The organism is Cupriavidus sp. CER-90 (assembly GCF_057652055.1).
The window spans coordinates 907,543-1,363,169 of the sequence record NZ_JBYGYM010000001.1; the positions used below are offsets into that span (position 1 = coordinate 907,543).

The 455,627-nt window shown below is 65.8% G+C and carries 418 protein-coding genes, 2 tRNA genes, 3 rRNA genes and 6 pseudogenes (2 of these 429 only partly in view); 235 read left to right on the top strand and 194 right to left on the bottom strand.

Annotation, left to right across the window (positions count from 1 at the left end; genetic code table 11):
- Positions 1-695: the 5' portion of an MFS transporter gene (locus AC24R4_RS04040; protein ID WP_487522292.1), read on the bottom strand. Its footprint begins 574 nt before the window's first position; 695 of the gene's 1,269 nt are visible here — the first part of the coding sequence; the start codon lies at positions 693-695; its stop codon lies off the left edge, out of view.
- 91 nt (positions 696-786) lie between these two features.
- Between AC24R4_RS04040 and AC24R4_RS04045 the strand changes: the two genes are divergently transcribed.
- Together AC24R4_RS04045 and AC24R4_RS04050 are read left to right on the top strand one after the other, a co-directional pair.
- Positions 787-1,311, top strand: coding sequence for a winged helix-turn-helix transcriptional regulator (locus AC24R4_RS04045; protein WP_400397587.1), 525 nt, complete (start codon positions 787-789; stop codon positions 1,309-1,311).
- Positions 1,312-1,345: 34 nt separating this feature from the next.
- Entirely contained in the window at positions 1,346-2,137 is a 792-nt protein-coding gene (locus tag AC24R4_RS04050; RefSeq protein ID WP_487522293.1) for a helix-turn-helix transcriptional regulator, read from the top strand.
- A 12-nt stretch (positions 2,138-2,149) separates the two neighbouring features.
- Here the strand turns inward: AC24R4_RS04050 and AC24R4_RS04055 are convergent, their stop codons facing one another.
- The 5 genes from AC24R4_RS04055 to AC24R4_RS04075 all read right to left on the bottom strand — a co-directional run bounded on the left by AC24R4_RS04055 (position 2,150) and on the right by AC24R4_RS04075 (position 5,687).
- A complete protein-coding gene (locus AC24R4_RS04055; RefSeq protein ID WP_487522294.1) occupies positions 2,150-2,680 on the bottom strand; it encodes a RidA family protein in 531 nt (176 codons plus the stop codon).
- Positions 2,677-3,549 (bottom strand): PhzF family phenazine biosynthesis protein, encoded by an 873-nt coding sequence (locus AC24R4_RS04060; RefSeq protein WP_487522295.1) that lies wholly within the window; start codon positions 3,547-3,549, stop codon positions 2,677-2,679. The genes AC24R4_RS04055 and AC24R4_RS04060 overlap by 4 nt, the downstream gene beginning before the upstream one ends.
- Positions 3,542-4,525: a Bug family tripartite tricarboxylate transporter substrate binding protein gene (locus AC24R4_RS04065; RefSeq protein WP_487522296.1), complete on the bottom strand. Its 984-nt coding sequence runs from the start codon at positions 4,523-4,525 to the stop codon at positions 3,542-3,544. The genes AC24R4_RS04060 and AC24R4_RS04065 overlap by 8 nt, the downstream gene beginning before the upstream one ends.
- 173 nt (positions 4,526-4,698) lie before the next feature.
- Entirely contained in the window at positions 4,699-5,328 is a 630-nt protein-coding gene (locus tag AC24R4_RS04070; protein WP_487522297.1) for an HD domain-containing protein, read from the bottom strand.
- The gene (locus AC24R4_RS04075; protein WP_487522298.1) at positions 5,325-5,687 is read right to left on the bottom strand and encodes a hypothetical protein; all 363 of its coding nucleotides are present in this window, start codon (positions 5,685-5,687) and stop codon (positions 5,325-5,327) included. Before AC24R4_RS04075 ends, AC24R4_RS04070 begins: the two co-directional genes overlap by 4 nt.
- Positions 5,688-5,867: 180 nt before the next feature.
- Here AC24R4_RS04075 and AC24R4_RS04080 point away from each other — a divergent pair, with 180 nt between their 5' ends.
- From AC24R4_RS04080 to AC24R4_RS04115, 8 genes are all read left to right on the top strand, one after another.
- The gene (locus AC24R4_RS04080) at positions 5,868-7,853 is read left to right on the top strand and encodes a TonB-dependent receptor plug domain-containing protein (RefSeq protein WP_487522299.1); all 1,986 of its coding nucleotides are present in this window, start codon (positions 5,868-5,870) and stop codon (positions 7,851-7,853) included.
- A 28-nt stretch (positions 7,854-7,881) separates the two neighbouring features.
- Positions 7,882-9,219 carry an HmuY family protein gene (locus AC24R4_RS04085; RefSeq protein ID WP_487522300.1) on the top strand — a complete coding sequence of 446 codons (1,338 nt, stop codon included), beginning with the start codon at positions 7,882-7,884 and terminating at the stop codon, positions 9,217-9,219.
- Positions 9,220-9,273: 54 nt separating this feature from the next.
- Positions 9,274-10,308 carry a hemin-degrading factor gene (locus AC24R4_RS04090; RefSeq protein ID WP_487522301.1) on the top strand — a complete coding sequence of 345 codons (1,035 nt, stop codon included), beginning with the start codon at positions 9,274-9,276 and terminating at the stop codon, positions 10,306-10,308.
- Positions 10,309-10,327: 19 nt separating this feature from the next.
- The gene (locus AC24R4_RS04095; RefSeq protein ID WP_487522302.1) at positions 10,328-11,167 is read left to right on the top strand and encodes a heme/hemin ABC transporter substrate-binding protein; all 840 of its coding nucleotides are present in this window, start codon (positions 10,328-10,330) and stop codon (positions 11,165-11,167) included.
- A 41-nt stretch (positions 11,168-11,208) separates the two neighbouring features.
- Positions 11,209-12,156 carry a FecCD family ABC transporter permease gene (locus tag AC24R4_RS04100; RefSeq protein WP_487522977.1) on the top strand — a complete coding sequence of 316 codons (948 nt, stop codon included), beginning with the start codon at positions 11,209-11,211 and terminating at the stop codon, positions 12,154-12,156.
- A 1-nt stretch (position 12,157) separates the two neighbouring features.
- Positions 12,158-12,943 carry a heme ABC transporter ATP-binding protein gene (locus AC24R4_RS04105; RefSeq protein ID WP_487522303.1) on the top strand — a complete coding sequence of 262 codons (786 nt, stop codon included), beginning with the start codon at positions 12,158-12,160 and terminating at the stop codon, positions 12,941-12,943.
- A gap of 64 nt (positions 12,944-13,007) precedes the next feature.
- On the top strand, positions 13,008-13,586 hold the full coding sequence (locus tag AC24R4_RS04110; protein WP_487522304.1) for an A24 family peptidase: 579 nt from the start codon (positions 13,008-13,010) through the stop codon (positions 13,584-13,586).
- A gap of 4 nt (positions 13,587-13,590) precedes the next feature.
- On the top strand, positions 13,591-14,106 hold the full coding sequence (locus AC24R4_RS04115) for a hypothetical protein (RefSeq protein WP_487522305.1): 516 nt from the start codon (positions 13,591-13,593) through the stop codon (positions 14,104-14,106).
- A gap of 4 nt (positions 14,107-14,110) precedes the next feature.
- Here the strand turns inward: AC24R4_RS04115 and AC24R4_RS04120 are convergent, their stop codons facing one another.
- The 3 genes from AC24R4_RS04120 to argC form a co-directional block, all read right to left on the bottom strand.
- Positions 14,111-15,556, bottom strand: coding sequence for a sensor histidine kinase (locus tag AC24R4_RS04120; protein ID WP_487522306.1), 1,446 nt, complete (start codon positions 15,554-15,556; stop codon positions 14,111-14,113).
- Positions 15,543-16,211 carry a response regulator transcription factor gene (locus AC24R4_RS04125; RefSeq protein WP_487522307.1) on the bottom strand — a complete coding sequence of 223 codons (669 nt, stop codon included), beginning with the start codon at positions 16,209-16,211 and terminating at the stop codon, positions 15,543-15,545. The genes AC24R4_RS04120 and AC24R4_RS04125 overlap by 14 nt, the downstream gene beginning before the upstream one ends.
- Positions 16,212-16,932: 721 nt before the next feature.
- Entirely contained in the window at positions 16,933-17,856 is a 924-nt protein-coding gene (argC, locus tag AC24R4_RS04130; protein ID WP_487522308.1) for an N-acetyl-gamma-glutamyl-phosphate reductase, read from the bottom strand.
- A 138-nt stretch (positions 17,857-17,994) separates the two neighbouring features.
- Between argC and AC24R4_RS04135 the strand changes: the two genes are divergently transcribed.
- Positions 17,995-18,879: a LysR family transcriptional regulator gene (locus tag AC24R4_RS04135; RefSeq protein ID WP_487522309.1), complete on the top strand. Its 885-nt coding sequence runs from the start codon at positions 17,995-17,997 to the stop codon at positions 18,877-18,879.
- A 41-nt stretch (positions 18,880-18,920) separates the two neighbouring features.
- On the opposite strand, the gene AC24R4_RS04140 is transcribed toward AC24R4_RS04135, so the two are convergent.
- Positions 18,921-22,718 (bottom strand): autotransporter outer membrane beta-barrel domain-containing protein, encoded by a 3,798-nt coding sequence (locus AC24R4_RS04140; protein WP_487522310.1) that lies wholly within the window; start codon positions 22,716-22,718, stop codon positions 18,921-18,923.
- Between the two features lie 429 nt (positions 22,719-23,147).
- On the opposite strand from AC24R4_RS04140, the gene AC24R4_RS04145 reads away from it, so the two are divergent.
- A complete protein-coding gene (locus tag AC24R4_RS04145) occupies positions 23,148-24,206 on the top strand; it encodes an NAD(P)H-dependent flavin oxidoreductase (protein ID WP_487522311.1) in 1,059 nt (352 codons plus the stop codon).
- A 17-nt stretch (positions 24,207-24,223) separates the two neighbouring features.
- On the opposite strand, the gene AC24R4_RS04150 is transcribed toward AC24R4_RS04145, so the two are convergent.
- Positions 24,224-25,069, bottom strand: coding sequence for a DUF3626 domain-containing protein (locus AC24R4_RS04150; RefSeq protein ID WP_487522312.1), 846 nt, complete (start codon positions 25,067-25,069; stop codon positions 24,224-24,226).
- An 87-nt stretch (positions 25,070-25,156) separates the two neighbouring features.
- A complete protein-coding gene (locus AC24R4_RS04155; protein ID WP_487522313.1) occupies positions 25,157-25,912 on the bottom strand; it encodes an SDR family NAD(P)-dependent oxidoreductase in 756 nt (251 codons plus the stop codon).
- Positions 25,913-26,080: 168 nt separating this feature from the next.
- Here AC24R4_RS04155 and AC24R4_RS04160 point away from each other — a divergent pair, with 168 nt between their 5' ends.
- From AC24R4_RS04160 to AC24R4_RS04170, 3 genes and pseudogenes are all read left to right on the top strand, one after another.
- Positions 26,081-27,031, top strand: coding sequence for an AraC family transcriptional regulator (locus tag AC24R4_RS04160; protein WP_487522314.1), 951 nt, complete (start codon positions 26,081-26,083; stop codon positions 27,029-27,031).
- Positions 27,032-27,160: 129 nt separating this feature from the next.
- A pseudogene (locus tag AC24R4_RS04165) lies at positions 27,161-27,580 on the top strand (type 2 periplasmic-binding domain-containing protein); the annotation flags it as partial.
- A 155-nt stretch (positions 27,581-27,735) separates the two neighbouring features.
- Positions 27,736-28,125: a hypothetical protein gene (locus tag AC24R4_RS04170; protein WP_487522978.1), complete on the top strand. Its 390-nt coding sequence runs from the start codon at positions 27,736-27,738 to the stop codon at positions 28,123-28,125.
- A 77-nt stretch (positions 28,126-28,202) separates the two neighbouring features.
- Here AC24R4_RS04170 and AC24R4_RS04175 read toward each other — a convergent pair whose 3' ends face one another.
- Positions 28,203-28,958 carry an IclR family transcriptional regulator gene (locus AC24R4_RS04175; protein ID WP_487522315.1) on the bottom strand — a complete coding sequence of 252 codons (756 nt, stop codon included), beginning with the start codon at positions 28,956-28,958 and terminating at the stop codon, positions 28,203-28,205.
- A 101-nt stretch (positions 28,959-29,059) separates the two neighbouring features.
- On the opposite strand from AC24R4_RS04175, the gene AC24R4_RS04180 reads away from it, so the two are divergent.
- The 5 genes from AC24R4_RS04180 (at position 29,060) to AC24R4_RS04200 (ending at position 33,841) form a co-directional block, all read left to right on the top strand.
- Positions 29,060-30,025 (top strand): Bug family tripartite tricarboxylate transporter substrate binding protein, encoded by a 966-nt coding sequence (locus AC24R4_RS04180; protein WP_487522979.1) that lies wholly within the window; start codon positions 29,060-29,062, stop codon positions 30,023-30,025.
- Positions 30,026-30,133: 108 nt separating this feature from the next.
- On the top strand, positions 30,134-30,832 hold the full coding sequence (locus AC24R4_RS04185) for an RraA family protein (protein ID WP_487522316.1): 699 nt from the start codon (positions 30,134-30,136) through the stop codon (positions 30,830-30,832).
- The gene (locus AC24R4_RS04190; protein ID WP_487522317.1) at positions 30,829-31,761 is read left to right on the top strand and encodes a hydroxyacid dehydrogenase; all 933 of its coding nucleotides are present in this window, start codon (positions 30,829-30,831) and stop codon (positions 31,759-31,761) included. Before AC24R4_RS04185 ends, AC24R4_RS04190 begins: the two co-directional genes overlap by 4 nt.
- 9 nt (positions 31,762-31,770) lie before the next feature.
- Positions 31,771-32,841, top strand: coding sequence for a cyclase family protein (locus tag AC24R4_RS04195; RefSeq protein ID WP_487522318.1), 1,071 nt, complete (start codon positions 31,771-31,773; stop codon positions 32,839-32,841).
- A gap of 34 nt (positions 32,842-32,875) precedes the next feature.
- Entirely contained in the window at positions 32,876-33,841 is a 966-nt protein-coding gene (locus tag AC24R4_RS04200) for a tripartite tricarboxylate transporter substrate binding protein (RefSeq protein WP_487522319.1), read from the top strand.
- A gap of 125 nt (positions 33,842-33,966) precedes the next feature.
- Here the strand turns inward: AC24R4_RS04200 and AC24R4_RS04205 are convergent, their stop codons facing one another.
- From AC24R4_RS04205 to AC24R4_RS04220, 4 genes are all read right to left on the bottom strand, one after another.
- Positions 33,967-35,883, bottom strand: coding sequence for a PAS domain S-box protein (locus tag AC24R4_RS04205; RefSeq protein ID WP_487522320.1), 1,917 nt, complete (start codon positions 35,881-35,883; stop codon positions 33,967-33,969).
- Positions 35,884-36,354: 471 nt separating this feature from the next.
- Positions 36,355-38,652, bottom strand: coding sequence for a xanthine dehydrogenase family protein molybdopterin-binding subunit (locus tag AC24R4_RS04210; protein WP_487522321.1), 2,298 nt, complete (start codon positions 38,650-38,652; stop codon positions 36,355-36,357).
- Positions 38,649-39,116, bottom strand: coding sequence for a (2Fe-2S)-binding protein (locus AC24R4_RS04215; RefSeq protein WP_487522322.1), 468 nt, complete (start codon positions 39,114-39,116; stop codon positions 38,649-38,651). The genes AC24R4_RS04210 and AC24R4_RS04215 overlap by 4 nt, the downstream gene beginning before the upstream one ends.
- Before the next feature lie 72 nt (positions 39,117-39,188).
- Positions 39,189-39,671: a MerR family transcriptional regulator gene (locus tag AC24R4_RS04220; RefSeq protein WP_487522323.1), complete on the bottom strand. Its 483-nt coding sequence runs from the start codon at positions 39,669-39,671 to the stop codon at positions 39,189-39,191.
- A 342-nt stretch (positions 39,672-40,013) separates the two neighbouring features.
- On the opposite strand from AC24R4_RS04220, the gene AC24R4_RS04225 reads away from it, so the two are divergent.
- Positions 40,014-41,000 (top strand): acetoacetate decarboxylase (ADC), encoded by a 987-nt coding sequence (locus tag AC24R4_RS04225; protein ID WP_487522324.1) that lies wholly within the window; start codon positions 40,014-40,016, stop codon positions 40,998-41,000.
- Positions 41,001-41,654: 654 nt separating this feature from the next.
- Here the strand turns inward: AC24R4_RS04225 and AC24R4_RS04230 are convergent.
- From AC24R4_RS04230 to tnpA, 5 genes are all read right to left on the bottom strand, one after another.
- Entirely contained in the window at positions 41,655-42,215 is a 561-nt protein-coding gene (locus AC24R4_RS04230; RefSeq protein ID WP_487522325.1) for an NMCC_0638 family (lipo)protein, read from the bottom strand.
- 355 nt (positions 42,216-42,570) lie between these two features.
- Entirely contained in the window at positions 42,571-42,807 is a 237-nt protein-coding gene (locus AC24R4_RS04235; protein ID WP_487522326.1) for a hypothetical protein, read from the bottom strand.
- A gap of 188 nt (positions 42,808-42,995) precedes the next feature.
- A complete protein-coding gene (tnpC, locus tag AC24R4_RS04240; RefSeq protein WP_487522327.1) occupies positions 42,996-44,567 on the bottom strand; it encodes an IS66 family transposase in 1,572 nt (523 codons plus the stop codon).
- 29 nt (positions 44,568-44,596) lie between these two features.
- Complete coding sequence (gene tnpB / locus AC24R4_RS04245; protein WP_487522328.1) at positions 44,597-44,947, bottom strand: IS66 family insertion sequence element accessory protein TnpB; 351 nt, start codon at positions 44,945-44,947, stop codon at positions 44,597-44,599.
- Positions 44,944-45,300 carry an IS66-like element accessory protein TnpA gene (gene tnpA / locus AC24R4_RS04250; protein WP_487522329.1) on the bottom strand — a complete coding sequence of 119 codons (357 nt, stop codon included), beginning with the start codon at positions 45,298-45,300 and terminating at the stop codon, positions 44,944-44,946. The genes tnpB and tnpA overlap by 4 nt, the downstream gene beginning before the upstream one ends.
- A 185-nt stretch (positions 45,301-45,485) precedes the next feature.
- Here tnpA and AC24R4_RS04255 point away from each other — a divergent pair, with 185 nt between their 5' ends.
- The 5 genes from AC24R4_RS04255 (at position 45,486) to AC24R4_RS04275 (ending at position 49,798) form a co-directional block, all read left to right on the top strand.
- Positions 45,486-46,073 (top strand): helix-turn-helix domain-containing protein, encoded by a 588-nt coding sequence (locus AC24R4_RS04255; RefSeq protein WP_487522330.1) that lies wholly within the window; start codon positions 45,486-45,488, stop codon positions 46,071-46,073.
- Positions 46,070-46,597, top strand: a complete 528-nt coding sequence (locus AC24R4_RS04260) for an N-acetyltransferase family protein (RefSeq protein ID WP_487522331.1) — start codon at positions 46,070-46,072, stop codon at positions 46,595-46,597. Before AC24R4_RS04255 ends, AC24R4_RS04260 begins: the two co-directional genes overlap by 4 nt.
- A gap of 476 nt (positions 46,598-47,073) precedes the next feature.
- Positions 47,074-48,084, top strand: a complete 1,011-nt coding sequence (locus tag AC24R4_RS04265; RefSeq protein ID WP_487522332.1) for an AraC family transcriptional regulator — start codon at positions 47,074-47,076, stop codon at positions 48,082-48,084.
- A gap of 13 nt (positions 48,085-48,097) precedes the next feature.
- On the top strand, positions 48,098-48,769 hold the full coding sequence (locus tag AC24R4_RS04270) for an NAD(P)H-binding protein (protein WP_487522333.1): 672 nt from the start codon (positions 48,098-48,100) through the stop codon (positions 48,767-48,769).
- Between the two features lie 177 nt (positions 48,770-48,946).
- Positions 48,947-49,798, top strand: a complete 852-nt coding sequence (locus AC24R4_RS04275) for an oxidoreductase (RefSeq protein WP_487522334.1) — start codon at positions 48,947-48,949, stop codon at positions 49,796-49,798.
- 561 nt (positions 49,799-50,359) lie between these two features.
- Here the strand turns inward: AC24R4_RS04275 and AC24R4_RS04280 are convergent.
- From AC24R4_RS04280 to AC24R4_RS04290, 3 genes are read right to left on the bottom strand one after another with little or no spacing between them, the layout of a single operon-like run.
- Complete coding sequence (locus AC24R4_RS04280; RefSeq protein WP_487522335.1) at positions 50,360-51,451, bottom strand: porin; 1,092 nt, start codon at positions 51,449-51,451, stop codon at positions 50,360-50,362.
- 55 nt (positions 51,452-51,506) lie between these two features.
- Positions 51,507-52,532, bottom strand: coding sequence for an amidohydrolase family protein (locus tag AC24R4_RS04285; RefSeq protein WP_487522336.1), 1,026 nt, complete (start codon positions 52,530-52,532; stop codon positions 51,507-51,509).
- Between the two features lie 11 nt (positions 52,533-52,543).
- Positions 52,544-53,677, bottom strand: coding sequence for a 4-oxalomesaconate tautomerase (locus tag AC24R4_RS04290; RefSeq protein WP_487522337.1), 1,134 nt, complete (start codon positions 53,675-53,677; stop codon positions 52,544-52,546).
- A gap of 151 nt (positions 53,678-53,828) precedes the next feature.
- Between AC24R4_RS04290 and AC24R4_RS04295 the strand changes: the two genes are divergently transcribed.
- The 3 genes from AC24R4_RS04295 (at position 53,829) to AC24R4_RS04305 (ending at position 57,857) form a co-directional block, all read left to right on the top strand.
- The gene (locus AC24R4_RS04295) at positions 53,829-55,046 is read left to right on the top strand and encodes a LysR family transcriptional regulator (RefSeq protein ID WP_487522338.1); all 1,218 of its coding nucleotides are present in this window, start codon (positions 53,829-53,831) and stop codon (positions 55,044-55,046) included.
- A gap of 172 nt (positions 55,047-55,218) precedes the next feature.
- Entirely contained in the window at positions 55,219-56,547 is a 1,329-nt protein-coding gene (locus AC24R4_RS04300; protein ID WP_487522339.1) for an MFS transporter, read from the top strand.
- Between the two features lie 11 nt (positions 56,548-56,558).
- Complete coding sequence (locus AC24R4_RS04305; protein WP_487522340.1) at positions 56,559-57,857, top strand: gallate dioxygenase; 1,299 nt, start codon at positions 56,559-56,561, stop codon at positions 57,855-57,857.
- Positions 57,858-57,941: 84 nt separating this feature from the next.
- Here AC24R4_RS04305 and AC24R4_RS04310 read toward each other — a convergent pair whose 3' ends face one another.
- Complete coding sequence (locus tag AC24R4_RS04310) at positions 57,942-58,823, bottom strand: LysR family transcriptional regulator (protein WP_487522341.1); 882 nt, start codon at positions 58,821-58,823, stop codon at positions 57,942-57,944.
- Positions 58,824-58,924: 101 nt separating this feature from the next.
- Here AC24R4_RS04310 and AC24R4_RS04315 point away from each other — a divergent pair, with 101 nt between their 5' ends.
- From AC24R4_RS04315 to AC24R4_RS04345, 7 genes are all read left to right on the top strand, one after another.
- Positions 58,925-59,941: a Bug family tripartite tricarboxylate transporter substrate binding protein gene (locus tag AC24R4_RS04315; protein ID WP_400391883.1), complete on the top strand. Its 1,017-nt coding sequence runs from the start codon at positions 58,925-58,927 to the stop codon at positions 59,939-59,941.
- 33 nt (positions 59,942-59,974) lie between these two features.
- Positions 59,975-60,706: a PIG-L deacetylase family protein gene (locus tag AC24R4_RS04320; RefSeq protein ID WP_400391880.1), complete on the top strand. Its 732-nt coding sequence runs from the start codon at positions 59,975-59,977 to the stop codon at positions 60,704-60,706.
- Positions 60,703-61,416 (top strand): 4-carboxy-4-hydroxy-2-oxoadipate aldolase/oxaloacetate decarboxylase, encoded by a 714-nt coding sequence (locus AC24R4_RS04325; RefSeq protein WP_400391878.1) that lies wholly within the window; start codon positions 60,703-60,705, stop codon positions 61,414-61,416. The genes AC24R4_RS04320 and AC24R4_RS04325 overlap by 4 nt, the downstream gene beginning before the upstream one ends.
- 369 nt (positions 61,417-61,785) lie before the next feature.
- A complete protein-coding gene (locus AC24R4_RS04330) occupies positions 61,786-62,436 on the top strand; it encodes a GbsR/MarR family transcriptional regulator (protein ID WP_400393213.1) in 651 nt (216 codons plus the stop codon).
- Positions 62,437-62,439: 3 nt separating this feature from the next.
- Entirely contained in the window at positions 62,440-63,813 is a 1,374-nt protein-coding gene (locus tag AC24R4_RS04335) for a cytochrome ubiquinol oxidase subunit I (protein ID WP_400393200.1), read from the top strand.
- Positions 63,810-64,847, top strand: a complete 1,038-nt coding sequence (locus AC24R4_RS04340) for a cytochrome d ubiquinol oxidase subunit II (protein WP_400393202.1) — start codon at positions 63,810-63,812, stop codon at positions 64,845-64,847. Before AC24R4_RS04335 ends, AC24R4_RS04340 begins: the two co-directional genes overlap by 4 nt.
- A 147-nt stretch (positions 64,848-64,994) precedes the next feature.
- Positions 64,995-65,873: an oxygenase MpaB family protein gene (locus AC24R4_RS04345; RefSeq protein ID WP_400393204.1), complete on the top strand. Its 879-nt coding sequence runs from the start codon at positions 64,995-64,997 to the stop codon at positions 65,871-65,873.
- On the opposite strand, the gene AC24R4_RS04350 is transcribed toward AC24R4_RS04345, so the two are convergent.
- On the bottom strand, positions 65,874-67,424 hold the full coding sequence (locus AC24R4_RS04350; protein ID WP_400393206.1) for an MDR family MFS transporter: 1,551 nt from the start codon (positions 67,422-67,424) through the stop codon (positions 65,874-65,876).
- A 161-nt stretch (positions 67,425-67,585) separates the two neighbouring features.
- The gene (locus AC24R4_RS04355; protein WP_400393208.1) at positions 67,586-68,500 is read right to left on the bottom strand and encodes a LysR family transcriptional regulator; all 915 of its coding nucleotides are present in this window, start codon (positions 68,498-68,500) and stop codon (positions 67,586-67,588) included.
- Positions 68,501-68,591: 91 nt separating this feature from the next.
- Here AC24R4_RS04355 and AC24R4_RS04360 point away from each other — a divergent pair, with 91 nt between their 5' ends.
- Positions 68,592-69,134, top strand: coding sequence for a DMT family transporter (locus tag AC24R4_RS04360; RefSeq protein WP_400393210.1), 543 nt, complete (start codon positions 68,592-68,594; stop codon positions 69,132-69,134).
- On the opposite strand, the gene AC24R4_RS04365 is transcribed toward AC24R4_RS04360, so the two are convergent.
- A complete protein-coding gene (locus AC24R4_RS04365) occupies positions 69,131-71,110 on the bottom strand; it encodes a methyl-accepting chemotaxis protein (RefSeq protein WP_487522342.1) in 1,980 nt (659 codons plus the stop codon). The two genes, AC24R4_RS04360 and AC24R4_RS04365, sit on opposite strands and share 4 nt — an antisense overlap.
- 949 nt (positions 71,111-72,059) lie before the next feature.
- On the opposite strand from AC24R4_RS04365, the gene AC24R4_RS04370 reads away from it, so the two are divergent.
- From AC24R4_RS04370 to AC24R4_RS04445, 16 genes are all read left to right on the top strand, one after another.
- Complete coding sequence (locus tag AC24R4_RS04370) at positions 72,060-72,380, top strand: RNA chaperone Hfq (protein ID WP_092599433.1); 321 nt, start codon at positions 72,060-72,062, stop codon at positions 72,378-72,380.
- Between the two features lie 279 nt (positions 72,381-72,659).
- Positions 72,660-73,850 carry a FliC/FljB family flagellin gene (locus tag AC24R4_RS04375; RefSeq protein ID WP_487522343.1) on the top strand — a complete coding sequence of 397 codons (1,191 nt, stop codon included), beginning with the start codon at positions 72,660-72,662 and terminating at the stop codon, positions 73,848-73,850.
- 126 nt (positions 73,851-73,976) lie between these two features.
- Entirely contained in the window at positions 73,977-74,354 is a 378-nt protein-coding gene (locus AC24R4_RS04380; protein ID WP_487522344.1) for a flagellar protein FlaG, read from the top strand.
- A gap of 48 nt (positions 74,355-74,402) precedes the next feature.
- Positions 74,403-75,821, top strand: coding sequence for a flagellar filament capping protein FliD (gene fliD / locus AC24R4_RS04385; RefSeq protein ID WP_487522345.1), 1,419 nt, complete (start codon positions 74,403-74,405; stop codon positions 75,819-75,821).
- Positions 75,822-75,838: 17 nt separating this feature from the next.
- Positions 75,839-76,288 (top strand): flagellar export chaperone FliS, encoded by a 450-nt coding sequence (fliS, locus tag AC24R4_RS04390; protein WP_487522346.1) that lies wholly within the window; start codon positions 75,839-75,841, stop codon positions 76,286-76,288.
- 2 nt (positions 76,289-76,290) lie between these two features.
- Positions 76,291-76,620: a flagellar protein FliT gene (locus AC24R4_RS04395; protein ID WP_487522980.1), complete on the top strand. Its 330-nt coding sequence runs from the start codon at positions 76,291-76,293 to the stop codon at positions 76,618-76,620.
- Between the two features lie 74 nt (positions 76,621-76,694).
- On the top strand, positions 76,695-78,044 hold the full coding sequence (fliK, locus tag AC24R4_RS04400; protein WP_487522347.1) for a flagellar hook-length control protein FliK: 1,350 nt from the start codon (positions 76,695-76,697) through the stop codon (positions 78,042-78,044).
- On the top strand, positions 78,041-78,343 hold the full coding sequence (locus AC24R4_RS04405; protein ID WP_487522348.1) for an EscU/YscU/HrcU family type III secretion system export apparatus switch protein: 303 nt from the start codon (positions 78,041-78,043) through the stop codon (positions 78,341-78,343). The genes fliK and AC24R4_RS04405 overlap by 4 nt, the downstream gene beginning before the upstream one ends.
- 192 nt (positions 78,344-78,535) lie before the next feature.
- Positions 78,536-80,788 (top strand): O-linked N-acetylglucosamine transferase, SPINDLY family protein, encoded by a 2,253-nt coding sequence (locus AC24R4_RS04410; protein ID WP_487522349.1) that lies wholly within the window; start codon positions 78,536-78,538, stop codon positions 80,786-80,788.
- Complete coding sequence (rfbF, locus tag AC24R4_RS04415) at positions 80,785-81,558, top strand: glucose-1-phosphate cytidylyltransferase (protein WP_092599413.1); 774 nt, start codon at positions 80,785-80,787, stop codon at positions 81,556-81,558. Before AC24R4_RS04410 ends, rfbF begins: the two co-directional genes overlap by 4 nt.
- A gap of 20 nt (positions 81,559-81,578) precedes the next feature.
- Positions 81,579-82,634: a CDP-glucose 4,6-dehydratase gene (gene rfbG, locus AC24R4_RS04420; protein ID WP_487522981.1), complete on the top strand. Its 1,056-nt coding sequence runs from the start codon at positions 81,579-81,581 to the stop codon at positions 82,632-82,634.
- Positions 82,631-83,884 (top strand): methyltransferase domain-containing protein, encoded by a 1,254-nt coding sequence (locus AC24R4_RS04425; RefSeq protein WP_487522350.1) that lies wholly within the window; start codon positions 82,631-82,633, stop codon positions 83,882-83,884. Before rfbG ends, AC24R4_RS04425 begins: the two co-directional genes overlap by 4 nt.
- Positions 83,881-84,441, top strand: a complete 561-nt coding sequence (gene rfbC / locus AC24R4_RS04430) for a dTDP-4-dehydrorhamnose 3,5-epimerase (protein WP_487522351.1) — start codon at positions 83,881-83,883, stop codon at positions 84,439-84,441. The genes AC24R4_RS04425 and rfbC overlap by 4 nt, the downstream gene beginning before the upstream one ends.
- 28 nt (positions 84,442-84,469) lie before the next feature.
- The gene (locus AC24R4_RS04435; protein ID WP_487522352.1) at positions 84,470-85,540 is read left to right on the top strand and encodes an FkbM family methyltransferase; all 1,071 of its coding nucleotides are present in this window, start codon (positions 84,470-84,472) and stop codon (positions 85,538-85,540) included.
- A gap of 8 nt (positions 85,541-85,548) precedes the next feature.
- Complete coding sequence (locus AC24R4_RS04440; RefSeq protein ID WP_487522353.1) at positions 85,549-86,358, top strand: NAD-dependent epimerase/dehydratase family protein; 810 nt, start codon at positions 85,549-85,551, stop codon at positions 86,356-86,358.
- A complete protein-coding gene (locus tag AC24R4_RS04445) occupies positions 86,349-87,002 on the top strand; it encodes an LbetaH domain-containing protein (protein WP_487522354.1) in 654 nt (217 codons plus the stop codon). The genes AC24R4_RS04440 and AC24R4_RS04445 overlap by 10 nt, the downstream gene beginning before the upstream one ends.
- A 108-nt stretch (positions 87,003-87,110) precedes the next feature.
- On the opposite strand, the gene fliE is transcribed toward AC24R4_RS04445, so the two are convergent.
- Positions 87,111-87,434, bottom strand: coding sequence for a flagellar hook-basal body complex protein FliE (fliE, locus tag AC24R4_RS04450; protein ID WP_400394289.1), 324 nt, complete (start codon positions 87,432-87,434; stop codon positions 87,111-87,113).
- Between the two features lie 359 nt (positions 87,435-87,793).
- On the opposite strand from fliE, the gene fliF reads away from it, so the two are divergent.
- The 9 genes from fliF (at position 87,794) to AC24R4_RS04495 (ending at position 98,279) form a co-directional block, all read left to right on the top strand.
- Positions 87,794-89,479, top strand: a complete 1,686-nt coding sequence (gene fliF / locus AC24R4_RS04455) for a flagellar basal-body MS-ring/collar protein FliF (protein WP_400394287.1) — start codon at positions 87,794-87,796, stop codon at positions 89,477-89,479.
- Positions 89,466-90,485 carry a flagellar motor switch protein FliG gene (fliG, locus tag AC24R4_RS04460; RefSeq protein WP_092599392.1) on the top strand — a complete coding sequence of 340 codons (1,020 nt, stop codon included), beginning with the start codon at positions 89,466-89,468 and terminating at the stop codon, positions 90,483-90,485. Before fliF ends, fliG begins: the two co-directional genes overlap by 14 nt.
- On the top strand, positions 90,472-91,347 hold the full coding sequence (gene fliH / locus AC24R4_RS04465) for a flagellar assembly protein FliH (RefSeq protein WP_400394285.1): 876 nt from the start codon (positions 90,472-90,474) through the stop codon (positions 91,345-91,347). Before fliG ends, fliH begins: the two co-directional genes overlap by 14 nt.
- Positions 91,340-92,791: a flagellar protein export ATPase FliI gene (gene fliI, locus AC24R4_RS04470; protein WP_400394283.1), complete on the top strand. Its 1,452-nt coding sequence runs from the start codon at positions 91,340-91,342 to the stop codon at positions 92,789-92,791. Before fliH ends, fliI begins: the two co-directional genes overlap by 8 nt.
- A complete protein-coding gene (fliJ, locus tag AC24R4_RS04475; RefSeq protein ID WP_400394281.1) occupies positions 92,784-93,236 on the top strand; it encodes a flagellar export protein FliJ in 453 nt (150 codons plus the stop codon). Before fliI ends, fliJ begins: the two co-directional genes overlap by 8 nt.
- Before the next feature lie 16 nt (positions 93,237-93,252).
- Positions 93,253-94,755: a flagellar hook-length control protein FliK gene (locus AC24R4_RS04480; protein WP_400394279.1), complete on the top strand. Its 1,503-nt coding sequence runs from the start codon at positions 93,253-93,255 to the stop codon at positions 94,753-94,755.
- A gap of 166 nt (positions 94,756-94,921) precedes the next feature.
- Positions 94,922-95,992 carry an alpha/beta fold hydrolase gene (locus AC24R4_RS04485; RefSeq protein WP_400393839.1) on the top strand — a complete coding sequence of 357 codons (1,071 nt, stop codon included), beginning with the start codon at positions 94,922-94,924 and terminating at the stop codon, positions 95,990-95,992.
- 35 nt (positions 95,993-96,027) lie between these two features.
- Complete coding sequence (gene alkB / locus AC24R4_RS04490; protein WP_400393841.1) at positions 96,028-96,690, top strand: DNA oxidative demethylase AlkB; 663 nt, start codon at positions 96,028-96,030, stop codon at positions 96,688-96,690.
- A gap of 119 nt (positions 96,691-96,809) precedes the next feature.
- Positions 96,810-98,279, top strand: a complete 1,470-nt coding sequence (locus AC24R4_RS04495; protein ID WP_400393843.1) for an SLC13 family permease — start codon at positions 96,810-96,812, stop codon at positions 98,277-98,279.
- Between the two features lie 34 nt (positions 98,280-98,313).
- On the opposite strand, the gene AC24R4_RS04500 is transcribed toward AC24R4_RS04495, so the two are convergent.
- Both AC24R4_RS04500 and AC24R4_RS04505 read right to left on the bottom strand, forming a co-directional pair.
- The gene (locus AC24R4_RS04500) at positions 98,314-98,571 is read right to left on the bottom strand and encodes a helix-turn-helix domain-containing protein (RefSeq protein ID WP_092599362.1); all 258 of its coding nucleotides are present in this window, start codon (positions 98,569-98,571) and stop codon (positions 98,314-98,316) included.
- Between the two features lie 178 nt (positions 98,572-98,749).
- Positions 98,750-99,451, bottom strand: coding sequence for a GntR family transcriptional regulator (locus AC24R4_RS04505; protein WP_400393845.1), 702 nt, complete (start codon positions 99,449-99,451; stop codon positions 98,750-98,752).
- A 150-nt stretch (positions 99,452-99,601) separates the two neighbouring features.
- On the opposite strand from AC24R4_RS04505, the gene araD reads away from it, so the two are divergent.
- The 5 genes from araD (at position 99,602) to AC24R4_RS04530 (ending at position 106,208) form a co-directional block, all read left to right on the top strand.
- Positions 99,602-101,341 carry an L-arabinonate dehydratase gene (araD, locus tag AC24R4_RS04510; RefSeq protein ID WP_400393847.1) on the top strand — a complete coding sequence of 580 codons (1,740 nt, stop codon included), beginning with the start codon at positions 99,602-99,604 and terminating at the stop codon, positions 101,339-101,341.
- A gap of 9 nt (positions 101,342-101,350) precedes the next feature.
- Positions 101,351-102,070, top strand: coding sequence for a ribonuclease activity regulator RraA (locus AC24R4_RS04515; protein WP_400393849.1), 720 nt, complete (start codon positions 101,351-101,353; stop codon positions 102,068-102,070).
- A 48-nt stretch (positions 102,071-102,118) separates the two neighbouring features.
- On the top strand, positions 102,119-103,087 hold the full coding sequence (locus AC24R4_RS04520) for a Bug family tripartite tricarboxylate transporter substrate binding protein (protein ID WP_400393850.1): 969 nt from the start codon (positions 102,119-102,121) through the stop codon (positions 103,085-103,087).
- Between the two features lie 44 nt (positions 103,088-103,131).
- Positions 103,132-104,070, top strand: a complete 939-nt coding sequence (locus AC24R4_RS04525) for a 2-hydroxyacid dehydrogenase (protein WP_400393852.1) — start codon at positions 103,132-103,134, stop codon at positions 104,068-104,070.
- 548 nt (positions 104,071-104,618) lie between these two features.
- Entirely contained in the window at positions 104,619-106,208 is a 1,590-nt protein-coding gene (locus AC24R4_RS04530) for an EAL domain-containing protein (protein WP_400395696.1), read from the top strand.
- A 6-nt stretch (positions 106,209-106,214) separates the two neighbouring features.
- Here AC24R4_RS04530 and AC24R4_RS04535 read toward each other — a convergent pair whose 3' ends face one another.
- A complete protein-coding gene (locus tag AC24R4_RS04535; protein WP_400395694.1) occupies positions 106,215-107,216 on the bottom strand; it encodes a Bug family tripartite tricarboxylate transporter substrate binding protein in 1,002 nt (333 codons plus the stop codon).
- A 94-nt stretch (positions 107,217-107,310) separates the two neighbouring features.
- Positions 107,311-108,237 (bottom strand): LysR family transcriptional regulator, encoded by a 927-nt coding sequence (locus AC24R4_RS04540; protein WP_400395692.1) that lies wholly within the window; start codon positions 108,235-108,237, stop codon positions 107,311-107,313.
- A gap of 336 nt (positions 108,238-108,573) precedes the next feature.
- On the opposite strand from AC24R4_RS04540, the gene AC24R4_RS04545 reads away from it, so the two are divergent.
- Together AC24R4_RS04545 and AC24R4_RS04550 are read left to right on the top strand one after the other, a co-directional pair.
- The gene (locus AC24R4_RS04545) at positions 108,574-109,047 is read left to right on the top strand and encodes a phasin family protein (protein WP_487522355.1); all 474 of its coding nucleotides are present in this window, start codon (positions 108,574-108,576) and stop codon (positions 109,045-109,047) included.
- Between the two features lie 169 nt (positions 109,048-109,216).
- The gene (locus AC24R4_RS04550; RefSeq protein ID WP_400397608.1) at positions 109,217-109,609 is read left to right on the top strand and encodes a hypothetical protein; all 393 of its coding nucleotides are present in this window, start codon (positions 109,217-109,219) and stop codon (positions 109,607-109,609) included.
- Between the two features lie 191 nt (positions 109,610-109,800).
- Here AC24R4_RS04550 and acnB read toward each other — a convergent pair whose 3' ends face one another.
- On the bottom strand, positions 109,801-112,392 hold the full coding sequence (gene acnB / locus AC24R4_RS04555) for a bifunctional aconitate hydratase 2/2-methylisocitrate dehydratase (RefSeq protein WP_400393717.1): 2,592 nt from the start codon (positions 112,390-112,392) through the stop codon (positions 109,801-109,803).
- A 486-nt stretch (positions 112,393-112,878) separates the two neighbouring features.
- Between acnB and fliL the strand changes: the two genes are divergently transcribed.
- From fliL to fliR, 7 genes are all read left to right on the top strand, one after another.
- On the top strand, positions 112,879-113,367 hold the full coding sequence (gene fliL, locus AC24R4_RS04560) for a flagellar basal body-associated protein FliL (protein WP_400393715.1): 489 nt from the start codon (positions 112,879-112,881) through the stop codon (positions 113,365-113,367).
- 149 nt (positions 113,368-113,516) lie between these two features.
- Complete coding sequence (fliM, locus tag AC24R4_RS04565) at positions 113,517-114,527, top strand: flagellar motor switch protein FliM (RefSeq protein WP_153945858.1); 1,011 nt, start codon at positions 113,517-113,519, stop codon at positions 114,525-114,527.
- A complete protein-coding gene (gene fliN / locus AC24R4_RS04570) occupies positions 114,520-114,987 on the top strand; it encodes a flagellar motor switch protein FliN (protein WP_153945857.1) in 468 nt (155 codons plus the stop codon). Before fliM ends, fliN begins: the two co-directional genes overlap by 8 nt.
- Entirely contained in the window at positions 114,984-115,517 is a 534-nt protein-coding gene (fliO, locus tag AC24R4_RS04575) for a flagellar biosynthetic protein FliO (protein WP_400393713.1), read from the top strand. The genes fliN and fliO overlap by 4 nt, the downstream gene beginning before the upstream one ends.
- Complete coding sequence (fliP, locus tag AC24R4_RS04580) at positions 115,514-116,323, top strand: flagellar type III secretion system pore protein FliP (protein ID WP_400393711.1); 810 nt, start codon at positions 115,514-115,516, stop codon at positions 116,321-116,323. The genes fliO and fliP overlap by 4 nt, the downstream gene beginning before the upstream one ends.
- 12 nt (positions 116,324-116,335) lie before the next feature.
- Positions 116,336-116,605: a flagellar biosynthesis protein FliQ gene (gene fliQ / locus AC24R4_RS04585; RefSeq protein WP_061958832.1), complete on the top strand. Its 270-nt coding sequence runs from the start codon at positions 116,336-116,338 to the stop codon at positions 116,603-116,605.
- A gap of 33 nt (positions 116,606-116,638) precedes the next feature.
- Entirely contained in the window at positions 116,639-117,424 is a 786-nt protein-coding gene (gene fliR / locus AC24R4_RS04590) for a flagellar biosynthetic protein FliR (protein WP_400393708.1), read from the top strand.
- Positions 117,425-117,445: 21 nt separating this feature from the next.
- Here the strand turns inward: fliR and blaOXA are convergent, their stop codons facing one another.
- Positions 117,446-118,270, bottom strand: a complete 825-nt coding sequence (gene blaOXA, locus AC24R4_RS04595; RefSeq protein ID WP_400393706.1) for an OXA-1206 family carbapenem-hydrolyzing class D beta-lactamase — start codon at positions 118,268-118,270, stop codon at positions 117,446-117,448.
- A gap of 144 nt (positions 118,271-118,414) precedes the next feature.
- Between blaOXA and AC24R4_RS04600 the strand changes: the two genes are divergently transcribed.
- From AC24R4_RS04600 to AC24R4_RS04610, 3 genes are all read left to right on the top strand, one after another.
- Complete coding sequence (locus tag AC24R4_RS04600) at positions 118,415-120,100, top strand: hypothetical protein (RefSeq protein ID WP_487522356.1); 1,686 nt, start codon at positions 118,415-118,417, stop codon at positions 120,098-120,100.
- A gap of 82 nt (positions 120,101-120,182) precedes the next feature.
- Positions 120,183-121,691 carry a metallophosphoesterase family protein gene (locus AC24R4_RS04605; protein WP_400395371.1) on the top strand — a complete coding sequence of 503 codons (1,509 nt, stop codon included), beginning with the start codon at positions 120,183-120,185 and terminating at the stop codon, positions 121,689-121,691.
- A gap of 44 nt (positions 121,692-121,735) precedes the next feature.
- The gene (locus AC24R4_RS04610; RefSeq protein WP_400395375.1) at positions 121,736-123,010 is read left to right on the top strand and encodes a cytochrome-c peroxidase; all 1,275 of its coding nucleotides are present in this window, start codon (positions 121,736-121,738) and stop codon (positions 123,008-123,010) included.
- On the opposite strand, the gene AC24R4_RS04615 is transcribed toward AC24R4_RS04610, so the two are convergent.
- On the bottom strand, positions 122,971-124,605 hold the full coding sequence (locus AC24R4_RS04615) for a methyl-accepting chemotaxis protein (RefSeq protein ID WP_400395372.1): 1,635 nt from the start codon (positions 124,603-124,605) through the stop codon (positions 122,971-122,973). The two genes, AC24R4_RS04610 and AC24R4_RS04615, sit on opposite strands and share 40 nt — an antisense overlap.
- Before the next feature lie 356 nt (positions 124,606-124,961).
- Here AC24R4_RS04615 and AC24R4_RS04620 point away from each other — a divergent pair, with 356 nt between their 5' ends.
- The 4 genes from AC24R4_RS04620 to AC24R4_RS04635 all read left to right on the top strand — a co-directional run bounded on the left by AC24R4_RS04620 (position 124,962) and on the right by AC24R4_RS04635 (position 129,298).
- Positions 124,962-126,164 (top strand): NnrS family protein, encoded by a 1,203-nt coding sequence (locus AC24R4_RS04620; RefSeq protein WP_487522357.1) that lies wholly within the window; start codon positions 124,962-124,964, stop codon positions 126,162-126,164.
- Positions 126,165-126,305: 141 nt separating this feature from the next.
- Positions 126,306-126,746 (top strand): nuclear transport factor 2 family protein, encoded by a 441-nt coding sequence (locus tag AC24R4_RS04625; protein ID WP_487522358.1) that lies wholly within the window; start codon positions 126,306-126,308, stop codon positions 126,744-126,746.
- Between the two features lie 323 nt (positions 126,747-127,069).
- Positions 127,070-127,642, top strand: coding sequence for a biliverdin-producing heme oxygenase (locus tag AC24R4_RS04630; RefSeq protein WP_487522982.1), 573 nt, complete (start codon positions 127,070-127,072; stop codon positions 127,640-127,642).
- A 15-nt stretch (positions 127,643-127,657) separates the two neighbouring features.
- Positions 127,658-129,298 (top strand): sensor histidine kinase, encoded by a 1,641-nt coding sequence (locus AC24R4_RS04635; RefSeq protein ID WP_400395619.1) that lies wholly within the window; start codon positions 127,658-127,660, stop codon positions 129,296-129,298.
- A 19-nt stretch (positions 129,299-129,317) separates the two neighbouring features.
- Here the strand turns inward: AC24R4_RS04635 and AC24R4_RS04640 are convergent, their stop codons facing one another.
- Both AC24R4_RS04640 and AC24R4_RS04645 read right to left on the bottom strand, forming a co-directional pair.
- Positions 129,318-129,755: a response regulator gene (locus AC24R4_RS04640; RefSeq protein WP_400395617.1), complete on the bottom strand. Its 438-nt coding sequence runs from the start codon at positions 129,753-129,755 to the stop codon at positions 129,318-129,320.
- The gene (locus tag AC24R4_RS04645; protein WP_487522359.1) at positions 129,718-132,177 is read right to left on the bottom strand and encodes an ATP-binding protein; all 2,460 of its coding nucleotides are present in this window, start codon (positions 132,175-132,177) and stop codon (positions 129,718-129,720) included. Before AC24R4_RS04645 ends, AC24R4_RS04640 begins: the two co-directional genes overlap by 38 nt.
- 303 nt (positions 132,178-132,480) lie before the next feature.
- On the opposite strand from AC24R4_RS04645, the gene AC24R4_RS04650 reads away from it, so the two are divergent.
- From AC24R4_RS04650 to AC24R4_RS04695, 10 genes and pseudogenes are all read left to right on the top strand, one after another.
- The gene (locus tag AC24R4_RS04650; RefSeq protein WP_487522360.1) at positions 132,481-133,989 is read left to right on the top strand and encodes an NCS1 family nucleobase:cation symporter-1; all 1,509 of its coding nucleotides are present in this window, start codon (positions 132,481-132,483) and stop codon (positions 133,987-133,989) included.
- A gap of 19 nt (positions 133,990-134,008) precedes the next feature.
- Complete coding sequence (locus AC24R4_RS04655) at positions 134,009-134,746, top strand: aspartate/glutamate racemase family protein (protein ID WP_487522983.1); 738 nt, start codon at positions 134,009-134,011, stop codon at positions 134,744-134,746.
- A 112-nt stretch (positions 134,747-134,858) separates the two neighbouring features.
- Positions 134,859-135,614: a GntR family transcriptional regulator gene (locus AC24R4_RS04660; protein ID WP_487522361.1), complete on the top strand. Its 756-nt coding sequence runs from the start codon at positions 134,859-134,861 to the stop codon at positions 135,612-135,614.
- Positions 135,615-135,708: 94 nt separating this feature from the next.
- Positions 135,709-136,176, top strand: a pseudogene (locus AC24R4_RS04665) (LysR family transcriptional regulator); the annotation flags it as partial.
- 106 nt (positions 136,177-136,282) lie between these two features.
- On the top strand, positions 136,283-136,561 hold the full coding sequence (locus AC24R4_RS04670; RefSeq protein WP_400397007.1) for a LysR substrate-binding domain-containing protein: 279 nt from the start codon (positions 136,283-136,285) through the stop codon (positions 136,559-136,561).
- A gap of 130 nt (positions 136,562-136,691) precedes the next feature.
- Complete coding sequence (locus tag AC24R4_RS04675; protein ID WP_487522362.1) at positions 136,692-137,888, top strand: MFS transporter; 1,197 nt, start codon at positions 136,692-136,694, stop codon at positions 137,886-137,888.
- A 195-nt stretch (positions 137,889-138,083) separates the two neighbouring features.
- Complete coding sequence (locus AC24R4_RS04680; RefSeq protein ID WP_487522363.1) at positions 138,084-138,779, top strand: hypothetical protein; 696 nt, start codon at positions 138,084-138,086, stop codon at positions 138,777-138,779.
- A 315-nt stretch (positions 138,780-139,094) separates the two neighbouring features.
- Complete coding sequence (locus tag AC24R4_RS04685; RefSeq protein WP_487522364.1) at positions 139,095-140,417, top strand: MFS transporter; 1,323 nt, start codon at positions 139,095-139,097, stop codon at positions 140,415-140,417.
- Between the two features lie 33 nt (positions 140,418-140,450).
- The gene (locus tag AC24R4_RS04690) at positions 140,451-141,041 is read left to right on the top strand and encodes an RBBP9/YdeN family alpha/beta hydrolase (protein WP_487522984.1); all 591 of its coding nucleotides are present in this window, start codon (positions 140,451-140,453) and stop codon (positions 141,039-141,041) included.
- 143 nt (positions 141,042-141,184) lie between these two features.
- Positions 141,185-142,375 (top strand): porin, encoded by a 1,191-nt coding sequence (locus tag AC24R4_RS04695; RefSeq protein WP_487522365.1) that lies wholly within the window; start codon positions 141,185-141,187, stop codon positions 142,373-142,375.
- Positions 142,376-142,481: 106 nt separating this feature from the next.
- Here AC24R4_RS04695 and AC24R4_RS04700 read toward each other — a convergent pair whose 3' ends face one another.
- On the bottom strand, positions 142,482-143,504 hold the full coding sequence (locus AC24R4_RS04700) for an AraC family transcriptional regulator (protein WP_400396341.1): 1,023 nt from the start codon (positions 143,502-143,504) through the stop codon (positions 142,482-142,484).
- Positions 143,505-143,620: 116 nt separating this feature from the next.
- Between AC24R4_RS04700 and AC24R4_RS04705 the strand changes: the two genes are divergently transcribed.
- The 5 genes from AC24R4_RS04705 (at position 143,621) to AC24R4_RS04725 (ending at position 146,932) form a co-directional block, all read left to right on the top strand.
- Positions 143,621-144,679, top strand: coding sequence for a beta-keto acid cleavage family enzyme (locus AC24R4_RS04705; RefSeq protein WP_092599243.1), 1,059 nt, complete (start codon positions 143,621-143,623; stop codon positions 144,677-144,679).
- 24 nt (positions 144,680-144,703) lie between these two features.
- Positions 144,704-144,904 carry a DUF1289 domain-containing protein gene (locus tag AC24R4_RS04710; RefSeq protein ID WP_487522366.1) on the top strand — a complete coding sequence of 67 codons (201 nt, stop codon included), beginning with the start codon at positions 144,704-144,706 and terminating at the stop codon, positions 144,902-144,904.
- A gap of 160 nt (positions 144,905-145,064) precedes the next feature.
- On the top strand, positions 145,065-146,042 hold the full coding sequence (locus AC24R4_RS04715) for a Bug family tripartite tricarboxylate transporter substrate binding protein (protein WP_487522367.1): 978 nt from the start codon (positions 145,065-145,067) through the stop codon (positions 146,040-146,042).
- A gap of 73 nt (positions 146,043-146,115) precedes the next feature.
- Entirely contained in the window at positions 146,116-146,475 is a 360-nt protein-coding gene (locus AC24R4_RS04720; protein ID WP_400396909.1) for an ArsR/SmtB family transcription factor, read from the top strand.
- Positions 146,456-146,932, top strand: a complete 477-nt coding sequence (locus tag AC24R4_RS04725) for an SRPBCC family protein (RefSeq protein WP_400396912.1) — start codon at positions 146,456-146,458, stop codon at positions 146,930-146,932. Before AC24R4_RS04720 ends, AC24R4_RS04725 begins: the two co-directional genes overlap by 20 nt.
- A gap of 33 nt (positions 146,933-146,965) precedes the next feature.
- Here AC24R4_RS04725 and AC24R4_RS04730 read toward each other — a convergent pair whose 3' ends face one another.
- Positions 146,966-147,862 carry a LysR family transcriptional regulator ArgP gene (locus tag AC24R4_RS04730; protein WP_487522368.1) on the bottom strand — a complete coding sequence of 299 codons (897 nt, stop codon included), beginning with the start codon at positions 147,860-147,862 and terminating at the stop codon, positions 146,966-146,968.
- Positions 147,863-147,934: 72 nt separating this feature from the next.
- Here AC24R4_RS04730 and AC24R4_RS04735 point away from each other — a divergent pair, with 72 nt between their 5' ends.
- Positions 147,935-148,633 (top strand): LysE/ArgO family amino acid transporter, encoded by a 699-nt coding sequence (locus tag AC24R4_RS04735; RefSeq protein WP_487522369.1) that lies wholly within the window; start codon positions 147,935-147,937, stop codon positions 148,631-148,633.
- 58 nt (positions 148,634-148,691) lie between these two features.
- On the opposite strand, the gene AC24R4_RS04740 is transcribed toward AC24R4_RS04735, so the two are convergent.
- Genes AC24R4_RS04740 through AC24R4_RS04750 form a run of 3 tightly spaced genes read right to left on the bottom strand, consistent with a single transcriptional unit; the run spans position 148,692 to position 152,249 of the window.
- Positions 148,692-150,341, bottom strand: coding sequence for a long-chain fatty acid--CoA ligase (locus tag AC24R4_RS04740; protein ID WP_487522985.1), 1,650 nt, complete (start codon positions 150,339-150,341; stop codon positions 148,692-148,694).
- Between the two features lie 59 nt (positions 150,342-150,400).
- A complete protein-coding gene (locus tag AC24R4_RS04745) occupies positions 150,401-151,249 on the bottom strand; it encodes a TauD/TfdA dioxygenase family protein (RefSeq protein WP_153945833.1) in 849 nt (282 codons plus the stop codon).
- 19 nt (positions 151,250-151,268) lie between these two features.
- Positions 151,269-152,249, bottom strand: coding sequence for a quinone oxidoreductase family protein (locus AC24R4_RS04750; protein WP_153945832.1), 981 nt, complete (start codon positions 152,247-152,249; stop codon positions 151,269-151,271).
- Between the two features lie 192 nt (positions 152,250-152,441).
- Here AC24R4_RS04750 and AC24R4_RS04755 point away from each other — a divergent pair, with 192 nt between their 5' ends.
- Both AC24R4_RS04755 and AC24R4_RS04760 read left to right on the top strand, forming a co-directional pair.
- Positions 152,442-153,443 carry an AraC family transcriptional regulator gene (locus AC24R4_RS04755; RefSeq protein WP_400396093.1) on the top strand — a complete coding sequence of 334 codons (1,002 nt, stop codon included), beginning with the start codon at positions 152,442-152,444 and terminating at the stop codon, positions 153,441-153,443.
- Positions 153,444-153,596: 153 nt separating this feature from the next.
- A complete protein-coding gene (locus tag AC24R4_RS04760; protein ID WP_487522370.1) occupies positions 153,597-153,962 on the top strand; it encodes a hypothetical protein in 366 nt (121 codons plus the stop codon).
- Positions 153,963-153,990: 28 nt separating this feature from the next.
- Here AC24R4_RS04760 and AC24R4_RS04765 read toward each other — a convergent pair whose 3' ends face one another.
- Genes AC24R4_RS04765 through AC24R4_RS04790 form a run of 6 tightly spaced genes read right to left on the bottom strand, consistent with a single transcriptional unit; the run spans position 153,991 to position 159,646 of the window.
- Positions 153,991-154,440: an ion channel gene (locus AC24R4_RS04765; protein ID WP_487522371.1), complete on the bottom strand. Its 450-nt coding sequence runs from the start codon at positions 154,438-154,440 to the stop codon at positions 153,991-153,993.
- A gap of 16 nt (positions 154,441-154,456) precedes the next feature.
- On the bottom strand, positions 154,457-155,488 hold the full coding sequence (locus AC24R4_RS04770) for a DUF2955 domain-containing protein (protein ID WP_487522372.1): 1,032 nt from the start codon (positions 155,486-155,488) through the stop codon (positions 154,457-154,459).
- Positions 155,478-156,638 carry an HlyD family secretion protein gene (locus AC24R4_RS04775; protein ID WP_487522373.1) on the bottom strand — a complete coding sequence of 387 codons (1,161 nt, stop codon included), beginning with the start codon at positions 156,636-156,638 and terminating at the stop codon, positions 155,478-155,480. Before AC24R4_RS04775 ends, AC24R4_RS04770 begins: the two co-directional genes overlap by 11 nt.
- Positions 156,635-158,176 (bottom strand): efflux transporter outer membrane subunit, encoded by a 1,542-nt coding sequence (locus AC24R4_RS04780; RefSeq protein WP_487522374.1) that lies wholly within the window; start codon positions 158,174-158,176, stop codon positions 156,635-156,637. The genes AC24R4_RS04775 and AC24R4_RS04780 overlap by 4 nt, the downstream gene beginning before the upstream one ends.
- A gap of 3 nt (positions 158,177-158,179) precedes the next feature.
- Entirely contained in the window at positions 158,180-159,322 is a 1,143-nt protein-coding gene (locus AC24R4_RS04785) for an AI-2E family transporter (protein WP_487522375.1), read from the bottom strand.
- A gap of 51 nt (positions 159,323-159,373) precedes the next feature.
- The gene (locus tag AC24R4_RS04790; RefSeq protein ID WP_487522376.1) at positions 159,374-159,646 is read right to left on the bottom strand and encodes a hypothetical protein; all 273 of its coding nucleotides are present in this window, start codon (positions 159,644-159,646) and stop codon (positions 159,374-159,376) included.
- A 163-nt stretch (positions 159,647-159,809) separates the two neighbouring features.
- On the opposite strand from AC24R4_RS04790, the gene ppk2 reads away from it, so the two are divergent.
- The gene (gene ppk2, locus AC24R4_RS04795; RefSeq protein WP_400397092.1) at positions 159,810-160,628 is read left to right on the top strand and encodes a polyphosphate kinase 2; all 819 of its coding nucleotides are present in this window, start codon (positions 159,810-159,812) and stop codon (positions 160,626-160,628) included.
- A 48-nt stretch (positions 160,629-160,676) separates the two neighbouring features.
- Here ppk2 and AC24R4_RS04800 read toward each other — a convergent pair whose 3' ends face one another.
- The 13 genes from AC24R4_RS04800 to AC24R4_RS04860 form a co-directional block, all read right to left on the bottom strand.
- Entirely contained in the window at positions 160,677-161,072 is a 396-nt protein-coding gene (locus AC24R4_RS04800; RefSeq protein WP_487522377.1) for a hypothetical protein, read from the bottom strand.
- 46 nt (positions 161,073-161,118) lie between these two features.
- Positions 161,119-161,706 (bottom strand): hypothetical protein, encoded by a 588-nt coding sequence (locus tag AC24R4_RS04805; RefSeq protein ID WP_487522378.1) that lies wholly within the window; start codon positions 161,704-161,706, stop codon positions 161,119-161,121.
- Between the two features lie 16 nt (positions 161,707-161,722).
- Positions 161,723-162,160, bottom strand: a complete 438-nt coding sequence (locus tag AC24R4_RS04810; protein WP_400396926.1) for a glycine zipper domain-containing protein — start codon at positions 162,158-162,160, stop codon at positions 161,723-161,725.
- 48 nt (positions 162,161-162,208) lie between these two features.
- Entirely contained in the window at positions 162,209-163,675 is a 1,467-nt protein-coding gene (locus AC24R4_RS04815; protein WP_487522379.1) for an efflux transporter outer membrane subunit, read from the bottom strand.
- On the bottom strand, positions 163,672-166,845 hold the full coding sequence (locus AC24R4_RS04820) for an efflux RND transporter permease subunit (protein ID WP_400395628.1): 3,174 nt from the start codon (positions 166,843-166,845) through the stop codon (positions 163,672-163,674). The genes AC24R4_RS04815 and AC24R4_RS04820 overlap by 4 nt, the downstream gene beginning before the upstream one ends.
- Positions 166,842-168,092 (bottom strand): efflux RND transporter periplasmic adaptor subunit, encoded by a 1,251-nt coding sequence (locus AC24R4_RS04825; protein ID WP_487522380.1) that lies wholly within the window; start codon positions 168,090-168,092, stop codon positions 166,842-166,844. The genes AC24R4_RS04820 and AC24R4_RS04825 overlap by 4 nt, the downstream gene beginning before the upstream one ends.
- A 50-nt stretch (positions 168,093-168,142) precedes the next feature.
- A complete protein-coding gene (locus AC24R4_RS04830; RefSeq protein WP_487522381.1) occupies positions 168,143-168,397 on the bottom strand; it encodes an RNA recognition motif domain-containing protein in 255 nt (84 codons plus the stop codon).
- A gap of 122 nt (positions 168,398-168,519) precedes the next feature.
- On the bottom strand, positions 168,520-168,891 hold the full coding sequence (locus tag AC24R4_RS04835) for a response regulator transcription factor (protein ID WP_487522382.1): 372 nt from the start codon (positions 168,889-168,891) through the stop codon (positions 168,520-168,522).
- Positions 168,892-169,020: 129 nt separating this feature from the next.
- Positions 169,021-169,644, bottom strand: a complete 624-nt coding sequence (locus AC24R4_RS04840; RefSeq protein WP_487522383.1) for a response regulator transcription factor — start codon at positions 169,642-169,644, stop codon at positions 169,021-169,023.
- A 6-nt stretch (positions 169,645-169,650) separates the two neighbouring features.
- The gene (locus AC24R4_RS04845; RefSeq protein ID WP_487522384.1) at positions 169,651-170,547 is read right to left on the bottom strand and encodes a sensor histidine kinase; all 897 of its coding nucleotides are present in this window, start codon (positions 170,545-170,547) and stop codon (positions 169,651-169,653) included.
- A 16-nt stretch (positions 170,548-170,563) separates the two neighbouring features.
- Complete coding sequence (locus AC24R4_RS04850; protein ID WP_487522385.1) at positions 170,564-171,130, bottom strand: BPSL1445 family SYLF domain-containing lipoprotein; 567 nt, start codon at positions 171,128-171,130, stop codon at positions 170,564-170,566.
- Between the two features lie 533 nt (positions 171,131-171,663).
- Positions 171,664-172,611, bottom strand: coding sequence for a DUF2950 domain-containing protein (locus AC24R4_RS04855; RefSeq protein ID WP_487522386.1), 948 nt, complete (start codon positions 172,609-172,611; stop codon positions 171,664-171,666).
- 35 nt (positions 172,612-172,646) lie between these two features.
- A complete protein-coding gene (locus AC24R4_RS04860) occupies positions 172,647-174,161 on the bottom strand; it encodes a DUF3300 domain-containing protein (RefSeq protein WP_487522387.1) in 1,515 nt (504 codons plus the stop codon).
- A gap of 258 nt (positions 174,162-174,419) precedes the next feature.
- Here AC24R4_RS04860 and AC24R4_RS04865 point away from each other — a divergent pair, with 258 nt between their 5' ends.
- The 6 genes from AC24R4_RS04865 (at position 174,420) to AC24R4_RS04890 (ending at position 181,081) form a co-directional block, all read left to right on the top strand.
- Complete coding sequence (locus AC24R4_RS04865) at positions 174,420-175,418, top strand: hypothetical protein (protein WP_228770744.1); 999 nt, start codon at positions 174,420-174,422, stop codon at positions 175,416-175,418.
- 367 nt (positions 175,419-175,785) lie between these two features.
- Positions 175,786-178,023: a TonB-dependent receptor gene (locus AC24R4_RS04870; RefSeq protein ID WP_487522388.1), complete on the top strand. Its 2,238-nt coding sequence runs from the start codon at positions 175,786-175,788 to the stop codon at positions 178,021-178,023.
- Positions 178,024-178,093: 70 nt separating this feature from the next.
- A complete protein-coding gene (locus AC24R4_RS04875) occupies positions 178,094-178,780 on the top strand; it encodes a Fe2+-dependent dioxygenase (RefSeq protein WP_400397312.1) in 687 nt (228 codons plus the stop codon).
- A gap of 2 nt (positions 178,781-178,782) precedes the next feature.
- On the top strand, positions 178,783-179,859 hold the full coding sequence (locus AC24R4_RS04880; RefSeq protein WP_487522389.1) for an alpha-hydroxy acid oxidase: 1,077 nt from the start codon (positions 178,783-178,785) through the stop codon (positions 179,857-179,859).
- A gap of 21 nt (positions 179,860-179,880) precedes the next feature.
- On the top strand, positions 179,881-180,498 hold the full coding sequence (locus AC24R4_RS04885) for a TetR/AcrR family transcriptional regulator (RefSeq protein ID WP_487522390.1): 618 nt from the start codon (positions 179,881-179,883) through the stop codon (positions 180,496-180,498).
- Positions 180,499-180,673: 175 nt separating this feature from the next.
- The gene (locus AC24R4_RS04890; protein ID WP_487522391.1) at positions 180,674-181,081 is read left to right on the top strand and encodes a VOC family protein; all 408 of its coding nucleotides are present in this window, start codon (positions 180,674-180,676) and stop codon (positions 181,079-181,081) included.
- A 73-nt stretch (positions 181,082-181,154) separates the two neighbouring features.
- Here AC24R4_RS04890 and AC24R4_RS04895 read toward each other — a convergent pair whose 3' ends face one another.
- Together AC24R4_RS04895 and AC24R4_RS04900 are read right to left on the bottom strand one after the other, a co-directional pair.
- Entirely contained in the window at positions 181,155-182,048 is an 894-nt protein-coding gene (locus tag AC24R4_RS04895) for a sensor histidine kinase (protein ID WP_487522392.1), read from the bottom strand.
- Between the two features lie 254 nt (positions 182,049-182,302).
- Positions 182,303-183,217 carry an AraC family transcriptional regulator gene (locus AC24R4_RS04900; RefSeq protein ID WP_487522393.1) on the bottom strand — a complete coding sequence of 305 codons (915 nt, stop codon included), beginning with the start codon at positions 183,215-183,217 and terminating at the stop codon, positions 182,303-182,305.
- 240 nt (positions 183,218-183,457) lie between these two features.
- Between AC24R4_RS04900 and mnmH the strand changes: the two genes are divergently transcribed.
- From mnmH to AC24R4_RS04925, 5 genes and pseudogenes are all read left to right on the top strand, one after another.
- Positions 183,458-184,519 (top strand): tRNA 2-selenouridine(34) synthase MnmH, encoded by a 1,062-nt coding sequence (gene mnmH, locus AC24R4_RS04905; protein WP_487522986.1) that lies wholly within the window; start codon positions 183,458-183,460, stop codon positions 184,517-184,519.
- Positions 184,520-184,606: 87 nt separating this feature from the next.
- The gene (locus tag AC24R4_RS04910; protein ID WP_487522394.1) at positions 184,607-184,873 is read left to right on the top strand and encodes a hypothetical protein; all 267 of its coding nucleotides are present in this window, start codon (positions 184,607-184,609) and stop codon (positions 184,871-184,873) included.
- Positions 184,874-185,054: 181 nt separating this feature from the next.
- Positions 185,055-186,128, top strand: coding sequence for an acyl-CoA dehydrogenase (locus AC24R4_RS04915; RefSeq protein ID WP_487522395.1), 1,074 nt, complete (start codon positions 185,055-185,057; stop codon positions 186,126-186,128).
- Positions 186,125-186,727, top strand: a complete 603-nt coding sequence (locus AC24R4_RS04920; RefSeq protein WP_487522396.1) for an SAM-dependent methyltransferase — start codon at positions 186,125-186,127, stop codon at positions 186,725-186,727. The genes AC24R4_RS04915 and AC24R4_RS04920 overlap by 4 nt, the downstream gene beginning before the upstream one ends.
- Positions 186,724-187,411: pseudogene (locus AC24R4_RS04925) on the top strand (glycosyltransferase family 2 protein). The gene AC24R4_RS04920 and the pseudogene AC24R4_RS04925 overlap by 4 nt, the downstream one beginning before the upstream one ends.
- Here AC24R4_RS04925 and AC24R4_RS04930 read toward each other — a convergent pair.
- The 8 genes from AC24R4_RS04930 to AC24R4_RS04965 form a co-directional block, all read right to left on the bottom strand.
- Positions 187,401-188,348, bottom strand: coding sequence for a glycosyltransferase (locus AC24R4_RS04930; RefSeq protein WP_487522397.1), 948 nt, complete (start codon positions 188,346-188,348; stop codon positions 187,401-187,403). The pseudogene AC24R4_RS04925 and the gene AC24R4_RS04930 overlap by 11 nt on opposite strands.
- On the bottom strand, positions 188,341-189,396 hold the full coding sequence (locus AC24R4_RS04935) for a glycosyltransferase family 9 protein (protein WP_487522398.1): 1,056 nt from the start codon (positions 189,394-189,396) through the stop codon (positions 188,341-188,343). Before AC24R4_RS04935 ends, AC24R4_RS04930 begins: the two co-directional genes overlap by 8 nt.
- Entirely contained in the window at positions 189,396-190,382 is a 987-nt protein-coding gene (locus tag AC24R4_RS04940; protein ID WP_487522399.1) for a glycosyltransferase family 2 protein, read from the bottom strand. The genes AC24R4_RS04935 and AC24R4_RS04940 overlap by 1 nt, the downstream gene beginning before the upstream one ends.
- The gene (locus AC24R4_RS04945; protein WP_487522400.1) at positions 190,369-192,156 is read right to left on the bottom strand and encodes a carbamoyltransferase family protein; all 1,788 of its coding nucleotides are present in this window, start codon (positions 192,154-192,156) and stop codon (positions 190,369-190,371) included. The genes AC24R4_RS04940 and AC24R4_RS04945 overlap by 14 nt, the downstream gene beginning before the upstream one ends.
- Positions 192,137-193,357, bottom strand: coding sequence for a glycosyltransferase family 9 protein (locus tag AC24R4_RS04950; protein ID WP_487522401.1), 1,221 nt, complete (start codon positions 193,355-193,357; stop codon positions 192,137-192,139). The genes AC24R4_RS04945 and AC24R4_RS04950 overlap by 20 nt, the downstream gene beginning before the upstream one ends.
- Positions 193,351-193,965: a D-glycero-alpha-D-manno-heptose-1,7-bisphosphate 7-phosphatase gene (locus tag AC24R4_RS04955; RefSeq protein WP_487522402.1), complete on the bottom strand. Its 615-nt coding sequence runs from the start codon at positions 193,963-193,965 to the stop codon at positions 193,351-193,353. The genes AC24R4_RS04950 and AC24R4_RS04955 overlap by 7 nt, the downstream gene beginning before the upstream one ends.
- Complete coding sequence (locus AC24R4_RS04960; RefSeq protein ID WP_487522403.1) at positions 193,956-194,705, bottom strand: SDR family oxidoreductase; 750 nt, start codon at positions 194,703-194,705, stop codon at positions 193,956-193,958. The genes AC24R4_RS04955 and AC24R4_RS04960 overlap by 10 nt, the downstream gene beginning before the upstream one ends.
- A gap of 77 nt (positions 194,706-194,782) precedes the next feature.
- Positions 194,783-195,271, bottom strand: coding sequence for a hypothetical protein (locus AC24R4_RS04965; protein ID WP_487522404.1), 489 nt, complete (start codon positions 195,269-195,271; stop codon positions 194,783-194,785).
- Between the two features lie 317 nt (positions 195,272-195,588).
- Between AC24R4_RS04965 and AC24R4_RS04970 the strand changes: the two genes are divergently transcribed.
- From AC24R4_RS04970 to AC24R4_RS04985, 4 genes are read left to right on the top strand one after another with little or no spacing between them, the layout of a single operon-like run.
- Positions 195,589-196,848: a glycosyltransferase family 4 protein gene (locus tag AC24R4_RS04970; protein WP_487522405.1), complete on the top strand. Its 1,260-nt coding sequence runs from the start codon at positions 195,589-195,591 to the stop codon at positions 196,846-196,848.
- 10 nt (positions 196,849-196,858) lie between these two features.
- Positions 196,859-197,908 (top strand): UDP-glucuronic acid decarboxylase family protein, encoded by a 1,050-nt coding sequence (locus AC24R4_RS04975; protein ID WP_487522406.1) that lies wholly within the window; start codon positions 196,859-196,861, stop codon positions 197,906-197,908.
- A 15-nt stretch (positions 197,909-197,923) separates the two neighbouring features.
- On the top strand, positions 197,924-198,664 hold the full coding sequence (locus AC24R4_RS04980; RefSeq protein WP_487522407.1) for a PIG-L deacetylase family protein: 741 nt from the start codon (positions 197,924-197,926) through the stop codon (positions 198,662-198,664).
- 42 nt (positions 198,665-198,706) lie between these two features.
- The gene (locus AC24R4_RS04985) at positions 198,707-199,591 is read left to right on the top strand and encodes a glycosyltransferase family 2 protein (protein WP_487522408.1); all 885 of its coding nucleotides are present in this window, start codon (positions 198,707-198,709) and stop codon (positions 199,589-199,591) included.
- Positions 199,592-199,602: 11 nt separating this feature from the next.
- On the opposite strand, the gene AC24R4_RS04990 is transcribed toward AC24R4_RS04985, so the two are convergent.
- On the bottom strand, positions 199,603-202,395 hold the full coding sequence (locus tag AC24R4_RS04990) for an ABC transporter transmembrane domain-containing protein (RefSeq protein ID WP_487522409.1): 2,793 nt from the start codon (positions 202,393-202,395) through the stop codon (positions 199,603-199,605).
- A gap of 157 nt (positions 202,396-202,552) precedes the next feature.
- Positions 202,553-203,131 carry a recombinase family protein gene (locus tag AC24R4_RS04995; RefSeq protein WP_487522410.1) on the bottom strand — a complete coding sequence of 193 codons (579 nt, stop codon included), beginning with the start codon at positions 203,129-203,131 and terminating at the stop codon, positions 202,553-202,555.
- A gap of 158 nt (positions 203,132-203,289) precedes the next feature.
- Here AC24R4_RS04995 and AC24R4_RS05000 point away from each other — a divergent pair, with 158 nt between their 5' ends.
- Both AC24R4_RS05000 and AC24R4_RS05005 read left to right on the top strand, forming a co-directional pair.
- Entirely contained in the window at positions 203,290-203,553 is a 264-nt protein-coding gene (locus tag AC24R4_RS05000; RefSeq protein ID WP_487522411.1) for a DUF6566 family protein, read from the top strand.
- Complete coding sequence (locus AC24R4_RS05005) at positions 203,546-203,851, top strand: hypothetical protein (RefSeq protein WP_487522412.1); 306 nt, start codon at positions 203,546-203,548, stop codon at positions 203,849-203,851. Before AC24R4_RS05000 ends, AC24R4_RS05005 begins: the two co-directional genes overlap by 8 nt.
- Here the strand turns inward: AC24R4_RS05005 and AC24R4_RS05010 are convergent.
- The gene (locus AC24R4_RS05010; protein ID WP_487522413.1) at positions 203,829-207,890 is read right to left on the bottom strand and encodes a CheR family methyltransferase; all 4,062 of its coding nucleotides are present in this window, start codon (positions 207,888-207,890) and stop codon (positions 203,829-203,831) included. The two genes, AC24R4_RS05005 and AC24R4_RS05010, sit on opposite strands and share 23 nt — an antisense overlap.
- Positions 207,891-208,219: 329 nt before the next feature.
- Between AC24R4_RS05010 and AC24R4_RS05015 the strand changes: the two genes are divergently transcribed.
- Positions 208,220-208,429, top strand: a complete 210-nt coding sequence (locus AC24R4_RS05015) for a hypothetical protein (RefSeq protein ID WP_487522414.1) — start codon at positions 208,220-208,222, stop codon at positions 208,427-208,429.
- A 98-nt stretch (positions 208,430-208,527) separates the two neighbouring features.
- Here AC24R4_RS05015 and AC24R4_RS05020 read toward each other — a convergent pair whose 3' ends face one another.
- Positions 208,528-208,911: an EF-hand domain-containing protein gene (locus AC24R4_RS05020; protein ID WP_487522415.1), complete on the bottom strand. Its 384-nt coding sequence runs from the start codon at positions 208,909-208,911 to the stop codon at positions 208,528-208,530.
- A 407-nt stretch (positions 208,912-209,318) separates the two neighbouring features.
- Between AC24R4_RS05020 and AC24R4_RS05025 the strand changes: the two genes are divergently transcribed.
- The 5 genes and pseudogenes from AC24R4_RS05025 to AC24R4_RS05045 all read left to right on the top strand — a co-directional run bounded on the left by AC24R4_RS05025 (position 209,319) and on the right by AC24R4_RS05045 (position 213,018).
- Positions 209,319-209,789: a hypothetical protein gene (locus AC24R4_RS05025; protein WP_487522416.1), complete on the top strand. Its 471-nt coding sequence runs from the start codon at positions 209,319-209,321 to the stop codon at positions 209,787-209,789.
- A 215-nt stretch (positions 209,790-210,004) separates the two neighbouring features.
- Positions 210,005-211,188: pseudogene (locus AC24R4_RS05030) on the top strand (porin).
- Positions 211,189-211,291: 103 nt separating this feature from the next.
- Positions 211,292-211,672: a hypothetical protein gene (locus AC24R4_RS05035; protein ID WP_487522417.1), complete on the top strand. Its 381-nt coding sequence runs from the start codon at positions 211,292-211,294 to the stop codon at positions 211,670-211,672.
- Positions 211,673-211,681: 9 nt separating this feature from the next.
- Complete coding sequence (locus AC24R4_RS05040) at positions 211,682-211,912, top strand: YMGG-like glycine zipper-containing protein (RefSeq protein WP_153945784.1); 231 nt, start codon at positions 211,682-211,684, stop codon at positions 211,910-211,912.
- A 224-nt stretch (positions 211,913-212,136) separates the two neighbouring features.
- Positions 212,137-213,018 carry a hypothetical protein gene (locus AC24R4_RS05045; protein ID WP_487522418.1) on the top strand — a complete coding sequence of 294 codons (882 nt, stop codon included), beginning with the start codon at positions 212,137-212,139 and terminating at the stop codon, positions 213,016-213,018.
- 29 nt (positions 213,019-213,047) lie between these two features.
- Here the strand turns inward: AC24R4_RS05045 and AC24R4_RS05050 are convergent, their stop codons facing one another.
- Positions 213,048-214,553, bottom strand: coding sequence for an aminotransferase class V-fold PLP-dependent enzyme (locus AC24R4_RS05050; protein ID WP_487522419.1), 1,506 nt, complete (start codon positions 214,551-214,553; stop codon positions 213,048-213,050).
- Between the two features lie 106 nt (positions 214,554-214,659).
- Between AC24R4_RS05050 and AC24R4_RS05055 the strand changes: the two genes are divergently transcribed.
- The 4 genes from AC24R4_RS05055 (at position 214,660) to AC24R4_RS05070 (ending at position 217,498) form a co-directional block, all read left to right on the top strand.
- Entirely contained in the window at positions 214,660-214,860 is a 201-nt protein-coding gene (locus AC24R4_RS05055) for a hypothetical protein (RefSeq protein WP_487522420.1), read from the top strand.
- A gap of 14 nt (positions 214,861-214,874) precedes the next feature.
- On the top strand, positions 214,875-215,540 hold the full coding sequence (locus AC24R4_RS05060) for a response regulator transcription factor (protein ID WP_487522421.1): 666 nt from the start codon (positions 214,875-214,877) through the stop codon (positions 215,538-215,540).
- A gap of 137 nt (positions 215,541-215,677) precedes the next feature.
- Positions 215,678-216,061, top strand: coding sequence for a hypothetical protein (locus AC24R4_RS05065; protein ID WP_487522422.1), 384 nt, complete (start codon positions 215,678-215,680; stop codon positions 216,059-216,061).
- A gap of 180 nt (positions 216,062-216,241) precedes the next feature.
- Entirely contained in the window at positions 216,242-217,498 is a 1,257-nt protein-coding gene (locus AC24R4_RS05070) for an acyl-CoA dehydrogenase family protein (protein WP_400394971.1), read from the top strand.
- 38 nt (positions 217,499-217,536) lie between these two features.
- On the opposite strand, the gene AC24R4_RS05075 is transcribed toward AC24R4_RS05070, so the two are convergent.
- From AC24R4_RS05075 to AC24R4_RS05090, 4 genes and pseudogenes are all read right to left on the bottom strand, one after another.
- Entirely contained in the window at positions 217,537-218,181 is a 645-nt protein-coding gene (locus AC24R4_RS05075; RefSeq protein WP_153946078.1) for a methionine ABC transporter permease, read from the bottom strand.
- 31 nt (positions 218,182-218,212) lie between these two features.
- A pseudogene (locus AC24R4_RS05080) lies at positions 218,213-218,998 on the bottom strand (methionine ABC transporter ATP-binding protein); the annotation flags it as partial.
- Positions 218,999-219,024: 26 nt separating this feature from the next.
- Positions 219,025-219,849, bottom strand: a complete 825-nt coding sequence (locus tag AC24R4_RS05085) for a MetQ/NlpA family ABC transporter substrate-binding protein (RefSeq protein WP_400394969.1) — start codon at positions 219,847-219,849, stop codon at positions 219,025-219,027.
- A gap of 87 nt (positions 219,850-219,936) precedes the next feature.
- A complete protein-coding gene (locus tag AC24R4_RS05090; protein ID WP_400394966.1) occupies positions 219,937-221,277 on the bottom strand; it encodes an LLM class flavin-dependent oxidoreductase in 1,341 nt (446 codons plus the stop codon).
- 216 nt (positions 221,278-221,493) lie between these two features.
- Here AC24R4_RS05090 and tauA point away from each other — a divergent pair, with 216 nt between their 5' ends.
- From tauA to AC24R4_RS05165, 15 genes are all read left to right on the top strand, one after another.
- Positions 221,494-222,489: a taurine ABC transporter substrate-binding protein gene (gene tauA / locus AC24R4_RS05095; RefSeq protein WP_487522423.1), complete on the top strand. Its 996-nt coding sequence runs from the start codon at positions 221,494-221,496 to the stop codon at positions 222,487-222,489.
- The gene (locus tag AC24R4_RS05100; RefSeq protein WP_487522424.1) at positions 222,465-223,292 is read left to right on the top strand and encodes a taurine ABC transporter ATP-binding protein; all 828 of its coding nucleotides are present in this window, start codon (positions 222,465-222,467) and stop codon (positions 223,290-223,292) included. The genes tauA and AC24R4_RS05100 overlap by 25 nt, the downstream gene beginning before the upstream one ends.
- Positions 223,289-224,176: an ABC transporter permease subunit gene (locus AC24R4_RS05105; protein ID WP_487522425.1), complete on the top strand. Its 888-nt coding sequence runs from the start codon at positions 223,289-223,291 to the stop codon at positions 224,174-224,176. The genes AC24R4_RS05100 and AC24R4_RS05105 overlap by 4 nt, the downstream gene beginning before the upstream one ends.
- Before the next feature lie 99 nt (positions 224,177-224,275).
- Complete coding sequence (locus AC24R4_RS05110) at positions 224,276-225,109, top strand: class II aldolase/adducin family protein (RefSeq protein ID WP_400393128.1); 834 nt, start codon at positions 224,276-224,278, stop codon at positions 225,107-225,109.
- 319 nt (positions 225,110-225,428) lie between these two features.
- On the top strand, positions 225,429-226,154 hold the full coding sequence (locus AC24R4_RS05115; protein WP_153945771.1) for a GntR family transcriptional regulator: 726 nt from the start codon (positions 225,429-225,431) through the stop codon (positions 226,152-226,154).
- Positions 226,151-226,891: an ABC transporter ATP-binding protein gene (locus tag AC24R4_RS05120; protein ID WP_487522427.1), complete on the top strand. Its 741-nt coding sequence runs from the start codon at positions 226,151-226,153 to the stop codon at positions 226,889-226,891. The genes AC24R4_RS05115 and AC24R4_RS05120 overlap by 4 nt, the downstream gene beginning before the upstream one ends.
- 11 nt (positions 226,892-226,902) lie before the next feature.
- A complete protein-coding gene (locus tag AC24R4_RS05125) occupies positions 226,903-227,712 on the top strand; it encodes an ABC transporter permease (RefSeq protein WP_400393124.1) in 810 nt (269 codons plus the stop codon).
- A 10-nt stretch (positions 227,713-227,722) separates the two neighbouring features.
- Positions 227,723-228,742: an ABC transporter substrate-binding protein gene (locus tag AC24R4_RS05130; protein WP_400393122.1), complete on the top strand. Its 1,020-nt coding sequence runs from the start codon at positions 227,723-227,725 to the stop codon at positions 228,740-228,742.
- 72 nt (positions 228,743-228,814) lie between these two features.
- On the top strand, positions 228,815-229,822 hold the full coding sequence (locus AC24R4_RS05135) for a zinc-binding dehydrogenase (protein WP_400393129.1): 1,008 nt from the start codon (positions 228,815-228,817) through the stop codon (positions 229,820-229,822).
- Between the two features lie 65 nt (positions 229,823-229,887).
- Positions 229,888-230,310 carry a PaaI family thioesterase gene (locus AC24R4_RS05140; RefSeq protein ID WP_400393121.1) on the top strand — a complete coding sequence of 141 codons (423 nt, stop codon included), beginning with the start codon at positions 229,888-229,890 and terminating at the stop codon, positions 230,308-230,310.
- Between the two features lie 6 nt (positions 230,311-230,316).
- Entirely contained in the window at positions 230,317-231,855 is a 1,539-nt protein-coding gene (locus AC24R4_RS05145; RefSeq protein WP_400393119.1) for a class I adenylate-forming enzyme family protein, read from the top strand.
- A gap of 44 nt (positions 231,856-231,899) precedes the next feature.
- Positions 231,900-232,988: an ABC transporter substrate-binding protein gene (locus AC24R4_RS05150; RefSeq protein ID WP_400393117.1), complete on the top strand. Its 1,089-nt coding sequence runs from the start codon at positions 231,900-231,902 to the stop codon at positions 232,986-232,988.
- Positions 232,985-234,328: an acyl-CoA thioester hydrolase/BAAT C-terminal domain-containing protein gene (locus AC24R4_RS05155; RefSeq protein WP_400393115.1), complete on the top strand. Its 1,344-nt coding sequence runs from the start codon at positions 232,985-232,987 to the stop codon at positions 234,326-234,328. The genes AC24R4_RS05150 and AC24R4_RS05155 overlap by 4 nt, the downstream gene beginning before the upstream one ends.
- Entirely contained in the window at positions 234,325-235,083 is a 759-nt protein-coding gene (locus AC24R4_RS05160; protein WP_400393114.1) for an ABC transporter ATP-binding protein, read from the top strand. Before AC24R4_RS05155 ends, AC24R4_RS05160 begins: the two co-directional genes overlap by 4 nt.
- Complete coding sequence (locus AC24R4_RS05165; RefSeq protein ID WP_400393112.1) at positions 235,073-235,858, top strand: ABC transporter permease; 786 nt, start codon at positions 235,073-235,075, stop codon at positions 235,856-235,858. Before AC24R4_RS05160 ends, AC24R4_RS05165 begins: the two co-directional genes overlap by 11 nt.
- A gap of 37 nt (positions 235,859-235,895) precedes the next feature.
- On the opposite strand, the gene AC24R4_RS05170 is transcribed toward AC24R4_RS05165, so the two are convergent.
- Positions 235,896-236,687, bottom strand: coding sequence for a phosphate/phosphite/phosphonate ABC transporter substrate-binding protein (locus tag AC24R4_RS05170; protein ID WP_487522428.1), 792 nt, complete (start codon positions 236,685-236,687; stop codon positions 235,896-235,898).
- A gap of 22 nt (positions 236,688-236,709) precedes the next feature.
- The gene (locus AC24R4_RS05175) at positions 236,710-237,699 is read right to left on the bottom strand and encodes a fatty acid desaturase (protein ID WP_487522429.1); all 990 of its coding nucleotides are present in this window, start codon (positions 237,697-237,699) and stop codon (positions 236,710-236,712) included.
- 226 nt (positions 237,700-237,925) lie between these two features.
- Between AC24R4_RS05175 and AC24R4_RS05180 the strand changes: the two genes are divergently transcribed.
- The 10 genes from AC24R4_RS05180 to AC24R4_RS05225 all read left to right on the top strand — a co-directional run bounded on the left by AC24R4_RS05180 (position 237,926) and on the right by AC24R4_RS05225 (position 247,290).
- Entirely contained in the window at positions 237,926-238,051 is a 126-nt protein-coding gene (locus tag AC24R4_RS05180; protein ID WP_283205361.1) for a hypothetical protein, read from the top strand.
- 147 nt (positions 238,052-238,198) lie between these two features.
- Positions 238,199-239,194 (top strand): tripartite tricarboxylate transporter substrate binding protein, encoded by a 996-nt coding sequence (locus tag AC24R4_RS05185; RefSeq protein ID WP_400394157.1) that lies wholly within the window; start codon positions 238,199-238,201, stop codon positions 239,192-239,194.
- Between the two features lie 102 nt (positions 239,195-239,296).
- Complete coding sequence (locus AC24R4_RS05190; RefSeq protein ID WP_400394155.1) at positions 239,297-240,121, top strand: transporter substrate-binding domain-containing protein; 825 nt, start codon at positions 239,297-239,299, stop codon at positions 240,119-240,121.
- A gap of 13 nt (positions 240,122-240,134) precedes the next feature.
- Positions 240,135-241,013, top strand: a complete 879-nt coding sequence (locus AC24R4_RS05195) for a transporter substrate-binding domain-containing protein (RefSeq protein WP_400394153.1) — start codon at positions 240,135-240,137, stop codon at positions 241,011-241,013.
- Entirely contained in the window at positions 241,010-242,248 is a 1,239-nt protein-coding gene (locus AC24R4_RS05200) for an aminotransferase class I/II-fold pyridoxal phosphate-dependent enzyme (protein WP_400394151.1), read from the top strand. The genes AC24R4_RS05195 and AC24R4_RS05200 overlap by 4 nt, the downstream gene beginning before the upstream one ends.
- Complete coding sequence (locus tag AC24R4_RS05205) at positions 242,245-242,991, top strand: amino acid ABC transporter permease (RefSeq protein WP_400394149.1); 747 nt, start codon at positions 242,245-242,247, stop codon at positions 242,989-242,991. The genes AC24R4_RS05200 and AC24R4_RS05205 overlap by 4 nt, the downstream gene beginning before the upstream one ends.
- On the top strand, positions 242,981-243,793 hold the full coding sequence (locus tag AC24R4_RS05210; RefSeq protein WP_400394147.1) for an amino acid ABC transporter permease: 813 nt from the start codon (positions 242,981-242,983) through the stop codon (positions 243,791-243,793). Before AC24R4_RS05205 ends, AC24R4_RS05210 begins: the two co-directional genes overlap by 11 nt.
- Positions 243,780-244,646 carry an amino acid ABC transporter ATP-binding protein gene (locus AC24R4_RS05215; protein ID WP_400394145.1) on the top strand — a complete coding sequence of 289 codons (867 nt, stop codon included), beginning with the start codon at positions 243,780-243,782 and terminating at the stop codon, positions 244,644-244,646. Before AC24R4_RS05210 ends, AC24R4_RS05215 begins: the two co-directional genes overlap by 14 nt.
- 12 nt (positions 244,647-244,658) lie before the next feature.
- Positions 244,659-245,858 (top strand): cystathionine beta-lyase, encoded by a 1,200-nt coding sequence (gene metC / locus AC24R4_RS05220; RefSeq protein ID WP_400394143.1) that lies wholly within the window; start codon positions 244,659-244,661, stop codon positions 245,856-245,858.
- A 7-nt stretch (positions 245,859-245,865) separates the two neighbouring features.
- Positions 245,866-247,290 carry an FAD-dependent oxidoreductase gene (locus tag AC24R4_RS05225; protein ID WP_487522430.1) on the top strand — a complete coding sequence of 475 codons (1,425 nt, stop codon included), beginning with the start codon at positions 245,866-245,868 and terminating at the stop codon, positions 247,288-247,290.
- Between the two features lie 55 nt (positions 247,291-247,345).
- Here AC24R4_RS05225 and AC24R4_RS05230 read toward each other — a convergent pair whose 3' ends face one another.
- Together AC24R4_RS05230 and AC24R4_RS05235 are read right to left on the bottom strand one after the other, a co-directional pair.
- Complete coding sequence (locus AC24R4_RS05230) at positions 247,346-249,589, bottom strand: rhodanese-like domain-containing protein (RefSeq protein ID WP_400396317.1); 2,244 nt, start codon at positions 249,587-249,589, stop codon at positions 247,346-247,348.
- 268 nt (positions 249,590-249,857) lie between these two features.
- Positions 249,858-251,636, bottom strand: coding sequence for a tannase/feruloyl esterase family alpha/beta hydrolase (locus AC24R4_RS05235; RefSeq protein ID WP_487522431.1), 1,779 nt, complete (start codon positions 251,634-251,636; stop codon positions 249,858-249,860).
- A 340-nt stretch (positions 251,637-251,976) separates the two neighbouring features.
- On the opposite strand from AC24R4_RS05235, the gene AC24R4_RS05240 reads away from it, so the two are divergent.
- Positions 251,977-252,495, top strand: a complete 519-nt coding sequence (locus tag AC24R4_RS05240; RefSeq protein WP_487522432.1) for a MarR family winged helix-turn-helix transcriptional regulator — start codon at positions 251,977-251,979, stop codon at positions 252,493-252,495.
- Positions 252,496-252,571: 76 nt separating this feature from the next.
- Here AC24R4_RS05240 and AC24R4_RS05245 read toward each other — a convergent pair whose 3' ends face one another.
- A complete protein-coding gene (locus AC24R4_RS05245) occupies positions 252,572-252,796 on the bottom strand; it encodes a DUF2188 domain-containing protein (protein ID WP_487522433.1) in 225 nt (74 codons plus the stop codon).
- 1,002 nt (positions 252,797-253,798) lie between these two features.
- Here AC24R4_RS05245 and wecB point away from each other — a divergent pair.
- The 8 genes from wecB to AC24R4_RS05285 all read left to right on the top strand — a co-directional run bounded on the left by wecB (position 253,799) and on the right by AC24R4_RS05285 (position 262,870).
- Positions 253,799-255,106 carry a non-hydrolyzing UDP-N-acetylglucosamine 2-epimerase gene (gene wecB / locus AC24R4_RS05250; RefSeq protein ID WP_487522434.1) on the top strand — a complete coding sequence of 436 codons (1,308 nt, stop codon included), beginning with the start codon at positions 253,799-253,801 and terminating at the stop codon, positions 255,104-255,106.
- Positions 255,103-255,447 carry a hypothetical protein gene (locus AC24R4_RS05255; RefSeq protein WP_487522435.1) on the top strand — a complete coding sequence of 115 codons (345 nt, stop codon included), beginning with the start codon at positions 255,103-255,105 and terminating at the stop codon, positions 255,445-255,447. Before wecB ends, AC24R4_RS05255 begins: the two co-directional genes overlap by 4 nt.
- Before the next feature lie 165 nt (positions 255,448-255,612).
- The gene (locus AC24R4_RS05260) at positions 255,613-257,388 is read left to right on the top strand and encodes a polysaccharide deacetylase family protein (protein WP_487522987.1); all 1,776 of its coding nucleotides are present in this window, start codon (positions 255,613-255,615) and stop codon (positions 257,386-257,388) included.
- Positions 257,389-257,511: 123 nt separating this feature from the next.
- On the top strand, positions 257,512-259,071 hold the full coding sequence (locus AC24R4_RS05265; protein WP_487522436.1) for a glycosyltransferase family 2 protein: 1,560 nt from the start codon (positions 257,512-257,514) through the stop codon (positions 259,069-259,071).
- 2 nt (positions 259,072-259,073) lie between these two features.
- On the top strand, positions 259,074-260,171 hold the full coding sequence (locus AC24R4_RS05270; protein ID WP_487522437.1) for a bactofilin family protein: 1,098 nt from the start codon (positions 259,074-259,076) through the stop codon (positions 260,169-260,171).
- Between the two features lie 14 nt (positions 260,172-260,185).
- On the top strand, positions 260,186-261,190 hold the full coding sequence (locus AC24R4_RS05275) for a hypothetical protein (protein ID WP_487522438.1): 1,005 nt from the start codon (positions 260,186-260,188) through the stop codon (positions 261,188-261,190).
- Positions 261,191-261,211: 21 nt separating this feature from the next.
- Entirely contained in the window at positions 261,212-262,060 is an 849-nt protein-coding gene (locus AC24R4_RS05280; protein WP_487522439.1) for a YaiO family outer membrane beta-barrel protein, read from the top strand.
- A 3-nt stretch (positions 262,061-262,063) separates the two neighbouring features.
- Positions 262,064-262,870 carry a hypothetical protein gene (locus AC24R4_RS05285; protein WP_487522440.1) on the top strand — a complete coding sequence of 269 codons (807 nt, stop codon included), beginning with the start codon at positions 262,064-262,066 and terminating at the stop codon, positions 262,868-262,870.
- A 20-nt stretch (positions 262,871-262,890) separates the two neighbouring features.
- Here the strand turns inward: AC24R4_RS05285 and AC24R4_RS05290 are convergent, their stop codons facing one another.
- The 3 genes from AC24R4_RS05290 to AC24R4_RS05300 are packed head-to-tail and all read right to left on the bottom strand — an operon-like array spanning position 262,891 to position 268,423.
- Positions 262,891-264,246, bottom strand: coding sequence for a TolC family outer membrane protein (locus AC24R4_RS05290; protein ID WP_400393261.1), 1,356 nt, complete (start codon positions 264,244-264,246; stop codon positions 262,891-262,893).
- 29 nt (positions 264,247-264,275) lie between these two features.
- Positions 264,276-267,329 (bottom strand): efflux RND transporter permease subunit, encoded by a 3,054-nt coding sequence (locus AC24R4_RS05295; RefSeq protein ID WP_400393263.1) that lies wholly within the window; start codon positions 267,327-267,329, stop codon positions 264,276-264,278.
- A complete protein-coding gene (locus AC24R4_RS05300; RefSeq protein WP_400393265.1) occupies positions 267,326-268,423 on the bottom strand; it encodes an efflux RND transporter periplasmic adaptor subunit in 1,098 nt (365 codons plus the stop codon). The genes AC24R4_RS05295 and AC24R4_RS05300 overlap by 4 nt, the downstream gene beginning before the upstream one ends.
- A 402-nt stretch (positions 268,424-268,825) precedes the next feature.
- On the opposite strand from AC24R4_RS05300, the gene AC24R4_RS05305 reads away from it, so the two are divergent.
- The gene (locus AC24R4_RS05305; RefSeq protein WP_487522441.1) at positions 268,826-269,461 is read left to right on the top strand and encodes a TetR/AcrR family transcriptional regulator; all 636 of its coding nucleotides are present in this window, start codon (positions 268,826-268,828) and stop codon (positions 269,459-269,461) included.
- On the opposite strand, the gene AC24R4_RS05310 is transcribed toward AC24R4_RS05305, so the two are convergent.
- The gene (locus tag AC24R4_RS05310) at positions 269,458-270,165 is read right to left on the bottom strand and encodes a TetR/AcrR family transcriptional regulator (RefSeq protein ID WP_400393277.1); all 708 of its coding nucleotides are present in this window, start codon (positions 270,163-270,165) and stop codon (positions 269,458-269,460) included. The two genes, AC24R4_RS05305 and AC24R4_RS05310, sit on opposite strands and share 4 nt — an antisense overlap.
- A 169-nt stretch (positions 270,166-270,334) precedes the next feature.
- Here AC24R4_RS05310 and AC24R4_RS05315 point away from each other — a divergent pair, with 169 nt between their 5' ends.
- Genes AC24R4_RS05315 through AC24R4_RS05330 form a run of 4 tightly spaced genes read left to right on the top strand, consistent with a single transcriptional unit; the run spans position 270,335 to position 273,907 of the window.
- Complete coding sequence (locus AC24R4_RS05315) at positions 270,335-271,015, top strand: paraquat-inducible protein A (protein ID WP_487522442.1); 681 nt, start codon at positions 270,335-270,337, stop codon at positions 271,013-271,015.
- Positions 271,012-271,674 carry a paraquat-inducible protein A gene (locus AC24R4_RS05320; protein ID WP_400393271.1) on the top strand — a complete coding sequence of 221 codons (663 nt, stop codon included), beginning with the start codon at positions 271,012-271,014 and terminating at the stop codon, positions 271,672-271,674. Before AC24R4_RS05315 ends, AC24R4_RS05320 begins: the two co-directional genes overlap by 4 nt.
- On the top strand, positions 271,671-273,305 hold the full coding sequence (locus tag AC24R4_RS05325) for a PqiB family protein (protein ID WP_400393273.1): 1,635 nt from the start codon (positions 271,671-271,673) through the stop codon (positions 273,303-273,305). The genes AC24R4_RS05320 and AC24R4_RS05325 overlap by 4 nt, the downstream gene beginning before the upstream one ends.
- Complete coding sequence (locus AC24R4_RS05330) at positions 273,302-273,907, top strand: PqiC family protein (RefSeq protein WP_400393275.1); 606 nt, start codon at positions 273,302-273,304, stop codon at positions 273,905-273,907. The genes AC24R4_RS05325 and AC24R4_RS05330 overlap by 4 nt, the downstream gene beginning before the upstream one ends.
- Positions 273,908-273,931: 24 nt before the next feature.
- Here AC24R4_RS05330 and AC24R4_RS05335 read toward each other — a convergent pair whose 3' ends face one another.
- Together AC24R4_RS05335 and AC24R4_RS05340 are read right to left on the bottom strand one after the other, a co-directional pair.
- Positions 273,932-274,237, bottom strand: a complete 306-nt coding sequence (locus AC24R4_RS05335; protein WP_487522443.1) for a 3-phosphoglycerate dehydrogenase — start codon at positions 274,235-274,237, stop codon at positions 273,932-273,934.
- A 27-nt stretch (positions 274,238-274,264) separates the two neighbouring features.
- Positions 274,265-275,269 carry an SDR family oxidoreductase gene (locus AC24R4_RS05340; RefSeq protein ID WP_487522444.1) on the bottom strand — a complete coding sequence of 335 codons (1,005 nt, stop codon included), beginning with the start codon at positions 275,267-275,269 and terminating at the stop codon, positions 274,265-274,267.
- A gap of 90 nt (positions 275,270-275,359) precedes the next feature.
- Between AC24R4_RS05340 and AC24R4_RS05345 the strand changes: the two genes are divergently transcribed.
- Complete coding sequence (locus AC24R4_RS05345) at positions 275,360-276,244, top strand: LysR family transcriptional regulator (protein WP_487522445.1); 885 nt, start codon at positions 275,360-275,362, stop codon at positions 276,242-276,244.
- Between the two features lie 71 nt (positions 276,245-276,315).
- Here AC24R4_RS05345 and AC24R4_RS05350 read toward each other — a convergent pair whose 3' ends face one another.
- Positions 276,316-277,242: a LysR family transcriptional regulator gene (locus tag AC24R4_RS05350; protein ID WP_487522446.1), complete on the bottom strand. Its 927-nt coding sequence runs from the start codon at positions 277,240-277,242 to the stop codon at positions 276,316-276,318.
- A 118-nt stretch (positions 277,243-277,360) separates the two neighbouring features.
- On the opposite strand from AC24R4_RS05350, the gene AC24R4_RS05355 reads away from it, so the two are divergent.
- Together AC24R4_RS05355 and AC24R4_RS05360 are read left to right on the top strand one after the other, a co-directional pair.
- Positions 277,361-278,029 (top strand): HAD family hydrolase, encoded by a 669-nt coding sequence (locus AC24R4_RS05355; protein ID WP_487522988.1) that lies wholly within the window; start codon positions 277,361-277,363, stop codon positions 278,027-278,029.
- A 122-nt stretch (positions 278,030-278,151) separates the two neighbouring features.
- Positions 278,152-279,297 carry a DSD1 family PLP-dependent enzyme gene (locus tag AC24R4_RS05360; RefSeq protein WP_487522447.1) on the top strand — a complete coding sequence of 382 codons (1,146 nt, stop codon included), beginning with the start codon at positions 278,152-278,154 and terminating at the stop codon, positions 279,295-279,297.
- 50 nt (positions 279,298-279,347) lie between these two features.
- Here AC24R4_RS05360 and AC24R4_RS05365 read toward each other — a convergent pair whose 3' ends face one another.
- The 3 genes from AC24R4_RS05365 to AC24R4_RS05375 are packed head-to-tail and all read right to left on the bottom strand — an operon-like array spanning position 279,348 to position 282,516.
- Positions 279,348-280,319 carry a tripartite tricarboxylate transporter substrate binding protein gene (locus AC24R4_RS05365; protein WP_487522448.1) on the bottom strand — a complete coding sequence of 324 codons (972 nt, stop codon included), beginning with the start codon at positions 280,317-280,319 and terminating at the stop codon, positions 279,348-279,350.
- Positions 280,320-280,372: 53 nt separating this feature from the next.
- On the bottom strand, positions 280,373-281,524 hold the full coding sequence (locus AC24R4_RS05370) for a CaiB/BaiF CoA transferase family protein (RefSeq protein WP_487522449.1): 1,152 nt from the start codon (positions 281,522-281,524) through the stop codon (positions 280,373-280,375).
- 20 nt (positions 281,525-281,544) lie between these two features.
- Positions 281,545-282,516 (bottom strand): hydroxymethylglutaryl-CoA lyase, encoded by a 972-nt coding sequence (locus AC24R4_RS05375; RefSeq protein ID WP_487522450.1) that lies wholly within the window; start codon positions 282,514-282,516, stop codon positions 281,545-281,547.
- 129 nt (positions 282,517-282,645) lie between these two features.
- Here AC24R4_RS05375 and AC24R4_RS05380 point away from each other — a divergent pair, with 129 nt between their 5' ends.
- Positions 282,646-283,578, top strand: coding sequence for a LysR family transcriptional regulator (locus AC24R4_RS05380; protein WP_487522451.1), 933 nt, complete (start codon positions 282,646-282,648; stop codon positions 283,576-283,578).
- 203 nt (positions 283,579-283,781) lie between these two features.
- Here the strand turns inward: AC24R4_RS05380 and mqo are convergent, their stop codons facing one another.
- The 12 genes from mqo to flgB all read right to left on the bottom strand — a co-directional run bounded on the left by mqo (position 283,782) and on the right by flgB (position 296,768).
- Positions 283,782-285,497, bottom strand: coding sequence for a malate dehydrogenase (quinone) (gene mqo, locus AC24R4_RS05385; RefSeq protein WP_487522452.1), 1,716 nt, complete (start codon positions 285,495-285,497; stop codon positions 283,782-283,784).
- Between the two features lie 433 nt (positions 285,498-285,930).
- A complete protein-coding gene (flgL, locus tag AC24R4_RS05390) occupies positions 285,931-287,163 on the bottom strand; it encodes a flagellar hook-associated protein FlgL (RefSeq protein WP_400393962.1) in 1,233 nt (410 codons plus the stop codon).
- A 43-nt stretch (positions 287,164-287,206) separates the two neighbouring features.
- Complete coding sequence (gene flgK, locus AC24R4_RS05395; RefSeq protein ID WP_400393964.1) at positions 287,207-289,117, bottom strand: flagellar hook-associated protein FlgK; 1,911 nt, start codon at positions 289,115-289,117, stop codon at positions 287,207-287,209.
- A 243-nt stretch (positions 289,118-289,360) separates the two neighbouring features.
- Positions 289,361-290,383 carry a flagellar assembly peptidoglycan hydrolase FlgJ gene (gene flgJ / locus AC24R4_RS05400; RefSeq protein ID WP_153950105.1) on the bottom strand — a complete coding sequence of 341 codons (1,023 nt, stop codon included), beginning with the start codon at positions 290,381-290,383 and terminating at the stop codon, positions 289,361-289,363.
- A complete protein-coding gene (locus AC24R4_RS05405; RefSeq protein WP_400393966.1) occupies positions 290,383-291,567 on the bottom strand; it encodes a flagellar basal body P-ring protein FlgI in 1,185 nt (394 codons plus the stop codon). Before AC24R4_RS05405 ends, flgJ begins: the two co-directional genes overlap by 1 nt.
- Positions 291,568-291,574: 7 nt before the next feature.
- Positions 291,575-292,279, bottom strand: a complete 705-nt coding sequence (gene flgH, locus AC24R4_RS05410; protein WP_153950103.1) for a flagellar basal body L-ring protein FlgH — start codon at positions 292,277-292,279, stop codon at positions 291,575-291,577.
- Positions 292,280-292,287: 8 nt separating this feature from the next.
- Positions 292,288-293,073 carry a flagellar basal-body rod protein FlgG gene (flgG, locus tag AC24R4_RS05415; protein ID WP_092598974.1) on the bottom strand — a complete coding sequence of 262 codons (786 nt, stop codon included), beginning with the start codon at positions 293,071-293,073 and terminating at the stop codon, positions 292,288-292,290.
- A gap of 55 nt (positions 293,074-293,128) precedes the next feature.
- Positions 293,129-293,872: a flagellar basal-body rod protein FlgF gene (gene flgF / locus AC24R4_RS05420; RefSeq protein WP_153950102.1), complete on the bottom strand. Its 744-nt coding sequence runs from the start codon at positions 293,870-293,872 to the stop codon at positions 293,129-293,131.
- Positions 293,873-293,898: 26 nt separating this feature from the next.
- Positions 293,899-295,146, bottom strand: coding sequence for a flagellar hook protein FlgE (gene flgE, locus AC24R4_RS05425; protein ID WP_487522453.1), 1,248 nt, complete (start codon positions 295,144-295,146; stop codon positions 293,899-293,901).
- A gap of 69 nt (positions 295,147-295,215) precedes the next feature.
- Complete coding sequence (locus AC24R4_RS05430) at positions 295,216-295,884, bottom strand: flagellar hook assembly protein FlgD (protein WP_153950100.1); 669 nt, start codon at positions 295,882-295,884, stop codon at positions 295,216-295,218.
- 46 nt (positions 295,885-295,930) lie between these two features.
- On the bottom strand, positions 295,931-296,338 hold the full coding sequence (gene flgC, locus AC24R4_RS05435; RefSeq protein WP_092598962.1) for a flagellar basal body rod protein FlgC: 408 nt from the start codon (positions 296,336-296,338) through the stop codon (positions 295,931-295,933).
- 13 nt (positions 296,339-296,351) lie between these two features.
- Positions 296,352-296,768, bottom strand: a complete 417-nt coding sequence (flgB, locus tag AC24R4_RS05440; protein WP_066742590.1) for a flagellar basal body rod protein FlgB — start codon at positions 296,766-296,768, stop codon at positions 296,352-296,354.
- A 408-nt stretch (positions 296,769-297,176) separates the two neighbouring features.
- Between flgB and flgA the strand changes: the two genes are divergently transcribed.
- From flgA to AC24R4_RS05475, 7 genes are all read left to right on the top strand, one after another.
- The gene (flgA, locus tag AC24R4_RS05445; protein ID WP_153950098.1) at positions 297,177-297,932 is read left to right on the top strand and encodes a flagellar basal body P-ring formation chaperone FlgA; all 756 of its coding nucleotides are present in this window, start codon (positions 297,177-297,179) and stop codon (positions 297,930-297,932) included.
- A 249-nt stretch (positions 297,933-298,181) separates the two neighbouring features.
- A complete protein-coding gene (gene flgM / locus AC24R4_RS05450) occupies positions 298,182-298,499 on the top strand; it encodes a flagellar biosynthesis anti-sigma factor FlgM (protein WP_175459923.1) in 318 nt (105 codons plus the stop codon).
- Between the two features lie 7 nt (positions 298,500-298,506).
- Positions 298,507-298,971 carry a flagellar protein FlgN gene (locus tag AC24R4_RS05455; RefSeq protein WP_400394697.1) on the top strand — a complete coding sequence of 155 codons (465 nt, stop codon included), beginning with the start codon at positions 298,507-298,509 and terminating at the stop codon, positions 298,969-298,971.
- Positions 298,972-299,142: 171 nt separating this feature from the next.
- Positions 299,143-299,313 (top strand): hypothetical protein, encoded by a 171-nt coding sequence (locus AC24R4_RS05460; RefSeq protein WP_175459908.1) that lies wholly within the window; start codon positions 299,143-299,145, stop codon positions 299,311-299,313.
- Between the two features lie 150 nt (positions 299,314-299,463).
- On the top strand, positions 299,464-300,492 hold the full coding sequence (locus AC24R4_RS05465; RefSeq protein ID WP_400394694.1) for an FUSC family protein: 1,029 nt from the start codon (positions 299,464-299,466) through the stop codon (positions 300,490-300,492).
- A 101-nt stretch (positions 300,493-300,593) separates the two neighbouring features.
- Positions 300,594-301,493, top strand: coding sequence for a YihY/virulence factor BrkB family protein (locus AC24R4_RS05470; RefSeq protein ID WP_487522454.1), 900 nt, complete (start codon positions 300,594-300,596; stop codon positions 301,491-301,493).
- A 319-nt stretch (positions 301,494-301,812) separates the two neighbouring features.
- Entirely contained in the window at positions 301,813-304,056 is a 2,244-nt protein-coding gene (locus AC24R4_RS05475) for an NADP-dependent isocitrate dehydrogenase (RefSeq protein ID WP_400396250.1), read from the top strand.
- Between the two features lie 187 nt (positions 304,057-304,243).
- On the opposite strand, the gene AC24R4_RS05480 is transcribed toward AC24R4_RS05475, so the two are convergent.
- Positions 304,244-304,816, bottom strand: a complete 573-nt coding sequence (locus AC24R4_RS05480) for a GNAT family N-acetyltransferase (protein WP_487522455.1) — start codon at positions 304,814-304,816, stop codon at positions 304,244-304,246.
- A 136-nt stretch (positions 304,817-304,952) separates the two neighbouring features.
- On the opposite strand from AC24R4_RS05480, the gene AC24R4_RS05485 reads away from it, so the two are divergent.
- The 3 genes from AC24R4_RS05485 to AC24R4_RS05495 all read left to right on the top strand — a co-directional run bounded on the left by AC24R4_RS05485 (position 304,953) and on the right by AC24R4_RS05495 (position 307,365).
- A complete protein-coding gene (locus AC24R4_RS05485) occupies positions 304,953-305,261 on the top strand; it encodes a DUF1272 domain-containing protein (RefSeq protein WP_487522456.1) in 309 nt (102 codons plus the stop codon).
- 189 nt (positions 305,262-305,450) lie between these two features.
- Complete coding sequence (locus AC24R4_RS05490; RefSeq protein ID WP_487522457.1) at positions 305,451-306,428, top strand: Bug family tripartite tricarboxylate transporter substrate binding protein; 978 nt, start codon at positions 305,451-305,453, stop codon at positions 306,426-306,428.
- Between the two features lie 7 nt (positions 306,429-306,435).
- Positions 306,436-307,365: an SMP-30/gluconolactonase/LRE family protein gene (locus AC24R4_RS05495; protein WP_487522458.1), complete on the top strand. Its 930-nt coding sequence runs from the start codon at positions 306,436-306,438 to the stop codon at positions 307,363-307,365.
- Between the two features lie 51 nt (positions 307,366-307,416).
- Here the strand turns inward: AC24R4_RS05495 and AC24R4_RS05500 are convergent, their stop codons facing one another.
- The 5 genes from AC24R4_RS05500 to AC24R4_RS05520 form a co-directional block, all read right to left on the bottom strand.
- On the bottom strand, positions 307,417-307,839 hold the full coding sequence (locus AC24R4_RS05500; protein ID WP_487522459.1) for a rubredoxin: 423 nt from the start codon (positions 307,837-307,839) through the stop codon (positions 307,417-307,419).
- Positions 307,840-307,945: 106 nt separating this feature from the next.
- Positions 307,946-308,368, bottom strand: coding sequence for a VOC family protein (locus AC24R4_RS05505; protein ID WP_487522460.1), 423 nt, complete (start codon positions 308,366-308,368; stop codon positions 307,946-307,948).
- Complete coding sequence (locus AC24R4_RS05510) at positions 308,365-309,327, bottom strand: isopenicillin N synthase family dioxygenase (protein ID WP_400396524.1); 963 nt, start codon at positions 309,325-309,327, stop codon at positions 308,365-308,367. The genes AC24R4_RS05505 and AC24R4_RS05510 overlap by 4 nt, the downstream gene beginning before the upstream one ends.
- Before the next feature lie 12 nt (positions 309,328-309,339).
- A complete protein-coding gene (locus AC24R4_RS05515; protein ID WP_400396526.1) occupies positions 309,340-310,377 on the bottom strand; it encodes an ABC transporter substrate-binding protein in 1,038 nt (345 codons plus the stop codon).
- 73 nt (positions 310,378-310,450) lie between these two features.
- Complete coding sequence (locus AC24R4_RS05520; protein ID WP_487522461.1) at positions 310,451-311,131, bottom strand: hypothetical protein; 681 nt, start codon at positions 311,129-311,131, stop codon at positions 310,451-310,453.
- Between the two features lie 350 nt (positions 311,132-311,481).
- Between AC24R4_RS05520 and AC24R4_RS05525 the strand changes: the two genes are divergently transcribed.
- From AC24R4_RS05525 to AC24R4_RS05545, 5 genes are all read left to right on the top strand, one after another.
- Positions 311,482-312,699 carry an NAD(P)/FAD-dependent oxidoreductase gene (locus AC24R4_RS05525; protein WP_487522462.1) on the top strand — a complete coding sequence of 406 codons (1,218 nt, stop codon included), beginning with the start codon at positions 311,482-311,484 and terminating at the stop codon, positions 312,697-312,699.
- Between the two features lie 83 nt (positions 312,700-312,782).
- Positions 312,783-314,042 carry a flavin-dependent oxidoreductase gene (locus tag AC24R4_RS05530; protein WP_487522463.1) on the top strand — a complete coding sequence of 420 codons (1,260 nt, stop codon included), beginning with the start codon at positions 312,783-312,785 and terminating at the stop codon, positions 314,040-314,042.
- 49 nt (positions 314,043-314,091) lie between these two features.
- Entirely contained in the window at positions 314,092-315,243 is a 1,152-nt protein-coding gene (locus AC24R4_RS05535) for an ABC transporter substrate-binding protein (protein WP_400396103.1), read from the top strand.
- Positions 315,240-315,734, top strand: coding sequence for a DUF3237 domain-containing protein (locus AC24R4_RS05540; protein ID WP_400396102.1), 495 nt, complete (start codon positions 315,240-315,242; stop codon positions 315,732-315,734). The genes AC24R4_RS05535 and AC24R4_RS05540 overlap by 4 nt, the downstream gene beginning before the upstream one ends.
- A 2-nt stretch (positions 315,735-315,736) precedes the next feature.
- Positions 315,737-316,234: a MarR family winged helix-turn-helix transcriptional regulator gene (locus AC24R4_RS05545; RefSeq protein WP_487522464.1), complete on the top strand. Its 498-nt coding sequence runs from the start codon at positions 315,737-315,739 to the stop codon at positions 316,232-316,234.
- 13 nt (positions 316,235-316,247) lie between these two features.
- Here AC24R4_RS05545 and paoC read toward each other — a convergent pair whose 3' ends face one another.
- From paoC to AC24R4_RS05600, 11 genes are all read right to left on the bottom strand, one after another.
- On the bottom strand, positions 316,248-318,440 hold the full coding sequence (paoC, locus tag AC24R4_RS05550; protein ID WP_487522465.1) for an aldehyde oxidoreductase molybdenum-binding subunit PaoC: 2,193 nt from the start codon (positions 318,438-318,440) through the stop codon (positions 316,248-316,250).
- Positions 318,437-319,396 (bottom strand): FAD binding domain-containing protein, encoded by a 960-nt coding sequence (locus AC24R4_RS05555; RefSeq protein WP_400394023.1) that lies wholly within the window; start codon positions 319,394-319,396, stop codon positions 318,437-318,439. Before AC24R4_RS05555 ends, paoC begins: the two co-directional genes overlap by 4 nt.
- Positions 319,393-320,049: an aldehyde dehydrogenase iron-sulfur subunit PaoA gene (gene paoA / locus AC24R4_RS05560; RefSeq protein ID WP_400394024.1), complete on the bottom strand. Its 657-nt coding sequence runs from the start codon at positions 320,047-320,049 to the stop codon at positions 319,393-319,395. The genes AC24R4_RS05555 and paoA overlap by 4 nt, the downstream gene beginning before the upstream one ends.
- 288 nt (positions 320,050-320,337) lie before the next feature.
- Positions 320,338-320,796, bottom strand: a complete 459-nt coding sequence (locus AC24R4_RS05565) for a flagellar protein FlhE (protein ID WP_400394026.1) — start codon at positions 320,794-320,796, stop codon at positions 320,338-320,340.
- Positions 320,796-321,512 carry an RNA polymerase sigma factor FliA gene (locus AC24R4_RS05570; protein WP_092598868.1) on the bottom strand — a complete coding sequence of 239 codons (717 nt, stop codon included), beginning with the start codon at positions 321,510-321,512 and terminating at the stop codon, positions 320,796-320,798. Before AC24R4_RS05570 ends, AC24R4_RS05565 begins: the two co-directional genes overlap by 1 nt.
- A 110-nt stretch (positions 321,513-321,622) precedes the next feature.
- Complete coding sequence (locus tag AC24R4_RS05575) at positions 321,623-322,432, bottom strand: MinD/ParA family ATP-binding protein (protein ID WP_400394027.1); 810 nt, start codon at positions 322,430-322,432, stop codon at positions 321,623-321,625.
- Positions 322,433-322,444: 12 nt separating this feature from the next.
- Positions 322,445-325,018, bottom strand: a complete 2,574-nt coding sequence (flhF, locus tag AC24R4_RS05580; RefSeq protein WP_487522466.1) for a flagellar biosynthesis GTPase FlhF — start codon at positions 325,016-325,018, stop codon at positions 322,445-322,447.
- A 10-nt stretch (positions 325,019-325,028) separates the two neighbouring features.
- Positions 325,029-327,116 carry a flagellar biosynthesis protein FlhA gene (gene flhA, locus AC24R4_RS05585; protein ID WP_153950071.1) on the bottom strand — a complete coding sequence of 696 codons (2,088 nt, stop codon included), beginning with the start codon at positions 327,114-327,116 and terminating at the stop codon, positions 325,029-325,031.
- Positions 327,113-328,258, bottom strand: a complete 1,146-nt coding sequence (gene flhB / locus AC24R4_RS05590) for a flagellar biosynthesis protein FlhB (protein ID WP_400395853.1) — start codon at positions 328,256-328,258, stop codon at positions 327,113-327,115. The genes flhA and flhB overlap by 4 nt, the downstream gene beginning before the upstream one ends.
- Before the next feature lie 413 nt (positions 328,259-328,671).
- Positions 328,672-329,868, bottom strand: a complete 1,197-nt coding sequence (locus AC24R4_RS05595; RefSeq protein ID WP_487522467.1) for a hypothetical protein — start codon at positions 329,866-329,868, stop codon at positions 328,672-328,674.
- A 97-nt stretch (positions 329,869-329,965) separates the two neighbouring features.
- Entirely contained in the window at positions 329,966-330,676 is a 711-nt protein-coding gene (locus AC24R4_RS05600; RefSeq protein WP_487522468.1) for a YceH family protein, read from the bottom strand.
- A gap of 305 nt (positions 330,677-330,981) precedes the next feature.
- Between AC24R4_RS05600 and AC24R4_RS05605 the strand changes: the two genes are divergently transcribed.
- Entirely contained in the window at positions 330,982-331,932 is a 951-nt protein-coding gene (locus tag AC24R4_RS05605; RefSeq protein WP_487522470.1) for an ABC transporter substrate-binding protein, read from the top strand.
- Here the strand turns inward: AC24R4_RS05605 and AC24R4_RS05610 are convergent.
- The 19 genes from AC24R4_RS05610 to AC24R4_RS05700 all read right to left on the bottom strand — a co-directional run bounded on the left by AC24R4_RS05610 (position 331,922) and on the right by AC24R4_RS05700 (position 352,966).
- Positions 331,922-333,280, bottom strand: coding sequence for a M20/M25/M40 family metallo-hydrolase (locus AC24R4_RS05610; protein WP_487522471.1), 1,359 nt, complete (start codon positions 333,278-333,280; stop codon positions 331,922-331,924). The genes AC24R4_RS05605 and AC24R4_RS05610 overlap by 11 nt on opposite strands.
- Before the next feature lie 151 nt (positions 333,281-333,431).
- Entirely contained in the window at positions 333,432-334,067 is a 636-nt protein-coding gene (cheZ, locus tag AC24R4_RS05615) for a protein phosphatase CheZ (protein ID WP_029051668.1), read from the bottom strand.
- Positions 334,068-334,082: 15 nt separating this feature from the next.
- Positions 334,083-334,469: a chemotaxis response regulator CheY gene (cheY, locus tag AC24R4_RS05620; protein WP_029051667.1), complete on the bottom strand. Its 387-nt coding sequence runs from the start codon at positions 334,467-334,469 to the stop codon at positions 334,083-334,085.
- Positions 334,470-334,551: 82 nt separating this feature from the next.
- Positions 334,552-335,625 (bottom strand): protein-glutamate methylesterase/protein-glutamine glutaminase, encoded by a 1,074-nt coding sequence (locus tag AC24R4_RS05625; protein WP_153949792.1) that lies wholly within the window; start codon positions 335,623-335,625, stop codon positions 334,552-334,554.
- A gap of 23 nt (positions 335,626-335,648) precedes the next feature.
- On the bottom strand, positions 335,649-336,311 hold the full coding sequence (gene cheD / locus AC24R4_RS05630) for a chemoreceptor glutamine deamidase CheD (RefSeq protein ID WP_400393362.1): 663 nt from the start codon (positions 336,309-336,311) through the stop codon (positions 335,649-335,651).
- Complete coding sequence (locus tag AC24R4_RS05635) at positions 336,308-337,219, bottom strand: CheR family methyltransferase (RefSeq protein WP_400393364.1); 912 nt, start codon at positions 337,217-337,219, stop codon at positions 336,308-336,310. Before AC24R4_RS05635 ends, cheD begins: the two co-directional genes overlap by 4 nt.
- 66 nt (positions 337,220-337,285) lie before the next feature.
- Positions 337,286-337,780 carry a chemotaxis protein CheW gene (locus AC24R4_RS05640; protein ID WP_029051730.1) on the bottom strand — a complete coding sequence of 165 codons (495 nt, stop codon included), beginning with the start codon at positions 337,778-337,780 and terminating at the stop codon, positions 337,286-337,288.
- 21 nt (positions 337,781-337,801) lie between these two features.
- Positions 337,802-339,832 (bottom strand): chemotaxis protein CheA, encoded by a 2,031-nt coding sequence (gene cheA, locus AC24R4_RS05645; RefSeq protein WP_400393366.1) that lies wholly within the window; start codon positions 339,830-339,832, stop codon positions 337,802-337,804.
- Between the two features lie 66 nt (positions 339,833-339,898).
- Positions 339,899-340,882, bottom strand: a complete 984-nt coding sequence (gene motB / locus AC24R4_RS05650; protein ID WP_400393368.1) for a flagellar motor protein MotB — start codon at positions 340,880-340,882, stop codon at positions 339,899-339,901.
- A 13-nt stretch (positions 340,883-340,895) separates the two neighbouring features.
- A complete protein-coding gene (gene motA / locus AC24R4_RS05655) occupies positions 340,896-341,759 on the bottom strand; it encodes a flagellar motor stator protein MotA (protein WP_049815961.1) in 864 nt (287 codons plus the stop codon).
- A gap of 121 nt (positions 341,760-341,880) precedes the next feature.
- Positions 341,881-342,486: a flagellar transcriptional regulator FlhC gene (gene flhC / locus AC24R4_RS05660; RefSeq protein WP_153949796.1), complete on the bottom strand. Its 606-nt coding sequence runs from the start codon at positions 342,484-342,486 to the stop codon at positions 341,881-341,883.
- A complete protein-coding gene (flhD, locus tag AC24R4_RS05665; protein ID WP_008647543.1) occupies positions 342,483-342,800 on the bottom strand; it encodes a flagellar transcriptional regulator FlhD in 318 nt (105 codons plus the stop codon). Before flhD ends, flhC begins: the two co-directional genes overlap by 4 nt.
- Positions 342,801-343,197: 397 nt before the next feature.
- A complete protein-coding gene (locus AC24R4_RS05670; protein WP_400393371.1) occupies positions 343,198-343,950 on the bottom strand; it encodes a DUF4088 family protein in 753 nt (250 codons plus the stop codon).
- Positions 343,951-344,063: 113 nt separating this feature from the next.
- Complete coding sequence (locus tag AC24R4_RS05675; protein ID WP_487522472.1) at positions 344,064-345,914, bottom strand: methyl-accepting chemotaxis protein; 1,851 nt, start codon at positions 345,912-345,914, stop codon at positions 344,064-344,066.
- Between the two features lie 172 nt (positions 345,915-346,086).
- Positions 346,087-347,724, bottom strand: coding sequence for a methyl-accepting chemotaxis protein (locus AC24R4_RS05680; RefSeq protein WP_400394936.1), 1,638 nt, complete (start codon positions 347,722-347,724; stop codon positions 346,087-346,089).
- Positions 347,725-347,807: 83 nt separating this feature from the next.
- Positions 347,808-348,296, bottom strand: a complete 489-nt coding sequence (locus AC24R4_RS05685; protein WP_153949800.1) for a chemotaxis protein CheW — start codon at positions 348,294-348,296, stop codon at positions 347,808-347,810.
- Between the two features lie 173 nt (positions 348,297-348,469).
- Positions 348,470-348,853, bottom strand: a complete 384-nt coding sequence (locus AC24R4_RS05690) for a response regulator (protein WP_400394938.1) — start codon at positions 348,851-348,853, stop codon at positions 348,470-348,472.
- A 177-nt stretch (positions 348,854-349,030) separates the two neighbouring features.
- On the bottom strand, positions 349,031-351,010 hold the full coding sequence (locus AC24R4_RS05695) for a putative bifunctional diguanylate cyclase/phosphodiesterase (RefSeq protein ID WP_487522473.1): 1,980 nt from the start codon (positions 351,008-351,010) through the stop codon (positions 349,031-349,033).
- Between the two features lie 138 nt (positions 351,011-351,148).
- Positions 351,149-352,966 carry a methyl-accepting chemotaxis protein gene (locus tag AC24R4_RS05700; RefSeq protein ID WP_487522474.1) on the bottom strand — a complete coding sequence of 606 codons (1,818 nt, stop codon included), beginning with the start codon at positions 352,964-352,966 and terminating at the stop codon, positions 351,149-351,151.
- A gap of 555 nt (positions 352,967-353,521) precedes the next feature.
- On the opposite strand from AC24R4_RS05700, the gene AC24R4_RS05705 reads away from it, so the two are divergent.
- On the top strand, positions 353,522-353,833 hold the full coding sequence (locus AC24R4_RS05705) for an H-NS histone family protein (RefSeq protein WP_400393012.1): 312 nt from the start codon (positions 353,522-353,524) through the stop codon (positions 353,831-353,833).
- 79 nt (positions 353,834-353,912) lie between these two features.
- On the opposite strand, the gene galE is transcribed toward AC24R4_RS05705, so the two are convergent.
- Both galE and AC24R4_RS05715 read right to left on the bottom strand, forming a co-directional pair.
- Complete coding sequence (gene galE / locus AC24R4_RS05710) at positions 353,913-354,932, bottom strand: UDP-glucose 4-epimerase GalE (RefSeq protein ID WP_400392994.1); 1,020 nt, start codon at positions 354,930-354,932, stop codon at positions 353,913-353,915.
- Between the two features lie 119 nt (positions 354,933-355,051).
- Positions 355,052-356,110: a tyrosine-type recombinase/integrase gene (locus tag AC24R4_RS05715; RefSeq protein ID WP_400392996.1), complete on the bottom strand. Its 1,059-nt coding sequence runs from the start codon at positions 356,108-356,110 to the stop codon at positions 355,052-355,054.
- 242 nt (positions 356,111-356,352) lie between these two features.
- Here AC24R4_RS05715 and AC24R4_RS05720 point away from each other — a divergent pair, with 242 nt between their 5' ends.
- Positions 356,353-357,342: an NAD(P)H-dependent flavin oxidoreductase gene (locus AC24R4_RS05720; RefSeq protein ID WP_400392998.1), complete on the top strand. Its 990-nt coding sequence runs from the start codon at positions 356,353-356,355 to the stop codon at positions 357,340-357,342.
- Between the two features lie 93 nt (positions 357,343-357,435).
- On the opposite strand, the gene AC24R4_RS05725 is transcribed toward AC24R4_RS05720, so the two are convergent.
- Positions 357,436-358,026, bottom strand: a complete 591-nt coding sequence (locus tag AC24R4_RS05725) for a PadR family transcriptional regulator (protein WP_400393000.1) — start codon at positions 358,024-358,026, stop codon at positions 357,436-357,438.
- A gap of 341 nt (positions 358,027-358,367) precedes the next feature.
- Between AC24R4_RS05725 and AC24R4_RS05730 the strand changes: the two genes are divergently transcribed.
- Entirely contained in the window at positions 358,368-358,583 is a 216-nt protein-coding gene (locus AC24R4_RS05730; protein ID WP_153949808.1) for a hypothetical protein, read from the top strand.
- Between the two features lie 228 nt (positions 358,584-358,811).
- Here the strand turns inward: AC24R4_RS05730 and AC24R4_RS05735 are convergent, their stop codons facing one another.
- The 20 genes from AC24R4_RS05735 to AC24R4_RS05830 all read right to left on the bottom strand — a co-directional run bounded on the left by AC24R4_RS05735 (position 358,812) and on the right by AC24R4_RS05830 (position 382,138).
- Positions 358,812-359,816, bottom strand: a complete 1,005-nt coding sequence (locus AC24R4_RS05735) for a Bug family tripartite tricarboxylate transporter substrate binding protein (RefSeq protein WP_029051535.1) — start codon at positions 359,814-359,816, stop codon at positions 358,812-358,814.
- A 109-nt stretch (positions 359,817-359,925) separates the two neighbouring features.
- Entirely contained in the window at positions 359,926-360,657 is a 732-nt protein-coding gene (locus AC24R4_RS05740) for an SDR family NAD(P)-dependent oxidoreductase (protein WP_400393003.1), read from the bottom strand.
- Between the two features lie 255 nt (positions 360,658-360,912).
- A complete protein-coding gene (pcaF, locus tag AC24R4_RS05745; protein WP_400393005.1) occupies positions 360,913-362,115 on the bottom strand; it encodes a 3-oxoadipyl-CoA thiolase in 1,203 nt (400 codons plus the stop codon).
- A 38-nt stretch (positions 362,116-362,153) separates the two neighbouring features.
- Positions 362,154-362,801: a CoA transferase subunit B gene (locus tag AC24R4_RS05750; protein ID WP_400393007.1), complete on the bottom strand. Its 648-nt coding sequence runs from the start codon at positions 362,799-362,801 to the stop codon at positions 362,154-362,156.
- A gap of 19 nt (positions 362,802-362,820) precedes the next feature.
- Complete coding sequence (locus tag AC24R4_RS05755) at positions 362,821-363,504, bottom strand: 3-oxoacid CoA-transferase subunit A (protein ID WP_249640962.1); 684 nt, start codon at positions 363,502-363,504, stop codon at positions 362,821-362,823.
- 345 nt (positions 363,505-363,849) lie between these two features.
- The gene (locus tag AC24R4_RS05760; protein ID WP_487522475.1) at positions 363,850-366,903 is read right to left on the bottom strand and encodes an AAA family ATPase; all 3,054 of its coding nucleotides are present in this window, start codon (positions 366,901-366,903) and stop codon (positions 363,850-363,852) included.
- Entirely contained in the window at positions 366,900-368,045 is a 1,146-nt protein-coding gene (locus AC24R4_RS05765; RefSeq protein WP_400395723.1) for an exonuclease SbcCD subunit D, read from the bottom strand. The genes AC24R4_RS05760 and AC24R4_RS05765 overlap by 4 nt, the downstream gene beginning before the upstream one ends.
- An 86-nt stretch (positions 368,046-368,131) precedes the next feature.
- Entirely contained in the window at positions 368,132-369,496 is a 1,365-nt protein-coding gene (locus AC24R4_RS05770; protein WP_400395722.1) for a sigma 54-interacting transcriptional regulator, read from the bottom strand.
- Between the two features lie 13 nt (positions 369,497-369,509).
- Positions 369,510-371,258 carry a TadG family pilus assembly protein gene (locus tag AC24R4_RS05775; protein ID WP_487522476.1) on the bottom strand — a complete coding sequence of 583 codons (1,749 nt, stop codon included), beginning with the start codon at positions 371,256-371,258 and terminating at the stop codon, positions 369,510-369,512.
- Positions 371,259-371,267: 9 nt separating this feature from the next.
- Positions 371,268-371,603 carry a DUF3613 domain-containing protein gene (locus AC24R4_RS05780; RefSeq protein ID WP_487522477.1) on the bottom strand — a complete coding sequence of 112 codons (336 nt, stop codon included), beginning with the start codon at positions 371,601-371,603 and terminating at the stop codon, positions 371,268-371,270.
- Positions 371,600-372,448: a tetratricopeptide repeat protein gene (locus AC24R4_RS05785; RefSeq protein ID WP_487522478.1), complete on the bottom strand. Its 849-nt coding sequence runs from the start codon at positions 372,446-372,448 to the stop codon at positions 371,600-371,602. The genes AC24R4_RS05780 and AC24R4_RS05785 overlap by 4 nt, the downstream gene beginning before the upstream one ends.
- Positions 372,445-373,575, bottom strand: coding sequence for a type II secretion system F family protein (locus AC24R4_RS05790; RefSeq protein WP_400394558.1), 1,131 nt, complete (start codon positions 373,573-373,575; stop codon positions 372,445-372,447). Before AC24R4_RS05790 ends, AC24R4_RS05785 begins: the two co-directional genes overlap by 4 nt.
- 18 nt (positions 373,576-373,593) lie before the next feature.
- Positions 373,594-374,520, bottom strand: a complete 927-nt coding sequence (locus tag AC24R4_RS05795; RefSeq protein ID WP_400394556.1) for a type II secretion system F family protein — start codon at positions 374,518-374,520, stop codon at positions 373,594-373,596.
- Positions 374,513-375,829, bottom strand: coding sequence for a TadA family conjugal transfer-associated ATPase (locus AC24R4_RS05800; protein ID WP_400394552.1), 1,317 nt, complete (start codon positions 375,827-375,829; stop codon positions 374,513-374,515). The genes AC24R4_RS05795 and AC24R4_RS05800 overlap by 8 nt, the downstream gene beginning before the upstream one ends.
- 1 nt (position 375,830) lies before the next feature.
- On the bottom strand, positions 375,831-377,063 hold the full coding sequence (locus tag AC24R4_RS05805; RefSeq protein ID WP_400394551.1) for a pilus assembly protein: 1,233 nt from the start codon (positions 377,061-377,063) through the stop codon (positions 375,831-375,833).
- A gap of 27 nt (positions 377,064-377,090) precedes the next feature.
- Positions 377,091-378,431 carry a type II and III secretion system protein family protein gene (locus AC24R4_RS05810; protein ID WP_487522989.1) on the bottom strand — a complete coding sequence of 447 codons (1,341 nt, stop codon included), beginning with the start codon at positions 378,429-378,431 and terminating at the stop codon, positions 377,091-377,093.
- Positions 378,432-378,525: 94 nt separating this feature from the next.
- Positions 378,526-379,497, bottom strand: a complete 972-nt coding sequence (cpaB, locus tag AC24R4_RS05815) for a Flp pilus assembly protein CpaB (RefSeq protein WP_400397265.1) — start codon at positions 379,495-379,497, stop codon at positions 378,526-378,528.
- A gap of 6 nt (positions 379,498-379,503) precedes the next feature.
- On the bottom strand, positions 379,504-379,965 hold the full coding sequence (locus tag AC24R4_RS05820; protein WP_487522479.1) for a TadE/TadG family type IV pilus assembly protein: 462 nt from the start codon (positions 379,963-379,965) through the stop codon (positions 379,504-379,506).
- A 372-nt stretch (positions 379,966-380,337) separates the two neighbouring features.
- On the bottom strand, positions 380,338-380,529 hold the full coding sequence (locus AC24R4_RS05825) for a Flp family type IVb pilin (RefSeq protein WP_487522480.1): 192 nt from the start codon (positions 380,527-380,529) through the stop codon (positions 380,338-380,340).
- Between the two features lie 430 nt (positions 380,530-380,959).
- Positions 380,960-382,138, bottom strand: coding sequence for a collagen-like triple helix repeat-containing protein (locus AC24R4_RS05830; RefSeq protein ID WP_400395811.1), 1,179 nt, complete (start codon positions 382,136-382,138; stop codon positions 380,960-380,962).
- A gap of 650 nt (positions 382,139-382,788) precedes the next feature.
- On the opposite strand from AC24R4_RS05830, the gene AC24R4_RS05835 reads away from it, so the two are divergent.
- Both AC24R4_RS05835 and AC24R4_RS05840 read left to right on the top strand, forming a co-directional pair.
- A complete protein-coding gene (locus AC24R4_RS05835; protein WP_487522481.1) occupies positions 382,789-384,225 on the top strand; it encodes a collagen-like triple helix repeat-containing protein in 1,437 nt (478 codons plus the stop codon).
- A gap of 135 nt (positions 384,226-384,360) precedes the next feature.
- Positions 384,361-386,037 (top strand): ShlB/FhaC/HecB family hemolysin secretion/activation protein, encoded by a 1,677-nt coding sequence (locus tag AC24R4_RS05840; RefSeq protein ID WP_400396646.1) that lies wholly within the window; start codon positions 384,361-384,363, stop codon positions 386,035-386,037.
- 31 nt (positions 386,038-386,068) lie between these two features.
- On the opposite strand, the gene AC24R4_RS05845 is transcribed toward AC24R4_RS05840, so the two are convergent.
- Complete coding sequence (locus AC24R4_RS05845) at positions 386,069-386,275, bottom strand: dodecin (RefSeq protein WP_029050801.1); 207 nt, start codon at positions 386,273-386,275, stop codon at positions 386,069-386,071.
- 206 nt (positions 386,276-386,481) lie between these two features.
- On the opposite strand from AC24R4_RS05845, the gene AC24R4_RS05850 reads away from it, so the two are divergent.
- From AC24R4_RS05850 to AC24R4_RS05860, 3 genes are all read left to right on the top strand, one after another.
- Positions 386,482-387,090, top strand: coding sequence for a phospholipase D family nuclease (locus AC24R4_RS05850; protein WP_487522482.1), 609 nt, complete (start codon positions 386,482-386,484; stop codon positions 387,088-387,090).
- Positions 387,091-387,395: 305 nt separating this feature from the next.
- Positions 387,396-387,815, top strand: coding sequence for a hypothetical protein (locus AC24R4_RS05855; RefSeq protein WP_153949825.1), 420 nt, complete (start codon positions 387,396-387,398; stop codon positions 387,813-387,815).
- 238 nt (positions 387,816-388,053) lie between these two features.
- Complete coding sequence (locus tag AC24R4_RS05860) at positions 388,054-388,770, top strand: dienelactone hydrolase family protein (RefSeq protein WP_487522483.1); 717 nt, start codon at positions 388,054-388,056, stop codon at positions 388,768-388,770.
- Between the two features lie 80 nt (positions 388,771-388,850).
- On the opposite strand, the gene AC24R4_RS05865 is transcribed toward AC24R4_RS05860, so the two are convergent.
- Together AC24R4_RS05865 and AC24R4_RS05870 are read right to left on the bottom strand one after the other, a co-directional pair.
- Positions 388,851-389,597: a glycine zipper 2TM domain-containing protein gene (locus AC24R4_RS05865; protein ID WP_487522484.1), complete on the bottom strand. Its 747-nt coding sequence runs from the start codon at positions 389,595-389,597 to the stop codon at positions 388,851-388,853.
- 136 nt (positions 389,598-389,733) lie between these two features.
- Positions 389,734-390,201, bottom strand: coding sequence for a MarR family winged helix-turn-helix transcriptional regulator (locus AC24R4_RS05870; RefSeq protein ID WP_400395678.1), 468 nt, complete (start codon positions 390,199-390,201; stop codon positions 389,734-389,736).
- Positions 390,202-390,390: 189 nt separating this feature from the next.
- Between AC24R4_RS05870 and AC24R4_RS05875 the strand changes: the two genes are divergently transcribed.
- Both AC24R4_RS05875 and AC24R4_RS05880 read left to right on the top strand, forming a co-directional pair.
- Positions 390,391-390,942, top strand: a complete 552-nt coding sequence (locus AC24R4_RS05875) for a YggT family protein (protein ID WP_400395677.1) — start codon at positions 390,391-390,393, stop codon at positions 390,940-390,942.
- Positions 390,943-391,141: 199 nt separating this feature from the next.
- A complete protein-coding gene (locus AC24R4_RS05880) occupies positions 391,142-391,414 on the top strand; it encodes a hypothetical protein (RefSeq protein WP_153949830.1) in 273 nt (90 codons plus the stop codon).
- A gap of 138 nt (positions 391,415-391,552) precedes the next feature.
- Here the strand turns inward: AC24R4_RS05880 and AC24R4_RS05885 are convergent, their stop codons facing one another.
- Positions 391,553-392,464, bottom strand: coding sequence for a LysR family transcriptional regulator (locus AC24R4_RS05885; protein ID WP_400395675.1), 912 nt, complete (start codon positions 392,462-392,464; stop codon positions 391,553-391,555).
- A gap of 238 nt (positions 392,465-392,702) precedes the next feature.
- On the opposite strand from AC24R4_RS05885, the gene AC24R4_RS05890 reads away from it, so the two are divergent.
- From AC24R4_RS05890 to sorB, 3 genes are all read left to right on the top strand, one after another.
- Positions 392,703-393,524 (top strand): IclR family transcriptional regulator, encoded by an 822-nt coding sequence (locus tag AC24R4_RS05890; RefSeq protein WP_400395673.1) that lies wholly within the window; start codon positions 392,703-392,705, stop codon positions 393,522-393,524.
- 242 nt (positions 393,525-393,766) lie between these two features.
- Complete coding sequence (sorA, locus tag AC24R4_RS05895) at positions 393,767-395,014, top strand: SorA family sulfite dehydrogenase catalytic subunit (protein ID WP_487522485.1); 1,248 nt, start codon at positions 393,767-393,769, stop codon at positions 395,012-395,014.
- A gap of 32 nt (positions 395,015-395,046) precedes the next feature.
- A complete protein-coding gene (sorB, locus tag AC24R4_RS05900; RefSeq protein WP_487522486.1) occupies positions 395,047-395,388 on the top strand; it encodes a SorB family sulfite dehydrogenase c-type cytochrome subunit in 342 nt (113 codons plus the stop codon).
- Positions 395,389-395,794: 406 nt separating this feature from the next.
- Here sorB and AC24R4_RS05905 read toward each other — a convergent pair whose 3' ends face one another.
- Genes AC24R4_RS05905 through AC24R4_RS05920 form a run of 4 tightly spaced genes read right to left on the bottom strand, consistent with a single transcriptional unit; the run spans position 395,795 to position 398,360 of the window.
- On the bottom strand, positions 395,795-396,172 hold the full coding sequence (locus AC24R4_RS05905) for a 2Fe-2S iron-sulfur cluster-binding protein (protein WP_400393306.1): 378 nt from the start codon (positions 396,170-396,172) through the stop codon (positions 395,795-395,797).
- A complete protein-coding gene (locus AC24R4_RS05910; protein ID WP_400393308.1) occupies positions 396,172-396,486 on the bottom strand; it encodes a ferredoxin in 315 nt (104 codons plus the stop codon). Before AC24R4_RS05910 ends, AC24R4_RS05905 begins: the two co-directional genes overlap by 1 nt.
- A complete protein-coding gene (locus tag AC24R4_RS05915) occupies positions 396,477-396,791 on the bottom strand; it encodes a 2Fe-2S iron-sulfur cluster-binding protein (protein ID WP_153949834.1) in 315 nt (104 codons plus the stop codon). The genes AC24R4_RS05910 and AC24R4_RS05915 overlap by 10 nt, the downstream gene beginning before the upstream one ends.
- Before the next feature lie 30 nt (positions 396,792-396,821).
- Positions 396,822-398,360, bottom strand: coding sequence for a hypothetical protein (locus tag AC24R4_RS05920; protein ID WP_153949835.1), 1,539 nt, complete (start codon positions 398,358-398,360; stop codon positions 396,822-396,824).
- A gap of 275 nt (positions 398,361-398,635) precedes the next feature.
- On the opposite strand from AC24R4_RS05920, the gene AC24R4_RS05925 reads away from it, so the two are divergent.
- The 7 genes from AC24R4_RS05925 (at position 398,636) to AC24R4_RS05955 (ending at position 404,717) form a co-directional block, all read left to right on the top strand.
- The gene (locus tag AC24R4_RS05925) at positions 398,636-399,574 is read left to right on the top strand and encodes an ornithine cyclodeaminase family protein (protein ID WP_400393310.1); all 939 of its coding nucleotides are present in this window, start codon (positions 398,636-398,638) and stop codon (positions 399,572-399,574) included.
- A 113-nt stretch (positions 399,575-399,687) separates the two neighbouring features.
- Positions 399,688-400,407, top strand: a complete 720-nt coding sequence (locus AC24R4_RS05930; RefSeq protein ID WP_029050817.1) for an iron-containing redox enzyme family protein — start codon at positions 399,688-399,690, stop codon at positions 400,405-400,407.
- Positions 400,408-400,491: 84 nt separating this feature from the next.
- Positions 400,492-401,940, top strand: a complete 1,449-nt coding sequence (locus AC24R4_RS05935; protein ID WP_400393312.1) for an aldehyde dehydrogenase family protein — start codon at positions 400,492-400,494, stop codon at positions 401,938-401,940.
- A gap of 35 nt (positions 401,941-401,975) precedes the next feature.
- Entirely contained in the window at positions 401,976-402,455 is a 480-nt protein-coding gene (locus AC24R4_RS05940) for a GlcG/HbpS family heme-binding protein (RefSeq protein ID WP_029050819.1), read from the top strand.
- 16 nt (positions 402,456-402,471) lie between these two features.
- Complete coding sequence (locus AC24R4_RS05945) at positions 402,472-403,476, top strand: 2Fe-2S iron-sulfur cluster-binding protein (RefSeq protein ID WP_400393314.1); 1,005 nt, start codon at positions 402,472-402,474, stop codon at positions 403,474-403,476.
- A gap of 178 nt (positions 403,477-403,654) precedes the next feature.
- The gene (locus AC24R4_RS05950) at positions 403,655-404,380 is read left to right on the top strand and encodes a GntR family transcriptional regulator (protein WP_400393316.1); all 726 of its coding nucleotides are present in this window, start codon (positions 403,655-403,657) and stop codon (positions 404,378-404,380) included.
- A 169-nt stretch (positions 404,381-404,549) separates the two neighbouring features.
- On the top strand, positions 404,550-404,717 hold the full coding sequence (locus tag AC24R4_RS05955; RefSeq protein WP_400393318.1) for a hypothetical protein: 168 nt from the start codon (positions 404,550-404,552) through the stop codon (positions 404,715-404,717).
- 81 nt (positions 404,718-404,798) lie between these two features.
- Here the strand turns inward: AC24R4_RS05955 and AC24R4_RS05960 are convergent, their stop codons facing one another.
- Positions 404,799-405,644, bottom strand: coding sequence for a phytanoyl-CoA dioxygenase family protein (locus tag AC24R4_RS05960; protein WP_400393320.1), 846 nt, complete (start codon positions 405,642-405,644; stop codon positions 404,799-404,801).
- A gap of 258 nt (positions 405,645-405,902) precedes the next feature.
- On the opposite strand from AC24R4_RS05960, the gene AC24R4_RS05965 reads away from it, so the two are divergent.
- The 9 genes and pseudogenes from AC24R4_RS05965 (at position 405,903) to AC24R4_RS06005 (ending at position 417,020) form a co-directional block, all read left to right on the top strand.
- Entirely contained in the window at positions 405,903-406,814 is a 912-nt protein-coding gene (locus tag AC24R4_RS05965) for an AAA family ATPase (protein WP_400393322.1), read from the top strand.
- A gap of 32 nt (positions 406,815-406,846) precedes the next feature.
- Positions 406,847-407,881 (top strand): DUF58 domain-containing protein, encoded by a 1,035-nt coding sequence (locus tag AC24R4_RS05970; protein ID WP_487522487.1) that lies wholly within the window; start codon positions 406,847-406,849, stop codon positions 407,879-407,881.
- A complete protein-coding gene (locus AC24R4_RS05975; RefSeq protein WP_487522488.1) occupies positions 407,878-409,896 on the top strand; it encodes a transglutaminase TgpA family protein in 2,019 nt (672 codons plus the stop codon). The genes AC24R4_RS05970 and AC24R4_RS05975 overlap by 4 nt, the downstream gene beginning before the upstream one ends.
- A 134-nt stretch (positions 409,897-410,030) precedes the next feature.
- Positions 410,031-410,528 (top strand): MarR family winged helix-turn-helix transcriptional regulator, encoded by a 498-nt coding sequence (locus AC24R4_RS05980; protein WP_487522489.1) that lies wholly within the window; start codon positions 410,031-410,033, stop codon positions 410,526-410,528.
- Positions 410,529-410,530: 2 nt separating this feature from the next.
- Positions 410,531-412,102, top strand: a complete 1,572-nt coding sequence (locus AC24R4_RS05985; RefSeq protein ID WP_400397145.1) for an MFS transporter — start codon at positions 410,531-410,533, stop codon at positions 412,100-412,102.
- Between the two features lie 882 nt (positions 412,103-412,984).
- On the top strand, positions 412,985-413,392 hold the full coding sequence (locus tag AC24R4_RS05990) for a hypothetical protein (protein ID WP_487522490.1): 408 nt from the start codon (positions 412,985-412,987) through the stop codon (positions 413,390-413,392).
- 384 nt (positions 413,393-413,776) lie between these two features.
- Positions 413,777-414,925: a JmjC domain-containing protein gene (locus tag AC24R4_RS05995; RefSeq protein ID WP_487522491.1), complete on the top strand. Its 1,149-nt coding sequence runs from the start codon at positions 413,777-413,779 to the stop codon at positions 414,923-414,925.
- Between the two features lie 12 nt (positions 414,926-414,937).
- Positions 414,938-415,345 (top strand): annotated as a pseudogene (locus AC24R4_RS06000) (cysteine peptidase family C39 domain-containing protein).
- On the top strand, positions 415,275-417,020 hold the full coding sequence (locus AC24R4_RS06005) for a peptidase domain-containing ABC transporter (protein WP_487522492.1): 1,746 nt from the start codon (positions 415,275-415,277) through the stop codon (positions 417,018-417,020). Before AC24R4_RS06000 ends, AC24R4_RS06005 begins: the two are co-directional and overlap by 71 nt.
- A 165-nt stretch (positions 417,021-417,185) precedes the next feature.
- Here AC24R4_RS06005 and AC24R4_RS06010 read toward each other — a convergent pair whose 3' ends face one another.
- Positions 417,186-417,509, bottom strand: coding sequence for a hypothetical protein (locus AC24R4_RS06010; RefSeq protein WP_153949846.1), 324 nt, complete (start codon positions 417,507-417,509; stop codon positions 417,186-417,188).
- Positions 417,510-417,753: 244 nt separating this feature from the next.
- Positions 417,754-419,211 (bottom strand): DegQ family serine endoprotease, encoded by a 1,458-nt coding sequence (locus AC24R4_RS06015; RefSeq protein ID WP_400396338.1) that lies wholly within the window; start codon positions 419,209-419,211, stop codon positions 417,754-417,756.
- 227 nt (positions 419,212-419,438) lie between these two features.
- Between AC24R4_RS06015 and AC24R4_RS06020 the strand changes: the two genes are divergently transcribed.
- Positions 419,439-419,912: a MarR family winged helix-turn-helix transcriptional regulator gene (locus AC24R4_RS06020; RefSeq protein WP_487522493.1), complete on the top strand. Its 474-nt coding sequence runs from the start codon at positions 419,439-419,441 to the stop codon at positions 419,910-419,912.
- 63 nt (positions 419,913-419,975) lie between these two features.
- Positions 419,976-420,398, top strand: coding sequence for an organic hydroperoxide resistance protein (locus AC24R4_RS06025; RefSeq protein WP_029051733.1), 423 nt, complete (start codon positions 419,976-419,978; stop codon positions 420,396-420,398).
- A 45-nt stretch (positions 420,399-420,443) separates the two neighbouring features.
- Here AC24R4_RS06025 and AC24R4_RS06030 read toward each other — a convergent pair whose 3' ends face one another.
- From AC24R4_RS06030 to AC24R4_RS06055, 6 genes are all read right to left on the bottom strand, one after another.
- Positions 420,444-420,767, bottom strand: coding sequence for a GIY-YIG nuclease family protein (locus AC24R4_RS06030; protein ID WP_487522990.1), 324 nt, complete (start codon positions 420,765-420,767; stop codon positions 420,444-420,446).
- 215 nt (positions 420,768-420,982) lie between these two features.
- Positions 420,983-421,096, bottom strand: a 5S ribosomal RNA gene (gene rrf, locus AC24R4_RS06035).
- Between the two features lie 122 nt (positions 421,097-421,218).
- A 23S ribosomal RNA gene (locus AC24R4_RS06040) occupies positions 421,219-424,099 on the bottom strand.
- 311 nt (positions 424,100-424,410) lie between these two features.
- Positions 424,411-424,486, bottom strand: a tRNA-Ala gene (locus AC24R4_RS06045).
- A gap of 12 nt (positions 424,487-424,498) precedes the next feature.
- Positions 424,499-424,575, bottom strand: a tRNA-Ile gene (locus AC24R4_RS06050).
- 63 nt (positions 424,576-424,638) lie between these two features.
- Positions 424,639-426,170: ribosomal RNA gene (locus AC24R4_RS06055) — 16S ribosomal RNA — on the bottom strand.
- Together the 16S, 23S and 5S rRNA genes with 2 tRNA genes alongside form the textbook arrangement of a ribosomal RNA operon.
- A gap of 589 nt (positions 426,171-426,759) precedes the next feature.
- Between AC24R4_RS06055 and AC24R4_RS06060 the strand changes: the two genes are divergently transcribed.
- The 7 genes from AC24R4_RS06060 to AC24R4_RS06090 all read left to right on the top strand — a co-directional run bounded on the left by AC24R4_RS06060 (position 426,760) and on the right by AC24R4_RS06090 (position 434,754).
- Positions 426,760-427,149 (top strand): OsmC family protein, encoded by a 390-nt coding sequence (locus tag AC24R4_RS06060; protein ID WP_487522494.1) that lies wholly within the window; start codon positions 426,760-426,762, stop codon positions 427,147-427,149.
- Between the two features lie 436 nt (positions 427,150-427,585).
- On the top strand, positions 427,586-428,407 hold the full coding sequence (locus tag AC24R4_RS06065; protein WP_487522495.1) for a hypothetical protein: 822 nt from the start codon (positions 427,586-427,588) through the stop codon (positions 428,405-428,407).
- A gap of 344 nt (positions 428,408-428,751) precedes the next feature.
- Entirely contained in the window at positions 428,752-429,396 is a 645-nt protein-coding gene (locus tag AC24R4_RS06070; protein WP_400397455.1) for a response regulator, read from the top strand.
- Entirely contained in the window at positions 429,393-429,824 is a 432-nt protein-coding gene (locus AC24R4_RS06075; protein WP_487522496.1) for an Hpt domain-containing protein, read from the top strand. Before AC24R4_RS06070 ends, AC24R4_RS06075 begins: the two co-directional genes overlap by 4 nt.
- A gap of 114 nt (positions 429,825-429,938) precedes the next feature.
- Positions 429,939-430,916 (top strand): DedA family protein/thiosulfate sulfurtransferase GlpE, encoded by a 978-nt coding sequence (locus AC24R4_RS06080; protein WP_487522497.1) that lies wholly within the window; start codon positions 429,939-429,941, stop codon positions 430,914-430,916.
- Positions 430,917-431,006: 90 nt separating this feature from the next.
- Positions 431,007-433,628, top strand: coding sequence for a hypothetical protein (locus AC24R4_RS06085; RefSeq protein ID WP_487522498.1), 2,622 nt, complete (start codon positions 431,007-431,009; stop codon positions 433,626-433,628).
- A gap of 115 nt (positions 433,629-433,743) precedes the next feature.
- Entirely contained in the window at positions 433,744-434,754 is a 1,011-nt protein-coding gene (locus tag AC24R4_RS06090; RefSeq protein ID WP_400397436.1) for an LLM class flavin-dependent oxidoreductase, read from the top strand.
- A 19-nt stretch (positions 434,755-434,773) separates the two neighbouring features.
- Here AC24R4_RS06090 and AC24R4_RS06095 read toward each other — a convergent pair whose 3' ends face one another.
- The 3 genes from AC24R4_RS06095 to AC24R4_RS06105 all read right to left on the bottom strand — a co-directional run bounded on the left by AC24R4_RS06095 (position 434,774) and on the right by AC24R4_RS06105 (position 439,664).
- On the bottom strand, positions 434,774-435,271 hold the full coding sequence (locus tag AC24R4_RS06095; protein ID WP_487522499.1) for a hypothetical protein: 498 nt from the start codon (positions 435,269-435,271) through the stop codon (positions 434,774-434,776).
- Complete coding sequence (locus tag AC24R4_RS06100) at positions 435,268-437,772, bottom strand: glycoside hydrolase family 19 protein (protein WP_487522500.1); 2,505 nt, start codon at positions 437,770-437,772, stop codon at positions 435,268-435,270. The genes AC24R4_RS06095 and AC24R4_RS06100 overlap by 4 nt, the downstream gene beginning before the upstream one ends.
- A 329-nt stretch (positions 437,773-438,101) precedes the next feature.
- A complete protein-coding gene (locus AC24R4_RS06105) occupies positions 438,102-439,664 on the bottom strand; it encodes a methyl-accepting chemotaxis protein (protein WP_400397053.1) in 1,563 nt (520 codons plus the stop codon).
- 185 nt (positions 439,665-439,849) lie between these two features.
- Between AC24R4_RS06105 and AC24R4_RS06110 the strand changes: the two genes are divergently transcribed.
- On the top strand, positions 439,850-440,599 hold the full coding sequence (locus AC24R4_RS06110; protein ID WP_487522991.1) for a lipoate--protein ligase family protein: 750 nt from the start codon (positions 439,850-439,852) through the stop codon (positions 440,597-440,599).
- A 17-nt stretch (positions 440,600-440,616) separates the two neighbouring features.
- Here the strand turns inward: AC24R4_RS06110 and AC24R4_RS06115 are convergent, their stop codons facing one another.
- A complete protein-coding gene (locus AC24R4_RS06115) occupies positions 440,617-441,336 on the bottom strand; it encodes a DUF3047 domain-containing protein (protein WP_487522501.1) in 720 nt (239 codons plus the stop codon).
- Between the two features lie 158 nt (positions 441,337-441,494).
- On the opposite strand from AC24R4_RS06115, the gene AC24R4_RS06120 reads away from it, so the two are divergent.
- The 4 genes from AC24R4_RS06120 to AC24R4_RS06135 all read left to right on the top strand — a co-directional run bounded on the left by AC24R4_RS06120 (position 441,495) and on the right by AC24R4_RS06135 (position 445,191).
- Positions 441,495-441,713 (top strand): hypothetical protein, encoded by a 219-nt coding sequence (locus tag AC24R4_RS06120; RefSeq protein WP_487522502.1) that lies wholly within the window; start codon positions 441,495-441,497, stop codon positions 441,711-441,713.
- A 35-nt stretch (positions 441,714-441,748) separates the two neighbouring features.
- Positions 441,749-442,603, top strand: a complete 855-nt coding sequence (locus AC24R4_RS06125; RefSeq protein WP_487522503.1) for a polysaccharide deacetylase family protein — start codon at positions 441,749-441,751, stop codon at positions 442,601-442,603.
- A gap of 96 nt (positions 442,604-442,699) precedes the next feature.
- Positions 442,700-444,805, top strand: coding sequence for an elongation factor G (gene fusA, locus AC24R4_RS06130; protein WP_400394625.1), 2,106 nt, complete (start codon positions 442,700-442,702; stop codon positions 444,803-444,805).
- 134 nt (positions 444,806-444,939) lie between these two features.
- Entirely contained in the window at positions 444,940-445,191 is a 252-nt protein-coding gene (locus AC24R4_RS06135; protein ID WP_400394623.1) for a GlsB/YeaQ/YmgE family stress response membrane protein, read from the top strand.
- Here AC24R4_RS06135 and AC24R4_RS06140 read toward each other — a convergent pair.
- The 3 genes from AC24R4_RS06140 to AC24R4_RS06150 form a co-directional block, all read right to left on the bottom strand.
- Positions 445,156-448,281, bottom strand: coding sequence for a transglycosylase domain-containing protein (locus AC24R4_RS06140; RefSeq protein WP_400394621.1), 3,126 nt, complete (start codon positions 448,279-448,281; stop codon positions 445,156-445,158). The two genes, AC24R4_RS06135 and AC24R4_RS06140, sit on opposite strands and share 36 nt — an antisense overlap.
- Before the next feature lie 296 nt (positions 448,282-448,577).
- Positions 448,578-449,603 carry an aldo/keto reductase gene (locus AC24R4_RS06145; protein WP_400397439.1) on the bottom strand — a complete coding sequence of 342 codons (1,026 nt, stop codon included), beginning with the start codon at positions 449,601-449,603 and terminating at the stop codon, positions 448,578-448,580.
- A gap of 123 nt (positions 449,604-449,726) precedes the next feature.
- Positions 449,727-450,641, bottom strand: a complete 915-nt coding sequence (locus tag AC24R4_RS06150; RefSeq protein ID WP_487522504.1) for a LysR family transcriptional regulator — start codon at positions 450,639-450,641, stop codon at positions 449,727-449,729.
- 104 nt (positions 450,642-450,745) lie between these two features.
- Between AC24R4_RS06150 and AC24R4_RS06155 the strand changes: the two genes are divergently transcribed.
- Positions 450,746-452,017 (top strand): SGNH/GDSL hydrolase family protein, encoded by a 1,272-nt coding sequence (locus AC24R4_RS06155; RefSeq protein WP_487522505.1) that lies wholly within the window; start codon positions 450,746-450,748, stop codon positions 452,015-452,017.
- Between the two features lie 73 nt (positions 452,018-452,090).
- Here the strand turns inward: AC24R4_RS06155 and argG are convergent, their stop codons facing one another.
- Positions 452,091-453,416 carry an argininosuccinate synthase gene (gene argG, locus AC24R4_RS06160; protein ID WP_153948628.1) on the bottom strand — a complete coding sequence of 442 codons (1,326 nt, stop codon included), beginning with the start codon at positions 453,414-453,416 and terminating at the stop codon, positions 452,091-452,093.
- A 254-nt stretch (positions 453,417-453,670) separates the two neighbouring features.
- Here argG and AC24R4_RS06165 point away from each other — a divergent pair, with 254 nt between their 5' ends.
- The 3 genes from AC24R4_RS06165 (at position 453,671) to AC24R4_RS06175 (ending at position 455,060) form a co-directional block, all read left to right on the top strand.
- Complete coding sequence (locus AC24R4_RS06165) at positions 453,671-454,099, top strand: VOC family protein (RefSeq protein ID WP_400396000.1); 429 nt, start codon at positions 453,671-453,673, stop codon at positions 454,097-454,099.
- Positions 454,100-454,186: 87 nt separating this feature from the next.
- Positions 454,187-454,390, top strand: coding sequence for a SlyX family protein (locus AC24R4_RS06170; RefSeq protein ID WP_153948630.1), 204 nt, complete (start codon positions 454,187-454,189; stop codon positions 454,388-454,390).
- A gap of 85 nt (positions 454,391-454,475) precedes the next feature.
- Entirely contained in the window at positions 454,476-455,060 is a 585-nt protein-coding gene (locus AC24R4_RS06175; RefSeq protein WP_487522506.1) for a DUF1439 domain-containing protein, read from the top strand.
- Positions 455,061-455,078: 18 nt separating this feature from the next.
- On the opposite strand, the gene AC24R4_RS06180 is transcribed toward AC24R4_RS06175, so the two are convergent.
- On the bottom strand, positions 455,079-455,627 hold the 3' portion of the coding sequence (locus tag AC24R4_RS06180; protein ID WP_487522507.1) for a DMT family transporter. 348 nt of this gene lie beyond the right edge of the window; 549 of the gene's 897 nt are visible here — the last part of the coding sequence; the start codon falls outside the window, past its right edge — the gene reads right to left on this strand; the stop codon is at positions 455,079-455,081.

Below are 455,627 nucleotides of genomic sequence, written 5' to 3' on the forward strand. Positions count from 1 at the left end.
CTGACCTGCAGCGTGCGCTCGTGGCGCAGCAGCGCGAACATCGACAGGATGAGACGCGGGTAGCTCACGCGCACGCGTGGCGGCGCAAGCACCGGCAAGCGGTTCCACAGCAGCACGCCCGCCACGAACATCAGCATCGCCGCCGCAAGGTAGACCCAGCGCCATCCCGCAAGATCGCTGACCGCCCCGGCAAACACCCGTGCCGACAGCAGGCCCACGAACACGCCGCCCTGGGCTGCCCCGACCACCCGGCCCTGCTCGTGGACCGACGCCGCGCTGGCCGCATACGCCAGCAGGCCTTGCGTCATCGCCGTGCCAAGCAGGCCCACCGCCAGCATGCCCGCGAACAGCGCGGGCAACGTCCGCGCCAGGGCCACCACGACCAGCGCGACGACCAGGGCAACCAGTTGCACACGCATCAGCCGGCGCCTGTCGAGCAGATCGCCCAACGGCACGACGAACAGCAAGGCCAGCGCGCTGCCGGCCTGCGTCATCGCCACCACGCTGCCAACGACCGCCACGTCGATCCGGAAATCCCGCGCCAGGGCATCGAGCAGCGGCTGGACGTAATAGACGTTGGCCACGCTGAAACCGGCCGATGCGGCAAACAGGGCAACCAGGCCCCTGGCCATGCCAGGGCCGTTCGGCCGCGCGGCCTCGATGCGTGATCTTTCCAGCGTGTCTTCCGGTGCCATGGCGCCTCTTATCCAGTTTCAAAACAAAACTGGTTGAATGCTAGGGCATCTGGTTTTAAAATGCAACCAGATCATTGCGTGCCGAGACCCCATGCCAACCCCTTCGACCCCCGCGACACCCGCGGCGCCCCTGACGCGTACCGCCCCGAAGCCCCCGGAATCCTGCCCGGTCGCCAGGTCTCTCGATGTGGTGGGCGACCGCTGGTCGCTCCTGATCGTGCGCGACGCCTTCGACGGCGTGCGGCGCTTCAGCGATTTCCAGCGCGGCCTGGGCATGGCACGGAATATCCTGGCGGACCGGCTGCACAAGCTGGTGGAGGCCGGCGTGCTGGCATTGCAGGCCGCGTCAGATGGCTCGGCCTACCAGGAGTACGTGCTGACCGCAGCGGGCGAGCGGCTGTTTCCGGTGGTGGTGGCGCTGCGCCAATGGGGCGAGCGGCATCGGTTCGCGGCCGGTGAGCGCCATTCCACGCTGATCGACCGGCGCACCGGCAAACCCGTGCCGCCCATGCAGCCCTTGGCGAAGGACGGCTCCGTCATACGCGCCGCCGATACCGAGGTCCGCAAGCTGAAGCAGGACAAGCAGGACATCGGCGCCGCCCGGACCGGCGTATGATCGCTGGCATCCCCAGGCCGCCGGAATGTCCGCGATGACCGACCGCCCTCATCTGTCTCCCAAACTGCATCTGACCGCCACGCACGGCTTTGCGCTGCATAACAGCCGGCAGCCCGCGTTCCGGCGCGAGTGGCACGAGCATGACTGCGGCATGCTGCTTTGGCCGCGCATGGGCCGGCTCAAGACGGTGTGGGATACCCCCGGCGATGCGCCGGCGGCGGCGCCCGCTACCCCGGCACGGTCACGGCGTGCCGCGACACTGGTGCGCGGTGCCGCGGTGCTGCTACCGGCATCGACGTCCCACCTCACGGCGTCCGAGCATCGGCTGCAGCAGCACGGCGAACTCTATCTGCCCCCCGACCGCATGCCCGCGCTGCGGTATGGCGCGATCCGCCTGGACGGGCCAACGGTCGCCATGCTGGAGGCGCTGCTGGCCCCCAACCTGTCCACCCCGAGCGCTTCATGGCTGGTGCGTGCCATCGTCGAGCAACTGGTGACGAGCCAGCCGCTGGCGCATCCCGAAGCGCCGGCATCGATCGCCCATCGCATGGTGTGGCGCTTCACACAGGCGCTGGAATGCGACCAGCCCCTGCCGTCGATCGATGCGGTGGCCAGCGAACTCGGTGTGGCGATTCGCCAGTTGCAGCGGGCATGCCAGATCGAATTCGGCACCACGCCCGTGGCGATCCGGCGGCGCGTGCTGGCCGCGCATGCCAGGGCGCTGATCGCGACCGGGCACGCGCCCGCCAGTGTCAGCGTGCAGCTGGGCTTTGCCTCCAGCGGCCATCTGCACCGGCTGCTGCGCGAGGTGCCGGCGCCGGCCTAGGCGCGGCGTTCCTCACACGCTGGCCACGATCGCTTCCACTTCGATCTCTGTCCATGCACAGTCGGGCAGACTGGACACGCCCAGCGCGCTGCGGGCCGGCAAGGGCTGATCGGGAAACGCCACGCGCAACACGGCCGAAGCCGCGTCGAGTACCGCCGGATGCCGCGTGAACGTGTCCGCCGCACGGATGAACCCGCGCAGCCGTACCACCTGCACCACGCGCGACAACTCGCCGCCGCCGGCCTGCCGCAGCGCCGCCAGCGCATTCAGCATCGAGACCTGCGCCGCTTCGCGGGCCGGTATCAGGTCGTCGTCGGTGCGGCACAGACCGGCCATGGCCACGCCGTGCCGCCGGCAGACCTGGCCGGAAATCGACACCCATTGCGCATCGCCAACCGGCACCGCGCAATACGGCGCGTAGTGTCCGCGGGGCGCCGATACCTCCGGCAGCACCAACCCCACGGCCGCGAGCCGCGCTTCCGGCGTGCCTGGCGGCGTGTCTGGTGGCGTGTCGGGCGGCGTGCCCGGTGCCTGCGCCGTCATGGCGCGCCCCATGCCGTCTGGCCACTGAGCCAGCAGCCGTCCGCCGCGCCCTGGTCGTCGACGCGCGGCGCCACCAGAATTTCCGATGGACTGCCCATGGCATCGCCTTGCCAGACGGCAATGGATGGCGCGGCGGCCGCGTCCGCCCCGTTGCCCAAGCCGCCTTCGCCGGCCAGGTAGCCCCACAGCGCGGCGGCGGCGATGCCGGTGGCGGCGTCCTCCGGGTAGCCCGACGATTTCGGAAACTGCCGCGCATGCACGATGCGCCGGCCATCCGCCTTCGTCGCGCCCAGCGCGTATGGATAGAGGCCCGTGGAGCCGATCGATTCGCAGAGCGCCTGCATCGTGGCGAAGTCTGGCTGCAGAGCATCGAGCATCGCCACCGACGGCAGCGCCACCAGCGTCTTCACGCGGCTGGTGGCGGCGTTGGTCATCGTCCACGCGCCCACCGGCAAGCGCAACTGCGCGGCCACCCGGGCGCTGTCCTGCGCGCCCAGCGGCTGCGTGCGTACCGCCGGCTGCGAAATCCACGCGCATTGCAGCGTGTCGTCCCATCGGGCGTGCACCACGCCGCTCAAGGTTTCGATCCGCGCGGTGGGCGTGGTCCACTGCCCCCACTGCCGCAGCGCCCATAACGTGCCGACCGTGGCGTGGCCGCACATTTCCATCTCGTGCTGCGGGACGAAGAAGCGGATGCGCCAGTCGCAGCCGATGGCGCTGGGCAATACAAAGGCGGACTCGTGCCCGTGCGAGGCGGCCACCGCCTGCATGGCCGCCGCGTCCATGCCCTGTGCATCGGCAACCAGCGGCACGGGGTTGCCGCCCCGGCCATCGCGCACGAATACGTGGATCAGACTGACTTCACTCACCTGTGGCTCCTACCGATCGTGCAATCGCTCCCCAATAGGGGATGTCCTTCTGTACGGCAGCCTGCAACGCCGCCGGCGTGCCCGGCCGGGCCGTGACGCCCTTGGCGGCAAGGTCTTCCGCCACGGCCTTGTCCCGCAATACCTTGTTCAGTGCGGCATTGAACCGGTCCACCACCGCTGCGGGGGTCCCCTTGGGGAACGCAATGCCGTACCACAGCTGCTGCTCGAAATCGGGCACGCCCTGGCTGGCAAACGTCGGCACATCGGCCAGCAGCGGCGTGGGCGCGGTGGTGGCGATGGCGGTGATCTTGTGCGCCTTGATGTACGGCGCCAGGCCCACCGGGTTGTCGAACATGATCTGCACTTGCCCGCCAATCAGGTCGGTGTAGGCCGGGGACGCGCCGCGATACGGCACGTGCACCAGCGGCACGCCGGCCAGCTTCTGGAACTGCTCCCCCATCAGGTGCGATACGGTGCCCACGCCCACCGAGCCGAAGCTGTGCTGCGTCTTGTCGGCCTTGAGCCTCGCCAGCAACGCCTTGACATCGGTCGACTGCAACGCGTTGTTGACGGCCAGCACGTACGGCGAGGTGCCGATGAACCCGGCATAGCTGAAATCCCTGGCCGGATGGTAGGTCAGCTTGGGATAGATCGCCACGCTGACCGCGTGCGTGCTGGTGGTCACCACGCCGGCGGTGTAGCCATCGGCCGTGGCGCGTGCCACGTAGGCCGAGCCCAGCGTGCCGCCGGCCCCGCTGCGGTTGTCGATCACCACCGGCTGGCCCAGTTCGCGCTGCAGCAGCGGCTGGATCGACCGCACCACCAGGTCGGTGCCGCCGCCCGCCGGGAACGGGACGACGATGACAACGGGCCTGGCGGGCCAGGTTTCGGCCTGCGCGGCCCCGAAACAGAGTCCGGCTACGATGGCCAGCAGTGCGCGGCGCGCCGCGCGGGGCGGATGGGACAGGATTGACACGGGCTTCCTCCTTGTGGATGTGCAGGGAGTCTAGGCACGCGGCGCGCAGGATTCGAACCGGAATGCGACCCGTGCCAATCCGAAATGCGCCGGGCGGTCTGGCCGCCCCGCCCTGACCACAACAAAAAAGGGCACCCTCGCGGATGCCCTTCGATTCAAAGCCGCCCGGGGCCTCAGGGGCTATCGTCCGCGGCCTGCGGGTCGCGGAAATGCGCCCGCACCAGGCTGGCTGCCATTTCCCAGAGCGCCGGGGCGCCGCGCTCGATGGTCGGCCCGTAGCGGGCGACGACCTGCGCCTCGTCGAGCCCGGGCGCAATCCACGTGCCGCCGCCGGTGGCGACGTTATGAAGCAGCGGCTGAAAGCGGTCCAGCGACTTGGCAAACTTCGCGTCGTCCGTTTCGGCTGCCTCGAATTCCGCCCACAGCCGGCGAAACTCGGCGGCCTGCGCTGCCGGCAGCAACGAAAAGATCCGCTCCGCCGCCCGCTGCTCCCGTTCGGCCTGATCGGCCTGATCGGCCTGGTCGGCCTGGGCGGCCTGCATCGACGGACCATGAAGCGGCGTGTCGCCGGCATCGATCTCCACGATATCGTGGAGCAGCAGCATCTTGACGACGCGCACCACATCGACCGGCGCCGCGGCATGCTCCGACAGCACCAGCGCGTACATGGCAAGGTGCCACGAATGTTCGGCACTGTTCTCGCGGCGCGACTGGTCGATCAGCGGCGACATGCGCACCACGCTCTTCAGCCGGTCGATCTCCCGCAGAAATGCCAGCTGACGTTCAAGATCGGAGAGGTTCACGGCGCTGTTTCGTCCGGCTCGTCTTCCAGCAGATGCCCGTAGGCATCGATCTCCTTCTGGGTCCGCGCCTCGCTGGCGGCAATCTTGTCGGCGGTGATCTCGCCGTCCACGAACTCGACCGACACCCGGCGCACGCGCGAATCCTTGTCGACGATGCCCTGCAGCACCTTGTCGAACAGCTTTTCTCCGGCCTTGAGGCCTAGCGCCTGCGGCACCAGCACCTTGACCAGCAGGATCTCGTTGTCGTCCGAGCCCCTGGCCACATCGGCGATGGCTGTCCTGAGGTAGCCCTTCAGTTTCAGCACACTGAGGTTGCCGGGAACCGCCACGTGCGATACCCGAATCCGTTTCTTGTCCATACGCTACTGCCCGGCTGTGATGTCAACGCGCCGAATATAACGCACGGACGCCCCACCCCCGGCGCCCGCCGCGACCGGGCGCTTCATTAAGCATTCTTAACGGAAGATGCATACGAGAATCATTATCATTTGAGGCTCGTTTGTCATGACCGGATCGGTAGACCGCCGGTTCCGCCCCGAATGCGTCTGAAAACCCTTGCCCTCGTTGCCGGCACCCTCCTTTGCGCAGCGCCGCACGTGCGCGCCCAGCAGACCGGTTCCGGCGATCCCCTGCCAACGGTGGTTGTCACGGGCACCCGGAGCGAAAAGACGCTGGACGAGACCCCGATCCGTACCGAGGTGGTGGACCGCCAGGAAATCGAGCGCACCCATGCGCGCACGCTCAGGGACGCGCTGGAAAACGTGCCCGGCCTGCAACTGCGCGAGATCCACGGCAAGTCGGGCTATGAAGTCACGCTGCAGGGCATGACCAGCGACCAGGTGCTGATCCTGATCGACGGGCTGCCCATCTCGGCCAGTACCGGGTCCACCGTCGATGTCTCGCAATACCTGCTGACCGAGGTGGACCGTGTCGAGGTGGTCAAGGGTGCCAGTTCGGCCCAGTACGGCAGTTCGGCGATGGGCGGTGTCATCAACGTGATCACGCGCCCGATCGCCAAGGGGTTCTCGGGTGCCGTCACGGCCGACGCCGGCAGCTATGGCGCGCAGAATGCCGATGGCTCGCCCGGCGCCCTGCACGGCAACATCCGGCTCGAGGGCGGCACCGGGCAGGTCCGGGCGCGCATCAGCGCCGATGCGCTGGACAACAAGGGTTTTGCTGTCGATCCGGACGGCTGGACGCGTCACGGCGACAAGATCCGGCGTGAACAGTACGCAGGGCGCCTGGAATGGCTGCCCGCCCAGGCCGGCAACTTCTGGTTCGACGCCAGCGCCTACCGCGAGACCGACGAGCAACGGTATCAGTACTACGCGCCGCCCCGCTACGTGCCGCAGCGCAAGACCGAGGACATCGACCGCAACCGATACACCTACGGCGGCCAATGGCGCTTCGACAACGGCGTGCGGGCGCGGCTGGCCGGCGTGCATGAAACCTACGACAGCACGTCGCGCGAATACTCGAACGGCGCCCAGACCTCCATCCGTAACGCCGCCCAGCAGACCGACCATGTTTCGGCCCAGTTCGACCTGCCGGCCTGGTATCGCCAGCTGTGGCAGTTCGGCGGCGACTTCCATCGCGAAACCCTCGACCAGTCGGTCAATGGCACTTCGGAACTGGCGGGCACCGGCAGCGCCGAGCGCCAGGCGGGCGAGCTCTACCTGCAGAACGACATCGTATTCAACGACACGTGGGAGATGGTGGTCGGCCTGCGCGGCCAGCACGATTCCGACTTCGGGAGCCACTTCGCGCCCAAGGTGGGCGTGCGCGCCAACCTGCTGTCGAACGACACGTGGAAAGGCGTGCTGCGCGCCAACTACGGCCAGGGCTACCGGGTGCCGAACCTCAAGGAACGCCATTACCTGTTCGACCACAGCTCGCTGGGCTACATCGTGCTGGGCAATCCGAACCTGAAGCCGGAATCGTCGAACAGCTTCCAGCTGGGCGGCCAGCTGAGCTGGCGCGACCGCGTGACCGTCGACGCCAACCTGTTCTACAACCGCGTGACGGACCTGATCCAGACCGACATGACCAACTTCACCATGGTCAACGGCATCGCGGTCTACACGTACCGCAACGTGGCGCGCGCCAGGACGCAGGGCGTCGAGACATCGCTGCGCTGGCGTGCCACCAACCAGCTGAACCTGACCACGGCCTACACGTTCACCGATACCGAGGACCTCGATACCGGCCTCGAACTGACCCGCCGGCCGCGCCACATGGGCCGTGTGGGCGCCGACTGGCGTGTCCTGCCGGCGACGGAACTGTCGGCCCGTGCGCGCTTCCAGAGCAGCGAACTGACCGACTCGGCCACCGGCGCCCGCTCGCCGGGCTGGGGCACGCTCGACCTGGTGCTGAACCAGAAGATCGGCCGCAACGTGACCGCTTTCGCCGGCGTGAACAACCTGTTCGATCGCCAGCGCGATTTTGCAAATGCCAGTGACTTCGGGCCCGTGGCGGGGCGCTTTATCTATCTGGGCGCGCGGTTCAACGTCGACGTCGCCCGCTAACGAGACATCAAACGGGGAAGCACAGATCATGATCCACGACACGCTTGCACTGCATCGCCGCCCGCTGGGCGTCATCGGCGCGGCCGCGCTGGCACTGATGCTGGCCGCCTGCGGCGGCGGCGACGGCGATAGCGGCGGCGGCGCCACAACCGGCGGCACCAGCGGCGGCAGCACGGGGGGCGGCACCACGACCCCGCCCGCGTCCACCTCGGCATTCACGCAGACGGCCGACTGGACGTTCGCATTGCCGGCCGCCGGCAATTCCCTGTGCTACGACTTCAACACCAAGGCCGAAACGGCCTGTACCGGCACCGCGTGGGACCTGAAGGTCAAGACCGAAGCCGGCGGCCTCACGGCAAAGCTGTGGACCAACAGCGGCACCAGCGGCACCGGCAACGGCGGCGCGTTCGGCAGCCCGTTCGACCACACCTGGACCACGCTGGCGACCTGGAAGAACGCAACCATCGATCCGGTCAATGGCGCCCTGCCCGCCACGGTATTCTTGAAGGACTCGGCCAGCGGCGTGTTCGCCAGCACCGCCAACGACATCGGCTCGGCCGCATTCGAATACGGTGTGACCGGCGCGGCGACCGATCACCTGCTGTACCCGACCTTCCGTACCTTCGTGATCACGACCAACAGCGCGCTGGCCGACACCACGGGCACCGCCGCGGCGCCGGTATTCGCCCTGCAGGTGACTGGCTACTACGGTGGCGCGGGCGGCACGACGTCCGGCTATCCGAGCTTCCGCTTCGTGGATCGCAGCGCGCCGGGCACGGTCTACACCGCCTCGGTCAACGCATCGGCCGACTGGGTCTACTACGACCTGGTCAACCGGGCCGTCACCACCGCCTCGGGCCCCTGGCATATCGCGTTCAACCGCTACAACGTCAAGCTGAACGGCGGCGAATCGGGCACGGGCACGGTGGCGGGCTTCGTGGGCAAGACGCCGGCCGGCTTCTATGACGCATCGAACAAGCCGGTGGCATCGGCATTCACCAGCACCACCAACGTGAGCACGACGCTGGCCGATCTCACCGCGGCCGACATGCGCCTGCCCACGGCCGCCGCGCAGTGGGTCAAGGATTCGACGGCGTCGGTGCTGAACCCGGCCTACACGGGCGCGTACCCGAATCCGATGAATTTCGGCTGGTATTCGTACTTCCCGACCGCCGCGGCGGCCGCCGCCAACGGCCTGCCGGCGGTGGCGCACCTGATCAGCGCCAACCCCGACGCTGGCGGCCTGATCCGCGGCGGCGAAGGCGGCACGTATGCGCGTTTCCACCTGACGAAGATCGCCTACGCCGATCCGAACGCGAACAGCAGCCAGCAAACGTGGACGATCCACTTCGACGTCCAGCCCTGAGCCCCGACTGACTGAACGAGCGACTAACCGCGACCCCTCACGACACACATGGACATGGAACAACAAGGCATCGAGACGCTGCGCCAGCGCCATCAGGCATTGGCGGACGCCCACCCGAAACTGCGCATGCGCGACCGCGCCCAGCGCCTTGGCGCCAGCGAGGCCGAACTGGTGGCGGCCGGATGCGGCGTGGACGTGCGACAGCTTGGCGGCACGGCGCAGCAGCTGTTCCGTGATCTCGGCACGCTCGGCCCGGTAATGGCCCTGTCGCGCAACGACCATGCCGTTCACGAACGGCATGGCCAGTACCAGGGCATCGAGGCGGACGGCCCCGTCGGCATCGTGCTCGGGCCGGATATCGACCTGCGCATGTTCTTCGGCAACTGGCGGTACTTCTACGCCGTGACGGAGCATGGCCGCGACAGCCTGCAGTTTTTCGACCGGGCCGGCGAAGCGGTACACAAGGTCTACCGCACCGACGCCACCGATGCCGCGGCATGGCAAGCATATGTGGATCGCCATGCCGTGGCGACGGTGACGCCGGTCCTGCCCGAGCCCGTTGCGCCAGTGACCGAGTCCGAGGCGCCTGCCGACGCCGATGCCATGCGTGCCCACTGGCGGGGGCTCCAGGACACGCATGACTTCTTTGCCATGCTGCGGCAGTTCAAGGTGTCGCGCCTCGGCGCCCTGCGCACGGCCGGCAACGACCTGGCGCAGCAGGTGGGCAACACGGCCGTCGAAACCGTGCTCGGCCGCGCCGCCGAATCGGCGCTGTCCGTGATGTGCTTTGTCGGCAACCGGGGCATCGTGCAGATCCATACCGGCCCGGTGCACAAGCTGGTGCGCACCGGCCCCTGGTTCAACGTACTTGACGAAGCCTTCAACCTGCACCTGAACACCGAGGCCGTGGCGTCGAGCTGGGTCGTCAACAAGCCCACGGTCGATGGCTGGGTGACGTCGCTGGAACTGTACGGCGCCGGTGGCGAGCTGATCGTCCAGTTCTTTGGCGAGCGCAAGCCGGGCAAGCCGGAACTGGGCGCGTGGCGCGCGCTGCTGCAATCGCTCTGCCCGACGGCACTGGCCGCCTGACCGCTTTGCCGGAGTTGACATGAAACTGCTGCGCTCTGCGCTGTTGCCCCTGCTGTGCGCGGCAGGCCTGGCCCATGCCGCACCGCCGGCCCGCGTGGTCGGCCTGGGCGGCGCGATCACCGAGATCATCTACGCGCTGGACGCGGAAAAGACGCTCGTCGGCGCCGATTCGTCCAGCATCTACCCCGCTGCCGCGCTGAAGCTGCCCAAGGTGGGCTACTACCGCGCGGTGTCGGTCGAAGGGCTCGCCAGCCTGAGGCCCGACCTTGTGCTGGCCGCCGACCAGGCGGGTCCGCCCCAGGCGCTGGAACAGATCCGCAAGCTCGGCAGCAAGGTGGTGACGCTGCCGTCGGTGCCCACCCTGGCGGCGCTGGACCAGCGCATTCTCGGCACCGCCACGGCGCTGGAAATGCCGGAGCGCGGCCGCGCGCTGGTTGACCGCCTGCACGCCGATCTGCGGGCCATCCGCGCGGTCAGCCAGCCGGTGCGCGTGCTGATCGTCAGCAGCCATACCGGCAAGATGCAGGGGATGGGCACCGCGACTGCCGGTGACGCCATGCTCGCGCTGGCGGGCGGCACCAACGTGCTGGCTGGCCAGACCGGGTTCAAGCCGTTTTCGGCCGAGGCGGCCGCGGCCTTGAAGCCGGACGTGATCGTCACCACGACGATGTCGGTCGGTGCCAGCGGCAGCGCCGACGCGTTCCTGGCGCAGCCGGGCCTCAATGCGACACCAGCCGCCCGCAACCGGCGCATCGTCGTCATGGACGATCTCCTGCTGCTGGGCTTCGGGCCCCGCCTGCCAGAGGCGCTTCGGCTGTTGCAGGCGGGGCTTGCTGCCCCGCAAACGGCGGCCCGCTGATGCGCGCCCACCGACTGGCCATCTTCACCACGCTGTGCGTCATGCTGGTGCTGGCCGCCCTCTGGACAGCTTCCAGCGGCGCGCTGTCGATCCCGCACCAACGTCTGCTGCCATTGCTGTGGTCGGCCGCTGGTGACGGCGACGACGCCATGTGGCGCAACGTGCTGATCGAAGTGCGGCTGCCACGTATCGTGCTGGCCATCACGGTAGGCGCCGCGCTAGCGCTCTCGGGTGCGGTCATGCAGGCGTTGTTTCGCAATCCGCTGGCCGAGCCGGGCCTGATCGGCATTTCGCTGGGCGGTGCGGCCGGCGCGGTGGCGGCCATCGTGCTGGGCGCCGAAGGACTGGCCGGCATCGCGCCCGCCGCGTTCCTCGGCAGCCTTGCGGCAACGTCGTTTGCCTACCGGCTCGGCGCGCGGCGCGGGGGCATGGCCAGCCTGCTGCTGGCGGGCATCGCGATCAACGCCATCTGCGCGGCCATCGTCGGCTTCTTCACGTATCAGGCCAGTGACGTGCAGCTTCGCAACCTCACGTTCTGGAACATGGGTAGTCTTGCCGGCGCCACGTGGCCCTTGCTGGCGTGGCTGGTCCCGCTGGTGGCTGTGCTGTGCGCGCTGCTGCTGCGTGACTGGCGCGCCATGAATGCGCTGCTGCTGGGCGAGCGCGAGGCCCTGCACCTGGGCTTCGATCTCAAGCGGCTGCGCCGCCGGCTGATCGTGCTGACCGCTCTGCTGGTGGGTCCCATCGTCGCCGTCACCGGCACGATCTCGTTCGTTGGGCTTGTCGTGCCGCACCTGGTGCGCATGCCGCTTGGTGCGGACCACCGCTGGCTGCTGCCGAACACGCTGGCCGGCGGCGCCATTGCCATGACACTGGCGGACTGGCTGTCCCGCATGGTGGTGATCCCGGCCGAGTTGCCGATCGGCATCGTTACAAGCCTTGCGGGCGGGCCCTTCCTGCTCTGGATGCTGACGCGAAAGGGGGCATGACATGCTGGTCGCCCGGAATCTGCAGTGCAACCGCGGGCGCCGACAGGTGCTCTCCGGTATCGATCTGAGTCTGCGCCCTGGCGAAGTGCTCGGCATTCTCGGCGCAAACGGCGCGGGCAAAAGCACGCTGCTGGGTGCGCTTGCCGGCGAGATCGCCGTCCCGGCGTCGGCTGTCGCGCTCAACGGGCGTGACATGGCGCACTGGCCTGCGCACGCCCTGGCGCGCATGCGCGCGGTACTGCCGCAGTCGCCGGGGCTGAACTTCGATCTGGACGTGACCGAAGTGGTCGCCATGGGCGGCTATCCGTTCCCCGAGTTGGACCGGCGGGCGCTGGACGCACTGATACGCCGCGCGCTCGGGCTGGCCGATGTGGCACACCTGGCCGGCCGCGATTACCAGCGCCTGTCTGGCGGCGAACAACAGCGCGTGCAGTTTGCCCGTACCCTGGTGCAGACGCTGGCCTGCCGGGCAGCCGACAGCTATCGGGCCCTGCTGCTCGACGAGCCGATTTCGAGCCTGGACCCGCGCCACCAGCTACTGCTGCTCGACAGCGTCAGAACACTGAGCCGCACCGATGGCCTGGCCGTGCTCGTGGTATTGCACGACGTCAACCTCGCGGCTCGCTGGTGCGACCGCTTGCTGCTGCTGGCCGATGGCCGGACCGTCGCCTGCGGCGATCCCGCCGAAGTGCTGACGGAAACCAATCTGGCGCGCGTCTATGGCATCCCCGCCAGGGTGATGCCGTCGCCGGTGCACGCGGGCGTGCCATGCGTTGTCTTCGGATGACGGGGTCCCAAAACGCACCGGGTGCGTCATTCCCCATGCCGACTTCGCGCCCGCGTGCCTGCGTATGACCCACTGCCTGCAGCAGATTCTGCAAGGCGCGCTGGCGCACACGCCGGGCCCGCTGACGTTCGCGGCGCTGGTACTTCCGCCCGTGCTGCTCTGGATTGCCGTGTCCGACCTGCTGTACCGCCGTATTGCGAACGCGCTGGTGCTGGCGCTGCTGGCCGTGTGGCTGGTTCACCTTGCGTGGATGGGCTTGCCCGGGGGGCAGTCGCCCGCCTGGCCGGAGATCGCCCGCGGCGGCGCGGCGGCAGCGGTCGTGCTGGTGGTGGGCTACGGCCTGTTTTCCATGCGATGGGCGGGTGCGGGCGACGTGAAGCTGATGGCGGTACTGTGCCTTTGGCTGGGCCGTGAAGTCGCCATGTTCCTGCTGGTCACCTCGCTGGCGGGCGGCCTGCTGGCGCTGTTCATGCCGATCCTGCACCGGCTGGAACTGCTGGCCGCACGGTGCGTCGCGCACCTTGGCGCGTGCCTGCCCCGGGCGCTACCGACGCCGATGGCGCTGCAAGGCCATTCGTCGCCCGGCATTCCATATGGATGCGCGATGGCCGCCGGCGCGGCGTTCGTATTGCTCAGGCACTGACGTCATGCACCGGACCCGCCCGCCCTCGCCCCTGGCCGCGCGCGGGGCGCTTGCCATCGAAGCCGCGTTCGCGCTGCCCGTCATCATTGCCGGCACGATGATGTTCATGGAGCTGGGCAACATCGGGCTGACCATCGCCCTGGGCAACACGGCGCTGGACCATGCGATCCGGCGGATGCATGCCGAGGCGGTGGACGCACCCGACCCTGCGAGCATGGCGCAGCGCGTGCGTCTTGGCATGGCTGCGGCGTCGCATCGCTTCCTCGACGACAGCCATATCGCCACGGTGGCCGTCGAACGGTTTACCTCGCTCGATGCGATGGGCGCGGGTAGCGCCGCCAGCGCCGGGCGCACCACCAGCCGTACCGTGCCGGCGTGGCGCGTCACCGTCGAAATCCGCAAGGACTTCATTACCCCGCTGCCGCGCCTGCTGGGCACGGGAGGGACCGCGTTCCGCTACCAGTACCAGCAGTGGCTCGACAGCCTGCCCGCGCAGGCCAGCCACATGAAGCAGGATTGACGCGTCATCGGCAGCGCAGCGCGCCCTTGAGCCCCGTCCTGTCGCTCCACTGGCGGCGGTCCAGCAGCAACACGGCCAGAAGCCCCTCGGGAAGGTTCTCTTCGAGCGAAAGGCGGGCGCCATGCAGCCTGGCGATGGCATTGACCAGGGCCAGGCCGAGCCCGCTGCCCGATGGCGCGGCGCCGCCCGATGTCCGGCCTGAGGTTGCGGCCAGGCGCCGGAACCGCTCCACCGCCTGGCCGCGCAGGTCTGCCGGAATGCCGGGGCCGTGGTCGGCCACGCCCAGCGCCATGCCGTCGCCACGGCGGCGCGCCAGCAGCACCAGCGTCTTGCCCTCCGGCGCATACTTGATGGCGTTTTCGATCAGGTTCGACAACGCCTGGAACAGCAGCGCGCGGTCGCCGTACAGCTCGCGTCCCGGCTCGGCTTCGATGCGCAGCGCCATGCCGGACATCGACACCAGCGGCGCATAGTATTCGGCCAGATCGTCCAGCAGCCCGCGCACCTCGAACCATTCGAACGCGTGCTCGCAACGTCCGGCTTCCACTTCGCCGATACGAAGCACCGCGCGGACCATGCGCTGGATGCGCTCGCCTTCTTCCAGCGCGCCCAGCACGTCGTTGCGCATGGGGTCATCGACTTTCTCCGCCAGGTTGGCCAGCCGGTTGTGCATGCGCGTCAGCGGCGTGCGCAGTTCATGGGCCAGATGGCTGCTCACGCTCTTGACCTCTTCCATAAGACGGTTCACGCGATCGAGCACATGGTTGATGTCCTGGCCCAGCAGGTCGAATTCATCGCCATCGCGCCGGCAGGGCACCGTCGCGTCGCGTTCGCCGGTCACGTAGCGGCGCAATGCGCTGCGGATACGATCCACCCGGCGCATGCTTTGCACGCTGGAATAGAGCCCGATGGCCAGGCTCGACAGCAGCACCGCGAAGAGCCCCGCGCCGGCTACCAGCGGAATCACGCGCAGCCGTTCACGCATTGGCAGGATGTCGTAGCCGCTGAAGAACACGCCGCCGTCGGCCAGCGGCACCTGCACGCCGAACAGCTGGGCAAGTTGCGCACTGGTATCGCCCACCGTGATATTGCGCCACTGCAAGTCGCAAGGTGGCTCGCATTGCAGCGCCGCCCTGACCTTGGCATCGCCGAACAGCAACCTGCCCGATGGCGCCAGGACCAGCGACTTGCTGCCTTCGCGTTCGCGGCTGTCTTCCTGGTTCAGCGCCACGGCCAGCTGGCTGGCGTCGGCAAAGTGATGCCTGTGTTCCTGGGCACGCACATCGGCCAGCACCATGTCGCGCACGTGGCTGTGCAGCAGCACGTCGATCTGATGCGCGCTCAGCAGCACCGATCCGATGGCGACCAGCAGGAAGAGGAACGCCACCAGCGAGGCATGGCGGAAGGTCCTGGTCTCCAGCAGATGGGCAACGCGCTCAGCCCAGGACATAGCCGACCGCGCGCACCGTACGCAGCAGCGATCGCGGGAAATTGCGGTCGATCTTGCTGCGCAGCTTCGAAACGTGAACGTCGATCAGGTTTGTCTGTGGATCGAACTGGTAACCCCAGACCTTTTCCAGCAGCATCGCACGCGTGACCGTGCGGCCGACGTGGGTGGCCAGCACCTGGAGCAGTGCGAACTCCTTCTCGGTGAGATCAATCGGCTGGCCGCCCCGCGACACGCGGCGCTCGCGCCAGTCGATGCAGAGGTCTTCAAGGCGCGTGATCCAGTCTGCGCCGTTCGGCAGCGCACGCCACTTGGCCAGCCCTTCCAGCCGCAGCAACAGTTCAGTGAAGTCGAAGGGCTTGCCGAGGTAATCGCCGGCGCCGGCACGCAGGCCTTCCACGCGGTCGCTGGGCTGGTCCACGGCGGACAGCACCATGACGGGGGGTTGCGGATGATCGGCCAACGCACGCAGTACGCCGATGCCATCGATGCCGGGCAGCATCCGGTCCAGCAGGACGGCGTCGAAGGCTTCGTCCCGGATCAGTTCGAGCGCGTGTTCCCCGGTGTCTGTCAGGCGGCAGGCATGCCCCTGCTGTTGCAGCCTGGTGCCGAGCCAATGCCTCACCCGCGGATCGTCCTCCACGATCAGAACACGCATGACAGTCCTCCCCCTTGCCCAAGTTCACCCGCCCGTCGACCCTGCTTTCCTCCGGACCTGTTGTCATGGCCCGGTTTCGGCATGATTCTACATGAGACGCATTCTCATTTGGAGGGGAAATTTGCCGGAGGGCCGTCCCCCGGACATCGACAGGTTCAAGCCCGAAACATCGGCTGGCACCTCAAGTTTCCGGCCCGCCTGCCGTAAGCGTCCGTACTACCATTGCTCCGTGGAAGCGCCCGTCGCGACCTGGAAATGGGCTACCGGCCGGGCGACCGGCGCGATCGCGCCAGCGTCAGGCGGTGCGACAACAGGAAGATGTGGAGTCGATATGCTGAGATTTTTGACGATTATCTTGCTCTCGACATTGGGTTCGTCTGCGGCGAATGCCGCGCCGGATATGGGCAGTCGGCCCCAGATTCTGAGTACCGAACGCGGCATCAGCGATGGCCGGCGTGATGCGACGGTGTTGCATACACCACCGCTCCCGCGGACCGGCGTCATGGCGACCCAGCCGAACGCCTCCACGTACGACCAGCAGGTCAATGGATCCGCCCCGTACCCGTATATCGTCGCGCCATATATTCAGATACCCGGCAATACGCCGTACCCGCCGCCCCCGCGTCCTGTACCGCACGGTCGATAAATCGCGACAAACCCGGGGGAGTCCAATGTCCCTTCCCGGGGCGGGAAGGGACATTCGGCGGCCTGGCACCCAGGGCTACGCGAGCATCAGGTCGAGGTTCTGAATCGCGGCGCCGGAAGCGCCTTTTCCAAGATTGTCGAACACCGCAGACAGTAGGACCTGCCCGTGCGCCTTGCTGGGAAATACGCTCAGACGCAGGTCATTCGTCCCGTTGAGCGCCTGCGGGTCCAGATGCTTCACATCGCTCGACACTTGCAGCGGCAAGACATGGACATGCTCCGCCCCGGCATAGTGGCGCGCGAGGCAGTCCTGTAACGTCGCACCATCCACCCCCGGCGCCAGCCACCGCAGCGCCAGCGGCACCGTCAGCACGATGCCCTGCCGGAACGCGCCATAGGCAGGCATGAAAATGGGTGGCTGGCTGAGCCCGGCATGTTGCTGGATCTCTGGCGTGTGCTTGTGCGCGAGTTCCAGGCCATATACCTGGTAGGCCGGCGCGCTGGCGGCGGCCTGCCCCTCATATTCCTCCACGCCGGTGCGTCCGCGTCCGGAGTAGCCCGATACCGCATGAATGCTGATGGGGTAGTCGTCCGGTATCAGCCCGGCCTGCACCAATGGATGCAGCAGGCCAATCGCACCGGTCGGGTAGCAACCGGGGTTGGTGACCCGGCGTGCCTTTGCAATGCGCTCGGCCTGGCCCGGTGTCATCTCTGGAAATCCGTAGGTCCAGTCCGGCTGCGTACGGTGGGCGGAGCTTGCGTCGATGACGCGAACGGCGGGATTGACAATGGTGGCCACTGCCTCCCGCGCGGCGGCGTCCGGCAAGCAGAGGATGGCGATGTCGCAGGCGTTGATGGCTTCTGCGCGACGCCGCAAGTCCTTGCGCTCCGCGGCCGCCAGCGTCATCAGCCGGATATCGGTCCGGTGACGCAGGCGTTCGTGGATCAGCAGTCCGGTGGTGCCTTGGTCGCCATCGATGAAAACAACGGGAGAGCTCATACGTGAAATGCTCCGCAAACTTTGGAGGGGAAGAAGCAGGACGAAGAGAAAGCGCCCCTATGTTCGGCGGACCGCTACAATATGAAAAGTTGAATTTCATAACGTGAACATTCAGTTTTCCTGAATCTGGACGCCGACATGCGAGAGATCAGCCTGGACCGCCTGCGCACTCTGGTCGCCATTGCCGACCGCGGCTCGTTTGCCGATGCGGCGCGCGCATTGCATCTGGCGCCGCCAACGGTCAGCCTCCATATCGCCGAACTGGAAAACCGCATTGGGGCACCCCTGCTGTCCCGCAAGCGCGGACATGTCAGGCCGTCGGCGATCGGAGAGGCGCTGATAGAGCGCGCGCGCCGGCTCCTGGCCGATGCGGAGCGGGCCTTGGACGATATTCAACGCCAGGTGCAGGGCCTTGAAGGGCGCGTGCGGATCGGGGCCTCGACCGGCGCCATCGCGCATCTGTTGCCGCAGGCGCTCGAGGTCTTGCGCCAGCAGCATCCCGCCATCGACATTCAGGTTGCAGTGCTGACTTCGCATGAAACGCTGTCCCGGCTGGCGGATGGGACGTTGGACATCGGGCTCGTTGCCCTGCCCCAGCCACCCGTGGCCGGGCTCGTCATCAAGCCCTGGCGGCGCGATCCCGTGATGGCCTTCGTGCCGGCGCACTGGGAGTGCCCGGTCCACGTCACGCCAGAATGGCTCGCTGCCCAACCGCTCATTCTCAATGACGCGACCACGCGTCTTTCACGCCTGACGGCCGAGTGGTTCGCGACGTCCGGGCATCAGCCTGCGCCTCGCATCGAGCTTAACTTCAACGATGCGATCAAGAGTCTGGTCGCGGCCGGCTATGGCGCCGCGCTGCTGCCCCATGAGGCGACAGCGCCGGCGCCCGACCCACGCATTGTCATGCGTCCGCTGCGGCCGGCATTGTGGCGGCGGCTCGGCATCGCGCATCGTGCCGGGCACGTCGAGCGATCCACGCAACATGTCCTGGATCTGTTGCGCGATCTGCGACTGGCGTAGGCGCTTCGGGCCTGGCAACGTCGCCCGACCCGCGCCATCCGCTAGAACAGATAGCGCAGGCCAGCGTTGAAGAGCCATCCCTGGACACCGGCGGAGCCAAGGGCGTGCTGATACGACACGCGACCGTAGAGCGACATCTTCGCGGTAGGCATGCCGTTCACGCCGAGCGACAGTTGATACGCATCGCCCAGCTTCCCCGATTCGAACCGCATGTCGCTCACCTGCACGTTGGCGCCGCCGGTGAACGCGTGCAGCAGGTCGAAGCCAAAGTACGGTGTCAGGCGACCGGCAGAGACCGTCATCGGTTTGGTAAGGCGCACACCGGCCCGGCCGACGACCTGGTTCTGCGAGCCGATATTGACCTCCAGGTTGTCGGCGTCGATCGTGTTGCTGAACCCCACGTGCTGCCCGATCAACTGCAGTTGCGGCTCCAGGTTCATGCCGTAGGGCATGGCAAACGGGAAGCCGCCTTCGATAGAGGCCGCAAACACGCTACCGTTCATCGAACTGGTCCGGCCTCGCGCGTCGGTGCTCACATCGCCATCGAACCATCCGCCTGACACGATGCCGTCAACGTACCACCCGTTGTGGCTCTGGTAGGTGCCATAGCCGTTGATGCGGTAGATCGTGGCCCGCGTCCGGCTGGCGCCATCGATGGCGATCGGCGAGAACTTGAGCCACCCGACAGACCCGGCAACACCGAAGCGCCAGATGCCGTTGTCGCGCTCTTCCTTGAACAGGTTTCCACCGAGCTGGATGGCCGCATAGTCGCCCGTGGCGTTGTAGCCGAACTGCTGGAACGGAACGTTCGTCGCATACCTGAAGTTCCCGCCGTAGGCCCGGAAGAACATCTCGCCTGGCCCCTTGTCGCGTGCAAGGTCGCGGTCGTCGCGCACCTCGCCAAGGCGCCGGTGCAGATTGTCCAGGTCGACAATGCCGGCATGCAGAAAGGACGCGGCGGCACTGAGATAGGACGCCACCTGCGGCGCCACTTCCGGGCGGGCATCGGCGGGCAGCACTTCGTTCGGGCTTGGCGTGACAGGCCCGTCGGGCTCGACGTAGGCGCTTTGCAGCCGGTAATCCCAGTAGCCAGAGGCATTGCCCACCAGCGCCCCGCCCGGGTCCGCCGCGCCGCCTTCCGCGCCGGGCCCGTAGGCAAACAGCCGGTAGGCGACCGGAGAGTTCGCGGCGGTGACGTAGCCGCCGGGCAGCGAGAAGGTGGTCGGCGACGCCGTGCCCGCTACCTGCACCACGGAAATCCCCTCTCTCGCATCGACGATGCCATTGGGCGAAGTCACGGACCCCGGGCTCGTTGCGACGGGCTTGATATGGAGGGATGTGGTCCCGCCGGCATTCCCCGCGATCAACAACCGGTCTGTGAACTGCTGGGACAGCGTGCCGCCGGCATCGAGGAAGGTATTGAGGGCAACAACGCCATCGTTGCCCACGTAGTCCCCCGTCACCGACACCGTGCGGTACGCGCTGCCGGGGATAGGGCTCGCGGCAAGCGTGCGCAGGCGGCCAAGGGGCAGGCCGGCTGCCGCCTGCACATCGATCAGGCTGTTGTCGTTCGCGAGGGCGGTGACCACGGAATTGCCGGTGACGTTCCACCGGCTGCCGTTTGCAAGGTTCAGCGTGGACTGGCTGCCGGTTTCGGTCAGCGCAGAGCCGGTCAGCGTCGAAGCGTTGGCATTGAGGGTGGCGATGCCAGGCGTGGACGCAGCACCGTTCGCCAGGCTTTGCACCTGGAACGCCACCGGCCCACTCATGACAGAGTGGTTGGCTGCGATCGTCGCTCTCCCGCCCAGCACCCGAATGGCTGCGCCCGCGTCCGACAAGACCGAACTGCTGTTGAGCGTGACCGCCTCGGTCCCGCCCAATGGTTCCGTGAGCGGAGTAGCCGGCGCCATGACTGCCAGGACCCCGGGCGTGCCATCGTCGTTCACCGGGGCGATGGGCGCCGTTCCCACCGTGCCGCTTGCGACCGCGCTGGCCGCAGCGGCGTCCGTCACGCCGAACATGTAAAGCCCTGCGGCATTCGCGCCTTGCGCATGCAGGGTGGCGTTCGTCGCAGTGAGGCGGCCGCCGGCGCCGATGACTGCCGCATTCGCGCCTGCACCGCCGGTCGTCACGACGACGCCGGTACCCTGGGCATTCGCACGCAGGTCCAATGCGGCGTTGGTGATATAGAGCCCATGCGCGCTGGCGGCGGTTCCTGTATCGATCCGCCCGCCCGCAAGGCTCACTGTGCTCTGCTGCCAGGCATAGAGGCCGATCCCGCCGCCCGTGGTCGCGATATCGAAGTCGCTTCCGGTGTACGGGTTGGTGCCGCCCTCGAAGACCGCGCCATGCGCATTGGCGCCCGACGTTCGCACGGTCAGGCCCGCGATGTCGGCCGACGGGACGCCAATCACGCGAATCCCATAGCCGCCCTGCCCCGTCGTATTGATCGCCAGGTTGCGCGCCTTCAGCGTGCCGCCGGTGTAGGCATAGACGCCGTAGTTGTTCGTGGCCGACGTGTTCACCGTGACATCGGTCAGGTCGAGGTTCGACCCGGCGGACTGCACGCCGCGTGTCGCGCCACCGCCGGCAGTGAAGGTCGTGCCGCTGGCGGTCAACGTCGCACCGTCCTGGAGAAAGGCCGCATAGAGGCCACCCGACACAGCCCCGCGCGTAAGGCTTGCCGACGTTCCCAATGCCCAAAGGCCTACGCCCAGCGCACTGGAGATCGTCGTGTCCGTGGCCGCGAACGTCGCACCGGCGGCCACATAGGCACCGTGGGCGCTTGTCCCGGCAGTCACAATCGATCCACCGGTCATCGCCAGGGACGAGCCCGCGCCGGTGAGATACGCTGCCGTCGCACCGACGCCCTGGGTACCGAAATCGCTCTGGTTGGCCACGGCCCGGGCAGCCCCGCTGACGTATATGCCGCGCGCGTTATCGCCCGTTGTGCCGACCGTCGCGCTGTTCAGCGTGGCCGTCGTACCGTTGTAGATCCACAAGCCGTGCGCCGTGCCGCCGATCGTTGATATCCTGCCGCCGGCGACGGAAAGATTCGACGCACCCGCCTGGATACCGTACGCGCCGGCGCCCTCTGTGTTCACGCTTGTGCCATTTAACGTCGCCACGGAGGTATCGACGTAAATGCCGCGCGCGCTGTCGAGCTGCGTGTTGATCGAGCCCCCGGTGGTGTCGATCGTCGAATTGTCCGTGGCGAAGACGCCGAACGCGCCAGCCCCGGTTGCCGTCACGCTAGTGTCGATGAGCGTGGCGACCGCCCGATTCCACAAACGGATACCATGGCCGTTCGCGCCAGTGGCGACGAGCGTCGAATCCCTTACGGTGGCGTTGGCAAACACGCCATAGCCGCGTATCGCATTGGCGTCCGTCCCATCGGCGGACATGTACATCCGTGCGCCCACAAATGTGGAAGGCCCCGTCTCCCCCGGGATGTAAATGCCATGCACGGTCTGCCCGTGCCCCATCGCATAGGTAAGACGCGAGGGGTCAGAGGTGCTGCCAAGGACGGTGAGCGTGCCATTTGCCACGTACAAGGCATCGTTTGGCGCCCCCGACCGATAGTCCGACTGGATGATGACATTCCCCGGCTGGGTTCCGAGGTCAGGATTGATCGTCGCCGAGCCCCCACCGGCAACCGAGACGCCGGCCCCGCCGGCACCGAATGGATACGTGCCCGTCGGATAGATGCTCGTGCTGCCCTGGATGATCCCGTGGGTCCCGAAAAACTGGAAGGCAACGTTGTAGTCGCCCGGCCCATAGGTGCCGGACGGGGTGACGTAGGTCTGCGCCTGGGCACAGCCGGCATAGACGAGGCCCATGACGACCTGCGCCAAACAGGTCAGACGATGCCTTCTCGCGCGCGGATGACCACACGTGGACTTGGGCTTGCTTCGCGCCACCGTCATATCGTCATCTTTTCGGGCCGATCCCTAGCCATGCGGGGAATCGCCACCAGGCCCAGGCCGTGGCTGCCCGAATCCCTGACGGACCCGGATACCCGCATAGACCGACGCCGGCCCTGGGCCGGTGACTGGCCCGTCTATGATCTGACAAATTAGCAAAAATGCAATTTAGTAATTTTTTCGAGTTACTTGTCGTATTTCTTTGCTTGCGGGTTTCGCCTGATGCCGAGACGGCCGATCGCCATCGGGTCCATTGCCTTTGCGCACTACAATGAGCAGCCCCGCGTCTGGGAACACGAGGGCAAATCCACCCGGAAAGATCCAAACCATGTTGCAGACGAGACAATGACGCTCCCTTCCCGCATTCCTCTTATCCAGGCGCCGATGGTCGGTTCTCTGAGCCCTCTCACGATTGCGGTCAGCGAAGCGGGCGGCTTGGGCTCCCTTGCTTGTGCCGCGCTCAATCCTGCGCAACTACGCGAGCAGATCGCGCTCATTCGCGCGGAAACGTCGGCGCCGTTTAACGTCAATTTCTTCTGCCACGCTTCGCCGGACCTGGATGAAGAGCGGGAAGCGAAATGGCTCGAATTGCTCGCGCCCTATTACAGGGAAGTGGGTCTCGATCTGTCGGCCGCCCAAAGAGGGCCGGGCAGAGCGCCCTTCGATGCGTCGATGTGCGAGGTCATCGAAGAATGCCGTCCCCCTGTCATCAGCTTCCATTTCGGACTCCCCGACGAGCGCATGCTTGCCCGCACAAGGGCTACCGGTGCGATGATCCTGTCATCTGCGACGACGGTCGAAGAGGCGCGCTGGCTTGAAAGTCGCGGTGTTGACGCCATCATCGCGCAGGGCGCAGAGGCCGGCGGCCATCGAGGCATGTTCCTGACCAGCGATATCCATGCGCAGCCCGGGCTATTTGCGCTGCTACCGCAGATCGTGGATGCGGTAAGCGTGCCGGTTATTGCAGCGGGTGCGATTGCCGACGGAAGAGGTATTGCGGCAGCCTTTGCGCTGGGGGCGAGTGCTGTGCAATTGGGCACGGCCTACTTGATGACGCCTCAGGCCGGCAGGTCCGGCATTCACCGCGCCGCCTTGCGCACTGCACGTGACGACATGACGCGCCTGACCAATCTTTACACGGGCCGGCCGGCACGTGGATTGATGACGCGCTTCATGCGCGAGCAAGGGCCGATGAATGCAGCGGCCCCAACGTTCCCCCTGGCAACCGGTGCGGTCGATCCGCTTCGCTTCGCGTACGAAAAAGGCGGACACAACGATTTTTCGATTCTCTGGGCGGGCGAAGCCGCAGCCATGGCGCGCGAGGAGGACGCGGGACTTCTCACGCAACGCCTCTGGGAGGACGCGCAACAATGCGCCGCCGGTCTTCGTTTGCACGGCGGGTGAGATAGCGGAACAGTGGCTTACCGGTGATTGCAGTTCCCGAAACGGGCCAGGCAATGCCACACCTGCTTGAGCATCTGCGAATCGTGCTGGCCGACGCGCGCGGCCTCGCCGATCCGCATCGGTGTCAGCCCGTCATCGCCTGCAAGCCACGCAGCAAGTTCAGCGACAGCTCGGCCGCGGTATTCGTGCTGTTGGCGCAGCAAATCGGCTTCTGCGCGAAAGCCGGCGTGCCATTCGACACGACAGGGCAATGCATGCGCAAGCGCCTCGACTTCCGTATTCCGGAATGATGGGTCGAGTACGATGGCGTCCACGTCGCTCGCGATGTGCACCCCGCCATGAACATGCGCCTCGATGTAATGGTCAAGCGGATCGCCCTGCCCCGCCACGGCAGCCAGACGTTCTACAAGGGCGAAGCGGTCCACCACGCCGAAGTGACTCGGCCCATAGACACTGTCCGGGTGGCAAAACGTCGTGCGAGCCAGCACGCCGGAAGCCAGTCGCAGATGCGCCGAGCCGAAGCGTGGCGCTGCACCGGCTGGCGCATGAGCCAGATTCAGCGCGCCATAGCGCGGCCGGTCGGAAGGTGATGCCGAGTCATAGGCCTGTCCGAAGATCCGGCTTTCCCATTGCCACCGATCGCCACCCGGGTAGGCGGTCAGCCCGCCATTGCTGGTACCGGTTTCGAATTGAGACCGGTACACGCCATCTTCGGCCATCACCGCCAGCAGCGGCCTCCCCCGAAACATCCGATCCGGGTGGAAGTTCAGCGTTACGCGCCAGCCCGGATCGACCGGCTGGCCTGCAGATCTCGCGGCAATGTAGGCCCAAGCACGGGCGGCTGGAGTTCGGGCGGATGACATGGTGGCGCGCAAGTTTCACGGAGACACTTGGCCAATTTTACCGGCAGCGAGCAATCGGCTGCTGGACGCCGAAGTCTAGCCCGCCGCTCAGATTCCCTGTCCGCCAGACACTTCAATCCGCTGTGCATTGACCCAGCAGTTGTCCTCCGACAGCAGGCTGGCGATCATCGGACCCACGTCTTCGGCCACGCCGACGCGCCCCAACGCCGTCATCCCGGCGAAGAACTGGTTGAATGCCGGCGTGTCGCGCACCGCGCCGCCGAAGAAGTCCGTTTCAATCGCACCCGGCGCTACGGCGTTGACCGTGATCCTGCGCGGGCCAAGCTCTTTGGCCATGTAGACGGTGAGCACTTCCACGGCGCCCTTGACCGCTGCGTAGGCGGACCACCCTTCGGCAGATACACGCGTCAGCCCCGTCGAGAGATTGACAATGCGACCGCCATCTGCAAGCAGCGGCAGCATCGTCTGCGTGAGAAAGAACACCCCCTTGAAATGCACATTGACGAGCATGTCGAACGCGGCCTCGCGCATCTCGGCGATCGGCGCTACGTCGCCATGTCCCGCGTTGTTGACAAGGTGGTCGAAGCTGTCCCGCTGCCAGGTATGACGCAGCACGGATCTCAGCCGTTCAGCGAAGCCGGGGAAAGTGGCGATCTCGCCGGCGTCGAGTTGCAGCGCCACCGCCTTGCGGCCCAGCTCCCGGATCTCCGTGACGACCGCGCTTGCCTCCGCTTCGCGGCTTTGGTAGGTGAGGATGACGTCGCCGCCCTTGCGGGCGATCGACAGGGCGGTGTTGCGACCGAGGCCGCGGCTGGCGCCGGTGACGAGAGAGATCGTGGTCATGCGTACACTCCTTGGCGTGTGAGGGAAACCGGTGTCCATTCTGTTGTCTGGCACGCCTGAATCCCTTGCCTGAATCTCTTTCTTCCTTGCCTTTTTCTCCAAACGTGGTGTCCCAGTTCGTGGGAACCCGCTACGATGGCAGGTGATGAATCGCCACCCTGCCCCACGATGAGTGACCTGTTGCTTGATGCCGTGCGCCGCTATGCGGAGGCGCATGCCGGTCCCGCCGGCATTGCCCGGACTCCCATTCCGGGCCTGACAGCCGTCCGGGCGACGGCCCCGAGCGGCATTGACTATGCCATCTCCAGACCGCTCGCCTGCCTTGTCCTGCAAGGCAGCAAGCGGGTGGCGATGGGCAAGCAGACGTTCGACTTCAGCGCCGGCGATTCGCTGCTGATTACGTCGGACGTGCCGACGATCAGCCAGATCACCCGCGCCAGCACTGACGCGCCGTACTATTCCCTCGTGTTGGATCTCGATGTGGCAGCTATCGCGGAACTGGCGGCCGAGATAAAGCCCGGGCCGGTCGCCCCCGATTCGCCTGTGCAGGTCGAACCGTCGGACGCCGACGTCGCGGATGCGGCGCTGCGGCTGATGCGACTGATTGCGCGTCCGGCGGCAATACCAGTGCTGCAGACACAGCTCGTGCGCGAAATCCACTACTGGCTGCTGGTGGGCAAGCATGGCCCCGTGATTCGGCAGATCGGCCGTCCGCAGAGTCACGCTCAACGTCTGGCCCGCGCCGTGGCTTTGCTGCGCGCCGAGTTCGCTCAACCGCTTCCGATTGAACGCCTCGCTTCAGCCGCTGGCATGAGCGCGTCGTCCTTTTACCAGCACTTCCGGGCAGCGACATCGCTGTCGCCGCTACAGTTTCAGAAGCAGTTGCGCCTCATCGAGGCACGCCGACTGATGACGTCCGAAGGCATTTCGGCCAGCGATGCTGCGTTTTCCGTGGGTTATGAAAGCGTCCAGCAGTTTACGCGTGAGTACCGCCGAATGTTCGGCCTACCGCCGGGAAAGGACCGGGATGCGGCCATGCAAGGAGCCCAGCCCGACCGATCCGCCGCGCGGGGTGAGGAAATTTCGTCCGTGGGCGATACGTCGAACGTACGCGCGTAGTGTCGAGGGCAGCTCGGAAGCGCGTGGCCGGGGTATGGAAGGTCATGCGCCTGGGGATGTCGCTACGCCTCTGTCGACAAGCATGTCAAAGAGAAGCTGCGCGGCCGGCGCCAATCGCGCATACCTGGTCAGGAACGATCCCCGGTCAGGACGGGCGACGAAGTCGACCTTCCCGGACGCGGCGTCGTGGTGGGCAAAGGGAGCGCCTACGACCTGTATCTCACACGGACGTTGCGACATGCACACATTGTGCGCGCCCCAACATCTCCGTCCGTTGTGCAAACATTCCTGGAACAGGGCGCCGACGTGGCTGCTGGCGTTCGACAGCAATTGGAAGCCGATGCCGCGCGCACGCCAGGCCTGAGGCTGCTGCCGGGCCGCTTCATGGTCATACAGCAGGCGATGGGCCTTCCCAAGGCCCGAAGCCCTGAAGCGGTGGCATTGCTACGGCGGTTCGTCGAGGAAATGAAGGCCTCCGGCTTTGTCTCGGACGCCCTCACCCGTCACGGAATCGAAGGTGCGTCTGTCGCGCCCATGACATCACAGTGACTGTGAAAGGGCCCGCCCCAACGCGCCATCTGTGAGCGGCGATCCCGGGCCCCCAAAAAAAACTGGCGAAGGTTCTATCCTTGGGAAAGGGGATGGCGGGCATGACGCCATCCTCGCTGGATCTTGGTCAGGCAACGACATCGATGGCTGGCATCATGAAGCTCATTTACGCGCTGACCGCGCTGACCGCGGTGTGCTGCATGTTAGCCGGCTGTGTTTCAACTGGCGTGGACATACGGCCGGAGCAGTTGTCGAACTTCCTGCTTGGCTTCTCCACCATCGACGATGTCACCACCCAGCTCGGCGCACCCTCATCCCAGGTCACGCTCAAGACAGGGTCAACCATCCTGGTGTATTCCTTCGCCACATCCCATCCCCACGCCGAGAGTTTTATCCCGTTCATTGGCCCGCTCTTTTCCGGAGGCGAAATCCGATCGTCAACCGTCTTGCTCGAATTTGACGAGAACGGCATTCTCAGAAGTGAACGACGAACCACGTCAAGCGGGACGTCCGGCCTGACGGTATTGCCCGCCAATGCAATGTAGTTCGGCTTCCTCCGGCGACTGACCACTCGGCTGTCGTCAGGTAATCAGCGTATTGGCTCGGAATCGCCCTTTCCAGATCACGGGTGCCATGTCGTCGGGCGAACGCTCGGGTCCCGGGAGCCGGAAATCGCATAGGACACTTCCTTTCCCGCTGCCAGCAACAGATCCACATACTCCGCCAGCTTGTCGCGCGTCAGCCGGCTAATGGGCCCGGAGATGCAAAGCGCCCCGGCCAACGTCCAATGGATGCCGAACACCGGGACAGCCAGGCTGGAAACTTCAGGCTCTCGTTCGCCCATCGAAATGAAATAACCATCCCTGCGGATGGTCTCGTATGGCTCGCCGCTTTCGCCTGCGAATGCCCGCAACACTCTGCCCGGCGCCCCGGTGAGGGGAAGCCGTTCCCCGACGCGCACGTGGTGCCGCACCGCGCCCGGACCTTCCACGCGCACCAGGCAGGCCCGCGTGTCTCCTTCCCGGACATAAAAGGCCGCGCTTTCGCGTGTTTCGTAGCTGACTCGCCTGAGGACGGGCTCCACCGTTTCATTCACGCGAAACGCAGCCTGATAGCGCGCACCGAGCCACCCTGCGGCGGCGCCAAGGCGCCATTGACCATCTTCGCGTTGGACCAGGTACTCGCTTTGCGCAAGCGTCCGCGCCGTGCGCAGAACGGTCGATTTGCCCATCCCGACGCGTCGGCTCAATTCCGACAGGGTCAACGAAGCGTCATCGGCAGAGAACGCCTCCAGAATGTGCAAGGCGCGCGTAACCGCGATGATTGTGTCTTTATCGGCACCCTCGGGGGCCTGCGCAGGCTGAGCATTCCGTTTCATGGCACATGTTCCGGTATGGACAACGCGATTGTATAGCACGGAACAGAAATCTATAGTCGAGGCACAAATACAAGGTTCGACTGGAGACACCCTTGAACATCATCCTTCGCGTTCTGGCGGCATGCACCATTGCTGCAGTGCCTGGCCTTCCTGCGTACGCCGCAGATTCCTATCCGACCAAGCCCATTCGCCTCATCGTGCCCTTCCCACCGGGCGGCGCGCCGGATACCTTCTCGCGCGAAATCGCCCAACAATTTAGCCGGGACCTGAAGTGGACCATCATCGTCGACAACAAGCCAGGCGCTGGCGGCAACCTCGGCGTGGAAGCTGCGGCCAAGGCATCGCCTGACGGCTACACGCTGGTATTCGGCCAGACCAGCAATCTTGCTATCAACCCGTCGCTGTACAAGAAGCTGCCGTATGACCCGACGAAAGATCTGACGCCTATCGGCTTGATTGCCTCCGCACCGCTCGCGATTGTTGCCAACAACAATTCACCGTACAAGAATCTGACCGACGTGCTTGCCGCCGCAAAAGCCAAGCCAGGCACGGTCACCTTCGGCACGCCGGGCAACGGTACGGTCGCCCACCTCGCCATGGAACTCCTGCAAAAGCAGGCCGGTGTGAAGATGCAGCACATTCCATACAAGGGTGCATCGCAGGCGCTCACCGACGTGCTGAGTGGCCAGGTGGAAATCTATATTGGCTCCGTCCCGACGGTGATGGGTCAAATCAAGATGGGCAAGTTGCGCGGAATCGCCGTGACCTCCGCGAAGCGATCGCCGCAACTGCCTAACACGCCCACCGTAGCGGAAGCCGGCGTGAAGCAATTTGACGCGGACACATGGTTCGGCCTGCTTGCACCCGCCGGCACCCTGGCACCCATCGTCGCGAAACTCAACACCGAATTGAATCGCGTCCTCCAGGTTCCGGCCGTGCGTTCCAAGATCGAGGCGGAAGGCGGACAGGTCCTGGGCGGTAGTACCTCGGCGTTTGCCGGCCTATTGCAAAAGGATCTTGCTCGCTGGCGCGTCGTGGTCAGCGAATCGGGCGCGACCATCGATTAACGCATCGGCGCACGCCCGCGCGCCGGATTCCACTTTCGCAGTTTCACGATCCGTCAGTTGCCTTGCCAACTGCGCGGCTGGCTTCACTCGCACATTCTAGGAGCAACTATGTCGCCCACCCAGCAACTTCCTGATGTCATCCGTGATGTCGAACGCGTTTCGTCCGACATCGTCAAGCAGGCGTCCGAGTACGCGTCTTCGATCTTCGCCGATGTCGCCGGTCGCCGGGGCGGCCTGCACGGGCGGATTGCACCTCTGAGCCCAAAGAGCAAGTTCTGCGGTCCGGCTGTCACTGTGGAAGTTCGCCCCGGCGATAACCTCATGATTCACGCCGCGATGGCACTGGCCAAACCTGGCGACGTCATCATCGTTGACGGCAAGGGCGACCAAAACAGCGCGCTGATGGGCGCCATCATGGTCAATCAGTGCATTGCGCTCGGGGTGGCGGCCGTCGTTCTGGACGCCGCTGCGCGGGATGCCGAAGAGATCATCGAGACAGGCTTCCCGATGTACTCGGTCGGGCTGAATCCCAACGGGCCCACCAAGTTCGTGCCCGGCCGCGTCAATCATCCGATTCAATGCGGCGGTGTTACGGTGCGCCCGGGCGACCTGGTCATCGGCGATGCAGACGGCGTGGTCGTCATCGAACGCGAAAAGGCGCCGGCTCTGATTGAAGAGGCGGCAAAGAAGGTGGCGGCGGAGCGTAAACGCATCGAAGGGATCAAGTCTGGCGAAGCACTGCGACCGGCCTGGCTGGACGATGCCCTGCGTGCCGCCGGCGTCCTGAAGGCTGGAGAAACGTTGTGAGTACGCCAGCCAAGCCCGTCATCGTTGTGACCGCGGCAAACATTGCGCCACAGGCGGTCGCGCTGCTGTCCGACTTCGAACTGGTCTATGCGGGAAAAGCGGCAACCGAAGAAGAGACCGCAGAACTTTGCCGCCGATACGCACCTGTGGCGGTCATCGTGCGCACGAGCAAGGTCGGCGCCATGGCGCTCGATGCGGCGCCGTCGATCCGCGTCCTGTCGAAGCACGGAAGCGGCATCGACAACATCGACCAGGAAGCTGCGAAGGCGCGCGGCGTCAAAGTGGTGGCTGCGGCAGGCGCAAATGCGGCGGCAGTGGCCGAGCAGGCGCTGGCGCTAATGCTGGCTTGCGCAAAATCGGTGGTGACGCTGGACCAGCGCACACGCAATGGTCATTGGGACAAATCGACGCACCAAAGTCTCGAACTGCAAGGGCGCACGCTTGGTCTTGTTGGCCTGGGTGCAATCGGCCGGCGGTTCGCGCGGATCGCCAGCGCCATGCATATGAAGGTGATCGGATATGACCCCTATGCCGCCGATCTGCCGACGAGCATCGAACCCGTCAGCCTGGACGCGATCTGGGAAACCTCGGATGTCATATCGTTCCACTGCCCACTGACCGCCGAGAATCGCGGCCTGCTCAACGAGGCCAGCCTGTCCCGATGCAAGGACGGCGTGATCGTCGTCAATACCGCACGCGGTGGACTCATCGACGAAGACGCACTTCTGGCAGCAGTTGAAAGCGGCAAAGTGGCCGCAGCGGGCCTGGATTCGTTGCAGCAAGAGCCACCACCTGCCGATCATCCCTTCTTCAGACACAGCAGGTTCATCCTCAGTCCGCACATCGGCGGCGTCACCAGCGATGCCTTCGTCAACATGGGCGTAGCCGCTGCGAAGAACGTGCTGGCCGAACTTGCGAAGCTGCAGTAAGGAGCCGACATGAGCGAAGCACCAAGGCGGTGGCAGCGTAAGCCGGACGGCAGCAATTGGGGCGAGTTTGGACCAAACGATCAGCGTGGGCGCATGAACCTCGTGGATCGCGCCAAGGTACTGCAAGGCATCGCGGAAGTACGCGAAGGCATTACGTTCTGCCTTTCGCTTCCCCTCGATTACCCCGGCGGCCAAACCATGAACGTACGTCGGCAGCCACCGCGGCGATTCGCCGTCGTCCGGGATGGAAAGAGCGCCGGGCAGCAGGGTTTCTGCTGGTCGTACCGTTCCGAGGATCCCGATCTGACGGACGTGGTCAATGACGATGTCGTGCTCATGAGCCTGCAGTATTCCACGCAGTGGGACAGCCTGGCACACGTGGGTAGTCATTTCGATGCCGACGGTGACGGCAGCGATGAAGCCGTCTTCTACAACGGCTTTCGGGCCGGCGAGGACATCAGAGCGGGCGTCGAGACGCAAGCGCCCGAGGCGTGGGCAAGGTACGAGAACCCGGAAGCCGGCGCGTTGAGTATTGCCGTGCTTGCCGAACACGGCGCGCAAGGCCGCGGCGTCATGCTCGACATCGAGCGTCACATCGGGCGCAAACGACAAGCCGTCGGCTACGACCAGCTCATGCGCATTCTGGAAGCCGATAACGTAACGGTCGAGCCGGGCGATATGGTCTGCCTCCATACCGGGTTCGCCGACACTTTGCTATCGATGAACAAGTCGCCGGACCTCAAGGTACTTCACGAATCCGGCACCGGATTGGACGGCTACGACGCGAAGCTGCTCAATTGGATCACCGACTCGCGCCTGGCATGCCTGCTCGCAGACAATCCCGCCGTGGAACTGGTTGTGCCGAAACCGCTGACGCCGTCCCCCATTCGCGGGCCCCGACTGCCGTTGCATGAACATTGCCTGTTCAAGAATGGCATCCACCTGGGCGAGCTTTGGCATTTGACACCATTGGCATACTGGCTGCGCGAGAACAAACGTAGCCGCTTCCTGCTGACCGCGCCGCCTCTGCGCCTTCCCGGTGCCGTCGGATCGCCCGCGACGCCGATCGCAACCGTCTAAACCATAACGACAGCTACCGCTTCTGGAGACAAGAATGTTCAAGCCCGTTACCGGCGCCATTGCCAGCCTCGCACTGCTGTGCGCCGCCACCAGTGCCAGCGCCGCCTATCCCGATCATCCAATTCGCCTCGTCGTTCCCTATCCGGCTGGCGGCGCGGCCGATACGGTCGCCCGCATTGTCGCCGCACCTCTCGGTACCAAGCTGGGCCAGACCATCGTTGTCGACAACCGCCCCGGCGCAAGCGGTGTGATCGGGGCCGGCGCTGTCGCCAAGGCCGCGCCGGACGGTTACACCCTGCTGCTGGACGCCACCGCTTTTTCGGTCAACCCGAGCCTGCAACCGAAGCTCCCCTACGATACCGCGAAGGACTTCGCTCCCATCTCGCTCGTGGTACGCGTGCCGAACCTCCTGGTGGTGCCGCCGAACTCTCCGTTCAATTCGCCGAAGGATATCGTGGCGCGCGCGAAGGCCACGCCGGGAAAACTCACCTATGCGTCCGCGGGCTCGGGCACCGCACAGCACCTGGCGGCAGAACTGTTCCGTCAACAGTCGGGGCTGAACATGCTGCACGTACCCTACAAGGGCGGTGCCCCAGCGTTGAGCGACCTGATGGGCGGCCAGGTCGATATGATGTTCAGCAACATGGCAGCGTCTTACCCACTGGTCTCCGGCAAGAAGTTGAAGGTACTGGCGACCACAGGCGCGAAGCGGTCTCCGGCGCTGCCCGATGTCCCTACCATCGCCGAATCGGGGCTGCCGGGCTACCAGGTGTATGAGTGGAACGGCTTGTTCGCGCCTGCCGGCACGTCGGCGGAGATCATCGACAAGATCAACAAGGCAACCATCGAGGTTTTGACACAACCCGCCGTCAAGGAACGTCTCGCGGCGATCGGCGCGGAAGCTTCCGGCGACAAGCCCCAGGAATTCCGGAAGTTCCTTGATGCCGAGCGCGAAAAATGGGCGACAGTCATTAAGCAGGGCAATATTCGCGCGGAATGACGTCGGGAAACCGGGATGGTCTGGTCGCTCAGCGGCAGGGCGTCGATCCTCCTGGCTTTCTTGCGGACGATCGAACGCGCAAACAAGCTTGTTCGCCGGTATCTGGGACAAGGAGCGGATCCTGGCTACGGATTGTCAGAACCGACGGAAAAAATCGTCTTCTTTAGCGCAGCCGGATCGATGGGTTTCACAATGTGACCATGGAATCCCGCCTCGGCAACACGGTCCCGTACGGCTGCTTCACTGAACCCGGTTAATGCGTAGAAGCGCGTATGGTTCAGCTTTGCAAACTCGCGGAGTTCTTCGATCAACGCGTATCCGTCCATGTCGGGCATCGCCAGATCGATCAACGCGACATCGGGAACAAAGGTGGAAACCTTGTGGATGGCAGACACACCGTCGTAGGCGACCTCTATGGCGTGCCCTTCCATTTGGAGAAGCATGCCAAGGCTGTCTGCGGCATCCTGGTTGTCGTCGACAATGAGGATGTTCAAGCCGGCGACCGGAAACTCCGTCATACAGGGCTCTTCTGATGAAGACGTTTGCGTCGCAATGGGCAACTGGATTGTGAACGTGCTTCCCTGTCCCGGCCCGGCACTTGTGGCGCTAATGGATCCGGCATGCTTTTCGATGATCGATTTGCACAGAGAAAGGCCGATCCCCAGGCCGCCGGTTGCGCTATAACCGGGTTCTTCGACTTGAACAAATAGATTGAAGATGTCCGAAAGCATATCGCGCGGGATGCCACGGCCGTGGTCGGTAATGGAAATCGTGCCAATCTTGTCCCAGGCTTTGCACTCTACGACGATCGTCGTGCCTTCGGGAGAGAACTTCGACGCGTTGTTCAGCACATTTTGCAGGACCTGACTAAGACGCGTAAGGTCGCCGAAGACATGGAAATTCTCGCCGCATAGTTGCAAATCGATTCGCTGTTGCTTAGCGGACAAGAGCGGCAAGCAGGCCTCCAACCCTATCTCAATCACCGTTTGAATCGGGATGACTGCGCTTCGCAACTCCAGCTTCCCCACAGCCATCCGGCCGACATCCAACAGGTCGTCGACCAGCCGGCTCAGATGACGCAGTTGCCGGAGAACAACGCTCAGATTGGCTTTGACAAGGCCCCCATCGTCCGGATGTTTTTCAATGATCGCGGTTGCGTTGAACATCGGGGCGAGAGGGTTCCTGAGCTCATGCGCTAACGTAGCCAGGAACTCATTCACTCTTCGCGCAGACGCTTCAACTTCTTCCAGGTGCCTGCGTTCGCTCATGTCGCGGGTTATCTTCGCGAAGCCCACCAAATGATGGTGCTCGTCATAAACGGCGGTGAGCGTAACGCTCGCCCAGAATTGAGTGCCGTCCTTTCGCACACGCCAGCCTTCATCTTGCACGCGGCCCTGATCCTTCGCGATGGAGAGAAGCCGTTCCGGCTTGCCCGTCATCCGATCCTCGGGCGGGTAGAACACCGAGAAATGCTGGCCGACAATTTCGCGGCTCGCGTAGCCTTTTATGCGGTTGGCTCCAACGTTCCAACTGGCGACGCGGCCTTCCGTGTCGAGCATGAAGATTGCGTAGTCGTACACGTTCTGCACGAGAAGTCGGAACGTCGATTCGCTTTCCCGCAGTCGCTCGGAGGACTCCATCTGTTGCGTGACGTCCCGAATGACCATTCCCATGCCAATCAGTACATCGTCAGCGTTGTGCACGGCCGTGATACTGTTGCTGCACCAGAAGCGGCTACCATCCTTTCGCATCAGCCAGCCGCCATCTTCAAGCTTGCGATGACGTTGGGTCAGAAGGAGCGCCTTCTGTGGCCACCCTCGCGCGATCGCGTCCTCGGTGTATAGCCGCGAGAAGTGCAAGCCAATCGCCTCGGATGCTTCGTATCCGAGCATGCGTCGCGCCCCCCGATTCCAGCTCGTAATGACACCATTTGTATCGAGGAGGACGATTGCATAGTCGGCCACCGTATCCACGAAGGCAAGGAACAGATCCTGTTGATCTGGGGAAATATTTGACGCGGGGCTGTGGGCGGGGGGAGACATAGGGACTCGTTGATTGGTCCACTATAGTCTCGCAATGCATGAGCATCTGATGTCGGGCGCCGTCCTACTTGAAGGACCCTGATATGGGGAGCGGCGCCCGCCATTCGCGCACTTGCGTTCCAGGCCGACCGAAAGGCGCGTTCGCACGCGGATCGTGGGCGCCGTCGCTCCAGCACGTATCGCCACATCCCTCCCTACGAATCGCAGCGGGCCAGGAGCGATCCGGGTCGGTCGGGGGAGGTATCCGTCGATCATTTTTCCTCTCGCCGGCACGAACGTTACTCGATTCGCCACCGTGCGACGCCGAGACTCGGACCCATCCGTCTCCACCTGCAGTCTCGGCGGGCATGACCTCCACGGAAGCTCCCCCGATTGCCGATTCTAGTCACACCGCGACATATGGCAACCCGACTGGAATGGGGAGGCTGGGCGTGCGCCAGCCCACAGACATTCAGGGCCGCGCCCGCTGCCTTACACCATTGGCAGTTGCCGAACTGGCTTGCCAGTGAGCTGGGTGACGGCATGTGCCACGGCGGGCGCGATTGGCGGCACGGCCACTTCACCGACGCCGCTGGGTTCGGCCGTGCTCGGCACAATGTGGGTCTCGATCAAGGGGGTCTCTGCCATCCTGATCATCGGATAGTCGCTGAAGTTGGTCTGCCGGATCTGCCCGTCCTTGATCTGAATCTGGCTGTACAGCGCGGCCGTCAGCCCGAAAATGATGCCGCTTTCCATCTGCTGGGCAACGACGTCCGGATTGACCACCGTGCCGCAGTCCACGACGCAGACAACGCGATGCACGCGTGGCTTGCCGTCCTTGAGCGACACCTCCGCCACCTGCGCCACCACCGAGCCGAACGCGTTGTGCAGCGCGAGACCGCGCGCACGCGGCGAGCCATCAGTGTCCGGGGCCAGCGGCTGTCCCCAGCCTGCCGCTCTGGCGGCCGTATCGAGCACCCTCAGTTCACGCGGGTGCGACTTCAGCAAATCGCGCCGCATGGCCAGCGGATCGAGCCTGGCGGCAGCAGCCACGTCATTCAGGAAGCTCTCCAGGAAGAATCCGGTATAGGAGTGGCCGACGCTGCGCCAGAACCCGATCGGCACCGGCAGTTGCACCGTCACGTGCGCGATATGCGCATGCTCGATTTCATACGGAAGGTCGAACAACCCCTCGACGGTATAACGATCGATGCCGAGCGACGGCGCGCCGAACAGCCGCTCCAACTCGCCAGCCAGGATCGACTGCCCGGCGCTGCGCGAGGCGATGGCTGTCACCCGCCCGTTCTCCACGCGGGCCTTCAGCCTTGCGATGGCCTGCGGACGATAGAAGTCGTGCCGGATGTCATCCTCGCGCGACCAGATCACCTGTACCGGACGGCCCCCGGTCTTGCAGGCAATCGAAACGGCCTGCCCGATGAAGTCCGACTCCAGGCGCCGTCCGAAGCCGCCGCCAATGAACGGGATGTCGATATGCACCTGGTCCCGGCTCACGCCGGCCACCCGGGCGGCAACGAGCTGTGCCAGGGTGGCCACCTGGGTAGGCGCCCAGAGCTGAACGCGGTCTTTGGTCACCTGGGCCGTGCAGTTGATCGGCTCCATGGCGGCATGGGCCAGGTAGGGTGCGCTGTACTCGGCTTCGACGACCATTGCGCCGTCCGTGCTGGCGAAGGCATTCAGGCTGTCGCCCGTGGAACGGTAGGTAAAGCCGCCGTTGTCGCTATCGAGCGCACCCACGAGCTGTTGCCGGATGCCGGCGGAATCCAGTGTGGCGTGCGGCCCCTGATCCCAGACCGGTTCGAGCGTTGCCAGCGCCTGACGTGCCTGCCAGTAGTGGTCGGCCACCACCGCCACGCCTGGCACTCCGCCGGTCGAGCCGTCAAACGGCACGACATACCGCACGCCTGCCATCGCCAGTGCTGCGTTCGACTGGAAGCCCCTGAGCTTGCCGCCAAAGACCGGACACATGACGACCGCCGCGTACAACATGCCAGGCGGCCGCGCATCGATGGCAAAGCGCGCGCTGCCGTCCGTCTTGCCGGCGATGTCGTGACGCGGCGCCGGCTTGCCAATCAGCTGATATTGCGCAGCCGGCTTGAGCTTGACGTTGGCGGGCGCCCCCATATCGCGCGCCTTTTGCGCGACAGCGGAGAAAGGCATCTGCCTGCCGCCTGGACCGATGAGCTGGCCTTCGCGCACGGTCACCTGTGCCGCCGGCGCACCCCATTCGCGCGCTGCCGCTTCCACCAGCGTGGCGCGTGCAGTGGCGGCGGCCTCGCGCACCGGCTGCCAGCCGTCGGCCACGCTGCTGCTGCCGCCGGTGATTATCAGACCGATCTCTCTCGCGCTCTTGGCCATGACCCAATGCAACGCGCGCGCCCAGGGCTTGTCCGCGTCGTCGGGATGAAGCGGCAGCGAACTGACGCCCATCACCTCGACATTTCCATAGATGCGCTCGATGGGGGACGACTCGATGCTCACCCGCGCCAGCGGAATATCGAGCTCCTCGGCGGCCAGCATCGCCAGCGCAGTGTGGATACCTTGCCCCATCTCCACGCGCGGCATGGCGAGGATGACGTCGCCTTCCCCCGTGATCTTGATCCAGCCGTTCAGCGCAATCTGGCCGGACGCACCTGGGAATGCCGCGGCGTCGCCGAGCCGGCTGCGCGGCGGCATCACGCCCCAGCCGACCACCAGCGCGCCGCCCAGGCCGAGCGCCCCGAGGAGGAAGCGACGCCGGCCGCGGCGTGGGGTAGTTGTGCCGGCGCTCATGCGCTCCCCTCCCGCAGTGCCTGCGCAGCGCGCTTGATGGCAGTGCGCACGCGCGGATACGTGCCGCAGCGGCAGATGTTGGTGATGGCCGCGTCGATGTCGGCATCGTTCGGGTCGGGCTGCCGGGCGAGCAGATCCGCGGCCGCCATCAGCATCCCCGACTGGCAGTAGCCGCATTGCGGCACTTGCTCGTCAATCCAGGCTTGTTGCAGCGCGTGGCGCTTGCCCGGCGCCCCGGCCAGCCCTTCGATCGTGGTAACCCGCTTTCCCGCCACGGCTGCCACGGGCAGGACGCAGGAGCGCACCGCGTTCCCATCCAGATGCACGGTACATGCGCCGCAAGCCGCCACCCCGCAGCCAAATTTGGTGCCCGTTAGGTTCAGATGGTCGCGGAGCACCCATAACAAAGGGGTGGCCGGGTCGCATTCGACGCTGACCAGCCGGTGGTTGACGTCCAGATTCATGTATTGTTTCCTTGCCCTGGTCCAGGGTTCCGATGACATTCCACCATTCGGCCGGCGGCTATCGCCTGTCCATTACGTGGGTTCTTCCCGCCGGCGCCGGCTCGCCTTTCGAAACATGGCGACGTCGTCGGGTGCCAGGCTCGAGCCTTCCATTTCCCCGGACCGGATGCGCGACAGCACCCGCTTCGCGTTGGTAGCGCAGTCGATTCCCGCTGGCTTGCCCTCGATCTCCGCCAGAAGTGCATGAATGTGCGCCTTGCTCTGAGCGAGCCGCGCCTCCATTGCCTCGATGTCACGCACCTTGTTGCGCAGCGTTTCGACCAGCGACCCATGCTGCCATTCCGCCAGATCGGGAGGCAGCAGCGCGCGAATCTCGTCGAGCGTGAAGCCTGCCTGCTGCGCGCTGGCGATCAGGTTGAGCAGCAGCACGGCTTGGGATGGATAGCTTCGGTAGCCGTTCGCCTGCCGCTCGACCTTCAGGAGACCGATGCCCTCGTAGAAGCGGATTCGCGATGGGGCGAGGCCGGTCCGCTTTGCCAGTTCTCCGATCTTCATGTCTTTCACACCCTTCGCGCAGAGTTGGTGGGGCCAAACAGGCTTCCCATGTCGCTGACCATTCCTTATGGCTGAACACGTTCAAACTGCCTTCAGTCCGAACTCTAAGGTTCAACTGAACTTGAAGGTCAAGCATTAGGTAGGCACCACCCGGAGAACGCGCTCCAAATAGTGGACGTTAGAGCACATATTAAACAAGAGGCTTCACCCCACCTTCATGGGAAGCCTTACAAGAACTCCGGCCTCCCGTGGCAGCCCGCTGCCAGCCAAAAATGATGTTGACATTAAAGCTGACTTCAAACTTAGAGTCGACGCACAATCAAATGACCACTACCCAACAACATGAAGATCCGAAAACTGGCGGCGGCTACCGGTGTACTTCTGAGCGCAAATTCGGGCCCTGTCTGGGCCGATGGCGCCTCGACTATCCAGCCCGCAGAGAGCACAACAATCAATATTGCCGGCCATGAGGTCCCTGTCGTAAAAGGCGGGCTGTATGACCGCTATCGCTCCAATCCGCCTCTTTCCGTCATTGCGGCGGAAGCCCCGGACGTTGACCTGAGCTGGTTCAAGGAACTCAAGAAGGAGAAAGTCGATATTGGCTTCGAATCCTATTCGCCAAATTTCTACTACAAGAACAGCAGGGTCACGGCCATCTTTACCGCCGACTTGAACAGGTTGCGGGAATTGATGCCGGCGGACGTACTCGAGAAGGTGCAGCCGCTTCAGATCTGGCCCGGCCGCGGCCTTGTCGCGCTCACCGCCTACGCCTACCACTTTTGCGATAACGACGCTTACAACGAGATCGGTCTCTCGGTCATCACGAATCGGCCGGGCAGTTCCAGCCTGGGGCCGCTTACCTTGATAAGTCAGGCGATGTCTGGCGACTTCTGGGGCTACGTACTGAAGCTTCCTGTCAACACGGAGCTGGCGAGGGTACGGGGTGTTGTCGGCTATAACCTCCCCAAATGGCTGACAGGCATCCACTACCGCGAGACCGAGAAGTCAGTCATCGTCCAGATCCTCGACAGCGAAACGGGCAAAGTCGATGTCACCATCGACGCGGAAAAGCTGGGCGATCTCTCTAGCAAGATCTCGATGGTGACCCATCGCTTTACAAACGTGGACCAGCAAGGGAAATTGACCACCGGTTTTGCAACTTCCCGGCAGCTCAGCCATGCCTCCAGCACAAATGCCGACAAGGTGAGCCTCGGCTTGACGGAAGGAAGCCTGTCGACGTTCATCAAGTCCCTGAAGCTCGGCAAGATGCTCAAGTACGAGTACGTCCCGGAATTCCAAAGCGCGCTGTACTCCCCCAAGGCACTTTGATAGAAGCTTTAGTGTCGAGTCGACACCGGTGGCACCTTAGGGCAGTTCTTTGGGCCACCGTTTTATCGCATCCTCGTCCGCGGCGGACAGTGGTCTCCAATGGCCACTACAGGTTCATCTGTCCCATCTCAAAGTTAATGGGAAGCCCAACCTAGACAGATCAAGGAGTTGCTGAGCGCCGTCGCAAACTATCTGGGTCGAAATCTCACAGTTAGTGGGTAAAAGGCGCGGCCCGTCTCACAGTATGTGGGTACAAAGGGATGGCTAGCGGACGGCAGGCCGGAAGGCAGCTCCAGCCGCAGAACTGGTCAGGGCTTATCGTCGAAGCCAAACGCCTGGTTCCGATTGGGCATGCTCCGAGGCGGGGCGGCGTGGTGAATAGAGGGGCTCGTCCCGGCCAGAAGCGGACACCCGGGATCAGCAACAAAACAGTCCGTTGAGGAACTGCGAACGGTCATTCAGGGCCCCCCGGGGATGGGCAAACGCTACAGGCGGTTTGATTAAACAGACCGCTTAGCGGATGGACCAAGCCAGTCCGGCCCGTCGTCTTGGGGACATCAGCGCAGCAACGCATGCGGAAAACATACCTGCTAATCGTAGGCGCCATATCCCGTTACTGGACATGGAAGCCCTGAGCGACGCTAGCCGCTAAGACTACTCTTTCTTGATCCTAGTCCAGCCCAGCTTTAGTCTGACTTGTACCTCTGCGTTGGTGGAATCGGACGTGATCGCTTCTTGGCGCATGCCGTGGTCCGCCCCGTCCTTCACTAGGATGTATGCAACGTAGTGGTAAGTCGAGTTCCCTGATGAAACGCTCCGATCGGCTTCCAGCCTTACCGTCAGACCGGGCCGCTCTGCTCCACGAATTATTCTTTGAAAGTGTTGCATCGAGAGATTGGCGTTTGCTCTGCGTGCCCAGACTGAGCACTGTCCGGGCGTCTCGATGACCACCAGAAAGTCTCCCACTTGATCTGATGCAGACCATACCTCCCCAGTCTTCCCATGCAATACCTTCGGCAGGTACGCGGGATCGAGCGGGCGCAGATGATGATCTCGCACCCAATTTTTAGTCTTTGTCTCGTCGCCACCGTTCGCAATGCACGCGTCCGCGAACAGGCGGGTCGCCGCGTTTGACTGCTTTTCTGCGGTGGATTGAGCGAAGCTTGTGGTGGGCGCCGTGAGAACGGAGGCCAGTGCAGCGGTAAGGCATGTCATTCGTTTCACAAGACCCCCGATTTGTGGATACTTCTGAAAACGCCTTCACTCCCTGAGGCTCCGAACCTGACAGATTCAAGTCCTTCGCCCCCGCACCTTTCATCAATATCAGATTGCATCACCCAACGAAAATAGCCATAACGTGGGGTATAGTCCGGGGCGCTCTTGACAGGGCAAGTGCACCAAGACGGGATTGGCCCTCACAGAAATATGACTGTTGGTCCTTGGAGGCGGTCGTTACGGCCTACCTGGCTTGGACGGCCGCTCCGGGTCGGCCACGGACCCTCAACGCCGCGATTTTCGGCCGCGGTGGTAACGGGCACTCCTCTGCCGTCCATTGACACCGCCAACTGGATCATGCCCGATTGACGTGCTGCAATTGCGCTTTAGCCAGATTGACCATCCGCAGCGCCTCTAGAAAGACGCCATCAACCTTCTTGCCGCTCTCAGTGACGGATGCGGATGCCTGGTCCGCCGCAATGCCTTCCGCCATCTCAAGCAACATACCCGGGCGGTCGAATTCCAGCCGCTGCAACAGCATGTGCAGAATATAGACACACGCGCCGACTTGATTGTCCTGAGTGGAACTCATGAATTCACCTCGTCTGCTAGTAGGAAGATCCAATCCTAACGCGGAACTCACCTGCTTTTTTGTAGGTAGGAATGGCTGGGATGGGTCGACTGGAAACGACAGGACTGAGCGATGATCTTCTCCGCGCCCGGGGCTGCTGCCGTTGTAAGCGGTGCGTGAGCACCGTATTGACGTAGTCGAGAGCAGCGTTATGAGCGGGCCGGAAGCTGGTCAGTCACAGCCCAAGGCATGAGTTCGTCGACGCGATTGATTGGATGGTCGGCGATGTGCGCCAGCACGAAGCGGAGGTAGGCTTCGGGATCGACGTTGTTGAGCTTGGCCGTTCCGACCAGGCTGTAGATTGCAGCGGCGCGCTCACCACCGGAGTCTGCGCCAGCGAAGAGATAGTTGCGCCGGCCTATGGCAACACCGCGCAACGCACGTTCGACAGGCAAGTTGTCTATTTCCAACCTACCGTCGTCGCAATAGCGAGTCAGCGCCTGCCACCTGTTTAAGGCGTAGAGGATCGCCCGACTCGTATCGGACTTCTTGGAGAGTGTCTCCAGTGTCGCCGCTAACCATGCGCGGAATTGTTCAAGCAAAGGTCCTGCGTGCTCTTGCCGGTAGGCCCGTCGCTCGTCAGGAGGCTTGCCACGGATCGTTTCCTCTACTCCATACAGTTCGCCTATGCGCTGTAGTGCTTCGGTATTCAAGGCATTGGGCCGGGCCGCGTGCAACTCGTAAAACTGTCGTCTTGCATGCGCCCAGCAAGCGGCTTCGGACACTCGCTGGCTCTCATAGATGGCCTGGTATCCGCCGTAGGCGTCGGCCTGCAGCGTACCGCTGAACGATTCGAGGTGCCGCTGAGGGTGGATGCCCTTGCGATCCGGGGTGTAGGCGAACCAGACCGCTGGCGGCGTCATGTCACACGATGCTCGGTCGTCGCGGACGTAGACCCACAGTCGTCCCGTCTTCGTCCTGCCGTTACCCGGGGCAAGCACAGGAACCGGCGTATCGTCAGCATGCAACTTCGACGCCGCCATCACGTGACGGCGCAGCGCCTCCACTAGCGGCTGCAACAACGCGGCGCTGTGACCCACCCACTTCGCAAGCAGCGAGCGATCGAGTTCCACACCTTCGCGTGCGTAGATGACCGATTGCCGATAGAGCGGAAGGTGGTCGGCGAACTTCGAGACCAATACGTGGGCTAGCAGACCAGGACCCGCCATGCCTCGGTCGATCGGTCGGCTTGGGGCCGGTGCCTGCACAATGCTGTCGCAGCAAGAGCATGCGAACTTCGGGCGCACGTGGTGGATGACGCGGAAGCTTGCCGGCACATACTCGAGTTGCTCGGCGACGTCCTCACCTAGCGGCTTCATTGGAGCACCGCAGTCTGCGCAACGCTCAGCCGACACGGGAAGGTGCACTTGGACGTCGCGCGGGAGATGCGCGGGCAACGGCTTGCGCTGTGTCTGTTCAGCCAGTATGCGGGGCGTACGGGGAATCTTGTTCGGCACCGCGCCCTCATCCGCCTCGAGTTCCTCCAGTCGTAGTTCGAGCTGTTCGATCTGATGGTCCAGCTTCTCCGACTTGCGGCCGAATTGCATGCGACGCAGCTTTGCGATCAGCAGCTTCAGGTGCTCGATCTCGGCTTTGCTTGTCGCGATGGCACATTGCTGGGAGTCGACAACATCCTGCAACTGCCTGAGCTTCTCGTCGCGTTCGAGCAGGAGACTCTTGAGGGTCTCGATGTCGTCGGGAAGGATGTCGGCAGAAGTCATGCCGACAGTCTAGGTGCCAGTGCCGAGGTTTACAACGCCGAGATGGGCTGCGCAGTGCGCATCGGCTGGCGCCAGTCGATACCTTCAAGAAGCATCGCGAGTTGTGCGGGGCTCAGGCACACCGTACCACTCGTTGCCTGTGGCCAGATGAAGCGGCCCTTCTCGAGCCGTTTCATAAGCAGGCACATTCCATCGCCGCTCCACCACAGAACCTTCAGAAGGTCCCCGCGTCTACCGCGGAAGACAAAGACATGCCCGCTGAATGGGTCACGCTCGAGAACAGTCTGAACCTTTGCGGCAAGACTATTGAAGCCGGCTCGCATGTCCGTCACGCCTGCAGCTAGCCAGACCCGTGTGCCAGCAGGCAATCCCAGCATCATGGCACGTCTCGCAGACTGGCCAGAACGACGCGCAATGCATCGAGGTCGGTGGGACCTTCAAAGCGCACGCGAAGGACTCCGCATTCAACTATGACAACCGATTGCCGCGTAGACAGCGGTGCAATTTGTACAGGAAGGAACGATTGCTCTGGGGCTTGCGGTAACGCTTCCGGCTGGGCGCGGCCCGCCCGGTCACGTCGCCACTTGGCCACCAGGTTCGCGTTTAGCCCATGCTCCTTGGCGACCTCGGAGATCGAGCGCTCTGGATGGTTTGCCTCGGAGACAACCATCTCCCGAAACTCCCTGGAGTAGTTCTTCGAACCCGGGCGCCGCCCTCGTGCACGTGCTTCCATTTTTCTGATTCCCACCAGATCTGGTGGGAATCAGAATGCCTAAGCAATCCCCATGTGAACAGACGGCCTTCAGGACACGCTTACCTGCCGTTGACACCGTCCAGATACTCGCCGTCGACGCAGGCCTTGACAACGGGGCGCCGCCATTCTAGTTTAAGGGAATTACTATCCATTAAACTGGAAACATGGATATCAACACGGTCATCGCCCAGCGTCTGAAAGAACTTCGCGATTCGCAAGGCTGGTCGCTCGACGTGCTGGCTGAGCGCAGCAAAGTTAGCCGCTCCGCCATTTCCCTGATCGAGCGTGGGCAGAGCAGCCCCACCGCTTCCGTCCTGGACAAGCTCTCTGCCGCGTTGAACGTCACGCTTGCTTCTCTGTTCGAGCAAAAGGCCGAGGTTGCCGCGGACCCATCGCCAATGTCGCGCACCGGCGAACAGGCCGTCTGGACCGATCCGGCGTCAGGATACGTCCGTCGCAACCTGTCGTCCGCCGCGCCGTCTCCGATCCAACTCGTCGAAGTCAGTTTTCCCGCTGGGCAGCGCGTTACATACGAGACGGGGGCGCGGGAAACAGAGGTTCATCAGCAGGTCTGGATCATCGAAGGGACCATGGAGATGACCGTCGGCGACACGGTTTGGCGCCTTGAAACAGGAGACTGTCTATCCATGCGCCTGGACGTGCCGATCACTTTCCGAAATCCGACTACAAAGGCTGCGCGCTACCTCGTGGCGCTCGCGAATATGAATAATAACTTCAGGGTAAACAGATGATCGGCACTGTGACTATACGGCGTGTCTGTGCGGACGACGCTCAGGCTTGTGTGGACGGACTCGCGGACGTGCTCATTGATTGCGTAGAGGGCGGTGCGTCGGTAAGCTTCATGCTGCCTATCGGACGAGAAAAGGCCATTGCGTTCTGGCGCGAAGTTGCTGGTGACGTTCAACAAGGCGCGAGAATCTTGCTCGTCGCCGAGGATGAAGCGGGCCAGATTGTAGGCACGGTGCAAGTCATCACCGCACAGCCGGAGAATCAGCCGCATCGCGCCGATATCGCCAAGATGCTCGTGCACCGGCGCGCCCGGCGAAACGGCGTCGCGCAGCAACTTATGATTGCTGCCGAGGTGGCCACGCGGCAGGAGGGCAAAACCGTTCTGGTCCTCGATACCGTCACGGGCGGTGCGGCAGAACGTCTCTATCAGCGAGTCGGCTGGCACCGCGTGGGAGACGTTCCGAACTATGCCTTGATGCCCACCGGCGAACTCTGTGGGACGACGTTCTATTGCAAGCAGATTTGATCAGCCTCCCGCTTTCGTATCTGCCGTGACACGAACGGGCGCGAAGAGAGATGGCCTTCTTCGGCCATGAGAAGTCATTCCGCTTTCCAAGAACGATGCCCCCAATCTGATACATTTTGACGTATCAATGGCGCGAACCGGATAGCCGTATGGAAATGAAGATGCGCCAAGAATCCGTACGGCGCCTGAGTGCGCGCCGCAGAGTCAAGCCTGTGAAGGTTGGGCTGCCCGCCGCCCGTGTCCGATTTCTTAACGTCATTGGGCAGTCGGCTCAATACGAATGAAAGGCACAGATTGGTCGGAGTTGCCTTCGACGATCGCGGCCGGCGCAGTGGGCGAGTTCGACGAGACTACGCATCATGGCATGCATTGCAGCCACACTGGCGCGCTTTGCATGCGCAAACGGGCCCTGGCGCCATATACTGCATTTACTTCTCCAGTACCGAGCTCAAGTGTGGGCTCTTGAATGAACATTTATGCGCCGCAGCCAAACTTTTTCCTTGGACATAGGGTGGCAGCCCCTGCTAAAGGACTTCGGCCTCCGACCAGATCAAGTACTGCGCAGAGCCGGGCTTCCTGAAGATCTATTTTTCCGCGGCGCGCATGGCCTGACGACGGACGAGTGGTTCCGTTTCTGGCGTGCACTTGAGGCAGAAGCCGCCGACACAATGTTTCCATTGCGCATCGTCGAAATGATTGCGGCCGAGTCTTTCGATCCGCCTCTGTTCGCCGCCCTATGCAGCGCGAATCTGATGCAGGCTGTACAGCGCCTTGCCAAATACAAGCAACTTATCGCGCCCATGAGCCTGGAGGTTGACGTGAGCAAGGCGGGAGAGCTGATGGTGTCGCCGCACTGGCTGTCGATTCAAGTCGATATTCCCTATTCCCTGCAAGTGGCTGAGATCGCATTCTTTCTGCGATTGGCCCGCCTCGCCACTCGTGAGCCCATCCAGGCGTGCCGGGTAACTCTTCCACAACTGCCCCCGGCGGCTTATGCCAAGCGGTTCGAGAAGTTCTTCGGCGTTCCTGTCGAACGGGGAAGGAACCCAAGCATCACGTTCTCTGCGGAAGATGCCATCCGTCCGTTTCTCACAGTAAACGTTGGAATGTGGCGCGTGTTCGAGCCAGACCTGCGACGGCGGCTCAGCGAACTGGATGCGACGGCGGCAACGTCTGAGCGTGTACGCGCCGTCCTCCTGGAACTGTTACCCAGCAACGCTGCCACCATCGAGCAGGCAGCCGAGCGATTGGGCATGAGCAAGCGTACGCTGCAGCGTCGCCTTGAAGACGAGGGCGAGAACTTTCGCGCGTTGGTCAACGCCACACGTGAGCGTCTAGCCCGTCATTACCTGGGGAACACCACGATGTCCGCCGGCGAGATAGCCTTCCTCCTCGGTTTCGAGGATCCCAACTCCTTTTATCGTGCATTCCAGGACTGGACCGGGCAAACGCCTGACAGGGCCCGTCAAACCATGCGCATGAACTGAGGCGAAGCACACTATGTCCACGCGCATCGATCACCGCAGGGTGTTGCTGGCCGGCGCCACAGGACTTGTAGGGGGCCTGATGCTTCAGACCTTGCTGGCTGACCCGACCGTGTCTCAGGTGCACGCCTTGAGTCGGCGTCCATTGCGGGCCGACCATCCCAAGCTCCAGGTCCACGTGGTGGATTTCAACCGGCTGCCCGCCCTTCCACAGGCCGACGAGGTGTATCTGGCGCTCGGCACCACGATCAAGGTGGCCGGCAGTCAAGCGGCGTTCCGCGCCGTCGACCTAGAGGCCAATCTTGCCGTAGCCAGGGCCGGGATTGCTGCAGGGGCCCGTCGCATGGGTCTGGTTAGTGCTGCAGGAGCAAACGCCAGATCCTCCACGTTCTACAGTCGCGTCAAAGGTGAACTGGAGGATGCCCTCAAGTCTATGAGGTGGGCGACGCTGGTGATCGCGCGACCTTCGCTGCTGTTGGATTCCCGTGAGGGCCTGCAGCAACCGTCGCGTCTCGGTGAACAGATCGCCATCCCCATCGCCAAGCTGCTGGCGCCTCTGCTGCCCGGCGCCTATCGCCCCGTTCACGCACACGCGGTCGCGCGATCCCTCGTCAAGACCGTGCCTACGGCTGAGGGGGTGATCGTTCTCCCTTCCGGCACGCTCGCCAGCATTGGCGCCGCGCCTTGACCAGGAGCATGGTGGGGTCGATGTCTTGACGCCACCGGCAAGGCGCTTGGCGCCTTTTGCTTGAATCATGGCGCCGATCGCTAGAGCCACCATGGGCCTTGCGACGTACAGTCCATAGCAAGGACGGCGCGCCGAATCGAGATCGCTACGTCCCTTAACCCATCAAAGAAGGTCACTATGAACTCCAAAGTCGCTCTCGTGACAGGCGCTTCTTCGGGCATCGGCGAAGCCACCGTACTCAAGCTCATGGCGCAAGGCTACACCGTCTACGCGGCCGCGCGTCGCGTAGACCGGATGCGCGGCCTGGCGGACGCCGGTGCTCACGTCCTTGCGCTGGACGTGACGGACGATGCCGCCATGCAGTCTGCGATACAAGAGATCATCGCCAAGTCAGGCCGCCTCGACGTGTTGGTCAACAACGCGGGGTATGGGTCCTATGGCGCGGTCGAGGACGTACCGCTAAACGAAGCCCGCGCCCAGTTCGACGTTAACGTGTTTGGGGCCGTGCGCCTGATCCAGTTGGCACTGCCACATATGCGTGCGCAACGCTCTGGCACCATCGTCAACATCACGTCGATGGGCGGCAAGATCCACACGCCTTTGGGTGCCTGGTACCACGGCACCAAGTTTGCGCTCGAGGCAATCAGCGACTGCCTGCGTATGGAAGTGGAGCCCTTCGGCATTGACGTAGTGGTGATAGAGCCAGGCGGGATCAAGACGGAGTGGGCCGGCATCGCAGCGCAAAACCTCCAGAAGGTGTCCGGCAAGGGCTCGTATGCCCCTCAGGCCAATGCCATGGCAAATCTCATGGTCAATGAGGCCAGCGGCAATCGTCAGTCGCCGCCCCAACTGATCGCTGACACGATTGCCAAGGCTGTCAATGCAACACGTCCGAAGACACGTTACGCGGTGGGCTTCGGTGCCAGGCCTATGATCTTGATGCGCCGTCTACTGTCCGATCGCGCATTCGACAGCCTTATGCGTATGGCCGCCAGGATGCCCCGTCAAGCCGCTACGGCGCATCCTTAAGGCGGTAGATTCAACATACGAAATACCGCTCTGCGTTCCCGCGCGCGACACAGTTCATTTTGGCGCTTACTTTGTCGGGCGGCGCTACGCCGACGGCTGACGCCGGCCCGAAGCGGACAATGGCCCAGACATTCCGAGTGGCAGCTTCCTAGACGACTTCAGCCGTTCGGATTTCGCTAAAAATCCGTCCGGCCGCGCCTACTCACGAACGAAGTTGGGACCGGACGGCCAATGTGCCGATGCCTGAAAAGTTGTGCCGGACGCCAACCGACACGCCCGTCATTGACGAGTTGCCGTTGCCCAGTAAATAGCGGTTGCCCACGCGAGGCTGTTCGCATACAACGCCGTCCAATCATGCCAGAGCAACGGCCTCCCGCAAACGGACGGTGCGGTTCCGGTACGTCAGAACCGATCCAAGCCTCCTAGTAACGCGCTGCAGTGGATTAGTACATAGCTTTTATCCAGTGCAAGGCTCTTCGCAAAGCCAACCAAAAAAATCCCACACCCGTCAGCACTAACGGAGTGTGGGCCAGTTGGAGCTCCCCGTGTGCGGCGACGAGGTCAGAAGACGTGCTTGACACCTAGCATCGCGCCAAGCTGGGTGCCGCCCGCTACCGGGCTGGCACCGGTCGACGCGCTATCTACCGAGAGCGCGAGCTTGCCACCATTGTCGATGTAGCCGAATGTCGAGTACACCGAGGTCCGCTTCGAGAATGCGTAGCTGGCGCGTACGGCGCCCAGCCATGCGCGGTCGGAGCTGTGGCGGTAGTCAAGGTAGAACGCTTCGCCTGACAGCGTTACCTGTGGCGTGATGTCGTACGCGACGCCTGCGTAGTACATGTTGCTGCGCGGTGTGGCCAGCGCCCCGTTGCGGCGCGCCAGCCAGCCCGCGCCGATCTTGGCGCGGCCTACGAGCGCATAGCCGCCCACCGTGGCACGGTCGTCCTTGAGCTCGCTTGATGTCAGGCCGGCGAACGCGCCAGGGCCGCCACGCAGCGAGTCATAGGCAGCAAGCACGCCCCACCAGTTGGTTTCGTAGCCGAGCATCGCCGACCATTCGCGGCAAGTGGTCATGTTGCCAGCGGTCTCGCCTGCGCAGTTCGTGCCGGATGGGCTGGGCCCCGCATTGACCGAATCGCGGCCGAAGCTGTACGTCGCCCCGACCGTGAACCCGCCGAACTTGCCCTTGTAGGCAATGGCGTTGTCCGCGCGGGCGTTGGGCAGGTAATTGTCGAGCGAACTGGAACCATAGGCGTTGGGCCCGAGAATGTCGGTGTCGAGCATGGCCCAGAACAGCATCGTGTACTGCCGGCCCAGACTGACCTGGCCCCAGTTGCCGCTCAGGCCCACCCACGCTTGCCGCCCGAACAGGCGGCCGCCCTGGTTGGTGACGCCACTATCGGGAGCAAATCCGGATTCCAGCACGAAGTTGGCCTTCATGCCGCCGCCAAGGTCCTCGGTGCCGCGCAGGCCCCAGCGCGACGGCACGGTGCCGCTCAGGTTGGCCATCTTCACCACCGAATTCCCGGCGGCGCCGACGTGGTTCAGGTACTCGACGCCCGTATCGATGACACCGTAGAGCGTCACGGATTGGGCGTGCGCCAGGGCGGGCAGCCCAAGCGCGATCGAAAACGCCAGGGGGCGCAGTTTCATCGTTTTCTCCTCCGTTGATATTCTTGTTCGGTCTGTGCCGCGTGATTAAGTCCGCCTACATGCCGCGCGCCTTCAGCCGCGCGTCCAGGCGCGTGTACACGCGACGTGCGTTGCCTTCGTAGATCAGATGCCGTTCCTGGGCCGACAACGCAGCCTCGTCGATATAGCGGCGGGTGTCGTCGTAGTAGTGTCCGGTCTCGGGGTCGATGCCACGTACCGCGCCGATCATTTCCGAGGCAAACAGCACGTTTTCCACGGGAATCACGCGGGTCAGCAGGTCGATGCCGGGCTGGTGGTAGACGCAGGTATCGAAGAACACGTTGTTAAGCAGATGCTCCTGCAACGGCGGCAGCTTCATTTCCTGCGCCAGGCCACGGAACCGGCCCCAGTGGTAAGGCACGGCGCCGCCGCCATGGGGAATCACGAACTTCAGCGTGGGAAAGCGCCGGAACAGGTCACTGGTCAGCACCTGCATGAAAGCTGTGGTGTCGGCGTTCAGGTAGTGGGCACCGGTGGTGTGGAAGCAGGCGTTGCAACTGGTGCTGACGTGGATCATCGCCGGCACGTCGAGCTCCACCATCTTTTCGTAGATCGGGAACCAGTAGGGGTCGGACAGCGGCGGCGAAGTCCAGTGGCCGCCAGAGGGATCGGGATTCAGGTTCACACCGACAAAGCCGTACTCGAGCACGCAGCGTTCCAGCTCGGCCACGCAACTCCCCGTATCCACGCCCGGCGACTGGGGCAGCATGGCGGCACCCACGAAGTGATCGGGGAACAGTTCGCTGACGCGATGGCAAAGCGTGTTGCAGATGGCCGCCCACGTGGCACTGGTCTCGAAGTTGCCGATGTGGTGCGCCATGAACGAGGCGCGCGGCGAGAAAATCGTCAGGTCGGCGCCGCGCTCGCGCATCAGGCGCAACTGGTTGCCTTCGATGGCTTCTCGCAGTTCGTCGTCGCTGATGTGCAGGTCGCTGACGGACGGCGCCTGCTCAGGTGCGCTCAGCGCGGCAATCTGGCGCTTGCGCCAAGCTTCCAGTGCGTTCGGGGCGGTGGTGAAATGCCCGTGGCAATCAATGATCATAAACAGAGCGCTCAGAGTGGCCAGGCGCTGGCCGGAACCAGCACCTCGCCGCGCATGATGGGACGCGCCGTACGGATCAGCGCGCTGCGGAGTATCGTGCCGGGATCGGCGAGATCGGTTTCAAGTTCCACTGCGAAGTCGCCGGTGGGATGTTCGACGTTGATGGCGTGAACCGGTCCTGCGTCGACGACCGCCACGCCCTCTGCCACCGTGCCGGGAAGCACGCACGCCGTGCCCACCGTGATGGCAGCCAATACGCCAATGGCGTCATGACAGACGCGCGGGATGAAGCACCGCGTGGCAATGCTTCCGCCGGTGCGCGGCGCTGCGATCAGGCACATCTTGGGATAGCTTTTCTGCGCCACATTGCCCAGACCCATCATCTCGCCGGCAACCAGCCGCAAGGCTTCGATGCGCTGCTTGAGCGGGTTGTCGGCATTCAGATCGGCGACGGATTCTCTGGCCGTGCGACCCAGGTCTGCCGCGCGCATCAGCACCATGGGCATGCCGTTGTCGATCAGCGTGGCATCGATGGCGAGAGGCTTCCCGGTTACGGGGTCGATGATTGTCAGGCGGTCGACAGCGTTGCCTGTGGGCAGGAGCGCATGGCACACCGAGCCGGCCGTGTCGAGAAAGTTGATCACGATGGGCGATGCAGTGCCCGGCACGCCATCAATGCGAGCATCGCCATAGAAGCGCGGCACGCCTTGCGGAGTCTGCATCGTGACGTCGCACAGCATGCCCGTGTTGCGTGTCAGCACGCGGGCACGGGTGAAATCTCCCTGCGGTGCCACCAGCCCGCGCTCGATGGCGTACGGCAGTACTGCGGCCAGCATGTTGCCGCAGTTCGGCGTAGTGTCCACGGTGTCCGCATTGGGCTGCAATTGCGCGAACGTAAAGTCGAGATCGGCCTGCCCCGGCGTGCCGGGCGCCACAATGCCGACTTTGCTGGTTAGCGGGTGCGCGCCGCCCAGTCCGTCAATCTGGCGCGGGTCGGGGCTGCCCATGGCCGCCAGCAGCACGCGGTCGCGTGCGGCGGTGTCCGCGGGAAGGTCGCTGGCCAGGAAGAACGGTCCGCGCGACGTACCGCCCCGCATCAGGGTGCAAGGAATGCCGCGCAGATCAGAGTCAAGGCATGGCGTCATGGCGGGTTCAGCGTGGGCGGGCTCGGCATTTGTCGGGTGCCCGCAGTATCCGCGCCCGGTACAAGTCCTTGGTTGCGATCTCGCACGACAATTGTTCTAATCTGCTTATCGCCCGTAGGCGCGCTGCCCAGACCGACACGACAATAGCGATATGGAGACCGTCAGCCTGCATCACCTGCACGTATTTGCCGGCGTGGCCGCGGCCGGGGGCGTGCGCCGTTCGTCCGAAACGCTGCACCGCGCTTCGTCGGCCATTGCACGCTCGGTGGCGGCGCTGGAACAGACGCTCGGTGTGGCGTTGTTCGAACGCAAGGGGCGCGGCATGCTGCTGACGCGTGCTGGCGAACTCGTGCTGGAGCGAGCCCGCCATATCGAAGCGGCGTTGCGCGAGGTGCGCGACGAAGCGGTGCGCCTGCGCACCCGCCCCGGCGTCACCGTAGCCAGCCTCGAAGCCCTGCACAACGAGCGCCGCCTGGAGGTGGCCGTGATGCTGGCCGAGGTACACCATATGCCCAGCGTGGCGGCGTCGGTGGGTGTATCGCAATCGGCGGTGAGCCAAGCCATCACCCGGCTGGAGGATGCGCTGGGCCAGCCTGTCTTCACGCGGACGGCACGCGGCATGGTGCCCACCGATGCCGGTAGCCGGTGGGTGGTGCGCTTTGAGCGCGCGCTGGCCGAACTGCGCCACATCCGGGCCGATATTGCCGCGCTGCAAGGCGTGCTGGAAGGCGCCGTGACCATCGGCGCACTGCCGCTGGGCCGCACGCTGTTGATGCCCATGGCCATCGCCGATGTCCACCGCCGGCACCCGCGACTGCGTTTCCGCTCGCTGGAGAGCCCTTACGAGGAACTCACCGGGGGCCTGCTAAGCGGGCGCATCGATTTCATCCTGGGCGCATTGCGACCGCATCCTTCGCAAGGACTTGCCACGGAAGTCCTGTTCACCGACCGTATCGCGCTGATCGCGCGGGCTTCGCATCCGCTGGCCCACCGCAAGCGCATCACGCTTGCCGACCTGGAGCCCTATCCCTGGGTGCTGTCGCGCGCCGCGTCGCCGTCGCGGCAGGCGCTGGATGGCGTATTCGCTTCGCGCGGGCTGGCGCTGCCGCAACCGCTGGTGGAAACGGGTGACCTGGCTCTGGTGCGCGGCTTGCTGCTGCAAGGCGATCTGGTCACCGCACTGTCGGCGCACCAGTTGCACCACGAGATCGAGGCCGGCTGGCTGGTCGAACTGGACCTGCCGCTGTCCGACACCACGCGCAGTATCGGCATCACCACGCGCGCAGGGGCACGCCTTTCTCCGGGCGCCGATGCCCTGATCGCCGCGCTGCGGCAGGCCAGCCAATCCATGGAAACCCGGGGCCGATAAGTAAACGGCAACGCGGGCCGCCCCACAAAGCAATACTGCAGACCCGGCTCGAACGTAGACTGCCGTTGCCGTACACAGGGGGTGCGCGGCCATCCGCCCATGCGGCGATTAGCTTACCGATAACAAGATTCCGCCGTAGCACGCTCGGCGGGACTATGCCAGGAGACGGCACATGACCACCCAACGGCTCGATATCCGGGCCCATATCAACGAACGAAAGATGTCAGGCTACCAGTGGCTGCTGCTGGTACTGTGTTTCATGATCGTCGCCACCGATGGCATCGATGTGGCTATCATGGGCTTCCTGGCGCCGGGCATCACCAAGGAGTGGGGTATTTCCAAGGCCGCCTTCGGCGTGGTGATGAGCGCCGCCCCGATTGGACTGGCCATCGGGGCGCTGTTGGTAGGGCCGATGTCCGACCGTTTCGGCCGCAAGAAGCTGTTGATCGGCTCGGTCTTCCTCTTCGGCGTCTTCAACCTGCTGTGCGCGTTCGCGGAAAACACCACGCAATTGTCGGTGCTGCGTTTTCTGACCGGCCTGGGATTGGGTGCGGCAATGCCCAGCACCACCACACTATTGTCGGAGTACGTACCGGAGCGTTCGCGAAGCATGCTGCTTGCCACGATGTTCACGGGCTTCAACCTCGGCTCGGCGCTGGTCGGCTTCGGTGCCGCCGCCATCCTGCCCGAGCACGGATGGCGCGCCGTGCTGATCGTTGGCGGAGCGATCCCTCTGGTCTGCCTGCCGCTGTACATCTTGCTGATTCCGGAATCGGCCCGCTTCCTGGTGGCGCGCAATGCTTCGCCCGAACGCATCGCTCGTACGCTGCGGCGCGTGGTGGGCAGCGAGATTGCCGCCGGAACGACCTTCACGATCAGCGAGCCGGCCGTGCCGGGCAAGCAGCCAGTGCGTACCCTGTTGTCCACGGGCTATCGCGGCATGACGCTGGCGCTGTGGGTGACCTATTTCATGGGCCTGCTCGTGATTTACCTGCTCAGCGGCTGGCTGCCCACGCTGATCAAGGACGCCGGCCTGCCTATCGAACGCGCTGCCAACCTGACTGCACTGTTCCAGCTCGGCGGCACCGTTGGCGCGCTGGTGGTGGGATACTGCATGGACCGCTTTGCGCCGCATCGCGTAATCGGTGTGGCGTATGTGACGGGCGCGGTTTTTATCCTGCTGTTGGCTTCAGGCAGCGTGATGTCGTCGATGTTCGCGGCCTATGTGCTGCTGGCGGGCTTCTGCATGAGCGGTGCGCAGACCGGCCTGAACGCGTTCGCACCGCAGTGCTACCCGACGCTGGTGCGAGCCACCGGCGTGAGCTGGATGCTGGGCATCGGCCGATTCGGCAGCATCACGGGCTCGATGGCCGGTGGTCTTCTGCTTTCGATGGGCTGGAGCTTCAGCGCGGTGATCGCCATCCTGGCCGTCCCCGCCACCGTGGCAGCGATTTCCATTGTTTCGACCAAGCGGGCACAGCTTCGCGCGGTCACAGCCTGACGTACTGACTTATGGCCACCATCATCGGCGCAATCGCCTCATCCCATACGCCCACCATCGGCTTCGCGCTGGACGCGGGCAAGCAGCAGGACCCCGCATGGGCACCGATCTTCGCGGCCTACGCGCCGGTGAGCGAGTGGCTGCAACAAAGGAAGCCAGACGTACTGCTTGTGATCTACAACGACCACGTCACGTCGTTCTTTTTCGATCACTACTCGGCCTTCGCACTGGGCATCGGCGAGAAATACGAGGCCGCTGACGAAGGGGGCGGTCCGCGCAACCTGCCGCCGGCATATGGGCACGTCGAACTGGCCCGGCACGTTGGCGCGTCTCTGGTGGCCGATGAGTTCGACATGTCGTTCTTCCAGGATAAGCCGCTCGATCACGGCTGTTTTTCGCCGATGTCGGTGATGCTGCCGCACGACGGCGCATGGCCCGTGAAGATACTTCCGCTGCAGGTTGGGGTGCTGCAATTCCCAGCACCATCCGCGCGCCGCTGCTTCAAGCTTGGCCAGGCGATTCGCCGTGCCGTGGAAAGTTATCCCGAGGATCTCAAGGTAGCGATCGTTGCTACCGGCGGACTGTCTCACCAGGTGCATGGGGAGCGCGCGGGCTTCAACAACACGGCATGGGACCACGAATTCCTGGATCTGTTCGAGCGCGAGCCGCAAAAGTTGCTGGACATCACGCATGCCGAGTTCGCAAAGCGTGGCGGCTTCGAGAGCGCCGAGGTAGTGATGTGGATGGTCATGCGAGGCGCGATGGGCGACGTGCGCTGCCTGCATCGCGATTATTATCTGCCGTCGATGACCGGCATCGCCGTGGCGGTGTACGAGAACGTCGCCACTGAGGACGCTGACGTGGTGGCCACGCGCGCCGCCCACCAGCGGCAACATATCGGCCACCAACTCGAGGGGATCGAGGAACTCGAAGGCACGTACCCGTTCACGCTCGAACGCAGCGTGCGCGCGTATCGGATCAACCGCTATCTGCACCAGCTCATCGACCCGGACTTCCGCAAACGTTTCCGGAGCGAGCCGGTTGCCACCTATGATGCGGCCGGCCTGACCGACGAAGAGCGCGACCTCATCACACGGCGCGACTGGCGCGGCATGATTCACTACGGTGTGATCTTCTTCCTGCTGGAAAAACTCGGTGCAGTGAGCGGGGTGTCCAACCTGCACATCTACGCGGCCATGCGCGGACAGTCGCTGGAAGAGTTTCAGAAGACGCGCAATGCGCCGGGCGCACTCTATTCCGTGGCTGGCGGAACAAGCAGCGGCACGCAGTGGACAAGCAGCAAGTCGTAACCGTCCAGGGGTGATCGAGCCGACGTTAAGGATCCTGGTCAAGCCGAGCGTGGCAGGACCGGCAGGTCGGAAGCGGGCCGCCTTTCAGAAATACCCCACGAACCGCTTCATGATCGGCGACAACGCTTCGGCGCGATGCGCCATCAGGATGCGGCTGGCGGCGTCCGGGCCGGCGATGGGCAAGTAGGCCACGCCCGGAATGCCCGTCCGAGCATAGATCTGCGGCAATACCGAAATTCCCGCGCCGCTGGCCACCAGGCCGATGATCGTGGTGGCCTCCCGCGCTTCCTGTGCGACGTTCGGCGCGAACCCCGCGCGGTTGCACAGCGTGGTAGCGTGATCGAACAGGCCGCAGCCCAGGCCGCGCGGGAACAGCAGGAAGCGTTCGCCAGACAGCGCGCCGATGTCGATCTCGTGCTGGCCCGCCACCAACGGATGAGCCACCGGCACCACCGCCACCAGCCGGTCAGCCAGTACCTCGCGCACGGCAATGCTGGCCGGCGGCCGGAATTGCGGCGATGGGCGCAGGAACGCGATATCGATCTCGCCGTTCTCCAATTGCTGCAGTTGCTGTCCCGTGGACATGTGGACCAGTTCCAGCTTCGCATTGCGATGCGCCTCGCGGAACGCATGCACGGCACGCGGAAAGATGTCCTGCATCGGCACCGACGCGGTGAACCCGACCCGAATCTCTCCGGCCTCGCCCGAAGCCACCTGCCTGACCACTTCGCGAGCTTGGTCGAGGTTCGCCAGCGCCGCGCGTGCCTTGTCCAGAAACAGCTCGCCGGCGGGTGTCAGGGCCACATGATGCCGCGACCGCTCCAGCAACGCACTGCCCAATTCTTCTTCCAGCGCCTTGATCTGCACACTGAGCGGAGGCTGGCTCACATGCAGTCGCCGTGCGGCTTCACTGAAGCTCAGTGCCTCGGCCACGGCCACGAAATAGCGAAGTTGGCGAAAGTCCATTGATAGGGTTTCGGAATAACAAGCAATCTGAAAACGTATTGGACAGTATCACGGAGGCCGCCCAGAATGCGAGCACATCCTTACAACATATGGAGACTTGCATGCTGCGCGGGCTCGTTCGTATTCGTAATCTGCAGGGCGGGAGCCGCCCGGTATTGGCATCGCTGATGGCCGCCACGGTGGCAGCTCTGTCGCTGGGCGCCACCGTGGCGCTGGCCGACAGTTATCCGGACAAGCCGATCCGCCTGGTGGTGCCGTACGCGGCCGGCGGCGCTGTCGACATCGTGGCCCGCTCGGTAGGCCAGCGCATGAGTCAACTGCTCAAGCAGCCGATCATCGTCGACAACCGGCCCGGCGCAAGCACCAATATCGGCATGGATTACGTCGCCAAGGCTCCGGCCGATGGCTACACGATCATGATGGCGTCGAACAGCCTGGCTACCAACGCGGCACTGTTCAACAAGCTCAGTTTCAATCCGACCACCGATTTCGCGCCCATCGCGCGCATCGGCGAAGCTTCGCTGGTGGTGGTGGTGCCGGCCAAGTCGCCCTTCAAGTCGTTGAAGGACCTGGTGGCACAGGCCAAGGCGCAGCCGGGCAAGCTCAACTACGCATCGGCCGGCAATGGCAGCTCGGGCCATCTAGCCGGCGAGATGCTCAAGGACACGGCCGGCATCGACGTGCTCCACGTGCCCTACAAAGGCGGCGCGCCTGCAATTACCGACCTGATCGGCGAGCGCATCACGTTCATGCCGATCAATCCGCTCGAAGTGGTTTCGCATATCAAGGCCGGCACGCTGCGTCCGCTGGCGGTGGCCAGTGCCCAGCATTCGGCGCAACTGCCGAACGTGCCGACGGCCAAGGAAGAGGGCCTGCCGAACTTCACCGCGTCGGTGTGGTGGGGCCTGGTGGCGCCGGCCAAGACGCCCGCGCCGGTCATCAAGCAACTCAACACCGCCGCCAACACCGCGCTGGCCGACCCCGAGGTCAAGAAGCAACTGGGCCAGCTTGGCGTGACGATCGTATCGGGCACGCCGGAACAGTTCGGCCAGTTCGTGAAGTCGGAAACCACGACGTGGAACAACGTGATCCGCAAGGCCGGCATCACCGCGGACTGACGTTCCTACAGTTACAGATTTAAGGAAGTTACGATGTCCCAACCCCAAGCAACCCAGCCGTCGATCCTGGTGGTTAGCGCCCATGCGGCCGACTTTGTCTGGCGTGCAGGCGGCGCGATCGCGCTGTACGCAGAGCGCGGCTACCACGTGCGCATCGTGTGCCTGTCGTTCGGCGAGCGTGGCGAATCGGCCAAGATGTGGCGCCAGCCGGGCATGACGATCGAGCGCGTCAAGGCTGCACGTCTCGAAGAGGCGCAGCGAGCCGCCGACATCCTGGGCGGCACGCTGGAATGCTTCGACCTGGGCGACTATCCGCTGCGCGTGCCCGACCAGGCGCTACTGCGCCTGGCCGACATCTACCGCGAGATCCGCCCGGAACTGGTGCTCAGCCATTCGCGCGAGGACATCTACAACTTCGATCATCCGCTGGCCACGCACGTGGCGCAGGAAGCGCGGGTCATCGCCCAGGCCCACGGCTACAAGCCCGAAGTGCCGGTGATTGGCGCGCCGCCGGTGTTCCTCTTCGAGCCGCATCAGCCCGAACAGTGCAACTGGAAGCCTGACGTCCTGCTGGACATTTCATCCGTCTGGGAGAAGAAGCAGCGGGCTTTCACGACCATGGCCGCGCAGGAGCATCTGTGGGAGTACTACACGCGCGTGGCGCTGCAGCGCGGCGCGCAGGCCACGCGCAATTCGGACCGCAAGATTCAATACGGCGAGGGCTATGCCCGCGTGTTTCCGCAAGTATCGGAGGTTTTGGCATGAGAAACGTTGCCTACCGCAACATCCTGCGCGCCGAGGCGCGCGACATCGATTCGCTGGGCAAGTCCGGCGTGGCAACAGTGCACGAGGCCCAGCGCCGCACTGGCCTGATGAAGCCGTACCTGCGCCCGATCCAGTCGGGCACGGCCATCGCCGGCAGCGCCGTCACGGCCCTGATGCATCCGGGCGACAACTGGATGATCCACGTGGCCGTGGAGATGATCCAGCCGGGCGACGTCCTGGTGGTGGCGCTGACCAGCGACTGCACCGACGGCGTGTTCGGCGACCTGCTGGCCACGTCGCTGAAGGCGCGCGGCGCTCGGGGCCTGATCCTCGACGCGGGCTGCCGTGACGTATCGACGCTCAATGCGATGGGTTTTCCGGTGTGGTCCCGCTCGGTGTCGGCACAAGGCGCGGTCAAAGAAACCTTGGGCGCAGTCAATGTGCCGGTGGTCTGCGCCGGCGCGCAGGTGCGCCCGGGCGACGTGATCGTGGCGGACGACGACGGCGTGGTCGTGGTGGCGCGTCCGCACGCCGCCGATATCGCCCGCAAGGCGGCCGAGCGCGAAGCCCTGGAGGCGGCCAAGCGGGACAAGCTGGCATCGGGCGTGCTGGGGGTGGACATGTACAACATGCGCCCCGGCCTGGCCGACAAGGGCCTGGTCTACTTGGACCAGACAATCGACTGGTACAGCGGCGCCGACGAGGCGTGACGCACTGACACGCCGGCCTAGCCGGGACGCCGGCTTGTCAGCCAACCTGGCATACGGACCGGGATGCCGGCGTATCCGGTACAAGACGCCCTACCCCCTCTACCATGCTGTACATGTACAGCCCTGGAGAGGGGGAAAAGACAGGTCAAGGCGCGGACGCCCCTAGAACCTGGGCCGCGTACGGCGTGTAGAAGCTGGAGCCCACCCACGGGGCTGTGGCGACGTTGTACAACGCAGCGCCTTGCGTGTAGAGACGTGACATCCGCGCCACTGCGACACCCCGCCACACCCCTCCCCCCCATCCACCCCGCGCACGTTTCTAAGTTTTGTTCTAAACTTTCACAAATTTCTGAAAATTCAAAACAGACAATGCAGCTCTCGCCCCTGGTCCAGCGATTTGTCCTCCACTTCGGTGAGATGGGCAGCCGCTGGGGGATCAACCGCACGGTTGGTCAGATCTATGCCCTCCTCTTTACCGCCGCGCGGCCGCTGAATGCGGACGAGATCGCGGAATCACTTGGGTTTTCGCGCTCCAATGTCAGCATCGGTCTCAAGGAACTGGAATCCTGGAACCTGGTGAAGCTGTCGCACCAGCTCGGCGACCGCCGCGAGTATTTCTCCGCGCCCGACGATGTCTGGGCGATCTTCCGCACGCTGGCCGAGGAACGTCGCCGGCGCGAGATCGATCCTACGTTGTCGATGCTGCGCGAAGTCCAGCTGGAAACGCCGCTGTCCGACGAAGACCGGCACGCCCAGGCCCGCATGAAGGAGATGTACGGGCTGATCCTGCTGGTCACGACGTGGTTCGGCGACATGCAGAAGCTCGATGTCGCCACCCTGGAAAAGCTGATGCGCCTGGGCTCGCGCGTCACCAAGCTGCTGGACGTCAAGGACCGGCTGACCTCTGCCATCGGCATGGGCGGCGCCGCGAAAGACAAGACTGCCAAGGCCGACAAGGCCCCGGCGAAGTCCGCCAGCAGCAAGCCCCCCGCAAAGTCTGCCCGCCCCCGCAAGGAGTAACCCGTGTTTGCAAGTGTCGATCCGGTGATACTGGCGCGCATCCAGTTCGCCGCGAATATCACGTTCCATATCCTGTTTCCCACCATCAGCATCTCGCTGGCGTGGGTGCTGCTGTTCTTCAAGCTGCGCTACAACAAGACCGGCGATGAAAGCTGGATGGACGCCTACCGCGTCTGGGTCAAGATCTTCGCGCTGACGTTCGCGCTGGGCGTGGTCAGCGGCATCACCATGAGCTTCCAGTTCGGCACCAACTGGCCCGGCTACATGGAAACCGTCGGCAACATCGCCGGCCCGTTGCTGGCCTACGAGGTGCTGACCGCGTTCTTCCTGGAAGCCACCTTCCTCGGCATCATGCTGTTCGGCATGCGGCGCGTGGGCAATCGCATGCACACCATCGCCACGCTGCTGGTGGCCGGCGGCACCACGCTGTCGGCGTTCTGGATCCTGGCGCTGAACTCGTGGATGCAAACCCCGGCCGGCTTCGAGATGATCGACGGCCGCGCGCATGTCACCAGCTGGCTCCAAGTCATCTTCAACCCGTCGTTCCCCTACCGGCTCGTGCACATGCTGCTGGCGTCGGGCCTGACCGTAGCCTTCCTGCTGGCCGGCATTTCGGCCTATCGCTGGCTGCGCCACGACCGCGGCCGCGAAGTCATGCATTCGCTGCGCACCGGCGTGACGCTGGCGGCGTTGCTGATTCCGCTGCAGATCGTGGCCGGCGACCTGCACGGGCTGAACACACTGCATCACCAGCCGGCCAAGATCGCGGCCATGGAAGGTATCTGGAAGACCGAAAAGGGCGCGCCGGCCGTGCTGTTCGGCCTGCCCAATGCGACCACGCAGTCGAATGACTTCGAGATCGCGATTCCCAAGCTCGCCTCGATCTACCTGACCCACAAGGTGGACGGCGAGATCAAGGGCATCGACGCCTTTGCCGATCGGCATCCGCCCGTGGCACCGCTGTTCTTCGCCTTCCGCATCATGGTGGGGGTTGGCCTGCTGATGCTGGCCGTGTCGTGGCTGGGCACCTGGCAGCTCCGCCGGCAGGGCGCGCCGTCGCCGTGGCTGGCACGCGTGCTGGTGGCGATGACGTTTTCGGGCTGGATCGCGCTGGTGGCGGGCTGGTATGTGACCGAGATCGGCCGGCAGCCCTATCTGGTCTATGGCGTGCTGACCACCGCCCAGGCCGCCTCGAAGGTGCCCGCCGCCATGATCGGCAGCACCCTGGCCATGTATCTGTCGCTGTATCTGGCGCTGATCGTCGCCTACATATCGGTGGTCTTCCACCTGGCCCGCAAGGCGGGCAAGTCCGCCGCGTCCGGCCCCGCCGAAGGCACGCCGCAACCCGTCATCGGCCAACCCAGGAGCGCGCAATGAACCCGGCCACGATTCACGACCTGACCCAGCCGGCCGGCTGGCTGCCGCTGGTGTTCCTGGCGCTGATGGGCCTGTCGATGCTGATCTACGTGATCCTCGACGGCTACGACCTGGGCGTGGGCGTGCTGCTGCGCCGCGCCGACGATGCCGACAAGGACACCATGATCGCGTCGATCGGCCCGTTCTGGGATGCCAACGAAACCTGGCTCGTGCTCGGCGTGGGGCTGCTGCTGACGGCATTCCCGCTGGCCCACGGCGTCATCCTGACCAACCTGTACCTGCCCGTGGCGTTGATGCTGGCCGGACTGATCATCCGCGGCGTGGCGTTCGACTTCCGCGTCAAGGCGCGCGATCCGCACAAGCCGTGGTGGAACTTCGCGTTCTATGCGGGCTCGCTGCTGGCCAGCTTCTCGCAGGGGCTGATGCTGGGCCTCTATATCACCGGCTTCCGCTACGACCTGCCCAACCTGCTGTTCGCCGTGGCCGTGGGGCTGTGCCTGGTGGCCGGCTACTGCCTGCTGGGCGCCACGTGGCTGATCATGAAGACCACGGGAAGCCTGCAGTTGCGTGCCATCTACTGGGCCCGGCGCAGCCTGTGGCTGACGGCGGCCGGCGTGGCGGCGATCTCGGTGGTCACGCCGATGGTCAGCACGCGCATCTTCGACAAGTGGTTCGCGCTGCCGAACATCATCATGCTGGCGCCAATCCCGTTGCTGACGATGGGCCTGTTCGTGGTCATCGAGCGGTTCCTGCGCCGCATGCGCAACCTGCACGGCAACGGCAACGACCGCTGGTGCTGGCTGCCGTTCGCCGGGACGGCCGTGATCTTCCTGCTGGCATTCAACGGCCTGGCCTACAGCCTCTTTCCGTACCTCGTGGTCGATCGCATCGACATCTGGCAGGCGGCCAGCGCGCCGGAATCGCTGATGGTCATCCTGCTGGGCGCCGCGGTGGTGCTGCCGACCATCCTGGGCTATACGGCCTACGCGTACCGCGTGTTCTGGGGCAAGGCCACCGACCTGCGCTACGACTGACGGCCATCGCGCGGCCAACGGCCGTGGCGGCACGGCGGGTGTATGCTGGCGACAGCCAGACAACACCCGCCTTTTTCGTTCCGCACCTTGTCCGCCTCGCCCGACCCCACCCACCGTGCGCCCGCGGGCGCTACTACCGGCCCGCTCATGCGTCGCCTGCGCAGCCACGCCGGCAATCAGGTTCGCGCGCTCACGCGCAGCAATTCCGGGCTGACGCTCGACTACGACAATCCGCCCGGCGATCCCGGCCTGTTCGGTCCGGACGCTGTCTGCTGGCGCGTGCATGCCGATTTTCCGGCGATGCTGGCCGGCGGCGTCAGCGCGCTGTTATTGCAGGCGCTACACCCGCGCGCACTGGCCGGCGTATGGGACCACTCCAGCTTCCGCACCGACATGCAGGGCCGCCTGGGGCGCACCGCCCAGTTCATCGCCGGCACCACCTACGGCAGCCGGGCCGACGCGATGCTGCTGATCGAACGGGTCAAGCGCATCCACGCGTCGATCCAGGGCACGGCACCCGATGGCCAGCCCTACGCCGCCGACGACCCCGACCTGCTGACGTGGGTGCACGTGGCGGAGGTGTCGAGCTTCATGGCCGGATACCTGCGCTACGTGGGGCCGCTGTCCGTGGCCGAGCAGGATCGGTATTTCGCGGAAGCGGCGACGGTCGCGGCGTTGCTGGGCGCACCGGACGTGCCGCGCTCGCGCGCCGGGGTCGATGCCTATCTGGAAGCCCAGCGCCCCGGTCTGGTGAACAGTGACCGGACAAAGGAAGTCGTCCGGCTGATCATGGCGATGCCGGTGGCCAACCCGCTGCTGGTGCCGGCCGTGCGGACCATGGCCGATGCCGGCGTGGCCCTGCTGCCACCCTGGGCGCGCCAGATGCTCGGTCTGCACCGCCCTTCGCTGCGCCGCTCGCTGGCACTGGCCGGCATGCGCGGACTGGCGCCCACGCTGCGCTGGGCGCTGGGGCCCGGGCTGGCGGCACGTGCCAGACGGCGGGTACAGGCGCAGCCGGCCGCCTGATTACTCCGCTGTAGCCGCCGCCTTGGCCGCGGCGGTGGGGCTGCCGCGCAGCGTCGTTTCCTTCAGGCGGGCCACGAAGAACGGCGCGATCAGCGAGACCGCCGCGCTCATCAGGAACAGCACGCGGAACGCATGCTCGGCGGCCACGCGCACGGCGGCGGCATCGCCCTGGTCGCCGCCGGACATCGCCCGGCGGAACATGCTCATCAGCACATCCTCGCCGCCGCGCATGTCCGATACCGCCACGCCACTATGGCGCAGCAGCGCGATCAGCACCGTGGTAAGCACGGCCACGCCGACAGCGCCGCCCAGCAGCCGCGAAAACGCTGTCAGCGCCGTGGCGATCCCGACCTGCTGGGGCGGCACGGCGTTCTGCGTCGCCACCAGCCCGCTGGGCAGCTGCAGGCCGATCGACAGGCCCAGTACGATCATCACCAGCGCCGCCAGCGTCACCGATTGCGGTGGCGTGAATGCCAGCGCCACGATGGCCACGGGCGCCACCAGGCAGCCCGTCATCTGCAGCGGCTTGTAGCGGCCGCTCCACGACATCAGCCGGCCAGAGGCATACGCGCCGAACGGAATGGCCAGCGTCAGCGGCACCAGCCGCAGCGCGGCCGTATCGGCAGCCGCCCCGCCCACCACCTGAAAGCGCAGCGGCAGCAGCACCGACATCGCGATCAGCTGGAAGAAGCACAGGAACAGCGTCAGGCAGCAGATGGCCACGGTGGGCACGCCGAGCATGGCAAGCGGAATCACCGGATCGGCGGCGCGGCGCTCCTGCCACACGAACACCACCATGCCGATCAGGCCCGCCGCCAGCAGGCCGACCGTTTGCGGTTCCAGCGGCGAATGGCCCTGCCCCAGGCGGGTCAGGAACACCAGCACGCCGGACAGGCCGCCGCCGAACAGCAACGCGCCCAGGTAGTCGATCTTGTGCTTGCGGCCGCTGACGGGCAGATGGCGCAGCGCGCGGCGCACCACAACCAGCGCGATCAGGGCCAGCGGGATGTTGATCCAGAAAATCCAGCGCCACGACAGGAAGTGCGCCAGGTAGCCGCCGATCACCGGCCCCGCCATGCTGGCCACGGCCCACACGCCGCTGACATAGCCCTGGTACTTGCCGCGTTCGCGCAGCGGCACCACGTCGGCGATGGTGGCCTGCGACACCGAAATCAGCCCGCCGCCGCCCAGGCCCTGCAGGATGCGCGCGACGATCAGCATCGGCATGGTCGTGGCCAGCGCGCAGGCGATCGACGCCAGCAGGAACAGGATGATCGAGAACGTCAGCACCGAGCGGCGCCCCAGCACATCGGACAGCTTGCCGTAGATCGGCGTCACCACCGTCGACGCCACCAGATAGGCCGAAATCACCCAGGCCATGTCCTCGAAACCATTGAGCTGCAGCGCGATGTCGGGCAGCACCACGGCCACGATCGACTGTTCGAGCGCGCCGAGCAGAATGGCCAGCATCAGGCCAAAGATGACCTGCATGACGGGCACGTCAGCCGGGGGAGCGTCGGGGGAAAGCCGGGATGAGGGCGCTGCGGACATGGTGTGGCCTGGCTGGCAGATGAAGGCCCGGACGGGCTTCGCTGCTCTTCTGTCGGTGAAGGAGAGCCGCTATTTTAGGCGACTGCTGAAAACCGCGCTTGTCGATTCCCTTTCAACGCCCGCTTTGGACCCGGAACCGAGGCGTGAAAGAGACACCATCATCACTTTACTGACAGAGATCCACAGCTGTCGCGTACTGCCTGGCGCAACCAGCGGTGGGCGGGATCGGTGTCGCGCCGCGCATGCCAGGCCTGCTGAAACGGCACCGATGGCAGCGCCACGGGTGGCGCGAAGGCGCGCAACCCCGGCTGGGCCGGCGCGGCGGACAGCGTCCGGGCGGCCACCGTCAGGATCAGGTCGGTGCCGGCCACCACGTCCAGCGCCGCGCTCCAGTGCGGCAGGACCACCGCGACATGGCGGTCCAGGCCCGCTGCCGCCAGGGCGGCGTCGATATCGCTCGGCGCATCGAGCCGCATCGCCACCAGCACGTGGGGACGGGCCAGCCACGCCTCGCGCGCCAGGTCGCCGTGCGCGGGCAGCGTGGCGCCGTCCGCCACGCTGGTGTAGTGGTCCTCGAACAGCAGGTCGACGCAAATATCGCGCGGCAGATGCGGAAACACGCCCAGCGCCAGGTCGATCTCGCCGTCGGCCAGCTTGGCGAGCATGGCTTCGCGGCTGGCTTGCACGGCGGCCAGGTCGATGCCGGGCGCCTCGCTGCGCAGCCGGCGCACCAGCGCGGGCAGGATGATGCGCGCGCCATAGTCGGACAGCGCCAGGCGGAACGTGCGCCGGGCCTGGGCCGGATCGAAGGCGGATGTGCGCAGCAGGCCGTTGAGCTGGCTCAGCGCGTCTTCCAGCGGCGGCAGCAGTTCGCGCGCGCGCGCCGTCAGCACCAGGCCGGCGTCGCGCCGCACCAGCAGGGGATCGTCGAACAGCTCGCGCAACTGGGCCAGCGCGTGGCTGACCGCCGGCTGGCTCTTGTGCAGCCGTACCGCCGCGCGCGTGACGTGCTGCTCGGTCAGCAACGCGTGCAGCGTCAACAGCAGGTTCATGTCGAGGCGGCGCAGGTCATCCATGCGGCGAATGTCTCAGGTAAGGATTGCGAATTTCCCTGGCGGCCCAGCCGCGGGCACCATGGGTGCTTCGTTCTTGAACCGGAGACTTTACATGACGGCACCTTTGGCCACGCCGCTGGCATCCACCTGGATGCCGATGGGCATCGCGCTGCTGGCGGGCGCCATGATTCCGTTCCAGGCCGGCACCAATGCCACGCTGGGCCGCTCGCTCGGCCATCCGCTGTGGGCCACGGTGCTGTCCCTGCTGCTGAGCTTGCTGGTGGTACTGCCGGTGCTGTGGGGCATGCGCGCGCCCCCGCCGGCGCTGGCCGGCGCCCTGCACGGGCCGTGGTGGCAGTGGATCGGCGGCGTGTTCGGCGTGATCTATATTACGGCCGCGCTGATCCTGGCGCCCCGTGTGGGCACCGCGAACTTCATCGTCGGCGTCGTGGCCGGCCAGATGCTGGCTTCGCTGCTGATCGATCACCTGGGGCTGGTGGGGCTGCCCAGCCGGCCCGTCACCTGGATGCGCCTGGCAGGGGTGGGGCTGGTGCTGGCAGGGATGGCAGTCATGCAATGGCAGCCATCGGACGTGGCCACGCCAGCGGACGGCGCCGCGTCTGGCGCCGCCTCGCTGCGCAACCACCAGCGTTAGAACGTTTCCCAGTCGCCGGTATCGGCCGTGGCCGGGGTCGGCGCGGCGGCGGGCCGACGGCGGGCCGGCGTGGCCAGCACGGGTTCCTTGCGCTGATGCGTCACCGGCGAGCGCGGCGCGGCCGGCCTGGCGCCGTGGCGCGACAGCACCGGTTCGGCCTTGGCCTTGCGCTGCACGGGCGGCCGCGTCGCGGCGGGCACGGCGGCCACGCGAGTCGGCGCCCGCGCCGTCACCGGCGCCTGTGCAGCCACCGGGGCCGACCTGGCCGGCCTGGCCGGCTGGGCCGGCTTGGCTGGCTTGACCGGCAAGGCCCGCTTCACCGGCTCGGCGGCGGGCGCGGGCAATGCCCGGGCCGGCTTTGCAGCAATGGCGCGCGCAGGCCTGGCGACCGCCACCGCAGCCGCGCGCGGCGTTGCCGGGTGCCGCGCGAAAGGCTCGGCGGTTGCGATGCCGCCCTGCCCCAGGTCGAACCGCGCCACCTCGGTCACCAGGCCGCCGGCCTGCTGCAGCAGGCTTTCGGCCGCCGCACTGGCTTCTTCCACCAGCGCGGCGTTCTGCTGCGTCACGCTTTCCATCTGGGTAATCGCCAGGCTCACCTGTTCGATGCCGGCGGTCTGCTCTTCGCTGGCCGACGAGATCTCGCCCATGATGTCGGTCACGCGGCGCACGGCGGTCACGATGTCGTCCATCGTCTTGCCGGCCGCCTCCACCTGTTTGGCGCCGTCCTGCACCTGGCGCACGGACCCATTGATCAGTTCGCCGATTTCCTTGGCCGCCGACGACGACCGCTGGGCCAGGCTGCGGACTTCGGCCGCCACCACGCTGAAGCCCCGGCCCTGCTCGCCGGCGCGAGCCGCTTCCACGGCCGCGTTCAGCGCCAGGATATTGGTCTGGAATGCGATGCCCTCGATCACGCCGATGATTTCCGACACGCGGGCCGACGACTTCGAGATCCCGTCCATCGTATCCACCACGCTGCGCACCGCGCGGCCGCCTTCGGTGGCCACCTCGGACGCGTTGACGGCAAGCTGGTTGGCCTGCCTCGCGTTCTCGGCGTTCTGGCGCACGGTCGATGTCAGCTGTTCCATCGATGCAGCGGTCTGCTCCAGCGAGGCCGCCTGCTCTTCGGTACGCTGCGACAGGTCGGTGTTGCCACTGGCGATTTCGCGGGCGGCGGTATCGATCGAACCAGCCGCCTGCTGGATGCCACGCACCAGCGTGCCCAGCTGCCCGAAGGCACGTTCCAGCGCGCCGAGCATGCGGCCCATTTCGTCCTGGCTGCGCACCTGGATGGCGTGGCCAAGCTGGCCCTGTGCCAGCGCCTCGGCCGCATCCAGCGCCTGATGGGCGGGACGCGTCACCGAGCGCGCCAGTCCGATGCCAAGCAGCGCGGCAATGACGGCAGCCACCGCCGACATGCCGATCAGCACGTTGCGCGTGAAGACATACTGCGCCGAGGCCTCGTCGACCGCCGCCATGGCCATCTTGCGGCCCAGTTCGGCGGCGGCATCGAGACTGTCGAAGTACGCCGCCTGGGCCGCCGGCAGGGTCACCACCAGCCCGGCACGGGCGCCATCGAAGGCGCCGCCGCGCAGTTGCTGCATGACGAGGTCCAGCTGGCCGTTGTAATTGGCGCGCGCTTGCATCAGTTGCTCGAACCTGGCACCGGAATCGGCGCTGGGGGAAGCCCGCATGACCTTGCCCAGGTCTTCAAGCGTGGCGCTGACCTGTTCCCGGATCTTGCCGATCTTCTCGGCGTTCTGCTCCGCCAGCGCCGGGTCTTCCGTCAGGGCGGTGTCGCGCACCAGGATGCCGATCGCCAGCACCCGTTCCTTGGCCAGCTTCAGATCCAGTACGCGCAACAGCCGTTGTTCCACGGCCTGGTGCATCGCGTCGTTCATGCCGCCCAGCGCCCTCACGCCTACCGTGGCCACCACGGCCAGCAGCAGCACCACCACGGCGAATGCCAGCGACATCCGCGCGCCGATCCCCATTTTCCGCAAGCCCATGACTTCGTACCTTTCGTCTGTCGGGTTGTATTTGTACGCGCTGCGTCCGCCCGAGGCGGGGCGTCGCACGGCACGGTAACGGCGGGCCGCACGCTGCACTTGAGCGAATAAATGAAATGGGGGGAAAAGTCGCTGCTCTTCCACAAATTGGGGGCGCAGCGCATGGCGTCTAATCTGCCTCAGGCACTTCGATCCCGTCGCAATGGACGGGCGAGGCAGACCGCCGGAAACGGCGGATGGCTTCGAAGGATGCGGGCTCAAAAAAAAGAAGCCCACGCGCGGGGTGCTCGTAGGCTTTCAGGACTGCTATGCAGGGACCGGCTGTACCCGGTCCCGAACCGCGAATATAAACCTGCTTACATGAGGTGTAAATCGCGTTTCTATCAGGGATTCCCCTGATGGCGGGTGTAACGCGTGCATCACTCGTATGCCAAAAGTGATGCCAGAAGACACTTTTAGACTTATCGATGAATTACGGACGCTTCCCGGAAACCTTTAGCTGGCGCGGGTTGTGGAGAATGCGCTGGCCTGACAGACTCGCAGCGGATCGATATGTGCTACACGAATCACAAAATCGCGGCAACTAAATAAGTAGAGCAAATCCTCTAGGCCCAGCCCCGCAGGGGGTTCGTCAACGCTTGTAAAACTTTGTTACTCTCCCGCCTGAAGTATTCCCCTTCTCTCCTGGCAGAGACGACCCCACCGGGTAGCAGGGCAGCGTCCATCACTTTCCTCGAACGCCTGTCCGCTGCAATCATGTCGTCGTGTCCCTGCACCGGTTCCGAGAGCGAATGTTTCAATTCTCGCCGCGATCAGGCTGCAGTAACCGTCACTTTTAGTGCGACGGCACGCAAAGTCCCTGGTCATCGGACCGTTGTCAGCCGCCAGAACCCTCGCGGGCTCTTCCGGAGAAGTTGTGAAGAAGGAAATCAAGGCTCCCAGACCCAGCAGAAAGCTGCAGCAGTTGCAGTTCGCCGCGCACAGCGCCAGCCGTGCCGCGGTGGTCGTGCATCTGTCGAATGGCACGCGGCTCAATGGCATCGTGCTGGCGTCGGACAATTACATGATCCTGCTCGGGCGGACCGCCGAGGATCCCACTCCGACACTGATCTACAAGCGTGCCATCACGGTGGTGACGCCCGCCCACGCGTCGACCGACGCCGTGGCGATGCTGGACGCCGACGTATCGCCGGATTTCGTGCGGATCTTCATTCCGCGCACCCGCAAGCGCCGCTGACCGCCCGGCCCGCCGCGCCGGGCCGGGGGCTGGCCGCCGCCGGCGGCATCGCCTCCGCCTCTATATATATAGCGGGCCACAACGGGCGCCATGGCGGGCAGGGCCGCCGCCATACACCAGATCGGCCTACGCCCGCAACACGCGCAAAAGTCACTCTAAAGTCTTCTCACCCACGGTCGATAACCTTTGCAACGGAGGCACTCTACGCCCTGCACTGCAGGCAGCCAACGTTACGGCACCCGCCGGAATGCCTAAAACATTGCAAATAGGAGTCGTACCATGGCGCAAGTCATCAACACCAACATTCTGTCGCTGCAAACGCAGAGCAACCTGAACACGTCGCAATCGTCGCTGAACAGCGCGATCCAACGTCTGTCGTCGGGCCTGCGCATCAACAGCGCCAAGGACGATGCTGCTGGTCAAGCCATCGCCAACCGCTTCACCGCCAACATCAAGGGCCTGACGCAAGCTTCGCGTAACGCCAACGACGGTATCTCGATCGCTCAAACGACCGAAGGCGCGCTGAGCGAAGTCAACAACAACCTGCAACGTGTGCGTGAACTGTCGGTGCAAGCCGCCAACGGCACGAACTCGTCGTCGGACCTGAAGTCGATCCAGGACGAAATCAAGCAGCGTCTGTCGGAAATCGACCGCGTGTCGGCTCAAACCCAGTTCAACGGCGTGAAGGTTCTGGCCAAGAACCAGAACATGTCGATCCAGGTTGGCGCCAACGACAGCGAAACGATTTCGATCGCCCTGAAGCAGATCACCTCCGCTACCCTGGGCGTGGCTGGCTTCAGCGTTGCCGGCCCGCAAGGCGCAACGGCTTCGATCGGTTCGGCCGCTGCTCAAGCTGCTCTGGGCTCGGCCACGCCGGTGACCGGCGCTTCGGCAACCGGCGTTTCCGCCGCCGACATCCAGCGCGCTCTGGGCCTGAACACCTCGGCTGCCGTGAACGCACAGAACGTGGTCGCTGACTCGAACGGCAACTGGTTCGTGCAAGTGAGCATGACTGGCCTGACCGCCGCCGACGACGCCGCTCTGTCGTCGAAGGGCTTCGCTGGCAACGGTACCGCCACGTCCGCCACGATGTACATCGCCGTCAAGCCGACCGACGCATCGGTCAACGGCAACACCGCCGGCTTCACGCTGACCGGTTCGTCGCTGCAAGCTTCGGACTTCCAGCAACCGGCCACGACCAACCCGCTGGCCACGCTGGACAAGGCCCTGGCAACGGTTGACAACCTGCGCTCGAGCCTGGGTGCTGTGCAGAACCGCTTCGAATCGACGATCAACAACCTGAGCACGACGGTGAACAACCTGTCGGCTTCGCGTTCGCGCATCGAAGACGCTGACTACGCAACGGAAGTGTCGAACATGACCCGCGCGCAGATCCTGCAACAAGCTGGTACGTCGGTGCTGTCGCAAGCGAACCAGACCACGCAAAACGTGCTGTCGCTGCTGCGTTAATCGCCGCGCCGCAAGAAACCGGGCCGCAAGGCCCGGTTTTTTTGCCGGAGTGTTTTGCAGGCAGACCACTGCCTGCAAAGCATTTCAACCGTAGAGTTTTTCCTGCCCTACCGGACGGAGCTGACCATGGCATCTTCCACTCCCGTATCCATGCCGGCACGCATCACCGCCGAACCCGTGGCTGTCAGCCCGGCACCCGCCGTGCCGGCCACCGCCGCCGACGCCGTGCGCCCGGCCGCCCCAGCCCAGGACACCGGCAGCCATGCCGGCTCGGGCAATACCCCCGGCAACATGGCAGCCGCCGTGGAGGAACTCGTCGACGTGCTCAAGACCACGTCGATCGGCCTGCGGTTCGAGATCGACGACACCACCCACCGCGTCATCACCAAGGTCGTGGACAAGGAAACCGGCGATCTGATCCGCCAGTTGCCCAGCGAGGAAGTGCTGCGCTTCGCGCGCGCCATCGACAAGCTCCAGGGGCTGTTCGTCAGCCACGCCGTCTGATTCACCGCAAGCCCCATCAGTTGAAGCGATAACAACAGGTAGAAAAACATGTCCGGAATCTCCTCCATCGGCATCGGCTCCAATCTCCAGTTGCAGGACCTGCTCGACAAGATCCAAACGAACGAGAACACCGCGCTCGACCAGATCAACACCGAGGCCACCAGCTACCAGTCGCAGCTGAGCGGCTACGGCACCATCAAGAGCGTGCTGGACGCCTACTCGGCTGCGGCCAAGACGCTGGCCACCGCGTCGACGTTCGGCGCCGTGAAGGCAGCGGTCGGCAACAGCAGCGTGCTGTCCGCCACCACCGGCGCCAACGCCGTGGCGGGCAGCTACAACATCAACGTGACCTCGCTGGCCCAGGCCCAGAGCCTGGTGTCGAAGCAGGTGGCGGACCAGACCGCCGCAGTCGGCGCCGGCACGATCACGATCGACTTCGGCGCCAACCTGGCCACGGGCGGCGCGCCGACCAGCACCAAGACCGTGACGATCGGATCGGACACGTCGCTGCAAGGGATTCGCGACTCGATCAACAAGGCCGGCATCGGCGTGACGGCCAGCATCATCAATGACGGCAGCGGCACGCCCTACCGCCTGGTGCTGACATCGGACAAGACCGGCACGCAGTCGCAAATGCGCGTCTCCGCGGACAACAGCGCCGTGAACGACATCGTCGGCTACGATCCGGCCCTGGCCACGCAGCCGAGCGGCATGCAGGAGAAGGTCAAGGCGGCCGACGCCGCGCTGACGATCAACGGCATCGACATCACCAGCCAGACCAACACCGTGTCCGAAGCGGCCCAGGGCGTGACCCTGACGCTGACTGGCACCGGCACCACCAGCATGAGCGTGACGCGCGACGACGCGTCGATCAAGAACGCCGTCCAGGGCTTTGTCACCGCCTACAACAACGTGCTGTCGGCCGCCAAGACGCTGACGGCCTTCGATACCTCCTCCGGCAGCAAGGGCGCCCTGAACGGCGACAGCACGCTGCGCAACATCCAGACGCAGATGCGCGCGATGCTGACCACCCCGATGTCCGACGGCAAGGGCGGCATGGTCACGCTGTCCGACATGGGTGTCGAATTCAGCCTGGACAGCTCGAACTCGGGCTCGCTGAAGGTGAACGACGACAAGCTGACGAAGGCCATCGCCAACAACCTCACCGGCATGACCGCCTTCTTCTCGGGCACCAGCGGCTCGACGGGCATGGGCAAGACCATCACCAGCTATATCGACGGTCTGAACGCCACCGGCGGCGCGCTCAGCGCGGCCACCGACAGCCTGACGACGACGCTGAAAGACCTGGAAACCAAGTACAGCGCAACGCAGACCCGGATCACCGCCACCATGGACCGCTACCGCGCCCAGTTCACGCAGCTTGACCTGCTGGTCTCGCAGATGAACCAGACCAGCAGCTACCTGACGCAGCAGTTCTCGGCCCTGACGTCCAGCAGCAAGAAGTAACCACACGGAGTTTCTCAATGTTCGCGCGCCAAGGTATCAACGCCTATGCCCAGGTCGGGGTCCAGACCGGGGTGATGAGTGCCAGTCCGCACAAGCTGATCGTGATGCTGTACGACGGCGCACGATCGGCCATCGCCCGGGCAAAGTTCCATCTGGAAAACGGCGAGCTCGAAGCGCGCGGCAATGCGATCTCCAAGGCCATCAACATCATCGACAACGGCCTGCGCGCGGTGCTGGACCACGAGGTGGGCGGCGAAGTCTCCGCCAATCTCGAATCGCTCTATGAATACATGACGCGTCGCCTGATGCTGGCCAACCTGCACAGCGACGCCGACATGCTGTCCGAGGTGGACGCCCTGCTCGAGAACCTGTCCTCGGCATGGGCCGCCATCGATCCGGCCGCACCCGCAGACGCCACGCCGGCCGAGCCGGCCGTGGCATCACCCCCCGTTTTGCAGGACAACTGATGATGTTTTCCATGTCCCCCATCGTTCGCAGCTACGAAGAGCTCCTGGTGCTCTCCGAGCAGATGCTCGACGCCGCACGCGCGTCGAACTGGGATGCGCTGACCGATCTGCAGAAGGTCTATATGGCCGAAGTGGATCGGCTGCGCCTGCTCGACCACAGCGTGCCGTTCACCGACAACGAGCGCCTGCGCCGCTTTCAGCTGCTGGAACGCATCCTGGCCTACGATGCCCGCATCCGCGACCTGACCATGCCGCGCCTGGCCGAACTGGGCAACCTGCTCAACAACTCGCGCCGCAAGCTCGAACTGACCGCCGCCTACGGCGCCCTCTGAAGCACGCGCCCACCGGCTGACGGCGGGAACGGCGCGACGCGTATCGCATCCGCTACCATCGCTGACACGCGTCCATGACCGGCATCCAGATTCCTACCAGCCTGATCCCGCATCAGGCACCCGACCCGCAGCTATCGCGTCCCGCGCTGGCCATCGACAAGCTCGCCGCGCTGATACCCGTGCAGGAGGTGTCGCAAGGCGACGTGCAGTCGTCGACCGGCGAGACCGCCCAGGCCCGCCAGCCCAACGCGCTGATGCCGGGCGGCACCGATCCGCGCCTGGCCGGGCAGACCACTTCCACGCGCGAGACGCTGAGCTTTGCCGCCAAGGCGATCCTCGATCTGTTCGAAGCCGGCGATGCCGTACCGGCGCGTGCGAACTCGCCGCTGCTGGCCACATCGCCTTCGGGCCAGCCGGGCGCCACGCAGGACCTGGCCAGCGCGCTGGCGCGCTTTGTCGACCAGAGCGGACTGTTCTATGAATCGCATCTGACGCAATGGGTGACGGGCCAGCGCCCGTTGTCCACGCTGCTGCAGGAACCCCAGGCCGCGCTGCGCAATCCGGCCCAGAACCAGACCGCACCGCCGCAAGGCCAGCCGGCAGCGGGCTCGCCCGCCGCACCGGCGCCTGCCGCCTTGCTGCCATATGGCGGTCCGGCCGCACCCAGCGCCCTGCCCCCGCCCAGCGCGACGATCCTGGCCGAACTGACACGCCCGGTCATCTATCCGCTATCTACCGGCGTGCCGGCCCATGGTTCGCACGGCCAGCCGCACGCGGCCGAGACGGCATCGAACCTGTCCAATACCGCGGCGGCACCGCAGACGCCGCAGAGCGCCGCCGCCGAGCAGCGCCTGGCCGCGCATGCATCCGCGGCCGCGCACGCCTATCAGGTCACAGCCGAGATCTCGCACGAGGGCCACCACGCCGCACAGGCCCAGCGCGCCGCGATCGTCGCCAGCTGGAATGCGCCGGACGGCAGCGCCACGGCCGCCCAGGCGCAGCCCGATCCGGGCCCGCCCATTCATCCGTCCAGCCAAGGCGTGGTGCGCCAGCAGCTGGAACTGCTGGCCTCGCAACAGTTCCGCGCCACGATCGACGCGTGGCCCGGCATGCCCGTCGACTGGGAAATCACGCGCGAGCACGACCGCGAGGCAGGTGGCGCTTCGGCCGAGCCGGCTACCTGGAGCACCCGCCTGCGGCTGAACCTGCAGGCACTGGGCAGCGTCGATGCGGTACTGACGCTCGGGGCGCAAGGGCTGGAGGCCCGCTTCGTCGCCGCCGATCCGGATGCCGCCGAACGCCTGATCCAGGGCCGCGCCGACTTTCGCACCCAGCTGGAGGCGCGCGGCATCCCGCTGCTGAACATGAATGTGTCGACCCAGGACGGCCCGTCCACGCCCACCGTCATCGCCCTGCCAGCATGAGCGACCTCCCGTCCGATCGCGGCGCCGCCGTCGCGCTTTCCTACCAGACCCACGACAACGCGCCGCGCGTGGTGGCCAAGGGCTACGGCATGTCCGCCGAGGCCATCATCGCCCGCGCCCGCGACGCCGGCGTCTACGTGCACGGGTCCCCGGCGCTGGTCAACCTGCTGATGCAGGTGGATCTGGACAGCCAGATCCCGCCGCAGCTCTATGTGGCCGTGGCCGAACTGCTGGCGTGGCTGCACCGGATGGACGGTTCGGACGTCGGCGCCGCCGAGGGCATTCCCGCCCTGCGCTGAGCCCCATTTTCGTGCCAGCCGCCACGCCACGCCGGGCGCCGCAAACGGCACCCTTGCGGCGCCCGGCTTGAAATAGCGCCAATTTCGGCCCGTGTTCCGGCCGCTGGCGCAGAACGTCCCTTGTTACTGTGCAGGCATCGATCAGCCCGTCCGTTTCGCACGGGTCGACACCGCGCCTTCGCACACAACGCCATGAACAAGAACGTTTCGATGGGTCCCGCGCAGCGGATGATCCAGCACGCCTGGAATGCCTACAACGCCAACAAGTATGCGGAAGCCCTGAAGCACGCGCGGGCCGCCAAGCGCATTTCCGGGACAATGCCCGATGGCTATTACCTCGAATCGCTGGCGCTTTCGGGCCTGAACCACAATGAAGAGGCACTGCGCCTGGCCGAGGCGGGGGTGCGCCGCTTTCCGAACCACTCGGGCTTCCTGGGCTTGTGCGGCGCGCTCGAAGTCCAGCTGGAGCACTACGACAAGGGCATCCCACTGCTGAAGCGCAGTCTTGAACTGCAGCCCGCATCGGGCCATCTCTGGCAGACGCTGGGCACGGCCAGCTTCTACAACGGCGACTATTTCGAAGCGCGTCTGGCGGGCGAAAAGGCCGCGGCGCTGCTGCCCAACGACCCGGTCGCGGTTGGCAACTACGCGGCGGCATTGCGCGAATCGGGCAGCACGATCGAAGCGATCCCGGTCTTTCGCCACGCCTGCGCCCTCGATCCCACGCAGCGCGTGAACCGGTCCAACCTGCTGTTCTCGCTGCTCTATGACGAAACCATCGGCGCCGAGGAATTGCGCCGCGAGGCCACGGACTGGGCGCAGACACTGGCTCGCACCAAAATCGACGGCCCGGAAATGCAGCCCAGCGAAGGCCAGCGCATCCGGATCGGCATCCTGTCGAACGACCTGCGCCGCCACGCCTGCGCATACTTCCTGATCCCGCTGATCGCCAACCTGGACCGCACCCGCTTCGAGGTGCACCTGTTCTCGCTGTCGAACGTCAACGACAACATCACGAAGAAGATCCGCGTCTACGCCGAAGGCTTCCACAGTCTCTTCAAGATGTCCGAGGCCGAAGTCGTCAAGGCGGTGCGCGCCCAGCGGTGCGACGTGATGATCGACCTTGGCGGCTATACCGGCGCGTCGCCGCTGACCTACATGGTGCAGCGTCTGGCGCCCAAGCAGCTCACCTGGCTCGGCTATCCCGGCACCACGGGCATGGCGCAGATCGAGTACCGGGTGACGGACTGGACGGCCGACCCCGAGGGCTTCGACCACAACTACACCGAAAAGCTGCTGCGTGCGCCGGTGTTCAGCGCATTCCACCCGATCGTCACCAACCCGCTGAATATCTACGACGCCCGCTACCGCGTGCAGCCGACGCCGGCGCTCGCCAACGGCTATATCACCTTCGGCTCGTGCAACACCATCGCCAAGCTCGGTCCCAAGACCATGCGGCTGTGGAGCGCCGTGCTGGCGCGCTGCCCGAACTCCAGGATGCTGGTGGAAGCAGCCGGCTGCGACAAGGACGGCGTCCGCGAGATGCTGTATGAACGCATGGCCGCCTACGGTATCGACACCTCGCGCGTGGAGCTGATCAACCGCGACGGCAACAACCAGTACGTGACCTACCACCGGATAGACATCGCACTCGACACCGCACCGGTCACGGGCGGCACCACGACCTGCGATGCCATCTGGATGGGCGTGCCCGTGGTGAGCTTCGCCGGGGGAACGTTCCACCAGCGCGTATCGGCGCCATTCCTGCACGCGGCCGGCCTGGACGAACTGATCTGCGACACCGAGGAACGCTACGTGGAAGTGGCCTGCGCGCTGGCTGCCGACGTGCAGCAGCTCGACAACATCCGCCAGTCGATCCGCCCGCGCGCCGAAAGCAGCGAAATGTTTGACGCCCCGCGCTTTGCCGCGTGGTTCGAGGACCAGCTGGCCGAAATGTGCAGCGAGACCAAGCCGGTGGCGCCACGGACCGAGCCGCGCCAGTCGGGCATCTACTTCAACGGCCAGTGGTATCCGGCCGAAACGTTGCTGATGTCGGTGGCCGCCCACATCCACCTGGGCGAATGGCAGGCCGTGCACAACGTGCTGGAAAACCTGACATCGACCTGGTATCGCCACTGGGCCGTGGCCTATGGCCTGGCCGAGTACAAGTACCACAACGGCGCACCGGACACGGCGATCGAGCTGCTGGTGGAAGCCATCGGCATGCGCCCCTACGCGCTGCCGCTGTACCGCAAGCTGGCCGCGTGGCTTGACGAGCAGCAGCTCGACAAGTCCGGCCTGGCGGCGCTGCTGCAGGAACAGTTCGGCCTGACGATGGCCGCGCTGGAAGCCTCGCCGCCGCCCAACGCCTTCGAAGTGCTGGGCATTTCGCTGGATCTGCCCGTCGCCGAACCCGCCACCGAAGACGCAGAGGTAACCGCATGAAAGCCGTCATCCTGGCCGGTGGCCTTGGCACCCGGATCTCTGAAGAATCGCACCTGCGCCCCAAGCCGATGATCGAGATCGGCGGCAAGCCGATCCTGTGGCACATCATGAAGATGTACTCGGCGCATGGCGTGAACGAGTTCGTGATCTGCCTGGGCTACAAGGGCTACGTCATCAAGGAATACTTCGCCAACTACTTCCTGCACATGTCGGATGTGACGTTCGACATGCGCGAGAACCGCATGGCCGTGCACCATCGCAAGGCCGAGCCGTGGAGCGTGACGCTGGTGGACACCGGCGAGGATTCGATGACCGGCGGCCGCCTGCGCCGCGTGCGCGAATACCTGACGCCGGGCGAGGCATTCTGCTTTACCTACGGCGACGGCGTTTCCGACATCGACATCAGCCGCGAAATTGCCTTCCACCGCTCGCACGGCCGCCGCGCCACCGTCGCCGCCGTGCAGCCGCCGGGCCGCTATGGTGCGCTGGAACGTGGCGACAGCGAACTGGTCAGCGGCTTCACCGAGAAGCCGCGTGGCGACGGCGCCTGGATCAATGGCGGCTTTTTCGTGCTGCAGCCCGAAGTGATCGACTTGATCGAGGACGACAGCATGTCGTGGGAAGAGGCCCCGATGCGCGAACTGGCCCGCAGCGGCCAGATGGCCGCCTTCGAACACACCGGCTTCTGGCAGCCGATGGACACGCTGCGCGAGAAGAACCTGCTGGAGGACCTGTGGCAATCGGGCAAGGCACCGTGGAAGATCTGGTAACGGCCGGCACCCCCGCCGGCGTGTTCGCGGCCTATCGCGGCCGGCGCGTCTTTGTCACGGGTCACACCGGCTTCAAGGGTGCCTGGCTGGCCCTGCTGCTGGCGCGCTTCGACGCGCAGGTGAGCGGCTACGCGCTGGCGCCGAACACCGAACCGAGTCTGTTCGATGCCGCCGACGTGCGCGCGGCGCTGGTGCGCCATACCGTCGCCGATATCCGTGACGCCGCCACGCTCGCGCGAGCCATGCAGGAAGCGCAGCCCGAGATCGTGCTGCACCTGGCGGCCCAGCCACTGGTGCGCGCCAGCTATCGCGATCCGGCGCAGACGTGGTCGACCAACGTGATGGGCACCGTCAACGTGCTGGACGCCGTGCGCGCGTGCGCGTCGGTGCGCGCCGTGATCGTGGTCACGACCGACAAGTGCTACGACAACAAGGAATGGCTCTGGGGCTACCGCGAGACCGATCCGCTCGGCGGTCATGACCCCTACAGTGCCAGCAAGGCCGGCACCGAACTGGTGGCCGCCAGCTATCGCAAGTCATTTCTGGCCGAACGTGGCGTGCTGCTGGCGACTGCGCGCGCCGGCAACGTGATCGGCGGCGGCGACTGGTCCGAAGACCGCCTGATCCCCGATGCTGCGCGTGCGGCCGCGGCCGGACGCACGCTGGAGATCCGCAGCCCGCAGGCTACCCGCCCGTGGCAACACGTGCTGGAAGCCCTGCACGGCTACCTGCGCCTGGGCAGCCGCCTGCTCGATGGCGACGCCGCCATGGCTGACGCTTTCAATTTCGGGCCCGAGCCGCGCGACAACCTGCCGGTCGCCGCCGTGCTGGCCGGCCTGCAGTCGCATTGGCCGGAACTCGACTGGAAACACTGCCCCCCGCCGGGCGCCGCGCCCCACGAGGCGCGCAACCTGTATCTCGACGCCGCGCGCGCCCGCACCGAACTGGGCTGGATGCCACGATGGACGCTGCAAGAGGCGCTGGCCGCCACGGCCTGCTGGTATCGCACCGTCCAGATGGACCCGACCCAGGCGCGCGCCATCACTGAACGACAAATCGGCCAATTCTGCGCATGACCGCTCAACCCAACGCTCACCCCGCGAACTGCCGCGCCTGTGGCGCGCCGCTGACGCACACCATGGTGGATCTCGGCCTGTCGCCGGTCTCCAACGCCTTCATCAGGCCCGAGAACATCGCCCAGGGCGAGATGTTCTATCCGCTGCACGCGATGGTCTGCGACAGCTGCTGGCTGGTGCAGTTGCGCGACGCCACGCCGGCCGAGACCCATTTCCACGACGACTACGTGTACTTCTCGTCGTTCTCGACCTCGTGGCTCGACCACGCGCGCCGCTATGTCGAGTCGATGACCGCCCGCTTCGGGCTGGGACCGCAAAGCCGTGTGATGGAGATCGCCAGCAACGACGGCTACCTGCTGCAGTATTTCCACCAGAACGGCGTGCCCTGCCTGGGCATCGAGCCATCGGCCAACACCGGTGCCGCCGCACGCGCCAAGGGCATCGACAGCCGCGAACTGTTCTTCGGCGAGCGCACCGCCCGCGCGCTGAGCGTGGAAGGCTGGCAGGTGGACCTGCTGCTGGGCAACAACGTGCTGGCCCATGTACCCGACATCAACGACTTCGTCGGCGGCATGCCGCTGGTACTCAAGCCCGAAGGCGTCGTGACGCTGGAGTTCCCGCACCTGCTGCGCCTGCTGGAGCAAAACCAGTTCGACACGCTGTACCACGAGCACTACTCGTACCTGTCGCTGACCGCCCTGGTGCCGATCCTGGCGCGTGCCGGCCTGCGCGTATTCGACATCGAGCACCTGCCCACGCACGGCGGCAGCCTGCGCCTGTTTGCGTGCCACCAGCGTGCGAAGCACGACACCACGGCGGCCGTACAGGCCTGCCTGGACGAGGAAACGCGTGGCGGCCTGAACGCCACCGCGCGCTACACGGCATTCGCCGAGGGCGTGCGCCGCGCGCGCATCGACCTGCTGGCCTTCCTGATCGACGCACGCCGCCAAGGCAAGCGGGTGGCCGCGTATGGCGCGGCCGCCAAAGGCAACACGCTGCTGAACTACTGCGGCATCGATGCCGACCTGGTGGAATACGTGGTGGACCGCAACCCCGCCAAGCAGGACAAGCTGCTGCCCGGTTCGCGCATCCCCGTGTTCGCGCCCGAGGTCATCGACACCCGCAAGCCGGACTACCTGTTGATCCTGCCCTGGAACATCAAGGACGAGGTAACGGCGCAGATGGCCGGCATCCGGGCCTGGGGCGGCCGCTTCGTGGTGGCCATCCCCGAAACCGTGGTGCTGCCGTGATCTTCACGCCTGCCCGCATCGCCGGTGCCTGGATCGTCGACCCCGAACCACTGGCCGACGACCGTGGCTTCTTCGCGCGCACGGTCTGCGTGGACGCGTTCGCGGCCCACGGCATCGATGCGCATTTCGTGCAGCAGAGCGTGTCGCGCAACACGCGGGCGGGCATCCTGCGCGGCATGCACTTCCAGCGCGGGCCGCACGCCGAGGACAAGCTCGTGCGCGTGACCACCGGCGCGGTCCATGACGTGATCCTGGACCTGCGCCCCGATTCGCCCACGTACCTGCAATGGCAGGCCGTGGTGCTCGATGCCGAGGCGCAGCGGGCGATCTTTATTCCGAAAGGCGTGGCGCATGGCTTCCAGACCCTGACGCCGCTGTCCGAGGTGTTTTACCAGATGACGGTGCCGTTCGCGCCCGGCAGCAGTGCCGGCGTGCGCTGGGACGATCCCGCCATCGGCATTGCCTGGCCCGGCTGCGCGGATCGCCTGATCTCCGCCAAGGACCTGGCCTTGCCCACGCTGGCCGAACTGGCCGCGCAACCCCAACTTTCACCCTGAACACTGACTACCCCAAGCGGAGCCACCCATGACGACTGAACATTTGCAGAAGCTTTCCGACGCATTGCGCACGGTGGGCGGCAGCGCCGCCGCCCGAGACAAGGTCATTGCCCTGTGCAAGAGCATCGAGCAGGACCTGGACACCTACGAAGGCAGCGTGCGCGACGACATCACCGGCCCGATCGTCGATGCGATGTACAACGAGACCTCGCGCCTGCGCAAGACGCTGGCCGACGGCACGGTCTTCGAGTTCCTGTACCGCACCAAGATCGCCCGCGACTTCCTGATGAGCACCCCGGCCGCACCGGACCACGTCTGGGAACCGCAGACCACCAAGCTGCTGGTCAAGCTGTGCGAGCGCGGCGGCCATGCCGTGGTGGGCGGCGCCTACTTCGGCGACCAGGTGATCCTGATGGCCCGCCAGCTGGCCCGTGCCGGCGGCACGTGCCACGCCTTCGAGCCCAATGCCGACCAGCTTGGCATGCTGCGCAACAACGCGGAACTGAACAAGGTGGAGAACATCCGCAGCTGGCGTCTGGGCCTGTGGTCGGACAGCACCACGCAACTGCGCCTGGAAGGCCACGATTCTTTCGCGCATGCCGTGCACAGCACCGGCCCTGCCGGCGACGACAGCTTCAAGACGGTGACGATTGACGACTACTGCGCCGAGCAGAACCTGGACAAGCTCGGCCTGATCATGCTCGACATCGAAGGTGCTGAGCTGAACGTCTTCAAGGGCGCCGCCAAGCAACTGGCCCGCCCCGCCGGCGAAGCGCCGAACCTCGTGTTCGAGGTGCACCGCCACTACGTGGACTGGAGCCGCGGCCTGGAAAACGCCGAGATCATCCAGCTGCTCAAGGGCTATGGCTATCACGTGTACGCGGTGCGCGACTTCAACTCGAACGTCGACATGCAGGGCCGCCCAGTGGAACTGGTGCCGGTGGACAACGTGTACCTGGAAGGCCCTGCGCACGGCTTCAACATGGTGGCCGTGAAGGACCCCGCGCTGCTGCAAGGTCAGGGCTTTGCCGTCGTGCCGGGCGTCAGCCCCAAGCTGCTGTGGCACCGTGACCCGGCGCTGCACCATCCGGCCAACTGAGGATCGCAATGCGTTGCACGGTAATCGGCGGCGCCGGCTTTGTCGGTCGTCGCCTGGCCGACACGCTGCGGCGTGCCGGCCACGAGGTCTGGGTGCCGGCGCGCGGCGACCGCGCGCTGTTCACCCGCGACCTGGGGCACGTCTACTACTGCGCGGGGCTCACCGCGGACTACGCCGCACGGCCCTACGACACGGTGGCCGCGCACGTCACGTTGCTGGCCGACGTGCTGCGCGCCAACCGCTACGAGCACCTGGTGTACCTGTCGTCGACCCGTCTCTACGACACGTCCCAGCTGCCCGTGGGCGACGAAGCGGCAGCCCTGACGCTCCAGCCAGCCAATCCGCGCGCGCTCTATGACTTCTCGAAGGGACTGGGCGAAAACCTGTGCCTGACCGTGGCAGCCGGCCGCACCGCCGTGGCACGCCTTTCGTGCGTGTTCGACTGGGCGCCGGCGTCGCCGGGATTCCTGTCGGAATGGCTGATGCGCGCCGCCACCGAGCGCACGTTCCGGCTCGACAGCGACTCCGGCTTCGTGCGCGACTACATCCATCTCGATGACGTGGTGGATGCGCTGGTTGCCATTTCCACGCGCCACGCCGGCGGCATCTTCAATGTCGCCAGCGGCGAGAACGTATCGAACGGCGATCTGGCCGAGGTGTTCAACGCCGGCGGCTGGGACATTGCCCTGGCACGCCACTCACCCGCGCAACGGGCCGCGGCATGCAGCACGGAGGCACTGCGCGCGCTTGGCGTGGCCCCGCGCGACGTGCGTTCGGTGGTGGCACGCTACCTGGAAGGGGTTCGCCCATGGAACTGATCGGACAGACCCGCGAATCGCTCGCGGCCTATACCTGCGCGCAGGTGGCCAACCTGGTGCCGGACGGCCGGGGCGATGCGCTGCTGCCCGTGGTGTCGCGCCATATCGACGAGGCGCTGGCCCGCACCGGCCGCTGCATCGACGCGGTGCGCATGTGGCGCCCCGGCCAGTTCAACTACCTGCATTCGTCGCAATATTGCCAGTACCTGTACTACCTGGCCAATACGATCTGGCGCCAAGAGCGCAACGGCGAGGCGTGCACGAAGCTGTTCCTGCTCAACAAGGCCCTCAACGCCATCGACCTGTTCTACGAGATCGAGATGCCGGAGGTGTTCTTCATCGGCCACTCGGTGGGCATCGTGCTGGCCAAGGCCACCTACGGCAACTACCTGGTGCTGTACCAGAATTCCACGGTGGGCAAGAACCACGGCGTGGCGCCCGTCATTGGCGAGGGCGTGGTGATGTATCCGAACACGGCCATCATCGGCCGCAGCCACGTGCGCGACAATTCGGTGGTGGCCCAGGGCGTGAGCGTGCTCAACCGCGAAACGCCCGGCAACTGCCTGATCTATGCCGGGCCCGCCGGCAGCCTGGTGTGCAAGCCGGCCGGGGAACGCGCGGCCGAGGAATACTTCCGCGTCTGAACCGTATTCCTGCCCGCCCGGGCGGGACCCTCCCAAAGGTAAAAAAGGCCATGCCGCTTACGCGCGCATGGCCTTTCCGTGCGTGGCGCGCCGGACGCATACCGGACGTCAGACCGGCATGTTCATCATTTCCTGATAGGCCGCCGCCAGGCGGTTGCGCACCTGCACGGTGGTCTGGAACGAAATGTTGGCCTTCTGCATGTCGATCATCACGTCGTTGAGCGACACGCCGGGCTTGCCCACTTCGAAGGCCTCGGCCTGGCCGTAGGCGCGTTCCTGGGTGGCGTTCAGGCGTTGCAGCGAGCGTTGCAGTTCGCCCGCAAAGCCCGCTGTGGCCGCCGAATTCGCGGCCTGGGAGGTGGTTCCGCCGCCAGCCACCTGCGCCAGGCCGCGCAGTTGGTGGAGCATGCCCTCGATGGAAGAAATGGTCATGGCACGTACAGGTTGGTCAGTCGGGACAGGATCAATGTGACGAAAACACTACTCGCCATCCTGTTTCAGCCCTCGCACTGTACTGGCCGCCCGCTTCCTTCCAAAGGCTGAAATCGGCGGAAAAACATCGCCTATTCAGCCGATTGTTCCTCGGCCGTCTGCCCGATCATCGCTACCGTGCCGGATCTGGCGGATCGACGCGTTTCTTGTCTCGCCGCCTGACTCCATGGAATTCAACTAACGCGGGGAGTGCGCGTGTTTTTTCAGCAGCGTAAAGTGAGCCGTGCCGAGATGATTAACGGCAGCGAAGGCCTGAGTGGTAAGGGCAGGGAATGCCCGGCCAAGCCGGAGACGCGCGCATGAACGCGGCCGCCACCCTGCCGAACGGCGCGGCCCTGGTCGAAAAGCTCAAGGGCAATCCGCGTCTGCCCCTGATGCTGGGCGGCGCGGCGCTGGTTGCCGCCATTGCCGTGGGCGTCATGTGGTCGCGCCAGCCGGACTACAAGGTGCTGTACACCAACCTGTCCGAGCGCGACGGTGGTGCAGTGATCCAGTCGCTGCAGCAGATGAACGTGCCGTACAAGTTCGCCGAAGGCGGCGGCGCCGTCATGGTGCCGGCCGACAAGGTTGCCGAGACGCGCCTGCGCCTGGCCAGCCAGGGCCTGCCCAAGAGCGGTACCACGGGCATGGAACTGATGGACAACCAGAAGTTCGGCATCAGCCAGTTTGCCGAGCAGGTGAACTACCAGCGCGGCCTGGAAGGCGAGCTGGCCCGTTCGATCGAATCGATCGGCGCCGTGCAGTCGGCCCGCGTGCACCTGGCCATCCCCAAGCCCACGCTGTTCGTGCGCGAACGCCAGAAGCCCACCGCGTCGGTGGTGCTGCAGCTCTACCCGGGCCGGGCCGTTGACGAAGGCCAGGTGGCCGCGATCACGCACCTGGTGTCGTCGAGCGTACCCGAACTGACCCCGAAATCGATCTCCATCGTCGACCAGCACGGCAACCTGCTGTCCGGCAGCAGCGACCGTTCGATGGACGCCACCCAGCTCAAGTTCGTGCAGCAGGTGGAACAGAGCTACGTCAAGCGCGTGGAATCGATCCTGGCCCCGATCCTCGGCAAGGACAACGTCCACGCCCAGGTCACGGCCGATATCGACTTCTCGTCGGTCGAACATACCGACGAGAGCTTCAAGCCGAACCAGGACCCGACCAAGGCGGCCATCCGCAGCCAGCAGACCAGCGAATCGAACCAGCAGGGTGGTTCCGGCGTGGGTGGCGTGCCCGGCGCGCTGTCCAACCAGCCGCCCGCCGCCGCCGTGGCCCCGGTCACCACGCCGCAGCCGCCGCGCCAGCCCGGCCAGCCGAACCCGCCGGCCCAGGCGCAGCCCAACCAGGCCACGCAGACCGCCGAAAAGACCGGCCCGAGCAGCAACCGCCGCGACGCCACCACCAACTACGAGCTCGACCGTACCGTGCGCCACGTGCAGCAGGCGCCGGGCGGCGTGAAGCGCCTGTCGGTGGCCGTGGTGGTGAACTACCGCAGCAAGGTCGACGCCAAGGGCAAGCCGGTCACCGAGGCGCTGTCCGCCAAGGAACTGGCCCAGATCGAGAACCTGACCAAGGAAGCGATGGGCTTCTCGGCCGATCGCGGCGATTCGCTGAACGTGGTCAACAGCCCGTTCACGGCCGACAACAAGACGGAACCGGAACTGCCGCTCTGGAAGCAGCCGCAGATGATCGACCTGGCCAAGACCGGTGTCGGCTACCTGCTGCTGGCCCTGCTGGCGATGTTCCTGTGGTTCAAGGTGGCGCGTCCGGTGCTGCGCAAGTACACCACGCCGGCCCTGCCTGCCACCACCGAGGCCACGGACGCCACCGCAGCCGAAGCCGCGCTGCCGCCGCCGGAAGAGGAAACCAATCCGGAAGTGCTGCGCCTGGCCGCGAAATATGAAAGCGATCTCGCCCTGGTGCGTGACGCCGCGCAACGCGACCCGCGCCTGGTCGCCAGCGTAATCAAGACCTGGATGGCAAATGACGAAGGCTAACGCTAGCAAGGGAGCGGCCGACAAGGGCCTGCAGAAGAGCGCCATCCTGATGATGGCGGTGGGCGAGGATTCGGCCGCCGAGGTGTTCAAGCACCTGTCACCGCGCGAAGTGCAGCAGCTGGGCTCCGCCATGGCCAACCTGTCGGCCGTGACCCGCGAGGAAATGGCCGAGGTGCTGGCCGAGTTCCGCGGCGAGACCGAGCAGTACCTGGCCCTGAACGTCGATTCGAGCTCGTTCATCAAGAGCGTGCTGAACAAGGCGCTGGGCGAGGAACGCGCGCTGTCGGTGATCGAGGACATCCTGGAATCGCGCGATCCGGGCGGTGGCATCGATTCGCTGAACTGGATGGAAGCCAACACGGTGGCCGAGCTGATCAAGGACGAACACCCGCAGATCATCGCCACCATCCTGATCCACCTGGACCGCCAGAAGTCGTCCGAAGTGCTGGGCTTCTTCACCGAACGCCTGCGCAACGACGTGGTACTGCGTATCGCCACGTTCGGCGGCGTGCAGCCGGGCGCGCTGCAGGAACTGACCGACGTGCTGACCAAGCTGCTGGCAGGCCAGAGCCTGAAGCGCAGCCGCATGGGCGGTGTCCGCACGGCGGCCGAGATCATCAACCTGATGAGCACGGCCCACGAGGAAGCGGTGATCGACGGCGTGCGTACGCACGACGCCGACCTGGCGCAGAAGATCATCGACGAGATGTTCCTGTTCGAGAACCTGATGGAAGTGGACGACCGCGGCATCCAGCGCGTGCTCAAGGAAGTGGCCACCGAATCGCTGATCGTCGCGCTCAAGGGCGCGCAGCAGGAACTGCGCGACAAGTTCATCCGCAACATGTCGACGCGTGCCGGCGAAATGCTGCGCGAGGACCTGGAAGCCCTGGGTCCGGTGCGTGTGTCGCAGGTCGAGGCCGAACAGAAGGCCATCCTGCAGGTGGTGAGACGCCTGGCCGAGGCCGGCGAAGTCCAGATTGGCGGAGGCGACGATGCCTACGTTTGAACGCGGCTTTGCCGCAGGCCGCGGCCCGGGCCGCGGCGATCCCGGGTTCTTTGGCGCGCCCAGCGCGCCCCAGGGCGCCGGCGGTCTTTCGGAAAAGCCATCCGGCGGGCTCTCCGGTGGACTCACCAATGTCCACCGCAGCGACGAAGGCTTCCAGGGTTTCGAGGCGCCCGTGCGGTCCAGCCTGGGCGGCGACGCCTGGAAACGCTGGCAGCCCGAATCGCTTGACCCGCGCGACGCGCTGAAGAAGGCGCTGGCCGCGCAGTTGCCGGTCGAGCCCCCGCCTCCGCCGCCGATCGACTTTGCCGCGCTGGACGCCATGCGCGACGGCGCCCGCAAGGAAGGCTACGCGCAGGGCTACACCCAGGGCCAGACCCAGGGCTACGGCGACGGCCACCGCGAAGGCTATGCCCGCGGGCTGGAATCGGCCCGCAGCGAAGCCGCCCGCCTGCAGGAACTGGCCGGCAACTTCCGCGACGCGCTGGGCCGTGTCGATATGGAAATCTCCGACGCGCTGATTTCGCTTGCGCTCGACGTGGCACGCCAGCTGGTGCGCAAGACGATGGAAATCGATCCGGCCGCGCTGGTGCCGGCCGCGCGCGAACTGATCAACGCCGAGCCGCCGCTGTCCGGCGCGCCCTGCCTGCTGCTCAACCCCGAGGACGTGGCGCTGGTGGAGACCCACCTGAAGGGCGAGCTCGAAGCCGCCGGCTGGACGGTGCGCGCCGATGCCACCGTGGCGCGCGGCGGCTGCATCGCCAGCGCCGCCAGCGGCGAACTCGACGGCACGCTGGCCACGCGCTGGGAGCGCGTGATCAAGGCCCTGGGCCGCAACGATCCGTGGGAGCCCCCGCATGCATGATCCCCAGGCGACGGCGCCAGACACCGCCTCCGCTGCCGCCCATACCGGCCGCTGGCGCGATGCGCTGGCCACCGCTTCGTCGAACATCGCCGAGATCGACAGCAAGCGTGCCTGCGGCCGACTGACGCGTGCCGCCGGCCTGGTACTGGAAGCCGTGGGGCTGCGCATGCCCGTGGGCAGCGACTGCCTGATCGAACTGCCGGGCGGCCAGCATTCGCATGGCGGCCCGCGCACGGCCGAAGCCGAAGTCGTGGGCTTTGGCTCCGATCGCCTCTACCTGATGCCGCAATCCGACGTGGCCGGCCTGGTGCCGGGCGCCCGCGTCTATCCGCTGGAACCGTCGCCGCTGCCCAAGGGCGTGAGCGCCCCGCGCGAGCCGGGCTCGAAGCGCCTGCCCGTGGGCGATGGCCTGCTGGGCCGGGTGCTGGACGCAGCCGGACGTCCGCTAGACGGGCTGGGCCCGATCACCGCCGCCAGCGAAGTGCCGCTGTCGGGCGCGCAGATCAACCCGCTGATGCGTGCCCCGATCGAAACGGTGCTCGATACCGGCGTGCGCGCCATCAACGGCATGCTGACCGTTGGCCGCGGCCAGCGCATGGGCCTGTTCGCAGGCTCCGGCGTGGGCAAGTCCGTGCTGCTGGGCATGATGGCCCGCTACACGAACGCCGACGTGATCGTGGTTGGCCTGATCGGCGAACGCGGCCGCGAAGTGAAGGAATTCATCGAGAACATCCTCGGCGAGGAAGGCCGCAAGCGATCGGTGGTGGTGGCCGCGCCGGCCGATTGCTCGCCGCTGCTGCGCATGCAGGGCGCCGCCTACGCGACGCGCCTGGCAGAGTATTTCCGCGACAAGGGCCAGCACGTGCTGCTGATCATGGATTCGCTGACCCGTTACGCGATGGCCCAGCGCGAGATCGCCCTGGCCATCGGCGAGCCGCCGGCCACCAAGGGCTATCCGCCTTCGGTGTTCGCCAAGCTGCCGACGCTGGTGGAGCGCACCGGCAACGGCCCCGAAGGCGGCGGCTCGATTACCGCCTTCTATACCGTGCTGACCGAAGGCGACGACCAGCAGGACCCGATTGCCGATTCGGCGCGCGCCATTCTCGACGGCCATATCGTGCTGTCGCGCAGCCTGGCCGAAGCGGGCCACTACCCGGCCATCGACGTGGAAGCGTCGATCAGCCGTGCCATGACCGCCTTGATCGAACCGCCGCAATTTGCCTCCGTGCGGCGATTCAAGCAGTTGATGTCGCGCTACCAGCGCAATCGCGACCTGATCAGCGTGGGCGCCTACGTGCCCGGCAACGATCCGGAGCTGGACCTCGCGATCCGCCTGCATCCGCGCATGGAGGCATTCCTGCAGCAGGACATCCACGAGCGCGCCGACTACGAGGTGTCGATCGCCCAGCTGCACGCGACCATCGGAGCAACCCACCATGGCTAAGACATCGCCGATCCACACCCTGGCCGACATCGCCCAGGACAATACGGACAAGGCCACGCGCGAGCTGGGCCGGCTGCAGGGCCTGCGCACGCAGGCCCTGCAGCAGTTGCACGCGTTGACCGAGTACCGTCACGAGTACCGCGCGCGCATGCAGGTCATTGCTGCCGAAGGCATGACGTCCAGCCGATGGCAGGATTTCTCGCGCTTTCTCGACTCGCTGGACCATGCCATCCGCCAGCAGACCGCCGCGCTGGACAAGGCCGAGGCCGACCTGCTGGCCGGCCGCGCCAACTGGCAGCAGCAGAAGCGCCGCCAGAATTCCTTCGACACGCTGATCACGCGCGCCGAAGTGCGCGAACAACAGATCGCCACGCGCCGCGAACAGCGGGCCAACGACGAATACGCGGCCCGCATCGCACGCCAGCCGGCGAGCGGCCAGAACTGACCTGCCAAAGACCACAATGATCGATATCAGCCAGATCGTCGGCAACACCGCCGCAGCCCTCGGAAACCTCAAGTCGCCGGACGCCGGCAAGGTTGGCGATGCCAACCCGTTCCAGGATGCGCTGTCGCGCGCACGCCAGGATGGTCAGCAGTCCGCGCCGGCCGCCGCGCAGGCCAAGGTCCCGGCCAAGGATGGCAAGCAGGCCGACGCATCGAAGGGCAGCGCCGCGCAAAAGCCGCAGCAGCCCGCCGCCAACAATGCGCTGCCGCAGAAGGACACCGGCAAGGTGGCCGCCAAGGGCGAGCCGAAGACCGACGAGGCCAAGGATGGCGAGACCGACGACACCGCATCGACCGATGCGGCAGCGGCCGCCGCCGCACTGGCCGCTGCCGCGCTGCTGACGCAGCCCCCGGTCCCGCAGGCCCCTGCCGCCGCCAGCACGGCCGGCGTCGACACCAGTGCGATCAACGGCCTGCCGACGCTGCCGTCGGCATCGGGCACGGCGCAGGGCGCCAGCGCATCCGCTGCCGCCGCTGCCGCCGCGGCCTCCGCATCCACCGCAGCCGCCGCGGCCGATCCGGCCGCCGATGCCGCGGCCTTGCAGGCACAGGCCGAAGCCAGGCTGCCTGCCGCCACCGTGGACACGGCCGCCAAGGGCGCCACCGCCAGTCCGGCCGACACGCTGGCGCTGATCGCCCAGCAACGCGCCACGCTGCAGAACACCGCACCGACGACTGCGGACAAGATCGCCGCCACCGTCACCGCGCCGGCCCAGGCCGCCGCACAGGACGCCCGTGGCCAGGGCGCCGGCCACCAGCATGCAAACCTGGGCCATCAGAACCAGCCGGCCCTGACGCCGGCCGGCGACGCCCCGGCCAGCCAGCCGGCGCAGGCCCCGGTCACGCCGTTCGCCGTCGCACAGGCCAGCGCACGCACCGGTGAAGGCGTGGACACGGGCGCGACGAATGCCAGCAGCGCCGCCACCATCGCGTCGGCCCTTGCCGCCCAGACGCCGGCCCAGGCCGCCCAGGCCAACGCCGCCGCCGTTGCCGCGCGCCCGGTCATCGCCCCGAACGTCGGCGACAGCCAGTGGTCGCAGGCACTGGGCCAGCAGATGGTGCGCCTGTCCACCCAGGGCAACCAGACCGCCGAACTCGATCTGAACCCGCCCAACCTGGGTCCGCTGAAGGTGGTGCTGAACGTGGTCAACGATCAGGCCCAGGCGCAGTTCGTATCGCCGCACCAGGCCGTGCGCGCCGCCGTGGAGGCCGCGCTGCCGCACCTGCGCACGTCGATGGCCGAAGCGGGCATCCAGCTTGGCCAGACATCGGTGGGCGCCGACAGCTTTGCGCAAGCCAACTCGGGTGGCCAGCAACAGCAGCCGCAACGCCAGGCCGGCAACGGCGGCAGCTTCGGCCAGGCCATGGGCTTCGGCAACGACACGGCGGCGCCTGCCGCTCCCGCCACACCGCGCGCCCCGCGCACCCTGGCACGTGGCGAGGTCGATACGTTCGCCTGACGCACTGGGTCGTGCCGACCCCGCAAAGCCCGCCCTTCCCCCCGTCTTGCGGGAAGGCGGGCTTTTTTCATGCTGGCAACCCGGAACTTAAGCGCGCACGGGGCGGTCATTTGAGCGACGATATCCCCGCCCGTCCACTCGATCCCTCGCCCCCTGGCCAATGACCATGCCCAGCCTTCGCCCGCCCCTCGTTCGTCCGACCCAGCTTGCCGCGCTCGCGCTGGCGGCCACCTTCGCAACCCTCACCACCCTCGCCCCGCCCGTCCACGCGGCGGCCGGCGCCACCGATGGCGGCCCCGCCTACGGCCCCGAGCTGGAAGGCTTCGACTACCCCTATCCGGTCCAACGCTACAAGTTCTCGTCGCAGGGACAGCCCCTGGAGATGGCGTTCATGGACGTCAAACCCGAAAAGCCGAACGGCCGGGCCGTGGTGCTGCTGCACGGCAAGAACTTCTGCGGCGCCACGTGGCAGGAGACCATCCGCCAGCTCGGCGGCGCCGGATACCGGGTGGTGGCGCCCGATCAGGTGGGCTTCTGCAAGTCGACCAAACCGGCGCACTACCAGTACACGTTCCAGCAACTGGCGCGCAACACGCACGACCTGCTGGCATCGATCGGCATTCGCGACGTCACCGTGATGGGGCACTCCACCGGCGGCATGCTGGCCATGCGCTATGCGCTGATGTATCCGCAGGACACGAAGCAGCTGGTGCTGGTGAACCCGATCGGGCTGGAGGACTGGAAGGCCAAAGGTGTGCCCTCGCTATCGGTGGACCAGTGGTACGCCCGCGAGCTGAACACCACGGCCGATCGCATCCGCAACTACGAAAAGTCCACGTACTACGTGAACCAATGGAAGCCGGAATACGAGCCGTGGGTGCAGATGCTGGCTGGCATGTATCGCGGCCCGGGCAAGCAGATCGTGGCATGGAACTCCGCCCTGCTCTACGACATGATCTACACCCAGCCCGTGGTCTATGAAATGGGCGCCATCCAGGCCCCCACGCTGCTGATGATCGGCGACAAGGACACCACGGCCATCGGCAAGGACGCCGCCCCGGCCGACGTGCAGCCAAAGCTGGGCCGCTACCCCGAGCTGGCCCAGACCACGGCCAAGGCCATCCCGAACACGACGCTGGTGGAATTCCCCGAAATGGGCCACGCCCCGCAGATGCAGGACCCGGCGGCGTTTCACAAGGCCTTGCTGGAAGGGATGGAGAAGGCGCAAATACGCTAAATTGGGCGCATTCCCCGCCCCGATGTGCGGTTGCCATGACCTTCGAGCTCTTCGACGCCCTTCCTGCCGATCCCGATACGCCGCCAGCCGTTGAGCCGTTGGGGCCCGGTGCCGTTGTCCTGCGGGGCTTTGCGCGTGACATCGGGCCCGCGCTGCTGCAGGCGGTGGGCGAAGTCAGCGCCGGCTCACCGTTCCGGCACCTGATCACGCCGGGCGGGCTGCGGATGTCGGTGGCGATGACCAATTGTGGCGAGCACGGCTGGGTGTCCGACCGTACCGGTTATCGCTATGACCCGGTCGATCCCGATACCGGGCGGCCCTGGCCGGACATGCCCGGCACTTTCCGGCGCCTGGCGCTCGATGCCGCCGAGGCGGCCGGGTATCCCGGTTTTGTGCCCGATGCGTGCCTGATCAACCGCTATCTGCCCGGTACACGGCTTTCACTACATCAGGACCGCGATGAACTCGACTTGCGGGCGCCCATCGTGTCGGTGTCGCTGGGCTTGCCGGCCATCTTTCTGTGGGGCGGCCTGCGCCGGGCCGACCGCCCGTCGCGGGTGCGGCTGGCGCATGGCGACGTGGTGGTCTGGGGCGGCCCCTCGCGGCTGGTGTTCCACGGCATCGCGCCGCTTGCCGCGGGGGACCACGCGCTGACCGGCGACGCACGCATCAACCTGACGTTCCGCAAAACACGCTGACCCGCGCGCGGCAGTTGCCCGCTTCATCAGACAACCATACGATAGCGGCTCAGCACTTTCGCTCATAAAACAAGACCGGCGTCCCAGGCGACCGGCCCCGCTCGCGAGACAGATCCCAGATGTCAGCCACACCCGGCAGCGCCGAAGCACGCCCCGAAGCCACACCCCCGACACCCCCTTCCGCTCCCAAGCCCGCGCCACTGGCCGGCCGCCCTGCCGATTCGATCCGTGCCGCGCTGCTGATCGGCGCCTGCATCAGCGCCGTCTGGATTGCGGGCAGCGCCCTGCACGCCCCGCCGGCGCTGATCTGGGCCGGCGCGCTGGTGCTGTCGACCGTATCCTGCTGGGCCGTTGGCGTGCTGCCCGAACCCACGGCCACGCTGCTGTTCTTCCTGTCAGCGGTGGTGTTCCATATCGCACCGCCCACCGTGGTGTTTTCGGGATTCACGTCCACGGCATGGTGGCTGATGTTCGGTGGCGCCGTGACCGGCGTGGCGCTGCGCAGTACCGGGCTGGCGCTGCGGCTGGCGGACATCATCTTCCACAAGCGGGTGGGCACTTACCCTCAGGTGATCACCACGGTGGCACTGAGCGCGGTCGGGCTGGCGTTCCTGATGCCCTCCACCACCGGCCGCGTGCTGCTGCTGATGCCGATCGTGCTCGCACTGGCCGACCGGCTGGGCTTCGCTGCCGGGTCCAACGGCCGCATCGGCATGGTGATGACCGTGGCGGCGGCCAGCTACATGCCGCCCACCACCATCCTGCCGGCCAACATCCCGAACAGCGTGCTGCTGGGCGCGGCCAGCTCGCTCTATCACATCAACCTCAGCTACGGCAGCTACCTGCTGCTGCATTTCCCGGTGCTGGGCGCGCTGAAGACCGTGGTGCTGATCTGGGTCATCTGCAAGCTGTTCCCGGAAAATGGTCCGATGCCGGCGCAAGCGCCAGTCACGCAGACCGCGATGGGGGCCCAGGAGCGCGTGCTGGCCATCATCCTGGCGCTGGCCGTGGCCGGGTTCGCCACCGACGCGTGGCATGGCATCTCGCCAGCCTGGATTTCGCTGGCCGCGTGCATCGTCTGCCTGCTGCCCGGCATCGGCCTGGTATCGCCCAAGGCGCTGACCGAGCAGGTGCATCTGGTACCGCTGATCTATGTGGCCGGCTTTCTGGGGCTCGGGGCCGTGGTGGAATCCACCGGACTGGGCAGCGCCATCAGTGCCGGCCTGCTTCAGGTGCTGCCGCTGACACCCGGTCATACGGCGGCCAACGTGGGCACCATCGGCGCCATGGGTGCGGTACTGGGCCTGATGTCGACGCTGCCCGCACTGCCGGCCGTGCTCACGCCGCTGGCGCGCGACCTGGCCAATGCGACGGGGCTGCCGCTGGAATCGGTGCTGATGCTGCAGGTGCCGGTGTTCTCGACGGTGTTCTTCCCGTACCAGTCGCCGCCGATCGTGATTGCGATGCAGCTCGGGGGCGTAGGCTTGCGGCACGGCACGCGGCTTTGCCTGACGATGGCCGCCATCACGCTGGTGGTGTTGCTGCCGCTCGATTACCTCTGGTGGAAGCTGCTGGGCTATCTGCCCTGACGGGCCGGGCGCGGCCCAGGCAGGCCGGCGCTGGCTACCATTCGAGCTTCTCCAGCAACGCATCGCGCACGGCGCGGGGCTCGACGATCAGATCCATGCCGTAGGCCCCCAGCAGCGCCAGCAACTGGGCAACGCTGATGGTCTCCGGATTCAGCTCCATATGGGAAATGCGGCTCTGGCTGATGGCCAGCCGTGCGGCGGCGTCGGCCTGGGTCAGGCCGGCGATCTTGCGCGCGCCCTGGAGCACCTGCCCCAGTTGATCGCTGCTGGTAATGGTGACTCTGGCGGACATCCTGGTCTACCCGGCAATAAATACCTCCGAAATCTATCAATTTCCGCCAGCAATCGACAAATCCTTCGTGATTGACGAATGCATTGAAGCTGTCATTACCCATGTAGTGGGTAGATGGCGGGCGAGCCGTTGCCAAAAACAAACGCCCTGACCCGATTCGGGCTAACGGGTGGCGGTTTTAGCGCAGGTAGTCGCGGAAGCGCGAGCGGATGTCCTCGACGTTGGCCAGCGTGCCGGTCAGGTGGTCGCGCAGCGCGGTCTCGGCGGCGGCCACGTCGCCGGCGGCGATGGCGTCGACGATCGCGGTATGGTCGCGCAGCACCGCATTGGCCTTGCCCGGAATCGGCAGGTGCAGCCGGCGCAGGCGGTCCAGATGGCCGCTCTGGCGGCGCACCAGCCCGAACAGGTCCGGCACGGCGGCGGCCTCGTAGAGCTGGCGATGGAAATACTGGTCGTTGGCGGTGAATTCGGCCAGGTCGTCAAGTTCCAGCATGCGCTGCTGGCGTGCCACCGTGGCGCGCAGCCGTTCCACCAGGCCCACATCGGGCGCGCCGGCCAGGGTCCGGACGATCTCCACTTCCACCGAGCGGCGCAGAAAGTGCGCCTGCCGCGCCAGCGCCACATCGATGCGGCTCACGCGCGTGGCGTGCTGGGGAAACACATCGACCAGCCCTTCCTCGGCCAGCCGCATCAGCGCATCGCGCACCGGCGTCTGGCTGATGCCGTATTGCAGCGCCAGTTCGGGGCGCGACAGCACCGTGCCCGGCGGCAGCGCCATCGAGATGATCTGCTCGCGCATATGCTCGAACACCTGCGGCGCCGCCTGGCGCGTGCGGTCGAACTGGAACTGCGCGGACGGGTTGGGAAGCGTGGCGGCCATGCGTAAATGACTGGAATGTTGCGCGCGATTCTAGCCGAACCGCTGCGGAAATCCCTGCGTTGACGTACTAATATATTAGTGCTTTAATTCCCGAAACCCCAGTCGTCGTACAACTACGCGACCGGCAGGATTCCAGTGGAAGAGACAACGATGACGGCACATAAGAAAACGCCGGACCAGCTGCGCAGCGCGCGCTGGTTCGCACCCGACGACTTGCGCTCGTCCGGGCATCGCTCCCGGATCATGCAGATGGGCTACGCGCCCGATGAATGGATGGGCAAGCCGCTCATCGCCATCATCAACACATGGTCCGACATCAACCCCTGCCACGCGCACTTCAAGCAGCGCGTGGACGACGTGAAGCGCGGCATCCTGCAGGCCGGTGGTTTCCCCGTGGAACTACCGGCCATTTCTTTGTCCGAGAGCTCGGTCAAGCCAACCACCATGCTCTACCGCAACCTGCTGGCCATCGAGACCGAAGAGCTGATCCGCTCGCATCCGATCGACGGCGCGGTGCTGATGGGCGGATGCGACAAGACCACCCCGGGCCTGCTGATGGGCGCCACCAGCGCCGGCGTGCCCGCCATCTACGTGCCCGCCGGCCCCATGCTGCGCGGCAACTACAAGGGCCAGGTGCTGGGATCGGGCTCCGACGCCTGGAAGTTCTGGGACGAGCGCCGCGCCGGCAATATCAGCAAGACCGAGTGGATCGGCATCGAGGGCGGCATCGCGCGCAGCCACGGCACGTGCATGACGATGGGCACGGCCAGCACGATGACCGCGATTGCCGAGACCATCGGCATGACGCTGCCCGGCGCATCGTCGATTCCGGCGGCCGACGCCAACCACATCCGCATGTGCTCCGAGGCCGGCCGGCGCATCGTCGGCATGGTCTGGGAAGACCTGACGCCGCAACGCATCCAGACCCACGCATCGTTCCAGAACGCGATTGCCGTGGCCATGGCGATGGGCTGCTCCACCAACGCCATCATCCACGTGATTGCCATGGCGCGCCGCGCCGGCCACGACATCGGCCTCGACGACTTCGACCGCGCCAGCCGCCAGGTGCCGGTGATCGCCAACATCCGGCCCAGCGGCGACACCTACCTGATGGAGGATTTTTTCTACGCGGGCGGATTGCCGGCGCTGATGAACCGTATCCGCGACAAGCTTCACCTCGACGCCCCCACGGTCACGGGCCGCACGCTGGGCGAGAACATCGCGGGCGCCGAAGTCCACAACGACGACGTGATCCGCACCTGCGAGAACGCGCTGTACCAGGAAGGCGCGCTGGCCGTGCTGCGCGGCAATATCGCGCCCGACGGCTGCGTGATCAAGCCCAGCGCGTGCGAGAAGCGATTCTTCAAACATACGGGCCCGGCACTGGTGTTCGACGACTACCCGTCGATGAAGGCCGCTGTCGAGAACGAGGACCTCGACGTCACGGCCGACCACATCCTGATCCTGCGCAACGCCGGCCCGCAGGGCGGCCCCGGCATGCCCGAGTGGGGCATGCTGCCGATCCCGAAAAAGCTCGTGAAGCAGGGCGTGCGCGACATGCTGCGGATGTCCGATGCGCGCATGAGCGGCACCAGCTACGGCGCCTGCATCCTGCACGTGGCGCCCGAAGCCTACATCGGGGGCCCCTTCGCCCTGGTGAAGACGGGCGACCTGATCTCTGTCGATATCGAACGGCGCAGCATCCATCTGGAAGTGTCCGACGCGGAACTGGCCGCGCGCCGCGCCGCATGGACCCCGCTGCCCCCGCGCTATATGCGCGGCTACGGCTACATGTTCTCGCGCCATGTGCGCCAGGCCAACGACGGCTGCGATTTCGACTTCCTGCAAACCGATTTCGGCGAGCCCGTGGGCGAACCGAGCATCTACTGAGGCCACCCCATGACCCCGCTCGGTTCCGGTCTGCGCGACGCGCTGAAGACCGTCAGCACCGCCACGCTTTGCACCGCGCTGTTCAAGCGCGGCCTGCGCAACCAGTTCATCCAGGACGTGCGCCCGCTCAACCCCGACGCCGGCACGATGGTCGGCGAAGCGTTCACGCTGCGCTATATCCCGGCGCGCGAGGACCTGAATCCCATCACCGTGTTCCAGGACCCGAACCATCCGCAGCGCCAGGCCATCGAGCAGTGCCCACCCGGCGCCGTGCTGGTGATCGACAGCCGCAAGGACGCGCGCGCCGCATCGGCCGGTTCGATCCTGGTCACGCGGCTGATGCAGCGCGGCGGGGCGGGCATCGTCACCGACGGCGGCTTCCGCGATTCGCCCGAGATCGCGCAGATGGCCATGCCCGCCTACCACCACCGTCCGTCGGCGCCCACCAACCTGACGCTGCACCAGGCGCTGGAATTCAACGTGCCGATCGGCTGCGGCGACGTGGCGGTGTTCCCCGGCGATGTGATCGTGGGCGATGCCGAAGGCGTGGTCGTCATTCCGTGGCACATCGCCGAGGAGGTCGCCGCCGAGGCCGTGGAAATGACCGCGTTCGAGGACTTCGTGACCGAGGAAGTGCGCAACGGGCGCTCGATCATCGGGCTCTATCCGCCGACTACCGCGCAGGCACGCGACGATTTCGCGGCCTGGCGCAAGGCGCGCGGCCGCTGACGCGCAGTCCCAGACATAGAAACCTAAAACAATTCCGGAGACAAACCCATGTTGAAGACTGCCCGCATTGCCGCCGCGGCCCTGGCCGTCACGGCTGCCTTTGGCGCCCACGCGCAGGGCGAATGGCCGACCCGGCCCGTCACCATCATCGTGCCGTTCACGCCCGGCGGCGGCACCGACATCGGCACGCGGCTCGTCGCCCAGCGGCTGGCGCAGATCTGGAGCCAGCCGGTGGTGGTGGATAACCGCCCCGGCGCCGCCGGCAACGTCGGCCTGGAACTGACCGCGCGCGCCAAACCCGATGGCTACACGCTGGTGGCCGGCAACGTCGGCACGCAGTCGATCAACCCGTTCCTGTACAAGAAGCTCAACTACAAGCCCGACAGCTTCGTGCCGGTGACGATGATGGCCGAACTGCCGTTCGCACTGGTGGTCACGCCGGGCCTGCCCGCGAAAACGCCGAAGGAACTGGTGGCGCTGGCCAAGGCCAAGCCCGGCACGCTGACGTTCGCCAGTTCCGGCACGGGGGGGTCGCCGCACCTGTCCGGCGAGATCTTCAAGGCCGCCACCGGCACCGACATGCTGCACGTGCCCTACAAGGGCGGCGGCGCGGCCATGACCGACCTGATGGCCGGCAACGTGGACATGCTGTTCGCGTCGATCCTCGAAACCACCGGCCACGTGAAGGCCGGCAAGCTGCGTGCGCTGGCCGTGACCGGCCACGTGCGTTCGCCGTCGATGCCCGATGTGCCCACGCTGGCCGAGGCCGGCATCCAGAACGCCGAGTCGGGTTCCTGGGTGGGCCTGCTGGCGCCCGCCGGCACGCCGAAGGACATCGTCGACAAGATCGCCGCCGACGTGAAGAAGGTGGTGGCCATGCCGGAGGTGAAGAAGCAGCTGATCGAACAGGGTGCGATTCCCGTCGGCAGCACCCCGCAGCAGTTTGCCGAGACCATTGCCAACGACCGCAAGCGTTACGCAAGGATCATCGCCGATAATCACCTGAGCGCCGACTGACCCCGCGCGCCCGGACACTTCCATCAGAAAAGGACTCTTCTCGCATGAAACCCCGCCTCCTGCAGCACGGCCGGCTCCCGGAACAGACCGAAGCCCGTCTGGCCGAGCATTTCGACGTGCATCCGCTCTGGGCCGAAAGCGATCCTGCCGCCTACCTGGCGCAGCACGGTGGCGAGTTCGTGGCAATGACCACGCGCGCCGCCACCGGCGTGGACGCCGCGATGCTGGCCACGCTGCCGAACCTGCGCGTGATTTCCAGCTTCGGCGTGGGCCTGGACAAGCTGGACCTGGACACCGCCCGCGCACGCGGCATTGCCGTGGGCTACACGCCCGACGTGCTCAACGACTGCGTGGCCGACACCGCGTTCGCGCTGCTGATGGACGCCGCACGCCAGGTCAGCGCCGCCGACCGCTACGTGCGCCGTGGCGACTGGCTCAAGGGCCCGTATCCGCTGACCACGCGCGTCAGCGGCAAGCGGCTGGGCATCGTCGGCATGGGCCGCATCGGCCGCGTCATCGCCAAACGGTCGAGCGGCTTCGACATGGCGGTGCGCTACTACGGCCGCAAGGCGCAGGAAGGGGTGCCCTATGGCTTCGAGCCGTCGCTCCAGGCGCTGGCCGAGTGGGCCGATTTTCTGGTGATCGCCGCTTCGGGCGGGCCCGAGACGCGCCACCTGGTGTCCGCCGACGTACTGAAGGCGCTGGGTCCGAAGGGCTATCTGATCAATATCGCCCGCGGCACGGTGGTGGATGAAGCCGCGCTGGTCGATGCCCTGACGCACAAGCGCATTGCCGGCGCCGGGCTGGACGTGTTCGAGCACGAACCCAAGGTGCCCGAAGCCCTGTTCGCGCTGGACAACGTGGTGCTGCTGCCGCACGTGGCCAGCGGCACGCACGAGACCCGGGCGGCAATGGCCGGGCTGGTGTTCGACAACCTGCAGAGCTTCTTCGCCACCGGCGCGGTCCTGAAGTCGGCCGTCTGAGCGCCGTCCAACGGGCGGCCGACGTCGAAAAGCGTAGCCGGGGCGACACAGCGCGGAATGACTGCGCCCGCGCCCCAGCGTTACCTGCCTCCGTCTGCCCTGATCTGCACCCTCTGCACCCTCTGCCCCCTCTGCCGCCTCTGCCGCTGGCCGCTGCGGCGGCCCGCCTGTCTGGCCTCCTGTCGATCCGTCGCATGTGAGGCCTTCGCCACTGTCAAGCCTGCCACCCCCCGCCATCGGGATGAATCCGGGCGTAGACGAATATCCCTTACCCTGTGGTCACGGTTGTGCCGCCTGTCGGGCGACGGCCCCGCGTGTCGCCGTCGGCATGGCACAAACAGGCGCAAAGTATCAAACGTGAGCGGTGATTGTTAGCTATGCTCCCCAGAGCAGGCAGGCGATTTGTGGTGCCAAAACGCAAGACTTCCCCGCTCCAGATATCAGACAACACTGACAAGACTGTCGAATCCGGTTTGTGTGGTGGTGAATGGGACGGCGCGCACCGCGCCGTGGGCGCCCGCCGTGGCGCACTCTCCTGAGGGCTCCCGATGCAGCGCAGCTGGTTCCTGGTGGTGACGATCGTGCTGGCGACGATGGCCACGCTGTTCCCGGTGGGGATCGGCGTGTTCATGGCCCAGCTCGAAGCCAGCCGGCGCGAATCGGAGCAGTTGAGCGTGTTCGCCGATGCGGCTGTCACGCGCGCCGAGACGGTCATGACCCAGGCACTCAATGCACTGCAGGACCTGGAATCGCTGCGCGAGGACCCCTGCTCGGCGTCGCACCTGGTGGAGATGCGGCGCATCACCTATACCTATCGGCATATCCAGGATGCGGGCGCCTACCGGGGCGGCAAGCGGCTTTGCTCGGCCCTGCTGGGCGCGGTGCAGGCCGACCAGTTCATCCTGCCGCCGCCCGACTGGCGCACGCCAGACGGCCTCGATTACTGGTTCGACCAGCCCAACCCGTTTGCCGCGCCACGCCGATCGATGCTGCTGGGCCGCAACGGCAGCTATGTCGGGCTCGACCCGCAGACCTTCGTCGACGTGGTGGACCGCGAATCGCGCATGCTGGCCGCGGTGCAGACCGATGCCGGGCGCATCTTCGCCGCGTCGCAGGGCGCCAACCTGCCGCGGCTGCAACGCGCCTACGCCGACCATGCCTATGGATCGGGCGGCGACGCGGCCAACGACGACGATGCGTCGATCGTTCTGCGCAAGTCGCGCACGATGCCGCTGGCGGTGGTGGTGCTGGCGCCGCGCGCCGCGCTGCTGGCCAACTGGAAGGCGCTGCTGGTGGGCGGGCTGGTCGTCGGGCTGGCCGCCGGGGTGCCGCTGGGCATCCTGGTCTGGCGCCGCGCCACCCGTCGCTTCAGCCTGGAGGGCGAGTTGCGCGGGGCGGTGCGGCGGCACGAGATGGCCGTGCACTACCAGCCCATCGTGTCGCTGTCGGACAACCAGTGCGTGGGCGTCGAAGCGCTGGTGCGCTGGCGCCGCCACGGCCGGCTGGTACGCCCGAACCTGTTCATCCCGATGGCGGAGAACGCTGGCCTGATCCAGCAGATCACCGACCAGGTGCTCGACATCGTGCTGGCCGAACTGGGCACGCTGCTGCGCCGGCATCCATCGTTCTACGTATCGATCAACGTCGGCACGGAAGACCTGAAGAGCCGCCGCTTCCTGGGCGTGCTGACCGCGCGCCTGCGCGGCACCGGCATCTCGCCGGAACAGATCCGCATCGAGGCCACCGAGCGCGGCTTCCTGGAACCGGACGTGGCGCGCGACACGATCCAGGCGTTTCGCGACGCGGGCCACCCGGTCTATATCGACGACTTCGGCACGGGCTACTCCAGTCTGTCTTACCTGCAGAGCTTCAAGGTGGATGCGCTGAAGATCGACAAATCCTTTGTCGACACGATCGGGCAGGAGGCAGCGTCGAGCACCGTGGCGCCGCACATCATCGCCATGGCCCAGTCGCTGGGGCTGCAGGTGGTGGCCGAAGGCATCGAGGACCGCGCCCAGGCCGATTTTCTGCGCGCGCAAGGCGTGGACTACGGCCAGGGCTGGCTGTTCGGCCGGCCGGTGCCGGCCGTGGAGCTGGCGCAGATGCTGGCGCGCGGGGTGGCCCCGGCGGCCGCCTGAGCGGGCTTATTCGGCCTTCGCGCCGGAATCCCTGGCCACCTTGGTCCACTTGGTGGTTTCGGTCTTGATGAAGCCGGCCAGTTGCTGCGGCGTCATGTCGCCGGCGGTCACGCCCTGTTCGTCGAATCGTTTCTGCACGTCGGGCTGCTTCAGCACCTTGGCCAGCTCCGCGCTCACGCGCTGGCGCACCGCCTCGGGCGTGCCATGCGGCGCCATCAACGCATACCAGGTGGTGACCTCATAGCCGGGCACGCCGCTTTCGGCCACCGTCGGCACGCCGGGATAGGCGGCCGAACGCTTGGCCGACGTCACGGCCAGCGCCTTGACCTTGCCGCTCTTGATATGCGGATTGGCCGACGGGCTGGTCTCGATCGCCATCTGGATCTGGCCCGCGATCAGGTCGGTCATCATCGGCGCGCCACCCTTGTACGGCACATGCGAGATATCGGTGCCCGTGGACGCGCGGAACAGCTCGCCAGACAGGTGCTCGGTGCTGCCGATGCCGGCCGATCCATAGTTGACCTTGCCCGGATTGGCCTTGATGTAGGCCACCAGTTCCTGAACCGTCCTGGCCGGAATCGACGGATTGACGATCAGCACGTTCGGCGTCAGCGCCACCATGCCGATCGGTTCCAGGTCCTTCTGGAAGTCGTACGGCAGCGTCTTGTAGATGCCGGGGGCCATCGTGTGGGCCACGGTGGCCAGCAGGAACGTGTAGCCGTCCGGGTTGGCGCGCGCCACCAGCGCCCCGCCGATGGTGCCGCCGGCGCCGGGCCGGTTATCGACCACCACGGGCTGGCCCAGTGCCTCGCCCAGCCGCTGGCCCACGGCACGGCCGATGATGTCGGTGGTGCCACCCGACGCAAACGGCACGACCAGCGTGATCGGCTTGGACGGCCAGGCGTCGGCGGCGAACGCAGCGGTGGAGAAAGGGGCCGGGATGGCGGCCGCCAGGGCCAGGGCGCCGAGCGCCTTGAGCGCGATGCGGCGCGGCATGCGTGGGGTCATGCGAGTCTCCTGCAGGAATCGTTGGAATCGTTCGAATGCCCCGACTCTACGGACCGCGCCCCGTGTGCGCCAGCCCCCACGCAGCAGACGGTGTTCAGTATTTGTGAAGGGTGGCGCCCGGCCAGCGCCCGGCCGTCACCAGTTCGCGCGCCACCTGCTCCAGCACGCTTCGCGCGGCAAGGCCGGCGGGCGACAGTTCATCGTCCGACAGGCTCACCAGCATGTTGGGCCGGCTCACCCCGGCATCGACGATTTCGATCAGCCTCAGCGGGTCGCCCAGATGGCGGGCCACGGCCGCGCCGGGCTGGATGGTGGCACCAATGCCGGCGCGCACGGCATCCATCAGCATCGCCAGGCCATCGATCTCCGCCACCACATTCAGCGGACGCGGGTTGCGCGCCGATGCGGCGTTGAGCACCGCGCGCAGCCCGTGGGCGCCGCTTGGCAGGATCAGCGGCAAGTCGCCGATGGCATTCAGCGGCATGGTCGCGGCGGCCGGCAGGCCCGGCTGGTCGGGCCGCGCGATCACGAACAGCCGTTCTTCCAGCAACGGCATGCTGCTCCAGCGTTGTCCCGGCTCCCGCTGGAACAGCACGGCCAGGTCGAGCTGGCGCGCGCCGATCATCGCGGCCAGACCGCCCGACAGGCTTTCGACCAGATGCAGGCGGATATCGGGATACCGGTCGCGCATGGCCAGCATGAACGCCGGACCCAGTACGGCAAGCGTGCTCGGCGCCATGCCTACGCTGACATGGCCCGACAGCCGCGCCGTACGCGCCGCCTGTGCGGCGTCGTCGGCATGGCGCAGCGCCAGTTGCGCCTGGCGCCAGAACGCCAGCCCGGCATCGGTAGGCACCACGCCACTGGACGTACGCTGCAGCAGCCGCGTGGACAGTTCGCTCTCCAGGCGGCTGATCTGCTGGCTCAACGCAGACGTGACCACGCCCAGCCGTTGGGCTGCCTGCCCCATGCTGCCAAGCTCCACCACGTGCACGAAGTAGCGCAGTTGCCGCAGTTCCATTTCCTCTCCTGGTGGCGATCCGCCTGAATGTCCGGCCCCGTATTGTGCCTGCGGCACGACGGCAGGCGCCAGTTGTGACCGGGCCGGCTTACGGCACCCGTCTGGCCGGTGCATCGCGAATCGCGAAGGGGGACCGGGATATCCGCCGTTGACCCGTGGTCTGTCATGGATAACGATGTGGTGGTCGGCCCGACGGGTGCCGCGATGCCTGCCCGTGAAGCCGGCATCACCCCGCCCGGTCACACGGTGCCATCGACTGGCATATCCGGCGCTTGCCGCACCGCGCGCCATGTACCCCTGCGTTTTTCACCGGTTTCCAACCTGGAGTTTTCCAGCATGCAAAGCCAACCTACGAACCCCTGGGCCACCTGGCCGTTCCAGCCGTTCGCTTTTCCGCCTGCCTTCCAGCCGTTTGCGACGTTCGACAACAAGCTGCTGGAAAACTGGCAAAAGATGATGGGCCTGAATGCCGACTTCTCGCGGTCGATCGTGGAGGAAACCCAGTTCGACTGGGCGTCCTGCTTCATGCCGCAAGACCCCGAGGAACTCTACGCGCGGCAGTGGACCAGCCAGATGCCGCTGATGTCGATCCCGCTGCACTATGCCAACGCCATGCTGGAGCTCGGCGCGGCCACCCAGCGTGCCTGGATGGATGCCTTCGGCCACTGGCTCGGCGTTCCGGTGCTGCTGCCGGCCATCCCGGTGATGCCCGACATCGCGGCCGTAGCCACCGCCAAGGGCGATGTGGTCGATGTGCCGGCCGTGCATGTGCGCGAGTCGGCGCGCGAGCGCAAGGGCAATTCCCACTGACCAACACCGTGCCGGCGCTGGCATGGCCCGCCGTCGGCACGTTCCAGCGGCAAGGTCTATCCTTGCAAATGACAGCAAACTGAGACTTGCGTCATGCCGCCTGCCCGATGGCTTGATGGGCGCACTCGGGCGGGCCCTTGAATCGCGCCCCCAATCTGGCGAGGCTCCCATGAGCAAGACACTTCTTTCCAGCCTGATCGTCGCCGCGGCAGCCGTGGCGATGGCGCCGCTTGCGCACGCGCAGAACAAGTTCGACCCCTATTCGCAGGGGGCGAAGGCCAGCAAGGCCGATCCGTACACCGACGGCGCGAAGGGCAAGCCCGATCCCTACACCGATGGCGCCAAGGCCGGCAAGTTCGACCCCTACACCGAAGGCGCGAACAAGTCGACCCGCAGCGACCTGGCTCCGTCGGCCAAGGCCGATCCGTACACTGACGGCGCCAAGTCGGACAAGTACAACCCCTATACGGATGGCGCCCGCGTAGGCAAACCCGACCCATACACCGACGGCGCCAAGACCGGCAATCCGGACCCCTATACCGACGGGGCGAAGTCCAAGTAACGCTGGTCCAGCACGGTCGATCCCACCCATTCGCCCGCTGCGGCCGCAAGGCCGTGCCGGGCGTTCTGCTTTCCGGTCGGCAATAAAAAACCCCGCACGCGCCTGCACGCGTGCGGGGTTCATCGATCGTCAGGCCGTTTCGCCGCCTCGCGGCTGCTACTGCAACAGCGGTGGCGGCGAAACGTGGCGCGTCAGATCGTCACCGTATCGGCCACTTCCTTGAAGTCTTCGATCTGGTCGAAGTTCATGTACTTATAGATCTTGTCGCCATTGGCGTTCAGCACGCCCATGTCGGCCATGTACTCTTCCTTGTTCGGGATACGGCCAAGGCGCGAGCAGATGGCGGCCAGTTCGGCGGAGCCAAGGTACACGTTGGTGTTCTTGCCCAGACGGTTCGGGAAGTTACGCGTCGAGGTCGACATCACCGTGGCGCCTTCGCGCACCTGGGCCTGGTTGCCCATGCACAGCGAGCAGCCCGGCATTTCGGTACGCGCACCGGCCGTGCCGAACACGCCGTAGTGGCCTTCCTCGGTCAGCTGCTTCTGATCCATCTTGGTCGGCGGGGCGACCCACAGCTTCACGGGGATGTCGCGCTTGCCTTCCAGCAGCTTCGACGCGGCGCGGAAGTGGCCGATGTTGGTCATGCACGAACCGATGAACACTTCGTCGATCTTGGCGCCAGCCACGTCCGACAGCGTCTTCACGTCGTCCGGATCGTTCGGGCAGGCCACGATCGGCTCATGCACGTCGGCCAGGTCGATTTCGATCACGGCAGCGTACTCGGCGTCGGCGTCCGGAGCCAGCAGCTTCGGATCGGCCAGCCATGCTTCCATGGCCTTGATACGGCGCTGCAGGCTGCGCGGGTCCTGGTAGCCTTCGGCGATCATCCACTTCAGCAGCGTGATGTTGCTGTTGATGTATTCGATGATCGGTTCCTTGTTCAGGCGCACGGTGCAGCCGGCGGCCGAACGCTCAGCCGAGGCGTCGGACAGCTCGAAGGCCTGTTCCACCTTCAGGTCGGGCAGACCTTCGATTTCGAGGATACGGCCCGAGAAGATGTTCTGCTTGCCTTGCTTGGCCACGGTCAGCAGGCCCTGCTTGATCGCGTACAGCGGAATGGCGTTGACCAGGTCGCGCAGCGTCACGCCGGGCTGCATCTTGCCCTTGAAGCGCACCAGCACCGATTCCGGCATGTCCAGCGGCATCACGCCGGTGGCGGCGGCAAAGGCCACCAGGCCCGAACCGGCCGGGAAGCTGATGCCGATCGGGAAGCGGGTGTGCGAATCGCCGCCGGTGCCGACGGTGTCGGGCAGCAGCATGCGGTTCAGCCACGAGTGGATCACGCCGTCGCCCGGGCGCAGCGAGATACCGCCACGGGTGCTGATGAATTGCGGCAGCGTGTGGTGCGTCTTCACGTCAACCGGCTTCGGATACGCGGCGGTGTGGCAGAACGACTGCATCACCAGGTCGGCCGAGAAGCCCAGGCAGGCCAGGTCCTTCAGCTCGTCGCGCGTCATCGGGCCAGTGGTGTCCTGCGAGCCCACCGAAGTCATCTTCGGTTCGCAGTACGTGCCCGGGCGGATGCCCTTGCCTTCGGCCAGGCCGCAGGCGCGGCCCACCATCTTCTGGGCCAGCGTGAAGCCGCGGCCGGTGTCGACCGGATTCTGCGGCAGGCGGAACAGCGTCGACGGGGCCAGGCCCAGCGCCTCGCGGGCCTTGGCGGTCAGGCCACGGCCGATGATCAGCGGAATGCGGCCGCCGGCGCGCACTTCGTCGAACAGCACATCCGACTTGACCTTGAATTCGGCGATCACGGCGCCGTTCTTCAGGGCCTTGCCTTCGTACGGGCGCAGTTCCACGACGTCGCCCATTTCCATCTGCGACACGTCGAGTTCGATCGGCAGCGCGCCGGCGTCTTCCATCGTGTTGTAGAAGATCGGGGCGATCTTACTGCCCAGGCACACGCCGCCGAAACGCTTGTTCGGCACGAAGGGGATGTCTTCGCCCGTGAACCACAGCACCGAGTTGGTGGCCGACTTGCGGCTGGAACCCGTACCGACCACGTCACCGACGTAGGCCACCAGGTTGCCCTTGTCCTTGAGCGATTCGATGAATGCCACCGGGCCGCGCTTGCCGTCTTCTTCCGGCTGGAACGCTGCGCCTTCGCGCTTGTTCTTCAGCATGGCCAGCGCGTGCATCGGGATGTCCGGGCGCGTGGTGGCGTCGGGGGCCGGCGACAGGTCGTCGGTGTTGGTCTCGCCGGGCACCTTGAACACGGTGATCGTCAGCGATTGCGGCAGTTCCGGGCGGCTCGTGAACCACTCGGCGTCGGCCCAGCTCTGCAGCACGGCCTTTGCGTTGGTGTTGCCCTTGTCGGCCTTTTCCTTCACGTCGTGGAAGGCGTCGAACATCAGCAGCGTCTTCTTCAGCGCGTCGGCGGCCACGGCGCCCACTTCGGCGTCGTCCAGCAGTTCGATCAGCGGCGAGATGTTGTAGCCGCCCAGCATCGTGCCGAGCAGTTCGGTGGCGCGGGCGCGCGAGATCAGTGCGGTCTTTTCCGAACCCAGGGCCACGGCGGCCAGGTACGAAGCCTTGACCTTGGCAGCGTCGTCCACGCCAGCCGGCACGCGGTACGTAATCAGGTCCACCAGGGTCTGCTCTTCACCCGCCGGCGGGTTCTTGATCAGTTCGATCAGCTCGGCCGTCTGCTTGGCGGTCAGCGGCAGAGGAGGAATGCCAAGCGCAGCGCGTTCGGCGACATGGGCGCGATAGGTATCAAGCATGGGAACCTGCTGTTAATAGGGTTGTAACGGGTACTGCCTTGTCTCTTGTGGGCCGGCGGCGCAATACCGCCAGCGGCCGCGTGATTGTAATCCGAAGTCCGCCGGAGATCAAATGTCTTATATCTTATATAAGAGTTAAATTGGCGAAATCACGATACGACAAGGCTTCGCGGGCGAAGGACTGTTGCAAAGCTGCAGATTGGAACGGCGCCGGCAGCATGCAAGGCCGCAGGGCAGCGTCGAAGCAAAAGAGGCTCATGGATTACTTTTACATCGCGATTCGCGGGATTCCCGGCATGCACGTCTTAAGTTCCGCGCCCCGTTATCGTTAACCAGCGTAGCAGGCGCAAATGGCGCGCCAATGCGCCCCTGCGCCCGATGCCCGCTGGCTCAAACGGCCAAGCTAAGCGGGTTTCCCCCTTTTTATCGGCCCTTTGCTTACCTGCGATTCAGGAAGAATGGCAGGCATTCCGACACAGGCATCTCATGGCGAACACGCTTTCCCCCTCCCAGACTGGCGGCACTTCGAGCAAGCGCGGCCGACTGCTGCTGATTGGCGGCGGCGTGCTGGTAGTGGTGCTGGCTGCTGGCGGCTTTTTCCTGGGCAGCATCCTCAGCAGCAATCACAAGCCGGCAGCGCCGGCTGCCCCGGTGGTGCCGCCGCCGATCTTCGTGCCGCTGGATGCGTTCACCGTCAACCTCAAGAGCGAGGACGGCGACCGCTTCCTGCACACCGGCCTGTCGCTGAAGGTGGCGGATGCCGACACCCAGGGACGTCTGGCGCAGTATCAGCCGGAAGCACGCAGCCGCATCCTGCTGCTGCTCTCGGCACGCCAGCCGGCCGATCTGGCCACGGTGGAAGGCAAGCGCAAGCTGGCCCAGGACATCCAGGCGGCGATCAGCCAGCCGTTTGCCCCGGGTCTGCCGCCGCAGAAGATCCTGGATGTCTTGTTTACTTCGTTCGTGGTGCAGTAACACTGCTGTCCGCACCGCGAACCCTGAGCCAAACCGATAGATATGAAACTGCCCGCCGAACTTCTTTCCTGCCGTCGCGTGACGCGCGACGTCTGAAGCCGGACATGGACCGTTTCATCCTCACAGCCGTTCACGGGGCAGGACACTAGATGGCCTACGACAAGTTCCTCTCGCAGGACGAGGTAGACGAACTACTGAAAGGCGTATCCGGCGAAGCCGATACGCCAGCGGCCAGCGCACCGGTCGTCGAAGAAGGCGGTGTGCGGCCGTACAACCTGGCCAACCAGGAACGTATCGTCCGCGGCCGCCTGCACACGCTCGAAATCATCAACGAGCGTTTCGCCCGGGCACTGCGTACCGCGCTGTTCAACTTCATCCGCCGCGGCGCCGACATCTCGGTCGGCACGGTCAGGATCGAGAAGTACGGCGACTTCGTGCGCAACCTGCCGGTGCCGACCAACCTGAACCTGGTTCACATGAAGCCGCTGCGGGGCACCGCACTGTTCGTGTACGACCCGAACCTGGTGTTCCTGGTGGTCGACAACCTGTTCGGCGGCGACGGACGCTTCCACACCCGCGTGGAAGGCCGCGACTTTACCCAGACCGAGCAGCGCATCATCCGCCGCATGCTCGACCTGACGCTGAACAGCTACAGCCAGGCCTGGCGCACCGTGCATCCGATCGAGTTCGACTATGTCCGCTCCGAGATGCACACCAAGTTCGCCAACGTGGCCGGCCCGAACGATGCCGTGGTCACCACGGCGTTCCACATCGAACTGGGCGCCGTGGGCGGGCAACTACATATCTGTATCCCCTTCTCGATGATCGAGCCGCTGCGCGATCTGCTGATGAATCCGCTGCAGGACGAAGTCGAGGTGGACAAACGCTGGCTCGGCCAGCTTTCCAACCAGCTGCGTGCCGCCGAAGTGGAACTGGTGGCCGAATTCGCGCACCTGCGCAGCACCGTGGCCGAGGTTCTGGCCATGCGTGAAGGCGACGTGCTGCCGATCGAACTGCCGGAGAAGATCTTCGGCAAGGTTGACGGCGTGCCCGTCATGCAGTGCGGTTTCGGCACGATGAACGGCCAGTACGCACTGCGCGTGGAACGAATGATCAATTACCAAGACAGCGATCCCAACAAGGAAACCGATCATGACTGACGGCACTCAGGACAAGCCGGTCGATCCGATGGACGATTGGGCCAGCGCCCTGGCGGAGCAGACCAGCGTCGAACAGGCTGCGCCCGCTGCCGAAGCGGCCACTACCACGGCGCCGGCGGCCTCGGCCATGCCCACCGCCACGCCCGCGGCCTCCACCGTATTCCCGCCCCTGGCACAGGAAGCACCGAGCGGCTTCCACAACGATATCGGGATGATCCTCGATATCCCCGTGCAGCTGACCGTGGAACTGGGCCGCACCAAGGTGCCCATCAAGAACCTGCTGCAACTGGCGCAGGGCTCGGTGGTGGAACTTGACGGCCTGGCCGGCGAACCGATGGACGTACTCGTGAACGGCTACCTGATCGCCCAGGGCGAAGTGGTGGTGGTGAACGACAAGTTCGGCATTCGCCTGACGGACATCATCACGCCGTCCGAACGTATCCGGAAGCTCAACAAATGACAGCCGCCTCGCGCCGGTCCGCAGTTGCCGCGCGCATTGCCTCGGGCATCGTCCTCACGGGCCTTGCCGTCACCGGCGCGCAGGCCGCCGATGCCGTGCGCGGCACCGCCCCGGCGGGCAACCCCGCCAGCAGTGCCGCCGCCAGCCACGCGTTCGCCAGCAACGCGCCGGCGATCAGCAGCGGCGGCAGCCTGGCCCAGGCGGGCCTGGGCCTCTTCGCGGTCATCGCGCTGATCCTGGGCATGGCCTGGGTCGCGCGCCGCGCCGGCCTGGTGCGCCACGGCGCCGGCAACGCATCGATCAAGGTCGTGAACAGCCTGGCGCTGGGCACGCGCCAGAAGGTTGTGACCGTGGAAGTGGGCGATACCTGGCTCGTGCTCGGTGTCTCGCCCAACGAAATCCGCCCGCTCCATACGCTTCCGGCACAGCCGGACAGCGGCGCGCCCACCGGCTCGCCGCCGACCCCGCCCATGCAGGGCGGCTTCGGCGAACGCCTGATGCGCGCCATGCAGGAAAACCTCAAGAAATGAAATCGCCGCGTGCCGCCGCTGTCCAGCGGCTACCCGTGAAGCCCTTCGTGCGTCCGTCGCGCGTGGCGGCCGCCCTGCTGGCCCTGCTGCCGCTGGCGCTGTGGCTCGCACCCGACGCCGCACTGGCGCAGTCGCTGCCGGGCGTCACCAGCCGTGCCGCCGCCGGTGGCGGCCAGGTCTGGTCGCTGTCGATCCAGACGCTGGTCCTGCTCACATCGCTGTCGTTCCTGCCGGCGGCCATGCTGATGATGACGGGCTTCACGCGCGTCATCATCGTGCTGGGCCTGCTGCGCAGCGCGCTGGGCACGGCGTCGTCGCCGCCCAACCAGGTGCTGGTGGGCCTGTCGCTGTTCCTGACGTTCTTCGTCATGTCGCCGGTGCTCGACAAGGTCTACACCGACGCCTACAAGCCGCTGTCCGAAAACCGCATCAGCCTGGAAACCGCCGCGGAGCGCGCCGCGGTGCCGGTACGTGCCTTCATGCTGCGCCAGACGCGCGAGAAAGACCTGGCGCTGTTCGCCCAGATGGCCAAGACGCCCGAAATGCAGAGCCCGGACGACGTGCCGTTCTCGGTGCTGGTGCCGGCCTTCGTCACCAGCGAGCTGAAGACCGCGTTCCAGATCGGCTTCACGATCTTCATTCCGTTCCTGATCATCGACCTCGTCGTGGCCAGCGTGCTGATGGCGATGGGGATGATGATGGTGCCACCCGCCACCATTTCGCTGCCGTTCAAGCTGATGCTGTTCGTGCTGGTCGATGGCTGGCAACTGCTGCTGGGGTCCCTGGCGCAGAGCTTCATGAATTGACGGGAGCTTGAGATGACACCCGAGATGGTCATGACGATCGCCACGCAGGCGATGAAGATGACGCTGATGCTGTCCGCCCCGCTGCTGCTGGTGGCGCTGGCCGCCGGTCTGGTGGTGAGCCTGTTCCAGGCCGCCACGCAGATCAATGAAATGACGCTGACGTTCATTCCGAAGCTGGTCGCCCTGTTCGTGACGATGGTGCTGGTCGGCCCGTGGATGATCAACACGTTCGTCGACTACATGCGCGAAGTGTTCCAGGGCATCCCCGCCCTGGCGCACTGACCCTCCCCCGCTTCCCCGCAGGACCCAGGCACCGTGTTCGAGGTCACCACCGACCAGATGTACGGGTGGATCGCCGCCTTCCTCTGGCCGATGTTCCGGCTGATGGCGCTGATCTCGACCGCGCCCCTGTTCAGCGAATCCACCATTCCGCGCCGCGCGAAGATCCTGCTGGCGGCCGCGCTGGCCACGATCGTGTCGCCCACGATCGGGCACATTCCCACGGCGCCGATCTATTCGTACGAGGGCCTGCTGGTCGTCATGAACGAAGTGGGCATTGGCGTGGCCATGGGCTTCTCGATGCGGCTGATCTTTGCCGCCGTGCAGACGGCCGGTGAAATCATCGGCCTGCAGATGGGCCTGTCGTTCGCGGCGTTCTACGACCGGTCGTCGGGTGGGCAGACGATGGTGCTGTCGCGCTTTCTCAATATCGTGGCCACGCTGATGTTCCTGTCGCTGGACGGCCACCTGATGATGCTGGCCGCCCTGGTGGACAGCTTCCAGGGCGTGCCGATTGCCGGCGTGCCGCTGTCCGGGCACGGGTGGGGCGTGGTGGCGCGTGCGGGATCGATGGTCTTTTCCTCCAGCATGCTGCTGGCGCTGCCGATGATTGCCGCGCTGCTGACGCTGAACCTGGCCATGGGTATCCTGAACCGCGCATCGCCGCAGCTGTCGATCTTCGCGGTCGGCTTCCCGGTAACCCTGCTCGGCGGCATGCTGGTGATGTCGCTGTGCATGCCGGAGATGGGCGTCTACATGCAGCACCTGGTTGACACCGGCCTGCAGACCGCCGCCCAGGTACTCGATCAGCTGGCGCCCTGATCCCCGGCCGCCGCTACGCCGTCAAGGCAGCGCGCCCACCTGCCTGAGCACTGCGCGGGCAATCTCCTGCCGCTTTGCGCCCACCTCGGGGCGCGGCATGTCCAGATTCATCGCGAAGACGTAGGTATCGTCGCCGCGTGTGACCCAGCCAACCCACCAGCCCACATCGACCTTGCCCGATGTGGCCCAGCCGGTCTTGGCGCGCAGCGTGTAGGCCGGCGTGCTTTCGATGGTCAGAATATCGTCCAGCGCCGCGAAGCTGTGCGCCGAGATCAGCGGCACCTTGTGCGCGGCGGCGTTGCCGAGGAAATCGATCTGCTGGTACGTGGTGATCTGCAGGCGGCCGTTGAGCCAGAAGCGGTCCACCGGGCCATCGACATCGGCATTGCCGAAATGCGCCGCGCGCAGGTACTTGCGGTACTGCGCGGTCCCCACCCGGCGCGCGAGCGCCTGGTAGGCCGGGACGCAGGAGTTCTTCAGCGCCACGCGCAGCGCCACGTCGCCGTTGCAGACCTCCGGCAGGATCGGCTTGCCATGGTGCATCCACACCTTGCCGTCCCACGGCAGCTTGTCGTTATCGACGTCGGCCACGGCGCCGGTCTCCAGGCCGATCAGAGAATTGAAGATCTTGAAGGTCGATGCCGGCGAATACGGGGTGGCCGCGCGCCTGGGGTTGTAGGTCAGCATGCGCTGCTGGCGCACGTCGTAGACCACCATCGTGCCATCCACGCCGGCGGCATCGAACAGCGGCTTGGCATCAAGGGGGACTTCGGCGGCCTGCACGGTCATGGCTGCGCAGGCCAGCCAGAGCGGCATCAGGAAAAATCGGGCAAGTCTGTTTCGCATATCAACACGCTATGGGTTTTTTGGTTATCGGGGTTGTCGTCATGCAGACGGTTGGCAATCCAGGCCCGGATCGTGGTGCGGAGCATAGGCGCAGTCCCGCAGGTCGCCAACCGGCGCGGCTGTAACACGCGTAACATGGCGGCCATGCCCGCCCCCGCACCCTCCCGCTCCGTCGTCGCCATCGATCTGTCCGGCCCTTACCGGGTGGGCGAACACGCCGCGCGCTACCAGTCGGTCTGGTTGCTCGCGCGGATCTGGCTGGCCGCCTCGCGCGACCGCGAAGACCTGGGCGCGGCCACCGTGCGCGCCCGCTTTGCCGATGCCGCCAACGTGCGCATGATCGTCTCGCGCGCGTTCGGGGACTTCGCCCAGTGGGGTGTGCCGGTGGGCTGGGGCCACGACAAGGCCATCGGCATTTCCGCATTGCGCACCGACGGCCGCAGCCGGGGGCCGTTCTGGATGTCCGCCGCCACGGCGGAACGGCTGCGCTTCACGGCGCACGGCAAGCCGCTGGGCACCGCAGGCGTGGCGCGCTGGCTGGGGCAGTCACCGGCCGGCGATGCCGCGCCGGCCGCCAAGCCCAGCGGCGAGGGGCTGCAATACGTGATGCGCGACATGGCGTTCTGGCGCCATCTGACGCAGGCGATGCGCGGCGCGCAGGATGGCTTCGCGGGCGTGCTCGACCACGGCGTTGCCGAGTCGTTCCGGGCCGCGCAGCGCACCGCGGCCGACGACTTCCAGCAGGCGCTGTCGCTGCTCAAGGAAAGCCTGGCCTGGCGCCGCAGCGATCGGCTGGACAAGAGCCGCGCGGCATTGCGCCGCTTCGAGCGGATCGTGGTGGCCGGCGGCGTCAACGCGGCGCTGCCCACGTTCGCGGCCATGGCGCATGTGGTGCGGGCCTGGGAACACTACGCGCGGGGCCAACTCGACGCGGCGCAGCGCGAACTGGGGCGGCTGTCGGGCGATGCCGAGCTGCGTCCCGTCGTCCGCTATAACCCGCGCATCCGGTTCGAGACGCTGAACCTGGAAGCCCTCGTCCACAAGAGCATCGCGCTGCGGCCGGAAGCTCCGAATGGCCCCGCCAGGCCGGATCGGGCCGGGCCAGCAGCCGCACAGCCCGGTGCGTCGCAGCGCCAGGACGCCGCCCGTCAGGCGCTCGACGCCTTCGCCGGCGCATTGCAGGCTGCCTACGAGGCCGACTCGGTCCATGCGGTACAGCACGCGGCAGCCAATATCGGCTGGTCGCTATGGCTGTTCTGGCGCTATCGGCTCGTCGATGTGGCGCGCGAGATGGCGCCGGGCGATGTCCAGCGGCAGGCCATGCGCTGGCTGGGCCTGTCGGAATGGATCTGCGACCGTTTCGGGGTCGGCGGTGGGTCCGCGTGGAACACGATCTTCCTGCTACGCGTGGCGCGGGGCAGTGTCAGTGACGGCGCGCCGGCGTCGCTGGCCGCGTTCCGCGCCTTGCAGCCTCTGACGATAGCGGCGGCCATCGACGCCCTGCGACCGTTTCACGCGCCGTTTGCGCCAGCCAAGGGCTTTGTGCGCTGGTCGTCCGTGGCGGCGTTCGCGCTGGAGGAACACGACACCGGCCACGTCTGCTACAACGCGCTGCAGCTGGCCAACCTCCTGCTGGAACTGGCCTGGTACCTGACCCACGAGCAGGGCGCCTCCGCGCAGGCGTATGGCGCCATCGAGCGGCTGGCCACGCAGCTCGGCGCACTGCGGGCTGCCGAGCGCGGCTTCTTCCATTCCGAGATCCGCGGCTTCCCGCCCGAACTGCGCGCGGCTGCCGCAGAGGCCGCCGCGCGCGCCAGGCGCTCGCGCTGAGCGTCCGGGCCGGCGGCGCGGGCGTCATATTTCTTTCACACCACGCAGGTACGGTGTCGCCCCACACAGGGGAGAAACCAGAATGCGCGCACAAAAGACCTTCGGCTTCGTGGCCGGCGTGGCGGCGCTCGCTACCGTGGCGGCGTTGCACGGCTGCGGCAGCGACGACAACAACAGCAATGGCGGCACCAACAATCCGCCGGCGGCCACACCCGCGCCCGATGCGGCCACGGTCAGCGCCAACATCCAGGCCGCGTGGGTCGAGATCGGCGATGGCAACCAGGCCATTGCCCGCGTGGTGACCAGCTATACGGCGCCGGCCGGCGCCGCCGCGAATGCGCAGTGCCCGCTGCTTACGGTCGATGGCACCGCGGCACGCATGACGCTGCGCGTGGGCCCGGCCACCGTGCCGCAGCGCACCACGGCCAGCGCGGCAGCCGACTCGAAGCCCTCCGAGTTCCCCGTTTCCGTCTGCGAAGCCACGCTGCCGGCCACCGCCGCGAGCGCCGCCATCGGCACGCAGGCGCTGCCGCTGCCGAAGGCCACGCCGCAACGTATCGTGGTGCTGGCCGACACCGGCTGCCGCCTGAAGAAGGCCGACAACGCCTGGCAGGCCTGTACCGACACCGAAGCCTGGCCGCTGGCGTCGCTGGCTGCGACGGCGGCGGGGTTCAATCCTGACCTCGTGCTGCACATCGGCGACTACCACTACCGCGAGAACGCCTGCCCGCCCGACATCGCCGGCTGCCAGGGCAGTCCATGGGGCTATGGCTGGGACACGTGGCAGGCCGACCTGTTCAAGCCCGCCGCGCCGTTGCTGGCCAAGGCACCCTGGGTGGTCGTGCGCGGCAACCACGAGGAATGCGCGCGCGCCGGCCAGGGCTGGGCCCGCTTTCTGGATACCCGCCCCTACGACGCAACGCGTTCGTGCGACGATCCGGCCAATGACGCCATCGCCAACTACGCGGACCCGTATGCGGTGTCGCTGGGCGGTGGCTCGCAGGTGATCGTGTTCGACTCGGCCAAGGCCGGCAAGACCGCACTGGCTACCAGCGATCCGCAGTTCATTGCCTACCAGAAGCAGTTCCAGACCGTGGCGACACTGGCCGCGAAGACGGGCATGACCACCACGATCTTCACCAACCATCACCCGATCCTGGGCTTCGCCCCGGTTGCCGGCGCAAATCCGGCGCCAGGCAACCTGGCGCTGCAATCGGTGATGTCGAACCTGAATGCGCAGGCGTACTACCCGCCCGGCATCCAGCTGGCACTGCATGGCCACGTGCATGACTTCCAGGCCATCAACTTCGCGTCGGCGCATCCGGCGACGATCGTCTCGGGCAACGGTGGCGACAACCTGGATGTGGCCCTGCCCGATCCGCTGCCGGCCGGCAGTGTCCCCGCACCCGGCACGACGATCGACCGCATCACCCATCACGCGAGCTTCGGCTTCCTGGTGATGGACCGTCATGCATCGCCGGCCACGGGCTGGCAGTTCAAGGCATACACCAAGGCCGGCAAGCTGCTGGCCACCTGCGATCAGACCGGCAGCACGCTTGCCTGCGACAAGACCGGCTTCCTGACGCCCTGATGCGGTATCCGTTTCGCCGAAATGTCTTGCCTGCCGCGCGTGCGATGCTGCTGGCATGGGCGCTGGCATCGCCCGTGCTGGCCGCGGAAACGGTGCTGCTGCCGGGCGCGCCTCCGGCCACGGTGGTGGCCACCATCGGCAGCGGCACACCCAAGGTCGCCGCCAAGGTGGATGCCACCGCTGCCGTGTTCCGTCCGGACCCGGCACTGGTGACGCTGGGCCGCCGCGCGTTCTTCGATGCGCGCCTGTCGATGCCGCACGGCCAGTCGTGCGCCAGTTGCCACGATCCCGCCCGCGCGTTCTCGGCCACGCTGCCCGCCAATACGCCGGGCGTGACGCAGGGCAGCCGCCCCGGTCATTTCAGCCTGCGCAATCCGCCTTCGCTGCTGTACGTCCGTTACGTGCCACGCCGGCATTTCTACCAGGACGACGATGCTCCGGCCGCCTCGCCGTTCGGCGGGCTGTTCGCCGATGGCCGCGCCGACACCCTTGCCGAGCAGGTACGCGGGCCGCTGCTGGACCCCAACGAGATGAACAACGGCACGCCTGCCGGCCTGCTGCGCAATGTCAACGGCACCGACCTCGCGCCCGCCCTCGCCGCACAGTTCGGCGCCGATGTGCGCCGCGACCCGGAGGCGCTGCTGCGCGCGCTGGGCGCGGCGCTGCAGGCCTACATGCAGAGCGACGAGATGGCGCCGTTCACGTCGCGCTTCGATGACTACCTGCGCCGCCGCACGCCGCTCACCGTTCAGGAAACCCGTGGGCTGGCGCTGTTCAAGAATCCGGACAAGGGCAATTGCATGAGCTGCCACACGCTGTCCGATACGGCGAACCGCCCCGAACGCTCTCTGTTCACCGACTTCGGCTACGACGCGATTGCCGTACCACGCAACCGCGCGCTGCCCGCCAACCGCGATCCGAAGCATTTCGACAACGGCCTGTGCGACACCGCGCGGCGCCTGCGCTGGCCCGAGCCCACGCAGTGGTGTGGCTATCTGCGTACGCCGGGCCTGCGCAATGTGGCGGTGCGCCAGCGTTTCATGCACAACGGCGTGTTCACCACGCTGCGCGACGCCGTGGCGTTCTACAACACACGCTCGATCGATCCGGGCAAGTGGTACCCCAGCGGCAAGGGCTTCGACGACGTTCCGGCCGCCTACCGCGACAACATCAACGTGAACTCGCCGCCGATGAACCGCAAGCCGGGCATGCCGGCCGCACTCACCGACGGCGAGATCGATGACATCGTGGCGTTCCTGCGCACTCTGACCGATGCCGCTTACGTGAACGCGATGCCGCTCGTCGAAGCCAGGCGCTGACCTGCCGCCTGGGCTGCCTGGCCGCGCTGACCGCCGTTGCCCGGCAGCTTGAAAAAGGCCACGGCATCGGTCAGCATCTTGCCCTGCTCTTCGAGGGATTTCGACGCAACGGCCGCTTCATGCACCAGCGACGCGTTCTGCTGCGTCACCTGGTCGATCTGCACGATGGCCTGGTTCACCTGCTCGATGCCACGGTTCTGCTCGGCCGACGCCGCCGCGATTTCGCCGACGATATGGGTCACGCTCGCCACGGCCTGGGTGACTTCGACCATGGTCTGGCCGGCCTCGCTGGCCAGCGTCGAACCGGCCCGCACCTGCGCCACCGAGGCGTCGATCAGTTCCTTGATCTCCTTGGCGGCGTTCGACGAACGCTGCGCCAGACTGCGCACCTCGCTGGCCACCACCGCGAAGCCACGGCCTTGCTCGCCCGCGCGCGCAGCCTCCACCGCCGCGTTGAGCGCCAGGATGTTGGTCTGGAACGCGATGCTCTCGATGATGCCGGTAATGTCAGCGATCTTCGACGAACTGGCGCTGATGCCCTCCATCGTATCGACCACGAGGCCCACCCTCCCGCTGCCCTGCTGCGCCACTGCGGCGGCATTGCGCGCCAGTTCGCTGGCCTGCCGGGCGTTCTCGGTGTTGTGGCGTACCGTGGCGGTCAGCTCCTCGATGCTTGCCGCCGTTTCTTCCAGCGACGCCGCCTGCTGTTCGGTACGGCTGGACAGGTCCATATTGCCGCTGGCGATCTCGCCGGTGGCAACCGCGATACTGCCGCTGCTTTCGCGCACGCGCACGACCGTTTCGGCCAGCCGGTCGTTCATGTCGCGCAGCGCGGCCAGCAGGCGGCCCGGCTCGTCCTGGGAATCCACCTCGATCCGCATGCCGACCTCGCCCCGGGCCACCGTGCGCGCCACCTCGACCGCGCGCTGGATCGGGCCGGTAATGGCCCGCGTCAGCAGCAGCCCGCCGAAGATGCCGAACGCCACGGCGGCAATCGCCACCACGATCAGGAACGCGCGTTGCCGCGCGTAGTCGTCGTCGAGGTTGCGGATCATCTCCTCCTGGCGCTCGCGCGTGAAATCCCCGTAGTCGCGCGTGGCCTTGACCAGCGCGGCCAGCAGCGGCCGGCATTCGGCATTCATCTTGGCAATCGCGGCGTCCTTCTTGCCGTCGAGCGCCAGCCCGACGATGTCGGTCGCCACGGGGCCGTAGCGCGACTCGATGCGGTCGATCTCGGCCACCAGGTTGCGCGCGCCTTCGCTGACCCCCTCGGCCATGACCATCTGCTTGAGCTTGGCAAGGCGCGCTGCCACATCGCCGTGGGCCTTGAGCACCTCGGCCTTTTCGGTGTCCAGATCGGCCTGCGTGGTCACCAGCACCAGGTTACGGGCGGCAATGGCCCGACGGTCCACGGCGGTGCGCACCTGGGAGGCCACTTCGGCCCGGGCGTTGAGGCCGTTGATATAGGCGGCAAAGCCCTCGGTGGACCGGCTCAGCGCACGGAGCGACAACCCGGACACCACCAGCACGACGAGCGCCAGCGTGCCAAACCCCGCCAGGAGCTTGGTCTTGATCGAAAGATCCCTGAATTTCACGGTGCTTCTCCCTCTTTTCCCGATTCAGCGGCCCAATGTCAGGCCAAAACACGATTGGAGCCACGGCGTGCGCCATGACCGACATCGCTGAGAGAACCCGTTCTGGTGGTATCGGCGGGCGTCGTGGCGCGCCGCTCTGATCAATGTCTGCGTTGTCTGGCTAACGGGTAGACATGGCTTCGATTTACCCCTACGCGAGGAGGGGGCGAGGGGGAAATCGCCTCGGTGTTTTCACTTACGCAACGGATTGCATGCGGCGGCGCATCAATAAATTGCATTTCATATACATCTTTCCTAGAATCGATTCCGTCACACCGCACGTTCCTGCACGTCATCATTCCTTCGCACTTCTCACCATGTCCGTCCTGCTGCAGATCTCCCCACCTTCGCGCACGCCCACCTATCGCGGCCTGCCCATCCTGGCGCTCGGCTTCCGTCCGTTCTACCTGCTGGCCGCAGCATTCGGCGCGATGGCCATGGCGGCCTGGGTGGCGATGTATCTGGGCTGGTGGACACCGGCCACGCAGCCGTGGCTGGGCAGCATGGCGTGGCACGCCCACGAGATGGTGTTCGGGTTCGCGGGCGCCGTCGTCGTGGGCTTTCTCTTTACGGCGGGCAAGAACTGGACTGGCCTGCAAACCCCGCAGGGCGCCTGGCTCGGTGCGCTGGCCGGCGTATGGCTGCTGGCCCGCGTGCTGATGTGGACCGGGCCGGCCTGGGCGGCCATTGCGGCCGATGTGGCCTTCCTTCCGCTGTGCAGCCTGAGTTTCTACAGCATCCTGCGCCGGGCCAGGAGCCAGCGAAACTACGGGCTGGCGATCGCGCTGGGCATCATGGGCGCGCTCAATATCGGGTTTCACGCGGCCCTTCAGGCAGGCCGCATCGACTGGGCACTGCATGCGGCCGAAGCAGCCACCGGTCTGGTGGCGATTTTCGTGACCGTGATCGGCGGGCGCGTGATTCCGATGTTCACCGCCAATGCGATTCCCGGCGCGCGCATCCGACGTTGGCAGACGGTGGAACGCGGCGTGGTCGCGCTGACCCTGCTGGCCACGGTTGCCGCCGCACTGCAGGCGCCCGCGTGGCTGACCGGCATGCTGGCACTGGCCGCGGCGGTTGCCCATGGCGTCCGCCTGCATGGCTGGGATTCGCATCGCACGCTTCGCAAGCCCATTGTCAGCATCCTGCACGTCGCCTACGCGTTCCTGCCGATCGGCTTCATTCTGATTGCCGCTGCCGCCGCCGGCTGGCTCGACCGCTCCACGGCACTGCATGCCCTGACTGTCGGTGTGATCGGCTGCGCCATCATCGCGATGGTCACGCGCACCGCGCTCGGACATACCGGCCGCCGGCTTGAAACTGGCCGCATGGAGCACTTGGCCTATCTGTCCATGGTGCTTGCTGCCGTGGTACGGGTGGCTGGTCCGCTTTGGCTGCCAGAACTGAAGCCACAGGCCATCGCGCTAGCCGGCGCGCTGTGGGTGCTGTCGCTGGTCCTGTATCTCGTCAAATACACCCCCTTCCTGGCCCGTCCGCGCCTGGATGGCAAGGAGGGCTGACCCGCTGTCTCCCGGCCGCATCCCACGCGTTGCGGTTTCGGCCTGCTGTGATACGATGACTTACAACTGCTCGCGACGATATTCCGCGCGGCGGTTGCCTCATCGACCCACCCAGGCATAACAGAACAAATGGGAGACATCATGCGTAGATTCACTGCGGCGCTGGGCGCCGCTATCTTGCTGGGCATCGCCGCCACGCCGGCCGTGGCGCAACCGGCCGACCAGGCCGTCACCGCCGCGGCCGAAAAGCTGCGCGTGGCCATGGTCGATCCGGACCAGGCCACGCTGTCGGGGCTGGTGGCCGATTCGCTGAGCTACGGCCACTCCGGCGGCCGCATCGACACCAAGACCAGCTTTATCGGCGACCTGCTCGACAAGAAGTCTGACTTCGTCAGCATCAACATTACCGACCAGACCGTGCATGTGTCAGGCGACGTCGCGGTGATCCGCCACACGCTGTCCGGCGAGACGCTCGACAACGGCAAGCAAGGGACCGTGCTGCTCAAGGTGCTACAGGTATGGCAAAAGCAGGGCGGTCAGTGGAAGCTGATTGCCCGTCAGGCGGTAAAGGCGGCTGCCTGACGGACGCTACCTGTCTGGAAGTCCGGACATTGATAGGATGTCTGACATCTTAGACTGAGGTGTCGAGCGCATGGAAAGGGGCGCACCCGCAAGGGTAGCGCCCCTTTTTGCCTTGCGCGCCGGCGTGCAAATGCGCAAAACGCCGCAGCATCCGTGCGTCCGAGGACTTCCTGTACCATGTGGGCTCGCATCCTTATGCATCGCTCCATGGCTACGCCGGGCGGTGCGCTCGCCGCACACTTCGGGACCATCGGATCATCACCCGCGTGACTGAACACTCGACCCCATCCAGCCCTGCCTCACCATCGCCCCCGTTGCGTGACGTGCTGGCTGCACTGCGCGCCGCCACGTCGGCGCAGCACGCCAGGCTGGATCGGGCAATGCCACTCTCCCAGTCCAATCCCGCGCTCGAAGATTATCGGGACCATCTGCTGATGCTGCGCGCCTGGCTCGCACCGCTGGAACACTGGCTGGCGCGCTTCGACGATGGTCCGCAAGATGCCGCCCACCTGGCGCCGGTGGCCCGTACGCCGATACTGAAGCAGGACCTTGCCCACCCCGCCATGCCGCCGGGTGGCCCGGCGGTGGACGATATCGATGTGGCCGCGCTGCGGCACGACGCCGCCTACCGCTGGGGTATCTGCTACGTCATCGAGGGGTCACAGCTCGGCGGTGCGGTGCTGTACCGGCAGTTGTCCGGCCCGCTGGCGCCGCATCCGCTGGCATACCTGGGCGCGGGCAAGACGCCCGGGCCCCGCTGGCAGCAGTTCCTGCATGCGCTGCGGGCCAGCGTGCGCGAGCCGGCAGAGATCGCGCTGGCTTGCGCGGGGGCGCAGCGGGTGTTCAACGAACTGCTGGCCCGCGTTGCCGCGCACGCCGAGTCCGGCGCGCAGTAGCCGCGCGATACGCCGATGCCTGACGCCCTCGAACAACAGCCGCCCCGCCAACGTGCGTTTGATACGGGAGCGCTGTTCGACGCCCTGCCCGAGTCCTATCTGGTGCTCAATGCGGCGTTCGAAGTCGTGGCCGCCAATGCCCGCTACCTGGCCATGGCCGGCCGCACGCGCAACGATGTCATGGGCAAGTCGGTGTTCGACATCAATCCCTCGCTGTCCGAATCCCAGATGGCGGCACGCCGGGATTGGCTTGCCAGCACGCTCGACGACCTGCTGGAAGGCGAATCGCGCCTGTCGCCGCTGATCCGCTACGACGGCCACCCCGCGGGCACCGGCAATACCGAACGATACTGGCAGGCCAAGGCGACGCGGCTGGATGGCGGATCGGACGCGGCATTCGTGCTCCAGGTCACGGACGTGACTGATCACATCGTCAAGACCGAACAGACCCGCCGCGAGCACGCCAAGCTGCGGTCGCAGGCGCGGCTGCGCCAGGTACTTGTGGAAGAAGCCAATGCGGCGCTGCAGACGCACCGCAAACAGCTCGAGGAACTGCTCGCGTTTGCCAAGGTTGGCGCGTGGGAACTCGACGTCGCCACCGGGTTCATGGCCTGTACCGACCAGTGCAAGGCCAACATGGGGCTGCAGCCGGACGACGCCATCAACGAGGCGCGGGTATTTGGCGAACTGATGCACGTGGACGACCGCGACATGGTGCGTACCGCCATGACAGCGGCCATCGCCAGCCGCGCGCATTTCGAGGTGGAGTACCGCGTGCTCTGGCAGGACGGCACCATGCGCTGGCTGATGTCGCGCGGCGCCGCACGCTATCTCGAGGACGGCTCGGCCCAGTCGTTGATCGGCTTCACGATCGACATCACGGCGCGCAAGGCGTCGGAACTGCACTACCAGGCAGTGGCCGAGGAAGAACAGCGCGCCCGCGAAGTGAGCGAGCGCGGTGCCCGCGCCATGGACCATTTCGTGGCGGCGGTCAGCCACGAACTGCGCTCGCCGCTGCACGCCATCCTGTGGTGGACCACGCTGCTGGAGCGCGGCACCGACCCCGCCCACGTGCGGCGTGCCGGGGAAGTCATCGAACGCAATACCCGCCAGCTGGCCCGCATGGTGGACGATCTGCTCGACAGCGGCGCCATTGCCACCGGCAAGCTGTCCGTGGATCTGCGCCTGCTGGACATGGCGGCCCTGGCGGCCACCGTGGCCGAGGATCTGCGTCTCGATGCGGAGTCGAGGAACGTGACGCTGATCGTGGCGCCGGCGCTGCCCTGCCTGGTGATGGCCGACGAGCATCGGATCAAGCAGGTGGTGCTGAACCTGCTGACCAATGCGCTGAAGTTCGCGGAGCGCGGCACCGTGGAACTGGCCGTGGCGTCGGACGGCGCGGACGTCGTGCTATCCGTGCGGGATTCCGGCGTGGGCATCGCGCCCGAAGCGCTCGAGCGCATCTTCGAGCGGTTCGAACAGGCCCACCGCGAACACGCCAATCGTGCGCCGGGGCTGGGCCTGGGGCTGTGGATGGTCAAGAACCTGGTGCTGATGCACAACGGCAGCGTGAGCGCGCACAGCGACGGACTGGGCAAGGGATCGATGTTCCGCGTGCAACTGCCGCTGGCGCAACTGGCGGGCGGCGTGCGTTAGCGGCAGGCAGCCGCGCGGGCTAGCGCGAGTACGGCGGCGGCTCGTTCAGCACGGCCCAGAACACGCCCAGGTCGTTGATGGCGGCCATGAAGTCGTCGAACTCGACCGGCTTCACCACATAGGCATTGACGCCCAGGTCATAGCTCCTGAGCAGGTCGCGCTCCTCGCGCGACGATGTCAGCATCACGACCGGCACGCGGCGCAGCCGATCGTCCGCGCGCACCTCGCGCAGCACCTCGTGGCCGTCCACCTTCGGCAGCTTCTTGTCCAGCAGGATCACCGCCGGATTCTCTTCCGGGCGATCGGCATAGGCGCCTTCGCGGCGCAGGAAATCGAGCGCCTCCGCACCGTCGCGCACCGACACCACCGGGTTGGCAAGGCGCGTCTTCTGCAGCGCGATCAACGTCAGCTCGATGTCGTCAGGATTGTCTTCCACCAGCAGGATCGGCCTCAGCACGCTCGTTCTCCAGGTTTCTTGCATCTTTCAACACAGGCCGGTACGGCTGGCCCGACGACACCGCTGCCAGCCGGGCCGCGGCCTCGGCGGCCGTTTCATTGACACCGGCGGTGCCCTCCGGCACGAAATCACGCGGCAACGAAAACCAGATCGTGGCCCCGCGATCGACCTCGCCTTCGGCCCACGCCTTGCCGCCATGACGCTCGACAATGCGCCGCACGCTGGCCAGCCCGATGCCGGTACCGGGGAATTCCTCCACGCGGTGCAGTCGCTGGAACACGCCAAACAGCTTGTCGGCGTAGCGCATGTCGAAGCCCACGCCGTTGTCGCGCACGAAGAACAGGTCCTGGCCTTCGAAGGCTGCCTCGCCGGGCATCGTGCCCACCTCGACCATGCCGGCAGGGCCCTCGGCATCGGCGCCGCGCGTGCCGGTGAATTTTATCGCGTTGGCAATCAGGTTCCGCAGCACCACATCCATCAGCACCGGATCAGCCGTCACCTGGCCCAGCGCGCCGACCTTGTATTGCAGGCGCCGCGTGCCAAGCTCCCTGGTTTCCTCGGCCAGCAGGCGCTCGGCCAGCGCCCGCAGGTCCACGCGCTGCGGACGCAGGGCGGCGCGCCCCATCTGCGAGAACGCCAGCAGGTCGTCCACGAGCTTGCCGCCGAAACGTGCCTGCGCAATGATGCGCTCGACAAAATGCCGGCCGCGCTCCGACAGCCGGTCCTGGTCCATCTCGCGCAGCAGATCGGCAAACCCGACGATATGGCGCAGCGGCGCGCGCAGGTCATGCGACACCGAATACGAGAACCCTTCGAGTTCGCGGTTCACGCGGCCCAGCTCCAGCGCCAAATGGGCCAGTTCCTCGGCTCGCCGCAGCACGATGCCCAGCAACGCACCGCGAAATTCGCTGGCAATCTCCAGTTCCGCCGCCCGCCACGGTTCGCTCCGGCCGCGCACCGTCTGCGTCCAGACCTCGAAGCTCTCGCGCGGCGACAGCGATGCCGACAGGTCCGCCAGCTTGGCGCGCGGGTCGCCCGCCCAGCGGATGGTGCGCACCACCTCGGCGCGGAACCAGATCACGTAATTGCGGAACATGCGCGACAGCGGCACCACCAGCATGCCGGCTGCCTCCGGTCCCATGCCCTGCGCGGCGGCATCCGGCCATTCGATCGCCAGCTGGTCGGTGGCATAGACGTCCTCGCCGCGCGTGTCCAGCCACGCCAGCAAGCCTTCGATGGCCGCGTCGGACGGGGCCTCGCCGATCCGGACGATACGGCCCTCGAACACCGCCGCCGCGCCCGTGGCACCCACCAGCGCCAGCAGGTCGTCGGCATCGCCCGAGATGGCCTCGATGAAGTCGTCGGTATTGGCCATCGACGCCAGCAGCCCGGTCTGCCGCCGGCGCAGCGCCAGGCGGTAGCTGGCCTCGTCGTGATCCTCCTTGGCCTCCACCTGCAGCGACAGCACCTGCGCGATGTGCTCGCACGCCGTGCGTACTTCGAACGACGGCACGCGCGCCGTGGCGTGGTGGCAGGAAATCAGGCCCCATAACCGCCCGCGCACGACGATCGACATCGACATCGACGCCCAGGTGCCCATGTTCTTCATGTACTGCACGTGCACGGGCGAAATGCTGCGCAGCGATGCATAGGTCAGGTCGGTGGGCTGGCCCGTGGCGGGATGCCGCGCCGGCACCAGCGGGGCCGCCACGTAGTCGGCATCGGCGATCAGGCGAATGCGGTTGCGCACGTACAGCGCGCGCGCCTGCGGCGGGATGTCCGACGCCGGAAACCGCTGCCCCAGGTAGCTGGTGTAGCCGGCATCCATCGACTCGGCCAGCACGTGGCCGTGCCCCTCGTCGTCGAACGCGTACACCATGGTGCGACCGAAACCCGTAATGCGATGCACTTCGTCTGCCGCCAGGCGCGCCAGCCCCTGGACGTTGTCCACGTCCTGCAGGCTGTTGATAAACGTCCGGACCAGCGGATAGATCGATGCGAAAACGTCGGCGGTGCCGCGCGCGGGCTCGAATTCGACGATGCGCACGCCCTGCCAAATGTGGACGACGATGGCCAGCGGCGAATACAAGCCAGCCGCCGCGCCGCCGCGCAGGCCGCGCGGGTCCGCCACCGATCCGGCATAGAGCGGAATGCCTTCGCCTTTCAGGGTGGCCAGCGCATCGAGCGCCAGCGCGGCACCGTCACCGACCAGCGCCGCCAGCGGCTGGCCCAGCAACGGATCGATTTCGCCGGACGCCCTGCCGGCCAGCAGCGCCGTGTTGGCGCTGGCCTGCACGACGTTGCCCGCATCGTCGACGCTGACCAGAAAGCCATGCGGCTGTATGCCGCCAGGAATATGAATCGGTTCTTTGGCGCAATCCCCGGCCGCTGCTGCCGCCGAGGATGTGGGGTGGTGAACCATGCTTGCTCCGCCTTGAGGCATGGCGCCGATTTTGGCACAGCCACGCGGCCAGCGCCCGCTTTGTGCGGAATTGACAGCACATTGGCGGGCCCCCGGTAAAAACTGCACGCGCCACGCCCGACGCATCCGGTGGCCGTCGGCATCGGGTCTACCCGCATTCGTCCCACGTTATGTTGACAATCAAAATTCCGTGACCTACAACTTCGTAAACAAACAGAAATGATTTTGTAGACAATTTTGTAGCCACATCGACATCAACGATGACCTGCGCAAGGTACGCAAGGCCACCAACGGAGACCCGACATGCCAGTGACAGCTTCGCCCGCCGTCGATACCCTCGGCACGCACGCCCCCGACAGCAACGCCGTGATCAAGCCAGGCTACGACGAGCGGCTGACCAACGAGGATCTTGCCCCGCTGCGCAAGCAGACCTGGGGCACCTACAATATTTTTGCGTTCTGGATGTCCGACGTGCACAGCGTGGGCGGCTACATCACCGCCGGCAGCCTGTTCGCGCTGGGGCTGTCCAGTTGGCAGGTGCTGCTGGCACTGCTGATCGGCATCGTGATCGTGCAGTGCTTCTGCAACCTGGTGGCCAAACCCAGCCAGGTCACCGGCACGCCCTACCCCGTCATCTGCCGCGCATCGTTCGGCGTGCTGGGCGCCAATATCCCCGCCATCATCCGAGGCCTGATCGCCGTGGCCTGGTATGGCATCCAGACCTACCTGGCCTCCAGCGCGTTCCTGGTGCTGGCGCTGCATTTCTTCCCGCAGCTGGCGCCCTACGCCGACCTGAAGCAGCATGGCTTTGCCGGGCTGTCCTCGCTGGGCTGGGCCGCCTTCATGACGCTCTGGGTACTGCAGGCGCTGGTGTTCTGGACCGGCATGGAGACCATCCGCAAGTTCATCGACTGGGCCGGCCCCGCCGTCTACGTGGTGATGATTGCGCTGGCCATCTGGCTGGTCAACAAGGCCGGCATCGAGAACGTCAACTTCACGCTGAGCTTCCTGAAGTACCAGGGCTGGGATTCCGTGCCCGTGATGCTCAGCGCCATCGCGCTGGTGGTGTCGTACTTCTCGGGCCCGATGCTGAACTTCGGTGACTTCTCGCGCTACGCCAAGGACTTCCGGTCCGTGAAGCGCGGCAACTTCTGGGGCCTGCCGGTCAACTTCCTGGGCTTCTCGCTGCTGGTGGTGGTGACCACGTCGGCCACGCTGCCCGTGTTCGGCAAGCTGATCACCGACCCCGTGGAGACCGTCAGCCATATCGACAGCACCTTTGCGATGCTGCTGGGCGCGTTCACGTTCATGACCGCCACCATCGGCATCAACATCGTGGCCAACTTCGTGTCCCCGGCCTTCGACTTCTCGAACGTCTCGCCCCGGTACATCAGCTGGCGCACGGGCGGCATGATCGCGGCGGTGGCATCGATCTTCATCACGCCGTGGAACCTGTATAACCACCCGACGATGATCCACTACACGCTCGACGTGCTGGGTGCGTTCATCGGCCCGCTGTTCGGCATCCTGATCTCCGACTTCTTCCTTGTGCGGCGCCAGCGCGTGGTGGTGGACGACCTCTACACGCTGCGCAAGACCGGCACCTACTGGTACCGCCGCGGCTACAACCCCACCGCAGTGGCCACCATGATCCCCTCGGCCATCGTCCCCGTGCTGTGCGTGGTGATTCCGTCGTGGCAGTGGCTGGCCAGCTACAGCTGGTTCATTGGCATGGGCATTGCTCTGGTGCTGTACCGCGCGCTCGCGCCGCGGCTGATGCCGGCCCACATTGCCGACGCCCGCCAGGCCTGATTTCCCCGTGAACGACACCATGAAGATCAAGATCATCAATCCGAACACCACGCAGAGCATGACCGACAAGATCGGCCAGTGCGCCCGGGCCGTGGCCCACGGCGACACCCGCATCGTGGCCGTCAGTCCCCGCATGGGGCCGGCCTCGATCGAGAGCCATTACGACGAGGCGCTCAGCGTGCCGGGTATCCTGGACGAGATCCTGGCCGGCGAGCGCGAAGGCATCGACGGCTACGTGATCGCCTGCTTCGGCGACCCTGGCTTGTTCGCCGCGCGCGAACTGGCACGCGGGCCCGTGATCGGGGTAGCCGAGGCGGCCATGCATGCGGCCAGCTTCATCGGCACCAGCTTCAGCGTGGTCACCACGCTGTCGCGTACCTGCAATATCGCCTGGCACCTGGCCGAACGCTACGGCATGGCGCGTTTCTGCCGCAACGTCCGCGCCAGCGACCTGCCCGTGCTGGATCTGGAAAAGCCGGGCTCCGACGCACGCCGCATCATCACCGAAGCCTGCCGCCAGGCGCTGGCCGAAGACCGCAGCGACTGCATCGTGCTGGGCTGCGCCGGCATGACCGACCTCTGCGACGAGATTGCGGACGCGATCGGCGCGCCCGTCATCGACGGCGTCACCTGCGCCGTGAAGATGGCCGAGGCGCTGGTCTCGGTACGTCTGGTCACCAGCAAGCGGGGAGATTGGGCGCGCCCGCTGCCCAAGGCCTACGCCGGCATGTTGTCGCGTTACGCCCTGAACGCGTGACCCCGCCGCACCGGTCCGGTGCCATCCGGCCCGGTGCAGTGCCATTTTTGTGTACGATATGCGTAACTTTTGTCTTCACTCGCTGCGCCTGCAGCGGGATATCGTCCCCGACATGGCAACCCGACGCAAGAAATCCGCGGATTCCGAGCCGCCCGCCGCGCAGGACGGCGGCGAGCCCGCGGCATCCGAGGCCGCCGAATCCTCCGTCAACGAAGGCATCTACCAGGATCTGCTGAACGCGATCATGGAGCATCGGCTGCTGGCCGGCACCAAGCTCGTGGAAGAGCGGCTGTGCGAGGTCACCGGCGCCAGCCGCGCCCGGATCCGCCAGGTATTCGCCCGGCTGGCGCATGAAAAGCTGGTCACCCTGGTACCGAATCGCGGCGCATTCATCTCCAGCCCCAGCATCGAGGAAGCGCGCCAGGTCTTCCAGGCCCGGCGCCTGGTGGAACCGGAACTTGCCGGCCTGCTGGCCACCACGGCCAACGCCACGCAGATCCGCAGCCTGCGCCGGCATATTCGGCAGGAAGACGACGCCCGCACGCGCGGCGACCGCGCCGCCGTGATCCGGCTGTCGGGCGAGTTCCATATCGTATTGGCCGAGATGGCCGGCAACGCCATCCTGGAAAAGCTGATTCGCGAACTGGTGTCGCTGACGTGCCTGATCATCACGCTGTACGACCGCCCCGGCGCCCCGGCCTGCCCCGAGGACGAGCATCGCGTGCTGGTGGACGCCATCGAGCAGCGCCATGCCGCGCAGGCGCAGGCCGTGATGGCCGAGCACCTGGCCCACATCGAAAGCTCGCTGGACCTGACCGTGCGCGAAACCGGCGCCCCTGACTTCTACAGCATCTTCAGCAAGGGCTGACCGCCCGCACCGCCTGCCCATGGACAAGCTTCTCGCCCTGAAGATGTACGTCGAGACCGTCGATGCGAAAGGCTTCTCGGCCGCCGCGCGACGCATGAACCTGGCCACGTCGTCGGTCACGCGGATGCTGGACGGCCTGGAGGCCTCGCTGGGCACGGTGCTGCTCAACCGTTCCACGCGGCAGGTCACGGTGACCGAGGCCGGCGCCAGCTACTACCAGCAGGCGCGCCAGATCCTCGAAGCCGTGGCCGAAGCCGATGCCTCGATTGCCGATCACGGCGACCAGCCGGTGGGACAGTTGCGGGTATCGCTGCCGGTCGCGTTCGGGCGCTGCTGCATTTCGCCCCATCTCGGCGCATGGCTGGCGCGCTATCCGCAGCTCGAACTCGATGTCGAACTGACCGACAGCATCGTTGACCTGCTTGGCGCCCGCGTGGATGTCTCCGTGCGGCTGGGCAGCGCGGCGGCCTATGACAACGTGATCGCGCGCGAGATCGGCCGGTTCCGCCGCCTGGTGGTGGCCAGCCCCGCCTGTCTCGACCAGCACGGCTGGCCTGCCGAGCCCGCCGACCTGGTCAACCACCGCTGCCTGCGCTTCAGTTTCGGCGCCCGCGACCAGGTCTGGCGGTTCCGCCCCGAGACCGGTGACGGGGGGCGAGCCGATCAGCGTGCCCATCGGCGGGCCGTTCCGCAGCAACAATATCGAAGTGTTGCGCGACATGGCGCTGGCCGGCAACGGCATCGCCCTGCTGCCGGACTGGCTCGTCGATGCCGATATTGCGGCGGGCCGGCTGACCGTGCTGTTCGACGACTGGTCGGTCACGCCGAACCAGTCCAGTTCGGTGGTCACCGCGCTTTACCTGCCCAGCCAGCGCGGCTCGCGGCGCATCGCGGCCTTCCTGGACTTCCTGGCCTCGCTGCCGGGGCCGACCGGCCAGCGCGACTGAATTCGCCGACGGATTTCGGTTTGGCCCGCTTTGCTTGTGGCGCAACGCTGCGTTGCGCCACATTGTGATTCCCGCAACGCCTTCGGGCGCCTACGCTCTGGACATCGCAACCCGATCTCCATCCAGAGCCATGCAAGCCCAAACCTCTCCCAATGCCGGCGCGTCCAGCGCCGCTCCCATGTCCGGCACGCTGGTCGCGCTGTTCTCGCTATGCGCCGGTGTGCTGGTGGCCAACCTGTACTACGCCCAGCCGATCATCGAACTGATCGCGCCTGCCGTGGGCCTGTCCGCGCAGAGCGCCAGCGTGATCGTGTCGCTGACCCAGATCGGCTATGCCATTGGCCTGTTCTTCCTGGTGCCGCTGGCCGACCTGCTCGAAAACCGCCGGCTGCTGATGGTCAGCGGCGTGGCCGCGGCGGCCAGCCTGGTGGGCGCGGCGCTGTCTTCGCAACCGGGCGTGTTCCTGCTGGTGTCGCTGCTGCTGGGCCTGAGTTCGGTCAGCGTGCAGATCCTGATCCCGCTCGCGGCGCACCTGGCGCCCGAGGCGCTGCGCGGCCGCACCGTGGGCACCATCATGGGCGGCCTGCTGTCGGGCATCCTGCTGTCGCGGCCACTGTCGAGCATGGCGGCGCAGTGGTTCGGCTGGCGCGCGGTATTCTTCATCGCGGCCGCCATGACGCTGGCCACCGTGGCCATCATCGCGATGACGCTGCCGCGCCGCGTGCCCCAGCACCGTGCCAGCTACGGCAGCCTGCTGGCCTCGCTGTGGCACCTGTTCACGCGCTTCGCGGTGCTGCGCCAGCGCGCGCTGCTGCAAGCCCTGCTGTTTGCCGCATTCAGCCTGTTCTGGACCGCCGCGCCGCTGGAACTGGCCGCGCGCTACGGGCTGTCGCAATCGCAGATCGGCCTGTTCGCGCTGGTCGGCGCGCTCGGCGCCGTGGCCGCGCCCATTGCCGGCCGCCTGGCCGATGCCGGCCACACCCGCGTGGCATCGTTCGCGGCGCTGATCGTCGCCGCGCTGGCGTTCATCCCCGGCCTGATCCACGGCCACGCCGGCCTGTACGGCCTGGCGCTGACCGGCATCGTGCTCGACTTCGCGGTGCAGATGAACATGGTGCTGGGCCAGCGTGCGGTCTACGCGCTCGACGCCCAGAGCCGGGCGCGCCTGAACGCGCTGTACATGACCGCGATCTTTGCCGGCGGTGCGGCGGGCTCGGCCATCGCCAGCGCGCTGTACACGCAAGCGGGCTGGCAAGGCGTGGTGGCGGCAGGCAGCGGGCTGGCACTCGTGGCGCTGGGCGTGCTGGCCCTCACCGCCCGCCGCTGAGCGCGGTATGCGCTCAGCGCCCCTGGCCCGCTCCGCGGCAGCGGGGCGCTGAGTCGTCAGCCCCTGCACAGACAGTGGCTTTGCAGTGCATCAGGCCTCAATTGAACTTTGCGCGGCCGTTTCATAGAATCCAGCCCGATGCTGGTCCGGCCTTGTTGCACGCGCACCAGCGCATCGTTGCGCGGAGAATTGCCGATGAAAGCCGTGCTTGCCCACATCCTGCGCAGAAAGCTGGCATATGCGGAACTGCCGCTGTTCGTACATATGCGCGACGAAAGCCTGCCCCCGCAGATCCGGCTCAGCTTCATGCGCGGCTTCGCATTTTTCGTCATGGCCTTCGGCGACCTCAACCGCTACGTGCTGCGCCGGACGCCGCCCTGTGACGCCTGGCAGGAACAGGTCAATCTTCATACCTTCGAAGACGACCATCACTGGCCGTGGTATCTGGAGGATTTCGAGACGCTCGGCTGGGACCGCGTCACCACCACCACCGACGCGATGCGCGAGCTCTGGCGCGACGATACCTGCCGCTGCCGCGTCCTGATGTACGACCTGTGCGCGATCGTGGCCGATGCCCACGGCCCCGAGCGCCTGGCCGTGATCGAAGCCATCGAGGAAACCGGCCATGTGCTGTTCTCGCTTACCACGCCGCTCGCGGACGCGCTCCAGGCGCGCCTGGGCGCCGAGCTGCGCTACCTGGGCGCTTACCATCTCGCGCTCGAATCCGGCCATATGCAGCACGCCGACCATTGGGCGCTGGCAGCCATCGCGCTGTCAGACGCGCAGCGGCAACACTGCGTGGCGCTCGTGGACAGGGTGTTCGACGCCTTCACCCTGTGGACGCACGAGGCCGACGACCAGATCCACCGCGCGGCCGCCCTTGCCGCCTAGCCGCACCCGGCGACGATCGGATCGGTGAGCGCGGGCAGTTCATCGTGATTTCCGCCGGCCCGCCGTGCACGGTGGCCGCCAAGGTGACGATCGCGTAACCGGGCACTGTGCGGGCGCGGTGCGGGCAAGCCGCGGCTACGCAGCAACCCGAAGCGGGTTTTCCCGCACTGTCCCGTCAAGCAAAACGGATGTCCCGATAAGTCAAACCGTCAACCGTCATTCCCCGATACTTCGCTGGGTCGCGGCCACTCCGCGACTTGCCAGCAGGCCCCCGGCATTGTGCGGGGCGCGGCTGAGAATATCAGGAGACGGTTCATGTCGGGACTTCGTATTTCACGTCCTCAAGTTTTTGCCAGCGCCCCGAGCGCCCGGGCTTCACGTTATTACCCGTGGCTGGTCTTTGCGCTGAGCTTCGGCCTGCTGCTGTCCGACTACATGTCGCGGCAGGTACTCAACGCACTGTTTCCGCTGCTGAAGGCGGAATGGGCGCTCACCGACGCCAATCTTGGCGCGCTGGGCGGCGTGGTGGCACTGATGGTGGGCGTGCTGACCTTGCCGCTTTCTGTCCTGGCCGACCGCTGGGGCCGCGTGCGCAGCCTGACGCTGATGGCCGCGCTCTGGAGCCTGGCCACGCTGGGCTGCGCCATCGCCAACTCGTTCGGCGAAATGTTCGTCGCACGACTCTTCGTCGGGATCGGCGAGGCCGCCTACGGCAGCGTCGGCATCGCGCTGGTGCTGTCGGTCTTTCCGCGCCATCTGCGCGCCAGCCTCAGCGCCGCATTCATTGCCGGCGGCGCATTCGGCTCGGTGCTGGGCATGGCGCTGGGCGGCGTGATCTCGGCACATTTCGGCTGGCGTATCGCGTTTGTCAGCATGGCCCTGTTCGGCCTGGTGATGGTGGGCTTCTACCGCCTGCTGGTCACCGAAGAGCGCCTGAAGCTCCAACGCGAGGCGCTCAATGAACAGGCTGCCGAGGAACCCCGCCTGGGACCGATGCCGCTGCGCGCACTGTGCAGCGCCCTGGTCGCTTCGCGCTCGATCATCTGCGCCTACGTCGGCAGCGCCCTGCAGCTGTTCGTGATGGGTTCGCTGCTGGCCTGGATGCCCAGCTTCCTGGGCCGCTACTACGGCCTGGCCACCGCGCAAGCCGGCCTGGGCGCTGCGGGCTTCGTCCTGGTGGGTGGTGCCGGCATGATCGTGTGCGGCGCGCTGACCGACCGTGTGGCACGCCACGCCCCGGCACGCAAATGGCTGATGGCCGTCACGTACAGCGTGCTGTGCTGCGCATTGCTCGGCACCGCGTTCCATCTGCAGGCAGGCACCGCGCAACTGGCCCTGATCGCCGGCGGCATGATGCTCGCAGGCGGCAGCGCCGGCCCGGCCAGCGCCGCCGTGGCCAACCTGACCGACCCCCGCATCCATGCCAGCGCGTTCGCCACGCTGACGCTGGTAAACAACCTGCTCGGCCTGGCGCCGGGACCGTTCTTCACCGGCCTGATGGCTGACCACATCGGTCTGGCAGGCGCGCTGCAGTGGATGCCCGTTGCCGGCCTGCTCGCCGCGATCTGCTTCCTGCTCGGCCGCCGCACCTATACCGCGGACCTGCAACGCCTGGCCCAACGCCGCGCCGCAGCCTGACCGCGCATCCCCCAACCCGCAAGCGATTCAATGATGTTCTTGTCCCCCGAAATCACCGTACTGCTGGTGCCAGGGCTGCGCGACCACGTGGCCGACCACTGGCAAACCCTGCTGCAAGCCGAACTGGAGGCCCAAGGCCAGAAAGTGGCATCCGTGCAACCGCTCGAACACCACAAGCTCAGCTGCGCCGCGCGCATGGTCGCCCTCGACCAGGCCATCGCTGCCATCGACGGACCGGTCGTGCTGGGCGCCCACAGCGCCGGCGTGACGATCACCGTGCACTGGGCCTGGCACCTGCACCGCCGCGTGCCGGCCGGCAAGATCCTTGGCGCGCTGCTGGCCACGCCCGCCGACCTGGAAACGCCGATGCCCCCGGGCTATCCGGAAGTGGCCACGCTGGACCAGAACGGCTGGCTGCCGTTGCCACGTCACGCGCTGCCGTTTCCGTCGTTGCTCGCGGCCAGCCGCAACGATCCGCTGGCCTCGTTCGAGCGCGCCACCGCGATGGCGCGGGACTGGGGCAGCGAACTGGTCGATCTCGGCCACGTGGGCCACCTGAACCCCGCGGCCGGCTTCGGCCCATGGCCGGAAGCCATGGCGCTGCTGGCACGGCTGGCGCGCTGAACCGCGGCACCCCAGCACCACAGCACCACAGCACCACAGCAGGAAGCGGCCCAGGCCGCGACACAACAACATTTTCACAACACCGTAGTACCCATTCCGACGGGAACCCCCACTACACAAGACGTAAAAAAGGAGACTGTTTCATGAAGCTCAAGGGCATGGCCGTAGCCGCATTGTTCGCCTGTACCGGCAGCGCATTCGCGCAATCCACCGTCACGCTGTATGGCGTGATCGACGCAAGCGTGGAATACGCGAACCACGTTGCCCCGTACTCGGCGGCAGGCTTTACCCCCAATCCGGGCGCCGGCGATACGGTGTATCGCATGAACTCGGGCGGCCTGTCCGGTTCGCGCTGGGGTCTGCGCGGCACCGAGGATCTGGGCAACGGCCTGAAGAGCCTGTTCGTGCTGGAAAGCGGTTTCAGCGGCGACAACGGCACCATGCAGCAGAGCGGCCGCCTGTTCGGCCGCCAGGCATTCGTTGGCCTGCAGCACCAGACGTTCGGCCAGATCACGCTGGGCCGTCAGTACACGTCGCTGTTCGCGGCGATGGCCAACTTCATGCCGACGGCGTACGCCACGCAGTACGAGCCGGCGGCCTTCATGGCTGGCAACAACTTCCGCGAGGACAACGTGCTGGCCTACAACGGCACGTTCGGCCCGCTGACCGCCATGGCCCACTTTTCGTTCGGCGCGGGCGTCCCCAACCTGCCGGCCGGCACGATCGCGTTCGGCGGCAACGGCGAGGTGCCGGGTGCCTTCCGTCGCGACAATGCCTTCGGTGCGGCCGCGGTGTACGCGGCCGGCCCGTTCGGCGCGGCCATTGCCTATGACCAGTGGAATCCGTCGATCAACAATGTGGCCGGCGTCTACCAGGGCAACACCGCCACGCTGAAGAAGGCGTCGGTGGCGGCCAGCTACACGATTGGCGCGGTCGCCAAGATCATGGGCGGCTACCGCTGGGGCAAGGCCGAGAACAACGCCACGAACGCCCAGATCCAGCGTGACGACTACTACTGGATCGGTGTGAACTACCAGGTGACGCCGGCCATTGGCCTGACGCTGGAATACGACTACGACGACCTCAAGCGCGACTACTTCAACCGCACCAATGCGCCGAATCCGTGGCAGGTTGCCTTTGTGGCCAACTACGCATTCTCGAAGCGCACGGATCTGTACCTGAGCACGGCCTACGCCAAGCACGCCGGCCTGACCCTCGATGGCGCCAACACGAACCAGCTGGCATCGACCGGTGCCACGGGCAACAGCTACATCCTGGGCAACGGCCAAAGCAGCATGGTCGGGGTCAGCCTGGGCATCCGCCACAAGTTCTGATCATGTAGGGATCGGCACAGCCGGACGGGATACTCCTGCACCCCGCCGTCCAGCCGTGTCGAGCTTCGTTTGGCCACCCCGGCGTGCGCGCTGGCGTGGCCATTATTTATGGCGCCGGCGCCTTGTCCGCCTGTGCCTGCCGCGCCCGCCACTTCGACACGCTGCAGCCGTACTGCGCGCCGAACCAGCGCGAGAACGCACTCAGCGACGAAAAGCCCAGCAGCGTGGCCACCTCGGAAAGCGGCCGTGCGCGGTTCTCGATATAGCGCGTGGCCAGGCTGGCCCGTGCGTCGTTGAGGATGTCCGAATAGGTGACGCCGTCCTGCGCCAGCCAGCGATGCACGGTGCGCCGGTCCACGTTGAGCTGCTGGGCTACACGATCGACCGAGCACATGCCGCTGGGCAGCAGCGCATGCACGAGCTTGCGCACCTTGTCGGTCATGCTGGTGTCCGACTGCGCGAGCAGCGTGCCCAGGTAGCGCTTGACCTGCTGCGCCATGACGGGATCGTAGGACGGCAACGGCGCTTCCAGGTCTTTGGCCACGCAGACAATGCCGTCGAAATCCTGCCCGTAAAGCGCCGGCATGCCGAACACGCGCATGCAGGCGGCCTGGCTGTGGGGTGCTCCATGCGTGAAGCAGATGCCGCGCGGACGCCAGGCCGGGCCCAGGAACAGCGTCAGCATGCGGTACATCACGCCTGCCGCCAGTTCGGTGGCCTGGCGCAGGCTTCCCGGGGTGTCGCTCAGGATATGCAGGCGGATCAGCACCACGTCGTCCACATCTTCCACCCGCATGACCAGCGCCTCGTTCTGCAGGCCCATGTAGCGGACCATCGACTCCAGCGCGCGGCGCAGCGTGGGTTCCTCGCGCACCACGAAGGCCAGGGGCCCGAGGTTCGCGAACGGGCGCAGTTCGGCCATGCGCAGGCCGAAATCGTCCACCTGCGCGGCGCTGGCCGAGGCCTCCAGCAGCTTGCCCACCAGCGCGGCGGGAATGCGGATGTCGGGGTCCAGCAACGCGTTGCGGCTGATGCGTGCCGCCCGCAGCATCTGGTGGGGATCGAGCCCGACGGCCCGTGCCACATCCACATAGTTGGTAAGGCTGGCGCTGCGCAGAAAGTAGGACATCGCGTTTTCCCTGACTGTCCCCAAATGTAAATCGAGCGTCCCCGATCGTCAAATTGCAGCGCACCGTTCGCCGATACTTCCATCACCGCAGCACGCACCCTACACAGGAGACCAACATGCAATTCCTCGACGATTCCCTGCATCCGGAAAACATGGACAAGGTGGTCATCACCGTGGCCCCGTACGGCCCCGAGTGGATGCCCGAAGATTTCCCGGAAGACATTCCGGTCACCATGGAAGAACAGATCCAGAAGGCCGTCGACTGCTACAACGCCGGGGCCACCGTGCTGCACCTGCACGTGCGCGAACTGGACGGCAAGGGCTCCAAGCGCCTGTCCAAGTTCAACGAACTGATCGCCGGCGTGCGCGCCGCGGTGCCCGACATGATCATCCAGGTGGGCGGCTCGATCTCGTTCGCCCCGGAAGACGAAGGGCAGGCCGCCGTATGGCTGTCGGACGATACGCGCCACATGCTGGCCGATCTGACCCCCGCCCCCGACCAGGTCACCGTGGCGATCAACACCACGCAGATGAACATCATGGAACTGCTGTACCCCGAGTACCTGGCCGGCACGTCGCTGTCGAACCCGGCGTACATCGAGGCGTACCGCGAGATGACCGTTCCGGCCGGCCCGGGCTGGGTGGAAGAGCACCTGCGCCGCCTGTCGAACGCGGGCATCCAGCCGCACTTCCAGCTGACCGGCATGCACGCCCTGGAAACGCTCGAACGCATGGTGCGTGCCGGCGCGTACAAGGGCCCGCTGAACCTGACCTGGATCGGCATCGGCGGCGGTTTCGACGGCCCGAACCCGTTCAACTTCTTCAACTTCATCCACCGGGCGCCGGACGGCTGCACGCTGACCGCCGAATCGCTGCTCAAGAACGTGCTGCCATTCAACATGATGGCGATGGCGATGGGCCTGCACCCGCGCTGCGGCATCGAGGACACCATCATCGACCAGCACGGCAACCGCATGACGTCGGTGCAGCAGATCGAGCAGTGCGTGCGCGTGGCGCACGAGCTGGGCCGCGAGATTGCCACGGGCAAGGAAGCGCGCGAGATCTATCGCATCGGCACCTGGTACGACAGCGTGGACGAGACCCTGGCGGCCCACGGCATGCTGCCGAACCGCCAGTCCGGCCAGAAAAACCTGCCGCTGCGCCGCGCGGCCTGAGCCACCCCCTGACCCACGACTGCCATGTCGCAGACCACCGATACCCGGCCCGCCAACCCCTGCATCAACATCTGCCGCATGGACAGTGCGCGCCGGTATTGCCAGGGATGCGGCCGGACGTCGACCGAAATCGGCCTGTGGGACGGTATGACCGACGCGCAGCGCGCCTTCATCATCGAGGCGCTGCCCGCGCGGCGCGGCCGACCGGCGGCAGGCAAGACCTGACCGCCGCAGCATTTCCGGCGACGCGCCGCACAACGTATGCGGCGCGCGCCGGCTGTTTCACCGGGTCTGCCGATTCCAACGCGACGACACGTTCCTCTACAGCCCAATGCGCGGGCAGGTCCGGCTTTCTATACCTACAAGACCTATCATGGAGACAAAGATGCCGAACCAACCTGCCCCCCTTCGCATGCGCCGCGCGATCCTGGCGGCCATCCTGACGCTGGCGATGCCGGCCGCCATGGCCTGGACCAGCAAGCCCGTGCGCGTGCTCGTGCCCGCGCCTGCCGGCGGCACCATGGATGTCATGGCGCGCGTGCTGGCCGAACAGCTGGCTGCCGACCTTGGGCAGCCCGTGGTGGTGGACAACAAGCCGGGCGGCGGCGGTGCCATCGCCATCAACACGATGCTGGCGGCGCCCGCCGATGGCCAGACCATCATGGTGACCGCCACCAATGTGCTGACCGAAGTGCCGCAGGTGCAGAAGACGCCGTACGACACCATGAAAGATGTGCGTCCGCTGGCCGCGGTTGGCCGCTCGCGCATGGTGCTGGTCGGCGCGCCGAACCTGCCCCCCAAGGACCTCAAGAGCCTGATCGCGTACGCCAAGGCCAATCCGGGCAAGCTCAGCTTTGCCTCGTACAGCGCGGGCACCGCATCGCACTACGCCGGCGCCATCATGAACCAGGAAGCCGGCATGGACCTGCAGCACGTGCCGTTCGCCGGCTCGGGCCCCGCACTGGCCCAGGTGATGGGCGGCCAGATCCCGCTGATGTATGACGGCATGGTGACCTCGCTGCCGATGATCCGCGCCGGCAAGCTGCAGCCCTACGCGGTGGCGTCCCGGACGCGCTCGCCGCTGCTGCCGCAGGTGCCGACGTTTGCCGAGCAAGGCTACCCCGATATCGACTTCAGCAACTGGGTGGGCGTGATCGCGTCCGCGCAGATGCCGGCCGACGTGGCGCAGAAGATCCAGAGCGCGGTGTACAAGGCCGCGGCCAACCCCAAGGTGCGCGAGCGCCTGGAGGCGCTTGGCTACGAGCCGATGCCGGCCCAGTCGCTGCAGGACCTGAACCAGTCGCTGCACGCCGAATACGACCGCAACGCAGGCATCGTCAAGACGTTCAACATCAAGCCCTGACCGCATCCCCCCATCGTTGCGCCACCCCAGGCCGTCATTGCCACGGCCTGCCTCTTGCCCTATAGTTAGCTGCATGGCTAACTATCAAGTCTCGGTAAGCGACGTATTCCATGCGCTTGCCGATCCCACCCGCTGCGCCATCGTCTGCGCGCTGGTCGGCGGCGCGCAAACCGTGTCGGCGCTGGCGGCGCCGTTCGACATGGCGCTGCCGTCGTTCATGAAGCACGTGACGGTGCTGGAACGCAGCGGCCTGATCCGCACCTGCAAGGCCGGGCGCACCCGCACCTGCGAACTGGTGCCGGAAACGCTCTCGCAAGCCGAGCAATGGCTGGCCGAGCAGCGCGCCGTGTGGGAAGCCAGGTCCGACCGCATGGTCGATTTCGTCGAGCGACTGCATCAAGAGGAGCAAACCCATGCCGGAAAACGCCGCTGAATCCCGCGATCTCGTGATTTCCCGCGTACTGCGCGCGCCACGGTCCGCGCTCTGGCGCGCGTGGTCGGATCCCGCCCTGCTCAAGGAATGGTGGTGCCCCAAGCCGTGGACCACGCAGGTGCGCGACTTCGACCTGCGGCCGGGCGGCAACTTCCATACCTTCATGCAAGGGCCGGACGGGGGCACCAGCGACAACCCCGGCTGCTTTCTCGAAGTCGTGCCGCAGTTTCGGCTGGTGTTCACATCGATGCTGACCGGCGGCTGGCGCCCGCACAAGCCGTGGCTCGGCTTCACCGCCATCATCACGATGGAAGACGACCCCGGCGGCAGCCGCTATGTCGCCCGGGTCATGCACCCCGACGACGCCACGCGCGACCAGCACGAGAAGATGGGCTTCTTCGAGGGCTGGAACACCGCCATCACCCAGCTCGACGACTTCGCCGTGACCCTGCGCTGAGGCCGACGCACGCGCACCGGCCGCGCGGATTGTTCAGGGCGGCAGCAGCGCCGTCCGCGCAGCGGCCAGCACTTCGGCGGTCAATCCTTCCAGCAGGCCCGATGCCGCGCGCGCATGCTGCCAGTGCAGCGGCACATCGAGCGGCGTGTCGGGCACCAGTTCCACCAGTGTTCCGGCCTGCAGATGGCCATCGATCATCGACTGCGGATGCATGCCCCAGCCCATGCCGGCCAGCGCCGCCGTGACGAACGCATACGACGACGGCAGCGTGTGACGGGGCAACTGCACCTGCCGGTGGCATAGCCGGTACACCCAGCGGGACTGCAGTTCGTCCTTGGCGTTGAACACCAGACTCGGCGCCTGCGCGAGACTGCCGGCCCCCACGCCGGCCGCGAAATGGCGTGCCACGAACGCCGGGCTGGCCGCCGCCACATAGCGCATGGCCCCGAGCGGACGGCTGTTGCATCCGGCCGCCGGTCGCGCGGTGGCCGTGACGGCGGCCAGCACCGCGCCGCTGCGCAGCCATTCCGTCGTATGGTCCTGGTCGTCGACCGCCACTTCCATCAGTACCGGCTGCCGCGCGGCAAACGCGGCAAGCGGCTGCGCCAGCCAGGTGGCCAGGCTGTCGGCGTTCACCGCCACCGGCAGCGGCACGCGGGCCTCGCCCGGCGGCGCCAGTGTTGGCAAGGCGCCGTGCAGCTCCTGTTCGAGCAACCGCACGTGATCGACGTGCTGGCACAGCCGGCGGCCGGTGTCGGTGGCCCGGCACGGCGTGTCGCGGATCACCAGCGCACAGCCGGCGCGTTCCTCCAGCATCCGGATGCGCTGTGAAATGGCCGATGGCGTGACGTGCAGCGCGCGGGCGGCCCGCTCGAAACTGCCCTCGCGCACAACGGCGGCCAGCGCCGTAAGCGCCGCGTAATCGAGCATGATTGAGTTTTGCTAATGTCAGTGAAGAGAATTTAGTTTGGCTTCACCGGCCGCCGATGGCAAGCTTGCGCCATGTATTCGACCGACTTCGCAACTTCGGGCATGCCGCCCGGTATCGCCGTCCTGCTGCAGGGCCTGGCCCTGAGCCTGGGCCTGATCGTTGCCATTGGGGCCCAGAACGCGTTCGTGCTGCGCCAGGGCCTGCGCCGCGAGCACGTGGGCAGCGTGGTGCTGCTGTGTGCGCTGGCCGACGCGCTGCTGATCGCCGCCGGCGTCATGGGCATGGCCCGCGCCCTGGGCGAACGGCCCGCGCTGGCGGCCACGCTGGCATTGGCCGGCGCGGTCTTCCTGGCCTGCTACGGCTGGCGGGCGTGGCGGCGCGCACACGGGCAGCATGCGCTGCGGGCGGCCGATGGCCAGGCCAGCACCACGCGTGGCGCCGTGCTGGCGCAGGCCCTGGCCTTCACGTTGCTCAATCCCCATGTCTACCTGGACACCGTACTGCTGGTGGGCAGCATCGGCGCGCAACAGCCGGCCGCCATGCGCGGCTGGTTCGTGGCCGGCGCCAGCATGGGCAGCCTGGCCTGGTTCGGCGCCGTGGGCTTCGGGGCGCGATGGCTCGCGCCGTGGTTTGCCAATCCGCGCGCCTGGCAGATGCTGGACCGCCTGGTCGGCGTGACCATGCTGGTGCTTTCGGCGCTGCTGGCCCGGCATGCCATCGGCGGATTCCGGGAACTGGACTGGCTGCAGGGTGTGCTGCCGGCGGCGTAAACGCAAAAAAGCCGCCCTCCGAGCCGGGGAGGGGCGGCCATCAATTTTCCCTTTTGCCTCAGGCTGCCTTCTTTTCCCGCAGCAGCTTCTTGTCGATCTTGCCCACGCTCGTCTTCGGAATCGCCGTGACGAACGCGATCCGGTCGCTCTCGGGCACCGCGAACTTGCTCAGCCGCTGGGCTTCGACATGACCCAGCAGTACCGCGCGGATCTGCTGGGCGTCCACCTCGATGCCAGCCTTGCGCACCACGTAGGCCATCGGCCGTTCGCCCCAGCGCGCATCGGGCACGCCCACCACCGCGCATTCCTGCACGCCGGGTACCTGGGTGACCAGGTTCTCGATCTCGATCGACGACACCCATTCGCCGCCGGTCTTGATCACGTCCTTGAGCCGGTCCACGATCTGCACGAACCCGTCCTCGCCCATCACCGCCACGTCCTGCGTGTGCAGGTAGCCATCGGCCCACAGGTCCTCCGACGCGGACGGCTTGCGGAAGTACGACTTGGTCAGATACGGCGCGCGCAGCACGATCTCGCCCTGCGCCTTGCCGTCGTGCGGCACTTCGCGCATATCGGGGCCGACGATGCGGAAATCGGCCAGCGGCACGGGGCGCCCCGTGGCGCAGCGCATGCGCACTTCCTCCTCGCGGGTCAGCGGCACATGGCCCGGCGGCAGCTGGGCCAGCGCGACGATCGGGCCCGTTTCCGACATGCCATAGCCGGCAAAGATGTCGATGCCCCGCGCCAGCGCCGCCTCGCACAGCACCGGCGGCAGCGCCGAGCCGCCGATGATCATCTTCCAGCCCCACAGGTTGCAATCGCCTTCGTCCGCCGCCTGCAGCAGCATCTGCAGGATGGTCGGCACGCAGTGCGAGAAGGTGACCTTTTCGGTCTTGCGCAGCTGCAGCAGCGTGGCCGGCACGTAGCGGCCCGGCAGCACGGTGCGCAGGCCCAGCATGATCGCCACGAACGGCATGCCCCAGGCCATCACGTGGAACATCGGCGTAATCGGCATGTACACGTCTTCACGGTGCATGCGCTGGCCGTCACGCGGCGAGCACAGGCTGGTGGCCGTGGTCAGCGTGTGCAGCACGATGTCGCGATGGCTGTAGCACACGCCCTTGGGATCGCCCGTGGTGCCCGTGGTGTAGAACGTGGTGGCCTTGGTGCGCTCGTCGAAGTCCGGAAAATCGAACCCGGCCGGCGCGGCACCCAGCAGGGCCTCGTATTCGCCATCGAACGGCACGGTGCCGGCGGGCACGTCCTGGCCGTCGGCCATCAGCACGAAGCGCGGCTGCCGCACCAGGCTGTCGCGGATCTGTTCGAGCACCGGCAGGAAGTCCGGATGCACCAGCACCACGTCGGCGCCGGCATCGTTCAGCGTGTAGAGAATCTGCTGCGGCGACAGGCGCACGTTCACCGTGAACAGCGTGGCGCCCATCATCGGCACACCGAAGTAGCACTCCAGGTAGCGATGGCTGTCCCAGTCCATCACGGCCACGGTGCTGCCGTGACGCACGCCCAGGGCCCCCAGCGCGTTGGCGAGCTTGCCCAGACGCTGGTGGAAATCGCGATACGTGTAGCGCATTTCGCCGCGATAGCTGATTTCCTGATCGCCATACAGGCTCATCGCGTTGGTCAGCAGCTGCTTGACCAGCAGCGGGTAGGCGTATGCCGAGGGGGTGGTAACGACGAGGTTGTCCTTCATGCCTGCTCTGTCCTTCATGTCCATCATGTCTTGCGGGTTCTGCCCGATCCGCATGCGGATCAGTACGGCACGCTGCCGACGATGCCGGCGCGTTCCATCTTGCGGTGGCACGGCGCGTAGTCCATGACCGCGTAGTGCTGGGTGGCCGTGTTGTCCCAGATCGCCACGCTGTTCGGTTCCCAGCGCCAGCGCACCTGGAATTCCGGGATGTACGCCTGCGACACCAGATAGCGCAGCAGGTCGGCCGCGCCCGGGTTGGCATCCTGGCCGTAGCGCACGCGCGCCGGGGTGTGGAAGTTGGTGAAGTGCGTGGTGAAGCCGTTCACGTACAGCACCTTCTCGCCGGTATCGGGATGCGTGCGCACCACCGGATGCTCCGCGTCGGGGAACTGGGCCTTGAGCGCCAGCCGCTTTTCGATCGGCATGGCCGCGCCGAAGCTGGCCTCGATGCTGTGGCGGGCGCGCAGGTCGGCAATCTGTGCCTTGACCGTATCGGGCAGCCGCTCATAGGCCAGCGCCATGTTGGCCCACATCGTGTCGCCGCCCACGGGCGGGCATTCGATGCAGCGCAGCACCGCGCCGAACTGCGGCGCCTCGCGCCAGGTGGTGTCCGAGTGCCAGCAGTTCTCGTAGCGGTCGTTGGGCTGGTCCGGGCGCTTGTAGATGCGCACCAGGCCCGGATGCTCCGGATCGCTGCCCGCCACCGGGTGGTCTTCCAGCGCGCCGAAGCGGCTGGCAAAGGCCACGTGCTCGGCCCGGCTGAACTGCTGGTTGCGCAGGAACAGCACGCGGTGCTTCAGCAGTTGCGCACGGATCTCGCCGAACAGGTCGTCGTTGCGCACGGCTTCGCCCAGATCCACGCCCACCAGTTCGGCGCCCAGCGCACAGCTCAGTTGTTGTACTTTCATGACTGTCTCCTCAAGCGCTTCAGACGACGAAGATCGACGACCCCGTGGTCTTGCGCGACTCCAGGTCGCGATGGGCCTGCACCGCGTCTTCCAGCGCATAACGCTGGTTGATCTCGATGCGAATGCGGCCAGACCCCACGTGGTCGAACAGCTCGCCTGCCAGTTCGGCCTTCTCGGCCGGGTCGGCAATGTAGTCGGCCAGCGCCGGGCGCGTCACGTAGACCGAGCCCTTCATCGCCAGCAGCACCGGATCGAACGGCGGGATCGGGCCCGAGGCCGTCCCCACGCACACCAGCAGGCCACGGCGCTTGAGCGAATCCAGCGATGCCATGAAGGTGCTCTTGCCCACGCTGTCGAACACCACGTTGGCGCCCACGCCATCGGTCAGTTCGCGTACGCGCGCCGCCACGTCCTCATGGCTGTAGTTGATGATGTGCTGGCAGCCATGGGCCCGCGCAATCTCGCCCTTCTCTTCGGTCGATACCGTGCCGATCACGTTCAGCCCCAGCAGGCGCGCCCACTGCGAGACGATCAGCCCCACGCCGCCGGCCGCCGCGTGCAACAGGATCGTGTCGCCCTTGCGGAAGGTGTGAATGCGGCGCATCAGGTAGGCCGACGTCAGGCCGCGCATGGTCATGGCGGCGGCCGTCTCGAAGCCGATGCTTTCCGGCAGGCGGATCAGCGGCGCGGCCGGCACCAGGCGCTCGGTGCTGTAGGCACCCAGCGTGTTCACGAAGCCGGTGTACGTCACGCGGTCGCCCACGGCCACATTGGCCACACCGGCGCCCACGGCCTGCACCACGCCCGACGCTTCCACGCCCATGCCCGCGGGCAGCGGCACCGGGTAGGTGCCATTGCGGAAGTACGTGTCGGCATAGTTGAGGCCCACCGCCACGTGGCGGATGCGGACCTGACCCGGACCCGGGTCGCCTACCTCGGCGTCTTCGTAGCGAAGCACCTCGGGTCCGCCGGTTTCATACATACGCACTGCCTTGGCCATGGAAATCGTCTCCTGATTGAGGGCGGCACCACTTGCGCCGCCATGACCTCAATGTAGGAGCCGCAGGCCTGCGCTGCTTTGCAGCGCAATCCGGACACTTTGCATTTCATGCCATCGCCGCCTATCATCGCGCCAACGACGCGTCATGGCCCCATGCATGTGACGGGCGAAAAACAACATCGGGAGACTCGCTTGAAAACCCTGGTACGCGCTGCGGTGATGACCAACTTCTTCGACGTCGCGAATGGCCTGGGCGCCAATCCGCTGCCGCTGCTGCGCACGGCTCGCCTGAGCCAGGCGCTGCTGGCCGATCCGGAGCAGCGCATTCCGGTGCAGGCCTGCGCCACGCTGCTCGAAGCCGCTGCGCAAGCCACCGGCTGCCCCACGTTCGGCCTGCGCATGGCGGAGTCGCGGCAGTTGTCGGACTTCGGGCTCATGAGCCTGCTGATCAGCCAGCAGCCCACGTTGCGCGACGCGCTGGAAACCATCATCCGCTACCGGCATCTGGTCAACGAATCGGTGGCCATCCTGCTGGAAGCGTCCGACAAGATCGTGCTGATCCGGCAGGAAGTGGTGCTTGATACGCCCTCGCGGCAGGCCACGGAACTGGCGCTGGGCGTGGTGTTCCGGCTGTGCCGCGCCCTGCTGGGGCCGCAATGGCATCCGCAAAGCGTGAATTTCACGCACGCGGCGCCGCCGGACCTGGATGTGCATCGGCGCCTGTTCGGCTGCCCGCTGGAGTTCGGCAGCGAGTTCAACGGCATCGTCTGCCTGGCCGCTGACCTGGACACGCCGAACCCGACCGGCAATCCCGCCATGGCGCGCCACGCCGAGCGGGTGGTGGAATCGCTGCCGCGCGTGAACGACGCATCGATCGGGCGCGAGGTTCGCAATGCCGTCTACCTGATGTTGCCGATGGGACGCGCCACCAGCGAGGCCGTGGCGCAGGGGCTGGGCATGAGCCTGCGCACCATGCAACGCCAGCTTGACGCCTCCGGCGAGACCTTCTCGGACATCGTCAATGGCGTGCGGCGCGACCTGGCGCAACGATACGTCGCCAATCCCGACTATTCCCTGCTGCGGGTGTCCGAACTGCTGGGCTACGGGTCGGCCGCGGCGTTCACGCGCTGGTTCTCCGCGCAGTTCGGCGAGGCGCCGATCGTCTGGCGGCGACGGCACACCAGCCCGCGCTGACCGGAGCCCGCAAGGTCGCTTCGGCTGCCCTTGCGGCACGGGACGGCTGCGTCTAGGCTAGGAAAACGTACTACGCGTCACTACGCATCCCGACGCATCCCGACGCATCAGCGACGTTTGCCACCCCACCCTGAACCCGAACGCGGAGCCCGCATGCCGAACGCCATGAAGCCGTTGCAGTGCCTGATCGTCGCCACCGGCGCGCTGAGCCTCAGTCTGGGCGCGATGCCCGCGCACGCGCAGCAAATGCCGAGTTCGGGTGCCGCGGCCATCTCCGATGCGGTACGGGAAGGCGGCAACCCCTACCGCCCCCCGTCGGCCCCGTCTGCAAGTCCGGCCGACGCCAAACGCGAACGTTGCGACGCGCTGCTGCAGGAACTGAACGGTACGTCGAAGCAGCGCGCCTACACGTCGCCCGGCACCGCCACGCAAAGTGCCCAGGGCCGTGCCGTTCCCAAGCTGGAGCGCGACAATTCGCGCAAGCAGCTGGAAGAAACCTACCGCGCCAACTGCACCTGACCCCAGACAACGGGCGTTGGCCCGTGCGTCAGGACGGCCCGGCCTCCCGCAGCCGGGCCATCTGGCTCTTGACCACGTCAAGGACCGCGGCCGTCATCAGCGCCGTGGACAGGCCGAACATCAGGATGCCCAGCGCCGATTCGATCGGCCCGAGCATGCGCCAGCGGGACGACATCACGATATCGCCGTAGCCGAGCGTGGCGAAGTTCACCGCCGAGTGATACAGCGCCGCGCCAAGCGTGTCGAACTCGCCCAGCACCATGAACAGGCCCGCCCACACCACCATCTGCGCGAAGTTGCAGAACAGCGTCAGCAGCATCACGGACGTCAGCAGCACGGCGTCCATCCACAGCGGTTCAAGCCCCTGCCACTTGTTCTGGAACCGCGCATAGCGCCGCAGGCACAGCGCCACGGCCCCGCATTGCAGCAGCAGGCACAGCAGCATCACGGGGGCGGCAACCAGCAGGTGCAATTGCATGACGGTCTCCCTCAGCCTACGCCGGCACCGGCGCGGCACGCCGGTCCAGCAGCGCAATCATCAACCACGCGTACAGCGACACGCCGACAAACAGCCCCATGCGCACCATGAACGCCTGGTAGACATCCTTGCCCGCCGCGCTGTCCGCCACGGACTGCCCCAGCAGGATGATCATCGTGACGAGGCTGTTCAGCCAGAAGCCGGGCGACATGCGTCCCGGCCGCAGCCGGAACAGCCGGCGCGCCACCCAGAGCCCGAACAGCAGCATCCAGAGGAAGAACATCCAGATGTGGACGAACAGCCCCAGCGCCAGCCAGCACAGGATGGCCAGCGCCCCGCCCATCAGCGTGGAGCCCACCAGTTCCAGCGCCGCACCCCGCGCCGTCGTGCTGCAGCTCTGCCGCCCCAGGCTGACCGCCTTCATGATGATGGGCAGATACGCGGCCGGGTCCGCCATTGCCAGCAGGAACGGCGGCATCACCACCAGCGTGGCGCGCAGCGCCATGACATCCGCATCCCCGGGGGCGGCGCCTGGCTTCTGCGGCATGCGCGGCCCGCCCGGTTCGGGAATCAGCAGGTAACAGATGCCCAGCATCAGCACCGCGCACAGCAGCCCGCGCACCAGCGCGCCAATCACGGTCAGCGCCAGCGCGCTGTTGGCGGTGCCCGCCGCTGAAATCAGCGTGACGCCCGCCACCAGGAACGTCGACACGAGGTTGTTGCCGCCGCGCAGCCCATGGCGGAACGCCAGAAACAGGCACAGGCCCGCCATCAGCACGCCGGTCAGCGGCGCATGGCGCAGGAACGGCACCAGCAGCATGCCGCTGCCGGTCGTCAGCATGACCACCAGCGCCAGGCCCACGCCTGCCTTGAACGGCAACGGCCGGTCCAACGTCGCAAACAGGAAGACCGCCAGCACCGGCGCCATCACGGGCACCGCCCACTGCATGCCGAAACTCACGGCCAGGCAGGCCGCCGTGCCCAGCGCCAGCCGCAAGGCACGGCGCGCCAGCATCGCGCGCATGGCCAACGCGGCGTCAGTAGACATACGACACCCAGCTCATGACGCGCAGGAACGCGCGGCCCAGCAGGTTCAGCGGATTGCCTTCGGTCGGAAATGCCATCACCTCGGCCTGCCCGCCCACGCGCACGCCGCGCAACGTGGGCAGCTGCCCGGGGTCGATGTCAACGATCACCGGGAATCGCTGCGCGGGCCGCAGCCAGTCGCGGCTGTTCTGGATCGTCGGCAGGGTGCCCGGCGGCGTACTCTGGCCGGCGCTGACGCCATAGCCGATGCTGCGCACCTTGCCGGTGAGCACGGTGCCCGGCAATGCATCCAGCACGATCCGCACCGGCGAGCCGGGCACCAGATGGCCAAGGTTGTTCTCGGTCATGTCGGCGCTGATCCAGACATCGTGGATGGCGATCAGCGTCATCAAGGGCGCGCCCGCTGCCGCGTACTGGCCCGTTTCGGTGCGCAGGTCCGTAATCAGGCCGGCCGTACGCGCCCGTACCTGCGCGTTGGCCAGGTCCAGCTCGGCCTTGTCCACGGCGGCGGCGGCACTGCGCAGCTTGGCATTGTCGTCGTCGCTGCCGCCCTGCTGCTCGCGCGCACGCTCCACCTCGGCCCGCGCCGCGGCCACCTGGCTGATGGCCTGCGTGTGCGTGGCCCGTGCCACCTCCAGGCGGCGGACCGACACGGTGCCCGGGTCCTCGCGATACAGCCGCTCCAGCCGCTCGCTGTCCTGCTGCGCCTTCAGTTCATTGGCCTGCGCGGCCCGCAGCGACGCCCGGGCCGAATCGATGCCGGCGGTATTGGCGCCGATGCCGCGCCGCGTGGTTTCCAGGTCGGCCCGTGCGCGGTCCAGCGCGATCCTGTAGTGCTGGGGATCGACATCGAACAGCACGGTGCCGGCCGCCACGTTCTGGTTGTTCTGCACGTAGACGCGCGTCACGCGGCCCGGCACCTCGGAGGCCACCGGAATCACGAACGCCTGCACGCGCGCCTGCTGTGTGTAAGGCGTGAACCGGTCGGCCAGCAGATACCACGCCAGGCTCAGCACGATCAGCCCCACCACCCAGCGCAGCGCCTTGTGCGACGGATCGGCCGCGGGCTCCTGGACGGACGGCGCGGGGGTGCCGCCGCCCGTGGCCGGCTTGTCGTCGATGGCGGCGTCGCCAGTACGCGTGTCGTTCATGGGCGTGCGCTCCCCGTCTGCGCCGGAAGGCTGGCCGCCGGCGGCGGCGACACTTCGTCGATCAGCCCGCCCCAGTTGGTGCGCTGCTGCATCTGGGTCCGCGTGCCGGCGTCGAGCAGCGGCGCCGTGGTGTCCCAGCCGCCACCAAGTGCCTTGTACAGCCCGACCAGGTAGTTCACGGCGTTGCCTCGATTGACCAGATACGCATCCTGCTGCGCGAACAGCGCGCGCTGTGCGTCAAGCACACGCTGAAAATCCGAATACCCTTCGCGGAACACCGTGTTCGCCAGCGACAGCGACCGCTCCGCCGACTGGGCCGCCTGGCCCAGGATGCGCTCGCGCTGCAGCGCCTTGTCCAGCCCGCTGGCCGCATCGTCGGCTTCGCGCGCGGCCTGCCGCACGGCCGCCTGGTAGTCGACGATCAGTTGTTGCAGCCGCGCGTCCTGCACGCGCACGTTGTTGACGATGCGCCCGTAGTCAAAGATGTTCCAGCGCACGCTGGGTCCGCCCACCAGCAGCAGGCCGTTCTGGGTGCCGGGCAGCGATGCCGCCGTCCAGCCGATGCTGCCCATCAGCGTGACGGCCGGATACAGGTCGGCCTTGGCCACGCCGATCAGCGCGGACTGGGCCGCGATGCGGAATTCGGCCGCACGGATGTCGGCGCGGCGCAACAGCAGGTTGGCCGGTACATCCTGCAGCACAGCGCGATCGATCAATGGCAGCACGCCCTCGCGGTCGGCAGCGTCCGCCAGTTCAGGCAACGGACCGGGCGGCCGGCCCAGCAGCACCACCAGCGCGTTGCGCGCCTGGCCGATCTGGTTTTCCAGTTCCGGGATGCTGCTCAACGTGCCAAGGTACTGGGTACGCGCCTGCTGGAAGTCGAGTTCGTCGCTCTCGCCGCCCTTGAACAGCCGTTCCGTGATCTCGAAGCTGCGCTTCTGCAGCCGCGCATTGTCGCGCGCGATGCGCAGCCGGGCTTCGGCCGTGCGTACGGCAAAGTAAGTCGTGGCCAGCTGGGCATGCAGCAGCACCAGCACCGACTCGCGATTGGCCTGGGCGGCAAAGTAACCGGCATCGGCCGATTCGATCGCGCGCGCAAAACGACCCCAGAAATCAAGCTCCCAGCCGACGTCCACGCCCGCGCTGTATTCCCACAGCCGCGCGCTCTGCGCGGTGGGACCGGACTGGCGGCTATGGACATACATGGCCGAGGCGCTGGCCTGCTGCATCTGCGGATAGCGGCCCGCGAGCGCAATGCCCAGCTGGGCGCGCGCTTCCATCACGCGCAAGCCGGCAATCCGCACGTCGGCATTGCCGGCGTCGGCTGCCGTCATCAGCGTGTCGAGTACCGGGTCGCCAAACACCTGCCACCATTGGCGCACGTCTGGCGTCGCCTGCTGGACGCTGGCCTGCTCGACGGCATCGCTGTGCCACGTGCCGGTCCACGGCTCGGGCTGCGGCTGGAAATCGGGCCCCACCCGTGCGCATCCGCCAAGCACGGCGGCCAGGGCCAGCCAGGCGCGGGCGGACGCGGCCACGGTTTATCCCCTGGTGATGTCTGCCCCGGTGATGTCGGGCACACTGTGCGGCGCTTCGGCTTCCACCTCGATACGCGGCGGCGGATCTTCCACCCATTGCCAGAACAGCTGATAGCCCACCGCCAGCACGATCGGGCCGATGAACAGGCCGATCACGCCCCCGGTGACCATGCCCCCCAGCGCGCCGATCAGGATGACCGGCATGGGCACGTCCACGCCGCGCCCCAGCAGCAGCGGCTTGAGCACATTGTCAGACAGCCCCGCGATGAACACGTAGATTGCAAACACGACGTTGGCGCCGGAAGCGCCCTCGGCCGCGAACACCAGCACGATCACCGGCACCGTGATCAGCGTGGCAGGCAGCTGCATGATGCCCAGCAGCAGCACCGCCAGCGCCAGCAGCCCCGCACCCGGCACGCCCTTGATGATGAAGGCGACGCCGATCAGCAGCATCTGGATGAACGCGATGCCCACCACGCCCTGGGCCACCGCGCGCACGGTCGCCGTGCACAGCGCCGTGATACGCGGCCCGCGTTCCGGGCTGGTGAGACGTGACGCAATTCGCTCCGCGCTGCGCGTGCCCAGTTCGCCATAGGCCATGATGATGCCGGCGATGATCAGCGCACCGACGAAGACCAGCAGCCCCACCCCCACGCCACCGATGGCTCCCAGCAAGCCAAGGCTGGCCGTCTTGATCTGCGGACCAAGCTTCTGGATCAGCCCGCCGGCATCGGTGGATGCCATCAGCCAGGCGTCATGGAGCCGCCGTCCGATGACAGGCCAGCCGGCCACCGCCTCGGGCGGCGGCGGGATCGTGAATTCACCGGTCTTGGCGATCGCCATGGCATGCTCGACCGATTCGATCAGCGCAATGCCCAGCAGGTAGGTCGGCACCATCACCACGGCAATCACCACCACGATGATCAGCGTGGCGGTGCGGCCTTCGCCGTCAAAGACCTTGCCACGCAGCCACACCTGCAGCGGATACATCGTGATGGCCAGGATCACCGACCACAGCAGCAGGTTCATGAACGGCTTGAAGATCTGGAAGCAGAAGACCGACAGCAGCGCGATCAGGCCGAAACGGATCAGCGAATCGATCAGCGTGCGCGACGCGGTCGCGCTGGAATACGGGGCTTGCAGCATGGGATGACCTCCCTTGTGCGGCGGATTGCGAGCGGGGCAGCGGGCACGCCATCAGGCGACCTGGCGCCGGCGCGCGATCAGGAACACGACGGCGCCGGCGGCGAACAGCACCACGCAACCGATCAGCCAGTCGCGGGCGAGCACATTGACCAGATAGCGCGGCGGGTCGCTGCCGGTCCGGAACATCTGCACCTCCAGGCCGCGCATTGCCAGCCTGAACAGGTTCAGCTTGTCCGGCATCTGCCCGCTGGGATCGCTGAAGAAGATGCCCAGCACGGCCAGCCACAGCGCCCCCGCCATCATAACGACACCGCATTTATGCATGATGGCAAACTCGAACAGGTTCTCCAGCTAGAGTCAGCCAAGCACCGGCGCAAAGCAATTGGTCCTTGGGCCAAGCATTGGACCAAGGTCCATTGCCAAAGCCCGACCCAGTGTCCAGATTGATACTCGGGGAAAGTGTCCCATCCACACTCTGGGAGCTGACATGGCAAAACAGGCACGGCGCGCCGAAAGCGAGGCGGAGGCGGGCACCGCATTGAGCCGCAAGGACTATGACGAGGCGCTGGCCGGGCTGCATGTGGAACTGGTGCACATGCAGAACTGGATCAAGGCCAGCGGCACCAAGGTGTGCATCGTCTTCGAGGGGCGGGACGGCGCCGGCAAGGGCGGCACCATCAAGGCCATCACCGAGCGGGTCAGCCCGCGCGTGTTCCGTGTGGTGGCGCTGCCCGCACCCACCGAGCGCGAGAAGAGCCAGATGTACATGCAACGGTACATCCCCCATCTGCCCGCCGCGGGCGAAGTGGTGATCTTCGACCGCAGCTGGTACAACCGGGCCGGCGTGGAACGCGTGATGGGCTTTGCCAGCGAGGAACAGGTGGACGTGTTCCTGCGTGCCGTGCCGCTGATGGAACGCGCCATCGTCGGGTCCAACGTGCTGCTGCTCAAATACTGGCTCGAAGTCACGCCGGAAGAGCAGACACGCCGGCTGCAGTCGCGCATCGAGGACGGGCGCAAGACCTGGAAGCTGACGGACATGGACCTGAAGTCGTACAGCCGCTGGTACGACTACTCGCGCGCCCGCGACGCGATGTTCGAAGCCTCGGATACCGACTTTGCCCCGTGGCACGTGGTGCGCTCCGACAACAAGCGGCGCGCCCGGCTGAACATCATCAGCCACCTGCTCGACTCCGTGCCGTACGAGCGCATCAAGAGCAAGAAGGTCACGCTGCCGGCGCGCCAGAAGTCGGGCAACTACAAGGCGCCCGACTATCCGTACCGCTACATTCCCGAGAAGTTCTGAACCCGCCGCCCGGCGGCCGGGGCCAGGCGCCCCGCCACCGGACGTCGGTCAGTCCTTGATCATCGTCTTCTTCCAGTCGCCGTCCGATTGCTGGCAATACCAGCCTGTCCAGCGTTCCGGCTGCCGGCCCGGCTGCCGCAGTTCGCTGCGCACCTTGCGGCAACGCTGGCCATTTTCCGTACGCGTCTTGAGCGGCGTGAACGTGCCATCCGTGGCCTTGCTCTTGGCGTTGCTGGTGCTGGCGTCCAGGTGGAACGGCACGCTGGCACCGTCATCGGATTCCGTCAGCGTCTTCCCGAATGCGGTGCGCAGCGCCGCCACCTGATCCTTGTCCAGCGTGCCGATGATGGTGCCGCTGAGGAAGTGATCGTAATACGCATGCGCTGGCCAGGCCAGGCCCAGCAGCGCGGCCGCGCACAGGCCATGCCATTTTGCACTGAACATCGAGGCTGCCTCCTTCACTGCTGGCCAGACTGGATCGGGAACGCCGCTACTTCGCCGCACCCGGTGTGACCGACACCGCGACTGCCTCAGTATAGACAGCCTGCACGCGGTCACCCTTCTTCACGGCCTTCATCTGCTCGGGGTCTTCCACCAGCAGATCCACCGTGTGGCCACGCGGCCCCTTGACCGTGACGATGTTCTTTTCCTTGTCGACCTTGACGACCTGTGCCACCACGGTCACCTCGCGCCCCACCCGGCCACCCGGCTTGGCGCCGGGTTCGGAACGCTCGGAAATCTCGCGTTCCTGCATGGTCGCTGCCCCGCTGCCCTTCTTCAGGCTCACGGTCAGGGCCTCCGTGTACTCGACGGCAACCTTGTCGCCCACGCGCAGCTGGTCGAAGTTGCGCGCCTCTTCGCCCACCGTCATGTCCACGACCTTGCCGGCCTGGGTCTTGAGTGTGACCTTGCGCGACGCGGCGTCGATGGCGGTGATGGTGGCGTTGACCTTGGCCGTGCCGGTGGCCGTGGTCTGCCCGGGCGACCGTTGCACGTCCGTCTTCACGTCCGGCTGGGCGTATGACACTGCCGACAGGCTCAGCAGCACTGCAGCGGTAATGGCGACTCGCTTGAACATATGACGTCCTCCCTGGTTATTGGATCGTGTAGCCGCGCCCCTGCATGCAGGCCGAATACGCGCGGTAATAGGTATTCATGGCGCCGGACTGCTGCGATTGCGCGTTGGCCTGCGCATTGCGCTGGTTCTGCCGTGCGCGGTGGCCACCCGCCATCGTGCCCACGGCCGCGCCGGCTGCGGCGCCCTTGCCGGCATCGCCCGCAATGGCGCCAATGACCGCACCGCCCGCCGCGCCGCGCGCCGCGCCGCCCACCCGCTCGCCGCCGCCCACGGCCGGCCCGCTGGGCGCGGGCGGCGGCGCGGCGGCAACCTGCGCCGGATCGATGCCGGTGTTCGACTTGGCCCACGAGTAGCAGTAGCCGTCATCCTCCTGCTGCGTGGCCTGGCTTTGTCCCTTGGCCGGATAGGCGATGGGTTTCGACTGTGCGAGGGCGCCGGCGCTCAGGCCAACCATGACGGTGGCGGCGAGCAACGCGGCCGGAATGCTGGATCTGGACATGAATCACTCCTTGGCGGGGCTGGCCGGCTGGTTCACGCTGGCCTGGGGTGCGCTGTCGACGGGCCACCCGCCGCCCAGCGCCTTGTAGAGCTGGACCAACTGGCCAAACTCCGTGCCACGCAACGTCGACTGTTCGAGTTGCGCGGAAAACAGCGAACGTTCGGAATCGAGCACCTCGAGGTAGCTGGTGTAGCCGCCTTCGTACCGGTCGCGCGCCAGCAGTGCGTAGCGCGACAGCGCATCCACCTGGTCGTTCTTGGCCAGGAGCTGGCTGCGCGTGTACTGCACGCCGGCCAGCGCATCGGCCACCTCGCGGAACGCGGTCTGCACCGCCTGCTGGTAGCCGTAGAGCGCCTGCTTCTGGCGTGCCTCGGCCTGCTTCACGTCACCGGCAATCGCACCGGCGGTGAAGATCGGCACGCTGATCAGGCCACCATACGACCACGCCCTGGACGAACCCACCCACAGTCCGGAGAGCGCGGTGCTGGCCGCGCCGAACATGCCGGTCAGCGAAATCGTCGGGAAATACTGCGCGCGGGCGGCGCCAATCTGCGCGTTGGCCGCCACCAGCGATTGTTCGGCCTGCAGCAGGTCCGGGCGCTGTTCCAGCAGCGAGGACGGCAGGCCCACCGGCACCACCGGCAGAATCAGTTCGTCGATCGACTTGCCACGCGGCATGGCGCGCGGGTTGTCGCCAACCAGCACGGCCAGCAAGTCTTCCTGCTGTGCCACCAGTTGCCGGAACTGCTCGACCGAAGCCTGGGCCGACGCATACTCGGAGCGCGACTGCGCATACTCGACCTCCGACACCACGCCGCCCTGGAACCGCTCGCGGAACACCTGCAGCGCGCCCTCGCGGCTGGTCAGCGTGTCCTGCGCGATACGCAGGCGGTTGTCGAGGTCGCGCAACGTGATGTAGCCGCTGGCCACCGCCGCCACCACGCTGATCTCCGTGCTGCGGCGCGCCTGTTCGGAAGCCGCCCACTCCGCCCGCGCCGCTTCGGTCATGCGCCGGATGCGCCCGAACAGGTCGAGCTCCCACGACGCGTAGACGTCGGCCTTGACCGAGTTGAACGGGTTGTCGATGGGCAGCAAGGTGCCGCTGCTGGTGCTGATGCGCTGCCGGCTGCCGCCCGCCTCTGCTCCCACCTGCGGGAACAGCCCGGCCCGCGTGGTCATCACGCGTCCGTAGTATTCCTCCACGCGCGCCGTGGCAATCAGCACGTCGTAGTTGTGCGCGCGCGCCGTGGCGATCAGGTCGTCGAGCACCGGATCCCCGATCTGCGACCACCAGTATTGCGTGGTGACCACGTCGGCCGCCTGCGGCGTTTCGGGCGCGAAGCGGTAGGTCTCCGGTACCGCCACGTCCGGGCGCACGTAGTCCGGCCCCACGGTGCAGCCGCCGGCCAGCAGCGTCATCGCCGCCAGCCCCGGCACCAGGGCTCGCGCCCGCAAGCCGCGCGGGCTCATAGCGTGCCTCCGGAGGGTGCCGCGGGGTCGGTGCCAGGCCCGGCATCCTTCCCGGCCTGCCTGGCGAGCTTCTTCTTGCTCTCGCGCTCCAGCCCCCAGAAGAACATCGGGATAAAGAAGATGGCGATCACCGTGGCGCCAAGCATGCCGCCGATCACGCCCGTGCCCAGCGACTGGCGGCTGGCCGCCGACGCGCCGCTTGCGATGGCCAGCGGGATACAGCCGAGGATGAACGCCAGCGACGTCATGATGATCGGGCGCAGCCGCATCTTGGACGCCTTGACCGCCGCGTCATACGGGCTCAGCCCCTCCTTGACGCGCATCTCCACCGCGAATTCGAAGATCAGGATGGCATTCTTGGCGGCCAGGGCGATCAGCACCGTCAGGCCGATCTGGAAGTACACGTCGTTCTCCATGCCCCGCATCAGGATGCCCACCAGCGCACCGAACAGCGCGAACGGCACGGCCAGCAGCACCCCGATCGGCAGCGACCATTTCTCGTACTGCGCCGCCAGGATCAGAAACACCATCAGCAAGGCGAACGCGAACACCATCGCCGCCGTGGACCCGGCCTTCTTTTCCTCATAGGCCTGCCCGCTCCACGCATAGCTGTAGCCCGGGCCCAGCACCTCGGCGGCCACTTCCTCCATGGCCTGCAGCGCCTGGCCCGAGCTGTACCCCGGCGCGGCATCGCCGGTGATCTTGGCCGCCGGGAAATTGTTGAACCGCGTCACCAGATCGGCGCCGGCCACATAGCGCGCCGTGGTCACGGCCTTGATCGGCACCATCTCGTTGCGCGAATTGCGCACGTACACCTTGTCGATATCCTCGGGCTTCGACCGGTACTCGGGCTCGGCCTGCAGGATCACCTGGAACAGCCGGCTGTTCTTCGGGAACTGGCTCACGTACAACGACCCGAACATCGTCTGCAGCGCGGAGTACACCTGCTCCACGGGTACGCCCTGCGTCTCGGCCCGCTCGCGGTCGAGGTCAACCAGCAGCTGCCGCGACCGCGTGTTGATCGTCGTGCTCACGCCGCGCAGCTCCGGGCGCTGCCGGGCCTTGGCGATGAACGCGCGCGTGCGTTCCTCCAGCTGCTGGTAGGTGCCGTCGCCGGTGCTCTGCAGCCAGAATTCGAAGCCGCCCGTGGTGCCCAGCCCCGGGATCGACGGCGGATTCACCGGAATCACCAGCCCTTCGCGATAGGTCGAAAACTCCTTGTTGGCCTGCGCGATCAGGTCGGCCGCGCTTTCGCCCTTGCCGCGCTCATGGAAGCCCTTCAGCGTGATGAACAGCGTGCCGGCGTTCGACTTGTTCTGCGAGTCGATCAGGCTGTAGCCGTCCGGCACCGCCACCGATTTCACGGCCGGCTGCTTCTCGAACCACTCGGCGGCCCGTTTCGATACCGCGCCGGTGCGGTCCAGGCTGGCCGCGTCGGGCATGATGACCGCGCCGAGCAGATAGCCCTGGTCCTCCACCGGCAGGAACGATGACGGAATGCGCATGAACATCAGCACGGCGGCCACGATCAGCGCGATGACGATGCCCACCGAAATTGCCGTGCGCCGGATCACGGCCTGCACCGTCGCGCCATAGCCTTCCACCAGCCGGTCGAAACTGCGGTTGAACCAGCGGAAGAAGCGGTTCTTCTCGTGGCTGCCCGGCTTGAGCAGGATGGCCGCCAGCGCCGGCGACAGCGTCAGCGCCACCACCCCGGACAGCAGCACCGATACCGCCAGCGTGATGGCGAACTGCTTGTATAGCTGGCCCGTGATGCCCGACAGGAACGCCACCGGGATGAACACCGCCAGCAGCACCAGCACGATGGCGATCACCGGGCCGCCCACTTCGTCCATGGCGGCCTTGGCGGCCTCCTTGGGCGGCATGTGGAACTCCATCATGTTGCGCTCGACGTTCTCGATCACCACGATGGCGTCGTCCACCACAATGCCGATGGCCAGCACCATGCCGAACAGCGTGAGCATGTTCACCGAGAAGCCGAACGCGGCCATGGCGGTGAACGTGCCGATGATCGACACCGGCACCGCCAGGATCGGCACCAGCGTGGCGCGGAAACTCTGCAGGAACAGGTACACCACCAGAATCACCAGGATCACCGCGTCGCGCAAGGTGTGGACCACCTCGTTGATCGACTCATGCACGAACTCGGTGGTGTCGAGCGCGATTTCGTATTCCAGGCCCGGCGGGAATGTCTTCTTGGCTTCCTCCAGCGCCTTGCGCACCTGGCCGGCCACGGCCAGCGCATTGGCGCCCGGCTGCTGGTACACGGCCAGCAGCGTGGCCGTCTTGCCCTTGTAGCGGCTGCGCAGCGAGTAGTCCTTCGAACCCAGTTCGGCGCGGCCGATATCCTTGAGCCGCACCAGCGCGGCGTCGCCCGATGCCGCACGCAGGATGATGTTCTCGAACTCGGCCGGCTCGGTCATGCGGCCCTTGGTGGTCACCGGGAACGTCTGCTTGACCGGCTCCGACGTGGGCGAACTGCCGATGCGCCCGGCCGAGAACTGCTCGTTCTGGTTGGCCACCGCGGTCTTGACGTCCTCGGCCGTGATGCCGAGCTGCGCCATGCGGTCCGGCTTGAGCCAGATGCGCATGGCGTAGTCCGGCGTGCCGAAGATGGACGACTGGTTGGCACCCGGGATGCGCTTGAGCGAATCGAGGATGTAGATGCTGGTGTAGTTGTCGACGAAGGTCTGCGGGTAGCTGTTGTCGGGCGAATAGACGGCAATCACCATCATGAACGCCTGCGACCGCTTTTCCACGGTCACGCCCTGCTTGGTCACGGCGTCGGGCAGGGTCGGCAAGGCCAGGTTGACGCGGTTCTGCACATCGACCTGCGCCAGTGCCGGGTCGGTGCCGATCTCGAAGTACGTGGTCAGCGTGATATTGCCCGTGGACGAACTGGTGGACGACATGTACAGCATGTTGTCCGCACCGTTCACCTGCTGCTCGATCGGCGCCGCCACGTTCTGCGCCACCACTTCCGAGCTGGCGCCCGGATACGTGGTGGACACCGTGATGCTGGGTGGCGTGATGTCCGGAAACTGGGCGATCGGCAGGTTGAACAGCGCCACCATCCCGCCCACGACGATGATGATCGACAGCACCGACGCAAAGATCGGGCGGTCGATAAAGAAGTGGGACAGTTTCATGACGCCGCACCCTTGCCGGCTTCCGCCCCACCGGGGGCACCCGGCGCCGCCGGCCGCGCGGGCGGCGCCGACGGCGGCACCGGCGATGGCCCGTCGCTGGCCTGGCGCGGCGCCGCCGCCACCGGCTTGACCGGCGCGCCCGGCGCGAGGCGAATCGCACCATCGACGATCACGGTATCGCCCTCACGCAGGCCCGAACGTACCACCCAGTTGCCCTGCGACCATTCGCCCACGTCGATCACGCGCGACTCGGCCTTGTTCTCCTTGCCCACCAGCCAGACGGACTGGCCGCGCTGGCCCTGCACCACGGCTTCCTGCGGCACGGTGATGGCCTTGGTGCGCACCGCGCCGATCAGTCGCACGCGCACGAACTGGCCCGGACGCAGCATGCCCTTGTTGTTCGGCATTTCGGCGCGGATCAGGTAGGTGCCGGTCTCGGAGTTGAACGACGCATCGGCGAAGGCGATACGCCCGCGCTGCGGATACGTGGTGCCGTCGGCCAGCACGATCTCCACCTCCATCGCGCCGCGCTCGGGCATGCGGATCGTGCCGGACGCGGTCTGCGACTGGTATTGCAGCACCTCGTTCTCGGACAGGCTGAAGTTGATCCAGATGGGATCGAGCTTGGCCACATAGGTGAGCAGGCTGTTGGTGGCGTCGATATAGGATCCCACCTGCTTCTTGGCGTAGCTGGACAGGCCATTCACCGGCGACGTGATCGTCGTGTAGCCGAGATTCAGCTTGGCGTTGGTGACGTTGGCCCGGGCCGCTTCCACGGCGGCGGCGGCGGCCTGTTCCTGGCCGGTGGCTTCATCGAGGTCCTTCTGGCTCAATGCGTTCTTGGCCGCCAGCGGCTTGACGCGCGCCAGGTTGGATCGCGCGGTGGTCAGTCGGGCCTGCTGCTGGGCCAGTTCGGCCTGCGCGGCATCGAGCGCGGCCTGGAACGGCTTCTGGTCCATGCGAAACATGACCTGGCCGGCCTTGACCATCGCGCCTTCGGTGTAGAGGCGCTGCTCCAGGAAGCCACTTACGCGGGCCCGGATTTCCACCTGCTGGGAACTCTGCGTTTCGCCCACGAACTCGTAGGTCAGCGGCACGTCGTGCAGCGCCACCTTGACCACGCCGACTTCGGCCACCGGGGGTGCGGCCGGCGCCTTGGCCTCCTGCTTGTGGCAGCCGGTCACCGCCAGTGCGGCCAGGACCGGCAATGCCCACCGACCGCGCTTGGATACCAGACCGCTTGCCATCGTCGTATCTCCTGCCCGCGCCGGCCGAGGGCCACGCGAGACTTGTGCGATTACCTGAAGTGTTCGCGCAGGATCAGCGCATTGATCTTGTGGCCATTCCAGAACACGCCGTGGATGCGTGGGACGAGCTGCTGCAGCGCGCCGATGTCCACCGACCGGAACGTCAGCGTCATCGACGGCCGCGTGCCGTCGCCCTCCTGCCGCTCGATCTCGTCGGGCGCCGGAAAGCCGTAGCGGCCAAGGAATTCCTTTACCTGCTCCGCCGTGGTGTCCGGGTGGAGGTTGGAAATCATCAGTAGCGACATTTGCCGGTCCTCCTGTTCGACCCGCGATACACGCGTATGGCAGGGTGACTGCCGCGCGCCTTGATAAGAGTGTGCCTGCTGCGGCCTGAATGACAATTGGACCAAGGACCAAAGGCATGGGGCTAAGGCATCACGCTACGTACCAGATCCACCAGCTGTGCAGCGTCGAAAGGCTTGCGCAGATAGCCGACGGCGCCCGCCGCCAGGGCCTTGTCGCGTGCCTCGGGCACCTCGTGGGCGGTGATGAAGATCAGCGGCAAGGCCAGGCCGGCCAGTTGCTGCTGCACTTCCAGCCCGTCGATCCCGGGCATGCAGACATCGAGAATCACGCAGAACGGCCGATAGACCGGCCTGCCGTGGATGCGGGAAAGGAAATCGGCGCCGCTGGTAAAGGTGTCGACCGTGATGCCCGCGGCACGCAATAGCCGCGACGTGGAGCGCGCCACTGACGCGTCGTCGTCGACAACCACCACGAAGTTTCCCGTAGCACCCATTTGCACGTTGCGCAGCCGATCGTAAGCACGTACTGATTAGGCTACGAGACAGGCGCGGCGGGCGATATTGGCCCATGGTCCAGCGGGTGCGCGGGATTTTGCGCCACACCGGCGCGGGAAGGGCCGTGCTCAGGCGGCCGGATCGGCCACCATGCCCATGCGGTCGGCAATGCGGACGAGTGCCGGCAGGGAATCCACTTCGAGCTTCTGCATCACGTGGGCGCGATGCACCTTGATGGTTTTCTCCACCGTGCCCAGCCGGTTGGCCACCTGCTTGTTCCGGAATCCCGTCACGATCCACGCCAGCACCTCGCGCTCGCGAGGCGTCAGGCGGTCGATCTTCTTCTTCAGGTCGCGCAATTCGCTGGCCTGCGCAAACAGCCGCGCGGCGCAGTCGCAGCCCTTGCTGACTGCGGCCAGCAGCTGCACGTCGGATACCGGCTTTTGCAGGAAGTCGATGGCGCCCGCCTGCATCGTCAGCACCGCGCTGGCCACGTCGGCATGCCCGGTCAGGATGATGACCGGAATCCGGCTGCACAGCGCCTGCTGCAGGTCGATGCCGCTGATGTCGGGCAGCTGCAGGTCCAGCAGCATGCAGCCGGGCGCGTTGTCCAGATCGGCTTCTTCCAGGAACTGGCTGGCTGACGCAAACCCGGCGCTCAGGTAGCCGTGCGCGCCCAGCACACGGCCCAGCGCGCGCCGCACGCTATCGTCATCGTCAACGATGTAGATGGTGATCCTGGTTGCGAGCATGGAGTCTTACCTCCGGGAAAATGCAGTCCTGAACCGCGCCGCAACCACCGCATGTCCGCGATGATGGGCCGTGGCCGAGGCCGACAGCTCGGTGCGCAGCAGGCATTCGAACGTCATGCCCCGGTCGCTGTTCCGGATGGCGCGCAGCCGGCCGCCATTGCGTTCCATGAGTGCGCGGCTGAACGACAGGCCCAGGCCCATGCCCTTGGGCTTCGAGGAAAAGAACGGCCGGAAAATCTTGTCGAGGTCGCCCTCGGCCACGCCGCAGCCGTTGTCGCGCACGGTCAGCTTCAACAGGCCGTCCTGCGCCGATGCGCCGACCGATACCTTGCGCGCACCACGTGCGTGCGCTGCCTCCACCGCATCCAGCGCATTCACCAGCAGGTTCAGCAGCACCAGCTGGATTTCCATCGGGTCGCCCACGGCGCGCGGCAACGCTCCATCCGTCGTACCATCCACGGTCACCTCGCGCGTCCGGGCTTCGTCGCGCACCAGGTCCAGCGCACGCGCGATCACGTCGCCAATCTGGAACGGCACCAGGTGTGGGGCCTCGCCGCGGATCAGGGCCCGCACGCCCTTGACGATGTCGCTGGCGCGCGAGGCGTCGCTGACGATGTCATCGAGGATGTCTCGGATCTCGCCCTGATCTGGCGTGCCCGACATCAGGTATTCGCGCGCAGCCTGGGCGTTGCTGGTGATGGCAGTCAGCGGCTGATTCAGTTCATGTGCCAGCGACCCGGCCAGTTCGACCATGCCGGGGCGGCTGGCGATATCGGAGAAAGGACTGGTATCGATCACGCGCAGCGTATCGCCCCGCCGCCGCGGTACGGCGCGCGGTCGCGGCAGCGCGCCCGTCGCCAGCGCGACGGACGCCCCCAGCAGCAAGATCGTGACCCATCTCATGGTCAGACACGCACGCTCAGATATCGAGCTTGCTGATCTTGGTGCCTTCCAGCGACAGATTGGCCATCAGCCCCGCGTTGGTCAGCACGAATCCGACGATGGGCGCGCGGGTCGTGTTGGTGTCGACTTGCCCGTTTGCGCCGATGGTCGCCAGCGCCACCGATCCGTCCACGCCTGCGGTCCAGCCCTTGCTGGCCTGGAACGCCTGTAGCGCGTCGTCGGTCATGAACATCAGGATGAGCGCCTTGGACTGTGCGCCGGCCTGCAAGCCGAACGATGCGGTCGTGGTGCGGTAATAGCCCACCGGCGCATTGTTCACCCGCAGCGACCCTTCGCCATACTCGGCACCGACGATAAAGCCCGCGGCCAGGATCTTGGGAAAGACGAGTATGCCCTTGGCCTGCTGCGACAGCGCCTGCGCCGAACTGGCAGACGAGAACAGCTTGCTCATGGTGCCGTCCACCCCGGCATCGATCTCGCGCCGCTTGGCCGCCGCATCGCTGCCGGACATGTTGGTGGTACAGGCAAACAAAGCCGGCGCCAATGCCAGTGAAGGCAGGCTCATGAACAACCGTCGATTCATTATGGTCTCCCAGACAGAACGGGGAGCCAGCCAGGGCGAGCGGGCCCTACGACGGGCAGCGGCCAACTGCGGGCCGCTGCGCCCAGATCCATGGAACGTCCCTGTGCGTGACTACCCCACGCCAAACACGATTGATGCTTATTGCTTTTTCTGGATATTCCGTTAGTGCCCTATCAAAGTAGGTCGATGGCTTCACGATTGCAATCTTTACTTCTCTTGATCCGTAAAGATGAAACACGGCCGAAAAAAATATCAGCACACGCCGTGGCTGACATTAATCTGGCGTTCATATTGAAGCGCCCGCCGCGGTACCCGATACTGCCCGGCAGGACGCTCACTCCATACTTTTCGCGGCATCTCGCCGGAATTCAAAAGCCTGCTTAGCATCCGCCGGCATGCCAAACAAAATTGGCACGCCGGGTGCGCGCCAATAGCCAAATAAGGACAGCCGAAAGACAAAATGCCCTGGCCCGGTGTTTTCACCGGCCAGGGCATTGTGCGGATCGAACGCGCAGCCGGCGCGGGCCGCCTGCCTAGTCGGCGTTGCCCGATGTCACGGGCTGCAGCAGTTCGGGCGCCACCTTGCTCCATCCCGAGCCAGGATCGAACGTATCGATGGCGGCAGCCCGCTTGCCGGTGTCGCGGCCGAGGTCGCGCTCGTAGACCTGGCCGTCGTGGCTGACCATGAAGCTTTTGATGCCGGTATCGCCATAGCGGGCGGGCCATGCCAGCACCGCAAACCCGCCGAACAGCTTGCCGTTGACCAGATACGTGTACTTGCCGCCCGGGGCGGTCGGGCCCTGCCCGTTGAGCAGCTTGAAGCGATAGCCGTTATAGCCGTCCGATGCACTGCGATGGCTCGACACGGCATCGATAAACGCCGGCCCCAGCGGGCTCTCCGGTTCGCCCGCTTGGGTGGGCCAGTAGAGCCCGTCCTTCTTGCCCGGCGAACTGACCAGCTTGCGCGCATAGACCGTCAGGCCATTGCCTTCATGGTTGCCCAGCGCGTAGTCGTGCTGGGCGTCGTAGATCGCCAGCATGGTCTGGATGGTGGACAGTTCGTTCCGCCCGATGCGCCGCAAGCGGATCTCGTCGATGCCCTGCTTCGCATCGAAATGCCAGCGCCCGTTGGCTGCCTTGACCAGCGGTATCGGCAGCGTCCAGCCATTGTTGCCCACCACCACGCGCGCAGTGCCGTCTTCGCCACCCTCGATGCGGTGCGACTCGCTCCAGGCCGACAGGAAGCGATATCGCTGCTCCGCGCCCACCGGCGGGATCAGGCGGCGGGACGCCGGGCCCAGCAGCGCCGTCATGGCCGCGTCATTGCTGGTGGCCACGGCGTCACCAAACGCATTCATGGCGGCCTCGGGCGTATCGAACGGTTTCTGGGCCTGCGCAGCCGACATCAGCGCCGCGCCCAGCACCAGCGGCAGGACGTTACGCGCGATGCGCGACGGCAGGATTGCTTTCATTGCACGCATGCCTGACACCTCGTGGTTGTCATCGCCATTTCCCGCTACCGGCGGCCGCCGCCGCCGCCGCGCCCACCGCCGCCGCCAAATCCGCCGCCTCCACCGCCCCGGCCGCCTCCGCCACCCTGGAAGCCACCGCCACCACCGCGGCTGGCACCGCCGCCCTGGAAGCCGCCACCGCCGGCACTGCGCTGGGCTGCGCCCTGTCCGCCGCCGTAGCCGCCACCCGAGCTGGCACGACCGCGATCGAAATCGCGCTGCGATGTTGCGCCGCTGCCGCCCACGCCCTGGAACGCGCTGTCCCGGCCGCCGCCACTGTAGCTGGTGCGATTCGCGCCAGCGCCGCCGCGATCGCCGGCGCCCCCGCGATCGGTGGACATCCTGTCGCCAGTACTGGCGCGGTCGCCGCCCACGCCCTGACCCCGGTCGCCCGCGCGGTCGCCGCCACGGTTGCCGCCCCGGTCGGCCGAGCGGTCGCCGGCGCGGTCGCCGGCCCGGTCACCAGCGCGATCGCCCGCGCGATCCGCACTGCGGTCGCCGGCCCGGTTGCCGGAGCGATCTCCCGCGCGATCGCCGCCCCGGTCTCCCTCGCGGCCCCGGAAGTCGTTGCGCCGGTCCGCGCCCCCGACGTTGTTGCCGAATTTCTCGCGCGTGGCGTTGTCGCGATAGGCCACGCCCTTGCGGTGGCTGGCATCGTGCTTCCACTTGCCGCCTTCGACGCTGTTGCGGTTGAAGTTGCGGTCGATGTTGGTGGCACGGTTCACGTTGATGTTCACGTCGCCGCCGCCCCAGTTGCAGTTGCCGAAGATCGCGCCGGCGGCCGCCAGGCCCACGCCCCAGGCAAACCCGGTGGCCAGCGCGGCGCCCGGATAGTAGGCCGGATACGGCGGCCAGTAGTAGGGCGGATAACTCGGATAGCCCCAGCTGCCGTAGGCCGTCGCCGGGTTGTACGCCGGCACGTAGATGACCTGCGGATTGGCGGGCTCGATGACGATCGTCTGCTGCGAGCCGCTGCTTTGCGTGGCCGGTTGGACCGTCACGTTTTGCTGCTCGTTCGACTTCAGGTTGCCGGACTGCTGGGCCTTGTTGCGCAGCCGCTGCACGGCCGCCAGCACGTCCTTTTCCTGGGCCAGGAAGGCATCGCCAAGCTTCTGCGTCCAGTCGAGCTTGTCGTTCATCGGCTCCAGCACCTGCGGAAACGCCACCAGCGACTTCACGCTGACATCCCACGGCTGGTCCTGCACGGCCTTCACGGCGGCGTCGCCCTTCAGGCTCGAATTCGATTTTTGCCAGCGCGCGGCCTGCACGATTTCCAGCGGATAGGTCGAAGCCATCAGCACCTGCGACAGCACCGAATCCGGATATAGCGCGATGGGCGCCACCAGGGCCTCGATTTCCTCGGGCTTGAAGGTCTGCTGCCCCGCTGTCGCCTGCGCGCCCTGCGCGGGCGGCTGTGCCGGCGCCGGCTGCTGCCCGGGCGCCGGCTGCGCCAGGGCGCTGCCCGTGGAAACCAACAGGCCGGCAAGCATCCAGTGGCCGATGCATCGCATGCGCCGCATTTGTTGCCCGCTGCCACCCCTCATGGCATCCCTCCGCAAAATGGTGCCGACGTCCCCTTCTCCGGCTGTCAGCACAACATATAGATGGCCGCCAGACGCGCCGCAATGGAACCTTGGGCCAATAGGCCGCTTGCCGGACCCGCTATCGGGTTGTCCATACGGCTTTGGTCCAATTCGCAAGCCGCCCCGCGCTGGCGTACGCTTTGCAGCATTGCCGAACGCCGCCGGGCCTATCCGGCCGACCCCCCAATGGGCCGCATGACGCTTCCAGGATCCGGTTTCGTCCGTCGGCGCTGCCTGACTGCGCTGGTGGTCGTCGTGCTTGCCGTGCTGCTGTGGGGCGGCGCGGGGCCCGCGTATGCGCAGCAATCTCCCGATTTCCAGGTGGTGTTCGGCCCGGCCGTGCAGCGGCAGGCCAATGCGGTGCTGACCCTGATGAGCTTTTCGGTGGTGCCCGACCTGGCGTCCAGTTCGCTGTCGATCTCCAACGGGCAGACCGCCAACCCAGGCATCATCATGTCGCAGCTGGGCGGCGGCTTCACCCTCAGCAAGTCCACGCCGATCTATATGGAAGGGTCGATCGCCTACAGCCGCTACGACCCCACGTTCGTGGCGTCCAACGGCACGGAGTCGCGCGAACTGCCCACCCGCTGGAACACGGTAGCCGGCACAGTCGGTATCGGCTGGGACTTCCCGTTGACCGAGAGCAAGGAACTGGTGTTCCGTCCGATCTTCAATGCCTCGCTGGGCAATGTGTCCAGCGACCTGCGGCTGGCGCAAGGCTTCGTGAACCGCAAGACCGATCGCACCATCAACTTCCTCGACGGCGGATCGCTCAATGCCTATGGGCTGGGCGGCTCGGTGATGATCGACTGGGAACACTACCGGCCCGAGCACGACATTGACGTCGAACTGCGCTACACCAATATCCACCTGAAGAGCTTCGGCGGCTCGTCCGATGCGGTGCAAGGCTCGGCCATCGCCCAGACCGCCAACCTGTACGCGCGCTGGCGCGCCCCGACCGGCTATTTCGCAATGGACCGGCCCGTGCGCTATGTGATGGAGCTGTCGCACTCCCACTACCTCGGCGCGCAGGCCGGGGCGCTGGGATTCAACTACCTGACCACGCTCGGGTTGGGCCTGGAACTGGACACCACGGCGCACGAAGTCTTCGTCACGCGCGTGCGGGCCGTGGTGCGCTACGTGTTTGGCAACAACGTGTCCGGGGTGTCGCTGGGCCTGGCCGCCAGCTTCTGATCCCGCTCACCCCTCCCGTGGCCCGCACCGTCTGACTGGCTCGGAAACCTCCGAGTCAGTCATTCTTTGTGAGATTTTCGAAGTTCTCCGAAATATCTCTTCCGTCCCGATCTTCGATTGACCCACCGTAGCCGGATGGCTTACGTTGGCGCCCGTTGTTGAAGAAACACAGGCGCCGGGCCGGGTCATGTCGATGCCGAACACGCATCCGCCCGCCCATAGCCAGCCATCGCCCCCAGCGACCAGCAAGCCTCCGCGTCACACCTACTCCGCCCCCCTTCGACCTCGCCCGCGCGCCTGTCGCCTGACAGGCGCAATGGATGCCCGCATCCGCCCCGATTGTTGTCGTCAACGCTGGAGTTCAGTTGTGCAGCAGAAAATCCTTTCGTCTTCGATCCGCGTAGTGGTGTCCGGCGCGGCAAGCACCGGCACCGTCCTTACGATCACGGCGCTCCCACAGATCGCCCATGCCCAGCCCGCCGCGGTGCTGCCGGCGGTCACCGTGACCGGCACGGGCATCGAGAACACCAACGAAGCGCCCACCGGCATCGCGCGGCTGCCCGATACCGTGAAGGAGACGCCCAAGACCATCTTCGTCCTCCCGCGCGACGTGCTGGAGCAGCAGCAAGTGACCTCGCTGGAACAGGCGCTGAAGAACGTGCCCGGCATCACGGTGTCCACCGGCGAAGGCAACGGCGGCCAGAATGGCGACCAGTTCCGCATTCGCGGCCTGCCGGCCAAGGGCGATGTCTATATCGACGGCCTGCGCGACTTTGGCGCCTACCGGCGCGACATCTTCAACACCGAAAGCGTCGAAGTCATCAAGGGCCCCGCGGGCGAGAGCTTCGGCGTGGGCAACCTGGGCGGCCTGATCAACCAGACCTCGAAGAAGGCTGGCAAGGGCACGCGCACCAGCATCGACCAGAACTTCGGCGCCGGCCCCACGTACCGCACCATGCTGGATGGCAACTACCAGCTCGGCACGACCACGGCCGTGCGCGTCAACGCGATGTTCCAGGACGGCAGGACGCCTGACCGCGACCACGTGGACGACGACCGGCGCGGCCTGGCCGTGGACTTCGGCACCGGCCTGGGCACGCCGACCGAATGGCACCTGAACTACGCCTACCTGCACCGCAGCGGACCGCCCGACTACGGCGTGCCGATGGCACAGGGCACCGACGGCGTGTACCGGCCGATCACCGAGTACGACGTGCCGGGCCTGTCGCGGTCCACTTCGTACGTGCGCAATACCGATCGTGACACCAGTGATGCCCATGTGGTGACTTCCCTCTTGCAGACGACACTCGGAAACGGCATCACGCTGAACAACGACACGCGCTTCAGCTACTACGACCGCGACTTCTCGGGCACCAACCCCGCGGGGGTCAACCAGGCCACCCTGCAGAAGCTGCTGGCTGGCGGCAACGCGCGGCTGCGGTACGGTGCGCGCGGCGGCATGACCTACATGCAGCGTGGGTGGGGCCTGCAAAACGTGCTGAGCGCCAAGGGCGAGTTCCACACCGGCAGCCTCCGCCACCGGGCCATGGCCGGGCTCGACGCGAATTACCAGCGCGATCACCGCGACATCGGCAGCTGGACCGGCCGCCTGAACAACCAGACCATCGTCGATCCGGTCTTCGACGCCAGCAAGAATGCCAGCGTCAACTACGTGGCCACGCGCGACGCCAATTCCACCAACGTCGGCCTGTTCGTGAACGACCGCGTCTGGCTGACGGACCAGGTCTCGCTGCTCGGCAGCCTGCGCTGGGACTATTTCCGCAGCGAATACGAGACCAGCGCCTCGGCGGCGGGCGGCACGGCGGATTCGAAAAAGCTCAGTCCGGCCATCAGCGCGATCTGGGAGCCGACGACGAACGCCATGTTCTACGCGATGTTCTCGCGCTCGTACCGGCCGGTGGGCACCGACATCGCGCTGGCCGTGGGCGGCGTGCAGTCCGAGGTGCCCAAGGCCGGCGTCACCAGCGAACCGGAGCGGTCCGACACCGTGGAAGTGGGGGCCAAGCTCGACTTCCTCGACAAGCGCCTGGGCGTGACGGGGTCGCTGTTCCAGATCCGCAAGTCCAACGCCTACACGGTGGACCCGGTGACGGGCGCAGTCGCCAACGGCTTCTCCGACAGCGGCGAGGGGCGGCGCATACGCGGCGCGGAGGTAGGGCTGACCGGCAGGATCACCACGAACTGGTCGGCCAATCTGGCCTATGCCTACCTGGATGGCGAAGTGACATCGGCCGCCATCCCGGCGCTGGTGGGCAACGTGGCGCCTGGCGTGCCGCACCACAACCTGACGCTGTGGACGGCGTATGCCATTCCGCACGCGCTCGTGCCATTGCCGGGCAAGCTCACGGTGGGCGGCGGCGTGCAGTACGCGTCCGGCTACTGGGCGAATTCGGAAAATACGGGCCGCGTGCCCGACACCTTCTCGCTTGACGCCATGCTGGCCTACCGGCAGGGCAAGTTCCGGGCATCGCTCAACGGCTACAACCTGACCAACAGCCTGAACTACGCGTCGGCATTCCAGGCGACGCGGGCCGTGCCGGCTTCCGGCCGTACCGTGCTGCTCAACGTTGGCGTGACGTTCTGATTCCGCCGACACCGGGCCGGCTCCTTCACTGTGGGTGGGGGCCGGCCGTCCTCCCCGAGAAATCGCCACCATGCTGATCCGTATCCCAAATGTCCTGACCGCTGACGAAGTGCGCACACTCAGGCGACGCCTGGAGGCGTCCTCGTGGGTCGATGGCCGCGTCACGGCCGGCGACCTGGCCGCGCAGGCCAAGGCCAACTTGCAGTTGCCGACACACACCGCCGAAGCCCTGGAACTGGCCGACTTCGTCCTGCAGGCGCTGGGCCGCAGCGCGGCCTACCATTCGGCCGCGCTGCCGCTGCGTGTGCTGCCGCCGATGTTCAACCGCTACGAAGCCGGCATGACGTTCGGCACGCACGTCGACAACGCCATCCGCACCATGCCCGGTACCGGCGGCCTGCGCATGCGCGCCGACGTGTCCAGCACGCTGTTCCTGTCCGATCCCGACGAGTACGACGGCGGCGAACTGGTTATCGAAGACCTGTTCGGCACCCACGCCGTCAAGCTGCCGGCCGGACATATGGTGGTGTATCCTGCCTCGTCGCTGCATCGCGTCACGCCCGTCACACGCGGGTGCCGCTGGGCCTCGTTCTTCTGGGCCCAGTCGATGGTCAAGGACGACGGCATGCGCACGACGCTGCACGAACTCGACATGACCATCATCGGCATCCGCACCCGGCTGGGCGACGGCGACGACGCGGTGCTCTCATTGGTCAACCACTATCACAACCTGCTGCGGCGCTGGGCCGAGCTTTGACGATGATTCCTGCCGATACCGTTTCCGCGCGCGACTATGAACGCCGCTTCCACGAACGCGTACATCCGGCCATTGCCGCGTATATCGCCGGGTACTCGGCCGACGGCATCACCCAGCGCGACAACCTGGCAGCTTTCGAGCGCATCCGTCTGATGCCGCGCGCCCTGGTCGACATGTCCCAGGCGTCGGCGCGCTCGGAACTGTTCGGGCGGGTGCTCGACTATCCGGTGCTGATCGCCCCCACCGCCTATCACAAGCTCGCGCATCCCGATGGCGAGCTGGCCACCGTCCATGCGGCGTCGCTGACGCGCACCTGGATGACGGTCAGCACGCAGGCCAGCGTCACGCTAGAAGACATCGCCCGCGCCGCCACCACCACGTTGTGGTTCCAGCTGTACCTGCAGCCGCGCCGCGAAGACACCCTGACGCTGGTGCGCCGCGCCGAGCAGGCCGGCTACCATGCCATCGTGCTGACCATCGATGCGGTGGTCAACGGCATCCGCAATGTCGAGCAGCGCGCGGGGTTCCGCCTGCCCGACGGCATCGGCGCGGTCAACCTGGCTGACTTTCCGCCGCCGGAGGCCCACGACGCCAGCCACGGGAGCCCGGTATTCCGCAGCATGCTGCGCCATGCGCCGACCTGGCAGGACGTGGCATGGCTGTGCCGCCAGACGACGCTGCCTGTCCTGGTCAAGGGACTGCTCAATCCGGCCGATGTCCGGCCCGCCCTCGATGCGGGCGTCGCAGGCATCATCGTCTCGAACCATGGCGGCCGCACGCTGGACACGGTGCCGGCCACCATCGACGCGCTGCCGGCCGTGGCGCAGGCCGTGAACGGTGCGGTGCCGATCCTGCTCGACGGCGGCATCCGGCGCGGCACCGATATCGCCAAGGCGCTCGCGTTGGGCGCCAGGGCCGTGCTGGTCGGCCAGCCCGTGCTGCATGCGCTGGCCGTGGGCGGCATGCCCGGCGTGGCACACCTGCTGACGATGCTGCAGACCGAGCTGGAAGTGGCGATGGCCCAGTTGGGCTGTCCGCGGCTCGAGGCGCTGGACGGTGCCGCCATTCAGCCGCGATAGACCAAGACCAGGTTGCCGCCCATGCCCCAATCCAGACCGGCAGCACCGCTGCGCCCGCGCAAGACGCCGCGCCAGGCACGTGCCGGCGAAACCGTGGCCGCGATTGTCGAGGCCGCCGCCCAGGTGCTGGAAGCCCACGGTGTCGAAGGCTTCAACACCAACGCGGTAGCCGAGCGGGCCGGTGTCAGCATCGGCTCGCTCTACCAGTACTTTCCCGGCAAGGACGCGCTGACCGTGGCGCTGATCCAGCGCGAAACGGCGCGATTTCGCGCGGACATGGCCTTCGCGCTGACGCGGCGCGGGGGCAAGGCCGCGCTCGAATACCTGCTGGGCGCCTGCGTGCGCCAGCAGTTGCAGCGGCCCATGCTGGCCAGGCTGCTCGACATCGAGGAAGCGCGCCCGGCGTTGCGCGACGAAGTGAGCTCGGCCGAACTGCAGGCCCTGTTTACCACCATCGTGGGCCGCGTGGTTGCCGATCCGGCCCAGGTCGACATGGTGGCGGGCGATCTCTTCGCCATGATTCGCGGCATGGTCGATGCCGCCGGCGAGCGTGGCGAGCACGATATCGACTGCCTGGAACACCGTCTGCGGGCGGCGGTTTTCGGCTATCTGGCCCGGGTCGGCAAACGCCGAATGTGAGCACACCCTGACCGCGCGCCGGCGCCAACCGCCTGAAATCCAGGGCTGACGCGGGTTCTCGGGCCATCCGGCGCATGCCGCCGATGCGAGTTGTGGCGGCGGGCCGCTGCCCATAATCTGAAGTCCTCCGGCGAGCCGGGCAATGGTGCCCGGCCGCCAGCAAGAGAGACCGACGATGACCGATGTGACCCATATCATGAAGCTCAACCACCTGAGCTTTCCCTCCGCCAACACCGCGGCCACGGCCCGCTTCTTCGAGCAGTACCTCGGATTCACGATCGCCGGGACGTGGGACAAATCCTTCATCCTCAAGCGGGCCGGCTTCGACGTGGTGATCGACCACGCGAGCGATGACGTGCCCGCATGGCCCGGCAATTTCCACGTGGGATTCGAACTGCCGACGCTCGACGCGGTGCGTGACCTGTACGCGCGCTTCCAGGCCGATGGCGTGCAGCTCGAAACCGGCGTGTTCAACAACGGGCGGGGGTCACGCTTCTTCTGCCGCGCACCGGGTGGCGTGATGTTCGAGCTCAATACGCGCTCGGACGCCGCGCCCGCGTATCAGGGGACGTTCGAGGACTGACCCCGGAAGCGCCTCGAGACACTGCAGCCGGCAGTCGGCACGGCCTGATCCGTGTGAAGGCGCGCCGCCCCGCCTAGGCGGCGGCGCAGGCTGAGACGTACAACGGCAGGGCGACCGTCACCGTGGTCTGTCCATCGCCCGAGGCAGCAGCTATGGTGCCGCCGTGCAGTTCCACGATCGCGCGGCAGATGGCGAGCCCGATCCCCATGCCGTCGTCCTTCGTGCTGAAGAACGGTTCGAAGATCCGGGCCAGTTGCTCGGGTTCGATGCCACGGCCGTTGTCGATGACTTCGACCACGGCCATGCCGGCGGCACCGCGCCGCGTGCGCAGTGTCACCCGGGCAGTGCCCGGTGAGCCATCGCGCCTGGCCTCCACCGCGTTGAGCAACAGATTGAGCATGACCTGCTGGATCTGCACGCGGTCGCCATGTACCGGCGGCAAGGTCGTGTCGAGATCGAGCCGCAGATCGACGCAGGCGACGCTGATCCGGCAATCGGCCAGCGGCAGCACCTCGCGCAGCGCGTCGTCCAGCCGGAATGGCTGGGGCGGCAACGGTTCGCGGCGCATCAACGCGCGCAGGCTGCGGATCACGCGCTCGGCGCGTTCGGATTGTTCCTGGATGCGGCGGATGCCTTCGCTGACTTCGCCGGCCATCGGGGCGTCACGCTTCATCCAGCGTTCGATGGTGCCGGCTTCGATCCGGATGGCGGTCAGCGGCTGGCGGATTTCGTGCGCGATGGACGCCGCCAGCGTGCCCAGCGTGGCCACGCGCGACAGATGCACCATCTGCTCCTGCAGGCACTGGATGATGGCCGTGTCGCTGCGGCATGCGCCAGCGTCCGCGCCGGCACCGCTCAGGTTTTCCTGGATACGCCGCTCGATGGCCTGTGCGACGTCACGCACCATGCGGATGGCGTCCAACTGGAATGCGGCGGCCTCCGAGGGCGGGTCGCTTTGCGGGGTCACGGCGGCATCTCCAGTTGGCAACAATCCAGCGCCGGCGGCGGCCGGGGCAGAAAGCGCGTGGCTTCTGGCGGCGCGCCATGCGGCAGTCAGACGCAATCTACGACACGCCTCGGGAATTGACTTGTCGATTTGTGCCGCGCCTTGTACGTCTGTGCCGCATTGCCGCGCCATACACGCCTGCAATGCCAATGCCAATGCCAATGCCACCAGGGCGACCCCGATGCTTCCGCGCCGGTCGGCCGCCCCGCCTTCGGTCAGCCGAGATAGCGACGGCGCCAGAGGCCGGGCGCCATGCCCGTGTGCCGCGTAAAGACGCGCGTGAAATGGCTCTGGTCGGAAAAGCCGCAGGCCACGGCGACCTCGGCCAGTGGCACGGCGGCGTCCCGCAGCAGCGCGCAAGCGCGTTCCAGCCGCTGGGACTGCAGCCACTGATAAGGCGTCTGCCCCGTGGTATCGCGAAAGGCACGCGTGAAATGGCTGCGTGACAGCTGGCAGGCGTCGGCCACGTCGGCAATCGACAGGTCGCCGTCGAGCTTGGCGGCCAGCAGTTCCTTGGCCCGGGCCACGCTGCGCGGCGACAGCAGGCGGTTGACCCTGCGCGATGCCACCGGCTCGTCGCCATACTGGCTGACCAGATGCACGCCGATGGTCAGGCTCAACTGGTCGATGAACAGCCGGCACGCATGTTCGGGATGGCTCAGCGCAGGCACCATCGCCTGGGCAAGGTGCGCCAGCACGGGGTCGGGCTGACCGGCGGTCTCGCGCAGGGCGCGTTGACGCGCACGGCCCATCTCGCTGCTGGTGCGCTCGATGAAGCTGCGCGGCAGCTCCATCAGGATGAAATCGAAACGGGTCTGGTAATCGGCCTTGTAGTCCTCGGACAGGCTGCGGACGTAGATGTCGCCGGCCGCGAAATCGTGCGTGCGCGCGTGGCGCCCGGCAATGATGCGGCGGCGGTGGCCGGCCCCGAGGGCGATGCCCGCCACAAAGCCGCGCTCGGCCGCCGGCATGGCGATCTGGCCCGACTGCAGGCGCGCGCTCTTGCGATAGAACTGGATGTCGCTGCCCGCAAGGGCCTGGTCGGCGCCGAGCTTGTCCGCGGAGCAGCCGAACGTATCGACCGGACCCGGCGGGACCATCGGGACGGAGGTGGTTTGGGTTGTCGACATGGCGAAAGTCCGCGATGAATCACGATGATGCCGCCTGATTCTTACCAGATCCTTGCAGAAGCAGGCCGGCGCAGCATAGCACGCAGGCTGCGCCCACAGCCTGCCGCCCCCGCCGGCGATCGCACCATTCCGGGGCGGCGCCCGGCAGCCAGATCTTCTGATCTTCTGTCATCCCGGGCGGCCCGGGTTGGAGTAGGCTTCATGCTTGAGCCATTTCCCAGCCCGCACTGCCCGTCCTTCATGAAGCCCTTTGTGCGCGTGGAAGACCGCCACGCCTTCGACACCATCATCGACGCGCGCTCGCCGGCCGAATTCGAGATCGACCATATGCCGGGCGCGATCAACTGCCCCGTGCTCGACAACGAGGAGCGGCGCATCGTCGGTACGCTGTACAAGCAGGCCGGCGCCTTCGAGGCCCGCCGGCTGGGCGGCGCCCTGGTGGCCGCCAACCTGGCCCGCCACCTGCGCGGCCAGTTTGCCGAGCGCCCGTCTGACTGGCGGCCGCTGGTCTACTGCTGGCGCGGCGGGCTGCGCAGCGGTGCGATGACCACCTGGATGCGCATGGTCGGCTGGGACGCCCAGCAGCTCGGCGGCGGTTACAAGTCGTGGCGGCGGCATGTCATCGCCACCCTGGACACCCTGGCGCCGCAACTGCCGCTGGTGGTGATCTGTGGCGCCACGGGAAGCGGCAAGACCCGCGTGTTACAGGCCTTGGCGGCCCACGGCCAACAGGTGGTCGATATCGAAGGGCTGGCGCGGCACAAGGGGTCGCTGCTGGGCGCGCTGCCGGGCGTGCCGCAGCCCTCGCAGACCCGTTTCGAGACGACACTGGCCGACGCCATCGAACACATCGACCTGTCCCGTCCGCTGTTTGTGGAAGGCGAAGGTGCGCGCATCGGCCAGCTCAACCTGCCGGTGCCGCTGGTGGCGCGCATGCGCGACAGCCTGTGCCTGGAAATCGACGTGCCGTTGCCCGCCCGGCTGGCCTTCCTGCTGCGTGACTACGCCTACCTGGGCGACCGTCCGGAATGGCTGGCCGGGCAGCTCGGACGGCTCAAGGCACTGCACGGCAAGACCACCGTCGACGCCTGGCAGGCCATGGCGCGGGCCGGCAATCTGCCGGAGCTGTTCGCCGAACTGGCCACCCGGCACTACGACCCGTCGTACGCGCGTTCGCAGCGCAGGCACTTTCATCGCTGGGACGATCGCATGACCATCGCGGCGGACACCCTGTCGGCCGACGGCATCGACGCGCTGGCGGCCGGCATTGCCGAGCGGGTCGGCGCGCGCTGGCCGGGGTAGATACCGCCTGCATCACACCGCGTCGCCGCGCGCGCCCGGAACGAAAGATGCGAGACCTCACGCATACGGATCAACCGGAAGGCTGCAATGGATCGCATGCGGTATAGCGATGACGACCTGGAGGCGCAACGGCAACAGGCCCTGATCGAACGAGACATATTGCCGGTGGACCACCGGATACAACGCCTGCGCCGCGAGATCCGCGCACGGCTGCGCCATTTGCGCCTGCTGAAGCGGAAAGGGTATCCGGTGGCGCATTCCGAGCGGCTGCTGGGACTGATGTGCCGGACGCTGGCCGTTGACCGCGCCTATCGGCGCGCGATGCTGAAGGCGATCCGGAGCCGCCTCCGATAATTCACGGTCGACCCCGGCGGCGCGGCGCTTCCATGTAAGCCCTACAACGGACCGGCAAATATGGGGGCCGGCGCCACACCAGCCGGCGGCCTGCCTGCCCGGCCTCTCTGCGAATCCCGTGCCAACAGGGGTGGCAGAGCGCCCAGGTGCTTTGGCAGGAATCTTGCGGCGCGCCGTGCATGTGAACGCACCGCCCGCCGCCATGGTCCCCGACGACACGCTCGGATCGCTGATCGCCCGTTATGACACGCCAGACGGCATCCCGCCGCCCGGCCACGGCCAGACGCTGGCCCGCTGGCGATGCTTTTCGGACGTTGCCGCCACGCACGGCGCCGTCGCCATCAAGCTGTTCGAGGCGCATGCCGATGCGCTGGCCATTCTGCTGGAGGTCGCGCAAGCACGCCCCCAACGCGGTACGCGCTGGGCGGTGTGGGCCGCCGAGCCCCCCGATGCCCGCGTGCACGCACGGGCCGCCATGGACACCGACATCCGCCCGCTGGCGGCGCGCACCGGGCTGGCTGGCGGCAGGCCGCTGCGGCTCGATGGCCGCAAGGCATGGTGCTCCGGCGCGCAAGCCGTGTCGCATGCACTGGTCACCTGCCACGACGGCAACGGCGGTGCGCTGATGGCGGCCATCGACCTGCACGGCGCCGGCGTGCGCATCACCAGCGAAGGCTGGCATGCCGTGGGCATGCGCGACACAGGCAGTGGCGACGTCATGCTGGATAACTGCCCCGCGCTGCAAATCGGCCCGGCAGGCGCCTATCTGCACCGCCCCGGCTTCTGGCATGGCGGCGCGGGCATTGCCGCCTGCTGGTACGGCGCCGTCCTGCCGTTCGAACAGGCCGTGCGGCGCGCGGTTTGCCGCCATGGCGACCCCCATGCTGCCGCCCACCTGGGCGCCATCGACAGCGACCTGCGTGCGACAGCCGCATTGCTGCGCGAAACGGCTGCCTGGATCGACGCACACCCCAAAGACGACGCCTACGTGCCGGCCATGCGTGTGCGCGCCACGGTCGAGGCCACCGTCCAGCGCGTGATGCAGCGCGCCGGCAACGTGCTGGGCGCCGGCCCGCTGTGTCGCGACGCGCGGCTGGCCGCCCTGTTTGCGGACCTGCCCGTACTCGTGCGGCAAAGCCACGCGGAACGCGATCTGGCATTGCTGGGGGACAGGCTGAGCCAGCGCACTGGCGGCGGCAAAGGCGGCGATGCCAGCAAAGCCACCGATGCCGGCGAACAGGGACACCGGCTATGACGCCCGCGGACGCCACCACCGACTTCCATGCCATCTTCGAGCAGGACGACCCTTGGGGCCTGGCTTCGCTATGGTATGAGGCGCGCAAGCGCGATCTGCTGATGGCGGCCCTGCCTGAGCCGCGCTATGCCCGGGCGCTGGAAGCGGGCTGTGCCACGGGCCTGCTGACCGAGCGGCTGGCCGCGCGCTGCGACGCGCTGCTCGCCATCGACATGATGCCGCGCGCCATTGAACGAACCCGTGCGCGCGTGGCAGGGCTGCCGCAGGTCGAGACGCGCGTGGCGGCCCTGCCTCAAGCGTGGCCCGCCGGCCGCTTCGACCTGATCGTGCTGAGCGAGCTTGGCTACTACTTCGATCGCGAGCCGTGGCTGCGGACCGTGGCGCAAGCCGCCCAGGCGCTCGCGCTTGACGGCACCATCGTGGCCTGCCACTGGCTGCGCCCGTTCGCGGAGCGCGCCCAATCCACCCGCCACGTGCACGCCGCGATTGCGCGCTGCCCGGGCCTGCATCGGCATGTTCGGCATATCGAGCCGGACTTCCTGCTCGATGTCTGGTCGCGCAACCCCGAACCGCTGCGCAGCCGGGAGCCCATGCGATGATCGGCGTCGTGGTGCCCGTCCACAACGAGGAAGCCAGTCTGGAGGCGTGCCTGCTCGCGCTGCGCGCCGCCGCGCTGCATCCCGGCCTGCAGGGCGAGCCGGTGATGCTGGTCGTGGTACTGGACGACTGCAGCGACCGTTCGCTTGCCATCGCCAGCCGCCATGGGCCGACCCACGTGACCTGCCTGACCATCGCCGCGCGCAATGTCGGCATCGCCCGCCACACCGGCGCCGAACTGCTGCTGGCGCTGAACGCCCGCTGGCTGGCCTTCACCGATGCCGATAGCCGCGTGGCACCGGACTGGCTGGTGGCGCAATTGGCGCTCGCCGCCGATGCCGTGTGCGGGCTGGTCACCGTCGACGACTGGAGCGGGCATCCCCCGCATGTCCCCGTACGGTTTGCCACACGGTATCAGCGCGCCGACGATCATCGCCATGTTCACGGCGCCAACCTGGGCGTCTGCTCGCGGGCCTATCGCCGTGCGGGCGGATTTCCGCCTCACGCCAGCAGCGAGGATGTGGCGCTGGTGCAGCGCCTGATCGCGCTGAACGCGCAGATCGCCTGGAGCGCGCTGCCGCGCGTGGTGACCAGCGCCCGCATCAAGGGCCGCGCCCCGGGGCGGATTCGCCGATCACCTGGCGATGCTGAGCGGCCTTTGCAACGACGCCACGCCTAGCGCGTGACGTCGCGAAAGGCGGCCTGCCAGTCGGCAACAAAGCGTTCGATGCCAAAACGCTCCCGCGCCGTCCGGGCGGCCGCCTGGCCCCAGCGCGCCGCCATCCCGGGGTCTTCCAGCAATGCGCGCATGACATCGACCAGGCCTTCCACGCGCGTATCGACATGGCCGTTGACGCCGTTGCGGATCACCGTCGCCAGTTCCGTCGTGGCCAGGCCGACCACAGGCATGCCGATGGTCATGGCTTCCACCACCGCGAGTCCCAGGCTCGTATAGCGGATCGGGTGAAAGAAGAAGCGGTAGCGCGCCATGAAGGCGGCAAGCTCGGTGTTGGCAACCTCGCCGATACCGCCCGCCGCCTGCGCGTCCATCCCCACCAGGTCCACCGGCACGCGCCGGCTGACATCGGCAAAGATATCCGCGCCCAGCCGCCGGCCGCGCCTGGCCAGGTGATTGACCACGCTGATGCCGCGCGCGCGATGGCCGGTGTAGCGTACCGCCGGATCGACCACCACGCCGTGGTCGATGACACGCGTCGGCGTGATACCGCTGTCCCACATCAGCGCATTGAATGGCGTGACGTGCACCAGCAGCATCTTCGGGTCCTGCACCGGGTGGCGCGTGTTGGTGGGATGCGCCTGCGGCGGGTCGTGCTCGAGATAGATGGCCGGCAGCCCGCGCTGGGTATCGGTCAGCAGGGTTTCCCTGTCGTTGGCGTAGTGGTCGTGGTGCTGGTAGAGCACGCAGTCGAACGCCGTGCTGGGCACCGCGTCATACGGTACTTCGCTCACGTTCCCGCCCCATGGCAGCTGCCCGCCCACGCCAGCGTAGCCGGGTGGGTAGCCGGGCCGGGTCACCAGCAGGAAGTCGTGCGGCACCTGCGACAGGTAGTACAGGTAGTTGCCATGGACGTGCCACGTCAGGATGCGCAATCGCCTAGACATATACGGTCTCCCGATCCGCAAGGCGCCGTGCGGCGGCGGCCACGCTGTCCACGTCGATGTGCATCGCACATTCATGCCCATACGGGCACGCCTGCCAGGCGCAGGGGCGGCAGGGCGGATAGTCGGCCAGCACGTGGTGCAGCGTGCGGTCCAGCGGCGCCCATCGTTCGCTGTCACTGCCGCACGACACCACCACGCTGGGCGTGTCCATGGCCGCGGCAATATGCGATGCCCCGGTGTCATTGCAGACCAGCAACCTGGCGTGGGCAATCAACGCGGCCATCGCGCCCAACGACGTCTGGCCGCACAGGTTCACCACCGGCACCCCGGTCAAGGTGCAAAGCCGGGCAGCCAGCGCGCTCTCATCGGGCGCACCCGTTACGACGATCCGCCAGGGATTGCCCAGGCGTTGCGCCACCTCGGCAAAGCGTTCCACCGGCCAGCGCCGCGACAGCATGCGCGCGCCGGGGTGGATGCAGACATAGCCGCCCGGCTCCAGCCCATGGGCATCGGCCAGCTTGCGCCAGTCGCGCAGGTCGTCGGCGTGGAGCGGGAAGGAAAGATGCGTGTCCGCGTGCGGATAGCCCAGTGCGTGCATCAGGCCGAGCAGTCGTTCGATCTCGTTGCCGTCAGGCCAGGCGATCCAGAACTCCCCCGGCGCGGCGGGCCGTGCGCCGTCGGACCCGTCGCAAAACCCGGCCACGCGCCGCGCGCCAAGCTGGCGGACCAGCGGATTGGTGATCGCCCCGCTGCCATGCAGCTGAATGGCAAGATCGAATCGCCGGCGCCGCGCGTCGGCGAGGAAGCGATCCAGCGCCTGCGCATCAGCGCCCTGCTCGGGCATGCCCGGCGCCCCGGGGAAGGCCATGAAGTCGTCGATCAGCGCGCAGTAGCGCGCGGCGAAATCGCGAGCCCACGGCAAGCCGACAAGCGTGATGTGCGCATCGGGCTCCGCCGCGCGCAATGCCCTGAGCGCAGGCACGGCGCAGAGCATGTCGCCCAGTTGCAGCGCGCGAAAGACGGCGATCTTGCGCGTGTCGGCCGGCATCACAGGAATCCCGTGCGGAATGCCAGCGCCCCGCGCAGGCGCCAATAGAGCGACAGCGGCGGGATGACTATCGACGTCACCACCATCTCGCAAACATGGCGCGGCCGCCACGACGCACCGCGCAGCCGGCGCGCACAGAATGCCGCCGTCAGCAACACCCAGCCGCCTGCCGCGACCGCCGCCACCTGCGCGGCGCCGGCAAGCACACCGGCCAGCGCCACACCGGCACACGCCACGATCACGTAGTAGTGCCAGGGCGGCACACGCCGGATACGCTGGCGATACAGCCGCGGATGCTTCTTGTACAGCAGGGCATCGAAGAACACCTTGGCCTGTGCCCGCGCGCTGGCGCCCCATTCGGCGGGGCGCACCGGATGCTCGACCACCGCATCGGTCGCGCGGCCCACCGGGCCGACCTGCCCTTCCAGACGGAACTGCAGGTCGGAGTCCTCCCGCCATGCGCGCGTGAAGCGTTCGTCAAAGCCACCGACCCGGTCGAATGCCGTGCGTCGTACAAAACAATTGGCGGTAACGAATTCCGCGCTGGCCAGCCCGGCCGTATCGCGCTCGTGGTCGGTTGGCCGTGCCGGCGTGGGCACCACGACCCGGCCCGCCGCCGCGCACCATCCGGGCGTGCTGGCCAGGGCCAGATAACCGTTGCAGACCCAGTCCGGCGACGGGATCGTATCGTCGTCGGTGAAGGCCAGGATCTCTCCCCGCGCCAGACGCGCGCCAGCATTGCGGGCCCCCGCCGGCCCTTGCGTGGCCGGCACCGCCGTGTAACGGAACGCCACGGCGCGATACCGGGCCGCCAGCGCCGCCACCAATGCCGCGATGGCCGGCTCGCAGCCATCATCAGCCACGATGATTTCGAACGCGCGCGTATCCATCTGTTGATGGCACAGCGCCAGCAGACAGCGTTTGAGCAGCGCCTCGCGCCGATAGGTGGCAATGACAACCGAGACCAGCGGATCAGGCGCTTGCATCGGCGGTCTCCTTGTGGCCGGCCTTCATCGCCGGCGCGGCGCCTGGCTTCTCCACCAGGAACGAACCGATCACCAGCGCGTCCAGCGGAGACGTCCAGAAGCATTCCACGGCATCGCGCGGCGTGCAGACAATCGGCTCGCCACGCGTGTTGAACGACGTGTTGACCAGCACCGGCACGCCGGTCAGCCGCTCGAAGGCCGCCAGCACATCGTAGTAGATGGCGTTCTGGTCGCGACGGATCGTCTGCACCCGTGCCGTGCCGTCCACGTGCGTCACCGCCGGAATGCGCTTCGCCTGCTCGGGAATCACGTCATAGACGAACAGCATGAACGGGGCGGCACCGTCGCCCGGCTTCTTCGCGCGGAACCATTCGCCCAGACGCTCCTGCATCACGACCGGCGCCACCGGCCGGAAGTCTTCCCGATCCTTGATGTCGTTAAGCCGCTGCTGCATGCCCGGATCGATCGGCGATGCCAGAATCGAACGGGCGCCGAGCGCACGCGGGCCGAATTCCATGCGTCCCTGGAACCAGCCGATGATGCGGTTCTGCGCCAGCAGCTCTGCGGCGCTTGCCGCCACGTCATCGAGCCGGCGATAGGGCAGCTTGGCCCAGTCCAGGAACGCCGCGATCTCGTCGTCGCCGAACGCCGGCCCCAGGTAGGCGTGTTCCATCGTCCAGTGCCGGGTCGGCCGGCCGCGCTCCGTGAAGTCCACCCACAGGGCCGCGCCCAGCGCCGTGCCGGCGTCGCCGGCGGCCGGCTGCACCCATACCGCGTCGAACGGCGCCTGGTCGCGCACCCGCGCATTCATCACGCAGTTAAGCGCGACACCGCCGGCCATCGCCAGATTGGCTTCGCCGGTGCTTTCCGCGAGCCAGGCCGCCATGCCGACCACGGTCTCTTCGAGCACCTGCTGCAGCGAGCGGGCGATATCGAAGTGCCGCGCGTCGAAGGTATCGCCGCGCAGGCGCGCGGGGCCCAGCACCGTTTCGAGATCGACATCGGCCACGCGGTAGCCGCCTTCGCCATCGCTGGTCACCATCCTGCGGAACACATCGAGATGGGTTGGCTTGCCGAACGACGCCAGCGCCATGACCTTGTACTCGTCCGACGAATGCAGGAATCCCAGATGGCGGGTGACCTTCTCGTACAGCAGCCCCAGCGAATCGGGCAGGTCGATCTGCTTGATCCGCCGGTACTCGCGCCCATCGAACAGGCCGTAGCTGGTGGTGGCCGATTCGCCGCGGCCGTCCATCGTCAACACGGCGCATCGCTCGAACGGCGCCGCCAGGAACGCGCTGGCTTCGTGCGCCATATGGTGCTCGATGAAATGCCAGCGGAACGGCCCATCGTGACGGATCTCGCGGAAGCGGGCCGACAGGTGATGCGGGGCGCCCGAAGCCAGCTGCCGCGGCGCATTGACCACGTACGACAGGAACAGCGGATCCCATGGCGATGTGCGGGCATCGGGCTGCCGGTCGCGCGACGGCTCCAGCGGCAGCACCACCGATTCCTGGCCATGCAGCGCGCCAAGCAGCAGCGCCGGATCATAGGAATACGCCACATGGTCGACATCCGCCAGCGTGATACCGGCTTCGCGCAGGCAGTATTCGATGGCATGCCACGGCAGTTCCCACGCGCTGAACGGCACCGGCCGCTTGCCGTGCTTGATATGCGTGAAGCGTTCGTCTTCCGCGGCCGCCACCACCACCCCGTCATGCACCAGACAAGCGGCGGAGTCGTGATAGGCGGCGTTAATGCCGAGCGTGTACATGGACATCCTCCTTGGCGATGGCTTGCACGGGCATGTCCTGCCCGATGGAAACGTGCTGCGGCATCAGCCCCTGCCGGGCATGGCAAGCCCACGGCATCGTCGTCCGTGCGCCGGCCTCGCCGCCGAGGAGCGCCATCGATGCCTCCACCACCTGCAGCACCGACACTTCGCGCAAGCAGCGATGATGGCCTTGCGGGCACGTGCTCTTGTAGCAATAGCGGCACGGCACGTCCTGGAACAGCACGCGGTGCGGCACCATCCATGGCGTGTGCTGCGGATTGGTCAGCGCGTACAGATCCACGACGGGCGTGCCGAGCGCGGCCGCCATATGCACCGGGCCGCTGTTGTTCGACACCAGCAGATCGCTCGCCGACAGCAGCGCGCCCATTTCGCCGATGGACAACCGGTCGGCCATCGGCACCACCGCCGGATGGCCGGCCAGCTTGCAGACTTCCTCCACCAGGCGGCTTTCGCCACCATTGCCCGTGACGACGACAAGCGCCCCGACACCGGCGGCCAGTTCCCGCGCCACATCGGCGAAGCGTTCCGCAGGCCAGCGCCGCGATGCGGCCGTGGCACCGGGATGCACCACCACGCGCACGTTGGCGCGATGCATGGCAGCCAGCTCTGTCAGCAGACCGTCCGCCATCGCGCGGTCCGCGTCGGTCAGCGCAAAGCGCAGGCGCGGGTCGCCAGTGACGGCGCCCACGTGCGCCACAAGATCCAGCTGGCGCTGCGCTTCGTGCCGTGGCGGCGCATCGCTCTTCGTATCGGGCTCGGTGTCGGGCACCCAGTCGGTCAGCAAGGCATAAGGGTTCTCGCGGCAATGGGCCAGCCGCAGCGGAATGCCCGCCATGCCGCACAGCATGGCCGCTGGCAGCGCGCTCTGGCTGTAAACGGTGAAGATCACCGCCGCGTCGAAAGACTGCGCCGCCAGCTGCGCGACCCCGTCGCCGATGGCGGCAGCCATGCCGTCGGCATCGTGCGCATGCCGGACCCACGGCGCATCCCACGCAATCACGTCGTCGATCATCGGCAGATGCGGCGCCAGCATGGCCGACGCGCGCGATGTCAGCAGCGTCAGGCGGCGCCCCGGTACGCTTTCCGCAAGCGCCTGCATCGCCGGCGTGGTCATCAGCACATCGCCCATATTGTCCAGCCGGACGCACAGCACGCGCCGGGCTTGCTGCCATGTCAGCATGGCCGCTCCGTCATCATCGGGGGCGATGGCGAAATCGGCAGGCCGGCCGCAATGACCTGGGCCGCGCGGTCGAGCGTGGGGACGATAAAGTCTGGCGTACGCAGGGCACCGCCAATCCATTCGGTTTCGTTGCCGCAATCGACAAGCACCGTCCCGCAACCGGCACGGCGTCCGGCTTCCACATCGTCGAGGATGTCGCCCACCATCCATGATTTGCCCGGATCGCAGCCCAGCGCGGTGCAGGCCTGCCGCAACAGGCCGGGCGCGGGCTTGCGGCACAGGCAATGCACGGCATAGGGTCTGACCTGACCCTCCGGATGATGCGGGCAATAGAAGAAGCCCGAGAGCCTGGCGCCATGCAGGGCAAACAGATCGCTCAGGCGCTGGCGGACGGCGTCGAGCGCCTCCGCGTCGAACCGGCCCAGCGCGATGCCCGGCTGGTTGCTGACCACGGCAAGCGGCAGCCCCAGCCGCGAGAGCCGGCGCAGCGCATCGCCGACCGTATCGGCCAGGCGAATCTTCGCCGGGTCCACGTTGTAGGGCACGTTCTCGAGCAGCGTGCCGTCCTTGTCCAGCAGTACCGCGCCGCCACGCTCGACTATGGCCATGAGGTCTCCTTCATCGGCAGCACCATGACTTCCGGGATCACGGTTTCTTCCGGCTGCGTCAGCACGAAGCGGACGGCGCGCGCCACGTTTGCGGGGTCCTGCAAGTTCGAGGTGTCGATATCGGGAAACCTGTCGAGCAGGAAGGGGGTGCGCATGCCGCCTGCCACCACGGCCGATACCTTGATGCGATGCGCGCGCAGTTCGGCGTGCAGCGCATGCGACAGGCCCAGCAGGCCCCACTTTGTCGCGTGGTACGCCGACGCGTTCGGCCAGGCCCGCTTGGACGCCGTGGAGGCGATGTTGACGATATGCCCGCCGCCCTGGGCCTTCATCAGCGGCACGGCGGCATGCGTCAGCAGATACGGACCATACAGGTTGACCATCAGCACGCGCCGCCACTGCTCGGTATCCACTTCCTCGACGGGCAGCGTGATGTCGATGGCCGCGTTGTTGATCAGCCCGTCAAGCCGCGCCCCGCCATCCGCAATGTCGGCGAACAGCCGCTGTACGGCGGCCGGGTCCGAGACATCCGCGCAACACACCGTGGCCTCGGCGCCGGCTTCACGCAATGATGCCGCGCACCGTTCGCCAAGCGCCTCGTTGACATCGGCAACGATCACATGCGCGCCGGCTTGCGCGAGCATGCGGCAGATCTCGGCGCCGAGACCGCCCCCTCCGCCGGTCACCAGATACCGTTTGCCTTCCAGCAGCGGATGCCTGTCTTGCTCGAAGTCCCGCATGTTGCCCTCCCCCTCGCGTCGTCAATGAATGGAGCCCTCGCAGCGAATTGCATGCCATGCCCGTCGTCGGCCGGGTATCAGCCCTGCATGTTGCCGTGCAGCCGTTCCCGCACCACGGCACGCAGCAGGCTGGCAATACAGCGCGAAAATGCCTCGTCATACCACCCGTTTGCACCGCTGGCGGCCACGACGATGCCGTCCAGCACGATGGCGCCGGCCAGCACCGTATCGCCCGTGCAAAGCAGGTGTGGCGCGCGATCCATCAGCTGGCCGCTGTCGATGGCCGTGCGCCACGTGATGCGCGCCTTCTCGCGGGCGTAATACGCATAGTCGGCATCCCAGCGGTCGCGCGACGGCAGCGAGTGCTCGTACAGGATCGCCTGCTCGAACGCGCAGGCACCGTAGGGCTTGCCCGGATCCATGATGACGATGTGCAGGCAGTGGCTCTCGCCGACGCCCTTGTCGTCGAGACTGGCCTCGAGCATGGGCAACGCGAGCGCGATGGCGCGGCGCGCGGCCTCTGTATCGGCCAGCGGCAGGCGGCCGGCTTCGGTATGGGCTGACATGGGGTTCCCCGACAGGTATGGGTGCGTCTGCCATGCAAGCTTTGCGCCGAGCCCTGCCCCCGCCGCCGCGGCAGCCATGTCCGTGGCAATCGCCTTCCGTACACCGGCCGCGGACCAACGCTTCTACACGGCGGCAGTAGAAACGGCTCTCGCGAACTGCAAATGCGGCGCGCCCGCCCCCCGGCTCGGCGGGCGGCACGGCGTGACGCGGAGAACCGTTATAACGGTTCTCCGTACGGGCGACGTCTCCTTTCCGCCGATTGGCATGCATGCTGCAGACGGCCGGTCTGAACAACGACCACAACGCGGAGTCCGCCATGCGAAGAATTGCCCTGATCAGCGAACATGCCTCGCCGCTTGCCAGCATTGGCAGCGTCGACAGCGGTGGACAGAACGTCTATGTGGCTCACCTGGCCCGGCAGCTCGGCAAGAGCGGCTACCCGGTGGACGTCTTCACGCGGCGTGACAAGGCGCTGCTGCCGGACGTCGTGGCCTTCGCGCCTAACGTACGCGTGATCCATGTGCCGGCGGGGCCCGCCGTCCAGGTGCCTAAGGAATCGCTGCTGCCACATATGCCGGCGTTTGGCGACTACATGGTCGAGTTCATGCGCCATGACGCCATCGGCTACGACATCCTGCACGCCAACTTTTTCATGTCTGGCGTGGCGGCGCTGCGCGCCAGGCAGGCGCTGGGCATCCCGCTGGTCATGACGTTCCACGCGCTGGGCAAGGTACGGCGGCTGCACCAGGGCAGCGCGGACGGCTTTCCTGACGCGCGCTTCGATATCGAGGACACGCTGGCACGCGAGTCCGATTGCGTGATCGCCGAATGCCCCCAGGACGCCGAAGACCTCGTGACCCTGTGCGGGGCGGAGCGGTCACGCATCGAAACGGTGCCGTGCGGCTTCGACGACGAGGAGTTTGCGCCGGTGGACCGCGCGCAGGCCCGCGCCGCGCTGGGGTGGGATGGCGGCGAGTTCACGGTGCTGCAGCTGGGCCGCCTGGTGCCGCGCAAGGGCATCGACAACGTGATTCGGGCCATCGGGTATCTGCGCCACACGCTGGGCATCCGTGCCCGGCTGTACGTGGTGGGCGGCAACGCGGAATCGCCGAGTGTCGCGGCCACACCCGAAATCGGGCACCTGCAACAGGTGGCCGACGCGGCCGGCGTGGCCGACAGCGTCACCTTCGTCGGCCGGCGGGGGCGGGAACAGCTGCGCCAGTTCTATGGCGCATCGGACGTCTTCGTCACCACGCCGTGGTACGAGCCATTCGGCATCACGCCGGTGGAAGCCATGGCCTGCGGGGTGCCGGTGGTGGGCGCCAACGTCGGCGGTATCCGGTCCACGGTGCTCGACGGCGAAACGGGCTTTCTGGTGCCGCCCAATGCACCGGAACCGCTTGCCGAGCGGCTTGCGCAGCTTTGCGCCGACCCGGCCCTGATGCAGCGCATGGGCGAGGCCGGCCGCCAGCGGGCCCAGGCGCTGTTCACGTGGGCGGGCGTGGCGCGGCAGATGGAACAGGTCTACGCCCGGCTGGCGCATGGCGCCGCTGGCGCCGGCCGCGCGGCGGCATAGGGGACACACCATGAAGGATCCTCATCAGAAGCGCATCCTGGTAACGGGCGGCGCCGGCTTCCTCGGTTCGCACCTGTGCGACCGCCTAGTCGAAGCCGGCCATGATGTACTTTGCGTCGATAACTTCTACACGGGCGGCAAGGAAAACATCGCTCACCTGCTGCCACGGCCCAATTTCGAATTGCTGCGTCACGACGTGACGTTCCCGCTCTACGTGGAGGTCGACGAGATCTACAACCTGGCCTGCCCCGCGTCGCCCGTGCATTACCAGAGCGATCCGGTGCAGACGACCAAGACCAGCGTGCATGGCGCCATCAACCTGCTGGGCCTGGCCAAGCGTGTCAAGGCGCGCATCCTGCAGGCTTCCACCAGCGAAGTCTACGGCGACCCCGACCACCATCCGCAACAGGAGAGCTACTGGGGGCACGTGAATCCGGTCGGCCGGCGGGCGTGCTACGACGAAGGCAAGCGGTGTGCGGAAACGCTGTTCATGGACTACCACCGCCAGCACGGCGTGGACGTGCGGATCGCCCGCATTTTCAATACCTACGGGCCTCGCATGCATCCAGCCGACGGCCGGGTGGTCTCCAATTTCATCTCGCAGGCGCTGGCCGGCGAGCCGCTTACGCTCTATGGCGACGGGTCGCAGACGCGCTCGTTCTGCTACGTGGACGATCTGGTCGAAGGGCTGATCCGCCTGATGGCATCAAATGCGGCCGGCACGCCGGTCAACCTGGGCAACCCGTGCGAGACCACGATGCGCGACATCGCCACCGAGATCCTCCACGCCACCGGCTCGGCCTCGACGCTCGAACATCGGCCGCTGCCGGAGGACGATCCGCGCCAGCGGTGCCCCGACATCACCCTGGCCCGCACGCTGCTGCAGTGGCAGCCGGCCGTGCCGCTGGCACAGGGATTGCGATTGACCGTGGCTGCGTTCGTATCCCTCCGGGCGGTGCAGCAACGCGCTCGCGCGGGCGCGACCCTGTGGCAACCGCCCGTGGGCGAGGCACGCGACGCGGCGCCCGCGCCTGACTGGCACCCGACCGACTTCCGCTGACCTCCGCTGATATCGATGCCGTTTCTTGAGATCCCCAAGCCGCTGACCGTCATCTCTCCCCACCTGGACGACGCCGTCTTCAGTTGCGGCGCGCTGCTTGCCGCCGCGCAGGATGCCGTGGTCGTCACCGTGCTCGCGGGCGTGCCCGACGCCAGCACCGAGGTGCCGGACTGGGATCGGGCCGCAGGCTTCGGCAGCGTGACGCAGGCCGTTTCGCAACGGCGCCGCGAGGACGCACGCGGCCTGAACATGCTCGGAGCGCGACCCGAGTGGCTCGGCTTTCTCGATGGGCAATACGGCCGGCAGCATAGCGCGGAAGACATCATGGCCGGGTTGGCCGCTTCGCCTTCGATGCAGCGCGGTGGCACCGTGATTGCGCCGATGGGGCTGTTCCATAGCGATCACATCCTGGTCAGCCGGGCCTGCATGCTGCTGCGTGCCACCGTATCGAGCATGCAGACCGCCGATACGGCGGAAGGCGGCACGCCAACGCCGCCGGTGCAATGGCTGTTCTATGAAGACGCGATCTACCGCCGGCTGCCCGGCATGGTGCAGAGCCGCCTGATGGGCTGGTGGCAGGCCGGGCTGATCGCCGCGCCGGTGCATTTTCCGCTCACACCCTGGCAGAACATGAAGATGGCAGCCGTGGAGGCCTACGAGAGTCAGCTGCCGCTGTTCAACGCGGGCCAGCTCGCGGACCTTGGCGCGCCCGAGCGGTACTGGGCGCTCGACATCGTGCCGGGCAAAGGCACCTGATCCGGCGCACGAGCCGGCACACTGACGGTCGCGCAAACGACAATGGATGCTATCCCCTCGCACGCCGGCATCAGCGTGGTCGTGCTGACCTACAACCGCCGCGACACCCTGTGCTGGACGCTGCGCCATCTGCAGGGCTTGCCCGAACGGCCCCGTATCGCAGTGGTGGACAATGGGTCCACCGACGGCACGGCGGCCATGGTGCGCGATGTTTTTCCGCAGGTCGTCTGCCTGCGCAGCGACACCAACCTGGGCGCGGCGGGGCGGAACCTTGGCGCGCAATGGGCGGCCCAGGTGGCCGGCACCCCGTACGTGGCGTTTTGCGATGACGACTGCTGGTGGCAGCCCGGATCGCTCGCCCGGGCCTGCGCACTGCTCGACGCCTATCCCGCCGTGGCCTCGTTGACCGCGCGCATCCTGGTGGGCGCTTCCGGCAAGGAAGACCCCACCAGCACGCTGATGTCGCACAGCCCCCTGCCCTCGGCGGACCTGCCGGGTCGCGCCATCCTGGGCTTCATGGCCGGCGCGACGGCATTCCGCGCGGATGCCTTTCTGGCCGCCGGCGGTTACGACGAACGTTTTTTCATCGGTGGTGAAGAAACCGTGCTCGCCTGGAAGCTCGCCGCGCACGGCTGGCTGATGGTCTACGCCCCGGAACTGGTAGTTCATCATCATCCCAGCCCGTTGCGCGACAGCCGCGCCCGCCGCGCGCTGCTGGCACGCAACGCCGTGTGGGCCGCGTGGCTGCACCTGCCCGCCACCATGGCGATTGGCGATACCGTGCGCGCCATGCCGTCGCTCGCCATGCATCTGGGCGTGGCAGGATGGCGCGAACTGGCGCACGGGATGCAGTGGGTGCTGCGTGAGCGGGCCGTGGTGGGCGACCACGTGGTGGCGGCGCTGCGGCTCACGCGCCGGCAACGTTGACGCCGGGCCAGTCAGGACGACTCATTGCGCGAGCCACGCAGCGCACCGGAAGACCCGGCGGGAAGCGGGTCGGCCGGTGGGGCCGACGGTCCGGCCGCGGCATGCCGGTAGTGGGCCGATATCGCCGCGATCAGTTCCGCCATCTGCACGGGCTTCGACAGATGCAGCTGGAAACCGGCCATCATCGCGCGGATGCGGTCCTGCGGCTGCGCGTGACCGGACAGCGCAATGGCGGTGACCCGGCGCACCAGCGACACTTCGCGCTCGGATTCCAGCCGCCGCACGTCGCGCAGCACGGTGTAGCCGTCCTCCTCGTCCAGCGCGATATCGCAGAGCAGCACCTGGGGCCACTGGGCCGGCGCGGTTTCCGACAGGTGCTGCAACAGGTCGCGCCCGTGCGCGAATGCCAGCGCCTCGGCACCCAGGTCTTCCAGCGCATCGACCAGCACGTCGCGCGTGGGTGCGTCGTCGTCCAGCACCAGCACGCAGCAGCCGCGCAGCGTCTGCGGACCGATCGCAAGCGGCGGCGCGTCTGTCAGCGACAACTGGGGCGCCGCCAGCGGCTCGCCTAACGGGCGCATCGGCATGCGCAGCTGCCACATCTGCTGGGCTGTATCGGCCTTCAACGTGATGCCCGCCTCGGCCAGCTCCGCCTGCAGCCGCTGGATCTCGGCGGCCGACACCGGATGCCCCTGCGCCGACGCCGTGGCCGACAGGGTCAGCGCCGCGTCGCCGTTGCTGCGCTCCAGGCGCAGCTCGATGCGGCCCCCCGCTTCCACCGCATCGACGATGCGCTCGCAAAGCTCCCATATCACCTTCTGCAGCAGCCCCGGATCGCCGGTCACGCGCAGCTCGGCCTCGCCCACGACCGTGAACAGGTGGATATGGCGGGCCGCGATGCGCTCGCGCAGGCCGTCCACCACGCCGGCGACAATCGTTTCGAGCCGGATGGGCTGCAGCGCCAGCCGTTCTTCGGTGCGCTCCAGTTCGCGCTGCTGCTGCTGCAGCCGCCACATCTGCGCGTAGACGCCGCCGCGCGCCAGCAGCGCCTGGTGCGTGCCGGCCTCCACCACCCGGCCATGTTCCATGACCAGGATATGGTCCGCATCGGTGATGGTCGATAGCCGGTGCGCGATGATGAATGCCGTACGGCCCTTCGCCACGTGCGTCAGTTCCAGCTGGATGGCGCGCTCGGTACGCGTGTCGAGCGCGGACGTGGCTTCGTCGAACACCACGATCGGCGGCCGCTTGAGCATGGCGCGCGCGATGGCCACGCGCTGGCGCTCGCCGCCGGACAGGCGCACCCCGCGCTCGCCGACCATGGTCTCGTAGCCGTCCGGCAGGCGATCGACGAACGCATCGAGCTGGGCGGCGCGCGCGGCTTCCACCACATCGGACCGCGACGCACCCTCCAGGCCATAGGCGATGTTGTAGGCGATCGTGTCGTTAAAGAGAATGGTGTCCTGCGGCACGATGCCCACCGCCTCGCGCAGGCTGCGCTGGGTCACCAGCCGCAGGTCCTGCCCGTCGATCAGCACGCGACCCGAGTCCGGTTGATAAAGCCGGAACAGCAGGCGCGCCAGTGTCGACTTGCCGGAGCCGCTGCCGCCCACCACCGCCACGGTCTGGCCCGCGCCCACGCGAAAGCTCACGTCCCACAGCGTCTGGCGGCTGGGGTCGTAGCTGAAGTTCACGTGCTCGAACGCAATGTCGCCCTGCCTGACCACCAGCGGCCGCGCGCCGGGCGCATCGTCGTCCTCGCCGGCGCGCCCCTTGGCGTCGAGCAGCGCGAACAGGCGTTCCACGTTGGTCATTGCGTCGTTCGACTCGCGAAAAATGAAACCGAGCGTATTCAGCGGCAACACCACCTGGATGATGTACGCGTTGATCAGCACGAGGTCCCCGACCGTCAGCGTGCCCTGCGCCACCCGCTGCACGCCCAGCAGCATGACGCTGGCCACCCCGATGGCAATGCACCCGCTCTGCGCGATATGCAGCGCCGACAGCGCGTGCTGGTTTTCCACGCTGGCCTCGACCCAGCGGTCCAGCAGGCGGCCAAGACGGCGCGACTCGAACGATTCGCGGGCGAAGTACTTGACGGTGTCGTAGTTCAGCAGGCTGTCCACCACCTTGCTGTTGGTCTGCGCCTCCACGGCATTGACGCGGCGCTGCACCCGCATGCGGCGGCGGGTCAGCAGCGCCGTACAGGCCGAATAGAGCACGAAGACGACCAGGATGATCGCCGCGAACTGGCCGCCGTAGCCGGCCACCATGATCACCAGCACGGCCGCGATCTCCAGCAGCGTGGGCACGATGGTGAAGACGGCAACGCCAAGCAGGAAGCCGATGGCGGCGGTGCCCTTGTCCATGTCACGAATGATGCCGCCGGTCTCGCGCTGCGAATGGAATCGCGCACCCAGGCCGTGCAGGTGCGAAAACGCCCGGGCCGTGAAGGTGGCCACGGTGCTCTGCGCCACTTGCGCGAACACCACGTCACGCAGTTCGTTGAACGCGTTGCCGAGCAGCCGCAGGACGGCGTAGGCCAGCACCAGGAAGACCGGGATCGTGACGATCAGGCGCACCAGCGGCCCCATGCTGGCAGCGCCGGCGGGGTTGGCCAGCGTCTGGGCGGACGCCGCCTCGTCCACGATCAGCTTCAGGATCAGCGGAACTGATACCGTGGCGGCCTTGGCCAGGAGCAGCAGGACGATGGCCACCACGACACGGACGCGATGGCGCCAGATGGCCGTCCAGAGTTCGCCGGCAATGCGCCGGCGCGATACTGGCATCGCGGTTTGTGGCATGCGCTTGGCCTCCGCAACCGAGAAAGTTCGGGAACGGTATCGCCCGGCGCAAGGAGTATGCCCATCGCCACGTCAGCGTTCGCGCACGGTGAGCGGCGGCGCGCGGGCAAGAATTGCATCGCGCCACGCCGATCGTACATGCTGCGCGGGCGCGGCGTCACTCCGGGTGAACGTCCCGGATCCGCATGATGGTCTGGCGTGACACCTTGAAAGTGCGGGCCAGTTCGCTGACCGACGTGCCCCGGCGCAGTGCCGCCCGGATTTCATCATGCATGTTGGTGGCCAGCGCCGGGCGCCTGCCCAGGCGGCTGCCGCGCTCGACGGCCTGCTCGGCGCTGGCCTTCATCCGGGCGCTGCGGGTGTCGCGTTCCAGGCCCTCCACGGCCTGCAGTGTCCGGAATGCCGTGGAGGCGGCGTCGGTCAGCATCGCGTCCCCGGTTTCCAGGCAGTGAAGTTTCACCCCGAGCGCCCGGAACCGCTCCACCGTTGCGACCACGTCGCGCACGGAACTGCCAAGACTGCACAGGCGCAGCGTGGCCACGACATCCCCGGCGCGCAGACGCCGCAGAAGCTGCTGCATGCGCGGGCGCTCCAGCGCCGCGATCGACGTCGGGGTGCATTCCCACCAGGCCTGTCCGAAATCCACGACATAACCGGCGGCGTCAAAGCTGACGCATTCCTTTTCGAACTCGCGAAGGGTGGAAGCCTGATTGGTGTAGACGTGGATCGAGGGCATGGGGCGGTGCGTGACCGATAGTGAGTGCAAGCATATCAGGATGTCCTGAACCTGGACATTCCGGACAAGGCTGCCATGTATCGCCACAGGGGCGACCTTCTTACAATTTTTCCACAGGCAATCGATATGCCTGGGTATCTGGAAGCAAGGAGACCGCCATGGCAATGCAACAGTATTATGGGCATACCGTCGAAGGCGCCGCGCTGTTTCTGGGCGAAAACAACTGGCAGGCATCGGGGCGCGTGGCGCAAGGCGGCGCGGTCCTCGTGCAGTCGTGCGACATTGGTGTGTTCCGGACATGCGAACGGGCCATGGCCGAAGGGCTGGCCTGGGCCAAGGACTGGATCGACCGCAACCAGTGTCCTGGCTACGTCCAGCCGCTTCCTCCTGCGGCGGGGCATCCCGAGCCGCTCCATGCATGATCCGTCCCGTACCGGGCAGCGTCAGCGCTTCGACCCTGCGGCGGCGCTGGCCCGGGTAGACCGACATATCGCCGAAGGCCGGACGATTATCCGCCGCCAGATTGCCGTGCTGCGCCAGATGCAGCAGGACGGCCTGCCCACCCGCAATGGGCTGGAACTGCTGGCGGCGCTGCGCGCTACTGTCGAGGCATTACGCCGGCATCGCCGCTTCGTGCTCGAAGCCATGCCGCCCGCGCCGGCGGACCTTGCGCCGCGCCCGGATTGTTCGCCGCCTGTCAGGCAAGCCGAAGGCGCATGAGCGTGGAAAGCAGGTCGTCCAGCATGACCGGCTTGGGCAGATGCGCATCGAATCCCGCCTGCAGCGCCGCGTCGACGTCGCTGTGGCGGCCATAGCCGCTGAGCGCGATAGCGGGCACTTCCTTCAGCGCGTCCTGCCCGCGTACCCGGTGGACCAGTTGATAGCCGTCCATGCCGGGCATCCCGATATCCGACAGCAGCAGGTCGGGCTTGCGCAACTGCATGGAAGCCAGCGCCGACTCGCCATCGCTGGCCACGTCGACCAGGGCGCCCTCGGCCTCGAGCAGCATGCGGAAGGTTTCCACGGTCTGCTGGTCATCGTCGACCAGCATCACATGCATACCGCGCAGCAACGATGCCGGTAGCACACCGGCGTCGTCTTCGGCCGTCGCCGGGGTGCCGACCGGCAGCGTCACGGTGAAGGTACTGCCCTGACCGGGGCCGGCCGATGCGGCTTCCGCGGTGCCGCCGTGCAGTGTCGTGATTTCCTTGACCAGGTTCAGCCCGATGCCCAGGCCGCGGGACCGCGCCCGCATGGCGCCGCCCTGTCGGAACATGTCGAAGATATGGGGCAGCGTCTGCGCATCGATGCCCATGCCGGTATCTTCCACGGTCAATCGCGCAACGCTGGCATCGCTTTCCAGCACCACCTTGATGCGGTCGCCTGACTCCGTGAATTTCAGCGCATTGCTGAGCAGGTTCCAGACCACCTGCTCGACGCGCGTCACGTCGGCATGAATCCACACGGGCTGGTCCGGCAATGCCGCCTCCAGCGTCGTCCCGCGCTGGGCCGCCTCTTCGCGCACCGCATCGCTGACGCGGCGCACTACCTCCGCGAAATCGATCGTGGCCCGCGCGACCGACAGCTTGCCGGTGCGCACGCGGGACATGTCCAGCAGGTCGTCGATGATCTGTGCCTGGCCCAGCACCGTGCGCCGGATCGTCTCCGTGGCACGGGCGATCATGGGATTGCGGCGCGCCTCGGCGGAACGCGCGATCAGTTCGCTGCTGGCACTGATCAGGTTCAGCGGATGCTTCAGTTCGTGCGACGCCACGGCCAGGAACTCGTCACGATGATCCTGGACGGGCGTGGCGCGGAACCCGCCATCAAGACGCAGCGCGCCGGCCGGCACCGCCTCGTTCATGTCGCGGCAGATCTTGGCATAGCCGCTGACGCCGGACTGTTCCAGGCGGGACAGCACGCCCGTGGAGCGGAAGCGCGTGCCGTCCTTGCGCAGGTGCCAGCGGTCTTCCTCCACCCGCCCGAACTTGCGTGCCTGCGCTCTTTCCTCCGCCGGCACACCGCGGTCGCGATCCTGCGGCAGATAAAGCACATCGGCCGGCTCGCCCAGCAGTTCCGCTTCGGTGTAGCCGAAAATGCGCTGGGCACCCATGTTCCAGCTGGTAATGCGGCCGTCGTCGTCGAAGGTGATGATCGCGTAGTCGCGCGTGCTTTCGGCCACGATGCGCATGCGCCGTTCGCCCTCGCGCAACTGGGCCTCGGCCGCCTTGCGCGACGTGATGTCGATAAACGACAGCACGGCGCCGTCGATGCGGTCTTCGGTCGTGCGATAGGGCAGAAAGCGCGCCAGATACCAGCGGCCATCGCTGCTTTGCACCTCGCGCTCGATCAGCCGCAGCGAATCGAAGGCCTCGGCCGCATCGTCGGACAGCTTGTCGTAGTCGAGCCGGTGCGTGATGTCCAGCAGCGAGCGGCCAATGTCGGACGGGATGATGCTGAACACGTCGGTGGCACGCGGCGTGTAACGCTTGATACGGATGTTCCGGTCGACGAAGATCGTGCCAATGTCGTTGGCCATGATCAGGTTCTGCAGATCGTCGTTGATCTTGCTGGTTTCCTCGACCTTCGACTTCAGTTCGGCATTGACCGTGGTGAGTTCCTCGTTGATCGACTGCAGCTCTTCCTTGCTGGTCTCGAGTTCCTCGGTGGCCGAGCGCAGTTCCTCGTTGATGGCCTGCAGTTCCTCGTTGGACGCCTTCAGTTCCTCGGTGGACGTCTCTGACTGCTCGATCGTGGCCTGCAGTTGCTCCTTGGTGCGATGCAGTTCGCGTTCGAGCTGACTGACGATCGGGTCGGGCTGGCGCTTCTGCGGGGCGTCGGACGACTCGCTCATGCTGTCCTCCACCTCATGGAACAGGATCAGGACGAAGTCCGCATTGGCCTCGGCGTCATGCACCGGCCGCGCAATCATGTTGACGAAGTAGTTGCGCCCGTCGCGCGTCAGCTGCACGCGTCGCGCTTCCACGCTATGGTTGGTCTGCAGGGCCTGGAAGATGGCCGTGCGCAGTTCCAGGCGCAACTCGGGCCGTACGGCCGCGATCACGTTGTGCGACGGCTCGCCGCCCGCATATTCCAGGAAGCGCCCCGCACGATCCGACAGGTGAACGATGTCCGACTCGCGGCTGACCAGCACGCTGGGCGGAGCATGCTGCTCCACTAGACGCTGGTGCAGGTCACCGAACGAGAACTTGCGGCGCCCAGGCGGCTGCATGATCGCAATCGGCATGCGCATGTTCTGCATGGCCGCCGACATCGGCACGGGCGCATCGCCACGCACCGCGACATTGGCCCGGTAGATGCGCGCCTTCTTGTCCACCACCGAGAACAGCGAACTGACGCTGTCCGCCGCCTCGGAACTCCCCAGGAACAGATAGCCGCCGGGACGCAGCGCAAAGTGGAACGTGCGCAGGACGTCGAGCTGCGCCTCGCGATCCAGGTAGATCAGCAGGTTGCGGCAGCAGATCATGTCCAGCCGCGAGAACGGCGGGTCGCGCAGCACGTTGTGCAGGGCAAACAGCACGTGTTCGCGCAGTTCCTTCTTGACGCGGTAGTGCGCGGCGTCCTTCACGAGGAACTGGCGCACCCGGCCAGCATCCACATCGGCCAGGATCGATTCCGGATACAGCCCGGTGCGCGCGTAGGAGATGGCGCGCTCGTCGATATCGGTGGCAAACACCTGGAACGGCACGGCTTCCGCGTTCCGCGACGAGGCCTCCGCCAGCAGCATTGCCAGCGAGTAGGCCTCCTCGCCCGTGGCACAGCCGGCAGACCAGACGCGAATCGGCTCGTTTTCGATGCGATGTTCCAGCAACTGGGGCACGACATCGTTCTGCAACAGGTCGTACGCGTCCTTGTCGCGGAAGAAGTTGGTCACGCTGATCAGCATGTCCTGCAGCAGGTGCGGCGTCTCGTCGGGGTGGTCGTGCAGGAAGTCGCGATACTCCTGCAGTTCCGACAGCCCGCTGACCTGCATGCGGCGCTCGATGCGGCGCAGCACCGTGGCGCGCTTGTACTGGCGGAAGTCATGGCCGGTGCGTGTACGCAGGATGACCATGATTTCACGCAGAATCCGCTCGTTGTCCGTAGCCACGGCGTCGTCCGCGTCCGACTCGGCCTCCACGGTGGCGCGAATGCGGCGCTTGTTGGACCACGTCTCCAGCAGACGCTGGGGCATGTCCGCCACGGGCAGCACGAAATCGACCTGACCCGTACCGATGGCGGCGCGCGGCATGCTGGAGAACGCCGCGTCATCGGGTTGCTGGGCCACCACGATGCCGCCCAGTTCCTTCACCCGCGTGATCCCGACGGCGCCGTCGGCACCAGCGCCCGACAGTACGATACCGACCGCCCGGTCACGGTGCGCTTCCGCCAGCGAACGCAGGAACAGGTCGATGGCCATGCGCCGGTCGTCATGCGACGCAGCCGGCTGTACCCGCAGGTATCCATCCACCATCGTCAGCACCATCGACGGGGCAATCAGATAGACGTGATTGGGCTCGATGGCGGTCGCTTCATTGACCTGTTGCACCGGCATCGAAGTGACCCCGGACAGGATGCCCGGCAGCGACGTGGCGTGATCCGGCGACAGGTGCAGGACAATGACGTATGCAGCACCCGTGCGCGCCGGAATGGCTTCGAAGAATGACCGCAGGGCCTCGATCCCGCCCGCGGATGCGCCGATTCCCACCACAGGAAAGTGAAGTTGACTGGGAATGGATTTCACCTTGGACGGAGCCATGAACGTAGATGCGCCGATGCTGGATAGAGACCGCAATCATACTACGCAGGAAGTTCGCCACCGCTGGTGTCAGGCTTCCCCGGCCTTCCTTGCGGAAGCCCAAAAAAGAAGCCGCTCCCAAGGAGCGGCCCGAATACGAACTGACTCTCTTGCGTGGCGCGAATCGTGCAAGAGCCTCCCGAATATATGTCCAGCCGTGATGCTATCGTAAGTCCGAAATGCATGCTATACGGACATTCGATAAAGGGGATTTTCCGCCGAGTTTGGCGACATGCGCGCCGGTCGTGCCGATATATTGAAGTGAGTCATTCCTCAATCCCTTGACAGCCATGCAAAAAGGAAAAGCACTGCGGGATCTGGTGATTCTTGACCGCTATATCGCCGAGCGCGAGGCGGAATTGCGGCGTGCGGAAATGGCAGCCCGGCTGGCCTCCGCCGGCGGCGACGCCCAATCTGCAGGAACGCTCGCCGTCCTGCGCCAATCGATCCACGTCCTGCGGGCACGCCGCGAGGTCCTCGGCGGCAACGGGCGGGGGTAAAACTGGAACGGTGTCGGCACGGCAGTTCGATACGTCGTGATACAAGACCCCGCCCCTTGTCGCGGGGCCCTGACCGGCCAAAAGCCGGGACCTCGCCTTCAGTTGATGATCGGATTCTTCTTCTGCATATCGTCCTGGATCATCTTCGACCAGGCGGCTCCCACCTGCCGCTCGGTCACGTAGCCGTGCTTCCGGGTATCGATTTTGTCGAACCGCTTGTAAACCTCGGGCATGCCAACGCGTGCTTCTTCACGGGTCAGCTTGCCGTCGTGATCGGTGTCGGCCGCCTTGAACCGTTCCATGAACCACTTCTTGCGCTCGGCCGGCGTCATGCCTTGCGGAGGCTGCGGGACTTCGTTCACGTCGGTCGTGGCGGGCGGCGCGGCCGGTGCCGCAGGTTGCGAGGCCTGCGCGCTGGCGACGCCGCTCGCGATGCTGATCGACAAGGCCAGGGCAGCCGCCAGGCAGTGGATACGGTCCATTTTTTCTCCTCGATTCTCGTTGTGTGACGATGCCCGGGCCGGGAGATACCGCCATTGCCGGAATGGCGGAATTCCCACGCGGGTATCCGTCCCAGTATTGGCGAAATTTCAGCCAGGCATTTGACATTTTGGGACTGTCGTTTGATGCCTGGGGACATCGTTCCGGCATCTCGCCCGCCTTTATGTGATTTCGCCATGGCTGCGGACGGCGGATGACGGGCCCGCTGTTGCGCATCAGGCGCGGGGCACTCCAAGGCCTTGTTGCATTGCAGCGTCCCATCCGCGACATAAGATGGAACAAACCCGATCGCCCCAAGATTTACAAGGTAGTGGCGCGGAATCCGCCGGCTGGGCGCGGCGGATCGGCCGGGCAGCGTCGGGCCCAGCCAGCCAAGCGAGGACACATCATGAACGGGCGCAGGTATTGCAAGATCGCCCTGGCACTGGCGGCGGGCGCAGCGATGGCCGCCGGCGGCCCGTCCCTGGCCGGTGGTCGAGGCGCCGTCGGGGGCGGCGGCATGCGCGGCGGGATCATGCAAGGCGGCGGCTTTCATGGCGGCGGGTTTCAAGGCCACGGCGGCTTTCGGCATGGCGGGTTTCGCCGCAGCCATGGGCACGTCGTCTACTTCGCGGTAGGCACTGCGTGGCCCGGCTGGTGGGAATATTCATACGACGGCGGGCCGTACTACCAGACGGACTACGCCGGGTCCGGCTACGACACGCCTTCGGCGCCGTCTGCCAGCCGGAAATCCGCCAGGACTGACCGAGCGTCAGAAAACGGGTGGTCGTATTACTGCGACCAGCCCGGCGGCTATTACCCCCAGGTCAAACGCTGCCCGGGCGGCTGGCAAATGGAGCCCGCCCGGCCGCGCCCCTAGCACCAAGGCGTGACAGCGCAACCACGGACCGTCGCCTGCGTAGCCGTTGCCTCGTCAATCATCACCGCCTCGGCAGCGACCGCAGATGCGCTGCACGTGCGTGCGCCAGCAGACAGATCGAACCGCCAGGGTGGCATTCCATGCAAGCGACAAGCGTGAACCCGCAACGCCAGCAGCCATGACTCACCCATAACAACATCGAGGAGGCGGCAGACATGAGACTGAGACTTCTTGCACTTGTGGCGTTGCAGGCCCTCGCCTGGCAGGCGCACGCGCAATCGAACGTGACGCTCTACGGCGTCGTCGACGTCAACGTCGAATATGCCAATCACCTTGGCGCGGTACCCACGTCCGCAAATGGCTTCAACCCCGGCCCCTCGCACAGTGTGGTGCGGATGGATTCTGGCGGCGTATCCGGGTCGCGCTGGGGGCTGCGCGGCACGGAGGCCCTGGGCATGGGCCTCAAGGCGGTCTTCGTGCTGGAAAGCGGCTTCAATGCCGACAGTGGCACGTCGCAGCAAGGCGGCCGGCTGTTTGGCCGGCAAGCGTTCGTCGGGCTGCAAAGCGCAGTATGGCCAGTTGTCGCTCGGCCGCCAGTACACGTCGATGTTCGAGGCGCTGGCGAACTTCGTCCCGGCTGCCTATGCCACGCAGTACGAGCCTGCCGTGGTACTGGCCGGGGCCAATTTCCGCGAGGACAACACCATCAAGTACACCGGCAATTTCGGGCCCGTCACCACACTGGCCCATTTTTCATTCGGCACCGGCCTGGCGCTACCGCCGACGGTCGGCGCACCGTCCATTCTTGGCGGCAACGGCGAAGTACCGGGCCAGTTCCGGCGCGATACCGCCTATGGTGCGTCGGTGGTCTATACCGCCGGGCCAGTGGGTCTGGTCGTGACCTATGACCAGTTCAATCCGACCATCGCACCCGCCGCCAACCCGGCCAATGCGGGCAGCGGCACGTTCAAGAAGGCTGGCGCAGGCGCCAGCTATGCATTCGGTGCCGCCAAGGTCATGGGCGGCTATCGCTGGGGCCAGAACAAGAATCAGGTAGGTGCCGAGTTCTTTCGCGACCATTTCTACTGGATCGGCGGGACTTATCAGCTGACGCCCTCGGTCGGCCTGATGCTCGAGTACAACTACGACGACGTCAGGAACCAGTTCGGCAATGCCAGCCAGCCCAATCCCTGGCAGATCGCCTTTATTTCCAACTACGCATTCTCCAAAGCGCACCGATGTCTATATCAGTGCTGCCTATGCCAAAAATGCCGGCCTTGGTCTGGAATCCGCCGCCATCTTCTATGCCAACAGCCTGTCGCTTGGCAACAGCTATGCCCTGGCGAACGGGCAGAGTTCCATGCTTGGCATCGCCCTGGGGCTGCGCCACAAGTTCTGAGCGGCAGGGTGCGGGTTCAGCCGCCTGCCGGACGCTGGAATAGCGACTAATATGAACGAGCGCATGGCTGCGTGGAGTAATGGCAACACTGAGGGAGACCGCAATGGCGAATAGACTGAGCCGGCTCGCAGTGACGGCTGGGGCACTCGTGACACTGGTATTGGCGACCGGCGCCCGGGCTGACGAAATTCCACTGGTGACCGGCAAGCAATGGACAGCGTCCACCGAGCAGACCAAGAAGGCCTACCTGGTAGGCATCGCCAATATGGTCCAGGTGGATATCGCCTATCACGAAGGCAAGCCGCCGTCCGACGCACAGAGCATTCTTCCGCGCTTTGCCAAAGGGCTCAAAAGCCATTCGCTCGATTCGGTGAGCCAGGGACTGGATCGCTGGTACGCGGCACATCCCGACCGATTACAACGGCCGGTCATTGAAACCATCTGGTTCGAAATGGTTCTTCCTGGCCTGAATGCCGGCAAGTGAGGTGACGCCATGAAACGACTCCATCTGGCTGGCGCGATCCTGATCGTCGCCGGCGTCGCGGGATGCACGAACATGACCCCGCAGCAGCAAGGCACCGTGACCGGCGCTGGCCTCGGTGCCGCGGCCGGTGCCGGCATCGCCGCCATCGCCGGCGGCAGTGGCTGGACCGGCGCGGCGATTGGCGCCGTGGCCGGCGGCGTGGCGGGCAACATCAAGGGCAAGCAACAGCAGCAGTGGTAGCCCCCGGGCGCCGTGCCGGGAAGCCTCTCGGAAACTGACGGCCAGCCCCAGCGAAACGCCTGGCAAGTCATTGCGGAAGACGTAGCGGAAGACCCCGCACGCGACAGAAAGACCTCGTTTTCATTAGCCCTTTGGGCCAATTGAGCGGCCCGACAAGACCGGCTAGCGTGGCAACTGCAACGTGACGTGACCGACAACCGCACGGCAGAGCGAAGGCGCGAACAATGACGGCGATGCAAGAAGGTAGTCGCTTTGATGGGGGCGATCTCGAGCTACTTCTTCCAAGGCTTGGCAGGATGCGGCTCGGCATTGCGGTATGCCTGGCCATGGCCGCCGGCGCCGGACATGCCGAATCGCCGCCAGCGAACGGCTGGACGTTCGCGGTCGCGCCGTACCTGTGGCTGCCGAACGTGAGCGGGGCGTTCAGCTTCTCCGGGAATTCGTCCACCGGCGGCGGCAGGCTCGACCTGGGCACCGGTCCGGACAGCTATCTCTCGAACCTGAAGTTCCTCTTCATGATGCAGGCCGAAGCCAGCAAGGGAGACTGGACGGTCATCGCCGACGCTGCCTACCTTGACTTCAGCAACCACCAGACCACGCTCAACACCGTCGGCTCGGTTGTCATCCCGCGGGAACTGGCGACCAACACAGGCAGCAGCCTCAGCGGCGGACTGCTCGGGCTCTACGCCGCCTACACGGCCGTGCGCGCGCCATGGGGAACCGTCGAGCCGCTCGGCGGGCTTCGTTACCTGAACCTGAGCGCCAGTGCCAACTGGACGCTATCCACCACATTCACGCAACAGGGCGCCACGCTCGCGACGCAGGGAAGCGTGTCGCAGACCGAGAACATCGTCGATGCGATCATTGGCGTGCGCGGGCGAATCCGTCTGGGCAACAGCGACCGATGGTATCTGCCGTACTACCTCGACGCCGGCACCGGCGCTTCCCGATACACGGTGCAAGCGTCCGGCGGCGCAGCCTATGCGGCCCGGTGGGGCGACATTCAACTGACCTATCGCTACCTGACCTACCAGCTGGGCAGCGGCGAACTGGTTCAAAGGCTGACGCTGAAGGGCCCCATGGTCAGCGTGATGTTCCGCTTCTGAGCGCAATGCTGCCGAGGCGTCGCCCGCCTTCAGCCTGACCGGGTGCCCGCCAGACGCCATAGCGTCGCCGAGCGGGTACCGGTACGGCAGTACGCGAGCACGGGCTTCGGCAGGTCTGCCACCAGCGAACCGAAGGCTGCGGCATCCTCGGCGGTGACACCGTCCGATTTCACCGGCAGGTAGCGTGCGGCCATGCCCAGCGAATCCGCCAACTCGGCGATCTTTGCAAACCGGGCCTGGCCGTCAGCCTCTCCATCATGCCGGTTGCAGACAATGGCACGGAACCCAAGTGCGTGCGCCGTCCGCACGTCGGCATCGCTCAACTGCGCCGCAACGCTGACGTCGTCTGAAAGATGCCGGATCTGCATTTCCTGTTGCCCCGCCCGCGCTTGCTGGCACCGGGCAATGACGTTCTGGAAGCAGTCGACCGCAAAGTCCACATCTGCCTCCGTTGTGAACCGTCCAAGGCTCAGCCGCACCGTGCGTTGCGCAGCATCTTCATCGAGCCCGATGCATGTCAGCACGTGAGAGGCCTTGCCCGCCGCCGAATTGCACGCCGACGTGGACGACACGGCCAGGCCATCGGCAAGCATAAGCGGCAAGAACTCAGGCAGATTCACCGTCAGACTGAGTGTGTGGGGGATGCGGGTCGCGTTGGCGACGTTCTGCGTGACAACACCCAATGCGCGCACACCATTCAGCAGGCGTTCGCTCAGTTGCGCGATACGCTGATTGTCAGATGCCATTTGCAGGCGCGCCAGCTCGCACGCGGTGCCCATGCCCACGATCTGATGCGTCGCAAGCGTTCCAGATCGTAGTCCTTGTTCGTGCCCTCCGCCGTGCATCTGACAGGCAATACGAGGCGCCGCCTCGCGGCTGACATAGAGCGCACCGATGCCTTTCGGCCCATAGAGCTTATGTGCCGACATCGACAACAGGTCGATGCCCATTGCCTTGACGTCTATTTCAGTCTTGCCCGCAGCCTGCGCTGCGTCCACGTGAAGTAGCGCGCCAGCAGCGTGAACGACTCGCGAGATCTCGGCGATGTTGGTCAGGGTGCCGATTTCGTTGTTCACCATCATCAACGACACGAGGCCCGTGCGATGGCCGCAAGCCGCTTCCACGGCGGCCAGCGAAATTTCACCCGACGCATCCGGAGCAAGGTAGGTGACCGATACATCCAGCCGCTCCAGATGCGCCGCCGTATCCAGAATGGCCTTGTGCTCCAGCTTGCTGGTAATCAAATGGCGCCGTCCCCGCTCGTCGTCGAAGAAACCCTTGAGAGCCAGGTTGTTCGACTCCGTTGCACCGGACGTCCACACGATCTCGCACGGCTCGGCGCCAATGAGAGCCGCAACCTGCGCGCGCGCCTGCTCGACCAGGTTCTTTGCCAAGAGTCCCGCAGCGTGAGAATTTGACGCAGGATTTCCGAAGACGCCGTCGGCCCCGAGGCAGCCGAACATCGCCTCCATCACGCGAGGGTCCGCCGGTGTCGTTGCAGCGTAATCGAAGTACCGCAGGGTGTCCGCACTCATTTCCAGTCATCCTTGAATCGGAGGACCATGCTACGACGAACACCCTAAAAAGTACTTCCAAATTCCCACATTGGCTGCTGCCTGCTTAGCATTCCATGCTACAGACATGCAATTCATCGGAAAAATTTTGCTGACCGGCCATGCGGGAGCGACGCCCGTTGTAAAAAGTCGCATCGCCTTCCGCCCCGGCGTCTACGCGTTGAAAGTCATTTCAGAAGTCGGTATGAAACTTTTCGCTCCACCCGAAGACCGGTTGTGGACGGCCGCGACGGTCGGTAATGTGGCCGGGAGTCAACCCCATTTCTAAAGAGGGTACGCGCGATGACCGGGACCGTGATTGTTGTGGACGACGATGAAAGCATTCGCAAGGCGTTAGGACGGCTGCTGCTTGCAAAAGGATTCTCATCAAGGACGTTCGGTTCGGCCGAAGAGTGTCGGGTTGCCCTTGACGGCATCCGCGGCCCTGCCTGCGTGGTGGCAGAGTTGATCCTGCCCGGCATCAGTGGTCACGAACTGCTGAAGGTCTTGCCGTCGCATGTGCCCTTCATCATGTTGACAGGCTGTGCGGATGTGAAGCAAACCGTTGAGACGATGACGGCCGGCGCCATCGATCTGCTTGAGAAGCCGGTGGCCGAGGACCGTCTGGTCACGGCGGTGAGTCGTGCGCTGGCGTTGGCCACGCAACGCGGGATGGAGCGGACCATCAAGGCCGCCCTCGACGCGAAGATGCAGCGGCTGACCAATCGCGAGCGAGAGGTCATGGCAATGGTCACGACCGGACTCCGAAACAAGGAGGTCGCCAACTTCCTCGGCATCGTCGAGAAAACCGTGAAGGTCCACCGCGCCCACATCATGGACAAGCTGGAGATCGACTCGCTCGCAGAGCTGGTGCGCTGCGCCGACAAGCTGGGAATGACATACATTCCACCCGCGACAAGTCGGCATGCGAGTGCACGGAGCACCCTGGAGGTTGGCTCCGTAAATTGACGGGCAGGTCGGCATGGCCTTCCAAACACGGCGGGTGTCATCGCCGCTTCGGCCACTCGTGCCACCGAAGCGCGATCTTTGCCGACTTCCCCGAATTTCTCATCGTACCGACCAGTCATACCTGCCAAGGAGCCGCCTTGAGGTCCACCAAATCCGATCAGGAGTGCGCGGAATCGTTGTATGCCTTGCTGAGAGGCGGAGCGTGTCTCACCCGCAAGGAAATCGTTGAACGCGACCTGCTGTCCAACCACGATTTCGGAAGAGCCCGAAAGGTTCTGGCAGGGGCGGGAGTGCTTCAGCATGTCCATAAAGCGGGATATACATTGTCCATCCATGTATTGGGCGGCCCGCCTGAAGCGTCCCTGCGTGGCACGTCGCCTGTGGAGGACGAGTTCGACGCGCTGTTGTCGGTATGGAAAATCGAGCCGCTCAAATCCGCGGTCGGGACGAGCAGCCGCGTCAATAGAAGATTCGCGCGGGACGAGCAAGCGGATACCTGCGAACCGCTATCCGCGGCCTGAAAACGGGGTCCTGGCCAGAAGGCGAGCAAAGTCTTGTGATAGCCGCCGGGTCCGTGCAGGAAATCGGGGGCGCCACGCACAGGCCGCATAAGGGCATGCGGAATCGGTCGTTACCCGTCGAGAAAATTGCTGCACGATGTCTTTCGTGCTCATTCGACGAGAAACCCGAAGGACAACCGCATGCCATTTCAAGAATCCCTTGCCCCTGCCAACGCGATCGACACGGCCACCGCATCGCCGGCATCCACACCGCAACCGCTGCCTCCGGCCGCCGATGTTGCGGTACTTCGCCAGCGCGCCCAGGCCCTGCTGCCCGAGATCGCGCGGGATGCCGCAAAGCGGGAGAGCCGCCGCGAACTGCCCTTTGATTTTGTACGTCAGGTGGCCAATGCCGGCCTGCTGACGTTCCGCATCCCGAAGGCGTATGGCGGCCCCGGCGGCAGCGTGCGCGATGCCATCCGCTTCGTTCAGGAACTGGCCGCCGTCGATGCCAACCTCGCCCAGGCATTGCGGCCCAACTTCGGACTCATCGAAGGCCTGCTCGCGGGCCAGGACAATGAAGCCGACCGCAGGCGCTGGTTCGACCGGCTGCTGGGCGGCCAGATCGTCGGCAATGGCGGTGTGGAGCGCGGCGGCAAGCATGGCGCCATCCAGGCCACCATCGTCCGCGAGGCCGATCACTATATCGTCAACGGCACCAAGTACTACAGCACCGGCGCGCTCTACGCCGACTGGATCAGCTCCATCGCAGTGGACGAGGCCGGCAAGGAAACGCACTTCACGGTGCCACGCGGGCGAGCCGGCATGACGCTGGTCGATGACTTCGACACCATCGGCCAGCGGTTGACCGCGAGCGGCACCACGCGATTCACGAACATGCGCGTCGCGCCGGATGAACTGCGGGCCAGCCACCTGCCACGTGACCGCCGCAATCCGGTCTCGCCGGTCTTCCAGCTCTTTCTGGCCGCCACCGAAGCCGGCATCGCCCGCAACGCGCTGGACGACGCGGTCTGGTTTGCGCGCCACAAGGCCCGGCCGATCAAGCACAGTTCGGCCGAGCGGTCGGTGGACGATCCCTATGTGCAGGAAACGATTGGCCAGATTGCCGCGCAAGTGTTTGCGGCCGAAGCCGCCACGCTGCGCGCCGCCGACGCCATTGACGCCGCTTGGGCGGACAACCTCAGCAATGCGTCACTGACGCAGGCATCGATCGACGTCGCCCAGGCGCAACACTTCGCCGTGGCGGCCGCGCTAAAGAGTGCCGAGCTGGCGTTCGATGTCGGCGGGGCATCCGCCTGCGATCGCCAGTACAACCTGGATCGCCACTGGCGCAATGCGCGCACCGTGGCCAATCACAATCCCCGCCAATGGAAGGCGGCCGCCGTGGGCGCATGGCTGCTGAAGGACGAACCGCCTCCCACGACGGGCCTGTTCTGACAAGACGCCGCCACTCCCAAAAGGAGACGGCGGCGGCGCTATCGCCGGTGATCGAATCTGCGAGCCAGCCGCTCGCCGGTGAATTGCACCACCGTTACCAGCACCACCAGGATGGCGATCACGTTAAACATGACGGCCGTTTCATAGCGTTCGTAGCCATAGCGGATCGCCAGGTCGCCGAGGCCACCCGCCCCCACGGCACCTGCCATGGCCGACGACCCGATCATCGCAATCACGGTGACGGTGGCCCCGCCGATCAGCGCCGGCAACGCCTCGGGCAACAACACATGCCGCACAATGTGCCAGCGCCGGCAGCCCATGGCCCGCGCCGCCTCGATCAGCCCCGCATCGGTTTCATTGAGTGCCACCTGCGACACCCGCGCAAAGAATGGAATCAGATGCGCGCTTAGCGGCACCACCGCAGCCCATGTGCCCATCGTCGTGCCGACGATCAGCCGCGTAACCGGCAGCATGGCCACCAGCAGGATGATGAAAGGGATCGATCGGAACATGTTGACCAGCACCGACAGCACGCGGTTCGTTCGCGGCCTCGGGGCCAGACCGCCAGGCGCGGTCACGGTCAGCACGATGGCCAGCGCCATGCCAACGACAAACACCACCAGGCAGGCGCTGCCGGTCATCAGCAGCGTTTCGCCGAACGCCTTCAGGTACTTCTCAGCCATTGGCAACACGATGGGAGTCCTCCGCGGGATGTACGTTCGCAGGCAGACGCTTGCGCAGCGGGCGCAGCAGCGACAGCGTGGCTTCGGCCTGCGGGTCGGCAAATATGCGCCATACCGGCCCTTGCTCTTTCACCTGGCCGTGATCCAGCACCAGCACCCGGTCGCAAGCCTCCTCGATCACAGCCATGTCGTGCGTGATCAGCACCACGGTGAGGCCGAACTGCTTGTTGATGTCCCGCAGCAACGCCAGTATCTGCTCGGTTGTTTCCGGATCGAGCGCCGAAGTCGCTTCGTCGCACAACAGGATTTCCGGACGGTGTACCAGCGCACGCGCAATACCCACGCGCTGCTTCTGACCGCCCGACAGCATCGCCGGGTAGGCCTTGGCCTTGTCCGCGAGCCCCACTGTCGCAAGCAGGTCATTGACACGGGTTTCGATCTCCGCGCGCCGCACGCCCGCCACGCGCAGCGGCAGCGCCACGTTGTCGAAGACGTTCTTCGCCGACATCAGGTTGAAGTGCTGGAAGATCATGCCGATGCGCCTGCGTAGCCTGACCAGACCATCCTCGTCGAGCTTGCCGATGTCGGTGTCGTCGATCCATACGTGACCCCGGTCAGGCCGCTCCAGCATGTTGATGCTCCGCAGCAGCGTCGACTTTCCCGCGCCACTGCGGCCGATGATGCCGAATACCTCGCCGCGTTCGATAGTGAACGAGACGTCCGCCAGCGCAGGCGCGGCGGCGCCCGCATAGGTCTTGCCAACCTGCTCGAACACGATGTGCGGGTCGCGCGCCGGCAATTGCGAAATCGTGCGCATGCAATAGTCCCTTTTCCTTCGGCGCCTCAGAACGCCGGAATGACCGACCCCTGATACTTGGTCAGGATGAACTTGCGCACCGCCTCGGACTGGTAGGACTTGACCAGTTGCTGCACCCACGGTGCGGCCCGGTCCTTCTCACGCACGGCAATGACGTTGACGTAGGGATTGTTCTCGCGCTTTTCCACCGCGATGCCATCGCGCGTGGCAATCAGGCCGGCCTGGTAGGCGAACGTGTTGACGATGGCGGCGGCGTCCACGTCGGGCAGCGCACGCGGCAGCACCACCGACGCACTCTCGATGAATTCGAGCTTGCGCGGATTGGCCGTGATATCGGCCAGCGAGACGGTGCCCGTGTACGGATCGAAGCCGTCCTTCAGCTTGATCAGGCCGTGGTCGCGCAGGATGACCAACGCTCGGGTCTGGTTGCTAGGATCGTTTGGGATGCCGATGCGGGCGCCATTCGGTAGCGCCTCCAGCGACTTCACCTTGCGCGAATAGAACGCGATCGGCGAGATCAGCGTGTCGCCCACGTTGGTGATCTTGTAGCCGCGCTGCTTGATCTGGTCACGCAGAAATGGAATGTGCTGGAACGAATTGGCGTCGAGGTCACCGTTGTTCAGCGCCTCGTTCGGGCTCGCGGTACCGGTGATGATCACTGTCTCGACCTTCAGGCCGTTCCTGGCCGCTTCCCGGGTCACGACTTCCCAGATCTCCTCGTCCACGCCGCCGCGCACGCCAACCTTCAGCGGCTTGCCGCCCGATGACTGGGCGTAGGCCGATGCAATCGGCAAGGCGGCCAGCACCAGAGCCAGCGTAGCGATGACACCAAGGGCGGAGCGTCGTTTCATGATGAGAGGTGCGAGAGTTTGGGAAGCACCAGTCTATGAAACCCTCCTGCCCGGGTCCAAGAAGTAATCCGATATAGCAAATGCGGACTACGCCGCCGCACGCGAGGCCGTCCTGCCCGCCGGGCGGGCCAGCCCCATGTGCTCGCGCAAGGTGCTGCCCTCGTAGTCCTTGCGGAAAAGGCCGCGGCGCTGCAGGATCGGCACCACCCCTTCCACAAAGTCCTGCACCCCATCGGGCAACGCATCGGGCATCAGGTTGAACCCATCGGCCGCGCCGCTGCGGAACCAATGCTCGATGTCATCGGCGATCTGCTCGGGGGTGCCGACGATGACGCGATGCCCGCCGCCACCCGCAAGCTCGCGGATCAGCTCACGTACCGTCAGGTTCTGGCGCTGCGCAATCGCGAGCGTCGCGCGAAAGAACGTGTGATTGCCATTGGCCGGCATCGCGAGCCCATCCGGCAACGGCGCATCCAGCGACAGCCGGTCGGCGGTAATGCCAAGCGTGCCGGCCAGCCGGTTCAGGCTGTAGTCCCACGGAATCAGGTCGACCAGCGCATCGCGTCGTTGGCGCGCCTGCGCCTCGGTTGCACCGACGATCGTCGTCAGCCCCGGCAGGACCTTGATCGCGCCTGGCCCGCGACCCAGGGCTTCGGCACGCTGATTCAGCGCCAGGCGGTATTCGCGCGACTCCTCCAGCGATTGCGAGGCCGAAAACACGGCTTCCGCATGACGGGCCGCCAGTTCGCGGCCATCGTTCGACCCACCGGCCTGGAACAGCACCGGATGCCCCTGTGGCGGCCGTGGCAGGTTCAGCGGCCCTTGCACATCAAAGAACGGGCCATGATGCGCAATGGGCTGCAGGCGGGCCGTGTCCACGAAGCTGCCCGACTGACGGTCCCCCACGAACGCGCTATCTTCCCAGCTATCCCATAGCGCCTTGACCACGCTCGTGAACTCGTCGGCGCGCGCGTAGCGTTGTGCATGATCCGGCGGCGCCGCCCGACCGAAGTTGCGCGCGGACCCGGCATCGGCCGTCGTCACGACGTTCCATCCCGCGCGCCCGCCACTGACGTGATCGAGCGTGGCAAAGCGCCGCGCGATGTTGTACGGCTCGTTGTAGCTGGTCGAGGCCGTTGCCACCAACCCGATATGGCGCGTGGCCGCCGCGACGCAGGCAAGCAGCACGGTGGGCTCCAGCGCGGTAATGGGCCGAAAGTTGATCTGATCGGCGATGGACGCGTTATCGGCCAGAAAGATGCCATCGAACTTGCCCGCTTCGGCGATCTGCGCCAGCCGGACATAGTGCTGCACATCGACAAAGGCGCGCGGATCGCTGCCGGGCAGGCGCCAGGCCGACGGCACGAAGCCTGAATGCAGCGCGTTGAGATTCAGGTGAAGCTGGGGGGGCGGGGAGGCAGCGGGCATGCGAGGAACGGGCGAGCGTTTGCAATGGTGTCTGGCACACGAGCATAAGGAAGCCCTTCACGGACAGGAACGAACGAAAGCCGATATCGATATGCCGTGCGTCGTCGTCGCTCGGGCGTGTATCGCGAAAACCGGATAAGCATTGGCCGAAAACTTCCTTCTCCCCGCAGGCGCCGATTCCTATACTGGCCGTCTTTCCTGCCATGACCAACGCCCATGAAAAGCTTGCTGAAGACGATGATGGCCTGCGCCGCGCTGCTGATTGCCGGCACCGCCCTCGCCCAATCGAAGGAAGTCGTGATCGCGTACCAGGACATGGTGGTGCCATGGCGCTATGCGCAGGACGCCCAGACCATCGAGAAGCAAACCGGCTACAAGGTCACGTTCCGCAAGCTGGCCAGCGGCGCGGATGTCATTCGCGCGCTGGCGTCGGGTTCGGTGCAGATTGGCGAAGCCGGTTCCGCGCCGATTGCCGCGGGCCTGTCGCAGGGCCTCGGTATCGAGCTGTTCTGGATTCTCGACAATATCAACGACGCCGAAGCGTTGGTCACGCGCAACGGCAGCGATGTGAAGTCGCTGGCCGATCTCAAGGGCAAGCGCCTGGCGGTTCCGTTCGTCTCCACCTCGCACTTCCACACGTTGCTGGCCCTGGAGACGGCCAAGGTCGATCCGCGCAGCGTGAAGATCGTCAACATGCGCCCGCCCGAGATTGCCGCCGCGTGGGAACGGGGCGACATCGACGCGACGTTCATCTGGGACCCCGTGCTGGCAAAGGCCAAGAAGAACGGCCATATCCTGACCACGTCAGGCAGGATCGCCCAGGAAACCGGCAAGGCGACCTTTGACGGCATCGTCGTCAACAAGGCGTTCGCCCGGGACAATGACGCGTTCCTGACGTCTTTCGTCAGGATTCTGGCCGATACCGATGCGGCGTACCGCGCCAACAAGGCGGCGTGGACGCCGGAATCGCCGCAGGTCAAGGCGGTGGCGAAGTGGTCGGGCGCAGAGGCCGCCGACGTACCGGCCAGCCTGGCCCTGTATGACTTCCCCACGCCGCAGCAGCAGGCCTCGGCGGCCTGGCTTGGCGGTGGCGCGGCGAAGTCGCTGGCGGCTACCGCGGCATTCCTGAAGAGCCAGGGCACCATCCAGACTGTCTTGCCCGACTATGCCACCGGCGTCAACGCGACATGGGTACGCAAGCTCGCGCAATAACGGACCAGGCCAGCCCCGGGACGGGCGGCCGCATCGAAGCGCGCCGCGTGGCAGTGCGCTTTGCTTCGTCGGGCGATCATGCCTCGCTGGCGCTGTCCGACGTTGACCTGACCATCGCGCCGGGCGAGTTCGTGGTGGCTCTCGGGCCTTCCGGTTGTGGCAAGACCACGCTGCTGAACTGTCTGGCCGGATTTGTCCGGCCGTCCGCCGGACGCATCCTGCTGGACGGCGAACCTGTCACTGGCCCCGGTCCGGGGCTGGGCGTCGTCTTCCAGAAGCATGCGCTGATGCCATGGCTCAATGTGCAGGACAATGTCGCGCTCGGGCTGAGGTTCCGGGGTATCCCCCGTGCCGAACGCATCGCCCTCGCGCAGCATCGACTCCGTCTGGTGGGACTTGAGCGCCACGGCACCGCGCCCGTCTATCAATTGTCTGGCGGCATGCAGCAGCGCGTTGGCATTGCACGCGCGCTGGCCAACGATCCCCGCGTGCTGTTGATGGACGAACCGATGGGCGCGCTCGATGCGTTGTCGCGCGAATCGGTCCAGGAGGTGCTGGCCAAGGTCTGGGCAGCGACCGGAAAGACTGTGTTCTTCATCACCCACAGCGTGGAAGAAGCCCTGTTTCTGGGCACCCGGGTCATCGTGATGTCGGCCGGCCCAGGCCGCATCGCGCACGAATTTCCGCTGCCATTCGTTCAGCGATATATCGAGACCGGCGACGCCCGGGCCGTGAAAGCGTCGCCCGAATTCATCGCCTGGCGCGAGCGCCTTCTCCACCTCATACACGGGCAACCCGCATGAGCCACGCTGACGAGACCGTCGCGGCCGTGCCGCTGCAGCAGCGTGCCAACGTTGCGTCGCCCGACGCCGCCGCCGAAGCCGCCATGCCGGTGGCGCAGGTGCTGCCACGTCTGGGCAGCGGCCGGACTGGCACCATCACGGCCGCCACCATCCTCGCGCTGCTGGGCCTCTGGCTGGCAATCACCCATGCGGGCTGGATTCCACCATTGTTCCTGCCGCCGCCTTCGGCCGTCTGGCATGCCGCCGTTCAAGCCTGGGACGGCAACGTGCAAGGCGGCCTGCTGTTGTGGCAGCACGTGGCATGGAGCCTGGCCCGTGTGTTCGGCGCTTTCCTGTTAGCGGCCGTCACGGCAGTGCCGGTGGGGTTGTTGATGGGCACGAGCCGTGTGGCACGGGGCATCGCCGACCCCATGCTCGAGTTCTACCGGCCGCTGCCGCCACTGGCGTATCTGCCCCTGATCGTGATCTGGTTCGGCATCGACGAGACAGCCAAGCTGCTGCTCATCTACCTGGCTTGCTTTGCGCCGATCGCGCTCGCCACACGCGCCGGGGTGGCTGGGGTCCAGACCGAGCAGTTGCACGCCGCCCAATCGATGGGCGCCACGCGATGGCAACTGGTCCGCCACGTCGTGCTGCCAGCGGCCTTGCCGGAGATCCTGACCGGCCTGCGCATTGCCATCGGCTTCGGCTGGACAACCCTGGTGGCCGCCGAGATGGTGGCTGCCACCGCCGGCCTGGGTCAGCTTGTGCTCAATGCGTCCAACTTCCTGCGGACCGATGTGGTGGTGATGGGCATCGTGCTGATCGGCGCCATTGCGTGGCTGTTCGATCTCGCCATGCGCAGGCTTGCCCAATGGCTGGTGCCCTGGCATACGCATCGGTAGCCCCCGGCATTCGTGTCATATCCTCGTGCCGAATGCTTCGTTCCATTTCGGGGCAGGCCGGCGTAGGTTCATGCGGTGTTCCCTACCGAAAGGCCCGACATGAGCAGCGTATTGCCAATCGAACGCCGTGGCGCGTTCGTTCCCAACCCCAGACCACAGCAGAAATTCTGGTTTGATCCGGTCCCCGCACGGCCAACGATCGAGGCGGAGCGACGTCATCGGCAGGAACGGCTGGCTGGCGCGTTCCGCATCTTCGCGCGCCAGGGATTCGCCCTCGGCCTGGCCGGCCATATCACCGCGCGTGATCCCGAGTTTCCCGATCACTTCTGGGTCAACCCGCTGGGGGTCCATTTCTCGCGCATCCGTGTTTCCGACCTGCTGCTTGTCAATGCGCAAGGCGAGACGGTGGTCGGCGACCGGCCGCTGAACAAGGCAGCGTTCGCGATCCACGCGGCGATTCATGAAGCACATCCCCATATCGTCGCGGCCGCGCACACCCATTCCACTTACGGCAAGGCGTGGTCCACGCTCGGGCGCCAGCTCGATCCGCTGACGCAGGACGCATGCTCGTTCTTCGAAGATCATGTGCTGTTCGACGACTTCACGGGGATGGTGGTCGACACCTCCGAAGGCCACCGGATCGCCCAGGCGCTGGACAAGGGCAACGGCCAGACCCACAAGGGCGCCATCCTGAAGAACCACGGCATCCTCACCGCCGGGCCGACCGTCGAAGCCACAGCCTGGTGGTATATCGCACTGGAAAACGCCGCCCATACGCAGCTGCTGGCCGAGGCCGCCGGCACGCCGCAGCCCATCGACGCAGCGACGGCCCGGCATACGCATGGACAGGTCGGTGGCAACGAAGGATCGCTGCACGCATTCGAAAGCCTCTACGCCGGACTGGTAAAAGCCGAGCCCGACCTGCTGGACTGACCGCCCGTCTTCCCTCTCTCGCCCCCGGCCGGACCTGGCCGGGGGCGCAGTCTTTCCCCCCTTCCGTTGCACCGATCCCTGAGCACTGCCGGCATTGGCGTGTATCGACCACGTCTTCCTGCATGGTCCTGCGCGCGCTGCGGCGCTCACGGCGTTCCTGTGGGCGGCTCACCATGCTGGGCTGCCCAGTCACAGCATCGTCTTCATATGCTTCCGTAAAACCGTTCGTTTGCTTCCCAATGCCTCGGCTCTAAGCTACGCCCATGTATTTCAAGGCGGACATGCGTACCGCCCGACAATCGCGAAGGAGCAAGGGACGATGATCGTGCAGGCCGGCATTGCAGAGGACGCCCAGGACACCAGCCTGGGCCTGGCCGCATACGCGGCGCTGCGCCGCGACATCCTGTCCTGCAAGCTGGTGCCGGGCGCACTGGTCACCGAAGGCGAGTTGATGACGGCCTACGGCTTCGGCAAGAACAGCTGCCGCATCGCGCTCACGCGATTGGCGCACGACCGGCTGATCTTTGCGCGTCCGCGCCGTGGATATCAGGTGGCGCCCATCACGCTCAAGGACGTCGAGGAAGTCTTTGCGCTGCGCGTGCAGCTGGAGCCGATGGCTGCCCGGCTGGCCGTCGGCCGCGTCGACACGGCGCTGCTGCACGGGCTGGAGGCGGCGTGCCGTGATGAATACGCGATTCCGGCGCCGCGCCGCATCGACAAGTTCATGGACGCGAACAAGCAGTTCCACCTTGCCATCGTCCACGCGACCGGCAACGAGCGCCTGACGCGCACGCTGTCGGCGCTGATGGACGAAATGTCGCGGCTTGTCGCGCTCGGCTTCAACGTTCAGCGTGTGCGTCCCGAAATCCGCCACGACCACAACTCGCTGATCAAGGCCTTCGAGGATCATGACGAGAAGGCTGCCGAAACGATCGCGCGCCGCCACATCGAGGCATTCCGCACGCAGACCATGGAAAAGGTCTATGCCAGCCTGTCGCAGGCCGGTACCTACCTGCCGATGCGTGTGGCCGGGGGTGCCGCATGAGTCCGCCCGTGCTGTCTGCGCAGGGCATCGTCAAGCGATTTGGTGCCGCCACGATCCTCGACGGGGTCGACGTCAGCGTGCGCCGTGGCGAGGTACTGGCGCTGGTCGGTCCGTCCGGTTGCGGCAAGAGCACCTTGCTGAACATCCTTTCCGGGCTTGTGCCCCCCGACGCCGGGCAGCTTGCGGTGGACGGCGTGCCCGCCCCACAGGTGTCCGACTGGCGCCGTATCGCCTATATGTTCCAGGAAGACCGCTTGCTGCCGTGGCGTACCGTGCGCGATAACGTTGCATTCGGCCTCGAAGCCAGCAACCTGTCGCGCGCCGATCGTCGCCGCCGCGCCGACGACATGCTGGAACTCGTCGGCCTACACGCACGCGGCGACGCCTGGCCGCACGCGTTATCGGGCGGCATGCGCAGCCGTGTGGCGCTGGCCCGCAGCCTGGCCGTGCAGCCCGAAGTCCTGCTGATGGACGAGCCGTTCTCTAAGCTCGATCCCCAGACGCGGAGCCAGATGCACGACGAACTGCTGCGCATTCAGGCCGGCAATGGCATGACCGTGGTGTTCGTGACGCACGATATGGAAGAAGCGGTGGTGCTGGCAGACCGTGTGGTCCGGCTGGCGGCCCGGCCGGGGCGTGTGGCCGACGTGGTCAACCTGGCGGATCTGGTGCGACCGCGCGTGCCCACCGAGCCCATCGTGGCGGAACAGGTGCGCGTACTGCGCGCCGCGGCATGAGGAGCGCCACCGTGACAGTAACTGCTGCGCGCCAATTCGCCACGCTGGTGCTGCAACGCCTGCTGCTGGTTGCCCTGCTGCTGGGGCTCTGGTGGTGGGGCGCCGCGCGCGTGCCATCGTTCGTGCTGCCCGGCCCAGAAAAGGTGAGACTGGCCCTGATCTCGCTGTGGCACAGCGACACCTTCGCCGCCGACGTGGGCGCCACGTGCCAACGGGTGCTGTCAGGCTTCGTGCTGGCCACCATCGTGGGCAGCGGCCTGGGACTGACGCTGGGTGCAAGCCGCGTTCTGGCCCGCTTCTTCGAGCCGGTCCTGACCGTCCTGAACACCGTGTCGTCGGCCATCTGGGCCATATTTGCGATCATCTGGTTCGGCATTTCCGATGCCACGACGGTCTTTGTCGTGTTCATGACGGCCATGCCGCTGATCCTGACCAATGTCTGGGAAGGCACCAAGACCGTCGATCCGCACTATGTCGACCTGGCTCGCAGCTTCCGCATGTCCCGCGTGCAGGGGCTGCGCAAGATCTATGTGCCGACCATCCTGCCGCATTTCTTTGCCGGCGCAAGACTGGCGTTCGGCTTCGGCTGGCGGGTGTCACTGGTGGCGGAGACCATTGGGTCGTCCAGCGGCATCGGCTATCGGCTGCGGCAGGCCGCCGACCTCGTCCAGACCGACCAGGTCTTTGCGTGGACCGTGCTGCTGGTCGGGCTGATGCTGCTGCTTGAAGGCGGCTTGCTCAAGCCCGCCGAGCGCCGGCTGTTCCGCTGGAAAGCGGCCGCGCAGCAACCGTCCACCCCATCCGTTTCCTTCCAAGCCTGAGGATTTCATCGTGCGCAAGCTACTGTCGGCGGCCGCCGCCGCGTTTTCCGCCTATTCCGCATGGATCGCGCTGTCCTATGCGGCGATCACCCCGGCCACCGCCGCCGAGCCAGCTCCCGTTGTCAAGATCGGCTACTGGACCAGCGGCGTGAGCCTGGGCTACGGGTCGGTCCTGGAAACCCGGGATTTCCTCGCCAAGCGTGGTGTGCGCGCCGAGTTCGTTCACTTTCCCGATGTCAACGCGCCGCTGCGGGCGCTGGCTTCCGGCTCGATCGATCTCGCGTTCGGCGCACCCGTAGCCGGCGTGTTCGGTACCGCGGCGTCGGGCGTGCCCATCCGCATCTTTGCCGCGACGCAACCCGCCGATGTGCAGTTCGTCGTGCCGAAGGATTCACCGATCCAGTCCATCCGTGACCTCAAGGGCAAGAAGGTGGGCATGTCGCCCGCCGGCTCCTCGGTCGCGGTCATTGCGGGCGCCGTGCTGGCCGGCAACTACCAGATCAAGAGCGGCGATTTCGCGCTGGTTGGCGGCAACGAATCGCGCCTGGCGCAGTTCCTGGTGCAGAAACAGGTGGATGCGGCGGCGCTGCGCTCGGTCACCGTGGAGCAACTTGGCGACGAACTGCCGGTGCGCAAGCTGGGCACGTTCGCCAGCGAGTGGAAAACGCTGACCCAGTCCGACGCCGTGCCCTACATCGGCGTGGGCGCAGCGCGGTCCGACCTGGTGGACAACCATCCCGAGGTCGTGGCGCGCGTGATTGCCGCATTGCGCGACACCCTGGCCTGGGGCAACGCCAATCGTGACGAAGTCGTCCAGATCCTGCAGAAGAAGGCCAACCTGCCGGCCGACGATGCCAGAGTCTATGTCAGCCACTGGAACGACATGAACCGCGTGGCGTTCGAGCCCGCGGACATCGCCACGCTGCGCCGCCAGCACGCCGTGTTCGTCGAATCCGGCCTGGTCAAGGGCGAGCTCAAGGACGATCTGTTTGCCCGCAAGCCCTATGAGCAGGCCAAGGCGCTCAAGTAGGCCCGCACGTCTGACTTCCCGCCTGATTGCTTTCCGCTTCCCTCCCCCAAGGAACCCATCGTGACTCAATCCATGCAAGCGCTGGTGCTCGCCGCACACGGCACCCTCGAAGAACAGCTGCGCGTCGTCGCTGACAAACCCGTACCGCAGGCCGACGAAGGCCACGTCGTGATCCGGGTGGGCGCGTCGTCCTTCAACTACCACGACGTCTTTACCGTCCACGGCATGCCCGGCATCAAGGTACCGTTCCCCGTCGTGATCGGCCTGGACCTGGCCGGTACCATCACCGAACTGGGTGCCGGCGTGACGGGCTGGAAGGTCGGCGACCGCGTACTGGTGAACCCGCTCAAGCCCGGCGTGGGCCTGATGGGCGAAATGACCGATGGCGGCATGGCCGAATTCGCGCGGGTGGATGCGCGCCAGCTGATTGCCCTTCCCGACAACGTCACGTTTGCCCAGGCCGCCGCGCTGCCGGTGGCCTATGGCACGGCACACCGGATGTTGATCACCCACCAGACCGTCAAGCCCGGCGACAAGGTGCTGGTGCTTGGCGCCAGCGGCGGCGTGGGAACCGCCACGGTACTGCTGGCGAAAATGCTGGGCGCCGAAGTCATTGCCGCGGCCGGTTCCGACGAGAAGGGCGAACGGCTCAAGGCGCTCGGTGCCGACCACATCATCAACTATCGCGAAGTCGACTTCGGCAAGTGGGTGATCGAGCGTTACGGCAAGCCGCAGCGCCGCACGCACGAGGGCGGCGTGGATGTCATCGTCAACTTTACGGGCGGCGATACGTGGCTGCCCTCCATCAAGAGCCTGAAGCGCGGCGGCACGCTGCTGGTGTGCGGTGCCACCGCCGGCCATGACCCCAAGGAAGACCTGCGCTACGTCTGGAGCTTCGAGCTCAACATCAAGGGCTCGAACAGCTTCTACGACGACAACCTCAAGGCCCTGCTGGCCCTGGTTGCCGAAGGCAAGCTCGATCCTGTCATCGACAGCGTATTGACGCTCGACCAGGCCGCCAGGGGCCTGGCACTGATCCGGGATCGCGCCGTGCTGGGCAAGGTGGTGGTGACGCCGTAAGCCATCGCCCCTTTGCCCTACCCCGCACCCCGCCCACCGTTCCATACCGACACCGAAGACCGAACATGACCCAGACCACTCCCCCGCCTTCCGCCGCCGACGTACAGGCACGACTGCTGCGCGGCCCCTATCACCAATGGCTCGGCCTGCAGGTCGTATCCGTCGCCGAAGGCGAGATCACGCTGACCGCGAAGTTCCGCGACGAATGGATCGTCAACCCCGACGGCGGTTATATCCACGGCGGTATTCTGGCCGCGCTGGTCGACCTTGGCGCCGACTGGGCGCTGGTATCGCACACCGGCAAGGGCGTGCCGACGGTGGACCTGCGCGTGGACTACCATCGCCCGGCGCGCGGCGATCTGCGCGTCGTGGGCACCGTCATCAAGACCGGACGGCTGGTGAGCGTGGCCCAGGCCAACGTGTATGACGCCGAAGACCGCCTGGTAGCCAGCGGCCGCGGCGTCTACGCCACCCCCGCGCAGGCCTGACGCATCATGGCAGCGGAAGCACACGCAGCAAGTGGCCACAATCCGGGCCGCAACCTCGGTAGCGTCATTGCACGCGACGCCGATCCCTCCGCGCTGGCCATCGTTGGCGTCGGTGCCAATGGCGAGGCGTCTCGGCGAACGTTTGGCGACATCGACATCGCCGCCGACGCCGTTGCACGGGGCCTGCTCGGGCGAGGCCTGGCGCAAGGCGACCGCATCGCGCTGCTTGGCGTGAATTCGGTCGACTACGTGGTGTCGCTGCTCGGCATCATGCGTGCCGGGCTGGTCGCGGTGCCGGTGAACTTCAAGCTGCCACAGCCACTGATCGACGACATCGTCGCCGATAGCGGCGCACGGCTTGTGCTGTGCGATGGGGCACACCGGGCGGCGGTGCCGGCGGCCACGCCCGCCATCGTATTCGGGTCGCCCGAACATGCGGCCCTGAGCGCGCCGGACGGCGATCCCGCCGCCTTCACGGCATACGCCCCCGCCGACGACGACCTGGCGCTGCTGCTTTACACCTCCGGCTCCACGGGGCGGCCCAAGGGTGTACGCCTGAGCCATGCCAGCCATCTCTGGGTGGTGCAGGCACGCCAGACCAGCACACCGCTGGCGGGCGAGCGCGTGCTGATTGCCGCGCCGCTGTACCACATGAACGCGCTGGCGCTGATCCTGCTGGCGCTGGCCTGCCATGCGCCATCGGTACTGCTGCCCCAGTTCCAGGCCGCCGCCTATATCGATGCCATCGAACGCTACCAGTGCACCTGGCTGACGGCTGTGCCGCCGATGATTGCCATGATGCTGCGCGAACGCGCATTGCTGGATCGCACCGACCTGGGCAGCGTCCGGGCGGTGCGCATGGGGTCCGCGCCGGTCAGCCCCGCGCTGAAGGCGCAGATCCATCAGCTATTGCCCAATGCACGCGTCATCAACGCCTACGGCACCACCGAAGGCGGCCCCGTCGTGTTTGGCCCCCATCCGGACGGACTGCCCACGCCAGCGCAATCGGTCGGCTATCCGCACCCCGCCGTGGCGGTGCGGCTGATCGACGAGCAGGGTCAGGCTTCCGACGAAGGCGTGCTCGCGCTGCGCAGCCCCGGGCTGATGCTCGGTTACCACAACCGCCCGGAACTGCAGCCATTCACCGATGACGGTTACTACATCACCGGTGACGTGTTCCGACGCGATGCGGACGGCTTCTACACCTTCGTGGGCCGGCGCGACGACATGTTCGTCAGCGGCGGCGAAAACCTCTACCCCGGCGAGATCGAAAAGGCGCTGGAGCGGCACGAGGCCGTGCAGCAGGCCAGCGTCGTACCGGTGCCTGACGAGATCAAGGGCACCAAGCCGGTGGCCTTCGTGGTGCTGCGCCCGGGCATCGCCCCGCCTACCGAACACGCGTTGCGCGAATGGTCGCTGACGCAGTTGGCCGCCTACCAGCATCCGCGCCGGATCTGGTACGTCGATGCGCTGCCACTGGCCGCCACGCAGAAGATCGATCGCCGCGCGCTGGCCGATCAGGCCGTGCGCCTGCTGGTTCCGTGACAGCGCAGCCTGACCCATCCGATTGCAATCCGCAGGAGTCAATGATGTTGTTCCGCAAGCCGGCGCGCGCCGGCGCCACCCTTGCCGCGCTAGGCACCGCCGCGCTGTTCGCCACCTCGGCCCACGCGGTCGATGAAGTCACTGTCGCCCTGGCCATTCCGCCCGCCGTCCACGACGGGGCGCCATATGCGGCCGCCGAGGCGCTGGGCCTGTTCAAGGAAGCCAACCTCAGTGTCAAGACCATCGTCTTTCAGGGCGCTGGCGCCCTGCTGCCGCAGGTGGCGGGCAAGCGCGTGACGTTTGGCTATCCCACATCGGAGCCGGTCATCGCAAGCCACTTTTCGGGCAAGGACCCGCTGCCGCTGCGCTATTTCTATAACGGTGTGCCTGGCAACACCATGGAGTTCGCCGTGCTGGCCGATTCGCCGATCCGCTCGCTCGCGGATCTCAAGGGCAAGCAGATTGGCGTGGGCGCCTTGACCTGGGGAACGATCCCCGGAGGGCGTGCCGCGCTGCGCCTCGCGGGGCTGGAACCGGGCAAGAACGTCGAGTACGTCGCGGTCGGGGCGCTGGGCGCGGGGTTCCAGGCGCTGCGCACCCATCGCGTCGATGCGCTGAACTTCAACAGCAGTTGGGACGACCAGCTCGAATTGTCCGGCACCCGCATCCGGCGCATTGCCTATCCGGCTGTGTTCCAGGAAACGGCAGGCAACGGCTTCATCGCCCACGTCGACACCCTGCGCGACCAGCCCGACCTGGTGCGCCGCTTCGGTCGCGCCTACACCCAGGCCCAGATCGTTTGCGAGGCGAACCCGGCGTTCTGCGTCAAGGCATTCTGGCGCCAGCACCCGGAATCCAGGCCGGCGGGTGACGAAGCCAAGTCGCTCGCCGAGGCGTCCGAACTGCTGACGCGCCGTCTGAAGCGCGTGCTGTACACCCCGTCTGGCGCGCCGCGCGTACCGGGCCAGTATGATCTGGCCGCCATCCAGCGCGGCATCGAAGCCATGGCCCAGGCCGGGGAGTATCCCAGCGCCGACGTGCCACTGCAGAAGATCTTCTCGAACGACTTCGTCCCGGCCTTCAGTGACTTCGACCGCGCCGCACTGGTGCGACGTGCAAAGGCGGCCCAATGAGCCGGCCATCGCACGCACGCATCGATATCGCCCCGGCCGACGCGCTGGTCGACGTCCCGCGCGACATCACCCTGCGCGGATTCAATGGCGCGGAACACGTCACCCTGACCGCGACCCTGAACCATCCGGATGGCAGCCTGTGGGAAAGCCATGCGGTGCTGACTGCCGATGCCGAAGGCACGGTCGCCGTCGGCGATACCGCACCGGTCAGCGGCGGCTGGATCGTTGCCGACGCTACCGCACCGGTCTGGGCCATGCGGAGAGTGCGCGCCCCGACGCGCCCGGCATGGAGCGAAGGCGTGGCGCCGCTCGACATCATGCTGACGGCAACCGGCCAGTACGGCGCACAGGCAAGAGCGCAGTACACCCTGCGATTCCTGGCGCCGGGCGTCACGCATCGCCCGGTACGCGAGGCCGGCCTCAGCGGCACGCTATACACCCCGGCGGGCCCGGGCCCCCACCCGGGCGTGCTGGTGCTTGCAGGCTCCGGCGGCGGCACGCACGATCAACGTGCCGCGCTATACGCCGCGCACGGCTACGCGGCGCTGGCCCTGGGCTATTTCAAGGCGCCGGGCCGGCCCGACCATATTGACGATACGCCGCTCGAATACTTCGAAACCGCGCTGCGCTGGATGCACGAACGCCTGGCACCGCAGCACGGCTTCGTCGCGGTATCGGGCGTGTCGCGCGGCGGCGAACTGGTGTTGTTGCTGGCGTCGCACTTTCCGGCGCTCGTGTCTGCCGTCGTGGCCTACGTGCCCAGCGCCGTGGTCCATGGGACCCTACGCGCGGGCCGCCCGGACAAGCCGCGCGATGCCACCGCATGGACCTGGCGTGGCGAGCCGCTGCCCAATGTCTGGCGCGACAATCCGGACGCCGACTGGCGCGCGTTCGACCATCCCCCCGAGCCGGGCCAGCCCATACGCCAGGCGCCCGCCTTTCACACGCCGCTGCGCAATGCCCAGGCCGTGGCGCGCGCCCGCATCCCGGTGGAGCAGATCCAGGCGCCGGTGCTGCTGATTTCCGGCACCGACGACGGCTTCTGGCCATCGACGCTCTACAGCGACCAGGTGGCCGCCACACTGCGCGAGCGCGGCAACGGCGCGATCGTCGAGCACTTTCGCGGCGAAGGCGCGGGCCACGCGATCGGCTTGCCGCAGTTGCCCGCGACACTGATCGCCAAGCCGCACCCCGTAGCCGGGCAGCTGCTCGATGGCGGGGGCACCGCGCTGGCCAATGCCCGGGCCAGCGCCGCCTCGTGGGCGCGCGTGGTCGATTTCCTTGCCGGTGCCGTGCAGCGATCCGCTGGCAACAATGCCGGGCGGGCTACCGCATCATGAGCGCCGCCCTGTCGATACGCGGGGTAGGCCTGACCTATCCCACGCGCGCCGGGCAGACCGAGGCATTGGCCGACGTCGATGTGGACATTGGCGAAGGCGAGTTCGTCGCGCTGCTCGGCCCTTCGGGCTGTGGGAAGTCCACCCTGTTGCGTCTTGCCGCCGGCCTGCTCTCCCCGACGCGTGGGCGGATCACGCTGAATGGCCACCCGGTCGATGGGCCGAGCCGCGGCACCGGCGTGGTGTTCCAGAAGCCAAGCCTGCTGCCGTGGAAGACCGTGCGCGAAAACGTGCTGCTGCCGGCGCGCACCCAGGGCCTGGACCTGGGCCGCGCGAAGGCCCGTGCCGATCAGTTGCTGGAATTGGTGGGCCTGACGACATTTGCGGGCAATTATCCGTTCGAGTTGTCGGGCGGCATGCAGCAACGGGTCGGCATCGCCCGCATGCTGCTGCCGGACCCCGCGCTGCTGCTGATGGACGAACCCTTCGCGGCACTGGACGCGTTGTCGCGCGAGACCTTGACCTTCGCCCTGCAGGATATCTGGAGCGTCCAGCGCAAATCCGTGCTTTTCATCACGCACAGCATTCCGGAGGCCGTGTTCCTGGCGGACCGGATTCTGGTCATGTCGCCGCGCCCTGGCCACATCGTGGAGTCGCTGCAAAACCCGCTGGCGCGCCCACGCAGCGTCGACACATTCGACGATCCGGAATTCACCGCCCTGACCCAGCACTTGCGGAGACACTTCAATGCCCACTGACATCGTCGTCCGGCGCCTGCCCGCACCGCTCTATCCCGCCATCAGCATCGGCCTGCTGTTGCTCGCCTGGGACCAGGCGGTGCTATGGCTGCAGATTCCCGACTACCTGCTGCCCCCGCCAGAAGCGGTTTTCCAGTCGCTGGCGGAGGGATTTGTCACCGGCACGCTGTGGCCGCATATCGGCGCCACGCTGCTCAACACCGTTGCCGGCTTTGCGGTCGGCAGCGTCCTGGCCGTGGCGCTGGGCGCCTTGCTGGCGGAATCCGAAACCTTCGAACGCTTTGTCTACCCGCTTCTGGTGGGACTGCAGGCCACGCCCAAGGTGGCGCTGGGGCCCATCCTGCTGGTCTGGTTTGGCTTTGGCGCGGCATCGAAGATCGTGCTGGTTGCCCTGGTCTGCTTCTTTCCGCTGTTCGTCAACACGATCAACGGCATCCGGCGTACCGACCCCGAACTGCTGGAAGCATGCCGCGCCTTCAGCGCATCGCGCGGCTTCCTGCTGTGGCACGTCAAGCTGCCGGCCGCGCTGGTCGACATCTTCTCGGGCCTGCAGATCGGCGTATCGCTGGCCCTGATCGGCGCCGTGGTGGGCGAATTCCTGTCGGCCCAGCGCGGGCTCGGCTACCTGATCGCCTCGTCGTCGGTCAGCATGAGTCTTGCCACGATGTTTGCGGGCGTGCTGCTGCTCGCGGTGACTGGGCTGATCGGCGTGCAAGCCGTGCGTGGCATCCATCGGCGCGTCGTCTTCTGGCATCCCGCGGCGCGCGGCCGGTAAGTGACTGCGCCCGTGTTGATGGCTTGGCGTTCCGACGCTATCCCAGCTCGCCGTATCCCAGCCGCTGCGCGTCCAGCGCCATGGCGGCGATCGGCAGGTACGCCGCCGCTGTCGTCCGCACGACGTCGTCCATATGAAGCCGCGTCCGCAGGTCAGCGTCATCGCGCAGCGCCTCCCGCAAGGCGACGCGCACCTGCCTGACAAGGGAAGTGCGGGCGCGCCGCGAGGCAATGAAGGGCAGCCCGGGCACCGCCCGCGTCACGCCGATCTGGCGGATGCCCGCCACCAGCGCCGGATGATGCTCGGACGCAAATGCCAGGGTCACGCAGTCGATCGCCGCGACATCGGCCCGGCCTTCTCCGACCGCGGCCAGCGATGCGAGATGCGAACCCGTGTGCACCACATCGCCGAAGAATCGCCCCTCCCTGGCCAGCGGCGCAACGACGTGACGCAGCGCGTTCATGCCGCTGTGCGAGTCGGGGCCATTGCACGCGGCGCGTGCGCCCCGGCAGGCTTCGATCGTCGCGGGGCCGCCGTCGGCACGCACAACGATCACACTGCGGTAGGCCTGCCGATGGCAGCCGGACACCGCAAAGCGCGGCGTGCCGATCAGCCGGACATAAGGGGCCAGCCCATGCACCAGCGGATACCCGCAGGTCTGCGACAGCAGCAGGTCGTCGCGGCGCCAGAAGGCGTGCAGCGCATCGGCGCCTTCGCCAGGGTCTACCGCCGCGAGCGTCACAGGCGCCCGCGCGCGCGCCAGCAACTGGCCGACCCGGTCGATCAGCAGTAGCCAATCGTCGCGCAACGGAGCAGCGACGTTGTACATGGGCAGCGCTGCCACCCAGCGTTCAGGCCTTGCCATGATCACCCGATGCCTCGATATGAAGCGCCAGCATCCCGTCGAACCGTGGATGCACGACAGGCGCCACCGTGCGCCATGCATAACGCACCAGCCATTCGCGGTAGCCCTGGACGAAGAAGCCATCGTTGCGCGCCAGGTAGTCGTGCGCCCGTCGTCGATAGACCCAGGCCAGCGCAAACCACGGCACGCCTGGCAGATCGTGATGCACGAGGTGGAAGTTGTTGTTCAGGAACAGCAGGCGCCAGCCCAGGCCGGCTTCGTTGATGACACTGCGCGACGCATCGGCTTCGGTGGCGCGATGTTCCTGGAAGGACCGGATCGCCGCCAGGGACAGCGCGGGATACGCGACGCCTGCCAGCATCAGCCAGGCCGGCATGCCGCATTCGCGCTGCAGCCACGCCAGCAGAACCGTCAGGGCGGCAAGATGCGCCACCCACACGGGAAGATCGCGCCAGTCTCCGGACCGTACCCGGCCGATCGCGTCGCCGACGATCGACGCGATGGAGAACGCCGGCTGCAGCACGATGCGTCCGGCCATCGTGTTGCGCGCCGCATAGAGGCGACGCAAGACAAGCGGCGCGGACTGCCACGCACCAACGTCGAGGAAGTAGCTTTCCGGATCGGTATGCGGATGCGTGAGTTCGGCCTCATGGTGCTGCAGATGCGCCCGACGGTACAGCGCATAGGGCAGCCACACCGCCAGCGGCGCCGCGCCCAGCAGCGCATTCAGCCATGGCAGACGCGTCGGATGCCCGTGCAGCAACTCGTGCTGCAGCGACAGGTACCACGTGGTGCACAGCGTCAGCAGTACGCAGGCCAGCGGCAGGCCGAGCTGCCTGACATGGGTCGCCACGCCAAACCAGGCGCCATACACGGCCAGGACCAGCATCCAGGTGGGCAGCTCGGTGCGCCACAGCCAATGCCGCGCCGCCTGCGCAAGTTCCATGCGCTGCTGATCGTCGAGGTAGGTGGTCATCGGCGCGGGGTCTATGAAAGAGAGAAAACGACACCGCAGCATACGGGCGCCAGTGCACGCTCAGGAACGAACGATTGCCGATAACGATATGTACCGCGCCCGCTTCGCGTCACATGCGACGGGCGCCGGCGACATTCACCGGATTTGCATAGTCGGATTTCTTCGTTGACGTACCGGACGTCTGCGTCCACAACATGGCGGGTCGACCATCACGGAGAGCCTTGCCATGACCGATCTGCTCGACTGGTTCACGGCCATCTGCGCTGTGGTTCTGGTCTACGCCGCGCTGCGCCATCCGCTGTACCCGCCCCACAAGGACAGCGAACCCTCGAAGCGCCAGCCGCCCCGTTGACCGCGCAAGTCCGCCGCGCATATCGAAGTACGAAAAGATTTGTTCGTATCGGACGCTGCACTCCATAAGCTGACTGATCCGCGACATTGCGCGATTCCTGCCGACATCGTGTCGGCAGGCGTGTCCGGACTCATACCTGCATCCATTATGCTGCGCCGCAGACTGCTCGACTCGTTGAAACTCGCCCTGGCGGCCTTTGCCTACGCCACCTGCGCCACGCCGTCCATCGCCAACACACCGGTCGATGGATTCCCGAACCGGACCGTGCGCATCATCGTGCCGGTAGCCGCCGGTGGCAGCGCGGACAAGCTGGCCCGCACGCTGGCCCAGAAGCTCAGCGAGCGGTGGCACCAAAGCGTGGTCGTCGAGAACGTGTCGGGCGCCAGCGGCACGATTGGCGCAGGCCAGGTGGCCCGCGCCACGGCGGATGGCTATACGCTGCTGCTGGGCGGCGAAGGCGTGACGCTGAATGCGTCGCTGTTCAAGCGACTGCCCTACGATACGCGCCATGCATTCCGTGGGGTAACCAAGGCCGTGGTCAGTCCACAGGTACTGGTGGTCCGGCCCGATCTGGGCGTGAAGACCTTTGGCGAATACCTGGCCCTCGCAAAGCGCAAGCCAGGCGAGATTGCGCTGGGACTGCCGGGCAATGGCGGTATCGCCCATGTCGCGCATGAAATGCTGTCGCGTCAGCTCGGCATCGAGGTCAACTACATTCCCTATCCCGGCGGTGGTCCCGCGACGCTCGACCTGCTGGGCGGCCATATCGATGGCACGCTGATCACGCTGGCCGCAGTCACCGACTATGTGCGCAACGGCCGCCTGACCGCACTCGCCGTCACCACGCCCTATCGTTCGAAGGCGCTGCCGCAAGTGCCCACCATGGCCGAGGCCGGCGCGTCCGGCTTCGCCGTCGAAAGCTGGCAGGGCCTGCTGGCCCCGGCCGGTACGCCAACCGACGTGGTGGAGCGTATCAACCGCGATGCCACGGCCGTGCTGGCGCAGCCGGGCACACGACAGCAGCTCGAAGACGCCGGCTTCGTCGTGGTGGCGTCCTCGGCGCAGGCACTCGACGACACGCTATCGAAAGACCTGCCGCGTTACGCGGCGGTCATCGCCTCGGCGGGCATCAAGCTGAACTAGCTGCGGCGCGACGCCCCCAATCTTTCCACGGCAAACCTGCCCTTGCCGTGCAGCGATGCCTTCTCAGGGCGTCGGCTGCCTGGCGCCAACTTCACCTGCCCCATGACATCCGCCTACACCCTGCGCGCCATTGCCGCGCTCGCACTCACACTCATCGCCACCCAGCCGGCACGCGCCGACGCCACGCTCGACAAGATCAAGCAGCGCGGCAAGGTTGCCATCGGCGTGCTGGTCAACGGAGGCCCATTTGGATCGATCGATCCGGCCACCCAGCAACTGGTCGGCTGGAACCCCGAACTGGCCCGTGACCTGGCAAAACGCCTCGGGGTGGAAGCTGAACTCGTCCAGGTCAACCCGTCCAACCGCGTGCAGTTCCTGCAAGCTGGCAAGGTGGACCTGCTGATTGCCTCGATGGAATACAACCCCGATCGTGGCGAACTGCTGTCCTACGCACCCACGCCGTTCTACCGCGTCGGCGGCACCGCGGCAGTGCTCAAGACCAGCGGCATCCATCAATGGGAAGACCTGCGCGGCAAGACCGTATGCGCGTCGCAGGGCAGCAGCTTCGTGAAGCCCCTGCAGGAGCAGTATGGCGCGCAGGTGCGTGGCTTCAAGACGGCATCCGAATCGCTGCTGGCATTGCGCGGCGGCCAATGCGTGGCGGCCGTGCATGACGCCACGTTGATCCATCCGCTGCTGCGCGCCAATGCCGAGTGGTCCGGCTATGCCGCACCGATTGCCACCGAGATCCTGCCGGCGCCGTCGGTGGTCTGGGCCCGCAAGGGTGAGACGGATACGGTGGCCGCCGTGGACAAGGTGGTGCAGGAATGGCATCGCACCGGGTGGTTGATCGGCACCGAAAAGCGGCTGGGCATCACGCCGCCACAGCCGTTGCTGCCCGAACTGCAGGCAAAGTTCAAAGGCTGAGGGCAGGCACGCGATGAACAAGTCCCTCGTATCGGCCGCCCTGCTGCTGGCCGGGTTCGCCACGGCCCATGCCGCCTGGGCCGACGCCACGCTCGACAAGATTCGCCAGCGCGGCAAGCTGTCGGTTGGCATCGACGGCCCCAGCCCGCCGTTCGGCATCCTCGATACCGCTACCGGAAAGACCGGCGGCTACCAGACGGAACTGGCGGCAGACCTGGCACGCCGCCTTGGCGTGCAACTGGAAACCGTGCCGGTGACGGCTTCGACGCGTGTGCAGTTCCTGCAGGCGGGCAAGGTCGACCTGCTGGTGGCGAACATTCAATGGACGCAGGAGCGCAGCGAGATCCTGAGTTTCGCCCCGACGCCTTACGACCTGGTCGGCGGCGCCGCCATGGTGTCCAGGCAAAGCGGCATCCAGCGCTGGGAAGACCTGCGCGGCAAAGTGGCCTGCGTCTCCCAGGGCAGCAATTTTGCCAAGCCGCTGGCCGAGCGGTACGGCGCCATCGTCAAGGGCCTGCGTGGCATCCCGGAATCGTTGCTGGCGCTCAAGGGCGGCACGTGCGCGGCATCGGTGCATATCCAGCCGGCGCTGTACCAGACGCTGAACGGGCCCAACAAGGCCGAATGGACCGCGTTCACGCTGGCCACCGAAGACCAGCTGATCCCGTCGCCAACCGTCGTATGGACGCGTCGCGGCGAGCAGGACACGGTGGCATTCGTCGACACGGCGATCCGCGACTGGCATCGCACGGGCTTCCTGCTCAGCCAGGCCAGCAAGTTCGGCGTGCCGGACGGGGCCTATATCCGGCCCGCACGCGATCGCGCCAAACAGGGCAGGTTCGACGTGGCACCACAGGACTTCGCCGTCTTCACGGAGAGCCGGAAGCCATGACCACACCATCCATCACGCTGTCCCAGCGTGCCCGTCGCGTGCGCCTGTCGCCGATTGCCGCCGCTGGCCAGCGGGCCGCCGCGCTGATCCGCCAAGGTCGTGACGTGCTGACGCTCACCTCCGGCGAACCCGAATTCGACACGCCGCCTGCCATCCAGCAGGCGGCCATCGCGGCCATGGCACGCGGGGAAACCCGCTATACACCGACGCCGGGCACCGAGGTGCTGCGTCGCGCGGTAGCCGAACGCTTCAACGCGGACCATGCCATCGGCGTCGCGCCGGCCGAAGTGTTTATCGGCAGCGGCGGCAAGCAGGTGATCTTCAACGCTTTCGCGGCCACGCTCGATGCCGGTGACGAAGTCATTGTGCCCGCACCTTACTGGTCTTCGTTTCCGGACATCGTGCGCGTCAACGACGGCAATCCTGTCATCGTGCCGTGCGACCAGCAGAGCGAATTCAAACTGACGGCCGGCGCACTGGCGTCCGCGATCACCCCGCGTACGCGCTGGGTCATCCTGAACTCGCCGTCCAATCCCTCCGGCGCGGTGTACACGGAGGACGAGTTGCTGTCGCTGGCCCAGGTGCTGCGCGCGCATCCGCAGGTACTGGTCCTGCTCGACGAGATCTACGACCAGATCCGCTTCGTCCCGCCGGCGCGGCACTGGCTGGCGCTGGCACCAGACCTGCGCGGCAGATCGCTGATCCTCAACGGCGCATCGAAGACCTATGCGATGACCGGCTGGCGCATCGGCTGGGGCATCGCACCGGCCGAACTGGTGCAGGCGATGACAGCAATCCAGTCGCAGGTCTCGTCGGGTGCCAATTCGATCGGGCAGGCCGCCGCCGCAGCGGCGCTGCTGGCCAACGACCGGGCTTTCGTCGAGCAGGCCCGCGACGCCTATGCGCGCCGGGCCACGTTGACCGTCGCGGCGATCAACCGCGTTCCCGGGCTGCGCCTGCTGCCGCCCGACGGGGCGTTCTTCGCCTACATCCACTGCGGCGGGCTGATCGGACGGGTGCGGCCCGACGGCCAGGTGCTGGCCACCGACAGCGATGTGGTGGACTGGCTGCTGGACAGCGCGGGCGTTGCGGTGGTGGAAGGCGCCGCCTACGGGCTGTCGCCGTACTTCCGCCTGTCGTTCGCCGCCGCGGACAACGTGCTTGAAGCGGCATTGCAGCGCATTGCGCAGGCCGTTGCCACACTCAGCCCCGCGTCGGCGGAGGCGCACCCATGATCGACGCCTGGATCGTATCCGGAATCGCCGCGCTGAAGCCGCTGGGCCTGAACTACGCCTTCGTTCTGGACACTACCGAGCGAACTGCGTTCCTGCATGGACTGGTCGTCACGCTGCAACTGTGCGTGCTGACGATTGCTTGCAGCCTGCTGGCGGGCGCCGCCCTGGCCGCCATGCTCACATCCGGCAACAAGGCGCTGGCGACGCCAGCACGCGCATTCGTCGAACTGACCCGCAACACGCCCACGCTGGTGCAGCTCTATTGCGGCTTTCTCGTGCTGAACATGCTGATCACCCAGCATCTGAGCAGCCTGGGCAGCAGCAACCCGCTGACGCCGTTCTTCTGGGTAGTGGCCGTCGTGTCGCTGCACAAGGCGGTGTTTCATGCCGAAGCCCTGCGCGCCGGCATCGAGGCCGTCCCGCGCGTCACGCTGGAGGCCGCACGCTCGCTGGGATTCTCGCGGCGCCAACTGCTGCTGCAGGTGGAACTGCCGCTGGCCGTCCGTTTCGCGCTGCCGGCGCTGGTCAACAACCTCGTCGATCTGGTCAAGATGACGGCCGTCGCGTCGGCCATCGCCGTGGGCGACGTCACGTACGAATCGATCATGATCTGGACCCAGCGCGACAACGTGCTGGAATTGCTCTTGTTGATCCTGGCGTTCTTCGGCGTGCTGACCTGGCTGGTCAGCCGCACGGGCCGCTGGCTGGAACTGCGTTTGAGGATGCCCGGCTATGGCCAGTAACCCGCTTGCCCTGCCCTCGCGCGCCGCGCCGCCCTCCGTCAGGCATGCCCTTGCCAGCCCCTGGGTGCTGGCCGCGCTGTGCGTGCTGGCCGTCGTCGGCTTCTGGAACGCCACAGGCAGCACGCCGGCCGCGTTCCGCAACCTGTGGACGTGGTCGCCGGCGCTGTTGCGTGGCATGTGGGCCAACATCGAAATCAGCGTCCTGGCGATGGCGCTTGGCACACTCGCCGGCCTGGTGATCGGCGCGCTGTCCCTGTCCACCCAGCGCGGGATACGCCACCTGGCACGCCTATGGGTGCAGGCATTCCGCAACGCCCCGATCCTGGTGCTGGTGTACTTCACCACCTATGTGTTTCCGTTCGAGCTTCACATTGGCCAGTGGACGGTGCCGTTTCCCGACTGGATCAAGGTCGTGCTGGGGCTTGCCCTGCCCGCCAGCGCGAACGTGGCCGAAATATTCCGGGGCGCGATCCAGTCGATTCCGAGCGCGCAATGGGAGGCTGCCCAGTCGCTGGCGTTCCGGCGCAGCCAGATTTTCCGGCGGATCGTGCTCCCGCAGTGTGTGCGGCGCATGTTGCCGCCGTGGATGAACCTTTACGCCAGCATCACCATGAGCACATCGCTGGCCTCGCTGGTTGGCGTGCATGATGTGGTCGATACCGCCCAGGTGGCCAGCAATACCGTGGCCCGCACCGACTTCACGGTGCTGGTCTATTTCACGCTGCTGGCCCTGTTCTTTGCCTATTGCTATCCGATCGCGCGCGCCACGCGTGCGCTGGAGCGTCGTCATGACCGCCACTGATTCCTTTCTGCGCAACCGCCAGCCGCAGGCGTCCGCCGAATCGCCCGCCAGACCGCTGGTCGCACTGCACGACGTGCACCTGACCTTCGGCGACAACACCGTGCTCAAGGGCATCGATGTCGAGGTGCGGCGCGGCGAGGCCGTGACCATCATCGGGCCATCCGGTTCGGGAAAGAGCACGATCCTGCGCTGCATCACCGGGCTGCTCCGCCCGCAACAGGGACAGATCCGCGTTGGCGACACCGCCGTGGAAACGCTGCGCACCGAAGAGGAGCTGATTGCCCTGCGCAAGCGCGTGGGCTTTGTCTTCCAGCAGTACAACCTGTTTCCGCACCTGACCGTACTCGAGAACCTGGTGATCGCCCCCACCCGGGTCATCGGCCGCAGCCGGCGTGAGGCCGAGCAGGAAGCGCATGCGCTGCTGGGCAAAGTGCGGCTGGCCGACAAGGCGCACGCGTATCCGGGTGAACTGTCGGGCGGCCAGCAGCAACGCGTGGCGATTGCCCGGGCGCTGGCGATGCGGCCCGAGCTGATCCTGTTCGACGAGGTGACGTCGGCGCTCGATCCCGAAACCGTCGGCGAAGTGCTGACCGTGATCCGCGAACTCGTGGAAGACGGCATGACGTGCGTGCTGGTCACCCACGAGATGCGCTTTGCCGCCGAGATCAGCGATCACATCTACTTCACCGAAGCCGGCCGAATCGTCGAGCATGGGCCGCCCGAGCAGATCTTCGGCAACCCCAGCCACGAGCGCACGCGAGCCTTCTTGCGCCGGGCGCTGGGCGCCATTCCGCGGCTGCCTGCCGAGTTCAACGCCGCGTTCGCACCGGCACCCGCACCCACCCAAGGCTGACAAGGACCATCCATGCGCGAGAAACCCACGGACGGCATCCACACTCGGCTACTGCATGCCGGCGCGCCACGACTGCACGATGGCGCCGGCCCCGTCAACGTTCCCGTGGTGCGCACCAGCACCGTCCGCTTCGAGAACGTCGAGACGCTGGCCGACCGCCATCACCGCCGCTCGCATGGCGAGCGGATTGCCACGTATGGGCGTCACGGCCTCGATACCCATGAGGCGCTGGAAGACGCGTTATGCACCCTGGAAGGCGGGCATCGTGCCTTCCTGGCGCCCTCCGGGCTGTCGGCCATCACACTGGTGCTGCTGGCGCTGCTTGGCCCCGGCGACCACGCGCTGGTTTCCGACACGGTCTATGCGCCGCTTCGCCGGGTCGACCAGACGCTGTTGCAGCGGCTTGGCGTGGACGTCCAGTATTTCTCGCCCGCACATGACGACCTCGATGCGCTGATCCGCTCCACCACACGGCTCGTCTATCTGGAATCGCCGGGCTCCCTGCTGTTCGATGTCCTCGACTTGCCCGCGCTGACGGCCATTGCACGCGCCAAAGGCGTGCCGGTCGCCATCGACAACACATGGAGCGGCGGCTGGTTCCTGCAGCCTTTGCGCCTCGGCGCCAATCTTTCGATCCAGGCAGCGACCAAGTACATCGCAGGCCATTCCGACGTCATGCAGGGCGCCGTTGTGGTGGACAGCCCGGCGCTGGCCGAGCGCATCGCGACCGCACACGAGGCGCTGGGGCTCACCGTCGGTGCCGACGACGCCTATCTGGCGCTGCGCGGGCTCCGCACGCTGCCCGTACGGCTGGCGCAGCACCAGCGCAATGCGACGGAGGTGGCGCAATGGCTGCAGCAGCAGCCGCTGGTGTCCCGCACCTTCTATCCCGCGCTGCCCGACGACCCCGGTCACACGCTGTGGAAGCGAGATTTCACGGGTGCCAGCGGGCTGGTGTCATTTGCCCTGCGCGCCCGCGACCACACCGCAGCCGGCCGGCTGGTCAACGCCCTGCGGCTGTTTTCGATCGGCGCCTCGTGGGGCGGCTACGAGAGCCTGGCGCTGGTGGCGCCACCCGAGCGGCTCAATGCGTCCCGTAGCTGGCAGGAACATGGGGACGACGCGCCGGTCATCCGCCTGCATGTCGGCCTGGAGGACCCACGCGACCTGATCGCCGATCTGCACCAAGCCTTCCAACGGACCATCGCCTAGGACTGACATGAGCGACATCGACCAATTCGCGCGGGACACGCTGCGGCTGCTGGGCCCGGCTCCCGACAACTGGGTGCCACAACGCGACGGCATCGACCATAACGTCGTGATCGTGGGGGGCGGCCAGGGCGGCACTGCCATCGCCCATGCACTGCGGCGGGCGGGCATCGGCGGGGTTTCCGTGATCGACGCCGCGGCGGACGCTTCCGGCACCGGCGTCTGGCTGACCCGCGCACGCATGCACAAGCTGCGCACGGTGAAATCGCTGGTAGGACCGGAACTCGGCATCACCGCGCTGGGCTTCCAGCAATGGTTCGAGGCCCGCCACGGCCGCGAGGCCTTCGCGGCACTAGACCGCATTGCGCGCGCCGACTGGGCTGCCTATATCGACTGGTTCCGCAACTTCCTCGATATCGAGGTCCGCCACGGCACGCGCCTCGTCGATATCGCGCCGTGCGAGGACGCCGGCGTACAGGCGCTGCGGCTGACGCTGGAAGTCGGCGGTGCGCGGCACGTCGAGACGACGCGCAAGCTTGTCCTGGCCAATGGCGTAGCCGGCAACGGTGCACCATCCGTGCCCGGCTACCTGCAGGCGGCGGTGCAGGCAGGGCTCGCCGCGCATACGGCCGATGCCATCGACTTTGCGTCGCTACGCGGCAAGACCGTGGCGGTGATCGGAGCGGCCGCCTCGGCCTTCGACGCGGCAGCAGTGGCGCTGGAAGCCGACGCGCAGGCGGTACGGCTGTTCTCCCGGCGAGATCACATTGCGGCCCGGGCCGTGGCCAAGCCACGCATGTACCCCGGCTTCTTCGAGAACTACGCCAGCCTGTCCGATGCGCAGCGTTGGCAGCACGCGGTACGCTACCGCCGCGCAGGCTCGACGCCTCCGGCCGATGCCGTCAAGCGCGCCACCGCCCATGCGAACTTCCATCTGCATCTGTCCTCGCCGTGGCAGGCTGCCACGCTGCGCAACGGCAGCGTCGAAGCCCATGTGGCAGACCGAACGTTCTTGTTCGACTTCGTGATCGCCGGCACGGGATACACCACCGACCCTGCCGACCGCGCCGAACTGGCCAGCATCGCCCCATGGATGGCTCGCTGGCGCGACCGGTATGAGCCGCTGCCGGGCGAGCGCGATGACGCGCTTGGCGCTTCGCCCTATCTGGGCTCCGGCCTTGAATACACCGAAAAGCATCGCGGTGCCGCGCCATGGCTCGGGGCGATCCACGTGTTCAATCCGGCCGGCTATGCCAGCACGGGCGTTCCGTTGGGCGATATCCCGAGCATGCGGCGTGATATCCCGCGGATCGTATCGCGCGTGAGCCAGGATCTGTTCACCGCCGACCTGGCATTGCACCAGGCCCGCGCACTTGCCGACGTGTCGCCTGACTTCGGGCCGGACTTGTACGCACATGCCGTCTGGCACGGCTGAACGAAACAGGGGGCCGTGACGCCCCCTGTCGTGCCGGTTGTCGCGACCGCTCCGCTCAGTTTGCCGCCCCGGCGGCCCCGATCAACCGGAAGCCGATATCGCCTTCGCGCCCGAGCTGTTCCACCAGATTGACTTCCCAGTCGAGATACGCCCGAAAGCCGGCGTTGCGCCGCGCCACGTCGGCATGCTGATACGGGCTGAACCAGTAGTCGTCGTCACCGGTCAGCACCCGCTCGGCACCCGTGCCCACCGGTAGACCCGCAGCCGCCCACGCCTGCGTCCCGCCCGTCACGTAGCGGACATCGCGGCCCGTACGCGCGGCCAGTTCCGAAGCCACCACGCGAGCGAGCACGCCATCCGAAGAGGTGATCAGAATGGCGTGCCCGGCCGGAATGTCGGCGATCAGCCCTTCGAGCCGGTCAGGGACGGCGAAGTATGCTCCCGCCGCATGACGCTTCTCGTAGGCTGACCTGCGCTCCACGTCGAACAGCCTTGCCGTGCCGGAGGCCAGCTGCTGCGCGGCCTGCTGTGATGACACCGACGCAGCGGCCGGACGCGATGCCAGCACACGGACGGGCTCCGGGCCGGTCACGAGCGCCGCATCGGCCGACGGTGCGAAGACGAAGACCTCATGCCCGCCAAGCTGCGCCAGCCAGGCGGCCGTGGTCAGCGCGCGCACGCCGTCGAAGTCCGCCAGCACGATGCGGGCACGACGCGTGGCCAGATACTCGTCGGTGGCCTGCACCAGTTGGCCGCCGGGCGCCCAGCGCCAGCCGCGCAGATGGCCCGATTCATACTCGCTGCGCGTGCGCACATCGAAGCGGTACAGGGTATGCGTCTGCGATGCCGCCTCCATTTGCTGCAGGCCAGCGGCATCGATCCGGCGCACCCCTGCCTGCGCTGCCACCTTCTCCGCGCGGTTTCGTACCACATCGAGCGTGGCAGCCGACGGTTCCGGCAGCGGTGTCACGCGCCCGTGCGCCAGCGTCCGGCCTGACAGCAGCCAGGCCATGGTGCCGTCCTTGAGCGACGCCACCGGGTTGGGAATGCCCGCATCGATCAGCGTCTGCGCGCCCACGATGCTGCGCGTGCGGCCTGCGCAATTGACCACCACGAGCGTGCCGGGGTTCGGCGCCAGTTCGCCAATCCGGTAGACCAGTTCGGCGCCCGGCAAGCTGTGCGCGAACGGCAGGCTGAAATCTGCAAACTCTTCCGGGGTGCGGCTATCCACCACGACGATGTCTTCGCCCTGTTCAATACGGCGATGCAGTTCGTCGGCGTCGATCCACGGCGTGTGTTTCTCGTGTTCGATGATCTCGCCAAAGGCCTTGCTTGGTACGTTACTGCCGGTGAACAGTTCGTTGCCGGACGCCACCCAGGCCGCCACGCCGCCCTGCAGCACCGACACATTGCCCCAGCCAAGCCGCACCAGCTTTGCCGCGGCCTGGTGCGCCAGCGCATCGGCATCGTCGCCGCTGTCGAACAGGACGATGCGCGTATCGCGCCTCGGGACCAGCCGATCGATCAGCAGTTCCAGCCGCCACAGTGGCGCGGAAGCTGCCAGCAACGGATGGCCCTTGGCATGGACACCCGTCTCGCGCACGTCGAGCAGCGCGATTTCCTGTCCGTCTCCGTCTGCCAGCGCAGCCTTCAGCGTGGCGACGTCCGTTGCCGGCGCCGCCAGCCGGCGCGGCGGCCCAAAGTGGCGATAGCTGCCACCGGCCTTGCTCTCGAACACCACGCGGCCCGCAAGCCGATCCAGTGCGAGGCCATAGAAATGCAGATGCAGCCCGTTCTCCTCACCGAGGAGCTCGATGGTATGCACATCGTCGGGCAACAGCGTGACCGACGAGCCCGCCACGACATCGGATTCCCCGATTTCGACCAGCTTGTCGCGCGCCGGGTCGTCCGTCGCCTGCCGCACATAGAAGTTGTTGCGCTCGCGGCCGTTGATACCGGCGATGATCGCCCACGTGGTGTGGTCGTGCGGCGGCTGTGCCTTGCCCGGCAGGCCGGCCGAGACATACAGCGCAAACCGGCCGTCGAGATCCTCGGCCAGCCTGTATACCTGCGCGGGGTTCGTGGCCGACACCGGAAAGTGAGCGTCGGGAAACAATTCCCGTTGCTGGCCCAGCGCTTCCAGCGCCCTCGCCACCGGCTCCAACAGGGACTTGTCAGTCACGTCGGCATTGCCGAGCAATTGGCGCGTCTCGGCGATAAACTGGGCCACCGCACGGTGGCGGCGGCTGGCGATGTCGGTTCCTGAAGCGGCGGCGTGAAGTAACTCGGATGCGGTCATGGCGAAGGCCCAATGGGTCATGAGTCGGATGGGAACAAGCTACCGACTCTAGGGGCTACCGCTCATCCTAGGAACGAACAAACTCGCACATTGTTATGCGCGAACGGCGTATATCCGCGACGGATGCAACCGGCACTCGCGAAACAAGCAGAAGGCGCCGTGGTACACGTTCAGCCCGGAGGGCCGAGCGTCAGCGCCACGGCGGTCGTTGCCTCGGCGCGTATGGCAGGAGAGGTCTGCTTGATGGCTCCCTGCCATACGCGGCCGTTCAGCTGCAGCGGAAGCTGGCTGCGTCGTTGATGTCGCCCGTGCCGTTGTATCGGGCCGTCTTCGGATACGGGCAGAGCGGGCGAGTCCGGTCAACGGTGCCTGTGGTCCAAGCCGCCGGAACATCGCCGTTAGGTGCCGCGTTCGAACTGCCTCGCGCCGTGGCAATGACACGCTCCGGTGCCTTGCCTTGCTCTACCCAGGTCACAAGCGGCGTCAGGATGTCAAACTGATCGGCAGTCGGACCGCCGGAGCAGTGGTTCATGCCGGCAATTGGGAAGTAGCGCGCGAAATCGCTCGCGTCACCGCTGTTGGCTGTCATCAGCCGCTCATACCAGTCAGTGGTGTCATTCGAAGAAAACACCGGGTCGCTGGTGCCGTGGTACACGATCAGCTTCGCGCCGCGATTCTTCAGCACTGACAAGTTGGTCTCATCCGGCGGCGTCATGAATGACCAGGCCGATTCGGTGTATGTACCGTCGCTGGCAAAGATCTTCGGCGCGTCGGTATCCATGCTGAAGCTCAGCGCAAACGCCTTGAGCGCACTGGCGGTCGACGCCGGCTGCGGCGGCGTCGTGAAAACGAACGCCAAGGCGGCTGGATCGAGCGATACCGATGCGCTTTGCTTCCACTGGGCCCAGCCTGCGCTGCCGATACCCGCATCAAACGGGAAGCTGGCGTACAGCGCCTGGCCCGCGCTGTTGCGTGCGCCGGCGAACAGGTTGCTCAGTGCCGTCTTCTGCGAAGCGGTCAGGCAGGTTCCATCACGGGTCGTACCCGCGCAGGTCGGCACGTCGTTGCTCAGGCTGAACTGGGACTGGCATGCCTTGAGGTTCTGCACCATACCGTCTGTCGCGCCGTCCAGCGCATCGCACTTCGCCAGCACGCGACTGGAGATCAAAGCGCGCTCCGCGGCCGACAGCGCCGTGGTGATATCGGGAAGGCCATCGGTGCCCGTCGTGGAAACCGTCGCCAATTGCTGCGCGCCGTAGACCTCGCCAATGGCGGCCTTCGGCAGATGGAAGCCGGGGTCGCCCGCCACGATGCCGTCGTACTCCTTGGCCATGCGTGCCGCGGCGACCATCGCATGGCGTCCGCCATTGGAGCATCCGCCAAAGTAGCTGCGATCGGGACCCTTGCCGTAGGACTGGGAGATCAACGCCTTGGCCATCGGTGTCAGTGTTGCGACGGTGTTATAGCCATAATCCAGCCGGGCTTGTGGGTCGATCCCGAACAGGGGATTCTGGCTACCGGTGTGCCCGGCATCGGAGCTGATGACGGCAAAGCCCATCGCAAGCGCGCCGGTCTGGGGTCCGCCGCCCAATGCGCCTTGCGCCTGGTTGACGTTGCCATCCAGGCCACCGTTGGCCTGGTAGTAGAACCTGCCGTTCCAGACTTTGGGCAGACGCATCTCGAAGCCCATGGCGTAGGCCTTGCCATCGACAGGACTGGTGCGCGCCTTCATATTGCCCACAATCAGGCAATGCTCTCCCACGCTAGTGGCCCCTGTCTTGATCGCGCCGGCGGCAACTGTCGTGACCGCTGTAATGGACGTGTCCTGGAATGCCAGCTTGCTGGCAAGGCTTTCACACGTGGCGGCCAACGTCGTGCCCACCGCCGGACCGAGCACCGGCAATCCCGATACCGGTGCCGGGGTCGAAGCGGCAGGTGGCGTCGATGCGGTGTGGGTGCCGGCGTCGTCGCTGCCACCGCATCCCGCCAAAGGGACGAGCGCGATCGCGGTGGCCAGCAAGGCGCCACCGGTAAGTGGTTGAGGCATGGTGTCTCCCGTTTAGTTTTATGTCATGGCCCAGGGGCCAGGTGCTGGCAACGACGGCTTGGCCATCGTCGCTGTACGGTGCTTCCCCGACTGCAAGGAGATGAGCACGCGCCGCGCGTACGGCCGGTGCGGCCAAGACTCCGCGATCACGCGACTCGGCGGACGATCCGGCTAGTCACCTGCGTTCGGCTTCCATCCCTCCTTGTTCATGCTGCGCCAGCCTTACGGAAATCGTGTCATCAATATAATTTCAGGTAGCCTGATATAGCAAGTAGATTATCATTGGTGCGCGTAAACCCCTAACCAGCAACATTCACTTTGCCAAGACCCCGGCTGGACGATGGCTACCAAGAAAAAAGAGATAACGAAAACCAAGTCGGCGAGACAAACCGCTGCGGCATCGGCGCAAATTCCTGAGCCGGCAGCGGCACCGACAACGCCATTGGCACCGACACGGTTGCCCTATCTGATCGGGCGCACGGACCGCATCGTCAAACGCCGTCTCACCGAAGCGTTGGCACCGCACGGCATCACGCTTCCGCTATTCACTGCCATGTCGGTGCTACAGGCGAGGGGCAGCCTTTCGAATGCGCAGCTGGCTGAGCGATCGTTTATGTCGCCGCAGTCCGCCAACGAGATCGTGAAAACGATGGAGGCAAAAGGGTGGGTGGTGCGCGAGCCCGATCCCGCGCATGGACGTATCGTGAACTTGAGCCTCACGGCAAGCGCACAAAAGCTCCTGGTCCGCTGCGACGACTCAGTGAAGAAGCTGGAAGCCGAGATGCTGGAAGGTATCGACGCGGAAAACGTCGCCCTGTTGCAGACCTTGCTGGTGACGTGCGCACGAAACTTGCGCTAGAGCCGAATGCGACCTCGATCCGCAGGATCGGGGAATGCTGAACGTGCGTCGGCGCGGGCGCCGCGCAGCATGGCGCTTAGCCTTTGATGTTGCGCGGATCGTGGCCGAAGGAATTTCGCTCGCGGATCTGGCCGTCGCGGCCGTGTATCAGCAACTCGACCTTGTCCCGCCTTGCACGCTCAGTGCCGACCTTGATGGCTTCCTCCTGGGTTTCAAAAAGCTCCGCCGGGCCAGCCGAACCTTCGACTTCGACTGCCCAGCCATCCGCCTGTGTGGGCACGACATGAATGTCAGCGACCATGGTGGTCTCCTGAATGGTTTGGTGACAGTCTGAATACGGCAATCCGCCGCCGGTACGCGGCGCATCGGGTCACCATTCTCTTCAGCGTAGCCGATCGTGTCGCCCCTACCCAGGGATGGGAATACCTTAACTAGAGATTAATTTCGGCATGACGTTATACCGGGCTCACTTGCCAAAAAAGTGAACCGCTGAGCCGCATATTGTCATTGATCGCATATTTATCGAAGTGACGCGTGATCAAAGTTGATAAATATTGAAAATCGATATCGTTCTCAATATTTATAGGGAGCCACGGAAGCGTTTCTGGAATATGAAGATGCAATAGATTCCGATATCAATATTGAAACATATTTGATTCGATGGTTCCGTCTCAACCACATGGCGGAGAACCTCATCCAAAATAACGGCTGACCGTAAAAATAACTGCCTGGTCAGAGACACAAGTGAAACTGCAGTATCAATTTGTGGATACGGGCGGCAACCCAACTGCTGGCGCCTCACGTAGATTGTGCAACGGGTGCTATGGGCCAGACATTTTCGGGCGAAGGACCCAGCTTCTTCGGTACATATCCGGATCTAACTGACGGCGAACCGACAAATCGCCTTTATTGTCACGGTCCGGTCACATTTCGGTGCCCTACCAAGCACATTAACGAGCCAAAGTGCACGCTGACCGTGTGGCTTTTGTCAGTTTTCGAGAATCGCAAGTGGACCCCATTCGCCGGTGTTTCAAGGTTGCAACCATTCGAGGCGGCGGCATACGTTGTGTGGCGGGGTGGTTTGCTGGAATCCCAAATAATCCCTGCGATCCTCGGTGGCTGGCATAACCATCGCTCTGTCTTTTATTCCAAATCGCTACCGCCGCCAAAAGCCGAACCGGGCGAGAAGAAAAAGCGACATGCAGCGTGGAAAGCGGTCGTAGACGATCCTAAAAACAAGTCGTCGTAGGCGCGTCCCGCCTCCCCAATGGGAACGCCCGCTTTGCACTCAGGAGAGACCGGCATGGCTCAGAAAGTGCTCGCCGTTTTCGGCACGAGGCCGGAAGCCATCAAGATGGCGCCATTAATTCATCGGCTGCGGGAGGCGGCGAACATCGACTTGCGCGTGTGCGTCACAGGCCAACATCGCCAGATGCTCGACCAGGTATTGCGACTTTTCGAGATCGTTCCGGACTTCGACCTGAACATCATTAGCCAGGGCCAGACTCTGTCCGACATCACGACGCGTGTGCTGACGGGCGTGCATGCGGTATTGGATCGCTTTGTCCCTGACGCGATGCTCGTGCATGGTGACACCACCACCACGCTTGCCGCCACCCTGGCGGCGTTCTACCGCAATGTCGCGGTGGGACACGTCGAAGCGGGCCTGCGCACCGGCAATCTCAGCGCGCCGTGGCCTGAAGAAATGAACCGGCGCGTGACCGATGTGATGGCCTGTTGGCTGTTCGCCCCCACGCTGCAGGCGCAGGAAACGCTGCTGCGCGAAGGCGTCGATCGCGATCGGATCAGCCTCACCGGCAACACGGGCATTGACGCCCTGTTGCAAATCAAGGAACGCCTCGATAGCGATGCCGGTATGCGCAACCGGCTGGCCGCGCAATATAGCTTCCTGGATAAGTCGCGGCGGCTCATTCTGGTCACCGGCCATCGGCGCGAGAACTTCGGTACGCCGTTCGAGCGCCTGTTCGTCGCACTGCGCACGCTCGCAGATCGCAATCCCGATATCCAGATCGTTTATCCGGTGCATCTCAACCCGCGCGTGCAGGCGCCTGTCAAGGCAATCCTTAGCGGGCACCCGAACATCCACCTGATCGAGCCCCAGGAATACCTGCCGTTTGTCTTCCTGATGTCTTCCGCGCATCTGATCATCACTGACTCGGGCGGCATTCAGGAAGAGGCGCCCGCGCTGGGCAAGCCGGTGCTCGTGACGCGTGATGCCACGGAACGGCCTGAAGCGGTAGCCGCCGGCACAGCGCGGCTGGTGGGCACGGATCCGGAACGCCTGATCACCGTTACGGAGCAATTGCTTAACGATACCGAAGAATATACGCGCATGGCACGCGCCCATAACCCATTCGGTGATGGCCGCGCCAGCGAGCGCATCGTCGTTGCGTTACAGGCGCCGCTTCAGGGCCCCGGCCGGGACTGTGGCAACGCCCCGGCCCACGCCGTCCTTGGCGGCTTGAATGGCCACGGGCCAGCCATGTACGCGGCGACATCCATGACATCGATTACATCGGCGACATCGACCACATTGGCGAATGAGTCGTCCAGGGGCCAATGGCCCGCGCCAGAAGGAGCCATTCCATGAAGCGCTCACGCATGACCCGGTTTGTTGCGTGGGGGACAGCAGTGCTATTTGCCAGTTCCCTGGTCTCGATGCCCGCCCACGCCGCACTGACTGAAGAGGCCGCCGCGGTGGCGGCACAGCCGCCGCAATATCTGCCGGCAAGTCCGGCGGACCCCGGCGGATTGAAGGGGTATGACCATAGCGTACAGACCGACTTTGTCTATGAAGCCGATGCCGTTGGCACGAACAAGGAAAAGAAGGACAAGATCAAGGCGAAAAAGCCCAAAAAGCTCAAGGCCGGGCCAAAGGTGAAGGCAGGCACCTACACACTGGCGCCGGCTCCCGAAGCGGAGCCGGATTGAGGTGCGATCCGGCACCGAACACTCTGGATCATGCCTGGCGGCGGGCGGGCGCTTTTCGCAACGCCGCCAAGGCGAGGCACATTGACATCGCGCTGGGAGAAGATCGTGCTTAACAACTCTCACTCATTCATGCTGAGATGCGGCCGCCTGGTGCTGCGGGCAGTCATGGCGCTGCTTGCCCTAGGCGTGATCGTGCCGGCCATCACGCATGCGGCCACCAATCAGATTGCGCTGCTGGTGCCAGATGGCCTTGCGCTGCCGGACGCGCGCGTCTCGTCGTGGCTCGACGCCGCCCAGGAAGAAGGTCTGAAGATCACGGTCATCAATGACAGCCAGTTCCAGCAGGGCACGACGCCGGCGCAGTTCTCCGGCGTCATCCTGCCGGACCAGGTGCACGTGAACGCGAGCGATGCGCTGATCTCGTCGCTCGAGACGTACGCAAATCAGGGTGGACAGCTGATGCTCGTCTACGACTTCGGCGCGCTGACCACCACGGGATTCTATGCATCGCAGAAAAGCCGTCTCAGCAACCTGGCTGGCGTCGACTACGTGCTCTATGACCAGCTGCTCGGCAATATGATCGGCGTGGGACCGGTCACGGGCCTGGGCACGACCCTCAGGACCTTGCAAGTGCCACCCGGCAAGTCCATGGTGTGGGACGCCACGGCTACCAATCCCGTGGAAGGTATCTCCGGCTACGTCTACGGCTTCCTGATTTACCCGAGCTTCGTGACCCAAGGCACCTACGATGGGTCCGCTCTGCTGACGTCCCCCAATTTCGGTCTCGTCGCGGGGCTGCGCAATTTCGGAAGCGGCCGCGTACTGTTCGTGAACATGCCGCTGTCTTACTTGAAGGGCCAAACCGACGGCATGTTGATGCACGGAATGCTGCGCTACTTCGGCACCAACATGATGAAGATGCCGCGACTGTCCGCGCAACCCAAAGCGCTTGGCGGATTGGTACTGAACTGGCACTTCTGTGCCGGCGACCAGATTGCGCCGGCAAACCAGCTCAAGGGCTGGGGCATCTTCCAGAGGGGAACCTTCTCGATGTCCATCACGGCCGGGCCAGATCAGATCAATGTGGGAGACGGCAAGGGCATCAACCTGTCGCAGAACACCACCGCCCAGCAACTGGTGGCATACCTGCTGAGCCAGGGCCACAACATCGGCAGCCACGGCGGATGGATTCACGATTTCTGGGGCGCGAACGCCAGCGAGACGAATCAATCGACCTTCGAGCAGTACCTTGTGCTGAACAAGCAAAGCGTGGAGGGCGTGACGGGTCGCCCGGCAGTCGAATATGCGGCGCCGGAGGGCAACACGCCGCAATGGTCGGTCAACTGGCTCGAAGCCAACGGTAACAGCGCCTATTACTTCCTGGGGCACACCGGTATGGCGCCAACCCGGAGCTACCGCAACGGCGTCCGGACCAACGAAACGATCCGCGCGTTCCCTGTCATGCCGTTCGGGCAGTACGCGACCTTCGAGGAGTTCGAAGAGTTCAACGTTCCGGCGGCCAGCATTACGGCCTGGTACAAGCAGCTTATCGATTTTGTGGCGAAGAACCGGACCAGCCGGCTGATCTACATGCATCCGCTGGGAGCGGTCGACTACCAGTCGGTGCTCAACAGCCTTTTCAACAAGGCGGCGACCGTCAAGACGAGCGGGCAGTTCAACTGGTACACGATGGACACGCTGGCGAAATTCGGCCAACGGCGCCAGCAAGTCAGCTGGCAGGCGACTGACGGCGGGAATTTCTGGACCTTTCAGGCGACCCACCCCAGCGACCTGACCGACATGGCATGGGTACTGCCAAAGTCGGCTTACAACCAGCCGGTTGTGACACAGGGACTTGGGCTCGTGACCTGGGATGGCACCAACTGGATCGTGACGGCACTAGGAGGCACCACGCTGGCCTTTGTCAGCAGCAAGCGGTAAAGGACAAGCGCCCGTCCTCGCGCGCTCGCAATGGAAGCGGGGACGCGGCGCTGCAGAAGAACAGCACTACATGGGCCTTCGAGCATGCACCCTGGATATCGCCTGTTTTTGTCGATTGGCGTGATGCTGGTCATCACTGTTCCCATCTCCGGGGCGTTCGCAGCCGCCCCCAACCCTTACATCACAACGTTATCCATCCCGCCTGGGACTGCCGAGGGCGGCGTCCAGGGTGCCACCGATTCGCCTGGGCAACCTGCCGCTCGGGCCGCATCGGCAGACGCCGCGCTGAATCTCGCAGTGGTGCTGCCGGACACGCTCGACAACGATGACATGAACGGCTCGACCAAACGCACGTGGTCAAGCCCGCTGCCAACAAGCCCCGCACGCGAGGCCCCCGCAACAGCTGAAAAGCCGCGCGCGCAGGCGATCGTGCCGCCGCTGACGGTGCTGCTGATGGCGGTCATTGCCCTGGTGCTGTTCTACGCCGTAAGACACTACCTCTTCACCCTGAACCGGCTCTTCGGCTTTCAGCGACACCCGTACCTCGACATCGATATCGCGCAGTGGCCTACGTTGACCGTCATGGTCGCCGCGCACAATGAAGAGGCCGTGATAGCCGGTTCTCTGGCCTGCCTGCTGCATGCGGACTATCCCGCTGACAGGCTCGTCATCATGCCGGTCAACGATCGGTCCACCGATGGCACGCGCGAGATCATCGATGATCTGGTCGCGAAGCACCCCGGGCGCATCACACCGTTTCACCGCGCCGCCGGAAAGCCGGGCAAGGCTGCAGCGCTCAAGGATGCCAGCGAGGCGGTGACGAGCGACATCGTCGTGGTCTTCGATGCCGACTATCTGCCGCCGGTAGGGCTGCTGAAGCAGCTGGTGGCCCCTTTCTTCGATCCAGAGGTGGGTGCCACCATGGGCCGCGTGGTGCCGTTGAATGTGGGCGTGAACCTGCTGACGCGCCTGCTCGATCTGGAACGCTCGGGTGGCTATCAGGTCGACCAGCAAGCCCGCATGAACCTGCAGTTGGTCCCCCAGTACGGCGGCACCGTGGGCGGCGTGAGGATGCGGGCATTGCGCGCTGTCGGTGGCTGGCATGACGATGTACTGGCGGAAGACACCGACATCACCTATCGCCTGCTGCTGGCCAACTGGAAGACGGTCTACCAGAACTGGTCGGAGTGTTATGAGGAGGTGCCGGAGACCTGGCCGGTCCGCGTGCGGCAGATCCGGCGCTGGACCAAGGGCCACAATCAAGCGCTGTACCGCCACGGCGTCAGGATGGCGGCTTGCCGGCATCACGGCCTGTTCGAGAAGATCGATGGCGTGGCGCTGCTCGGCATCTATATGATGGCGCCGATCATGCTGTTTGGCTGGTTGCTGGCGATCCTGTTGTTCTATGCCGGGGGCTTGCCACTATTCGGCGAGGCGTTGATCCTGTTCGCGCTGATGTCCTACGGCACCTTGGGCAACTTTGCAGCGTTTTTCGAGATCGCCGCCGCGGTGCACCTCGACGGCACCCGCGAACGCATCCGGCTGTTGCCTCTGAACTATTTCGGCTTCCTGGTCAGCATGCTCGCCGTGTCGCGAGCGATTCTGGGTCAAATCGTCTTCGATCAGCTGTTACGTCGGGAACTGCGGTGGGACAAGACGTCCCGTTATCGCCCGAGGAACTGACTATGTGGCCTCTGCTGCTCGGTACGCTCACCATGCTCGTGTTTGCCCTGCCGCTGGTCCCGGCGGCGCTGGAATGGCGGCGGGCGCGCGACGTCCGGCCGCTGATGATCGACGGCGAACACACCCTCGATGTGACGAAAGTGGCGGCGGATTTTCGCGCACTGGTGGCGCGGCATGAAGCGGGTGACCGGCTGCACAGGCTCACGCGCACGGCCATGGCATTACGGCCGGTCGTTCACGTCACCGGTAGTTTCGTTCCGGCGCGGGCGGAGACGAATCTGGGCGTCTGCACGCGCACTGTCGTGACTGGCGGAACACTGACGCTGCCTGACGGTTTCACATTCTCGCGCGATATCTATGGGCGACGCGGCATTCATACAGGCCGCGAGAACCATCTCCAGGTTCTGCTTTCCGAGGGCGAGGTCGTGATACGCGATGGCAGCGAACTGCAGCGCTGGGCCCATGCGCGCAACATCCACGTCGAGCCGAACTGCCGGCTGCGCGGACCTTTGTCGGCGCACTATGCAATCCGCCTCGAAGAAGCCTGTGAGTTCACGTCAGTGAGCGCGGCGGTGGTCAGCTTCGGGCAGCGGCGTGCCGGGACGCCGCCCGATATCGACGATGCGACTGACGATGCCCGTGCCCGGGCGGCGCCCCCCCTGGAGGCCATTCCCGAAGCCGATGACGCGGAGCATGCGGATGGTCGCTGGCTGGTACCCCATGCCCTGACGCTTTCTGCCAACACTGTGCATCGTGGTGACCTGATCGTGCACGGCGAGCTTTGGATCGGCGCCGGCTCCTGCATCATGGGCAGCGTGAAATCGACCGGTGGCATCTGGCTGGGACCGGGCGTACGCATCCACGGCGCGCTTATCGCTGCCGGCGCGATCTTGTTGGAGCGCGAGTGTGTCATCGCCGGGCCGTTGGTCTCGGAGCAGGAAATCGATGTGGGCAGGCGCTGTGTGATTGGCGCCGCCGGCCGGCGCACGACCGTCGTCGCGCCGTTACTGCATATGCACGCTGGCTCGGTGGTCTATGGCGCGGCATCTGCGTTGGAGGAAGGCCGCGTCGTGCCAGAAGCCTCGGCTGGCGACGCGTGAACGACTGCAAAACCATGAAGACATTGATGGCTTTCATCTTGTTGATCGCCACGCTGGCGCATGCGCCGGCGGATGCGGGTGAACTGTCGCTCCAGGGGTACCAGCGTCCCGATGGCGCTATTACCACCTACTTTGGCGGCGACTCGATCGATCCCTATTTCGCGGCCAAGGCGCTGCTCGCCGCACAGGACGCTGGGGGGGCAATGCCGGCTGCGGCCAAACGCTGGATCGCCTGGCAGCTGCCGCGCCAGCACGCTGACGGCCGCTTCGACCGCTACTGCCTGAAGGCCGAGCGCTTTGTCGCGTGCCAGCCAGCCGATGCGGACGATGCCCTGATGGCCGTCTGGATGGAACTACTGGTCCGTCAAGCGCCATCCGAAGGCATGCCGCCAGCGTGGCAGGCCAGCTTCGACAAGGCTAGTGCGCATCTCGACACCCTGCGGGATGCCCAGTCCGGGGTGTACTACATTTCCTCCAGCCTGCATGTCGCCTTGCTGATGGACAACGCGGAGATCTCCAGCGCCTTCAAGGCGACCAGCGCCTATCGGCGGCGCCTGGGTGACACCGCGGGCGCCACGGAGTGGATGCGTAAGGCCGAGCAACTCGACAAGGACATCCTGCGTGTGTTCTGGCGGCCTGGGCAGGGTTATCTGGTGAGCACCCAGCCACGCGAACAGTATGAGTTTTATCCGGACGCTGTCGCACAGATCTTTCCCATTCTGTCTGATATTCGTCCGCCTAATCGACCGGATGCCTTGACGTACCGCCTCTGGATGAAAGAGCACCGGATGACCTGGCTGCAGATGTCCGAGGCGGATTTCCCCTGGGGGCTGGTGGCACTGGTCGCCGACAAGATGGAGGACAAGGAAGCGATTTCGTGCTGGCGCATCCGTTCCATCCAGTTCCGTCATGGCAAACACTGGAATGTTCTGGAAGAGGCGTTGTACCTGGCGTTCGTGGCGCGCTTGACCCCCGAACAGGCGCTGGCACCGCCTCCAGCCGGGTTGCGCTGTCGTTGAGGCAAGATCGAAAGGATACGCATGGCAAAGCTCTCGCATACCCGAATCCCGTTCTACGGCAAGCTTGTCCTGTCATGCCTGCTCGGCATGGCGATGCTGGCCGCCACCACGGAATCGCGCGCCCAGGCGGAAGCCAGCCCACCCCGAACCTTCGTGCCGTTACTCACGGGATTCATAGAAGGCGGACTAGGCCATGCCAACCTGACCAACAACAATTCGAGCTGGAACGACCAGTACGTGCGCGGCGGCGTCCACCTGACCCCGAAGGACTATGTGACCGGCGAAATCAGTCACCAGAACCATTTCGGCGACGCTGGCACGTTTTTCGGACTGGGCTATACGCGAATTTTCGATGACGACTGGTACGGCTTTTTAAGTGCCGGCACCAGCGCGGGCGGCTTCTTCCTGCCCCAGGTCCGTGTCGATGGCATGCTGTTCCGCAAACTGCTGGAAAAAAAGAACCTGGTCGCCAGTGCAGGCTTTACCTACTACCGCGCCAAGGAGGTCTATAACGACAAGACCTTGCTTCTTGGGCTGACCTACTACTTCGACGCCCCGTGGATCATCCAGCTCGGCGGGCGGCTGAACCGAAGCGACCCCGGCAACGTCCGTTCCAATCGGGGATCGATCGCTGTCACCTATGGCCGCGACAAAGACCAGTACATCACCTTGCGATACGACGGCGGGACCGAGGCCTACCAGATCACCGGCGCGCAGCAACTGCTCAGCGATTTCACCAGCCATGAAGTTTCCCTGAACTGGCGCAAATGGATCACCAAACGCTACGGCATCAATTTGCGGGCGGTCTATTACGAGAATCCGTCCTACAAACGCAAACAAGCAGAGATAGGTGTTTTCGCGGAGTTCTAGACCATGGCCCATCCCGCTGGACACACGCCCGCCACCCGCGATGCAAGCGATGCACTTGGCCTGACGATCCTGAGCCTGGCCAGGCATCGGTCACTGGACCGGCTAAGTTTGTCGGCGTGGACGATGACCGGCGTTTTCCTGTTGCCGGTGCTGTTCAATTCTGCCGAGTGGCTGCTGCGCGCCAAAATCAGCGAGATATGGACCGCAGTGCTCGCGTTCTGGATCGACAAGCTTGGCATGGACGGCGTCGTGATCGAACGCTTGACACGGGTGGCCTGGTTCGACTTCGACTTGCCTTATCTGAATGTCGCGGCGACACCGCCCGACGTGGCCATGTGGTCCGCAAACTTGCTGGCCACACTCATCGTGTGCATACTCGCGCTTCGCATGCCTGACCGGTTCCTGCCGCTGCGCTACTTTCTTCTGTTTGCCGTCTTCATTCAATGCACGGCGCTGCTGTTCTTCGCAGTGGCACCGACGGATTTCCCCTACTCGGTCAGCGAGTATGCCAACAACATGCTAAAGACCTCTGCCAGCTTCCTGTTCCTGCTGCCATGGGGGCATGCGCTCGTCTACTACATCTTCGACTTTTCCTGGCCGAAGAAGATATTCCTGACGCTGCTTACGCTTGTGTTTGTCATCGTGGCTGTGCCAATGCAGCTGGCACTGCATGTCTATGTGATGAAAACCGGGTCGCTGCTAATGATGCCGCTACTGTCGTTCGTGTTCGGGCCGACGATGATCGTCCTTGGATGCATGGCGTTGTATGGATGGGCAATGAGTTGGGATCGGGAGACGCCCCAGACATAGACGGGGCGTGGAGGTCCCGGTCAGGAAGCGAGCCAGCTGTTGAGCGAACGCAGGGTATCCTCGCTCAATTCTCCCGTCGCGGCGGCAAGGCGCAGACGGCCCAGCAGGTAGTCCAGCCGAGCCTGCACCACGTCCAGCTCCGCGGCGAACACGCGCTGCTGCGCGTCGAGCACGTCGGGTTCGGTGCGCGTGCCAACGTCCCGGCCAAGGATCGTCGCCGCCAGCGCGCTGCGCGCCGACGTCAACGACTGCTCGAGTGCGGCGATACGCGACACGCCAGTCTTCACGGACAGGAACCCGTCCTGCACGTTCAGGCGCACATCGCGCCGGGCCGCGGCAAGCTCCTGTTCCGCCTGGCTCCTCTTTGCAACGGACTCCCGCTCGCGCGAGTCCAGGCTCCCACCCGCGTACAGCGGAATGTTGACCTGCAACCCCACGGTCGCGGAACGCGTATTGGCAGCAACCCAGGGCGCCAGATTGCCGGTCTGCCCTTGCGTGTTGTAGCCCGCCACGAGCGAGACGGTCGGGCGACTGGCAAGCCGGTACTTGTCGATCTCTGCGCCGGCAATGTCCAGTTCCGACTGTCGCGTCTTGACGAGGAAGCTCTGTTCTTCCCCCTTGGCCTGCCACGCCGCAAGATTGTCCGGCTCCGGCGGCCGGGGCGCAAACCGGGCAGCGAGCCCGCTCAGTTGATCGGGCGACGTGCCAACGATCTCCTGGAAGCGCGTGCGACGCTGCTCCAGTGCCGATTGCGCCGTCACTTCGCGGCTCTCCACACCGTCCAGGCGCGCCTGAGCTTCATGTAGATCGGTGATCTTGCCCTGCCCGATGTCGAAGCGCGCCTTGGCGCGATCGCGCTGCTGCCGCAAGGCGGCCTTCTCGGCCTGTACCACGCGCAGCGTCTCCTCGCCCAGCACCACGCCGAAGTACGCTTCTGCTACCCGCAGGGCAAGATCCTGGCGCGACTGCCCGAACTGTGTTTGCGCCAGGTTCGTCTGCTCCCGCAATTGCTTCTTCGTCGCCACCGCACCCCGGTCGTAGATCGGCTGCACCAGCACCACGCCGGCCTGCCGCACAGTGCCCGAAGTATTGGGCGAGATAAGCGACGCCCCATCGTCAGTGGCCGAAGAATGGACGACAGTACGGCCCACGCCACCTTGCAGCCTCAGGCTGGGCAGCAGCAGGGCCCTGCCCTGCACGGCCTTCTCTTGCCCCGCCGTGAGCGCATCGTTCGCGGCAAGGGTCGACGGATCATGCGCCAATGCCTGCTCGTAGGCGCCCACGAGGTCGATCGCGCCCGACTCCCCGGCGCTCAGGAACAGCATGCAGCCCAGCGCCACCTGCCCGGCCCGCAAGGCCATATTGAATCGCTTCATCACAATCACTCTCAACGTCAGATTCGCGATCAGACGGTCGCGGGGCGCTTTGCCCGGTACCACGTCGCGTACAGGGCAGGCAGGAACACGAGCGTCAGCACCGTGGCCACGGCGAGGCCGCCCATGATTGCCCACGCCATGGGGCCCCAGAACACCGAATGGGTCAGCGGCACCATCGCCAGGATGGCCGCCAGTGCCGTCAGCACGATCGGACGCAACCGCCGCACCGCCGACTCGACAATGGCCGTCCACAACGGCACGCCTGCACGCACGTCCTCGTCGATCTGCACGACCAAGATCACCGAGTTGCGGATGATCATGCCGGCCAGCGCGATGACACCGAGCATTGCAACGAAGCCGAACGGAATCCGGAAGGTGGCCAGCACCACGCTCACACCGATCAGGCCGAGCGGCGCGGTCATCAGGACAATTGCCATCTTCTTCATGTCCTGCAACTGGATCATCAGCAGCACCAGCACGGCGATGATGGTCCACGGCATCACCGCAAACACTGAACGCTGGGCTTTCGCGCTCGATTCCGATGCACCGCCGATGTCGATGCCATAGCCGAGCGGCAGGTCCTTCTGGAGAGCCTCGATCCGGGGCAGCAGCGCGCCGGTGACGTCGGGTGCCTGCGCGCCCGCGATGTCAGCACGGACAGTCATCGTCGGCACGCGATTGCGTCGCCACAGTTCCCCATCTTCACTGGCAAGGGTGAGACGGGCCACCTGCGATACCGGCACGAACTTCCCGTCACGTACATAGATCCTGGCGTCCTTCAGGTTGTTCAGGTCGGTACGCTCCGCCGCAACGAGGCGCGACACGATGTCGATACCCTGGTCTTCTTCCCGGAACTGTGTGATCGGCGTACCGGAAATCGACGCCTCGAGTGCCTGCTTGATCTGGGCGGACGTAATGCCAAGTGCACGCGCCTTGTCCTGATCGACGTCTACCTGGACGCGCTTGATGCGCTCGCTCCAGTCCTGGTTCACCTGACGCACATGCGGCTCCTCGCGCATGATCGCTGCTACCTTGTCGCCGATAGCCCGGACCTTGTCGTTGTCCTGGCCATAGACCCGGAATTGCACTGGATAACCAACGGGCGGACCATTCTCCAGGCGGTTGACCCGCCCACGTACGTTGGGAAACTTCTCCGCGAACAACTTCTCGAGCTTTTCCTTCGCGCGCTCACGCGCCTCGCCGCCCTTGGTCATCACCATCATTTCGCCAAGGTTCAGGTTCGGGGTCTGGGCATCGAGCGGCAGGTAGAAGCGCGGCGCGCCATTGCCCACGAAGCTCGTCACCGCGGCAATGTCCGGATCGCCCTTGAGCATCGCTTCAAGCTTCTGCACCTCGCGCTGACTCGCTTCGAACGTCGAAGCCTCGGGCATCCACATGTCCACGATCAGCTCGGCACGGTCCGACGCAGGAAAGAACTGCTGGGGCACTGCCTTGAACAGCATGAGCGCGCCGACGAACGCCGCAAGCGTGATGCCGAGCACCCAGACGCGTTGCCGCAAGCAGAAATCCATGAAGCGGCGGAATTTGACATAGAAGCCGCGCTGGTAGACCGCCTCCTCGTCATGCGAGGCGTGGGCATGCTCCTTCAACAGCTTGAACCCGATATACGGGGTAAACAGCACGGCCACCAGCCAGGACAACAGCAGCGAGATTCCCACCACCTGAAACAACGAATACACATACTCGCCGGTGCCGGACTTTGCGAAGCCGACCGGTAGAAAGCCCGCCGCCGTGATCAGCGTGCCGGTAAGCATCGGGAACGCAGTGGCCGTGTAGGCGTAGGTGGCCGCGCGGAACTTGTCCCAGCCCTGCTCAAGCTTCAGCGCCATCATTTCGACGGCAATGATGGCGTCGTCCACCAGCAAGCCAAGCGCGATAATCAGCGCACCGAGCGAGATGCGTTGCAGGTCGATCCCCATCACGTACATGGCCAGGAATGTCATGGCCAGCACCAGCGGTATGCTCAGCGCAACCACCAGCCCGGTCCGCAGGCCCAGCGACAGGAAACTCACGACGAGCACGATGACCACTGCCTCGGCGAGGCTCTTCCTGAATTCGAAGACGGAATGCTCGACGATGCGTGGCTGATCGCTGACTGCATGAATCTGCACGCCGACCGGCAAGGTGGCCTCGATGCGCTTGACCGTTTCATCGAGCTTCGCGCCAAGTCGGATCACGTCGCCGCCCTTGCGCATGCTCACTGCAAGGCCGATGGCCTCGTTGCCGTTGAAGCGCATCCGCGAAGTGGCCGGCTCGACAAAACCGCGACGGACATCGGCGATATCGCCCAGCCGGAAGGTACGCTGGCCGGCGCGGATGCCGATGGCGCGAATGCCCTCTACGGAGTCAAACTCGCCGCTCACGTCCAGCCGTACTCGTTCGGCGCTGGTCTGCACCGTGCCGCCCGACGACACTACGTTAGTCTGAGCGAGGGTCTGGGCAATCAGGGCCGGATCGATCCCGAGAGACGCAAGCTTGGCAGTGGAAACTTCCACATAGATCTTTTGCTCCTGCTTGCCCACGAGATCGACCTTGTTGACATCGTCAACACGAAGGAACTCGTTGCGCGCCGCATCGGCGATCCGCCTCAGGTCGTCATAGTTGAATCCGTCGCCAGTGATGGCATACAGATTGCCGAACGTGTCACCGAACTCGTCATTGAAGAACGGCCCTTGCGTGCCCTGCGGCAGGGTATGGCGGATGTCACCAAGCTTCTTGCGAACCTGATACCACACATCCGGCACGGCGGATCGCGGAACGTCTTCGCGCAGGTTGACCTTGATCTGCGCCTCACCCGGCTTGACGTAGGTGGACGTATAGTCAATCTCCGCGACCTCCTGCAACTTGCGCTCGAGCTTGTCGGCCACCTGGTCGGCCATCTGCTGCGCGGAGCTTCCCGGCCAGTAGGCCTGCACCACCATGGTCTTGATCGTGAACTCGGGGTCTTCCTTCTGGCCAAGGCTGCCGTATGTCAGCACGCCGGCCACGGACAACAGCAACAGCAGGAACGCGATCATCTGCGGGTGTTTAAGCGCCCATTCGGACAGATTGACACCTTTCACTTCGAACCTCCCGCCTGGGCGACGGTCATCGCTTCCGCCACCTTCACCTGCTGGCCGGGCTGCAGCATGTGCACGCCGGCGGTCACCACCGTCTCGCCGCCCGCGAGGCCCGCCGCCACAATGACGCTGTCGTTCTGAGCCGCACCGAGCTTCACTTCACGGGACATCACGCGCGACGTCTTGGAGTCCACCACCCACACGTGCCGGCTGCGCTCGTGATCGACGATGGCGGTCAGCGGCACGCGAACCGCGCCACTGCCGTCCACGTCGGGAACCATGACGGATGCGGTCATGCCCAGCCGCAGGAGGCTGGGGTCGGCGTCCGCTTCCAGGATCGAAATGCGCGCCGAGTAAGTGCGCGTGACACTGTCAGCATCCGGCGCCAGCTCGCGAAGCTTGCCGCTCCAGGACTTTTCCGGATGCGCCCACACCGTGATCGCGAGCTTCTGGGCCTTGCGTAGTTCATCGACGCGCGACTCGGGAATGCTGATCGACACTTCGCGCTCGCCGTCGGCCGCAACGGTGACGATCGACTGGCCGGCCGAGACGACCTGGCCGGCTTCGGCGTTGATGGCGCTGACCACCCCGTCGCGGTCAGCCACGAGTGTCGTGAATCCGCGCATGTTGGCGTTCAGTTGCTGGCGCGCCTGCGCCGAGCGAAGCTGGGCTTCGGCCTGGCTCAACGCCAGGCGCTGCTGGTCCAGTTCAGCCTGCGAAGCAAAGTTCTGTGCCAGCAGTTGTTCGGTGCGCTTTACGTCCACCCGGGCCTGGGCTACCCGGCTTCTCGCAGCGTCCGCATCCGCGCCGGCCGCGGCAACCTGCAAGGCTTCCTGGGTGGGATCGAGCTGCAGCAACGGCTGCCCGCGCTTGACATGGCTGCCCACTTCCACCATCCGGGCAACGATCTTCCCCGCCGTCCGGAAGCCCAGCTGGCTTTCGTAACGCGCACGGATTTCTCCCGAATAGTTGGCGCCGATGGTGCCGCTGCTACGCCCTACGACGACGGTCCGCACCGGCCGCACGTCCGACTGTTCGGACGCAGGTTTCTCTGTGCACGCCGCCAGCAAGCTCGCCGCCGCGATGATGGTGAGCATTACTGCTCGATGCTTCCTGTTCAATTTCTACGCTCCAGTAGGTCCGTCACTCGCCTGCGAGTCATCTGCGGTTCGCGCCACCGAGCCAATACAAAGGGCTCGTTCCGGGGCGTCAGTGACAGCAGGTCTGTTTGGGCATCCGCCCTTCCCCAGAGCGCGAAATATACCTCATAATGACGCGGTAGTCAGACTGATGTTTAATTTATTTTGTATGTGTGGCCGGAGCAACCTCGCGGGGCACAAGCCTATGCGGCGAAGAAGGCGCATGGCCATGCGTATCCGATTCCCCTGAAAGGAGAGAACCGATCAATGAGAGCGATAGAGCAGGGATTTTCCGCAGCGGGCGAGATGTGGGAGGCGACCGATCATCGTCAGCGCGTTGCGGCCAAACGGAGGCAGCGCATGCGCGCGCTGCTATTGAGCAGTACGTTGCGCTTGCTGGTGGAGAACCGCGACCCTTCGCCTTCGATCGATGACATCATCTGCGCGGCGCAGGTGTCGCGTGGAACGTTCTACAAGTACTTTCCGTCGTCCGAAGCGATCATGCGCGAGCTGATAGGGAGGGTGGCCGAGCAGTGGGTACGTGCCGCAGACCCCGTCGTCAGGAGCCATGACGATCCTGCCGAACACATCTCCCGCGGCATACGGCTGGCGTCGATGCTGGCGGTACGCCAGCCGGGTGTGGCCGGCATTCTGGGACGCTTTGGATGGTCGGGTTACCAGGCGCCGAGCATGCTGGAATTCGTGCGCCGGGACCTGGAGGATGGGGTGCGCCGCAATCGTTTCACGCCCATGCCGCTCACGCTGGCGTTCAATATTGTTACCGGCGCCGCAATGAGCGCGATGCACCGCATGCTGGAGAGCGGATGCAAGGATGATTTTTCCGAACTGGCGGCTGCCGTGGCATTGCGCGCCTTGGGCGTGGAGAGTACTACGGCCGACGCCATATCCAGTTCGCCGCTCAACGCCAACATCGTGCTTTTCGAGGACATGCTCGAAGCCGCGATGCTCGACGCGTCACAGGCGCGGCATGGCTAACTGGAGGCGTCGGCGAGGGCGGCGAGCTTCTGCTGCGCCGTCTTGAGCAGCGATTCCGGCGGCGCGACAAGTTTTGGCAGGGGCGCCGCGATCAACTTTGCGGCGCCGGCCGCCGATACACCGAGCGATCTCAACACCGCACGAACGATGCGTTCCGGGTAGTCCTTGGCCGTTCTGCCATTCGCAATACGCTGGACGGCGATGAGCGCAGCGCCCGTCGCCATGTCCACCCCAACGTCGGCGGCATCCTCGTCGAACGTGCCGCGCTTCACGCCCTCCTTGATATCGGCTGGCAGATGTTCGTATATCGCGCTCTTCTTTCCCACGAGACTGAAACTCGTAGCGGCAAGGAAGCGGGCGACAACGGGATAGGCTCGCACCAGGTGCAGATACAGCCGGCCGGCGGTAGCGAAACGCAGCGCCGGATCGTCGACCTCCGCCAAGACGCCCTCGATCATTTGCACCATGTCGTGACTGAGCGCGTCGCTGACGGCCGCCAGCAGATCATCGTTGGTGCGGAAGTAGTTATAGAAGGAACCCTGCGAGACACCGGCCGCCGCGATCACCTCCGGGATCACGCTGGAACCCATGCCCCGCTGCGCGAAGACGATCATCGCGCTCTCGATGAGCCGCCTGCGCATGCGCGCACGCCGTTCAGCGGCAACACGCGGGCGATGGTCTTGGAATTCGGGATCGGCGGGCATCTTCAGCAAGAGGAGCTTATGTGACGGGCGATTATGGCACAGCGCAAGACGGGCATCCTGCACGCCAACCGCTCGCCACCATAATTTGTAAAATAGTGAACGTCATCATGACATATTAGTCATTATGTAGCAGAATGCCGGACTTCATCACCTGTTCCGGGCCCCCTCCGTGCGTCACCCTCAGTTGCCTCCGCTGCCTCCAAGTCAAGATCCGGATCGGCTGATCGCATGCGAGCATTGCGACGCACTCCATGTCCGCACGGCACTGGGCGACGCTGAACGGGCCGTTTGCCTGCGCTGCGGTACGGAGCTGTACCGCAACAGCACGGGGGCCTACCGCCGCCTGCTGCCGCTCGTCGTGACCGCGGTGATTCTGTTTCTCATCTCGAACATGTACCCGATCGTCGCCATGGACCTCAAGGGCACGCGCGTCGAGACCACCCTATGGGGCGCGATACAGGCCCTCCACGCCGACGATATGACGCTAGTGGCCGTGCTCGTGTTCGTCACGACGCTCCTGGTGCCCCTGGGCGAGCTGCTCATGATGGGCTTTGTGCTCCTGCCGATGGCCCGGCGCCGCATGCCTCGTGCGTTCCACCACATCGCACGCGCCATTCTGCTGACCCGCCCATGGGGCATGATCGAGGTGTTCATGATCGGCGTGCTGGTCACGCTGGTGAAACTATTGACCGTCGCGCAGGTAATGCCGGGCGTTTCGCTCTGGTCGTTCGGCGCATTGGTGGTAGTGCTTGCCGCCATCCTGTCGTTTCCTCCGCGCGACCTCTGGCACCAGCCCGATGCGCGAAGCGGGAATGGCGCGCGGGCCGTCCCCACGGATACCGCATCATGAACGCAGACCGCTTGTGTTACCCCACGGCGACCGGGCAGGGCCTGCTGGCTTGTCATGCCTGCGACCTCCTCAGCCCGCTGACGCTGCAAGGCGCGCCCTGCCCGCGCTGCGGCGCCACGTTGCATCGTCGCAAGCCAGCCAGCATGGCACGCGCCTGGGCCTTCCTGCTCTCCGCCTACCTGCTCTATATCCCGGCCAATCTGCTGCCGATCATGGTGACGCAGTCGATCTTTGGCACCCAGCACGACACGATCCTGTCGGGCGTGATCTACCTGTGGCTTTCGGGCTCTCACATGCTCTTTTTGGTCGTGCTGATTGCCAGCGTTGTCGTGCCGCTGCTCAAGATGATGATCCTGACGCTGCTGTTGCTGACGGTGCGCCGCCGCTCGACCTGGCGCCTTCGCGAGCAGACCCGGCTCTATACGGTGGTCGAAGTCATTGGACGATGGTCCATGCTCGATGTCTTCGTCGTCGCATTGCTCGCCTCGCTGGTGCGGGCCGGGTCGCTGGCCACCATTACACCAGGCGCCGGAGCCCTGGCGTTCGCCTCGGTCGTCGTGCTCACCATGCTCGCCTCACTATGCTTCGATCCCCGGCTGCTGTGGGACAGCCTGGATGCGCCCGCCTCGCCCACTCGATTTCTCGGTAGTCAATCATGACGGAACACTTTGATCCCGCCGCGCCACCAGCCATACCGGAGCCGGTCCGCAAGCCGCCCGCGCGGTGGCTGCCTTCGCTGGTCTGGCTGATACCCATCGTGGCGGCGGTGGTCGGCCTCTCGCTGCTCGTCAGCACACTTGCATCGCGCGGGCCGGAGATCACGGTCACCTTCCGCACCGCAGAAGGCCTGACGCCCGGCAAAACCCCCGTCCGATACAAGGACGTCGATATCGGCCTGGTCAAAACGGCCCGGCTGGCGGCGGACCGCTCGCACGTGATCGCGACGATTGCCCTGACCAAGGATGCAAAGAGCTTCGCCGTGGCCGATTCGCGTTTCTGGGTGGTACGGCCGCGATTTGCCCTCAGCGGCGTGTCGGGGCTCGAGACGCTGCTATCCGGCGCCTATATCGGGGTCGATGCAGGCAAATCTGCTGACACGAAGCACAGCTTCACCGGACTCGAAGTGCCGCCCGTGATCACCACCGATGCGTCGGGCAGGCAGTTTGTGTTGCACGCACAAGACCTCGGCTCTCTCGACGTGGGGTCTCCTGTCTACTACCGTCGCGTCCCGGTCGGCCATGTCGTGTCCTACCAGCTCGATCCCAACGGTCGCGACATCACATTGCGAGTGTTCGTCGACAAACCCTATGACAGGCTTGTCTCCGCCGATACGCGCTTCTGGCACGCCAGCGGCGTTGACCTCAAGCTCGACGCCAACGGGTTGAAGCTGTCCACGCAGTCCCTTGTCACCGTGATGCTCGGCGGCGTGGCGTTCCAGGCGCCGGAGCACTCCACTGCGCACACCGCGGCCGCGGAGAACACCGAATTCCTGCTGGCTGCTGACCAGTCCGAAGCCATGAAGGAGCCGGAGGAGCTTGCTCCCGCGCTGGCAGTGCTCAATTTCGACCAGTCTGTGCGGGGCCTGTCGCCGGGAGCGCCCATCGATTTCCGAGGCGTGACTGTCGGACAGGTGCGTTCGATCGGCATCGAATACCAGCGCGACAGGAAGGCCTTCCGGATGCCCGTGGTCGTGGAACTCTATCCTTCCCGCATGGGTCTGCGCGATCAGGACGTGGCCGACGATACGCGCAAGCTCGCCATCGTGCATAGCCTGGTACAGCGCGGCATGCGTGCGCAACTGCGCACTGGAAACCTGCTGACCGGCCAGCTATACGTAGCCCTCGACTTCTTTCCAAAGGCGCCTCTACCGGATGAGATCGACCTGAACGCGTCGCCGCCGCAACTCCCCACCACGCCAGGGACCTTCGACGAACTGCAAGCCAAGCTTGGTGACATCGTGACCAAGATCGGCAAAGTCCCGTTCGACCAGATCGGACAGGACGCGCGCACGGCGATGGTGTCGATGAACAAGATGCTGGTCAACGCAGACAAGCTCGTGGCGCAGGTCAATGGCGACGTGGCCCCGCAGGTGCTTGCGGCGCTGCAGGACGCGCGCCGCACGCTAGCCACGGCCAATGGCGCGCTGGCGCCCGACGCGTCCCTGCAGCAGGACACCCGCCGGATGATGCAGGAACTCACGCGGGCTGCCGCTTCGCTGCGCACGCTCACAGACTATCTCGAGCGGCATCCGGAAGCGCTCTTGCAGGGGAAGAGGGAAGAGAAACCATGACACGTTCCAGCATACTGATTCCGCTGGTCATCGCGGCTACAGTCATGATCAACGGTTGCGCGTCGCCCGAGCCGCGCTATTACACATTGGCGGCACGTTCATCCGACACAGCAAGGGCCGCACCGGGAAGCGCTGGCCGTACATCCGAGCCGCGATGGATCGAGGTCAGGCCAGTGCGTGTCCCCGAGCGCCTGAATCGCGCTCAGTTGGTGGTGAGCGACGGCGCTGACGGTGGCGTCAAGTTGCTAGACACATCTCGCTGGATGTCTCCATTGCCGGACGAGCTTCGCGATGCACTGTCGCAGCAGTTGCAGTCTCGTCTTGATGCGGTCGATATCTACCAGCAGGGCCTGCCCGCCACCCAGGCAGCCGTGCGCGTGACCGCCGAGGTGGTCATCCTCGACGCCGCTTTGGGAAAGCAGGCCGCAGCAACCATCGCCTGGACCGTGAAGCGTCTGCCAGACGGCAAGGTCCTGAGTGGCCGTACCGAAACCGAGATGCCAGCACCCGGGCAGGTGGATGGCGTGGTGAGTGCCTATCGGCGAATCCTTGCCGCAACGGCGGCCGACATAACAGCCAGCGTGCTGGCCCTTGAGCGATAGACAACAAGGGGTAAGTCTGCCGCCCTACGCTTGAGGATCGCCACCGCAGGCCCTCGTATGAGGAGGCCTGCCCCGACTGATTCGCAAATGGGCGGCGCCGGCCTCGCTGACTTTCACCTCGGCGCCGCCGGGTGAATGGATGCGTGTCAGATAACCTCGCGCGTTGGCTTCTTCCCAAACCGGCAGGCGAGGGCACGAGGTACGCCAGGCTTCGATGACCTCGATGTAAGGTCGCGCGTTGGGTCCAATCCATTCCAGAAGATCGAGGACAAGCGACTCCACGGTATCGTATGGGTCCGTTTCGGCGTGACGGAATCGCAGATTGGTCATGGCGGCGCTCCAGTTCCAACTCAGCCGCTACCAGTATAGGTTCAGGAAGAGGACATTCTGATCCGGCGCTTCGAGGCACCCCATGCCGTGCAACGTCGCCTCAATGGCACGATCGAGCGACGTGTGTGGTTCCTCTCCGAGCACGGATAGCAGCTTGTCGTTGGTCATGCGCACCGGCTGCTGCCATAGGTAACGCATCTCGCGCATCTCGCGGAAAGTGGTGACGAAGGGCGAGGCGACACTGAGCAGCCACCACGGGAACGGGCGCAGCGTTGGCACACGGCCGCCATGACGAACCACGACGCGGCGAATGGCTTCAGCCATTTGCATGCCGTCCTCGTCCCAATGCCCTGCCATGTGGAATGCCGCAAACGGTTCCAGCGATTCGCGCCGCGCGAGCAGTTCCACCATCGTGCGCGCCACGTCGGGCAGATACGACCACTGATGCCCAATGCCCTTTCGGCCCGGGAGGCTGATGGCGGTAACGGCCCGGCCTGATTTGACCATTGCCTGGGAGAACCAGCTATTGCCAGGTTTCGGGCCAAAGAAGTCGCCCGCACGAACCACTATCGTACGCACGCCGCTGGCTGTGGCCAAACGCAGACGCCGTTCCAGCTCCACCCGGATGCCTCCCTTGCGCGTGAGCGGATGCTGGGGCGAGCCTTCATGCGGTTCCGGGAAGGCGTCCGGACCGAAGTTATAGACGGTACCGGGCAGCAAGATGGTGGCGCCTTGTATTGTCGCCGCGGCGATCGTGTTGTCGAGCATGGGCAGCACCAGTTCTGCCCAGCGGCGGTAACCCTGCGGATTCACCGCGTGCACGATTACCGAGCACCCCTGCGCGGCCGCCACGACATCGTCTCGACGCATTGCATCACCGGCGATCCAAGTGATGCCATCGTCAGTCGCGAGGGCGTGTTGGCTGCGCGTGAGCCCGCGCACGCGCCAGCCCGCGTCCCGAAGCTGCCGGGCGACTTCCCCACCGATGCCGCCTGTAGCACCAAGAACCAATGCTGCCTTGTCGGTTTGCATCTCGAATCTCCGTTGAACATGGGAGCATTTTCAATGCGCCGTCGTTATAATAAAATTGGCAAACATCGTATAGCTGATATACATTTTTGTATGGGTACGGAACCTAGCTGGGAACTCTATCGCTCTTACCTCTGTGTGCTGCAGGAAGGCTCGCTGTCTGGCGCCGCACGCGCGCTGGGGCTCGCCCAACCGACAGTGGGTCGCCATGTCGAAGCACTGGAGAAGTCCCTGGGGCTCAACCTCTTCACCCGCTCGCAGACGGGGCTGCTCCCAACTCCGGCCGCGCTCGAACTCAAGCCCTACGCCGAGGCCATGAGCACTTCCGCAGCTGCCCTGATGCGCGCCGCGGAAAGCCAGGGCGACGTCAAGGGAACCGTGCGCATCAGCGCGAGCGAAGTCATAGGCGCCGAGGTTCTGCCCCCTATCGTCGCGCAACTACAGGCGGCGCACCCGGGACTCAAGGTCGAACTGGCGCTGACGAACCGTGTCCAGGACCTGCTGCTGCGCGAAGCCGACATTGCCGTTCGCATGACGCGCCCTGACCAGGACGCCTTGCTGGCCCGGCGCATAGGTGTCGTCCAACTGGGCCTGCATGCGCACCGACACTATTTGAGCAAACGGGGAATCCCCGAGAAGCCCGCCGAGCTGGCAAAGCATGCGTTGATCGGTTTCGACGAGGAGACGCCGTTCCTGCGGGCGGGAAGCAAGACGCTCCCCGGCTGGCGTCGGGATGCCTTTACGGTGCGCACGGACAGCGACCTGGCTCAATTCGCACTGATCCGCGCAGGCGCAGGCATTGGCGTCTGCCAGGTTGCGCTGGCTCGGCGCTATCCTGACCTTGTCCGCGTGCTGGCCGACGACTTCACCTTTCCACTCGAAATGTGGGTCGCGATGCATGAGGATCTGCGCCACAGCGCGCGCTGCAAGGTGCCGTTCGACGCACTGTGTGCGGGCTTGGAACAGCACGTGGCCTGAAGGCTTTTCCTGGCTCCATCAGCGATGGTCTCGATATTTGCGTGGGTCCCCAAGTCGGCGCCGCACGCACCTCACTGCATATCCTGCCTGTCGCCGCCCAACGCCTCTTCCAGGAATTGCATCACCGCTTGGACACGGGCCGTACGTCCGCGTCGCGTCGGCACCAACAATGTCACCGGCGCGCTGTCGAACTCCCAGTCAGCCAGCACCCGTACGAGTCTGCCGCGCGCGACAGCGTCGGCCACGTCCCATTCCGAACGGAGCACCAGTCCCAGGCCCTGCTCTGCCCACTGGCGCGCAATACTGCCGTCATTGCTGGTGTAGGCCGCCACGACACGCACTGTCTCTCGTGCCCGGGATCGCCGCCCTGCGCTGGCGCCCGGCCAACGGAAGCGCCACAGCGTCGCGTCCTCGTCGTTCTCCCGGATGCAGATGCAGGCGTGCGAGAGTAAGTCGCGGGGCTCCGCGGGCGTGCCGTGCTGGCTCAAGTAGGCCGGGCTGGCGCACAGCCAGCGCGCATTGGGGGCCAGTGTGCGGGCGATCCAGGATGAATCGCGTACCGCGCCGATGTGGACCACGGCATCCGAGTCGTGGCGGTCTGGCCAGGGGGTCTCATGCAAATCGAGCTGCAAGCGCAAGCCCGGATGGGCCAGTGCAAACCGCCCCAGCAGTGGGGCGATATGGTGCCGTCCGTAGCCAAAGGGGGCGGCAATACGGAGCGTTCCCGTGAGCCGGCTGTCCTCCCGCCTGAAAGACTCGGGCAGCGCATGGAGCTGAGCCAGCAGCGCCGCACTCTCACGCGCGAAGCGTTCGCCTTCGGGCGTCAGGCTCAACCGCCTGGCGGTGCGGGTGGCAAGCGCAAGGCCCAGGATGGACTCCAGCTTGCGCAGGCGCGCTGACAATGCCGGGGGTGTCACATTCAGCGTTCGCGCCGCCGCGCTAAGCGAGGGTGACTGTGCCAGCGCCTCGACCAGGCGCAGGTCCTCGATCTGGATCATTCACTTCAGCTTAACGATTGATGTTCCGGGATTTAACCACGAGCCACGCTATCGTTTCTACACTGGGAACCTCTGACGACAGTGCGCCGCTGCGCAAACCATCTCGTAAATGGATCTCATGGACAAAGTCGCTCCCCGCCTTTCGCCCGCCTGGCCGCGTGCCGTGCTTTTCGACCTGCTCACCGCATTGCTGGACTCCTGGACCCTCTGGAACTCGGCCGCCGGGTCCGAGGCCGCGGGCCGCGCCTGGCGGGCCGAATACCTGCGGAGAACCTACGGCTGCGGCGCCTACGTGAGTTATGAACAACTGGTGCGGGAGGCGGCCGAACACGTCGGCTTGCCTCCGACGGCACCGCAGGCGCTGGAAGCACACTGGGACGAATTGCCACCGTGGGACGGCGCCCGCGAATTGCTGCAGGCACTGCGGCCGCATTGCAAGCTGGCAGTCGTGACGAACTGCTCCGAGCGCCTGGGGCAGCGCGCTGCCGCGCTGTTGGGCGTCGACTGGGATGTCGTGGTCACTTCCGAGGCAGCCGGCTACTACAAGCCCGATCCGCGCCCGTACCAGCTTGCCCTGGAGGCACTCCGCGTGCAGGCACCCGATGCGGCCTTCGTGGCCGGTTCCGGCTATGACATGTTCGGTACCTCAGTGGTGGGATTGCGCACGTATTGGCATAACCGCATCGGCCTCGCATTGCCTGCCGGTGCGCCCGCGCCGGAAGTCGAGTATTCGACCCTGCCCCCGGCACTGCCGTGGTTGGGGTCCTTTCGTGCTGCCAGCCGCTAAGAGGATCCGCGATGGCCCCGCGCCCGCCGCGGTGCCGGGCCTCATCTCGCGTGGCCTGTGCGAAGACTTACCCGCACTGAAGGCCAAGCGCCAATACATGGACTGACAAGATCACGGACGACATGAACACTTCCTCCACGTCGCTAATGCAGTTGGAAACTCCCGCGGCAGTCATCGACACCACGCGCATGCATCGGAACATACAACGGATGCAGGCACGCATGGACGCGCTTGGCGTGCGCTTCCGCCCGCACGCCAAGACCAGCAAGTGCACCGAGGTCGTACGCGCGCAGATCGCAGCGGGGGCCAGCGGCATCACCGTCTCCACACTGAAGGAAGCGACCCATTTTTTTGACGACGGCATCACCGACATCCTCTACGGCGTGGGCATGGTGGCCAACAAGCTGCCCCAAGCGTTGGCGCTCCGCCGCCGGGGCTGCGACCTGAAGATCGTGACCGACAGCGTGGATTCTGCGCGCGCCATCGTTGCCTTCGGCGCGGAGAACGGCGAGGTCTTTGAAGTCTGGATCGAGATCGATACCGACGGCCACCGCTCCGGCATTCGCCCGGATGAGGCAGCACTTATCGACGTCGCGACCGTGCTGCACGAAGGCGGTGCGCGTCTCGGCGGCGTGATGACGCACGCGGGTTCCAGCTATGAACTCGATACGCCGGAGGCACTTGCCGCGATGGCCGAGCAGGAGCGGTCCGGCTGCGTTCGCGCCGCCGATCGACTGCGCGAAGCCGGCCTGCCCTGCCCGGTGGTCAGCGTTGGCTCCACGCCGACAGCGCTCTCCGCGAACCACTTGCAAGGCGTGACAGAAGTACGCGCCGGCGTTTACGTCTTCTTCGACCTCGTCATGCACAACGTGGGCGTTTGTTCGACCGAAGACATCGCACTGAGCGTGATAACCACCGTGATCGGCCACCAAGCCGACAAAGGCTGGGCCATCGTCGATGCGGGCTGGATGGCCATGAGCCGCGACCGCGGCACGCAGAACCAGAAACGCGACTTCGGCTACGGCCAGGTGTGCGGAGTGGATGGTGCGGTCATTCCGGGCTACATCCTCCGTGGCGCAAACCAGGAACATGGCATCCTGTCGCGCGCGGATGCTACGGATACCGACATCGCCAAGCGTTTCCCGATCGGCACACGGCTGCGCATCCTGCCAAACCACGCTTGTGCCACGGGCGCGCAGTTTCCCTCGTACCAGGCGCTCGCCGAAGAGGGCGAGATCACCGAATGGCGACGCTTGCATGGCTGGTAATCAAACCAGGCGCGAAAGCTGGTAGATGGACATGGTCTCGGTGGGATGGATTATTCGACCTTGACGTTGGCCTTCTTCACCAGGCCGGCGTAACGGTCGGCTTCCGTACGGAAGTATTGGGCGGCCGCCTCGGGGGACCCAGGCTTGATGACAGTGGCCTGCTTCTTCAGCGCTTCGACCACCTCGGGGCTGGAAAACGCCGTGACAAAGGCATCGTGTACCCGCTTCACATCGGCGGGTTTCATGTTGGCGGGGCCGACGACGGCGAACCAGCCTTCCACGTGGTAATCGGGCAGGCCCTGCTCGGCGATGGTCGGCACATCGGGAGCCACGGGCGAACGCGCATCGCCACACACGCCAATGGCACGCAAGGTGCCGGCCTTCAGGTAAGGCAACGCGGCATTGAGTGCCACCACGCCCATGTCCACCTGCCCGCCAAGCAGGTCGGTCACCATCGGGCCGGTGCCCTTGTACGGAATATGATTCGCCTTGACGCCGGCTTCGCTCAGGAACATCTCCCCCGCGAGGTGGATGATCGTGCCGTTCCCCGACGACGCATAGTTGTAGGCATCGGGCTTTGCCTTGAGCAGCGCCACCAGTTCCTTGACGTTCTTCGCGGGGACTTTCGGATTGACCACCAGCACGAGCTGGGTGGCGCCGATCACGCTAATCGGCGTCACGTCCTTGATCGGGTCGAAGGGCATCGACTTGAATACGCTCGGGTTGATCACGTGATTGTTCGACACCAGTCCCAGCGTCAGGCCGTCAGGTTGTGCCTTGACCACGGCGGCCGCACCCGTGATGCCCCCCGCTCCGGGCAGGTTCTCGATCACCACGGGTTGCCCCATGGCCTTGCTCAGCGCGGGGCCAGCGGTACGGGCGATGGCATCGACGCCGGAGCCCGCGCTAATTGGCAGGATCAGCCGCACCGGCTTGCCGCCTTGAGCCAGCGCGGGCAACGCGGTGCAGAGCAGAAATCCCGTGGCAGCCGCCACGGCCCTCCAGTAGGGGCGTGAAATCATGGTTGTCTCCGTCTTTGTTATGGGAACAGCGGTAAGGCAATATCGGGCCTGGCTCAATCACCTGGCCTTGGCATGCGTCCGAGCACTTCGTCGTTGTGCTCGCCGGGCCTGGGCAGCGGATACCTGACTCCCGGGCGCCTGCCGCCCATCAGGAGCGGCAGCAGGACCGTGGGTGCGATCGAACCGTCGTCCACCTGCATCGGCACAAGACCACCGCTCTCCTTCAGGTGCGGATCGTCAAGTAGCTGGTCTGGACGGACGATTGGCGCATAGGGAATGCCGGCGGCTTCGAGCTGCGGCATCAATGCATCGGCGCGATGGTGCTGAAGGATGGTGCCCAGTTCTTCCAGCAACTGGGGCCGCACTGCCACACGGGACACGTTATCGCGGTACTCGGGCCGGTGGACCAGTTCTGCATGCCCGAGCACGTTGCAGAGCGTGACGAACTGCTTGTCGCTAACCGCACCGATGAAGAGCTGCTCGCCGTCGGCCAGCGTGAAGACGTCATAGACGCTCCACGCCGACACGCGCGACGGCATCGGCGGCGGCGCCTCGCCCGTCATCGCGAACTGCTGCATATGCTGCGACGCCAGGAACACGCAGTTTTCGAACAGCGCGCTCTGGATCTCCTGTCCCCGGCCCGTCCGGTCGCGTTCGCGCAGCGCGGCCAGCACGCCGATGGCGCCGAACATGCCGCCCATGATGTCGTTGACCGACGTGCCCGCGCGCAGCGGCCGTCCTTTCGGCCCTGTCATGTAGGACAGGCCGCCCATCATCTGCACCACTTCATCCAGCGCCAGCCGTTTTTCGTACGGTCCGGGCAGGAAGCCCTTGTGGGAAACGTAGATCAGGTGCGGGTACTTCGCCGACAGCGTCGCATGGTCAAGACCGAGCTTTTCCATCAGGCCGGGCCGGAAGTTTTCCAGCAGCACATCGCTCTGCCCGGCCAGTTCCGCCGCGGCCGCGCGCCCTTCTTCAGTCGTGATGTCCAGCACCACGCTCTTCTTGTTGCGGTTGAAGGCGCGGAAAAAGCCGATGCCCAGGCCGGGAAGGTTGCGGGTCTTGTCGCCACCGGGCGGCTCCACCTTGATGACCTCGGCGCCCAGGTCGGCCAGGATCATGCCGCAGGTGGGCCCCATCACCATATGGGTGAATTCGACGACGCGGATGCCGGCCAACGGCAGCGAGGTGTTCTCTTGTTGCATGGTACGGTCCAGGATGTCGATCAAGCCACCGCGCGGTGGGCGCCGGCAGCAAAGGTTTTGGGCAGTCCGGCGCGCCAGAGCGTGCCGTGCAGCGTTTCCCCGGCAAGCCAGCCTTTCACCTGCTGTCGCAATGCCAGCAGTGCATCGATATCGACGCCGGTCTCGATGCCCATGCTGCCGAGCATGTACGCCAGGTCTTCGGTCGTCACGTTGCCGCTGGCGCCGGGCGCGTGCGGGCAGCCGCCGATGCCGGCGAGGCAGGCATCGAAGCGCGTGACGCCGGTTTGCATGGCCGCCAGCACATTGGCCAGGCCCAGTCCGCGGGTATCGTGGAAATGGCCGCACCAGAAGCGGTCGCCGGCAATCGCCACGGCGCGCTCGAACAACTCACGCACCATGCGCGGATCGGCGTAGCCCACCGTGTCGGCCAGGCTCACGCGATCGGCGCCCGCGTCGAGCAGCGCCTGCATCAGCCGCAGTACTTCATCGGGCTGCACGCGACCCTGTAGCGTGCAGCCAAAGGCCGTGCCCACGCCACCTTCGATCAGCGTCCTGGACCCCGCGGCGTCGCGCGCCGCGCGGATACGTGCCACCTCGGCCACCACGTCGTCGGGAGACTTGCGCAGATTGGCAAGGCTGTGCGCATGGCTGGCGGACAACGGCACGATCATCAGGTCGGCACCGCTGGCGATGGCATCCTCGGCGCCGCGCAGGTTGGGCACGAGCACCGAGACGAACAGCCCCGGCAGCGTGCGGGCGAACGCCACCAGCTCGGCGGTATCGGCCAGTTGCGGCAACAGTCGTGCGGGGACGAACGAGCCCACCTCGATCTCGCGCTGACCTGCTGCGTGGGCAGCACGAATCCAGCGCTTCTTGTGTTCGGTGGGGACGATGGTCTGAACACTCTGCAGCCCGTCACGCAATCCGACTTCCCGGATGACGGCGCGCAGCGGCCAGGCGGCCAGGTTCTGGTGATGCGATGCAGGGATCATGGCTTGCGGCGAGACGCCGGGAAGAGACACGCGATACCTGCCACTCTATGCCGTTCCAAAAACAATCGAAAGCGATCTTCCGCCATCGCTATCGTTCCATATCGGAATGTCTGCGCCTACAATCCAGGCATGCGAGATCTCGACCTGACCACCCTCCGGCTATTCGTCGCCGTGTGCGAAACCCAGAACATCGCGCGCGCTGGCGAGCAGCAACATATCGTGGCATCCGCAATCAGCAAGCGGCTGGCGCAGCTTGAGGAGACGGTCGGCACAAGTCTGCTGGACCGCCGCCGCCGTGGCGTGGCGCCCACCGCAGCTGGCGAAATTGTGCTGACTCACGCACGCGCAATGCTGGCCGCAGCCGACCGCGTGGCGCGCGACATGGCTGACTTTGGCTCGGGCATTCGGGGTCAGGTGCGCCTGCTGGCGACGGTATCGTCGATGGCGGAATCGCTGCCGGACGACATCGCTGCCTTCCTGCAGATCCCGGGTCATCAGGATGTGGGGATCACGATCGAGGAAAGCCTGAGCATCGACGTTGTGCGGTCGCTGCGCGAAGGCTCCGCACCGCTGGCGATTTGCTGGGATGCGGCCGACCTGGAAGGATTTCAGACCCGCCCATATCGGGCAGACCATCTGGCAGCGATCGTGCATGGTTCGCATCCGCTCGCCCAGGCTGACAATTGCGCGTTCGCGCAGACGCTGGATCATCGGCATATCGGCATGCCGGCGCAAACAGCCGTCCAGACCATGCTGAATCGACATGCCGCAATTCTCGGCCGACATATCGACTACCGGGCAGTCGTATCCACATTCGATGCCGCGCTGCGCTGCGTTCGCGCAAATCTGGGATTGTCCATCATCCCGCAGGAGATTGCGGAACCCGTTGCACAGGCACTCGGTATTCGCGCAATCCCCTTGCGCGACGATTGGGCCCGCCGCCGGTTTGCCATTTGCTCGCGCGACTTCGATACGCTGTCGCCGGTCGGAAAGATGCTGGTGGATTTTCTGGAGGCTCGGGCAAATCCACAGATCGGCGTTACGCGACCTGGAGGTTCGTGAGGCGCCGTTCGTGGCGTCGATTCAGTCGAGGGACTGTGATCGGCCAGTTGGGCCGACCACCGCTACGACTGGCAATGCCCGCCAAGTCGCCAAGTCAATCGCCATCGCCGTCGTAAGCGCCTGGACCCCGCTCGCCCCTGCCCGGATACCGGAACGATGGTTCACCATGCCAATCTGCTCGACTGTCTTCCGGTGCCGGTGCCTTACAAGGCCATATCCGGCACCTTCTTCACCACGCCCGGGTTCGTCATGGTGCCGGTGGCCGGGGTGACGCCGTCAAGGCTTGGCGGCGCGATGGCCAGTTGCAGCGTTTCGGCCGTGGTCGCCCATTCCTTTGCCAGAAGCTGCGGATTGTCATTGAGCTTCTTGCCGTAGCTGGGCACGATCTCGCGAATCTTCTGCTGCCAGGCCGGCGATTTCATCTGCTCGGGGAACACGCGCTCAAGCAGCGACAGCATGATCGCCGGCGACGTCGAGCCACCGGGTGAAGCGCCCAACAGCGCAGATACCGAACGGTCGCCAGATACCACAACCTCCGTGCCAAGCTTCAGTACCCCGCCTTTCTTCGGGTCGTTCTTGATGATCTGCACGCGTTGTCCAGCCTCCCACAGACGCCAGTCCTCGTCCTTCGCCTCGGGCATGTAGTGGCGCAGCGCCGCCATCTTTTCTTCGCGCGACAGCGCCAATTGCTGCGCCAGGTACTTCACGAGTGCAAACTCGTGAGCGCCGACCTGCAACTGAGGAATGACGTTCGACGGGGTCGTCGCCTTGACCAGGTCGAAGTACGAGCCGTTCTTGAGGAATTTGCTGGACCACGTGGCAAACGGCCCGAAGAGGATCACCTTCTTGCCATCGAGCACGCGGGTATCCAGATGGGGCACCGACATGGGGGGCGAACCGGTATCCGCCAGGCCATAGACCTTTGCCAAATGGCGCGAGGCAATCTCGGGCTTGTCCGTAACGAGGAACTCGCCGCCAACCGGGAAGCCGCCGTATTGCTCCGCCTCGGGGATACCGGACAGTTGCAGCAGCGGCAATGCCGCGCCGCCCGCGCCAATGAACACGTTTCGGGCATCTACCGTCTGAATCCGGGCGCCGTCCTTCGTGTCGAACGCGGACACGCGCCAGCTACCGTCCTCGTTCCGCGTAATCGAACGCACCTCGTAGCCGGTGGAGACCTTCACGCCTGCATTGCCGGTCAGGTGCTTGTAGAACTGACGCGTGATTTCGCCCAGATTCACGTCCGTCCCGAGTGGCGAACGCGTGGCGGTGACCACCTCATCGGCCTTGCGGCCTTCCATCATGATGGGAATCCACTCCGCAATCTTCGCCGGGTCTGTGGTCATTTCCATGCCCGCGAACAGCGGCGAAGCCTTCAGCGCCTCGACGCGCTTGCGCATGAACTCCCGGTTCTCCTGTCCGAAGACCAGATTCATGTGCGGCGTCGCGTTGATGAACTCCCGCGGGTTGCCTAAAACACCCTTGCGCACCTGATGCGCCCAGAACTGGCGCGAGATCTGGAAGTTCTCGTTGATGTCGATGGCCTTGTCGATATGGACATTGCCCTTGTCGTCCATCGGCGTGTAGTTCAGCTCGCAGAGTGCCGAGTGTCCGGTGCCGGCGTTGTTCCAGCCGTTCGAGCTTTCTTCCGCAACCTTGTCCAGGCGCTCGAACACCTCGCACGTCCAGTCCGGCTGCAGCTCTTTCAGATAAACGCCCAGCGTGGCGCTCATGATGCCGCCGCCAATCAGCAGCACATCGACCTTGCGATCGGCCTTGGCAGCGCGGTACTGACTGCCAAAAAAGTACGAATAGCCGCCCCATGCGGCTGCGGCGCCGACAGCGGTTGCAATGAATTTACGACGGGTGAAAGGCTTGCCGCCGCGGCGTGCGGCGGTCTTCTTGTCCGATTGAGTCATGGGAGTCACTTCTAATTAGCGTGCAGCGTCGACAGACTGATCAAGCCGAGTAATACCAACGTTGATTCAGACTGCGGGGGGCGCCGTCGTTTTCTGCGCGGCGGGTTGGAAGTGAACCCACATGCCGGCGATACAAGCGGCGATTCTAACGCACGTCGGGCGCCGATGTAGGGGAAAACCCTGATATATCAGGCGGCACCCGCCTCCCTGATATGCCGAATGAGGCTTCCAGCGGATCGGATTTGCCGTATCTGGATCGCGCACATTGGCCTTGACGGGTGCTTTGCCAGACGGCACAAAAAAAGACCCGCCACATGTAGAGGCGGGTCTTTCCATTACGGCTGCGAAGCGCGTTCGAGAAATGCACGCGCAGCGATTTGCCAACTCGCATTCCGTCAGAACAGTCACAGGTGGTGCAACGCCACCTACCGCATCACCCCAGGAACCTGAACAGGTTCATCTGCTGGATCTGCATGAACGATTGCTGCGCGCCCTGCAGGGCCGTCTGACGCTGGTAGTACTCGGTAATGGCCGATGCGTAATCCAGTTCGGTCAGGTCCGAGAGCGTCTTGGAGTTGCTCAAGTCGCGGTTCGAGCCGATGGTGTCCAGCGCATCGAGTTCGTTCATGCGCGAGCCCACCGACGCACGCACCGTCAGCACGTTGTCCAGCGAGTTGTTGTTCTGGCGCAGGCCGGTCGAGATCGCATTCTGCAGGTTGGCCGCGGCCACGTCCTGGGCAGTGCCGGAGTCGATCGGCGTGCGCAGGGCGGTGATCACGTCCTTCAGGTTGGCGAACATGTCGGCGCCTGCCTGCTGGGCCGGTTGCACCAGGAACGTGTCGTTATTGGCGGGCGTGCCCTTGATCGAGAACGACACGCCGGCCACGTTGATGGAGCCGCCATCGACGTAGTTCGTTGCCGGGCCGACGGGGTTGCCCGTGGTCTGGTCGTTGACGGTGTATTGCGTGACGCCGGCAGCGACCGAGAACGTCACGCTCAGCTTGTGGCCGTACAGTGCGTTGCTCGGATCGGTCACCGAAATCGCGCTGAAGGTGCCCGTGCCGGCGTTGGTGCTGCTGCCCTTGATGACGTAGCCAGCATTGGCCGTGACGGTCTGGAAGATCTCCGCGCCGTTGTTGCCGGCTTCCATCTGGCGCGCCACGTCAACCCGCAGCAGCTGGTGGCCGGTGTCGCCCTGGTACGTGAGGTTGCCGGCGGCATCGGTCGCGAAGGGGGCGGTGCCGGTCTTCAGGCCCGCGAACAGGTAGTTGCCATTGCCGTCATCGGCGTTGGCCAGGCCCACCAGTTGATCGTACTGGCCTTGCAGGGCCGTTGCCAGCGATGCGCGATCGTTGTCGCTCAGCGTGCCGTTACCGGCGTTCACCAGCAGCGACTTGATGTTCTGCAGCACGGTGGTTACGGTCGACAGCGTGTTTTCTTCCAGGCCCAGCGACGCATTGGCCTGCTTGCGCGAAGCGGTGTACTGGCCGTTCACGGCGACCGATTGCGAAACGCCCAGCGCGCGCGTGGCCGCGACGGGGTCGTCCGACGGCGTCAGCACGCGGCGGCCGGTGGCCAGCTGCTGTTGCACGTGCAGCAGGTTGGACTGCTGGCTGTTCATCGAGGACAGGCCCTGGTGATACAGGGTGGAGGTTGCGACGCGCATGGCGTGATTCCTTCTTTTCCGGTGTTGTCAGGGATGTCCGCGATCAGCCGATGCTGACCAGCGTGTCGAAGATCGTGCTGGCCGCCTGGATGACCTTGGCGTTGGCCTGGTACAGCTGCTGGAACTTCAGCAGGTTCACGGTTTCCTCGTCCATGTTCACGCCCGACACCGACTGCTGGGCCGTGTAGATCTGGTCCGTGATGCTGTCCTGCGATGCCGACGCGATGTCGGTCGACTTGGCCTTGCTGCCCACGTCGTTGACCAGCTGGGCATACGCGTCGTTGAAGCTCGACGTGCCGTTGATGGTCTTGGCGGTCTGCAGCTTGGCCAGCTTGAGCATGTTGCCGTTGTCGGCGACCGCGCCCGTGTTGTTCGACAGCGTGAACTGGTCGCCATTCTTGGGCGTGCCGTTCAGGCTGAACGTCATGTTGTTGATCGTGATATCCGTACCCGTGGCCGTGGTGGTCACGGTAGGCGCAGGGGCCAGCGGATTGCCGGTGACGGAATCCACGATCACGTAGGCGCCACCGGTGTACGTCACCTTGACCGGATTGGTCAGCAGCGAGTAACCCGGGGTCACATTGGACAGCGACGCCTTCACCGTGCCGGTATTCTGCGTGCTGGCATCCACGCGTGCCGGCGATGCCGCGGCAATCTTGGCCGGATCGGTGATCAGCGCGTTGAAGCTCGACGCAACGTTGCGCGTCGGCTGGATCTCGAACGAGTCGTTCGGATTCATCGGTGCGCTCAGCGTGATCTTCATGCCGTCCGCGGTGAAGGTCGGCAGCGCCGGCCCCGGGAAGCTCTGCACCACCACGTTGTCGGTCTTGCGCGTCAGCGAGTACTGGCCGCCCACGAAACTCAGCGTGTAGTCGCTGGTGGTCAGGTTGCTGGCGTTGGCGATCGTCGCCGTCACCACCGAACTGGACGTGTTGTTGTTGTTCGCATAGACCACCGGCGAACCCATGGCAAACATGTCGGTGCCGATGGCGCCGTTCAGGTCGATACCGAGCTTGTGCTGGGCATTGAACGTCTGGCCGATGGCCAGCGAGATGCGGCCGATGGCGCTTTGCGCCGTGTCCAGCGTCTCGCTGCGGAAGCGCATCAGGCCGCCGATGGAGCCGCCGGTGACCGCGCCGGGTTCGGCCTCGATCGCATTCGACGTGCCCGGAATCGTGTAGGCGATGACCGTGCGGCTGGGGTCGGCTGCCGAAGCCACCGCCTTGATGTCGTACGAATCGCTGCCCATCACCAGCGGCTGGCCATTGCCCACGAACACGTTGTACGTGCCGCCGTCCTGCACCACCACCTTGGCGCCCACCAGTTCGGTCAGCTTGGCCACGGCCTGGTCGCGCTGGTCGAGCAGGTCGTTGGGAGGCTGGCCGCCGGCGGAGGCGGTCATGCGCGTGATTTCCTTGTTCAGGCTGGCGATCTGCTTGGTGTAGTCGTTGACCTGCGTGACCGACGACTGCAGCTGGGTATTGATGCCGTCCTGCAGCTGCTTGAAGTAATCGCTCGACGACTTGATCTGGCCGGCCAGTGCCTGCGCCGACGAGATCAGGCCTTGGCGCGTGGCCGGGTCCGACGGCGTGTCCGACACGGCCTGCACGGCCGCGAAGAACTTCTGCATCAGCGGCGCCAGGCCGCCCTTTTCGTCTGCCAGCAGGTTGTCGATCTGGCGGATCTGGTCGGAATACGTCGACAGGTCGTGACTGGCCGACGTGGCGCCGCGCAGCTGGCCGGTCAGGAAGCTGTCGTACACGCGCTGCACGGTGACCGTGTTCGAGCCCATGCCGTAGAAGCCCGAACCAGTGGCCTGACCGCCGGCCGACGCAATGATCGTGTTCTGGCGCGTATAGCCCGCGGTGGCCGCGTTGCTGAAGTTGTGGCCGACCGTGGTAAGCCCGTTCTGGGCGACGTTCAGGCCCGACAGACCGATATTAAACAGAGACATGTTTGTCTGACTCCGGATCGAATGGCTAGCCAGCGGCAAACGGCCGACGGCGGTGGATGTGTTGGTTATCGGCGGAAATGCGGCGCGACTTTAGCGGCGCAATGCCTTGGAGTACCCGGCATTTGTGAGCGATCACTCTCATCGAAATGCAACGCGGAAGCGCAATCAGCGCGACCGCTACACGGTCACGCTGGATGGGGAACCGGGCGGCGACGTATGCTGCTGTCATCACCGCCGGCGGCGTCAGGTCGAGACTTTCTTCATGATCCGCACGAGCTTCTCGCCGTAGGCCGGATCGGTGGCGTACCCCGCGCGCTGCAGGCCATGGGCGGCTTCCTCGGCGTTCGAGGCGGTCACCACGCCCGCATAGCGCGGGTTATTGCTGATCAGCTTCGCGTAGTCGTTGCAGGCTTCCTCATACGAGCCGTAGGCGCGGAACTTCGCGCGCACCTTCTGCGGCTGGCCGTCCACGTATTCGGTGGTCAGGATCTCGGTGGTCGGCCCCTTCCAGTTGGCGCCTGCCTTGATGCCGAACACGTTGAAGGTGCTCGAACCATCGGGATTGCGGATTTCCCGGCGGCCCCAGCCCGACTCCAGCGCGGCCTGGCCCACGATCAGCTTGGCCGGAACGCCCGAGGCGCGCGACGCCGCCATGGCCGGCTCGGCCATGCGGTTGACGAAGTTGCTGATGTGCTCCGGCGAATCGTCCGGCAACTGGCCCAGCTGCGTCTGGCCATTGCCTTGCCAGTCGGCCTGGTTCTGGTATTGGCGCAAACCGGCGGTCGGGTTCCATGCCGCGCCCGGCAGCGTGGTGCCGACTGGCGGCGGACCATCGGCGTCCGTGGCGCCGCGGCTGTCGAGCATCTGCGCCATTTGCGCGTCGCGCACGCTTGCGCCCGTGATCCCGCCGGCGCCATTCATGCCGGCCGGCAGTTGCGTGCCCGTGGCGCGCGCCAGCTGGCGAATCATGACATCGGCCAGGCCGATGCCGCGCGACGACAACTGCTGCGACATCTGCTGGTCCATCATCGACATGTAGAGCTTGGTCTGCTCGTTGTCGAAAAGGCCATCGGACGGCGTGGCGTCGCGCATGCTCTTGAGCACCATCTGCGTGAACACCGCCTCGAACTGCTTGGCAGCGGCCTGCAGCGTCGTCGCGTTGTTGCCGGCACGGGCCTGGTTCTTGAGCGACTCGAATCCCTGCGTATCCAGGGCAAACCGCTGCGAGATATCGGCCTGGCCGCCAAGCGTGTTACCCGCCGACATCAGATGATCTCCAGTTCGGCGCGCAGCGCGCCGGCGGAGCGCATCGCCTCCAGGATGGTCTGCAGGTCGGCCGGCGTGGCGCCCAGCGCGTTCAGGCCCTTGACCACGGCGGCCAGCGAAGCGCCTGCCTTGACGATCTGCAGCGAACCGCCGTCACGCTTGAGGTCGATCTGCGACACCGGCGCCACCACGGTCTGGCCCTGGCTGAACGGTGCCGGCTGGCTGATTACCGGCTGCGTATTGATGACCACCGACAGATTGCCGTGCGCAATCGCGCAGTCTTCCACGGTGACCGCCTGGTTCATCACGATCGAGCCGGTCCGCGCGTTCAGGATGACCTTGGCGGCGGCCTTGGCCGGCGTCACATCGATGCTCTCGATACGGGCCATGAAGCCCACGCGTGCGCTCGGCGTCTGCGGCATGCGAACCTGTACCACGCGGCCGTCCATCGCGGCGGCGGTGCCCGGGCCCATGTTGCGGTTGATCGCCTCGACCACGCGTTCGGCCGTGCCGAAGTCAGTGTCCTTCAGCTCCAGGTTCGTGAAGCCGTTTTCGGGCTGGAACGACGCCACCGCGCGTTCGACGATCGCGCCATTGGCGATGCGGCCCACGGCCAGCTGGTTGATCTGCACCTTGCTGCCGTTGGCCGACGCGCCCGCGCCGCCCACCAGCATGTTGCCCTGCGCGATGGCGTAGACCTGGCCGTCGGCGCCCTTGAGCGGCGTCATCAGCAGCGTGCCGCCGCGCAGGCTCTTGGCGTTACCCATCGACGACACCACGATGTCGAGCTGGCTGCCCGGCTGGGCATAGGCCGGCAAGGTGGCGGTGACCATCACGGCGGCCACGTTCTTGAGCTGCATGTTCTTGCCGGCGGGCAGCGTAATGCCCAGCTGCGACAGCATGTTGCTCAAGCTCTGCGTCGTGAACGGCGTCTGCATGGTCTGGTCGCCGGTATTGTCCAGACCGACGACCAGGCCGTAGCCCACCAGCGGGTTGTCGCGCACGCCCTGGAACGTCGCCAGGTTCTTCAGGCGTTCCGCATGCGCGGCGCCGGCGCCCAGACCCAGTACGAGCAGGAGCAGCAGGCAGGCAAAAGATACCGCGCGACCTGAGCGGGAAAGACGGCCGGGCGGGTTGCCAAAATACGAGCCTGGCTTGTGGAAAGGCATCGGAGGCAGAAACATGGCGGGATCAGTACGGTAAGACATTGAGGAAGAAACGCTGCAGCCAGCCCATGTTCTGCGCCTCGTCGATATACCCCTTCGCGGTGTATTCGATGCGCGCATCCGCCACCTGGGTGGACGGTACTGCGTTGTCGCCGGTAATCGTGCGCGGATTGACCACGCCCGAGAAACGAATGAACTCCGCGCCCTGGTTGATCGCCATCTGCTTCTCGCCGGACACCACCAGGTTGCTGTTGGGCAGCACCTCGATCACCGTCACGGTGATCGTGCCGTTGAAGGTGTTGGCGGCACTGGCGCCGCCCCCGGCCTTCAGCGAGTTGGCGCCGTTGATGTCGGCGTTCTGGCTGGTGCTGAACAGGCCGCTCAGGGCACGCGGCACCGCATTGAACGCCAGCGCGGTGCTGCCGGTGCGGTTGGCGTTGGTGGCAGAGTTCTTGCTCGCGTTGACGTTCTCGCTGATCACGATGGTGAGAATGTCGCCAACATTACGCGGCCGCCGATCCTCGAACAGCGGATTTCCCGCGTACGAGGATGCGTAGATCGAGCCCGTGGCAGGGGCCATCGCACGCGGCTCGGCGCGTGCGGTGGTGGGCATCTGCACAAGCGGCTCCCTGGGCATCATCGCGCAGCCGCCGCTTGCCAGCGCGGCCAGGCCGACGATGGCACGAACGACGAGTGGGCTGATGCGATACTGCGTGGCGGCCATGATCATTCCCGTTCTTAGCCCATCTGGCTCAGACGCTGCAGCATCTGGTCCGAGGTCTGTACCGCCTTGCTGTTGATTTCGTAAGCGCGCTGGGTCTGGATCATGCTGACCAGCTCTTCCACCACGTTCACGTTCGAAGCTTCGACGTAGTTGTTCTGCAGCGTGCCGGCGCCATTCAGGCCAGGCACCGACGTGTTCGGCGCCCCGGAGGCATCGGTCTGCACGTACAGGTTTTCACCCAGGCTTTCCAGGCCGGCCGGGTTCGGGAACGTGGCGACCTGGATCTGGCCCACCGTCGCAGCGTTGGTCGAGCCCGGCTGCATCACGGTCACCGTGCCGTCGCGTGCGATGTTCACCGACGTGTAGTTGGCCGGCAGCGTGATGGCCGGGTTCAGCACGAAGCCGCTGGACGTCACCAGCTGGCCGTTCGGATCCACCTGGAACGAGCCGTCGCGCGTGTACGAGGTGGTGCCGTCCGGCATCGTCACCTGGAAGAAGCCCTGGCCAATGATGGCCACGTCGCGCGAATTGCCCGTTTGCGTCGGGTTGCCTTGCGTGTGGATACGTTCCGTGGCCACGGGGCGCACGCCGGTACCCAGCTGCATGCCCGACGGCAGCACGGTCTGGTCCGACGACAGTGCGCCCGGCTGGCGGATCGTCTGGTACATCAGTTCTTCGAAAACCGCGCGGCTGCGCTTGAAGCCCGTGGTCGACACGTTGGCCAGGTTGTTCGAGATCACGTCCATCTGCGTCTGCTGCGCATCGAGGCCGGTCTTGGCGATCCAGAGAGAGCGAATCATGGAGTTGTCCTGGTTCGAGAGTTCGTTATGCGTGCGACGGGTGCCGCGCGCGTCATCAGTTGTTCGACAGCAGCGAATTGGCCCGCTGGTCGTTGGTATCGGTGCCCGAGATCATCTTCATCTGCATCTCGAAGCGGCGCGCGTTGGCGATCATGTCCACCATGGCCTCCACCGGATTGACGTTGCTGCCTTCGATCGCGCCGGCAATCACGCGCACGTTGGGGTCCTGCTGCAGCGCGTCCACGCCGGGACGCAGGCGGAAGTAGCCGTCGTCGCCGCGCGCCAGCCCTTCGGGCGGCGGCGTGACCACGCGCAGCTTGCCCACCTGGGCCAGGCCGTTGGCAGCCTCGCCCGGCCCGCGCGCCACGATGCTGCCATCGGTACCGATCGACACCGTCGAGCCGGGCGGCACGGCAATCGGGCCGCCGTCGCCCAGCACGGGCCGGCCGGCCGACGTCTGGAGCTGGCCGTCGGCCGACACCTGCAGCGAACCCGCGCGGGTGTAGGCCTCGGAACCGTCAGGCATCTGCACCGCCAGCCAGCCATTGCCCTGCAGCGCCACGTCGAGATTGCGGCCGGTGTAGGTCAGCGGGCCGGCCCTCATGTCGGCGCCGGGCGTGGACGCAAGCGTGAACGCCCGCGTCTGCATTTCCTGGCCTTGCACCGGGACGGCCCGGTACAGGTTCACCTGCGCCTTGAAGGCGGGCGTCGAGGCGTTGGCCAGGTTGTTCGATACCGCGGCCTGCTGGTCGAGTATCTGCTTGGCGCCCGACAGGGCGGTGTAGAGCATGCGGTCCATGGCGAGTGCTTCTGGCTAGGCGTCGATCAGATGTTCACCAGGGTCTGCAGGACGGTGTCCTGCGCCTTGATGGTCTGTGCGTTGGCCTGGTAGTTGCGCTGGGCCACGATCAGGTTTACCAGCTGGCCGGACAGGTCGACGTTCGACTCTTCCACGGCGTTGGACTTCAGCGTACCCATCGCGCCGCCTGCCGTACCCAGCAGTTCCTGGCCCGACGCGCCGGTGGCCGACCACACGTTGTCGCCTTCCGGCTTCAGGCCTTCGACGTTGCCGAACGATGCCATGGCGATCTGGCCCAGCGACTGGGTCTTCTCGTTCGAGTACGAACCGAGGATCGTGCCGTCTTCCTGCACCGAGAAGCCCAGCAGCGCGCCGGACGCATAACCGTCCTGCACGATCTTCTTCGGGTCGTTGTCCGAACCGAACTGCGTCGAGCCGGTCAGGTCCAGCGTGGCCGACATCGCGGCAGCGCCATTCTTGGGCGGCAGGGTAACGGTTGCCAGCGCGGCCGGCGTGACCATCTTGCCGCTGTTGTCGAATTCGACCGGAATGGCCGCGGGCGCGGCCGGCGTGGGGTTGCCCACGGGCGTGCCGTCCGGCAACGTCAGGTACATGTTCCAGATCGTGCCCTGGGTGTTCGGGGCGGCCGGCGTGGTGTTCGTCTTGGCGAAGTACGCGGTCAGCTGCTGCTTGTTGCCCAGCGAGTCGTACACCGTGATCGACGTACTGTAGTTGAACATCGACGAGGTCGGCGGGTTGCCCGCGCTCGAGGTAAACGCCGGGTTGGTCGGCAGCGTGCTGCGCGAATCGAGCTGGAACTGGGCCTGGATCTTGGTCGTCGGCTGCGGATTCATCTGCGCGTTGCTGATGACGATCGGTTGCGGTGCCACGCCGCCGGCGGTGGTGCCTGCCGGGTAGCCCGTCACCTGCAGGCCGGTGGCGTTCACCAGGCGGCCGTCGTCCAGGCGGTTCAGCTGGCCGTTACGCGAGTAGAACACCGAGCCGTCGGTGTTCGTCAGGCGGAAGAAGCCGTTGCCGTTGCTGATGGCCACGTCGAGGTTGCGGCCCGACGTCGAGATGTTGCCGTTGGTGAACGACTGCACGACGGCGTTCACGCGCGTGCCCAGGCCGATCTTGGAGCCTGCGTACACGTCCGCGAACTGTGCCGTCGATTGCTTGAAACCAACGGTGTTCGCGTTGGCGATGTTGTTACCGATCACGTCCAGGTTGGACGCCGCGGCGTTGAGGCCGCTTACCCCTTGACCAAAACCCATGATGTTTCCCCTAAGTAGGCTGTCGTTCGTGAAATGCCCGCGCGTATGCCCGGACCGGGTGAATCGTTATCAGGAAATGCGGCGCACGTCGTCGACGTTGGCCTTCTTGCCGTCGCCCAGTTCCACCAGCACGCCCGAGCTGTCGCCGCTGATGGCCTGCACCTTGCCGTAGACCAGCGCGACCGGCGCCACGTCCTTGCCGTTGGCGGTGGCGGCCACCTTGAAGGTGTAGTCGCCGTTTTCCACGGCGTTGCCCTGGTCGTTCTTGCCATCCCAGGCGATGTCGTGCACGCCCGCGGTCTGGCCCTTCATGTCGATGTTGCGCACCACGTTGCCGTTCTTGTCCAGCACCTGCACGGTGACGGCATCGGCCGTCGACGGAATGTCCACGCCGATCTTGCCGACGGCGCCGTCGGCCACGCTCACGGTGGAGCCCGGCACCATCACGGTCTTGCCGATCAGGCTGGCGGAATCCATGGCGCGGCTGGCGGCGGTCTGCGTCAGCAGCTGCGTCATGGTTTCGTTCATGGTCTGCAGGCCGCTCACGGTGCTGATCTGCGCCAGTTGCGACGTCAGCTGCGCGTTGTCCATCGGATTGAGCGGATCCTGGTTGTTCATCTGCGTGACCAGCATCTTCAGGAAGTTGCTTTGCAGGTCGGCGGCGCTGGCGCTGCCGCTTTGCAGGGCCTGGTTCACGCCCGAGTTGGAAGTGCTGTTGCCTACGGTGGAAGTTGCCATGGTTGTGCGGTGGATTCCGGAAGAGATTTGGTTCGGGGTGCTGCCGTTACTGACCGATGGTCAGCGTCTTGAGCATCATGTTCTTGGCGGTGTTGAGCACCTCCACGTTGGCCTGGTAAGAACGCGACGCCGAGATCATGTTGACCATCTCTTCCACCGGGTTCACGTTGGGCATCGTCACGTAACCGTTGGCGTCGGCCAGCGGATGCGTGGGGTTGTGAATCATGCGCGCGGGCGCGGAATCCTCCATCACGCCGGCCACCTGCACCCCGCCCACGTCGGACTGCCCGGGCGTGGGCGCCATCTCGAAGATGACCTGCTTGGCGCGGTACGGCTGGCCGTTCGGCGCCACGGCGCTGTCGGCATTGGCCAGGTTCGACGCCGTCACGTTCATGCGCTGCGACTGCGCGGCCATGGCCGAGCCGGCCACGTCGAAAATATTCATGGAAGCCATGGTGTCTCCTTCCTTACTGCTGGATCGCGGACAGCATCGTCTTGATCTTCGAGCTCATCACGGTGAGGCCCGCTTCGTAGTGCACCGTGTTGTCGGCAAACGCCACGCGCTCGGTGTCCATTTCCACGGTGTTTCCGTCGATGCTCGACTGCAGCGGAATGCGGTACTGCAGGTCGCGGTCGCTCGTGCTCATGGCCGGCGCCTGGGCGGGCAGATGACGCGCGGACGTGGTCGACAGCGACACGCCGTCGCGCTGCTGGTTGCCGCGCTCCACCGACTGGGCCAGCGTGCTGGCGAAGTCGAAATCGCGCGCCTTGTAGCCCGGCGTATCCGCGTGGGCGATGTTGGAGGCAATGACCCCTTGCCGCTGGGTCCGCAGGCTCAGTGCTTCCTGCTGGAAGCGGAACGCCGCATCGAGTCTGTCCATGATGTCTGCCTTTCCTGCAATGGCTTCATTTCGGGGAGAGAGCTGCCGTAGACCTGGGTATACCTGCTGGTTACCGCCGGCCGGGCTTCTTCAGGGTTGCCATCTTAGGGGCCGGGTTGTCACGCCAATCGTCTGAATAGGGCCGAGAAACCTGTGCATTTCCGGTTCGGCTTCTCGCGCGAGGCTGCCTACAATGGGTCCCACTGACTGGCATGGCCGAACGCCGCATCGCGGTGCCAGGCGGCGTCACGCAAGGCGCCCCGGTCAGCGCGCGGCACGGCTTTCATTCACGGTGGGCAGGCGGCGCGCGACGTTTACAGATGTTCAACTGTTGTGCGACGGCATCGCACGCCTGACGGGTATACGACGCCCCGGCCATCGCTGCCGTCTCCATCCTTGCTGGGATGCCCTATGAATTTCCATCGACAGGCCGTCACGCTGATGGCACTGGCCGGCATTGCGCTGGCGGGCCCGGTACTGGCCGCCGCACAGGCCACGCCGGTCGCGCCGCCGGGCGCCGCCCAGGCGCAGGCCGCCCGCAATCCTTTTGCCAACGACGACCCGGCCCGGGTTGCCGTCGAACAGTTCCTGCTGCGCCAGTCCGCGGGGCTGCCGGGCAAGGTCAGCGTGCAGGTGGTGCCGCCCTCGGGCGGCCGCGCGCCCGAATGCGTGGACCCCGAACCGTTCCTCCCCGCCGGTGCCGCGCCGTATGGGCGCGTCAACGTGGGGCTGCGCTGCGGCGGCGAACGCCCCTGGACGCGCTATATGCAGGCCCGTGTGTCAGTGCTGACTGACTACTACGTGGCCGCGCGCGCCATGGGCCCGGGCGAAACCGTCACCGTGGCGGACCTTGAATTGCGTCAGGGCGACCTGGGCGCACTGCCGCGTGCGGTGGTGACGGATGCGTCGCAACTGGAAGGGTCGGTCGTGGCCAACCGCATCGCGGCCGGCTCGCCGATGCGCACCGACCTGATCCGGAAGCCGATCGCCGTCAAGTCCGGACAGACCGTCAACGTGACCGTGATGGGCGATTCGTTCCAGCTGTCTAGCGAAGGCAAGGTGCTGACCGACGCCGCCACGGGCAATCCGGTGCAGGTGCGTCTGCGCAACGGCCAGGTGGTCAGCGGCGTGGTCCGCAGCGGCGACACGGTCGTGCTGCAGCAGTAAGCCCAAAAAGCATCAAATACGTCACTTTTTTTAGATTTTCGCAGTAACGGGAAGTTAGTCATCACACGGGCTGGGATCCCCGGAACAGCAGGAAGCAGACAGCCGTATCCACTGGCGCAGACGGACCGTGCGAGAATGCGGGCCACCGGCTCCGAGGTCGACCCGAAAACCGGCGAATCCGCCGGCAGACTGCCTAAAGTTTCCGGTGGCCAGGTCGATAACTCAGAGGAACCCAGCAAGGATTTCACCGTGAAGATCAACAACTCCACTCCGTCCCGGCCCGCCGACACTGCGGCTACCGAAGGCAACGCCCGTGCGGGCGCCAACGGTGCCACGTCTACGGACCCCTCCGCCCTGACCGGCGTGCGCGTCAGCCCCCTGGCCGCACAGGTGCGCGACATCGGTACGCGCCTGATGCAGGACAGCGATAGCGACATCGACGCCGCCAAGGTTGCGGAAGTCCGTCAGGCCATTGCGGAAGGCCGGATCAAGATCGATCCAAGCAAGATCGCCGATGGCCTGCTCGCCTCTTTGCATGAGCTGAGCCAGGGCGGTAGCCAATCCTGAACCTGACATGAGCCAAGCTGCACTGATCCAGTCCCTTTCGGTTGAAGCCAACGCCATCGCCGCTTTCGGGCGCGCCCTCTCTGAAGAGCGCGACGCCATCAAGCGGCAGGATTTCCAGGCACTGAGCGAACTGCTCGACAAGAAGGTGGCACTGGCTCAGGCGCTGACCCGCGCCTCGGCCTCCCGCGAGGCGCAGATGATCGCGCTTGGCCTGCGTGTCGGCGACGGCGGCCTGCTGGTGGGCCGCGAAGTCGAACCGGCCGTCACCGAGGCATGGCGCAAGGTGGTGTTCTTCGCCCACAAGGCCAACGACGCCAACGAACTGAATGGCGCCATCGTCAACGCCCATCTGGAATTCACGCAGGAAGCCATCCAGGTGCTGCGCCAGGGCGGCATGGGACCGAACGAGATGTATGGCCGCGATGGCAAGGCCCAGGCGGCCGCCAGCGGCGTGAGCCTGGCCGCGGGCTGAAGCGCCACCCCGCGCCGTCGGCGCGTCAGAGCCTGCCTACGTCAGGCTCGGCCATTGCCTGATCGCAAACGACAGGCATCCTCCCTACATTGACATTGAGCCACCCGCTGTTGCCTGCCCGGCGCAGCGGAGTGACGTCCGGTAACCAAAAGAATCTCCGGAGGTACAGCCATGTCATTCCTGCTCTATGTAATCGGTCTCGTGGTGCTGGTGGGCGGCATCGCCTGGGGGCTATCCGTCGCCGGCGTCGCGCACGTCTATATCGGCATCGCCTGCGTGATCGTGCTCGGCATCGGCATCATGATGGCGGTGTCGCGTACCCGCGCCAAAGATCCGTCATGATTGCCACGGCTGGCTGACACCGCCGTGGATCTCGAACGCTCAACGCCGGGGCTGGCCCGGCCCGCCCAGCCGCAGAATGTAAACATTGCGGAACATGGGCCTCGCTCTATACACTCGAAGCGTTCAGATCTCCGCACGGTGATCGCCGCCATGTTCGAGGCACTGCGAAAAACAACCAGCGCGCTGCTAGACCCCGACCGACGATTCCGGCAGGCCCGCATCTTCCACGCCACGCGTGTGGCGCTGGCTCTGCTGGTATCGATTGCGCTCACCACCGGCATCAATATCCCCCACGGCGAATGGGCCACCATTACCGTGCTGGTGGTCATCGGCGGGCTGCAGCACCACGGCAATATCCGCCGCCGGGCCGCCGAGCGCGGCGCCGGCACCCTGATCGGCGCACTGATCGGGCTATTCCTGATCATCCAGGAAACCTACTTCGGCATCCCGACACTGACCTGGGGCCTGATGGCCGTCATCTGCGGCTACTGCGCCTACCACGCCGTAGGCAAGGGCGGATACATCGCCCTGCTGACGGCGGTGACGGTGGTCATCACGGCAGGACACGGCAACCAGGATGTGTATGACGCGCTGTGGCGCACCGTGGATGTCCTGATCGGCACCGCCATCGCACTGGTCTTCTCGTTCGCATTTCCGGCGTATGCGTCATATTCCTGGCGGTTCAAGCTGGCCAGCCTGCTGCGCGCCTGCGCCGCCGTGCATGCCAAGATCGAGCGCGGCGAGCGCGACGAGAAGGAACGGCAGCAGGACATGATGAAGCTGTCGGGCCTCCTGGTGCAGATGCGCAGCCTGATTCCATCGGTGTCGAAGGAAACCCGGGTGCCGACGGCCGACCTGGAAGAGGTTCAGCACAGCGCCCGGGTCTGCATCAGCGCCCTGGAGATGCTGGCCGCCATCGACCCCGACGCCACCGAAGAAACCAGCGGCGAGCGCAATATCCGCGACCTGCTGCTGGAAATGGCGGCCGCGCTGGAAGCTGCCGACGAGACGATGGTGCACCAGCACGCCTCGCTGCCGTCGCCGCACCCCGACGATCCGTCGATCGGGCACAGCTCCCATGCCTTCCTGACGCTGCAGCTTTCGGCCGAACTGGCTCACCTGCGCGATCACCTGTCGAAGATGGCCGCGCAAACCCGGTTTCCGTACGGACGCCGCTGAATGGCCGCCGCCTCCCCTGGCGGCGCGGTGTCAGACAACATCCCCTTGCCTTGCGCGCCGCCCTCGGCCACATTGAGGGCACCCCGTCCCGGTGTGCCGCCATGCAACTCCTCGACGCCCGCATCCGCCTGGTGCTTCGGCAGCCCTGCCGTTTCCTGCTCGATGCGCTGGTCCACTTTCGCGCCAACCAGGGCCTGCTGCTGGCTGGCGCCGTGGCTTACTACGCGCTGCTGTCCATCGTGCCGCTGCTGATCCTGATGCTGATCGGGCTGTCGCAGCTGGTTGACCCTGTCGAACTGCTGGAAACCGTGGAACGCTATCTCGAATGGCTGTTGCCCGGCCAATCGCACGCGCTGGTCACGGAACTGGCCCGGTTTCTTAACAATCGCGGCGTTATTGGGTGGGTGCTGGCAATCACGATGGTTTTCTTCAGTTCGCTGGCATTCACGGTGCTGGAGAACGCGATGTCCGTGATCTTCATCCATCGCGTGGCCATCCGGCGGCGCCATTTCCTGGTGTCCGCGATCCTGCCCTACTGCTACATCCTCGTGCTCAGCGTGGGGCTGCTGATCGTGACCGTGGTGGCGGGGGGCCTGCAGACCATCGGGGAACGGCATCTGGAGGTGCTGGGCCACGACTGGTCGCTGGGCCGACTGTCCGGCTGGCTGCTATATGGGCTGGGCTTCGTGGGCGAAATCCTGCTGCTGACGTCGATCTACCTGGTGATGCCGGTCGGTCGGCTATCGGTGCGGCATGCGCTGGTCGGCGCGGTCTTTGCCGCCGTCCTCTGGGAAATCTCGCGCCATGTGCTGGTCTGGTACTTTTCGACACTTTCCCAGGTCGGCAAGGTCTATGGATCGTTGACCACGGCCATCGTGGTGCTGCTCAGCCTGGAGATCGCCGCCACGCTGCTGCTGTTCGGCGCGCAAATCATTGCCGACTTCGAGCGCGGCGGCGAGGCACCCCGGGGGGCAACCGATGGCCAAACCTTTCGCACGTGATCGCCACGACTAAAAGTCGGCAAAAGATCACACGACACTGCCAAATACCCGAGCACCTTACTCGAACTCTTCTATAAGACATAAGAATCGAGAATTTTGCAGGCTCCTGATTCCGACCTAAATTGATGAACTTGCGTGCCATTGCATGCCGAAGCCGGAAAGATGCGCAAATCGGCGATGAATGCCGCTGCATACAGCACACAAATTTCACATGAAGGAGCGTACCTCCGCCATGCAAAATCAGGCAAAATTCAAAACTTGCCCCGCACCGCGACCCGGGCGTGGCATTTTCCAAACCGAATTTGATGCGAGATAAGCGATGAGTAACCAGCAGCCCACCATCATCTACACCCTAACCGACGAAGCTCCGCTGCTGGCCACCAGTGCCTTCCTGCCTATCATTCGCACGTTCACCGGCCCGGCCGGCGTCAACGTGGTAACCAGCGACATCTCGGTGGCTGGCCGTATCCTGGGCGAATTCCCCGAATACCTGACCGAGGAACAGCGCGTGCCGGACAACCTGGCCGAGCTGGGCCGTCTGACGCAGGACCCGGACACCAACATCATCAAGCTGCCGAACATCAGTGCGTCGGTGTTCCAGCTGGTCAGCGCGATCAAGGAACTGCAGTCCAAGGGATACAAGATTCCCGACTTCCCGGAAGATCCGAAGACCGACGAAGAGAAGGCCATCCAGAAACGCTACTCGAAGTGCCTGGGCAGCGCCGTGAACCCGGTGCTGCGCGAAGGCAATTCCGATCGCCGCGCCCCGGCCGCCGTCAAGAATTACGCCCGCAAGCACCCGCACAGCATGGGCGAGTGGAGCATGGCCTCGCGCACGCACGTGGCCCACATGAAGCATGGCGACTTCTACCACGGCGAAAAGTCGATCACGCTGGACCGCGCGCGTGAAGTCCGCATGGAACTGGTGACCAAGAGCGGCAAGACCGTGGTCCTGAAGCCGAAGGTCGCGCTGCAGGACGGCGAGGTCGTCGACAGCATGTTCATGAGCAAGAAGGCCCTGCTGGCCTTCTACGAAGACCAGATGGAAGACGCGCGCAAGACCGGCGTCATGCTGAGCCTTCACGTCAAGGCGACCATGATGAAGGTGTCGCACCCGATCGTGTTCGGCCACGCCGTCAAGGTCTTCTACAAGGACGCCTTCGCCAAGCACCAGAAGCTGTTCGACGAACTGGGCGTGAACGTCAACAACGGCCTGGTGGACCTGTACACCAAGATCGAGGCGCTGCCCGAGTCGAAGAAGGAAGAAGTCATCCGCGACATGCACGCCTGCCACGAGCATCGTCCGGAGCTGGCGATGGTGGATTCGGCCAAGGGCATCTCGAACCTGCACGCACCGAACGACGTGATCGTCGACGCGTCGATGCCCGCCATGATCCGTATCGGCGGCAAGATGTGGGGCGCCGACGGCCGCACCAAGGACACCAAGTGCCTGATCCCGGAATCGACGTTCGCCCGCATCTATCAGGAAATCATCAACTTCTGCAAGACCAACGGCGCATTCGACCCGGTGACCATGGGCACGGTGCCGAACGTCGGCCTGATGGCGCAGAAGGCTGAAGAGTACGGTTCGCACGACAAGACGTTCGAGATTCCCGAAGACGGCGAAGCCCGCATCGTCGACAACGCCACCGGCGAAGTGCTGACGGCGCTGACGCAGCAGGTCGAGCAGGGCGACATCTGGCGCATGTGCCAGGTCAAGGACGCGCCGATCCGCGACTGGGTGAAGCTGGCCGTCACGCGCGCCCGCAACTCGGGCATGCCGGCCGTGTTCTGGCTGGACCCGTACCGTCCGCACGAGGCCGAGCTGATCAAGAAGGTGGAAACCTACCTGAAGGATTACGACACCAAGGGCCTGGACATCCAGATCATGTCGCAGGTGCGCGCCATGCGTTACACGCTGGAACGCGTGATCCGCGGCCTGGACACCATCTCGGTGACCGGCAACATCCTGCGCGACTACCTGACCGACCTGTTCCCGATCATGGAACTGGGCACCAGCGCCAAGATGCTGTCGATCGTGCCGCTGATGGCCGGTGGCGGCATGTACGAAACGGGTGCGGGCGGTTCGGCACCGAAGCACGTGCAGCAGCTGGTGGAAGAAAACCATCTGCGCTGGGATTCGCTCGGCGAATTCCTGGCCCTGGCCGTATCGCTGGAAGAGCTCGGCATCAAGTCGGGCAACAACCGCGCGAAGCTGCTGGCCAAGACGCTGGACGCCGCAACCGGCAAGCTGCTGGACAACGCCAAGAGCCCGTCGCCGAAGACCGGCCAGCTCGACAACCGCGGCAGCCAGTTCTACCTGGCCATGTACTGGGCCCAGGAACTGGCCGCGCAAACGGAAGACGCCGACCTGGCGAAGACGTTCGCGCCGCTGGCCAAGACGCTGACGGAAAACGAGAAGACCATCATCGGCGAACTGGGCGACGTCCAGGGCAAGCCGGTGGATATCGGCGGCTACTACAAGCCGGACGAAGCCAAGCTCGAAGCCATCATGCGCCCGAGCAAGACGCTGAACGCAGCACTGGAAGCGGTCAAGGGCTAAGCCTGATCCGACCCACCGTCATGCGGGCTGCCCGGCAGGCCGCACGACGGAGAAGCGCCCAACGAAACGCCCCGTGGCAGAAATGCCCCGGGGCGTTTTTTCTGGTCCCGGGCCCGGCAAGCTTCGCGTCGCGCCGGCCGTCAACACCGGTTCATCGCTGATGAGCGCACTGCGTCGCCGAACGGCATCACGGCTGCATGGCCCAGGCTTCGCGCGTCAGCCGGTAGAGCACATGCCGTTCGAGCCGATGGCCGGGCGGCAGCGCGGGATGATCGAAATCGCCGGCGGCGTCATGGTGCATGCCCAGCCGCTGCATCACGCGTTCGGACCGCCGGTTGATCGCCGCCGTGAACGATACGATCTCGTCGAGGTGCAGGACATCGAATCCATAGGCCAGCGATGCCCGGGCCGCTTCCTGGGCATAGCCTTGCCCCCAGTTGTCATGGCTCAGGCGCCAGCCAATCTCCACGCAGGGGCCGAAGGGCGTCTGCCATGCCGGGATGCTGAGTCCCGTAAAGCCGATGAAGGTGCCGGCCCCCGACGCGTCCTTCCGCGCCACCGCCCACAGGCCGAAGCCATGCTGCGCGTGATGGGCCACGATGCGGTCGAACAGCGCATCGCTCTGCACATCGGTCAACGTGGATGGAAAGCATGCCATGACGCGTGGATCGGCATTCATGGCGCGAAACGGCGCACGGTCTGCCTCGCACCAGGCCCGCAGCTGCAGCCGCGCCGTCGGCGCGGGCGAAGGCACGGTCATCGGGAAAGTACCTTGAAGGCGTCGTCCTGCGGGGTCATGGCTGGATCGGGTGACAGCGGAGAGACTGGAGGCGGCTATGATGGCACGACCGCCAACACGAGCACGAACACCAACACTAAAAGGAAAGGAGATACCCATGCTGGAACTGCGCCCCACGTGCGAACACTGCAACACCGCCCTGCCGCCGGCCTCCACGCAGGCCCGCATCTGCAGTTTCGAATGCACGTTCTGCGCCGATTGCGTGGACAACGTGCTCGACAACGTCTGCCCTAACTGCGGCGGCGGCTTCACGGCACGTCCCATCCGCCCGTCGCGCGACTGGAAGAACGGAAACACCGTGGGCAAATACCCGCCGTCCGCCACCATCAAGCACCGCCCCGTGGACGCCGCCACACATGAAACGTTCGCGGCCGCCATCCGCGGCGTCGCGCCGCAGGATCGGTAGCATCGGCGCCGAGATTCCGCGGCTGAAGAAGATCGCCGAGGCCGCCCATATCCAGGCGGACTGACGCCCCGCTCCGCAAATCGCGGCATCGGGCACGCAGCTTGACAAGTCCCAGCCTTTCGGCGCAGCATTAACGGAACAACGTTCTAAACAATAGAACCAAGATTGTTAGATGCTGCAGGAGACTCCATGACACGCCGCGCCTTCCTGGGTGCCGTTGCGCTGGCCGCCGCCAGTGCAATCGCCCCTGTCCACGCCATTGCCGCCGATACCTTCCCGTCCAGGCCGATCACCGTGATCGTGCCGTACGCCGTGGGCGGCTCGGCAGACCTGATTAGCCGCCTGGTGACCACGGGCATGAGCGCCAACGGCACCAGCACGGTGGTGGACAACCGCACCGGCGGGGGCGGCGTGATCGGCTGGAGCACCGCGGCGCGCGCCAATCCGGACGGCTACACGCTGCTGACCACGGAGATGTCCTACGCCATCGCGGCCACGCTGCAGCCCAAGCTGCTGCCGTTCGATCCGAAGACCGCCTTCCGCCATATTTCCGTCGTCGCATCGGTGCCGCACGTGCTGGTGGTCAATCCCAACGTGCCCGCCAAGACCGTGCAGGAGTTCGTCGCACTGGCCAAGGCCAACCCGGGCAAGTACTACTATGGTTCGGGCGGCAACGGCACCAATACCCATCTGGGCGGCGCGCTGTTCAACAGCGTGGCTGGCATCAACCTGGTTCACGTGCCGTATCGCGGCGCCGGTGCCGCGCTGCAGGACGTGATGGGTGGCCAGATCCAGGCGCTGATCACATCGCTGCCGACAGCACTGCAATACATCAAGAGCGGCAAGCTGCGTGCGCTGATGCTGGCCAACGATGTGCGCTCGCCCGTGCTGCCAGACGTGCCGGCCGCGCCTGAAGTGGGCATGCCAAAGATGGTGATGAAATACTGGGTGGCGTTTTCGGCCCCGGCCGGCACGCCGCAGCCCGTGATCGACCGCCTGAGCAAGGACATCGTGGCCGCCGTCAACACGCCACAGGTCAGGAAGCAGTTGCAATCGCAAGGCCTGGACCCGGAAGGCAGCACCCCCGCGCAGGCGACCAAACTGGTCGACGACGAGATCAAACGCTGGGCCGCCGTGATCAAGGCCGCCAACATCAAGGCAGACTGACATCGCCATGTGGAACGTCAACTTCACGCCGCCACAAATCATTGAAGCGCGCGTGCTCACGCGCATGCCGGACCCGCTGCGGCTGCCCCAGCGCAGCGCCTGGGCCGACGCGAACAAGCCCGGACAGATCGCCGACAGCTTCCTGGAAGGCCCCACCTTCGACCGCGACGGCAACCTGTACCTGACCGATATTCCGCACGGCCGGCTGTTCCGCATCACACCGGACCTGCAATGGCAACTCGTCGGCGATACCGGCGGCTGGCCGAACGGCATCGCGCTGCATCGCGACGGCAGCCTGTGGATTGCCGACTATCGTCGCGGCATCCTGCGAATGACCCCGGGCCAGGGCGATGTCGAAGTGGTGCTGGGCCATCGCAATTCGGAGAGCTTCAAGGGCGTCAACGACCTGACGTTCGATGCGCAGGGCAACCTGTATTTCACCGATCAGGGCCAGACCGGCCTGCACGACCCGTCCGGGCGCGTCTACCGCCTGCGTCCCTCCGGCCAGCTCGACCTGCTGCTGTCCAACGTGCCGAGCCCCAACGGCATCGTCATCGATCCGTCAGGCCGCTTCCTGTTCGTGGCCGCCACGCGCGGCAACGCGGTATGGCGCATGCCGCTGTTGCCCGACGGATCGGTGTCGAAGGCCGGCGCCTTCCAGACCTTCTTCGGCACCAGCGGCCCAGACGGCCTGGCGATGGATGCCGACGGCCGGCTGGTCGTGGCGCATGCCAGCCTGGGCGGCGCGTTTGTCATCGACGCGCACGGCTGGTGTACCCATTTCGTGCGCAGCCCGCTGGGCGGCACGGTGACCAACGTGGCATTCCGGCCCGGCACGAACCGCCTGGTCATGACCGAATCGGCCAGCGGCTCCGTACTGGAAGCGGAGTTGCCAGGGGTGGGGGCGGCGTTGTTTGGGGATGGCGCAACGGCTTAGTGCTGCCGCCCGAGCGCCTGGCCCACAGAAATGGCCGGGCGCCGCGAAGGCTCAGAACTCCACCATCGCGAAGTCTTCCTTGCCGACATCGCATTCCGGGCAACGCCAATCGTCCGGAATGTCTTCCCAGCGCGTGCCGGGCGCGATGCCGTCTTCGGGCAGGCCAGCGGCCTCGTCGTAGACCCAGCCGCAGATGATGCAGACCCACTGCTTGAACTCGGCCTCCGCTGCGGCCGCCGCCGGCTGCTTGTCCGATGTGGGGGCTGCCTTGGATTCCGGCACCGCCGGCCCTTCGAGACTGAACACCAGCGGTGCGGCGGTGCCTTGGGTGGCCTGGGCCAGATGCGCCTGCAGGCGTTCGAGCAGCGCCTGCGCCTCATCGATCGACAAATCCAGCCAATAGGGGTCGCCGGCGGCGTCGTTCAGGCGTTGCGGGGGAAACTGGATTTCGACGGAAGTGCCTTTCTGGTACATGCGGGAGGGGGCTGTGGAAACTTGAGGGCGTGAGAAGCAAACAGGCCCCATCTGGGGCCTGATCGCCAAACTTCAAGTCTTTGGTGGACGCCGTGCCGTGTCCGGCTCACAGCCTTGCTGGCGTCGCCCCCACTGGCAACGCCGCACAAGCCACCCGGAACACATTGCCCTCAGGGTCTTGCAGCACGATTTGCCATTGTCCATAGTACGTGGCAAACGCCGGCTTGATCACGGCGCCGCCCAAGGCTTCAACGGACCTGCCGGCATCGTCCACGCGTGCCGGTGTTTCCACCATGAAGGTCGCATAGGCAATGACCGGGGAGACACATCCCGGCGTTGGACGCCGATCCGCCATTCCCAGCAGCTCATACGCCGCCGCCGCATTGAACCCCAGCTGAAACGTTGGCGTTTCCAGTGCGCGGTAGATAGCCGACCGGCTCTGTACGGCCTCGGGGAGGTCGAGCATCTGCCGGTAGAACGCACACTGCGCGTCGATATCGCGGCAGAGCAGGTTGAACCACAGCTTCATGCGGGCACCTCTGGTACATAGGTCTTCCGGTACATCTCGGTCAGATGTTCTCCGGCCGTGCAGGGCGCAAAGCGCGGCGTCTCGCCGTCTTGCAGGGTGCCAGGCACCGGCTCGATGCGGGCCAGGTAGTCAGGCTCGTAGAAGAATGGAATCGAATAGCGTGGCGCGCCGCCGGAGTGGACGTTACGCACGCGGTGGGGATTCGAGTGGTAGCGGCCGTTGGTCCAGCGGGGCACCATGTCGCCCAGGTTGACGACAAAGCAGCCGGGCATCGGCGTGGCCGGCACCCAGTCGCCATTCGGCATCTGGACTTCGAGCCCGCCATGCGCGTCCTGCGCCAGGATCGTTACGGCGCCCCAATCCGTATGCGCCCCCGCGCCAAAGGTGCGCGCGTCGGCATTGGCGGGATGCGCGGGATAGCGAATCATGCGCAGCGTCACCATCGGGCTTTCGCTGGTGTGGTCGAAATAGTGCTCCGGCAGATCGAGCGAGAGGGCCATCAACTGCATGAGCCTGCGCGACAGCACGAGCATCGCGTCGATATAGGCCTGGCACTGCGCCGGCGCCTGCGGCAGTTCCCGGGGCCACTGGTTATGGCCGTAGGTCTGATATCCGGCCTTCACGTAAGGATGATCGTCCGGATAGGCCATGCCGCAGTAGAAGCTCTCCTTCAGATCGGGCCTGGCTGCGGCATCGAGCCGTTGGTCGCCGAGGTTTTCGAAGCCGCGCATGGTGGGCGAATTGGCCATGGCCAACGCGCGTCGCGTGGCAACCGGAAGGTCAAGCAGCGCCTGGGCCAGCGAGAATTGCCGGGCGACCATCTCCGCCGCCACGCCGTGATGGCGGACATAGAAGAAGCCAGACGACATGGCTGCGGCACGGAATGCCTGCGCCACCTCGGCGCTGCGCGCGCCACCAGGAAGCAGCGCATCGGTGAGATCGATGACAGGAATCGACATGGGCGCTCCGCGTCAGGCCTTGAGCTTGCGATCCGCCGCCGACGGCAGGAACTGATCGGTCCAGATGTCGCTGACGGTCATGCCCGGCTTGATGCCGAACGCACCCACGGTCTCGTCCACCGTGGCCTGCAGCCGCGACGGCGTGGCCGCGCCCCATCCGTCGCGCAGCGTATCGGCCGTACGCATTGCACCATCGACGATCAGCTTCAGCCGCTCGAACTCCAGCGTCTGGTCGGCCAGCGGCTCACGGGCCTTGACCGCCGCCGCGCCGGCCTTCGGGTCCGCCATGGCTTCGATCCAGCCGCGCGTCGACGCCTTCACGAATGCCTTCATGGCCTCGGGCTGTTCGGCCATGCTCTTGCGATTGGCCACCAGACCGTTGCCATACGATTTCATGCCGTAGTCCGAAAAGCGGAACACCGTCAGCTTCTCGGGCCCCATGCCACGCGCCTTCAGGTTGAGCAAGCCCGTAAAGTAGAAGTAGGCCGCGGCGTCGAAATCCCCCTTCACAAAGCGCGTGTCGCCAATATCCGGGGTGACGCTTTCCCACTTGACCGTCGACGGATCGAAGCCCTGCGCCTTGGCGAACACCGGAAACAGCTTGCGCGACGCATTGAAAGGTTGGCCGAGAATTGACTTTCCGGCCAGGTCGCCCGGCTTGTCGATGCCGCCGCCCTTGCGCACGATCACGGCGTTCGGGTTCAGGTCGTACTGGATGGCCACCGCCTTCAGGGCAGACGCCGGGTTGGCCGCGTTGAATTCGATCATCGCCGCCAGGTCGGCCGATGCACAGTCGTAGGCACCGCCGGCCACCAGGCTGATGGCCGAAGCCGATCCGTTGCCGGTATCGATCACGACATCCAGCCCGGCGTCCTTGTAGTAGCCCCGCTGCAGCGCCAGCAGGAAGCCCGCGCCCGAGGCTTCCACCTTCCAGCCAAGGTTGAACTTGAACTTCTGCAGCGACCCGGTGGCGCGCACGATGGCCGGCGCGGCGAACAGCGACGAAATGGCGGTGGCGCCAGTGGCGCGCAGGAAGGAACGACGGCGCATGGAGAGCTCCGGAAACAGATGTGTGGGCACATTGGCGAGCAATTTCCGGGCGGCGCGCGGCCGCTGAACGCTTCTACTCTCCGTTGTCCTGTCCAGCACGTTCCGTGCCATCCGTATTCACGCATTTGGCGCGCGGATTGCACCGGGATGCGCCCATGCGAAGGCCGGCATGCGCCGGGACGGCGCACAGCGCCGCCTCCAAGGCCTTCCACTGCCACCAGACAAGCGGAACCCGATTGAACATGGCCACCCAGGACCCAATGCCGCCATGAATCCACTGAAGGAGCTCCATCCCGTCCTGATGAATTGCCTCCGGGCTGCCCTCGATCCACAGCAGGGGTTCGTGGTGGAACGTGCGATTGCGCAGATGCCGTATCCGGTTGACGATCCCCGAGATGGTGGCGCGCTTGCGTCGCGCTTTCGGACAGTGCGGAAAGGCCTTGCGAATTCGCGGCCAAAGACTTGCATGGAATTCGGCATTGAACAAAGTCGACCAGAACCCGAATGTCAGCTCGGCGACAATCTTGTCAGGAGTCGGCACCTCGTTCCTGATGGTCAATTTGCGACGCGCCTGTGATATGTACTTGAGTTGCTGTTGAAACTGCAAATCATCCCGCCAGCATTCCCACCAGTCATCACGACGATGATGCTGGCAAAGCTGCCTGTGCACGGCGTTACGCAGCGCGATCTCGAATGTGCTCAGGAATGGTGTCAGTGCCTCAGACAGCAACAGATTGAGATGGTAGGCGGCCATGGCGAATCTCTCGTTGCCATGACATCTTGCCTTGTACCGTCCCACCCTCGCGGCGGAAAAGATGCTCTCCAGTTCAGTCCACTCCACTGTCAACCTCGTCGTCAGCCAGTACAAGCCATTGAATCATCGACAACGATTGAAATCCATGAGACAGCGGCGCATAATTGCCCCGCTGCCCTAATCTGTCCACTCCCGGATGTACATGCCGGTGATGACTCTAGGTCCGATCGGCCCGCCTCGCGCGGGCCAACTTATTTGCGCGGAAGCGTCGCGCCTCGAGCAATGGTCGCGGCTCCGCAATGGCTTCCCCGGTTCGGCACCCTCCGCAACCTTTGCGTACCATGTCCGCCATGACTACCTCCGCCCCCACCCCTTCCGCCCCGCGCATCGCGGTCATTGGCGCCGGCATCGTCGGCAGTTGCATCGCGCTGACGCTGCGAAAGCGTGGCGCCACGGTGACGCTGATTGACCGGGAGGGGCCGGCCAGTGGTTGCAGCTATGGCAACTCGGGGGCGATCAGCGTCAGTTCCATTGCGCCGCTGGCCATGCCCGGCGTGCTGGCGTCGGTGCCGAAGATGCTCGCCGATCCGGACAGCCCGCTGCGTCTGCCGCTCGGCTATCTGCCTGCCGCCATGCCATGGCTCACGCGCTTCGTACTGTCTGCCACCCCGCAGCGGGTCGAACGCGCCGCCGCCGCGCTGGCGGCGCTGCATGCCGGGGCTGTGGACAAGCACGAGGCGCTGGCACGCGACATCGGCGTGCCCGAGCTGTTCATGCGCCGCGGCCACTTGCATCTGTATCCCAGCGCCGCGGCGCTGCAGGCCGATGGCGCGGCGTGGCAATTGCGGCAGCGGTTCGGCTTCCGCTTCGAGACGCTCGATCGCGCCGGCATCGATGCGCTGGAGCCCGGCGTGGCGGCGCGCTATCAGGCGGCGATCTACCTGGCCGATCACGGCACGATCCTGAACCCCGCGCGCTATACCCGTGCGATTGCCGATGCGTTCGTGTCGCGCGGCGGCCAGCTGGTGCGTGACGATATCCAGCGGATGACCTCGGGCGCCGATGGCTGGACGCTGCACGGGGCCAACGGCACGCATGCCGCCGACCACGTGGTGGTGGCGGCCGGCGCCTGGTCGCGTCGCCTGCTCGATCCGCTCGGCGTGCGGCTGCAACTCGAAAGTCAGCGCGGCTACCACGTGCAGTTCACCGGCATGCGCGACGTGGTAACGCGCACCGTTGTGCTGACTGACCACAAGATCTTCGTCACGCCAATGGAAGACGGGCTTCGGGTCGGCGGCACGGTCGAGATCGCGGGCTTGAAGCGGCCGCCTGATCCGCGCCGTGCCGCCAGCCTCGAACGGATCGCACGAGAGACCTTCCAGGGCCTGGCGAACAGCCCCGTGACCACCTGGATGGGGCATCGCCCCTGCATGCCCGACTCGGTGCCAGTGGTCGGCCAGGCCGCCGGCCACCGGGGCTTGTGGCTTGCCGTCGGCCACGGCCATCTGGGGCTGACCGACTCCATCCCCACGGCCGAACGCATTGCCGACGCATTGCTTGCCGTGTGAAGCTCAGGGAAATCGCTAGATTCGGCCGCCGCCAGCTAGTTATACAGTAGAACAATCCGGCGGCGGCGCCGGGGAGGAAACACATGAAGATCGCGATCGCCGGCGGTGGTATCGGCGGGCTCACGCTTGCCCTGCTCTGTCATCAGCAGGGATTCGATGTCGAAGTCTGGGAGGCCAGCGAACAACTGCGGCCGCTGGGTGTCGGCATCAATCTGCTGCCGCATGCGGTGCGCGAGCTGTCGACCGTGGGCCTGCAGGACGATCTGGCGCGCATCGCTATCGAGACCTCTTCACTGTCTTACTACAACAAGCTCGGCCAGCCGATCTGGCATGAGCCGCGCGGGCGCGCCGCCGGCTACGACTGGCCGCAGTTTTCGGTACATCGCGGCGAGTTCCAGATGCTGCTGTACCAGACCGCGCTGGCCCGTCTTGGTGCCGATCGCGTCCACACCGGCCACGCGCTGGAGTCGATTGCCAGCACTGGCGGCAATGGCGAGCCGGCGCGCTTTACGCTCCGGCGCCGCAGCGACGATGCCCTGGTCGAAGCCAGCGCCGACGTGCTGGTGGGCGCCGACGGCATCCATTCCGCCGTGCGCCGCCATTTCTACCCGACCGGCGATGCCCCCCGGTTCTCGCGCCGGCTGCTGTGGCGTGCCACGACCGACGCCGCTCCCTATCTCGACGGCCGCTCGATGTTCATGGCCGGCCATCAGGACCAGAAGTTCGTGGCCTATCCGATCTCCGAGCCGCTACGCGCCCAGGGCCGGTCACGCATCAACTGGATTGCAGAACTGCGCGTACCCGACGACTATCCGGACACCCCACCGCGTAGCGACTGGAACCGCCAGGTCGACAAGTCAGTCTTCCGGGCGGCGTTCGAGCATTGGCGCTGGGACTGGATCGACATCCCCGCACTGATCGATGCCGCTCCAGCCATCTATGAATTTCCGATGGTCGACAAGGACCCCTTGCCGCGGTGGACGTTCGGCCGCGTCACGCTGCTGGGCGACGCGGCGCACCCGATGTATCCGATCGGTTCGAACGGCAGCGCGCAAGCCATTGTGGACGCCCGCTACCTGACCGACTGCCTGCTGGCGGAGCCCGACCTCGACTACGCGCTGCGCGAGTACGAGGCCGAGCGGCTGCCGCGCACGGCCGGCATCGTGTTGCGCAACCGCATGAATGGGCCCGAGCAGGTCATGCAGCTGGCCGAAGTCCGTGCGCCGCAAGGCTTCGCCCGCATCGACGACGTGATTCCGCGCAGCGAACTCGAAGCCATTTCCCAACGCTACAAGACGCTGGCCGGCTTCGGGCAGCAGCAGCTGCAGGCCCGAAAGCCATAAGCCGCCAGCCATCAGCCTTCAACAGAACAAGACTGCAGGAGACCTCGCCATGCCCCAGTTCCGTACGCCTCGCGCCAGCCTTGCGCTGGCCGCGCTAGCCCTCGCCCTGGCCGCCGGCGCCGCGCGGGCCGACGTGACCGTTGGCGTCAGCATCGCGTCCACAGGGCCGTCGGCGTCGCTCGGCATTCCGCAGAAGAACACCATGCCGTTCCTGCCAACGTCGATTGCCGGCGAAACAATCCACTACATCGTCATGGACGACGGATCGGACCCGACACAGGGCACCAAGATCGCCCGTCGCTTTGTCACCGAAGACAAGGTCGACATCATTCTGGGGTCGTCCGCCGTGGCGCCTTCGATTGCCATCTCCGAAGTGGCCGATGAAAGCCAGACCGTGCAACTGGCGTTCTCGCCCATCGAACTGAAGCCGGGCCGGGGTGCATGGACGTATCGGCTGGCACAGCCGGTGCGGCTGATGGCCGATGCGGTGGCTGGCGCCGCCAAGGCGAACGGCGTGAAGACCGTCGCCTTCATCGGCTTTGCCGATGCCTACGGCGAGACCTGGCTCAAGGAGTTCACCTCGGCCGCGCAGGCCAACGGCATTCGCGTGATCGCCACCGAACGCTATGCCCGTTCCGATACCAGCGTCACGGCCCAGGCGCTGAAGCTGATGGCCGCCCGTGCCGACGCCGTGCTGATTGCGGGGGCCGGCACCGGCGCCGCGCTGCCGCACACCACCTTGCGCGAGCGCGGCTATACCGGGCCGATCTACCAGACCCACGGTGCGGCCACGCGCGACCTGATCCGGATCGGCGGCAAGGCCGTGAACGGCGCGATCCTGCCGGCCGGCCCGGTCATCGTGGCCGAGCAGTTGCCGGCGTCCAGCCCTGTCAAGAAGCCCGCCATGGACTACGTGACGCGCTACGAAAAGCAGTATGGCCCCGACACCCGCACGCAGTTCGGCGCGCATCCCTACGATGCCGGCCTGGTTCTGCAGCGCATCGTGCCGGTCGCGCTGAAGAAGGCCAAGCCCGGCACGCCGGCATTTCGCAAGGCGCTCAAGGACGCCCTGGAAAGCGAGCGCGACATCGTGGTATCGCACGGCGTGCTGAACTACACCGCCGAGGACCATTTCGGATTCGACCAGCGCGGCCGCGTGCTGCTCACCATCGACAACGGCAACTGGAAGCTCGTCAAATGATTCCCGCCTCCCCGGCCATCGCACTGCCCACACTGGAACCCATTGCCGACTTCCGCCTGCAGGTGGCGGCCCCCACCGAGGTGGGCGTCACGGCGCTGGGCCAGCGGCGCGTGATCCCGATCCTGTCGGGCACGGTGCGCGGGCCGCGCCTGAACGGGCGCATCCTGCCGGGCGGTGCCGACTTCCAGCTGATCCGTCATGACGACGGCAGCGACGTCACCACCGCCGATATTGAAGCGCGATACGTGCTGGAAACCGACGACGGCGCACGCATCTACATCGTCAATGCCGGCGTGCGCACCGGCAGTGCCCACGTGATCGCGCGGCTCAACCGGGGGGAGCAGGTGGACCCGTCCGAGATCTACTTCCGTACCGCGCCGCGCTTCGAAACGGCCGCGCCGCAGTATCGCTGGCTGATGCAGCACCTGTTCGTAGCGGCCGGCGCGCGTTACCCGGATCGCGTCGCGCTGCGTTATTTCCTGGTCAACTAGGCATGGCGCCGCCCCGCAAACCGCGCGACACGCTGGCGCCCGACCCCAACGGCAGCCACTTCGAACCGCACCTGCCAAACGTCGACTATGGCGTACTCGACTCGCTGATCGGATACGCGATTCGTCGGGCGCAGATTCGCGTGTACGAAGACTTCGTGGCATCGCTGGCCGCGTGGAACATCACGCCACCGCGTTTTTCGGCGCTGCAGATCATCGCGCGCAATCCGGACCTGAAGCTCACCGAGCTGGCCCGGATCCTGGGCATTGCACGTTCCGGTGCCGTGTTGCTGGTGGACACGCTGGAGTCGATGGAACTGGTGAAGCGGTTGCCGTCGCCCACCGACCGGCGCGCGTTCGGCCTGGTGCTGACCGAGGCCGGCCGCGACACGCTACAGGAGGCCACCGCCGCCGTATGCGCGCACGACGCGCGCATGGCGGCGGGGTTGTCCGATGCAGAACGGACCGTGCTGAAGGGGTTGCTGGAGAAGCTCGGACGGTAACTGCCTGGGGTGGCTAGGCCACCACCGGCATGCCTGTCAGCAGCTTGTCCAGCGTTGCCGGATAGTCGCGCACGCGCACGCCGGTGGCGTGATACACGGCATTCAGCACCGCAGCCGCCACGCCGCAGATGCCCAGCTCGCCCACGCCCTTGGCCTTCATCGGCGACGAGACCGGATCGGTTTCATCGAGGAAGATCACTTCCTGGTGCGGGATGTCGGCGTGTACCGGCACCTCGTAGCCAGCCAGGTCGTGATTGGCAAAGAAGCCCACGCGCTTGTCGACGTGCAGGGCCTCCATCAGCGCCGCGCCCACGCCCATCGTCATCGCCCCGATCACCTGGCTGCGCGCCGACTTCGGATTCAGGATCCGCCCAGCCGAGCACACGGCCAGCATCCGCTGGACGCGTACCTCGGCCGTGGCCAGGTCCACGGCCACTTCCACGAAGTGTCCGCCGAAGGTGGATTGCTGGTATTTCTTGCCGAGGTCGCCGAACTCGATCGAGTCCTCGACCGACACGCCCGCGAACTGCGCCAGCGGCACGCTTCGCCCCCCGGCGCGCACCTGGGCCCCCTCGAATACCGCGTCTTCGGCCTTCAGGCCGGCGCGTTCGGCAATGGTCTGGCGCAACTTCGCGCAGGCCGCATAGACACCGGAGGTGGAACTGTTGCCGCCCCACTGGCCGCCCGAGCCGGACGACACCGGGAAGGCCGAATCGCCCAGCCGCACCACCACGCGGTCAAGCGGCACGCCCATCATTTCCGCAGCGGTCTGCGCGATGATCGTGTAGCTGCCGGTGCCGATATCGGTCATGTCGGTTTCCACCAGGACCATCCCGCTCGAATCGATGCCGACCCGCGCGCCCGACTTGGTCACCAGGTTGTTCCGGAACGCGGATGCCATGCCCATGCCGATCAGCCATTGGCCTTCGCGCATCGACCCCGGCTGCGGGTTGCGACGGCTCCAGCCAAAACGTTCCGCCCCCAGACGCAGGCATTCCACGAAGTGGCGCTGCGAAAACGGCCGCTCGGGCTTTTCCGGGTCCACCTGTGTGTCGTTGAGGATGCGGAACTGCACCGGGTCCATGCCCAGCTTCACCGCCATCTCGTCGATGGCGATTTCCAGCGCCATCAGGCCCGGTGCCTCGCCAGGCGCGCGCATGGCATTGCCTTCGGGCAGGTCCAGCGTTGCCAGCTGCATCGATGTCATGCGGTTGGCGCCGGCATAAAGCAGGCGCGTCTGCATCACGGCGGTCTCGGGCTGGCCGCCTTCGAGATCGCCAGACCAGCTCTCGTGGCCAATGGCCGTGATCCTGCCGTCGCGGTTCGCACCGATGCGGATGCGCTGGATCGTCGCGGGCCGGTGCGTGGTGTTGTTCGGTATCTGCGGCCGCGTCAGCGCCACCTTGACCGGCCGGTGTACGGCGCGCGCACCCAGCACAGCCAGCAGCGATTCGGCGCGCAGGAACAGCTTGCCGCCGAAGCCGCCGCCGATGAACGGCGAGACAATGCGCACCTTTTCCTTCGGGATGCCCAGCGTGGTCGCCATATCTTCGCGGGCCCACGCCACCATCTGGTTCGATGTCCACACCGTGACCTCGTCGCCGGACCAGGCCGCCATCGACGCATGCGGCTCCATCATGCAGTGCGACTGATCTGGCGTGGTGTAGCGGGCATCCAGCTGCACGGGGGCCGCGGCAAAGGCGCCAGCGAAATCGCCCACGGACGTATCTGGAATCGCGTCCTTCTTCGGCTTGCTGGCAAAGCAGCACGCGGCCTCCAGGTCGAAGTGGCCTTTCTCCGGCGCGTAGTCCACGCGAATCAACTGCGCGGCGGCGCGGGCCTGCTCGAACGTGTCGGCCACCACCAGCGCAATGGCCTGGTGATAATGCTGGATCTCGGGGCCGCCCAGCAGTTTGGCGGTATTGCGCTTGGCCTTGCCCAGCTTGCCGGCGTTCTGCGCGGTAACGATGCCCAGCACGCCCGGCGCGCGGCGCGCGTCGTCCAGATGCATGGCCCGGATGCGGCCCTTGCCGATGCCGGCGCTCACGACGTAGCCATAGGCAGGGTTCGGCGCCACGTCATGCCATTCGTAGGCATAGGTGGCTGTGCCGGTGGTCTTGCGCGCGCCGTCGATACGGTCCACCGCCTGGCCGACCACGCGGCCCGTGTCGATGGGATTGGTAGTGGCGGGTGTGTCGAATTTCATGGCTTGGCCCCGTTTGCCTGCGTGATCACGGCGGCCAGCGTGCGCCGCACCAGTTGCACCTTGAACGCGTTGTCGGGCTGCGGCGACGCACCGTCCAGCAGCCGCTGCGTCACGGCCGTGGGCCCGTGCGGCAATTCCGCATCGGCGGCATCCGTGCGCCACGGCTTGTGGGCCACGCCGCCGAGCGCCACGCGCCCGGTGCCGTCCGGCTGCAGGATGGCGGCCACCGAGACCAGCGCGAACGCGTACGAGGCCCGGTCGCGCACCTTGCGATACAACTGCGCGCCGCCCACCGGCGGCGGCAGTGTCACCGCGGTAATCAGTTCGCCCGGTTCCAGCGCCGTTTCGATGTGCGGCGTATTGCCCGGCAGACGATGGAAATCGGCGATCGGGATCACGCGCTGCTGCCCGCCGGGGCGTACCGTCTCCACGCTGGCATCGAGCACGCGCATGGCCACTGCCATATCGCTGGGATGCGTGGCGATGCACGCGTTGCTACCGCCGATCACGGCCAGCTGACGGCTGAATCCGCCAATCGCCGCGCAGCCGCTGCCCGGCTGGCGCTTGTTGCACGGCTGGGCCGTGTCGTAGAAATAGGGACAGCGCGTGCGCTGCAGCAGGTTGCCCGCCGTGGTGGCGCGATTGCGCAACTGGCCCGACGCGCCCGCCAGCAGCGCGCGCGACAGGACGCCGTAATTGCGCCGCACGCGCGGATCGGCGGCCAGGTCGGTATTGCGCACCAGCGCGCCGATACGCAGGCCGCCTTGCTGCGATGGCTCTATCTTGTCCAGCGCAAGGCCGTTCACGTCGATCAGATGGGTTGGCGATTCGATGCCAAGCTTCATCAGGTCGAGCAGGTTGGTGCCACCGGCGATAAAGCGGGCACCGGGTGTCTTCATGGCAGCCGCCGCCGCGTCCGCGGGCGTGGCCGCGCGCTCGTAGGTGAACGGGTTCATGTCTGGCTCCCCGCGACCTCGGTGATGGCGTCGAGGATATTCGAGTACGCGCCGCAGCGGCAGATATTGCCGCTCATCCGCTCACGGATCTCGCCGGGCGACAGTTGCGGCCGCGTGTTCAGGTCGGGCGTGACGTGGCTCGGGATGCCGGCGCGCACCTCGTCGAGCACGGCAACGGCCGAACAGATCTGGCCCGGCGTGCAATAGCCGCACTGGTAGCCGTCATGCTTGACGAAGGCCACCTGCATCGGATGCATGTTGTTCGGCGTGCCGAGTCCTTCCACGGTGGTGATTCTGGCACCCTCGTGCATGACGGCGAGGGTCAGGCAGGAATTGAGGCGCCGGCCGTCGACGATCACGGTGCAGGCGCCGCACTGGCCGTGGTCGCAGCCCTTCTTGGTGCCGGACAGGCGCAGATGCTCGCGCAGCGCGTCGAGCAGCGTGGTGCGCGTGTCCAGCGTCAGCGAGCGCGGTTGCCCGTTGACGACAAATGATACGTTCGAAGCCACCGGCTTGAGGGCGCCGGGGCTGACCCGCGATGGCGGCGCGGTGGCGGTGGCGGCACCGGCAGGCAAGGCGGCGGCGCTCACCGACGCCGCGCCTGCCATCACGAATTCCCGCCGCGAAAGCTTGATGTCGCTGAAATCTTCCATGTCGTTGGATCCTTTCTGGCTGACAGATGACGGACAGAGGACGGCAACGTGGCGAGACTTGCACGTAGGAATTACATGGCGCCAGCGGGCATGGCAGACACAATGCCGCCAGGGATATGCACGGGAATACCGCGCAGGGGACGAATGTAGCGCTTGCCGCACGTTGCTTGGGCGGAAAGGCGCAGGAAGCGTGCCACCGGCCGCGCGGGGACAGCGGCGAGGGGAGATTGCAGGGGATTCGCCGGAAGTATCGGCGTGGATCTGCGGGCCCGGGACAGGCCGTGGCGCTCAGCGGTAGCTGACGGTCACCTCGTTGCTGCGGCCCTGGAGCATTGGCGTGAGTCCGCCCTGGCCCGGTACGCGATAGGCAAAGACAAAGCCCTTGGTGGCATCGTCGCCGACGAAGGCGTCGGTCTTGCCCTCGGCGCCCGCCAGCAGCACGCAACGGTCGGCATTGCACAGGTATGCCTGCAGGTCGACGGGCGGGGTGCGCGTGAAGCTGTAGCGCCAGCGCACCGAAGTAATGCGGCCCATGGCCTGCGGCATCGTGGCCAACGGCACCACGGGCGAAGACAGCGCACGCTGGCCCTTGTTCGTGATCTGCGGCCCCACTGACGATGCCGTCCACGCAAAGCGCGAGCCGGTCAGTTCATAGGTGGCCTTCGTAAAGACCGGCGCATAGGTCTGCGCGTGGGCCGCCGCCGGGCCCATCGCGCACACCACCGCCAGGACCAGGGCGCGCCGCATCACAGCATCCCGCGCAACTGGGTGCGCAGGCGTCCGATGGCCTGGCTGCGGATCTGGCACACGCGCGATTCGGTCACTTCCAGCACCGCGCCGATTTCGCGCAGGTTCAGTTCCTGGTCGTAGCACAGCGACAGCACCAGCTTTTCGCGCTCGGGCAGTTTGTCGATGGCGCGGATCAGCGCCTCGCGCATGCCCGATTCCATCAGCACGGTCAGCGGATTGCCGTCGTCGGTGACGCCCAGGTGGCGATCGAGGAAGTCCTCCTCGCCCGAGCGTTCGAAGTCTTCATAGTGCAGCAGCTGGCAGCCATAGACCTCGTTCAGCAGCTCCTGGTATTCCTCGAGCGGCATCTCCAGTTCCTTGGCCACCTCGGAATCGATCGGCGTGCGGCCAAGCTTCTGTTCCAGCTGGCGCTGCGTGCGCTCGATCTTGCGCGTGAACTGACGCAGGCTGCGCGATTGCCAGTCGTTGGCACGCACCTCGTCGAGCATGGCGCCGCGAATGCGCTGGCTTGCGTAGGTCTCGAACCGGGCGCCATGGTTGTCTTCATACCGTTTGGCGGCGTCGAGAAGGCCGATCATGCCGGCCTGTATCAGGTCGTCGATCTGTACGCTGGCGGGCAGCTTGGCCGCCAGCTGCAGCGCGATGCGCCGCACCAGTGGCGCGTGTGACTTGACCACGTCGGCCTGCTCGAGCTTTCCCTGAATCGTATACATGGTGGAACTCTCGTTAAATGCTTACTGTTTGTGCCAGCGCCGGAGAGGCTGAAAATCGGCGGCTGGCAGGCTGAGTTTCCGGTCTTGTCGAGACTTCTTGTTCTTCGCGTTCATGCGGCAACGGCCGAGGCCATTCCCAGCGGCGATGCTTCGTGGCGCAACGGCCATGCGCCGATACCGCTGGCGATGTGCCGCAATGCACCGGTGGCCGCAGCGGCGGGATACGCCTCCACCACGCACCGCCCAAGCTGGAGCGCACGCGCCACCAGCGGGTCCATCGGCAGGTACCCTGCCAGGCTGGCCTCCACGCCCAGGTACTGGCTCGCCGTGCGGGCCAGGTTGCGCGCGAGCGCCGTGACCGTCCCCTCGGCGGCCGCCAGATTGACGACCAGCTGGAATTGACGGCATGCGTATTCGTGATGCAGCCGCTTGATGCAGGCATAGGCGGCAGTGATCGACGTGGCCTCGGGGCGCATGACGATCACGAAGTTGTGGGCCATGCCCGCCAGTGGCGACAGTGCGCCGGTGATGTCGCGGCGCGTGTCGATCAGCATCGAGCGCACGTCAGTCAGTCGCGCCGCCAGCCCGCGCTCGTCGGGACGAACGGTCATCGCGCCCGCCTGCAGCACGGCAATGCCGCTGGCCCCGCGCGTGCCGGCCGCGGCGGCCAGCGGCGCCCGGCCCTCGAGCACATCGGCCAGCGTGGCCGCCGGCGCGGCGCCGGCAAGCCGCATCGCCCGGGCGCCGTACATGTCTTCGTCCGCCAGCAGCACGCGCTCGCCCTGCATCGACAGCGCATTGGCCAGGCCCAGCGCCACCGTGGTGGTGCCGACGCCCTGTTCCGCCCCTACCACGGCGATTCGCCGCGTCACGCGCGGTGCCAGCAGGCGGCGCAGGCTTTCGGCCTGATCGGTGGCCATCGTGTTCAATGCTTACTCCCCGGCGGCCGCAAGCTGCGGCGTGGCGTCGATGGGATCCAGCGCGTCCATGGCTGCCATGGCGTGCATGGCCGACGCGGCCGGCTCCGGCGCGTCGGCCATCGGCGGTACAGGCGCCGCCATGCCGCGACCCGGATAGTTTTCAAGCACGTCGAGCAGTGCCAGCAAGCGGCCCATGCCTTCGTTGAGCACGGCACCCGGCACCGGCGCATTGACGCGTGCCGAAGCCCGGCCGGCCAGGCGGGACAGAAATGCCGGTGCCGTCGCCGTGGGCGTGTGTTGCAGGCGCAGCGCGGTCAGGCCCAGCTGCACCGCCACCATGCCGGCGCACAGCGACGCGTCGGCATCGCCTTCCTGCGCGAAGTGCTCGATGGCGTGGCGCAGCGTGCGGAACTGTTCTTCGGCGGCAACCGTCCAGTGCGACCAGCGTGCGACTTGCGCGGCATCGCCGGCCAGCGCGGGATCGCACAGCACATATTCGACGGCCAGTGTGTCGCCGGTTTCGTGGTCGATCATGCGCGACACCACCAGGCAGGCCTCGATGCCGGCCTCGGCGGCGTTGCCACGGCCACGCGCGGCGGTGCGCACCTGGCCTTCGGGAATGCGGACCGGGCAGTGCGCCAGCCAGTGCGCGGCGGCGCGGTCGCGGCAGGTCACATCGCCCACGGCATGGAACGTCAGCGTGTCGGCAACGGTGTCGAGCTTGTTGGCCAGGCCCTCTGCGATCACCCGCGTGGTCTTGCGCGTGCCGGCGATCCAGCGTTCGCCCAGCTGCTGCCAGCGGGCCAGCGTGGCCGGGCTCGGCAGTGACGTATTCAGGTTGACCACGGTCCGGGCGGCGGCCAGCGTGGCCCGCACGGTGGCAGCTTCGGCATCGGCCTCGGCTTCGGCCAGCGACTGACGGGCGCGGCCCGCCGGCACTACGGTGCTGGCCAGCGGCATGCCGTCACGGTCGGCCAGCCACAGCGTGTGCTGCATCATCTGCGGCGCGCGGCGGCCCTGCACGGTCTGCGCCACGCTCTGCGTGACGGCCAGCACATAGCGATCGCACGCACGGCTGGCGTCGCGGCACATGGCCAGGCGCACTTGCTGCACCATCGGGCGCAGCGCCGACACACCGGCCGAGCGATGCTGCCAGAGCTGGCGGGCCACGTCGAAGCCGTACTGGGCCGCGTTAAGTTCGTCGACGCACACCCCCACCGCGTTGGCGCTGTCGGTCAGCGAGCGCAGCATGTCGTCCGCGCCACTACGTTCGGCCTTGACCGGCGCGGCGGCTTCGGCGCTGCCCGCCTGGCGGCGCGCCACGTCCGCGTCATTGAACAGCGAGCCACGGCGCGGCGTCAGGAACGCGCGCTCGACCAGCGCGCCGGCCTGTGCCAGTTCCAGGTGTTCCGGCACGCGCTGGCCGGTGGACGCATAGAACACGGGCAGGCGATGGCGGATCACCACGTCCAGCACCGATCCCAGGTGCGTGGCTTCGTCGAGCTTGCTGATGATGCAGCCGTCGATGCCGCCGGCGGCGCCCGCGGCGTCGTTGCGATAGGCGTGTACCACCTCGTTGAGCGTGTCGCCGTGGGCCGCGCCGTTGAGCAGCAGCACGCGCTGCATCGGCGCCTGCACGCCAGCCAGCATGCCGATCTGGTCCGACAGGCTCCGGTCGCGCTGGCTCATGCCGACGGTGTCGATGATGACCAGATGCTTGTCCTTCATGGCCGACAGCGCAAAGCGCAGATCGGCGGCGTCCTTTACCGCGTGCACGGGCACGCCAAGGATGTCGCCGTAGATCCGCAACTGCTCATGGGCGCCGATCCGGAAACGGTCCGTCGTCAGCAGCGCCAGGCTTTGCGGGCCGTGGCGCAGCACAAAGCGCGCGGCCAGCTTGGCGGTGGTGGTGGTCTTGCCCACACCGGTCGGGCCGATCAGCGCCAGCACGCCGCCCTGGGCGAACAGCGAATCCTCGTCGGTCAGCACCGGCACCTTGCTGGCCAGCTCCTGGCGGATCCAGGCCATGGCCGCCGGGCGATCGGTGCCGACTGGCAGGCGCGACAGCAACGTGCGCGACAGCTGGCCCGAAAAGCCAGCATTGACCATCCACTCGAACAGCGATTCACGCAGCGGGTCGCCGGCTGCCACGCCGTTCGTACCCTGCGACAGTCCAGCGAACTGGCGTTCCAGCATCGACCGCATCGACGCCAGCTCACCGCGCAGGTCGCCCAGCATCGCCTGTTCCTGGCCGATGCCGGCGGGCAAGGCCGATGGCGCGGACGGTGCGGGGATCGCGCCCAGCGACAGGAACGGCTCGGGGCTGGCCGGATGCAGGTCATGCAGCGACTGGAGCATCGGCAGCTCGGACGGCGACGACAGCGAAGGCGGCAGCGCCGGCGCGGAGGGCTGGTACATCTGCGCGCCAGCACTCACGGCGCCCAGGTCCGCGTCGCGCATCGCCACGATTTCGACGCCGCCCTCGATGGAGCGGTTGGAGAGCACCACGGCGTCGGGCCCCATGGCCTCGCGCACCTTTCGCATCGCTTCGCGGCCGTTGGCCGCCACAAACTTTGCCACGCTCATTGTTCAGTCCTCACGCTGCGCCGCCGATCATGGCGGTGATGCGAATGTTGCGGTTGTCCGGTACTTCGGCGTGCGACAGCACCTTCAGCTGCGGCAGCGTGCGGCGCAGGAAGCGCGCCATCAGCGGCCGCATCGGGGGCGGCACCAGCAGCACCGGATCCAGACCCAGCTGTTCCTGGCGTACCACGGCGCCCTGTGCCTGCTGCAGCAGCGCATCGGCCAGGCCCGGCTCGATGCCGCCGCCATTGGCCAGCGCCTGCGTCAGCACACGCTCGAGGCCGGCGTCCAGGCCAATCACCTGCATGTCGGCGTTGTTGGGGAACAGCTGCTGCGTGATCGCGCGGCCCAGCGACACGCGCACCAGCGTGGTCAGCTCGGCCGGATCGTTGATCTTCGGGGCGTTGTCGGCCACCACATCCAGGATGGTGCGCATGTCGCGGATGGCCACACCTTCGTCCAGCAGGTTCTGCAGCACCTTCTGCAGGCCGGTCAGCGAGATGGTCTTCGGCACCAGGTCCTCGGTCAGCTTCGGGGCTTCCTTGGTGATGCGGTCCAGCAGCGCCTGCACTTCCTGGCGTCCCAGCAGTTCCGATGCATGCATCTGGATCAGGTGGTTCAGGTGCGTGGCCACCACGGTGCTGGCATCCACCACCGTGTAGCCGTAGGCCTGCGCCTGTTCCTTGAGCGCGGCATCGATCCACACGGCCGGCAGGCCGAAGGCGGGGTCGCGCGTGGCGGCGCCCGGCAGCGTGCCGCTGACCTGGCCCGGGTTGATGGCCATCCACTGACCCGGATTGGCCTCGCCACTGCCGATCTCCACGCCCTTGAGCGTGATGCGGTAGGCGTTCGGTTTCAGTTCGAGGTTGTCGCGGATATGCACCACCGGCACCAGGAAGCCGATGTCCTGCGCCATCTTCTTGCGGATGCTCTTGATGCGGCCCAGCAGTTCGCCGTTCTGCGCGCGATCCACCAGCGTGATCAGGCGGTAGCCCACTTCCATGCCCAGCGGATCGACCATCGTCACGTCTTCCCACGTGGCTTCGGCCACTTCGGCCTGCACGGCCGGGCTGCGCTCTTCCTGGGCCTTGGTCTCGGTGGCCTTGACCGCGCGGCGCATCTGATAACGGCCGAACCAGATCAGGCCGCCGGCGAGCAGCAGGAAGGCAAAGTGCGGCATGCCCGGGATCAGGCCCATCGTGCCGATGATGGCGGCGGTGATGAACATCACGCGCGGGTTCGAGAACAGCTGGCCGGTCAGCTGCTGGCCGACGTCCTGCTCGTTCGACACGCGCGACACGATCACACCGGCGGCCGTGGAGATGACCAGCGCCGGGATCTGCGCCACCAGGCCGTCACCGATCGTCAGCAGCGTGTAGTTGTGAACCGCGGTGCCGAAGTCCAGGTCGTGCTGCACCATGCCCACGACCATGCCGGCCGCCACGTTGATGAACATGATCAGCAGGCCGGCGATGGCATCGCCACGCACGAACTTCGACGCACCGTCCATGGCACCGTAGAAGTCCGATTCCTGGGCCACTTCGGCGCGGCGCTTGCGGGCGCCTTCCTCGTTGATCAGGCCGGCGTTCAGGTCGGCGTCGATGGCCATCTGCTTGCCGGGCATGGCATCGAGCATGAAGCGCGCGCCAACTTCGGCGATACGGCCCGCACCCTTGGTAATCACCATGAAGTTGATCACGACCAGGATCGCGAACACCACGATACCGACCGCGAAGTTGCCCCCCACCAGGAAGTGGCCGAAGGCCTCGATCACCTTGCCGGCGGCATCGGGGCCGGTATGGCCTTCGAGCAGCACCACGCGGGTGGACGCCACGTTCAGCGACAGGCGCAGCAGCGTGGAAAACAGCAGCACGGCCGGGAAGGCGGCAAAGTCCAGCGGGCGCTGGGTGTACATGCCCACCAGCAGCACCATGATCGACAGCGCGATGTTGAAGGTGAACAGCAGGTCCAGGATAAACGCCGGCAGCGGCAGGATCATCATGCCGAGGATCATGACGATCAGCAGCGGGCCAGCCAGCGCCTTCATCTGGGCGCCACCCCGCAGTGCGGGCATGTTGAAAAGGTTGGTCAGTGCGTTCATGCGCGGCTTTCCGGTACGGCAAGTTCATCCGGCACGAGCAGTTCGGTCGGCGAATCGGGCTGCGGACCGTAGCTGTAGTGCCAGTTCTTCAATTGATAAACCCAGGCCAGGACCTCGGCCACGGCGGTATACAGGCCCGCAGGGATTTCGTGGCCCAGTTCCACGTGACGGTGCAGCGCCCGCGCCAGCGGCGGGGCGGACAGTACCGGCACGCGATGCTCGTTGGCCAGCTCGCGAATGCGAGCAGCCACTTCGTCGGCGCCCTTTGCCACGACGCGCGGCGCGTTCCAGCGCGCGCCTTCGTCGTATTTCAGTGCCACGGCGAAGTGAGTGGGGTTGGTCACCACCACGTCGGCCTTGGGCACCTCGGACATCATCCGGCGCCGCGCAATGGCCCGCTGCTGCTGGCGGATGCGGGCCTTGATGTGCGGATCGCCATCGGTTTCCTTCATCTCCTGCTTGACCTCTTCCTTGGTCATGCGGAGCTTCTTGTAAAACGTCCAGAGTTGCCACGGCGTGTCGAGTGCCGCCACCAGCAGCAGCGACCCGGCCACCATGCCGCACACGTACAGCACCATCTCCATCATGTGCAGGAGCGCCTCGTGGACCGGCGCATTCATCAGCGCGATGGCTTCGGGCAGCATGTGCCAGACCATCCATGCGCCCACGCAGCCCACCAGCAGCGACTTGGCGATGGCCTTGATCAGTTCCACGAGCGTGTGCGACGAGAACATGCGGCCCAGGCCCTGCAACGGCGACAGGCGCGAAAAATCGGGCGAGAACGACTTGGTCGAAAAGCTCCATCCCCCCAGCGCCAGCGGAGCGATCAGGGCCGCCACGCCAAACATCAGCAGCAGCGGAAAAAACGCCAGCAGGCTGTCCCAGATCGCCATGCCGAACTGCGACAGCATGCGATTGGTGTCGAAGGCCGTGGCCGGCTCGAAGGCCAGCGTGGCCTGCATGACCGAATTGAGCTTGCGGCCCAGCGTGCCGCCCATGACGTACAGGCCCAGCACGCCCGTCATCAGCATCACGAACGTGCCGAGCTCGCGCGAACGCACCACCTGCCCCTCCTCGCGCGCCTTTTCAAGGCGCCGGGGTGAGGCGGGTTCGGTTTTCTCGAGATCGCTTTCCTCGGACATGAATGCTCCAGTGCAAAGCGCGCGGGCGGCACTTCGTCACCGAGGATTATCAAATCCCGAGGGGCAAGGCATTGGGGGGAAAAGGCGGGGAAACAGGTGCCTGTTTCAGGAATGAGGGGGGCAGCGGAAATAACGGCCCGGGCGATGGCGATCTTTAGGGCCGGAACGCCAAATTGTGCCGATCTCGCCCGGTTCGGACGGGATCGGCCCCGATGATGTCACAGATCGCGCGTGTCACCCATGCCTGGCGGCGGCGCCGACGGCGCTGTGCCTGTATACATACAGCTCTCACCTTCCGACCCCGCTCGCCCAGCCGGCCGGCAATTGCTTAGCGGACCTTGTTGCCGGGGGTAGGCAGGCCGTCATTCCCAAACATTGAGGATGTTAAGTGCTCTAACAGCCACATATAGTGGCTAATTATTTGGAGTGTTCAAGGCAGCCCAGAAGGTCGCGGGCAAATACTCGGCATAGCGGTGTCGCAGCCAGGCCAATCCCTCGTCGCGCGTGACCGTATGGTTCAGTTTGGCGCGAAAAGCCTCAAGCCGAACCCGAGAGGCGTTCAGAATGCCCGCCCAGGTAGCCAGCCCGATTCGCAAGGTTGGATCTTCGTGAAAGCAGCCGAACGCGCCCGTCGGATGTCGCAAGGTCCGCGCGGCGGCGGGAGTCAGTTCATTTGACACTGCCAGGAAAGTCCAGTGGGTATGCCGGGTGTCGAACCGCTCGTCGGATGCCACGGCCATGGCGTAGCTTTCGATCTGCGCTTTTGCCGCAAGATCTAACTTCTTCATCGGACGCTTGAGCTCGACAACGAGGAACTCCCGGCTCGCGCTTGCGTACGAGGGTATTTCTCGGCCGAGCACGAAATCGATGAAGCCCTTCCGTCCATCGTCCCGGACCACGGTCTGCTGATACCAGCCCTTGCCCATGTCCAGCTTCTTGACATGCTTGCGCAGTACCGTGCTCAGGCTCTCGCCGTCACTCGTGAGCCGGAACTCTTCCCCGAACACCCAGGTTTCATTGGCCAACATGCGATGAAGCTCGCCGCGCTCCTTGAAGCCGCGTTTGCTCCCAATATCGAATAACAGTTCCTCCAGCCCTGTGAGAAAGCGAAGGCGCTCCGTCACCATCGTGCTGCACTCGATCACCGAAGATAGCGACGTCAGCTCAAGCAGCCCCTGCAGTTCCTCCGCCTTGTCCGCCGGCAGCCTCAGGACTTCCGTCAGCAGATACCGCAGGGTCGACGGGCTGTCTTCGAGCGTGGCCTTGAGCATGCCCAGGGTAAAGCGCCGGTCTTGCTGACTGCCCGAGCGAAAGACTTCCAGATGCTCGTGGATGCCCAGTGCGCAGATGTCAAACCGCTCGCGGCGCGCCACCTCGATGGCGTCCTCGGCAATGCCCTCGAATGGATAGACGCCCTCGTTCTTCCAGAGCTGGATCAGTGCGCCGGCATCTTCCGCCCGCTGGCGACGGTGCCGCGCCTGCAGCGATTCCCGCGCCGACCTGACCACACGCTGCAGGGCCGGGTCGATGCGTTCATCCAGCGCCGGCGCAGTGTCGATACCAGCGATCGGCATCCGGACTGTCGTGGAACCGAGATTCCGCATTTCCATCGTGACCTCCTTCGCTTGAACACGCGAAGAAGGCTAACACCGCATCACCCCCGGCGGCGCCTTTGGACACACGTTGTGACACCGTTTCAGATTCGTCTCAATCCAGTCTGCCGGGCTCGACTTCGATGCCGAGCTGGCCGGCCATTTCCACCACCAGCGCCTGCAGGCGCGCCACCTTGTCTTCGAGCGCGCGATGGCTGATGCGCAGGGCCTCGAATTCCGATGGCGATGCCGTGGCTTCCACGCCGCCGCGCGGCGCCGCCGCGGCGGGCTCCGGCATGGCGACTTCACCACAGAGCAGGTGCATCCAGCGGCTTTCGCGCTCGCCGGGTGCGCGGGGCAGCTTCACGACAAGCGCGGGCGAGCGTTCGACCAGCTCGTCCAGAAAGGCCTCTACCGAGGAAATGTCCGCGAAGGCATGCAGCCGTGCCGAATTCAGGCGCAGTTCGGCAGCCGTTTGCGGACCGCGCAGTATCAGCGTGGACAGCAGCGCCGCCGACTGGCTCGGCACGCCCAGCACCTTGCCCAGGTTCTGTTCGAAGCGCGGCACGCGGCTGCTGCTGCCCTCGAAGACCAGGCTCAACGACTTCAGGCCATCGATCGCGGTCAGGATCTCGGCCTCCGTCACGCTCATCACAGGCGAGCGCGCGGTCTTCTGGTTGCAGCCGGACGCCAGCGCGTTCAGCGACAGCGGGTAAGTGTCGGGCACGGTGTACTGCTTTTCCAGCAATACGGCTACCACGCGCGCCTCGAGCGGTGTGAGCGTGCGCAAGGCGGGACGCGAGGGAGTGTCGGGGGTCTGGTCCATGGATGACATCGGCAGGTTGGGGGGCCCGAGGGGCCAAGGCGCCCATTGAAGCGCAAGGGCGGCGGCGATGCAACCTCCCAGGGCAAGCCGTGCCCGCAAGTCCCCAGGGCTGCCCGCATGGCTCTGACGTGCCGCAAGGCTGGCCGATCATCGCTGAATTCGTGGGCCGCCTGCATGACATCCCCGCCTTCGCGGGACGCACTGCCGCCGCCGCGCACAGCATAAGAAACCGCGAAATCATTCGTTGGTACGCGACGGGGGCAGGCGTACGGTCTGGATTTCCGCCATCCATTTCGTACGCACGCATGTCCAGCTCCCGCCGCCAGTTCCTGCACGCCGCCAGCGCCGGCACCTTGTCCGCCCTGCTGCCCGCTGCCGCGCGGGCCCAATCCCGCCCGGTGTTGAAGGCCGGCGACCAGAAGGGCGGCCTGCGCGCGCTGCTGGAGTCGGCCGACGCGCTCAAGGGGCTGGCCTATGACATCCAGTGGACCGAATTCCCGGCTGCGGCTCCGCTGGCGGAGGCGCTCAATGCAGGCGCCGTGGACAGCGGGCCCATCGGCGATGCGCCCGCCATCTTCGCGCTGGCCGCCGGTACGCGCATCCGTCTGATTGGCGCCAACCGTTCCGACCCCTATGGCACCGCCGTACTGGTGCGGCCCGATTCGCCGCTGAAGAGCGCGGCCGACCTCAAGGGCAAGCGCATCGGCACCAATCGCGGATCGATTGGCCATTTCGTCGCGCTCAAGGCGCTGGCATCGGCCGGCCTGAAAGCCGAGGATGCCGATTTCCGCTTCCTCCCGCCCGCCGACGCCAAGCTGGCCCTGACCAACGGCTCGGTCGATGCGTGGTCCACGTGGGAGCCCTATACGGCCATGGCCGAAACCAGCGGCCATGCGCGCGTGCTGGTGAGCGGACGGGGGCTGTGGTCGGGCCTGAGCTATCTTGCGGCAACCGACGCCGCGCTGGCCAGCAAGCGGGCCGTGCTGGCCGACTTCCTGCAACGCGTGGTGCGCGCGCAGGTCTGGTCCTATCAGCACGTGCCCGAGTACTCGGCCACGCTGGCGCGCATCATCGGCATTCCGCCCGAGGCGGCGCGGCTGCAGTTCGAGCGCCGCCGCACCCAGTGGCAGCCCATCGACGCGGATCTGGTGGCCATCCAGCAGCAGACCGCCGACTTCTACCTGAAGGCGGGGCTGCTCAAGCAGCGGCTGGACGTGGCCACCACGTTCGATCGCGGTTTCGCGCTCAGCGCGTAGCCGCCGGCCTGGCGGGCCGCTTTGCCAGCAGCGGCTCGCCGACGCCGTCCACTCCCACCAGGCCCAGCACCGTGGTCAGGCCCCATTGCGCGCCTTCATGGGCATTGGTGGGGTCGAACCACTCGTCGCGCGAATGCGATCCACCCGACTTGCCGCCGCTGCCGATGATGATGGCCGGAATGCCCAGCGCCATCGGCACGTTGGCGTCGGTGCTGCCGCCGCGCAGTGACGGCGCTTCCTTGCCGTGCGCCTTGATCACGCGCACGGCCGACTGCACGATCACCGAGTCGGTAGGCGTGATGCCGGCGGGCCGGTCGCCGATCATGCGGGCCTGGTAGGTGATTTCCTGCCCCTTGGCCGGCTTCCAGCGCGCGTTCTCGTCCGCCACGCCGGCGGCGATGGCGTCCATGATGTGCTTCTCGGTTTCCAGCAGCGACGGCGTGCCGTTCGAGCGGATATCGATCGCCATGCGCGCGTCGCCGGCAATCGCGTTCACCGACGTACCGCCCCCGACCGTGCCCACTGTGAACGTGGTCTTGGGGTCGGCCGGTGTTTGCACGTCACCGATCTTGCCGATGGCGCGGCCCATCGCATGGATCGCGCTGGGCAGGCCGAAGGCCCCGAAGCTGTGGCCGCCCGGGCCCTTGAACGTCACTTCATAACGATGGCTGCCGGTGCCCTGCGTCAGCACGCGTTCTCCGGTACCGGGCTCGATGCCGACCATGCCGTCGATCTCGGGGTGATCGCGGAACACCGCCTTCATGCCGCGCAGGTTGCCCAGTTCCTCTTCGCCGACGTTGCCGACGAACACCAGGTCGCCCACGGTACGTACCTTGTTTTCATTGAGCACCTTGAGCCATGACAGCAGCACGGCCAGGCCGCGCGTGTCGTCGCCGATGCCCGGGGCGTACAGCTTGCCGTCACGCGACTTCACCGTGACGTCGGTGCCTTCCGGAAAGACGGTATCGAGGTGGGCGGAAATCAGCAGCCGGGGGCCGTTGCCGGTGCCCTTGCGGATGCCGATGGCGTTGCCTTCGGCATCGATATGCGCATCGGCCAGGCCCAGCGCCTTGAGCCGCGACACGAAATACTCGGCGCGCGCCTTTTCCTTGAAGGGCGGCGCCGGGATCTCGGTCATGGTCTTGAGCTCCGCCAGCGCCCGCGCGTCGTCGGCGCGCACGTCGGCCATCAGCTTCTGGTAAAGCGGCGCGGCTTCGAGCCGGGCATAGGCACTGTCAACGTGGGGGGAAACCTGCGGGACGGTCAGCGTCTGACCTTGGGCGATGCCGGCGAATGCGGAAACTGCGGCGGCAACGGAGACTGCAACAACGGTACGGCGAGCATGCATGGGGGCGATCCTCTGGCAGTAGGAAACCGTGGTTGCCCACGATTGTGCCAGCGAATGCGCCGCCATGTGACGAAAAACGCGCGTACGGCGCATCGTCGCGACAAGCCCGGGACGCACCGGCGGGATGGCCGGCGCGTCCCGTTTGCCGGGCTCAGAAGCCCAGGCTGGCCAGCAGGTCGTCCACCTGCGACTGGTCCGACACCACGTCGGTCTTGCCTTCGGGGTTGATCTGCGGACCGTTCATGAGCGTGGGGGGCGCTTCAACGCGCCGCTCGGCCGGCACGTTATCGATCAGCACCTGCAGCAGTTCCTGCTCCAGGGTGCGGATCATGTCCATCATCTTCTTGATCACCTGGCCGGTCAGGTCCTGGAAGTCCTGGGCCATCATGATTTCAAGCAGATGGCTGCCGGTCGCCTTGGCCTTTTGCGGAACGTCGGTCAGGAATTCACGTGTGTCCAGCACCAGTGCGCGGGCGTCGCCCAGCTCCACCGGTTGCGCGAACCACTCGTCCCAACGCTTGTCCAGCGCGGTGGCCTTGCTTTCCAGATCTTCCTGCAGCGGCTGCGCCAGTTCGACGGCGGTGAGCGTGCGCTCGGCCGCCTGCTCGGTCATGGCGGCGATGTAGCTCAGGCGGTCGCGTGCATCGGGAATGGCCAGGGCGGCCTTCTCGATTTCCTTGTCGAGCCCCAGCTCCCGCATGTTGTCGCGCAGCATTCGCGTCAGGTTGCCGATGCGATGGATGATCTGCTCGGCCGATTCTTGGCTGAAAGTCGGAGTCGTCGACATGTCGCGTACCTCTTCTTATTGAGCCAGCTTCTCGAAGATCTTCGTGATCTTTTCGTCCAGCGTCGCGGCGGTGAACGGCTTGACCACATAACCATTGGCACCAGCCTGCGCGGCGGCAATGATGTTCTCCTTCTTGGCCTCGGCCGTCACCATCAGCACCGGCGTCTTGGCGATCTCGGGAATCGCACGGATCGACTGCAGCATGGTCAGGCCGTCCATGTTCGGCATGTTCCAGTCCGACACCACGAACTGGAAGCTGCCGTCCTTGACTTTTTCCAGGCCGGCGGCGCCGTCTTCGGCTTCCTCGACGTTGGTGAACCCCAGCTCCTTGAGCAGGTTGCGAATGATCCGACGCATGGTCGGGAAGTCATCGACCACGAGGATCTTGATGTTCTTGTCCACTTTACGGCTCCAATACGGTTACGGATGACACGGCCATCCGGTTGTTGTTGCTAATCCGACCTCTCGCGCGCGCGATCCAGGACTACACGCGCTGTGCCCGTGCGCCAAACGTGGCCAGGTGCGCCATGACGCGCTGGCTCATCTGGTTCAGGGGCACGACTTCATGCACGCCGCCGGTGGCGATAGCCTCCTTCGGCATGCCAAACACGATGCAGGACTGTTCGTCCTGCGCCAGGTTGTACGATCCGGCCTCGCGCATGCGCAGCATGCCGCGGGCGCCGTCCTTGCCCATGCCGGTCAGGATCACGCCCGTCACGTTCTTGCCGCCGTGGATCGCGGCGGAATCGAACAGCACGTCCACCGACGGACGATGCCGGTTCACCGGTGCCTCTTGCGACAGGTGCGCCACGTAGTTGGCACCGCTGCGCGCCAGCAGCAAGTGGGAGTCTCCCGGTGCGATATACGCATAGCCGGGCAGCACGCGTTCGCCGTGCTCCGCTTCCTTGACCGTGATGCGGCACAGTCCGTTCAGGCGCTGCGCGAACGACTTGGTGAAGCCGGCCGGCATGTGCTGCACGATCATGACTGCCGGCGAATCGGGCGGCAGCGGCATCAGGAATTCCTTGATGGCCTCGGTACCGCCGGTCGATGCGCCGACGATGATCAGTTTTTCGGTCGACAGCAGCGGTGCGCGCAGCATCGGCGCAGCGGGCGCGCTGCCCGCGGGCGCCTCGGACCGGGCGCGCACGCGCGCCCGCGACGCCGCGCGCAGCTTGTCGGCGATCGTGTCGGTGTATTCGATCAGGCCCTCGCGGATACCAAGCTTGGGCTTGGTCACGAAATCGACCGCGCCCAGTTCCAGCGCGCGCATCGTGATTTCCGACCCGCGTTCGGTCAGCGACGACACCATCAGCACCGGCATCGGGCGCAGGCGCATCAGGCGTTCCAGAAAGTCGAGCCCGTCCATCCGTGGCATTTCCACGTCCAGCGTCAGCACGTCCGGGTTCAGGCGCTTGATCATGTCACGCGCCACCAGCGGGTCGGGGGCGGTACCCACCACCTCCATGTCCGGCTGGCTGTTGATGATCTCCGTCATCAGGCTGCGAATCAGCGCGGAATCATCCACGCACAGCACCTTGATCTTCGCGGCGGTCATGTTCGTCTCTACGTCTTCAGTTTTCAGGTCGGCGACTTGGCCGATGCCTGCCGCGTAAACAAAGCCACGGCACCACGGGCGGGCGCCTTTGTGGATGTGGACAGCGCGCGTGCCAGGGCACGCTCGTCGCGCTCCACGCCAACGGTATCGTCCGAGCGGGTCAGCCGGCGCACCAGCGCCAGACCCGTTCCCGGAAAATAGCTGACGCGTCGCGCGTGCGGCCCGCGCAGGTCCTGCGCGGCCACCCGTATCTCTTCGGTGCGCAGGTACTTCAGTACGAAATCGGCATTCCGGTCCCCAATATTGAGGGTCGTCATGTTCGCCAGTACCGCGCCGCCGCCAAATACCTTGGCTTCCAGGCGCTCGCGCCGGGCGCCCATCTTCAGCAGTTCATTGATCAGCACTTCCAGCGCGTAGCAGCCGTAGCGCATCGACGCCGACAGCATGCGGTCGGGGCCGGCGTTTTCGTCATCGGGCAGCATGAAATGGTTCATGCCGCCCACGCCGGCCACTTCGTCGCGGATGCATGCGGCCACGCACGATCCCAGCACCGTGGTCAGCACCACGTCATCGCCGGTCACGTAGTATTCGTTGGGCAGCAGCTTGATGGCCTGCTTGCCGAATTCGCGATCGAAGTACTTTCGCGTGGCAATGGCCTCGGGCATCTGGGGCGTGCCGCGCATCATGCGCCTCCGCCTTTGCCCGCCAGTTCATACACGGTCTGCCCGCGCAGCTGGAACGCGCGCGTGACATACGAGAAGTTTTCCGAATGGCCGGCAAACAGCAGGCCGTTCGGCTTGAGCAATGGCGCAAACCGCTCCAGGATGCGGCCCTGGGTCGGCTTGTCGAAATAGATCATCACGTTGCGGCAGAAGATCGCGTCAAACTTGTCGCGAATGCCCCAGTCCGGCGCCAGCAGGTTCAGCGGCTCGAACGTGATGGTCGATGCCAGCTCCGGCTTGACCTTGACCGACCCCGCGCGCGCGCCCGTGCCCTTCAGGAAGAAACGCTTGAGCTGCTCCGGCTGCAGCCGGGACACCTGCTCGGTCGTATAGACGCCGGCGCGGGCCTTGGCCAGCACCTGGGTGTCGATGTCGGTGGCCAGCACGGTCCCGGCGCGGTCGCCCAGCGCCTCGGCCAGCGTGATGGCGATCGAATACGGCTCCTCGCCGGTCGACGCCGCCGCGCACCAGACGCTGTAGGGCCGGCCCGTCTTCCTGGCGTGCTCGGCCAGCAGCGGGAAGTGGTGCGCCTCACGGAAGAACGACGTGAGGTTGGTGGTCAGCGCGTTGGTGAAGTATTCCCACTCGTCGGACCGGTCGTCCGACTCGAGCAGTTCCAGGTAAGTGCCGAAGTCGCTGAGCTGCAGCGAGCGCAGCCGCCGCGCCAGACGGCTGTACACCATCTCGCGCTTGTGGCTGCCCAGCGAGATGCCGGCGCGCTTGTGGATCAGCGCGCGCACCTTCTCGAAGTCGCGCTCGGTCAGCAGGAAGTCACGCATGTCGTCGCGCAGGGGCGCCAGCACCGGCGTCGCCGTGCTGGCGGCCGCGCCTGGCTTCCCGGTGGCGCTGGAGGAAGAACGGAGCGGCGTCATGAGTGTATGTCGTCAGGGTTGCCGATGATCGGCGGTACAGGCAGTTGGGGGCGATCCGGCGCGCGCTCAGGCGAACTCGGCTTCGATCAGTTCCATCTCGGCGCTGGTCATCATGCGCTCGATGTCGATCAGGATCAGCATCCGGCCTTCCACCGAACCGAGGCCGGTCAGGTGCTCGTTGGATACCGATACGCCGAATTCCGGCGCGGCCTTGATGTCGTCGCCGGTCAGCGTGAGCACGTCCGACACGCCATCGACGACGATGCCGACCACACGCCCCGCCACGTTCAGGATGATCACCACGGTCTGGTGGTCATAACGCACGTTGGCGAGGTTGAACTTCAGGCGCAGATCCACGATCGGCACGATCACGCCGCGCAGGTTCGTCACACCCTTGATGAAGTCGGGTGCGTTGGCGATGCGGGTTACCGTCTCGTAGCTGCGGATTTCCTGCACCTTCAGGATGTCGATGCCATATTCCTCGGTGCCCAGCGTGAAGACCAGGTATTCCTGGCCAGAGGCTTCGCTGCCCTGGGTATCGATGTGTCCGATGCCGGCCATGTCCGTTCTCCTTGCTGTCGATTACAGTGCCACCGCCATGTCCTGGCGGCGCACGCCGGTGCGCTGCAGCGCGGCCACGTCTACGATCAGCGCGACGCTGCCGTCGCCCAGGATCGTCGCGGCCGAAATGCACGGCACCTTGCGGTAGTTGGTTTCGAGGTTCTTCAGTACCACCTGGTGCTGGCCGATCAGCTGGTCCACCAGCAGCGCGAAGCGCTTGCCTTCGGCGGCCAGGATCACGGCGATGCCCTGCGTGGGCTCCTGCACCGCGTTGGCCACGTTGAAGACCTTGTGCAGTTCCAGCAGCGGCAGGTATTCGCCGCGCACGTTCATCACGCGCTCGCCGTTGGCCGCGGTGTGCACGTCGTCGGCCTTCGGCTGCAGCGACTCCATCACGCAGTTCAGCGGCAGGATGAACGTCTCTTCGCCGGTGCGCACCGACATGCCGTCCAGGATGGCCAGCGTCAGCGGCAGCACGATGCGCGTGGTGGTCCCCAGGCCCTGGCGCGAGCTGATCTCGACATGCCCGCCCATTTCCTGGATGTTCCGCTTGACCACGTCCATGCCCACGCCACGTCCCGACACGTCGGTCACCACCTCGGCGGTGGAGAAGCCCGGCGCGAAGATCAGCTGCCAGACCTCGTCGTCGGGCATGCTTTCGGACACGCCCGGCAGGTTGTTCTGCAGGGCCTTGGACAGGATGCGCTCGCGGTTCAGGCCACCACCGTCGTCGCTCACTTCGATGACGATGTTGCCGCCGGCGTGCTGTGCCGACAGGATCAGCTGGCCGGTCGGTTCCTTGCCTGCCGCCACGCGCTTCTCGGGCGTTTCGATACCGTGGTCGAGGCTGTTGCGCACCAGGTGCGTCAGCGGGTCGATGATCCGTTCGATCAGGCTCTTGTCCAGTTCGGTCGCCTTGCCGAACGTGACCAGGTCGATCTGCTTGTTCAGCTTGCTGGCCAGGTCGCGCACCAGACGCGGGAAGCGCGAGAACACGTAGTCCATCGGCATCATGCGGATCGACATCACCGCTTCCTGCAGGTCGCGCGCGTTGCGCTCCAGCTGGCCCATGCCCGAGAACAGGCGGTCGAACAGTACGGGGTCGAGCGACGACGCGGTCTGCGCCAGCATCGATTGCGTGATGACCAGTTCGCCCACGAGGTTGATGATCTGGTCGACCTTTTCGGTCGGCACGCGGATCGAACCCGAATCGGGGCCATGCGCGGCGGCGGCTGCCGCAGGCTTGGCCTTCTCCTTTTCCTTGTCCTTGGCTGCCGGGGCGGCGGCCGGGGCAGCGGCCGCCGGGGCCGGCGCGGCTACGGGCGCAGGCGCCGGTGCGGGCGCGGCGGCGGCCGGGGCCTCGCCGGCTGCCACGGCTTCCACGACGATCTGCTTCTCGTCGATCACGAAGCAGCAGACCGCGATGATGTCGTCGGTGCCGCACTGGCTGTTCAGCCAGATGGTCAGGTCGCCATCGGCCTCTTCCTGGCCGGTGATCTCGCCCAGGTTGGCCAGTTCCTCGCGCAGCAGCGCCTGGTCCGCGGCCGATACCTTGATCAGGCGAACCTTCAGGTTGCCGCCGGCCGGTGCGGCGGCCGGTGCGGGGGCTGCCACGGGCGCGGGTGCGGGGGCCGGAGCGTGGGCCGCTTCGCCGCCGGCTTCCTGGGCCAGCTGCTGCAGGACGGCGCAGATGCGCTTGAACGTTTCCGGATCGGGTTCGGTGCCGTTGCGATAGGCATTGAGCTGGTCTTGCAACACGTCCTTGGTTTCCAGAAAGGTGTCGATGATGACCCGCGTGAGGGCCAGTTCCCGCCGACGCGTGCGGTCGAGCAGGTTCTCAAAGATGTGCGTGGTTTCGGTCAGAGCCGTGAAGCCGAACGTCGCGGCACCGCCCTTGATCGAATGCGCGGCACGAAAGATCGCGTTGAGCGCTTCGGCATCGGGGGACTCGATGTCCACCTCCAGCAGCAGCTGCTCCATTTCTACGAGCAGTTCCTCTGCCTCTTCGAAGAAGGTCTGGTAAAACTGCGTGATATCGATATCGACAGACATGATCGTCCTGGCTCGCTAGATTTCCTGGGAAGACACGCCACCCACCGCGGCGGCGCGCCCTCGTTCCTACTTGCCCTTGGGCGCGTTGGCGGGGCCTGCCGCGGGGGCCGGGGCGGCTTCCGCCTGCGCCGGCACCTGCGACTGCAGCTCTTCGGCCATGCGTCCCTTCTGGGCCTGCACCGAAACATCCGCCGCGCTGGCGTTTTCGGACTCGAACTGGGCCTGCGCGCGCTTGTTGAGCACCACAATGCTGATGCGACGGTTGGTCGGCGCCAGCGGTTCGTTCTTCTCCAGCGGCATGGTGTCGGCCAGGCCCAGCACGCGCAGCACCTTGCCTTCCTGCATGCCACCGGCGATCAGTTCCTGGCGCGACGCGTTGGCGCGGTCCGCCGACAGTTCCCAGTTGCTGTATGCGCGCTCGCCCATCATGTAGGTGGCCGAGTCGGTATGGCCCGACAGGCTGACCTTGTTCGGCATCTCGTTGAGCACCGGGCCGATTTCGCGCAGGATGGCACGCATGTACGGCTCCACGGCGGCGCTGCCGGTACGGAACATCGGCCGGTTCTGCGTATCCAGGATCTGGATGCGCAGGCCCTCGCTGGTGATGTCCAGCAGCAGCTGCGGGCGGAACTGGCGCAGCGTGGGGTTGTTGTCGATGATCTGTTCCAGACGGCCCTTGAGCGCGCGCAGGCGCTCGCTGTCCATCTGGTCGCGGCGGCGCTGGGCGTCGGCCGGATCGTTGGTCAGGGCCTTCATGACCTCGCCGTCCTTGGCCATCGGGTCCTTGCCGCCGCCGGGGATGACACTCTTCGACATGCTGCTCTTGTCGCCGCCGACCACCGCCACCTTCAGCGGCGTCTTGAAGTATTCGGCCACGCCGACGAGCGTTTTCGGGGAAGACGAGCTCAGCAGCCACAGCACCAGGAACAGCGCCATCATGGCCGTCATGAAGTCGGCGTAGGCGATCTTCCAGCTGTGGTTGCCGTGCGGCTTGGCGTGCGACTTCGCCTTCTTGATGATGATCGGACGCAGGTCCTGGGCGCTGCTCATGGCTGCTCTCCCGTCAGGTCAGGCTCTTGACTTCACGCACGTGGTCGTCGAGCTCGAGGAACGACGGACGTACCGTGGAGTACAGCACCTTGCGGCCGAATTCCACCGCCACCAGCGGGGCATAGCCGTTCAGGGATGCCAGCAGCGTGACCTTGATGCACTCGTACATCTTGATGCTCTCGGACACCTGGTGCTCGACGCGCGACGCCAGCGGCGACACGAAGCCGTAGGCCAGCAGAATGCCCAGGAACGTACCGACCATGGCGTGGGCGATCAGGGCGCCCAGTTCGGCCGGCGGCAGATCGGCCGAGGCGAGTGCGTGCACCACGCCCATCACCGCGGCCACGATGCCGAAGGCGGGCAGGCCGTCGCCGACGCGCGACAGCGCATGGGCGGGAATCTCGGCTTCGTGGCGGAACGTTTCGATTTCGTGGTCCATGAGCGCTTCGATCTCGAAGGCGTTCATGTTGCCGTTGACCATCATGCGCAGGTAGTCGGTCAGGAACTCCATCATCTTGGCGTCGGCCAGGATGCGCGGGTACTGACTGAAGACGCTGCTCGATGCGGGATCGGCAATTTCCTTTTCGAGGAACAGGATGCCCTCGCGGCGTGCCTTGGACAGCAGCACGTACAGCAGCGCCATCACGTCCAGGTACAGTTCCTTCTTGTACTTGGAGCCCTGCAGCAGCGAAGGCATGGCCTTCATCGTGGCCTTGATGGCCTTGCCGCTGTTGGAGCTGATGAATGCGCCGACGGCGGCACCGCCGATGATGATGAGCTCCGCCGGTTGATAAAGCGCGCCCATATGTCCGCCGGTGAGGGCGTAACCGCCCAACACCGCCACGACTACGACGACATAGCCAATAACTACTAGCACGATCGGATCCCCGTCTGAAAAACACGCGTCAGGCACGCACTGGGCATCCGGCGCGGACGAGCGGGGTCACCGCCCGCCGTTACCGGGGCCCACCTGCCACGCGGACGTCAGGCCCGGTGAGTCAGGCTGGCGTCTGCGCGGATGCGGCGTCCTTCGAGAGCTTCTTCACCTTTCCGGCGCGCGAAGGCGGGCGGCACAGGCTGCAGACGAAGTTCGCGTGCGGCTCATAGGCATGCGTCACGAACTGACCGCCGCAACAGGTGCACGAGGAAAGCTGCAGCATGTTGCTCTCGAAAAACCGTACTAACGTCCAGGCACGGGTGAAACTTAAGACGATTTCGCCACCGAGCAGCGAAACGTGCTCGAGGTACAGACGGTAAGCGGCCACTACGGCACGAATGCCCGACGTCTCGCCTTCCTGCACCATGAACTGGTACGCGGAGAAGAACAGCGACGAATGGATATTCGGCAGCCAGGTGGTGAACCAGTCTGTCGAGAAGGGGAGCATGCCCTTGGGCGGCGATGCGCCCCGCAGCTCCTTGTAGAGGCGGATCAACCGGTCGCGCGAGAGCGTGGTCTCGGCTTCAAGCACCTGCAGGCGCGCACCCAGGCCGATCAGCTCGATGGCGAGCTGGGTCTGGTTGGCATCCTGCAGGACGCTCTTGCGGTTGGGGACGGGAGTGGCCGTGAAACTGCGGGCCGGCTGGGCCTGGAGGAGCGCGGTCAATTGAGCGACTCCACAGGTTGCCGGGCCAGCAGGATAGCAGCGTGGATCTGCTGCATATCATGGCTCTTGGCCGTGTGTGTCAGGGTGGACAGCAACGCGTGATCGTCAAACCGGAACCGGCACAGCACCATGTTCGATGCAGCCAGCTTGACGAGTTGCGCCGAGGTCAGCTTGGCGAGGATCTCAGCAATTTCCTTGCTGACACCAAGCCTGAACATGGCTTCCACCTGGTTTTCGCGCACCAGTCGTTGCGCAAGTAGAAGATAGGCGAGGTTAACCTCCCTGATCTCCTGGAGAACTTCACTGCTTTCCAATTTTTCCCCGCTACCAAAAAACCCCTCGACCGCTTGTCCGGCGCTTACCAGCAAGGAAACCCTGCCGGCGACCAGATCGTTTGTTGCGTGTTCGAGTGGGTACGACGTACTACGAAAGAACTTCGCCCGGTTACACCCAAACTCTGAAACGTTACAGATGTTACAGAGTGTAAGTGAAACTGTTACGTTTATATCGGCATTCCGCCCACGATGCCAATCCCTACTTACGTTGGGGATTGGGGAATGTCGTAAGGAAAAGACATGGGCCCGGAAGTTTGTAACAACAAACGTGCCTGTCTTCTGATTTTCATCAAAGGTGTAACAGTTTGTGCACTGAACGGAAACGGATTTCCGACGGTGGACACGCCACGCACGAAAGGGGGGTTGCTGGTTTCCACTATTGACGAACGAGCGCACCTTGGCTAAACACGCGACGCAGCCACGCCGCCAGCCGCGCAAACACGTCATCGGGTGCTTCGCGGAACAAATGCGGACGCGCGCGCTCCACCTGCTCCAGCACGCGCGCCGCTTCCTCGGCGCTCACCGACCCATACTCCAGCGCCAGCCCCAGCAGCGCGCGCAACTCGCCCACCTTGCTGCGGCCAAGCGCCTCGCTTTGCTCGGTCTGCAGCGCGTACATGACGTCGTAGGCGCGCTGCCGCAGGCTGTCCGCAATGCGCCACGCAGGCGTGCGCATGCGCTCCTCGATCGTGCGCACGTCGACAGCAGAGGCCGATATCTGGGCCGCCAGCGCCTCGGTGAACGCGGCATCGGCGCCCGCTTCGGACAGGATGTTCGCGGCCCACTCCCGGGCATGTTCCACGCGCTGCTGGGACGTCCAGTCGGGCTGCACGGCCAGCGCGAAGCCGAAACGCTGCGCGTCGCGCATGAGCGCGGCCAATGCGTTCGGCAGCTGCTTGTCGAAGACCTTGCGGGCCCAGCCGTACTCGCCGCTGGCCAGCAGGCGCATGACGGCACGCTCGGTGAGCGGCCCATCCTGCTGGATCAGCCGCGCGCGCAGGAAGTCGTCGAACGCGGGCGGAATGAATTGCGGGTCGAGTCCCGTGGAAACTTTTACAAACGCATCGAAGTCTGCGCGCAGCCGCGCTGCGGCTTCGGCCGACAGGGACAGACTGATGTCGGTGTTCATGGTGTTCTGCAGACGAGTGAACGCCCCGGCGCAACAATTACAACGCTGCGCCGGGACGCTGCCGTCTTTTCAGACGACGATTATGTGGCGGTCCGAAATTGTCCCGATGACGCTCAGAAGGCGCTCCAGTCGCCGTTGTCCGATGCCGGGCTGGCAGACGCAGCCGCCGTCAGCGCCGGGCGCTTCTTCTGTGTATCGGCATCCGCGCCGGCAACTTCAGCCATAGCCGGTGCGGCAGCCGCCAGCGCGGTGCCGGTCCTGGCCGGCTTGCCGCGCTTGCCGCCCCTGGCCACGCGGTTCACCGGGGCCTTGGCGGCGGGCCTGGCCACCGAGCGCACGGCGGGCGCCGTCGGGGCGGCGAGCATCGGCGCGGATACCGCCGCTGCATCGTCGTGCGACAGGCGGAAGCCCGACACCGATTCCAGCAGGCGCGAAGCCTGGTCCTGCAGCGACCCGGCTGCCGCCGCGGCCTGCTCCACCAGCGCCGCGTTCTGCTGAGTCACTTCGTCCATCTGGGCCACGGCCTGGTTGACCTGCTCGATGCCCGAGCTCTGCTCGGCCGATGCGGCGCTGATCTCGCCCATGATGTCGGTCACACGCTTCACGGCCTGCACGATCTCGTCCATCGTCGTGCCGGCCTGGCTCACCAGCGCCGCGCCGGTATCCACCTGCGCCACCGAGTTGTCGATCAGCGTCTTGATTTCCTTGGCGGCATTGGCGCTGCGCTGCGCCAGGCTGCGCACCTCGCCGGCCACCACGGCAAAGCCGCGGCCTTGTTCGCCCGCGCGGGCAGCTTCCACGGCGGCGTTCAGCGCCAGGATGTTGGTCTGGAAGGCAATGCCCTCGATCACGCCGATGATGTCGACGATCTTGCGCGATGCGTCGTTGATCTCGCCCATGGTGTCCACCACGCGGCCCACCACCTCGCCGCCGCGCACGGCCGTGTCCGACGCGTTGGCCGCCAGGCCGCTGGCCTGACGGGCATTGTCGGCGTTCTGGCGCACGGTGCTGGTCAGCTGTTCCATGCTCGAAGCCGTTTCCTCCAGCGAGGCGGCCTGCTGTTCCGTGCGCTGCGACAGGTCGTTGTTGCCGGCCGCAATCTCGCGCGACGCCGTGCCGATCGACTCGGCCGACTCCTTGAAGTCGCGGACCATCGACGACAGCTGTTGCTGCATCTGCGCGATCGCGTGCAGCAGGCTGTGGTCGTCGCCACGGCGCAGTTCCACCTTGGCCGAGAAGTCGCCATCGGCAATCTGCGCGGCGATCGACGCGGCATAGCCCGGTTCGCCGCCCAACTGGCGCGACAGCTGTCGGGCCAGGAACCAGCCCAGCAGCACCGAGATCACCACCCCGCCAAGCACCAGCAGCAGCATCAGCACGCGCGAGCTGTTGTAGACGCTGGTCGACTCGTCCATGTTCAACTTGGCGCGTTCGTCGCGGCGCTTGACCATCTTGAACAGCACGTCTTCCAGCGCGCGGCTTTCCTTGAGCAGGTCGGCACTTTCCGTGAACACCGTGCTTTCGAACTGCGACGTGTCCAGCGGCTGCTTGCTGACCAGTTCCACGTACTTCGTCATGCGGTCGCGGAACGGCGGCACCAGCGCTTCATACTGCTTGAACAGCGCCTGGCCCTCGGGCTGGCTGAACGAGCTCTTTGCAGTTTTTACCCGCGTCTCCATCGTCGTCAGCGATTTCTGGATCTCTTCCTTCTCGGTCGCGCGTTCGCCCATGGTCGATGCCGACAGCAGCGCGATCTGTGCGCGGCTGGCGTAGACCAGGTTGATGTTGCCGTCCTGCACGGCCTTCAGCGCCTGCAGGTCGGTGTTGTAGATCTTGCCGGTCCATTCCGCCATGCGCCCCATGTTGACCACGCCCAGCAGGCCGATGACGGCGCCGATCACCGATACCACCAGGAAGCCAGCTATCAGCCTGGTCGTAACGCGTAGTTGATTGAACCACTGCATAGAACTATCCCCTTCTTCTGTCAGAAATGACCGGGATGGGCAATGCCACCCGGATTGTTGTCGCGGCCGCCTGCGTGGGCGGCTGCTCTACCCCGTTCCTGATGCCGCGTGTTTTGGCGCGGCCCGTTCTGGAATGGCCCCTGCCCTGCCGGGCGCGGACCGGCTCCCCACTTCAGCCCGCCGCCTCCGCCATCGTCTCCATCTGGCGTGGGCGCGCGGGCCGGACCTCGGCCTGGGCGCTCACGCGGAATGTGGAGATCGACTCGCGCAGGCGGTCGGCCTGTTCTTCCAGCGCGCCGGCCGCCGCAGCGGCCTGCTCTACCAATGCTGCGTTCTGTTGCGTGCTTTCATCCATCTGCGCCACGGCCTCGTTGACCTGCTCGATGCCCGCGCTCTGCTCGGCCGATGCCGAACTGATGTCGCCCATGATGTCGGTCACGCGCTTCACGGCCTGCACGATCTCGTCCATCGTCGCGCCGGCCTCGCTTACCTGCGCCGCGCCGTTTTCCACGCGCGACACCGTGTTGCCGATCAGGCCCTTGATTTCCTTGGCCGCGTTGGCGCTGCGCTGCGCCAGGCTGCGCACCTCGCCAGCCACCACGGCGAAGCCGCGGCCCTGCTCGCCGGCACGCGCCGCTTCCACGGCGGCGTTCAGCGCCAGGATGTTGGTCTGGAAGGCAATGCCCTCGATCACGCCGATGATGTCGACGATCTTGCGCGATGCCTCGTTGATTTCGTTCATTGTCTGCACCACGCGCCCCACGGCCTCGCCGCCGCGTACGGCCGTCTCCGACGCATTGGCGGCCAGCCCGGTGGCCTGGCGCGCGTTGTCGGCGTTCTGGCGGACCGTGCCGGTCAGCTGCTCCATGCTCGAAGCCGTTTCCTCCAGCGAGGCGGCCTGCTGTTCGGTGCGCTGCGACAGGTCGTTGTTGCCGGCGGCCACCTGGTGCGTGGCCGTCGAGATGCTGGTCATGCCTTCCTGGATGTCATGCACCACCGACAGCAGGCTGCGCTGCATCGTGCGCATGGCGCGCGCCAGTGCACCCACTTCGTCGCCGGCCTTGTGTTCGAACGTCGTGGTCAGGTCGCCGGCGCCCATGCGCAGCGCAAAGTCGAGCATCTCGCCGACCGGCTTTTCCACGCGGGAGATCAGCAGCGCGCCAGAAGCCATCGACGAGATCACGGCCAGCGCGAAAGCGCCCCAGAGCCACGGCCACAACTGGGCGGCAGCGTCGGCGGACATCCAGTGCACGCCAGCCAGCGCCACCAGGAACCATGCAAGCCCGGCCACCTGGGCCCAGAGGATGCGGCGGCGCAGGTTCAGGCGGGTCAGGCGGCCGAAGAAGCCGGCCACGCCGGTCCGCACCACGGCCCCGTCGCGGATCGCCAGCCCGGCGGCGCGCTGCTCGCGAAACCGTTTGTAGGCAGCCTCGGCCGCGTCGATCTGCTCGCGCGACGCCATCGACCGCACCGACGTGTAGCCGATGATGCGGCCGGCCACGCGCGTCGGCGTGACGGTTGCCTGCACCCAGTAGTGGTCGCCGTCCTTGCGGCGGTTCTTGACGATGCCGACCCACGACTTGCCGGCCTGGATCGACGTCCAGAGATCGGCAAACGCTTCGGGCGGCATGTCCGGGTGGCGCACCAGGTTGTGCGGCGCGCCCAGCAGCTCTGCCGACGAGAAGCCGCTGGTCTCCACGAACGCCCGGTTCGCGAACGTGATGCGACCCTTGAGATCGGTTCGGGAGATCAGGTAATCGTCCGGCGAGAGCGGATGCTCGCGCTGCGTGACAGGCTGGTTGTTGCGCATGGGTGCTCGAACTGCGTTGAAGGCTCCGGCACCGGCGCCCCCGCATTCGCGCGGGCGCTACGGGCCGCTTGTTACGGGGTGGGTCAGGCGGTGCCGGCCGCGGCGTCAAGCGCCGCGAGGTCGTCGACATCCATCAGCTTCTCGATATCGGTCAGGATCAGCATGCGCCCCTCCAGCGAGCCAAGCCCGCGGATATAGTCGGTGGCCACGCCGCCGGACAGCGTCGGCGCCGGCTTGATCTGCGACGGGGTCAGCGTGAGCACGTCGGATACGCCGTCAACCACGATGCCCGTCGTGCGTTCATGGATATCGACGATGATCACCACCGTGTACTGGTCGTAGCTGATCTCGGCCTGGTTGAACTTGATGCGCAGGTCGATGATCGGGACGATGGTGCCGCGCAGGTTGACCACGCCCTTCAGGTAGTCAGGCGCGTTGGCGATCTGCGTGACCGATTCGTAGCCACGGATTTCCTGGACCTTGAGGATGTCGATGCCGTATTCCTCGCGGCCAAGCCGGAAGGCCAGGAACTCTTCTCCCGCGCCGTCCGCCCGGTTGTTGCTGGTATTCATGTTGCCCCCGCTGGCAAGGTTGGTCGTGGCCGGGGATAGCGTGTCCCTGGCTGCTGGCGACCCGAGGCGGTCTGCCGGCCCGCGGCCCAATGGGCCGAGCCGGACCACCTGCTATGGCCCTCCAGTATTTACGGCACGATGCGGGGTGAATTAAGGACGACTTGGCGCCCGGCTTACCCCTCCGTGGGAGGGTCCAGCAGCGCGTGGACGGAGGCCAGCAGGTCTTCCGGATCGAAGGGCTTGGCCAGGAACCCCGACGCGCCGGCCTCGCGGGCCTGGTCCAGGATGCGGTCGTCGTGCTCGGTCGAAAGCATCAGGATCGGAATCGACGCATAGGCCGGGGTGGCGCGCAGCGCGCGGATCAGCGACAGGCCGTCCATGACGGGCATCACCTGGTCGGTGACCAGCATGCCGAACGGCTCTTCCATGGCCACCTCGTGCGCCTCCTTGCCGTCGGCCGCCTCGGTCACCATGAATCCGCCCGCGCGCAGGCAGGCGCCCGTCATGCGGCGCAGGGATGGCGAATCGTCGACGACGAGGATGTGCGGAAGGGACATCGGGGACTCCGTGTGGGTTGGTCCGCCAGTGGCAAGGCAGCGCGGCCGGCGACGGACAGGCCAGCTGGCTCGGGCGTGCGACATCCGGCATGCGCCACTGCCCTGTCACCTTCATAACGACACGCCAGGCGCGCGCTTTAGCGTTATCGACAATTTTTCACATTTCGCCGCCGGTGCTCAGGCGCGCAGCGGCTGGGTGCCCTGCAGCTGTTCGGCGAACGCCGGGGCGTCGAGCGGCACGGCCATCAGGTAGCCCTGCACCTCGTCGCAGCCCATGCCGTCCAGGATGTCCAGCTGCGATGCCGACTCCACGCCTTCGGCCACCACCTTCATGCGCAGTTCGTGCGCCAGCGCCACCATCGACCCGACGATCGCCCGGCCCTGCGGGTCGGCGTCCAGCCCGCCGATCAGCGTGCGGTCGATCTTGAGCGTGCCCACGCGCAGCCGCTTCAGGTAGCCGAGGCTGGAGTAGCCGCTGCCGAAGTCGTCCAGCGCCACGTGGATGCCCAGCGACTGTAGCTCGGCCAGCGTCTCCATCGACTTGCCGATGTCCTTCATGGCCGCCGTCTCGGTAATTTCGAGCGTGATGGCCGACGGCGGAATGTCGTGCTGGTGGATCTGTTCGAGCAGGTACTGCGGGAAGTTGCGGCTGGCAAAGCGCAGCCCCGACACGTTGATGGCCACCGGCACCGTCGCCAGCCCGGCGTCCTGCCAGGCGCGCACCTGCGCGCAGACCGTCGAGATGACCCAGTCGTCGAGCTTGTCGATCTGGCCCGACTGCTCGGCCACCATGATGAATTCCGCAGGATTGACCGGGCCCAGCGTCGGATGCCGCCAGCGGCACAGCGCCTCGGCGCCCACCACGCCACGCGACTTCACGTCGTATTTCGGCTGGTACATCAGCGACAGTGCGTCGTCCTGGATGGCCGGCCAGAGATCGCGGCGGATGACGCGCATGCGGCGCGCCCGTTCGCCGGCGGCGGAATTGAACACGCGCATCTGGTTCGACCCGCTTTCGCGCGCCTCCGACAGGCTGACGCGCGCCGCCTGCATCAGCGATTCCGACGTGGCCGCATCGCGCGGATAAATGGCGATGCCGATGTTCACGCCAATCTGCATCTGCAGGCCGCGCGCGGCCACGAACTCGGACAGCGACCCCAGCACGCGCGCGCCCAGTTCGTGCGCCCGGCTGTGCTGCACCAGTTCGGGCACGCCCACCGCGAACTCGTCGCGCGCCAGCCGGGCCAGGAAATGATGCGGTTCCAGCGCGGCCTGGGCCAACGCGCCGGCATCCTGGGCCAGGATGTCGTCGGCGCGGACTTCGAAGACTTCGTCGACTTCACGGAAGTCGGCAATATGGATCAGCAGCACGGCGCAGGCGGTTTCCGACAAGCGGGCGTGCGCGATGGTCTGGTCGAGCCAGCGCGCGAAGGCGGTACGGTCGGGCAGGTCTTCGTTGCTGACGCTGTATTCGCCGACGGGCGGCTGGTCGCGGCCCGACGCGCGTACGGTCAGCCCACCCATGCGACCGTGGCCGCGCCGCACCACACGGGACTCGCCGGCACGCGCGGCCACCGGGAATTCGTCAGGGGCGTCGTCGGCGAGCGCCCCCTCGGCATAGGCCCCCGCCCACCGGCGCGACTGGATGCGATGCATCGCATAGAGCGCGGAGCACAGCAGCGCCAGGCCGCCGGCCAGCCACGCCGACCCATGCGGGCCGGCCACGTCCAGACAGTCGCGCGGGGACATCGACAGGCCGCCGCAGGCCCGGCCCAGCCGTGCACCGGCCACCGCCACCATGCCGGCACCCGCCAGCATGGCCGTGACGATGGCAACCTGCCAGCCACGGCTGCCCTGGCGCATCCAGTGCCAGGCAGGGGCAATCAGGTGCGACGCGGCCATGCTTGCCGCCATGGTTGCGGCGAAGGTTGCCGCCGCGTCGGCGCCGCGATTGGCGGCCGTCAGCGTGCCCGAAGCCACCGCCACCCAGAGCGGCATGCCCGTGGTGGCCTGCGACAGGAGCGCGGCCGACCATGCCAGCGATCGGACAGCCTTGCGCCCCGGCTCGCCTTCCGGCTTGGCAGCGCGCATGCCTCGCGCGGCAACGACGCCGAGCGCGGCTGCAAGCAGCAACAGGAGGGTATTCGTGGCAATCATTGGGGCTGCGCGAAGGGAAACGGCAAGGGCGCGGGGAACACCGGGATGCGGGGCAGACAAAACCCCGCATCATGGCATCTTGCGCGCTCCGTGTGAACCTCGTGGCACTCAGTCCTGTTTATATCGGGCGCGAAACAATCAGAAGGCGGCCCAGTTGTCGTCCGGGTTCGACGCGCCGGCCGGCTGGTTCAGCGCGGGGCGCACCAGCTTGGGCTCGCGGGTCTTGCGCACCACGGGCGGACGCTTGGCCGCGGGTCGCACCGGCGCACGTTCCGCAGCGCCGGCGACGGCGCTGGACCTGGCCGGTGCAGCCGGGGCAGCGGGGGCAGCCACGGGCTGGGCCGGCGCCAGCGCATGCGCGGGCCGTGACGGCGCTGCCAGCAGGCGCGACGCACCGCCATCGGACGCCAGCGAGAACACCGACACCACGCTCTTGAGCTTCTGCGCCTGTTCTTCCAGCGCGCCGGCGGCGGCGGCGGCTTCCTCCACGAGTGCCGCGTTCTGCTGCGTGACCTGGTCCATCTGGGCCACGGCCTGGTTCACCTGCTCGATGCCGGTGGTCTGTTCCTGCGACGCGGCGCTGATCTCGTTCATGATGTCCGTGACGCGACGCACGGCCTGCACGATCTCGCCCATGGTGTTGCCGGCTTCGGCCACCAGCTTCGTGCCGCTTTCCACACGCTGGCCAGATTCGCTGATCAGCGATTCGATTTCCTTGGCGGCATTGGCGCTGCGCTGCGCCAGGCTGCGCACCTCGCCGGCCACCACGGCAAAGCCGCGGCCCTGTTCGCCGGCCCGGGCCGCTTCCACGGCGGCATTCAGCGCCAGGATATTGGTCTGGAAGGCGATGCCTTCGATCACGCCGATGATCTCGACCACCTTGCGCGATGCGCCGTTGATCTCGTTCATGGTGTCAACCACGCGGCCCACCACGTCGCCACCCTTCAGGGCGATCTGCGAGGCTTCGCCGGCCAGCACGCCAGCCTGGCGGGCGTTGTCGGCGTTCTGGCGTACCACCGTGGTCAGTTCTTCCATGCTGGCGGCGGTTTGCTCCAGCGAGGCCGCCTGCTCTTCGGTACGTTGCGACAGGTCGGTATTGCCGGCCGAAATCTGCTGGGTGGCCGAGGCGATCGAATCGGTGCCGGTACGCACTTCGGACACGATGCCCGACAGGCTGTCCTGCATCCGGGCCAGCGCCTGCATCATGCGGCCCACCTCGTTCTTCGACATGCTGCTGATGCGCGACGTCAGGTCGCCGGCGGCCATGCGTTCGAATACGGACAGCGCCTCTTCCACCGGACGCACGATGGCGCGGTGGAGCATCATGGCGGCCACCACGGCAATGACCAGACCGAAGACGATCAGCAGGATCGACATCGTGCGGATCACTTCAAAGCGCGACTGGGCGGCTTCGAAGTTTGCCTTGCCCGCGTCCATCTGGAACTTCTCGAGCTTTTCGTGCGCGGAGGACATGCTGCGCTGCAGTTCCGGCATGACCTCGCGCGCAATGCGCAGGGCTTCCTCCCGGTTTCCGGAGGTCAGCGCCTGCTGCCACTTGGCGACGCCCGTCTCGAAGAACTCCTGGCGCTTGGCAGCCAGCGCGTTGGCCAGAACCTTTTCCTCGTCGTTCTGCGGCAGCGCCAAATAGCGTTTCCAGCCCTTGTCGGACGACTCGACAAAGACCTTCGAGCGTTCGACGTGCTTGTTCATGTCCTCGCCCTCGCTGCCGGGCATGACGGTACGGTCCAGCGCCAGGCGCAGGCGCGTGGTGCCGATCATGGCATCGGCCAGCGCCTGGGATGAAGCCAGCTGGTTGGCATAGGTCTCCTTCAGCGCATCATTGGACTGGGAAATGCCATGCAATCCCGCTCCGCCCACAACCAGCAGGATGGCCGCCAGCGCAGCCATGGCGCCCCGCAAGAGGGTCTTGATCTGAATATTCTGATGAAAGGACATGATGTGCTGATCATTAGGAAATCACCCGAAGCCACTCCCCTGCCCCGGTCCGGCAGACCGACACCCCGTGCGGCCCGCTCAGGACTCGATAACGGCCGGCGCCCAGCCTTCCTTGAGTTGCGTGGCAAATGGTTTTCGGGTATGGCGACTGACGCACTTTCAATCGCCTGCGTAAATGGCCCGTGCTGCACCACGCGGGGTGAGTCAGCGCATGCCGGCAAATGAATATTGCCTGCCGGGCCGGAATGGAGCGTTCACTGAAACCCGCTTGCGCCGGACTGCGTCTCCTAATTCCCGCATTAAGTTTTGATTCATGTTTCCGCGGCGATGCGAGACGGCCCGCGCACCGCGCGCTATCTGCTGCGCCGGTCCATTCTGCCGCCGTCGCGGCAGCAAACGCCCGACTATCGCCCTTGTCATAAGTTCAGTAATTCTTCTTAATTGAGATTTTTCGTATTTTTTGGCGCGCAGCCGCAAAGCATTTGCAGCATGGCCGACAGTGGTTATAATGCTTTTCGTCTATTCACGGACCCACCAGTAAATCGAGGGATACAAATGGCGACATATCAGGAAATCGTTCAGAAAATCAGCGAACTGCAGCGGGAGGCCGAAGAGATCAAGGCGCGCGAGCAAGCGACGGTGATCGCCGAGATTCGCGAGAAAATCGAACAATTTGGCCTGACCGCCGAAGATCTCGGATTTGGTGGCAAGGGCGTGGCCGGCAAGAAGGCCACTACCGCACGCAAGGTTCCGGTCCGCTATCGCGATAGCGCCGGCAATACCTGGACCGGCCGCGGCAAGCGTCCGGGCTGGCTGACCCAGGCATTGGCCAATGGCAAGTCGATGGAAGACTTCCTGATTCGCTAAGCCGCGACGCCACGCGCGCAAAGAAGGCGCGCAAAGAAAAACCGGGCCATGGCCCGGTTTTTTTATTGGCTTGCCCCGCTCACGCCGCAAACCCCTGGGGATTCATCGACTGCCAGCGCCAGGAATCCTGGCACATGCGGTCCAGATCATGGCGGGCCTGCCAGCCCAGCATTTGCTGCGCCAGCGCCGGATCGGCATAGCACGACGCAATGTCGCCCGGACGCCGGTCGACAATCTGGTACGGCACGGCCCGCCCACTGGCACGTTCGTAGGCCTTCACTACCTCCAGAACGCTGTAACCACGGCCCGTGCCCAGGTTGACGGTCATCCCTCGCGGATGCTGGCGAAGGTAGTTCAGCGCCGCCACGTGGCCATCGGCCAGGTCGCAGACGTGGATGTAGTCGCGCACGCCCGTGCCATCGACGGTCGGGTAATCGCCACCATAGACACTGAGCTTTTCGCGTCGTCCGCCAGCCACCTGGGCCACGTAAGGCATCAGGTTGTTCGGAATGCCGCCCGGGTCTTCGCCAATCAGGCCGCTTTCATGGGCCCCGACCGGATTGAAATACCGCAGAAAAGCGATGCGCCATTCCGGATCGGATTTTTCCAGGTCGCGCAGGATCTGTTCGCCCATCAATTTGGTCTGCCCGTACGGATTGGTGGCCGACAGGGGGAAATCCTCGAGAATCGGCACCGTATGCGGATTGCCATAGACCGTGGCCGACGAACTGAACACCAGTTGCCGCACGCCAGCCGCCTGCATGGCGCTGCATAGCGTGATCATGCCTTCGAGGTTGTTTCCGTAATATTCGAGCGGCTTGCTGACCGATTCACCCACCGCCTTCAGCGCCGCAAAATGAATCGCACCCGCAATCTCGTGCTCGGCAAACAGGCGGTCCAGCAGCGCGCGGTCACGCACATCGCCTTCGACGAAATGGGGTGTGGTCCCGGTAATGCGCGCCAGCCGGCTGATCACCTCGCGGCTGCTGTTACACAGATTATCGAGTCCGATCACTTGATAGCCCGCCTCATGCAACGCCACCCAGGTGTGCGAGGCGATATATCCGGTTGCGCCGGTCAGCAGTAACGTTTCAGCCATGGAAATTGTCAGGTCGGTAAGTGTTTCAGGACGCTGGCCGAATCCCGGTCGGAATTCGCGGGTCGAACCGACATCTTATCCCGCCCATTTTACGGCCGCCTCGTACATTCGAATGATTGTCAGGATTCCCGGGCGCGCGCCGCCTGCGGTGTCATCAGCGGCAACCCCGCGCGTGCCTGCCACGCCTCGTAGGCGGCGTGCAGTCGCCAGCCCGATTCGAGATCCCGCATGCCCAGCAGCTGGGCCACGGCAGCCGGGGTGGTACCGGCGTCGAAATGCATCGCACCACACGTATTGCGCAGCGTCTGGGGCGACGCCCGCTCGCTGCGGCCAGCCAGCACCCCGGCCTCTTCCAGCAGGATTTCAATGCGGCGATAGATCGACGCCGCATGCATCGGCCGTCCATTGGCCATGGCCGGAAATACCAGGTCGCCCAGCGATTCCGCCGCCTGACGAACCCCCAGCCATCGGCGCAGCGGCGCATGGGCAAAGCCGAACAGCGGCACCATATAAGTACGTCCGTTATCGGGGCGCACCATGCGGATGGCCATGGCACCGTCGTCGATGCCGTCGATGGCTTCCAGGCGCAACGCGCGCACCTCGGCCACCTTCAGGCCGCCGCCCAGCAACACGGCAAGCAGCGCCACGTCCCGGGCGCGCTTCCAGGCCGTGGGCGACATCTCGCCCCTGGCGTCCTTGCCGGCCGGCAATTCGGGCTGCGGCGCCAGGATTCGGGCGACGAGCAGGTCGCGCTCACCCGGCAGCAGAAAGGCCGTGGGATCGTTCTCGCCGTCGGCCAGATGCGCCTTGACCGCCTGACTGGCCGGATTGTGCAAATTCTGTTGCAGTGTGGCCAGGTGGTGGAAGATCCGCTCTATGAGTCGCGCATATCGATAGCGGTGGCGCTTGTGAAGCTGCTGCGCATCGAGAAAGGCGCCGATCTGGCCGGCCGACCATTTGAGTGGCGGCAGACCCTGCTCGGCGGACCAGCGCAGCAGCTTGCCCCACATGGCGCGGTAGACGATGGCCGTACCGGGGCGAAAGCCATGCCGGGCCAGCCAGCCGTCGAACGCACGTTCGGGCTGCCGATACCAGGCGGCAAGGTCGGCATCGAACAGGTCGTCGGACACCGGCTGCGCCCCGCCGGGCGGGCCGGTGTCGATCGCGGGGTGGGTCACCACTTCATCTCCTGCATGGCGCATAAGGCAATGGGGCCATTGTAGACAATGCGCCACTGGCCGCTGCGGCGGTGCCGCAAATAGTCGCTGCAACCCGTTGCATGGGGTCGGGCGGACGTGATACCTTGCGGTTCATCATGCAACTGGTTGCATAGCAAGTCCGATTGCCTGATCGCCTGCCTGCCTCGCCGCGTCGATGGCATGTGCCCCACGAATTGCCGCCCTCTTCCGAAGGAACCGCCATGGCCATTCCCGCCCTGCTGCAAAACCTGTCGCTCCCGGCCGTCTGCTCGCCGCTGTTCATCATTTCCAATCCCGACCTGGTCATCGCGCAATGCAAGGCCGGCGTGGTGGGCTCGTTCCCGGCGCTCAACGCGCGCCCGGCCGAGAAGCTGGAGGAATGGCTGGACCGCATCACGACCGAGCTGGCCGAGCACGACGCCAGGCACCCCGACCGTCCCGCCGCCCCGTTCGCGGTCAACCAGATCGTGCACAAGTCCAACGACCGGCTCGAACACGACCTGGAAATGTGCGTGCGCTACAAGGTGCCCATCGTCATTACGTCGCTGGGCGCCCGCGCGGAAGTCAACGAGGCCGTGCATTCGTATGGCGGCATCGTGCTGCATGATGTGATCAACAATACCTTTGCCCGCAAGGCGATCGACAAGGGCGCCGACGGCCTGATCGCCGTGGCGGCCGGCGCGGGCGGCCATGCCGGCACGCTGTCGCCGTTTGCGCTGTTGCACGAGATCCGCGAATGGTTCGATGGCCCGCTGCTGCTGTCCGGCGCCATCGCCAGCGGTGACGCGGTGCTGGCCGCCCAGGCCGCGGGCGCAGACCTGGCCTATATCGGCTCGGCCTTCATTGCCACGCTGGAAGCCAATGCCCAGGACGCTTACAAGCAGATGATCGTCGACAGCAACGCCGACGACATCGTCTATTCCAACCTGTTCACGGGCGTGCACGGCAATTACCTGCGCGAAAGCATCGTGCGCTCGGGCCTGGACCCGGAAGCACTGCCGACGTCGGATGCCACGGCCATGAACTTCGGCTCGACCCGCGTCAAGCCGTGGAAGGACATCTGGGGCGCCGGTCAGGGCGTGGGCGCCATCAAGCGCGTGGTACCGGCAGCCGAACTGGTGCGCCGTTTCGTGGAAGAGTACGCACTGGCACGGCGCCGCCTGGGCCTGGCGCCAGCGGAAGCCGCCGCGCATGCGGCCAGCGTCGCCTGATTTGGCGTTTTTCTGATGTATTCGTGATGTTTCCCTTTCCCGCCCCGGTGCATGACCGGGCGGGAAAGGGGATTGGCGTCCGGTACTCCGCCGTTAGCCTTCGCCGGGTATTTCCAGCAGCGGCATCAAGTCGCGCCCCCACTTCACCCAGTCCTCCTGGAACCGGATGCCTCGCCGCAGCAGCGCATACTGGATTTGCTGGCGCCGGTCGAGCGTGCCGCCGAAATCCTTGCGTTCGATATCGCGGTAGAGCGCCAGGCGATCCTCGTGCAGGGCGATCAGGCGCCGCATTTCCTCGTCAAGCCCGAGCGGCCCGATTGCAGCATCTGCACGTAGCTTGACCAGAATTTCCTCACGCTGGTCCAGCCCCGCACCGGGCGACAGCACCCATCGCACCAGTTCGTCGCGGCCGGACGGCAGCACGTAATACACCTTCTTGCGATTCTTTTTTTCCGCCGGCGCCCCGTGCGGTGCGCTGGCCGGAGTGGCCGGGGCCGCCTGATCCTTGCCGCCGTCCTCGGCCGCAATCCAGCCCATTTCGGCCATCCGCCCCAGTTCGCGGTAAATCTGCTGGTGCGTGGCGTGCCAGAAATAGCCGATGGACTTGTCGAAGCGGCGCGCCAGGTCGTAACCCGACGACGGCTTTTCAATCAGGGAAATCAGAAGCGCGTGCTGGGTGGACATTCGCCGTGGAAGTGGTGGCCCGGGGTTGGCATGAAGGTTGCTGCCTTGAGCCGGGAATGTTCAGGGTGGCGCTATGGTAGCGCGCAAGTCGGAGCGCGTCATGCCGTTAACCCTTGCAACGCCTGTCGGGCGGCGCCGGCGCGGGACCACCATCCTGATATCGACAGCCCAACAGAATCCTAAATATGACAATTTAGGCAATTATCCTGAAACTGATGTAAAAAAATCGAAATGGCTTTTCGCGACCGCCTGCAATACATTCCAGACATTGCCACCCGCATGCGCGCGCCTTTTCCTTGCCGGCCCAACGTTCAGCGCCATGCGTCTCCTGGGAGTCGTCGATGAACGCAAGACCGGAAATCACCGAAGGCACGGCAGCGGGCGAGTCCTCGGTGTCCGTCAGCGCCGCGCGCGCACGTGCCGGAACGGCACCGATTTACTACCGGCTGCCCGATACCCCGGACGGCCACCATATCAAGGAATACGCCAGCGGCCTGCGGCAGCTGGTGCGCTTCGTCGGGGTCGAGGAACAGGTCGTCAAGTACAGCCTGACCTGATTGCCTGCCGGCGGCCAGGGTCCGCCCGGCCGCACGCCGAAGCCGCAGCTTGTCTCCTCCTGTCCTCACGGACCTGGGATTTGCGCCCGCGCCAACCTCGCGGGCGTTTTCTTTGGCGCGCGGCTTTTGGCGCAGGCAATAAAAAACCGGCCGCCGGGCAGGCGCCCGGAGCCGGTTCGAGTATTGCCGTACGGCTTGCCTGCGTGCTACCGACGCAGGCTCGGCCGATCAGTCCACCGTCGCGCCCGAAGCCTTCACCACCTTGGCCCACTTGGCGGTTTCCGACTTCATGAAGGCGGCCAGCTGGGCCGGCTTCTCCGGGTTCGGCTCGGCGCCTTGCTCGGCCATCTGCTTCTTCACTTCCGGCATGGCCAGGATCTTGACCACTTCGGCGTTCAGGCGATCGACGATCGGCTGGGGCGTGCCGCCGGTGGCGTACAGGGCGAACCACGACGTGGCCTCATAGCCCGGCACACCGGCTTCGGCCACGGTCGGCACGTCCGGCAGTGCCGGCGAACGCTTGCCCGAGGTCACGGCGATGGCGCGCAGCTTGCCGGCCTTCACGTGGGGGTACGACGAGGGCATGTTGTCGAACATCAGGCCGATCTGGTTGCCCAGCAGGTCGTTCACGGCCGGGGCGCTGCCCTTGTACGGAATGTGCTGGATATGCAGGCCGGTCATCGAGTTGAACAGCTCGCCCGACAGGTGCATCGACGAACCGCTACCCGACGAACCGTACGACAGCTTGTCCGGGTTGGCCTTCACGTAGGCAATCAGTTCCTTGATGTTGTGAACCGGCACCTTCGGGTTCACCACGACGATGTTCGGCACCATGGCCACGCGCGTGATCGGCGCGAAATCCTTGACCGGGTCGTACGGCAGTTTCGAGTACAGCGACTGGTTGATCGCGTGCGTGCCGATCGTACCCATGAACAGCGTGTAGCCGTCGCCCGGTGCCTTGGCGGCCAGCGACGCGCCGATGTTGCCGCCCGCGCCCGGACGGTTGTCCACCACCACCGGCTGACCCAGCGCCTTGCCCAGTTGCAGGCTGACGATACGGGCCAGGATGTCGGTGGTGCCACCGGCCGAGAACGGCACGATCATCGTGATCGGCTTGGTCGGGTAGTTGCCCTGCGCCTGCGCGCCGGTCATGACGGCAAAGCCGGCGGCCATTGCGACGCCAGCGGCCAGCAGGCGTCTGCGCGCCTTCGAGGTTTGATTGGTGATGCTCATCTTGTGCTCCAGGAATTGATGCACACCCGCGGACGAACCTTGTGCGCGGCCGTGGGCGCAATGCTTGTGTATCGCTATTCCACCCCGTGCCTTGGGGCGGGCAACTTTCTTATACGGGTGCCACCCCCAGCGTGGTTCCGCCGCAGACGTACAGCACTTGTCCCGTCACGAAACCATTCTCGGGGGCGAGGAAGAACAGCGAGGCACGCGCCACGTCTTCCGGCGTTCCCATTCTCTTCACGGCGATGCTTGCCAGGATGCGCCGTGTCTGTTCGCTGCCCTCCGGATTGCTCTTTCGGAACAGCTCGGTGGCGATGGGACCCGGTGCCACGGCGTTGACGGTGATGCCGTCGCCGCCCAGCTCCATCGCCAGCGTTCGGGTCATGCCAACCAGCCCCGCCTTGGCCGCGGAATACACCACGCGCTCGGGCTTGCCCAGCGCCGCGCGCGAGGCCATGTTGACGATACGCCCAAAGCCGGCCGCACGCATGGCGGGCAGGCAGGCCTGGGTCAGCAGCATCGTTGCCTGCAGCGTCAGGCCCACGACGTAATCGAGATCGGCGGCGGTGGCCGTATCGGCCGTGCCGGGACGCGTGGCGCCGGCGTTGTTGACCAGCCGGGTCACCGCGAACTGCGAGGTCACCTTTTCCGCCACCGCACGCGTGGCGTCGGCGTTGGTCAGGTCGGCCTGGAAAAAGGTCAGGTTCGGATGCGACCACGTCGGCTCTGCATAGTCGACATTGATCACACGGGTCACGCCATCGGCGAGCAGCATTTCTGCAATCGCACGGCCAATGCCGGAACTGGCGCCGGTGACAAGCGTGGCAACGGGAAGGGACATCTCGGAACTCCGCACCGGCACACATGAGCCGGGTCAGTCAGAAAAAGATGCGGCAAGACCGGCGAGCCCGTCGGCCTGGCCGCAATGCTCTACCTCGTTGGGGAAGAGACACCACTGAAACTTCCCACCTGTATTAACGGCGGGAAACGAGGGGAATTAAGCGGATGATGAACTGGCCGATTGCCCCATGTTTGCTCCCCTCTCCCATAGCATGGGCGAGGGGCGCGCACAACGACGGCATTCAGCCCTGAACGATCAGACCCGCTCGATCACCATGGCGATACCCTGGCCCACGCCGATGCACATCGTGCACAGCGCGAAGCGGCCGCCGGTACGCTCCAGCTGGTACAGCGCCGTCGTCACCAGGCGCGCGCCGCTCATGCCCAGCGGGTGGCCCAGGGCAATCGCGCCGCCGTTCGGGTTCACGCGTTTGTCGTCGTCGGCGATGCCCAGCTGACGCAGCACGGCCAGGCCTTGCGCGGCAAACGCTTCGTTCAGTTCGATCACGTCGATCTGGTCCAGCGACATGCCCAGCTGCTTCATCAGCTTCTGGGTGGCCGGTGCCGGGCCGATACCCATCACGCGCGGTGCCACGCCGGCCGTTGCCATGCCGACGATACGGGCACGCGGCTTCAGGTTGTGCTGCTTCAGGCCCGCTTCGCTGGCCAGCAGGATGGCGCAGGCGCCATCGTTCACGCCCGACGCATTACCGGCGGTCACGGTGCCGTCCGGGCGCACCACGCCGCGCAACTTGGCCAGGGCTTCCATGCTGGTGGCACGCGGGTGCTCGTCACGGTCGACCACAATCGGGTCGCCCTTCTTTTGCGGAATGGTGACGGCGGTGATTTCCTGGGCCAGCGTGCCGTCGGCCTGGGCGCGCGACGCCTTTTCCTGGCTGCGCAGCGCCATCAGGTCCTGGTCTTCGCGGCTGATCTTGTAGTCCGTGGCCACGTTCTCGGCGGTCTCGGGCATCGAGTCCACGCCGTAGGCGGCACGCATCGCCGGGTTGATGAAGCGCCAGCCGATGGTGGTGTCGAAGATATCGGCCTGGCGCGAGAACGCCGACGTGGCCTTGCCCATCACGAACGGGGCGCGGCTCATGCTTTCCACGCCGCCCGAGATCATCAGGTTGGTTTCGCCCGACTTGATGGCGCGCGCGGCAGTGCCCGTGGCGTCCATGCCGGAGCCGCACAGGCGGTTGATCGTCGAACCCGGCACGGCCTCCGGCAGACCGGCCAGCAGCGCCGACATGCGCGCCACGTTGCGGTTGTCTTCGCCCGCCTGGTTGGCGTTGCCGTAGATCACGTCGTCGATGGCCGACCAGTCCAGGCCGGCGTTGCGTGCCATCAGTGCCTTCAGGGGCACCGCGCCCAGGTCGTCCGCGCGCACGCCGGACAGGCTGCCGCCGTAACGGCCGATGGGGGTACGGATGGCGTCAACGATAAATGCGTCGCTCATGTTCTGTCTCGCTCGGTTTTGGTGGTCTGGGTGGTGGATCAGGCGGCCTGGGCCTGCTTCAGGGGCACGCCGGTCAGACGTTGCAGTTCGTCAAACGACAGGCCTTCCGCGAGGTCGCGGGCAACCAGGCCGTCCGGCGTCACGTCGAGCGTGGCCAGATCCGTGTAGATGCGCGTCACGCAGCCGATGCCGGTCAGCGGATAGGTGCATTCCGGCACGATTTTGCTCTCGCCCTGCTTGGTCAGGTGCTCCATCATCACGAACACCTGCTTGGCGCCGATTGCCAGGTCCATCGCACCGCCCACGGCGGGAATGGCGCCGGGGGCACCGGTATGCCAGTTGGCCAGGTCGCCCTTTTCGGACACCTGGAAGCCGCCCAGCACACAGTAGTCGAGATGGCCGCCGCGCATCATCGCGAACGAATCGGCATGGTGGAAGTACGAACCACCGGCCTTGATCGTCACCGGCTGCTTGCCGGCGTTGATCAGGTCGCCGTCTTCCTCACCGGCAGCCGGGGCGGGGCCCATGCCCAGCAGGCCGTTTTCGCTGTGCAGCAGGATTTCCTTGTCGGCCGGCAGATGGTTGCCAACCAGGGTGGGCAGGCCGATGCCGAGGTTCACCACGGCACCGTCCGGAATGTCTTTGGCCACGCGGGCGGCCATCTGGTCGCGGGTCAGGCGTTGCATGTTCTTTCTCCTTCTACGCTCAGGCGGCCTGGGCAGCCGAGCCGCCCACCTTGACCACACGCTTGACGAACAGGCCCGGCGTGACGATGTGCTCGGGGTTCATGTCGCCCAGTTCGACGACGTGGCTGACCTGCACGATGGCGCACTTGGCAGCCATGGCCATGATCGGGCCGAAGTTGCGTGCGGTCTTGCGGTAGGTCAGGTTGCCCCAGCGGTCTGCCGTGTCGGCCTTGATCAGCGCGAAGTCGGCGTGGATCGGCTTTTCGAACACATAACCCTGGCCGTCGATGATGCGCGTTTCCTTGCCTTCGGCCAGCGGCGTGCCGTAGGCCGTGCGCGTGAAGAAACCGCCAATGCCGGCCCCGGCGGCGCGGATGCGCTCGGCCAGGTTGCCCTGGGGCACCAGTTCCAGTTCGATCTCGCCCGCATGGAACAGCGAATCGAACACATACGAATCCACCTGCCGCGGGAACGAGCAAATGATCTTGCGCACGCGCTTGGTCTTCAGCAGTGCCGCCAGACCCGTGTCGCCATTGCCGGCGTTGTTGTTGACGATGGTCAGGTCACGCGCCCCCTGGGCGATCACCGCGTCGATCAGTTCCGCCGGCATGCCAGCCAGGCCAAAGCCGCCGATCAGGATCGTGGCGCCGTCGTGGATGCCGGCCACTGCCGCTTCCACCGAGTCATATAGCTTGTTGATCACTTGCGTTCCAGTACGGAAGGGTCCGGCATCGCGCCGGGACCGGCCGCAAGAGGGGCGGCACGCAAAGATGTCTCCGGCAGACTGCTCGGACGGGCGTCCCATGCGCCGACCCGTGCTCGGCACGGCGACGACATCGGGACAGGGTCCACAATCTTGCAGTTGTCTTGATGAGCCGTCTTGCGGCGGCTTCGGTGATGGTCGGCGGATCGGGCGCGCAGCGATGTTCGCTATACGAACCCCAATTCGCAGAATGAACAAAGGTTACACCCGGCGTCAAAACAGGGTCAATAAGGGTCTGCGCGTGGCGGGCGATAATCGGTCACCGCCCGCGCACGCAGCGCACGTTCAGGGCAGGCGCAGCACCGCCTGGCTGCCGTTCGCGCCGGGGCGTACTTCGAGCCGCACATCGATCCGCTCGCGCAACTCCGCCACGTGCGAGATGATGCCGACCAGCCGGCCGGCCTGCTGAAGATCGAGCAGCGTGCGGATGGCGAAGTCCAGGCTTTCCGGATCGAGCGTGCCGAACCCTTCGTCCACGAACAGCGTGTCGAGCTGGATGCCGCCGGCGCGCGACTGCACCACGTCGGCCAGCCCCAGCGCCAAGGATAGCGACGCCAGAAAGCCCTCGCCACCCGAAAGCGTGTTGGCCGGCCGGGTGGTGCCGGTATCGTGGTCGAACACCTCCAGGTCCAGCCCGCCCGCCATGCGCTGGTCCCCCTGCTCGCGCACGCGCTGCAGCGCGTAGCGGCCGCGGCTCATGCGCAGCAAGCGCAGCGACGCCGCCTCCAGCACCTCGTCGAGCAGCGTGGCCAGGACAAAGCGTTGGAACGTCATGCGGCGCGGATTGTTGCCATTGGCCACTTCCGACAGGCGGCCCAGCACCGCATAGCGCGTTTCCACCTCGCGCCCTTCGGCGGCCAGCGATTCCACCTGACCCTTGCATTGCAGCAGCGTGTCGCGCGACGCGGCCACTTCGCTGCGCTCGCGGATGGCGGCTTCGAGCCGCACGGCCGCCTGGTCGCGCGTGGCCAGCAGCGCGGGCATGTCGGGGATCTGCAGTGCCTTGGCGATGGCGGCGGTGCGGGCATGCCATTCGGCTGCACGGGCCAGCGCGACATCGAATGCACGGATCGCATCGTCCAGCGCCGACATGGCGTCGGCGGACAGGCACGCGGCAGCGTAAGCGTCTTCATGGTCGAAGGCGGCCGCGCGCATGGCGTCGGCCAATGTGGCCTCGCGCTCGGTGACGCGGGCGTCGGCCTGGGTGACGTTGTCCCGCGCGGACGCCAGCGCCGCCGCCGTTGCGGCCTGCAGCGCGACGGCGTCGCGCTCGGCGCCCTGTGCGGCCTGCAATGCGGCTTCAAGCGCGCCGGCTTCGCGCCGGGCAGCCTCGAGCGCGGCCGTCATCGTATCGGGATCGCGCGAATCCTCGGGCACCTGTTCGCAGGCGGCCCGCCATTCGCCATCCAGCCGCGCGTGTTCCTGCGCGGCGGTGCGGGCGGCCGTGTCGGCAGCCTGGGCCAACACTTCGGCGGCCTCGACGGCCTTGCGGGCCTGCACCGTCTGCGCCGCCAGCGCCTCGGCGCGCTTGCCTGCCTGTTCGGCCTGGCGGGCAGCCTCGGCCAGCGCGGCGATCTCGGCATCGAGCGCACTGGCGCCCGCTGCGGAAACATCGCCCGCGGCCTCGATCAGGTCCGCCAGCCGCGCCTGCCATTGCGCGGCGCTGGCGCCCGCCCGCTGGTGTGCGGTGCTGGCCTCGGCCAGCGCATCCTCGGCCTTCTGCAACGCCAGCCGCGCGGCATCGAGATCGTCGTCGGTCACCAGCGCCAGCGTCTGTTGCGCCAGTGCCGGATGATCCTTGCCGCCGCACACCGGGCACGGCTCGCCGCGCCGGACGCTGCCGGCCAGGCGCGCGGCCTGCCCGTGGCGCCAGTCCACCTCGGCCTGGCGCATGGCCACGCGCGCCGCATCGCGGGCTTCGGTGGCAGCGCGCCTCAGCGCCTCGCTGCACGCCAGTGCCGCGCGCAGCGGCCCAAGCTCGGCCTCGATCTGGCGGCATTTCGCGATGCGGGCGGCGCGTTCGCGGGCCTGTTCCAGCCGCAGCTGCAGCGCCTGCAGCCCCGCCGCGCCCGCGCGCGCCTGTTCGGCATCGGCCTCCAGCGCCTTGAGCGCCCTGGCGGCGGCCTGGAACGCGTCGATCTTCGCCGCGCATGCCGACTGCGCCATGGCCAGCGTGGTGCCGGCCTGTGCCACGGCATTGCGCTGCACCTCCAGCTTGCGAGCGTGCGGCAGCAGGTGTTCGAGCCGCGTCACCGTGCGTTGCGCGGCGGCCCGGGCTTCCTGGCGCGACAGTTCGGCGCGCAGCGCACGGGCGGCAGTTTCCGCCGCCTGCGCGGCCCGCGTGGCCGATGTTTCGGCTTGCGCCTGGGCCGCGCGCACCCTGGCCTGATCCTGCCGGGCGGCCTGCAGTTGCTGCACCGCCGGCGTGACCTGCGCGGCGCGGCGCGCCGCCTGCAGCCGCGCGCGATCGCCGTCCACGGCCGCCACCTTCGCATTCAGCATGGCATGCCCGCCCTCGGCTTCGCGCCAGGCCTTGATCTGGGTATGTTCGAGCTCGCCCTTGCGCAGCGACGCCTGCGCGGCCTCGCTGTCGGCGCGCGCGACGTCCTCGCGGCGCAGCAGCTCGGCCAGCGTGACCTGCAGCGCGTCGATGCGCTCGGTCAGGGCGTCGATCGACGCCAGCGCGTGCTGGTCCAGCAACGTCTTGCGGCGCACGGCAATCTGCTCGGCCTCGCGGCGGATGCTGGCGGCCTGCTCCTTGAGCTGCTCTTCCACGCGGCGATACAGCTCGGTATGGAACAGCCGCTCCAGGATGCCCTGGCGCGCTCGCGAATCGGCGGTCAGCAGCTCGCGAAAGCGGCCCTGCGGCAACACGATGACCTGGCGGAACTGCGCGCTGTCGAAGCCCAGCAAGTCGCGCACGGCGTCGCTGACGCGGCCCGGCTGGCTGGCGTGGCTCTTCCAGGCGCCGTCGAGCATCACGTCCAGCTGCGCCTTGGCGGCTTCCTTGACGAAACCGCCTGCCGCGCGCTGGCTGGGGCGGTCCTGCGTGGGCGAGCGCGACACGCGGTAGTGCATCGCCCCCAGGCCGAATTCCAGCGTGACTTCGGTGCGCAGCGCGGGGTCGGCATTGGCGCTGCGCATGTCCTGCGCGCTGCGCTCGCCGCCCGACGTATCGCCGTAGAGCGCAAAGCAGATGGCGTCGAGCAGCGTGGTCTTGCCCGCGCCCGTGGGTCCATGGATCAGGAAGAACGCCTGCTCGCCGAGCCGCGTGAAATCGATGGTCTCGGTGGCGGCAAACGGACCGAAAGCCTGCAACCTCAGGTACAGCGGTTTCATGCCGATTCCCTTTCCGAAGCCTCCATACCGGCCAGAAGATGGTCCAGTGCACGGCGTTGGTCGCCGTCCAGGTCCGCGTCGGCCACTTCGCGGAAGAAATTCGCAAACAGGCTGCCGGTGTCCAGTTCGCGCATGCGCCGGCCCGCTTCGCCGGCCTGCCCGCTGCGTGCCAGGATGGCCCGCTCGATCGCCAGCGCGTTCGGATACGCCTCGCGCAGCCGCGCCATCGGGTCCAGCAGCGCGCCGGTATCGGTCAGCACCGCATGGACGTAGTCGTCCCGGCGCGCGTCCGCCAGGCCCGCCGCCACCAGCGCGGCCAGTTCGCCGGTCAGGATGCGCAGGTCGCGGCGCGGCTTCAGGGCGATGGGCTCGATGCGCACCGCGCCTTTATCGTCCAGTTCGACCAGCGACACGGTCTTGTGGTGATCGGCTTCCGACAGCGAATACTTGAGCAGCGACCCGGCGTAATGAATCCGCTCGCCGATGGTCTGCGGCCGGTGCAGGTGGCCCAGCGCCACGAAGTCGAAGCCGTGGAACAGGTCCGCCCCCACCGCCCCGCTGCCGCCCACCGACAGGGGCCGTTCCGATTCACTGACCGCACCGCCCACCACGAATGCGTGTCCCACCGCCACGGCGCGCACGCCGGCCGGATGGCTGGCGCGGATCGCGTCCAGTTGCGCGCCCAGCGCCGCCTCGTGCGATGACAGCTCGACACCGAGCGCGTCGCGCACCACGGCCGGCTCCGCATACGGCAGCGCGTAGATCCGCACCTCGCCATGGGCGTCGCGCAGCGACACACAGGCCGCTTCGGGCCCCGTGCGGCCCGCCACATGCAGGCCGCGCGCGGCCAGCAGACGCGCGCCGAAATCGAGCCGCTGCGCGCTGTCGTGGTTGCCCGCGATCATCACCACCGGCACATCGGCTTCCACCACGATGCGCGCCAGCACGTCGTCCAGCAGCGCCACGGCCTCGGGCGGCGGCACCGCGCGATCGTAGACGTCGCCGGCAATCAGCACGGCATCGGGCCGCACGTCGCGCACCAGCGCCACGAACTGGTCAAGCACGTGCGCCTGGTCTTCCAACAGGCTGCGGGCATGGAAAAGCCGACCGAGATGCCAGTCGGCGGTGTGGAGAAAACGCAATTCGGGTCCTTCGGCGCGGTGGCGCGTAATGCACGGCCTTGCCGTGCGGTCCCGCATCATAACGTCCCGATGCCGGCAGGCGGCCTTCAGACCGGCTCCGCCTCGCTGTCGGCGATCTGGAACTTGCGCATCTTCTCCCACAGCACCTTGCGGCTGATGCCCAGGCAGGCAGCCGTATCCTGGCGCCGCCAGCCGTTGGCGTCGAGCGCGGCGATGACGCGGCGGCGTTCCTCGACATCGGCGCGCGGATCGCCCCGCTCGGAGCCATCGAAGGCACCCGGACGCAGCCCCCGGAACAGCGGCCGGATGCGGTCCTCGTCCCAGCCGCCATACTGCCGCGCGGTAATGCCCACGCGCTCGGCCAGGTTGCGCAGCTCGCGCACGTTACCAACGAAGAACGCCGTGCCCACGGCCCCCTTGAGCCAGTCGGGCATGGGCGGCAGCGCGTCGTAGGCGGCCGCGCCCATCATGTGGCGCAGGAACGATTGCAGCAGGCCCACCTTGTCGCCGGGGCCGCGATCCTCCAGGCTCGGGATGCGCAACTCGATCACTGCCAGCCGGAAATACAGGTCGGCGCGGAAGCGGCCCTCGCGCACCGCCTCGCGCAGGTCCTTGTTGGTGGCCGCCACCAGCCGGAAATCGAGCTTCACGGCCATGGCCGATCCCAGCCGCGTCAGCGCGTTTTCCTCCAGCACGCGCAGCAGCTTGACCTGCTGGAACAATGGGAGGTCGCCGATCTCGTCCAGGAACAGCGTGCCGCCGGTGGCCTGTTCGAAAAACCCCCGGTGCGCGAACATGGCGCCGGTGAAGGCGCCCTTGGCATGGCCGAAGAACTGCGACTCGAACAGCCCGTCGGGAATCGCCCCGCAGTTCACGGCGACGAACGGCCCCTTGCCATACTGGCTGTTGCGCTCGTGGAACAGCCGTGCGATGCGCTCCTTGCCCGCGCCGGTCTCGCCATACAGCATCACGTTGCTGTCGAAGTTGGCAAAGGTCTCCACCTGTTCCAGCAACTCCTGCATGGCCGGCGATCCGGCCACCAGGTCGGCCACGTCGGGTCGCGCCTCGCCGGCGGCCAGCAGCTGCGGCATCAGCTTGACGATCTGGTTGCGCAGGTCCCCGCCGTTGAAGTCGTGCGGCAGGATGTACGCGTACTCGGGCGGAAAGCGGCCCGGATCGGTCTCGCGGTCCGGCGCGCCCACCCAGATCACCGGCATGCCGTGGGCGGCTTCCCAGTCCAGCGTGAACTTGGCCGAGCCGATCGCCGATGCGCTGATCACGGCAATGCACGGCTTCACGCGCGCCTCGTTCGGCAGCGCGTCCAGCGCCCCGGCACGAATCACCTCGGTCCCCAGCGGCGTCAGGAATCGCGCCACGCGGTCGGCAATGTCGTACTGGCCTTCCCACACATAGACTTCGAGGCTCTCGTAGGCCCAACGCTCTGCTTTCATGATGGCTCAGGATTCAATACACAAGTTCGGCGTTGTTGCAGTCCACGCTGTTCAGCCGGACGTTGGCGTTGGCGATATCGATGCCCAGCGTGGCCAGCAGCCAGCCTGCCACCCCGTCGATCAACGGCCCCAGCGCATCAATCAGCGGCGTGAGCAGATCCCCCGGGGCGATGCCCGGCACGTTGAGCCCCAGCACATCGAGGGAGAGAACAGGGTTGAGATTCCGCAGGAGATCGCCGACGGTGCGGCTCACCGGCGCGGCCGCCGACGTGGAGGCACTGGCGCCAGGGTGCAGCACCAGATCCGTGCCGGGGGCGGTCGATGCCGTCTGCAGGGTCGGGTGGGCGAGCAGGTTTGCCTGCGTCAAGCCGCCCGGAATCAGCGGCAATGGCAGCGTCAAGACACTGACGGTGCCCAGGCGCAGCTGGCTGGACGACGTGCATTGCAGCTTGTTTTCGGTCAGGCATGCCACCATCAGGCTCGGGTCCACCCTGATGGTGGCGGTCCGCTGGTCTGGCGTGGCGGCGCACTGCAAGGCGGTCAGGTCCGCCTTGGCCTGCGCAACCTTGAGCAGCAGCGGCAGGTCGAAGCTGGCTGACACCAGCGGCGGCAAGCCAATATTGGCATGCACGGCCAGGTTGAGGCCCAGCTGCGCGGTGGACGCCGTCGTCTTCCAGCTGCCGTCGGGCAATTGCTTCGCCGGGCCCACCGCCACCTTGGGCGGATCGATCACGGTCAGCGATGCCGTGGCAGTGGCGCTGCCCACCGGTTGCAACGGCACGTTCAGATTCGGAATGTTGAGCGCCACCGCGCTGCTGCCGCGCGCCACATAGGCGGCGGTGGTCAGCAGCGATGCCACGTTCAGACCCACTTCGGCCGCCGACGACGCGGCTGGCGTCAGCACGCCAAGATCCAGCAACCGCGCCAGCGTCAGATTGGTGCCGAGCCCGTTCAGGCCGAGCTGCGTCTCGGGGCTGCCCAGCGCCGCACCCAGCAGCGCCTGCCGCCCGGCCGCATTGAGTACCAGCGCGTAGAACTCGCGGATCGACAGCGTGGTGTTCAGCAGCGCATCGACCGTTCCCACGCCAAGCTGGAGCCTCAGCTGCTCCAGCGTAACGTTGGCATTGACCAGTCCGTTCCAGTCGGCCACCGAAAGATTCACCGTATTGCCCAGCAGCAGGCCCAGTACGCCGCTTGCCGAGTTCAGGTTCAACAATCCGCTGCCCAGCGAAAACGACGCCACCGGGGGGCTGGCCGCCGCGATGGCTTCGGCATGCAGCTGGCGCGACGTGCCGCCGGGCAGCACGAACAGCAGCGGCACCGTCAGCGTGCCCTGCACCCGCACCGCATTGGGCGATAGCGCCGCCGCGTCGTAGGCGGCGTTGAAGTGCCGCACGCTGTCGCCGTTCACGGCATCGGCCGGGTCCCACACGCCCAGGCACGTGCGCATGCGGTCGGCGGCACCGGCCGCCGCGCCGGCACAGTCCGCGCCCACCGCACCGCGATAGCCGTTCTGGCTGGCGGCTGCCGTCACGGACGCCATCACGTTGGCCGTGGTGGTCGGCAGGTCATCGGCACGCTTGAGCTGCTGGGCGCCCGACAGCGCCGCCAGGTCCACCGCCTTCTGCAGTTGCCGCTGGCTGTAGAACACGAAGCCGACATCGATCGACACCATGGCCCCAATGACCACGGTGGCGATCAGTACGGCGGCCATCAGGCTGATGGCGCCGCGCTGTCGATGGAGATCGGCTCGATGCTGCATGGCGTGTCGCTATTGCCCGTTCATCGGCTGGCTGCCCGCGCCGCCGCGCAGCGGGCTGCCGGTGGAAATCGTCGAGAAGAACTCGGGCAGCGGATGGGTGAAGCTGCGCATGTAGCGCGCATAACCCAGCGCGGCCTGGTCGCCGGTCAGCGGTTGCTGCGGGCCGGCCTGCGATCCGCTGCGCTGGATGTCGAGCAGGCTGCGCGTGGTATCGCCCACCGCCACGTCGTTGGGACGCATCTGGGCGGGCGCCGTCTGTTGCTGGGCCATGGCCGGCGCGGCAGCCACCAGCGAGGCCAGCGCGGCCGTCCGGGCCAGGCGCCGCGCAAACAGGGAAAGGATCATGGTCTGGCTCCTGCGTTGAGCGCCACGGACTGCGCGGCGGCCGGGTTCGCGTTGGGGTCCGGCATGGAATTCGCGGCGGCATTCGGATGGGCGTTGCCGCGTGGCGCCGTCTTGTCGCGCAACTGCGCGGCGCGGGTCACGCGGTCCGCTTCCTTGCGGATGGCGGCGCGCGTGGGGTCCGGCATCGCGGCACGCTGCATCATCGCGGTGGCCTCGCTGCGCTTGCCGGTGGCCAGCATCCACACCACGGCATTGCTGATGACCCGCGGATTGTTGGCGTCCAGTTCCAGCGCCTGCATCACCGGCACGCGCGCATCCTGCAGCGCGCCACCACGCATCAGCGCATAGCCCAGGTCGTTGGCCACCTGCGCGTTGACCGGATCAAGCACCGCCGCCTGGCGCAGTTCCACGGCGGCGCGCATGAAATCGCCCTGCCGGCCCAGCACCAGGCCGATGCCGTGGCGTGCGCGGGCGGCGCGATCGGTGTTCAGCAGGTCCCGATAGGCCTGCAGCGCCGCGTCGTCCTGGCCGGTCTCGCGCAGCGCATCGGCACGCAGCACCTGCAGCGCGGTGCTGCTGCCGTACTTCTGCTGGTACGCGTCGATATGGGCCAGCGAAGCGTAGTACATGCCTTCCTGCTGCATCTTGCCGATCAGGCCCAGGTAGACGTTCTGGTCGTTGTACTCGGCGCGTGCGGCCTTGTCCTGCAGCCGCGCCAGTTCGATCTGCGCATCGGCCTGGCGTGCCATGGCCTCGGCGCTGTTGGGCGTGCTGGCGCAGCCGCCCAGCCACGCCATGGCCACCACAACCGAGCCTGCCAGCAGCGTGCGGGATAGTCTTGTCATCCATGTCCTCCGTTCATGCGGGCCAGCATCCGGATCACGCCCAGGAAGCCTGGCCCCGCCGTCAGGATCAGCAGCACCGGCAGCAGGCTGACCACCATCACGCCGGTCATCTTCACGGTCAGCCGGCCGATCTTGTCCTTCATGCGCGCCTTGCGGGCCACCTGCAGCCGCTCGCCAAACTGGCGCAGCGGCTCCTGCACCGCGCCGCCGTGCTTGTCCACCTGCGTCAACAGCGTGATCAGGCTTTTCAGGTCTTCGTCGTCGAACAGCTTGCCGATGCGCTGCAGCGTCTGTTCCCGCGAGCGCCCCGACGCGAACTGCTGATTCGCACGCTGCAGCTCGGGCCCCAAGACGCGCAGCATTGCGCCGAATTCGGTGACGATGACCTGCAGGCTCTGGTCGATCGACAGGCCCACGCCCTGCAGCAGCCGCAGCATGTCGATCAGCACCGGCAGTTCCTCGGCCACTTCGCGCTGACGGTTGCCCGCCCAGCGGCGCAATACGATCTTCGGCAGCAGGTACGCCGTCGCGAATGTGGCGAATCCCCAGGCCAATGCCTGCACCGTCGGGCCGTCGATCCGCCAGAGCAGCACGGCGCCCGCCAGCGCGGCAGGCACCAGCACCCGCAGGCCGCCGAATACGGCGCGCGGCTGCAGGCCATAAAAGCCGCACTGCTCCAGCAGCAACTGTTCCTCGGCGGCGACCACCGCACGGCCAAGGCGCGATTCGAGCCAGGACTGGTTGAAACGGTCGCCGAACGCCGCGCCGAGCCTGGCGCCAAGCGTGGCGGGCGCCGGTCTGGCTGCCGCGGCCGGCCGCGCAGACGCTGGCCCCAGCGCGGCGGCGGCCGCTGCCGCGCGCGCCGACATCTGCGGGGCGGCGGAAGTTGCAGCGGCCGATGCGGTGGCCGTCGCCTGTGCGGCGGCGCCGGCGGCCTGCGCCTGGCCGGGTGCGGCCTCGGCCTGCGCGGCGGCGATACCGTGCGTGGCCTGCCGCTGCAGAGCGGCGTCGATGGTCCGTGCGGCCTCGCGCCGCTGCCGCCATTGCCGCAGCAGCGGCCAGGCCAGTACCAGGAGCGCCATCGCGGCCGCAGCCAGGCTGGCGGAGATCAGGGTGGTGGCGTCGATCCGCATGGCCAATGGTTCCTAGATCGACTTTGCCAGCCGGTACAGCATCAGGATGCCGGCCACTTCGAGCCCGGCGGCGCCCAGCAGCATCATGCGGCCCGTGGGGTCCTTCCACATCATCATGATGTAGCCGGCGTTCATCATGAACAGCCCGCCCGCCACCACCAGCGGCAACAGGCCCAGCACCCAGGCGGACAGGCGCGTCTCGGCCGACAGCGCCATCAACTCGCGCTGCGCTTCCTCGCGGTCACGCATGAAGGTGGCGGTACGCTCCATCACCACGTCGGCCCGCCCGCCATATCGCTGCGACAGCCGCAGCACCGACGACACGATGACCAGCTCGTCCAGGTCATAGGCGCGGCCCATCTGCATCACGGCCTGGTCCAGTTCCTTGCCGGCCCGCTGCAGGTGGATGGCCTGTACCAGGCATTGGCGCAGCGGCGGTTCGGTATTGGCCACCGAATTCTGGAACGCGGCCGGCACGCTGCTGCCGATCGTCATCAGGCGCACCACGCCATCGAGAAAGCCCGGCAGCTGGCGCAGCATCTTGCCCTTGAGCCGGCTGATGCGCAGCCACAGCACGAAGGCCGCCGTCGCCACGGCAACCACCAGCATCGCCACCAGGCCGATGGCACCGCCGGCCGCCGCGCCGGCCACGACCAGGCCCAGCATGGGCACGCCCCAGCGCAGGTAAGTGCCGCGCGTCGGCGCCATGTAGGCGCGGCGCAGCAGGTCGGCCCAGCGCCGGCGCAGGTCGCGCACCGCGCCGTGCGGCTCCGGTTCGGTGGCCGAGGCATAGCGGGCACGCACCTGTTCGGTCTGCGCGGCCAGGTGGGCGCGGGCGCGCTCGGCGTTGGCCCGGCCCCGGGCCGTTGCCAGCATCAGCAGGCCCAGCCCCAGCAGCACCAGGGCAAACGTGGCGATGAACAGGCTGGCGCTAGAGATCAAAGCGGTCGTCCAGGGCAAAGGTGGCCGGGCGCATGCGCGCCAGCTTGGGCGAATGGGGCAGGATGCCAAGCGAATGCCAGCGGTCGGTCTCGGTGCCGTCGGCGTTGATGACGGGCTCGTGGCGGTACAGCTCCTGCGTGGAAATGATGTTGTCGCCCAGCCCGGTGACCTCGGTGACCGACAGGATGCGCCGGCGTCCGCTGGACAGCCGCCCGATCTGCACGATGAAGTCGACGGCATTGGCAATCTGGCGGCGCAGGCTCACCTCGCTGCCCTGGAAGCCGGCAAAGCCGGCCAGCATTTCGAGCCGGTACAGGCATTCGCGCGGGCTGCTGGCGTGGATGGTGCCCATCGACCCGTCATGGCCGGTACTCATGGCCTGCAGCATTTCCAGCACCTCGCCGCCCCGCACTTCGCCCACGATGATGCGGTCGGGGCGCATGCGCAGGCTGTTGCGCAGCAGGTCGCGGATGGTGACCGTGCCCGTGCCCTCGAAGCCGCCGGGACGGCTTTCCAGCCGCACCACGTGCGGATGGTTCAGCGCCAGTTCGGCGGTGTCCTCGATCGTGATCACGCGCTCGCCCGCCGGCATGAACGTGGCCAGCGCATTGAGCAGCGACGTCTTGCCGGAACTTGTGCCACCGCTCACCAGGATGTTGCAGCGCGCCCGCACCGCCGCTTCCAGCAACTCCGAGATCTCGGGGCTCATGGTGCCCAGCGCCTGCAGGTCGGCCGGCGTCAGCGGGTCCTTGCGGAACTTGCGGATCGATACCACGGGGCCGGCCAGCGCCAGCGGCGGGATGATCACGTTGATGCGGCCCCCGTCCGGCAGGCGGGCGTCGACCATCGGGTTCGATTCGTCCAGGCGCCGGCCGATCGGCGCCAGGATGCGCCGCACGATGCGCAGCAGGTGGCCGTTATCGGCAAAGCGCACGGGTATCCGCTCCAGTACGCCGTGCCGCGACACGTAGACGTCGAGATGCCCGTTCACGAGGATGTCTTCCACGGCCACGTCGTGCAGCAGGTCCTCGATCGGGCCAAAGCCGGCCAGTTCCTTGGTCAGCGCCTCGGAAATCTGATGCAGCTCGGCCTCGTTGATCGGAATGCGGCGCAGGCGCGTGAAGCTTTCCAGCTCCAGATCGACAAACCGCTGGATGGCGGTGCGCGTCCAGCGGCCAAACTCCGCCCCAAGTTCCTCGATCCGCGTCAGCAGATGTTCGTGCGCGGCTTCCTTGATCTTGTGGAATTCCTGGGAAACAGGAAACGGGGCGGCGGCGTTGTCCGAGAATTCGATGGCTTCGGTCATGTCAGTTCCCCGCCCGTGCGACGCGCGCAACGCGCAATGCCTCGGGCAGCTTTTCCTTGATCCGGGCCAGGATGCCGCGCTCGGAAGCCTGTTCCGTACGGTAGCCCAGCCGTTCCATGAGCGCGCCCACGGCGCGCACGTAGGGGTCTGCCGGCGCGGCCTCGGCCAGCACCGCGCCGCGATTGGCGGCCTGCACCAGCGCCGCGCGCCGGTCGGGCAGCGTATCGACCGTTGCCACGCCGATGCGCTCGGCGATCTGCGCCGCATCCACGCCCAGTTCGGGATCGAAGCGCGACACCATCAAATGCAGGTCGGGGCGGTCGATCTCGCGCTTCTTCAGCTCGTGCAGCAGTTCCGCGGCCGAGACGATGGCCCCCACGCTCTGCTCGGCCACCATCACCACGGCATCGGCGGCCTTGACGATCTGCGACATGAACTCGGCATTCGAAAATCCGCCCAGGTCGATCACCTGGAGGTCGAAAAACGCACGCAGGCGGTCCAGCAGCGCCAGCGCCTCGGAAAACGACACATCGCGCAGTTCGGCCAGCGTGGCCGGCAGCGGCAGCACCGACACCCCGCTGACATGCCGTGCCAGCGCGGTATCGACAAACACCTGGTCAAAACGGCGCAGGTTGCGCACGGCCTCGACGAAATGGAATTCGGGCGCGATGTTCATGTAGAGCGCGCCGTCGCGCACGGGCAGGCCCAGGTCCAGCAGCAGCACCTCGGCCGGCGCGCCGGCCCCTTCGCGCTGGCGCACGCTCGCGGCCAGGTTCACGGCCAGCGTGCTCACGCCGACACCGGGCCGGGCCCCCAGCAGCGCCACGATCTTGCCGTGCCGGTGCGTGGGCGTCACGGGCCGCACCTGGGTGCGGGGCACCATCAGCCGCCGCACGGCGTCGGTGGCCTGTGCCGGCGCACCGCGCAGGTCGATGAAGTCGCGCACGCCGGCGCGCAGTGCGGCCAGCATCGCTTCCGGTTCGCCGGCGTTGCCGATGGCCACCAGCGGCAGTTGCGGAAACAGCCGCGCCACCTGTTCGGCCAGCCGGGCCGAGGCCTCGGCATGCGGCGCGCCGAAGTCCAGGAAGACCAGCCCCGGACGCACGGCGCCGACCTGCTCGATAAAGGCCTCCTGTGCCCCGTCCTCGGCCACCAGCGTGCCGGCGCCGCCCAGCGCCTGGTCCAGCCACTGGCGCAAGGTCTCGCGCCGGGTGTTCAGCAGGAAGGCATCCATCCTCGTCACTCGCTCCATCTGCCGCCGCTACCGCGAAAAACCCGGCAGGGTCGGATCTGCGTACTCGCCCAGCACGAAGCGCCCCCAGACATTGGGGCTGGCGCTCGTGCGGCCGTCGTTGGCCACGTTCGCCGCGGCCTGGGAATCCCGCGCCAGCGGTTTCACCAGGCGTGGCGTGACCACGATCATCAGTTCGCGGTCCTCCTGGTGGAAGTTCAGGTTCTTGAAGAAGCTGCCAATGATCGGCAGGTCCCCCAGGAACGGCACCTTGCTCACGTTGCTGACCGTGTTGCGGCTGACCAGCCCGCCTATCACGAAGCTCTCGCCGTCGCCCAGTTCCACCGTGGTATCGGCGCGCCGCGTGACAATGGCCGGCACCGACGCCCCGTTGATGCTGATGCCGCGCGACGGATCGAGATCGCTGGCCTCGGGCGCCACCTTCAGCGCGATGCGCGACTTCGACATCACCGTCGGCGACACCGTCAGGCCGATGCCGAATGGCTTGAACTGGATCGTCGTGGTGCCCAGCGCCTGCGGCACCGGGATGGGGATCTCGCCGCCCGCCAGGAAGCTCGCGCTCTGGCCCGACAGCGTCACCAGGCTTGGCTCGGCCAGCACCCTGACCAGGCCATTGCTTTCCAGCAGGCTCAGGTTGGCGAAGATGCCCTCCTTGGCCCACGCCGCCACCAGGTTGAATGCGCTGCTCATCGGCAACGCGCTTTCAAAAGACGGTGACGGGCCGATCATGGCCTTTGTCAGCGACGTCGGGCTGAACTGCCCGAACGTGAAGCCGCCGCTGCTCTTGACGAAATTGAGCCCGACCTCCTTCAGCACGGTCTTGCTGATCTCCACCACCTTCACATCGACCTGCACCGTGTTCGACACCGGCACCACCGAGCGGTCGATCACCACGCCGCCCTTGCCGTCCGGCCCGCCCACCGCCGCCCGCGCCGCCTGCTGCGTGCGCGCGGCGGTGGCGGCGTCGCGCGATTCGCCCCGGATGGTGGCGCCTGCTGCGGACAGGTCCACCTGCGCGCCGTCGGCATCCGGTGCCACCGCAACGACCTGCACGCTGTAGGTCACCGGCGCCGCGTTGCGGCTCCAGACCATCATGTCGGTCACGCCCGGCTGCTTTGCCACCACCAGCACGGTGGGCGAGCCATGGCGCTGCTTGAGCAGCAGTGCATCGGCCACGGCGGGGTTGCCCACGGCCACGCGCTCCAGCGCCTGGGCGGGCCTGATCTCCTGCTGTGCGCCGGCCATCAGGCGCAACGTGCGCGCGGCGGGCGGGGGTCCGGCGTCCTGCGCCATGGCCGGATGCATCGCCCAGGCCAGCATGGCCGCCATCGAGACGGCGGCCGTCATCATCGCGGCCCATCGGCGGTGGAAAGAATCGGTGCCGATCTGGCGCGCACGCGCCCGTTCACGGTCTGTCGTCAATGTGGGCATGCCGTGTCGTCCGCTATTCGATCGCTCGCTTGCCGGCGCGGATCACTTCCACGCCGTTGTTGTCGGGGGTTTCGCGTCGTGGCGCCGAGGCCGTCAGTGCCGCCATCGGCGGCGCGGCGGCGCGCATGGACGGTGCGGGGGGCAGGGCGCGCGGCGCGGTGTTGCCCGCCTGCGCCTGGCCTACCAGTCCGGCCAGGCTCATGCCGGCCGCGGCCTTGTCCACGGGCGCGCGTTCGGCTTCCGGCGGCACACCGGCGCGGGCCTGCAGCACGGTGGGCGGCTCGGCGAACATGCCGTCGCTGGGCATCGATGCATCCGACGGATTGCGCAGCGCCAGCACCAGCCGTCCGGCCTGTTGCGCCATGGCCAGCTTGCCGACCTGATCCACCGGCACAGAGAGCACGGCCGTCTTCGCGCCGTCGCGGCGGGCCATCATCTGTTCGGCCTGCACCTTGCGTGAATCGTTGACACTGCCATTGCCGTACGCCAGCACGCGCAGGCGCGACAGCAGCAGGCGCGTCTGGCTTTCGGCAATCTCCTGGTTGTCGCGGCGCAGGATCACGAACACATCGACAAAGTCGCCGGGCTGCACCTGATGGCCCACGCCGACCGCCTCGTCCACCGACACGGCCAGCGCACGGTCGCCCTCCGGAATCTGCCGCGCCAGCCCGGACAGCAGTTGTCCTTCCAGCACCGGCACGTTGCTGCCCAGGTTCACCACCGGCACCTGGCCGACCACGCGGGCCGCGTCCTGGTAGGCGCCGGCCGGCTCGATCGGCAGTTGCATGACCGCGAGCGCGTCGGCGGTCAGCGGCTTGCCGGCCTCCACGGCACGCGTGGTGACCACCACGGCATGGGTCGGGGCGGTGCGCGCGGCCGGGATCGGCACCGCCTGCTGGCGCGCCACCTGCCACGCCAGCAGCGCGAGCAGTCCGGCCAGTATCAGCAGGACGGTGGCCAGGATTCGAATCTGTTTGCTGCTCATGTGTCCTCAGGTATCGGGAGAGAGCTGGACCACCGCGACGCCGGTCAGCGATGCGGGCACTGGCACGAACGGCACCACCGGCAGGAACGTTTGCGTGGGGAGATCGAGCGTGACCTGCACGCATTGCGTGCCGGGCGGCGCGCTGCAGGCCACGGCCTGGGCCAGCGAGCCGGCCGCGAACCGGTTGGCGATATTGGGTGGCAGCGTGCTGCGCGCGGCCAGGTCGGCGGCGATGACCCGCTGGGCGAGCGTGGTCGCCAGCGTGCCGCCGTTCGCGGTGAGCGGATAACGCAAGGCAGCCCGCGCACCTTCCTCGGCGGCGAGCGTCAGGACTTGCTGCAGGGCCAGCACCATGCCGTAGTAGACGATGCCAAGCACTACCGCAAACAGCAGCGGAAACACTATCGCGAACTCGATTGCGGCCACTCCGCCTGCGCGGCGCCGGTTCGCGTTCCCCCGTAATGCCATGCTTCACCCGGTTTTTTTCAACTTGCATGCATTGGCGACACACGACACCGCGCGGCGGGCACCGGCATGGCTGCGCGGTGCCCGCTGCGGCGTGCCCGACCGGGCTGTGCCGTACTACGTTACGCGACTTGGAACCACTCTTACCGATCTTGCCCGGCCGTCCATAGCCCTGCCCGCGGCCAGTGCCTACCGCCACCACTTCTGCCACTGAGTTCCGGCAGGCACGAAGACGCCCGCCGCGGCTGGCATGGCCGCCAGCACGGTGCTCCGGTAAATGGTCTGGAGACGTCAGGTCAGCACGAAAGACGCCATGCGCGATGCACGGACGCCGCTTGTGCTTTCCGGATGGTCAGGTGGATGTCTGTCGGCAGGTCAGGTGCCGTTGTTCTTCGCGAACATGGTGGTGACCCGGGTGGCAAGGTCATTGAAGCCGGTGCTGATACCTGTGCCGAGGGCCTGTGCTCCGACGACGATGCCCAAAGCAATCAGGCCGACGATCAGGCCATACTCGATGGCAGTGGCGCCGCGTTGGGTCTTGCGATGACGCGCCAGATTTTTTTGCATGATGTTCACTCCCGAAAGTGCGTAACCCCTGCATGGATCCCCAGCAATACGCTCCTGACCCCGATCCGACTGCCATCTGTATGAACTGCCACTGTGGCGTTATTGTGCTTTTTGCGCTGGTGGATACATTTATAAGACAGGCTTTGTTTCAACCATACCCCCCATTCGGGCTAATGGTTGTCCCAGCTTAAAGTGGGACAGACGTTTGAAACAATGCGGCCTGGCTCCGCCATCGGGATATCCATCCGAATTGTTAAAGCGCGCGCAACAAATGAAGCGTGCCGTGCAGCGGCCTGCACGTAGGCATGCAGGCCGCTGCACGGCACGAAATAAAAGGATGCGCCGCGCGGGGTAAGGACGACAGCGCACCGTAAATTAGCCGGGGCGGTTGACAGGGAAAGTCCCGACGTCTCCCGCGTTGTATTTCAGATCAATGGTGCGTCAGCCCGCCAAGCAGGCCGGTAACCGGTGCCAGCGGACTGCTGCCGCTGCCGCCTGACGAGCCGGCGCCGCTGGCGGCGCCGGTCAGTCCGCCGGTGACCGTGCCCAGCAGGCCCGTGACGGGCGCCAGCGGATTGCTGCCGCCCGAGCCGCTACCTGCCGCGCCACCTGCCGCGCCGCCCACCGTGCCGAGCAGGCCGGTCACGGGCGCCAGGGGATTGGCGCCCGATGTGCCGCCGGCCGCCCCGTTCAGGGGCAGGTTGTTCAGCAGGCCACCCAGCGGATTGCCGCCGGCGCTGCCATTGCCGTTGAGCAGCACGCCTGCCACCGCCACGGTCTTGCCCGCTTCGTTGACGACGCCGCCGAGCGGCGACACCACCGGCGTGTTGGTGTTGGCGATCATGCTGCCGGCCGTGGCCACCGTGTTGCCGACCTGGGTCAGCAGGTTGTCGACCGGCACACCCAGCCCCGTGGCTGCCCCTACGGTCTGCGTGGCGTTGGTCAGCTGCGTGGTCAGCGGCACGATGGCCTTGCTGGTGCTGTCCGTCAGTTGCGCGACCGGCCCGGTTGACAGCGTGTCGCCCAGCTTGCCGCCGAGGCTCATCACCCCTGCCCCCACGGTCTGCACCAGGCCGCCGGCGGGATTGGTCACGGGCGCCAGCGGCGACAACTGGTCGCTACCCAGCGCCTTGACGAGGCTGCCCGTGCTGACCACCGTGGCGCCTGCCTGCGTCACGACATTGCCGGTGTTGGCAACGGTCACGCCCACCGGGTTCTCCACCGCGCCAATCTGGCCCAGACCATCGCGCACCCCCGCGCCGAGCGTGGCAACGGTCTCGCCGGTCTGGATGACCACATCGCCGGTCGCGTTCTTCGCCGTAGCCGGTACCAGCGGCACGCTGGTGTCCTTGATCTGCTGGCCGATCTGGCTCACCGCGTTGCCGGTGGATACCACGGTGTTGCCCGCGCCTTCCACCACCTTGCCCGTGGGCGTGGTTTCGGCGGTGGGCTGCGGATTCGTCGTTCCCGGATTGGTCGGCGGGGACGGCGTGCGCGGATTGGCACCGCCGCTGGAACCGCCCGAGGCGCAGCCGGCCAGCAACGTCACCGCTGCGGCACAGGCAATCGCCAACACGTTGAGGGGGCGCGTCTGCTTGGTTGCATGCATGTCCAAATCTCCTGAGTTTGTTCTTTGCGAGTCCGCTGTCTTCATGTCCGCGCTGCGCACGCGCTTCGCCGCGACCCGGTCGGCGATCTGGTTCGTCTGGCGTGGCTGCGGACGGATAGCGCAAACGGTGTGCCAGCCTCAATCGCATGTTCGATACGGGCGCTGGATGCGGGGGACTGCAGGGCTGGAACCCGTTGCGGGGCAAGGCTTTCCGGGATGCGGGCTGGCCACTTCGACCGCCGCTCGAAGCGTGGTGCCGGACGGCGTGGTGGTGTTACGTGCTACGTAACGTGTTCCCGGCGGGCGTTACGCCGGACGGCCCCGGACGCGGGGCCAGGACAGGCGCTATGGCACGGCCATGTCACCGCGCATGTCACGCGACGTTACGTAACGCGTAACGCCAAACACGGGCCGCGCCCCCACCGCGCGCTTCATGCGCGCGTTTGATCCATTTGCCGCAAAGCCTTGCCACACGGGCGTTTGCGCCCATCACCCCCTGCTTTGGCATGGCGTGGCCAGCAATGGCCGGCGCCACTGGCACACCGCTTGCGCAATACAACGCAGCCACGGCACGTCACGCAAATGCTCGCAACGAAGCGGCATGCGATACGTGAACCAGGGTCGGGAACATTAAAAAAAAGGAAAAGGTCATGCGCACACGCAAACATTCCGCGAAGCAACTGGTCGTGACGGCATTGCTGGGGTCCATGCTGGTGCTGGCGGGCTGCGCCAGCGGCAGCGGTTCGACGTCGATGGGTACCAGCGGCACCGGCAGCACGGCCGGCACCGGCAACGCGGCCAATACCAGCGGCACCGGCGGCACAGGCGGAACCGGTGGCACCGACGCCGCCAACAACGGTGGCACGAACAACAACAACGGCGGCGGTGGAAACAACAACAACGGCGGCGGTGGTGGCGGCGGTGGCACCGCTGCGCTGACGCCTACCAGCGCCATCGTCAGCAACGTGGGCGGCATCGTCAATGGGGTCGGCAGCACGGTCAGCGGCGTAGGGGATGCGATCAAGGACGCGAACGTGCCAGGGGTGCCGACGCAGACCAAGGATGGCCTGGCAGGCGTGGTGAGTGCCGTGGGCGACGCGGTCAGCGTGCTCGGCACTGGCGTGCAGTCGGGCCTGGGCAATATGCCCAACGCCAGGAATCCGGTGGGCACCACGGTGGCCAGCACCGGCGGCGTGGTCAGCGACCTGGGCAACGCCGTCACCCGTGCCGGCAGCGCGGTCAGCGGCCTGGGCAGCGGCCCGCTCGCACCGCTCGCCGCCGTGACGACGCCGCTGGGCGGCGTGGTCTCGCAAGTGGGCGGTGCCGTGAACAACGTCGGCGGCCAGCTGGGGACTGCGCTGTCGACCGGCCCCGTGGAACAGCTGACCAGCGGCGTCAGCAAGGCCATTGTGCCGCTGACTTCCACACTGACCAGCGGCACGCAGACACTGGGCGCGGCCACCGGCCTGGGCCAGCCCGTCAACAACCTGCTGGCCACCGTCGGCGGTGCGCTGGCCACGGCGGGCACGCAACTGACCCATACGAATACCCCGGTCGTGTCCGGCGTGGGCGGCATCGTCACGGGCACCGGCACGACGGTGGCCTCGCTTGGCGGCGTGGTGAACAACCCGGCCGGCGGTGCGGCGGGCAGCCCGTTGGCGCCCGTGACCGGGCTGGTCGGGGGCCTGACCGGCGGCCTCACAAGCGGCCTGACAGGCGCCAGCGGCGGCGCATCCGGCCCGCTGGCGCCCGTTACCGGACTGGTCAGCACTGTCACCAGCGGCCTGGGCAGCGCCACCGGTGGCGGCGGCACAAGCCCGCTCGCGCCGGTCACTGGCCTGGTCAGCGGCATCACCAACGGCGTGACGGGCGGGGCAGCCAGCACCACGGGCGGCAGCGCCAGCCCGCTGGCACCGGTCACCGGCCTGGTCGCCGGCCTGACCGGCGGCAATGCACCGGCCAGCGGCACCCCCGCATCGGGCGGCACGGCGGCGGGCACCAAGCCCGGCAACCCGTTGGCGCCAGTCACCGGGCTGGTCGGCGGGCTGGTTGGCGGCCTGACCGGCGCAATCGGCGGCAAGCACTAGTTCCACGGGGCGCACGCGCCCCGACCCAAGCAAAGCGTCACGGCCACCCATGGGCGGCGGAGAAGCGGCATCCCCTCCGTCCCGTGGCACGCGACCGCATAGCCGCAATGCAGGTTTCCATCGAGGGGTAAGACCATGCGACCACGCAATCGCGTTGCCGCGCTGATGATCAGCGTCGGCGTCATCCAAAGCGGCCTGGCCCACGCCGAACGCGGGCCCGTACAGGGCGATCCCACCCAGACGCTGCCCAGCATCGCGCCCAGCAAGCCAGCGCAATCCAATGTCACCGTGCAGGTGGAACGGCCCGACTCGGCGCTGCAGAACCTGCTGGCCTCGCGGCTTACGCCCCGGCATTTCCAGATCGAGGGCGCGAAGACGCTGCCGTTCGAGCAGATCGCGGCCAGGTTCAGCCCGCTGGCCAATCGCGAAATCACCGTCGCCGAACTGCTTCAGGCTGCGGAGTCGGTCACGCAGATGTACAAGGACGCCGGCTATCCGCTGTCGTTTGCCTTCGTGCCGGCGCAATCGTTCGAAAACGGCAATGTGCTGATCACCGTGGTGGAAGGCTACGTGGCCAACGTCACGGTCAAGGGCAAACCCGGGCCGGCGGAGGCGCGGCTGCGCAAGATTGCCGATCAGCTGAAGAAAGACCGCCCGCTGCGCCAGGAGAGCTTCGAGCACTATGTCAACGTGCTGGCGCAGCAGCCCGGCATGCAGGTCAACGCCACGGTGCAGCCGCCCACCACCACCGATGGCGCGTGCGACATGGTGCTGGAGGTCAAGCGCAAGCCGTTCACGTTCGGTACGGGTGTCGAATGGATGTCGCCGGGCGTGCGCGCCATCGCCACAGCCACCACCAACAGCCTGACACCGCTGGGCGAGCAGTTGTCGTTCTCCACGCTGTTCCCCAAGGGCCGCGACAGCGAGGAGTACTACGCCGCCACCTACGCCCAGCCGCTGGGCACCGAAGGCATGCTGGGCAAGATCACCGCATCGCACTATCGCGGCGTGCCCGAGAACAACACGCTGGCTCCGATCGGCTTCAACCCGCGCTACGTGAACGACTCCAAACGGCTGGGTGGCACGCTGAGCTATCCGGTCATCCTGAACAACCGCCACGCGCTGACGCTGACCGGCGGCTTCTATGCCAACAACCAGTTCGAACGCTATACGCAGGCCGTACAGCCCGGCGCAGGCCGCCAGGTGGAACTGTCGACCAGCGTGCGCGTGGCCAGCGCCGAGGCGTCATACCAGCAACGCGGCACGGGCGTGACGCGCAGCGCCACGCTGGGCGTGTACAAGGGCTTCGATGCACTGGGCGCCGATCGCCAGAACAACCTCAACGACCTGAGCTTCTGGCGCACGCGGCTGCTGGTGTCGCAGGCCAGCGACCTGCCGATGGGCTTCGGCATGGCGCTGTCGGCGGCGGGGCAGTACAGCGGCAACCGCCTGGCGTCGAGCGAGCAGATCAGCTTTGGCGGCCGCTTCTTCGGGCTGGGCTACCCGGCCGGCGAGATCGCGGGCGACAAGGGCTGGGGCGCATCGGCCGAACTGAACCGGCTGTTCGCAGTGGATTTCACGTATCTGAAGACGCTGCAGCCGTTCCTGGCCGCCGACATGGCGCGCGTGTACTCGAACAGCATCTCGCTGTCGCACCGCACGCTGCAGTCGCTGGCCATCGGCCTGCGGTTCTCGGACCGGCGCTACTACACGATGGACGTCTCGCTGGCCCAGCCGGTGGGCGACAAGCCCACCAATGCCAGCCACCGTTCGCCGCGCATCAACCTGCTCTGGTCGTACCAGTTCGATTGAGCGGGGGGCGGCGGGTGGCGCGGCCTGCGCGTCAGGTCACGCGGAAGCCGATCTTCAGCGTGACCTGGAAGTGGCCAACCTTGCCGTCCGTCACATGGCCGCGCGTTTCGACCACTTCGAACCAGTCGATATGCTTGATGGTCTCGCCGGCCTTGGCCAGTGCATTGCGGATGGCCTGGTCGCTGCCATCGGGTGACGATCCGACGATCTCGACGAGCTTGTAGGTGTGGTCGGACATGCGAGGCTCCTTGTATTCGCGATCGATGCGGCGGCACAGCATGCCCCGCCGCGACACGATGCCTTCATCATAGGCACCAGTCGGGTCGAGTCCCAAGGCGCCGCCGCAGTTCCCCAACCCGGCCCCGATGCGTTTCCTGTTGCGAACTGGGCGCATGGCCTGTTACGCTGCCTGCCCTCGATTTCCTGTCACCTTCCCGTAACCTGATGTTTCCTTCCTTGCTCCAATGCAGGCGGCTTGCCACGGCGGGCATGCTCGGCCTGCTGGCCGTCGTGGGCACCGCCCAGGCCCGTACCACCTCGATGTTCGATCGCGCCATCGATACGCTGACCACCCCGCGCGCGCAGCCCAGCCAGTTCGCCAGCGGCAGCACGTACACGCTGTGTTTCGTGCCGGACGGCCCGAGCTGCCAGGACATGATCGTCGACGCCATCCACCGCACGCGGCACAAGCTGCTGATCCAGGCTTACTCGTTCACGAGCGCGCCCATCGCCCGCGCCGTGGCCGAGGCGCACCAGCGCGGCGTGGACGTGCGCGTGATCGTCGACAAGAGCCAGGCTTCCGAGCGATATACCAGCGCCACCTTTCTGAAGAACGCGGGGATTCCCGTGGTGGTCGATACCAAACCGGCCATCGCGCACAACAAGGTGATGGTGTTCGACGACCAGGCGGTGTTCACGGGGTCGTTCAACTTCACCAAGTCGGCCCAGGAGCGTAATGCGGAGAACGGCATGCTGATCCGGGGCGACAGCGCGGTGGTCAAGGCATACAGCGACAACTGGCGCACGCGGTTCGAGCAGTCGTCGGCCTACTGATCGCCGCCGCAAGTTACAGAATGAGCGGGGCGCCATGTGAACGGCGCCTCTCTTTGCGAGCTTCCCGCACGAATAGGGGCAGAACTGCCCGCTGTTCGCGCCACGCCCCAGACGCTTCCCGCAGCAAGATCAGTGAATCGCTGACAGACGCCCCAGGTGCAGTGGTGTGTACTTCAGGTACGTATCCCGAGGATGCGCGACAGGCCCTCGTCCAGGCCTGCGTACCTGCCCTGAACCTGCCTCACGGCTGCAATGCCTGCATTGGGTACCCGTCGCTCATCCCGTCAACCTGGCAGGAGGAAGCGATGCAAACGCAAAACACGACGATCACTCGACAGGTACGTGTCTGGTGCGCAATCGGCGCCGCGGCAGCGGCGATGGGCATGGCGGGGTCCGCTCACGCGGACATGAAGACGTCGACGGCCGGCCCGTTCACCTATGTTTGCGGCGGCGTGGCTGCCGACGAACAGGCCGAAATGCGCAGCGAGGCGTCCCAGTACGACATGGGCCTGCTGTTCACGCAGGGCGGCCGCGGAGAATATCTGTCGGACGTCAACGTGAAGCTCATGCGCAATGGCCAGCAGGTGGCCGAGTTCACGGCCACGGGCCCGCGATGCCTGATCAAGGGGCCGCGCGCCGCTTATCAGGTCGTGGCCACTTATGAGGGCACATCCAAGCGCACGACGGTGAGCCCTGGAGAAAAGAATGTGCAGATGCGCTGGTAACCGGCGCGGATGAACAGTCAGTCAAGCAGTCCTGTGCCGCGCCGCTGGCGCGGCCGCCATGCCGGCTACCCCTCCCGCGGGTGCCGGCATATTTTTTTGCCGGTCGGCTACCGGCCAGCCACGCTGCACGATTGCCGCCGCGGTGGCACACTTGGCAGTCTCTCGCCGATCCCCCGGATCGCGCGGCTCCGGCGCCGCCTCCCGCGCCTGCCCTGACAAACCCTGGAGTCTTCCCGACATGAGCACCACGCCCAACAGCCGCTGGATCCGTATCGACACCGCCGACGGCAGCTTCGACGCCTATCTGAGCCTGCCGCCCGGCGGCAAGGCCGCCGGCAACCCCGGCATCGTGCTGGTACAGGAGATCTTTGGCGTCAACGAACACATCCGCAGCGTGGCCGACCAGTACGCGGCCGACGCCTACGTGGTGCTGGCCCCGGACGTGTTCTGGCGTTCGGCCCCGCGCGTGGAGCTGGGCTACAGCGGCCCGGACCTGGAAAAGGCCATGGAACTGCGCAAGGCCGTGAACCTGGAAGACACGGTGTCGGACATCGCCGCCACCGTCGAGGCGCTGCGCAAGGAAATTGGCGAAGGCGGCAAGGTGGCCGCGGTCGGTTATTGCTTCGGCGGCCTGGTGTCGTACATGGCCGCGGCGCGCGGGCTGGTGGATGCGGCGGTGCCCTACTATGGCGGCGGCATCCAGAACAATCTGCAGGAGGCAGCGGCCCTCAATGTGCCGGTGCAGTTCCACTACGGCGCGCTGGATGCCCATATCAAGCCCGACGATGTGGAGAACGTACGACAGGCCGTGGCCGGCAAGCGAGGCACCGAGGTCTTTGTCTACGACCAGGCCGACCACGGCTTCAACTGCTGGGCGCGCGCGTCGTATCACCAGCGTTCGGCCGCGCTGGCGCATGGCCGCGCGCTGACCTTCCTGGCCAACGCGCTCTCGTAATCGACCCGACAGTCGAAAAAAAGCCCGGCCCTGGAGCCGGGCATTTTGTGTTGCGTTGTGTAGCCGACCGATCCGGTATGTCAGTAGGGCACGGCCGTGCCGTTCTGCACCTTGACGCGGTCGCCGATGCGCAGGTTGTAGGGGCTGGCCTGCGTCAGTGTCATATAGGCGTTGTCATTGGTACGCACCCGCACGCGAAACGCCGGCGCCGTGGTGTGGGTGCGCTTTTCCACCTCGTTGCCGGCCAGCGCGCCGGCCACCGCGCCGCCGATGGTGGCCACCGTGTTGCCACGCCCGCCGCCGATCTGGTGCCCCAGCAGGCCACCCGCCACCCCGCCCAGTACGGCCCCCACGCCGCTGGCGTTGGCCGGCTGTCCGCCCACCTGCTCGATGGACTCCACCCAGCCGTAACGCACCGCATAGGGGTCGTTGTAGCCGGCGCTGTTGCCGTAGGTGCCGTCGTAGCTGCCCTGGGACTGCTGCGGGTAGCCATACTGGTCATAGCCGGGCTGCTGCGGATAAGCCGGCTGCTGGGCCTGCTGCGGGTAGGACGACTGGGGGTAAGCCTGCTGCGGGTACGACTGCTGCGGATAGGCAGGCGCGCCACTGATCTGCGTGCCCGAGGTGCCGTAGGCCGATCCATACCCGGCATTGCCATAGGCACCCTGGTAGCCAGCACCCTGGTAGCCGGCGGTCTGGTAGCCCGTTCCATAGCCATCGCCATAGCCGGCGCCATAAGGTGCGGCGCAACCGGCCAGCGCCACCGTTCCGGCAGCCACGGCGGCCAGTGCAAGCGTGCGGGCGGCCGGGCGAATCGTGATGGACATGATGGGGACTCCTGCGACGGTGCGCGTGTTGATATTGCGCGGGAGTCTAGTGCCGCGCCATGCCGGCAGGTGTCACCGGAGATTGTGATGGGTAACCGGCTGTAACGCGGCGGGCCCGACGTGCGAAAGGCGGCGCTCAGCCGCGTTCGGACTCGTCGTCGTTGAAGGCCGTGATGCGCGCCACACGAAATGCGCCACGCAGCGATTCCAGCTCGGCCCGGTGCAGCGCGGCCAGCCGGTTCAGGCATCGCTCGCCCTTGGCCAGCAGATGGATCTGCACCACGCGGCGGTCGTTGGGATCGGTCCGGCGCGTGACCAGTCCGGCGGCTTCGCAGCGGTTGACCAGCGCCACCACGCCGTGCTGCTTCGCCTGCAGCCGCTCGGCCAGCTCGCCCACGGACGCCCAGTTCTTGTCGCGGCTGCCCCGGATATGCAACATCAACAGGTATTGCTGCACGGTCACGCCTTCGGCCTGCGCGGCATCCTCGGAAAACCGCAGGAAGCGGCGCAACTGATACCGGAAATCGGACAGCGCCTCGAAGTCATGCTTGCTCAATACGTTGGCATCGGTCGAAGACTTCGCGGAAGCGGTCGGGCGTGGCATGGGCGGGAAGGCGGCTGCGCGTGCGGTATCGGACAAGGCGCCCATTATATGGGGGGCATGGCCGCGCCCGGTGCGATGACACGCATTGCACCCCTATTTTCCACGGGGCCGGGGCAGCGGGGTATGGCAGAATCTGTGCGGTCGTCGACACCCTGTCGCCCTCTAACGTATTCAAGGGAAATCCGCCCGATGTTCACGGAAATCATCCTCTTCCTGCTCGATACCGTCTTTACGCTTTTCGGCATGGCACTGCTGCTGCGGCTGTGGATGCAACTGACCCGCCTGCCATCGCGCAATCCGGTCTCGCAGGGGGTGTTCCAGGTCACCGACTGGCTCGTGCGCCCGCTACGCCGCATCATTCCGGGCCTCGGCGGCATCGACTGGGCCACGGTGCTGGCCGCCTACCTGACCGCCGTGGCATTCCTGGTGTGCCGCGCGCTGGTGCTCGATGCCGATCCGCTGGCGTATCTGCCCGTGATCCTTGGCCTGGCCGTGCTGAGCCTGCTGAAGTGGGGCATCAGCATGGTGATGTGGGTCACGCTGCTCATGGCGGTGCTGTCGTGGGTCAATCCGCAATCGCCGCTGGCCGGCCCGATCTGGCACCTGACCGCACCGCTGCTGCGGCCGATCCAGCGCGTGATGCCGCGCCTGGGCGGGTTCGACATGTCGCCGCTGGTGCTGTTCGTCATCGCGCAGATCTTGCTGATGCTGATTGCCGGTGTTAGCCGTGGGGTAGTGTGAGCAAACACTAACCTTGCATCGCTGTCCGGTGGCGGCGCGCCACCGTACCACAAAATGTATCCCTAGGGTTAACCCCTAATGTCCAGACAGCTGGACAGTCTGTCGAGGATTCGCCCTTTTTCGTGCGCGTGCCGACGCCTACATTACAGCCACCGCGGGCCCACCCGCGATCTCTGCCAACAAGTAGGAACAGCACACCATGAAGACCCTCGCCCTCTCCCTGCTCTGCGCCATCGGCCTGTCGGCTGGCGCCACCGCCGCCCAGGCTGCGCAACCCCTGTCGGACCTGGCTCGCCTGGACGGCAGCATCGGCCGCAAGATCGATCCGTACCTGGACGGCGCCCGTGGCGTGACCGAAAAGCGTGACGTGTATTCGGAAGGCGCCCGCTCGGTGACCGACAAGCGCGATGTGTACTCGGAAGGCGCCCGTGGCGTGACCGAGAAGCGCGACGTGTACAGCGAAGGCGCCTAAGTCCTTACCCGCTGCAGCGGCTTCGCCTTTCCCCCAAAGGCGAAGCAGGCCCGGGGTACGCTCCCCCGCGTTCCGCCGGGCCACCTTCCCCTGCCCCCTCTCCCGCATTTCCCCGTACCGCATCCCCCGCCGGGCCAGTTACTGCCCCAGCGCGTCAAGCTCCGCCCCCATCATCGATTCGATGGCTTCCATGAACGCCCGCACCTTGCGCGGCTGGAGCCGCCGGTCAGGCAGCAAGGCAAACACCCTCAACGGCGGCAACGGGTAATCGGGCATCACCCGAACCAGCCTGCCCTGGGCGATTTCCGTTTCCGCGGCCGTCATCGGCACCCGCGCGATGCCCAGGCCCGCCAGCGCGGCCTGCATGCGCAGTTCGGCGTTGTACGTCTGCATGCGCGGCCGGATCGGCACCGGAATTCGCCGGCCGTCGCGCGAAAATTCCCATACCGACGCACCGGGCGTGGCCAGCGTGGGCATGTTGGACAAGTCTTCGGGCTGCATCTGCGCCGGCAGGCTGGCTGCCAGGCTGGGCGCGGCCACCAGCCCGCGCTCCACATTCCAGATGCGTCGCGCGATGGTGCCGGAATCGGGCAAATCGGTGTCCACGGTCACGAAGGCGATGTCATAGCCTTCCCGGATCGGATCGACCAGCCCCTGGGCAATTTCCACCGTGATATCAAGCGCCGGATGGGCGGCCAGCGTGCGGCAGATGACGCCGCCCAGCTGCTGCGCCCCGAATTCGTAGGGCGTGGCAATGCGCAGCATGCCCTGCACGCGTTCCTCGCGGGCCAGCGTTTCCTGGCGGATTTCACGCAGCCGGGCGAACAGCGGCGCCACGTCGCGATAGACGGCGCCGCCGGCATCGGTCAGCCGCATGCGGCGCGTGGTGCGTTCCAGCAGCTTGGCGCCGATGGCGGTTTCCAGCCGGATCACCGCCGCGGACACGCGCGATTTCGGGCAGTCCAGGGCCGCGGCCGCTGCCGTGAACGTGCCCTGCTCCACCACGCTGCAAAATGCCTCCCAATCATTCCACTGGATTGTCTCGCTCACCGAACCCATTCCCTTGTATGACACTGTTGTCGTGGCCGCCCGTCGTGGCCGCTTGTCGACGGCATCTGCCGCGCCGGACGGCCGCACATTATGCGGTAGACAGATTCGTCTCGTCAGTGCCACCGATAGTTCCACGCGGCCTGCGGCACTGCGGTAAAGGTTGCTCCGGACTGGCAAAGCAGGCACATTTCCTCTACCCTTTCGGCCTTTCCGAGGCTTTCCGAACTTTCTCAGACCCATGGCGCATCCTGCCGATTCCGCTACGTCCCGTGCGCCCGCCGCCGGTACGACCGAAAAGCCGAGCGACAGCTATGTGCAGTCATTTGCGCGTGGCCTGTCGGTCATTCGCGCGTTCAACGCCAGCCATCCGGCCCAGACGCTGACCGAAATCGCCCAGGCGAGCGGCCTGACCCGGGCCGGCGCGCGGCGCATCCTGCTGACGCTGGTGGGGCTGGGCTACGTGCAGAACGACGGCCGGCTGTTCCGGCTGACGCCCAAGATCCTGGACCTCGGGTTCGCCTACCTGACCTCGATGCCGTTCTGGAACCTGGCCGAACCGGTCATGGAGGCGCTCTCGCAATCGGTCCACGAAAGCTGTTCGATCTCCGTGCTCGACGGCACCGAAATCGTTTATGTACTACGCGTGCCGGCCCGCAAGATCATGACTATCAACCTGTCGATCGGCAGCCGGCTGCCGGCCTACTGCTCGTCGATGGGCCGCGTGCTGCTGTCCGGACTCGACGACGCCGAGCTCGACCGCGTGCTGCAGGCGTCGGACCTGCAACCGCGTACCCGCCGCACCGTCACCGATATCGCCGCGCTGAAATCGCTGATCGCCGATATCCGCACCCGTGGCTGGGCCCAGAACGACCAGGAGCTCGAGGAAGGCCTGGTGTCGCTGGCCGCCCCGATCCGCAGCCGCACCGGCCAGGTGATCGCCGCGCTGAACATCAGCGGCCAGGCCAATCGGACCAGTGCCCAGGAAATGACCGACCAGTTCCTGCCACCATTGCTGGAAGCCGCCGAGAAGATTTCGGCGATGGTCAGTTTGCGGACCTGACCCCCCACCCCTTTCGTTTCCCTCCCCGCCTTTATTCCAGCGCGCCGGGCCCTGCCCGGTAACGCGGGGGCATTCCTGCGCGTCTCCATGGCATCCGCGCGCTGTTGCATGCGACACATCGGATTTTCCGGTCAGCCATAGCGAAATAACTTGTTTCGCCAATATGGCGCACTACGATTACGCTCAACGGCTCCGACACCGATAAAAAGGCGGCCGATCCCGGCTGCCCGCGAGGAGACAAAATGGCCAGGAAACCCACAAGAGGCGACATCGATCCCCGGCGTCGCGGCGTGCTGATGGGCGGCGCTGCCCTGACGCTGCAGGCGTCGCTTGGATTTACCGCCACGCGCGCCTTGGCCGCGGCCAATACCACCGAAATGCCATTCGAAAACGGGCATCGCGAACTGGTGGCATTTCCGCAAAAACGGCCGCTGATCCTGCTGACCAACCGCCCCCCGCAACTCGAAACGCCATTCGAGGTATTTGGCGAGAATGTGATCACGCCGAATGACGCGTTTTTCGTGCGTTATCACTGGAGCGGCATTCCCACATCGATCGACGCATCGACCTATCGCCTGAATATTGACGGCCATGTGTCGCGCCCCGTGTCGCTGAGCCTGCAGGACTTGCGCAAGCTGGGCGACCCCGTGGAAATCGTCGCGGTCAACCAGTGTTCGGGCAATGGCCGCGGCTATTTCTCGCCGCGCGTCAATGGCGGCCAGCTGGGCAATGGCGCCATGGGGAATGCGCGCTGGACGGGTATCCCGCTGCGCACCGTGCTGGAAAAGGCCGGCATCAAGGCCGGCGCCGTGCAGGTCAGTTTCGACGGGCTGGACCGCCCGCCGCTTGAAAACGGCCCGGACTTCGTCAAGGCGCTGTCGATGGACCATGCCATGGACGGCGAGGTCATGCTGGCCTGGGCCATGAACGGCAAGGATCTGCCGATGCTGAACGGCTACCCGCTGCGGCTGGTCGTGCCCGGCCATTACGGCACCTACTGGGTCAAGCACCTGTCGCACATCGCGGTCCTGGACAAGCCCTTCGAGGGCTTCTGGATGAACCCGGCCTATCGTATTCCGGCCAACGACTGCGCCTGCGTGGCACCGGGTACCGCACCGGCCAGCACCGTGCCGATCGGCCGGTTCAACGTCCGCTCCTTTATCACCAGCCATATGCCGGGCAGCTTTATCAGGTCCGGGCAGCCCGCCGTGGTCAAGGGCATTGCATTCGACGGCGGCCATGGCATTGCCGAAGTCGCATTTTCCGACGACGGCGGCGCCAGCTGGCGTTCCGCCGAACTGGGCAAGGACCTGGGCCGTTATTCGTTCCGCGAGTGGAGCATCGCTTTTGAGCCGAAGCGAAAGGGAGAATTCGATTTGCGGGCGCGTGCCAAAACGCGATCGGGAGAAATCCAGCCGCTGACGGCAACCTGGAATCCTGCGGGATATATGCGGAACGTCGTGGAATCCACGCGCATTCTGGTAGTTTGAGGGGGCCCATCATGAAACCGCACCACACCTTCATGCTGGCCATCGCCTGCGCATTGGCCGCGGCGCCCGGGTCATCGCATGCCCGCCCACTGGAAATCAAGCTGCCGCAGGAAACGGCCAGCTACAAACCCAGCACGCTGCCCGGTTATCACCTGGCGCTGCAGAACTGCATGACCTGCCATTCGGCCCAGTATGTCTCCACGCAGCCATCGACATCGACCCGCGCGTACTGGGACGCCACCGTCAAGAAAATGAAGAAACCGTTCGGCGCGCCGCTGAAGGACGAGGATATTCCGGCGATCGTCGATTATCTGACGAAGACTTACGGGGCGGAACAGGCGCAGGGGACGTCGAACGGTGCGGCTGCAAAATAGTGGCGCGGCCGAAGCGGGTAAAGCAAAAAGCCGCCTTCCAGGGCGGCTTTTCAGACTCCTGCGTTCACGGAACGCATTTTCGCTACGCCAACTTGCTACGCGCAGCTTTCAGGTGTGACGCGCCACCTCGAACAACTTCCTGCGAGACGGAATCGGCTTTGTCGGGCTGACGTTTTGCAGAATGGCGCGCCAGCACCGCCGCCACATCCTTTAACGCGCGTGCCGGGGGCATAGCCGGCTTGGTCTTGCGAGTGATGGGATCTGGCATCTTCTTTGGTCGGACTCTGGATCGAGTGCGAAGGCAACGACGCGGAAGCCGCAGCCTGTCAGGTCTCGCATGGTCCTACCAAATCGGCGCCCAGGTGTATGACGCGGGTCAAGCCCATCAACAATGACTGTCTGTCCCTCAGCGCGGCCCCGTCCTCGGTTCCCACGACACCGCCACGTCGCCCTTGATAAACGTCTGGCATGCCATGCGATAGCCGGCGGCCAGGTCGTCGTCGTTCAGGTGCTTGCGCTCCTTGGGCTTGACGGCGTCGGTGTATTCCAGGCCCTGCTCGATCCGGCATTTGCAGGTGCCGCAGATGCCGCCGCCGCACTTGAATGGAATCCCGCCCTGCTCGCGCAGCGATACACGTAGCAGATTGCTGTTTTCCGGCGCGGTCACGGTCTTGCCGTTGTTGGTCACGAACGTGATTTCGACGGTGCGCGCCTGTGGCGTGGCGGCGCCGTGGGTGTCGGTGTGTTCGGTCACGGTGGCATCGGCTTCGGTGTCGGCCTGCATCATTGTTTCCTTATCGAGAGATCCATGCTGCCGAAGTGCGCCAGCTTCTGCAGCGCATCGTGGGCAGCGTCGAGCGTGTCGAAACGCTCCAGGAATTTGGTCGGCACGTGGTTGACCACGGGGTCGGCGTCGGGCGCGGAGGATTCCTCGATCACGCGCACCTTCACCGGCTGTTGCGTTTCCGTCAGTTCGGCAATCACGAAAATCGCCTTGGGTCGCCCGTAGAACAGGTATTCCCAGGTCTCGCGGGGTTCCACGCCGGGCACGGCCTCGGTGCGAAACTGGCCCGGCTTGCTGGTCAGGATCACGAACATGCGGAAACCACCATCTCGGGCTGTTCCAGTTCGATGTCATGCGTCAGCCAGATCTGGCAGGCCAGCCGGAAGCCCTGGTCCAGCCGCTCGCCAAGCTGCTTCTTCTCTTTCCAGTTGGGCGGCGGCAGGTGTTCGGCGCCGGCCAGCACCTTGCAGGCGCACTTCGAGCATTTGCCCATGCCGCATTCGTAGCGCAGGTTCGGATACGGAAACTGCTTGATGCCGGCGCGCACGACGAGATTGGTCTCAGGCTTGACCTCGTCGACGAATACCTGGCCGTTCTTATGGAAGGTGACTTTCGGCATAGCTATTTCTTTAATCTGGAAAGACTCGGCTCAACGCCACAGGAACATGGCGCAGATCGTGGAGACAAACAGGCCGGCCAATACCGGCAACAGCAGCGCCCGCACCGCATCGAGCACCGGCACACGGGCAAAGCCGGCCACGGCGATCAGCGACGACCACGCGATCAGCGTGCCGCCGCCGGTCCACACCGCGCCCATCTGGCCCACGGCCGCGAGCGTGGCCGAATCGAAACCGACCACCGGACCCAGCGCACCGGCCAGCGTGCCGGTCAGCGGCAGACCGGCAAAGCCCGATCCGTCGATGCCGGTGATCATCCCCACCAGCAGCACGCCGAACGCCACCAGCACGTGGTTGTCCGGAATCATGTGCTGGTAGGCCTGGATCAGTTCGAACAGCAGGCTCGGTGCGCGGCCCGCGTCCACCCCCAGGATCTGGGCGGCGGTTTCGCCGGCACCCACGAAGAAGAAACCCGCGATCGGCAGCACCGATCCCATCGCCTTGAACGCAAACACGAAGCCGTCGGTGATGTGGTCGGGGCAGACGTCGAGCATGCGGCGCGGGCCTTCGGCGGCGAGTGTCGCCAGCATCATCAGCAGCGCGGCCACGCCGCCCACCAGTGCCGCGGCGGCGCCGCCCTTCAGGTCGGGCATGCCCGACGAGATCTTCGGCAGCACCATCAGCGTCACCACGCAGATAAACGCCAGCGGCGTCAGCACGGCGAAGAACTTGGACCACTTCACACGGCGGCGCGCCACCATCGCCAGGCTCTGCTCGATGTTCGCGTCGGTGGCCAGCGGCTCTTCATGCGATGTGCCGCGTGCGATCTCGGCCTTGTCGAACGTGCCGGTGGCCTCCACGGCGGTGTCCGCCCCGGTGGCGCGAGCCTGCCAGCGATCCAGCAGCGCGCCGCTGGCCGGCACGATATGGCGGCGCATCGACAGGTAGGCCAGCGACAGCGCGATGGCGCCGGTGATGATCGACAGGATCAGCGCGCGGTCGGCCACCACGGCAGCACTGACCGCCGCGCCGGCCGCCTTGGCGCTGATGCCCGGCGCCACACCGATCACGTAGTCCGACGACAGCGCCATGCCCTGGCCGGCGATGGCGATGGCCATGGCCCCCGCCAGCGGCGGCAGGCCGGCGGCAATGGCGGCTGGCAGCAGGATGGCGGACACCAGCGGCACGGCCGGCGTGGGCCAGAAGAACAGCGAGATGACATAGGTGATGCCGGCCAGGATGAAGTAGGCGCTGTGTCCGTTCTTCATCACCACCCGGAACGGCTCGACCATGCGGATATCGGACCGCAGCGTCTTCAGCGCATTGAGCAGCGCCGTCATGAACGCAATCACCAGGAAGATGTTGAACAACTCCTTGGCCGCCACCAGGCTGGCCGAGAAGATGCCGCCCAATGCGCTGATGGGGCTGCCGGTGATGGCCAGGATCACGAGGAAGGTGCCGACGATGGACGGCACCACGACATTGGCCCGCAGGATCATGGTCAACACGATCACGGCCACGCCTAGCAGATACACCCAATGTGCCAGGCCAATCTCAACAGCATGTTGCATGAGGCTCCCCTTTTCCTGGAGGCCCTTGTGGGGGCGGTATAAGAATTCTGTGGTGCGACTGTTTTTGTATACTATATCCCGCAGTCGCTTCGAAACAAGCGAAAACTGCGCGACCTAGGGAAATCACCCGATCGGTGCGGAAACCGGCGTACAGGCACGGTTTGCGAGCATCCCGCACCACGCCGGACAGGCCGCACGCCCCGGGAAAACCCTGTGGTTTTCTTCGAAACTATGTGTAGACTGTATACCGAAATAGCTTCCGAGACGATTTCACCATGCTCCATGTCACCGACGCGATGATCGACCGCCACGTCACGGCCGACGATGCCCAGGCCGCGATGCGCGAAGCCTTCCAGAGTTTCGGGCGCGGCGAGGCCGCCATGCAGGAACGGATCCGCACGGAAGCCGGCGGCGTGAAGCTTTCGACGCTGGGCGCGGTCATCCCGGCCCAGCAGGTAGCCGGCGCCAAGGTGTATACAACCATCGCCGGTCAGTTCTCGTTTGTCATCCTGCTGTTTTCGACGGTTGACGGGCGTCCGCTGGCCTCGTTTGACGCGGGCGCCATCACACGTTTGCGCACGGCGGCCTGCACGGTGCTGGCCGCGCGCCGGCTGGCGCGTCCCGATGCCGAAACGCTGGCCCTGTTCGGCGCCGGCACGCAGGGGGTGCAGCATGCGTTGCAGTTGTCGGCCGCGTTGCCGCTCAAGCGCATCCTGGTCTGCGATCCCTATGCCGATGCGGCCGCCGCCGAGCGTCTGGCCGCGCAGTGCGGCATCCCGGTGACCTTCGCACAACCCGAGGAAGCCGCCGCCGCGGCGGACATCATCGTGACCGCCTCGCGTTCCACCACGCCGCTGTTTTCGGGCGCCATCGTCAAGCCCGGCACGTTCGTGGCCGCCATCGGTTCGAGCCTGCCGCACACCCGCGAACTCGACGACACGCTGCTGTCGCGCGCCGCCACCGTGGTCGTGGAATGGCGTCCCCAGTCGCTGCGCGAAGCCGGCGACCTGGTGCTGGCCGACAAGGCCGTGCTGCCCGACGACAAGATCGTGGAACTGGCCGATGTCCTCCTGAACGGAACCGATACCCGCGCCGCGCGCCGGCAGCCCGACGACATCGTGATCTACAAGTCGGTCGGTGTCGGTCTGGAAGACGTGGCCCTGGCCGGCGTGGCCTGGCAGCGCATCACTGCCGCGGAGGCTGCCGCCGCCTGATTTCGCACCACCGGAAGTCGCCGCGTGCGCGCGGTTTTTTTATCGCCTGAACGACGTTGTAGAAAGTATACAAATTCATTCCACCCCGAACGCAGACAAACAGGAGTCCCCAAATGGCTGAACTGATGAACCGTGAAGAATTCCGCGCCGCCCTGGAAAACGCCATCAAAGGCAAGAGCGCCAACCAGGCGCCGTTCAGCAAGGCATGGGCCAGCGGCACGCTGAGCCGCGAGCACCTGGCGCGCTGGGCCGAGAACCACTACCACTACGTGGGCCCGTTCGCCGACTACCTGGGCTATATCTACGCCCGTACGCCCGACCACATGACCGAGGCCAAGGACTTCCTGCTGGCCAACATGTACGAGGAGGAAATCGGCGGCGACCGCCACACCGACCTGCTGATCCGCTTTGCCGAAGCCTGCGGCACCACGCGCGAGCGGGTGGTGAGCCCCGACAACATGTCGCCCACCACGCGCGGCCTGCAGAGCTGGTGCTACGCGGTGGCCATGCGCGAAGACCCGGTGGTGGCCGTGGCCGGTCTGGTGGTCGGCCTGGAATCGCAGGTGCCGTCGATCTATCGCAAGCAAACCCCGACGCTGCGCGAAAAGTACGGCTTCACCGACGAAGAGGTGGAATTCTTCGACCTGCACATCGTGTCCGACGAAATCCACGGCGAACGCGGCTACCAGATCGTGCTGGAACACGCGAACACGCCCGAGCTGCAGCAGCGTTGCCTGAAGATCTGCGAGATCGGCGCGCAGATGCGCCTGCTGTACACGACCGCGCTGTACTACGACTACGTCGACACCAAGCCGGAAGCCGCTGCCGCCTGAGGCACACCTGTCAGGAAGTCCGGACCCGGCGCCCTGCGCGGCGCTGGTCCGGCGTCTCTCCGAACCCGAACAAGGCCCCGCAAGATGACCGAGACGTACCGCAACTACATCGACGGCGAATGGTGCGATAGCGCCAGCGGCCGCACGCTCGACAACATCAATCCCGCCGACACGCGCGACATCGTCAGCCGCCACGCGGCGTCCGACGCGCGCGATGCCGCCGCCGCCGTGTCCGCCGCAGCCGCCGCCTTCGACAGCTGGAAGAAAACGCCGATCGGCAAGCGCGCGAAGATTCTCAACGACGCCGCCGCTCATCTGGAAGCCAACGCCGACGCCATCGCCGCCGAACTGACGCGCGAGGAAGGCAAGTCCCTGAACCTGGCGCGCGACGAGATCATGCGTTCGGCGCAAACCCTGCGCTTCTACGCGGTGGAAGGCCAGACCTTCAGCGGCGAAAGCTATCCGAACGACGACCCGGACATGCTCGTGTACAGCCTGCGCGAGCCGCTGGGCGTGGTCACGGTGATCTCGCCGTGGAACTTCCCCGTGTCGATTCCGGCCCGCAAGATTGCACCCGCGCTGATCACCGGCAACACCGTGGTGTTCAAGCCGTCGTCCGATGCGCCGCTGTCCGGCTATCGCCTGGCCGAGGCATTCGTCAAGGCCGGCATCCCGAAGGGCGTGCTCAACTTCCTGACCGGCAGCGCCGGCGAGGTGGGCCCGACCATCGTCGAATCGCGTGCGGTGCGCGCGGTGTCGTTCACCGGATCGACGCAGGCCGGCGAGCAGATCCACAAGTCCGTGCCGATGACCACGCGCACGCAGATGGAACTGGGCGGAAAGAATCCGCTGATCGTGATGGAAGACGCCGATCTCGACCGCGCCGTGGACCTGGCCGTCAAGGGCGGGCTGTCGCTGTCGGGCCAGGCGTGCACCGGCACCAGCCGCATCCTGGTGATGCGCGAGGTCAGGCAGGCCTTCACCGACAAGCTCGTGGCCAAGGTCAAGACGCTCAAGATCGGCAGCGGCATGACACCGGGCATGGACCTCGGCCCGCTGGCCACGCGCAAGCAGTTGCAGACCGTGCTGGGCTATATCGAGGCCGGCAAGCAGGAAGCCACGCTGCTGTGTGGCGGCCAGCAACTGACCGATGGCGATTTCGCCAACGGCTTCTATGTGGCGCCGGCCGTGTTCACCGACGTCACGCAGTCGATGCGCATTGCCCGCGAGGAAATCTTCGGCCCGGTGCTGGCCATCATCGAAGTGGACAGCTACGCCCACGCCATTGCCCAGGCCAACGACACCGAGTACGGGCTTTCCGCCGCCATCGCCACGCGCAATCCGCGCTACATGCACGACTTTGCCCGCGACATCGAATCGGGCACCGTGAAGATCAACCGCACCACCACGGGCAACCTGGTCAACGCGCCGTTTGGCGGGCTGAAGCGGTCCAGCACATCGACGTTCCGCGAATCGGGCCGCGCCGGGCTGGAGTTCTACACGCAGATCAAAACGGTCTACCAGGGCGTCTGAAGCCAGGCAGTCCGACACAAATTAAGGAAACAGCCATGAAGAAAGCCATCAAGCTGGAACTGAGAGAAGCGCGCCACATGGTGGCCGCCGCCGTGCGCAAGGCCGAGGAAATCGGCGTGCTGGAATCGGTCTGCATCGTCGACGACGGCGGCTACCCGCTGCTGCTCGAACGCATGGACGGCGCGCGCATCACGGGGCCGCAGATTGCGTGGAACAAGGCGTTCACCGCGGCCGGCCACAAGCGGTCCACGCACCTGTTCAACACCGCGCCGAACGGCCCGGCGCTGCCCGGCAACGAGGCGTTCGGCATCCAGTGGAGCTTCGACGGCAAGTTCGCCGTGTTCGTGGGCGGCTACCCGATCGTGGTCAATGGCGAAGTGATCGGCGGCGTTGGCCTGTCGGGCGGCAACGGCGAACAAGACACCGCGTGTGGCGTCGCCGCGCTGGAAGCGCTGCGCGACCTGCTGGCCGCCGAAGACCTGACCGTGCTGGCGCAGGCCGATATCAAGAAGTAAGCAAGGGGGAATCGTCATGTCCCATCGGGTGGAGATTGCGGAAACGCAACAGGTGTTCATGGTGGCGCCCGGTGAATCGGTGCTCGACGCCGCCCTGCGCTGCGGCGTGGAACTGGCGCACGAATGCACGTTTGGCGGCTGCGGCACGTGCCGCATGCGCGTGGTGCAGGGGTCGGTCTCGTACGAGGATTTCCCGATGGGGCTGACCGAGGCCGAGCACGCCGACGGGTTCGCGCTGGCATGCCAGGCGCGGCCCGACGGCGACCTGGTCATCAGTACCGCCCGCGCGGCCGGCCCGCAGGTGCCGGCCCGCCGCGCCACGGCCACCGTGCTGTCGGTGGCGCCACTCGGCCCCGACGTCATGCATCTGCGCCTGGCACTGCCCGACGACGAACCCTTCGTCTACGCGCCTGGCCAGTACCTGAAGGTGCTGATGGACGATGGCACGCATCGTAGTTTCTCCATGGCGTCGGCACCGGCCGGCAATACCGTGGACTTCCACGTCCGGCAGATCGCCGGCGGCCGTTTCACGTCCGCGCAGTTGCCGCAGTTGCGCGCTGGCGACCGGCTCGACGTGGAATTGCCGCATGGCAATTTCAGCTTGCGCAAGGAAGACTACCGGCCGCTGCTGATGGTGGCCACGGGCACCGGTCTGGCGCCCATCAAGAGCATGCTCGAATCGCTGATGGACGATCCCGACTGCCCGCCGGTGTGGCTCTACTGGGGCATGCGCTCGGCGGCGGACCTGTATCTGCACGACGAGATCGCAACGTGGGGCGAACGGCTTTATGACTTCCAGTACGTCCCGGTGCTGTCGCGCGCCGACGACAGTTGGCAGGGCCGCCGTGGCTATGTCCACGAGGCCGTGGCCTCGGACCTGGGCGACCTGTCCGAGCACGCCATCTATCTGTGCGGATCGCCGAACATGATCCACGACGCCAAGCAGACGTTCATGGTGCTGGGGGCGCAGGCGCCATTCATCTATTCGGACGGCTTCACGTTCCAGCACGCGGGAGGCTGAGGCGCCGGGCAGGCTGAAAGGGCTGAAGGGCTGAAAGGGCCGGACGTCACACCGGCGGCATGCCGGTAGATGTCTACCCTATGTCTTCCATGAGGAGGTGACGGTATACAATAGCGGCATTCACGCTGCGGCCCTTCGACCGCGGCCCAACACCGATATCCGACGGCCGATCCCGATCATGAACGACGCCACCGCTGCCCTGAAGCCGGGTCCGGACACCCCGGCCGCAAGCCTGGGCGCCCAGCATTCCCCCCTGTTCGCGCTGGTCACGGACACCCTGCGGCAACGCATCCTGGGTGGCCAGTACGAACAGGGCGAACGTCTGGTGGAAAACACGCTGTCCCTGGAACTGGGCGTATCGCGCATCCCGGTGCGCGAAGCGTTGCGCGCGCTGGCGGCCGAAGGGCTGGTGCGCATCGAGCCGCGGCGCGGTGCATCGGTGGCGCGCCTGTCGCCCAATATCGCGCGCGAAATGGTGGAAGTGCGAGCCACGCTGGAAGGGCTGAACGCCAAGCTGGCCGCCCAGCGCCGCGACCCGGCACTGATCGCGGAACTCGAAAAGGTCCTTGAGGAAGGCAACGATGCCGTCAACAGCGGCCAGACCGAGCGATTTGTCGAACTGAACTCGCGGTTTCACGAGGTACTGGGCAATATCGCCGCCAACAGCGTGCTGCAGGACATGATGCGGTCGCTGCGCGAACGCACCGCGCTGCTGTTCGCCCCGGCGAACCAGAGCCGCGCCCGCCTGAACTGGGACGAGCACGCGCAGATCCTGCAGGCCGTGATTGCCGGCGACGCCGACCTGGCATCGCTGCTGGCCACGCGGCACGTCTACAGCGCGGCCAAGGCCGTGGAATCGATCAACGGCGCCGAAGCGGCAGCCAACGGACACCCGCCCGCCTGATAACGGTACGCGCCGGCAGCCGTTCCCGCGGCACGCTGCGGAACCCATTTGCCGCGCTGTCTACGCACCACTTCGAATCCGGCAATCCCTTGTTGCGCACCAGGAAATGGCGCAGTGCACCATCAGAGTGTATACTGTAGGCGTTTCTTGATCGCAATAGGGATTGACCATGAACTACCCGGATGCTTCGTACCTCGACCGTCCGGTGGGCGAGCAGCTTCTGAGCCACTTCGCACGCCGTGACGCCGTCCGCCATGCCTCGCCGCTGCTGCCGCTGCGCCTGGCCGACCTGCTGGCACTGTTTCGCGGCAACGCCTCGCATCACAAGGCTGTGTGATCCAGGCGCGTGGCCAAACAAGAAGCCGCCATACCAGCCGCCCAACCGGGCGGCATTTTTTTGCCTGGCGGCCTGCGGCTGTCAAAGCGCGGCCGGGGGCATCTCCACGCTGCCGAACTCGGCCGATCGCGAGCCGGTGACCGGGCGGTTGCTGGCGCCGAAATAGGCGAAGGCCACCGACAGCTTCACGGCCTCGGAATCGTTGCGGCCGGCCGCATGGAACAGCCGGCTGTCGAACATCAGCACGTCGCCGCGATGCAGGGCCAGCGGCATCGCCCCCTTCAGCAGCATCTGGCTGGCCGGATGCGCCTCGATCAGGAATTCGGCCGGGTCCAGCTGGGCCGGATCGAGCTTCGCGCGATGGGAACCCGGAATCACGCGCAGCACGCCGTTGCGCTCGTCTTCGTCACCGAGCGCCAGCCACACGGTGACCAGATCGGGCTTCATGAACGACCAGTAGCGCGTGTCCCGATGCCAGCCGGTCTGGCTGCCATAGTGCGGGTGCTTGGTCATCACGCAGTTGTGGTGGGCCAGCGTCAGGCGGGTGGGTTCGCCCAGCAGCGCCTCGACGGTGGCCACCAGTTGCCGATGGCTGGCCCAGCGGCGGAAGACCTCGTCGCGGCCGTACGCCTGGCGCAGCCGCCGCACCGTGTGGCCGCCGGCGGCCTGGCGCGTGGCCGGTGCGCCGGGGTAGCCCAGGTCGGCCTCGAACTCCACCGGCGGCACGGCCGCCGCCAGATGCTCGCGCGTCACGGCCTCCAGCGCCGCGCACGTGGCCTCGCTGGCAAAGTTGCGCAGCACGATATAGCCGCCCGCATGGAATTCGCGGGCCAGGCTGGCCAGCGCCGCCTGGTCGGCCAGCGGCGCTGAAGAGTCGAAATCGAGTGAGGCAGGCGCGCCAGACACGCGCGGTGGCGAAGCAGTCATTGCAGCGGCTAGGACGATTCTGAAAAGTGGCAGGGTGCCAACAGTTCGATGATGCCAGAACGCGCGAGATCCGGCGCGGCAGGGGCCCGATTCCGGTGCATTCGCGGACTGTCTGTCGCGTACAACCGTGCGGAAACCCACTGTCCGATGCGACCTCCACGCCGCTACAATGGCCGGACCTTGCCGGACCTTGCCCCCGACCCAGTCATCCGGCGGCATCGCAACGTCATCGCCAACCCGCCATCGAGGCCGCCTAACGTGACAGCCAGACCCAGGATTACCGCCTCGCTGGCCGAGGCCCAGAACCAGCTTGGCCGCATCGTGCTGGGCAAGCCGCGCCAGGTGCGGCTGGCGCTGGCATGCATGCTGGCCGGCGGCCACCTGCTGCTCGAAGATGTGCCGGGCGTGGGCAAGACCACGCTCGCGCATGCGCTGGCGCAAACCTTGGGCCTGCAGTACCAGCGCGTGCAGTTCACCAGCGACCTGCTGCCGGCCGATCTGGTGGGCGTCTCCGTCTATATGCGCGACACCGGAAATTTCCGGTTCCATCGTGGCCCCGTGTTTGCGCAGCTGGTGCTGGCCGACGAGATCAACCGCGCCCCGCCGAAGACGCAGAGTGCGTTGCTCGAAGCCATGGCCGAACACCAGGTGACACACGACGGCGTCACGCACGCGCTGCCGGCGCCGTTCTTCGTGATCGCCACACAAAATCCGCTGGAGCAGATCGGCACGCACGCGCTGCCCGAATCGCAGCTGGACCGCTTCACCATGCGCATCTCGCTGGGCTACCCCGACCCCGCCTTCGAGCGCGTGCTCTATCTGGGCGGCACCGCCGCGCAGGAGGCCTCGGCCGTCATGGATGCCGACCAGGTACTGGCACTGCAGGCCGCGGCCAGCAGCGTGTACGCCAGCCCGGCGCTGGTGGACTACGTGCTGGCGCTGGTGCAGGCCACACGTGCGGAAGCCGGCTTCGTGGCCGGCCTGTCGCCGCGCGCTGGCCTGGCGCTGCTGGCCTGCGCGCGCGCCTGGGCATTGCTCGACCAGCGCGACATGGTGATACCCGAGGACGTGCAGGCGGTGTTCGCCGCCGTGGCCGCGCATCGGCTGTTGCCGGCCGGGCAGGCGGCCACCGCGCTGGATCGCCTGATGGCTGGCGTGGCGATTCCCTGAAGCGCGACAATTTCCGCGTCACGCATCCCACCATGCCACGTGCCCCATCGGCGTCCGTGAAGGCGCCCCAGGCATCCGCACCCCACGGCTCCGCGCAGGCAGGCGTGGCAACGCCGCGCCCCCGCCGTCCGCGCAAGCCCGTCAATGGCGTGGTCACGCTGGACCGGCGCCACCTCTATATCCTGCCCACCCGCAGCGGGCTCGGCTTTGCCCTGCTGCTGCTGGCCATGCTGGTCACATCGCTGAACTACAACATCAGCCTGGGTTTCGCCCTGACATTCCTGCTGGTCGGCATCGGCATGTCGTGCATGTGGATGGCCTATCGCAACCTGCTCGATCTGGAAATCTCGGCGGGGCCAGTGTCGGCGCCGTTTGCGGGCGACGTGGCGGTGTTCGCGCTCAACGTCGCCAACCATGACGGCGGTGCGCGCATCGGCATCGAAGCCGTTGCGTCGTCCGGTGGTGCGCCCGAGGCCGCGCCGGCACTGACGCTGGATGGACTGGGCCAGGGCGTGCTGGCCGTGCGCATGGCTGCGCCGCGGCGCGGCCGGCTGGCGTTGCCGCGCGTCACGGTGTCGAGCCGTTTTCCGTTCGGGCTGTTCCGCGTCTGGAGCTACGCCGATTTCCCGGTCACCACGTGCGTCTATCCCGCGCCCGAGCCACACGCGCCGCCGCTGCCGGTGGTGGCCCACCCCGACCAGGATGGCGACGATGGCGACATCGGCGCGGTGTCCGACGACGGCATCGACCAGCTGCGCAAGTATCGTCCGGGCGACCCGCTGCATCGCATCGCCTGGAAGCACAGCGCACGCACCGGCCGCTGGCTGAGCCGCGCGGGCCAGGTGCCGCGGCTGCCGGGATGCTGGATCGACTGGAATGCCTTGCCGACGACGATGGACACCGAGGCCCGGCTGTCGCGGCTGTGTGCATGGCTCCTGGCCGCCGGCGATCCGTTCGACATCGGCCTGCGGCTGCCGGGCGTGGAAATTCCGCCGGGTCACGGCGCGACCCATCGCCGCGCCTGCCTGGAGGCGCTGGCCGTCTGGCCGGAGCGGCGTGCGCCATGAAGGCATCGGCTCCGCCCCGCGCGCTCGGCCATCAGGAGCACGGCATGCTGATCGGCCAGCTGGCGCTGGTGCTGGCGCCGCAGGCCCGTTCGCTGCCCGTGTCCGTCAGCGTGCTGCTGGTATTGCTGCTGGCATGGCGCTGGCTGCTGTGGCGCCAGCGGGCCCCGCTGCCGTCGAAGCTGATCGTCGGCACGACGGCGATGCTGGTGCTGCTGATTGCCGGGGCGCTGGTCTGGCGCGGCGGGGGCGGCCTCGGGCGCGAACTGTGCGTGGCCTTGCTGGCCGCGTTCGTGATCCTCAAGCTGCTGGAAACGCGGGCGCTGGCCGATGCCACGCTGGTCACGCAGTTGTCGTTCTATCTGCTGCTGACGCTGTACCTGGAAGACCAGCCGTTCTGGCTGGCGCTCTACAGCATGGCCATCGGCGCGTGGATCCTGCGCAACTGGCTGCTGTTCCATCATCCCGAAGCGCGTGGGCGCCTGGCCATCTGGCCGCTGCTGGGCCGCATGGCACTGTTCGGCCTGCCCTGGGCGCTGTTCCTGTTCGTGCTGTTTCCGCGGCTCGATCATCCGCTCTGGCGCCTGCCGCAATCCGAGCCGGTCGGGCGCACGGGCATGAGCGACACGATGCGCCCCGGCAGCATCGGCCAACTGATCCGCTCGCCCGAGGTGGCCTTCCGCGCCGATATCGACGGCAATGCGCTGCCCGTCAGCGCCTTGTACTGGCGTGCCCGGGTGCTGTGGAACTACGACGGCGCGGCGTGGCGGCCCGACGATGAACCGCCGACGCGACAGGCCGCGGGCTTGCGCAACGAGGGGGACGGCGGTGACGACGCCGCCGCCGGGCCGGCCGATGCGAGTCCGCGCGAGTACAACGTGACGCTGGAGGCCACGCAGAAGACCTGGCTCTACCTGCTGGACAGGGGCGTGGCGGTGTCGGACAGCCTGGCCGCCTGGCACTCGGCCGACGGTGAGTTCTTTGCCCGCAGCCCGGTGGACCGGCCCCTGCGCTATCGCGCGCGGTCATGGCTGCAGGGGCTGCCGCAGCCGCTGACCCGCCGCGCGCTGCAATTGTCGCTGGCGCTGCCAGAAGGCAACCCCCGCAGCCGCGAGCTGGCCGCCGGCTGGATGGCGCGCTACGCCGACCCTTGGCAGCGCGTGCAGGCCGCCATGCGGCTGTTCGCCGAGGCGCCATTCGCGTACACGCTGTCGCCGCCGCCGCTGGGCAAGGCGCAGGTCGACAGCTTCGTGTTCGATACACGGCGCGGCTTCTGCGAACACTACGCCAGCAGCTTCGTCTTCCTGATGCGCGCCGCCGGCGTGCCCGCGCGCGTGGTCATCGGCTACCAGGGCGGCGAGTACAACCCGCTGGGCCATCACTATGTCATCCGCCAGTCCGATGCCCATGCCTGGGCCGAGGTCTGGCTGGCCGGACGCGGCTGGGTGCGGGTGGACCCCACCAGCGCGGTGGCACCAAGCCGCGTGGAAAGCGGCGTCGATGCGGCGCTGGCGAGCGAGGACCTGGGGGCGCTGCGCGACCTCCGCGCGCCGGGCTGGCTGCGCGAGCTGCGCTGGGGCTTCGACGGTCTGACCTACAAATGGCAACGCTGGGTGCTCGAATACGATCGCGGCCAGCAATACCGCCTGCTGGAACAGGCGGGTCTGGGCGACCGACTGCCACAGCTGCTGGCCGTCGGCATCGGCCTATTGAGCCTGGCCGCGCTGGCACCGATGTGGCTGCGCCGCCGTCGGGTGGATCCTGTCCAGGCGCTGTACGACCGGTACTGCGCCGTGCTGGCGCGCCGGGGCATTGCGCGCGGCATGGCGGAAGGACCCCACGCCTTTGCGACACGGGCCGAAACCGCACTGCCGCACGCCGCATCGTCAGTGCGAGCGTTCACTGACATCTACGTGGCCTGGCGCTACGGCGTGCCCGATGCGACGACGCAGGCCAACATCGTTGCTCGACTGCGGAAGGCGCTGCGCGAACTGGGACGAAGCCTGAGACGCGGCTGAGTGGCGCGGATATCGCGGGTTCTTTAAACGGCGGATCGTCCGGCTGGCCGTCCACACCGTCCAGCCGGCCGGCCTTGCGGCGTCACCGATCGACGCATATAGTTTCATCCGTAACTATTACATATGAAACTGATATGTCGTTTGAACGCCGCATCGACCGGTTCTGCGCCGAACACCCCGACGCCCCGCGCGACCTCATCATGGCCTCGCGTCTGCTGCTGCGTTCGGCAAGGTTGCTTCGACATCACATCGAGCGCGCCCTGGCGCCGTTCGAACTCGACCTGAGCCAATACCTGGTGATCAGCATGCTGGCGACCGACGCGGGCGAGCCGACCATGCCATCGGAGCTGGGCATGTCCATCGACGCCACGCGCACGCAGATGACGCGGTTGATCGATGGCCTGCAGGCGCGCGGCCTGGTGCAACGCAAGACGTCGGAACACGACCGGCGCAGCCTGGAACTGACACTGACGCCGGCCGCCCACGCGCTGCTGGATCGCGCCGCGCCTGCCGTGCATGCCGCCTATGGCCAGGCGTGGGCGCCACTGGGCCCGGACGGCCTGGCCACGGCCACGCGCGACCTGGGCACGCTGCACGAGCATCTGGCCGCGCTGGAAGCAGGCAAGCCGTGACGATGCAGGCAAGCCCGTGGCACCGTTTGCGCGCCGGCATGCGCTGGCTGCGGCTGCTCAGTCATCGGCAGCGGCAGACGTTGCTCATGATGCTGCTGGGCCTGACCACCGGTGTCGAGTTCCTCGAAAACATCATGTTCGTGTTTGCGTCGAGCCATATCGTCGGCGGCATCGACGCGGACCCGCGCAGCTTCGCGCTGGTGCAGGCCGCATACGCGGTCGGCAGCATGATGATGATTCTCAAGCAGCAATGGCTGGCGCAGCGTTTCGGGTACCGCTACTACCTGACCGGATCGCTGCTGCTGTTCATGTCCGGCACGGTCGTGGCGGCCACCAGCACAGGCCTGCCGCAAATGGTCGTTGCCCGCTTCATGCAGGGCGTGGGCGGCGGCGCGCTGTTCACGAGCTGCCGCATCCTGGTGAACCTGATGTTCGCGCCGGCCGACCGGCCACGCGCGTCACGCTTCTTTATGCTCGGGATTTTTTGCGCATCGGCCATGGCGCCGGCATTTGCCGCCGAACTGGTGGAGCACGGCGTCTGGCAGGACGTGTTCTACGGCGTGCTGCCATTCGCGGCGCTGGCCGCCGTGGGCACTTGGCTGCTGCTGCCCGATGCCGAACCCCGCGCCGATCAGGAAGGTCCGGCGCTGGGTCCGCTGCTGCTGTTCGGCGTAGCGGTCGTCGCGTTGCAGGCGTCGATGACCGAAGCGCGTTTCGACATCTTTTCGCATCCGCTGCGCGTGGGCGTGGCTGCGGCGGTCGCGCTGGCCCTGCTCGGTGTGTTCCTCTGGCAGCAGTGGCATCACGACACACCGGTGCTGCATCTGCGCGCGCTGCGGCAGCCCGTGTACATGACGGGGCTGGCCATGTATTTCGTCTATTACATGATCAGCAACCTCAGCAGCTATGTGTTTCCGATCTATGCCGAGCAGGCGCTGCGCTTTCCGCTGGCCACCACCGGATGGCTCAACACACTGGCCGCGCTGATCAGCCTGGTGGGCATCTGGGTCTACCTGCGCGTGGCGCGCCGGCTCTCGCACAAGAAGCCGGTGATGGTGACGGGCCTGCTGCTGATGGCGGCCGCGATGGCGTTCTTCTCGTTCATGCCACCGGACATCGCCCCGGCGGCCCTGGTGCCCGGACTCATCGCCAAGGGCCTGTTCGGCGTGATGGTCATCATCCCGATTGCCGGACTGACGTTCCGCACACTGAGCGGCGATGATTTTGCGCACGGCTATCGCAGCAAGAACCTGGTGCGGCAGATTGCCAGTTCGTTTGCGTCATCGCTGGGCGCGGTGCTGCTGCAGAACCGCCAGTTCGCGGTGCATACGAGCCTGGTACATGCCATCGGCCAGCGTCCGGCCGAAACCGACGGCTGGATGCGCACGGCACAGTCGCTGCTGGCGGCACGCGGGTTCGATGCCGGGCAGGCGCATGCCGGCGCCCTGGCGCAAATGGCTGCGATCGTCGACCAACAGGCGCGGCTGATTGCCTGCGAGGATCTCTATCGGTTGATTGCCGCGATCGCGCTGGGGGCTGCGGTCTTCATGCTTGTGCAACGCCGGCTGGACTAGCCGCAAAACATCAAGACGCCGTTTCCCGGCGAAGGAAGTCGGGACATCGGCGTGAGGCGGCTGGCAGAGCAAAGCCCGCGAACCGCGTCCGAAGAACTGCCACGTCGCCCGCCTCAATCATCGACGCAGCCATCGACATGGCCTTCGTCCGCTTTCCTCGAGCGCTACGCCACGTGCGACTACACAGCGTCGTCAACCCAGACTACACCGCGGGCATCTACCGGATCCGCATCGGCAGCTAGGCAGACGCTTCGACGTATTGGAACACGCCGCGTTGCGGCTTTTTTTCGGAACACTTGCGCATTGCGCAACGCAAAGCATTTCGTAGTCTTGCGATTTACGCCTCCTTGCAACTACGCAAGAATAGGCAATGAATGCGTTTGATAATCATTCGTATCTTTCGGAACACTGCTTGCGAGCTTGATTCCCCGTGATAGCGAACTAGTCGCGCATCTGTAGGTAGCATCAAGTCACATCGGTTTTGTGCAACCGGGACAAATAGCAATCATGCAGTATGCCGCGTATCCCTATCAGAAATTCGGCACCGCAACAGCGACCGTCTTAGACGTGGCGCAGAGTCCCTATGCCCTTCAAGAGCTGCCAGTGCAAATAGCCGAAGCGCTGAGCAGTTCTGCGCGGAGTTCAGAACTTTTTTTTACCGCGTCACACTTTCCCTTGATTCCCAGACTTTCAAGGTCTATGGGGTAGCTCAATCACTCCGAGCAGGAATGTTGATAGAGGCGGATCTTATCCAAGATAAACGAAGACTCTATGAATGGATTTTTGAGCCAGTTTACTCATTAAGTGGAAGAATGCTTCGTTAAATAACAATCGATCCGAGCACACCAAAGTAACGCTTGTTAATATGCAAAGGAAGATTAAATGAACAACATTCTGAAAAGCCGGGCAACCGCAATATCCGGAGGAGGAGTTGGAATGGTCATTTTTTTGATGCTGTTTCGAGGAAAAATTGATTTAACCGGAGACCCCGCGAGAGTTTTGGATATGACCCTCGCTATATCGGTCGCTATATTTTTTCTGATGTTCACAGCGGCCATCTCGGTTGGTGCAACGACCCACCACAAGCCTAGTTCCTCTTGGAATAGACATGGGTGGATGAAAATAATGCTGTCGCTACTGACACTAGGAATGATTATTGTAATGGGCTTGCAAATTATGAAATTTTCAGAAACAGAAACTGTAATACCAATTGCAGTTGCTACGTTGGGCGTATTAACGACAGCGGCTGGATGTGTGGTTTCGTATTTTTCAATGGCACGTAATTTTTAGGAAGAAACAATATGAGAGAGCTCAGTCTTCAAGACATGAAATTGGTGGCGGGAGGCGACGACAGCGCGGGTAAAGCGGCGGCCGCGGGTGTTGGCGGAACCGTGGGGCCGGAATAGGTAAGGCCGCGGGAGGTTTTATCGGTGGTGTAGTCGGCGGCCTAGCAGGCGGCTTTGTGGCGGGGCCTGGCGGGGCCGTGATCGGATTTGTCGGCGGACGTGCGGGAGGTCAATATGTCGGTACAGGCGTTGGGGCCGGTCTCGGGGGATATCTTGGTGGCCAACTCTACGACAACATGGCAGGAACCAATTATGGCGACGCCGCAGGCACGAATTATAACTGATTGCGCAAAAAAGCAACGATTAGCAGCCGCCAGATCTCTTTAATATGCCGATAAACTTTGATATTTCTTCCAGTTATTTTCACAATAACTATCAAGACCGCGAACCATTGCTTATGCGAGGCGCCGTGCCCACTGATGAATTCTCTTGGCGCGACGTGAATGGCATCGTGGAACGCTCAAGAGTCGAGTCAGACGATTTCAAGATTGCTTATGAAGGGATCCGCACAAAGAGCGAATATATCGAGAGCTGGTGGGATGTCGGAATGTTACGTCATCGGCTCATTAGACCCGTTGTTTACGGATATATGCAACGAGGCGCCACCCTGATCACCAACAAGGTATACGGTGAGGAGAAGATAAGCCCCATATCAAAGAAAATCAGCGAATTTACGTCAAGACAAGTCGTAAGCAGCGTCTATGTGGCGTTCGGCGAACGTAGTTCGTTCAAATGTCATTGGGATACTCGGGACGTATTCGCAGTGCAGGTTATTGGTCGCAAGCGGTGGCTCATTTATGCGCCATCCTTCGAATTGCCACTTTACACTCAGCAGAGTAAGGATTACGAGAAGTTATATCCTTGCCCGGACAGTCCTTGTATGGACGTTATCCTAGAGCCCGGGGATGTACTGTACCTGCCACGCGGATGGTGGCATGACCCTCTCCCACTTGGGGAGCCAACGGCACACCTGGCGTTGGGCACATTTCCGGCATATAGCATAGATTATTTATGCTGGGCAGTGAACCAAATGCAGATAAATATAGATCTGCGACGCTCGCTCTCCAGATGGGAAGAGGACTGCGAAATTCTGGGTTCCATTGGTAAGCGAATTAATGATTTCGTTCGTCATAGAGAAAACTACGAGCGCTTTCTGGACGGCTTCGCTGCAGAGATTCGCGTTGACTGTCCCCTGGCTCTCGAAATGTTTGGAAACCCTGCCGCTTGCCCACTGCCTGACGGAGCGAAATTTAGCCTCAATGCCAACCAACCACGCGGCTTGAATCAACACTACCTCATCGCAAACGGTACGAGGCTAAGCATGGATGATCCCGGCATACAACTGATCCAGTTTCTCGCTGAGTCTCCTGGCGCTACCCTTGCCGAGCTGATTAAGCGCTCTGCGGCCCCAGAGGAAAAAGTCCGTGAATTGATAACGGATCTTTGCCGTAACGACATATTGGGATTAGTTTATTAGAGGATTTTGCGGATGCTGAAACGTCGCGTGAGGGCTGTGCTGCAATCTGGCACTCAAGAATGCGGCCTGGCATGTCTTGTCATGATTGCCGAGTTCCATGGGCTATAATATTTGGACCTGCCCACTATACGCCGTAAATTCTCTACCTCTGTCAAGGGCATAAATCTTCCACAATTAATTCGGCATGCGGACACCCTCGGGTTTCAATGTCGTGCGTTAAGGCTAGAGATGGAGGAAATGACTAAGCTCCGGCTTCCTTGCATACTGCACTGGGACTTGAACCACTTCGTCGTCCTCGAGAAGGTCCGAAGGGGTCGACTGTTTATCATAGACCCGGAGCCGCCGGACTATGACGGTTCTCGTTGCATCGGAGCATTTCACTGGTGTTGCCCTGGAAATGATGCCGGTCGCACCATTTAAATCTGCACGTAGCGGCGCCAGGATTCGTCTCCGCGATCTCGCGCTGGGCGTCAAGGGACTGAAACGGGCGCTTGCCAGCATTTTCGCACTGGCATTCGCTTTGGAAATACTTAACCTGATGACGCCATTAGCCACGCAATGGATTGTGGACGGCGCACTCGTTTCGGCGGACCGAGATTTATTGCTAATCACCGTACTGGGGTGCTCTCTCCTTATTCTGCTTGAGTTCGTAGTCCGAATGGCGCGCGGCTGGATTGAACTCCGGCTGAATCAGCAACTGGCGCTACAGTGGTCGACGGCGCTCTTTCGTCGTCTTTTACGCCTTCCATGGCCATTCTTTGAAAAGCACCAACTGGGAGATATCAGCAGCCGCTTTCAATCTCTGTCCGCAATTCAGAGCACTTTAACTAGCGGCATAATTGCAGTGATGCTCGACGGGGCCCTAACGATAGTAACTCTGGGTATGATGCTGGCGTACAACGTCACCTTGACCGGAATCGCTATCATTGCATTGCTCCTCTACGCTACTCTGCGTCTTGCGTTCTATGAACCGCTTCGAAGAGCGGCTGAAGAAAGAATTGTTATCGCAGCCCGCGAGAGCTCGTACTTCCTTGAGACAGTTCAAGCCATACAAGCGTTGAAATTGTTAAATCTCGTGGCCTCCCGCATGGCCGCTTGGCAGAATCTCATCGCGCGACTTCAGAACCGAGACGCCAATACGCAAAGACTCACGTTGGTCTTCGGAGGCTTCAATACACTCATCCTCGGATTGGAGAGCATGGCCATCTTATACATCGGTGGCATTGCAGTTCTCGACCGCAGCCTGACGCTCGGAATGTTGTTGGCCTTCATTGCATATAAAAGTCAGTTCTCACGTCGCACGAGTAAGCTAGTAGATCTAGCAATCGAAATCCGGATGCTTTCGTTGCATAGCGAACGAGTGGCCGACATCGCTCTCGAACATCCTGAAGAAGATCACGAGGCCGGACACGAAGCCCGTACTATCGAGCCGTCTATTGAGTTTCGCGAGGTGTCGTTCCGCTATGCCGAGGAAGAGCCGTGGATCCTCCGCCATCTGTCGCTCCATATCTCCGCTGGCGAAGCTGTTGCGGTCGTGGGCAGGTCAGGCTGCGGCAAGACGACACTGTTCAAGCTGCTTTTGGGACTTCTAAAGCCCACCGAAGGTGAGATTTTGGTTGGAGGAATTCCCATACGTCAGCTCGGACCACGGACGCTTCGTGACCTAATTGGCACCGTCATGCAGGACGATCAACTGCTTGCTGGATCGTTGAGCGAGAACATCGCCGGATTTGATCCCGATGCCTGCCAGAACCAGATCGAGGAAGCCGCAACCATCGCGCGGATCCACGGCGCTATCATGCGAATGCCGATGGGATATCACACTCCAGTAGCGGAACTCGGCGCTGGGTTATCGGGCGGCCAACGGCAGAGAACACTTCTGGCCCGCGCGCTCTACAGAAAACCCCGCATTCTGGCTTTGGACGAAGCAACGAGCCACTTGGACTTCCATAGCGAGCAGCATATCGTTCAATCCCTCCACGAAATGAAGATGACCCGCATCACGATCGCACATCGACGGGAGACCGTTGCGTTTGCACAGCGCATTGTCTGTCTCGAAAAGGGGCAGATCGTGGAAGATATCCGGGTCACGTGAAGCGGCCAGGTATGACTTTCAATGCAGCGCAGGAGGAAATACTGGCGGGACGCTGGCGACAGCGCGGCAATGGCGGCGGGCAGGCCATCGCGGAAAGCATGCATGCCTGCGTCAGGCACGCGGTTCAGTCACGGACTGTCTGGCGGAATCGTTGAAACGCCAGCTTCAGAACAACGACAGCTGGCGCATGCCGAAGCCAACCGTTTCTTCCACACGGGCACGTGCATGCGCGAGCGAGCCCTCGGCGCCGGAATAGTTGCCGGCCGCCCAGTGGTAGACCACGGGCAGATCGCCGCGATCGGACAAGCGGACTTCGCCGAGCTTGTCGCCACGTTCGTTACGGTAGTAGTGGGAGCGGTAGCCGCGCTCCCAGTGGGGCGGGACTTCCTTCTTGCGCCGACGTGCCGTCGCCTTTCTGGCAACGGGCGCCAGGCGCCTCGCCAGATCGGTGCCCGGCGAGATGGGGGCGCGGTTGAAATCCAACTGCATAGACTTCCTTCTTCTGTCGATTGAGCAAGAACCTGAAGTGGTGACGTGAGTCACCACACGCTTCATGCATCGCAGTCGAGATCATACCTGTTCAAACATCTCTTTGGGGTGTTTTGTCGCCCGGAATTCCGCGTCTGGCAAGGGTTTGCGGGCGTATACGCGTATACGTATACGCCCGCCGGACGCCTGTCGTATACCTGCCGTATACGTGTTTTGCGAAGCGTAAACCGCTTGCCGCCAGAGGTCAGCCGAGGTCGAGCGGAATGAAGATCCGCGCGTCGTCGCGCTGCACCAGCAGGGCCACCTGCTTGCCCGATTTCGACACCAGCGAACGCAGCTGCTCGGCCGAGGAAATCGGCGTGCCGTTGAGCGACAGGATGACATCGCCGGGCTGGATGCCGACACGCGCGGCCGGCCCCGCCACGTCCTCGACCACGAGGCCGCCATCGATACCGCTGTCGCGCCTTTCGGCCGGCGTCAACGGCCGCACGGCCAGGCCCAGGCGGCCACCCACTTCACCACCGCCCTTGCCCTGGGCCACGGCGCTGTCCTTCACGGCGCCAATCTTCACGCTCAGCGTCAGCGGCTCGCCCTTGCGAATCACCTTGAGATCGGTCTTGGTGCCGGGCTGCAGGTCTGCCACGTGCTCGGGCAGATCGCCGGAGTGGTCGATCACGTCATTGCCAAGCTGCACGATCACGTCGCCGGGCTTCAGGCCGCCCTGCGCGGCCGGGCTGTCCGGCTCGACCGAGTTCACCAGCGCGCCGGCCGGCTTCGGCAACTTGAACGATTGCGCCAGCGCCTGGTTGACTTCCTGCACCGAGATGCCAAGGCGGCCGCGCGTGACCTTGCCGTGAGCCACCAGCTGCTGCTCGACCTTCCTGGCCACGTCGATCGGAATGGCGAACGACAGGCCCTGATAGCCGCCGGTCTGGCTGTAGATCTGCGAATTGATGCCGATGACCTCGCCACGCTGGTTGAACAGCGGGCCGCCCGAGTTGCCGGGGTTCACGGCCACATCGGTCTGGATGAACGGCACGTAGGTGTCATCCGGCAGCGAACGCGACTTGGCGCTGACGATGCCGGCCGTCACCGTGTTCTCGAAACCATAGGGCGAGCCGATGGCCAGCACGGGTTCGCCGACCCGAATCTTCGACGGATCGCCGAGTCGTACCGTCGGCAGGTCCTTGGCATCGATGCGGATCACGGCGATATCAGTCTGCGGATCACTGCCCAGCACCTTGGCCTTGAACTCGCGGCGGTCGGTCAGCTTGACGGTGACCTCCGTGGCGTTGTCGACCACGTGGGCATTGGTCAGGATCAGGCCATCGGGGCTGACGATAAAGCCCGAGCCCAGGCCTTTCACAAGCTGCGGCTGCTGGCTCTGCGGACCCTGAAACTGCGGCCCGAAGCGTTTGAAGAACTGGAACAGCGGATCGTCGGGGTCCATGCCCGACGGCACTTGCGCCGAGGTGCGCTGCGCGCGGGCCGTCACGCTGATATTGACCACCGCGGGACCGTACTGGTCGACGATGCCCGAGAAGTCAGTCGGCGTGGCCACGGCGGCGGTGGCGGCAACGGCCGGGGTCGGCGCTGCATAGCCGGGTGTGATCGCGTCTTTCTGGAGATAGGCGTATCCGCCGGCCAGGGCAGCAAGCGCGGCAACACCGACTGCGGAACGGGCAAGAGTCTGGCGAATCATGGTGCTTTCCTTTCTGGATGAGGGACAGCGCCGGGTGTGGGCGCGACAGGGCCATCCTATGCACCCACACTTAAACCAGACTTAAGGCTTGTCACTGGCCGACTGTACGAAGGTCGTACGGCATCAGCCTTTGATCCGCTTTGATCTGTCACGGCCCGCCCCTATCCTTCATAGGGCCGATAGAAAATTTATCTTGCACACAATTTAATTGTGTATAAGATATAGCCATGACGACGCAAACGACGACCCCTCCCAAGACAGGTGACTGGCTGCAGCTGGATCAGCAGCTCTGTTTTGCCCTGTATTCGACGTCATTGGCCATGACCAAGCTCTACAAGCCGATTCTGGGTGAGCTTGGACTTACTTACCCGCAGTATCTGGTCATGCTGGTGCTGTGGGAGCACGACGAGGTGAGCGTTTCGGAACTGGGCGGTCGGCTGACGCTCGATTCAGGCACGTTGACGCCGCTGCTGAAGCGGCTGGAGTCGGCGGGGTTTGTGCGTCGCGGCCGCGACGCCGAAGACGAACGTCGAGTGCTGGTCAGTTTGACGGATGCCGGGCGCGGCATGCGAAGTGCCGCAGCCGATATCCCGGAACGGTTGTTGTGCGCGATGCAGTGTTCCGTGGAAGAGATCCAGGCCCTGACATCGCGACTGCATGGCTTACGGTCAACGTTGGAAGACGCGCGATCGGAAGATTGACAGCCGACTCGGTCGGCATCTTGAAACTGCTGCCCGCCCCCGGGCAACTCTAGGAGAGTGCAAATGAAACTGGAAAAAGTCCTGTACACCGCCCACGCATCCGCAACCGGTGGCCGCGACGGCCGCGCCACGACGTCGGATGGCCAACTGGACGTCAAGCTTGCAGTGCCCAAGGAAATGGGCGGCGCTGGCAACGGCCTGAATCCGGAGCAACTGTTCGCGGCGGGTTATTCGGCCTGTTTCCTCGGTGCGATTCGTTTTGTCGCCGGCCAGCAGAAGATTACGGTGTCGCCTGATGCCAAGATCGAAGGTGCCGTCGGCATCGGCCAGATTCCGCAGGGCTTTGGTATTCAGGTGGAACTGAAGATCTCGCTGCCGGGCATGGAAAAGGAAGCCGCCCAGAAGCTGGTGGAAGCCGCCCATCAGGTGTGCCCGTACTCAAACGCCACGCGCGGCAATATCGACGTGAACCTGATCGTGGTCTGAAGGTCCGATCGACACAGCCACACGCCGGCCATTGGCCGGCGTTTTTTATGGCGAATCGACGGTAGCAGGGGAATCCGGCTCCGACTCCGTTACAGCGGCCGTTTGCTGCAGCGTGCCACACATCGCACGTTTTTGGGCCGGGGTCATCCGCTTGGTGCGGATTTCGGCCTTGAGGGCTTCGGACTTATTCGGAAACGCCATCCAGCCGAGCAGCCGGAGCGGCTTGCGAGCACGTGTGTATTTGGCGCCGATACCGGCGACATGCTGGGCATATCGACGGTTGACGTCAGTCGTCACGCCGGTATAGATCGAATTGCCCTCGCATTCGAGCAGATAGAGAAACCAGACCGTATCAGTGCTGACCTCGATATCCGTGTCGGTATCGGGAGCAGCGTCGGTGTCGTCGGAGGAGAGTTTTTCGGCGGTCATGTCAGCGCCGATCATACGCGGGCACCGCGGCGTTTGCACCGATGCCAAGTGCCAAGTGCGCGACGAGATTCGGGTTGTCGAATGCCCTCGCACGTTCCGCCCGCGCAAAAGCAAAACCCCCAAGCTTTTAGGGCTTGGGGGTTCTGGGTATAAGAGCCTGGCGATGACCTACTTTCACACGGGTAGTCCGCACTATCATCGGCGCAAAGTCGTTTCACGGTCCTGTTCGGGATGGGAAGGGGTGGTTCCAACTCGCTATGGTCACCAGGCATGAGGGGTTGCCGCACTGACATGCATCAGCGCAGCGAATCTGGGGTGTAGTAAAGGGGTTGTGTTGTATGCCTGTGGCACACGCGGACTCTGGTCCAACCAGGTCAAACACACTGGTTATAGGATCAAGCCTTACGGGCAATTAGTACTGGTTAGCTTAACGCATTACTGCGCTTCCACACCCAGCCTATCAACGTCCTGGTCTCGAACGACCCTTCAAGGAGGTCAAGCCTCCAGGGAATCCTCATCTTCAGGCGAGTTTCCCGCTTAGATGCTTTCAGCGGTTATCTCTTCCGTACATAGCTACCCTGCGATGCCTCTGGCGAGACAACAGGTACACCAGCGGTACGTCCACTCCGGTCCTCTCGTACTAGGAGCAGCCCCCGTCAAGATTCCAACGCCCACGGCAGATAGGGACCAAACTGTCTCACGACGTTTTAAACCCAGCTCACGTACCTCTTTAAATGGCGAACAGCCATACCCTTGGGACCGGCTACAGCCCCAGGATGAGATGAGCCGACATCGAGGTGCCAAACACCGCCGTCGATATGAACTCTTGGGCGGTATCAGCCTGTTATCCCCAGAGTACCTTTTATCCGTTGAGCGATGGCCCTTCCATTCAGAACCACCGGATCACTATGTCCTGCTTTCGCACCTGCTCGACTTGTCGGTCTCGCAGTTAAGCACGCTTTTGCCATTGCACTTTAGGTACGATGTCCGACCGTACCAAGCGTACCTTCGAACTCCTCCGTTACACTTTGGGAGGAGACCGCCCCAGTCAAACTGCCTACCATGCACTGTCCCCGACCCGGATTCACGGGCCAAGGTTAGAACCTCAAACAAACCAGGGTGGTATTTCAAGGACGGCTCCACGTGAACTGGCGTCCACGCTTCAAAGCCTCCCACCTATCCTACACAGATCGGTTCAAAGTCCAATGCAAAGCTACAGTAAAGGTTCATGGGGTCTTTCCGTCTAGCCGCGGGGAGATTGCATCATCACAAACACTTCAACTTCGCTGAGTCTCGGGAGGAGACAGTGTGGCCATCGTTACGCCATTCGTGCAGGTCGGAACTTACCCGACAAGGAATTTCGCTACCTTAGGACCGTTATAGTTACGGCCGCCGTTTACCGGGACTTCAATCAAGAGCTTGCACCCCATCATTTAATCTTCCGGCACCGGGCAGGCGTCACACCCTATACGTCCACTTTCGTGTTTGCAGAGTGCTGTGTTTTTATTAAACAGTCGCAGCCACCATTTTATTGCAACCCCTTCACCCTTCTGGCGCAGGCCAGTCAAGCTACCAGGGCGTACCTTATCCCGAAGTTACGGTACCAATTTGCCGAGTTCCTTCTCCCGAGTTCTCTCAAGCGCCTTAGAATACTCATCTCGCCCACCTGTGTCGGTTTGCGGTACGGTCTCGTATGACTGAAGCTTAGAGGCTTTTCTTGGAACCACTTCCGATTGCTTCGCAGCACTAGGCCGCTCGCCCCACATCCTTGAATTCCGCGCCCGGATTTGCCTAAGCGCCTTCTCCAATGCAGGGACCGGGACTTCCAACACCCGGACAACCTTCCGCGATCCGTCCCCCCATCGCATCATACGACGGTGCAGGAATATTAACCTGCTTCCCATCAGCTACGCATCTCTGCCTCGCCTTAGGGGCCGACTCACCCTACGCCGATGAACGTTGCGTAGGAAACCTTGGGCTTACGGCGAGGGGGCCTTTCACCCCCTTTATCGCTACTCATGTCAGCATTCGCACTTCTGATACCTCCAGCATCCTTTACAAGACACCTTCACAGGCTTACAGAACGCTCTCCTACCACGCACATTGCTGTGCGTCCGCAGCTTCGGTATATAGCTTAGCCCCGTTACATCTTCCGCGCAGGACGACTCGATCAGTGAGCTATTACGCTTTCTTTAAAGGGTGGCTGCTTCTAAGCCAACCTCCTGACTGTTTTAGCCTTCCCACTTCGTTTCCCACTTAGCTATATTTGGGGACCTTAGCTGGCGGTCTGGGTTGTTTCCCTCTTGACACCGGACGTTAGCACCCGATGTCTGTCTCCCGTGATTGCACTCTTCGGTATTCGGAGTTTGCTATGGCGGGGTAATCAGCAATAGACCCCCCAACCATGACAGTGCTCTACCCCCGAAGGTGAGACACGAGGCACTACCTAAATAGTTTTCGGAGAGAACCAGCTATTTCCAGATTTGTTTAGCCTTTCACCCCTATCCACAGCTCATCCCCTAACTTTTCAACGTTAGTGGGTTCGGTCCTCCAGTACGTGTTACCGCACCTTCAACCTGGCCATGGATAGATCATCTGGTTTCGGGTCTACACCCAGCGACTCAACGCCCTGTTCGGACTCGCTTTCGCTACGCCTTCCCTAATCGGTTAAGCTTGCCACTGAATGTAAGTCGCTGACCCATTATACAAAAGGTACGCCGTCACCCGTTGCCAGGCTCCGACTGTTTGTATGCATGCGGTTTCAGGATCTATTTCACTCCCCTCCCGGGGTTCTTTTCGCCTTTCCCTCACGGTACTGGTTCACTATCGGTCGATCACGAGTATTTAGCCTTGGAGGATGGTCCCCCCATCTTCAGACAGGATTTCACGTGTCCCGCCCTACTTGTCGCACACCTAGTTCCACAAATCTGTTTTCGCATACAGGGCTATCACCTGCTATGGCCGGGCTTTCCATCCCGTTTTGCTAACAGTTCTGCTAAAGAGTGCAAGGCTCTTCCCATTTCGTTCGCCACTACTCTGGGAATCTCGGTTGATTTCTGTTCCTGCAGCTACTTAGATGTTTCAGTTCGCCGCGTTCGCTTCCCTTGCCTATGTATTCAGCAAGGGATGACCCATTCGGGTCGGGTTTCCCCATTCGGACATCTCCGGATCAAAGCTTGTTTGCCAGCTCCCCGAAGCTTTTCGCAGGCTACCGCGTCCTTCATCGCCTGTGATCGCCAAGGCATCCACCACATGCACTTGTTCGCTTGACCCTATAACGAGTGTGTCTAACGTCTCCGCTGTCCACGCTGGCTACAGGTCTGAGTTCTCGCGTTTGTGCCGTATTCCAAGTCATCTTTCGATCACTTAAATACATTTTGGTTGATACAATCACAACCCGGTATCGCGTTTGTACTGCAGCGTCTCATCAACGCTTCGCGACACCTTTACTACATCCCATATTGTTAAAGAACAGCCGACTTATCGTCGCTTGGCAATGCCAAATGAAAGCACTCAGCACTGAATGCTTTCATTTGACTACCAACCAGGTCGTCTCGTTACCCCGATCCTCGATCAAGGTAAGTGGTGGAGGATGACGGGATCGAACCGACGACCCCCTGCTTGCAAAGCAGGTGCTCTCCCAGCTGAGCTAATCCCCCGCGTAGATAACTTGGTGGGTCTGGTAGGACTTGAACCTACGACCCCCGCCTTATCAAGACGGTGCTCTAACCACCTGAGCTACAGACCCTTGGCTGTAACAGCAAACAAACCGATAAGTGTGAACGCTTGACTTGTGAACACAAGCCTCTGGAAAGGAGGTGATCCAGCCGCACCTTCCGATACGGCTACCTTGTTACGACTTCACCCCAGTCATGAACCCTGCCGTGGTAATCGCCCTCCTTGCGGTTAGGCTAACTACTTCTGGCAAAACCCACTCCCATGGTGTGACGGGCGGTGTGTACAAGACCCGGGAACGTATTCACCGCGGCATGCTGATCCGCGATTACTAGCGATTCCAGCTTCACGTAGTCGAGTTGCAGACTACGATCCGGACTACGATGCGTTTTCTGGGATTAGCTCCCCCTCGCGGGTTGGCAACCCTCTGTACGCACCATTGTATGACGTGTGAAGCCCTACCCATAAGGGCCATGAGGACTTGACGTCATCCCCACCTTCCTCCGGTTTGTCACCGGCAGTCTCTCTAGAGTGCCCTTGCGTAGCAACTAAAGATAAGGGTTGCGCTCGTTGCGGGACTTAACCCAACATCTCACGACACGAGCTGACGACAGCCATGCAGCACCTGTGTCCACTTTCCCTTTCGGGCACCTGATGCATCTCTGCTTCGTTAGTGGCATGTCAAGGGTAGGTAAGGTTTTTCGCGTTGCATCGAATTAATCCACATCATCCACCGCTTGTGCGGGTCCCCGTCAATTCCTTTGAGTTTTAATCTTGCGACCGTACTCCCCAGGCGGTCAACTTCACGCGTTAGCTACGTTACTGAAGAAATGAATCCCCAACAACTAGTTGACATCGTTTAGGGCGTGGACTACCAGGGTATCTAATCCTGTTTGCTCCCCACGCTTTCGTGCATGAGCGTCAGTGACGTCCCAGGGGGCTGCCTTCGCCATCGGTATTCCTCCACATCTCTACGCATTTCACTGCTACACGTGGAATTCTACCCCCCTCTGACATACTCTAGCCTTGCAGTCACAAGCGCAATTCCCAAGTTGAGCTCGGGGATTTCACGCCTGTCTTACAAAACCGCCTGCGCACGCTTTACGCCCAGTAATTCCGATTAACGCTCGCACCCTACGTATTACCGCGGCTGCTGGCACGTAGTTAGCCGGTGCTTATTCTTCCGGTACCGTCATCCGCCCCAGGTATTAACCAGAGCGTTTTCTTTCCGGACAAAAGTGCTTTACAACCCGAAGGCCTTCTTCACACACGCGGCATTGCTGGATCAGGGTTGCCCCCATTGTCCAAAATTCCCCACTGCTGCCTCCCGTAGGAGTCTGGGCCGTGTCTCAGTCCCAGTGTGGCTGATCGTCCTCTCAGACCAGCTACTGATCGTCGCCTTGGTGGGCCTTTACCCCACCAACTAGCTAATCAGACATCGGCCGCTCCTGCTGCGCGAGGCCTTGCGGTCCCCCGCTTTCACCCTCAGGTCGTATGCGGTATTAGCTAATCTTTCGACTAGTTATCCCCCACAACAGGGTACGTTCCGATGTATTACTCACCCGTTCGCCACTCGCCGCCAGACCGAAGTCCGCGCTGCCGTTCGACTTGCATGTGTAAGGCATGCCGCCAGCGTTCAATCTGAGCCAGGATCAAACTCTTCAGTTCAATCTCTGTGTGGTGCCGAAGCACCTCGCTCTTTCGAGCGGTCGCTCACTCTCAGAAAACTGACTGGTTCACGTCTCGCGACGCAAACCAACATGTTTTACTGTGCGAGCACTGATAACTTTTGAAGCATCACGAAGCCGAAGCTCCGTGGCGTTCGCCATCAAGCGCCCACACTTATCGGTTGTTTGTTTGTTAAAGAACCCGAGCGACCGGCTTTGCCGTTCGCTGTCGCCGCGTCTTTCGTCGCAGCGGAGAAACGAGATTATGCAGAGCATTCAACGTTTCGTCAACAGTTTTTGCAGAACTTTTTTCTGCCGGCCGGTGCCGCGAACCCTCGCAACCCCAACCTCCTGCCAACCCCGCAACCCTTGTCGCTGCTGCGTTTGCAGCGCGCTTTGTGTTGCGAGGGGGCGAATATTAGATGGGATTGGCCGGGGGCGCAAGCCCCTTGTCATCCATCCGTGAAAAAATCTCAAAAGATGCTATTAGGCCACCTGGGAGGCAGCCGCGGCGGTGCATGTATAGAATCAGAGTCGCCGGGCTGCCCGCCCGCCTTTTCACCAGAACACAGGAACCAGGAACACTACCAATGACAATCCAAGCCAAATGGCTGGCCGATTCCGGCTCAAGCGTCTGCGATCTCGGCAACGGAACGGCGCAGTGGCAGGCCGACCTTGATGCGCCGATGGGCAATCCGGCGATCCCAAACCCGCACGATCTGCTGGACTCTGCGCTGGCGGCCTGCACCACCCTCACGCTTCAGATCTACGCCAAGCGCAAAGGTTACGACCTTCAGGAAATCCATGTCAGCGTGGCCCACGAGGAAACCCCGGGGTCCTACAAGCTGATCCGTCATATTGCACTGCGCGGGGAACTGGCGCCGAACGTGCGGGAAGACTTGCTCCGCGTGGCCAACAAGTGCCCGGTACACAAGTCGCTCAGCGCGCAGATCACGATTGACACCACGCTGGCCGCCTGAGTCCGATATCTAAAGCATTGACCGCACAAATGATAATCGTTATCATTTGTGTCCTCGGGTTCTGACACGACCTGAGTCAGCAAATGGGTTACCGGACACCTCCGTGTCCGGCCTTTTTCTTCGCCCTTTGCGCTCGCCCTTTCTCCCTCTCCGTTTGCCTTTCCTGATCCGACAGCCTCGCATCGGCAGCGCGTCATCTTCCTGTCCCAAAACGCGCGCACTGTTGTTCTGCAGCGCGAGACAGAACCGACCCTGAATCGCATCCCGCAAACGCGGGGCACGTTTTCAGACTTTGTTCGATGGCCCACGGAGCTTGTGTCGCAATGCGATGTATTGCGCACTCATGCGCTTGGTCGGCACTTCATCGGGGCTTAATATGGACCCAAAAAAGAACATCGGTTGCTCAAGTCAGGGAAGCATCGGGAGCGGGGACATCTTGGCGAATTACCTAGAAGAGTATTGCGCGCGAATCCGTCGTGGCGGCATTCGCGGTATCGCAGATAAGCCAGTCGTTGTGGATCAGGACGGGACCTATGTCATGAAGTACGTTCCGTTCGAGCATCGAAACGAAAACGCCAGACTGATACTGGTCAGTACCACGCCGGGCCATGCGCATGTGCAACTGGCTGCGACGGTGACCGACGAGTTGCTGCGCGCACACGCGCCCGGCCGCGTCATTCAGCGCGAACACAAAAGGCGGGTGGAACTTGGCGGGCGCATGGTTCGGCCCAATCTGATCCGGATGCTCGATCACTTCCGGATTCCCGAGCTGATCGGCCAGCCGCACGCCGCCGCACTCTGGAACGATGGATTCGAGGCGATCCAGCCATTGGCCGTGTTGCCGCACGCCACTACCCGGCGCGGCCTGGTGTTTGATGGCACGCTGGAAGACCTGCTCGATGCCCCCATGCTGCGGATAGTGTTCGACAACCTGTTCCTCGGGGCGCTGCGGCAATGCCGCCCCGATGCCGTGTATGTCGCGCTGGGCCGTACCGCATGGGCCGCCTTGCAGCACGCGGCCAGCTTGGGCTTGCTTGCGCACGACCAATTGCTGGGCATGATGCCCGTGCCGGCACGCGCGGGCAGCATGGTGCGCTACTTCCTGCGCGAAATCAGCGAGCACGACCTTTCGCCCAACGATCCGGTGCGGCATCGGATCGATTGGCTCGATGCCGCTCATGCCGAGGTCGAAGTCAGGGTTCGCCGCCTGCGGGCACGCGCGGCGCCGGCCACCCGGCCCGACCGGCTGATGGCATGACACGGCGTGCGGCATGGCCGACGGCCATTTGTGCCGCATGCCCCACCTCGGTGGGGATCAGCCGACCTGCGAAGTGTCGATAACTCTCCTTGAGGAATCTGACCTCCTCGCATTCCCGATTCGCGGCCCCCGTAAGCACGGCGGGTCGCTATTTTTTTGGCCGGCGCAACGCCGCGCCTCGACTGAGCGGCTGACGTAACGCCGACTTTCTGCAACTTTCAGACTCGTTGCGGAAATTTCCCACAGCAATTGCGGAAGCGTCGCATTTTCGGCGGGGGGAGCCCTCCTTATACTGGGTCGCCATGTGAAACAGTGGCCCATCCCGTTGGCCATGCGAGCAAGGCATGACAACCATCCTGATCGTCGACGATCATCCGGCGTTGCGACTCGCCCTGCGGGCACAGCTGTCGCAGTTGCCGGACATCAAGCGCATCGCCGAAGCCGACAACGGCCAGACCGCCGTCGATCTGGTCAGGCAATACCGGGCCGACCTCGTTATCCTGGACCTGGACATTCCACGCATGAGTGGACTGGACGCCGTACCGCGCATGCGGGCGGCCCACCCCGGTGTGCGCGTGCTGGTGCTGACCGCGCAGGATGCCGTGCCGTTCGCTGCCCGCGCGATGCAGGCCGGCGCGCAAGGCTTTGTCAGCAAGACCCAGGATCTGGAAGCCATCGTGCGCTGCGTGCAAAGCGTGCTTGGCGGATTTTCGGTGTTTCCGTCATGCACGCCCCGCGACATGCCGCGCGACCCACAGCGCGACGGGCAATCTCCAAACGACACCGAAGGGCTGGGAAAGCTCACCGACAAGGAGATGGAAGTCCTGCGCATGCTCACGCGCGGCATGACGAACAAGGCCATCGGCAAGGCCCTGTTCATCAGCAACAAGACCGTGAGCAGCTACAAGACGCGCATCATGAACAAACTCGGCGCCGAATCCCTGGTCGATCTGGTCGACTTTGCGCGCCGCTGCCGGCTGGTTCCATGAACACTGGTACGGCATGCATCCATCTCACCGCCGAAGAACGCCACGCCATCGGCGTTGCGGTGCGGGGTGCGGCATGCCACGACGCCACTGTACAAGCCATGCTGGTGGCCCGCCTGCTGGACGGCAATGCCGCCGACGCGCGCGCCTTGCGCAAGGCCATCGCCCTGCGGGACTGGGCCGCCGTGCAGCGCAGCCTGCATCGCATCAAGGGCAGCGCGGCTCTGGCGCGCTGCAACACGCTCGTAGCGGCCGGCAAGTCACTGGAATCGGCCGCCGGCCAAGCCAATGCCGCGGTCGTCAACACACTGTTTCCGCGATACACCGCTATCCTGAAGGAGTTCAATGACACACTACTGGCTTTGCGTCCGGGGCAAGGCAGCACTGGCGAGCACAACCCGGACGCATTCCCTTCAACGAATTTGAAGTAACCCGGCGATTCAGCCGCATGCAAGCCACGCGGCGCGCTGGCACACTACACACCGGTCCGGCGGTGCCCCCTTGCTTCAACGCCGCCGGCAATGACCAAACGCGGGAGACATGTCGTGGGTGATCTGCAGGCCTTGCTCGAAGGCCATGGATTGAGTCTGGTATTCCTGAACGTGCTGGCCGAGCAGGCGGGTCTGCCGGTGCCGGCCTATCCGATGCTGTTCGTGGCCGGCGCACTGTCGATGCAGGAGACCGGCCCGTCGATTGGTGCGGTCCTGTTCGCGGTCATCGCCGCCTGCCTGATCGCGGACAGCGCCTGGTACTTCGCCGGCAAGCGGCTGGGCCAGCCCATGCTGCGCACGATCTGCCGGGTGTCCCTGTCGCCCGACACCTGCATCCGCCAGACCCAGTCGCTGTACCTGCGGGTGGGTCCGCGATCGCTGGTATTTGCCAAGCTGTTGCCCGGTGCAGGGGCACTCTCCACGGCCATGGCGGGCATGACGGCCACGCCCTTCCTGACTTTCCTGTGCTACGACGCGCTCGGCGCACTGGTCTGGGCCGGCGGGGCGCTGCTGGCCGGCGTGGTCTTCAGCGACTTCGTCGACACGATCCTGGCGGCGTTCAGCGCCTATGGCCACGTCGCTGTCCTGGTTGCGCTGGGCGGATTCGCCCTGTTCATCGTCTGGCGCTTCTGGCAACGCTGGCGCCTGCTGCGCCGCACGGGCCGCATCCCCCGCATGACCGTGATGGAAATGGAACAACGCCGTGGCGCGGCCGACCGCCCCATGGTGGTGGTCGATGTCCGGGCGCATGGCACGACGCCGATCGAGCGGATTCCCGGCGCCCTGGTCATGGAAATGCGTGGACCGTTCAGCGCACTGGCCGATCACGACAAGGGCACCGACATCGTCGTCTACTGCGCCTGCCCGCATGAAATGTCGGCGGCCGTGCTCGCCGAGCGGCTGCGTGCGGCCGGCTACCCGAACACCTGGGCACTGGCCGGCGGCTTCGATGAATGGAAGCGCCTGCAAGGCGCACTGAATCCGGTGCCGGCCAACACGCCCGACGCGCCGACCCAGGCGGCCGCGCACTAGGGCCACGCCCGGCCCAAGCCGATCGCCGCTTTCCGTTCTGCTGCCGCTCCTATACTGACCCCAGACGGTCTGTGCGCGAAAGGGGCGGGCATGCCGGATGCCAACCAGGGCTGGGACGATTCCGGGTGGGACGATGAAGCCGCCCGAGTGACGCATCGTCGTCGCGCGCTGCGGCTGCCCGCCGCGCCGGCCGCGCGCCAACGCGTGGCTCTGGCGTTGTCCGGTGGCGGCCTGCGGGGCGCCGCCTTCTGCCTGGGCGTCATGCAGGCGCTGTCCGAGTCAGCTTATCCCCCGTCGCCCCTTTCCCCAGACAGTGGCATGCCAGCCTCGACGCCGCCAGGCCAATCGCTGCTGGCCCGTTTCGACTACCTGTCGACGGTTGGCAGCGGCAGTTTCATCGGCGCATTCTTTACCAGCCTGTTCGTACCTGGCCGGCTGGAGCCAGGGAGCACCCCCCGGCAAGCCGCCGAATCCGCCTATGGCACCTTGCAAGGCAATTCGAACGCCCCGGCCGGCCGCCGCGCCATGGCGTGGCTGCGCGAGCGTAGCCGTGGGCTGACATCGGCAGATGCTGGGGACGGCCTGTGGGCGGCCATCGTCGTGGTGCGCAACTGGTTGGCAATGCAGTGCATTCTCGGCAGCATGCTGCTGGCGATCCTGGCCCTGCTGGCGCTTGGGCTGCATCTGATGATCGGCGCGTGGCCCGGCGTGGGCCGCGACGAGATGACGCTGCTCTACGCCGCGCGACGGGCCTTCAACGAGAACCTTCCCGCCGTCTGGTGGAGCGAATACCTGTGGCTGCCGATCGCATCGGCGCTGTTGCTGGCCGCACCGCCGGCCATGGCCTGCTGGCTCCTGTCTCCGCGCACGGACGATGCCGGCCAGCCGGCCCGTGCCTTGACGCGGGCGGTGCTGCTGACCGGCATGGCCAGCGCGCTGGTGCTGATGGAAACCTTCAAGACGGCCCTCCTGATCTGGCTCGTTGTGGCCACCGGACTGGTCGTACTGCTGCCGGCGCCGCGCACCGTGGCCGCGTACCGTGCGCGGGCCGCGCGTGCGTTGCGCGCCGCGGCCACGCTGACAGCCGGGCTGGCGGCGCTGGGTGTGGCCGACACCATCGCCCGCAGCTGGTATCTGTATGGATCCATGGCCGCGCACCCCTGGCGCGTGGCCGGCCCCGCCCTGACTGCGGCCGCGCTGGCCTGGCTGGTCCATCACGGCGCCACCCGCCGCGCTGCCATCCCGCGCGCTGCCACCGCCGCGACGGGCGCGACATGGCGCTGGCTTCCCGCGCCGTCTCTTGCCGCACTGCTGACAGGCGCCGCCGCGGCCACGCTGGCGCTTCTGCTCGTCGCGCTGTGGTCGTGGCTCGTGCTCTGGGTGCGCTGGGACGGCGGGGAACCCGTCGATTGGCTGGTTTTCGGCAAGGCGTGGACCACGTCGTCCCTGGTCGCGCTGGCCTTGATCGCACTGGCCATTGCCATCGGCGTGGGGCGCGGCGTTGGCCTGGTGAATCTGTCGACGCTGCAGCCGCTTCATGCCGCGCGGCTCACGCGTATTTATCTAGGGGCCTCCAATGGGCAGCGCCATGCCGCCACCGATGCGGCAAACCGGACCACCCCGACGCCCGGCGACGCGCTGGCGCTCGACGGGTACTACGATCCGCGCGCGTTGGCGCCGCTGCATCTGATCAATGTGACGCTGAACGAGTCGATCGACCTGGCGGGACAGCGGATTCCGTGCGGCCGGCGGGGTCGGCCGCTTTGCGTCGGACCCGGCTCCCCCCATGCATTGCCACCCGCCGCAGGGCTCGCCACGCCGGGCCACTATGTTCGGATCACTGTCGATGGCAAGCCATGCCACGGCGCGCTCGGCGAGCCAGATGGCATGCCAGGCGGTGCGCAGCTACGTGCCGTCGGCGACTGGATCGCGCTTTCCGGCGGTGCCGTGCCCATCGGGCCAGGCAATGCCGCCACGCCGGGCGCTTCGCTGCTGGTCGGGCTGGCCAATCTGCGTCCCGGGATCTGGTGGCAAGGACGCATGACGGCCCATGGCGCCAGCCATCCGCGCCGACCCGGCTGGTTCGGCCAGCTGTTCCGCACCCAATACCAGTTGGCCTGCGAACTGACCGGGCGCTTCCATGGCATGCGGGGCGGCTGGCAGTATCTGTCGGATGGCGGCCACTTCGACAACACGGCGGTCTACGAACTGCTGCGGCCCGAGCGGCAGGTGGGCCTGATCGTGCTGTGCGATGGTTGGGGCGATCTTGGACGCGATGGCGGCAACCGCTTTGCCGACCTGGACAACCTGATCGCGCGTGCGCGCGCGGACCTGGGCCTGAGGATCGAGGTAGACCCCGCTGCCGCGCGTGACCCCGTGCTGGGCACGGTTTTCGGCACGCCAGACGACCTTTCCGGCGACGCTCCGGCCGATGCCGGCGACAAGTTTGCAGTGCTTCTGAATGTCCACGAGGCGGGACAGGCCCGCCCGCCCCGGGCCCGCATCATTGTCATCAGGCCGTGCCTCGCCGGCTGGGCCCCCGACGCGGTACGCCCGTGCGACGCGCTGCATCCGGCATCCCCCCCCGAAGACCGAACTCACGCATTTTTCGGAGATTTGCGATGGGAACACCATCGCGCGCTGGGGCGGGCGCTTGGCCTGCGCATCGCCACGGGGCCGATCGGCGCACGACTGTTCGCGCGGCTTCCATGAGGCCCCACGGCCAGCATGGCCTCTTGCGCGGCGCCAGCACGATCGCTCGGCTGTGACTACCATAGCCCGTCCCTGAGTTCAAAAGACGTGCGGCATACGTCGCGCGTGGCAACCGATGATTCCCTATTCCCTGCTCGATCTTTCGCCGATCGCGGAAGGCAGCGACGCGGCCCAGGCCATGCACAACACGCTGGACCTGGCCCGGCACGCGGAACGCCTGGGCTTTCGCCGCTTCTGGCTCGCGGAGCACCACAACATGCCCGGCATCGCCAGCGCGGCCACCGCCGTGCTGATCGGCTACGTGGCGCAGGGCACGTCGACCATTCGCGTCGGCTCGGGCGGCATCATGCTGCCGAACCATTCGCCACTGGTGGTGGCCGAGCAGTTCGGCACGCTGGCATCGCTCTATCCGGGCCGTATCGACCTGGGCCTGGGCCGCGCGCCGGGATCGGATCAGGCCACGGCGCGGGCGCTGCGTCGCCATCTCGATCACGACACCGCCGACAGCTTTCCGCAGGACGTTGAGGAGTTGCAGGCGTACTTCGACGACGTGCGCCCAGGCCAGCGCGTGCGCGCCGTGCCTGGCGCCGGGCTGAAGGTGCCTCTATGGCTGCTCGGCTCCAGCCTGTTCAGCGCCCAACTGTCGGCCGCAATGGGGCTGCCCTTCGCATTCGCGTCGCACTTTGCACCGGGCTTCATGCGCCAGGCCGTTGACCTGTACCGCCGCACGTTCCGGCCATCCGATCAACTCGACCGGCCGCACGTGATGCTGGGGCTGAACGTATTCGCCGCCGACACCGACGACGAGGCGCGCCGCCTGTTCAGTTCGCTACAGCAGCAGTTCCTGTCCCTGGTGCGCGGCACCCCCGGCCAGCTCAAGCCGCCCGTGGACGACATCAGCCGCCTGTGGGACGCCAGCGAGGCCGATCACATCCGCCGCTCGCTGGCCTGCTCCGTGGTGGGCGACCCGTCAACGGTACGCGACGGCATCCAGCGTTTTGTCGACGACCTGCGCCCCGACGAACTGATGCTGACCGGCCAGATCTATGACCACCCGGCACGCCTGCACTCCTTCGAGATCGCGGCGGACGCGATGCAGGCAGTGCAGAGGACGGCGGTGATTTGAAAGGGCGGTGGGCCTGCAACTAATTATCGATTCCGTCGACAGGGTCCACCGTCTCGATGCCGCGAAAAGCGCGCGGGCTAATAGAAACATAATCCCCCGCTTGACACACGTGGTTCGCAACAGGACGCCCACCTTTCACTACGTAGACTCCGCTTGGGTGACCCTGATACAGCACGTAATCATAAGCCCCCGAGCGAAATTTCACATGAGTGAAACTGACGTTTCCTGCGGCGATGTCACTGATTGAAAAGATATTCTTCGGAGGCGAAGGAAGTGCAGGATATTGAAGTTCAATCGCTTCCGGCATTCCAAATCTGTATTGAACATATCCATTACCAGGGGATATATTTCCGGACGCACATAGCGAGACGATTTTTTTACCGACCAGGCAACTGAAATATACTTCCTCAGAGGAACCGCACAACGTCGTCTCGTCGGCTCCCGCGACGGCAGGCAACGCCATCTGCAACGAGATACAGGCCATGACGCGCGCAGCAATTTTGATTTTGTCGTTCAATCGAAAATCCCTTTTTCGTAGATCGCCTTAAAGTTTCGCACCCGCTTCTCATAGCTGTCGGTGTACATGTTTATGATCTTGGTTATCTTATTTACCTGCTCATCTGCCGCCCCTTTATCGGCAATTCCCGGGAGTCGATTTTTTACCCAAAAATACGCGGCCGAGCGCATCGCATATTTTGGCTGACGCAGCAGATCGGGTTCTTCTTCAAAATCGACGATTTCTTCCGGCCATTCCTTTTGGTTTGTCGCATGCCACTGAGTAAAATCGCGATAGTTTGCCCTGCCTGTAAGCTGCTTGATTCCTCTTCCCCTATATCTCCATCCATCGCCGCTTTCATAACTTCCATTTCCGAGGTCTTTGCGACCGCCATAGGCTCCATTGGCAATAGCTTCGAAATCATCTTGCGTCATCGCCTGACCGTCCGCCTTAATTGGCCGAACTTTGTCATATCCGTGAAGTTCGGCTTCCTTCGGATATTCTCGAAAATACGAAAATACTGACAAGGCACTCGCCTTCCATATAAACCCTTCCTCAAGCCTCAGGGAGGCTCCGGTTTCCTGCATGACTTGCGCAAAAAAATGGATTCGCCGGAGTGGCGTGTCCAACTTATAAAATTCAAGATGTAGGTTAATCTCTTCCGTGATTTCCAAAAGGTCGGATCTTTTTGCCGTTGGGAACAAGGACTCCAACATTGCAATTGTGAATTTGAATAGACCCCGGCCAAAATTCCCCACCAGCGCGACAGGATGAATATGAAACACCTCCGGCCCCGGCAGGTCGGACAGAGCAGCTTTCACGTCATCCCACCAGACGAGGTCTTCGATTCGTTTTTGCTCGGCCTCGTGTTGTCGCGCTTCTCCAAGGGCCGTGACGAGCCGCTTCCATTTGGCAGGATTAGCCCATTCGCTTTCGTGCTTGATGATGAGCCGCGACATCGTCAGAGCACGCCACGGGTCGTTAGCCACGCAACATAATTCGTCGGCGGCGCGCCTGTCGTCGTGCGCGGGGTAGATTGCGCGATAGATTGCAGTCATCAGCGGGCTCAGTTTGGAGAGTGCCGCAGACTCCGGCACGTCCGCCCCCGTTACATAGTCGACGTATGACTGGGTAGCCGCAAACAACGTATGCGTCGGGTCATGCGCGTGTTCCAATGTGTCAAAGTCGATCCACGATTGTGGGAATTCACGGGTCACGCGACCACCGGCGAAGTTTTGCTCTCGCACCCAACCGCTGATGGGGTTGCGTAGCATGGTTGCACCGCCCACTTTCCACCAGTTCAGCTTGAGGTTGTCGGTTCCCGGTGCTAACTCCGCATAGCGGTTCTCCGAATTCCGAGACAGTTCCGAGAATTTTTCAACGACAATGACATCGGTGCGGGGTGCGTCCTTTCCCTCGTGCAATGCTGCCTTGTACAGCTTGGTTCCTTTTCCCACACGCAGGATCGTTGGCTCCGCCGGCAGCCCAAGCGCCTTCCATTCCTTGGGGTAAGTAGACTTCTCCGCAATCCACTCTCGTCCTTTCGCAAGGAACGACTTGATGTCATCCCCGCAAAACACCTCGACATGCGTCATCCGGCTGGAGGTTTTCTGATTCAGAGAATCGTAGCGCCCCAGGTAGCCAATCAGCTCGCCTGCCTTGATCTTGACGGGTGGTGTCGGAACGACCACCTTGTCGAGGTGATCCTCCGGCATGACTTCCTCGACGACATGCCCGCCGTGTTCCTTGCCCAGGAAGACCCATCCCCCAAGGGCGGCAGTCGGCGCCGCAAACGCGCCCGCCTTGGGCGGATACGGCCGCGCCTCGTGGATATTCTTGATCTTGCCCCAGTTCCCGGCACGCTCGCTGATGCTGAACTGGGTGCCCTGCGGCAGGATGCAAAGCGGTCTGCCATAAGGGCGGGTCGCGCGCACGCGTAGTCCTTGCTGCTCTGCGGGGCCGGGCTGTCCGTGGGTGCCTCTGGAAGGCTTGTCCCGAGCAAACGTCGTGACCTTGAACTCGGGCGACCAGTACGCCGGCCTAGGTAGCCGGGTTTCGTCCTCATACCCCCTGAGGTCCTGCAAGTGCATGTACAGGCTGAAGAACGTGAGCGTGGTGCCGCGCGGAAACTCCATCGCGTGGCGGACGAGGGCAAAGCCGGTGCTATAGGGGGCATTGACCGCCGGGTTGTCGTCACCTGCGGGCAATTCGCTGACCGGATAAGCCTTGTTCAAACGCCACGCCACAACCTCGCCATCGGCTATGCAACGCACGCCAAGCCTGATGTCCAGGAATTGGCCCGCCCCTGCTTCCGAGATATGGATACCGCCATGCCACATGCCGCTGCGGCTGACCGAATAGCCACCGGATGGCTCGTTCTTTAGCAGCCTGTGGAATTCATGCTCGTCGATAATCTCGACCGCAGAGGCATTGTTCCCCTGCCCCTTCTTGCGCATCGGAAAAGTGAAGCGCAACGGCTTCAACGGTGGCAGGCGCGGCGTAGTCGGCTTGCTGTTCGACATTGTCCGCCTTAATTGGAGATTCCAGAATTCATATCGCCCTCGACGTCGCGAGCCGACGACTTCGTCCGAATACTGTCGCCGGCGGAATACCTAGCGGCGCACAGTAAGCGATCTGTCCGGGCGCGGTAAACCTTCACTGCACGAATTCCGGTTCGTTCACGATCTAGCGCAATAGCCATGCAGATTAAGGCTATGCCTATGTGGCGCCGTCAGGTCGAGGGGCGAGCAAATCGAGGCAAGCCGTCTGATCGAAACGCTCAAACAAAAAACCGCAGCCGAAACCGCGGTTTTTTTCATCAGGCCGATGGCGGCGATGGCGCCGCGTTGCTTCAGACCCGTGCCAGGCGGAACGTCGAGACGGCGCGCATCATCGATTCGGCCTGCTCGGCCAGCGACTGGGCGGCGGCGGCGGCTTCTTCCACCAGTGCGGCGTTCTGCTGGGTCACCGAGTCCATCTGCGTGACGGCCTGGCCGACCTGCTCGATGCCGGTGCTCTGTTCGGCCGATGCGGCGCTGATCTCGCCCATGATGTCGGTCACGCGGCGGACGGCGCCGACCACTTCCTGCATGGTCTCGCCGGCCTTGGTCACCAGCGTGGAGCCGTTGTCCACCTGCGCCACCGAATTGTCGATCAGTGTCTTGATTTCCTTGGCCGCGTTCGCGCTGCGCTGGGCCAGGCTGCGCACCTCGCCGGCCACCACGGCAAAGCCACGGCCTTGTTCGCCCGCGCGGGCGGCTTCCACGGCGGCATTCAGCGCCAGGATGTTGGTCTGGAAGGCAATGCCTTCGATCACGCCGATGATGTCGACGATCTGGCGCGATGCCTGGTTGATCTCGCCCATCGTGGCCACCACCTCGCTGACCACTTCGCCGCCACGGTTGGCGATCTCCGAAGCGTTCACGGCCAGTGCGCTGGCCTGACGCGCATTGTCGGCGTTCTGGCGCACGATGCCCGTCAGTTGTTCCATGCTCGATGCGGTCTGCTCCAGCGCCGAGGCCTGTTCCTCGGTGCGCTGCGACAGGTCGTGGTTGCCGGCCGATATCTGGTGGGTCGCGGTGGCGATCGAACCGGCCGCGCCGCGGATGTCGCCCAGCGTGGCCGACAGGCGGTGCTGCATCTGCTGCATCGCGGCCAGCACGCTATGGTGGTCGTCGGCACGCACCTGCACCGGCACGGTCAGGTCGCCGCCGGCGATGCGCGCCACGGCTTCCACGGCGTAGGCCGGCTCACCGCCCAGGCTGCGCTTGACGGTACGCATGATCATGCCCATCACGGCGGCGATCAGGGCGCCGATCAGCAGCGTGCTCAGCAGCGCGTTGATCAGGTTGGCGCGGAAGGCGTCCTCGATGTCGATCAGGAACACGCCGGTGCAGACAAACCAGTCCCAGTCGGCCACGTAGCGGCCATAGGTCAGCTTGCGCTGGGGGTTCTCGGTGCCGGGCAGGCGGCCGCGATAGGTGGAAAAGCCGGCGTCCTCGCCAGTGGTGCGGCGCGCGCCCTCGATGATGGCGCGGTACACGTACACGCCGTCCGGGTCCTTGAATTCGCCAACCTGGTTGCCCTCGGTCTGCGGCAGGCCCGGGTTCAGGATCACCTGCGGCTTGGAGTCGACAATGAACAGGTAGCCGTTCTGGCCGAAGCGCATCGCGCGCAGCGCGTCCTTGGCGGCCTTCTGGGCGTCTTCCTTCGACATCGTGCCCTTGGCGGCGCGCTCGGCATACAGCTTGACGATGCCCTCGCCCGTCGCCACCAGCGACTGCAGGCCGTCGCGGCGCTCGGCCATCATCACGGACTTGGTGTGGAAGGCGTTCCAGGCGCCGAGCGCCAGCAGCAGCACCCACATGACGGCGAGTGCCGCCCAAAGTTTGGCATTGAGGGTAAGTCGGTTCATGATGCGACAGGCTGAGGTGTAGGGGAGAACTCCGCGGGACCCTTCGCGGGAGGGCTTTGTTTGCCTCGGAGATAACGGCATTTGCGGCGCAACTTTTTAGCACCAGACTGGCGCATGGCGTAAGCTGCACGTGAGATCCGTGACCGGACGTTGCCAGGCCAACCTTTCGAGCTGCCATGACCTTGATGCACGCCACGACGTTTTCGTTTGTCGATTTCCCCCCCACCGAGGCCGATCCGCTGCAGGGCGAACTGACGCTGCTGGACCACGCCGCCCGTTCGGGTCCGGTAGCCCAGTTATGGGAAGCGCCGCTGTCGCTGGTGATTCCGCGCAGCTACCTGCGCCAGCCCGGCATCGAGGCGGCCCGCGCGGACTTTGCCGCCAAGGGGTGTCCGGTCTGGCTGCGCATGTCGGGCGGCGGCCTGGTGCCGCAGGGGCCGGGCATTCTCAATGTCAGCCTGGCCTATGCCGTGCCCAAGGGCGCCGCCAGCTGGATGGAACCTGTCTACCTGCACCTGTGCGAGGTCATCGCCGCCGGCCTGCGCCAGGTGGGTGTGGAAACGCACTGGCAAGCCGTGGAAGGATCGTTCTGCGATGGCCGGTACAATCTGGCCTGGGGCCCCGGCGACCGCGCACGCAAGATCGCCGGCACCGCCCAGTACTGGCGGCGGGCGCCGGCCGACGTGCAGACGCCGGACGGCCAGCGCCATCTGGTGCTGGCGCACGCCATCCTGCTGGTGGATGCCGATCCGGAAGACATCAACGCGCGCGCCAATGCGTTCGAGGCGGCCATTGGTAGCGGCCGGCACTATGACCCGGCCAAGGTGGTCAGCGTCAGGGAAGCCGCCGGGCTGGACGACGCCAGCGGCCTCACCGCGCGCGTGTCATCGGCGATTCAGGCAGCCATTGCGGCCTCCACGCCGCCCGGTAGTTAGGTGGCGGCCTGCCAGGGCTACTTGCCGGGCTGGAAGCCGATATCGCCGTACCAGGCTCGCGCCGTGGCGCCGGTGTTGTCGGTGTCGGTCAGGATGCCGTAACCGGTGAGCTTGCCCGGCGCTTCGTGGAACGCCTTCTGGAAGTCGCTGACCACGTTGCGGCGCAAGGTCTGCCATTTGCCGGCCTCGTTGCCCACCACGATCATCTGTACGCGGCTGGTATGCGGATTGGCGATGACGGTGCCCACCGGCGCGCTGTTGGTCCAGATATACATCAGCGTGGCGTAGGGCAGCTTTTCCCCTGCCACGCCGGCGGCAAGTGCCTCGGCACGGTCGCCGATCGACAGGTTGCTGCTGCGGCCGTCAAAGAAGAACACCAGGCGAGCCGGGGCATCCTCCCTGGCGCCCACGCTGTTGTCGGCACCCGGGATGGCCGCCGCCACTTTCCAGCGCCATTCCACGACCGGCGTCTTCGACAGGTCGATATCGCCTTCGTGGACCAGGCCCGACGCGGCGCCGGCGGCGTCGGCCTGCAGCACCGTGGTACCGTTCGCGGCGACCAGCGCATAGCGGGTCAGCTTCTTGCCGGATACCACCGGGCGGTTCTGCCAGCCATCGGGCAGCGCGCCACCGGGCTTGCCGGCCGAAAACGAAACGCCGGGGCCGTCCGCCAGCGCCGGCAGGGCGGCGCAGCACAGCAGGGCGGACAACAGGACTGCAATAGGGGGGCGGACCATGGGACGGCCTTCGTGTTCGGGTGAAAGGGTTCGCGCAAGCGTCGCGAGTTCCTCATCATTCTAGGTAGCCGGCCGGCAACGTGCCGTGAGCCGGCGACTGATTGCACGATCGGACGCGCGCTGACATCCCCTCAACGACGGGAAAAAGGAATGCGGGGATGGGACTGCTGATCGAAGCCATCGGCTGGCTGTTCATGGAACTGATCGTCTACGGGGTGTTCTATGCCATCGGCTGGGTCGTGCTGATGGCCATCACCTTCGGCGCCTATCCGGGCCGCTGGCGGGGACCCGACAACTATGTCGATGCCGAATGGACGGCCTTTGCCGGTTTGATCGCCACGGTCAGCGCCGTGGTCGTTGTTTTTAAATTGCTTTGAAGATCACTTTTACTTTGCGCCCCACCGTATTACCGATGTTCCGTCCCCTCGTCGCAGCGGCCATCGCCGCCACGCTGGCCTTGTCCGGCTGCGCGGTGGGGCCGACCACACCCCTGCCGCCCGACACCGCCGCCCGCCTGGCGCCGGTGCGCTTTCTGCTGACGTTGGACGATGGCCCGGACACCGGCCCCTTTGGCGGGACGCCGCTGATCCTGCGCCAGTTCGCCGACAATCCGGTCACGCCGGGCGTCAAGGGCATCTTCTTCGTCCAGACCGAAAACCCGCGCCGCGGCGGCGGCCCGGAAGGCCGCGCGCAGATGCACGAAACCTGTGCACAGGGCCAGCTGATGGCCGTCCACAGCGGCATGGTCGGGGGCCATATTTCCCATACGAAGCTGGCGCCCGACGTCCTGGCGGCATCGCTGCGGCGCGGCCAGGCCGACATCGCGGCCCAGTGCGGCCAGGCGCTCGCCGTGGTGCGTCCGCCCAACTGGGCCTATAGCGCCGGCACGCAGGCCGTGTATGCCCAGGCGGGCCTGGGGATGCTCATGGCCGACGCCAGCGCGCGCGACGGCAAGATCTATGGCTGGACCATCAGCCTGCGCCGACGCCCGCACATGCGCCGCGAACTGGAGAACGTGGGCCAGGCGATGGTGGCCCACCGTCTGCCGGCCGTGGACGGTGTGACGCCAGTGATCGTGGCCTTCCACGACTCCAATGGCTTCACGGCATCGCATATGACGGAATACCTGCGCATCCTGGTGGAAACCGCTCGCGACAACGGCTTGCCACTGGCCGACCCGCCGTTCTATACCGATACTCAGGCAGCCGCGCGTGCAGCACTGGCGCGCGCCGCCGCAGGCGTCTACGCACGCGAAAGCTGGCCCTGATTTCCCCGCTATGCCTTATGCGGCATGGGGAAATACGCGCACATCGCGGAAGTGCTACGCTTGTCGGCCCGTGGTGCCCGAACCAGGAGAAACACCGTGCCCCGCAAGACCCCCATCGAACGCTACCGCAACATTGGCATCAGCGCCCATATCGACGCCGGCAAGACGACGACGACGGAGCGCATCCTCTTTTACACCGGCGTGAATCACAAGCTGGGCGAGGTCCATGACGGCGCGGCCACCATGGACTGGATGGAGCAGGAGCAGGAGCGCGGCATCACCATCACGTCGGCCGCCACCACGGCGTTCTGGAAGGGCATGGCCGGCAACTATCCCGAGCATCGCATCAACATCATCGACACGCCGGGCCACGTCGACTTCACGATCGAGGTGGAACGCTCGATGCGCGTGCTCGACGGCGCCTGCATGGTCTACGACGCCGTGGGCGGCGTGCAGCCGCAATCGGAAACCGTCTGGCGCCAGGCCAACAAGTACAACGTGCCGCGCATCGCCTTCGTCAACAAGATGGACCGCGTGGGCGCCGACTTCCTGCGCGTGCGCGACCAGATCCTGAGCCGCCTCAAGGGCAATCCCGTGCCGATCCAGATTCCGATCGGCGCCGAGGACAACTTCCGCGGCGTGGTCGATCTGGTCAAGATGCAGGCCATCGTCTGGGACGACGCCAGCCAGGGCGTGCGTTTCGAATACACCGACATTCCGGCCGACCTGAAGGACCTGGCCCAGGAATGGCACGACAAGATGATCGAGGCCGCCGCCGAGGCCAGCGAGGAACTGCTGGAGAAATACCTGGGCGGCGAGGCGCTGAGCGAAGCCGAGATCAAGGCCGCGCTGCGCAAGCGCACGGTGGCCGGCGAGATCCAGCCGATGCTGTGCGGCAGCGCGTTCAAGAACAAGGGCGTGCAAGCCATGCTCGACGCCGTGATCGACTACCTGCCCTCGCCAGTGGACGTGCCCGCCATCCTGGGCCACACCGAAGACGACAAGGAGGCCGAGCGCCATCCGAGCGACGAGGAGCCGTTCTCCGCGCTGGCCTTCAAGATCATGACCGACCCGTTCGTCGGCCAGCTGATCTTCTTTCGCGTGTACTCGGGCGTGGTCAATTCCGGCGACACGGTCTACAACCCCGTGAAGGGCAAGCGCGAACGGCTGGGCCGCATCCTGCAGATGCACGCCAACGTGCGCAACGAAATCAAGGAAGTGCGCGCCGGCGACATTGCCGCCGCCGTGGGCCTGAAGGAAGCCACCACGGGCGACACGCTGTGCGACCCCGACAAGGTCATCATCCTGGAACGGATGTCGTTCCCCGAGCCCGTGATCTCGCAGGCCGTGGAGCCGAAGACCAAGGCCGACCAGGAAAAGATGGGCATCGCGCTGAATCGCCTGGCGCAGGAAGATCCGTCGTTCCGCGTGGCCACCGACGAGGAATCGGGCCAGACCATCATCTCCGGCATGGGCGAACTGCACCTGGAAATCCTGGTGGATCGCATGCGGCGCGAGTTCGGCGTGGAGGCCTCGGTCGGCAAACCGCAGGTGGCCTACCGCGAGACCATCAAGAGCGCGGCCAAGGACGTGGAAGGCAAGTTCGTCAAGCAGTCGGGCGGGCGCGGCCAGTACGGCCACGTGGTGCTCAATGTCGAACCGCTGCCACAGGGCGGCGGCTACGAATTCGTCGACGCGATCAAGGGCGGCGTGGTGCCGCGCGAGTTCATCCCGGCGGTGGACAAGGGCATCAAGGAAACGCTGGAAACCGGCGTGCTGGCCGGCTACCCGGTGGTCGACGTCAAGGCGACGCTGGTATTCGGTTCGTACCACGACGTGGACTCGAACGAAAACGCGTTCCGCATGGCCGGTTCCATGGCCTTCAAGGAAGGCATGCGCCGCGCCAAGCCCGTGCTGCTGGAGCCGATGATGGCCGTCGAGGTGGAGACCCCCGAGGAATTCACCGGCAACGTGATGGGCGACCTGTCGTCGCGGCGCGGCATCGTGCACGGCATGGAGGACATCGCGGGCGGCGGCGGCAAGATCGTGCGCGCCGAGGTGCCGCTGGCGACGATGTTCGGCTATTCCACGTCGCTACGCTCATTGACGCAAGGCCGCGCCACGTTCACGATGGAATTCAAGCACTACGCGGAAGCGCCGGCCAATGTGGCCGAAGCCGTGATCAGTTCGCGCAAGACCTGAGCTGCCCCGGGCCTGCCGGCCTGAAGGCAACGCGGCGCGCCAGTACGCTGGCGCGCCGCCGATGTACCCCGGTTCGTCACATGACGGTGGCACAATGGGCCACCGGTCCCTCTTCGCAACGGAAGGAGCGCATCATGATGGCATTTCTCGGTACGGTATTCGTTGGCCTGATCGTCGGACTGATTGCCCGGGCCATCAAGCCCGGCGACGACAAGATGGGCTGGATCATGACCATCGTCCTTGGCGTGCTGGGCGCGCTGCTGGCCGGCTATGTGGGCCGCGCGATGGGGTTCTACCGCGCGGGCGAGCCGGTAGGCTGGATCGCCTCGATCATCGGCGCCATCATCCTGCTATTTATTTACGACGCGGTCCGCCGCAAGCGCTAGGTTTGCCGGCGCCGGGTCATCGGTGGCGGGCGCCAGCGAGGCCGTCGAGGGCTGGATCGCCATCATGGTGGTGTCCTGGCAGCGCAGCAGCGTGGCGTCGCTGCCAGGCGCGGCCATGGCCGTGATCTGCGGGGCCAACGCCCGCAGCACCCGCACCGCCAGCGCGCTAGTGAACGAGTAGCGCGCCGCATACGGCTCGCGGACGTGCAGCGTCACCGTGCCGAAGTACCGATTGCCCACCAGGAACACGAACGTCGCCGAGCGGTTCACCGTGCGCGACGCGATCACGCGCCCGCCCGGCCCGTAGGTCTGGAACACCTGCTCGCCCGTGCCGGTCTTGCCGGCAACCAGCAGCGGCGCCCCTTGCGGCTGGCCCTTGTGGTTCACCGGCACGAACGCGCCGTTGATCGACTTGGCCGTGCCGCGCTGTACCACGTCCAGCATCGACTGCCGCACCAGCACCGCGATCTCAGGCGCGAGCAGCGGCTTGCCCGGGCTGGGTTGCAGGCTGTACGTGGTGGCGTATGGCGTAGCCGACGCAAAGGCGAACGTGCGCACCGTGGACGGCTGTGCATCCACGCCGTTGTTCAGGATGATGCCGGCCAGCTCGGCCAATGCCGAAGGCCGGTCGCCCGAGGCACCGATCGAGGTGGCGTACGACGGCGTCAGCGTATCGAACGGATACCCCAGCCGCTGCCAGCGCCGGGCGATCTTCTCGAAGGCCTCGCGTTCCAGCAGCGTGCGGATGCGGCCATCCTGCCCCAGCTTGCTGCGCGTCTTGAACAGCCACACGTACACGGCCTGCCGCTCCTGCGCGCTCTGCTGCAGGACGTCCTTCAGCGGGGCATCAGGATGCGTGCCCAGGTACTCCACCATCCACAGTTCCAGCGGATGGATGCGGGACAGGTAGCCGCGGTCGTTGAGGTTGAACTTGTCGTGGCCGTACTTGGCATAGAGCTTCTGCAGATCCTCGTCATCGAGCTTCTGCCGGGGCATCCACTGCCGCAGCGTGCGGGCGAAGGTCTCGTAATCCGTATTGGGCCGCGCGCTCAGCAACGCCACCGACAGCCGAACCGCGCCCAGGTGCGGCGTGGGCTGCTTCACGCGGCCCAGCAGCACCTGCAGCCGCTCGTCGTTGGTCTTGCCACGGTAACGCTGCCAGAAGTTGACCATGAACGCGCTGCCTTCCTCGTCGGCAAAGCGTTCCAGGTAGGGGCGGCGGCCGGGGTCGTTGCGATCCTCGATCAGCGATCCGGCCTCGGGATGCGCCAGGAACACCTCGTAGCGCACGATGTCGCGCATCATGCGGATGAACACGAGGTTGACCGAATGCTGGAACCCGATGCGCACGGTCATCGGCCGCTCGCCTTCCCACTTCTCGAAATTCGTGAAACTCTGCATGCCGCCGCCTGTATAGAACGCCTCGCCGGGATTGCCCGAATACTTGCGTTCCATCGCGGCGTCGAGCATGGCGGCCCGCTCGCGTTCGGCCGGCTTGGCCTTGATCAGGTAGTCCACGGCCCACCGTGTCAGCGCGTCCTGGCGCGGCACCTGCACCGCCTTCAGTTCGGCCACGCTCATGCCCGCATAGCGGTCGTGCAGCTCGTTGATGACTTCCAGGTAGGTGACCAGCGTGCGCAGCTTGGCGGTGGACCCCAGGTTCAGCCGCGCGCCGGCATTGATGTCGAACGGCTGGTCGACGTTGTCTGTCTGCACCCGCACGACGGCCGCGTTGCCGACACGCTCGAACAGGGTGAAGCTGGCCACGAGCCGCGACGGGTCGTCGCTTTCCTTGAGCAGGTTCTTGCCGTAGAGCCCCATCTCGTGGGCGCCATCCTTGGTACCCACGCGCAGCAGCGTCTCGGTCACCTTGCGCTGTGCCTCGCGATTGACGGTGCTGTCCACGGTCAGGTCGAGCCGGTCCAGGTCGTAGCGGCTGTCCATATGCAACATGTGCTGCACGTCGTTGCGTACCTGGTTGACCGCCTTGCGCGTGACCCAGGGGTCGGGCGCAGGCCGCTTCGGCGGGGCCGCCTTGTCCAGCGACTGCGCCAGCGCGGCGTCGCGCAGCTCCGGCGTGATGGCGTTGGCCGACGCCAGCAGGCGCAGGTAGCTGCCGGTCAGGGCATCCAGGTTGGTATCGTCGCGCCGCAGGTGGTACGACGGGCGCCGCTGCGAGATGATCAGCGACAGCACGCGCTTGTACACCTGTGCCGCGCGCGGCGACGGGTTGCGCGGGTCCATCTCGCGCAGCAGCTGGTTGGCTTCGGCGAAGTCTTCGCCATACCAGACGTACAGCGCGTCGCCGACGCCCTCGATCTCGCCATGACCCGCCCGCGCCGACAGCGGCACCGTGTTGACATAGTCAACCACGATGTTCTCGCGCGCCCGCTGCGTGTCCGGCCCGTCGCGGTAGGCACGCAGTGAAGCGGAGGTCATCTGCCGCAGCTTGTCGGCAATCGATTGCGTCTTGCCTTCGGGCGAATGCCGGTATTTCTCGATCTGCGTGGCCAGCGTGCTGCCGCCGGGATGGCGGTGGTTGCGATCGACCAGGCGGATACCCTGGTCCATGACGGCACGCGAAAACCGGCGCCAGTCCAGCGCCGGGTTCATCATCGGGTATTCGGGGTTGAGCAGGTTCTGGTTTTCGACGAACAGCAGCGACGTGACCAGCACCTTCGGAATCGAATCGAAATTCTCGTATTGCCGCTGCGGATAGCGGTCGTACGACATCGTCAGGGCATTGCAGTCGCGGATCAGCAACCCGGCCTGGGTCTTTTCCCGGTAGGGCGGGAAAATGCCCTGGTCCATCAGCCGGATCATGTCATATGACATGCGCGACTGCGATGTCGTGACGTAGCCTTCTCGAAGTAGTCGTTCGCCGAATTCGCCAAGGCGTTCGTAGCCAAGACGCAGATCGTAGGGGCCGGAGTGCGGATAGCGGATGCTGTCGCTGGGGCCGGGCAAAACCTCGAAGGTCAACGACTTGCCCAGCCGGCTCATATAGCGAGCCTGCCATTGAGAGGTCTGCGCCTCGTTGGAGACGAGGCTCACGACCATGTACGCGCCGCCGCATACGGCGACTGCCATCCCTGCAAGGACCCAGCCACGACGTGACACGTTTTGCATCCGGTTGCGCCGGGCCCACCGTCTCGGCAGGCATCGCCGGCTCAAAGCCTGCGCCACATGACCTTCATTCGAAGGCCACCGCGTGTATTTATATTACGCGGATCGCTGCCGAATGTGCGACCGAAGTTGGCAACCGCACGTATTCAAACGCACCGGCGTGCGTGGCGCGCAACAGGCAGCTTGGGCATCACACCCCCGTGTATTTCCGGAGCGCAATGCCGGCTGCCTTTGTCGTTTTTACGCCATGACCGGGACGTTCAGGCCGCGGTGACGGGACGTCCGCCGAACGGATAGTTCGGGTCGTTGTAGCCATGGGTGGATGCATGGCCGCGCGGCACGAGGTCGTCGATCATCGCCTCTTCCTGCGGCGAAATGGCCGCCCCCACTGCACCAAAGTAGTCCTCGAACTGCGCCAGCGTGCGCGGGCCGGCGATGACCGAGCTGATGATCGGATTGGCCAGCACCCAGGCGGTGGCGAACTGCCCCGGCGTCAGGCCGCGGCCTTCGGCATGCGCCTTCAGCGTCTGCGCGATGACCAGCGACGCTTCGCGGAATTCGGTTTCCATCATGCGGCGGTCGGCGCGGCCGGCGCGCGTGTCCGCCTGCGGCGCCTGGCCGGGCAGGTACTTGCCGGTCAGCACGCCGCGCGCGATCGGGCTGTAGGGCACCACGCCCAGGCCGAAATGCTGGCACGCTGGCAGGATTTCCACTTCGGGCATGCGGTTCAGCAGGTTGTAGTACGGCTGGCATGCGACCGGACGCGGCACGCCCAGCTTGTCGCACAGCGCGGCGATCTCGGCAATCCGCCATCCGCGGAAGTTCGACACGGCCCAGTAGCGGATCTTGCCGGCGCGGATCAGGTCGCCCATCGCGCGTACCGGCTCTTCCAGGTTGGCGCCGGCGAAGTCGCGATGCAGGTAGAGGATGTCGATGAAGTCGGTATCCAGCCGGCGCAGGCTGTCTTCCACCTCGCGCAGGATCCAGCTGCGCGAGTAATTCTGCTGGTTCGGCCCGTTGCCCATCGCGTTGCCGAGCTTGGTGGCCAGCACCCAGTCGTGCCGCTGCCCTTGCAGCAGGCGGCCCACCATCGATTCGGACGCGCCCTTGGTGTACACGTCGGCCGTATCGATGAAGTTGACGCCGTGCGCGCGGGCGCTGGCAACGATGCGGCCCGCCTCGGCTTCATCGGTCTGGTCGCCGAACATCATCGTGCCAAGGCACAGGGTGGATACGTTCAGGTTGCTGGCGCCCAGGCGGCGGTACTGCATGGTGAAATCTGGCATGACGAGGTTCCCCGATTAGCGAAGCCAAAGCAGAAAAGGCAAGCGGCCCTGAGATCCATCCGGGCCGGCATCGCGCATTGTGCCGCGTTGCGGCGCGGCTTGCAGCGCCGGCTCGCTTGTCTGCTATGTATCGGCCGGGGTAAAACCAGGCAGCGCCGGCAGGCGCTCGGCCAGGAACGCCAGCAAGGCGCGCGTGCGGGCCGGCTGGTATCGGCGCGACGGATAGACCAGGAACGCCTCCTGCGGCGGGCCATGCCAGCCGGGCAGCACGGGCACCAGATCGCCACGGTCCAGCAGGTCCTGCACCAGCCAGGCTGGCGTCAAGCCCAGCCCGGCTCCGGCCAGAAAGCTCTCGCGCATGGCCAGCGAGTTGTTGACGCGATAGCGGCACGTCGCCTCGACACGGGCGGCGCGGCCACGTGCATCGGTCAGCACGATGGCTTCGCCAGCCGCCAGCCACGTGAAGCGCAGTAACCGATGGCCGACCAGGTCGGCCGGCTGCCGCAGCGGCGGATGATCTGCCAGATAGCCAGGCGCGGCCACAAGCATGCGTGGCGATACGGCGATGCGACGCGCCACCACGTTGGGCGGCAGCGACGCACCGAGGCGCAGCGCCACATCGACGCCGGCCTCCACCAGATCCACAAAGCGGTCATCGAAGCGCAGATCGACATCGACATCGGGAAAGGCCTGCAGGAATTCGAGCACCAGCGCGTTGAGCCGCAGCACGCCCAGGCTGACCGGCGCGCTGACGATGATCCGGCCGGATGGATGGTCGGCCAGGCCGCGCGCCTCGCCCACGGCTTCGCCATAGGCGTCGAGCACGGTCAACGCCTGCGCGTAGAAGCGGCGGCCCGCTTCGGTGGGCGTCAGCCGCGTGGTCGTGCGCTCCATCAGGCGGACGCCGAGGTCTGCCTCCAGCGCGGCCACGGTCTTGCTGACGGTGGGCTGCGATGTGCCGAGTTCGCGCGCCACCGCCGACAGGCTGCCCAGTTCCATCGCCCGGGCGAAGACGCGCATTGCCTTGAGAGTATCCATGACAGCTCATTCGATATTGGCATGAGTGATATGCCATTCTGCCAGCTACCTGCAAGGATCGGAATGAGTGACATTGGCCACTCCCCCTACTTCAGGAGTCAACGATGTTCTCAACGTCATGGATGCGTGCGATGGCGATGTCCGGCAGCCTGCTTTCCGGTGCGGGGCTGGCCGGGCAAGCCCCGGCCGACGCCGCCGACGCCGCCCACGCCGCCACTTGGACCACCACCTGGGTGGCCAGCCAGCAGCCGGTCTGGGCCCCAGGCGCCCAGCCGCTGCCCACGGGCCTGCCCGAAGTCATCCACGACGCCACGGTCGTGCAGCGCGTGCGCATCAGCGCGGGCGGCCGGCGCGTGCGGCTGGTGCTGTCGAACCGGTATGGCCGGCAGGCCGTCCACGTTGAAGCGGCGGGCCTGTACGGCATGGCCGCCCGTCTCGGGCGCCCGGTCACATTCGCGGGCCACGCCGCGGTGACCGTGCCGGCCGGCGGCATGGTGACGAGCGATGCGGTGGACCTCGACGCGCCGGCGCTGGATACCCTGACCGTCAGCCTCTACCTGCCCCGGCCCACGACGTTGGGATCGTTCCATTGGGACGGCCGACAGACGGCATTCATCGCGCCCGGCAATCAGGTCGATCTGGCCAGACCGGCCGGCCCGCCGGCGATGCGCGGGGCACGCATGTTCCAGGCACGGATTCTTCTGTCCGCCATCGAAGTCGAAACGCCGGCACCGCGTCCCACCGTCGTGGCCATCGGCGATTCCATCACCGAAGGCAATGGTGCGACACCCGATGCCGACCGCCGCTGGCCCGACCAACTGGCGAACCGGCTGGCGCACCAGCGCGCCGCCGTCCTCAATGCCGGCATTTCGGGCGGCCAGTTGCTGCGCGACGGCATGGGCGAATCGGGCCTCGCCCGCTTCGGGCATGACGTGCTGACCGTGCCGCAGGTGCGCAGCGTGGTGGTGGCCCTGGGCATCAACGATATCGCCTGGCCCGGCTCGACCTTTGCGCCAGACCGCAAACTGCCAACCGTGGACGACCTCGCCGACGGGTATCGCAAGCTGGCCGCGCAGGCCCGCGCCAGCGGCGTGCGCGTGATCGGCGCCACCATCACGCCCTTTGCAGGCGCGCTCGATGGCAGCCCGATCCACGGTTATTTCTCGGCGGAGAAAGAGGCCCTGCGGCAGCGCGTGAATCACTGGATCCGCACCAGCGGCACGTTCGACGCGGTAGCCGATTTCGACGCCGCCGTGCGCGATCCGGCCCACCCCGAACGCCTGCTGCCGGCCTTTGACAGCGGTGACCACCTGCACCCGGGCGACCAGGGCTACGCGGCCATGGCGGCGGCCATCGATGAGGCGCAACTGTTCTGAGCCATAAAAAAACCGGCACGATCACGCGTGCCGGTTTTCTGTTTCCGCGTGCCGTTGCGGCCGCCGCGGGGGCTCAGTCTTCGAGCTTGGGCAGCGCGGCGCTGGTCTGCGACGACAGCAGGCCCGTCTTGGCATACGTCTGGAGCTTCTCGCGCGTGTCGACGATGTCGAGCGTACGCATCGTCAGCTGGCCGATACGGTCCAGCGGCGTGAACATCGACTCGCCCTTTTCCATCGTCAGGCGCTCGGGCTTGTACGTCAGGTTCGGCGAGGTGGTGTTCAGGATCGAGTAGTCGTTGCCGCGACGCAGTTCGATGGTCACTTCGCCGGTAACGGCGCCCGCCACCCAGCGTTGTGCGGTTTCGCGCAGCATGATGGCTTGCGGGTCGAACCAGCGGCCCTGGTACAGCAGACGACCCAGGCGGCGGCCGTTGTCGCGGTACTGCTCGATGGTGTCTTCGTTGTGGATGCCGGTGATCAGGCGCTCGTAGGCGATGAACAGCAGGGCCAGGCCCGGGGCTTCATAGATGCCGCGGCTCTTGGCCTCGATGATGCGGTTCTCGATCTGGTCGCTCATGCCCAGGCCGTGGCGGCCGCCGATGGCATTGGCTTCCATGAACAGGTCCACGGCGTTGGCGAACGTCTTGCCGTTCAGCGCCACCGGCTGGCCTTCCTCGAAGCGTACGGTCACTTCCTCGCGCTTCACTTCCACTTCGTCGCGCCAGAACTGCACGCCCATGATCGGCTGGACGATGCGGATACCCGAATCCAGGTGCTCCAGATCCTTGGCCTCGTGCGTGGCGCCGAGCATGTTCGAATCGGTCGAGTAGGCCTTTTCGGCCGACATCTTGTACGCATGGCCGTGCTGGCGCATGAATTCCGACATTTCGGCACGGCCGCCCAGTTCGTCGATGAACTGCTGGTCCAGCCACGGCTTGTAGATCTGCAGGCCCGGGTTGGTCAGCAGGCCGTAGCGGTAGAAACGCTCGATGTCGTTGCCCTTGAACGTGCTGCCGTCGCCCCAGATGTTGACGCCGTCTTCCTTCATCGCGGCCACCAGCATCGTGCCGGTCACGGCACGGCCGATCGGCGTGGTGTTGAAGTACGTCACGCCGGCGGTGGAGATGTGGAACGCACCGCACTGCAGCGCGGCAATGCCTTCGGCCACCAGCTGGGCGCGGCAGTCCACCAGGCGGGCGGCTTCGGCGCCGTAGGCCATGGCACGGCGCGGAATGTCGTCGTAGTCCGGCTCGTCCGGCTGGCCCAGGTTGGCGGTGTAGGCGTAGGGAATGGCGCCCTTCTGACGCATCCAGAGGAGCGCGGCGCTGGTGTCCAGGCCGCCCGAGAATGCGATACCGACGCGCTGGCCGGAAGGAATGTGCTGCAGGATGGTAGTCATCGCCAGAAAACCAGGTGAATTTGTCGGCTCTTGGGGCGCCCCCGCACGATCAGGCCGTGCGGCGAGCCGGTCCGGCGCCCGAAACTCGTAACCTTGAATTGTGACATGGCACGGCGTCAGCGCCAAACGCGCGGCCGCCGAAAATAAATGTGGACATCGTACAGACCGTCGTCTAGTCTATTGTGGACGGCGTACACAAGCGCCGCTTCCGCACAACGCCCGGGGCTGCCGGGCCCAACCAGCAGGAGATGTCGATGTCTTCGAAAGTCCAGTCGTACCTGTTTTTCGATGGTCGCGCAGAGGAAGCGGCCGAGTTCTACAAGACCGCCATCGGTGCCAAGGTGGAAGGCTTGATGCGCTTCAAGGATGCCCCGCCCGACGCGGGCCCTGGCTGCGGCCCGGCCGCCGTCAGCGGCGACAAGGTCATGCACATGGCCCTGCAGATTGGCGATACCACGATCATGGGGTCCGACGGCGAGAACAAGGGCCAGGCCGAGTTCAAGGGCTTTGCGCTGTCGATCACGGTGGCCAGCGCGGCCGAAGTGGACAAGACCATTGGCGCACTGTCGCAGGGCGGCCACGTGGTGATGCCGGCAGCGCCCACGTTCTTCAGCGAACGCTTCGGCATGGTGGCCGACAAGTTCGGCATCACGTGGATGGTGCTGGTCGCGCCCAAGGAATAAACGGCGTCGCGCCGCTGATCCATCGGACTCCGGCTGGGCAAGGTCGTAGCATCCCCTACAATGCCGCACCCAACCGGAGAATCGCTGATGGAATCCCGCCTGACCGATCTCGAAATCAAGGTTGCCTTCCAGGAAGACCTGATCGAGACGCTCAACCTGACCGTTGCCCGCCAGCAGCAGCAGCTGGACCTGCTGCAGGCCCAGTTCCGTGCGCTCTACCAGCAGGTGCGCGCCGCCGCACCTTCGGGCGCGGAAGGCAACCCCCAGCACGAGATCCCGCCGCACTACTGAAGCCGAGGCGGCTCATGAGGCACAATCCGGAACGATCATCGCGATGACCGGGTCACACCGGCTATCGACAGACCATTCCGCATCCATGCCCCTGACCACCCAGCCTTCTCGCCCCGTTCGCCGCGTGCGACGATTCCTGGCCGTGGCCCTCGCCGCCGCGGCGCTTGGCACGGCCCACGCCGGCTACAACGTCTGGACCGGCGAGTACACCTTCACCAAGGCCGAACTGCAGAGCGCCGTGGACAAGAAGTTTCCGACCACCCTGCGCTACGGCGAGCTGGTCAGCGTCCAGTTGTCGAATCCACGGCTGGTGCTCGACCAGGCCACCAACCGCGTGACCACGCAGATGGACGCGGTCATGTCCAACACGATCCTGCCGGCGCCGCCGGTCAACGGCACGATGTCGCTGAACAGCGGCGTGAAGTACGACGCCACGCGCCGCGCCGTGCTGCTGGACAATCCCACCGTGCAGGACATGCAGGTGCAGGGGATGAGCCAGTACACGCAGCAGCTCAACGCCATCGGCGCCGTGGTGGCCGAACAGCTGCTCAAGGACTATCCGCTCTACACGTTCAAGCCCGAGGAACTGCGTTTCAACGGCAAGGATGTGCAGCCGGGCGCCATCACCGTGACGCCCGGCGGCATCAGCGTGAAGGTCGATCTGCGCTGATCCGGCGCCATTCCCGCGCTAGCGCGCGGGCCGGAACACCAGCGCCAGGCCCACCGGGATCGCCACCATGCCGACCAGCGCCAGCGGCGCGGGACGATTGCCGAGGAACAGGTAGTCCAGCAGCACGGTGGCCGGCGGCACCAGATAGAACAGGCTGGTAACGTTGACGAGGTTGCCGCGCTGGATCAGCCGGTAGAACAGCAGCGTGGCCACCACCGAGATCACGATCCCCATCCATAGCAGCGGCACGAAGAAGCCGGCCACCGCTTCGAAGCGGAACGGCTGGAACGGCAGGCAGGCCAGGCACATCAGCAGCGCCACGGTGTATTGCAGCGGCAGCACCTCCATCGGCGCCTGCTTCACGCCCTTCTGCCAGACGGCGCCGCTCGTCATGCAGGCCAGCGCACCCAGTGCGCAAACCCAGCCGCCGGCCGACAGCCGCGCCGCCAGCAGGCTGTCGGCCACGATCGTGGCCAGCCCGCCCAGCGCCAGCACCAGTCCGGCCATCCGCACCAGCGACACGCGCCGCTCCGACCACAGCAGCGTCAGCATCGGCTGCACGCCCAG

Excerpts from the sequence above, each read along its gene's own strand:
- AC24R4_RS04045 (WP_400397587.1), top strand. The coding sequence starts at position 787 with ATGCCAACCCCTTCGACCCCCGCGACACCCGCGGCGCCCCTGACGCGT.
- AC24R4_RS04050 (WP_487522293.1), top strand. The coding sequence starts at position 1,346 with ATGACCGACCGCCCTCATCTGTCTCCCAAACTGCATCTGACCGCCACG.
- AC24R4_RS04055 (WP_487522294.1), bottom strand. The coding sequence starts at position 2,680 with ATGACGGCGCAGGCACCGGGCACGCCGCCCGACACGCCACCAGACACG.
- AC24R4_RS04075 (WP_487522298.1), bottom strand. The coding sequence starts at position 5,687 with ATGGACAAGAAACGGATTCGGGTATCGCACGTGGCGGTTCCCGGCAAC.
- AC24R4_RS04080 (WP_487522299.1), top strand. The coding sequence starts at position 5,868 with ATGCGTCTGAAAACCCTTGCCCTCGTTGCCGGCACCCTCCTTTGCGCA.
- AC24R4_RS04085 (WP_487522300.1), top strand. The coding sequence starts at position 7,882 with ATGATCCACGACACGCTTGCACTGCATCGCCGCCCGCTGGGCGTCATC.
- AC24R4_RS04090 (WP_487522301.1), top strand. The coding sequence starts at position 9,274 with ATGGAACAACAAGGCATCGAGACGCTGCGCCAGCGCCATCAGGCATTG.
- AC24R4_RS04095 (WP_487522302.1), top strand. The coding sequence starts at position 10,328 with ATGAAACTGCTGCGCTCTGCGCTGTTGCCCCTGCTGTGCGCGGCAGGC.
- AC24R4_RS04100 (WP_487522977.1), top strand. The coding sequence starts at position 11,209 with ATGCTGGTGCTGGCCGCCCTCTGGACAGCTTCCAGCGGCGCGCTGTCG.
- AC24R4_RS04105 (WP_487522303.1), top strand. The coding sequence starts at position 12,158 with ATGCTGGTCGCCCGGAATCTGCAGTGCAACCGCGGGCGCCGACAGGTG.
- AC24R4_RS04110 (WP_487522304.1), top strand. The coding sequence starts at position 13,008 with ATGACCCACTGCCTGCAGCAGATTCTGCAAGGCGCGCTGGCGCACACG.
- AC24R4_RS04115 (WP_487522305.1), top strand. The coding sequence starts at position 13,591 with ATGCACCGGACCCGCCCGCCCTCGCCCCTGGCCGCGCGCGGGGCGCTT.
- AC24R4_RS04120 (WP_487522306.1), bottom strand. The coding sequence starts at position 15,556 with ATGTCCTGGGCTGAGCGCGTTGCCCATCTGCTGGAGACCAGGACCTTC.
- AC24R4_RS04125 (WP_487522307.1), bottom strand. The coding sequence starts at position 16,211 with ATGCGTGTTCTGATCGTGGAGGACGATCCGCGGGTGAGGCATTGGCTC.
- argC (WP_487522308.1), bottom strand. The coding sequence starts at position 17,856 with ATGAGCTCTCCCGTTGTTTTCATCGATGGCGACCAAGGCACCACCGGA.
- AC24R4_RS04135 (WP_487522309.1), top strand. The coding sequence starts at position 17,995 with ATGCGAGAGATCAGCCTGGACCGCCTGCGCACTCTGGTCGCCATTGCC.
- AC24R4_RS04140 (WP_487522310.1), bottom strand. The coding sequence starts at position 22,718 with ATGGGCCTCGTCTATGCCGGCTGTGCCCAGGCGCAGACCTACGTCACC.
- AC24R4_RS04145 (WP_487522311.1), top strand. The coding sequence starts at position 23,148 with ATGACGCTCCCTTCCCGCATTCCTCTTATCCAGGCGCCGATGGTCGGT.
- AC24R4_RS04150 (WP_487522312.1), bottom strand. The coding sequence starts at position 25,069 with ATGTCATCCGCCCGAACTCCAGCCGCCCGTGCTTGGGCCTACATTGCC.
- AC24R4_RS04155 (WP_487522313.1), bottom strand. The coding sequence starts at position 25,912 with ATGACCACGATCTCTCTCGTCACCGGCGCCAGCCGCGGCCTCGGTCGC.
- AC24R4_RS04160 (WP_487522314.1), top strand. The coding sequence starts at position 26,081 with ATGAGTGACCTGTTGCTTGATGCCGTGCGCCGCTATGCGGAGGCGCAT.
- AC24R4_RS04170 (WP_487522978.1), top strand. The coding sequence starts at position 27,736 with ATGAAGCTCATTTACGCGCTGACCGCGCTGACCGCGGTGTGCTGCATG.
- AC24R4_RS04175 (WP_487522315.1), bottom strand. The coding sequence starts at position 28,958 with ATGAAACGGAATGCTCAGCCTGCGCAGGCCCCCGAGGGTGCCGATAAA.
- AC24R4_RS04185 (WP_487522316.1), top strand. The coding sequence starts at position 30,134 with ATGTCGCCCACCCAGCAACTTCCTGATGTCATCCGTGATGTCGAACGC.
- AC24R4_RS04195 (WP_487522318.1), top strand. The coding sequence starts at position 31,771 with ATGAGCGAAGCACCAAGGCGGTGGCAGCGTAAGCCGGACGGCAGCAAT.
- AC24R4_RS04200 (WP_487522319.1), top strand. The coding sequence starts at position 32,876 with ATGTTCAAGCCCGTTACCGGCGCCATTGCCAGCCTCGCACTGCTGTGC.
- AC24R4_RS04205 (WP_487522320.1), bottom strand. The coding sequence starts at position 35,883 with ATGTCTCCCCCCGCCCACAGCCCCGCGTCAAATATTTCCCCAGATCAA.
- AC24R4_RS04210 (WP_487522321.1), bottom strand. The coding sequence starts at position 38,652 with ATGAGCGCCGGCACAACTACCCCACGCCGCGGCCGGCGTCGCTTCCTC.
- AC24R4_RS04215 (WP_487522322.1), bottom strand. The coding sequence starts at position 39,116 with ATGAATCTGGACGTCAACCACCGGCTGGTCAGCGTCGAATGCGACCCG.
- AC24R4_RS04220 (WP_487522323.1), bottom strand. The coding sequence starts at position 39,671 with ATGAAGATCGGAGAACTGGCAAAGCGGACCGGCCTCGCCCCATCGCGA.
- AC24R4_RS04225 (WP_487522324.1), top strand. The coding sequence starts at position 40,014 with ATGAAGATCCGAAAACTGGCGGCGGCTACCGGTGTACTTCTGAGCGCA.
- AC24R4_RS04230 (WP_487522325.1), bottom strand. The coding sequence starts at position 42,215 with ATGACATGCCTTACCGCTGCACTGGCCTCCGTTCTCACGGCGCCCACC.
- AC24R4_RS04235 (WP_487522326.1), bottom strand. The coding sequence starts at position 42,807 with ATGAGTTCCACTCAGGACAATCAAGTCGGCGCGTGTGTCTATATTCTG.
- tnpC (WP_487522327.1), bottom strand. The coding sequence starts at position 44,567 with ATGACTTCTGCCGACATCCTTCCCGACGACATCGAGACCCTCAAGAGT.
- tnpB (WP_487522328.1), bottom strand. The coding sequence starts at position 44,947 with ATGATGCTGGGATTGCCTGCTGGCACACGGGTCTGGCTAGCTGCAGGC.
- tnpA (WP_487522329.1), bottom strand. The coding sequence starts at position 45,300 with ATGGAAGCACGTGCACGAGGGCGGCGCCCGGGTTCGAAGAACTACTCC.
- AC24R4_RS04255 (WP_487522330.1), top strand. The coding sequence starts at position 45,486 with ATGGATATCAACACGGTCATCGCCCAGCGTCTGAAAGAACTTCGCGAT.
- AC24R4_RS04260 (WP_487522331.1), top strand. The coding sequence starts at position 46,070 with ATGATCGGCACTGTGACTATACGGCGTGTCTGTGCGGACGACGCTCAG.
- AC24R4_RS04265 (WP_487522332.1), top strand. The coding sequence starts at position 47,074 with ATGCGCCGCAGCCAAACTTTTTCCTTGGACATAGGGTGGCAGCCCCTG.
- AC24R4_RS04270 (WP_487522333.1), top strand. The coding sequence starts at position 48,098 with ATGTCCACGCGCATCGATCACCGCAGGGTGTTGCTGGCCGGCGCCACA.
- AC24R4_RS04275 (WP_487522334.1), top strand. The coding sequence starts at position 48,947 with ATGAACTCCAAAGTCGCTCTCGTGACAGGCGCTTCTTCGGGCATCGGC.
- AC24R4_RS04280 (WP_487522335.1), bottom strand. The coding sequence starts at position 51,451 with ATGAAACTGCGCCCCCTGGCGTTTTCGATCGCGCTTGGGCTGCCCGCC.
- AC24R4_RS04285 (WP_487522336.1), bottom strand. The coding sequence starts at position 52,532 with ATGATCATTGATTGCCACGGGCATTTCACCACCGCCCCGAACGCACTG.
- AC24R4_RS04290 (WP_487522337.1), bottom strand. The coding sequence starts at position 53,677 with ATGACGCCATGCCTTGACTCTGATCTGCGCGGCATTCCTTGCACCCTG.
- AC24R4_RS04295 (WP_487522338.1), top strand. The coding sequence starts at position 53,829 with ATGGAGACCGTCAGCCTGCATCACCTGCACGTATTTGCCGGCGTGGCC.
- AC24R4_RS04300 (WP_487522339.1), top strand. The coding sequence starts at position 55,219 with ATGACCACCCAACGGCTCGATATCCGGGCCCATATCAACGAACGAAAG.
- AC24R4_RS04305 (WP_487522340.1), top strand. The coding sequence starts at position 56,559 with ATGGCCACCATCATCGGCGCAATCGCCTCATCCCATACGCCCACCATC.
- AC24R4_RS04310 (WP_487522341.1), bottom strand. The coding sequence starts at position 58,823 with ATGGACTTTCGCCAACTTCGCTATTTCGTGGCCGTGGCCGAGGCACTG.
- AC24R4_RS04315 (WP_400391883.1), top strand. The coding sequence starts at position 58,925 with ATGCTGCGCGGGCTCGTTCGTATTCGTAATCTGCAGGGCGGGAGCCGC.
- AC24R4_RS04320 (WP_400391880.1), top strand. The coding sequence starts at position 59,975 with ATGTCCCAACCCCAAGCAACCCAGCCGTCGATCCTGGTGGTTAGCGCC.
- AC24R4_RS04325 (WP_400391878.1), top strand. The coding sequence starts at position 60,703 with ATGAGAAACGTTGCCTACCGCAACATCCTGCGCGCCGAGGCGCGCGAC.
- AC24R4_RS04330 (WP_400393213.1), top strand. The coding sequence starts at position 61,786 with ATGCAGCTCTCGCCCCTGGTCCAGCGATTTGTCCTCCACTTCGGTGAG.
- AC24R4_RS04340 (WP_400393202.1), top strand. The coding sequence starts at position 63,810 with ATGAACCCGGCCACGATTCACGACCTGACCCAGCCGGCCGGCTGGCTG.
- AC24R4_RS04345 (WP_400393204.1), top strand. The coding sequence starts at position 64,995 with ATGCGTCGCCTGCGCAGCCACGCCGGCAATCAGGTTCGCGCGCTCACG.
- AC24R4_RS04350 (WP_400393206.1), bottom strand. The coding sequence starts at position 67,424 with ATGTCCGCAGCGCCCTCATCCCGGCTTTCCCCCGACGCTCCCCCGGCT.
- AC24R4_RS04355 (WP_400393208.1), bottom strand. The coding sequence starts at position 68,500 with ATGGATGACCTGCGCCGCCTCGACATGAACCTGCTGTTGACGCTGCAC.
- AC24R4_RS04360 (WP_400393210.1), top strand. The coding sequence starts at position 68,592 with ATGACGGCACCTTTGGCCACGCCGCTGGCATCCACCTGGATGCCGATG.
- AC24R4_RS04365 (WP_487522342.1), bottom strand. The coding sequence starts at position 71,110 with ATGTCGCTGGCATTCGCCGTGGTGGTGCTGCTGCTGGCCGTGGTGGCC.
- AC24R4_RS04375 (WP_487522343.1), top strand. The coding sequence starts at position 72,660 with ATGGCGCAAGTCATCAACACCAACATTCTGTCGCTGCAAACGCAGAGC.
- AC24R4_RS04380 (WP_487522344.1), top strand. The coding sequence starts at position 73,977 with ATGGCATCTTCCACTCCCGTATCCATGCCGGCACGCATCACCGCCGAA.
- fliD (WP_487522345.1), top strand. The coding sequence starts at position 74,403 with ATGTCCGGAATCTCCTCCATCGGCATCGGCTCCAATCTCCAGTTGCAG.
- fliS (WP_487522346.1), top strand. The coding sequence starts at position 75,839 with ATGTTCGCGCGCCAAGGTATCAACGCCTATGCCCAGGTCGGGGTCCAG.
- AC24R4_RS04395 (WP_487522980.1), top strand. The coding sequence starts at position 76,291 with ATGTTTTCCATGTCCCCCATCGTTCGCAGCTACGAAGAGCTCCTGGTG.
- fliK (WP_487522347.1), top strand. The coding sequence starts at position 76,695 with ATGACCGGCATCCAGATTCCTACCAGCCTGATCCCGCATCAGGCACCC.
- AC24R4_RS04405 (WP_487522348.1), top strand. The coding sequence starts at position 78,041 with ATGAGCGACCTCCCGTCCGATCGCGGCGCCGCCGTCGCGCTTTCCTAC.
- AC24R4_RS04410 (WP_487522349.1), top strand. The coding sequence starts at position 78,536 with ATGAACAAGAACGTTTCGATGGGTCCCGCGCAGCGGATGATCCAGCAC.
- rfbF (WP_092599413.1), top strand. The coding sequence starts at position 80,785 with ATGAAAGCCGTCATCCTGGCCGGTGGCCTTGGCACCCGGATCTCTGAA.
- AC24R4_RS04425 (WP_487522350.1), top strand. The coding sequence starts at position 82,631 with ATGACCGCTCAACCCAACGCTCACCCCGCGAACTGCCGCGCCTGTGGC.
- AC24R4_RS04435 (WP_487522352.1), top strand. The coding sequence starts at position 84,470 with ATGACGACTGAACATTTGCAGAAGCTTTCCGACGCATTGCGCACGGTG.
- AC24R4_RS04440 (WP_487522353.1), top strand. The coding sequence starts at position 85,549 with ATGCGTTGCACGGTAATCGGCGGCGCCGGCTTTGTCGGTCGTCGCCTG.
- AC24R4_RS04445 (WP_487522354.1), top strand. The coding sequence starts at position 86,349 with ATGGAACTGATCGGACAGACCCGCGAATCGCTCGCGGCCTATACCTGC.
- fliE (WP_400394289.1), bottom strand. The coding sequence starts at position 87,434 with ATGACCATTTCTTCCATCGAGGGCATGCTCCACCAACTGCGCGGCCTG.
- fliF (WP_400394287.1), top strand. The coding sequence starts at position 87,794 with ATGAACGCGGCCGCCACCCTGCCGAACGGCGCGGCCCTGGTCGAAAAG.
- fliG (WP_092599392.1), top strand. The coding sequence starts at position 89,466 with ATGACGAAGGCTAACGCTAGCAAGGGAGCGGCCGACAAGGGCCTGCAG.
- fliH (WP_400394285.1), top strand. The coding sequence starts at position 90,472 with ATGCCTACGTTTGAACGCGGCTTTGCCGCAGGCCGCGGCCCGGGCCGC.
- fliI (WP_400394283.1), top strand. The coding sequence starts at position 91,340 with ATGCATGATCCCCAGGCGACGGCGCCAGACACCGCCTCCGCTGCCGCC.
- fliJ (WP_400394281.1), top strand. The coding sequence starts at position 92,784 with ATGGCTAAGACATCGCCGATCCACACCCTGGCCGACATCGCCCAGGAC.
- AC24R4_RS04480 (WP_400394279.1), top strand. The coding sequence starts at position 93,253 with ATGATCGATATCAGCCAGATCGTCGGCAACACCGCCGCAGCCCTCGGA.
- AC24R4_RS04485 (WP_400393839.1), top strand. The coding sequence starts at position 94,922 with ATGCCCAGCCTTCGCCCGCCCCTCGTTCGTCCGACCCAGCTTGCCGCG.
- alkB (WP_400393841.1), top strand. The coding sequence starts at position 96,028 with ATGACCTTCGAGCTCTTCGACGCCCTTCCTGCCGATCCCGATACGCCG.
- AC24R4_RS04495 (WP_400393843.1), top strand. The coding sequence starts at position 96,810 with ATGTCAGCCACACCCGGCAGCGCCGAAGCACGCCCCGAAGCCACACCC.
- AC24R4_RS04500 (WP_092599362.1), bottom strand. The coding sequence starts at position 98,571 with ATGTCCGCCAGAGTCACCATTACCAGCAGCGATCAACTGGGGCAGGTG.
- AC24R4_RS04505 (WP_400393845.1), bottom strand. The coding sequence starts at position 99,451 with ATGGCCGCCACGCTTCCCAACCCGTCCGCGCAGTTCCAGTTCGACCGC.
- araD (WP_400393847.1), top strand. The coding sequence starts at position 99,602 with ATGACGGCACATAAGAAAACGCCGGACCAGCTGCGCAGCGCGCGCTGG.
- AC24R4_RS04515 (WP_400393849.1), top strand. The coding sequence starts at position 101,351 with ATGACCCCGCTCGGTTCCGGTCTGCGCGACGCGCTGAAGACCGTCAGC.
- AC24R4_RS04520 (WP_400393850.1), top strand. The coding sequence starts at position 102,119 with ATGTTGAAGACTGCCCGCATTGCCGCCGCGGCCCTGGCCGTCACGGCT.
- AC24R4_RS04525 (WP_400393852.1), top strand. The coding sequence starts at position 103,132 with ATGAAACCCCGCCTCCTGCAGCACGGCCGGCTCCCGGAACAGACCGAA.
- AC24R4_RS04530 (WP_400395696.1), top strand. The coding sequence starts at position 104,619 with ATGCAGCGCAGCTGGTTCCTGGTGGTGACGATCGTGCTGGCGACGATG.
- AC24R4_RS04535 (WP_400395694.1), bottom strand. The coding sequence starts at position 107,216 with ATGACCCCACGCATGCCGCGCCGCATCGCGCTCAAGGCGCTCGGCGCC.
- AC24R4_RS04540 (WP_400395692.1), bottom strand. The coding sequence starts at position 108,237 with ATGGAACTGCGGCAACTGCGCTACTTCGTGCACGTGGTGGAGCTTGGC.
- AC24R4_RS04545 (WP_487522355.1), top strand. The coding sequence starts at position 108,574 with ATGCAAAGCCAACCTACGAACCCCTGGGCCACCTGGCCGTTCCAGCCG.
- AC24R4_RS04550 (WP_400397608.1), top strand. The coding sequence starts at position 109,217 with ATGAGCAAGACACTTCTTTCCAGCCTGATCGTCGCCGCGGCAGCCGTG.
- acnB (WP_400393717.1), bottom strand. The coding sequence starts at position 112,392 with ATGCTTGATACCTATCGCGCCCATGTCGCCGAACGCGCTGCGCTTGGC.
- fliL (WP_400393715.1), top strand. The coding sequence starts at position 112,879 with ATGGCGAACACGCTTTCCCCCTCCCAGACTGGCGGCACTTCGAGCAAG.
- fliM (WP_153945858.1), top strand. The coding sequence starts at position 113,517 with ATGGCCTACGACAAGTTCCTCTCGCAGGACGAGGTAGACGAACTACTG.
- fliN (WP_153945857.1), top strand. The coding sequence starts at position 114,520 with ATGACTGACGGCACTCAGGACAAGCCGGTCGATCCGATGGACGATTGG.
- fliO (WP_400393713.1), top strand. The coding sequence starts at position 114,984 with ATGACAGCCGCCTCGCGCCGGTCCGCAGTTGCCGCGCGCATTGCCTCG.
- fliP (WP_400393711.1), top strand. The coding sequence starts at position 115,514 with ATGAAATCGCCGCGTGCCGCCGCTGTCCAGCGGCTACCCGTGAAGCCC.
- fliQ (WP_061958832.1), top strand. The coding sequence starts at position 116,336 with ATGACACCCGAGATGGTCATGACGATCGCCACGCAGGCGATGAAGATG.
- blaOXA (WP_400393706.1), bottom strand. The coding sequence starts at position 118,270 with ATGCGAAACAGACTTGCCCGATTTTTCCTGATGCCGCTCTGGCTGGCC.
- AC24R4_RS04600 (WP_487522356.1), top strand. The coding sequence starts at position 118,415 with ATGCCCGCCCCCGCACCCTCCCGCTCCGTCGTCGCCATCGATCTGTCC.
- AC24R4_RS04605 (WP_400395371.1), top strand. The coding sequence starts at position 120,183 with ATGCGCGCACAAAAGACCTTCGGCTTCGTGGCCGGCGTGGCGGCGCTC.
- AC24R4_RS04610 (WP_400395375.1), top strand. The coding sequence starts at position 121,736 with ATGCTGCTGGCATGGGCGCTGGCATCGCCCGTGCTGGCCGCGGAAACG.
- AC24R4_RS04620 (WP_487522357.1), top strand. The coding sequence starts at position 124,962 with ATGTCCGTCCTGCTGCAGATCTCCCCACCTTCGCGCACGCCCACCTAT.
- AC24R4_RS04625 (WP_487522358.1), top strand. The coding sequence starts at position 126,306 with ATGCGTAGATTCACTGCGGCGCTGGGCGCCGCTATCTTGCTGGGCATC.
- AC24R4_RS04635 (WP_400395619.1), top strand. The coding sequence starts at position 127,658 with ATGCCTGACGCCCTCGAACAACAGCCGCCCCGCCAACGTGCGTTTGAT.
- AC24R4_RS04645 (WP_487522359.1), bottom strand. The coding sequence starts at position 132,177 with ATGGTTCACCACCCCACATCCTCGGCGGCAGCAGCGGCCGGGGATTGC.
- AC24R4_RS04650 (WP_487522360.1), top strand. The coding sequence starts at position 132,481 with ATGCCAGTGACAGCTTCGCCCGCCGTCGATACCCTCGGCACGCACGCC.
- AC24R4_RS04655 (WP_487522983.1), top strand. The coding sequence starts at position 134,009 with ATGAAGATCAAGATCATCAATCCGAACACCACGCAGAGCATGACCGAC.
- AC24R4_RS04660 (WP_487522361.1), top strand. The coding sequence starts at position 134,859 with ATGGCAACCCGACGCAAGAAATCCGCGGATTCCGAGCCGCCCGCCGCG.
- AC24R4_RS04675 (WP_487522362.1), top strand. The coding sequence starts at position 136,692 with ATGCAAGCCCAAACCTCTCCCAATGCCGGCGCGTCCAGCGCCGCTCCC.
- AC24R4_RS04680 (WP_487522363.1), top strand. The coding sequence starts at position 138,084 with ATGAAAGCCGTGCTTGCCCACATCCTGCGCAGAAAGCTGGCATATGCG.
- AC24R4_RS04685 (WP_487522364.1), top strand. The coding sequence starts at position 139,095 with ATGTCGGGACTTCGTATTTCACGTCCTCAAGTTTTTGCCAGCGCCCCG.
- AC24R4_RS04690 (WP_487522984.1), top strand. The coding sequence starts at position 140,451 with ATGTTCTTGTCCCCCGAAATCACCGTACTGCTGGTGCCAGGGCTGCGC.
- AC24R4_RS04695 (WP_487522365.1), top strand. The coding sequence starts at position 141,185 with ATGAAGCTCAAGGGCATGGCCGTAGCCGCATTGTTCGCCTGTACCGGC.
- AC24R4_RS04700 (WP_400396341.1), bottom strand. The coding sequence starts at position 143,504 with ATGTCCTACTTTCTGCGCAGCGCCAGCCTTACCAACTATGTGGATGTG.
- AC24R4_RS04705 (WP_092599243.1), top strand. The coding sequence starts at position 143,621 with ATGCAATTCCTCGACGATTCCCTGCATCCGGAAAACATGGACAAGGTG.
- AC24R4_RS04710 (WP_487522366.1), top strand. The coding sequence starts at position 144,704 with ATGTCGCAGACCACCGATACCCGGCCCGCCAACCCCTGCATCAACATC.
- AC24R4_RS04715 (WP_487522367.1), top strand. The coding sequence starts at position 145,065 with ATGCCGAACCAACCTGCCCCCCTTCGCATGCGCCGCGCGATCCTGGCG.
- AC24R4_RS04720 (WP_400396909.1), top strand. The coding sequence starts at position 146,116 with ATGGCTAACTATCAAGTCTCGGTAAGCGACGTATTCCATGCGCTTGCC.
- AC24R4_RS04725 (WP_400396912.1), top strand. The coding sequence starts at position 146,456 with ATGCCGGAAAACGCCGCTGAATCCCGCGATCTCGTGATTTCCCGCGTA.
- AC24R4_RS04730 (WP_487522368.1), bottom strand. The coding sequence starts at position 147,862 with ATGCTCGATTACGCGGCGCTTACGGCGCTGGCCGCCGTTGTGCGCGAG.
- AC24R4_RS04735 (WP_487522369.1), top strand. The coding sequence starts at position 147,935 with ATGTATTCGACCGACTTCGCAACTTCGGGCATGCCGCCCGGTATCGCC.
- AC24R4_RS04740 (WP_487522985.1), bottom strand. The coding sequence starts at position 150,341 with ATGAAGGACAACCTCGTCGTTACCACCCCCTCGGCATACGCCTACCCG.
- AC24R4_RS04745 (WP_153945833.1), bottom strand. The coding sequence starts at position 151,249 with ATGAAAGTACAACAACTGAGCTGTGCGCTGGGCGCCGAACTGGTGGGC.
- AC24R4_RS04750 (WP_153945832.1), bottom strand. The coding sequence starts at position 152,249 with ATGGCCAAGGCAGTGCGTATGTATGAAACCGGCGGACCCGAGGTGCTT.
- AC24R4_RS04760 (WP_487522370.1), top strand. The coding sequence starts at position 153,597 with ATGCCGAACGCCATGAAGCCGTTGCAGTGCCTGATCGTCGCCACCGGC.
- AC24R4_RS04765 (WP_487522371.1), bottom strand. The coding sequence starts at position 154,440 with ATGCAATTGCACCTGCTGGTTGCCGCCCCCGTGATGCTGCTGTGCCTG.
- AC24R4_RS04770 (WP_487522372.1), bottom strand. The coding sequence starts at position 155,488 with ATGTCTACTGACGCCGCGTTGGCCATGCGCGCGATGCTGGCGCGCCGT.
- AC24R4_RS04775 (WP_487522373.1), bottom strand. The coding sequence starts at position 156,638 with ATGAACGACACGCGTACTGGCGACGCCGCCATCGACGACAAGCCGGCC.
- AC24R4_RS04785 (WP_487522375.1), bottom strand. The coding sequence starts at position 159,322 with ATGCTGCAAGCCCCGTATTCCAGCGCGACCGCGTCGCGCACGCTGATC.
- AC24R4_RS04790 (WP_487522376.1), bottom strand. The coding sequence starts at position 159,646 with ATGCATAAATGCGGTGTCGTTATGATGGCGGGGGCGCTGTGGCTGGCC.
- ppk2 (WP_400397092.1), top strand. The coding sequence starts at position 159,810 with ATGGCAAAACAGGCACGGCGCGCCGAAAGCGAGGCGGAGGCGGGCACC.
- AC24R4_RS04800 (WP_487522377.1), bottom strand. The coding sequence starts at position 161,072 with ATGTTCAGTGCAAAATGGCATGGCCTGTGCGCGGCCGCGCTGCTGGGC.
- AC24R4_RS04805 (WP_487522378.1), bottom strand. The coding sequence starts at position 161,706 with ATGTTCAAGCGAGTCGCCATTACCGCTGCAGTGCTGCTGAGCCTGTCG.
- AC24R4_RS04810 (WP_400396926.1), bottom strand. The coding sequence starts at position 162,160 with ATGGTTGGCCTGAGCGCCGGCGCCCTCGCACAGTCGAAACCCATCGCC.
- AC24R4_RS04815 (WP_487522379.1), bottom strand. The coding sequence starts at position 163,675 with ATGAGCCCGCGCGGCTTGCGGGCGCGAGCCCTGGTGCCGGGGCTGGCG.
- AC24R4_RS04820 (WP_400395628.1), bottom strand. The coding sequence starts at position 166,845 with ATGAAACTGTCCCACTTCTTTATCGACCGCCCGATCTTTGCGTCGGTG.
- AC24R4_RS04825 (WP_487522380.1), bottom strand. The coding sequence starts at position 168,092 with ATGGCAAGCGGTCTGGTATCCAAGCGCGGTCGGTGGGCATTGCCGGTC.
- AC24R4_RS04830 (WP_487522381.1), bottom strand. The coding sequence starts at position 168,397 with ATGTCGCTACTGATGATTTCCAACCTCCACCCGGACACCACGGCGGAG.
- AC24R4_RS04835 (WP_487522382.1), bottom strand. The coding sequence starts at position 168,891 with ATGGGTGCTACGGGAAACTTCGTGGTGGTTGTCGACGACGACGCGTCA.
- AC24R4_RS04840 (WP_487522383.1), bottom strand. The coding sequence starts at position 169,644 with ATGCTCGCAACCAGGATCACCATCTACATCGTTGACGATGACGATAGC.
- AC24R4_RS04845 (WP_487522384.1), bottom strand. The coding sequence starts at position 170,547 with ATGAGATGGGTCACGATCTTGCTGCTGGGGGCGTCCGTCGCGCTGGCG.
- AC24R4_RS04850 (WP_487522385.1), bottom strand. The coding sequence starts at position 171,130 with ATGAATCGACGGTTGTTCATGAGCCTGCCTTCACTGGCATTGGCGCCG.
- AC24R4_RS04855 (WP_487522386.1), bottom strand. The coding sequence starts at position 172,611 with ATGCGTGCAATGAAAGCAATCCTGCCGTCGCGCATCGCGCGTAACGTC.
- AC24R4_RS04860 (WP_487522387.1), bottom strand. The coding sequence starts at position 174,161 with ATGCGGCGCATGCGATGCATCGGCCACTGGATGCTTGCCGGCCTGTTG.
- AC24R4_RS04865 (WP_228770744.1), top strand. The coding sequence starts at position 174,420 with ATGACGCTTCCAGGATCCGGTTTCGTCCGTCGGCGCTGCCTGACTGCG.
- AC24R4_RS04875 (WP_400397312.1), top strand. The coding sequence starts at position 178,094 with ATGCTGATCCGTATCCCAAATGTCCTGACCGCTGACGAAGTGCGCACA.
- AC24R4_RS04880 (WP_487522389.1), top strand. The coding sequence starts at position 178,783 with ATGATTCCTGCCGATACCGTTTCCGCGCGCGACTATGAACGCCGCTTC.
- AC24R4_RS04885 (WP_487522390.1), top strand. The coding sequence starts at position 179,881 with ATGCCCCAATCCAGACCGGCAGCACCGCTGCGCCCGCGCAAGACGCCG.
- AC24R4_RS04890 (WP_487522391.1), top strand. The coding sequence starts at position 180,674 with ATGACCGATGTGACCCATATCATGAAGCTCAACCACCTGAGCTTTCCC.
- AC24R4_RS04900 (WP_487522393.1), bottom strand. The coding sequence starts at position 183,217 with ATGTCGACAACCCAAACCACCTCCGTCCCGATGGTCCCGCCGGGTCCG.
- mnmH (WP_487522986.1), top strand. The coding sequence starts at position 183,458 with ATGAAGCCCTTTGTGCGCGTGGAAGACCGCCACGCCTTCGACACCATC.
- AC24R4_RS04910 (WP_487522394.1), top strand. The coding sequence starts at position 184,607 with ATGGATCGCATGCGGTATAGCGATGACGACCTGGAGGCGCAACGGCAA.
- AC24R4_RS04920 (WP_487522396.1), top strand. The coding sequence starts at position 186,125 with ATGACGCCCGCGGACGCCACCACCGACTTCCATGCCATCTTCGAGCAG.
- AC24R4_RS04930 (WP_487522397.1), bottom strand. The coding sequence starts at position 188,348 with ATGTCTAGGCGATTGCGCATCCTGACGTGGCACGTCCATGGCAACTAC.
- AC24R4_RS04935 (WP_487522398.1), bottom strand. The coding sequence starts at position 189,396 with ATGCCGGCCGACACGCGCAAGATCGCCGTCTTTCGCGCGCTGCAACTG.
- AC24R4_RS04940 (WP_487522399.1), bottom strand. The coding sequence starts at position 190,382 with ATGCAAGCGCCTGATCCGCTGGTCTCGGTTGTCATTGCCACCTATCGG.
- AC24R4_RS04945 (WP_487522400.1), bottom strand. The coding sequence starts at position 192,156 with ATGTACACGCTCGGCATTAACGCCGCCTATCACGACTCCGCCGCTTGT.
- AC24R4_RS04950 (WP_487522401.1), bottom strand. The coding sequence starts at position 193,357 with ATGCTGACATGGCAGCAAGCCCGGCGCGTGCTGTGCGTCCGGCTGGAC.
- AC24R4_RS04955 (WP_487522402.1), bottom strand. The coding sequence starts at position 193,965 with ATGGCCATAGTCGAGCGTGGCGGCGCGGTACTGCTGGACAAGGACGGC.
- AC24R4_RS04960 (WP_487522403.1), bottom strand. The coding sequence starts at position 194,705 with ATGCGGGACTTCGAGCAAGACAGGCATCCGCTGCTGGAAGGCAAACGG.
- AC24R4_RS04965 (WP_487522404.1), bottom strand. The coding sequence starts at position 195,271 with ATGTCAGCCCATACCGAAGCCGGCCGCCTGCCGCTGGCCGATACAGAG.
- AC24R4_RS04970 (WP_487522405.1), top strand. The coding sequence starts at position 195,589 with ATGCGAAGAATTGCCCTGATCAGCGAACATGCCTCGCCGCTTGCCAGC.
- AC24R4_RS04975 (WP_487522406.1), top strand. The coding sequence starts at position 196,859 with ATGAAGGATCCTCATCAGAAGCGCATCCTGGTAACGGGCGGCGCCGGC.
- AC24R4_RS04980 (WP_487522407.1), top strand. The coding sequence starts at position 197,924 with ATGCCGTTTCTTGAGATCCCCAAGCCGCTGACCGTCATCTCTCCCCAC.
- AC24R4_RS04985 (WP_487522408.1), top strand. The coding sequence starts at position 198,707 with ATGGATGCTATCCCCTCGCACGCCGGCATCAGCGTGGTCGTGCTGACC.
- AC24R4_RS04990 (WP_487522409.1), bottom strand. The coding sequence starts at position 202,395 with ATGCCACAAACCGCGATGCCAGTATCGCGCCGGCGCATTGCCGGCGAA.
- AC24R4_RS04995 (WP_487522410.1), bottom strand. The coding sequence starts at position 203,131 with ATGCCCTCGATCCACGTCTACACCAATCAGGCTTCCACCCTTCGCGAG.
- AC24R4_RS05000 (WP_487522411.1), top strand. The coding sequence starts at position 203,290 with ATGGCAATGCAACAGTATTATGGGCATACCGTCGAAGGCGCCGCGCTG.
- AC24R4_RS05005 (WP_487522412.1), top strand. The coding sequence starts at position 203,546 with ATGCATGATCCGTCCCGTACCGGGCAGCGTCAGCGCTTCGACCCTGCG.
- AC24R4_RS05010 (WP_487522413.1), bottom strand. The coding sequence starts at position 207,890 with ATGGCTCCGTCCAAGGTGAAATCCATTCCCAGTCAACTTCACTTTCCT.
- AC24R4_RS05015 (WP_487522414.1), top strand. The coding sequence starts at position 208,220 with ATGCAAAAAGGAAAAGCACTGCGGGATCTGGTGATTCTTGACCGCTAT.
- AC24R4_RS05020 (WP_487522415.1), bottom strand. The coding sequence starts at position 208,911 with ATGGACCGTATCCACTGCCTGGCGGCTGCCCTGGCCTTGTCGATCAGC.
- AC24R4_RS05025 (WP_487522416.1), top strand. The coding sequence starts at position 209,319 with ATGAACGGGCGCAGGTATTGCAAGATCGCCCTGGCACTGGCGGCGGGC.
- AC24R4_RS05035 (WP_487522417.1), top strand. The coding sequence starts at position 211,292 with ATGGCGAATAGACTGAGCCGGCTCGCAGTGACGGCTGGGGCACTCGTG.
- AC24R4_RS05040 (WP_153945784.1), top strand. The coding sequence starts at position 211,682 with ATGAAACGACTCCATCTGGCTGGCGCGATCCTGATCGTCGCCGGCGTC.
- AC24R4_RS05045 (WP_487522418.1), top strand. The coding sequence starts at position 212,137 with ATGACGGCGATGCAAGAAGGTAGTCGCTTTGATGGGGGCGATCTCGAG.
- AC24R4_RS05050 (WP_487522419.1), bottom strand. The coding sequence starts at position 214,553 with ATGAGTGCGGACACCCTGCGGTACTTCGATTACGCTGCAACGACACCG.
- AC24R4_RS05055 (WP_487522420.1), top strand. The coding sequence starts at position 214,660 with ATGCAATTCATCGGAAAAATTTTGCTGACCGGCCATGCGGGAGCGACG.
- AC24R4_RS05060 (WP_487522421.1), top strand. The coding sequence starts at position 214,875 with ATGACCGGGACCGTGATTGTTGTGGACGACGATGAAAGCATTCGCAAG.
- AC24R4_RS05070 (WP_400394971.1), top strand. The coding sequence starts at position 216,242 with ATGCCATTTCAAGAATCCCTTGCCCCTGCCAACGCGATCGACACGGCC.
- AC24R4_RS05075 (WP_153946078.1), bottom strand. The coding sequence starts at position 218,181 with ATGGCTGAGAAGTACCTGAAGGCGTTCGGCGAAACGCTGCTGATGACC.
- AC24R4_RS05085 (WP_400394969.1), bottom strand. The coding sequence starts at position 219,849 with ATGAAACGACGCTCCGCCCTTGGTGTCATCGCTACGCTGGCTCTGGTG.
- AC24R4_RS05090 (WP_400394966.1), bottom strand. The coding sequence starts at position 221,277 with ATGCCCGCTGCCTCCCCGCCCCCCCAGCTTCACCTGAATCTCAACGCG.
- tauA (WP_487522423.1), top strand. The coding sequence starts at position 221,494 with ATGAAAAGCTTGCTGAAGACGATGATGGCCTGCGCCGCGCTGCTGATT.
- AC24R4_RS05100 (WP_487522424.1), top strand. The coding sequence starts at position 222,465 with ATGGGTACGCAAGCTCGCGCAATAACGGACCAGGCCAGCCCCGGGACG.
- AC24R4_RS05105 (WP_487522425.1), top strand. The coding sequence starts at position 223,289 with ATGAGCCACGCTGACGAGACCGTCGCGGCCGTGCCGCTGCAGCAGCGT.
- AC24R4_RS05110 (WP_400393128.1), top strand. The coding sequence starts at position 224,276 with ATGAGCAGCGTATTGCCAATCGAACGCCGTGGCGCGTTCGTTCCCAAC.
- AC24R4_RS05115 (WP_153945771.1), top strand. The coding sequence starts at position 225,429 with ATGATCGTGCAGGCCGGCATTGCAGAGGACGCCCAGGACACCAGCCTG.
- AC24R4_RS05120 (WP_487522427.1), top strand. The coding sequence starts at position 226,151 with ATGAGTCCGCCCGTGCTGTCTGCGCAGGGCATCGTCAAGCGATTTGGT.
- AC24R4_RS05135 (WP_400393129.1), top strand. The coding sequence starts at position 228,815 with ATGCAAGCGCTGGTGCTCGCCGCACACGGCACCCTCGAAGAACAGCTG.
- AC24R4_RS05140 (WP_400393121.1), top strand. The coding sequence starts at position 229,888 with ATGACCCAGACCACTCCCCCGCCTTCCGCCGCCGACGTACAGGCACGA.
- AC24R4_RS05145 (WP_400393119.1), top strand. The coding sequence starts at position 230,317 with ATGGCAGCGGAAGCACACGCAGCAAGTGGCCACAATCCGGGCCGCAAC.
- AC24R4_RS05150 (WP_400393117.1), top strand. The coding sequence starts at position 231,900 with ATGTTGTTCCGCAAGCCGGCGCGCGCCGGCGCCACCCTTGCCGCGCTA.
- AC24R4_RS05155 (WP_400393115.1), top strand. The coding sequence starts at position 232,985 with ATGAGCCGGCCATCGCACGCACGCATCGATATCGCCCCGGCCGACGCG.
- AC24R4_RS05160 (WP_400393114.1), top strand. The coding sequence starts at position 234,325 with ATGAGCGCCGCCCTGTCGATACGCGGGGTAGGCCTGACCTATCCCACG.
- AC24R4_RS05165 (WP_400393112.1), top strand. The coding sequence starts at position 235,073 with ATGCCCACTGACATCGTCGTCCGGCGCCTGCCCGCACCGCTCTATCCC.
- AC24R4_RS05170 (WP_487522428.1), bottom strand. The coding sequence starts at position 236,687 with ATGTACAACGTCGCTGCTCCGTTGCGCGACGATTGGCTACTGCTGATC.
- AC24R4_RS05175 (WP_487522429.1), bottom strand. The coding sequence starts at position 237,699 with ATGACCACCTACCTCGACGATCAGCAGCGCATGGAACTTGCGCAGGCG.
- AC24R4_RS05180 (WP_283205361.1), top strand. The coding sequence starts at position 237,926 with ATGACCGATCTGCTCGACTGGTTCACGGCCATCTGCGCTGTGGTTCTG.
- AC24R4_RS05185 (WP_400394157.1), top strand. The coding sequence starts at position 238,199 with ATGCTGCGCCGCAGACTGCTCGACTCGTTGAAACTCGCCCTGGCGGCC.
- AC24R4_RS05190 (WP_400394155.1), top strand. The coding sequence starts at position 239,297 with ATGACATCCGCCTACACCCTGCGCGCCATTGCCGCGCTCGCACTCACA.
- AC24R4_RS05195 (WP_400394153.1), top strand. The coding sequence starts at position 240,135 with ATGAACAAGTCCCTCGTATCGGCCGCCCTGCTGCTGGCCGGGTTCGCC.
- AC24R4_RS05200 (WP_400394151.1), top strand. The coding sequence starts at position 241,010 with ATGACCACACCATCCATCACGCTGTCCCAGCGTGCCCGTCGCGTGCGC.
- AC24R4_RS05205 (WP_400394149.1), top strand. The coding sequence starts at position 242,245 with ATGATCGACGCCTGGATCGTATCCGGAATCGCCGCGCTGAAGCCGCTG.
- AC24R4_RS05210 (WP_400394147.1), top strand. The coding sequence starts at position 242,981 with ATGGCCAGTAACCCGCTTGCCCTGCCCTCGCGCGCCGCGCCGCCCTCC.
- AC24R4_RS05215 (WP_400394145.1), top strand. The coding sequence starts at position 243,780 with ATGACCGCCACTGATTCCTTTCTGCGCAACCGCCAGCCGCAGGCGTCC.
- metC (WP_400394143.1), top strand. The coding sequence starts at position 244,659 with ATGCGCGAGAAACCCACGGACGGCATCCACACTCGGCTACTGCATGCC.
- AC24R4_RS05225 (WP_487522430.1), top strand. The coding sequence starts at position 245,866 with ATGAGCGACATCGACCAATTCGCGCGGGACACGCTGCGGCTGCTGGGC.
- AC24R4_RS05230 (WP_400396317.1), bottom strand. The coding sequence starts at position 249,589 with ATGACCGCATCCGAGTTACTTCACGCCGCCGCTTCAGGAACCGACATC.
- AC24R4_RS05235 (WP_487522431.1), bottom strand. The coding sequence starts at position 251,636 with ATGCCTCAACCACTTACCGGTGGCGCCTTGCTGGCCACCGCGATCGCG.
- AC24R4_RS05240 (WP_487522432.1), top strand. The coding sequence starts at position 251,977 with ATGGCTACCAAGAAAAAAGAGATAACGAAAACCAAGTCGGCGAGACAA.
- AC24R4_RS05245 (WP_487522433.1), bottom strand. The coding sequence starts at position 252,796 with ATGGTCGCTGACATTCATGTCGTGCCCACACAGGCGGATGGCTGGGCA.
- wecB (WP_487522434.1), top strand. The coding sequence starts at position 253,799 with ATGGCTCAGAAAGTGCTCGCCGTTTTCGGCACGAGGCCGGAAGCCATC.
- AC24R4_RS05255 (WP_487522435.1), top strand. The coding sequence starts at position 255,103 with ATGAAGCGCTCACGCATGACCCGGTTTGTTGCGTGGGGGACAGCAGTG.
- AC24R4_RS05260 (WP_487522987.1), top strand. The coding sequence starts at position 255,613 with ATGGCGCTGCTTGCCCTAGGCGTGATCGTGCCGGCCATCACGCATGCG.
- AC24R4_RS05265 (WP_487522436.1), top strand. The coding sequence starts at position 257,512 with ATGCTGGTCATCACTGTTCCCATCTCCGGGGCGTTCGCAGCCGCCCCC.
- AC24R4_RS05270 (WP_487522437.1), top strand. The coding sequence starts at position 259,074 with ATGTGGCCTCTGCTGCTCGGTACGCTCACCATGCTCGTGTTTGCCCTG.
- AC24R4_RS05275 (WP_487522438.1), top strand. The coding sequence starts at position 260,186 with ATGAAGACATTGATGGCTTTCATCTTGTTGATCGCCACGCTGGCGCAT.
- AC24R4_RS05280 (WP_487522439.1), top strand. The coding sequence starts at position 261,212 with ATGGCAAAGCTCTCGCATACCCGAATCCCGTTCTACGGCAAGCTTGTC.
- AC24R4_RS05285 (WP_487522440.1), top strand. The coding sequence starts at position 262,064 with ATGGCCCATCCCGCTGGACACACGCCCGCCACCCGCGATGCAAGCGAT.
- AC24R4_RS05290 (WP_400393261.1), bottom strand. The coding sequence starts at position 264,246 with ATGAAGCGATTCAATATGGCCTTGCGGGCCGGGCAGGTGGCGCTGGGC.
- AC24R4_RS05300 (WP_400393265.1), bottom strand. The coding sequence starts at position 268,423 with ATGCTCACCATCATCGCGGCGGCGAGCTTGCTGGCGGCGTGCACAGAG.
- AC24R4_RS05305 (WP_487522441.1), top strand. The coding sequence starts at position 268,826 with ATGCGCGCGCTGCTATTGAGCAGTACGTTGCGCTTGCTGGTGGAGAAC.
- AC24R4_RS05310 (WP_400393277.1), bottom strand. The coding sequence starts at position 270,165 with ATGCCCGCCGATCCCGAATTCCAAGACCATCGCCCGCGTGTTGCCGCT.
- AC24R4_RS05320 (WP_400393271.1), top strand. The coding sequence starts at position 271,012 with ATGAACGCAGACCGCTTGTGTTACCCCACGGCGACCGGGCAGGGCCTG.
- AC24R4_RS05325 (WP_400393273.1), top strand. The coding sequence starts at position 271,671 with ATGACGGAACACTTTGATCCCGCCGCGCCACCAGCCATACCGGAGCCG.
- AC24R4_RS05330 (WP_400393275.1), top strand. The coding sequence starts at position 273,302 with ATGACACGTTCCAGCATACTGATTCCGCTGGTCATCGCGGCTACAGTC.
- AC24R4_RS05335 (WP_487522443.1), bottom strand. The coding sequence starts at position 274,237 with ATGACCAATCTGCGATTCCGTCACGCCGAAACGGACCCATACGATACC.
- AC24R4_RS05340 (WP_487522444.1), bottom strand. The coding sequence starts at position 275,269 with ATGCAAACCGACAAGGCAGCATTGGTTCTTGGTGCTACAGGCGGCATC.
- AC24R4_RS05345 (WP_487522445.1), top strand. The coding sequence starts at position 275,360 with ATGGGTACGGAACCTAGCTGGGAACTCTATCGCTCTTACCTCTGTGTG.
- AC24R4_RS05350 (WP_487522446.1), bottom strand. The coding sequence starts at position 277,242 with ATGATCCAGATCGAGGACCTGCGCCTGGTCGAGGCGCTGGCACAGTCA.
- AC24R4_RS05355 (WP_487522988.1), top strand. The coding sequence starts at position 277,361 with ATGGACAAAGTCGCTCCCCGCCTTTCGCCCGCCTGGCCGCGTGCCGTG.
- AC24R4_RS05360 (WP_487522447.1), top strand. The coding sequence starts at position 278,152 with ATGAACACTTCCTCCACGTCGCTAATGCAGTTGGAAACTCCCGCGGCA.
- AC24R4_RS05365 (WP_487522448.1), bottom strand. The coding sequence starts at position 280,319 with ATGATTTCACGCCCCTACTGGAGGGCCGTGGCGGCTGCCACGGGATTT.
- AC24R4_RS05370 (WP_487522449.1), bottom strand. The coding sequence starts at position 281,524 with ATGCAACAAGAGAACACCTCGCTGCCGTTGGCCGGCATCCGCGTCGTC.
- AC24R4_RS05375 (WP_487522450.1), bottom strand. The coding sequence starts at position 282,516 with ATGATCCCTGCATCGCATCACCAGAACCTGGCCGCCTGGCCGCTGCGC.
- AC24R4_RS05380 (WP_487522451.1), top strand. The coding sequence starts at position 282,646 with ATGCGAGATCTCGACCTGACCACCCTCCGGCTATTCGTCGCCGTGTGC.
- mqo (WP_487522452.1), bottom strand. The coding sequence starts at position 285,497 with ATGACTCAATCGGACAAGAAGACCGCCGCACGCCGCGGCGGCAAGCCT.
- flgL (WP_400393962.1), bottom strand. The coding sequence starts at position 287,163 with ATGCGCGTCGCAACCTCCACCCTGTATCACCAGGGCCTGTCCTCGATG.
- flgK (WP_400393964.1), bottom strand. The coding sequence starts at position 289,117 with ATGTCTCTGTTTAATATCGGTCTGTCGGGCCTGAACGTCGCCCAGAAC.
- flgJ (WP_153950105.1), bottom strand. The coding sequence starts at position 290,383 with ATGTCGGCGGGTAACACGCTTGGCGGCCAGGCCGATATCTCGCAGCGG.
- AC24R4_RS05405 (WP_400393966.1), bottom strand. The coding sequence starts at position 291,567 with ATGTTTCTGCCTCCGATGCCTTTCCACAAGCCAGGCTCGTATTTTGGC.
- flgH (WP_153950103.1), bottom strand. The coding sequence starts at position 292,279 with ATGATCATGGCCGCCACGCAGTATCGCATCAGCCCACTCGTCGTTCGT.
- flgG (WP_092598974.1), bottom strand. The coding sequence starts at position 293,073 with ATGATTCGCTCTCTCTGGATCGCCAAGACCGGCCTCGATGCGCAGCAG.
- flgF (WP_153950102.1), bottom strand. The coding sequence starts at position 293,872 with ATGGACCGCATGCTCTACACCGCCCTGTCGGGCGCCAAGCAGATACTC.
- flgE (WP_487522453.1), bottom strand. The coding sequence starts at position 295,146 with ATGGGTTTTGGTCAAGGGGTAAGCGGCCTCAACGCCGCGGCGTCCAAC.
- AC24R4_RS05430 (WP_153950100.1), bottom strand. The coding sequence starts at position 295,884 with ATGGCAACTTCCACCGTAGGCAACAGCACTTCCAACTCGGGCGTGAAC.
- flgC (WP_092598962.1), bottom strand. The coding sequence starts at position 296,338 with ATGGCTTCCATGAATATTTTCGACGTGGCCGGCTCGGCCATGGCCGCG.
- flgA (WP_153950098.1), top strand. The coding sequence starts at position 297,177 with ATGAATTTCCATCGACAGGCCGTCACGCTGATGGCACTGGCCGGCATT.
- AC24R4_RS05455 (WP_400394697.1), top strand. The coding sequence starts at position 298,507 with ATGAGCCAAGCTGCACTGATCCAGTCCCTTTCGGTTGAAGCCAACGCC.
- AC24R4_RS05460 (WP_175459908.1), top strand. The coding sequence starts at position 299,143 with ATGTCATTCCTGCTCTATGTAATCGGTCTCGTGGTGCTGGTGGGCGGC.
- AC24R4_RS05465 (WP_400394694.1), top strand. The coding sequence starts at position 299,464 with ATGTTCGAGGCACTGCGAAAAACAACCAGCGCGCTGCTAGACCCCGAC.
- AC24R4_RS05470 (WP_487522454.1), top strand. The coding sequence starts at position 300,594 with ATGCAACTCCTCGACGCCCGCATCCGCCTGGTGCTTCGGCAGCCCTGC.
- AC24R4_RS05475 (WP_400396250.1), top strand. The coding sequence starts at position 301,813 with ATGAGTAACCAGCAGCCCACCATCATCTACACCCTAACCGACGAAGCT.
- AC24R4_RS05480 (WP_487522455.1), bottom strand. The coding sequence starts at position 304,816 with ATGACCGTGCCTTCGCCCGCGCCGACGGCGCGGCTGCAGCTGCGGGCC.
- AC24R4_RS05485 (WP_487522456.1), top strand. The coding sequence starts at position 304,953 with ATGCTGGAACTGCGCCCCACGTGCGAACACTGCAACACCGCCCTGCCG.
- AC24R4_RS05490 (WP_487522457.1), top strand. The coding sequence starts at position 305,451 with ATGACACGCCGCGCCTTCCTGGGTGCCGTTGCGCTGGCCGCCGCCAGT.
- AC24R4_RS05495 (WP_487522458.1), top strand. The coding sequence starts at position 306,436 with ATGTGGAACGTCAACTTCACGCCGCCACAAATCATTGAAGCGCGCGTG.
- AC24R4_RS05500 (WP_487522459.1), bottom strand. The coding sequence starts at position 307,839 with ATGTACCAGAAAGGCACTTCCGTCGAAATCCAGTTTCCCCCGCAACGC.
- AC24R4_RS05505 (WP_487522460.1), bottom strand. The coding sequence starts at position 308,368 with ATGAAGCTGTGGTTCAACCTGCTCTGCCGCGATATCGACGCGCAGTGT.
- AC24R4_RS05510 (WP_400396524.1), bottom strand. The coding sequence starts at position 309,327 with ATGTCGATTCCTGTCATCGATCTCACCGATGCGCTGCTTCCTGGTGGC.
- AC24R4_RS05515 (WP_400396526.1), bottom strand. The coding sequence starts at position 310,377 with ATGCGCCGTCGTTCCTTCCTGCGCGCCACTGGCGCCACCGCCATTTCG.
- AC24R4_RS05520 (WP_487522461.1), bottom strand. The coding sequence starts at position 311,131 with ATGGCCGCCTACCATCTCAATCTGTTGCTGTCTGAGGCACTGACACCA.
- AC24R4_RS05525 (WP_487522462.1), top strand. The coding sequence starts at position 311,482 with ATGACTACCTCCGCCCCCACCCCTTCCGCCCCGCGCATCGCGGTCATT.
- AC24R4_RS05530 (WP_487522463.1), top strand. The coding sequence starts at position 312,783 with ATGAAGATCGCGATCGCCGGCGGTGGTATCGGCGGGCTCACGCTTGCC.
- AC24R4_RS05535 (WP_400396103.1), top strand. The coding sequence starts at position 314,092 with ATGCCCCAGTTCCGTACGCCTCGCGCCAGCCTTGCGCTGGCCGCGCTA.
- AC24R4_RS05540 (WP_400396102.1), top strand. The coding sequence starts at position 315,240 with ATGATTCCCGCCTCCCCGGCCATCGCACTGCCCACACTGGAACCCATT.
- AC24R4_RS05545 (WP_487522464.1), top strand. The coding sequence starts at position 315,737 with ATGGCGCCGCCCCGCAAACCGCGCGACACGCTGGCGCCCGACCCCAAC.
- paoC (WP_487522465.1), bottom strand. The coding sequence starts at position 318,440 with ATGAAATTCGACACACCCGCCACTACCAATCCCATCGACACGGGCCGC.
- AC24R4_RS05555 (WP_400394023.1), bottom strand. The coding sequence starts at position 319,396 with ATGAACCCGTTCACCTACGAGCGCGCGGCCACGCCCGCGGACGCGGCG.
- paoA (WP_400394024.1), bottom strand. The coding sequence starts at position 320,049 with ATGGAAGATTTCAGCGACATCAAGCTTTCGCGGCGGGAATTCGTGATG.
- AC24R4_RS05565 (WP_400394026.1), bottom strand. The coding sequence starts at position 320,796 with ATGCGGCGCGCCCTGGTCCTGGCGGTGGTGTGCGCGATGGGCCCGGCG.
- AC24R4_RS05570 (WP_092598868.1), bottom strand. The coding sequence starts at position 321,512 with ATGTATACGATTCAGGGAAAGCTCGAGCAGGCCGACGTGGTCAAGTCA.
- AC24R4_RS05575 (WP_400394027.1), bottom strand. The coding sequence starts at position 322,432 with ATGGCCACCGATCAGGCCGAAAGCCTGCGCCGCCTGCTGGCACCGCGC.
- flhF (WP_487522466.1), bottom strand. The coding sequence starts at position 325,018 with ATGAGCGTGGCAAAGTTTGTGGCGGCCAACGGCCGCGAAGCGATGCGA.
- flhA (WP_153950071.1), bottom strand. The coding sequence starts at position 327,116 with ATGAACGCACTGACCAACCTTTTCAACATGCCCGCACTGCGGGGTGGC.
- flhB (WP_400395853.1), bottom strand. The coding sequence starts at position 328,258 with ATGTCCGAGGAAAGCGATCTCGAGAAAACCGAACCCGCCTCACCCCGG.
- AC24R4_RS05595 (WP_487522467.1), bottom strand. The coding sequence starts at position 329,868 with ATGGAAATGCGGAATCTCGGTTCCACGACAGTCCGGATGCCGATCGCT.
- AC24R4_RS05600 (WP_487522468.1), bottom strand. The coding sequence starts at position 330,676 with ATGGACCAGACCCCCGACACTCCCTCGCGTCCCGCCTTGCGCACGCTC.
- AC24R4_RS05605 (WP_487522470.1), top strand. The coding sequence starts at position 330,982 with ATGTCCAGCTCCCGCCGCCAGTTCCTGCACGCCGCCAGCGCCGGCACC.
- AC24R4_RS05610 (WP_487522471.1), bottom strand. The coding sequence starts at position 333,280 with ATGCATGCTCGCCGTACCGTTGTTGCAGTCTCCGTTGCCGCCGCAGTT.
- cheZ (WP_029051668.1), bottom strand. The coding sequence starts at position 334,067 with ATGTCGACGACTCCGACTTTCAGCCAAGAATCGGCCGAGCAGATCATC.
- AC24R4_RS05625 (WP_153949792.1), bottom strand. The coding sequence starts at position 335,625 with ATGACCGCCGCGAAGATCAAGGTGCTGTGCGTGGATGATTCCGCGCTG.
- cheD (WP_400393362.1), bottom strand. The coding sequence starts at position 336,311 with ATGATGCGCGGCACGCCCCAGATGCCCGAGGCCATTGCCACGCGAAAG.
- AC24R4_RS05635 (WP_400393364.1), bottom strand. The coding sequence starts at position 337,219 with ATGACGCCGCTCCGTTCTTCCTCCAGCGCCACCGGGAAGCCAGGCGCG.
- AC24R4_RS05640 (WP_029051730.1), bottom strand. The coding sequence starts at position 337,780 with ATGGCCGGCATCGGACACATCGATACCCAGGGCAGCGAAGCCTCTGGC.
- cheA (WP_400393366.1), bottom strand. The coding sequence starts at position 339,832 with ATGTCTGTCGATATCGATATCACGCAGTTTTACCAGACCTTCTTCGAA.
- motB (WP_400393368.1), bottom strand. The coding sequence starts at position 340,882 with ATGAGCAGCGCCCAGGACCTGCGTCCGATCATCATCAAGAAGGCGAAG.
- AC24R4_RS05670 (WP_400393371.1), bottom strand. The coding sequence starts at position 343,950 with ATGAACACCGACATCAGTCTGTCCCTGTCGGCCGAAGCCGCAGCGCGG.
- AC24R4_RS05675 (WP_487522472.1), bottom strand. The coding sequence starts at position 345,914 with ATGCAGTGGTTCAATCAACTACGCGTTACGACCAGGCTGATAGCTGGC.
- AC24R4_RS05680 (WP_400394936.1), bottom strand. The coding sequence starts at position 347,724 with ATGCGCAACAACCAGCCTGTCACGCAGCGCGAGCATCCGCTCTCGCCG.
- AC24R4_RS05685 (WP_153949800.1), bottom strand. The coding sequence starts at position 348,296 with ATGAATACCAGCAACAACCGGGCGGACGGCGCGGGAGAAGAGTTCCTG.
- AC24R4_RS05690 (WP_400394938.1), bottom strand. The coding sequence starts at position 348,853 with ATGTCCCTTCCGCACATCCTCGTCGTCGACGATTCGCCATCCCTGCGC.
- AC24R4_RS05695 (WP_487522473.1), bottom strand. The coding sequence starts at position 351,010 with ATGATTGCCACGAATACCCTCCTGTTGCTGCTTGCAGCCGCGCTCGGC.
- AC24R4_RS05700 (WP_487522474.1), bottom strand. The coding sequence starts at position 352,966 with ATGTCCTTTCATCAGAATATTCAGATCAAGACCCTCTTGCGGGGCGCC.
- AC24R4_RS05705 (WP_400393012.1), top strand. The coding sequence starts at position 353,522 with ATGGCGACATATCAGGAAATCGTTCAGAAAATCAGCGAACTGCAGCGG.
- galE (WP_400392994.1), bottom strand. The coding sequence starts at position 354,932 with ATGGCTGAAACGTTACTGCTGACCGGCGCAACCGGATATATCGCCTCG.
- AC24R4_RS05720 (WP_400392998.1), top strand. The coding sequence starts at position 356,353 with ATGGCCATTCCCGCCCTGCTGCAAAACCTGTCGCTCCCGGCCGTCTGC.
- AC24R4_RS05725 (WP_400393000.1), bottom strand. The coding sequence starts at position 358,026 with ATGTCCACCCAGCACGCGCTTCTGATTTCCCTGATTGAAAAGCCGTCG.
- AC24R4_RS05730 (WP_153949808.1), top strand. The coding sequence starts at position 358,368 with ATGAACGCAAGACCGGAAATCACCGAAGGCACGGCAGCGGGCGAGTCC.
- AC24R4_RS05735 (WP_029051535.1), bottom strand. The coding sequence starts at position 359,816 with ATGAGCATCACCAATCAAACCTCGAAGGCGCGCAGACGCCTGCTGGCC.
- AC24R4_RS05740 (WP_400393003.1), bottom strand. The coding sequence starts at position 360,657 with ATGTCCCTTCCCGTTGCCACGCTTGTCACCGGCGCCAGTTCCGGCATT.
- pcaF (WP_400393005.1), bottom strand. The coding sequence starts at position 362,115 with ATGAGCGACGCATTTATCGTTGACGCCATCCGTACCCCCATCGGCCGT.
- AC24R4_RS05750 (WP_400393007.1), bottom strand. The coding sequence starts at position 362,801 with ATGCAACGCCTGACCCGCGACCAGATGGCCGCCCGCGTGGCCAAAGAC.
- AC24R4_RS05760 (WP_487522475.1), bottom strand. The coding sequence starts at position 366,903 with ATGAAACCGCTGTACCTGAGGTTGCAGGCTTTCGGTCCGTTTGCCGCC.
- AC24R4_RS05770 (WP_400395722.1), bottom strand. The coding sequence starts at position 369,496 with ATGAAAGCAGAGCGTTGGGCCTACGAGAGCCTCGAAGTCTATGTGTGG.
- AC24R4_RS05775 (WP_487522476.1), bottom strand. The coding sequence starts at position 371,258 with ATGCAGCATCGAGCCGATCTCCATCGACAGCGCGGCGCCATCAGCCTG.
- AC24R4_RS05780 (WP_487522477.1), bottom strand. The coding sequence starts at position 371,603 with ATGATCCTTTCCCTGTTTGCGCGGCGCCTGGCCCGGACGGCCGCGCTG.
- AC24R4_RS05785 (WP_487522478.1), bottom strand. The coding sequence starts at position 372,448 with ATGACAAGACTATCCCGCACGCTGCTGGCAGGCTCGGTTGTGGTGGCC.
- AC24R4_RS05800 (WP_400394552.1), bottom strand. The coding sequence starts at position 375,829 with ATGACCGAAGCCATCGAATTCTCGGACAACGCCGCCGCCCCGTTTCCT.
- AC24R4_RS05805 (WP_400394551.1), bottom strand. The coding sequence starts at position 377,063 with ATGGATGCCTTCCTGCTGAACACCCGGCGCGAGACCTTGCGCCAGTGG.
- AC24R4_RS05810 (WP_487522989.1), bottom strand. The coding sequence starts at position 378,431 with ATGATGACGGCCGCCGTCTCGATGGCGGCCATGCTGGCCTGGGCGATG.
- cpaB (WP_400397265.1), bottom strand. The coding sequence starts at position 379,497 with ATGAGCAGCAAACAGATTCGAATCCTGGCCACCGTCCTGCTGATACTG.
- AC24R4_RS05820 (WP_487522479.1), bottom strand. The coding sequence starts at position 379,965 with ATGGCATTACGGGGGAACGCGAACCGGCGCCGCGCAGGCGGAGTGGCC.
- AC24R4_RS05825 (WP_487522480.1), bottom strand. The coding sequence starts at position 380,529 with ATGCAAAAAAATCTGGCGCGTCATCGCAAGACCCAACGCGGCGCCACT.
- AC24R4_RS05830 (WP_400395811.1), bottom strand. The coding sequence starts at position 382,138 with ATGCATGCAACCAAGCAGACGCGCCCCCTCAACGTGTTGGCGATTGCC.
- AC24R4_RS05835 (WP_487522481.1), top strand. The coding sequence starts at position 382,789 with ATGCGCACACGCAAACATTCCGCGAAGCAACTGGTCGTGACGGCATTG.
- AC24R4_RS05840 (WP_400396646.1), top strand. The coding sequence starts at position 384,361 with ATGCGACCACGCAATCGCGTTGCCGCGCTGATGATCAGCGTCGGCGTC.
- AC24R4_RS05845 (WP_029050801.1), bottom strand. The coding sequence starts at position 386,275 with ATGTCCGACCACACCTACAAGCTCGTCGAGATCGTCGGATCGTCACCC.
- AC24R4_RS05850 (WP_487522482.1), top strand. The coding sequence starts at position 386,482 with ATGTTTCCTTCCTTGCTCCAATGCAGGCGGCTTGCCACGGCGGGCATG.
- AC24R4_RS05855 (WP_153949825.1), top strand. The coding sequence starts at position 387,396 with ATGCAAACGCAAAACACGACGATCACTCGACAGGTACGTGTCTGGTGC.
- AC24R4_RS05860 (WP_487522483.1), top strand. The coding sequence starts at position 388,054 with ATGAGCACCACGCCCAACAGCCGCTGGATCCGTATCGACACCGCCGAC.
- AC24R4_RS05865 (WP_487522484.1), bottom strand. The coding sequence starts at position 389,597 with ATGTCCATCACGATTCGCCCGGCCGCCCGCACGCTTGCACTGGCCGCC.
- AC24R4_RS05870 (WP_400395678.1), bottom strand. The coding sequence starts at position 390,201 with ATGCCACGCCCGACCGCTTCCGCGAAGTCTTCGACCGATGCCAACGTA.
- AC24R4_RS05875 (WP_400395677.1), top strand. The coding sequence starts at position 390,391 with ATGTTCACGGAAATCATCCTCTTCCTGCTCGATACCGTCTTTACGCTT.
- AC24R4_RS05880 (WP_153949830.1), top strand. The coding sequence starts at position 391,142 with ATGAAGACCCTCGCCCTCTCCCTGCTCTGCGCCATCGGCCTGTCGGCT.
- AC24R4_RS05890 (WP_400395673.1), top strand. The coding sequence starts at position 392,703 with ATGGCGCATCCTGCCGATTCCGCTACGTCCCGTGCGCCCGCCGCCGGT.
- sorA (WP_487522485.1), top strand. The coding sequence starts at position 393,767 with ATGGCCAGGAAACCCACAAGAGGCGACATCGATCCCCGGCGTCGCGGC.
- sorB (WP_487522486.1), top strand. The coding sequence starts at position 395,047 with ATGCTGGCCATCGCCTGCGCATTGGCCGCGGCGCCCGGGTCATCGCAT.
- AC24R4_RS05905 (WP_400393306.1), bottom strand. The coding sequence starts at position 396,172 with ATGCAGGCCGACACCGAAGCCGATGCCACCGTGACCGAACACACCGAC.
- AC24R4_RS05910 (WP_400393308.1), bottom strand. The coding sequence starts at position 396,486 with ATGTTCGTGATCCTGACCAGCAAGCCGGGCCAGTTTCGCACCGAGGCC.
- AC24R4_RS05915 (WP_153949834.1), bottom strand. The coding sequence starts at position 396,791 with ATGCCGAAAGTCACCTTCCATAAGAACGGCCAGGTATTCGTCGACGAG.
- AC24R4_RS05920 (WP_153949835.1), bottom strand. The coding sequence starts at position 398,360 with ATGCAACATGCTGTTGAGATTGGCCTGGCACATTGGGTGTATCTGCTA.
- AC24R4_RS05925 (WP_400393310.1), top strand. The coding sequence starts at position 398,636 with ATGCTCCATGTCACCGACGCGATGATCGACCGCCACGTCACGGCCGAC.
- AC24R4_RS05930 (WP_029050817.1), top strand. The coding sequence starts at position 399,688 with ATGGCTGAACTGATGAACCGTGAAGAATTCCGCGCCGCCCTGGAAAAC.
- AC24R4_RS05935 (WP_400393312.1), top strand. The coding sequence starts at position 400,492 with ATGACCGAGACGTACCGCAACTACATCGACGGCGAATGGTGCGATAGC.
- AC24R4_RS05940 (WP_029050819.1), top strand. The coding sequence starts at position 401,976 with ATGAAGAAAGCCATCAAGCTGGAACTGAGAGAAGCGCGCCACATGGTG.
- AC24R4_RS05945 (WP_400393314.1), top strand. The coding sequence starts at position 402,472 with ATGTCCCATCGGGTGGAGATTGCGGAAACGCAACAGGTGTTCATGGTG.
- AC24R4_RS05950 (WP_400393316.1), top strand. The coding sequence starts at position 403,655 with ATGAACGACGCCACCGCTGCCCTGAAGCCGGGTCCGGACACCCCGGCC.
- AC24R4_RS05955 (WP_400393318.1), top strand. The coding sequence starts at position 404,550 with ATGAACTACCCGGATGCTTCGTACCTCGACCGTCCGGTGGGCGAGCAG.
- AC24R4_RS05960 (WP_400393320.1), bottom strand. The coding sequence starts at position 405,644 with ATGACTGCTTCGCCACCGCGCGTGTCTGGCGCGCCTGCCTCACTCGAT.
- AC24R4_RS05970 (WP_487522487.1), top strand. The coding sequence starts at position 406,847 with ATGCCACGTGCCCCATCGGCGTCCGTGAAGGCGCCCCAGGCATCCGCA.
- AC24R4_RS05975 (WP_487522488.1), top strand. The coding sequence starts at position 407,878 with ATGAAGGCATCGGCTCCGCCCCGCGCGCTCGGCCATCAGGAGCACGGC.
- AC24R4_RS05980 (WP_487522489.1), top strand. The coding sequence starts at position 410,031 with ATGTCGTTTGAACGCCGCATCGACCGGTTCTGCGCCGAACACCCCGAC.
- AC24R4_RS05985 (WP_400397145.1), top strand. The coding sequence starts at position 410,531 with ATGCAGGCAAGCCCGTGGCACCGTTTGCGCGCCGGCATGCGCTGGCTG.
- AC24R4_RS05990 (WP_487522490.1), top strand. The coding sequence starts at position 412,985 with ATGAACAACATTCTGAAAAGCCGGGCAACCGCAATATCCGGAGGAGGA.
- AC24R4_RS05995 (WP_487522491.1), top strand. The coding sequence starts at position 413,777 with ATGCCGATAAACTTTGATATTTCTTCCAGTTATTTTCACAATAACTAT.
- AC24R4_RS06005 (WP_487522492.1), top strand. The coding sequence starts at position 415,275 with ATGACGGTTCTCGTTGCATCGGAGCATTTCACTGGTGTTGCCCTGGAA.
- AC24R4_RS06010 (WP_153949846.1), bottom strand. The coding sequence starts at position 417,509 with ATGCAGTTGGATTTCAACCGCGCCCCCATCTCGCCGGGCACCGATCTG.
- AC24R4_RS06015 (WP_400396338.1), bottom strand. The coding sequence starts at position 419,211 with ATGATTCGCCAGACTCTTGCCCGTTCCGCAGTCGGTGTTGCCGCGCTT.
- AC24R4_RS06020 (WP_487522493.1), top strand. The coding sequence starts at position 419,439 with ATGACGACGCAAACGACGACCCCTCCCAAGACAGGTGACTGGCTGCAG.
- AC24R4_RS06025 (WP_029051733.1), top strand. The coding sequence starts at position 419,976 with ATGAAACTGGAAAAAGTCCTGTACACCGCCCACGCATCCGCAACCGGT.
- AC24R4_RS06060 (WP_487522494.1), top strand. The coding sequence starts at position 426,760 with ATGACAATCCAAGCCAAATGGCTGGCCGATTCCGGCTCAAGCGTCTGC.
- AC24R4_RS06070 (WP_400397455.1), top strand. The coding sequence starts at position 428,752 with ATGACAACCATCCTGATCGTCGACGATCATCCGGCGTTGCGACTCGCC.
- AC24R4_RS06075 (WP_487522496.1), top strand. The coding sequence starts at position 429,393 with ATGAACACTGGTACGGCATGCATCCATCTCACCGCCGAAGAACGCCAC.
- AC24R4_RS06085 (WP_487522498.1), top strand. The coding sequence starts at position 431,007 with ATGCCGGATGCCAACCAGGGCTGGGACGATTCCGGGTGGGACGATGAA.
- AC24R4_RS06090 (WP_400397436.1), top strand. The coding sequence starts at position 433,744 with ATGATTCCCTATTCCCTGCTCGATCTTTCGCCGATCGCGGAAGGCAGC.
- AC24R4_RS06100 (WP_487522500.1), bottom strand. The coding sequence starts at position 437,772 with ATGTCGAACAGCAAGCCGACTACGCCGCGCCTGCCACCGTTGAAGCCG.
- AC24R4_RS06105 (WP_400397053.1), bottom strand. The coding sequence starts at position 439,664 with ATGAACCGACTTACCCTCAATGCCAAACTTTGGGCGGCACTCGCCGTC.
- AC24R4_RS06110 (WP_487522991.1), top strand. The coding sequence starts at position 439,850 with ATGCACGCCACGACGTTTTCGTTTGTCGATTTCCCCCCCACCGAGGCC.
- AC24R4_RS06115 (WP_487522501.1), bottom strand. The coding sequence starts at position 441,336 with ATGGTCCGCCCCCCTATTGCAGTCCTGTTGTCCGCCCTGCTGTGCTGC.
- AC24R4_RS06120 (WP_487522502.1), top strand. The coding sequence starts at position 441,495 with ATGGGACTGCTGATCGAAGCCATCGGCTGGCTGTTCATGGAACTGATC.
- AC24R4_RS06125 (WP_487522503.1), top strand. The coding sequence starts at position 441,749 with ATGTTCCGTCCCCTCGTCGCAGCGGCCATCGCCGCCACGCTGGCCTTG.
- AC24R4_RS06135 (WP_400394623.1), top strand. The coding sequence starts at position 444,940 with ATGATGGCATTTCTCGGTACGGTATTCGTTGGCCTGATCGTCGGACTG.
- AC24R4_RS06140 (WP_400394621.1), bottom strand. The coding sequence starts at position 448,281 with ATGGCAGTCGCCGTATGCGGCGGCGCGTACATGGTCGTGAGCCTCGTC.
- AC24R4_RS06145 (WP_400397439.1), bottom strand. The coding sequence starts at position 449,603 with ATGCCAGATTTCACCATGCAGTACCGCCGCCTGGGCGCCAGCAACCTG.
- AC24R4_RS06150 (WP_487522504.1), bottom strand. The coding sequence starts at position 450,641 with ATGGATACTCTCAAGGCAATGCGCGTCTTCGCCCGGGCGATGGAACTG.
- AC24R4_RS06155 (WP_487522505.1), top strand. The coding sequence starts at position 450,746 with ATGTTCTCAACGTCATGGATGCGTGCGATGGCGATGTCCGGCAGCCTG.
- argG (WP_153948628.1), bottom strand. The coding sequence starts at position 453,416 with ATGACTACCATCCTGCAGCACATTCCTTCCGGCCAGCGCGTCGGTATC.
- AC24R4_RS06165 (WP_400396000.1), top strand. The coding sequence starts at position 453,671 with ATGTCTTCGAAAGTCCAGTCGTACCTGTTTTTCGATGGTCGCGCAGAG.
- AC24R4_RS06170 (WP_153948630.1), top strand. The coding sequence starts at position 454,187 with ATGGAATCCCGCCTGACCGATCTCGAAATCAAGGTTGCCTTCCAGGAA.
- AC24R4_RS06175 (WP_487522506.1), top strand. The coding sequence starts at position 454,476 with ATGCCCCTGACCACCCAGCCTTCTCGCCCCGTTCGCCGCGTGCGACGA.